This is a genomic window from Akkermansia massiliensis (assembly GCF_018847375.1).
Taxonomy (GTDB): Bacteria; Verrucomicrobiota; Verrucomicrobiia; order Verrucomicrobiales; family Akkermansiaceae; genus Akkermansia; species Akkermansia massiliensis.
Genome location: NZ_CP072036.1, coordinates 630448 through 1091820, shown reverse-complemented (window position 1 = coordinate 1091820; position 461373 = coordinate 630448). Strand labels below are relative to the sequence as shown.

Sequence of the window (461373 nt, the reverse complement as noted above, 5' to 3'; positions counted from 1 at the left end):
TCAGGGCGCGTTCGCGGAAGGAGTCCGCCCATTCCTGCTTGATCATGCCGTTGAGCGTATCGTCCGTGATATCTGCAATCTTGCCGATTTCATGGGACGTGCGGAAGCCGTCAAAGAAGTTCATGAACGGAACGCGGGATTCCAGCGTGGCGGCGTGGGAAATGGCGGCAAAGTCCGCGGCTTCCTGCGTGGAGGAGCCGCACAGCATGGCCCAGCCGCAGGAGCGGGCGCTCATCACGTCGCTGTGGTCGCCGAAAATGGAGAGGCCCTGGTAGGCCAGGGAACGGGCGGCCACATGGAACACGGCCGGAGTCAGTTCCCCTGCGATCTTGAACATGTTCGGGATCATCAGCAGGAGGCCCTGGGATGCGGTGAAGGTAGTTGCCATGGCTCCGGTCTGGAGGGCGCCGTGAACGGTGCCTGCCGCGCCGCCTTCACTCTGCATTTCCACCACGGAGGGAACGGTGCCCCACAGGTTCTTCCGGTTGACAGCGGCCCAGCTTTCGGCTGATTCACCCATCGGAGAGGACGGTGTAATGGGGTAAATGGCAATGACTTCAGAAAAACGATAGGCTACGGAGGCTACGGCTTCGTTAGCGTCAATCGTGCTGTAAGTTACGGTTGTCTGATCACTCATAAGTCTGCACGGATAGTATATAATTGATAAATAAGGTGCGCCTTAACGGAGTTATTTATAACATGTCTGACGCCGAAGGTAAAAGCAATTATGCGTATGTGGGGTTTTGACGGCTATTTTTTAATAATAAGACCAGTTTCTTTTCAATTCCTTTGAATATCGTGCCTTGCGTGGTTCTCCCGCTCCTTTTTACAGAGGCTGCGGACGGGCATCCACCCCCGCGGGTGCGTCCCCCGGCGCTTGGACTCCGGAAAGGAGGGCAAAAAGGTCCCCGGTTCCGGACAGGCCGCCAAAAATGCCCCCTGCCTGACAATGCACTAGCCAAAACGGAGGCAAGCCTTTAAAATCCCCGCACTATGTCCGAACAACAGCAGGCACATCCGAATACGACGGAATCCGAACTTATTGCCGTGCGCCGCGACAAGCTCGCCAAAATCCGCGAGCTGGGGATTGATCCCTACGGCGCAAGATTTGACGTGACCACCACCCCCGCCGGATTGAAAGCCGATTTCCAGGAAGACAAACAGGTAGCCGTGGCCGGCCGCCTGCTGGCTATTCGCGACATGGGCAAATCCCAGTTTTTCGTCATTGGAGATGTACGTGGCAAAATCCAGGGGTTCCTGCACAGGAATGAAGTGGATGAAACCACCTGGAAGCTGTGGAAGCTCCTGGACCGCGGAGACTGGATCGGCATGGAAGGAACCACCTTCCTGACCCGTACCGGAGAACCCACCGTGAAGGTCTCCGGCCTGACCATTCTTTCCAAGAGCCTCCGTCCCCTGCCGGACAAATGGCATGGCCTGGCGGACAAGGAGGTCACCTACCGCAAGCGCCATCTGGACCTCATTTCCAATGAGGAAAGCGCGTCCCTGTTCGTCACGCGCTCCCTCATGATTGCGGAAATCCGCCGCTTTCTCCAGGAACGCGGCTATCTGGAAGTGGAAACCCCCATGCTTCAGGACGTGGCCGGAGGCGCCGCCGCCAAGCCGTTTGAAACGTACCATAACGCGCTGGACATGCCGCTGACGCTGCGCATTGCTCCGGAACTCTTCCTCAAGCGACTGATGGTAGGCGGCTTCACCAAGATTTTTGAACTCAACCGCAGCTTCCGTAATGAAGGCATCGACCGCCGCCACAATCCGGAATTCACGATGCTGGAAGCCTACTGCGCCTGCGGGGATTTTGAAACCATGGCGAACATGGTGGAAGAACTCATCTGCCACCTGGCGGAAAAATTCTGCGGAGGCCTCCAGATAGACCACAAGGATGCAGAAGGCAACGTGCTTTACACGATCGACCTCAGCCGCCCCTGGAAGCGCGCCGACTACCAGGACCTGATCCGCGCCGTGGCCGGGCAGGACTGGTTTGACATTTCTCCCGAGGCGCGCCGCGCCCGCTGTGAGGAGCTGGATGTGGAAATCAGCCCGGACATGAAGGATGTGGACGTTTCCCAGCAGGTTTATGAAAAGCTGGTGGAGGAAAAAACCATGAATCCCTGCTTCGTCACCCATGTGGCCAAGGACCTGGTTCCCCTCGCCAAGCTGAACAAAGAAAACCCGGACGTGGTGGACGTGTATGAACTGGTAATCAACGGGCAGGAAATTTCCCCCGGTTACTCGGAGCTGAACGATCCGGACGTGCAGAAAGAGCGCCTGGAACACCAGGCCGCCGGGGAAACCCAGCGCGTGGACTACGACTTCATTGAAACGCTGGAATACGGCATGCCCTCCGCAGGCGGCATCGGCATCGGCATTGACCGCGTCATCATGATGCTGACGGGCGCCTCTTCCATCCGCGACGTCCTGCTCTTCCCGCAACTGAAACGGAAGGACAGTTAATTCAGCCCCCCAGCCGCATGGCCCCCCCCACCCCGGATACCCTGGACTGCGCTTCCGCCCAATGGATCGGCAAACGCCGTGAGCAGGAAGACGTGGTTAAAAGCCTTCCCGCCGCCGGCGGGATGCTGGGCATCGTGTGCGACGGCATGGGGGGCCATCTCCGCGGAGACTGCGCCTCCTGCGTGGTGGCGCAGGAATTTGCCGCAGTATTTGCGGAAAGCGGCGTGGAGGATATTCCGGAGCGTCTGACGGAAGCGCTGCATGCCGCCAACCGGGCGCTGGCCGCCATCCAGAAGGAGCCGGAGGAATCCGGAACCACGCTGCTGGCCGTCTTCATCCGCGGCCACTCCCTGTGGTGGATCAGCGTGGGGGATTCCCCCCCTGTACTTATGGAGCGGAGCGGACAGCTTCCGCATGGACCGCCTGAATGAAGACCACTCCATGAGGCCCATTGCGGATTGCCTCTACCGGAAGGGGGAAATGTCCCTCCAGGGCGCTCTGCGCCAGCGCTGCGTTCTGCGGTCCGCCGTCATGGGGGGGGCCATGGAACTGGTGGACATCAGCGCCATGCCCCTGCTTCTGCATCCGGGGGATGCGGTGCTGGCCTGCTCGGACGGCTTGCAGGTCTGGAGCGAACTGCTGAGGGAGCCTTCTTTCCTGGCTCTCCAAAAGGCCAGGGACTGTTCCAGCCGGGAGCTGGTGGGAACCATCATGGAGCAGGTGAAGGACATGCTGGAACCGCAGCAGGACAATGCCTCCGTCTGGGCCGCCGTGATGCGGAAACCCTGCACGGACGGTAAATAAACCCGTTCCGGAAAAGGAAAAATAAGACCGGGGGCATCTTCCCCACGAGCGCGGGGCGAGCCTGTGCCGTTTTTACTGCGTCGCTTTTTAAAAGAGGGCCTTTCCTCCGGACGGGGGCGGTGCAGGAAGCCTTCTGGAAATCCGGTGCCGGGGAAGGCCGTTGAACGTTCCGCTGTTCCGCGGGAGCAGGCCGCCGGAAAGAAGCGTCCCGGAGACGATTTCCCCATTGTCATTTGACGGGCGGGGGGGTAGAATACCCTCCGCACGACATGATTGCCTGGATAGTTCTCTATATTGCAGCCTCCTACCTGGTTGGAGCGGTTCCGTTCGGCTACCTTGCCGGCAGGATCAGGGGCCTTGACCTGAGGCGGGAGGGTTCCTGCAACATAGGCGCTACCAATGCATGGCGCGTGCTGGGCTGGAAGTGGGGCCTCTCCGTTTTTGCGCTGGATTTTTTAAAGGGGTTCGTGCCCGTGTTCGGCGCCCTGAACTGGCTGCCGTTCCTGACGGGGGATGCGGGCGGCTGGGACTTCAACGCCGTAGTCGTCCTCGTCTGTTTCGCCGTGGTGCTCGGCCATACCTATACCTGTTTCCTTGGGTTCAGGGGCGGAAAGGGCGTGGCGACGACTGCGGGCGTCTTGTTTGCCCTCAATCCGGTGGTGGCCTGCGTGGCCCTGGGTGCGTGGCTGGTATTCATGGGAATCTCCGGCATCGTGTCGCTGTCCAGCCTGGTGGCTGCCGTGGCGATGATCGCCGCCGGATGGTGGTTCTACCCGCTTTGCCAGGGCGGGGCCGTTTCTCCCCAGATACTTTACATTGCCTTTTTCACGGTGGTGGGGGCTCTGGTCATTCTCAAGCACCGTTCCAACATCGTGAGGCTCCTCAACGGAACGGAACACTCCTTCTATTCCAAAAAGTCCAAGTAAGATGATGAATCGGTTACATAAAATAGCAGTCATCGGCGCCGGTTCCTGGGGTACGGCCCTCTCCATGGTCCTGGCGACCCGGGAATGTGAAGTCGTCCTGTGGACGCCGGAAGAAGCGCAGGCCCGGCAGCTTGCTGAAACCAGGCGCAGCCCGGTCCTGTCGGAAACCGCCGCGCCCCTGGCCCCCAACATCCATCCCACTTGCGACCTGGACCAGGTGAAGGACGCGGAGCTCATCGTGGTGGTGGTGCCTTCCGTAGCCATGCGTTCCGTAGCGCAGCGGCTGCGTGACCTGCCGGTGAGGCCGGACGCCGTCATCGTCTCCTGCACCAAGGGCATTGAACAGGGCTCCCATAAAAGAATGACGGAAATCCTTCAGGAATATCTGCCCTCCAATCCCATAGGCGTGCTCTCCGGCCCCAACCATGCGGAAGACATCTGCCTGGGCCTCCCGTCCGCCTCCCTGATCGGGTTTGAGGATCCGAAATATGCGGACTGGGTGCAGCAGATATTCGCCTCCAAGACCTTCCGCGTTTATTCCGCTACGGACATCATCGGCATGCAGCTGGGGGGAACCATCAAGAACGTCTTTGCCATCGGGGCCGGACTGTGCGAGGGGCTGAACCTGGGAGATAACGCCCAGGCCGCCCTGCTGACCCGCGGCCTGGCGGAAATGACGCGCATCGGCGTAGCCAGCGGAGGCCGCAGGGAAACCTTCATGGGCCTTTCCGGCGTGGGCGATCTCATCGTCACCTGCTATTCCCGCCACTCCCGCAACCAGACGGTGGGGCGGAGGCTGGCGGAAGGAAAAAGCCTCCAGGAAATTCTGGACGTCCTGGGCATGGTGGCGGAAGGGGTGCCCAACACGCTCTCCGTCTATGAAATTGCGCGGAAGCTGGGAGTGAGGACGCCGCTGATTGACGCCGTCTATTCCGTTCTTTATGAATCCAAGCCGCCCATGGAAGCGCTTGTGGAACTCATGACGCGGGACCCCCGTCCGGAATTAGATTGATTTTTTGTTTTTTTGAGTTGCTTTCCCTCGACAAATTATACTATATAAACAATCAGTATGAAACGTGCCATCATCTCAGCTCTTTTTGCCGCCGGCGCCATCGGTGTCGCCAGTGCGGACATTCAGGCTCCACCCGCTTCCGAATACACCCCCACCCGCAAGCTGGGCCGCGCCATCGCCAACATCATTTACTCCGTTGAAGAAATTCCCCTGGGAATCATCAACTGGACGAGCCGCGAAGGTGACTATGCCGGTTTTTCCGTGGGCATTGTTGATGGCACCACCACCATGCTTGAACGCATGGGCTACGGCATCTATGAACTTGTCACGTTCTGGGCTCCCACCTACAAGTGCACGTACAAGCCCCCCTATCAGGGACGTTGCGGCATGAGCGGCCTTAAGGAATACAATCCCAACGGCGGCCTGAGCGAATTCCCTGCGGAACTCAGCTTCCAGAGCTACTACAAGTACTCCCGCCAGCAGCGCGACTAAGTCACTGTTAAAAATTTCAAAAGGGCTGTCTGTAATGAAGCAGACAGCCCTTTTTATTATGGTGCGGTTGAGTGGTCTTGACAATAGCCGCCATTGACGGGAAAAGGGGGAAAACGTATTCTTCCGTACCGGAAAGGCTTTCCCATCATGAATAAAACAGTTGCTTTCATCGGCCTGGGCGCTGCCGTCTGCATGACGGCCCCCGCATTTGCCCAGGACACCCATCTTTCCCTGACCAAGGAGAGCGTTGCCAGCATGCATGAAATCACGGCGGCGCTGGACAAGGTGACGGACGAGCCCGGAGCGGCGGACGCCGTGAAAACGGTCAAAAAGGTGCGTGAAAAGCTGGTGGACCTCGGAAAAAGGCAGCTTGAACTTCCCGGCGCCACGCCGCAGGAGCAGGCGCAGATTTCCGCCCAGATGACGGAAGTGCAGAAAATTTCCGGTGAATTGGTGAAATCCCTTGCGCGCTTGAAAAAGGAAGGTCTGCTCACGCCCGATTTGCAGAAGGCCCTGATGGATTTGCAGTCCGTGCAGACGGAACTGGCGCAGGCTTCCCAGGACAAGGCCGCGCAGGCGGAGCCGTTCCCGAAGGATGCGGAGGGCAACACGCATGAAACCCTGCTGGCAAAAACCGTGGATGAAGTCAAAAACCTGGATGAATCCCTGTCCAGGGTGAAGGATGAGGAAACCAGCAAGGCCGCTGTGGACCAGATAGGGCATTACCGGGCCGCCCTGCTGGACATCGCCAAGAAACAGGCCGCCCTGCCGCCCCTCACCCGCAACCAGCAGGCCAAGCTGACGGGAGTGCAGCAGCAGCTTGTGGAAATGATGCAGCCCATCGTCAAGCATGTGACGGCCATCATGCTCTCTCCGGATGCCTCCAGGAATTTGAAGGAGGCCCTGAATTCCCTTTCCGAACTGCCCAAGGAAGTTCAGAAAATCCGTGAAGAGGCGGCCAAGTGAACTTTTTGGGGGAATGCCCCTCTTTTGGACTGGTCAAAAATTATAATTGTTCTAAAGTGGCTGTCCTGAGGAATGCGACCGATTTTTAGTGAAACAGATCTCAATGAACGCCCCTTCCTGGTTTTCTGGGAAGTGACGCGCGCCTGCGCGCTGGCGTGCAAGCATTGCCGCGCCGTAGCCCAGCCGCGGCCCCATCCTGATGAACTGACCCATGAGGAAGCCCTGCGCCTGATTGACCAGCTGGCGGAGCTGCGGCCCCCCCATGCTGGTGCTGACGGGCGGAGACCCCGTCATGAGGCCGGACATTCTGGAATTGATCCGCGCGGCCGCCGGCAAGGGGCTGCACGTGGCGTTAAGCCCCGCCGCTACAGCCCGGCTGCTGCATGCGGACTTTCATGCCTTGAAGGAGGCCGGAGTTCAAAGCATGTCCCTGAGCCTGGACGGTGCGCATGAGGCCACCCATGACGCCTTCCGCGGCGTTCCCCACACGTATGAGCGGACCCTGCGCGCGGCGGAAATGGCGAAGGAAGCGGGCATGCACCTGCAAATCAACACCACCATCACCAAAAGCACCCTGGGCGAGTTTGACGACTTTGTGGAGCTGATGAAGAAGATGGAGCCGGGCATGTGGAGCGTGTTCCTGCTGGTGCCTACGGGCCGGGCCGCCATGGATGAAATGCCCACGGCGGAAGAAGTGGAGGCCGTCTGGGAAAAACTCAGCAAGGTAAGCCGTGAAGTCCCCTTCGGCGTCAAGACCACGGAAGGGCACCATTACCGCCGCGTGGCGCTTCAGGAAGCCCGCGCGCAGGGGAGCAAGCCCGCGCGCCGCGCCGTTCCCACCCGGGACGGCAAGGGAATCATGTTCATCTCCCATACCGGGGAAATCCAGCCTTCCGGCTTCCTGCCCATTGCGGCGGGAAACGTGCGAACGGATGATCCGGGGGAAATTTACCGCACGCACCCCCTTTTCCTCAAACTCCGGGACGACAATGCTCTGGAAGGCAAATGCGGCCGGTGCGAGTACCGCACCGTATGCGGCGGCTCCCGTTCCCGCGCCTATGCCGTTTACGGAGACATGATGGCGGAAGACAACCTCTGCCCCTACCAGCCCAGGCTTTCACAACACCATGATTAATATTACCAGACTTTGGACAGGGGCGGAACAGCCCGCGGACCATTTAAGATACGGGCAGGGCCACGGGCACGGCCGCTCTGCGGGAGGCGCCGTGGAATCCTGCGCCCCGGCTTCGTCCCGCGTCCGCAAGCCCATTGTGGTCTGGAACATCACGCGCACCTGCAACCTCAAGTGCGTGCACTGCTACGCGGATGCCTCCGCCCGGAAATTTGAAGGGGAGCTGGACTGGGACCAGTGCTGCGCGGTCATTGACGATCTGGCGGACTACAAGGTAAACGCCCTGCTGTTTTCCGGCGGGGAGCCGCTGGTGCATCCGCGCTTCATGGAGCTGCTGGAACGCGCCACCGGGAAGGGGCTGAAGGTGACCATCTCCACGAACGGCACCCGCATTACGCCGGAGGCCGCCGCGCGGTTCAAGGAACTGGGCGTGGCGTACGTGGGCATTTCCCTGGACGGCATCGGCGCCGTGCATGACAAGTTCCGCGGAGTGGAAGGCTCCTTTGAACAGGCGGTGCGCGGTTTCAAGCTCTGCAGTGAAGTGGGGCAGAAGACGGGCCTGCGCCTGACGCTGACTCGTAACAACGTTCAGTGCATGGAAGAGATTCTGGACTTCATTGACGCCAATGACATCCAGCGCGTCTGCTTCTACCATCTGGTCCCCACGGGCCGCGGCGTGGAAGTGCAGACGTTGACGCAGGAGGAAGCGCGGAACGCCATGGATACGCTGATTGCCCGCGTGGAGGAATGGAAGGCGGAAGGCAAAAACCGTGAAGTGCTGACCGTCACCCAGCCAGCGGACGGCATTTACCTGCTGCTGCGCCAGCTCCGGGAAGGCTCCCCGCTGGCGAAGGAAACCCTGAACCTTCTTCAATGGAACGGCGGCGGGGCGAACAGCTCCGGCCGCGGCATCGCCAACATTGACACGCAGGGCGTGGTGCACCCGGACCAATTCTGGCAATCCGTCACGCTGGGCAATGTGAAGAACAACCTGTTTTCCGATCTGTGGGACGCCAAGGCGGGGGCCGCGGCGGAGATGCTGCCTGAGTTGCGCGGGTCCGACAATCCCCTGGAACGGCAGAAAAAAATTGAAGGCCGCTGCGGCCGCTGCGTGCACTTTGCCCTGTGCGGCGGTGGCTTCCGCACGCGCGCCGCGTTTGCCAACGGGCACTGGTACGGGTCCGACCCCGGCTGCTACCTGACGGAAGAGGAAATTTCCACCCCTCTGCCGGAAATCAGGTAAAATCCGCAGGCTGTTCCCTTCTCCGGAAGAAGCTCCAAATACGGTGGCATATTTCTCAGGCCGTCTTTGGGAACAAGAGCCTCCCGGCACTTGAACGCGGCTGATTGTAACCGCGAAGGCGGGGAGGCAGGGAGCGGCTGGAAATGCCTCCTTTCCCTGCTTTACAAGGGAGGCGGCATGGCATAGCATCCCTGCATCATGAGTCAGGAATTGAGACCGGAAACCCTGTGCGTGCAGGCGGGTTGGACCCCCAGAAAGGGTGAACCCCGCGTATTGCCCATTTACCAGAGCACCACGTTCAAGTATGAAACCAGCGAACAAATGGCCAAACTGTTCGATCTGGAGGAAGCCGGATTCTTCTATACGCGCCTCCAGAACCCCACCAATGAGGCGGTTGCCAGAAAAATCGCCGAACTGGAAGGCGGCGTGGCCGCCATTCTGACCTCTTCCGGGCAGGCGGCCTCCTTCTTTGCCGTCTTCAACATCTGCGAGGCGGGGGACCACATCGTCAGCACCGCGTCCATTTACGGAGGCACGTACAACCTTTTTGCCGTCACGTTCCGGAAAATGGGCATTGAGGTCACCTTTGTGGACCAGGACGCCCCGGCGGAGGAAATCGCCAAAGCCTTCCGTCCCAATACGAAGGCCCTCTTTGCGGAAACCATCTCCAACCCCACGCTTTGCGTGCTGGACATCCGCAAAATGGCGGACATCGCCCATGCGCACGGCGTCCCCCTGATCGTGGACAACACCTTCGCCACCCCCATCAACTGCCGCCCCTTTGAATGGGGGGCGGATATCGTCACCCACTCCACCACCAAGTACATGGACGGCCATGCCGCGGCGGTGGGCGGCGTGATCGTGGACAGCGGCAACTTTGACTGGGAAGCCCACAGGGACAAATTCCCGGGCCTGACGGAGCCGGACCCTTCCTATCACGGGCTTTCTTACAGCAAGAGCTTCGGCAAGGGCGCCTACATCACCAAGGCGACCGTCCAGCTCATGCGCGACCTGGGTTCCATTCAATCCCCGCAGAATGCCTTCCTGCTCAACCTGGGCCTGGAAACCCTCCACCTGCGCGTGCCGCGGCACTGTGAAAACGCGCAAAAGGTGGCGGAATTCCTGCAAGGGCAGGAGGATGTGGCCTGGATCAACTATCCGGGCCTGCCGTCCAACAAATACCATGACCTGGCGCAGAAGCAATTCCGCAACGGGCAATCCTGCGGCGTAGTGACCTTCGGCATCAAGGGCGGCCGTGAACGCGCCATCAAGTTCATGGACAGCCTGAAACTGGCCGCCATCGTTACCCATGTGGCGGATTCCCGCACCTGCGTCCTCCATCCCGCCAGCCATACGCACCGCCAGTTGACGGATGAGCAGCTCATGGAGGCGGGCGTCCGGCCGGACCTCATCCGGTTCTCCGTGGGAACGGAAGCCGTGGAAGACATCATTGCGGACCTCAAGCAGGCTCTGGAAGCCATCCGTTAAACCGGTCTTTCCTTTCTCGTGCGAACAGCCGTTCCGCGCATGTCCGCGGAGCGGCTGTTCTGCGTGGGTGACGGGTGAAAAAGCCGGGATGGCCCGGCGTATTGAACGTTTCCGGAAAAGAGCGCCGGCAGACGGGAGGGCGAGGCATATGCTCCCGCTGGGGAAAGACCGTTTCCGGGAGCAGGGGCCTCCCGGCTCCTGTAAAAACCTGCGGAAACTCCGCAGAAAAATAACTTCATTTCATGTTCTCCTTATTCCAAAGTTTAATTCCACGTAAAACAGGTATTTTAATAGGGTTATAAAGAAAAATCCAGCAACGGCGAATTACGGGGAACGGCTCGGCCATTCAACCTCAAGAAGATGCGCCAGATTTCAGAAAAAGCGGAAAATTCAAAGACTTTTCTTCTTAAATGTAAATTGACACACCATAATAAATTTATTATGGTGTGTAACTTATGAAAAATAGATATTGTGCTGTATTAATAAGTTGCGCCAGTGTGCTGGCTGCAAATGCTGCTACCATCATTGCCGAACTGCCCGAATCAGCCAATCTGTCGCAAACCGCGACCATGGCGCCGCAAACGGGAAACCAGCTGCTGGATAAAGTAAAAGGCCGTGAATTTGGCGTCTATGCGGGAGGCAATAACAACAGCCTGGCCAACTGGCCCCAGAATGGGGAGGGAACCTGGGTCAACCATGATGACGTCGGTTCCATCATCCTGTGCGGCAGAAGCGGCGTGGCCGGAGACTCCTTTGCCATGGTGCTGGGCGGCCCCCGGCAGGGAGAGCTTGTTTCCTCCATCATCTTTTCCTGTGACACGCCCACCTCCGTCATCACGAGCTACACCATGGTGCTGGCGATTTACGACTCCGCCGGAACGTTGGTCCGGAACCTTTCCACCGTGGAAAGCTTTACCTTTGATTCCACTTCAAGAACGACGACCGTTTCCCTGGACATGGCGGATTCTCCCCTGGCGTGGGGGGAAGGATACAAGCTGGTTGCCGGAGTGCGCGGCGGCGCGGGCGGCGCCACCTCCCCCTATACGCTTGCCAACATCCAGGTATCCTATGAAACCGTTCCGGAACCGGCTACCGCATCTCTGGGAATGCTTGGCCTGGGAGCCCTCGTCTTCCGGCGTTCCCGGAACCGGTGAGCGGTAAACTTTTCAATCGGGAAGGAGGCGGCCTGAAAAACGCCTCCTTTCCTTTTTCCGGTCGGAAAAGGCACGCTTTGGCATGGCGTAACGCGGCATTCCGGAATGGTTCATTCCCGGAGAGAATGTTCAAAGGCCCGGTACTGCACGGCCTCATACAAATGGGAATCCTGAATATCAGGGCTGCCCTCCAGATCCGCTATGGTGCGGGCCACCTTCAGAATGCGGTCGTAGGCTCTGGCGGAAAGGGCCAGTTCTTCCACGGCGCGGAGCAGGATGGCGCGGCTTTCCGGCAGCAGGCGGCAATGCCTCTGGAGCGCTTTTCCGGAAAGTGCCGCATTGCTGCGGAAGGGAGTGCCCGCATATCTGCTGCACTGGAGCTGCCGGGCGGCCATCACGCGTTCCCTGATGCCGGCGGAACATTCCCCGGCGGGTGCGGAGGCCAGAATAGAGGGGTCCACGGCGGGAACTTCCATCAGCAAGTCGAACCGGTCCAGAAGCGGTCCTGAAATCTTGCGGCGGTAGCGTGCGACCTGCGCCGGGGGACAGGTGCAGGTTCTTCTCCTGTCGCCCAGATAGCCGCAGGGGCACGGATTCATGGCGGCTGCCAGCATGAAGCGGCACGGAAACGTCATGGTGCCGGAAGCGCGGGAAATGACCACCTGGCCGGATTCCAGCGGTTGCCGCAGAGTTTCCAGCGCGGCGCGGCGGAACTCCGGCAATTCGTCCAGAAAGAGCACGCCGTTGTGGGCCAGGGACACTTCCCCCGGCGTGATATTCGCTCCTCCGCCCATCAGCCCGGCATCGGAAATGGTATGGTGCGGAGCCCGGAACGGACGCCGGGCCACCAGGCCGTTCCCCCGTTTCAGCAGTCCGCATACGGAATGGATTTTACTGGTTTCCAGAGCTTCCTCCGGATTCAGCGGAGGGAGAATGGTCGGGAGCCTCTGCGCCAGCATGGACTTGCCCGAACCCGGAGAACCGCAGAGAAGGATGTTATGGCCGCCTGCCGCCGCAATCTCCATGGCGCGGCGCGCATAGGGCTGCCCCTTGATCTCGTCGAAGTCAACGGCAGTCTCCTTGTCTTCGGCCTCCCGGTCCTCTCTTCCGGAAGCCGTGAAGGGAGGGGGCAGAACGGAGGAGGTAAGGAGTGCCCACGCCTCCTTCAAAGAAGCCACGGGGTAAATCTCCACGCCCTGCACGGGCGTTCCTTCGTGTGCGTTAGCACGTGGCAGCATGATGCGCTTCCTGCCCATGCGCCGCGCCTCCATAATCTGCGGCAGGATGCCCTGCACGGGGCGTACGGCGCCATCCAGGGCCAATTCCCCCACGATGCACCAGGAAGAAGCGTCCATGTCCCTTTCCGCCGCTCCGGCGACCATTCCCAGGGCGATGGGGAGGTCAAACCCCGGTCCCTGCTTCCTTAAATCCGCCGGAGCCAGATTGACGACGAAAACGCCCTGCTGGAAGGGCAGCCCGCTGTTCTGGATGGCCGTATCCACGCGCTGCCCGCTCTCCTTCACGGCCGCATCAGGCAGCCCCACGATAAAGGTGCGTTTTTCCGCCATGGGGCGAAAATCCACTTCCACCTCCACTTCTACGCCATCCACGCCCAGAACGGTGGAGGAATACAGCCGCGTCATCATTCCTCCATGCTAGGAGGAAATAATAAAAAAGAAAGAAAAATAACAAAAATACGGGGAATATCTAACAAATAATTCAACGGCGGGAGGCGCGCCGGAGAACTTCCCGTTCCTCTTCCGTCAGGCTGGACAGGCCGGAGCGGGATATTTTTTCCATGATTTCATCCACCTCCTCTTCGGAGGGATGGTTACCGGCGGGGCGGCGTGCGGAGTGCGAGGTGGAATGGTGGGAGGAAGAAACGACCCGCCGCCTGGGAGAGGACAGTTTTTCCTTCCACAGGATCAGCAATGTCAGGATGAACCCGGCGAACATGCCGCCCAGGTGTCCGGCTTCCCCGCCCGCGTTGTTCCACTGGAAAATAATGACGGCGCAGGCGATGCCGAGGACGGCCAGGGCGAACTGGCGCACGCTCAAATTGACCGGAGGGAACAGAAGCTGCACCCGGGCGCGCGGAAAAAGCACCGCGCACGCGGCCATGATGCCGTAAATGGAGCCGGAGGCCCCCACCATGGGAATGAAGCGCCATTCCGGATCAAAGAACCCCATGTACCCCAGCAGGGAGGAAAACAGGGCCGCCGCCACGCCGCAGAAAAGATAATACAGCAGGAAGCGCAGATGGCCGAAGCGTTCCTCCACGACCGGCCCGAAAAACCACAGGGCGATCATGTTGAACATAATGTGCCCCAGATTGGCGTGCAGGAACTGGTAGGTGAACAATCGCCACAATTCCCCTTCATGAAAGCACGTGTATTCACTGTAGGCCCCGTAAAGCTGGATCAGGTCCAGACGGCCCGGCGGGTAAATATCCCGTGGAATATCCACCTGGAAGAAAAACCCGAGGATAAAGACGACCACATTGAGCAGGATCAGCCAGTGCACCATCACGGCGCCGCGCTGGTCAAACAAATGCTCCCGTACCGTATCTCCCCAGTTCTCGTTCTCCGCTCGCATATAAGGCCGCATGTAATCGTGTTCAGGGCGTTTTGACAAGGAAAATAGCTGTCCCGTTCAAGGAAGTACGGGAACCGCGCCGCATTATTTCCATAGCGCGGCGGGCAGCAGGTCCGGCGGCAGTTCCGCCCCGTGCACAAGATGTTCCGCCAGCTGGGCCGCGGCCCACGGGGAAGTGGTCACTCCCTTGCTGCCCAGTCCGGAGAAGACGAACTGGCCGTTCAGGCCGGGAATGGGCCCGGCGACGGGCTGGCTGCGCCGGATGATGGGGCGCACGGCGGCTCGGGCGCGGAGGAAGCCCGTCTCCCCGGAATAGCGTTTGACGAGGTCCAGCATCAATTCCTGGACGGCGGGGGCTTCCGGAATGCCGGGAGCGTCCCACGCCCACGCGTAAGTGGCGCCGAAGCGCCAGAAAGAACCGTTGTGAACCAGCCAGTGGCCGAAATGCAGGATGCCGGCGTGCCAGTCCAGCTCCTTCAGGTCCAGGTCCAGAATAGTGCCCTTGGAAGGGCGTCCCTTCAAGGGAGCCATGTCCGGGTGGCATCCGGCTTCCCAGCCGGTGCACCAGGCTATATGGGAAAACGTCTGGCCGTTCCAATGGAAAAGGCCGTTTTCATCCGGACGGATATCCGCAGGGGACACGTCCGCTTCCACAAAACGGCCCTGTTCCGTGAAAAACCTCCGCATGGCGTTGACCATGTCCTCCACGTGCAGCACGGCGGAGCCGCGCGTATAGGCGGCTTTTCCGCGGCCTTCCCAGTGTTCAGGCCATGGGAAAAGGGGGCCCGCATAGGCGCAGGACTCCGGGGCCGTCTGGCGTTCCTGCCAGACTTCCAGTTGGTCCTCCGTTTCCAGTTCCCGGAAAATAGGGGTCTTCTGCCACCAGGAGCCGCCCAGTTCCCGTTCCGTCTCCGGATAAAAGGCCTCCGCTGCGGACAGGCATTCCTCCTGCCGCCAGCCGGGGCGGAAGGCCCGGCCCGTCAGGGGATTCACCAATCCAGCCGCCACCCGGGAGGCCGTTTCCGCGATGGGGCGGTCCGCAATCGTGAAATCCGCGCCGCGGCGTTTCAACTCCCACGCCAGGCAGCTGCCGGCGATTCCCTGGCCAATGATAAGAACGTTCATGATAGGTGGATGAAGAACCGGAGAAATCCGGAAGTGAGGAAAAAACAGAGGAACAGTCCAGCCTTCCTCCGGAAGGAAAAATGCCCCGCAGGGGATGGAAGCGCCTGCGGAGCTGGAAAAACGGCCCTTTTACAGGGCTGCGATGATGGCATCCCCCATTTCCGCCGTATTCACGCGGATTTCTCCGGGAGCGCCCGTAGCCAGGTCGCCCGTGCGGCAGCCCTGGTCAATCACGCGGCGGACGGCGGCGTCAATGGCGTCTGCCGCGGCTTTTTCTCCCAGGGAGTAGCGCAGCAGCATGGAGAGGGAAAGAATCTGGGCGATCGGGTTCGCAATGCCCTTGCCGGCAATGTCCGGGGCGGAACCGCCGGAGGGCTCGTAAAGGCCGAAGAACAGGCCGTTGTCCTGCGCGCCCTGGCACAGGCTGGCGCTGGGCAGCATGCCCAGGGAGCCGCAAATCATGGCCATTTCATCGGAAAGAATATCTCCGAACAGGTTCTCCGTCACCAGCACGTCAAACTGGCGGGGATTGCGCACCAGCTGCATGGCGGCATTGTCCACGTACATGTGGAGCAGTTCCACGTCCGGATAATCCCTGGAAACCTCAATCATCGTCTCGCGCCACAGCAGGGAATTGGTCAGCACGTTGGCCTTGTCCACGCTGGTGACGCGCTTGCGGCGCCCTCGCGCGGCCTCGAACGCCACTTTGGCGATGCGCACCATCTCGCTCTTGTGGTAGCGCATGGTATCCACGACGACTTCGTCGTCCCCCTCCTGTTCGCGGAAACGGGGCTGGCCGAAGTACAGGCCGCCGGTCAGTTCCCGGACGCATAAAATGTCAAAACCGCCCTCGATCAGTTCATTCTTGATGGGAGAGGCGTGGGTCAGGGCAGGCAGGCATACGCCCGGGCGCAGGTTGGCGTACAGGCCGAAATGCTTTCTCAGCGGCAGCAGGGCGCCGCGCTCCGGCTGTTCATTGGCGGGAAGGTGCTCCCACTTGGGACCGCCTACGGAGCCGAACAGGACGGCGTCCGCCTCTTCACAGGCGCGGATGGTCTCTTCCGGAAGGGCCTTGCCGCAATGGTCGATGCCCGCGCCGCCCACAAAAGCCTCCTTGCGGCTCACGGTAAATCCAAACTTGGCACTTACGGCGTCCAGAACTTTCAGGGCCTCCGCCATGACCTCGGGCCCGATGCCGTCGCCGGCCAGAACAGCAATATGATGGTGATGTTCACTCATGTCGCTGAAAGTCTGGGCATTCTCCCCTCAAAGGTCAAGAAGCACCGTTGGCATGCCCACGCCGCGGAAGCCTTTTTGCGTCAAAAAGCCTACAGAAACAAAAAAGTACTTGCCAAACGCCTGTGCCTCCAGTAAAAATCCCTCCGCGCTCCATGGAACGCAAACTCCCCTGTAGCTCAGCGGTAGAGCGGGTGACTGTTAATCACTAGGTCGTTGGTTCGAGCCCAACCGGGGGAGCCATTAATAAGAGCCTCATTCCGAAAGGATTGAGGCTCTTTTCTTTTATCTGTATCAGCCTTCTTCCATATCTGTTCGCTACCCTGAAAAGCGCCTAAAACGGCACAAAAAGGAATATATTTTTCTGACTATTTTCTGACAATAGATACCATTTCTATTCAGTAGTCTGGTAGCAGATAAAAAACATCACCGTAGAGTTACCCCTGCGATGATGTTGATGTGATTCCCTGAAATCAGTGGTCAGGGAAATATTTCTGACTAAGGGCATAGGTGAGGTCTCCCCAGTAGGAATCATCCCCACGTACACTTCGTGCCGTTAATATGATTTTCTTGTGACTGACTTTCAGCACGGCATGTTCTACTTGCCCAGGAGAGACCAACTTCTTGAGGTCACGTTTTGATAAAGGGCTGTCAAGAAGAAGGCTGCCCTGCTTACGGAGTATCCTACCAGAATTCTTTCCTCTTAAAAGTGGAAGAGAATCAAGAAGGATGACTTTCAATCGGACGGATGAAAGGGAATCCATATGCAGATTCTGCATTTCTACATAAGCGTAAGGGGCATCTCCTATTAGTCCGGAACATTCAATTGAGAGAATGCAGGCAATAACAGGAGGACATTGTTGTGAATGATATAATATACTCATAGCAAGTATATATGGCATTTCTGAGATGTCTTTTTCAGGCTGCGGAAACGATGAAATAACGCTGTTGACAGCGTCATCTATATGTGACGGCTTCATTATCCGCCGTCATGTTCTCATGACTCCATTCTATGCACTCCGCCATCAGGTGAGGCGGCTGGATGAAGAACTCTGCGGCAATGGCGGGAAGTATCCGACCGGAGATGTTCTGTTTTCAGGTGAGGGGAAACGAATCGTTCTGGGAAAACCCATTGCGGAAGGCGGTGAAGGATCGGTCTTTACTGCCCATTCGGCATTAGGATCGCCACTCGTAGCCAAGCTCTATCATCCAACGCAACGGATGCGTTGGCGTGAGCAGAAGCTTCGGCTGATGTGTTCCCGCCCCATTCGTTCCCCGTGCGTGGCGTGGCCGCGCGAGATCCTGTACGACGAACTGCGGCGCTTTGTCGGCGTGCTGATGCCCCGGGCGGACGGTGTTCCGCTCGGGGCATTCGCGTTTCATGCGGAACTGCTGACGAACCAGTTCCCCTCATGGACCCGTTACGATCTGACCAGGCTATGCCTGAACCTGTCGGAATCAGTCCATACGCTGCACCGTTGCGGTGTCGTCCTGGGCGATCTGCATCCCGGCAATGTGCTGGTTTCTCCTGATGGCTCCATCTGCTGGGTGGATGCCGACAGTTTTCAGGTCGAGGACTATCCCTGTTCCGTCGGCACGGAACGGTTCCGGGCACCGGAACTTAGAGGTAACTACGGAGACTTCCTCCGTGCCCGCAGCCACGATGCCTACGCCCTGTCCGTCCTGCTCTTCATGACATTGGCTCTCGGCCTGTCTCCCTTTGCCCGGCAAGGGGGAGAAGGAGACATGCGGGAAGCCGCCGGAAAGGGCATACTGCCGTACCCGTTTGCTTCGTACAAGCCTCCGGCGGGATTCTACCCGCCCGATACCCCCGGACGCTATGTCTGGTCGTATCTCCCCCGCAAGCTCCGCGATGCTCTCGGTCACAATCTTACCTGTGTCCAGCGTCGCGATTTGCGTCCACGCGTCATGCCGGGGTATCTGGCGCGTTGTTTGCAGCAATACCTCAGGGATATGGAACCGGGAGGCGGAAGGGATCATCCCATGTACCGGGATCTTCTGCATGACCGTCCCTGTCCGCCCCACAGTCTGCTGGTGCAGATGACACCCAATGTCTGTACAGACTGCGGGATTCTCTTCCGGGAGGCTCCTGACGATGTCGCACGGCGTTTACGGCAATCTCATGCCAAATCTTTATGCAAGCTCTGCATACGGCGTCGTAGCGCATTGAATCAGGCAACCCGGAATCCAACCACCAACCATTAACTTGAATAAACTATGTCTATATCATCATCGACACAACCAAACAAACAGGAACAGCTCGCCGCCATGCGCGAGTTCGGTAACAACACCAACGCCCGGCTTCCCGTTCTCTTCCTGCTGGATGCCAGCAGCAGTATGAACGGCATCGTCCGGGGCGACAACCAACACATCGTCCGTCAGGAGTATTCTGACGGGATCAACTGGAATATCGTCACGGGAGACAACATTGTCACCCGGATGGACGAACTCAATACTGGCCTTCAGTGGTTCATCAGCGACATTCTTGCCGATCCTCTGGCAAAACTGGCCGCTGACGTAGCGGTGATCACATTCGCTTGGACAACGACGACAGTGAAAGAATTCGGCCCGATCCGTGAATCGGACTCAGATCTTAAAATCACCACATCCCGAGAAAACGAAACACTCCTTGGCGAAGCCGTCGAGCTGGCTCTGACCGAACTTGACAGTCGCAAGAGAACTTACCAGGAACACGGGGTCGAATACTACCAGCCCTGGCTTGTCGTGATGACGGACGGAGTACCAACCAGCGCCCGGCACCGGGAATTGCAGGAACATCTGAAAGAACTGTCGGCCAGCCGCAAGCTCAGCGTGTTCGTCTTCGGTATTGGCCGCGCTGACCTGTCGGAGCTTTCCTTCATCAGCCCGGGACGGCCTCCCATGCAAATCAACGATCAGAAGTTCACGGAACTGTTCGCATGGCTGAGCCGCAGCGTCCGAATGGTCAGTATGTCTATGCCGGGTGACGGGGTATCTCTGACTCCTCCCCCGGAGGATGTGTGGCAGGTGTAGGACAGGTAAAATCAGAAAGTCTCTCTCATGGGGGCTTTCTTTTAGTTACGACAGAATCGCCAGGAAATCAGTTGTCGTAAATTCATAATCTCCCGTATGATTCTTGTTCATACGGTTATGATTAACCTAAAATAGCCGGACCGCTTATTTTAAGTTCATCTGTTTTTCTAAAATAGCGATTCGCTCTCTTTCAGGTTTCCTACAGACTCAATGGGTAGATTCATGGAGCAGTTGAACTGGAAATTTTTCTATAACCCGTCTGAAGCCTCTATTGAATGTAACAGTATCGTTCCCTCTACTGAAAGTTATCCTGATATTGTAACACCTTCATTACATGAAGGGACAACTCAATATCATCGGCGATGCCGTCCGCAAATACCGCAGAGCTAAAAAATGGACTCAGCATGTCCATGCCAGGCGACGGGGTATCGTTGACTCCTCTCCCCCGGATGGCATCTGACAGGTACAGGGTAGAAAATATCAAAAGCCTTTCTCGAAAGATTTGTAAATAAGATATTTATCCTAATTTGGAAGGAGTGTGTTATTCACATCCTCCCCCCAAAGCTTTGTATAGCATCACGAGATTTTGGAGTTGGGCGGAACGAATGGAAATCAGATCCTGTTGGGCGGAAAAAAGATCCTGCTGAGCCGTGAGTACGTCAAGGTATCCAGTGATGCCGTTGTTGTATTTAATCTGGGAGAATTCCAACCTCCTCTGTTGCGTAGCAACAAGCGCCTGTTGCGCTTCAAGCTGCTTCCGGTATTCACGCCGGGCTACCAGAGCATCCGACACTTCCCGGAAGGCGGTCTGAATTGTTTTTTCGTAATTGGCGATTTCAATGCGTTTGCCGATTCTGGAAGCATCCAGCGAGGCCTTGTTTCTGCCTCCTGTGAAAATGGGGAGAGAAACCTGCGGGGAAAAAGACCATGCACGTCCTGGTTTGTCGAAAAGCCTGGAAAGTTCGGAACTTTCCCCACCCATACTGCCGGTGAGCGTAATGCTGGGGAAGAATGCGGCCCGGGACGCCCCGATATTGGCATTGGCCGCCCGCAGCGCATGTTCGGCGGCCAGAATATCGGGTCTGCGCGTGATCAAATTCGAAGGAAGTCCCGCCGGAATATCGGCAACGAGGTAACGTCTTTCCAGGGAACGGCTTGCCATTTTTTCTCCGACAATCGGCTTGCTCGTCAGTTCTTCAAGGGCATGGGCCGCCTGGGTCATGAGACGGCTGTAAGCATGTACGCTGGCGCGGGCCGTTTCAATCTGGACATCCATCATGGCCAAGTTGCTTTCCGGGTCTTTCCCAAACTGGACTTTCCGCTTTGTCATGTCTGCATAATTTTGTACAGTATCAAGCGTTTTGCGGGAAAGATCCAGTTGTTCGGCATACTCCAGATAGGCAAAGTACTGGACGGCAACCTGTGCAATCAACGCAATCTGCGTACTGCGGCGCGTTTCTTCCAGAGCAAAGTAATCTTCCAGGGCGGCTTGTGCACTGCTCCTGATTTTGCCAAACAAATCAACTTCATAGGAAGTCAGGTTCACTGAAGCATTGTACCGGTTTCCGGTGGAATTGTTGGCGCGTTCCCGGGTAAAGGCTCCTGATCCATTAACGGATGGCAGCAAGGCGGACTTTTCAATACGGTATTGAGCGTGTGCCTGTTCTACTTTCAAGGCGGCAATTTGGAGGTCGCGGTTGTTGTCAAGGGAATCAGCTATGTATTGTCTCAAGCGGGAATCCAGGAAAAACTGCCGCCAGCTTACCGGAGACACATGTTCAGACAAAGTTCCGCTTCCCGGATATGTTCCGGGTACGGGAGATTCCGGGCGTTCATACTCCGGGATAAATGAGCAGCCACCCATGAGGGAGACCGCAATCCCGGCCGATAATAGATGTGGCAATTTCTTACACATGGGCAGTCTCCTTTCCGTGGCTGGAGGAAGATTCGGAAACGGATGCAGAATCCGATGCCTCTCCGGGGAGTTGTCTGGGTTTTACGCGGAATAATTGAAGGATGCTGACAAAATAGGCGGGGATGAAAAACAGGCCAAGAATCGTTGTGGCAAGCACTCCTCCGACAACCCCGATGCCGACAGCGTTCTGGGTTTCGGAACCTGGGCCGCTGCTGACGGCCAGGGGGAGAACACCAAGACCGAAGGCGAGCGAAGTCATCAGCACGGGCCGCACACGTTGGCGCAGGGCATGGACGGTTGCGGCAATGAGGTTTTTACCCTGATCGTATTCTTCCTTGGCAAATTCCACGATCAGAATGGCATTTTTGGCCGTAAGGCCGATAATAGTAATAAGAGCCACCTGGAAATAGACGTCGTTGGGCAAATCGAACAAGCCGCATGCCGCCAGTACGCCGAATGCTCCGAAGGGCATGATGAGCAGAACGGAAACGGGGATGGCCCAATTTTCATAAAGAGAAGCGAGGCAGAGGAAGACAAAAAGGAGCGCCAGGCCGTAAAGAGCCATGGTGTTGGAGCCAGCCAGCCGTTCTTCATAGGAACTGTCAATCCAGGAATAACCGATGCCTGCCGGGAGCTGACGGATCAGTTCTTCCATTGCGTCCATGGCCTGCCCCGTGCTGTATCCGGGGGCTGCTTCTCCTGCGACGGACATGGAGGAAACCCCATTGAAACGCGTCAATTTTGGAGACCCCGCCTGCCATTGCGCCGTGATGAAAGAAGAAAAGGACACCATATCACCGTCTTCATTGCGCACATACCAGTTGGTGATGTCTTCAGGCTGCATCCGGAAGGGAGCGTCACCCTGAGCGTAGACCTTTTTCACTCGTCCACGGTCGATGAAATCATCCAGATAGGTGCTTCCAAAGATATGGGACAATTCGTTGTTGATGGTCTCCGCCGATACTCCCAGGACCCCGGCTTTCTCGTAGTCGATATCGAGCCGCAGATCGGTTTTATCATCAAGCGTACCGCTTCGGACAGAACGCAGGGAGGGGTGTTTTGCGGCAAGGGCGATCAGCTGCTGCTGGGCCGCGACAAGACCGTCGTGACCAAGATTGCCGTTATCAATCAGGTAAAGTTCAAATCCGCTGGAGTTGGCCAGCTCTTGAATCGGAGGCGGAACCATGACAAATGTACTTGCTTCACGAATCCTGGAAAAAATGGCCATCGCCCGACCCTGAATGCCGCTCGCGCTTTGCCCCGGATTTTTGCGCTGTTCCCAATCTTTGAGTTTAATGAAACAGGCGAGCTGGTTCTGGCCCGAACCGCCAAAACCGAATCCTACCGTTGCAAACACGTCCTCCACGGAATCGGGCATTTCCGTCAAAAAACCTTCCGTAATCTTGTTTGCAACACGCAGGGACTGTTCGCTGGTCGCTCCCGCGGGCAGCTGAGACATCGCCAGCAGAAACCCTTTGTCTTCCAGAGGCAGGAAGCTGGTCGGCAAATTATTGTACATGTGGGCAATAACCGGAATGACGAACAAACCGCAGATGGCTGTCACTCTTGCTCCCCGGGACAGAACCTTCTGCATCACGCCCGCGTATTTGTCTGCGCCCCGGTTGAACATACGGTTAAACCAGCTGAAGAATCCTCGGCGGGCTTGTAGTCCTCCTTGTTGGGCCGGTTTCAAAAGGCTCGCGCACAATGCGGGTGAGAATGTGAGAGCCACGGCGACGGACAGAGCGACTGAGATGGCAATGGTCATCGCAAATTGACGATAAATGATGCCGCTGGAACCTCCGAAAAACGCCATCGGAATAAAGACAGCACAGATGACGAGACCTATTCCGACGAGCGCTCCCGAAATTTGATTCATGGATTTACGCGTGGCTTCGCGCGGGGAAAGCCCTTCCTCTTCCATGACTCGTTCCACGTTTTCTACAACGACAATGGCATCATCCACGAGAAGACCGATGGCCAGAACCATGCCGAACAGAGTCATCGTATTCAATGTGAAACCCGCCGCCGCCAAAACAGCGAACGTGCCGAGCAGAACAACGGGGATGGCCAAAGTCGGCACAAGAGTGGCCCGGATACTGCCCAAAAACAGGTACATGACGAAAAAGACAAGGATCATGGCTTCAAATAGAGTCTTGATCACTTCCTTGATGGAATGCTGTACGAATGGCGTCGAATCCATCGGGTAAGACACCTTGAGGCTCTTCGGGAAAAACTCGGACAGTTCCGCAACTTTCGCCTTGATGGCCGCGACGGTTTCCAGCGCATTCGCTCCTTCCGCCGGCATGATGGCTAGTCCGGAAGCTGGTTTGCCGTTGAAACGAGCTATCGTGGAATAGCTTTCACTACCCAGTTCAATCCGGGCCACATCGCCAAGCCTTACTTGGGATCCATCGGCATCGGCCCGTACGACGATATCTTTGAACTCGTCTGCTGTATGCAGACGTCCACGGGTAGCCAGTGTAATGTCAAGGGGCTGCCCTTCCATGGCAGGCCGGGCACCGAGCAAACCGACGGATATCTGGGCATTCTGTGATTTGATGGCGTCAATGATCTCTGAAGTAGTAAGATTGTATTGAACCAGTTTGTAGGGATCAAACCAGACGCGGATGGAATACTGGGCGCCGAATGTCGTGATGTTACCTACGCCTTGAATACGGCTAAGCGGATCTTTCAGATGACTCATGACGTAATCGTCAATCTCTTCTGCGGAAAGCGAAGCGTCATCGGAATAAAATCCAATAATGATCAGGAAGTTGCCGGAGGCCTTCTTGACGGTGAGTCCTTGATTTTGTACAGCTTGAGGCAACATGGAAGTAGCGCTCTGAACCTTGTTCTGCACTTGAACCTGGGCAATGTCGGGGTCAGCCTCCGAATTGAAGGTCAGGGTAATGCTCGCATTGCCGGTGGAATCGCTTTCCGATTCAATATAGCGCAGGTAATCGAGTCCGGTGAGCTGTTGTTCGATAACCTGAACAACGCTGTCTTCAACAGTTTGTGCGGAGGCGCCGGGATAGGTTGCTTCAATGGTGACGCTGGGAGGAGCGACGCGAGGGTATTGTTCAATGGGCATTTGCAGCAGTGAGACAAGCCCTATTGTCATGACGGCAATGGCAAGCGCCCACGCAAAGACAGGACGGTCGATGAAAAAACGGGACATCATACAGTCAATGCATCAAGTTAACAGTCCGTGGCATTTGATGAATGTTCCCCGGAGCCTTTTTCCTGGCCGGAAACATCGACAACAACAATTGGCACGCCATCGGCCATTTTTTGCAGATGATCGACAATGATCCTGTCGCCTTTGTTGAGTCCGGAATTGACCAGCCACCGATTTCCCATGGAACGGGATATCTCGATGCTTTTTTGTTCAGCGGTTCCGTTTTTGCCTGCAATATAAACATATGGTTCTCCTTTGGTATCACGCATGACAACCGCCTGCGGAATGAGAATGGCGTTTTCCTTTCTGGCCTCTACAATGAAGGCCTTAACGAACATCCCAGGAAGCAGGTAGTTGTCCGGGTTGGGGAATACCGCCCTGATGGTGACGGAACTTGTATTGGCGTTGGTGACGGTGTCGGTAAATTTCCATATCCCTTCCTGATCGTAGTCGGCGCCGTTTTCCAGGGCCAGAGTGACTCTTGCCGTATCCGACGAATCGGCCCGGTGAAGTTCATTGCTGTGAAGAGCTTGTTTAAGCTGTACCAGATTAGCGCTGGACTGGGTCATGTCCACATAAACCGGATCATTTTGTCGCACAGTAGCCATGAGAGTGGCTTCGTCCTTGCGGACATAAGCTCCTTCCGTGATTTCCGATTTCCCTATTTGGCCACTTACAGGGGCTGTTACGCGGGTATAATTGAGATCGATCAATGCTGATTCCAAATCAGCCTCGGCCGACATGACATCGGCCTGGCAGGCAAGCAGGGAAGCCTTGGCATCTTCATACTCCTGTTGACTGGCGACACGGTTTCCGAGCAAGGCCTTGTAACGTTTTTCTTTCAGTTCGGCGGATTCCAGATTAGATCGGGCTTTGGCTAGCGCCGCTTTGGCCCTGTTGGCTGCCGCTCTATATGAAGCATCGTCGATTTGATACAAAAGTTCTCCTTCTTTTACGAAGGCGCCCTCTTCGAAGCAGCACTTCTGGACGATGCCGTCAACGCGGGAACGGACCTCGGCAACGCGGAGCGAAGAAATGCGGGCAGGAAGTTCTTGCGTGATGACGACTTCCTCTGTGTCCAACGTGAGTGTCCCGACTTCCAGAGGGCTATTCCGCATGGGGTCGCCAGCCCCATCCGCTTTTTCCTCGGATGGAGTACAGCCGGTCAGCAGCATCAAGGCCACGGCCAATACGGTTGCCGGTGCAGACGCGCATGCCTTGGCTTGCCGTTGGAACCGGGACAGAAGTGACGGCAGATTGGGTGGAGAATTTCTCATGGCTGTAAAGTATCGTTTTGTTCGAAAATCGGGAATGACTTTGATATTACCGTGTTGGTAACTGCAACTTACCAGAGAAACGACCATGGAAATCCGCCATTTAAAATACTTCATCACGGTGGCCGAAGAATTGAATTTCCGCAGGGCCGGAGATAAGCTGCATGTCAGCCATCCTGCATTAAGCAAGCAGATCAGGGATCTGGAAGATTCCATAGGAGTGATTCTGCTCAAGCGGAATACGGCGGGCGTTCGGCTGACTCCTGCGGGAGAGGCTTTTTTGGATGATGCAAGGAATCTTCTGCTGAAAGCAGAAGAGATGGTAGCCAGGGCCAGAACTATTTCGGATGAGACCAAGATAATTACTATTGGAACACCGGGACCATTTGGAATAGCTACCCTGATGGAAACAATATCCGCCTTTTGCAAAAAACATCCCGGACTCAAATTTGAGCTTGCTGATATACCGGATATTCAGCAACTGGACGCGCTTCTTCAGGGAAAAATCCAGATTGGTTTTGTCATAGCGCATAACGTTCCTTCCCATCCCAGGTTCAAGACCCGACGGATTTTTTCATCTCCCATGAAACTTTTTTTAGGAAAGGAGCTCCCCTTGGCTCGCAAGAGATCATTAACCAGCAAGGATATATCCGGGGAAACCTTCCTGTATATGGGGAACAGAAAAGGCGGACTGCATTATCAGGAAATACGGAATTTTCTTCCGGAAGACGTTCTGGAAACTTTGAAATTCAGGGGAGTTACAAATATGGCGGAAATGCTGTTGCTGGTAGGTTCCGGTTCCGGCATGACTCTGTTGCCTCGTGAATTTTCGGCACCGGTAAGGAACCAAATTTTATATAAGGAACTGTCTGACCCCCGTGAGCGGTTGAATTTTGAACTCTGGGCGGTTTGGCTCAAGGGAAAACAGAATCCGCGGGTAATGGATTTAGTTTCCATGTTCTCCGGTCAGGTATCAAAGAAAACTTCCGTCCATTTGCCAAATGGAGATGATCCTTCTCTTTAACTGTGGATCCACAGTATCTCCGGGAGAAGGCTGCGCCAATTCTGATTTAACTTCGTGTCTTTACCTGGCTCGTAAATACTGTTCATGCGATCTTCCTACTGGCATCAGCTGACCAAGACAGCTACTACGATTCATGGTTCCGGGTACGACAAGTTCATGTCCACTTTCCCGGGACAACGGGATATGAAGCTCTTTCTCATCTGAAATAACACCTTCCCTCCCGTCATATATACCAGACACAGGGATTTACCTGCCTGTCATCCTTCGAAGAGCCGCCATGGTCCCATCCCGGGGCATGGCGGTTTTTCTGTATCCATCCATCAACAACGAAAGAACCACCATCATGGCTATCAAACTCATCGCCAACTACAGCAAACGACTCGGACTGCCGGGATATTCCTCCCACCAGTTCGAGGTCTCCATCGAAACCGAAATCACCCACACATCCGAACTGGCTGCGGAAACCGAGCGGCTCTACGGCTCCCTTCAGACTGCCGTCGACGCCCGGATCCAACAGGTCGGGTTCGTTCCTGACGAACATTACGGCTCACAGGTCACGCAAAGGCCTGCCCTTGGGGCTTCCTGCTCACAGATGATATCCACATCATCCGTGAAACAAACACCGCCTGCAAGCGCTCCCGAGACCTCTGTTGCAACCGTTCCCACATGGAAGTTCTCGGAGAAGCAACAGTCTCTCATCCTGGAACTGGCCGGGAAGGCCGGGTTGGATGACTCTGCCCTGAACGAACTGGCTTCCCGGAGATTCAACAAGTCCGTTGCCATGCTCAACCGCATGGAAGCCTCCGGGTTAATCGACGAACTGATGAACCGCTCCGGTGCGACATCCAAACGTTCGGCATCAGGCAGGAACAACTACACCCGCCGTCCCGCTACGACCTATGCCGGTAACTCCAACCCGTACTGACCTATGATTGCTCCCGTAACCTGTCCCATACGTTCATCCTCCCTGCACCCGGCTATCGCATTGGTGAACAAATTTCCTTCGGAGGCTTCTTCTCCTTCTGCCATCCGCCCGGACTACCTGTCTCCCTCCTCGGTCAAATCGTATCTGTCGTGTTCTCTGCGCTTCTTCTTCGAGAGGGTAGCACAGATACGGAAGCCGACGACGGTTGCCCCGCATGTCGGCAAGGCCATCCACGCCACACTCCAGTCCTTCAACCTCGCCCGATGGCGGGAAGAGGACAGTAGTGAGACGGCCATGGAAGAAGCCTTCTCCGCCCACTTTCTGGAGTTGGAGAAGACGGAAGGCCCGGTGGACTACGTCGACGAAGAAACGAGACAGAAGATACGTTCCTGTGCCTGGAATACGATCAAAGCCTACATGGCCTCCAACGAGGTTGCTTCACAAATGCCCCTGGGAGTGGAAGTCGGCTTGTCTGCCGCCATCCCCGGCCTGCCGGTTCCCGTGCGAGGCGTCATCGACCTCGTCCAGCGCGACCTGACGGCAGTGGACTACAAATCCGCTGCCGCCAAACCGGACACCGGGCATGCAACCTTCGATCATGAACTCCAGCTGGTCACTTACCAGATGATGATCGAAGAAGCCACGGGAGACACTCCTCCGTCACTGGATCTGATCTACCTGGCCAAGACGAAGACACCGCAAGTGGTCCGAGTCAAAATCCCGCCAGCCAACGAACAGCGAAAGCAACGCGCCGCCGACCTGTACAAGATCGCCTGTGAAGGCATCACCACCAAACGTTTCCATCCCCAGTCCGGGATGCAATGTTCCTGGTGCCAGTACAAGAAGGAATGCTTCGGGTGGTGCAAAGGATGAGGAAAGGCGTTTATTCAGAAACCCGTCATAATGAGGGGTTTCTTTTTAGTCGAGGCTTATTAAACACTTAGAAGTGCTTTATGCTTCACACCTATAAGTTTTCTATTGGTTGAGACATTACAGAGCACGGGTGTACAGAGAAGCGGCTGACAGGTACTGGAGGATTGGGATGGATGAGATGTAAGATCATTTTGTTAGATGTAACAAAATTTTAGGAAAAGGTGGTTTCTTGCAGGAGATGACGTGTTGAATACAAAAATCAGCATGCAATATTTAAATTCATTTTAGTATATTTTTACTTACTATTTCATGGAAGTTTTCGGAAATGTAAACCAACAATGTTAATAAACATTCTGATCTATCCAATGATTTTCTTTTGATTTCATTAAATAATTTGGATATGTTCTTGCATTGTTCTTGAATGCTGTCACTAGTAACAAGTTCGGCTTTTATCTTGTTAATCAAATCGTCAAATATTTTTTTTCTTAGCAGCGTGAGTTTGTTTCTGTTCAACTTGCAGACGTTGATGGTCTCAGTATATCGTTCGTCAGATGATTTAATGGTGCCGTTTTCTTCAAACTGCAATTTACCAATAGGGGATTCTAGTTCGGGATTTATAAGTAATGGTTGTTCCTGGCGGTTTAATTCCTCGGAGAGAAGGTTGATTTTTTTTATATTTTCTTCGGATGTATCAGTTGGATCGATGTCTTGGGGAAGGGTTGTGCAATTGGCATTCTTACAAGGGAATTGATCCAACTTGCTTCTATTGCAAGTTGGACAGGCGAGCAATAGGTTGTCCCAACTGTAGGCGAGCCAATAGTATATTGATTTTGGCCTGAAATGTTCGATATGGTATTCTTCTACCCAAACTTCACAATAAACACATTTGTTATAGTGGATTTTTTCGAGAGTTTCCTTGATATCTTTTTCCTTGTAGGATTCGTTGTATCGCGAGCCTGTGATGTATTTTTTAGCGGCTATATGTTTTTGACGTTTTTGGTGGGTTGGCAGTGAGAGAAGAGAGCTGGGGATGTTATTCAGGTCTTTGTCGATTTTAAACATATTTTTTCAAAATGGTGTCAATAATTTGATCTATGTCGTTATCAGTTAAGAACTTTTTGCCTAGTTTGCGCTGTTGTTTCAGTAGATGTTCCAGCTTGGTATTGAGGCGGTCTAGCGCATATGTATCTGCTGTCGTATAGTCGTCTGTTACGGGGTTTAAGAGAGCGGTATCCAGATCAAACAGGGAAGAGGTGGCAAGTGTATTGATTGTTAAACGATTTAGGTCTTTCCTTTTAAATGATGGGCTTATGGATGTGGTACCTTCTTCTCTGAATATTCGATAAATGATTGCTTCATCTGAAGCAGCTTGAATGATTGTTGGGCTGTGTGTTGTGAAGAAAAATTGAATGTTTGGAAAGTTGTTTCTCAGCTTTTTGACAAGATTCATTTGCCATCTTGGATGGATATGAAGTTCTATTTCATCAACAAGGACTATTGCTTTTTTTTCGAGCACCTTGGTTTCTTCGTCATCATTATCGTCGTGTACGAGTCTGTAGATTAAATCGACAACAAAGATGATGATGCTTTTATAGCCTTCGGAAAGGCAGTCGAATGAGATTGGTGTGTCATGTTCTTTGAATTGTGGTTCGTTCCCGACCCATGTTATTGTGATATTTTTTTCAAGAATGTCAGATAAAACTTCTTCCAATGATGTTGTGGAAATCAAGCTGAGTCTGTCTTTATGGAGAGATATATTTGTGGAAGATGCTTCATCTGATTGACCCCTTTCCATTCCTGATTGTTGATTTGTAAGGGTTTTTGTGCTTTCTTTTCCCTTTAAGTCTTTTAACCAGGCTTCTGGCGAAATGAGCTGGATGTTGTTATCGAAATAGGAGTTGAATAGTGTTCTGAATCCGTGGGGGTCGGCAGTTTCTACGTCTGTTCTGGCTCGTTGGGGGCCATAGGCGTATATTCTCGGAAGGTATGCTTTGTTTTTGGTGGAGTATATTCCTCCCTGTTCATCATTACCTGATATTTCGAAGGATGGGTTTTTCCTGAAGATGTCTAATATTCTAGCAAAGTCACCTATTTCTTCCTGTTGATCCAGGTAGCCTTTACGGAATGCGAGAAATAGTGCCATGAGAAGGAGTGTTTTTCCGTCGCCGTTTTCACCCAGAAAATAAATTTCTTTAGAATTGGAGAAATCCATCACAATATTTTTCATTGCGATGAATTCACTGATATTTAATTTCTGTATGTAGTTTCCGGGCTTTGCGCTAGTGAGCCATATTTGGAAAAAATTCGGTTCTACATTGAAGATTTCAGCTATTTTATTTTCTCTACATATTTGAGGCATATTCTGCTCTATTTCTTCTTCCGTCCATCCGCATCGAATGAACCTGTTGATGATGAGCTCTTTGAATAGAGGGCCTAGTTCCGGATTCTGAAATACTGCAGAAAAGTCATAGGGGACATTCGATGCTCGGCGGTATTCTGATGAAGATGCGCCTGATTCGACTAATGCACTGCGCGCGTTTGTTTGTTCTTTGTACTTGATTATTGTGTTTTTTTCTTCATCGCATATGAAAATTCCTTTCATGTCCATTTCGCCGGAAGAAAATTCTATAAATGCCTCTATGATTTCATGATGGGTAAGGATTAAAGCCATCATACCAAAGAGCATTTTTTCTTGAGGATAGTTATAAAGCTTTTCCCAGAATTTCGGTATTTCGTCATGCGTATTTTTGATGCCCAGGAAGCTTTTCAAGTTGGGTTGGTTGATTTTTATTCCTTCTTGGCCATTGAGATATGCTTCGAGAATATCTTTGCTTTTGAGTACATCAAGGACTTGGACGATGGAGTATTTTGTCCAGGATGTCTTAAGATTGCTGAAGGAGCGAGATTGTGCCATGGCTGTAGGTTATGACTGTGTGAAGGCTAGGATGTATTCTTTGACATAGGAGCCGTATGTGTCGGCACTTCCCATTCTGCTATGCATGTGGTTCATAACGAATACTTTTTGTTTGTACTTGCTGCCGAGGATAGTATTGGCAATTTGTTGCAATTCTTCAATGGAAATCATGCCGCTGTTGCTGTAGCTGAGGAAGAGGTGGGAGTTGCGTTCGTGTGTACAGTGGAATAAATCCCGGAATGCTTGGTGGACTTGAGTTTTTGTGCAGAATGGGGATTGGTGGCGGTCACAGCGGTAACGAGCTTTGTAGCGAATGTCCGGGTAGTCGTATTTGACGAGGGTTTCGATGGCGTGGTAGAATCTGGAATAGTGGACGGCGCTGTAGGGAGGATCTGCGTAAATGATGCTTTTGGGTTCGACTATTTTGAGACAGTCGATGTAGTTGAGGCTGGTGAGGTGGGGGGTATGGAGCGGGTCTGAATCGATGGTGGTGATGAGTTCGTGAAATTTTTTCTCGAAGAGTGGCCATATTTGTTTTGTCCTATAGATGAGGACGTCTTGCATGTTGGCGGCTGTGATGTCTCGGTATTGAGCAAAGTGGCCTGTTCCCTGAGATGTGTAGGACATGGCGTATACGAGGGCTGATAGGATAGCGCCATAGATGAGTGTATTGCGGTAGGTTTCTGCAGCTGCCCGGATGGAATCGATCCAGGCGCATTGTTCGTAGCTCCAATAGGTGCCGGAGTAGTATTTGGTGAATAGGTGGAAGCCTGTGTGGATATCTGAATGGAGTAGTTCACGCTGTTGCTCTTCCAGTCTTTGCAGATTGTCGAGGTGGGTGATTTTTGAATAATCGGCAATTAGTTCAGGGGTGTGTGCTGTGAGGTCGTTTACGTATGAGAGGGCTTTTTCGTGGATGTTTTCGATGACTCCCAGAGGGGCTGATGTTTTTAGGTTGTAGAGGTAGGCTTGAGCGAAGATGGATGAATAGGATTGTATATCGTTGATGTGGACGCGGTATTGATGTTTGAAGGCTGATCCTACGAGTGCTGTTCCTGCAAAAAGGTCGCAGAAGTAGTTGCTTTCTACTCCTGTTTTTTGGATTGTGTCGATGACGAAGGAGAGAATTTCCCGCTTGGAGCCCATGTATTTTAGGATGTGCGGGAGGATGGGGATTTTCATGGCGTGGTGAAGGATTCAGACGTTACTGCAGTCTGTGAGGATTTCGTGGTATTTGGGTGGCGTGTGGGTGTTGCTTGCTTGATTATGCCTTGCGGAAATCGTCGAGTTTGTCAACGTAGATTCCCGTGATTCTTCCTTCTCCGTCGATTGGAGTGATGTCTTTGTAAAGAGGATTGAGGGATGAGAGGACATATTTTCCATCCCGGAGAGCAAGTTGCTTGAGCATTACACCACGCCCATCTGAGTAAACGACAATGTCGCCAACGTCGGGCATATCAGGATCATCCCAGGGACGAATGACGGCGATCTGGTCATTACTGACAAGCGGCTCCATGGAGTTTCCGTAGACACGAAGGCCAAAATAGTCACTTGGGTATTTTTTTCGTGGTTTGACTTTCCACGGGATAGTGTCGCCGGCCATGAATCTGTCAGCAACGATGTTGCCAATGACAGGGAGGGCATAGTCATCATCCTTGTATTTGGCTTCATTCTCAATGTCGTCTGTCAGTTTGAGAATGAATTCCTCTGCGAGTTCGGCGAGGTTTTTACCGGGGTTCATTTTTTGGTAGGCAAGGATGTCTTCCCATTCGGATTTTGAGAATTGGAGAGTGATGGTATCTACTCGCTGAAAATTGCGGCCCTCGTCTTGCGGATCTTGCCCTCTATTCATAAGCCCTTGAATGATTAAGATGGCCTTGGCTGGAACCTCTCTTCCTGTAGAGAGCCAGTCATCAACTGTTCTTTTTGATGCTCCTCCACACTGTTTTCCGAGCCAGACCCTATCTTTTCCAATATCTTTGAGCCATTTTTTTATGTCTTTTTTCGTAGGTTTCATGCGTTAATAATACGGACTTTTCCGGTATTAGCAACGCTTTTTTATATCTTTTTAACGGTTTTTTTCGGTATATTTTTGGACTATACCGAGAAGCTCGGTAATTCTTTCTCATGCACACGAAAGAACGTATCACGATTGACGTGTCCGCCAAATCGGCCAAGTGGCTACGGATGGCTGCCGGAGTGAGTAGAGAGAAGATCGTTAGTTCCCTCTTTGCCCGCATGACTTACGAAATGGCCCATAGCGAACATGAGACCGAAACCCCGAACCCGAAGAAAGCCGTATGAACTACTTTTTCTCCCCAAGCACCATGGCGACGAACTCGTCAATGTCCATCTTGAGCTTTTCCGCGGCGTGCTGGATTTTCTCCGCCGTCTCGACGGGGAGTTTGACGAGGATGTTGCCAAGGTCTTCGTCGGGGTCTTCCTCAATACGCTTCATGGCGGCACGGAGGTTGCGCTCTGCCTTCGGAGAGATGGCGCGAGAGGTAAGCAAGCCGTTGATGTATACGACGTTGTATCCTGATTCATCGGCCAAAGTTTTCCGGCTGATTCCTTTGACTTCAAGCATTTACGTAGCTCTTCACGGAATTGTTCGTTCATGTGCCTGTTATGACAAAGTAATATTTTTTTTTGCAAGAAATAAAAAAAGTAATCTCTTTGTTGATAACGTTGCGAAAAGTAATGAAAATAAATCATAAGTTATGAATTACAACAATGAACACGATCATAGCCCACCCGAAACCGAAGACGCAGGAATGGCTCAAGAAGGCCACCGGCCTGAAAGCGTCCGCCCTCGTAGAAGTACTCCTCGAACAGGAAGAGGAGAAGGTTCTCACCAAATCCGAAAAGGAAGGGAAGCCTATATGATCTACTCTTCTGTCAGCAATCGGGAAACGGCTTTTTTAAGCCCTTCCGGAGTAAGTTTTTGAGGACCAATAACCCAAAAGAATAGGAGAGACGGATAATTTCGGAGCGGCTCATTTCAAATTGGTCGGCGACTTCGCCGATCTCTTCAATTGGTTTTTTGTAAATCGAATCTGGAGCGAGATCGTCGCGGTGTTCTCTTTGTCGCTATGACACGATCATAAATTACTCGAATGCTCCTCTTACTGATAGACGAGCCATGCTGGTCATGCATCGTTGCTTTGACAGGGTTAGTCGATGAAGACGCCACCTCCGAGCGATTCCATCCACAATCCAGAATGCAATGTTTCAGGGATTAGTATAGGAGGGAGTCTTCCGAATGTGTAAAAGGTAAAGGGATACCGTGAGGAGCCTTCTTTTTAATCACCTTGAATGGAGAGACACTCTTTTTATCAAAGATAGAAAAGACCAGTCAAGGCATGAAGAAGATCTTCCGAAGTCAACCCTGTCGTTGCTCCCGATCCTCGTCGCTTACGTAAATGATCAAAGATACCCTGCCAGTCGGGAGAGGTGGCTTGATATTCTCTCAGGAACTCTCGAACATCGTCCTGAATTGCTTCCGGAAGATGCAATGCATCCGTTTCCTGGACGACATCAAAAAGCATGAAGAAGACATCGTTGCGATGCTTTCTGATGTTGTTCCGACTACTGTCGGAACCGTGTGCTTCTCCCTGTTGCCACTGGTGAAACAGGTTCAGACAAGCTTTTATCTTCAGGATCATGAGAACGGGAATGGTCGGACGAGGAATGCCTTTGTCCCGGCTGATGTGCTCTCTGAAGAAATGGTAGTATGTATCATCCAGAACGATGCAGGAGAGCCCCGTATACTGATCCTGTGCTTTTACTGGTACAATCCGTTGCCCGGGAACCAGATGTAGCGCATCTCCCTTGCGGCTGAGAAGCTCCAACTGAGCAGGGGCTCCCGTATCTTCCGGCTCGGAAAAACGATACAGGATTTTACGGGAAACTCCATCTTGTTCGAGGTCAATCCGTTCACGTATTTTGTATCCTGACCGATTGATATAGTCGTGGAACGTTTCCGTAAACTGGATATCCATGTATTCAAGAATCAGGACAATGTCCAAATCCTCCGTCCCTCGAAAGGAAGGAATATGATCGGAGTACCATGCTGTACATGCCGCGCCTCCGATGAGCGCATAGGCATTACTGTACTCGGCGAAGTAGTGGCAGAAATGTTCTATTTTTCGAAGCATGAGAGGGGCAGTTTATTGAGTTCCTGAATGACGCGATCGTCCGATGAATCCCGAAGGGAAAGGTAAAGCGAAAGAGGATCCACCCACTTGCCACCCGGCTGCATGAGTATTTCCGGTGGATACATCCATTGCTGGATGATGGCCTGAGCCTCCTCGTGTTCGGATTCCGGATGATCTCCGGGAAGAAAGAGTTCCCGAATCGACTGTTTGCCCACAGCATATGTAGGGATGTTTCCGTCAACAAGGAGAGTCTGCCTGCTCAACGCCGACTCTCCCGCCAAAGGCAATCGTCTCTGAAATGGAAGCAAACGAACGTGAAGTTGTTTTTGAACAGGGCTTCTCAGCAAGGGAAGCACCTTTTCCCACAAGACATTACCAGGAAGATTCATATTGAAGCGCCCCCTGGTGGTTACCCCGTCGTAATGACACAGACCATGGGTGACGAGTTCATTTTTGGCATTACTGAGCGACATGGCCGAATAAGGTAATCTGGAACCTATTTGTCGCAGATTCTGGTCGTGAATATCATGGAAAAGAATATGACGTAGCACAAGGACTTGAGCCACGGGAGAGAGAAATTCACGAGGTTCCTTTTCAATTTTTTTATGCTGTTCCCATGTCTTCAAGTGAATGTAAAACTGCGGCATATACGCGTACCCGTCCATGGTCATGAACGGGACATTAGCCTTGATCATACGGCTACGCTGGTAAGACGGGGTCCGGGTCAGGAAAAAAACAACAGGAAGCTTGAAAAGAGTTTCCAACTGTTGAAGGTTCTGCCTGTAAAGATTGGGAGTTGCAACATCCATGTCCATAGCGGCCAAAAACCTGTTACCCCGGCAAGAAGCGTAGGCATATTGGAAACGCTTGATGAGGGACAAAGGCAGCTTTGCTCCATCAACAAGTTCTATCTGAAGGGACTCATGGAACAGCCTGATCCAGATTTTTTGCCAAGGTTCCCACATACTCATAACAGTATTATACACACGGATATGCTCTTGTACATATAAAATATGTATCATTGCATTCATATATTTACAAAGAGTTGCTGACATCCTGAAAATCACTCTCTTCTCACGTCATATATCCCTGAGGAAGTAGCTTTCTCTGCTTCCTGCCTGTGCCCGCCTCCCGGCCTTGTTCCGGGAGGCGGCCTTTTTGTTGCAACAAACCAATCATCAATGAATATGAATACTCATACATCCACTCGTGAACTCTATCGCAACCGTGAGCAGCGCATCGAAGTGGTCATGATCAACAGTCACAACGGCAGCTGCTCCTACCAGCTCATGGCCGGTATCTTCCGGCTGGTGTGTACCAACGGTCTGATTGTCGGGGCGCGTATTGCCGCGATCAACATTCGTCACATGGGTCATACCGGAGAAGAGGTGATCGCCGCCAGTCTCCGGCTGGCCTCTGAAACGCCCCGGATCATGGACGACATTCACCGCATGCAGGGAGTCGAACTACCCTACAAGCGTCAGGTGGACTTCGTTCATGAAGCGGCACAGCTGCGAATGGGAGACGACTACGAAGACAAAATACGTCCCGAAGCCCTTCTGTCGCCCCGGCGCTGGAACGACATCGGCTTTACGGCGGGAGGACCAGCTACCGTCTGGCAGTGCTTCAACCGGGTTCAGGAAAACCTGATCCGGGGAGGCGTTCCTTTAAAACCGCAGACGGACGGCGTATATCGTCGCCGCTCCCTGCGTGCGCTCAATGGCATTGACGGAAACACACGCCTGAACCGGGAGCTCTGGGATCTGGCCGACAGCTATACCCTGAACAACTGATCTGAAACGACCATGAGAAGAAAACAACATCTACGGTTGAAACGTCTGGGGCGGGCTCCGTCCCTGACCGGACTGGAGCTGTCCATTCTCCTGTACCTTCACGGCGACTTTGAACGCAGTGACAAGGAGATCATGGCGGAATGCCATGGCATCAAGCAGGAAAGCGTCAGGCATTCCGTCCGAGGTCTGGCCGGGCGGGAGTTCATCATCCGCACAAAGGAAGAGGAATTTCTGCTTCGGTCCGATTGCTGGCTGATTACCTATGCCGGACGGCAGGCGCTCAGGCAATGGGTGTCCGCTGCCGCTCCGGTTCGTCGATCATCCCGGACAAGAATTCCCGCATGAGGCACGTCATGAACATGAAAGGCATCATGATCGCCCTGGTGGCGCTCGTACTGCTGTGTCTGCTGGGACCGATTGTCGTCGGCGTCCTGTCGGCTCTGGTGGCCGTAGCACCGTACCTGCTAGCCGTGCTGTTGCTCATGGGCGTCATCGCCTTCTTCTGCAAGTAACTCCGACAGGAAAGGAAGAGAACGAGACATGAAGACGATGCCCATCATCGCGCAACTGCGTTCCACGAGCGGATCCGATACGGACGTATCTGGAAGTGGATACGGAGCTATTGGCCCGGATCGGGAAGGCAGTGTCGCTTTGCAGCAGTCATCAGAACGATCCATCGCTGGGGCTGAGCACGCTGACGATTCACGGGCCGTCCATGACGGCTCTGGTGAATCTCCCGGAACTGACGGAAGAACAGCAGAAGTCTCTGGACGACGACGAAAGCATCCTGCTGGATTCGCCGATTCCGGAGGCGGAGCTGGCTACCCTTGAAAGCTGCATCCGGCTCTGCGGTGAAGCCATCGACATTCTTGATGTCCGGTATCTGTATGCCGTCGCCTGCAACAAGCACACACGGGACATGTATGAGGCCAATATCGGGGCCGTACTGAGACATCTGCTCAAGTCCCGCCATCATCCCGGAAAGGAGGTGTTGCCTGATGCTGACGATTGAAAAGTACAAGGGCACCCGCTTCTGGGCCGTCTTTCAAGACGGAGAGCTGTTGGCCGTGACCGTGTACAAACGAGGGGCTCAGGCCATTGTCAGGACGCTGGAAGCCAAGGACGGATAAGGCCTCCATTCAGCAGCTCTTCTTCATCATGAAGGAGAGCTGTTTTTTAGCTGTCAGTCATGAAAAATCCTTTGTTTTCAATCTGAATATCAATGTGTTGCTTTTTGCAGGCGCTGAATTTAAAATTCCTTCATGAAACGCGCAATCATCGAAAGAATCGCCCCACTGGTCCCTCATCCCGATACATGGCTTTCCCCGGATCATGACGACTCTGTTCTTCGGGTTATCCCTTTGGCGATGGCGAATAGAATCAGGAGGATTCAGACCTTGCTGGGACGTCCCGATGCCGGGTGGATCATCGCCAAGTCATATGCCCGGGAAGAAATCATGCCGCCAGCCTGGTTCAAGGAACAGACAATACGCAGAACAATCAAACTCCTCATGGGTAAAGAAAACAATGCCGTCCTGATGGAAGCCATCGCTCTTTCAGGCGAGATGGCAGCAGGGGCATGCAATCTTATTCACGCCCTCCTCCTGAATGACGGATGTAATTACGACGAAATCAGTCGGATCAGCGGAATTCCACAGGAGGTTATTCGTGCTCACGAAGAACTCTTCTTCAACGTCAGGGATCGCCGGGATGAACAAACTTACCTCTCCGGCATTGTCTACCCCAATGGAAGAATCGACGAACTGCGTCCAGATTATTTCGACGCAGCGGGCAACAGGGAATTGCTTCTCCGGACTGGATTCAACAGTACCGTCAGGCAGACGGCCTTCCTTGCCGGGCTGCAAATGGCCAGCCCCTATGCCCAGGGAAACAATGCCGAGAAAACAGACCGGATCTGCCGGGACATGCTGGAGCGGGCCGCCATGGCAACCGGAATGGGCATAGCCAACAGCTCCCGGCATCCCCTGGGTCCTGTCATCAGACAGGTCGCCGTCAATGCAGCGCATCAGGTCAAGCCCGATGGATTTGGTCAACTGATCAGCCTCGGGGATACGATGAAGCAGGAGCTGGAACAACTTGCCCGGAACAAAGTGGAATCCCTGAACCGCAACATGAACGACATCCCCCGGGAACCGGTTCCCCTCACCTCCAACCACGAACAATAATGAAGATGACGAAAATGCAGAAAATGAACCAGCTGCCTGTCAATGCCGTGATGACGACGAAGGAACTCAGGCAGCGAGGCTTTACCAACCAGGATCTGACCCGTGCCGGGAAAGAAGGTGTTCTTGTCCATTGCGGGTACGGAGTTTGGGCTCGTCACGTTCCTCTCTGTCTGTATGAAGCGCTGAAAACATTCCAGAAAGAATCGCAGAGCGGCCACATAGGTGGACGGACCATTCTGCACCTTCTGCTCGGAGCTCCCGAACCGGAACGAATACAATTGTTTGATCGCCGGGAAACGGGAAAATATCCAGATGTTTTTAATTTTTCGGGGCGGATTCATACAGTTCCATACAGAATATTCAACGACGAATACTTTTTTGATGAATGCTGCGGTATCATCGAACGTGACGGACTGTACTGGTCTACTCCCGCCCGGGCATTGCTTGAGAGCATTGACATGATCAGGAATCTTGATGATTGCCGTATCATCATCCGGGCCATGGAGCAACTGGAAGAAATGGACATGGATGATCTGGGGCAGGTCCTGGAATGCTGCCAGAGGGAAAAGGTCAAGCGCTGGTTCTTCTACCTTGCCTCCAAGGTGTCGCGGGATTGGGCATGGGCTTGTACCCGGGACTCGGTTGTCCGGAAAGCCCTGTCGAACAGCATATATTCTCTGCACACACCGGGAATGTACGTTCCTGATTTCAGGATCACGGTGCCGGAAGAGCTGGAACGGGAGTTCCCCCGTTATATGCCTTTCGGGCTTTCCTGAATGTAAATGGAAGGTTGGACGGCGTTTTTTAAGAAACACCGTCCAACCTTCAGAAATATTGCTGTCTTTCTTGATTATTGATAATGAATAACTACAGAACTCCCTGAACTACGAAGGGGGAACCTGGATAAATTCATATTTAGTATATGAAATAATATAATAGATGGTATCTCCCTTGTAGTAAACGGAGTATTGTAGTTATTCATTCATAGCTTGTTATGTCATATTTTTCCGTTTCAACAACCCCGGAGTTCCTTCTGGAGGAGGTACACCAGAAAGGAATCGCAACGATCCGTTTCTTCGATGCGCAAGTCACCTGGGAACAAACGGGCCATTTCCTTGATGTCGTCGAGTTTAACCTTGCGTGAGCGTGTAATCTGTCCGCTGCGTATGGGAGCCTTTCCATTCAAAGGCCAGTTTTTCTTCTGAGCCTCCTTGTAAATGTATCCCAGTAATGTACGTAGCCGGTCATGGAAGGAGTCTCCTGTCAAACGGCTACTGCATGAGAGAAAGTGTCTGACAAGTTCACGAACACAACGAGCATGGTCGATTGTTACGACAGGTTGATCCGGGTGATCTGCCACAGCCAACACAAGCAACAAGCGGTAAGCTATTTCCATGATTCGCGCCTCATGTTCTACTTCAGCATGATACGTCACACACAGGGCTTTCAGATTACAAATTGCATTTAGTACCAGTTCTGGGTTATCTACTTTAGCTTCTACAAAAGAAATCGTATCCGATTCATCAATCATTATGGGTCGACGGGCTAAAATATTTTTGATCAGGGCGTTCCATCCGTTAAGGTCGGGGTCCGGATTTTTGTCTGGTTCATAGGTAACGATTTGCCCCCGTTCCAGGTCCCGAAAGCTTGATGAGACCAGGCAACGGGCCATGAAACCGGATTGAAGCATTCCTTTATCCCCCAGGACTTGTTCCCTGGAGTCATATTGGGTTGCCCATACCAGGGCAAGACATGGACTGTTGACCCGGTCTCCAGATCGCCCGATACGGTCTGTTTTGATCGCATCGCCGCTGAAGCCGGCCAGATATGGTTTTTCTCCTGACAGATTGTTACCGCCATACCCCACCATGACTTTCTTGACTTGTTCACGAGCTTCGGATGAAGCTGACAATAAGGATTGGTCTGGTGAATCGGATAATTTTTGGACTAAAGCCTCCGGGGTAATGTCTTCAATGGTAATATCACCATGGCAGGCAAGCCGCCGCTCCAGAGAATGAATTTTGAGTAACAGGTCGGCTCTTTCTTGCATTGCCTCTTCCTGTAAATCCGGAGATGGTCGTGGCATTGAGTCCCCCAGTTTGCGGTATTGTTCATCGAGCCTCTTTTTTTCCCGTTTCCACAGAGATTTTTGTGTCGCCAGGGAATACTCCCTGGCTGTTTCTATTTCTGTGATGACTTTTCTCAGGTAATCCATAGGACGCGATTTCCCTACTCCAGAGCCTTCAACAATCAGTAAAAACAGATTGGATCGGACCCTGTTTCCGTTGAATTGCAGGGAGTAGACTTTCCCGAGACATCCCGAGAGCAGGCCAAGAACCTGAACTCCTACAATGTTTTCCGGTACTCGAAAGGCCTCGACAACATTTTGTACGGTTCTTTTCAGAACTTCCGGCAATAGTTCCGTTGGGAACGAAATATCGGGTCGCTGTGGTTCACAGGGCGGAATGAGCTGTTGCATGATCAGATGACCTCCTTTCCGATAGCCGTGAAAGAAAGAATCTCCCCGATCAAATAGTTCTGGTGGCTTATATTGGCCTCTCGAACATCCTTTTTACCGTTGGGCAATATTAAAGCGTGAACAGAAGCGGCAATACCTGCCAGGAGACTCGTCGCCTTGGCTTTCCCTTCTTCTCCTGCCTCGTCTGCATCAAAGGCCAAAAGGACATGCTTACCTCGAAAATATTCCGCCCGTTCAGGATTAAAACTCTTCACACCGTTAATGGAGACGATAGCAGGGAACTCTTTTTCAGGCATGCCCGAGTGAAGAATGGCATCCATGGCAGCGATGGCATCGGTTTCTCCCTCCGTAATAATGCAGTGGGTAGACCCAGGGATGGCATGAATGCCCCACATGGTTACTGTCCCGCAAACTTTCATGAAAGGGCTGTCAGTAGGACCGGGAATGGTGTAAGGATTCCCATTCATACTGAATCCAAATCGGGTGGCCCAGGGTTCTTTCAAGCGAGCTTTGACCCCGATATACTTTCCATTCTCGTCTGTATAGAGGAAGCAAAGCCCTCCTTCCGGGCTTAAGCCTAACGCATACCATGGCCTGGCGGCCATGTACATCAGGGTTTCTTCAGCAAAACCAAGAATAAGCGCCATTCGCTGGACCTTGAGGTGTTCTAGGAAAATAGCCATACGAAGGCTTTCACATCCCATTTCCTCAATATTGGTTAGAGGCTGTGTTTCCTTGGATATGACAGCCTTAACTGCGGGTTGTAACTCAGGAATTGCGGAGAAATCGTTATCCGACTGCATACTTTCCTTGATGAAATGGATGATGTCGGAATAATTCTCCTGCATCGTCCATTGCTTGTGAGCGCACACCAGGTCGAAAATTGTTCCTGCTGCATCGCAAGCAAAGCAGTTGAACAGAATAGTTCCGTCCTCCGTGACGCTGAAAGAGCAGGATGGATTATGATCGTTATGAATGGGACAACAAACGGTCTGCTGATGCCCTGGGTGATTACTATAGAGTTCGTTGAGGTACAGACTACGCCCTCTTTCTTTATAGATGTGAGCCAAGGTAGCGTTGAATGCTGTCAGGTCTTTCTTGATGTTTTGATAGTCAATAAACATTGTGTTCTTTGTGGTTGCCCGGCAGCTGTGATTTGGTAGGATATTCGAGGATACCCATCCTTGGAACTCCGCCTGATCGCAGCATGCGCGGGCGGGGTTTCTTATTTTGCCAATTCGGTTTGGCGGTCAAGCCATGCGTGGACATCCAAAAGGCGGAACCTTTTGATTCCACCACGGCGGTTGTTCTGGACCAAAAAGTAGGGAAGTCCGCATTTTACGAGTTCGTCTACCTTCTTGGTCGAGATCTTCAAGTGTTGAGCCAGTTCGGCCCTATCCATGATATGGGCAATGCCGCCCAAATCTCGAAGTTGTCTCTGTGGTTTTGTCGGTGACATGTGCGGAGAATTGAATTTTCTCTGCAGAATGTCAACACGTCATATACTGCTAATAATAAGACGTTTGCAATGTTTATATATTGCGTTTAATTAAGAAATAGTAGGGTTTATTAGGCCTTTTACAGCGAGGAATATCCTCGATTTCTGAGCAAAAAGTGAACATAATGGGATGTATTAATAGAATATGCGTTTAATTACGTATAATGAACATTATGAAATACTTGTGATGAATATGCTGATTTTGTCATACTGTAATCTCTCAGGTAGTCACGCGGGAATCGACACCACATTTTCTCGGTGCTTGGATAGGATTCGTCCTACTGGCGGAGGAGATCAGTGAGAAGTGCTCCGAAAACAACCGAACTTGCCTGCTTGGAAAAGTACCAAAAAATCCGATCTGATAAAATGGCACAAGCGTTATAATGGAAGTAAGCAGATCAGGACTATTGTAGATATCCCGAAGCATGCTCTGGAACTAGCATGTTGCGCGCTTACCTCGTCCACACACAAGCCAGCCCATTCCCGCATCCGTCAGGGAACGTGGAGTTCCCCCTATATCTCCTGCACGAGGCCATGGGATTGTGATTTTTTTCTCAGAGGGATTCATTTGAGTGTGATTGTGTAAAAATGTAAGAATCTTTTCCATATTCTCCATTTGTTTCGGACGTAGAGGGTAATCCATATACACTGACATTACTTCCTTAATTCGATCCAGAAGCCACCTCAACCCTGGACGACTTATTTCATGCCATTTTTGAATATAAGTCCAAGGAGCAAACCACGGGATTCTCTTTAAGAACGATTCAGAATCAAATTTATTAAATACAATAAATTCCTTTATGGAATATTCCCATACAGGGGATATAGGTTTTCTTGGACTAAGACCTTTGATCATTTGCCTTATATCTTTTATCTCTTTATCAAGTGGCTCTTTGCAGTACTTTAACATTAGCCAGAAAAGAGTGTCAGACAAAATATCGGAAGCTATCTCGTGTTCATGTTGTAGTTTGATCGTCTGTTGATGTAGATTTTCAAGCTGCAACCAGTTATTAATAGCTAGATCAGCTTCATCTGGCTCATATCCTTCTTGATCATATAGTTGACGTCGATATACCGATTCTGGGCGCATACCGAACAATTCTGCATGGCTCCATACATATTCTAGAAAGGCATTGTTCCAACCATGACGAGGTGACCAAATACCCATTGAATATAAATTGTATGCTTCGCCATACCAAAAATAAATAGGATCTTGCTTGAAAACACTTGCATCTATAAATCGAACTTTAATATCGTATCTGCCATTATCGCTTTTATGGAAAATAAATTCAAGTGTTCCTGGAGGAGATTTTATTTCAGAAGGCAAACGGCTCGGTTTTTTGCTTCTTTGAATACGAGTATAATGACGGCAACAGATGTGTACAACAAGTTGATGTGATGAGATAGAAGGTATTGATACTTTGAGGATACGCTTTCCTTTTTGAGGAGACTGTCGAGTCGAAGAATCTTCGAACTTGGCTTGGATGTTAAGGTTATGATTATAAAGCAATTCAATCCTGCCGGAGCTTTGCCCCATTACCACATCACATTCTCTTAGTCTTAATCTCCCTCCGCCGTTCTGTTCTGGGCAAGGAAATAAGATCGATTCTAGTGATGGCCTTGTATCGTTGTCACTCATGAATAGCTTCTATTGTTGATTTTGGGGCCGAATAGCAAAATAGCCTTCTCCCTCCTTGTCTGTTCTCGCTTGGACATAGTGCTTAAGCAAAATCTCCACGCTGTTGCCCATGGCTTTGGCAACAACTGAAGTATTCGGTTCAATGGCACACATGTAGGTTCCGTAAGAATGCCGTAGCCCATCTTTTTTCCATTCAATGCCTGCTTCTTTTAACGCCATGATATCCCGGCCCTGATTCCATTCCCGTTGCTCTCTCGTATCCCCCGCCAGCAGGTAGCCCGATTGTTTGCCTTTTTTCTGAAGCCACCATGTCATCCAGGCACGGAATGCTTCATTAACGGGGATAAGCCGGTCTTGGCCAGTCTTTGATTTAACATGCTCTATTTTCAGGAAACCGTTTCCAAGGGCTTGCCCTATTTCTCTCCATGTCAAACGAGTCAATTCTCTAGGGCGAACTCCCATAAATGCTGCCGTTATCAACCAGGGAATGGCTTTGGGACATACACCGATGGCTGTGTGAAGCAGGGATGAGAGTTCTTGTGGAGCATAGGATTCCCGGGTAGGTTCTTCTGCCTGAATAGGGGGAAGCAGGACTATCGGGTTCCTCGCGATATAGGCCCGCTTTTCGCACCAATTCAGGAATGTATTCAGGGCTGTTCGGTAATGTTTGATGGTCGTTTGAGACGGAAGGCCTCCATCTCTGCCAACCACAGTATCACGCAGGAGAGATTCGACTTCTTCAAGAGCTTCTACGGAACCAAGTTCATCAATGTAAATAGCGTCAGACAAATCCAACGTCCTTTTCGTATCGGCCAGGTTGCGCCTGCATTGCTTGACGGCGGTATCGGCCTTTCTGGTTTCAGCTTCTTTTTCTTTATAAAGGCTATATTCGTGGAACAGGTCTTCAATCGTTCGCCGGGCTATATCCTGTTTATGTTCCGCATCCATAGCGTACCGAATAGCCTCCTCCAGCGTCTGTGATTTCTTACCTTCCTGCATGCGCTTCTCCCGGTGTCTGCGCCAAAGGCGAATTGCTTGTCTTTCTGTTGGAGTCAGCAAAAATTCTGCTTCTTGCCTGACGACGATATCTGCGAATCGATTGTATGCTTCAATGGCTTCATCCACAGTACGATAAAAATGATTCTTCTTCACCCCGGCAGGAAGATCCCGTTTGATCTGGATATACCATGGGCTCTTCCTTTTGGGTTGGTGGAGGATGTAGATGCCCGGAATCTGGATTTTTACTCGCTCATAGATATTCTGTGCAATGTCACCTGTTTTGTATGACGAGACCTTTCCCATGCTCATTACAGTACCCAAAACGGATCATAAAGGAATCTCTTTTTCTGACTTTTTTCTGACCATTGGCAATAAATTCTTACAGAATAAGCGATTCGGAATGACTGTTAATCACTAGGTCGTTGGTTCGAGCCCAACCGGGGGAGCCATTAATTTTCTAACCCTCACAAGTTCAACTGATTGTGAGGGTTGTTTTTTGCCCGGTTCAGGGTGAAAAAGGCGGAATTCATGCGAAATCGGCCGTGAATCATAGTGAAGCATGATTTTGATTCCGTCTTGGCATGAAATTGGCGTGCCGGAGGGCATCATGAAACGCTGAAGGCGAACTTGGCAACTTGCTCAAAGCGTGACTGGCAGAGCCGTATTCCGCCAGGCTTCCTGGCTTTTGAAAAAGAAAGGCCAGATATCTTTCCTTCAATAGGGAACAGCAGGCTGCCTCGCCAATCTGAAAAATGCGGACGCAGGATGGCGCTTGGGAAAAACGTTCGTGACGAGAGACCGGGCATAACGCCGTCATCGCAGAATTTGTCCATTCAACGTGACGCCCAAGGATGTAATTGCTCCTGCATCCCCAGGCTCAGGGCCGTGATTCCCATAGCGGAACATTGATGCTGAAAATGATGCGGACGCTCCGGAAAAGAGAAGGTGGCCATGCCGTCATGGGCGCGGAACGTCGGGAATGGCGTTACTCGCTAAAAAGCATAGGTATTTTGAGAAGAAGTCGAATGGAAATAAAATTACTGAAATAATTGCAGTAAAAGCATTGACCTGCTATAATAATTGAGTAGGTTGGCGTTGTTGCAGGAAAACAGCGAACAATCACCTACTGCGTATTTTAAAACATGGAAAAACATGATGTTATTTACTTATGCGGGCATAAAGGCGTTGCAGCCCTGTTTGGAAAAGCATGGGATATCCCTATCGACTGCAAGCCACTAAAAGAACTTCATAAAAAGTACATGTCCTCCGTCAATAGTATCCGTGCCGGCGTATTTCCGCCCGGCAGGGAATTGACGATGGGTGACGGAAGAAAGGCTCTGGAAGAATTGTGAAAACCTACCTGGACAAAAACGTCTATGAAGCGGCCCTGGAGCGCATAGCCTATTGCTTCCAGGAGTTTGATAATGTTCTGGTGGCCTTCTCGGGCGGCAAGGACAGCGGCGTCATGCTCAATCTGTGCTACGATTACGCCAACGAACATGGTCTGCTGGACAAGCTGACCATGTACCACCTTGATTATGAGGCCCAGTACCAGATGACGACCGAGTATGTGACCCGGACGTTCCTGGAACAGTTCCCAGGCATTCGTAAAATGTGGTACTGCGTGCCGATCAAGGCCCAGTCGGCATGCGCCCTGGGGGAACCTTACTGGACGCCGTGGGACGCCGCCAAAAAAAAACTGTGGGTGCGGGCCATGCCGGAAAATCCCTATGTGGTTCACGAAGGGAATCTGGACGTTCCGTTCCGGCACGGCATGGTGGACTACGAATTCCAGGACAAACTCTCGCGCCATTTTGCCAAAAAGCGCGGCACCACCGCCGTCATGGTGGGGCTGCGGGCGGATGAAAGCCTCAACAGGTACGCGGCCGTGGCACGCGGCAAAAAAAGGAGATCCTACGAGGGCAGGAAGTGGATTACGCAGACCAGTGCCGTGACGGCCAACGTTTACCCTCTTTACGACTGGCGCGTCAGCGATATTTGGACGGCCACCGCCCGCTTTGGTTTTGACTACAACCGTCTTTATGACCTCTTGTACCAGGCGGGCCTTACTGCCGGGCAGATGCGGGTGGCAAGCCCGTTCAACGACTGTGCCCAGGAAAGCCTGAAGCTCTACAAAGTGATCGATCCCTCCAACTGGGCGCGCATGATCGGCCGGGTCAACGGCGTCAATTTTACGGGCCTGTACGGAGGCACGACGGCCATGGGCTGGAAAACCATCAAGCTGCCGCCCGGCCATACCTGGAAATCGTATTATGAATTCCTGCTTTCCACGATGGATGCGAGGACGGCGGCCCACTACAACAACATCCTGGAAAAATCCAAAAGGTACTGGATGCAGGGGGGAACCGTCGATCCCGGAACCGCCGATGAAGTGCTGGCGGCCTACCCGCTGGCTGCCGTGACGGGAAAATCGGGCCGCTACGATGGACGCGATATCGTTCAATTCATGGGTTATCCCGACGACATGCCCGTCAGCAATTTCCGGCAGGTGCCCTCTTACAAGCGCATGTGCATCTGCATCATGAAAAATGACTATTTCTGCAGATATGCCGGATTCAGTCCAACCAAGGGAGCGATTGCCCGGCGCCGTGCCGCCGTCAACAAATACCGCAACATTTCATGAACCCCCCCCTATCAATCCCCCGTTTATCAAATCCGGCGCGTTCCGCTGGACCAAATCCGCTCCAATGCCTATAACCCGAACAGTGTGGCGCCGCCTGAAATGAAGCTCCTCTACCAGAGCATCAAGGAGGACGGCTACACGATGCCGATTGTCTGCTATCAACTGGAGGACGGCACCTATGAAATCGTTGACGGCTTCCACCGCTGCCAGATCATGAAAACTTACCGCGACATCTACGAACGGGAGGATGGCATGATGCCGGTGGCCGTTATCGACAAGCCTCTTGGAAACCGCATGGCCTCCACTATTAGGCACAACCGTGCCCGTGGGTCTCACAATATCGGACTGATGACCAGCATTATCCAGGAACTGACGGAAGCGGGCATGTCGGATGCGTGGATACTCAAAAACCTCGGCATGGACGCGGAGGAGTTGTTGCGCCTCAAGCAGCTCAGCGGCATTGCGGCCCTGTTCCGGGACGGCGAATTCAGCCGGGCGTGGGAATCGAAATAACGTCAACCCGGGAAACCATGAACAAATATGTCACTCAACTGCTGGAAGTCATCCAGAAGAAAACGGGCTGTGACACGAGCGGCGCCGTGCGCTGGCTGGCGGAACAGGCCGGAGTATCCGAAAGAACAGCCTGGAACTGGAAACAGCAGGAAAAGTTGAGGAAGGCAACGGAAAAGAACCTCGGCAGAATTGCCGAGGAATTGAAGAAGTGAACAGGGTTCCGTGTTTCATCCTGCTGAATGCCGCCGGGCATCCGGTTCCCTGCTGGACGCGCGGTTTTCTCAAGCGGTTTCATGGGTAACTGCATGAAACTTCCTGTTATCCTTAAGCCGGCAGCGGAATGCAGGCTTTTCCGCGCGGAGCAGTGATGCAGTCTGGCCTATCAATGCTCCGGCCAGGTTCGGAATAGGTTCAGGGGTTGCGGTGTGGTGTGCCGGGAAGCGCAATGAACGTTCTGGAACCTCATGTTCCAACGGTGCTGCCATGGATGTTTGTTTTCATTTGCGACCGGACGGACGGTGCGGGAAAGACTTTCTCCAAAGAATGATTGCTTGTTGCAATTTTTTGAATTATATCATTTTTTTATGAGATGGCTGCTGGTTTTCCTGATGAGCTCTTGCATGGCTTTTGGTGAAAGTATCAGGGGAGTTGTGATTAACGTGATTGACGGCGATACCATTACTCTCCTGGAAAAAACGCCCGAACAGAAGCGGACCTGCCGGATACGGCTTGAAGGAATTGATACGCCGGAAAGGGGGCAAAACGGGTATGAAGGAGCCAAGGAGTATCTGGAAAATCTGATTTGGGGAGAGACGGTTACAGTCAAGTACAGCCAGCATGACAGGTACGGCCGTATTTTGGGGGAAGTCTGGTATGGAAAGGTGTTCGTCAATGAGGAGTTGGTGAAGGATGGATGGGCGTGGATCTATAAAAAATTTTCCCCCAGCCGGAAACTCGCTTCCCTTGAAGCGGAGGCCAGGAAGTCCAAAAAAGGCCTTTGGGCGGAGCCGAATCCCATCCCGCCGTGGGAATGGAAAGCCGCGAAGAGAAGGGAAGATGCCGCCGGAAAGTTCCTTACTGAATAGGTTGCCCGGGAAAACGTCTCTTTCCGGGTGCCGTGATGATGCCGAACAAGGGGTTTTCCAATGAATCAAAGGCAATTTTAATAGCTGTCGTTGTTCAAGGGCGGTCCTGTTTTTCCTTATCCGGCCGGGACGGTTCAAAGATGGCGGGAAGCGGGGTTCCTGCCCTGGAGCCTTTCCAGGGCCACGCTTCCGGATGGGTACGGAACGGCAGGAGGTAGTCCGCAGCTTTCTGGATGGAAGCCCCGGCGGCCGTTTTCCGGTAACGGTAGTTATTATCTCCCATGCGTTCCGCAATTTGCACGAGGTAGCCCCAGGCCTGAAGGGTGTAAACACTGTATTGCCATGGTTCCGCCCGCTTGAGTTCTTCCGGCTGGGAACCGTCGGGGGCAATGTGGCGGTCCATGTTGGCGAAGGCTTCCGCCAGCCATTGGCGCGCTTCGTTGTCGCGGCCCAGAAAGTGAGCCAGATGGGCGCATTGCGCCACATAGAACAGGTAATGGTTGTTGCTGCGCGTATGCGCATGCCTGCCCTGCCTGCTGGTGGCCAGCCATGCGTAGTACTGGTTCAGCCACGCGTCCACCCGCTTCCATTCCTCTTTTGTCAAGGCCCCGGAGCGTTTCAACGCCGCCAGGGCATCCAGAAAATCAGGCATGCGGTAAAGGTCTATGATGCCGCCTCCGTCGCCTTCCGTCCGGTGTCCGGGGCGGATCTGGGCGTATTTCAGGTGGGGCTGCATGCGGGTTGCCGGAGCAATGAACCAGGCTCTCAGCCATTCCCCGGCACGGGAAGCGGCTCGCGGGTCCCTGTTGAGTTCGTACTGGCGTCCCAGGCTGCAAACCGTACCGATAAAAGCGGCCATCTTGCCGCTGTCGTCCATGCTGCGGAGCTGTTGGTTCTTTTTGCCGTCAATGGGCTTGTAGGGGCCTTCCGGATTGGCGGGGTCAGGCCAGTAGTAGAGGGCATAGCTGACGTATTCATTAGCCTGCGCCTTTTCTCCGAACAGGCTTTTTTTCTCTCCAAGGGTGATGACGGGAGCATCCAGCGGGCCGCCATGCGCCGTGGGAAGGAGCAGGGCCGTTAAAAGAAGAAAAGACAGAGTAGTGCCGCCGAAGGACATGCCTTATTCAAGCAGGAACTTTCTGCGGGGACAACCGGGAAATGAAGGAATGCGCCTAATTCCTTTTCAAAGCCGTTCCCTGCCGTTTGCGTGATGGAAAAAATGGCTCTGCTGACACGGGAGAGGCTTTTTTGTTTGAGCGAAATATCATTTTGTTAGGTATACCTTATAACGAAGGAGATCATCAGAGCCATGACCAGCAGCCGTGAAGATTATTTGAAAGCGATCGCCGAGCTCCAGCGGAGCAGGGAGAGGGTCGGCAACAGGCATATTGCTGATTATCTGGGCGTTTCTGCCGCTTCCGTCAGCGAGATTATCCGGAAGATGGAGAAGGAAGGCCTGGTGGAGAGCATGGAAAGACGCTCCATCCGCCTGACGCGGAAGGGAGAGGAAGCCGCCATGCAGCTGGTGCGCATTCACCGGCTGTGGGAGGTTTTCCTGGTGGAACATCTCGGGTATTCGTGGGGGGACGTTCATGAAGAGGCGGAGAAGCTGGAACATGCGGCTTCCCCCCGCTTGATGGAAAAACTGGACCGTTTTCTCGGTTATCCGGAAATGTGCCCCCACGGAAGGAGGATTCCGGGGAGGGAGGACGGGCCGCTGCCGGAAGGGCCGCTTTCCCGCCTGTCCGACATCCCGGCAGGGATTCCGGCCGTGATCAGGCGCGTTCCCGAATCGAAAGAGCTGCTGGAGCTTCTCACCTCCCTGGGCATCCATCTTCATGAAACGGTAGCCCTGATGGAGGCGGAAGCGCACAGCGGAGCGTTTCTGGTGAAGGCGGAAGAAGGACAGCGGCTGGAATTGCCTGCCGCCGCCGCTGACGCCATCCTCGTGGAAGTTTCTGCATGAACAATTAACGGAAAGGAGAAAATTAACAATGACATTGAACCAGTTGCCTGAAGGGGAGACCGCCAGGATTGAGTCTCTCGGGATGGAAGGCCGTTTGAGACGGCGGTTGATGGATATAGGCATGATTCCCGGCACCCGGGTGGAATGCCTGGAACGGGGGCCGTTCGGAGACCCCGTCGCTTTTCTTGTGCGCGGAACGGTCATGGCGTTCAGGTCTTCCGATCTGAAAATGATTACCGTTAAGTCCGCGTGAAATCAGCCATGGAAGGAGAACGGGTGAGGCTGGACAGCGGAACGGAGAAGGGCGGATCTTCCGGCGCGGCGGAAGAACGCATGCCCGCCGTGGCCCTGGCGGGCGCTCCCAACGTGGGAAAGAGCACGGTGTTCAATGCGCTGACGGGGCTGAGGCAGCATACCGGGAATTGGCCCGGCAAGACGGTCGTCCGCGCGGAAGGCATTGTGGGGCGTGGTCCCCGGGAGTACCTTTTGGTGGATACGCCGGGCACGTATTCCCTGCTGGCCTGTTCTTCGGATGAAGAGGCGGCACGGGATTTCATTTGTTTCGGTGACGCGGATGCCGTCATTGTCGTCTGTTCCGCCACCAATCTGGAACGGGATTTGAACCTGGCCCTCCAGGTGATGGAAACGACGGGAAATGTAGTGGTCTGCGTCAATTTAATGGATGAGGCCCGGCGGAAGGGCATCCGCATCGACTGCCCGCTTTTGGAAAAACGCCTGGGGGTTCCCGTGGTTCCGGCATCGGCGGCGAAAGGTGAAGGCCTGGACGTTCTGGCTGATACGGTGCAGCGGATGGCGTGGTCTGGAGAGAGGCGGCCCCCCCTCCGGCTGCCCTATGGGGAGCACGTGGAACCGTGGCTGGCGCGTTTGGAAATGTTGGCCGGGCGTCTTCCGTGGCGCGGTTTGTCGCCCCGCTGGGCAGCCGTCAAGCTGCTGGAAGGGGACGAGGGAACGTTGCGGCTTCTGGAGCAGTACGCGGGAACCGGTTTGAGAGAGGAGAAGGAGGTGCAGGAGATTCTCCGTGAGGCCGCCGCCGCGGAGGCCGGTTCTTCAGGCAGTTCTTTTGGCGACCGCGTGGCGGCGGTATTCGTGGAACAGGCGGAACGCCTGTGCAGGGGAGTGGTCGCTTTGCCGGACGGAGGGGGGCTGGGGCGCGACAGGCGCATCGACAAGGTGCTGATGGGGCGGTGGACGGCTTATCCCCTGATGTTCGCCCTGATGGTGCTGATTTTCTGGATCACCATCGTGGGGGCGAATTATCCTTCCCAATGGCTGGCCGACCTGCTTGGAAAAGGCCAGGAGGCGCTGACGGACCTGTTCCGCCTGGCGCATGCTCCGGAATGGCTGCACGGCGTGCTGGTGCTGGGCGTTTACCGCGTGGTGGCGTGGGTCGTGTCCGTCATGCTGCCGCCCATGGCCATCTTTTTCCCCCTCTTCACGCTGCTGGAGGATTCCGGTTATCTGCCCCGCGTGGCGTTCAACATGGACAAGGTGTTCCAGAAGTGCTGCGGCTGCGGCAAGCAGGCGCTGACCATGTGCATGGGGTTCGGCTGCAATGCCGCGGGCATCACCGGATGCCGGATTATCGATTCCCCCCGGGAGCGGCTCGTAGCCATTTTGACGAATAATTTCGTCCCCTGCAACGGCAGGTTCCCGACGCTGATTGCCCTCATGACCATGTTTTTTGCGGGGACGGTGGCGTCCGGGTTGCAGCCGCTGGCTTCCGTGGCGGGCCTGGTGCTGCTGATCGGGCTGGGCGTGGGAATGACGTTTGCGATAACGGCCCTCCTGTCCCATACGATTCTCAAGGGAACTCCGTCTTCCTTTACCCTGGAACTGCCCCCCTACCGCAAGCCCCAGATCGGCCGCGTGATCGTCCGCTCCTTTCTGGACAGAACCCTGGCGGTCCTGTGGCGCGCGGTAATGGTGGCGGCTCCGGCGGGAATCGTCATCTGGCTGATGGCGAATATCCGCGTTGGAGACTCCAGCCTGCTTGTCCACGGCACGCAGTGGCTGGACCCCGCCGGGCGGCTGATGGGTCTGGACGGCGTGATCCTGATGGCGTTCATCCTCGGCATTCCGGCCAATGAAATCGTTTTCCCCCTCATCATCATGGGTTACCTGGCTTCCGACAACATGATGGACATGGACGATATGAACGAGCTGAAGTCCCTCCTGACCAATAACGGTTGGACCTGGGTGACGGCGTTATGCACCATGCTGTTTTCCCTGATGCACTGGCCGTGTTCAACGGCTCTTCTCACCGTCCGCAAGGAGACGGGCAAATGGAAGTGGGCTGTTCTTGCCTTCGCCATTCCGACGGCCTGCGGCGTCGTGATGTGCCTTCTGGTGGCGGGAACGGCGCGCCTGCTGGGGTTTGCCTGACGGATGAATGGAGTTCATGCTTCCGCGGAGGGATGAAGGCGGCAAAAGTTTCCCTTTCCGGGAGTCCGGAAAGGGAACGGGCCATGGTTCCGGGGTTGCCGGGCAGGCAGCATGAAGCCTTTTCCCGGGCCGCGGATTTCCGTATCAGGCCAGATGCATGCCGCCGGTGACGCCGAAGACTTCCGCAGTGATGAAGCTGGATTCCTGGGAGGCGAGGAAGACGTACAGGCCGGAGAGCTCCACGGGCTGTCCGGCCCGCTTGAGGGGCGTTTTCTGCCCGAATTCCGGCAGGTCCTTCTGCAACTGGCCTCCGGTCACTTGCAGAGCCGTCCAGATGGGGCCGGGAGCTACCACGTTCACCCGGATGCCCTTGGAGGCTACCTGCTTGGCCAGGGCGCGGCTGAAGGCGATGATGGCCGCTTTCGTGGAGGCATAGTCCACCAGGTTCTTGCCGGGCTGGTAGGCCTGGATGGAAGAACACGTGATGATGCTCGCTCCCGGCTTGAGGTGCGGAAGGGCTTCCTTGGCAATCCAGAACAGGGAGAAAACATTCACTTCAAATGTCTTGGTCAATTGCTCCGTGGTAATGTCCTGAATGTCCTCCACCGCTACCTGCTTGCCGGCCACCAGGGCCAGAATGTCCAGGCCGCCAAGTTTTTCCAGAGCGTCCCTGACGAGTTTTTGACAGAAGGCTTCATCGCTGAGGTCGCCCGGCAGCAGAACGGCGTTCCGCCCTTCCTTCCTGATGAGCTCCGCCACTTCCTCGGCATCGCTCTGTTCTTCGGGAAGGTAGTTCAGGGCTACGTCGGCTCCTTCGCGTGCATACGCAATGGCGGCCGCACGGCCTATGCCTGAATCTCCCCCCGTGACCAGGGCCTTCCGTCCACGGAGCTTGCCGCAGCCATGATAGCTTTGTTCTCCGGCGTCCGGCACGGGTTCCATTTCGGACTGGAGCCCGGGAGCTTTCTGCTGCTGTTTTTCATACCCTTCCTGGCGGAATTCGTCGCGCGGGTCCTGCATTTCGTGAATGTCTTTAGTGCTCATTTTTTCATCAGTCATGTTTTGGCGTGAAACTGCCGGGAGAAGGAAGGCGCCGCCCGCCATGCGTAAGATAGCTGGCCGCGTCCCTTTCTCCGGTGTTCCGCATTTCCTATCCGTGATGACCGGGATTTGGATGGCCTGTTCAAGGGAAGACATGCTTTTATTTCAGCATGTCATTGATATTCACTTATATAGGATTATTCTGAATGTTATTTCCATTGATCCTGATAGAGCCGTTCATTCACTGGTCTTCCTTGAATCCTGTTGAATTTCTCCAATCCGTTTTCGGGAAAAGCCGCTATATTGTGCTGATTAACCCGCTTGATGATCAAATGATTTGATCCTTTCATCCTATTTGCGCCGAGGGAGGGCGGGAACCTGCCTCCGTTTTTCAGCGCGTCCGCGCCGGATTTCAGGACAGTCCGTAAATGAAGTATCCGACCACTCCCGTCAGGGTCATCAGCAGGATGGGGTTCATTTTCCATTTCCGCAGGACGAACAGGGCCGCGCCGAACAGGAGAATGCTCGGGAAGTCCACTTCCGCGATGGCGTGCCAGTCAAAGGTGCTGCAGAAGGTCAGCAGCAGGATGGTGCCGCCCGCGGACATGATCAGGCCCACGGAAGCCGCTTTCAGCCCTTCCAGCACCCCGGAAACATAAGCGGATTTTTTATGCCTTTGGAAGAAAAGGTGCAGCAGCAGCGCCGCCGCCACGCCGGGAATGATGCAGCCCAGGGTGGCCGCCACGGCGCCGGGAATGCCGGCGATTTGCAGCCCGACGAAGGTAGAGGTGTTGATGGCCAGAGGGCCTGGCGTCATCTGGGAAATCGTGATGATATCGGTAAAAACCTTCTGGGTAATCCAGCCCTGGTGAATGACCACCTGGTCCCGGATCATCGGGATGACGGCGTAGCCGCCTCCGATGCTGAACGCTCCGATCTGGAGAAAGACGCTGAAAAGCTGCCATAATGCCTGAGTCATCCGGCCCTCCTTCCCAGCGTTTTCCGGACGTGCCACAGGCTCAGGAGGCAGCACACGGCCAGAATGGCGGCGATGTTGGCGTGAAAGACGAAGCTGGCGAGGAACGCGCCCGGAACCAGCGCGTTCAGCAGGGCGGATTTTCTGCGCAGGATCATCTGCCACATGTCCACGACTATGTCCACAATGAGGGCCGCCACGCCTGCCTGCATTCCCCGGAGGACCGCTTCCACGGCGGTATTGGAACTGAAGGCGTCATACCAGACGGTGATGATGGACAGAATGACCAGCGGCGGGATGATGGCGCCCAGGCAGCTGCAAATGACTCCGGCCATGCCTGCGGTGCGGTGCCCCGCCAGCGCGGAGAGGTTGACGGCAATGGCTCCGGGCGTGGATTGCGCGATGGCGGCCATGGAGAGAAGCTCCTCTTTGGAAAACAGCCGTTTTTTCCAGACAAAGTATTTATTGATCATCGGCACGACAATGTAGCCGCCCCCGAACGTGAATGCCCCGATAAAGAGGTTGATCCAGAAGAGCCAAAGGCATTTTTTCACTTTTTCTCCGGTCATGGCGTTTAAAGAGGAAGGAATGGCGTTCCGGGTATTCCGCCTTTGCGGGAAATTCGGCAGCCGTTGTCCGGGAAAAGGCGGCTGAACGCCGCGCCGTTCCCGTTTTCCCGGAATAAGGGGTGGAGGGATTCTATCACAGGCGGCGGTGGAAGGCCATGCCATTACATGGATAAAGGGGAGAAAAGAGGTGAAGGTCTGCCGCTTTTATAAGCGGGGGGGAACAATTGCGGAGCCTCCCGCGGCGCGCAGCAGGCGGCGGAACAAAAAAAGTCCGGCAGGTTTTACCCTGCCGGATGGCAAAGAATCAAGGGAGCCGGGGGAGAAAACCATCCTTCCCGGCTTGTTTCCAGGCGGAAGAAAAAAGGAATGCAAGAAGCCGGGGTCAGCTTTCTTCCTGTTCCAGCTCCGCTTTCCGGGCCAGGATTTTTTTCATGACGGCGTGGCGGTCTCCTTCCGGGATTTCCACGGGATTGCCGCGGTAGTCACTGGTCATGGCGGCCAGGGCGCCCCCTACATGATGCATGTTGAAAATCGGCAGTTTCCAGGTGGAGGGCTTTTCCGGGTCGGGAACATAGGCGAAGTCGGAAGCGGGATGTTCCTCCCCGTCCACTTTTTTCATTTTGGGTTCATGGTCGCGGTCCATAAGGAATGGACAACCGTCCTTGCGGGCCATTGTAAAAAAGGCCGGGATAAGACGCACAAATTCAACCGTCCGGTGTAAAAGCGGCTTGTCCCGGCGCATTTTTATTTTTTATGGAGCCTTTTGTTCCAGCGGTTTCAGGGGAGCCAGCTTCAGGTTCACCATCCCTCCCGTAAAATAATAGACGGGAGTTTTTCTTCCCGGCACGTCCAAGGGAGCCCTTGCCATTTTGGATTCTCCAAAAAGGGTGTCGTCCACCTTCAATCCGAAGCGCTTGAAGGTTTCCCTGTAGGGGGCGAGCAGTTTTTCCTCCCGTACCAGCCTCACGCAGACGCTCATGTAATGGCCGTCCTTTTTGGAGACACGGCTTTTCCCCTCCCTCGCCAGCTGCTTGAATTTTTCCTGGACGTCCTTTGCCCGCCCTAGGGAAGGCGTGGAAAAGCAAGTGATTTTTTCCAGCGGCATTCCCCTGGCCTGCTGTTCTTCCAGGAATTGCTCCAGGGCCGCCAGGTAATCCTGCAGCATGTAGTCTTTGGGATAAGGGAAGGAACTGTCCCGTAACACGCAGGTAGCTTCTCCGCCGGGATGGGTATATTCCCTCAGCGTGAATTTGAATTGAGGCGCCTTTTTTTCTTTTCCCTCATTTTGAATGGAAGGGGAGGTTCCGGAGTCTGTTGTATCAGCCATGGAAACCGGCACGGCCAGCAGGGAAAGGGAGACGAGGGCAATGGGCGGGGAAGGAGGAATCCGCATGGTTCCTTTTAAACTGATAACACATCTATCGTCAATACTTTATTGTCCTGCGAAAACGTATTCCCCTTTCTTGGAGGAATCCTCCGGGGCTGTCCGCCTTCCGTTTCCGCGTTTTGCTCTTTACAAGAGGGCCGGGATAGATGAGCATGAGTCCGTTAATTTATAATTGTTCTTATTTATGGAAAATACATACCACCATACCCAGCTTCCGGAGGGACGCATTCCCGCCCTGCGCGTGGAACCGATGCCTGCGGACACCAATCAGAGCGGGGAAGTGTTCGGCGGCTGGGTGATGAGCCAGGTGGACCTGGCGGGAGCCAATACGGCCATGCGTTATGCGTTGAGCCGCTACATCGTGACGCGTGCAGTCAGCAGCCTGACGTTTGAAGCTCCCGTGCTGGTGGGTGATGTGGTTTCCTTTTATACGGAGATTATCAAGGTGGGGCGCACCTCCGTCACCGTAAAGGTGGAGGTGTACGCGGAACGCCTGACGAAGCTCTGCAATAATATTGCCAAGATTACGGAGGCGGAGCTGGTTTACGTGGCCCTGGGGGCGGACAAGAAGCCGATTACCCTGGAAGAGTCCCGCGCCCAGTTCGCGCAGTGCTGCTCCCTTGAAACAGGGGACAGCGTTTCCTGTTCCTGAACAGAGGCGGGAGCCGCGTTCCCGCGCGTCAGGCCGCTTTTTTCCGCCTGCGGGTGATGCCCTTGTTTTTATCCACCAGGGCAAAGATGAAGGAGCTGGCCGCGGCAATGGCGCCGATGGTGACGAAGGTGGCGTGGAAGGCGGCTTCCACAGCCTTTCCGGAGGTGGCTGAATGGCCGCCGAAGCTGTCCAGCAGCAGGGAGGCCGCGGCAATGCTGACGGCGATGGAGAGCTGCATGATGGTGGAGAGCAGGGAGTTGCCGCTGCTGGCGTCCGCGTTGGGGAGGTCAATCAGCGTCAGGGTGTTCATGCAGGTGAATTGAATGGAGTTGGCCGCGCCCAGCAGGGCGAGCATGCCCAGCAGGGTGAGTTCGTGGGTGCCGGGGCTGATGAAGTAGAAGGCGGCCAGCAGTGTCCCGATGGTAAAGGTATTGACGACCATGATGTTCCGGTAGCCGAATTTGCCGAGCAGGCGCGGCGCGACCGTTTTTGCCAGCAGGTTGCTCAGCGCCAGGGGAATCAGGGACATGCCGGACTGGAGGGCGGAGTAACCCAGCACCACCTGGAAGAAGAGCGGAATCAGGTACGGCAGGCAGCTTCCCCCCAGGCGGCAGACGATGTTGCCGGCGATGCCGATGGCGAAGTTCCTGATGCGGAACAGGGAGGGGCTGAAGATGGGCGCCTTTGAACGGAACGCCAGCACCCAGTACAGGAGCTGGAACACGCCTCCGGCGGACAGGAGCAGGGCCATGCGCGTCTTGTCGGCTGCGCCTCCTGCGGTGGAGAGGCCCATGGTGACCAGCACGGCGGAGGAGGAGAAGAGGAAGAAGCCCGCCCAGTCGAATTTCTGTTCCCGGACCGCTTTCAGGTCCGGCATCAGCTTCCAGGTGGCCCACAGGCCTGCGATGCCCACCGGAATGTTGATCAGGAAGATCCAGTGCCAGGAGGCGTACTGGACGATGATGCCGCCCAGCACCGGCCCCAGGAGAGGCCCCAGCAGCGCCGGAATCGTCACGATGTTCAGAACGTTGACGAACATGGAGCGCGGATAGGAGCGCAGGACGACCAGACGCCCTACGGGCATCAGGAAGGCCCCCCCGATTCCCTGGATGACGCGGCACGCCGTCATCATGGCGACGGAGGTGGAGAGGGCGCACAGCAGGGACCCCGCGGAGAAAACGGAGATGGCGAAGAGAAAAGTGCGGCGCGAGCCCAGCTTGTCGGATATCCATCCGGAGGCCGGTATCAGGACGCAGACGGTAAGCATGTAGGCCGTCACCAGGGAGTGAAGCTGCAGCGGGTGGCTGTTGAAGCTGCGGGCGATGGTGGGGATGGCCGTGTTCAGGATGGTGGCATCCAGCATCTGCATGAAGAATGCCGATGCCACAAGAAAGGGCAGGTAGCGCAGCGCTTTGGAGGATGTCGGCAGTTTTTCCATGGAAGACCGCCGCCAGTATCCGGCTGGGCCGCGCCGGGGGCAAGGCAGATGTTTGTCCCGGCGCTCCCGTTGTTTTCCGGGCGCCCCGGAACCGCCGTTATGCCCTGGGCTCCGTTTTACGGCCTGGGCTGTTCCGGTGCGCGCCGCGCCAGCACGCGTTTGGAAAGCCATGCGCGCACAGGTTCGTCATAAAGCTTCAGGCACCCGTAGGCCACGGCAATGCAGATGAACAGGACGCCCACCGCCACCGGGAGAGCGCGGGAAAAGGGCACTTCCGCATCGTGCACCCAGGCCAGGTACAGGTAAACGATGGGGTAGTGGGTGATGTAAAGGGGGTAGGAGATGTTTCCCAGGAACCGGCTGGCCCGGGAGGAGATATCGCCTGGGATGTCGCTGGCTCCCAGAAAGACCACCGCAGGGAAGATGACGATGATGCAGAAGGCGTCATACAGGCCGTTCAGATGGAAGTTTTCCGCCCCGCCCACGTGCGGCATGGCCAGCGCTCCCACCAGAAGCAGGCTGCACCACCAGAAGCCGTGCCTGACCCGGCCGGGCTTGCACAGGCGGAACAGGAGCAGGCCGCCGAAGAAGGGGAACATGAGCCGCGTCAATCCCACGCGGCACTGTTCCACGTCCAGCGTCCAGCCGCCGATGTTGTTGCCCTGCGTGTAGCACTGGTGGATGAGGGCGCAGGCCGCCAGGAAGACCAGGACCGCCAGCCACCGGCTGGTGAATTTCCTGATGAGCACGGCGTAAAGGATGTTGGCGATGTATTCGAAGAAGAGGGACCAGGCCGGACCGTTCAGCGGGTGCATTTCCGTCCATCCGCGAATATCCAGGGAAACGGGGACGGGCAGCAGCGTGAACCCCACGGTCATGACCAGCAGCATTTTCCATACGGGGGTCTGTGCGATGTTCGGGAAGATTTCAGACCCCTGGAAGTAAAAGAGGGCTCCACCCAGCAGCATCCCCATGACCACCATGGGTTGAAGGCGCACCAGCCGCCGCTTGCAGAAATTCCACAGGCTCATCTTTCCCCAGCGGTCGTCATAGGCATACCCGATGACGAAGCCGGACAGCATGAAGAAGAAGTCCACGGACAGATAGCCGTGGTTGATGATCTGGTCCGTGTGGAATTGGAAGTCCCTGGCACTTCCTTCAAACATGTGGAACAGGACCACCATGACGGCGGCTACGCCGCGCAGGCCGTCCAGGGCGGCATAATGAGGTTTGGGAGCCAGAACGGAGGGAGAGAGAGGGGCCGGAGTGCTCATGGTATAAGTACGGCGAAAAGTGATTGTGCTTACAGAAAAAGGGGCGATGCGTATTTTACGTGCGCGGCCGCGGAACCCCGGAACGGGTTTTTCCGCAGGGAAAGTCCCGGTACAGGCTGGTACTGAGACGGCTTGCCCGGCGGACAGGCAAGCCGTTTCCTATCTTCCACAGACGGCGTGAGACGTAAAGAAAAATGATGAAGGCTGTTCCTTCTCCCTTTTTCCTTTAAAGAGCCGGATTCCGGAGGAAAAGAGGCCCGGCGCCTACGGCGCGGGGGCAAGTACAATGGACTTTGTTTCCGCGCCGCTGGTGATTCCCTTGACGGTCAGGGTGCATTTTCCCGGCGGCAGGGTAAGGACGCCGGGGGAGTGCTTTACGAACCGGGACCATCCGCCGGTTCCCGGAAAAGTGAATTCCGTCAGCTTGTCATTGATGGAATAACCCAGCTTGAACAGGGTGGAGGCGGGATCGGCAATGGCATAATCCGTCGTTACCGTATAGGTTCCTCCGTTTTTGGTGAAGATTTCCCAGCTGACGGAGCTGAAGTGGGACAGGATGTTGAATTTTCCCGCATCTTTTGCCAGGGCATGCGTGATGAGGCAGTTTTCAGGCAAGAGCGTGATTTTGCCGCTGGCCGCCGGCTGGACTACCGGGAAGATGGAGACGGGAATGAGCCGGATATAGCGGATGTAAATGCCGTCCCTCCCTTTTTTCTTGAGCGTAAAGGTTTGTTTTCCCTTAACCAGGTTCATGCGGCCCAGATGGTAGATTCCCCCATCGGCCTCACCGCCGCCGGAAGTGGGCACATTCCACAGGAAGGGGGCGCTGTTGCCGCATTTCAGTTCATAGCGGGCGGAAGCGGTAGCCGTCCAGGGGAACGTGTACCAGGCTTCAAGGATGTATTCCCCGTCTTGGGCGACGTTGATTTCCCAGCTTGCGCCGGAGTCTTTTTCCGCCATGCCGGCGATGAATTTGACGGACCGTATTTTTGCCAGCTTGCTTTTGGAAAGTTCCGCATTTTCAGCCTTCATCAGGACGGTCTTCCCCTGAATGGCGCCGGAGGCTGCCGTTTTAATCAGTCCGTCCGCCGGGAATTTGGCCTGGACGGCTGCGCAGAGCAGGAGGGAGGCATTCAGCATTAAGAGCAGTTTCATGTTGGATATGGATGGTTGGAGTTGAAAGACAGATGTTAATCTATTCCATCTTGTCCTTCAAGACGCTGTTGCCGTCAATAAAAAAGTGGGCAGGATTTTTCGTGCCTTCCCTCCGGATATGGTTCCGGAATGGCGAGAGGGCCGGCGATTCTCCGGCCTCCGGAGGGACTTAACAAGGGAGTTTTTACAGCTGGGAAGCTTGACGCTGGGCCGGATAATTTTCCGGAAATTTCCAGTAGTATGTTGAGAAGGAAGAAAGAGGAAAAGCTGCTTGTTCTCCATGCGTCAAGAGCATTTAATCAACGATGGCCGGAATACCCCCTGGCTGCCCTGATGATTGATGATGCAACGTTATTTGCTGATTTTCCTCCTGTCCGGAATGGGCGCGGGAGCGCTGAAAGCTGAAAAGGTCCTGGACGGCTTTGACGAGGAACCTTTTGAACAGCCCGTAATCCTGCCTGAAAAAACGCGCCTGTCGCCTGTGGCGGCCTATATGGAGAGCCTTCCGCCGGCGGAACGGGAAAAGCCGTCCGTGCCGTGCTTGCTGCAAGTGGTGGAGGTGGCCGCAAACAGATGGCCGGGCCTGAATGGAAAGGCGGGAACGGACTGGATTGCCGACGAATTGTTTTTCCAGTTGAACGGCTGTTCCATTACCCTGGGGAGGCAGTTGTTCCAGGATGCCCGGCAACCCGTTCTCCCAGTTGGTTCAAGGCTGTTGTTTTCCGGCTCCCTTCCCGCCGCGCTGCTCCGGGACGCCCTGCTTCCGGGGAATACTTATGAGAATCCGGAAAAGGCGTATGAAATTTGCCGTGCCGCTTTCAAGAACCTGAAGAGAGTGGAAGGCACGCTTCCCGCCGTACCGGATACCGGAGCTTTCCGTGGAATGCGTGTACCGGGTTCCGGCCATTTACAACGTGCGGTGGTCGCTGGAGAGCTGGGATTATGAAGGGAATGTGATGCGCGTGGTCAGGCGGCAGGTAGTGGAGAAACAGGGGGGGTGAAACTGTTTCCTATGACGTGCCTGTCCTTTAGCGCGGAAAAGCGGCGGCGTCTTTTCCGCTCACTCCGCCGGGGCGCATTCCCTGGCGCATGAACTTCATGCGCCGTCCGGCATACGGATGCCGGTGCGGCGGCCCTGCGGGGAAAACACGGATGGGAGGCCGCGCGCATTCCCCTCACGGAAGCAGGTGCCGGGTGCGTTCAGTGTGACTGGAGCGATACGCGGTTGGCCAGCGGCTTGCCTTCCAGGAAGTCCCGGATGTTGTGCAGGGTGACTTCCGCAATGTTGTGCAGGGCTTCCTTCGTGAAAAAGCCCTGGTGGGAGGTCAGGATGACGTTGTTGAAGGAGAGCAGGCGCGCCAGGGTGTCGTCGTCAATGATTCGGTCGGACTTGTCTTCGTAAAAATATTCCCCTTCCTCTTCATACACGTCCAGGCCGGCGGACCCCACTTTTTTTGATTTCAGGCCGTCAATCAGCATTTCCGTGTTAATCAGCTTGCCGCGTCCCGTGTTGATGATCATCACGCCGTCCTTCATTTTGCCGATGGAGTCCGCATTAATCAGGTATTCCGTTTCCGGGGTGAGGGGGCAGTGCAGGGAAATGATGTCGGACCGGGCGTACAGGTCGTCCAGCGTGGTGTACGTAATGCCGGCTTCTTCCGCAAAGCGCTGGTCGGGGTACGGATCGTAGGCCAGGATGTTCATGCCGAACCCCTTGAGGATGCGGATGAGGATTCTGGCGATTTTCCCCGTTCCGATGATGCCGGCCGTTTTCCCGTTCATGTCAAAGCCCATCAGCCCGTGCAGGGAAAAGTTGCCGTCCCTGGTGCGCCAGTACGCGCGGTGTATCTTGCGGTTCAGGGAGAGCATCAGGGCTACGGCGTGTTCCGCCACCGCATAGGGGGAGTATTGGGGGACCCTGACGACGGGCAGGTCCGCTTCTTCCGCCGCTTTCAGGTCCACGTTGTTGAATCCGGCGCAGCGCAGGGCCAGCAGTTTGACGCCGTTTTCCTTCAGGCTCCGGATCACTTCCCGGTTTGCCGTGTCGTTGACGAAGATGCACGCCACGTCCGTGCCGCGGGTCAGCGGCACGCTGTCCGGGGTGAGGTGCCCCTTGAAGTAGCGGATGTCGTAATGGAATTCGCGCTCGTTGATCGGGTTGAAGGAGTCCCGGTCGTAGGGCTTGGCGTCAAAAAACGCAATGCGGCAGGAATGGTCGGTCATGCGGAAGGGAGGGGGGTTAGGCGATCGGCGGTTTTTTTTTCGCGCTTCCCTGGCTGGCGACGGCTTCCATGCGTTTGCGGATTTCTTCCGGATCTCCCAGAAAGTAGTCTTTCTCCAGGTTCAGGGAATCGTCAAATTCAAACACATAGGGAATGGCGGTGGGAAGGTTCAGGGAAAGAAGCTGGTCGTTGGGGATGTTTTTCAGGTACTTGATCATGCCGCGCAGCGTGTTGCCGTGGGCCACGATCAGGATATTGTCCAGCGTCCGGAGGGAGGGGAGGATGGTTCCCTCCCAGTAGGGAATCATGCGGTCAATGGCCTCCTTCAGGGATTCCGTCCGCGGAAGTTCGTTATCCGGCACCCCCTTGTAGCGGGGGTCCCACTTGGGGTTGGCGGGATCGTCCTCCGCCAGGGGAGGGGGCGCCACGTCATAGCTGCGCCGCCAGATCAGCACCTGCTCGTCTCCGTATTTTTGGGCCGTTTCACTTTTGTTCAACCCCTGGAGCATGCCGTAGTGCTTTTCATTCAGCCGCCAGCTTTTGGCGACGGGCAGCCAGTCCTGGTCCAGACGGTCCAGCACGCAGTTAAGCGTCTTCACGGCGCGCTTGAGGTAGGAGGTGTAAGCCTGGTCAAAAGCCATGCCCTTGTCTTTCAGCAGGTCGCCCGCATGATTCGCTTCCTCTATCCCCAGTTCCGTCAGGTCCACATCCGTCCATCCGGTGAACCTGTTTTCACGGTTCCACGTGCTTTCTCCATGGCGCAGAAGAACAATTGTTTTCATATCGCTGAATTTAGACAGGCGCCCTCCGGCTTTCGCGCAAAGGAATGGAGGCGTATGACGTGATAATATTCCCCGCCGCAGGAGAAATTCCTGCCGTCCGGCCCCGGCAGTCCGCCGGAGGAGGGGAAGGACGCCTCACAGGTGCGGCGGCGGCGGGTAAAATTGTGATTGGCAACCGTCTTCAAATGGATTAACAGTTCAGCATGATGAAGCAATATGGTTTCAGTTGGGCTGCCGCCCTGATGGCCGCCGGAGTGGGAGCATTGGCATGGGCCGGTCCCGGGGCTGTCCGGAATGTGCAGAAGCCCGCTCCTTCCGGTGGAGCTCCCGCCGTGTTCAAGTTCGGCGGGGAAGGGAACCAGGAGTTCATGCTGAATGGAAAACCGTTCCAGATACGCGGAGCGGAGATGCATCCCCAGCGCATCCCCAGGGAGTACTGGAGGCACCGCATCAGGACTGCCCGGGCCATGGGCTTGAACACCATTGCGTTTTACGTGTTCTGGAACGACCATGAACAGCCGGACGGCAGCTTTGACTTCAAGACGGGCAACCGCGATCTGGGAGAGTTTCTCAAGATATGCCAGGAGGAAGGCATGTGGGTTCTGTTCCGCCCCGGTCCCTATGTGTGCGGGGAATGGGACCTGGGAGGGTTGCCCCATTATCTGCTGAAGGATCCCAAGGCCAAATTGAGGACTACGGAAGACGCCAAATTCATGAAGGCGCAGACGCGGTATCTGGAAGCCGTGGCCCGTGTGGCGGAGCCCTTTTTGGTCAAAAACGGAGGCCCTATCCTGATGACCCAGCTTGAGAACGAATACGGGAGCTACCAGAGGAAGGACCGCAAGTACATGGAGTGGCTGAAAGCGTTCTGGACCAGGAAGGGCTTCGGCCCCTTTTACACGTCCGACGGCGCGGGGGAACATTTCCTGAAAGGGGTGGTGCTTCCCGGCGTGGCCGTGGGACTGGACCCGGGGCTGAACGACGGCCACTGGGAGGTGGCTAATAAGTGCAATCCGGGCGTTCCCGTTTTTTCCTCGGAAACGTATCCGGGCTGGCTGCGGCACTGGGGGGAGGGGAACTGGGCCCCCACCCCAGGCATTGTCAACCACGTCCGCTGGTTTATGGACAAGGGGCGCTCCTTCAGCCTGTTCGTTTTCCACGGTGGCACCAACTTCGGGTTTACGGCGGGCGCCAACAACGGGGGGCCGGGAAAATACCAGCCGGACCTGACGAGTTACGATTACGGCTCTCCCGTGGACGAACAGGGCCGGATGAATGAATATTACGCCCAGATGAGGGAAATCATCCTGGAAAAACTGCCTCCGGAAGCCGCCGTGCCGGAACCTCCCGCGGACATCCCGGCCATGGAGATTCCGGAGTTCACGCCCGTGGTCCATGCCGGCCTTTGGGAGAACCTGCCCAAGCCCTTCCAGTCCAAGTTCCCGCAGCCGCCCTATTTCGAACAGTGGAACCAGAACCAGGGCATCGCCGTTTACAGCGCCACCGTTCCGGCCGGACCGCCTGAAACGCTGGAATTCACCAACGTCAATGACTATGCCCAGGTGTACCTGAACGGAGAGCCGGTCGGCACGCTGGACCGACGCCTGGGACAGAAGAGCGTGGAGCTGCCGGAGCGCAAGAAGCCGGGAACGCTGGAAATCCTGGTGGAGGCCATGGGACATATCAATTTCCACATCAGCATGGAGAGCGACCGCAAGGGACTGCACGGCCCTGTGAAGCTGGGAACGCGCGAGTTGAAGAACTGGACGGTGAGGGCCCTTCCCCTGAAGGCTGACTCCATTGTCCAGGCACCCAAGGGAAAGGGCCCTTCCCGGAAACGGGAAGGAGCGCATTTCCGGGCCGTCGTGAACATTGAAGAGCCGCAGGACACGTTCCTGGACATGTCCCGCTATGCCAAGGGATACGTGTGGGTGAACGGCGTGAATGTGGGGCGGTATTGGAATGTGGGGCCTCAATTAAGGCTGTACGTTCCGGCCCCCTTCCTGAAAAAAGGGGAGAATGTGATTGATGTCCTGGACCTTCACGAGAAGGAGCCCAAGCCCATCCGCGGCATGAAGGAGCGCAACAAGGAGCCTGGAAAGATAGATACCAAAAACTTGGACAACCAGTGGTAAAACCGCCGGGTCTTCTGCCCGCGTCACTGGAAAAAGCTTTTTTCCATGAACCCGCGCCATGGGGGGAGCCGCAGCCTGGGTGTCAGACGCCCTGAGCCTGTCTTTTTCTCCGGAATTCCTCTTTGAACGCCTTCCAGTCCGTGTCTCTGACCAGTTCCGCGAGGTTGGAGTAGTAGGACCGGTGGTGCCCGAAGCGTTCGTCCATCAGCTCTTCAAGCGCCTTTTCCGGCGTCCAGCCCTGCATGACGATGCGGTAGGCGGCGCAGACAATGCCGGTGCGGTCGGACCCGTGCCAGCAGTGCACCAGAACGGGCTTGGGCGCGCTGCTGATGACCAGCAGGCAGTCCATGAGTTCTTCCCGGGTCACTTTCCCTGCCGCCAGTTTAATGCGGTACAGGCGCAGTCCGGTATGTTCCGCCTCATCGGCGTCGCTGTGGTATTCCCGCAGGTTCAGGACGGATTTGAGCCCCAGCTTTTCCAGGGCCTTGAACCCGTCGCCGCCGGGTTGTCCGGAACGGTACAGCTCCGGGCTGAGGCGGTAGCAGTTTCTGGCGTCTTTTACCTTGATGGGAGCGGGGGTTTCCATCAAGGTTTCTGCGCAGGCAAGGGGAAGAGGCGCCGCCAGAACGGCGAGTATCACAGCGTTCCGGTTCATGGTTTCTTTCAGGAATCGGACGGGTAACCGACGCTCTGGGCGTACAGGACTTTTTTAAAGACGGGGAGTTTCAAGCGCCGCTGGATATAGTCGGCGTCAATCATGGCGCGGAAGACGGTGCCGAGGCCCGCGGAAGTACAGAAAAGATAGACGTTTTCTCCGATGAATCCCACGCCCGTGCAGGCCGTGACCAGTTTTCTTTTGGCGTCAAAGTCTCCGGGCTGTTTGGACTGGTCCACCACATAGACCAGGTTCAGCGGCGCGGTAGCCGCGAATTCCTGCGTTCCCGTGGCGGCACGCATATCGCCCTGAACCACTCGCTCCAACTGGTGGGTTTCCGGCTTGTAAAGATAGGCGCCCTGCGGCAGGACGGCATAGATTTCTATTTCGTTGGAATTCCGGGAGGACGGCGCCGTACGGTAATCAGGATCGTCCCGGTTGACGCCTTGAGCCGCCCAGAGCAGGGAAGACAGGATTTCCATCGGAATGGGCTTGTCTGCGAAGGATCTGGTGGAATGCCGTTCATTCAGGACCTGCATGAGCGGCCTGCCGCCCTTTTTGTCCGGCGGAGGCAGCACGATGTTGTCACTGAGGGCCGTTCCGGAGAGGAGGCTTCCCGAAATGACGGCCAGAAGCGGGCTGAGAGCATGAGAAATATTCATAGGCGGCGAAAGACGGATAAAGATGATGGAATAATTAGCAGGATACTTGTATTTTTCTCATGTTTTTGGGAACACGTGAAAACCTAATCCTATAAAATGGCTATGAAAACACAAGGAAAAATCCCTTGGTTTGATTCTTAACGGGTTCCGGAAGATGGACTCACCGGAAAAGACCGTTGTTTCAAGTTGACCTTGGGAGGGTATTGCGCTTTTATGTCAAACGGAACAGGGATGGAAATCTTTTTTCCTTCCCTGCCCAATTTGCTCCAACCCGTTCAAGCCTTATCCCATGAATCCTGTCAATCCCTTGCGTCCCGGTTCTCCCAAGCGTAAAAAATCCTCCTCCGGGGGAATTGTCATGACCATTATCCTGGTGCTGGCTCTTGCCGGCGGCGGAGTGGTTTACCACCGCATTTCCGTTCAACGGGAGGCGGAGGCCGCAGAGCTGGCGGCCAGAAGGGACGCGGAAGCGAAAGCGGCGCGCGCACGGAAGGCTGCGGAGCTGGAGGCGGCGCGCAAGGCGGCGGAGGAACGGGCGCGTGCGGAGGCGGCGGAAAAAGCACGGCTGGAAGCGGAACGCCTGGCTGCGGAAGAGGCCGCCAGAAAACGGCAGCAGAAGGAACCGGAGGCGGTGGAGCCGGCTCCCGCAGAGCCGAAGGAAGAGCCCGTGGTCCGGGAGGAAGACCCGCGCCTGGAGATTTTCAAAAAGCCCGTTTTGCTGGTCAGCCTGAAGGCCAATAACGCCGCCAATAGAAAGCTGTTTACGGACGCCTTCAATCTGGCCCTGGAGACGGGCCGCTATGACTTGTACGCCGGTTTCCTGCGGTCCAATCTGGAACGTGACGCCGTGAAGGTCATTAAATTCGGCAAATTCGACGTGTCCATGTATGACCAAAGCCCGTATCTCATGCGCGCCAATGAACTGTACCAGCTCATCAGCAAGGTGGGGGCGGAAACCATTCAGGAGCAGCTCAAGGAGAGTTCCCCCAGATATTTTTATCCGTGGCTTTTTTCAGACCCCTCCGACCCTCTGCGGCTCTTCCTGCGCACGATGGCGCGGGAACAGACTCCCAGGGAGGAATGGGGAGGCATCCTGCGGAAGTGGGCGGAGTTCTGGATGAAAACCTCCGCCATGCCCCGGAGCAAGTATTCCTCCCTGGCGCTGGCCTGCGCCATGCTGGACCCCCGCATCGCCTCCAGTCCGTCCAGGCTGCGGGCCTCTTCTTCCACCAACATTTCCACTACTCCCCTGACGCTGGAACAGGTGTTCGAGTACTTCGTGGAGATGGATGAAGCCCATGAACTTCTTACGGATATTACCAAATTAAGCCCTTCCGAGCTGCTGTTCGTGGTGGACGTGCGCCTGCCGAGGTCGGAGATGGACTGGGCGCGCAAGAAGGTGCGCCTTACCCGGAAGGGCTGGGGCGGTGCCTATTCCATGATCCGCTACCGGATGGACCGCGCCGCCCTGGGCAAGGATCCTTACACGAATTACACCTTCCAGGAGATTCTGGATGAAGGCGGCATCTGCATGGACCAGGCCTATTTTGCCGTGAATACCGCCAAATGCAACGGCATTCCCTCCGCCTACGTCACCGGGGACGGCAACCGCGGCCCGCACGCCTGGATCAATCTGCTGACGACGGACGAAACCTGGCAGTCCTATGGCGGGTATGGGTACAATACGGGGCATTTTTCCCATCCGCACAACCGCAAGTCAAAGCATGAATCCACTCTTCTACAGGGCATGGACAAGAAGGTGAACGGCTCCCGGCTGGACACCTCCCTGGATTACCTTTCCCTGGCGGACCTGTTTGAAGAGATGCAGAAGCCGGATTGCGTCCGGGTGATGCTGGAAGCCGCCACGCAGGCCACCCCCGGAAGCCCTCTGGGCTGGGAACGCCTGATCGCGCTGATGAGCCGTCCGGAAAGCGGCACGAAGCTGGAGGAATGGGATGTGCTGGTGACCATGATCAAGCGCAAGTTCCGCTCCCGGCCGGATTACCTGGCCATGGCCGCCCGCGTGGAGGATGAATACATTTTCCCCATGAGGGACGCCTCCACCAACAAGCGCAATGTGGCCCGGGACCTGAAAAAGCTGGAAAAGGAGACGGACGAGGGCCGCAGCGATCTGACTTCCGCCGCCATCAAGCGGCAGGCGGACATCCTGATGGAGAACGGGGACAAGGCCGGCGTGGCTTCCCTGTACCGCAAGTCCATGAAGGATTACGCGCGCCGCGCGGAAGTGTTCGAGGCGCTGATGGGGCAGTATTACCGGTATGTCTCCCAGGAGCCGGAGGCCGTTCTTCAGCTCGCCAAGGAGGCGGAATCCTCCTACAACCGCTATATCCGAACCAAGTCGGACGACTACTTCAAGGTGAAGAAGGAGGTTGCCATCCAGAGGAAGATAGCCGGATATTATGAAAAGGGTGGCAATGAAAAGAAGGCCGCTTCCCTGCGCAAGGACGCGGAGAAGCGGGAGAAGAACAGCAAGAAGGGCATCCGGGAGGAGGGATAGCCCGGCAGGCCGCCTGCGGCCCCACCCATCATTTCCCCAGGCGCGCGGCCCTGGCCGCCTCCGGCTGCGGCATACCCGTGGAATGAACGTTTTTAGGCTGGAATGCTGTCTTATCTTCAACTAATACATGACCTATATGGCAAGAGAACCTTACGCGAACTTCTGGCCCAAAGTGGCGGATACCGCTTTTGTGGCGGAAAGCGCCGACCTGATCGGAGATGTCACCATTGGAGAGCACGCCAGCATCTGGTACCACACCACGCTGCGCGCGGACATCAACAAGATCGTCATTGGAGATTACTCCAATATCCAGGATAATAGCTGCATCCATCTGGCGGACGACTTCGGCTGCTATGTAGGCAAGTACGTGACCGTGGGCCACGGCGTGATTCTGCACGCCTGCACGGTGGAGGACAACTGCCTGATCGGCATGGGGTCCATCATTCTGGACGGCGCGGTCATCGGCCAGGGATCCGTAGTGGGCGCGGGCGCGCTGATCACCAAGGGCACCGTCATTCCGCCCAATTCCCTGGTGCTGGGGTCCCCCGCCAAAGTGGTGAAGGACCTGGGCCCGGAATCCGCGGATAATAACCGCAAGTGGGCGGAGAAATACGTCAAGGTCGCTGCCCGGTATACGGAGCGAGTCATCAATCCCGGTTTTTAACATTTGATTTCCGCACGCCATGCCGGATGAAAAGCTGATCACCCTGGAACCGTACGCCCTGCTCTATACCCGGGCCGGGGCAGGTGTGTGCCTGCGTGATCCGCTGACCGGCAAGGCGGGCGTTATCTTCATGGAGCTGGCGGACGGCATGGCGCTGGAGCGCAGCCTGAACGGGGAACGCCCGGTGCGGCCGGACACGTCCTCCCTGCTGTCCCATTTTTTATCCGCCATGGAGTGCCGGGTGAGGCTGGTGCTCATCAATGGCCGCAAGGATGAAGTTTTTTACGCCCGCGTGGCGGTGGAGGCCGCCAACGAGGTCATGGACAAGCTGGTGGAGCTGGACGCCCGCCCGTCGGACGCCCTGATGATTGCGGCCCAGTTCGGGACCGGAATCAAGATTGTTCCCGCCGTCTGGGAAAGCATGGAGAACATCCTGCCCCAGCTGGAACAGCTGGACGCGGATTCCCCGGACAGCCGCGCGCCGGTGTATGTGGGAGAGCCGTAGGAACGGCGCTTCCGGCTGCCGGACCTTTTCCCGCCTCCCGGGCACGCCATCCGGCGCGGCGGCGGCTTGAGGAACCGTCTTCCGGTTTGCCGCCCGGAGGCATGATTGCGGCATAAGATTTTCCGGTCCTTGGGCATACCTACTTTTTACAAAAAAAACTTGCTAAGGCGCCGGAATCCCTATACATTCGCCGCACATCACTTCAAGTGGGTAGATTCCCGAGCGGTCAAAGGGGGCAGACTGTAAATCTGTTAGCATTCGCTTTCGAAGGTTCGAATCCTTCTCTACCCACCACTTTTACTTTCATAACGCGTTCTCCGGAAGAACGCGTTTTTTATTGTTTCCGCGGTTGCGGGTTCGTGATGTTCAACGGGAAAAGGGAATCGCCGCCCTGTAGGAGAAGCAGGAAACGAGCATGCGCTCGGAGGATGGGGAGGCGGATGACTTGTTCAGCCTATCGACAAGGCGCGCAGGACATGTTAGATATTCTCTCTTGCCGATTTTTCATCTCTGCCGTTTATTGACATGTTGACCACGCTGCTCATTCTGGGAGTATCCGCCGTTTTGTTCGTCCAGGGGAGAATCCGTTCAGATATTGTCGCGCTGTGTTCCCTGCTGTGCCTGATCGTGTTCGGGATTTTAAGCCCGGAGCAGGCGCTTTCCGGCTTTTCCAACTCCATCGTAGTCATGATGGTGGGGCTTTTCGTGGTGGGGGGAGCCATTTTCCGGACGGGACTGGCCAAGATGCTGGGCGGCAGGATCATGAAGCTGGCCGGCAAGAGCGAGCTGCGCCTGCTGGTGCTGACCATGCTTGTCACGGCGGGTATCGGAGCGTTTGTCAGCAATACGGGAACGGTGGCGCTGATGCTGCCCATTCTGGTGAGCCTGGCCGCGGACGGCGGCATCCAGACGAGCCGCCTGCTTATGCCCATGGCGTTTGCCAGCAGCATGGGCGGCATGCTGACGCTGATCGGCACGCCCCCCAACCTGGTCATCAACAACCAGCTTCAGGAGGCGGGAATGGAGGGGCTGGGCTTTTTCTCGTTCACCCCCATCGGCCTCGTCTGCATCGTGACGGGCGTCCTGCTGCTGATTCCCCTGAGCAGGAAGTTCCTGGGCCGTCATGACGACAAGACGGAACACGAGGCCAAGGGCAAGTCCCTCAGCCAGTTGATAGACGAGTACCAGATCATCAGCAATCTTTACCGTCTCCGGGTGCTGGAGGATTCCGCCCTGACGGAGAACCCCCTGCACGACCTCCAGATACCGGACCGCTACCACGTGAACATCGTGGAAGTGCGCCGCAGGCATTCCAGTCGGCATTCCTTCCTGCAAACGGTCAGCCAGACCATGGCGGGCTCGGACACGCGGGTGGCGCGGGGAGACGTCATTTACGTGATGGGGGAGTTTGAGGACGTGGACCGTTTCGCCCGGGAATACGGGGCGGTGATGATTAACCGGAAGACGTCGGAAGATACGGATTCCCTGCTGAAAAGCAAATTGAAGTTTGACGAGATAGGCATTGCGGAGATGCTGCTCATGCGCAACTCGGACCTCATCAACATGCCCGTGAAGTCTTCCGGGCTCCGCGCCAAGTACGGGGTCAACATTCTGGCCATCCAGCGGGACAACCATTACATTTTCCACAATTTGAAGGATGTGAAGCTCCAGTACGGGGATACGCTGCTGATTCAGGGAACCTGGGCGGATATTGCGCGCCTGAGTGAGAAAACCTTTGAATGGGTCGTGGTGGGCCAGCCGCTGGCGGAGGCGTCCAAGGTGACCCTGACGCACAAGGCCCCGCTGGCCGCTGGCATCATGCTGCTGATGATTGCGGCCATGGTGTTCAACTGGGTGCCCGCGGTGGCCGCGGTGCTGATCGCCGCCGTCCTGATGGTGCTGTGCGGATGCCTGCGCAACGTGGAGGAGGCGTACCGGACGATCAACTGGGAGAGCATCGTGCTGATTGCCGCCATGCTGCCGATGTCCGTGGCGCTGGAGAAGACCGGCACCTCGGAGGTCATCTCCCACGGCCTGGTGGCCGGCCTGGGGGGATTCGGGCCGTTCGCCCTGATGGCGGGCGTTTATTTCACGGCCTCCCTGCTGACCATGTTCATCAGCAATACGGCCACGGCGGTGCTGCTGGCTCCCATCGCCCTGCAATCCGCGGTGAGCATGGGCATCAGCCCCTATCCGCTGCTGCTGGCGGTTTCCGTGGGCACCAGCATGTGTTTTGCCTCTCCCTTTTCCACGCCGCCCAATGCCCTGGTCATGCCGGCGGGCAAGTACACGTTCATGGATTACGTGAAGGTAGGGGTTCCCCTCCAGGTGATCATGGGGCTGGTCATGGTGGTGGTGATCCCTCTGTTTTTCCCGTTCGTGAAAGCCTAGGCCGGAGAGCCGTTCACGAGGCGGAAAGGGCGCATGGCAGTGTAATTTACATGCATTACTAAAAAAAGAGAGACAAGGGAAGCGCGTGGGAGTAGAAGAGGATTGTTTAAGAACCCCCATTTAATGATGAAGTACTTGCTTATTATTATGGCCGCTGCGTTCGCCATGCCCTCCATGGCGGAGGAAGACGCTCCCAAGAGAATGACTTCCGCGGAAAAGAAGGCCGCCCTCCTTGAAAAGTATGATACCAATAAGGACGGCAAGCTGGATTCCGAGGAGAAGACCAAGATGAAGGAGGACCTGAAGAAGCAGAAGGAGGAGGAACGGGCCAGGAAGCACGCCTCCCGCAAATCCGATTAAGGTTTTACGGCTTCGTTGACAATCTGTTTTTCAGACGGCTTGAACCGGGTTCAGGCTGGAGGGAGAACGTATGCCTGTTAAAGCGATGAGATACGGAATTTGGACCAGATGGGCCGCTGCGGCCGTGTTTGCCTCCCTGGCTGCATGTACGGCGGAAGAATGGGCCCAGTTTAACAAGGAGATGGAGCAGAATCAGCGGGCCGCCGCCGAACGCCGGGTCAAATACCGCAAGATCAGGGTCCAGTGCTCCGACTGGGAGATGGCGGATACGGCTGCCGCCTCCCTCTCGTCCAAGGGATTCCGGGTCATGTACCCCGGAGAAGACGGCTACGGAGCCGTGGCGACCGTCAGCAAGACGGCGCAGGAGCATGTGCTGATTCGCAACGGGAATTATTTCACCACGCTGCCCGGTCCCAATACGCGGCCCGGCTACAGGACGAAGGTTACCGTGACCGTGCATAATCTGGCGGGCAGGAAGCTGGCTGAATACCAGGGGGAAAGCGTTCCTTCCGAATCCTTCCACCGCATGGAGGCGGCCCGGTCCGCCTGCCGCAAGGCCATCGGCAAAATGCCGTCCAGCACTTCCATTTACTGGTAGGGGGGGAGTTTTGGCCCTTATCCTGGGGACGGCAGCCGGGCTACACTCCGGCTCCGGTCCCGCGCCTGCCGCGTGACCTGATTTTATAGGCCAGCGTATCCGCCAGCTCCCGGAGGGCGTTGAGCGGGTTTTTCCGCAGGACGTGGCGCCCTTTCAGCGTGGCGCCGGGCCGGACGGTTCCCGTTCCCCGGTGGTTGTGGATGACGGCGGCTGTCTGGGCGAACATGTTGTACTTTTCCAGCACCAGGCGTCTAGCCTCGCGAATGGCGGGAAGCCGCTTTTCGTATTCCCCGCCGTCCATGGCCTTGCGGATAATTTCAAAGGCTTTTTGCGGATCGTCCAGGGGGATGGGGATGAAGCTTTCCTGCGGGAAGCATTCCGTCGCCAGCGGGTCCCCGGCGTAAAAGGGAAGGGTCATGGCGACGAAGGCGTCGGACAGTTTTTCCGTCCAGTGATGGGGTTCCAGATGGTTTTCCACGCACAGATGGTACTTGTAGCCGTCCATGGCGACGGTTTTGTTTTCTATTTCCTGAATGCCATGCCCGAACCAGTCCAGCTCCGGCAGGCGGTCCGCCAGGTAGCGCGTGAGGTCATAACGCATTTTATGCATGGTATGCGTGTGCTGCTTGGCGGAACAGATGGTGGAAAGCATCTTGGTTTTCGGAAATTCCGTCTGGTCCAGAATCTCCTGCATGGGCTTGATGTACAGCCATTCCAGGCATCCGCGGCCCAGGGTATGGTTGGGGTGCGGGAGGTCCCGGACGGAGTGGGTAGTCAGCACGGTGCCGAACTGGCCGGTGTATGCCCGGCTGTAGATTTTAATGGAAGGGGGTTCCACCGTGATCAGGATGGTCTGGTCCGGGGGACAGAGCAGGGGTTCCGTTTCATCCTTGATGGTGCCTATGGAGTTCCTGGGGAATTCATCGTATACTAGTACCCAGTCATAGTCCGTCATGGCGGCGTCCGTGCAGAACAGGCAGTCGCCCCACAGCAGGGATTCCGTTTTATCCGGGGAGGCCTTGGTGGATTTTCTGATGACCTTGATGCGTATGGGGCGGGAGGAATCCGTCATGGGAATGGAGGCGTTGAAGCGGCGCGCGGGCTTTCCGCCGTACGTCGGGCAACCCGTCCGGAAGCATCGCGGCGGCGGCGCTGCATGACGTCAGTGTAGGGGGCCTTCCTTCCTTGTCAATGTCAAAGGATTGGGCGTTTTTCCGTGCGGAGCTTCCGTCAGTTGGACACCGTGCTTTCCATCCCCGGAAAAAGCTGGTCGAGGATGCCGGAAACCATTTTCCTGGAACCGTAGGGGGAAAGGTGGTTGTCGTCACAGTACATCAGGTGCCCCTCGTCTTCTTCCAGCCACCGCCCGTTTTTATGGAAGGCGCCGTGCAGCGGGATAAAGCGGCACAGGCCCGTGGATTCCATGTGCTCCAGCAGGGCGAATACGGGGCGCTGCCGCGTGATGAAGTCTCCGCCCAGCAGGCGGTCCGCGCGGTTGGCGTTCAGCAGCGCATTGCGCCGCATGAGTTTGCGCGGGCCGAAGGTCCATTCAGGCACGGGACCCAGCAGCACGATTTGCTTGCCGGCCTTGCGAAGGCGTGCGCAGGTGTGGAGCAGGCCGTCCGCAACCAGTTGTTTCAGGCGCATGTCCCGGTGGCTGTTGACCAGTTCAATCCAGCGGTTGTGGATGAATACGGTGTGTATCTGGGGAGTGTTTTCCAGCCAGTCCAGAATCAGGTCCATGTTGTGCTCCCAGTGCGGGTACATCATGCGCAGCAGCGTGAGGGAATCCGCGTCTCCGGACTCGGAAATGCCGCTCAGGGGGCATAGCCGCGCCCGGTAGAACAGGCCTGACCGGTTGAGGAGCCGGGCGGCGTCGTCAAAGCCCGGAGAGCTGGCCATGGCATGGCTGTCTCCCATAAGCAGGAAGGAAGGGGGCTGCCCGGTTTTACCCAGCAGTACAAAGGGGTAGTCCGTCACGTCTCCCAGCTCCGGATGATGGGGCTGGATGGCGTTTCCCTTTTCCACCACCGCACGGTCAGGGGGCGTGATGCCGAAGGAGGGCGGGAAGGCCGGCCCCTTCCAGTATTCCGGGAATGATATGTTGTTGGCGGCCACGTGCCAGTAGTCCCGTGCGCCGTCCGTCCATTTGAGCCATTCTCCGGCAAAATCCAGCGTGAGGCACCCTGCCGCCGTGAGCAGGAACGCTTTTGCGGGCTTCCGCCATGCGGCGGCTGTCCTGAAGGGGGTTTCCACGAATTTCCAGGAAAGGAAACCGAGAAGAAGGGAGAGAAGGAACATGCCCGCATAGTCCCGCGGACCGCATTCATTGAAGCAGAAGTAGGTCCAGTACACGATGACGGGCCAGTGCCACAGGTACAGGGAGTAGGAGATTTTGCCGATGCCCGTGCTGAGCGGATGCCTGAGGATGCGCCCGGACCAGCCGTGGCTTCCGTAGCGGATCAGAAGGGCCGCCCCCGCGACGGAAGGAATGGCCGTATAACCCGGAAAGGGCGTGGAGGAGGAATAACAGGCAAAGGGGAGCAGAATGCCGGCCCACCCCGCCAGCCGCAGCCAGCGTATTCCCCGGCCCTGTTCCGTAGCGGCGGGAGCCAGGGCCAGGAGACAGCCTGCCAGGAGTTCCCAGGCGCGGCAGTGAAGCAGGTAAAAGGCCTTGTTATGCTCCAGATTCCCCATGTGGTAGACGGCGGCGAACAGGGAGAGCGCCAGGGCTCCGCAGAGAACGGGCTTGACGGCGTTTTTCCTGAATTTCCAGAGCAGCCACAGGGCGAGCGGAATCGTCAGGTAGAATTGCTCCTCCACGCTCAGGGACCACAGGTTCAGCAGCGGGTTTTCTTCTGCGGCCGGGCTGAAATAGTTTCCTGCGGTCCTGCTGAAATAAATGTTGGTGATGAAGAGGGCGCTTGACCTCACGGTGCGCCCCAGGGTCCGCAGGTCGTCGCAGGCCAGCACCACGCACCCGAAGGCCAGCACGACCGCAATCAGGCAGAAATAGGCGGGCATGATGCGCCTGATTCTCCGGTAGTAAAAGGAGGACAGGGAGAAGTTCCCTTCCTTCAGGCTGCGGACAAGGCCGCTGCCGATCAGGTAGCCGGAGATGACGAAGAAGATGTCCACGCCCGTGTACCCTCCCGGGCAGATCCATTCCTGCAAATGGTACAGGACGACGGCCAGCACGGCAAAGGTGCGCAGGCCGTCGATGTGCGGAAAGTAGGTTCCGTGGGCGGCATTTCCGGCCTGATGGAGGGAAGGTGAACAAAAGTTTTCAGAAAGGCATTTGTTCATGAGGCGGAAAGAAGGCAAATACAGGGATGGGGGAGAAAGTGAAGAGGAAGCGAGAGAAGCCGGGATGGAGTTGAACTGTCCGGGAGCCTGGGTCAGTGGCGCAGGCGGTTCTTCAGCCGCCGCCATGCCAGGCGCAGCCTGTGGCCGCGTTTTAAAAAGCGCTGGTAGTAGGCAATCCATGTGCCGTCCCCCTTGCGGCGCGCTTCTTCCGGAGACTGGTCGAATATCCGGTAGAGTTTGGCTGTTTCACGTTCCGTTTCTTCCAGGAAGAGGGCTTCCTGTTCCAGGGTTTTCCAGGGGCGGGACATGATTTCACACCACAGGCCGTCGTCTTTGTCCACTTTCTTCACGTAGGCCGCGGCGTCGTCCAGGGTGGGGAAGTCGTGGCAGTTGATGAACGCGGCGGAGTTGAATTCCCTTCCGATGTCCGGATTGCCCCAGTAAATGGGGATGGTGCCCGCAAGCATGCTGGTGACGATTTTCTCGCTGGTGTAGCCGGGGTACCAAGCGTTTTCAAAGGCAATGGAGAATTTGTACGGCTTTTTCATCCGGATGGAGGAGGCGTACCAGTCTTCCGACCGGTGGCCGTCGCCCGGCGTGTTGTTGAGGTGGGGCCCCAGGGAGTTGACGAACCGGACGGAGGAGAGCTTGTGAAAAATGGCGTCCCGGTTGGGATGGGATTTGCGGTTGGCGTAAATGAAGTTGCAGAAGCCCGTTTTGGAGGCCAGGAGGGCGCGGACGTCCAGGCCTGCCTTGCCGCCGTGCACTTCCTGCAAATGGTGGCGCAGGAAGGGGAGTTTGACGGTGCGGTCGCTTCCGGGCACCGCATCCAGCCCGATGTAGTAGTCAAACAGCATGAAGTCCGGCGCGATGGCTTCATGGCAGCCGTACATGACGGTGATATGGCCGGGGGCCCGTTCCAGAAAATCGTAAAACGCTTCCCGGTTGACGTAAAACCAGGGGGTGGCGATCAGGTAGTCGAAGTCGGAATCGTCTTCCACCACGCGGTAACGGTCTTTCAGGAGCTGGTAAATGCCTTCCCTGCCGAAATCCGGAGTGGACTGTAAAAAGGAGATTTTAAGCGTTTTCATGGGAGAAGGCGGGTCGGAGTGGTTGAGAGTGTATGGGGCGGCTCTTTCTTGTCAATGACAAAGGCAGGGGCCGGCCGGGCGTGTTGGGGGAAGGTTGCCCGGCGGTTAAACATCAGCCTTTTTCACCCTTCGCGACGGTATTCCCGGAGCGTTTCTTCATACAGGGCGGCGTGCCGCGCGGCAATGACGGGGTAGGAAAACGTTTGTTCGGCGTGTTGGCGGCCTTCCTCCGCCAGGGCCAGCAGGAGCTTTCCGTCCCGGATGAGCCGTTCGCAGTGGCCTGCCATTTGATTCAGGTCTCCCTGGGGAGCCACCAGCCCCGTCCTGCCGTCCAGGACCACTTCCGGAACTCCGCCCGTCCGGAAGGTGACGGAGGGGGTCTTGCAGGCCATGGATTCCAGAGCTACGTTGGAAAGGACGTCCTGAAGCGTGGGATTCAGGAAGATGTCCGCCGCGCTGTAAAGCCCGGCCAGCTTGTTCATGTCCGTAATGAAGCCGGCATTTGTGCTGGGGAAGGGGAATTCCACGTTCTTTTCCTGGTTGCCGAAGAGCAGCAGATGAAGGTTCCTGTGCCCGCGCCGGTACAGTTCCTCCAGCACCAGGGGGATGAAATGGCCTCCCTTGACCGGATTGAACAGGCCGGTTGCGCCGCAGGCAATGACAAAGGCTCCGGACGGGATGCCCAGGGCCGCACGGATGGCCTCCCGGTCTTCCGCCGGGCGGAAGAGGTCCGTATCCACGGGGTTGTAAATCTGGACAATCCTTCTTCCGGGGAACATGCAGCCTTTTTCCACTTCCCTTTTCAGCCAGAGGGAGGGCGTCACCAGCGTCAGGGACGGTATGCGGGCGAAGGAGCGGCGCTTGCGGGAGAACAGCCACGCCGGAAGGCCGCGGAAGAGGCGGGGAGTGCCGAGCTGGGGGCAACTGCCGCGGCATTCGTCCCGGAATCGGTCGCAGTCCATGGTGCAGTGGCACCCCGCGGTGCAGGCAAACATGTCGTGCAGCGTATAGACCAGCGGGCGGCGGATGTGGCTCAGCCGCGTGAAATCCACCGTTCGGCCGCCTATCCAGTGCAGGTGCACCAGGTCGGCTTTCTCCATCTGGGCGGTGTCGAACCCCATGCCCAGCACGTTCAGGGAGAAGGGCAGGTCCCTCCTTCTTTCCGGCAGCAGGGCGTCAAATCCATGCGCCAGATGGCGGCGCAGCGCGTCCGTAGCTCTTCTGGCGGCGGATCTGCTGATTTCCAGGCCGTCTATTCCCTTGCGCCTCCTGAGCAGAAGGACGGATTCCATATCGGAAATATTCCGGTTCAGGGCATCATTCAACCGGTAGGGAGCGGAGCTGGCCGATACGCTGTGGGAGACTTGGAATACTGTCCTGCGTTGAGGAGAAGTCACATAGGGGAGTATGAGGATTAGGAATCCGGCGTCAAGCCTGCAAATCTGAAAGAAAAACGTTTTGGGAAGATTTCGCTTGCCGTTATTCCGTGAACCGGCAGACGCTGGCCCTGATGTCAGGGAGGCTTCTTCTTTCAACAAGAAGCAGGGGAAGCTGGCTCACGGAGGGGCCGCGGCTGTGAAAGGATATTTTGATTGACGGTGTTTTGCGGCTTCGGCGCCTGGGAGCGGAAGATTTCTGGCTATAATAGATATAACTCATTGTATATAATAGTATAAATAATATTAAATAGCCGTTGCTGCGTTCCGGAGGCGATAGGTATCAGGGCCGGGAGGCCGTGGCTCCCGGGAGGTACGCGACCATGAAAGGGAGATGGGGAGAATGTTGATGGAGCGGCAATTGGACCATCCCGGAGGGGGGAAAAGGAGAGCTTTTCCGAGCTGTGGCATCCTTACCGGATTCCTAATCCGCCCTTTTTGGCGGGAAGAAGAAGTTGCCTGCATTTTTGCAGCCAGCCTTTTTTTGCGGTCCGCGGGATTCCCATGTCGCGCCTGTCCTGGAATGGAAAGGAGGAAAGCTGTTCCCAGTCCTCCGCATAGGTTTCCGTACCGTCCAGGGCGGTGATGCCCTGCAGCTTGCACAGGATGGAGAAGATGCTCTGGTCATACCGGTTTTCTACAAAGCCCGGCAGGTTGGGAGAGGCGGAGGGAGAATTGTCCGCCAGGTGCAGATGGTCGTAAAAGACATGGAGCCAGTCCCGGATCAGGTTTTCCGTGACCGGGTTCTTTTTCAGAAAGACGTGCCCTCCCGCAATTTGCTGGGTGTGCGTGACATGGACGTCTTCCCCGGAAACGCCGAAGTGGCGCAGGATGTCCCCCTTGGTCCATTTGTATTCCGGCTGCCCGTTGGTGAAAACCAGCATGCCGCGGCTGTCCCGGTCCAGCATGTCCACATATTCCCGGAAACGCTTCGCTCCGTTAATGTTGATATGGCAGCCTGCATCCAGGTACAGGAGGCGGTCGCCTTCCTGCATGTCCTGCAGGACGTGGTGGATGGACCAGGGTTTCCAGGACCAGTACCCGAATCCCCGGCAGGACGGCGTCAGGTATTTGCCCATGCGGCCGGTGAATTCCGCGGAAAGGTCATGTTCCGTGAACAGCGTGATCTCATCGAAAAAATCCAGCGCTTCCGCCTGCCTGCCCAGCCGTTCCAGGGCGGCCGCCATGCGGGAGTCTGCGAATGAGAGAAAGCGGTTCATTGTCCGGAAGGTAGGGATAAGGCAATTTACAGGGAAGGCGGCGATGTGTCAAACGGCTCTTCCGGCGAGGCGTTTTTCCCTTGGGAACCGTTGGAATGCGCTTGGGAAAAATGTTCCGCGAGCATTCTTTTGCAGGAATAATAGCGTCCCTTCTGTCCGGGAAGCAGGGAACAGGCCGCCAGCAGGATGCGGCCCCAGCCGTTGGATGGCGGCTGCGCCGAGTTCAGCAGGTCCACCAGTTGCCTGTCCCGGCCCGGCAGGACGGAGAGGAACCGAGCCCCTTCCGCGTTCCGGTAGAACAGGTGCCACCAGTCCAGCAGGGACTGTTGCTGAACGGCGGTCATCTGGTGGAAAAGAGGATGCTTGGAAACGAAGAAAGGCCTGATTTTCCGCACGCCGTAGGCGAACAGGCCTTCATTCTGCCATCCGTGTTCCTTCCAGTAGTCCACGATGTACAGCAGACGCTGGAATTCCTGCACGCATTTGAAGTAGGTGGGGTCATTGCAGCGGCGGGAAAGGGAACCGCTCCGCATGAGGCGGTAGTAATACAGGCAGTCCGGAATGAACAGGAGGCGGGAGGCGTGGGGGACGGCCATCAGCCGGAAGGTTTCATCCTCCGCGCCGGATTTCAGGTTCACATTGAAGCGGAGGCGGTGGGCGTCCAGCATGCTTTTCCGGAACAGCTTGCTCCATACGCAGATGTCCATTTTCCCCCAGATGGAGTCCCGGAAGAAGCTGGCCGGGGAGGCGTCCTTTTCAAAATGCCAGGAGGGCGACCTCCTTCTGGCCTCAATGAGCCGGTCCGACGAGTCCTCGAAGACATGGTTGCCGCACTCCACGATGTCCGCATCATGTTCCAGGGCCGCGGAAAAAAGGCGGGAGTACATTTCCGGGTCCACGTAGTCGTCCGGGTCCGCAAAGCCGACGTAAAGGCCCCGCGCCGCATCCAGCCCCGCGTTCCTTGCGGCGGAAACGCCCGCGTTCTGCTGGTTCAGAAGGATGATTCTGCCGTCCTTTTCCTTCCAGCGGAGCAGGTGCGCCCAGGTATCGTCCATGGAGCCGTCATTGATGCAGATGATTTCAATGTTCCGGAGGGTCTGCCGAACCAGGCTGTCCAGACAGTCGTCCACATAAGCGGCTACATTGTAGCAGGGAACGATGATGGAAACGTCGGGACGCATAAGCTTATAATGTATGTAACGGATTTACAATCCGTGGTCAATGATAATTTTTGCAAGATAAATATTACCGAAGGTTTTTAACGTTGTCAGCATGAAAAGAGGGGATGAAGGCCGGGGATTCCGCGGGATGCGCGGGGATTGCGTTCCAACGGTTTTCCGCATGGTCCGGCCAGGGGTTGGAGTATCCGGATTGTAAATTCGTTGAGAATTTGGAGTCCGGGAACGCCTCAAATGGCAGTTGCCTAGGGCCGGGTGGATGTGGTACAAAAGGCCGTACAACTTCTTCATTTATTCTTCTCTTATGATTATTGTCACGGGTGGGGCCGGCTTCATCGGCTCAAACATTGTCGCCGCTCTGGAAAAGGCCGGTAAAAAGGATCTTGTGGTGGTGGATGAGCTGGGCTCTTCCGACAAGTGGAAAAACATCGCCAAGAGAGAGCTGTGCGCCGTGATTCCTCCGGAGGACATGCTTGACTACATGGAGGCGCATGCGGAGGAAATTGAGGCCGTCATTCACATGGGGGCCATTTCCGCCACCACGGAGACGGACGCCGATCTGATCATCCGGACGAATTTCACGCTGAGCTGGCGCCTGTGGGAGTTCTGCGCCCTGTACGGCAAGCAGTTTATTTACGCCTCTTCTGCGGCCACGTACGGGGACGGCTCCATGGGGTTTGACGATGACTCCTCCCTGGAGCACGTCAATGCCCTGCGCCCCCTGAACGCGTATGGCTGGAGCAAGGCCCTGTTTGACCGCAAGGTGGCCCGGGAGGTGAAGGAAGGGCGGCCGGTTCCTCCCCAGTACGCCGGGCTCAAGTTTTTCAACGTGTACGGCCCCAATGAATACCACAAGGGGGGGCAGAAGAGCGTGGTGGCCCACATTTTCCCCCAGGTGAAGGTGAATGAAACGGTGAAGCTGTTCAAGTCCTACCATCCCGACTACCGGGACGGCTGGCAGCTCCGGGACTTCGTGTGGGTGGGTGACTGCGTGAACGTGGTGCTCTGGCTGCTGGACCATCCGGAGGTGAGCGGATTGTTCAATGTGGGGTCCGGGGAGGCGCGCTCCTTCTACGATCTGGCGAAGGCGGCGTTCAATGCGCTGGGGCTCCAGGAAAAGATCGCCTACCGGGAGATGCCTGAAGAACTCAAGGGCAAGTACCAGTATTATACGCAGGCGGACCTTTCCAGGCTGCGCGCCGCCGGCTATGCAGCTCCCATGACTTCCCTGGAGGACGGCGTGCGCCAGTACGTGCAGAAGTATCTGGACAGGGAGGACAGCTACGTTTAACCCGCATTCCTTTTTCCGCCCATGCCCGCACAGCGCATTCTGATGATCAAGCACGGCGCCCTTGGCGACGTGGTGCTTGCCATGGGGACGATGAAGCGGCTCCGGGAGCTCCATCCGGAGGCGCATATCACCCTGATGACCATGGGGATGTTTGTTCCCATGGCGGAACAGCTCGGGGTGTTTGACGATTTCATTGTGGACAACCGCCTGCCCTACCGGAAGCTGGGCGCCACGTGGGGGGCCATCCGTTCCATCGTGAAAGGGAATTTTGACGTGGTGTACGACCTCCAGGAATCTTCCCGCACCAGGAAGCGTTATTATCCCGCCGTGCGCTTCCTGCTGGACCATGACATGGACTGGGTGGCCTGCAATTCCGGGGAACGGCGAAGGCTGCTGAAAAAAGGCGGCTTCCGGTTTGGCAGGGTGGTGAAGGAGCCGTTCCACCTGGAACGCGTCCTGACGGACCTCTCCTTCATGCACGGGGAAGGGCTGCATTTTGACGAGCTTCCGGAACGCTACGTGATGATGATTCCGGGCTGTTCCCCCAGCCATCCCTACAAGCGCTGGCCCGTGGAGAATTTTTGCGCCCTGGCTCGGCGCCTGGCGGAAAGGGGCATTTCCTCCGTCGTGATCGGCACCCGGGCGGAGGCCGCGGAGGTGGAGGCCATTGCCGCCAGCTCCCCCCTGGCCGTCAGTTTTCTGGGCAAGTCCACCCTGATGGATATTCCCCAGATGGCGCTCCGTTCCCTGGCCTGTGTGGGCAATGATACGGGGCCTACGCACATGTGCGCCTATGCCGGGGTCCCGGTGACCGCTATTTTCTGCCACCGGACGCGCAAGTCCGCCATTACGGCCCGGTGCATTTCCAACCTGATTTCCCCCGGCTCTATTGAGGAAATTACGGTGGACCAGGCGTGGTCCACGCTGGAGCCCTTCCTGCCCCCGCAGGAAGAGCTTGAACCTGCAAAAATGGCGGCCACTCCGCAGGCGTCATGACGGCTCCCGTGAAAATTTCCGTGCTGGTTCCGGTTTACAATGTGGAACCGTATCTGGCCCAGTGCCTGGAAAGCATCTGCGCACAGACGCTCCGGGAGCTGGAAGTGGTTTGCGTGGACGACGCTTCCACGGACGGGTCCCTGTCCATCCTGCGGGAGTTTGCGGAGCGGGACCAGCGGGTGAAAGTGGTGCAGGCCCCGGAAAACGGCGGCCTTTCCCGCACCCGGAACCTGGCGATGAGCTATGCGCAGGGAGAATACCTGGTGCTGGTGGATTCAGACGACTGGCTGGAAACGGATTTGCTGGAGGAGATGTACAGCCGTGCGAAGGCGCTGGACGCCGACAAGCTGGTGTGCGGGTTCCGGTATTATTATGAGTCCGACCCCGGAAGGGAGGACCGGTTCCTGCCGGAGGACATCGCGCCCCCCGGAAAGGGATGGATTCCCTGTACGCCGGAAACCATCGGTAAAATACACCATGGAGCGGGCGGCATGATGATACGGCGTTCCGTTGTGGAGGAGCATGGCATCCGGTTCCCCGAGGGCGTTGCCTGCGAGGACCTGTATTTCCACTATGTCGCCTTTCCGCGGTGCAGAAGGGTGTGTGTGGTCAGCAGGGCGGCATACGTTTACCGCAAGCGCGCCGGGTCCATCACCAGCGGCTTTGCGTCCGGCAGTTCCCTTCAGTCGCTGGATTACCTGACGGTGGCGCAACTGGTGCTGGAAGAGTGGAAACGAGCCGGAATCCTGGAGGAATACAGGACGCCTTTTCTGAAAATGCTGGTGATGGGCGTGCGGAATATCCGCAAGTACGCCCCCCATGCCGTCCAGAAAGAGGTCACCCGGAAAGTGTCCCGAATGCTCCGTGAAGAAAACCTGTACCGTCCCGGAGAGGAGGATTCCCGCCTGTCCCGCCGGGAAGAAAAACTGCTGAAAACCTGGCTGGCCGGAAAATCCGGCTTGGACTTTTCCTATTACTGGAAGAGAATGCGCAAAGCGGGCGCCCGGCTGCTGCGCCGCTGACACCACCCGAACGATCGACCGATGAAGAAGAATGAATTTGCCGTCGTCCTGGCCAGTGACAACCGGGGCATCCTGCCTTTGAGCGTTACCGTGTTTTCCCTGCTGAGCACCGCTGCTCCGGAAACCTTTTACAAGATTTACATCCTTTCCGACGGCATTGACGGGGAGAACCGGAACAGCATTGAGCGCCTGGCGGCCCCGTTTGAGTGCCGGTTGGAGTTCATAGACGTTTCCGGCATTCTGGAGGAGCACGACTTTCCCCATACGGAACAGTGGCCCGTGCCCGCCTGGGGCCGCGTGTTCATCCCGGAGTTATTGAAGGAGGAGCGGGGCAACATCCTGTATCTGGATATTGACGTTCTGGTTTGCCGGGATTTGACGGAGCTGTTCCGGACGGATATGTCCGGGAAGGCGGTGGGAGTGGTGTTTGAGAATTTTTCCAGGCCCGGTTCCCATTTCAACGAACGCCTGGAGATGCCGCTGACCTGCACGGGGTATTTCAATTCCGGCGTGCTGCTGATGAATGTGGACGTATTCCGGGAAAAGAACCTGGTCAGGGCCGTGCTGGATTATGCCGTCAGCCACCGGGACAGGCTGACCTGCCCGGACCAGGACGCGCTGAACGGCGCCCTGTGCGAGCTGACCGTGCCGCTGCATCCGCGCTGGAACTGGCATGACGGCCTGACGCGCCGCATCCTGAAGAACGACCCCAGGGAACGGTTCTGGCGAGGAGTGACGCCGCGCCAGGCGGTGGAAGCGGCGCTGGAACCGGGCATTCTGCATTACCAGGGGGTGCACAAGCCCTGGCGGTATAATTGGCGCTATGAAGGGGAACGTTACGAACGCGCCATGCGTGAAGCCGGGCTGCTGCATGGCCCGCTGCCCGGAAGAACCCTCCCGGCCATCCTGAAAAAGCACCTTTACAGGCCTGTTTACCGGATGACCAGGAATAAAATTCTCAGGCTTCAAAAGCAGTTTGAGAAGGAGGATGGCACATGCTCCTGAAGCCGGATGCGGGTTAATGTTCCTGTTCTATTCTGGACTGGATATCACGTAAAACCGCCCGGTAATACTTCTCGTAATCCGTACCTTTCGCGTTTTTTCCGGGAGGCGTGGGCGAAGAAGAGCAAACCTCCACATCAAATTCTTCCAGAAGGGCTTTCATGGCTTTGGCGGGCTGGCCGTAGAAAACGATGCGGTTTTGAATGCAGCGCGCCTTTTTTGAATCGCGCAGCCATCGTGACCGGAGGTTCAGGATGTACAGCAGGTCTATTTCTTCCGAAGAAAGATTCAGCCCCATGATGTAAACGTTGGAAAAGAAAAACAGGTCAATCCATGATTCCTCCAGTTGAAGCTGCGGCTTGCGCAGCTTTTCCGGGATGCCCGCTATTTCTTTTTTCTGTTTTTGGACCCAGTAAGTGTAGGTTCCCTTTAAATAGCTGTCAATTTTACCGATGCAGCCGCAATAGTGCTCATACCCGTATTGAATCGTGAAGGAGGAGGGTTTTTCATTATAGGTGCCGTGAATGTTCCAGATGCGGAGGGAGCGGCGTTCCTTCTCCATGCAGACATGGCGGCGGATGCTGTATTTGGTTTCCGAATTCCGGCGCTGGCTTGTCTTGTAATGCTGTGATTCCAGGATCTGCACCAGGAACGTGTCGTAATTGGTGGTCAGATAGTCGTCTATTGGAAGGGCGGCAAGCTGGTGTAAAACGGAGCCGGGATATTTCTGCGGGGTGAACTCTTCCAGTTTCTTCTTGAGCCGGTCACGCACATCGGAGGATACTTTGCCCATGTCGGCTTCCGGATGCCGTTTTTGTTTTTTCAGGATCAAATACTCGTAAATCAGGGGAAAAGGCAGATAATCCCCCTGGTCCCTGAACGGGCAATAGATGTCTTGCTTGCAGCCTTCACCGCCGTTGCAGGGAGGGCAGACGGTTTCCTTGAGCAGGTCAATGCTGCTTGGGCTTCCCAGTGTGCGGATCAAACCGTTGCCAAACAGGACGGCGTTCTTTCTGAGGGTGGATTTGGTATTGGTGGAAGTAGTCATCATGGAAAACAGCAGAACCATTCTCCATGCTGGTCCATGGCCGCGAAAAATCAAGAAACAAAGAAAAATCCTTTTCCCGCCGCCGTCTAGTCCGGCATGAAAAGGGCTGCCGGCGTCAGTGCAGTTCCAGCAGATAGATCTCCGGAGGGCAGTTGAAGCGGAGGGGGAGCGTGCTGGTTCCCACCCCCTTGGTAATCAGATAGGTGTTGCCGCCGGAAATATGCCAGGGGTAGGTGTAGGGCTGGGCGTGTTCCGGGCTGGCTTCAAACCACAGGAGATTGAAGGGAAGGCGTATCTGGCCGCCGTGGGTATGGCCGCTGATGACGATGTCCGCGTCCCCATGGGAAAGCATGTGATCCGCTTCCGGACGGTGGGAAAGCAGGAAATGGGGTATATCCGGGGACTGGCGCTTGGGGAGCCGTTTTTTGGAATTGCGCGAGGTGTCCAGCATTCCGGATAGCTGGAGCTGCCTGCCGTCCTTGAACGTGACAAGCGCGCTTTGGTCTTCCAGCACCGTGATGCCGGCCCGGGTCAGTTCCTTGCGCCAGTTGTCCCAGCCGAAGGTGAAGTCATGGTTCCCCTGGATGGCGAAGACGCCGCAGGGCGCTGCCAGCCCCCGCAGCAGCCGGGCGGCCGCGGCGGGGCTCATGCTGGCGTTTCTGCTGGCGCCGCGGGCATAATCCCCTACCAGCAGGATCAAGTCCGGCTGAAGCTGCATGATTCTCCGGACGTAGCGCAGCGCCCTCACTTCATCAAAGGCCGTGGGCATCAGGTGAAGGTCTCCGGCAATGACGACTTTAACGGGTTTTCCGCGGCCGTTCCACTGGGGGACGCGGTAGTCCACCTTCCGGACGAACAGAAGATTGGGTTCTATCAGGTACGCCCAGGTAATGCCGGCTACGCCGAGCGCGCAGACGCCCAGCAGCAGGGTGCCGAAAAGCCGGAGTATTCTGACGGAGAAGGGCATGGAAGGGAAGCGGCTTGGCAGAGACTATAATTCCTGAGGACCGCAGGCGAGCGATTTATGCGTCTTGCCATTTGAGAAAGGCCCGATTGCGGGGAGAAGCAGGCGGAAAGGCGCCCCCTTGGGAGATTTTAGCAAATTTGATTGACGGGCGCCCGCATGGTATGCTTTTATGCTCCAAGATATTTCCATATCCTTTATCACCCATCATTTAACCACGCATATGAAGAAGATTACCGTTATGGCTCTTGCCGCTTTTGCGGCGAGCATCATGGCTTCCTGCTGCTGTCAGGATCAGGGTGCTCCCCCCCTGACCCCCCTTCCCAAGTTCAATGACCTGAACCAGCCCGCCGTGGATGTGGCTCCGGTGGTCATGAAGTCCAAGAAGTAATCCTCTTCCGGGATTAGGTACGACTTTTCAAGCCGCACTTGGTGATTGTCCAAGTGCGGCTTTTTCTATAAAAATGCGGCAGAACATATGGAAGATTGGAAACATTGTCCCAAATTTGCGCCTTTGGCGGACCTGTTCCGCAGACATGACAGCTTTGCGGTAATTGCGCACGTGCATCCGGACGGTGACGCCATCGGTTCCACGCTGGCGCTGGGGGAAGCCCTGAAGCAGATGGGCAAGAAGGTGGTGATGATGAACGAGGACGGCGTGCCTTCCAATCTGGCCTTTATGCCGGGCGTGGAAAATATCATCCCCACGCCCGATGAGCCGGTGGACGTGGAAGTGGCCGTTTCCGTGGACAACGGCGCGTTCAAGAGGCTGGGCGAACGCAGTCTGAAGGCCCTGGCGGGAGTGAAGGTGTGGGCGAACATCGACCACCACCAGACTAATGAATTGTTCGGGGACGTGCAATGCGTTCTGCCGGACGAGTGCGCCACGGGTGCGGTGCTGTATTATTTTTTCAAGTATCTGGGCGTTCCCGTTACCCCGATAATGCGTGACGCCCTATACGTGGCCGTCAGCACGGATACGGGTTCCTTCCAGTACCAGATGACGACGGCGGCCGTGATGGAGCTGGCCGCGGATTTGATCCGGATGGGCGTTGACGTCCAGGACATCAACCGCCAGCTTTACCAGGAAAAGCCCTGGGTGAAGATGCAGCTGATGCGCGAGGCTCTGAACGGCATGAGGCTGACGCCGGACGGCAGGATTTGCACGTTCTGCCTGACGAATGAGGCGAAGGCACGGATCGGCAGCCGTCCGGAGGACACGGAAGGCCTGATCGACCTTTTGCGTTCCGTGCAGGGAGTCTGGCTGGCCGCTTATCTGGAGGAGGCGGAGGACGATCCCCGTATCCGCATTTCCCTGAGGTCCAAGACCCCTGAAATATCCGTGGCGGAGCTTGCCTCCCGTTTTGGAGGCGGCGGACATGCCATGGCCGCCGGAGTGCGCATCAGGGGACCCATTGAAGAAGTGCGCCTCACCATCCTGAAGGCCATGCAGGAGGAAGTGGAACGCGTGCTCCAACAGCAGATTTCATGAACGCTTCAGATTCCATGCAAGCTCCCTCGGGCGTCCTGTTGATTGACAAGGCGCAGGACATGACCTCCCACGACGTGGTGGCGATTGCGCGCCGCTCCCTGGGGATTAAGAAGATCGGCCACTGCGGCACGCTGGACCCCATGGCTACGGGGCTGCTGATGCTGGTGGTGGGAAAGGCGACCAAGCTTCAGGACAAGCTGATGTGCGAACACAAGGAATACGCCGGAACCCTCACGCTGGGAGTGGAGACCTCTTCCCAGGACGCCATGGGGGAAGTGGTGGCGGAGTATTCCGTGGACGGCGTGACGGAACAGGCCGTGCGCGAGGCGTTTGACCGGTTTGACGGCGCTTTTGAGCAGATTCCCCCGATGGTTTCCGCCATTAAAAAGGACGGCGTCCCGCTGTACAAGCTGGCCCGCAAGGGGCAGGAAGTTGTGAGGGAGCCGCGGCCCGTGGAGGTGTTCGGCCATCAAATTTCCCGCGTGGCCGTTCCGGAAGTGGACTTTACCGTTCAATGCTCCAAGGGTTTTTACGTGCGTTCCTATGCGTATGACATCGGGAAGGCGCTGGGCTGCGGAGCGCATTTGAGCGCCCTCCGGCGCATCAGGTCCGGCTCTTTTACGCTGGAGCGCGCCGTTACGGTGGACACCCTGAAAACCGCCCCCAGGGAGGAGCTGTTCCGGGCCATGCTTTCCCTGGAGGAGCTGGCGGACATTCTGATTGCCAGGTAGCAGCATGGTCATTTACCGGGAGTTCAAGGAACTGAAGGGTGTTTCTTCCCCCGTGCACTGGGCCATGGGGATGTTTGACGGGCTGCACCTGGGGCATGCCGGAGTGATTGCCGCAGCGGTGGAAGGCGCGGCCCGTGACGGAGGCATTGCCGCCGTGCTGACGTTTCGCACTCATCCGCTGGCCCGTGTCCGCCCGGAAAGCGTGCCGCCTGCCATTATGGCGGTGGATGCGGAAAAGTTCGCCCTGATGGAAGAGCTGGGGGTGAAGATGGTGCTGACGCTGGAATTTTCCTCCCGGCTGGCTTCCATGAGCCCGGAGGAATTCATCAGGGAGCTCTGCGCCTCCTGCCGCGTGGCGGAGATTGCCGTGGGGGAAGACTGGCACTTTGGCCGAGGCCGCGCGGGCGATGTGGAAACCCTGCGCCTTTTGTCCGGCCGCTACGGGTTCCGAGTGACGGCCGTTCCGCCCATCCTGCGGGACGGGGAGCGCGTGAGCAGCACCCGGATTCGCGAAGCCGTGCGTGCGGCGGATTTTTTACAGGCGGCCGGCATGCTGGGCCGTCCCTACCGCTGGAGGGGCCCGGTGATTCATGGACGCCAATTGGGACGCCTGCTGGACTACCCCACGGCCAATATGAAGCCCGGCTGCGGGTTGCAGCCTCCTCATGGCGTTTACGCCGTACGCGCCCGGGTGAACGGGGCGGAATATGGGGGCGTCGCCAACCTGGGGGTGCGTCCCACGGTGGAGGGGGATGCGGGGGAACTGTTGCTGGAAACGCATTTATTCGGCCGGCCGGGGGACATTTACGGGCAGGAAATGGAAGTGGAGCCGGTCCGGTTCCTGAGGCCGGAGGCCAAATTCCCCTCTTTGGAAGAACTGAAAAACCAGCTTGCCCGGGACGCCGCCCATGCCGCTGAAGTGTTGAAACGGGGTGAGTAAGACACAGAAAACCGTAAAATGGAGGATGACGGCTTGACCGAAAGAGCGATCGGGGGTTTGTTGTTCGGACGTCATGTTGGTTGAGCAGTTAAAATCAAAAATCCATCGCGCCATGATTACCCGTGGCGATGTTCAATATGAAGGCAGTATTGAAATTCCTGCCGATTTGATGGCCGCTGTGGACCTGTGGCCCGGAGAAAAGGTCCTCGTGGCGTCCGTCACGTCCGGAAACCGTCTGGAAACGTATGCCCTGCAGGGGCCTGCCGGTACGGGGAACATCATCATGAACGGCGGCGCGGCCCATTTGATCAAGACGGGCGAACGGGTGGTTATCATGAGCTTTGCCCTGTCGGACAAGCCCATCGTTCCCAAGAAAATCGTTTGCAACGAGCATAACGAAATCATTTCCTAGACTTTACAAACCATCTGAATTCACACATACTCCCCGCGTTCATGAACCTTTTTTTAGCAAATTCACTTAATATCAGCATTCAGTTACTCTTTGCCGTTCTGGTGATTGTGTCACTTCTCCTCCTGGGCGTGGTGCTTATGCAGAGACCCAAGCAGGAAGGGCTGGGAGCCGCTTTCGGCGCCGCCATCACGGACCAGGCCTTCGGCGCGCGGACTACGGATGTGCTGAAAAAAGCTACGGTGTACTTCGGCTCCGCCTTCATGATTCTTTGCCTGGTGCTGGGCATGCTGATCAACCGCCAGCACGTCAAGAGCTCGGAAAGTCTGCTGAGCCCGGAAATGATGAAGGCCGCCGCCAAGCAGGAAGCCTCCGTTCCCGCCAAGACGCCGGAAGAACTCCAGCAGGAGGAGCTGCGCAGGCGCGCCGCTGAGGCGGAAGCCGCTTCTTCACAGGCTCCGGCTCCCGCTGTGCCGGAAGCTCCCGCTCCTGTCTCTCCGGAAGCTCCCGCTCCCGCTAATTAAAAGAATGTTCTTTTTAAACGCCCCGGCCGTCCTCCGACAGCCGGGGCGTTTGCATGCCGGGGTCATGCGCCGCATGTTTGCCGCTCCGGAAACGCGCTTTGAAATTGGCGGTTCCGGTTGTTTTCCGCTTGCCCTGAACCGTAATTGCGCTACTCTTGGCAAAGTATGAAGGCACCTTTTTTGAACCGTAAATCCAAGGGATTCACGTTGATTGAATTGCTTGTGGTGATCGCCATTATCCTGACGCTGGCCGGCATTGCCATGACGGTGGTGAACGGCGTGATGGAAAAATCACGGGTTACCACGGCGCGGAGCGATTGCAACGGTTTGCAGACAGCCGTTGAGAACTACATGCTGGACAACGGCCGCGTTCCCGTAGCCTGGAGCGGACGGGAAATGGCCAAGCAGGCCCGCAAGGACGGACAGTATTACATGACGACCGCCGTGGATGACGACAGCCGCATCATGAGCATCCTGACCAACTACATGGACCGCGGGGATGAAGATAGGAAGCTGAATCCCAAGAAAACGGCCTATTTCAACACCACGACCACGGATGTGGAAGGTTCTCCCGGCCTGTTCTTTGAAAGCCGCGGCCGCGTGGGCCTGATGGACCCGTGGGAATCCCCCTACCACATCATTTTGAATGCCAATCCCGACGACCGCACCCCCCGCGTCCAGGTCGGTTCCCGCATGGTGACCAAGAACGTGGCCGTTTACAGCGTCGGCAAGGACAAGCAGGGCAGCACGGAGGATGGCCACATCAACAATCCGGAAATGACGGAAGACAACGTGACTTCCTGGTAACGCATTCCGGGACCGCCTGTTGAGAGACGGGACCGATTTATTTTGCGGGGCTTCCGGCTTATGGCCGCGAGGCCCCGCGATATATTCAGGCATATTGCCTCCAAACCGTATTTTTTTCTTTTCAACCACTCTCAAAAACCCCTCAATAAGTCCCAGACATGAACTGGTTCAAAACAGACGACGTACGCATTCAAGACATCGAGCCCCTGATTTCCCCCGCCATCCTGATCAAGGATTATCCGGCGACCACGGAAATCGCCAAAATGGTGGCTACGACCCGCAAGAATGCGGAGAACATCATTTCCGGCCACGACGACCGCCTGCTGGTGGTGGTGGGGCCGTGCTCCATCCATGATCCCCAGGCCGCAGTGGACTATGCCTCCCGCCTGAAGGAGCAGATGGCGCGCTTTGAAAAGGATCTGGTGATCATCATGCGCGTGTATTTTGAAAAACCCCGCACCACGGTGGGCTGGAAGGGCCTCATCAATGACCCGTTCATGAACCATACCTTTGACATTAACCGCGGCCTCCACATGGCCCGCGGGCTGTTGCTGCGCCTGGGTGACATGGGGATTCCCGCCGCCACGGAGTTCCTGGACACCATCACCCCGCAATATATAGCGGACCTGATTACGTGGGGAGCCATTGGCGCGCGCACCACGGAAAGCCAGGTGCACCGTGAACTGGCCTCCGGGCTTTCCATGCCCGTGGGATTCAAGAACGGCACCAGCGGCAGTCTCCAGATTGCCGTGGACGCCATCATTTCCTCCTCCTGCCCGCACTGCTTCCTTTCCGTGACCAAGCAGGGTGTTTCCGCCATCGTTTCCACCACGGGCAACAAGTCCTGCCACCTGATTCTGCGCGGTTCCTCCCTGGGCCCGAATTTCGATGACCAACATGTGAAGGAAGCAGCGGAAGCCTTGCAGAAGGCCGGCATCAACAACCGCATTATGGTGGACTGCTCCCACGGCAACAGCTGCAAGGATTACCGCAAACAGCCGGCGGTGGCCGCCAGCATCGCGGAACAGATTTCCGACGGTTCCGACCAGGTGGTGGCCGTAATGATTGAGAGCAACATCGTGGAAGGGGCCCAGCCGCTGAGCTCCGACCTGGTGTACGGCAAGAGCATCACGGACCAGTGCATCGGCTGGGACACCACGGTGGAAGTGCTGGAAAACCTTGCCGCCGCCGTCCGCAAGCGCCGTGCCAAACGGCAGGAAGCGTAAGTCTTCCGGTGTTGGCGGAAGACATTCCTAGTGATTAAGGACCAGGGGGTACGCCTTGGGTGATTGTACCCGGAAGCCGTAGTTCCAATCCTTTATATCTGGTTACTTTTCATTGGCCCTTCGGCGTTTTTGCCGGAGGGTCAATGGTCGTCTCCCCACAGGTAGGAATGGCGTTCGGAGATTGTTTTGCCGTGGTTGTCCTTCAGGACGAGCTTCCATGCGAGAATCTCCCCTTTTGTTTTGGCTTCATCCCCGATGAATTCAAAAACGGAATTTTGCGTGCCTCCCTTTCTCCCGGCAGGGTAGGAAATGGATTTCGTCAGGACGGCTGAACCTGTTTTTCCCTGGCGGTACATCATGACCAGGGTGGCCGCCTGTTCCGGGTTCGCATCATTCCAGGTGACGAAGTAGTATTGGCCCAGACGCTGGAGGCGCTGTTGCTGGGAGACGGCGCCATGCAGCAGGTAAGTAGCCTGGGAGCGGTGCATGCCTACATCTTCTGCAGGAACCACCGTGGTTTTCAAGGGAACCTCCCGCACATGTTCAATCCGGGAAACCTGCTCCGCACAGGAAAACAGGACCGGCAGTACGGCGGCAGTGCAAAGGGGAGCAGGAAACTTCATGGAGCCCATTCAATACACATCCGCCGGGGGAGTCAACACAAAGGTGGGAAAGCTTCAGCATGGAAATGTGGTGGGGCCCAGAAAGAATAAAGGCGTTCCAGGACTGGAATGGTTCTGCTGATGGAGTATCCAACAAGGGAACCGCATCCATGAACGGGAAAGGTTCCGGAAGCACGGAGCTGGCCCGTTTGACTGCCCCGTGTCCCAGCCGGGCGATGACGCTGCCGCGCCGCCTTTAATACAACGGCACGACCAGTGAGGAACCCAGAGCCAGCCAGCAGGGCAGCGTAAGGAAGGAAGCCACGGTAGTGGTCAGCAGGATTTGGGTGCCCAGGTCGGGATGGCCGCCGAAGCGTTTGGCCAGAATGACCGGGATGACGGCGGAGGGAATCGCCGCCTGGATGATGATGACGCGCTTGATATAGTCGTCCACCGGCAGGAAATAGGCCATCAGGAGCAGCAGCGCCGGAGCCAGTCCCAAGCGCGTCAGCAGCCCGCAGATGATGGGTTTGGGCTCCCACTTCATGTTGTGCCACAGGTCTCTCATGGAACAGCCGAACAGGATCAGGCACAGGGGCGTGGCGCAGTTGCCGATCATTTCAAAGGTTTTCATGAGAGGCGGCTGGGCTACATAGGTTCCCAGGCCAGACCAGGCGAGTGCCAGGCCCACGATGACCGCCAGCAGGGGGCCGCGGAAGAAGACGCCCATGTTCAGGTTGCCCGGACCGCCTGCGATGATGATGACGCCGATGCTCCATACGACCAGTTCACACCCCACGTTGTGGACGAAAAGGACGCCCAGCGTGGGGTCATTGCTGGCCGTGAACAGCATCTGGATAATGGGAATGACGAAAAAGGCGTAGTTCTGCACCCCCGCCGTCAGGGTGAAGGTGCGCAGGCCCGTGCCGATGCGCATGCGCAGCATTTTGGCGACCAGCCATGCGGACGCGATGCCCAGCAGAAGTTCCAGCGCTCCGGCTGCAATAGCCTGGAGGGAAAAGGAAACGCTGCTGAGCGTTTCATTCCCGGAGAGCACCATGTACTTCATGATGCTGTGGAAGACGAGGCAGGGATAGGCCACATCCATCGCGATGCGCATGATGGGCGCGTCATGGTCCGCCTGGATGACCTGCTTGTGGCGCAGATAGAAACCCGTGGCGAAGAAAAGATAAACGGGAATGGTGGAGAGGAAGGAAGTGAGGATGATGGAACCGGTGTCCATGGCGGCAGGATTGCAGGGCGCGATTGATTAAGGCAAATAAAAAAACGGAACAGGTTATGTGTTTTCCCGCGTCCGGAGCAGGAAATGCGACAGGTCCCTGATGCTGAAAAATACTTTTGAAGGGTTGGCTTCTTCCAGGCCGCGGATGTCCGCGGTAGTTCCCCAGGCGGCGGACAGGCAGGTCACGCCCGCTTTCCTGCAGGCGGTTACATCCGATACCGCATCCCCGACGTAATAAAATTCATCCTTTGCCAGGTGGCAGTCATGCAGCAGTTCCCCAATGGCTTCCGCCTTGTTCGGCCTGTCTTCCGCACCGGTCTTGACAGAGCAGAACAGATCCTGCATGCCGAATTGTTCAAGCGTGATGCGGCAGCTCTTTTCTCCTTTTCCGGTAATCAGGGCAACCAATATTCCCTCCTTTTTCAAGGTGTTGATCAATTCGCGAATGCCTTCATACGGTTTCGGGCATTCTTCATGCATCTTTTCATAAACCGGGTAAAAATCATGAAGGGCTTCCTGCCATTTTTCCCCGGCGACCATTTTAATCATTCCTACTTCATTCAGGCCGAAGGTCTGCGTAATTTCCCGTTCGCTCAGCGTACGGCCCGCGTAGGGGGAAACTGCTTTTTCAAACGCCCGGATGCACATGGGGACCGTCTCCCCTATCGTCCCGTCCAGGTCAAAAGCGATCAGTTTAATCATTGTTCGCGATTCCCGTTGATTTTACGGATAACCCTGCAGGGGTTTCCCGCCGCCAGGCTGTCGGGGGGAATGTTTTTGGTGACCACGCTTCCGGCGCCGATGACGCTGCCTTTTCCGATCGTGATTCCCGGCAGGATGATGACGCCGCCGCCAATCCAGCAGCCGTCTTCTATCGTCACCGGAAGGGCGAAGGTATGGCGAATGTATTCCATGCCCTCCGCCGTTTCCACGGGAGTGAGGCGCTCATTCAGCTCAATGGGGTGCGTAGCGGTGTAAATCTGCACATTGGGAGCGATGAGCACATTGCTGCCGATGGTGATCCTGTTGCAGTCCACGAACGTGCAGCCCGTATTGACGGTGACGTTGTTCCCGATGTGGATGTTGCGCCCGTAGTCGCAGGTGAAGGAATGACCGATGGATACTTTGGCGCCGATGCTGCCCAGCATTTCCTTCAACACCTGGCGCTTTTCCTCCTTATGGTCGTAAGGCAGGGAATTGTACTTCATCAGGAGCCGGTGGGTCTTGCTCTTGAATTCCAGAAACACCGGGTCATGGCAGTCATACCATTCGCCCGCCATGCATTTTTCCAGTTCAGTCATTGTCTTTTTCCCTTTGTTGTTGATTATGGACTGTGGCAGCCATTCTGCCGAGCGATCGTGAATGAATGCTCATTTTGCAGGGTATGCAGATGCTTTCAAGCTAAATGACATGGGATACTTGTCCCTGTTGCAGCTATACGCATATAGCCCTTTCTTTGAAGAAGAAGCCTGCATATTTCCAGAATCATAAAAGTTTTCAGCATGTTCATTAAAATATTCAATGTGCAGACCGGCCCTCGTCAATGAATTAATAATATCCGAAACCGTATGCATCCAGAAATAGGATTTTACGCCATCTTTCGGTTCACAGGCGTATCCGCCGATGGAACTATCCACAGAGGGAATTTTACTGAAATAGGGGTATTTAATCTCGAAAACTTCCTTGTCCAGTTTGCTCTCATCAAAGGAAAGAAAAAATGGGTGTGAATCAAATACATACAAATAGCCGTTATCCTTTAAAAGGCTGCGAATGGTATTCGCCCATACATTCAAATCGGGAAGCCATCCCAATACTCCCTCCGAGGTAAAGACAATATCGTATTTTTCACCATGAACTTTTGATAAAGTCATGATGTCGGCTTCAATGAATTTTACGTTTTTAAAATTAAGATCGCCGGCAAGTTTATTTGCAAAAAATATGTTGTCAGGAACTAAATCTACCCCGACCACGCTTTTAGCTGTTTTGGCAAGTATCAATGTATCTGCACCGGTATTACACTGTAAATGGATTATTTCCTTGCCTGATATGTCACCCAGTTCTTCCTGTATATAATAGTTCAAGTGAAGATTATCATCACTTAGTAAAGCTTTAAAGTGATGATAATGCTCTTCTGATATTTTACCCCAAGCCTGCTTGTTAGATTCAATTTCAATCATGCAATATTGCCTTCTTGTTATTATAAATACCTTTTTTACTCCTCCATCGCAGGAAGTGATATACGATGCTATTCTGCAAATTACCAGCAGGGAGCAGCGGTGCACCGCCCCTTGCCATTGGCAAGGAACGGTGCCTGCGCTTTGTGGCAAACAAAAGGTTAAGGATAAACTAAACTTTAACCTCGCTGGGTTTATCCTCTCGCCATGCAATAGAGATCGAAAGACCTGTATTCATGGGACTTTACAGCCTCCCTTTTAGGAGCGGTATAGTATTACTCCCACTCAATGGAGGCCGGGGGCTTGGTGGAAATATCGTAAAGGACGCGGTTGATGCCCTTCACTTCATTGAGGATGCGGTTGCTGGTTTCACGCAGCAGGGCCGGGGGCAGTTCTACCCAGTCCGCCGTCATGGCGTCTTCCGACACGATGGCGCGCAGGTTGGTGGCCCATTCATAGGAACGTTCATCTCCCTTCACGCCCACCGTTTTCACCGGGATGAGGCCAGCGTAGGCCTGCCAGACCTTTTCATACCAGCCGTATTTCTTCAGGTTGCCGATGAAGATGGCGTCACACTCCCGGATGATGTCCAGGCGGTCCCTGGTGACTACGCCGGGGCAGCGCACGGCCAGGCCGGGGCCGGGGAAGGGGTGGCGCCACAGGATGTCGTGCGGGATGCCCATGGAGGCGCCCAGTTCGCGCACCTCGTCCTTGAACAATTCCGCTAGGGGTTCCAGCACCTTCCCCTGCGCCTGGAGTTCCAGCACGCGCTCCACGCGGTTGTGGTGTGTCTTGATGACGGAGGCCTTGGACTTGGCGTTGGAGGCGCTTTCAATCACGTCCGGATAAAGGGTGCCCTGGGCGAGCATTTCCGCGTCTCCCACAGCGTCCCAGAATACGTCGATGAACAGGCCGCCGATGATGCGGCGCTTCTTTTCCGGGTCGCCTTCCCCGGCCAGGGCCGTCAGGAAGCGTTCGGAAGCGTCCACCGTTTCAATTTCCACGTTCATGCGGGCGAAATTGGCGCGTACCTCATCGGCCTCATTCTTGCGAAGCAGACCGTTGTCCACGAAAATGGCGCGCATGTTCACGCCTGCCTCATGCAGCAGGACGGCCAGCACGGTGCTGTCCACGCCGCCGGAGACGCCGCAGACCACCTGCTTGTTGCCCACGCGTTCCCGGATTTCCCGGATGAGCTGCCTTTTGAAGTCGCCGATATCGAATTTCTTGAGGTTGGCGGCGCAGGAGAGGAAGTTGCGCAGGATGGTGCGCCCTTCATGGGAATGGGTCACTTCCGGATGGAACTGGATGCCGAAAGTTGCTTCTCCCCACTGGAGGGAGACGGGGACGCCTTCTGCGTTGCGGGCGATCACCTGGCAGCCTTCCGCCAGGTGGTCCACCGTATCCGAATGGCTCATCCATACCTGGGAGGAGGGGGACATGTCCCGGTACAGGCCCGTGCAGGCTTCCGGAAGCAGGGCGGCGGGGCCGTATTCCCGCTTGTTGCTGGCCTTGACGGAACCGCCGTGCTTGATGTTCAGCAATTGCATGCCGTAGCACACGCCCAGGACGGGGACGTTCAGGCTTTTGAGCCATTCAAAGTCAATATCCGGGGCGTCTGCGTCCGTGGTGCTTTTGGGGCCTCCGGAAAGGATGACGGCGCCGGGTTCGTGAATCTGGTCCAGGTCTTCCAGCGCGTACAGTTTGGCCATGTAGCCCAGTTCGCGCACGCGGCGCACAATGAGCTGGGTGTATTGGGAGCCGAAGTCAATGACGGCTACGAGGTGCTTGTCGTCCATGTGAGAGAGGGTTTAACAGGAATAGTTGATGGGTTCTTCCGTGATGGTGATGTCGTGGGGATGGCTTTCCTTCAGGCCGCCGGAGGTGATTTGGACGAACCGGGCCTTGTCCCGGAGCTCCGTCAGGCTGTGTGCGCCCAGGTAGCCCATGCCGGAACGCAGGCCGCCCATGAGCTGGAAGACCACGTCCGCCAGCATGCCCTTGTACGGAACGCGCGCTTCCACGCCTTCCGCAACGAGCTTGCCGGAGCTGTTCTGCCCGTAGCGGTCGCCGGAGCCGCGGCGCATCGCGCCCAGGGAACCCATGCCGCGGTACTGCTTGAAGTGGCGGCCCTGATAGTGGACCACCTTGCCGGGGCTTTCTTCCGTGCCGGCCAGCAGGCCGCCCAGCATCACCAGGTCAGCGCCGGCGGCCAGGGCTTTCACGATGTCCCCGGAATAGCGGATGCCGCCGTCTGCAATGACGGTGACGCCCGCGGGACGCGCTACGGAGGCTACCTCCTGAATGGCGGTGAACTGGGGCATCCCCACGCCGGAAATGACGCGGGTGGTGCAGATGGAGCCGGGGCCCACGCCCACCTTGATGGCCTGCACGCCCGCCTTGATGAGGTCGGAGGCTCCTTCCGCCGTCACCACGTTGCCGGCCACGATGGGGCGGTCCGTCAGCTTGCGGAGGTTGGAAACCACGTCCATGACGCGGGTGGTGTGGCCGGTGGCAGCGTCAATGAACAGGGCGTCCGCTCCGGCGGAAACCAGCGCCTTGGCGCGGTCCAGGTAATCAGGGCCCACGCCCACGGCGGCGCCGCAGCGCAGGTGGCCGTGCTCGTCTTTGGAAGCGTCTGCAAACATGGCGCGCTTCTGGATGTCCGTTTCCGTGATGAGGCCGGCCAGCACGCCGTTTTCATCCACCAGGGGAAGCTTTTCAATGCGGTGGGTGTAAAGAATGTGGCGCGCTTCCTCAATGGTGGTGGTGGGAGCCGCCGTAACCAGGCGGGAAAGGGGGGTCATTACGTCCTTGACCCGGATGTTCTGGTAATCGTCCACGCCGCGCATGTCGCGTCCGGTGACGATGCCTTCCAGCCTGCGGTTGGCGTCCACCACGGGGAAGCCGGAGTAACCCTGGTCCATCATGATCTGATGGACTTCTTCCAGCGTCATGTCCTTGTTCACCGTGACGGGGTTCGGGATGACCGCGTTTTCAAAACGCTTCACGCGGGAAACCATGGCCGCCTGGATGTCGATGGGATTATTGCGGTGAATGACGGCCAGGCCGCCTTCCCGTGCCAGGGCAATCGCCAGTTCCGATTCGGAAACGGTATCCATGGCTGCGGACAGCACGGGAATTTTCATGTCAAAACCGGGAACAAGCTGGGAACTGATGTCCGCATCACCGGGAAGAATCGCGCTCAGGCGGGGCAGCAGGAGCACGTCATCAAAACTTAATCCAAGAGGGAGATCTGCCATGCGATAATCTACAGCCAGACACCCTCTGACGCAAGCCGAAACACAGGGGAATCTTATTTTGGGGCGGCACGGCGGCGTTCTGCGCTTTGCTCCCTGCGTTGTCCCGGCGTGTGTCTGTTTTCCGTACAGGAAACTCTTCCCTCTTGATCCGGGGAAACGTCTTGCCTATCCTGAAAGAAAAGAAATGCCTTTCATGAATGCTTCCGAACCCTACCGAGTCCTGTTTGTCTGCCTGGGCAACATCTGCCGTTCTCCTGCGGCGGAAATCATTTTTAAGAAGATGGTGAAGGAACAAGGTTTGGAAAGCCTGATTGAAAGCGATTCCGCCGGCATGATCGGCTATCATCGCGGCTGTCCTCCGGATGCCAGGATGGTCCAGGCCCTGGAAAAATACGGTTATCAGAATCCGGGAGTCAAATCACGCCCCGTGCGGAAGGATGATCTGGAGCAGTTCGACCTGGTTGTGGGAATGGACCGGGAGAATCTGCGGGATTTGAAACAGCTGGATAAAAGAGGGCAATGGGAAGGAAAGATTGTTCCCATGTGCTTTTTCACCACCCGTTTTCTGGATGAGGAAGTGCCGGATCCCTACTATGGAGGGCAGGAAGGCTTTGACCATGTGGTGGAATTGCTCCAGGACGGCTGCGCCAACCTTTTAGAGAACTTGAAGGAGCAGCTCTCCTGAATGATAAAAATGTATCGAGGGAAGGTTATTCTTCCCTTTCGTCTCAAGCGATTCCCGTGCTGTGTTCTGCTGGGAAAGGACCGGTTTATGCCCGGAATGAGGATTGGTCATTATTCCGGGCGATGGGAAGTCAGCCGGTATTCAATGAAGCTTCCTCAGTAGTGGGGAAAATCCCCTCTTTCTCATGGGAAAGAAGTAGTTTGGCTGCCAGAGTGAATGAAATGGCAGATATTCTTATGGCCCCTGGATAGCGTCTATTCCGTTTTGGGCGTGTTGAAGAGTAAAAATTAGTTGGCATAGGTAATGAATTGATAAAGTTATTGCTGGCATTCCCGTGTTGGAATCAATCAATGATTGATAATCAATGATTAATCTATTTCAACCATGAAAGAACAATTTAACGACGATATCAATTCCCTACAGGAGCGCGCAGTTCCGACAGCGGAGGAAAACCGACGCCCATCGATGAAAGCGCTCCGGATGCTTTTGACCGGAATTGGAATTGGGAATTTGAGGTGCGCCCGCTGGGGCCTTCTGAAACGGCCAAATGCTTTGTCACCATGGGCGCCGATGATTTGGCGACGCTGACGGTGGATCAAAAGGAGATCATGAACCTCGGTCCGCGCGGGCCGGAAGGAGGCGGTACCTATGATCCGAAGGAAACCTCATTTGACATCGAGGGAGGGAAGCATGAGGCTCATTTGGAATATCAAAACATTACCCTCAAAGACCATAAGAAGAATGTTGCCAAGCTTACCTTTGATATGAACGTGGTCGTCACTGACCATCAGACTGGTTCTTCCTCTTCCTATGTCCCTCCGGATACGCAAACGGAACCGGTGGACAATGACGACGAAGGCGAAGACGATCCATGCGGTTCCAGCAGCGGAGGGAGCAGCAGTTCTCCCAACAGCAGCTCCAGCAATCCATGTCCGGACGGCAACAATGGGGGAGATGAAGACGGTGATGAGCCGGTGGGCAATCCTTCCTCTTCAGACGGATGCATGGATAACACGGGAGGAGCGGAACCCCCTCCCACAGCTCGCAGCAGGTTTTCTTCCGCCTCCCTGTACGGCAGCATTTCTTCCGCCGGTAAGCGCGTAACCACTCAGACCAGGAAAACCAGCATGGTGTGGCGCACCAATTTCGGAGCTTTCCGGGGGATGGAAGGAATGCCTTATGGCATGCTGGAAATTGTAGCTTACAACTTTTCTTCCAAATTATGGACGCCCGCCGCTCTTCAATACCTGCACCCGATGGCAAGCAGTATCCAGCCGCCTCCCGGAGGCAGCTTGAGAGCGGACACGGCTTTTCAGATCAGGAATGGGGGTACCAATGTCAATTATTACTGCTATGCTGGCGCGGCCAGTGCAGGCTCCATAGGCGGGTCCAAGAAACGGGGTGGCTCCGTTTCCATGACTTACGCCCAAGAGAGCAGCCGTACTGCCAATGCAGCTTCTCTTTTTTCTACGGAAATGCGCGTGAGCAATAACAGGGGAAATTCCGTTTTGTACGGAGGGGCTTCACTCTCTTCCCTAAAGAACGCTACCGGGTATGTTTCCAAGCTTGGTTCTTCCTATACGGCGCAGGATTTTTCCCAATATCTGGACATCGTGCGGGGGAGTGACGGAAACATCCGCCAGATATGGAACCTGTGGGATGGCCTTGCCAGCATTGAACATGTGACGGCTGACGGCTATGTGATTGCCTTTTATCTGCCGGAGCAGGTGGGGGAAAAAGCGAATGGCGTTTATCCCGTCACGGGTACTCCGTTTAAGACTTTCTCCATTTCCGGAGATACGGCAACCAGCAAACTCACGGTCACGGAACAGGCTGAAGGCCGTTCCCCATATGTCACCCGTTATTGGCAGGGAACGGGAGGCGCCTGGTGCATGTCCCAGGGTGAAGAAGAAGACGCCATTTACACCCTGCGGGAAAAACAGACTGTCACTTCCACCACATGGAAATTGATCACTACCGTTCAGCGCGGAGAAACAGGAACACCCATTTCTCGCGTGTGTGAAACTTATGAACAGACCTCCAAGGGGAACCTTTGCACCAGCCGAATTGAAGCCTACGGCACTGATTATGCCCGGGAAACCACTTACGATTATAACAGCATAGGAAAACTGTCACGGGAAACTGCTCCCGACGGGAGTGTCAAGACGTGGGCCTACGACGCTTTTGGTCGTGAAACAGTTCGCATGGAACCCTGGTCCGGAGGGGAAAGAAAAGGCACCTACACCTATTACCGGTACTCGGACCGTCCGGATCCGGATATCATCCACCAATATGTCGTTCTTACCATCAAAGCTGTACGGTTAAGGGACACGCACTACACCTATGAGGAAGCCAATGATGTGCGCCGTGTGACCAAGCGGACGGCTGCCCTGGGTGCGGAAGGAGAGCAAGTGGAAATAACGGAAACATGGATGCCCTCAGCTTCCAATGTCCATGCAAGGGGCCGGTTGAAGATGCGGCAGGCCGTCAATGGGGTACAGACCTCTTACGAGTATGAAGCAGACAGTCAATACGGCGCCCTGTACAGGATTACGGCGGAAACCCGGGTTGGGGGAGAAGCTGTGCCGGGGCAGAGCAAGCGCAAATTGACTTACGTGTCCGCACAGGGCACCAACACCCGGATAGAAAAATACGCTTTTCTGATGGATGGAACCTGGGCATTGACAGATACGGCGGACTACGAATATGACAAGGAGAGGCGATGGATCAAGCGCACGCGCGGCAACGGACGCGTGACGGAACGTGAAATGATGTGTTGCGGCCCCTTGTGGGAAAAGGATGAAGACGGAGTGATGACTACGTATGCCTACAACACGGCCCGCCAGCTTGTGGAAACCATTCGTTCGGCTACGGAAACTACTCCGGAGACCATTGTCAGCTACACGCGGGACGCTTTTGGCAGAGCCCTGGCGATACGGCGGGACGTCGGTCCCATGGCAACCAGTGAAGGGCGGGAATACAACCTGCTGGGGCAGCTTGTTCGTGAAACGGACGTGCTTGGGAGAGACCATGCCTATGCCTATAGTGAGAATGGATTGACGAAAACCGCTACCACGCCGGCAGGAGCCACGCTTGTCACCCGCCGCCATGCGGATGGAACCATTTTGGAACAAAGCGGAACGGGACAGAGGCATTTGCTTTATCAAACGGAATGCACGGAAGAAGGGATTCTCCATTCCACCCTTATACCGCAGGAAGCCGGGGAACCGGTCCTTATGGAACAATCTGTAACGGATGGCTGGGGCAACGTAGTCCGTCTTTCCCGGGCCAATGCCAGCGGCGGCCTCATCCATGAACGATACAGTTTTGATACAAAGAACAGGCTGTTGCGGAAAGGGACGGACGGCATGGCTCCGATGCTCTACGACTATGACTCCTTCGGCAACGTGGTGAAAGAGACCTGGAAGTTGGCGGAAGAACCTGCTCCGGCTAACTCCCATATAACAGAATACTCCTATGCCTGTGAACGGAGGGAAGACGGCATATACCGTGTGAAGACTGTGGTGAATTACAATAGTTACGGGCTGCCTTACTCGAAAAGCACGGCGAGACTGGTCTCTTTCCTGTCTCCAGTCGTTGCTGAAAAGATCATCTCTTCGGATACGAGAGGCAATGAAATTCCGGAATGGATGGAATATACGGCTCCCGGCAAACGTACAATCAGGAAACAGGTTCCTGATTCCATAGTCATTGCAGAAGTGCTTGTCATTGATGGGTATGAAGTCTCCAAAAAGGATTTCGCAAACATGACTACGACTGCGGCGCGTTCCTACACGGCCACGGGGAAAAAGGAAATCCTTACGGACACGCGCGGCAATGAAACCACGATCATGTTTGATCTTGCCGGGCGCGAAACCGGGAGAACAGACGCTGCCGGCAATACGGTTACGACTGTCTATGATCCGGTGACGGCATTGCCCTCCTGCATCACGGACGCACTGGGGAAAACGGCTTGCTATGCTTACGATTTGCGCGGACGCAAGACTGCTGAATATGGTACGGCAGCGCAGCCCTCTGTTTTTGCTTACGACGATGCGGACAGGTTGGTAGAACTCAAGACTTTCCGGGCTCCGGAAGAAACCATAGCAGGTGATCCGCGTGAACGGACGGATGGCGATACCACCGTGTGGAGCTATGATGAAGGCTCCGGCCTCATGACGGCAAAAACCTATGCTGACGGGCATGGGGAAACCTATTCCTATGACGGGTGGAACAGGCTGGTGGCCAAATCACAAGCCCGGACGGTTGATGAACAGGGGACTCATCTTATGACGACTTACGGCTATGATGAGTTGACGGGAAATTTGCTCTCTGTCACTCACAATGATGCCACGCCGGCCATAGGCTACACATATAACCATCTCAATCTCCTTACACAGGTAACGGATGATTACGGTACGCGCACGTTTTCCTATAACCAATACAATGAAGCGGTACAGGAAAATACGGCAGGTCTGGTGGCCAGCCGGCTTGACTATCAAAGGGACAGTCTGGGACGATTTCCTGGCTATAGTTTGCAATACAAAGATGATGTTGTTTTTCAAACCATTTGGAATTATGATATGTACAAACGCCTTGGCACTGTTTCCCTCAGGCATGCAGGCGACCGGTTTACCTACGGCTATCATGCAGTTCATGGACTTTTGGAAACGCTCACCTATCCCAACGCCCTCAAGAGATGGTATGCCCGGGAGGAAAAACGTGACTTGCTGACTAAAATAGCCTACCAGCGTCCGGGGAGTACCGACTATTTAGCTAAAGTCGACTATACTTACGATGCACTGGGGCGCCCCCTGGAAAAGAAGGATTACTTTAATACTCCCAATCCCGATCTTACTCATGTTTACACGTATAATGACCGGGACGAACTGGTTGCCGACGTGATGAACCGGGGCGGAACGTACAGCTACTCCTATGACAATATCGGTAACCGGTTGACCTCACAGGAAGGAGCGGAAGCGGCTCCCACCGTTTATTTGTCAAATAATCTCAACCAGTACATTTCCGGTGATCGGGAACCCTCACAGGAAGAAACGGGAGAAGTTACAATCGTCTATGAGACAAATAGTCTCAACCAATACACTTCCATTATCGGCGGAGAAGAAAGTCCTTTGATACGGGAGTACGACGAAGACGGCAACCAGATTAAGGTAAAAACCTCTACAGGCGAGTGGGAGGTAAAGTATAACGCCTTGAATCAGGCGGTCAGATTCACGCAGGATGCCAAGCGGGTGGAATGCCGTTACGACTACCTGAACAGGAGAGTGGAAAAAACAGTCTATGAAGGAGAAATGCTGGTGTCCCGGAAACGGTTTATTTACTGTGGTTTTCTCCAACTTGCGGAACTGGATGCAGCCAATGCAACGGAAACGGTGCAACCCGTTCTTCGGAAAACCTATCTATGGGATCCTATGGAGTCCACGGCAACACGAATCCTGGCAATAACCACATTCGACGAAACGGGTACCTATGTGGAAAACCTTTTTTATACGCATGATCTGTTGAAAAATACTACAGGCCTATTTGATACCCAGGGAGAATGCCGCGCCCTGTATGAATACGGCCCATACGGCAATGTTCTCAGGATGGAAGGCAATATGGCGAAGGATAATCCCTTCCGTTTCTCCAGTGAATATGCGGATGATGAATTAGGTCTGGTATATTATAATTACAGATATTATAATATTTTAAACGGTAGATGGTTGAATAGGGAGCCCATTGGAGAGGATGGTAATTTCAATTTATATAGAATGGTTTATAATAATCTTTTCACGTTTATCGATTATACTGGGAGTATCCCAGTGAAAACACCGGATGCTGCGATGACCAACTCTCCTTCTTATCTCGCGGATATAGCAAGAGCGACTCGAGGCATTACATCATCATCTAATATATCTCGAAGAGCTGCAAGAGTTGCGGCTGCGGCTGTTGTCATCGCTACCCGGAAAGGCTGTAAACCCTGTAAGCCCCCGGCTGGATCGAAACGGCATGACATTGCCAAACCAGGATCCAGAGAAAGAGGAGCTCACAAGTGTGATACTGTAGGTCACGTTAAAGTATGGACGATGAATCAGGCTCCATTTCCATCATGCATATGCAATTGGAATGGTCCTGTTACTTTGGAAAACACACAAACTCCACCAGAAGGAAGTGCCCCGGATGGCCCTCCCCCCTCCTAATCCCGCTGGTGGCGGAGGCCCTTTATAATATAGAACAAAAATAATTCTATGCAAAAAACTATTTATTATCCCGAAGGCTTGCCAGTTAGAACAGGCGATATAGTGTGGAATAATGAGGGTGTGAATGTACGCAAAGTGATAAGTATTGTCACGGAAGAAGAGGCTAAACAGGTGTTTGTTGCAGATGGCGTGACAGATGGGGCCGGATTTTTCTGGTCGCGTTATATCGGTGAATCGGATTTAGGTATCCTTGGATTTGAATCGAAAGAATCTTTTGAAGAAGAAGGCGTAGGAAAACTCTCTCGACCAGAATTATTATGCGTGAAATTTTTATTTCATTTGCTGGGAAAGCAGATCGGTTTGAATATATGGAATAATAAAGATTATCTGTATTATCCTGTTCTGTGGCCAGAGGAAAGGGAAGACGGAAAATATGAATGGATATGGTATTTGTTTTTCCAACCGTATCGCCCACCAGTCACATCGTTTGATGAAGAACAGTGCTTTCGGTTTGATGAATATCGATGGCATTTTGAAAAAGTGGATCGGAAAAAGCAGGATTTGGTTCGAGGTCTGTAACAAGTATTATGTTTTAAGTACTAAACATAAATATAATTTCTATCTTCTATCCTTTAAAGTAGAATGGAAGCAGCCTTTATAGAATACAGTTCATAAGCTTGTTACATGTTTGATTAAAGTTTAATTCAATCAATGCTAGACCTGTTCTTTTATTTTCCCCTAGGCAGAGATATGATGATATTAAGTACATTTGCCTGCAAAATATGGATCCAATAGTTAGGCAGGAAGTCTGCACTGTGGGCAGGAAACTGGCCCTAGCATGAATCGGAGAGTTATTATTGCATGAGAATAAAGAAAAAGCGTAAATTAACATGGCTATGATTTATCCTTCCGAGATTCTCAATAATATGATCCACGAAGTGGAAAAAGCATTTCCGTTGGAAACTCCTGTTTTTCCAACAAGTAGTATTCGCGATCTCATTGAAAACCCCGACCATCCGGATGATGAAGGGCGAGAATGCGGCGAACCGTTTTTGAACCAACGCTGGATTGATGTTCCTGCTATACAATGGTACTATAACGCCGAGTTTGTGAGTTTTGCTGCAAGTAGTGCTCTTGCCTATTTTCTCCCGTCAATCATAAGGCTTTCTTATCTTGAGGAAATAGCAAATGAAAAAAGGTACATGAGTGACACGAGGGAATGGATGATGAATGTACTAACTGGAATTAATTTTTGGGGAGAAGAAGTGCATTGGCGGATAAAAACTACAAATGATATCTATCATTCGTATACAAAAAAACAACTTGACTTAGTCAGAAATTGGATTTTATTCGAAAATAGAAAGCACAACGATGAATCCGGTTGTACTCATGCTCTTGACTTGGTAGATAGGGCAGCAAAAAAATTAATATAAATATGGCTTATTATTCCCATGAGAGTCTGAATAATATGATTCAGGAAGTGGAAAAAGAGTTTCCTCTTGGAAATTCTTTTTTTCCGACAACCAACATTCGGGAGCTCATTGGAAATCCGGATTATCCTGATGATGAAGCAACAGAATGTGTCAAACCATTTTTAAATAAACGTTGGATTGATGTTCCTGCCATTCAATGGTATCACAATGCAGAGTTTATCAATTTTTCATCGACCTGTGCCCTTTCATATTTTTTCCCTTCTATTATCAGGAATTCCTATATGGAGGAAATATCAGGAGCAAATAATTATATGATAGACACTGAGGAATGGATGATGAATAAACTTATTATAATTTGTTTTTCAGAAAGAATACGGGACTACGTACAAAAAGAAGTAGATTATATATATCATTCCTATACAAAAGATCAACTCAGCATCGTTAGGAAATGGATATTATTTCAAAATAAGGATAATTATTTTACTGATGGATGTGATAATGCCTTAAAAATATTAGACATGGCAATAAGGAATAAGTAACAATTCATATGTTAATTCTTAGGGATATGTCCTCTACAATGGAATAACTAACTATGGACTCTCTCTACATCATCGGGTTTCCGTCCCTCTATGGAGGGGCGGGAGCCGAGCTTTACCACCAGATTAAGGTTTGGAGGCACATGTGTGTGGATATTCATCTCATTCCCACCCAAAAAAACGTGCACCGTGCCGAGCTCTATCCGGAAATGGTTGGGCAGGGCGTCACGGTACATGAAGGATACGACTGGTCAGCCATTCCGGAAGGGGCTCCCGTCATCAGTTTTTGCAATGAAGAGTTCCTGACAGCACTGCCGGAAATACGGAAACGGACGAGGAGGACGGTCTTCGTCAATTGCATGACCTGGCTTTTCGGCAGCGAAAAGGAAGCCATGAAGAGGGGAGATATTTCCCTGTTTCTTTACCAGAATGACCGGGTGAGGAAGAACATGATGCCGCGCCTGAGAGCCTTGAATGCCGATCCGTCCATCCGCTTCATGACGTTCAAGCCGTATTTTGACACAACCGATTTTCCTTTTATTGCACAGCGTTCTACGGACTGGTTCGGCGCGGGACACATTTCCAGGCAGGATGAGGATAAATTCAGCAAGGACACGTGGCACATTTACGAGCATTTTGCTTCACCCGTCCGGAAGAGAGGAACTTTTCTTGGCTTTGATCAGCGGAGCGAGGCGAAGACCGGAAGGCCGCCCGACTGGGTGGAGACGTTCCATGACCAGAGGTCTCTATCCCAGCAGGAGTTTTACCAAAGATGCCACATCGTGCTGCAACCCACGGATACGACGGAGAATTGGCCGCGCGTGGGCTTTGAGGCCATGGCGAGCGGAAGCGTGCTTATTGTGGACAAGCGCGGAGGCTGGGAACAGATGGTGGAACACGGGAAGACCGGATGGCTGTGCGAAAGCCCCGGGGATTTCATCACATACGCCACCAAGATGGCGTGGGAACCGCATTACCGGGAGGATATGGCCTCCGCTGCCCGGGAACGCGGCATGGCGCTGGGAGGGCTGGAAGCGTCCAGGGAAAGCTGGCTGGAAGTGTTTGAAGCAATCAGTCGGATACCGGATTAGCAACTTTCTCCCCGCCATGATAGGTGGATGATCTGTTGGCGCACATGGTCAGATAAGCCACGTGCCGTATCGGCAGAGGTTTTTCTGCCTGTTCATGCTGTAGGCGATGATGTATTTGAGGAGGTCCGCCTGGGAGTAGCCGTGTTCTGCGGCCGCCAGGCAGATGGAGCCGCTTTTGCCCAGGTGGCAGCAGATGTTCATTTCCAGGATGCGCCGTTCGCCTTTTTCAAAGTCAATCCGGTAGTCGATGCGGAAATAGTCCATCGGCCCCAGGGCGTCCCAGACTTTCTGCACGTCGTTGGCGATGTCCTGTTCCAGGCCGTGCACGGAGACTGTCTGGTAGCCCAGGTGGTCATGCAGTTTCAGGTCTTCCGTGATGATGCTGCCCGGTTTGTCGGATTTCGGCTGCACGTATCCCAGGATGACGGGTTTTTCACCCCCCAGCACGGGAACCGTGACGTCAATGCCTTCGCAGTATTGTTCCACGAGCACTTCATGCCCTTCCTCCATCAGGCGCCGGGCGCACGCGGCTACCGCCTCCCAGGAGCCGCAGATGCTGTCTTCCCGAATACTGCCGGAAGCGGCTCCAAACCGTTTTTTGACGAAGTAGGGGCCGGGAAAGGGCGCCTTGTCCGGAATGCCTTTTTCCCCGGAAAGCCCGATGCCCTCCGGCATGTTCAGGCCCAGGGAGCGGAATACCAGCTTGGTCAGGAGCTTGTCTTCCGCAATGGCGCGGATGTTGGGCGGGGCGCCCAAATAGGGGACCTGGATGAATTCGCAGTACGAGGAGATGAATATTTCAGGCTTGGACATGCCGAACCTGTTCATCAGGGAGAATACATAGTCCACGTTTCCTTTGGCGAATTGCACGGAATAGGGCTTGGAGGAGGAGACGACGTCATAGCCGATGTCCTGAATGGCCTTGTAAATGTTGTAGTGGTACTGGGGATAGCCTCCGTTGCCCGTGTAGGGTTTTTTGGAGAAATCGGGAGCGTCGGGGGCATACGGGGCCAGATACATGATCCTTGCCGGCTTGCCATATTGATTGAGTTGAATATCCGGTATTTCAAACATGGTCTGTGGCGATTGCGTGGAATGTTTCTTGGATTATGGAAATCGCCGCAGTGTTCAAATAATATAAATAATAAGGGACGGCATAGCCGTCCCGGAGAGAATGGAAAAGAAGGAGAGAGAGCTCCCACTCTATTTTCTGGACATCCCCTTGGCCACGCGCTTGACATATTGCTCCATGGACGGAAGTTCCTGTTCAATGCATTCCACCAGCTTGAGCTGCGTGCGGCAGCGGATGAGGTTGTGGTCCGGGCGGGAAACCTTGAAGTATTGGTCTCCTTCCAGGTAGTCCGTCAGGAACCGGATGCCGATTTCCAGCGTGATGAGTTTTCCGGAAAAAGCAAGCTGGTCTATTTCCGCCTGGGTCAGGAAGCCGTGGGCGGCGGCCAGATACCCTTCCACAATGGATTGGAACATCGGCATGCGCATGCGCACCTTGTCCAGGTCTTCCTCATCTTCTTCCGTAGGCGGGGTAACGGTGCGCACCATGTCGCCGAAGTCGTACAGCACAAGGCCGGGCATGACCGTATCCAGGTCAATGACGCAGACGGCGTGGTCCGTATCCTCGTCCAGCATGACGTTGTTGATTTTGGTGTCGTTATGGGTGATGCGGGTGGGAAGCACGCCGCTGGCCTGGAGGTCCAGCAAACGGTCCACGTCCTGCTCGCGCGCCTTGATGAAGTCCAGTTCCGGAAGGCAGGTGGAAAGGCGTTCCTGCGGATCCTGCGCCGCCACTTCCACCAGGCGGTTGAAGCGGTTCCGGGTGTGGTGGAATCCGGGAATGGTTTCCACGATGTCGTCCGGATTCATGTCGCTGATCAAGTCCTGGAAGGAGCCGAATGCAAATCCGGCCTGGTACGCCTGGCGGGTGTTTTCCACCACGTCGTAGGTATGCGTGCCTGCCAGGTAATTGTAGCAGCGCCAGATGCCGTCGCCGGGAATGTCGATGTAGTTGCGGCCGCCGCGTGCCGGATAGAGGTTGAGGGTCTGCCCGGCGGAGTCCTTCAGGCGGCGCAGGACTTTCCAGTTGATGTGCCGCGTGACTTTCTCCACATTGCGCATGACGGCTCTGGGGTCCTTGAAGACATAGTCGTTGATGCGCTGGAGGATGTAGGAGTCTTCCGTTCCGTCGCTTTTGCGGTAGGTGGCCTTGTAAGTGGTGTTGATGTGGCCGCTGGGGATTTCCTTGCCGGTGACGAATTCCCCTTCAATGGCGAAGAGGTCTCCAATTCCGGCGATACGGCACAAGAGCTGGTCGGGGTCTGTCGTTGCGGCAAGCGGAGCGGTCATGTGGAAGGGAGAGAGGGTTGGACGGATGGTTTTAACGGACGAATTTATAGCCTACAAGTTCGTCAAGCTTGCTCTTGAGCCGGGAAATGCCTTCTCCGTTGAGCGCGGAAAGGGGGATGACGTCCACCTTAGGAAAACGCATGCGGAAGTTGGCCAGGTTTTCTTCCGCCCCTTCCAGGTCCATTTTGTTGGCGACGACGAACCAGGGCTGTTTGGCCAGATCTTCACTGTACAGCTTGATTTCCGTGCGGAGGTTTTGAAGGTCTTCAATGGGGTCGCGGCCTTCGCTGCCGGCCATGTCCAGAACGAAGACGAGCACCTTGCAGCGCGTGATGTGGCGCAGGAATTCATGTCCCAGGCCGCGGTTGTTGTGCGCGCCTTCAATGATGCCGGGAATGTCCGCCACAACGCAGCGGCGGAAGCTGTCGAATTCCACTACGCCGATGATGGGCTGGAGCGTGGTGAAGGGATAGTTGGCGACTTTGGGCTTGGCTTCCGAGATGTCTCCCAGCAAGGTGCTCTTTCCCGCGTTGGGATAGCCCACCAGTCCGGCGTCCGCAATGCGGCGCAGTTCCATGAAGAAGACGCCTTCCTCCCCTTCCGTTCCCATCTCGGCTTCCGTAGGCGCCTGGTTGGTCGCAGAGCGGAAATGCCAGTTGCCCTTTCCGCCGATGCCGCCCTGGCACAGCGTGAACCGGGTGCCGATTTCCGTCAGGTCCGCAATTTTTTCCAGCTCGATGCCTTCGCCTTCCCGTTCCAGCCAGGTCGCCTCCGCCATGGAGGAGGCATTGCTGCGGTAGATGATGGTGCCGGGGGGAACTTTCCCGATGACGGATTTGCCGTTTTTGCCATGCTTTTTGGCGCTTTGTCCGCCTACTCCATCCGTGGCGATCAATTTGGGGTCGTAGAAAAAGGAGCGCAGGTCATTCGTGTGCGGGTCCACTTCCAGAATGACGCTTCCGCCATCGCCGCCGTCTCCTCCGTCCGGACCGCCCTTGGGCACGAATTTGGCCCTGCGGAAGCTGACCAGCCCGTTTCCTCCCTTTCCTGCCCTGGCAAATATGCGGATGTTGTCAACAAACATGTTCTGAATATGAAGCATTTCCCCCCAAAACGCAAGACAAGTGCAGGACTGTACGGCTTTTCCATGGCATGTGCCGCTAACTTTTCCAGTGAACCGGAAAGCTGTTTGGCAAAAGGAAATTCCGGAAAATTACGGCAACCCCGGGTATTTTTCCGACGGTCCGTATTGGTTCGTTCCCCGCTGGCTGTCTTCACAGCAGTAAATGAGAAGAATAATGCTCCCTATCAGCGGAACCAGATAAAGCAGCAGCATAATTCCGCCTTTGTTGGTGTCATGCAGGCGCCTGCATGTGACGGCCAGCGAAGGAATCACGGTAAATAGACTCCATAGCAGAAGGGGAACGGCACCTGCCATGCCATAGGTAAAAGTTTCAGTTGATGACATTTGCTGCGGATGATGGCAGGCAAACAGGATGATCATGAAGATGGTGAAGGCCATGTCCAACAGGAGCAGGACGGCAGTCTGCCCCAATACCCAGTACCAATATTCCGAACGGGTAGCCCTCCCGGAAAATACAGCGTATTTGGAAATTACCGATTTGGCGGCCGTCAGCAGATTGTATCCCTTGAAAGCTGATGCTTGCGTGGCGTTCATGCCTGATGTTAGCCGCCGCGGGTCCGGGATGTCAATTCACTATCCGGAGGAACGTTTTATATAGGAGATTTAAAGTGTGTGAATTATCTATTAAGAATATCTTTTGGGAAACTCCTGCTGGTCAGAAGTCTGGAAAAATGGAGCCGCATGATGGAACTTCATGGAATCCGCCTTCTGAAGGAGAGGCGCATGCAACCGCTTTTTTCCCGGGCATGCCGGGCAAACGGTCTTTTGGATTGAAAATCAGCGTCGGCATGGCATGATGCCCGTGAATCATGCCCCGCCTTTCCATCCAATTGCCCGACGGTTCCGAGAAAACCATCGTTCTTCCGAAGAACGGCGAATATTTCGCCCGCATCGGACGCGACGAACATTGTGAAATAGTGCTGCCTTTTCAGTCCGTGTCCGGAGAACACGCCCTGCTTCAGTTCAAGGAGGGCGCGTATGTTCTGGAAGACCTGGGTTCAACTAACGGAATCAAGATCAACGGGCTCACGCCCATGGGTGCCGCCTCTCTTTACGATGGCGACGAAATTGCCCTGGGAGATGCCAGGCTCCGGTTTGCCGAAGAGCCTTCTCCGGGACTCATTCCCGAGCCGACCGAAGCGGGGGAGGAAGAGGCAGCTCCTTCCGCCGCCATGCGGAATTTGCAGCAATTGGCGGACGAGGCCACCCGTACGGCGCGGAAGAATTATTTGTGGATGGCCCTGTATGCCGTCCTGATGTTTTTTCTGGCCGTTTTTGCCGGGTTGACTTACAAGCATTACAAGGTGACGGGAGAATTGCTGCCCCTTCAGTGGCTCGGCATTGAGTCTCCCAAGGCAGCCTTGAAGTCCATGACGCCTCCGCAGGCGGCGGACGCCGCGCAGCAGTAGGCCAATTCAAGCTTTTCCGCCGTTTTCACGAGCTGGCAGGGGTATTCCATCGGGCGCGTTCCGCATCCGGGAACAGCATGAAGGGAGCCACGGCACCCTGTTCCAGTTCCAGCAGATATTGCTTGATAGTCAGGCCGCCCGCATAACCGGTCAGTTTTCCATTGGCTCCAATGACCCGGTGGCAGGGAATGATGATGCTGATGGGGTTCTGGTTGTTGGCATGCCCCACGGCCCGGCAGGCTGATGGCTGTCCAATTTGCCGGGCGATATCGCCGTAGCTTCTGGTTTCCCCATGGGGGATGGTTTGAAGGGCCTTCCAGACCGTTTGCTCAAATTCCGTTCCCTGCGGAGAAAGGGGCACGTCAAACATGCGGCGGGCACCTTGAAAGTATTCGTCCAGTTGGCTGGCTGTTTGGCGCAGCAGGGGCGTTTCCTCCCATTCCACATGCTCCGGTTGCACCATGCGGCTAAAGAAAACGTGCGTGACGGCCGTTCCGTTTTCCACGATGACGATGGCCCCCACGGGGGTTTGATGAAGAAGGGCCCGGCCACGGGGTGAAGGAGTGGTCTTCATACCGTAATCATAGCATGCGGCGGAAGAGAGTTTCTATCCATTTTACAGGGTATTTCCGCCATCCTGCAAGGGAAGGGAGGGAAAAGGCGCCCGTCCGGACGTATTTTGTTTGAAAGGCTGCGGTTCCAAGTACAGTATTGGTCCGTATGAAGAAGAGCCTGTTTGCCGTGTTGTTGGCCGCATGCCTGTGCATGTCCGTAAAGGGAGAAGACGCCAAGCCTCCGAAGACCCTTCCCGGCGGATGGGTTTATGTTTGGGGTGACGAGTTCAACGGGTCCAAGATAGACGCCAAGAAGTGGAAGCCGGAGCTGGGTGTGATACGCAATCAGGGGTCCCAGCAGACCTATACAGCACGGCCCAAGAACATGAGGCTGGAAGACGGCTGCCTGGTCCTGGAGACCCATTTTGAGAAATTCGCCAATATCAATTACAAGAAGAGTCCGTCGGACTGGATTAAGAATACCAAATTCATGCCCTACACGTCCGGTTCCGTGACGACGATCAAGACGAAGAATTTCATGTTCGGCAGACTGGAAGTTCGGGCCAAGGTTCCCAGAACCAAGGGCATCTGGCCTGCCATCTGGCTGCTTGGCAAGAACAAGTGGGGCTGGCCCGTCAATGGGGAGATTGATATGCTGGAGAATATTTCCCAGCAGCCGGATGTGGTTTATTCCACCTTCCATTTGAGCCCGGACGGCGTGTCCAAGAAGGATGCTTCCCGCGGAGGCACGGTGAAGATTGATAACCTCTCCGATGATTTTCATACGTATGTCATGGAGTGGGACAAGGATTCCATCAAGCTGATGGTGGATGACAAGCTGGTGAAATCCATTGATCTGAATACCACCAATTATGCCAATGAGGCGGGCAATCCGTTCCGTACGCCGTTTTACCTCATTCTCAATTCTGCCGTGGGCGGCAACTGGTGTGAAAAGGCTCCGAAGGATGGCAACGGTTATCCCGTGAAGTTCCTGATTGATTACGTCCGTTTCTACCAGACGAAGGAGCACGCCCAGCAGGCCAAGCAGTTTGATCCGGAAACCGGATTGCCGAAGAAGAAGTAGTCCCGCCTTTTTCCTGGCTGGAACGGTTCCGGTATGGGGGCAGAAGCGGAACGTGTCCGGTTTTGTCCTTGTGCGTAGGAGATAAGGCGGAGACAGCTTTTTAAAGAATCCTTTCGCTTCGCTCTGGAGTGGAGTATGCCCTAAAGGCCTGGAGGCCTTCATTCCCGGGTGAGCGCATTCCGTTTATGCCGGGGTGATGTGTTCTTTTACCGTGTTTCCTGATGGTCCGCACTGTAAAAACAGGCGTTTGATCCGTTCATGTTCCGGCTTCACTCCTCCTGTGGATTTCAAGCTGAACATTTCATGGAATGGCGTTGCGCCGCTTTCGGATTTTGATGCAGTGGCGCAAAAAAAACGGCCCCGCCGGACAGGAGGGGCCGTTTTTGCTGTCAAAAAGGAAATGCCAGGCTTTAGAAGGCTGTTCCCGTGGTCTGGGTCAGTTCCTGGAAGCGGGCCAGGATGCGGGCGGTCACCGGACCGATTTTGCCGGAACCCAGCTGGTAGGCGTCCAGTTTGGTGACGGGGACGCATTCCGCTGCCGTGCCGGTCAGGAAGCATTCATCCGCGCAGGTGATGGTAAAGCGGTTCATGGTTTTTTCCTCCGCCGGGATTTGCAGTTCCCGGCAGATTTCCAGCACCACGCGGCGCGTGATGCCGTCCAGGCAGCCGTCCGTGACGGGCGGCGTGAAGACGGCTCCGTCTTTTACGATGAAGATGTTGTCTCCCGTGCATTCGGCCACGTTGCCCAGGTCGTTCAGCATCAGGGCTTCCGCTACGCCCTGGCGCACAGCTTCCATCTTGGCCAGGATGTTGTTGAGATAGTTGAGGGATTTGACCTGGGGGCAGAGGGCGTCCGGACGGTTGCGGCGCACGGAGCTGGTGATCAGGGCCAGCCCGTTTTCATACACGGCGGGATCGTACAGGGAGATTTTATCCGCAATGATGAAGACGCTGGGGCGTTTGCAGTTGAAGGGGTTGAGCCCCAGGTTGCCAACGCCGCGGGTAACCACCAGGCGGATGTAGCCGTCGCTCAGGCCGGAAGCCGCCGCCGTTTCGCATACCGCGTTGGAGAGTTCCTCCCGGGTATAGGGAATGTCCAGTAGCAGATAATGGGCGCAGTTGTACAGGCGGTCCATGTGGTCTTCCAGGCGGAAGACGCGCTTGTTGTAAAACCGGATACCTTCAAAAATGCCGTCGCCATAGAGCGTACCATGGTCAAAAACGGAGGTCTTGGCCTCCTCCTGTTCCTCCAGCTTTCCATCTAACCAAATCTTCATCGTTGTCTAGAATTTAGAAATTATTTATGCCAGAGCAGGATAGCCCCATTTGAAGAGGGGGGGAAGCTATAAATTCACCGGAGAGAACAAAAGTTCCGTCACCTGCAACGGGAGAGGCACGCGCGCGTTAAAAATATATGGAGGTATTCATGGAGCAGGCTTGACATTTATTTTCCAGTGCTTTTAGCTCTCGCGCGCAATGTCAGACCCTTCCAAGTTCCGCAACCTCGCCATTATCGCTCACGTTGACCATGGGAAAACGACCCTGGTCGACCAACTTTTGCAGGCGGGGGGAGCCTACCGGGCCAACCAGGCCGTGCAGGAACGCGCCATGGATTCCATGGACCTGGAACGTGAAAAGGGAATCACAATCAAGGCCAAGAATACTTCCATCCTCTGGAACGGCTACACGATCAACATTGTGGATACCCCCGGCCACGCGGACTTCGGCGGGGAAGTGGAGCGTGTGATGAAGATGGTGGACGGCGTGCTGCTGGTGGTGGACGCTTTTGAAGGTCCGCAGGCCCAGACGCGTTTCGTGCTTCGCAAGGCCCTTCAGGAAGGGCTGATGCCCATTGTGGTCATTAACAAGATCGACCGCCCCCATGCCGACCCAGCCGCCGTGCATGACCAGGTGCTGGAGCTTTTCCTGGAACTGGGCGCCACGGACGAACAATTTGAAGCTCCCTTTGTGTACGGGTCCGCCCGCGACGGCTATTTCATGAATTCCATGGAGGGGGAACCTCCTGTGGACTGCACGCCTCTTCTGTTCAAGATTGTGGAGCACATCCCCGCTCCTAAGGACGCCGATCCGGAAGGGGAGTTCAAGATGCTCGTTTCCAATATTGACTGGGACGACTACGTGGGCCGCGTGGCCATTGGCCGCATCACCTCCGGCACCGTGAAGAAGGGGGATACCGTATGGCTTCACCAGAGCGACGGCACCTGCATTTCCGGCAAGGTGACCCGCATGTTTGAATATTCCGGCCTGGGCACCACGGATTCGGCCATCGGCGTGGCGGGCAACATCGTAGGCGTGGCGGGGTTTGAAAACGTGAACATCGGTGAGACCCTGGGCGGTTCCGCGGATACGGAGCCCCTCCCGTTTGTGGCGATTGACCCGCCCACCATTTCCATGGAGTTTTCCATCAACAACGGGCCTTTCGGCGGACGCGACGGCAAGAATGTAACTTCCCGCGTGATTCGCGACCGCCTGATGAGAGAGATGCGGACGAATATTTCCATCCAGGTGGAGGATACGGACAAGGCCGGCGTTTTCTCCGTTTCCGCCCGCGGGGCCATGCAGATTGCCGTGCTGGTGGAAACCATGCGCCGCGAGAATTACGAACTGTGCGTTTCCCGTCCCACCGTGATCATGAAGAGGGATGAAGGTGACCGTCTTACGGAGCCGTATGAAACGATTTACGTGGAAGTTCCGGATGAGCACGCCAACGGCGTCATGAAGCTTCTGCACGCCCGCAAGGGACAGATGGAAGACATGATTTCCAAGGAGGGCACGGGCCACACCTTCATCCAGGCCTATATTCCCACCCGTGGCATCATCGGATTTGAGTTTGAGCTGGTCAACCTGACGTCCGGCCACGGCATTTTCTCCCACCTGTTCCGGGATTACGGCCCCTACGCCGGGGACATCACCACGCGTACCACCGGTACCCTGGTTTCCATGGAAACGGGCGTTTCCACGCCGTTCGCGCTGGTGGCGCTGGAAGAACGCGGCCGTCTGTTCGTAGGGCCGCAGGAAGATATTTACGAAGGCCAGATTGTTGGTGAAAACCCGCGCCAGATGGATATGCCGGTCAATCCGTGCAAGGAAAAGCACCTGAACAACATCCGCTCCGCCACGAAGGGGGACGGCATCCAGCTTTCCCCTCCCGTCGCCTTTTCCCTGGAACGCGCCATTGAGTACATTGAGCCTGATGAACTGGTGGAAGCCACCCCCCATTTCATCCGCCTGCGCAAGCGCATCCTGAACGCCAATGACCGCGTGAGGGAGTCCCGCAAAGCTGGCAACTAGAGGTGCCGGAACGCCGGAGAGGCGACCCCGTCCTATGTAGTTGCGTCCTGATGGCCGGTAAGGTAGAATCAGGGCGATGGATTGTAGCCGGATTTCCTGTTCCCCTGTCCCTGTTCACGCGATGATGGAGCTTCTGCGTGAGCTGGGGCCGTTCCATTACATGATGAACCAGGGGAATGTGGGGGATGCCCTGATTGCCGCTTCCACGGTCGCCCTGTTTGAAAGGGAAGAGCTGAATTTCAGTTCATGCGGCCCGGAACTCCCTGCAGGAAAGGAGGAAATAACGCTGGTTTACGGCGGCGGGGGAGGTTTTGTCCCCTATTTTGGCATGCTGCCTCATTATGTACGCCTTTTTTCGGATCCGCGCCTCCGGAAGTGCGTGATCCTGCCCCAGAGCTTCAGGGATTGTGATGAACTGGTGGATGTGCTGGATGAACGTTTTACCGTGTTTTGCCGGGAACGGGCTAGTTATGACTACTGCCTGTCAAGGAATGGGAAGGCGCGATTCCTGCTGGCGGATGACATGGCCGTGGCCGCGGAGCCCGAGATGCTGAAGAAGCGGCCCGTCAGGCTGCCTTTTCTGGAGATGGAGGAACGGGCGTGGGGCAAGCGCATGAAAAGGGATGTCAAGACTTCCTTGGTAGCGTTGCCCGGCGCCGGAAAGCTTGCCGTTTGCCTGCGAGATGATCCGGAAAGTACCGGCCACGCTCAAGCGTTGAAGGAACTCCCTTTGAATACGGACCTTTCCGTGTATTCCGTACGCGTGATTGATGAGGTGGAACACGCTTTTGCCTATACCCGCTGGCTTTTGAAGGCGCTGGACCAGCCTGACGCCATCTTGACGGACAGGCTCCATCTGGGCATTTCCGGAGCTCTTCTGGGCAAGGAGGTTTTTCTGATGGACAATGTTTACGGCAAAATTTCCGGAATTTATGAGTTGTCCCTGCGGGAGCGTTTTCCCCGCGTACATCTGTTGAATGAGTTGAGTGAATTTCCCTGGCTGGAGAAGGTTTTGACTGTACCGGACCTCGACCGCTGCCGGGAAAGGAAGGCGAAGCATGCGCGGCAGATAGGGAAAGCCGCCGCTTTGTCCAAGTACCTTTATTACCGCAAGGAGGAGAACGGAGTGCTCCGTGTCAAGGTCTGCGGCTTGCGGATTTGCAAGAAGCGGGTGGTTTGAGGATATTTATGGCCGCCGCGCGCTTGCATGGCGACAGGCTTTATCATTCGCGGCTTTGATGCAGGGGACCCTCTTTTTTACGTTTATAGATCCGAAGGCCAAGAATCTTGATGCGGACGCTGGCCGCATCTTCTTTTTTATAGTACAGGAAGTGTTTGATTCTCTTTCCCATCCGTTGAGGGAAAGTCAATGGCTTGGGCGCCGGGTACACACCCAGGGACAGCCTTTCCTTTAATGCCTGAGCCCACGGTTCCTGAGAAGTTCCCCATTTTTCGGCATCTTCCAGAATGGTCTGGTATTCGTAAAAGATGTGTTCATTCCATATCTCCTTGTCGCGAATTTCATCCAAAGATATATCGCGTAAATAAAAAGCTCCGGAGGCCTTGAAATTCAGGATGGTCCGGAAGCATTTTTCGCATACTCCGCAATTGTCCTGATCCGGATTGGAGTGCCAGCATACTCTCAGGTTGCGCAGTCCTCTTTCCCATTGGCTGACCAATTTTGCCTTCTGGCTCCGGGTGAATCCCCAGCCTTCTTCATACACACGGAATCGCCGGGAAGAAAGGAGGGGGTCCGTCACAAAGTTGGAGCCAAAATCCACTACGCCGGATGAATAGGGATAGGTGCTCCCCACCAGTACATTGCCATAATCCCTTTGCCAAAAGGATGCCATGCCTGTCAAAGCCGCCAGATGAACCAGTTGCCAGTGAAATCCCCAGTTAAGCTGGTTGTTCCAGAATGTATCCAGAGGGAAAATTTCAGGATAATTGCTTCCGCAGCGCAGAAGGCGCGTGATGCCCAGTTCCTCAATCGTAGAGAGAGCTTTTTCATAACAGCGCAGGAACAGGGGTTCTTCGTAAAGTCCCCGGTCTCCGCCCTGTACCAGCAGGCAGGCTTTCACATCCAGGGAATCATACCGCGGTTTCCGATGTGGGGATGCATGCCTGTACAAGGCGAAGGTCGCATCCAGCCCCTGGGAAAAGAGGGCAACCGCAGAATCGTCCACCGGCGCGTTTCTGTCGTCTATAATCCGGTCCGGCTTGATATCTACCACGTTAAGATACTCAGGATGCATTTGCGACCAGGCTTCCATGAAATGCTCCAAATTCCGAAGCAGAGTAAGACTGACGGCCCCTTTCACTTCAAAACGGCCTCCGACATGCATCATTTCAAAAATGAGCATCCTGATCCATGCGTCTGCAAAATTGTTTTCCACTGTGGGGGCCTGGTCGAAGGGTGCGAGGTCTACCCATACCCGGCAGTTATAACCGGGAGAAATAAAATCGCAATACAGGCGGGAAGTCCCATTGGGTTGAATATCGACCTGTTGTTGTGGAATGAGCTGGGAAGTAGCCATGGGAAACCGGAATCGGAAGGAGGTTGGGTTACTGGGAACTTCGGGACAACAGGGAAGGCTGCTTTCTGATGCAGTGGAACCATACCTGCCGTTTTTCAGATGGGGAAAGGACTGTGGAATGCTTCAAGAGATAAAGCATTTCCTGCTGGAAGTGGCCTGAATGAACAATCGTTTTTGCGAGGAAGCGCAGCGGCTTGTCTTGAAAAGCCCTCAAGTTGAAAACCTTGGAAAATTCCTGCAAATGACCAAGCAGATAAAGCTGGGAAATCGTACGGCGGCATTTCAAGCATGTGCCGCAGTTGAAAGCGCGTTCCAGGCAAACATTGAGGAAGTCGCAGGCAGGAGGATAATTGGCAAGGATGGCTGTTTTTTCATACCTTGCCAAATCCAGGCCATGCAGGTGGAAACGTACCTGTTCCGTTTCCGCCGCGGATAGAATGTGGGATTGAAGATGGAATTCACAGTAATCCCTCCGGTCCCTGGTGGTGAAATCCGGATGATTGATATGATAGGTGGCGGAAGTCCAGTATGAATTCATTAATCCATTCAGGACAAGCACACTGCCGGAATCCAAAAAGGGAAACCAGTTCAAATATCCCTCGTTGCCATAAAAATCGTACAGGGATGAATCCATCCAGACGAATTCCATACCGTTTTTTTCAGCAAAATTCCGGCTGAGCTTTCGTCTGCCTTCAAGCAGTTCCCGGTTTCCCCAATGGGAGCCGCAGTTATTGTGGAACAGGTGGGTGACAGGCGTCCCCGCCTTTTCCAGCTCCGCGATAGTGCACAGGGAATCCACCCCCAGGGACCCGCCCGTACCAATGCGGCAGCCGGGAATGGGGGAAAGAACTTCCGCGTGAACTTCTCCCGCCAGTTCAACGGGTTTCAGGAAAGGCCCTATTCCTGTCAGGATATGGGAGAGGAGCCGTATGCCGAAGTGGTACAGGTGCGCGGAGATGGCGGGAAGAACGCGAACCTGACCGCCCTGCTGGGAAATCCATGGAAGCAGGGCCACAAGGGCTCCATCCGCCCTGCCGGGATTCAAAAAGTCACGGAAACGGGAGTCTACCGTAAACGAAAGCGTGCGCGGCGCGTGGCCGTCCTGAAGAATGGGATAGGAGATGGTAACCGCATTTCCCTCTGTCTGTACGGATGGATGGTTAATCGTGATCATGAGTGTTGGAAGAGTTGGCGGATTTTATGTCTCATGCCGGTTGGCGGAAGATCCCTTTCCGCCAGCCGCCGTTCCAAGGTGACCGCCCAGGGCTCCTGCCCCAGTCCGTTGGCCTTGGCATGCTTGAGTATTTCCTGGGCATAGAGGACGCGGAAAGGGCGGTTAAACTGAATTTGGGAGATATCTTCATTCATGGCGTTGCGCGGCATGCACGTTATTTTGTCCCTGGGCACTCCCATGGCCATGAAGTTCATGATGGTCAGGCGGCATTTGGTGCATACGCCGCAGTTGCCGGACGCGTCTTTACCTTCCCAGCAACATCTCAGCAGGGCCATGGCCTTATCCCACTGCGCGATGAGTCCGGCTTTTTCCGTACGATCATGCCCCATGCCGTCCGTGACGGCTTCCTTGCTGTGGGAGCCTAGATAGTGGTCCGTGATGGGATTGGAGGCCCAGGGGTAGGAGAAGGAGTCATAGGACCCTTCGCTGCCCGCCATGAAGTAACCGAAGCGGGAGGTGAAAACGCGCATTCCTCCCATCAGCATGGTATGGTAGGTCATTTCGTAATCCATCCCCATGTTCCGGAAATTGGTCCGGATGCGGTAGAATTGGCAGATGCCGATGTCTTCCAGCAATTCTCTGGCCTTGGAGAAAGCCTTGTCAAAGTGTTCCTGGTTGTTTTCCGCAATGTCCGCTCCCTGGAACATCACGCAGGCCGTCAGATTAAGGGTCTGGGGGCCTGCCAAGCCTTTCCGGTGGCGGTAGGCGGTGAAGCAGGCGTCCAGACCGCCGGAAAAGCAGGAAATGGCTTCGTCCCGTTGGGGAACAGCGGAGTCGTCTCGCTCGGCGGCATGGATGGTGACGCGGTGAAAGACGTTGGGCATCCAGCGGTTCCAGGCTTCCGCGTAGCGGTCCAGATTGACCAGCAGGGAACGGGACAGGCGCCCCGGCCCTGTAACGGAGAATTCGCCGCCCGTTTCCATCATTTTATGGATGAAGAAGATGCACCAGGCGTCCGCCAAGTCGTCTTTGTCAATGTCCACGTTTCCGGTGGATTCAATATCCATGTATTGATGGAATTCCCGGCCTGCAGCTGTGGAGAGGACCGCTTTCAGCGTTGTTTTGTGTGGAGAGTGGACCTCGGGGGGAAAAATGCGGAGTTCGTTGCTCATGTCGAAAAGGAGTCAGTCTTAAAGTCGAACGAACATTAACGAATAAGAAATCCGCAGACAACATGTTTTTTTGAGGCAGAAAGGGTAGCAGCAGGAGAAAGGAGGATTGCAGAGCGATGGGAAAAGAACGCCCCTGCTTTTTTTTCTTCCAAACCTCCCATTAAATGGATGGTTCAAAGAAAATGTTCCGCTGTCGTCCAGTTGGCGGATTTCTTATCCGCAGTCCGAAGAGCGAAAAAAATGCCCGGTTCCTTTGGGGAAACCGGGCATTGCATCAAAGCCGTTGAAGGGCTGTTTATATCTTGCCGAAGAGGGTCTTGCCGGCGGACATGAGGTTGTCTGCGGCTTCCTGGAGACGGGCGGCGACTCCCTTTTCACCCTTGGCGAGGTAGGAACGGGGATCGTAGTCCTTCTTGTTGCCCACTTCACCGTCAATCTTGAGCACTCCGTTGATGTGTTCGCACATGTGGGAGACGATCGGGCGGGTGAAGGCGTATTGCGTATCGGTGTCGATGTTCATCTTGACTACGCCGTAGGAAACGGCTTCGCGGATGTCGGAGAGTTCGGAACCGGAACCGCCGTGGAAAACGAGGGGCATGCGGGCCGCTTCGCCGTGCTTGGCGACTACGGCTTCCTGGCCGTCGCGCAGGATGCTGGGCTTCAGCTTGACGTGGCCGGGCTTGTACACGCCGTGCACGTTGCCGAAGGTGGCGGCCAGCATGAATTTGCCGAGGGGGGCCAGGGCTTCGTACGTCATCAGCATGTCTTCCGGAGAGGTGTAGAGCTTGTCAGCGGGGTGGCCGGAGTTGTCCACGCCGTCTTCTTCGCCGCCCACGACGCCGATTTCAATTTCAAGGACGATGCCCAGTTCGGCGCATTCCTTCAGCAGTTCACGGGAAAGCTTGAGGTTTTCAGCCATGGGCAGCGTGGAGGCGTCCAGCATGTGGGAGTTGAAGAGGGGGGCTTCACCGCGTTCCACGCGGCGGCGGGATTCGGCGATCAGGGGACGCAGGAAGGTGTCCACGTGTTCGGGCTGGCAGTGGTCCGTGTGCAGGGCTACAAGCACGTTGTGCTTTTCAGCCAGGCGGCGCGTGGCTTCCGCCAGAACAATGGCGCCAAGGGCGGAACTGCCGATGGAGGTGCCGGAGGCGAATTTGCCGCCGCCGATGGAAACCTGGATGATGCCGTCGCTCTTGGCTTCGGAGAAGGCGCGGAGGGCGCCGTTGATCACTTCGATCGTGGTCACGTTGACGGCCGGATAGGCATAGCCTTCCTTCTTGGCCGTTTCAAGCATGGTAATGTATTGTTCTGGTGTGGCTATTGGCATAACGGGGACATGATAGGTGTTTTTTTTCGGGAGAGCAAGGCTGAACTCAGGCGCGCGCAGGGGTTGCAGAGCTCTTGCGGGACATGGTCATTCGCGGATCATTTTCGCCTCCGGCTGCGCCGGTTCTCCGGAGTCCGTCCGGTAGTTGACGCGCTGCGCATCCAGGAAGGGCTTGTGCCTGTCCAGGCGTTCCTTGAAGTCTGTGAAGTCCTTGCGGCCGGGCTGCGTCCAGCCCAGCTCCGCGATGGCGAACATGCGCGGAAACACCATGTACTGCCATTTGGCCAGTGTGGTCATGTATTCGCTCCAGCAGCTTCCCTGCACGCCCAGGATGTTTTTTTCCTGTTCCGGGGTGAGCCCCTTCGGAACGGGATTCATGTTATAGACTTTTTGCAGCGGAATGGTGGAGAAAGTCGCCATTTCATATTCGGGGCCTTCCGGATGCGGACCCTCCTGCCGGATCAGGTACGTGCTTTCAAAGGGAGTCATGATCACCTTGTTTCCGTGCTTGATGGCTTCCCGGGCAATGCCGGGATCATGCCAGACCATCAGGGTGGCCGTCTTGGAAAGGCCGCCTTCCCGGATTTCATCCCAGCCGATGATCTGTTTGCCGCGCGCGTTGACGAGTTTTTCCACGCGGTGGACGAAGTAGCTTTGGAGTTCTTGTTCGTTTTTCAAGCCGTTTTTCTTCATCACCTCCTGGGCCTGGGGGGAGTTTTTCCACTGCTGCTTGGGGGCTTCGTCCCCGCCTATGTGGATGTAGGGGGAATCCGGAAAGAGCTGGCAGACTTCTTCCAGGATGCCGTCAATGAATTTGAAGGTGGGTTCCGTGGGACTGAACGTGAAGGGGAGAATGCCCCAGCGCGTCGCCACCCGGGGCTTGTAGCCGGGAATGTCCTTGTTGCCGAATTCGGGATAGGCCGTGATGGCGGCCGCGGCGTGTCCCGGCGTTTCTATTTCAGGCACGATGGTGATGTGCCTGCGTTTGGCGTAGTCCACCAGCTCCTTTACTTCCTTCTGGGTGTAGAAGAAGGTGAAGGGTTTTCCGTCTCCCTTGTTGCGGTTGCCGGGAATGGGGCTTTCCGGGCGGGTGGCGCCGATGGAGGTGAGCCTGGGATATTTTTTGATTTCCAGCCGCCAGCCTTGGTCTTCCGTCAGGTGCCAGTGGATGGTGTTTACCTTGTAGCAGGCGAGCAGGTCGATGATGGTTTTCAGCTCCGCGATGGAACGGGGATTGCGGCCGCTGTCAATCATGATGCCGCGCCACGTGAAGCGCGGACTGTCCGTGATGGTCATGCAGGGAAGGGCCCAGTGGCCGGCGGCATCCTTTTCCAGAGACTGCTTGAGGGTCTGCGCCGCATAGAAAGCTCCGGCGGGGGACGTGCATGAGACGGCGATGCCCTGCGTAGAGACCTTGATGGAATACCATTCCGGAGACAGGGAGGCGTCTTTTTTCAGGAGGATCTGCACGGCATTGGCCGCGGAGGGAGCCGGGCTTACCTTGATTTGCCGGAGGTTGTTGGAGAATCCCGTCACGAAAGAGGCAATGCAGCTTTTATCTCCCGTTTTGGAAACAGGCAGCGTGTTGCTGACCAGAAATCCCGGCTTGTTTTTTTCCACATCCAGCGCGGATGGAAGGGGGATGATGGCCGGGTCACCCGGTACGGGCCTGGAGGGGAGGGAATAGGCGGCGGACGCGAACAGGAGGCCTGCGGCTAGAAGGAGGCTTTTGGAAAACATGACGGGAAAGGGAGGAAAAAGTTTCACAGTAAATAGTATATTCCAGAAGCGTCCGCAAGGCAACTTTACGGGATTTGCCCTGAAGGGAATAAAGAAGCCCTGCCTCCCGTGCCGGGGGTGGACCGGAAAGCCGCAGGGCTGATGCCGGGGCACGGATTTTTTCGAAAATCCGGGAATGCACATCAGGATGTGTTATTTCAGGATGATGGAAGTGGTGCCGGGTTTGATGGCGTATTTTTTGCCGTTAATCACTAGGGAATAAGGGTTGTTGCTTGTTACGCCAACGGTGTTTTTGCCGTCAAAAACGATGTCAGTCGTAGTCGTCCCGAAATGAAGATTTTTTAATCCGTGCCTGCCTTTCTCCCTTTTCAATCTCCACTGGACTTCATTCCGTAGTGCAGAAATCTTATGGAAGCCCAGAACGTTTTCAATGAAGAGGGAAATGGGGCCCAGCGCCGACCAGCCGCAAAATTCCGGCCGGGCCCTGCGTCCATGTTCGGTAGACGGCTCGTTGGAACTGGGGCTGTAGCATTCCCATATCGTGTGCGGTTTGATGCCATGGTAAGCGGCAAGCTGCTGGCGGATGATTTTTTCAGCGATCGTGTCGGCTTCTTCATGGTAGCCGTATTCTTCAAGCGCCTTGACGGTCATGTACGTGGTGGGCAGCCAGATGCCGCCGCGCCAGTAATCCCCGGTTTGGCCATGGTAGTCCTTATCCCTGCGGGAAAGGGTGGGCGTCGGGTAGTCTCCACCGAATTCCTGCGGGTCCAGAAGGTATTTTACCATCTTTTCCGCCTGGGCCGGCGAAGCGACTCCGGCTAAAAGTGGCCAATAGGAGGCCATTGTCCTGATGCGGCAGGGCTGCCTGTTTTCTATCGCCACATCATAGTAGAACCCGTCCTGCTCATCCCAGTACAGTTCGTTTATTTTGTCTTTCAGCTTGCGGTAGATGGCCTCCCATTTCCCGGCTGCGTCTGCATTGCCCAGTGATTGTTCCAATTGGGCCATGCAGCGTGCGCTCAGGGCTTGCTGGGAAATGGCGTCAATCCATAAAATCTTATTGTAGCCGCCTGCGTCCCGGCCTCTGGGCGTGTTGTCCATTCCGCTGGCGCCCCCCGTCCATGTAAAGCCATCTTCACCGATGGCGTTCAGGTAGATGTTTTGGGGAGAGCATTCGAAACGTTCCCCCGCTTTGGCATTGGCAAACCAGTCAAAATGTTTTTGAAGGTACTGTTTCCGATTCAGGATTTCATGGATGCGGTTTTTGTTTCCGGTAAAGTCGTAATATTCCTTTTCAACCCATGCGAATAACGGAGGGTTGTCCACGAGGTGAATGCGGAGCGGAGTTTTTTCCTTATCCCAAATGGGCTTGTACAGGTTGTCCATGCTTCCCTCTCCGGGGAATGAATGCGGCGCATACTTGGCGAAGAGCACCATGAAACAGGTATCCCAAATCCAGATTTGGTCTTCGTAACAGTTTTCATCCATGTAGGGCGACCCGGGAAGGCCCTCAGGGCCTTTTCTTACCCGTCCGGCCGCGATTTCCCATGTTTTATGGTAAAGGTCCACGAGGTCTTTGTCAGGGTAAACCGGCTGGGGAATTTCCTCTTTCCAGCCTTCCTGGATGCAGCTGTCATGATGGGCCGTAGCTCCAAAGCCTTGCACGCAGGCTATTGCCCCCAGGATGACGCCGCATGCTGTCCGCAGGTAGTATTTCATTTTCAGTATACGGCCAGGGAGGCGGAAAAATATCGTTTTTTCTCGTCTCGCGGCGGGTTGAAGGCTTTTCCGTGCCGTCATGTTCCCCTAGCGGGTCAATGGTGGGCGTGGAACCGAATTAGTATTACTGAAGGCGGCGCTGCCGCCGGAAGGATGAAAGTGAAGCGACAGCGTGGAGGAAAGGGAAAATGATTTTTTCCGTCAACATGGAATAATAGGAAAAGGGACGCCCCCCCCCTTCCGGTTTTTACCTTCGTGAGACGCCCTGTTGAAAGTGGAGAAAGATGAAATGAGGGAGGTTATTCCGGAATGGATTCCCCCCGGATGAGGTCTTCCCAGGTCTGGCGGCTGCGGATGACGTTCCACTGGTTTCCGTCCACCAGCACTTCTTCCGCCATGGGGCGGGAATTGTAGTTGGAGGACATGGAAAAACCGTAGGCGCCGGCGGACAGCACGGCCAGGAGTTCTCCCTGGCGCACGTCCGTCATGTCCCTGTTCTGGGCCAGGAAGTCCCCGGATTCGCAGATGGGGCCCACGACGTCCGTAGTGATGCAGGATTCGGAGAGGTGTTCCCTGACCGGGATGATTTCATGATACCCCTGGTAGAGGGCGGGGCGGATGAGGTCGTTCATGCCCGCATCCACGATTTTAAAGGTTTTGGCCTTTCCAGTCTTTTCATACAGGCAGCGGGTGATGAGCGCGCCCGCATTTCCCACGATGAGGCGTCCCGGTTCCACGATGATATGCAGGCCCAGAGGCTGGAGGGTGGGAACGACGGCCTGGGCGTAAGTGCTCAGCGTGAGCTGGGCGCAGTCTTCATTCCACCATTCCTTGACGCCGGAATCCAGCGTATCCTGGTAAACGATGCCGATGCCGCCGCCGATGGAGAAGAATTCGATGCCGTGCTTTTCTTTCAGCGCGGCGGCCAGCGGAGCCACTTTCCTGACGGCTTCCAGGAAGGGTTTCGCCTGGGTGAGCTGGGAGCCGATGTGCATCTGCAGGCCCTTGAGTTGGAGGTTCGGAAGTTCGCGGGCCGCCATCTCGTAAAGAGGTTCAATGAGTTCAAAGTCCACGCCGAATTTGTTTTCAGCCTTCCCGGTGGTGATGTATTTGTGCGTCCCCGCCTCCACATTGGGATTGACGCGCACGGCTACCGGAGCTTTCACTCCCATGGACGCGGCGATGGCGTCAATGGCGCGCAGTTCCGCCTCCGATTCCACATTGAAGCAGTAAATGCCCTGTTCCAGGGCGTAGCGGATTTCCTCCTCTGTTTTTCCCACGCCGGCATAGGTGCATTTGGAAGGGTCTCCGCCGGCCTTGAGGACGCGAAAGAGTTCTCCGCCGGAAACGATGTCGAACCCCGCGCCATTGCGGGCCATGAGGTTCAGGATGGCGATGTTGGAGCTGGCCTTGACGGCGTAGGCCACTTCCGCGTTAAGGGGCGCCAGGGCTTCCCTGAGGCGGTGGAAATGGTTCAGAATGGTCTGCTTGCTATAGACGTACAGGGGGGTGCCTTCCTTGTCCGCCAGTTCCTGGAGGTTGACATTTTCACAGTAGAGCGTGCCGTTTTTATATGCGAATGAATGCATGGATTATTCCTTGGTTGTGCTTTCGTTGGTTTTCCCGGAATGGAGAGGAGGGAGCGGGAATCTGGGCGTAGGGGGGTTGTCGATGAGCTGGGCGATCCAGGCGAGATCCTTGGAGCTTTCCAGCCCGAGCTTGATCAGCATGGTGATGGGGACGGCCAGCAGCATGCCGATGGGGCCCCATACCCAGCCCCAGAAGATGACGGAGAGCAGGACCATGCTTGTCACGATGCCGAATTGGCGGCCCAGCAGCATGGGTTCCAGGCAGCTCCCCAGGACCGTGTTGATCACCAGGTAGCCGCCGGCTACGATGATGCCCGCGGTGGGGCTGATCAGGAGCATGGCGAGCAAGGTGGGGGGAATGGCCGCGATGATGGAGCCGAAGGTGGGGATGAAGTTGAGCGCGAAGGCCACGATGCCCCACAGCAGCGGGAAGTCCACCTTCATGTAATAGCAGAGCAGGAAGGCCAGTAGTCCGGTGGCTGCGCTAATTAAGGTCTTGATAATCAGGTATTTCTGGACTCCGGCCAGAGCTTTGGAAAATTTGCGGATGCCCGTGTCGCTGTTGTTGCCCAGTTTGTTGATGTTCATCCGGAAGCGGGGGGCTTCTCCCAGGAAGAAGGTCATCAGGATCAGAATCAGGGTGGTGAAGGTCAGCATGGAGGCGAGCTGCCCCATCACCCCCGTGGAGAACGCCACGATGCGCTGCCCGTTGAGCAGGTCCGGGAGTTCCTGAAGCATCTGGTCCGCCAGATTGTTCCAGTCACGTTCAATGAGGAAGGCGCGGAGTTCGTGGATTTTCTCCATCATCAGGGGCTGGTATTTGACCGTGACCGTCCGGGCCAGGTCCTGCCCCAGGTACTGGGCCAGATAGGCCAGGCCCACAAGAATGCCGAAGTCCATGATCACCGTGAAGGTTACCGCCAGCCAGTGCGGAAAACGAAGACGTCCCTTGAAAAAAGTGGTCAGCGGGTAACTGACGATCGCCAGAAAGCCGGACAGGACGATGGGGAGCAGCACCGGCTTCCCCGCCTGCAGCCCGGCCGTGATGACGATGACGCTGGCGAGCATGAGCAGGATTTTCAGGCCCTCTTTTCCGGATTCTTTCTGAGGAGTCATGGAAGGATTGGTGTTAACGGGGTGAGTAATGGTGTCCGATTTCCTGCGGGATTGCAATATTAAAGGCCCTCATTCCCATCATGTTCCCGGAAAAAGCGGTCCAGGTCTTCAAAGCGGGTCAGGAGGTAGTCAGGCTTCCGTTCTTCGAGCCCCTTTACATCCGCCTCCGCGGCCCATCCTGCGGCAAGAATGCGGATGGGAACGGCGCGGCATGCGTCCACGTCCGTGGGGGAATCCCCGATGTAGATGGCTTCCCCGGCGGAAGAGTCCAGGCGGTCCAGCGCCCGCCTGATGCGGTCCGGCTTCACGCCGCCCTCAGGGGAGCCTGTTTCCAGAATGGGGAAGAACTCGGCCAGATGGAAAAATTGAAGGGAAATCTCCGCGCTTTCCAGGCGTTTGCCGGTGACCATGGCCAGACGGATGCCGCGGCTGCGCAGGGCGTGCAGCAGTCCGGCCGCCCCGGGGAAGGGAGTGGGCGCCAGTTCCGGATGCAGCTCACGGTAATAGCGGAGGAACAGTTCCCTGCCTTTTTCGTGCAGTTCCGGCTTTCCGGGAAGCAGTCTTTGGATGACGCCCAGGTCGTCCGGCCCGAACTGGCGTTCGATTTCCTCATCCGTCAACGTTCTGCCGTCCAGTTCCCGGACGGCGCGGCGGAAGGCTTCCCGGCACAGGGGTATGGTATCCGCAAGCGTTCCGTCAAAATCAAAAATGGCGGTTTTGATCATCAGCCGTACCCTACATGCCGCCTGCGGACGGTTCAAGGGGAAAGCCGTGCCTGAATAGTCATGATGACGCTGCGGGGCGTTCCGGACCGGCAGGACGTGTCATCTCGTATGGAAAGGTCAACGTTCCGTCCCTGTAAGCTCTCTAATTCCCTTATGCACGGGAAGGCTCCAAAAGAATATTTATCCCTGTGGAGCGTGATTGCATTGGGAATAGGTTCCATGGTAGGAGCGGGAATTTTCGCCCTCATGGGTCAGGCGACCCTGATGGCGGGCAAAAACGTGTACTGGTCCTTCCTGCTGGGAGGCGTCGCGGCCCTGCTTTCCGGTTATACCTACGCCAAGCTGGGTTCCCGTTATCCCGGTTCCGGAGGAATCATGGATTATTTCAACGAGGCTTTTTCCCATAAGACCCTCTCCGGCGCGCTGACGCTGATTTACCTGGGAACGCTGGTCATTACCGTGGCCCTGGTCGCCAAGTCCTTCGGGGCCTATGCGTCCCGCCTGTTTTTGCCGGACGAATTAACCAACATCTATTCCACCGCCCTTTTCGCCAGCGTGGCCATTCTGCTGCTGGGAGCATTGAACATGGGAGGAGCCAAGGCCGTAGGGAAGTCGGAGGTGGTGATGGTGGCGTTCAAGCTGCTTATTCTGACGGTTCTGATGCTTGCCAGCTTCGGTTCTTCCGTGCCAGTGGGCGCGGACCCCATTCCGGTGAAAGGACTGGACGGGCTGCTGGGGAGCGTGGGACTGACGTTTTTCGCGTTTGCCGGCTACGGCATGATGGCCAATACGGCGGGCAATCTGAAAAATCCTTCCAAAACATTGCCCAAGGCCATTTTCCTGGCTATCGGCATCGTGCTGGTTCTGTACCTGGTGCTTTCCTACGTAGTGCTGACCAACGTTCCCGCCACTTCCCTGGAAAGCCACACGGAAACCGCCGTGGCGCAGGCCGCCTATCCCGTGCTGGGCGTGTGGGGCTTCATGGCCGTATCCGTGGCGGCGCTCATTGCCACGGCGTCAGCCATTAACGCCACCATGTTCAGCATGCTGGACATTTCCCGGGCACTGGCGCGCAACGGCCAGCTGGGAGCCATCTTCAAGCAGCCTTTCTGGGGCAGCGGCACGGAAGGCTTTTTCTATCTTCTGCTGGGCATTCTGGTGATGACGAATGCCTTTAACCTGGTAGCCATCGCCAATCTGGCGGGGGCCTGTTTCCTGATCAGCTACCTGGCGGTGTTCGTTGCCCATTGGCGGCTCCGGAAAGAGACGCAGGGGAACGCGCTGCTGATCATCCTCGGGTTCCTGCTGATGCTGTTTATTCTGGGAGCCTTTTTCTACCAGATGTTCTTCAGCCAGCCTTATCTGATTCCGCTGATCCTCCTGTTTGTGGCCGCCTGTTTCATTCTGGAATTTTTCATTCGCAAAAAGCTGGCGAAGGGGGCTTCCAAGGCTTCCTAGGCTGTGGGGGTTAGGAAAGAAACGCTTTCCCTCCCGTTGCACTTTTAATGCAGGAAGGAAGTGAGGGGGCTGGTGGCGGCAGCCCGGACGGAAACGGCGGGAAGGCCGGCCAGATGGGCCATGCGCCCGGCGCGGCAGGCCAGCGCGAACGCTTCCGCCATGGAGGCGGGGTCTCCGGCGGCGGCGATGGCCGTATTGACGAGCACGGCGTCCGCCCCCATCTCCAGGGCTTCCGCCGCATGGCTGGGGGCTCCCAGCCCGGCGTCCACCACTACGGGCACGACGGCCTGTTCAATGATGATGTTGATCAGCTCCCTGGTCAGCACGCCCTTGTTGGTGCCTATGGGAGCGCCCAGAGGCATGACGGCTGCCGCTCCGGCTTCCTGGAGGCGTTTGGCCAGCACGGGGTCCGCATTGATGTAGGGAAGCACCGTGAAGCCTTCCCTGACCAGGATTTCCGCCGCTTTCAGCGTTTCAATGGGGTCCGGCATCAAATACTGGGCGTCCGGATGGATTTCCAGCTTGATCCAGTTGGGGAGTCCGGCTGCCGCCGCCAGTCGCGCCAGTCGCACGGCTTCTTCCGCCGTTGTCGCTCCGCTGGTGTTCGGGAGAATAAGGTATTTTTCAGGGTCGATGAAATCCAGAATATTGGCGGCGGGGTCATGGGAGCCCGTCAGGTCCGCCCGGCGCAGAGCCACCGTCACAATTTGGGAGCCGGAAGCTTCCAGAGCTTCTTTCATGCTCTCATTGGAAGAAAACTTTCCCGTTCCCACCATCAGGCGGGAGGTGAATTGGCGTCCGGCTATCTGCAAAGGTGAATCTGTCATTGCGGGTGAAGGGTACCTCCCCTTTCCTTTCCAGGCAAGGGGGAATGAAGAAAAAGGCAGGAGTTGCCGCGGCATGGACGAGCGCCTCCGACTGGGAATGAAAGGTTGATTCGTCCATCTTCCAGATTTACCCGCCCTGCGGGCTTCAAGATGAGCTTTCCATCCAGCCGGACTTGTCCGGTTTCCCGGCCTTCATACAACCTTTCCGATAAAAATATTCTGAAAACTTTCCTTCAAATCCAGGAAAAACCGGTTTTTGAATGGACGGAGGGAGAAACCCCCTCCTCCCCTCTATTATTCCCCGCTGAAGGAAATGCCCCGGAGCGCTCTGGGCTTGCCCAGGATTTCCTGATAAAGAATGGCCGTTTTCAAGGATTGGGAACGGCGCAGGGAGTTTTTCAGGGAAAGAGGTTCGGACGCGGCGACCGTGGGAAGCGGTTCAGGCCGGCTTTCCTTCATTTCCCTTTCCTGCAAACGATGCAGGGCGGCCTGTTCCGCGTCAGACAGGGAACGCATGGACTGCCGGGCTTCTTCCGTGGCCTTTACGTAGCGTTCCAGCACGTTCTGGGCGGTTTGCTGGGCGGTTTCCGCCGTCCACTCCGGCTTGGGTTCCGGTTCAGGCCGGCGCTTGCGGGCCACGGCGGGAGTGGGAAGCTCCACGGGTGGGGCGGAGGGGCGCGGAGCGCGCGCCGGAGCCTGTGGCCGTGCCGGCTGTGGCTGCCGCGGCTGCGGATTGGTCCGGCGCATTTCCGCAATGACTTCCTTCACGCGTTTTTCATGATGGTCTTCCGTGTCCAGGACGGGCGTTTCCTCATCTTTTTCTTTTGGTTTTAAAAACTCAATTACTTTCTTGATGAGAAAGATCGCCCCCACGATCAGCCAGAACCAGAGCTTCAGGCTGTCGTCATCGCCGCCGGAGGCGAGCATGTATGCCAGTGAATCCATAAAGGAGGAAGGGCCACCGGAGAGAAAATCCGGTCTCTCCGGTGGCCTGAGAATTTATTTAATGGAAGAGGGGGAAGCATCCGGCTTGGCAATGGAATCCCTCATCTTGGTATCGGCCACTACGTTCTGGTAGCGGGCATAATCCAGCACTCCCAGGTTGCCGTTGCGGAAGGCTTCCGCCATGGCCATGGGAATCTGGGCTTCCGCTTCCACCACCTTGGCGCGCATTTCCTGCGTTTTGGCGGCCATTTCCTGTTCCGTGGCTACGGCTGCGGCGCGGCGGACTTCCGCCTTGGCCTGGGCAATCTGCTTGTCCGCTTCCGCCTGTTCGGCCTGGAGGCGCGCGCCCACGTTGCCGGCCACGTCCACGTCTGCAATGTCAATGGAAAGCACTTCAAACGCCGTGGCGGCGTCTACGCCCTTGTCGCTCACGGTGCGGGAGATTACCTCCGGCTTTTCCAGAACATCCTTGTAGGAGGGCGCGGAGCCTACGGCGGAGACGATGCCTTCCCCGACGCGGGCGACCACCGTTTCTTCCGTGGCGCCGCCTACGAAAAGGTCCAGGTTGGTGCGCACCGTCACGCGGGCACGCACTGCCACGGCAATGCCGTCACGGGCCACCGCCGTCAGGCGCGTCTGGCCGGAGCTGGGGTTCGGGCAGTCGATGACGCGGGGGTTGATGGAGGTTCGCACGGCTTCCAGCACGGTCTTGGACGTGCCTTTCACGGCCAGGTCAATGGCGCAGGCACGGTCATAGCTCAGCGGGATGCCGGCTTTTTCCGCAGCAATCAGGGCGAGGACGCAGTCCACGATGTCGCCGCCGGCCAGGAAGTGGGCTTCCAGTTCATCCGTGCTGATGTCCAGTCCGGCCTTGGCCGCCGTGATGCGGGTGTCCACTACCAGGGGGTAGGGCACTTTGCGGAGCCACATTCCCAGCATGTTGCTCATGGAGACAGGGGCTTTCGCGAGGCGCGCGCGCAGCCATGTCTTGAAGAATTTGGCGATGATGGCGAAGAAGATGACCAGAAAGATGACGAGGACGATCACCAGGATGGTCCCCCAGGCGGTGGCGTTGGAGATGTTTGCTAACAGCAAATTGTTCATGTATCCTTCCATACCATATTAACCGAAGCAGGGTAAAGATATAATTGTGTTACCTATGGTTTAAAGGTATTGACCTTTCGGCGGATTCGTGGCAATGCACTTGGCCGTGCGCACCATTGATTTTGATTATCCGCTGCCGGAAGAGTTGATAGCGGACCGCCCCCTCCCGGACCGCGCCGCCTCCCGGATGATGGTCATCCACCGGGATACCGGCCTGATTGAGCACAGGCATTTTTGCGACCTGCCGGAATATGTGCGGGAAGGGGACCATTTTATCCTGAATGATACCAGGGTGGTTCCCGCAAGGTATTTTTCCAATGACGGCGCCATTGAAGTGGTGCGTGCAGAGGTGCTCAACCCCCTGCTGTGGAAGTGCATGGTGCGCCCCGGGCGCAAGATGAAGCTGGGGCGTACGGTCTCCATCGGTGATGCGGTGGGCACCGTGGAAGGCATTGACGGGGAAGGCTACCGCCTCATCCGGTTTGACCGGGAGGTGGATGAGGAAAAGTACGGCCGCCTGGCGCTTCCCCATTACATGAACCGGGAGAGCGACCCGTCCGACAAGGAGCGCTACCAGACTGTTTACGCCAGGCATGAAGGGGCGATTGCCGCTCCCACGGCCGGGCTGCATTTTACGCCGGAGCTGCTGGCGGCCGTTCCCCATGATTTTCTGACGCTGCACGTGGGCGTGGGAACGTTTCGTCCCGTGAAGGCGGACAGGATTGAAGACCACCAGATGCACACGGAACATTTTTTCCTGCCTGAAGCCACCGCGAGGGCGATTAATGAGGCCGGGAGGGTGATTGCCGTGGGCACCACCAGCGTTCGCGTGCTGGAGCATGTGGCTACCGCGGAAGGACTGCCGTTAAAGGAGTGCTCCGGGTCAACGAACATTTTTATTTATCCACCCTACAAGTACAAGGTGGTGGATGCCCTGATCACGAATTTCCACCTGCCCCAGAGCACGCTGCTCATGCTTGTCAGCGCCTTTGCCGGCAAGGAGCTGGTCATGAAAGCCTACCTGGAAGCCATCCGGGAACGGTACAGGTTTTTTTCCTACGGGGATTGCATGCTGATTCTGTAGGGTTCCGGCGGCCTTTCCTTCCCTCTGGCGGAAGAAGCGCAGGCTGCCTTCAACGCTTGCCGCACGGAAGTTGTTCCGGGCTGCGAGGGGATGAAGACGGAGCGCCGTCCGGGGAAGCGTCCGGGTGCTGCTCTTTTTTAAGCTCCAGCAGGGTTTTTCCGTGGTCCCTGATTTGCTGGAGGGCAGTCAGGAAGTGCAGCGTTTCCCCCAGCAGTATGTTCATGACGTTGGCATAGTGGCAGTCCGTGTTTTTCAGGCACAGCCGGGGAAAATAGGAGGCTTCCAGCTCCGGCGCATTCCATTTGTCCCGGATAACGCGGCTTCTGCGGGATGCCGGAGGCCAGCAGGGATGCTGCCGGTCCCTCAAATAAAGGAGGTAGCAGTCTTTTAACATGTCGAGCTGGGAGGCAACACCGGCACGTGCAGGAGGAGTGATGGACGGCTGGACATCCTTTACTCCTTCAAGCGTCATGTTGATGGTTGTTTCCGCAAGGACGGTCCAGTAAAGAATAGGTTCCGCCACGGAACGGCTCCGCCTGCGGAACCGCAGGTAGAAATGATGGCTGAGTTCCAGGGCCGACAAGGCTTTTACGTAATGCACCAAAACCACCCGGCCATATTGCCGGAAAATAAAGTGTTCCAGCTTTTGCCGGAGGGGAGCGTCTTCCATTCCCGTTTCCTTCCTGAGAAGGGTCCACTGTTCCTCGAATGTTGAATTTTCAGCCATGAATTTGGGAAGAGGTTATTTTTAATAAATATAAATTATGTTACCATGAAATTCAAATAAAATAACAATCATTATCAATGTTTATCAAAATAATCCGAGGAAAAAGAGAGGAATTCCTGCGGATGGGGCGGTAACACGGTAACCGCCTGGCGCAAAGGCGTACGAGAAACACCTGCGTCCGGAAAAACAGCCTGGGAGGTGGTAAGCCCGTGCACGACGGCTTGAGATGTGGATGCCGCGGATAATGAAAACGCCATGCCCGGACATGCAGGCATGGCGCTTGTCAAATCAGGCCTGAGCCGGATCAGAAGTTGTAGCGGTAGCCGAGGGCTCCGCCGATGGAGGTGTCTCCGGAGCGGAGATCCGCATTGCCGTCCACGTAAACGGCGCCGTAGTCGGAGCAGGGAATGCTGAGGCCTGCGCCCAGCTGGACGCCGGTGCGGCCGAGCTTGGCTCCCCTGATGGTCTGGACAAGGCCCGGATTGGCCAGGTAGGCCACGTTGGCCTGTGCCTTGTCCTCCCCGAAGTCCTGAGAAACCAGAACGCGGAATTCTCCCGTGATATCACGCCCGGTCAGGTTGGAACCCAGAACGCCTTTCAGGCGCAGACCGGCGGCCACGCTTCCGGTGGTAATATCCATGTCATCCACGCGGAGTCCCGCTCCGCCTGCTCCGGCTTCATTGAAGCCATCCACGGAGGAGTGCATGACGCTGACATTGGCGACCGGCTGAAGGATGGCCGTCCGGCGTTTGTTGAGAGCCAGGTCATAAGTGAGCTCATACATGGCTCCGAAACTCATGCCGGTGGTGCTGAAGCTGGCCTGGTAGCTTCCCAGCTCATGGCGTACGCTGCGGGTAATGTCCGCATCCGACCAGCCCCCGGAGAGAATGAGGGAGTGGCCCCATTTCCTGTGGCGGTAGTGGCCGAAGAGGCTCACGTAGTAGGTGTCCAGGTCGCCGGAGGCGGAATCAGCCCCGTCGGAGGAGTAATCCCCATAGTTGGCGGAGAAGGCCGCGCCCAAAGTGAAATTCTCCGAGCAGTTGACGTCCAGCCCGGCGGTGCCTCCCCAGGAGTTAAGGGTGAAACCGTTGCCTTCATTGGAACCGTCCAGGGAATCCCTGCCCCCGTTGGCTTCAATCCAGCCGTTCACCTGGGGAAGGTCTCCCTGAATGTAGTCGGGATTGAGGCCCATGGTTTCCGCGCGGTTGCGGATGAAGGTCATTTCCCTCCGCAGGCCGGACCTTTGCGCGGCCAGGATGCCGGGAATGGCCGTTCCGGCGGAGGCGCTCAAAAGGTGGTTGGCCCTCGCGTAATCTCCGTCGTTCCAGGCGTTGGAAACGGCGCGGTTCAGGGAGCTCAGCTCCGTTCCGTCCTTGATCTCCCCGCAGTTCCAGAGCAGGACGGCCCCGGCGGCGGAATTGGAGGTATCAGCCGTGGCGAGCAGGGCGTTGTCCGCCTTGCGGGTTCCTGTCAGCACGATTTGGCCGTCCCGGTTTTCCGCATGCAGCTCGGAATAATAGGTGCCCAGCGCGCCGTAAGCGTTGATATTGAGGTAGCTGCCCACCATGTTCCCTTCAAAGAGAACCAGTTCCAGCATCCTTTCCGGCGCGGCGACGTTGGATTCAATATTGAGGGTGGTCCCGTTGCGGTCTCCCTGAATGGTCAGCGTGGCTCCGTCTTCCGTGGAAATGAAGGGAGTATTGGTCTGTGCCAGCAGGGGATTAATCACGAGCGTGATGGTGGAACCGTTCATGAACTGGCTTGTTCCGTTAAGGAGAAGCGTGGTATTATGGGCGGCTCCGGCGGAGGCCATGGCGAGCGTAAGCGTCCCGGTGGCATCAACCGTCAGGGAATGGAGCAGAATGGGATTGGCTGAATCACGGATCAGGGCCACTTCCCCTTCCGTAATGTTGAGGTTCAGGGTGTCTGACCCCGCGCCGGTGTAGGTCCATGCCGCTTTCCCCGCCTTGTTGATTGTGCCGTTCCCCTGGAAGGAGCCGGAAAAAAACGGAGGATTTTCCCGCATGGAGGGCGAGTTCCCCGTTGTTGAAGATCACGGAGCCTTTCCCCAGCAGGCCGCCCACCATGGAATTGCGTGTGGAGCCCAGGTCCAGCGCGGCGGCAGCGGATTCCGGACCCACGGCGACCGCCGCTCCGTCAAACCTGGCATTTCCGGACAGGGTGAAGGTTCCTTCCTGGACGGCCAGCAGGCCGGAACCGGCAATAGTGATGTCCGTGTCCAGCTTGTTGCCGTTGCGGATGGCCAGCATGGAATCCGCGTTCAGCCGTAGGATGCCGGTGCCGGTGATGGAGGCGTTTTCCGTCAGGACATTGGCCGTTCCGCTCATCTCCAGGGTGGCGTCATTCAGTGTTAGAGCGCCTTCCTGCCCGGAGAAACGGGTGGTGGAGGACGCATGGAAGATGGAAATGCCGCCTCCGTTCAGCATCATGGCTCCGTAGGCGGAGGATTCGGAAGCGAGGATGATGGCTCCGCTGGTGGAATCCAGATGGAACCCCGCGTTTCCGGCGCTTCCCAGCGTCAGGGCGCCGGCGCCTTTCTTGCTGAGCGTGCCCGTGCCTTGGAGAGTTCCGTTCCACGTGAGGGGATTGGCCGTATCCAGGGTGATTTGGCCGCCCTGGGCGGCCAGAACACCGTCTCCCGTAATGGAATGAATGACAATGTTCCGGGTGGCTCCCGCGTTCAGGGTGGAAGCGGCGGAATCCAGGGCCAGCGTAGCTATTTCCATCCGGGCCTGGTTGGTGAAGGCCAGCGTTCCCTGGGTGATGTGCAGGGTACCGTTCCGGGTACCGTCAATGTAGATGGCGTCTCCAATGGTGTTGCTGCCGTCAAAGGCAAGCGACTTTCCTTCCGCCAGGGCGACGGTGCCGGAGCCTACCAGTTTGAGGCCGCTGGAAATGGTATTGTCCGTTCCGGTCAGAGTAAGGGTGGAATGGAGAAGATTGATGGAGCCCCGGGTGCCGGTCAGCTTTCCGACCTCGGCTGTGACTTCCTCCCTGGCAAGCTGGGACACGCCGAAGGTTCCTCCGTTCATCTTCAGCTCCCCGATGGTGTTGGAAGCGCCGGAAAGCACCAGTCCCCCCTGCTGTACGTCCAGAGCTCCGCTGGTGGAAAAGCCGCCGCCCAGCACCAGGTTTTTAGCCCCCGTCTTGATGAAATTGGCGTCATTGCCGATGACCTCTCCGGCGCAGATGGAGTCCATGGCGGTGTTGGAGAGATTGACGGTCAGCGCTTTCCCCGCAGTGATGGTGACGTTGTATTCCGCCTTGTCTCCTCTGAGGGAGGGCAGGACGATAGTAGCGCCTTCACCCGGATCAATGGTCATGTTCCGGTTGACGAGAACGGAAGTGAAGAAATTCAGGTCAATCTGGTCCGTGATGGAAGCGCCGTCCACGGACGCATAATAGGTGGGGTCATCCTTGAGCACCCAGCCCATCTCCGCAAGGAGGGCTTTTTCCTGGTCGCTGGGGTTTCTCCTCTGGATGCCCTCCCCGATGGAATATTGCATCAGGGCGTTCGGGTCGCTTGCAGCGTCCACGTGGGACATGCTGGAACCGGGAGCGAAAACAAAGGGATTGTAAACAGTGAGGCCTCCGGAACCAATCGTGTAGGAAACGCCGGTCTGGTAATTGAAGCCCGCATCTCCCGGATGGTTGCCCTGGGCATCCGTGATCAGGGAATCCCAGATCGTGTAGTATTCTCCGTATGTTCCTGTATCATTCAGCGAGTTGAAGCCGACGTTATGCCCGATTTCATGCAGAAGGACGCTGATGAAGTCTGTGGCGTTCTGGGGCGTGGTATTGCCTGTGCTGAAACCGTAGACGGGATTGAATTGGAGCCTGAAATCCATTTCCCCTTCCTCCAGCACGACGTCTTCCCCTTCTTTCCAGATGACTTCCGTGGAAGTGGCCGCATTGTAGTTTTCCCCGTCGTATTCGACGTAATTGGAGAAAGAACCTGCCAGGACGCCTTCTTCAAGGGCCCCCCAGGAAATGGTCGCTTCAATCTTCCGGGAAGCGGTGTTGCGGAAGGTATCGTCCCAGATATTGAGGGTGGTGGTGACGGCGGCTATCTGGTCGTCACTCCAGTCACGGGTCCCCATCCAGTCCGCCGGACCGTCCCCGTTGCCGAGGAGCGTGATGTGGAAGTTCTTGGTAGTGATTTCATGGGTGGCTGCCCAGCCCATGGGGGCCAGGGTAGAGAGGCCCGTCAGACAGGATAGGATAGATAGGGTGAGTTTCATCAACACGCTTTATAGGAATCCCGTATGCGTAAAGTCAATTAGAAACGATTGAAAATACAATAAAAACGGAGTTTTTAATAAAAATAAAAATATGATAGAATCCTGCCAGGCCCCGTTTTTCCTGCCGCAGATTCCCCCCGGCAAGAAAAATGCGACTGCATTCCAGTGCGGCGCAATGCGTTCTTGTGAGGGGAAATCAAACGCGATAGCGTAGGAACGACCTGGTGGTCAAAGATACCCTCTTAGACTTGTCACGCGCGTATGGATCACGATTTCAGCCTCATCTTCACTTTTGTCGGCGGATTGACCGCCGCTCTCCTTTTCGGCCTTATTGCCAGAAAACTGCATTTGTCTCCGCTGGTCGGGTACCTGCTGGCCGGGGTAGTGGTAGGGCCGTATTCGCCGGGATTTGTGGCGGATTCCCACACGGTGGAGCAGTTCGCGGAGCTGGGCGTTATTCTGCTGATGTTCGGCGTGGGGCTCCATTTTCATTTGAAGGATTTGATTGCCGTGCAGAGGGTCGCGGTGCCGGGAGCCGTGGTGCAGATATCCGTGGCTACGGTGCTGGGGGTACTGGTGGGCTGGATGTTCGGATGGTCCACGATTTCCGGGCTGGTGTTCGGCATGGCGATCTCCGTGGCGAGCACCGTAGTGCTTACACGAGTCCTGGAAGACAACCAGAACCTCCATACGCCGAGCGGCCATGTGGCCCTGGGGTGGCTGGTGGTGGAGGACCTGTTCACCATTCTGCTGCTGGTGCTCATCCCCGCCGTGATGGAGGCGCGCCAGAGCGGTGCCGGGGACTGGAGCGGCATTCTCTACGAACTGGGCTGGATGTTCGTCAAGCTGTCCCTGCTGGTGGCCCTGACGCTGTTTGCCGGAAAAAAAATCATTCCGCTGGTGCTGCGCTACGTGGCGCGGACGGGAGCGCGGGACCTGTTTACGCTGGCGGTGCTGGTCATTGCTCTGGGCGTAGCGGTGTGCTCCGCGAAATTCTTCGGCGCTTCCATGGTGCTGGGAGCGTTCCTGGCGGGGATGGTTGTGGGGCAGTCGGACTTTTGCGCTCGCGCGGCGGCGGAGGCCATGCTGATGCGGGATGCCTTTGCCGTGCTCTTCTTTGTTTCCGTGGGGATGATGTTTGACCCGATGTCCGTGGGGGATTGCTGGCCGCTGGCCCTGGCGACGCTGGGGGTGGTAATGATCGGCAAGCCGCTGGCGGCCTATGCGGTGGTGCGGTGCCTGCGGCGTCCGCTGCCGCTGGCGCTGAGCGTATCCGTAGCCCTGGCGCAGGTGGGTGAATTCTCCTTCATCCTAGCCGGGATGGGGCTCATGTACAACATTCTGCCGCCGGACGCCAACCAGGCCATCATTCTGGCGGCCGTCGTCTCCATTTCCCTGAATCCCATCCTGTACCGCCAGATTGGCCCTGTGGTCAAGTGGCTGCAAAAGCGCGGCATCGGCCTTACGGATCTGGGCGGAGTGAACAGCCTGGCGCTCCCGTCGCCGGACGCGCGGCGCGTGGTGCTGGTGGGGTTCGGCCCTACGGGGCGCATTCTTAAAAGAATATTGAATGACAACGGGGTGGAAGTCATCATCGTGGAGATGAACATAGACACGGTCACCGCCATACGTGAACAGGGCGGAGACATCGTTTACGGGGATGCCAGCCAGCGTGAAATTCTGCGCCATGCGGGCATTGAATATGCGGAAAGCCTGATTCTCTCCGCCTCCATTCCGGATGCCAAGGAAATCGTGGGGGTGGCTCTGGAGCTCAACCCCCACATTGACGTGATGATCCACACCAAGTACATGAGGGACGTGGACGTGCTTAAGGAAGCCGGCGCCTCCCAGGTCTTCTCCTCGGAATCGGAAGTGGCTCTGTCCATGGCGGAATACTTCCTGCGGGAAGGCGGCGCGGACGACGAACAGATCGTTTCCGAACGCCAGCGCATCCGTGCGGAACTGGACAGGGAAGTGCCCGGAGCTTCCGCCGCGGGGCACTGATGACCGGGGGCGCTACTTCTTGCGGGCGGAGATAATCAGCATCATGGGGCGGCGCAGCTCTTCCTGCATGCCGGGGACGGAATCCAGAAGTTCACGGGACGGCTTCGGTTCCTCCATGGCGGTAACCTCAAATCCGCCGGCGGCCAGAGCGCCGAGATAGGAAGTAAGCGTCCTGTGATACTTGGTCACTTCTTCCCCCAGGAAAACGGCCTGCCGCGGTCCTTCCATGAAATAGCCGTCCACGGGCCAGTGCATGATCTGGCCGGATTCATCGTAATGCCAGTCTTGCGTTCCCTGGGCGGTGAAAACGGGATGCTCCACGGAGAAAATAAAGGCGCCTTCCGGCTTGAGCCAGCGGGAGACATTCCGGCAGACTGCCTGGAAATCCGGCGTGTAATGGAAGGCCAGGGAGCTGAGGACAATGTCGAAGGAAGCCTCGGGAAGCAGGATATCCTCCATGGGCATGCAGCGGTACTCGATAATGCCTTCGTTTCCCATGGACCTGGCTTTGGCGATCATCTTTGCGGAAATGTCCACGCCCAGCACGGAGGCCGCCCCGTGCTCCGCCGCATACCGGCAGTGCCAGCCGAATCCGCATCCCAGGTCCAGAACGTGCTTGTCATGGAAATCCGGCAGCAGCCGTTCCAGTGTTTTCCATTCTCCGGCTCCTTCCAGCCCCTTCACGGAACGGTCCATTTGACTGTATTTCTGAAAAAAGACGTTATCGTCGTACTTGTTTTGTTTCATGATGGGGAGGAAATGAACGTTGCGTGGAAATAAAATGCTGTTTTATTTGGCCGGTTTCAGAATGACGGTAACGCGGCCCAGGTGGTGCAGGGCATTTTCTATCTGGTCTTCCAGTTGGGAGGCGATCTGGTGGCATTCCCGGATGGTCAGGGATGCATCCGCGGAGCATACGCAAGTCAGGGTGGGGAAATTGTCCTCCCGTGCCAGGTCCAGCTTGAGAACCTTGCAGATATTCCTGTGCTGCTGGAGGATAAGGTTCACCTTCAGGCGGACTTCCTCCGGCGGAACGTGCTCCGGAATGGCGTTCGCCTTCATATCGCGGCAGTCCGGCTCAATGCGGCAGATCACCTTCTCCGGCTTGAGCGCATGCTGGACGGAATCCCGGAACGCCTTCACCACATGGTAGCCGCGCTCCAGAGGCCAGTCCGCGGGAATCTCCACATCCATGAAATAACAGGGAGCGTGTTTGCCGCTGCCTGCATAGAACCCGTGGATGCGGACATGGTGGCGCAGGGCCAGCCGGTGGACGACCGTGTCCGGCTCCATGTTGGAAAAATTCTCACGGGCCGGTTCGATATGGACGATCACGTCCGCTTCCGGCAGCTCGTACTTGACAATGCCTTCGATGGACTCCGCCACATCATGGGCGTCGTCCACGTGCAACTCCGCGGGCGCTTCCACGTCCAGCTCCACAAAAATGCGGGCGCCGCCGTCACGCAGACGGATGCGCTTGACCGGGTAATCCGGGGCGTTCTTCTTCATGGCGGTTAGAACCTGCTGCGTCAGGGCGGAAGAACCGCCGTCCATCAGGGCGTGAATGGAACGTTTGGCAAGGCCGAAGGCCACGGAACAAACCAGGGCCGCCACAAACAGGGCTGCGATGGCGTCCGCCTTCTCCAGCAAGCCGTGCCAGACGGAATCTGCGGGAACCAGGTGCGCCAGCCATACGCAGAAAAGGCCCAGCAGCACGACGGCGGAAGACCAGATATCCGTGGTAAAATGAAGGGCGTCCGCTTCCAGCGCCTGGCTCTTGTGCTTCTTGGCCACCCGGCGGAGCATGGCGGAGCGGTTCACGTCCACCAGCAGGGAAACGGCCACCACGGCGAAGGCCCACCAGGTGAGGGTGATCTCCGCCTCATTGTAAAACAGCCGGTCCACAGCCTCCCATACAATCCATGCGCAGGTAATCAGGAGCAGGGCAGTTTCCGCAAGCGCGGAAAGATTCTCCACCTTCTCATGCCCGTAGGGGTGGCTCTCGTCGGCAGGACGGGCGGCCACCTTCACGGCGTAAAAAGTCATGGCCGCAGCCATCAGGTCCAGGCCGCTGTGCAGGGCCTCGGAAATGATGCCCAAGCTGCCCGTCACGATACCGGCCCAGAGCTTGATGCCCGTCAAAAAGGCGGACCACAGGACGGAGGAAAAGGCCGCATGTGATTTTTCTTGGTGCGCTGCTTGTTCCATAAGACAGAGAAAAGGAAGAGGAGCATATCTAAGCCCGCCTCCCTTTCTTAGTCAATGATAACACAGACGGCGTTGAACTTCGGTCCCGTTCCATGACGGAATAGAGGTTTTCCCGGGAAAATGCGGGACAGAATATCGCGGATACTTTTAATGTTTATTATTATCTTGAATATTTTTTGAATGGATTTCTAATCAAGCCGGAACATGCCGGGCGTGTGGCGGAAATCCTTTTTTCCCGTGTAAAAATGATTACGGAGGTTCTTTCAACAAGGGGAAATGCCATCCTGTCCTCCCTCTGATGGACTGTGTCAGGAAAAGGCGGAGAAGGGGCCGGCAAAAGTGGTTATGCTCCACGTCCGGATGGTCGTGACATTTTCCGAAAATGGTTCTAAAAGATCAAATAAAGAGGGTTCGGTTTATTGAAATAATTGATATATCCTTCACATCATATTAGGATACATCATTCAGGGTAATGATATGGATCATGTTATGAGGTGTTCTTTATACATTTTTTTAATAGCAGTTTCAGGCGGGATAACTTTTTCGGAAGGGGCGAGGCGAATGATTGACCCGGTTGGGCATCCTGTGATGGATTTATGGGAGCCCCTCAACCCTGGCTATTCCGACCGGAAGTATCCTCCCGTCAATGGAAGATGGATTGAACAAAAGTTGATCGAATTCAATGATCATCAATATCTGCAATGGAAACTGATTCTTAATTGTGAAGAATGGATCGACGCGCGCCGCGGAACAAACCGGAAGCAGGGAGAGGCTTTGAATTTCCTGTCCGGATTCTACCCCAAAAAGGATTATGATGAAACGAACGACCGGGAATGGACGGACATTCAGGAATATGCGTTGTGCATTTACACCTATTTCACCGCGGATGGGAAAATCTGTGACCTTGACGATCAGGGCTATCACATGCGTGTGGTGGAAGAGAATAGGGGACGCAGGTGCGTCACTTTTTATGGTGTACGGGGAGAAGATGCCCTTTGTGCAAATGGTTACCACCGGGGAGAGGTTATTTGCCAGGAAGGGGCAGGGATTCTCAATGGTCCTTTCATTTTCAGGGAATCCTTTTTTGGAAAAGGAGATGATTCAAGAAGTGTCGTAAGCCAGGAGCCTGTGGATGTGGAACGTCCGGCTATTTTTCCGAAAGGACGAATGATCCGTTACCATCAGTACAAGGCAACGCCTGCCGTGGAGGCGGGCGTTGCCTGCCTGGAAGTTCATCAAGGATGGGAAGCGGAATTGACGGCTTCCACAAGAAAAACCTTTTATTTAAAAGAAAGATTTGGTGATTGGAACGATATCGATCAATTGCGGTTACTTCTTCCTGAAGATTTGCTTCAAGCAAAGTATTATCTGGACCCTTATGATGTAGCTGAAGCGGAATATACGGACAAGTTTGGCCGGTTGACTCGTGGCCTTCAGGGGTGGGCCCGGCGTTGTGCAGACCATTATGAACCTGGGAGTGATTTGGGAGGAGGCCGCGCCGTGAAGGAAATCCGCTATTACGACGAAAACGGAGAGTTAAGTTCCGATCATTTAATGAAGTGTGCTATTATCCGTTTTTCCTATCCGGAACATGGATTCCAGCAGATCAGTTATTTTGATGAGCATGGCAGGGAATTGAAGCATTTTCAAAAAGCAAGGGAAGGGCCTTTGGAAAAGGAAGAGCCATATAGTTATTATTCCATGTTAAACGAAGATATTACCTGCTATGAGCCCGACAACCGGGATGAAGGGGAAATAATAGAGCGTGAGGCGGACTAGCGGAGAGAGGATAAAGCGGTCGTCCATCTTTTCCTGGAGATGCTCGCGCTTTCATCAAATTAAATAAGACGGGCAGTCTTTCCGTAGAATGATTACTCCAGATTGTGGGAGGAATTGTTTATCCGGTTCCCTGGGGTTTGCTTCCATGCTTCCGTGACCTAAAAAAGTATTGCCAATGCTGGGGAATACGTTATTTTGCGTGTGTTGAGAGTGACTGCCAAGCGGTAGCCGGAGCCCCTTAAGGGAGTGCGGCGTGTTCCCCGGCAGAGTATCCGGTCCCTGTAACCTATTTACGGATGGCCGCACCCTGATTCCCTTCCTGCGTGGTATTTGCGAAAGACAATGTGTTCGCCCGGGTTGAAGAACAGTTCCACTTGTTAGTTTGTCTCTTTTCACATACACTTACTATTATTCCCAATTCTATGTCAGGACATAATAAATGGTCTAAGATCAAGTACGTTAAGGCTAAGGAAGATGCCAAGAAGGGCAAGGTGTTTGCCCGCTTTGCCCATGAAATCATGCTGGCCGCCAAGAGCGGCGGCGGAGATCCTGATCTGAACCCTCGCCTGAGGGCCGCCATTGACGGGGCCAAGGCCGTGTCCACCCCCAAGGAGAATATTGAACGCGCCATCAAGAAAGGCACCGGGGAACTGGGCGGCGCCACCATCCAGGAGATTACTTATGAAGGCTACGGCCCGGCGGGTACGGCTTTCCTGATTGAAGTGGCGACGGACAACACGAACCGTTCCGCTTCCGAGCTGCGCACTCTGTTTACCAAGAACGGGGGCAGCATCGGCACTCCCGGTTCCGTGGCCTACCAGTTTGAACGCAAGGGAGAAGCCCGCATCATGGCGGAAGGCCTGACGGAGGATTCCGCGATGGACCTGGCGCTGGAATGCGGCGCGGACGATGTGGAGCAGGGTGATTCCGACAATGAATGGGTGTTTGTTACGGACCCGACGGAATTGAACAATGTGTGCGCCGCCCTGCGCGAGGCCGGGCATACGGTGATTTCCATGAAGCTGATTTCCGTGGCGCAGAACGTTTCCGTAATTAACGATCTGGAGACGGCGAAGGCCGCCCTGCGCTTGTATGAAGCGCTGGACGATTACGATGACGCGCTGAACGTCTTCTCCAATTTCGACGTGGCGGAAGAAATCCTCGAACAGCTTGACTAACGCCGTTGTCTTTCAGGAGACGCCTGTTGTTGCAGTCCAATTTTCTTTTCCATGTCTGATACCCCCCCAGATTTGACTCCGGAACAGGTTTCTCCGGAGCCATCGCCCAAAAAACGTATTGTCCGCAGAGCCAAGTCTGCGGCGGAAGCTCCGGCAGAGTCCCACGCCGCTGCGGAAGTTTCCGGGACGGAACAGGGTTCTTCCCCGGCCCCCCGCAAGCGGACGGCAAGGAAGAAGGTTCCGGAATTGGCGGGTGAAGGGATGGAGAGCACGGATGCGCCGCAGAAGAAGAGCGCCCGCAAAAGCAGCGCTGAAATTCCGGCGGCGGAAGGGACGGAGGAAGCTCCTGCCAAGCCCCGGCGCGGACGTCCCCGCAAGAAGCCCGTGGAGGAAGTTCCGGAAACTGCCGGTTCCCCTGATGTTCCCGTAACGGAAGCTCCCGTCAAGCCGGTGCGCAGGCGTTCCGCCAAGACCATTGTGCCTGAAGACGATGCCGCAGAGGGCGCCAAAACGGACGCTGCCGTTTCCATGGCGCCTGCCGAACCGGCCGCCAGTCCTGCGGATTCTGCTCCGGAACAGTCCGAAGGAGGCAGGCCGAAGGTGATCCGCCAGAGGTTTGTGAGAAAACCGCGGGTACAGGAGACAGGGCCGGATGCGGATTCTGCCGCTCCGTCCATCAAGGTGGTACAGGAAGGCGCGACGGATTTCTCCGGAGATGCCGCGCGAGAATCCCATCGGACGAATGAACCGCAAAGGCAGCGTTTTGAGAGACAGAACCGCCGCAATAACAACGACCGTTTCAATAAGAACCGGAATAACCGGCAGGACGGCCGCAATGGCAGGAACGGCAATGACCGGGTTAAAAACCGCTGGAACAATAATCACCAGGAGGGGAATGCTCCCCAGAATAATGCTCCCCGTGAGCTGGCGCCCCCGGAACCGGTGGACGGCCTGCTGGAAATCACGAATAAGGGATTCGGCTTTTTAAGGAAGCCGGATAATGATTTTGACGCTTTTGCGGAAGCCGTGTACGTTCCGCAGGACATGATCCGCAAGTTCGGCCTGCGTCCCGCCGTTTGGGTGCATGGACAAGCCTGCCGCCATGACCGCGGCATTCTTCTGACGGAGATATCCGCCGTCAACGGAGATGCTCCGGAGAAGGCCCGCAAGAGCCCGCATTTTGAAGAGCTCAAGGCGGTCAATCCGAATAAGCGCATTTCCTTTGAAACCCGTCCGGAGCGCTATACCACGCGCACGCTGGACCTGATTGCGCCGATCGGGCGCGGCCAGCGCGGCCTGATCGTTTCTCCGCCCCGCGCGGGGAAGACGACGCTGCTGCAGCACATGGCGGAAGCCATTCTGGAGAATTACAAGGATTCCATCCACCTGATGGTGCTGCTGGTGGACGAACGCCCGGAAGAAGTGACGGAGTTCAAGCGTTCCCTTCCCGGAGCCGAGGTATACGCTTCTTCCAATGACGGCAGGGTGCGTGACCACTGCCGCATGGCGGAGCTTTGCATTGAGCGCGCCAAGCGGCTTGTGGAAGCCGGCCAGCATGTCTTCCTGCTGATGGATTCCATCACGCGCCTTGCCCGTGCCTATAATAACGCGGACAAGGGGAGCGGCCGCACCATGTCCGGCGGCATTGATGCCCGTGCGCTGGAAATGCCCCGCCGTCTTTTTGCCGCCGCCCGCAATACGCGCCAGGCCGGTTCCCTGACCATCATCGCCACTGCACTCGTGGAAACCAACAGCCGTATGGATGACCTGATTTTCCAGGAGTTCAAGGGTACGGGCAACATGGAGCTTGTCCTGAACCGCCGCATTGCGGAGCAGTATATCTTCCCGGCCGTGGATATCCTGAAATCGGGAACGCGCCGGGAAGAACTCATCATGCCGGAAGCGTGGCTGTACAAAATGAACCTGATCCGCCGCGCGCTGGCGGGGCACAAGCCTGTAGAGGCCATGGAACGCTTCCTGTTTTTCCTGAACAAGTACCCAAGCAACGCCCAGATGCTACTGGACCTGAAGCAGAAGGCATAAGCTGCCGGAATGATGGGGCGAAGAGCTCCACGCAGGATGCCTGCCAGGGAATATTTTCCTTTGACTATACAAGGGCGTTTTCAAACGCCCTTTTTGCTGTCCCAAATGGCGATGTGCAGGCGGTCTGAAAAGCGGAGGCCATAACGGAGGCACCATTCCACCGTCTGCGCGCGCATGGCGTCCAGCTCTGCCCGTGTGGAGGCCAGTGGCATGAGCAGGATGCGTTCTGCGGGAATGTCTGCCCCAGAAGCCTGCCGCAGGGCGGTTTTTACATCTTCCTCGCACGCCACTACGAATTTGAACCACGCTTTTTCCGTGGAAGCCAGACGGCGCAGGACGTCCGGTTTCCATGTTCTGGCGGTTTCATTGCCGGAGTGGGGGAGTTTGGGAGACACGTTGAATTGCGTGATGCGTTCCAGCAGTTCCGCATCCGGCATAATGGTGCCGTTGGTTTCCAGCTCCACGGCATGGTCCGGCAGCAGGCGCAGCAGGGCGGGAAGGGCTTTTTGCTGAATGAGCGGTTCTCCCCCGGTCAGTACCAGGCGGCGGCATGGATAACGGAGCGCCAGTTCCGCCGCCTTTTCAGGCGTGAGCCGCACTCCGGGAACTGTCCCGTTCCAGGAGTACGCCGTGTCACACCAGGAACAGGCCAGGTTGCAGCCTGCCAGGCGCAGAAAGACGCAGGGAGTCCCCTGGGAGACGCCTTCCCCCTGGATGGAATGGAAAATTTCCGGTTGTCCGTGAAGCTGGGCCAGTGTGAGCATGATCAGGCAGGCCTGAGACTACCATATCCCTGCCGCCCGTCAACGCCTCCCTGCGGAGGGCTCCGGAAGAGCGGCAAACGGGACGCAGGAGCTTTTCTTCATTCCGTGCCCTCAAGTTTTCAGGAACACGCTCAGCCGTTGCTGCGGCGGAAGGCCCCCACCGTGAACAGGAGGAGGATGAATCCCACAACGGAGGCAGCGCCCGTGAACAGCTTCTGGAAGGAGGCATGGTCCTTTTCCTCCTTCTCCAGCTTTTTTACTTCTTCTCTGGAAGACTTGCGCATTTCAGCTCGGGCCTCGTCATAGGTCCGGGACGCCTGTTCCTCTTCTTTCCGGGCTTGTTCCAGAGCGTTCCGGACGGCTTTGGACTGCTCCCTGTATCCGGCTGTAGCCAGCAAATCGTCATCTCCCGGGTCCGGGGCGGCGGTTTCTTCCCGGTCATCGTCGGTTAAGGCCTTGTTTTTCTGTTCGGTGAGTTTTTCCTCCGCTTTCTGCATCAGTAGCTGCTGCTTGCCGGTTTTTTCTTCCAGGGCTTCCAGGGCGGCGTCCAGAGCCTGCATTTTTTTCTTTGTGGCGGAGGTTTTCAGGCGAATGAAGGCTATTTGCGATTGAAGTTCCGAGATGTTCTCCTTCTGGGGAGCGGCTCCTGAAAATTTCTTTTTGGCTTTGGCATCCTCCCGGTTCTTGGCCAGTTCCCGTTCGGCCTGCCCCAGTTCCGCCTGAATACTTCTCTGCTTGTCGGCCAACTTCGCAAGCAGGGTTTTCATTCCCTCCCTCTTTTGAAGCAGTTCTTCCCTGGCGGACTTGGAGTTTTCCCTCTGCCTGCTCATGCGGCGGCGCAACTGGTCAATCCTCTGGTCGTGTTCCTTCACTTCCTCCTGCTGGTCCGCCATGCTTTTTTGGTAGGCGGCAACCTGGGCTTCCTGCTGCTGCTGTCTTTTCTGCTCAAGATAGGTTTCCCGGAATTTTTCCATGGCCTCTTCCGCCGTCCGGGTGGCGTCCTGGGCTTCATCCAGTTTCTTCCGGGTCTGGCCGACGGTTTTCTCCAATATTACGGCCTCCTGTTCCATGGCTGTTTTCCGGGCGGCCAGTTCCTTTCCTTCCGGGGAGATATGGTGTTGATAGTACCAGACGGAGAATCCGGCGGTTAAAATGGTCAGGAGAAGCAGTACATAGCGCATGAGAGTGTTCCAACGATTCGGGTAAAAGTACAAAAAGGAGTGTGCCTTGTCAACATGGCAGAAATAAAGGCAACCCGCCTCCCTCCGGAAATGGAGGGAAAGCGGGCTGCCTGGAAGGCGGGTTCCGGAAGAGTCCGGAAATGAGTCTAATTCCTGTTAAAGATTCAGGGAGAAGGCGGAGATGGCATCTATCTCTTCCGCAATCTTGTTCAGCAGTTCATCGGAAACGGGTTTGTTGGTCTTGAGGACGGCCAGGGCTTCCCGCGTGGCGTGATCGGCCGGAGCGGCGATGTTGTCAATGTTGATGCCGTTGGAGTACAGGGCGGAACCGATGGTGGCGATGATGCCGGGACGGTCCTTGTAATGCAGGAACAGCGTTGTGCCGCGCAGGTCCGCATACAGCCCGTTGAAGTTGTTCAGGCGGGAGACCATGGGAATGCCTTCCGTCACCACGCCGCGCACGCTGGTGTTGAAATATTCCCCCTCATCTTCCATCACCACGTCCAGCGTGATGGAATCTTCATAGGGCTTGTCGTCCTTGGGCTCCCGCGCCTTGAAGACGATGCCGTGCTCCCGCAGGGATTCTTCCGCGGCGGCGGGCATGAGGCCCTTTTCCGCGTGCGGCAGCAGCCCTTCCAGAATGGGGGCAGTGAACCATTTGCGGAAGACGCGCAAGTTGCCGTAGAAGGTGCATTCCACCCGGCGGATAGGCTTGTTGCCTCCGGCTTTGCGGGCCAGGGCAGCGAGCAGGAAAGCCAGTTGGAGATGGGCCGGATTGAGACCGTTGGGGGATTCCCCGTTCACCACGCAGGAGGTGTCTCCGTCAGAGAAATAGGCCACCATCTGTTCCGCGGCGCGCTTGGCCGCCTTCGTGTTGGCTTCCCGGGTGTTGGCGCCCAGGTGGGGAAGGATGAGGTCCGCCACGGCGGCGGAAGGTTTTTCTCCGGGCGCGTCCTTGGGGTGGACGTCCGTCAGGTAGCCGATGTTTTTGCCCGCGGCCTTGGCGGCGGCCAGCGCTTCTTCATCCACCACGCCGTAGCGGGAGCAATTGATGAGCACCGCGCCGTCCTTCATGCTGTCGATAAGTTCCGCGTTCACCATGTGGTGGGTGGAGGGACCGCCCGGAACGTGCAGGGTGATGATGTCGCACTGGGAGAAGATGTCTTCAATGCTGGTGGGGGTGACGCCGATGTTCAGGGCGCGCTGGCGGGCCAGAAAGTGGTCGTAGCCCAGCAGGGTGGGTTCAAATCCCTGGAGGCGCTTGACGAGGTTGCGGCCGATGTTGCCCAGGCCGATGATGCCCACGGTTTTTTTGGTCAGCTCGCTGCCCATGTATTTTTTCTTTTCCCACAGGCCTTCCCGGGTGGTGGCGTCCGCCTGGACGATGTGGCGGTAATACGCCAGAATCATGGCCATGACTTCCTCCGCCACGGCGTTGGAGTTGGCGCCGGGGGTGTTCATGACGTCCACATTCTTCTTGCGGGCGTACACGATGTCAATGTTGTCGTAGCCGGCTCCGGCGCGGATGACCAGCTTCAGGGAGGGGAGGGCGTCCATGATTGCCGGAGTGACTTTTTCACTGCGGACGATCAGGGCCACGGTGTCCGGATGGGCGGCGGCCTGTTCTTCCAGAGGCGTGTCGGCGTCCTGGACGACTTCATAGCCGGCCGTTTTAAGCGTATTGGCCGCTACGTCGGAGAGTTTGGTGGGAATAAGAACCTTGTTCATGTTGGTATGGTGGAAAATGTCATTGTTCAATGGTATGGACAAAAAGTCCGCTGCGCAGCTTGGGCTCAAACCACGTGGACTTGGGGGGCATGATTTCCCCGGCATCCGCCACGCGGAAGAGGTCGTCCATGGTGACGGGGTACAGGGAGAAGGCCAGCGCCATTTCTCCGGAGCAGCGGCGTTCCAGTTCTCCCAGGCCGCGGATGCCGCCTACGAAGTCGATGCGGTCGCTTGTGCGCGGATCGTCAATGCCCAGGATGGGGGCCAGCACATTCGCCTGGAGAATGGCGCAGTCCAGGCTTTCGATGGGATGGTCCGCCGGGAAGGTTCCCGGTTTGGCGGTGAGGGAATACCACCGGCCGTCCAGATACATGCCGAATTCGTGCTTGGCGCGGGGGGCGTAGCCTTCTCCGGGAACGGCGTCCGCAGGCGCCACGTCAAAGGAGGCGCGGAGCTTTTCCAGGAATTCTTCCCTGGCCAGGCCGTTCAGGTCGCGCACGACGCGATTGTAGTCCATGATGAAGAGGTCTTCATCACAGAAGACGACGGCCATCAGGTAATTGAATTCCTCCTGTCCCGTGTAGTCCGGGTGCTCCTTGCGCCGCCTGGCGGAAACGGCGGCGCTGGACGCCGTACGGTGATGGCCGTCCGCTATGTAAAGAGCATCCACTTCTTCAAAGCCTTTGCGGATGGCTTCCACCGTGCCGGGATCGGAGACGGGCCACAGGATGTGGGTAACGCCGTCGTCCGTGGTGAAATCGTACTCCGGTTTGTGGAATTTGATCCATTCCCGGATGATGCCGGAAAGGCCCTCGTGCTTGCGGTAGGCCAGGAATACCGGTTCCGTCTGGGCGGAACAGGCGTCAAAGTGCTCAATGCGGTCCAGCTCTTTTTCCCTGCGGGTCAGTTCATGCTTTTTGATGACGCCGCTGGCGTATTCATCCACGGAGGCGCAGCCGACGATGCCCGTCTGCACGCGGCCCCACATGATCTGGCGGTAAATGTAGAAGGAAGGTTTTTCATCCCGGACGAGGTAGCCCTTGCGGACGAATGCTTCCAGGTTTTCCCGCGCCTTGGCATAGGTTTCCGGGGCGTGGATGGAGGTTTCGCTCGTGTCGATGTCGGAGCGGCAGATGTGGAGGAAGGAGGCGTCGTTTCCGGCGGCCATTTCCCTGGCCTCCCGGTGGTTCATGACGTCATAGGGGAGGGAGGAAACCCGCGCGGCCAGTTCCCGGGGCGGACGGAGGGCGGGGAAGGGATGGAGTGTGGACATGGAAAAATGAGAGAGTACAGAAGGTTAATGACGGAGGGTGCAATGATATAGCGCACGGATGCCGGAGACAAGCCCCGCCAAAATACATGCCGCAATGAACAGCAGCAGGTACCGCATGGGCGCTCCTGCCGCTTTGAGAAAATCCAGGGGCTTGAACAGGAGAAGCCGGACAAACTCTCCGCCTCCCGGAATGCTGTTCAACAGCAGGAGCATCCCGATGAGCAGCAGGAACAGGCTTGCCGCGGCGGCCATGCTCCATGTGCAGGAGCGTGCCATTTCCCCCGCCTGTTCCCGGTCCAGGCGTTTTTTCACCAGGATCAGGTAGTACGGAACAAGCATTAGAAAGAAGGCTCCGGACCAGGGGCGCATGGCTTCATTCAAGGCTCCGGCGATGATGAGGGCCGTCAGGACGCAGGCGGAGGCGATGATGAACAGAGCCTGGAGCGCCGTGTGAAGAACCTTGTTCATGGCGGCTGTTCCGTTCATTCTCCGGAGGAGGCGTTCTTCCCTCTTTCCCGGGCGGGGCCGGAAAAGAGGGAAGGGAAAACGCTTACTTGAGTTTCAGGATGTCCACGATGTTGGACGTGATGGAGCGCATGTCGTCCATCGTCAGCTCACCCATGTGGGCGATGCGGAAGGTCTTGTTCTTCAAATCCCCGTAACCGTTGCCGAGCTGCATGCCGCGTTCGATCAGCACGTTGTTCAGGGCGGCGATGTCAATGTCCCTCGTGTTGCTGATGACCGTCAGGGTGCGGGAAAGATGGTCCCGGTTGGCGAAGACGCTGAAATATTCATCCGCCCAGGAGCGCACGAATTCCGCCATGGCTTCATGGCGCGCAAAGCGGTTTTCCACGCCTTCCTGCATGATGCGCTGGAGCTGGAGGTCCATGGCGTACATGATGGAGACGCAGGGGGTGTTCGTGTACTGGTAGTCCTTTTTCTGGATAGTGTCGTAAATGGAGCGCAGGTCAAAGTAGCAACCGCGGTTGGGGACGGAGGCGGTGCGTTCATAAGCCTTTTGGGACAGCGTGCAGACAGCCATGCCGGGGGGGAGCGCCAGCGCCTTCTGGGTGGAGGTCACCAGCACGTCCACGCCCAGCCTGTCCGTTTCAATCCGGGAGCCGGCGGCGGAACTTACCGCGTCCATGCACCATACGACGTCCGGGTATTTTTTGAGTACTTCCGCAATTTCCTCCACCGGGTTCTGGACGCCGGTGGACGTTTCATTATGGGTGATGCAGATAGTGTCGTACTTGCCGGTGGAGAGGGCGCCGTCCACCATTTCCGGGGTGGTGGGCTGGCCGAGTTCGCTCTTGAAAATGTCGGAGGGAACGCCGTTGCCCGTGGCAATCTTGTACCATTTGTCGCCGAAGGCGCCCACGGAAAAAATGGCGGCTCGCTTGGCGGTGCAGGAACGCACGGCGCCTTCCATCAAGCCCGTACCGGAGGAAGTGGAGAGCAGGATTTCCTGTTCCGTCAGCAGAATGCGGCGCAGATTGTTGGAAATGCGGCGCTGCAGGGCGGAAGCCGCCTTGGATCGGTGCCCCATCATCGGGCCGCTCATGGCGGCAAGTACTTCAGGTGCTACTTCAGTGGGTCCGGGAATGAATAATTTGGTTGCCATTTGTTTTAAAAACTGGGTACGTGTACTATAGCGTCTCCAAACGGTTTGGCTATGAATTTTTGTTGGGGCAGGCTGGGAAAACCTGCCGCAGCAGCGGGAATAGGAGCGGTTTACTGCCCGGATCCGCCGGGAAACGAATGATAAATCCGGAATCAGGGGCTGCTTTTTATCTCAAGGAACTCATGTTGAGTAGCCGTTTCTCTGTTGGAAACCGTTCCGTTGCGGATGAAACGGCCTTTTTGCTTCCGTACGGGGAGGAAACGCGGATGCATGCTTCCCCCGCAGGCGAAAGGTCTTTAAAGTTTAGAAGCTGATGAGCTTGACCAGCCAGTAGCCGCCGAAGAAGAGCCAGACGTACAGGAGGCCCGCAAGCAGGAAGGGGCGCGCTCCGGCTTTCTTGAACTTCTCAAAGCTGGATTCTGTGCCCAGAGCCGTCATCGCCATGGTCAGCAGGAACGTGTCCAGGGTGTTGATGGCGTCCACCAGTTCGGCAGGCAGCAGGTGCAGGGAATTGAAGCCGATGACGGCGAGGAACAGGAACGCGAACCAGGGGATGGTGATTTTACGTTTTTCGCTGTTTCCTCCGGCGGCGGAGTCCCGCCGCGCCAGGATGATGCTCAGGATGACCAGCACCGGGGCCAGCATCATCACGCGGATCATCTTGACGATGATGGCCGGGTCGGAGATGGCCTGCCCCATGGCGTTGCCGGCGCCCACCACGTGGGCCACTTCATGAAGGGTGGCTCCGGTAAAGAGGCCCATCTGTTCCGTCGTCAGGTTCAGCATTCCGGCCCGGTACAGGGCCGGATACAGGAACATGGATAGCGTGCCGAAGATGACGACGGTGGAAACGGCCACGGCCGCCTTGTAAGGCTTGCTTTTCACGACGGGTTCCGCGCCCAGGACGGCCGCCGCCCCGCAGATGGAACTGCCGATGGAGGTCAGAAGGGCCGTGTCCCGGTCCATTTTCAGCAGCCGCCCCAGTCCCGCGCCCAGCAGAATGGTGAGAGAGACCACAATGAGGTCGATCAGAAGAGCCGCTCCCCCGATGTCGATCACGCTCTGGAAGGTCAGCTTGAACCCGTACAGGACGATGCCTGTTCTCAGCACCTGCTTGGTGCAGAACTGGATGCCGGGCACCCACGCTTCCGGAAGGTGGTTGCGCAGGCTGTTGGCGTAAAGCATCCCCAGCACGATGCCGACGATCAGCGGGCTGAAGGAGAGGTGTTTCACCCATTCAAAGTCCGCAATGTAGAAGGCGGAAAAGGAGAACAGGACGATGAGCAGGATGCCGTGGAGCGGATTGGCGAGATGTTTGGGGGACATGGGCTGTAGAATGATGGCTGCGGCCGCCCGTCTTGTCCGGAGGGGGAACGTGCCGGAACGGCTGCGTGGGAGATATACTCCACAATCATCATAAAATCTAATCAGAAATTGTTATAGGCGATTAGATTTTGTTATAATAATTCCGGCAGAATTTGATGAATAATTCATTGATTCTGCTGTAGTCTCCGTGCCCGTTGGCAAAGTGAAAGGAACGGCGGATTTCCAGATGGCGGAGATGGATTTTTTTCAAATCCCCGCGTTTGAGCTCTTCCCGCACGGCGAGGGAGGAGAGAAAAGAGCATGCCGGGGAATGCGCCAGATACATCTTGATGCTTTCCGTATTGCCCAGCGTCATCAGGACGTGGAGGCCGGAAGCGGCGATTCCGTGTTTCTTCAGGACTTCCTCCACCACCCGGCGCGTGCCGGACCCCGGTTCCCGCATGATCAGGGGAACATGGGAGAGCTGCGGGAGGGAGAGGCCTTCCCGCGGGGCGGCGGCATGAGAACCGCCCGCCAGAATGATTTCATCCTCCATGAAGGGCAGGTAATGCAGGTCCGTGCGCCTTGCGGTGCCTTCCACGATGCCGAGCTGCACGGCTTCATCCTGCACGGCCTGTTCGATTTCCTCCGTATTGCCGCTTTTCAGCCGTATGCGTATTTCCGGATAATGGCGGTTGAACAGGGCCAGCAGCGGAGGCAGGACGTACTGGGACATGGTGGAGCTGGCTCCCAGGCTCAATTCACCGGAAACGGGCGTATTCCGGCCGGAAGACATGTCTTCCGCCAGCGTTTCATATTCCTTGAGGATGCGGCGGGAATGGACCAGCAGGCGCACGCCTTCCGCCGTCAGGGCGATGCCGCGGCCTTCCCTTTTGAACAGGCGGGCGTCCAGCAGGCGTTCCAGCTCCTTGATATGCCGGGTGACGGCCGGCTGCGTGATGAACAGCTCCTCCGCCGCGCGCGTGAAGTTCAGGCGCCGCGCGACGGTCTCAAACACTTTCAGCCGGAAATCCGTAATCATGGAGAAGGCATGCATTCAACCACGCCTCCGCGTTCCCGGCAAGCTCCTTTCCTTCATGCGGTTGCCCGTTGAAAAGAAAAGGCCGTGAAATCCGGATGATGACATGATGGCGGCTCGTGCGGGGAAGCCGGAAGGAAGAGAACAGGAGCAGCATGGGCATGAGATGGCGGATTATGGCCGCGGCGGCATTTTGCGTGGCCGGGTGGGCTTCCGGGGATGTGCCGTCCGATCCTTCCAGGGAGTTTTTACTGCCTTCCGGAACGTTGAAGGCGTTTGCCGAATATATACCAGCCTATGGAAAAGGTGCGGTTCCTGGTCCGGAGGAGACGGAGCCTGTCCGTCTGGAACAAGCGATAGACGCCACCCGGGCGGCAAAGGATGCCCGTGCGCTGAAGGAAGCCGCCGCCGCACTGGACGCCTATTGGCAGTCCCGGCTGGATGCTCTTTATGCTCCCGTAGCCGCCTGGTTGGCTTCACGGTGGTTTGTAAAGTCGGAATTGATTGAACATCAATCAAAGTGGTTTAAGGAAATGCCTCTTCAGGAATTGCAGGATGAAATAGTGATGGAATCCTGGGTGCAGGCGCAGGTGGCTTGGGAGGCATTTTTAAGAGCGGATGAGAGGTTTTACAGGGCGTGGATGCTGGCCGCCCAAAACCGGCGCTCTGCCATGAAGGGGGAGGGCGTACCCGATGCCGGGTCATTGGGAGAGCTGGAGGAGGCGGAAGTCCATGTGCGCCGGGCCTTCAAGAAGATGGAACGGATGATGGCTATTGCGGATACGGCCTGCGCGACGAATGCCTACCCGCTGGTAGACGTTGCGCCCGTGGATCCCGGCTGGCAGGAGAATGACCCCGTGCTGCAAAAGGTGGAACAGGCCGTTTGTTCTTCTGAATATCCCTTCGTCAAGTTCCTGCTGGGCTCCTACCGGAATTACTGGAAGGCCCGGTTGTCCGGTATCCGGACGGCTTTCTTGCCGGAGAATGGCTGCAGTTTCATGCGTACCGGATGGGAGGACAGGCTCCGGGAGGCGGACCGGGCGTGGCGGCGTTATGTGGTTTTTTCCGTGGAGTATGAAATTCAGCCCGGCATTTATTTCTGGAGTTCCGGGATAGGCATTTACATGACGGCGCATGAGTCGTGGCTATACCGCCAGAGGTGCCGGGATTTGCTGGCCGTCGCGGGGCTGGTACCGGAGAGAAGATCAGAGGGCTTCACCAGCCCGGCCCGGAATTTTGCCGGCTTTGGGGAAGCGCGTCTGATCGCGGAGCGCATGGCAGCAGCCGGAGGATCGTCCGCTGCGGCTTACCGAAAATTGTCTGAAAACCTGGAAAGGCTGCGCACGGATTTATTCAGTTCGGTTTCTCCCTGGCCAGCCGTTTTTTTGGCCGTGGAAACGGGGGATGAGAGCATGCTTCGTTTTCTGATGTCCCGGCTTCGCCTGTCCGGGGAGGATATGCTTCCGGGCGGTACGACGACTCCCCTGATGAAGGCCGTTGCCTCCCGATCCGTTCCCCTGGCGGATATTCTGGTTTCGTGCCGGGAGCTGCTCAATGCGGTGGATGCCAGGGGCCGTACGGCGTTGGACATGGCGCTGGAGCGCGGGGATGGGGGAGATGGCCGCGTTGCTGCGGCGTCACGGAGGCATCACCGGAGAAGAACGGAAAAAGGAGAGAGAACATTCCTCCCCTTCCTCTCCGCCTGCGTATGACTGAGCCGGAGCCGGGAACGTTTTTCAGAGCTGGTGCGGGAGGTCATTCCCGGCAGGTTTTTTTGTTGGAAGGGGAATGGTTTTTGTTAATGCCGCCTTACCTGCCCGGAGCATGATTGTCCGGAATATTCCGGAGGGTGCAAGGGCTGGAAGAGGTCCCGATGGTTTCCGGCGTGCAGCAACGCGTTCAAGACGGAGATAAGACAAACGGGCGGAAGTTCTGTCATTCATAAACGTTTCTGTTTGAAAATAAGTGAATTTGGAAAGTTTTCACGGCACAGTGGAAGTTCCCGGAACCGTGCATCGTCTGAACGGAACGAGACGGGAGGGAATCAAATGCCTATATGAAACTGCATTCCATGATCATTGTCGGCGGAGCCGGCCTTTTGCTGTTGGGGGCCTGTTCCCCTTCTTCCTATCAGACCACGTTCCCGGAACCGGCCTATGTGAAGGTTTCCACCAATAACGGAGCCTATGCGCCTTATCCGGACAACCCCATCGGCCAGCAGGAACTGGTGTACTGGTATGATTCCCTTACTACCCCCATGACGGTGGTGGCGGAAGTACCGCCCACTCCCATCGTCACCAAGGGCCCCGGCCCGGTGATCCTTGATTCCAACGATTTCTCCGCGAAGCTGTACCGGGACAGAACGGAAATCAAGAAGAAGGACAAGGATGGCAACTGGGTCACCAGCGTGCGCCCCACCACTCCCGCTGACCAGCGCATGAGGAATTATGTGATGGCTTCCAAGAAAGCCCGTTAATCTTTTCCTCCGTTAAATTCAGGAAAACCTGTCCGGCCTGCTTTCCTCTCCGGAGGAAGCAGGCCCGGCTTGTTTACAGGCAGGTTTTTCTTCCCATTCATCCGCGGAAACGGGACGGCGGCGAACGCTTTTCCCCGGCCATGGGAGGTAGGCGTCCGTATAAAAGGAGGAGCCGCAGCCCCGGCATTCCAGCATGATGCCTGTATCCGGCCTTCCCTGTTCCTCCGGCGTCTGCGAGGCGGGGCGAAGCCCGGCATGCCCGCAGTGTGGGCAGCGGATGGGGAGAGGGGCGGCATATTGAATCATCAGAACTGCCGTGCAGACGAGCGCCCAGGCAATGTAACCGGCCCAGAAAGGCCATTCCGGATTCAGCAGCCAGATTGCCGTGACGACGGGAATGGAGCACATGGCATATAGCAGGGTGCTCTTCTGCCTCGTGGCCAGGAGGTGGAAGCAGTAGATCGTATCCTGCATGAAAGAGGGGGAAGGAAACGGTTACAGATCCTTCAGGGTCCATTCATCCTTCCATTCCAGAATGATCTGGTCGCCGTCCCATTTCATGGGAAGCCACATGTGGCGGCCGTCAATGGCGTTTTTGGGCCGCCAGATGTCCGCCATGAAGATGAATTTGCCGGGCTTGCCCTGTACGGGCAGGATGTAGGTGCTTTGTCCGCCGAAGGTGATATTGGCCTTGGGCCCTACGCAGGGATTTTTGAGCTCCGTCCACGGTCCGGCCATGCGGGGGGCCACGGCGCTGCGGGCCGCGTTGGGCGCCCAGCCGGAGCAGCCGGAGGCGATCATGTAGTATTTCCCGTTGTGCTTGCAGATGGCGGGAGCTTCCATGTAGCGGTTGACGAAGACGCGGACGTATTTTCCGTTATGCCCGGTGTAGTCCGGCGTCAGTTCCGCGATGTGCAGGGTGATGTTCCCTTCGGAGGAGTAAATATGGTAGGCCTTGCCGTTGTCGTCCACAAAGATGGTCATGTCACGGCTCATCTGGCCGCCGGGGAAGTCCCTGCGGATGATGCGGACATAGTCAGGCATCTCCTTGGTGAACTCGGTCGTCTGGTCCTTTTTGTCCAGATTCAGGGGCCATTTGCCCGGATTGACGCGCCCGGCTTTCAGGAACGTGAACGGACCGGTGGGCTTTGTGGCCGTAGCCACGCCCGCGTACGCGGAACCGTAGCCCTTCCCCCTGAGTTCCAGGTGGAACCACATCACGTACTTTTTGGTCTTCTTGTTGTAGACCACCTTGGGGCGTTCCAGGATGCAGCCCTTGGCGATGGGGTGGGAGTTGTCCCCTTCCACCACTTTCAGGGCGATTCCCTCGTCCTTCCAGTTGTAAAGGTCCCTGGAGGAATAGCAGTGCACGCCCACCTGGGCGCGGTTTCCGGCGTCCCCCTCCACCTTGTGTTCCCCGTACCAGTAGTAGGTGCCCTTGTCGTACAGAATGCCGCCGCCGTGGGCATTGATGTGCACGCCGTTGTTGTCCGTCCAGATTTCACCGGGCTTGAAGGACGTGTGCCGGACCGGCGTTTCCGCGGTGGAAACGGCGGCCGCGCCGCAGAACAGGCAGAGCGCCAGAAGGGATTTCATGGTGTTTGTCATGGCCGGAATGGTGTGGAAGTAAGGGATGAAGGCGGTTCCGGCTGTCCGTACAGCTTGTCCCACGCGCGGGAAAGGGCGTAAAGGGCGTAGCCGGTGCCGTAGAATTTGTGATAATTGTACAGGGGGTAATCCCACCAGGAACCGTCTGTTCCCTGACGGGTGAGGATGTCGTCCGCCAATAGAGACGCATGGCGTTTTACCTGATTTGGGGCCAGCATGTCCAGACACATTCCTGAATAATAGTATCCGTAGTAGAAAAAGTAGCCGGAATTCTGGGCGAAACTTTCATGGGGAGTGGGCTTGTGCAGGGCCATCGTCAGCCATCCCCGGCGGCTCCACAGGCGGTCCAGTCCGTCCACGAGCTGGCGCAGGGAGATGTCCTCCGGCTCCCAGAGCCTGATGGCGTAGTCACAGGCGGGGGTGCGTGCCAGGCTGCCGGTGTGGCGGTTGATGGGCCGGCCGGGATAGAAGGCATGCCCCAGGGAATAGACGTAGGTTCCCGCCGGCGTCCTCTGGGATTTGAGGAACTTCAACGCGCGGCTGAATATTTTGTTGTCCAGCGACAGGCCGAATGATTTTCCGGCCATCCAGGCGGAGATAAGGACGGTTCCCGTCAGGAAGGAGGTAGGCTGCGCCGCGGGCCGTTTGCTGAAGCCGGAATAGGTGAGGTAGCCCCAGCCCCCCATGGCGGAAGCCAGCTCATTGAGCTTTTTCACCTGGGAGCCGGCGCAGCTTTTCAGCTCCCGGTAGCGCGGGCTGTTCCGGTCCAGTCTTGCGGCCCGCATGCTCATGGCGTCCAGCACGTAGGTATGCGCCCAGGTGTTGTACACGCAAAGGGAGTCGCCGCGCTTCAAATGGGGCATCGTACGGATCAGGTAGTTTTCCGCGCGGGTCATGGCCTGCTGCACGGCGGGTTCGTTGTGCAGGGGGCTGGCGTTAAGCCCCGCAATGCACAGGGCGGTGCTTGCCGTCTTGAAGGTGAGCGGGCCGTCCGGATAGGGGCAGAGGATGTTCCAGGTGCCGATCACCCGGTGGTCGCCCCAGGAGCCGTCCCTGTTCTGCGTTTTCAGCAGGAAGTCTACGCCGCGGCGGAACGCCTGGTCAAATTGTTCGGATTTCGCGGGCGGGATGTCCGGAATTTTGGCGATCTGGATGGCATCCGCCTTTTCCGCCTGCGCGGGTTTCCCGTGCGCTGCGGGAAGATGCAGGCACAGAATCGCGAGAAGGCTGGTCGTCAGCAGGCGGAACATGGGTCAGGAGGCCGTTGCGGCATTGGAAGGGTACAGGGATTCCCTGACGCGGGAGACGGCGTACAGGGCATAGCCGGTACCGTAGAATTTATGGTAGTTGTACAGGGGATAGTCCCACCAGGAGCCGTCTTTTTCCTGCATGGGCAGGAGGTCGCTTGCCAGATGGGAGGCATGGCGCGCCAGATGTTCCGGGGCCACTTCCTCCAGGCAGCGGGCGGCGTAATAATACCCGTAGTAGAAGAAGTAGCCCGCGTTCTGGGCAAAGCTTTCATGGGGAATGGGCTTTTTCACGGCCAGGGAAAGCCAGCCGCCGCGGCTCCAGATGCGTTCCAGGCCGTCTTCCAACTGCCGCCTGGAGATGAAAGCCGGGTCATACCGCATCAGGGCCAAGTCTCCGGCGGGGGTGCGGGCCAGACTGCCGGTGTGGCGGTTGATGGGCCGGCCGGGATAGAAAGAGTGGGAAAGGGAATAGACGTAGCTGCCGGCAGGGGTCCGCAGTTTTTCCAGGCAGGCGACGGCGCGTTTGACGACTCGGGCATCCGGCTTGAGGCCGAAGGCCTGTTCCGAGTCCTTGTAGGCGAGCAGGACCGTAGCCGTCAGGAAGGAGGTGGGCTCTCCGATGGGACGTTTGGAAAAGGTTTCAAACGTATAATAGCCCCAGCCGCCCTGGACGTCCGCCATCTGGTCCAGCGCCTTGACCTGAAGGCCGGCCACTTTTTTTAGTTCCGCATACAGGGGGGAATCCGCAGGAAGATTGCGGGCCGCCCGGCTCAGGGCGGAGAGGCCGTAGGCATGGCCCCAGACGCCGAGCACGGTGCGCGTGTCTCCCCGTTTCAGGGTGGGCAGCGTGGTTAGCAGGTATTGCACGGCCTTGTCCAGCGCGGCCTTGACGGCGGGGTCCTCCTTCAGGGGGCTGGTGAGCAGGCCGATTACGCACAGGGAGGTGGAGGCCGTTCTGAACGACCTGGGCCCTTCCGGGTAGGGGCAGATGACGTTCAGCCCCTTGGTGCGCGTATGGCTTCCCCAGGAGCCGTCCCTGTTCTGTTCCTTCAGCAGGAAGTCCGCCGCCTTCCGGATGGAGGCGTCCAGGGTTTCCCGGGAGGGCGGTGGAACGTCCGGCACCCTGGCAATGGGAATGGTATCCCTTTTTTCCGCGTTTTCCGCCGGAATGGAGGCGCAGAGCGCCGTGCTGGCCCCCAGGGCGGCGAGAAAAAAGACGGCTTTATTCATGGAGGTCCGTAGGGGGATCAGGCCTGCTGGTCCTTGATGGTGACCTGGACGGGGAGGCCGGGAGCGAAGATCTGGCTGGCGGGAACCTTGGGCGTGATGATGATGCGGCGCTTGCCGTCCGCCCCCGGAATGGGGCTGGCTTCCGTAATGACGCCGGGAATCTGCATGTTCGTTACCTTGATGACGACGGCTTCCCCCACCTTGGGCGTGGCGGTGGAGTCCGGCAGCGTGGCCTGCACGATCAGTTCCGAGTTCGGCGGGACGATGGTGGCGATTTTGTCAAAGGCTTCCAGCTTGCCGCCGGGCTTGAGCTTTTCCGCCACCGGAATGGCTACCCATTTGTCCGCCACATAGCCGCCGTACAGCAGGATGCCGTTTTCAGGGGCCTTGAAGGCGGCCATTTCCCGGTCCGCTTTCAGTTCGTTGTATTTGTCCTGAAGGCGGCGCAGGGACACCTCCGCCTCCGTCAGGGCTATCTTTTTCTGTTCCAGGTCAAAATCAGCCTGCTTCCGGGCCTGTTCCAAATCCATCTGCTTTTCCTTGACCGCCGTGGCGTAGTCTTCCCCCAGGCGGTGGATGTTGCGCAGCTTGGCCAGCTCTGCGACTAGCTTGGCTCCCTGGACGGCAAATTCGCTTTCCCCCAGTTCGTTTTTCAGGCGCTTGAGGATGATTTCTTCCGTTTCCTCCGCCACCTGGTCATCCTTGTACATCTTGGTAAGCTGGTTCAGCTCCTCCTGCTTGTAGGACATGTGGCGCAGGGCCTTGTTGACGCGTTCCTCTTCTTCCGCCAGCATGCGGGCCTTCCGCTTTTCCAGGAAGTCTTTCTGGTCCTCCTCCGTCCGGGTCAGGGCCGTCTGGTATTTTTGCAGAGCCAGCGCGGAGCGTTCCTTCTGCTGGTCCAGGGCGTACCGGAGTTTCAGCACTTCCAGGTTTTTGCTCTTGATGGTGCGTTCGTAGTCTTCAATGCTCTTGTCCAGGATGCGGAAGTCCGCCTGCGCCACGGATTCCCCCTTCTTGACGGAGCTGCCCTGCGGCATGATGCCGAGCAGGAAAATGTCCGAGCTCCCCTTGGGGGAGAAGGAAATGGACTTGGTGTTTTTCTTGGGAAGCAGGATGCCCGGGGCAATGGAATCCGCCAGGGCGGGAATTCCGATGAGCAGGGCGGCCAGAAGTCCGGCCGTTGTAAGAGTTGTGCGGTTCATGGTGGCAGGATGGAATCAGGATTGATGCGCGGAAAAGGGGACGAAGCGCCCCTTCTTTCCAAGAATAACGGTGTGAAAAGTGGTTTTCTTTCCTTTATGTGAGGCAGGCACGGCCTCCGTGCTCAGTTCAAAACCCGCTTTTTGGAGTGTGCGGGCAAGCCGGACGTCCGGCCGGGCCACGGTGATGACCAGCAGGCCGCCCTGCTTGAGCGCGGCAAAATAGTCGGAAGCCTCCGCCACGCTCAGGTTCATGCGTTCATGCGTGGAACGGCACAGGATGGCGTGGAAGCTTTTCGGGTTTTTGCGGGCGATCTGGAGCGCCGGAGTGAATTCCACGCTGACGCGGGGATCGTGCAGGAAGCCGGGGCGTTCCCCGTCCATCAGCTCCTGGTGCCAGTCAACGAGCGGCTTGCAGGGCTCCGCTACGATGAAGCGGGCCTTTTCCCTCTGGACCAGGTCCATCAGGGCAAACAGGGTGAACCCCAGGCTTAAGCCGTCCAGGAGAAAAGCGGGCTGGTTGGCCCTTTTAACCGGGGCTGCCGCCATGGCCGCCGCCGCTTCATTGCTCCCATGGGAAAAACTGGACGCGAGCTGCACGCCGTCACGAAGAAGAAAATGGAAGCCGTCCCGTTCCCAGAGGTCGAGAATGGAACCGTCGGGCAAGGTGGTGGAAGCTAATTTGGTAATGGGTTTCATATGAAATAATGCCGGATACACAGCGTAGGAAAGAACGCTTTTCAGGGCAAGTCCGGACAGCGTGTTTAGGATGGAATACGCTCCAAATTAAAAAAAATTGCATGGAATTTGGGCTTTGCGCATTCTTTTTCTTGATTTACGGTCGGAAATAAGCGAGAGCTATCGTTCAGCACAGCTATTTTTTCCGATATGAGTAATCCACCTCCCCCCTCCATTCCGGGCGGTACTCCGCCTCCGCCCAGCATTCCGACTCCGCCGGCCGCTCCCTCCGTGCCCAAGGCACCGGCGGCTCCCTCTGTCCCTCCCGCCTCCGGCGCTCCTGCGGCTCCCGCCGCACCCGCCGCGCCGCCCGCTGCTGCTGCGCCCACCATTCCCCTTCGTCCCGCCGGGCTCGGCGGAGGCATCAAGCTTGGCGGCGGTTTGAAGACGGTTGCTCTCGGCTCCGCCACGACGCCCGTGGCTCCTCCCGCCGGTGCGGCACCCGCAGCCGCTGCGCCCACTGTTCCCCTGACCCCTCCCGGGGCAGGCATGGCGACCGCCCAGCTTCCGCAGGCCACCATCGGGCTGAATACCGCTCCTGCGGCCGCTCCGGTTTCTTCCGCCTCCTTTACGGCCAAGAAGTTTGAAGAAGATACGGAAGCGGCCCCCAATACGCTGCTCAATATTCTTTCCTTCGTGGCTCTTGCCTTTGCGCTTATTTTCGTTGGTTATCAATACGCCACGGATACCCTGGAAGCCCGCAGCATGACGGGCTGGCTGGGGAGCGACTCCAAGCCCGCTGCCGCGGCTCCCACCTCCGCCGGTGAAGAAGCGACCGATGACGCGGCCGCCGAATCTTCTTCCGATGACGCCTCCTCCGATGCCCCTGCAGAAGAGTCTTCCGATGATGGCGCCGATGCAGAAGAATAAGTGAACATAATGACTGTTGAAATACTCTAAGCGGTACTATGGCAAACGTATTTTCTGAAGCAAATTTTGAGGATGAAGTCCTGAAGTCCGACATTCCTGTGCTTGTCGACTTCTGGGCTACATGGTGCGGCCCCTGCCGCATGATCGCCCCGATCATTGACCAGCTTTCCACGGAACTGGCCGGCAAGATCAAGGTGGGCAAAGTGGATGTGGACGCCAACAACGGCCTTGCCGCTACCTATGGCGTGCGTACCATTCCCACCCTCCTGGTGATCAAGGACGGGGAAATCATGGATACGATGGTGGGAGCCTCTTCCAAGGACGCCATCATGCAGCGTTTGCGTCCGTTCATGTAACCGGACTGGTTTATTCATTCAAGCCGGCCTGCTGCGGAATGTACCGCGGCAGGCCGGTTTTTTGTTCCTGGGGCCTGTCTGAATGAATCCGGTGAAGGGAAGGCTAATAACGGGCCGTCCGCCGGGGTAAGATTCATTTTTTCTTGGCAGGACCGCCATGGAAGAATACATTGTCAGCATGGGCCCCGAGCAGCGGGACCGTTCCTCTACTCCTTTGCCGTTATGCGATTTATCTCTTCATTCCTCTCTGTCTTTTCCGCCTGCTGCCTTCTTCCCGCCGCATGGGGCGCTGGAGACATGGCGCCGGATTTAAAATCCGGCGCGTTCTGGACCCTCCCGCAACCGGATTTGTTTGGGAAATATTTCAACGGGGAATCCGGAGGCTGGGTGGACAGGGACAAGACCCAGCTCCGGATTGCGAAGCCTGCAATCAAAATAGGGGAAATGTCCCTGGGGGAAATGCTGGTGCACTGGAAGGAAGGCGTTCCCCAGTCCATGACCGTCATGATGTACAACAAGGGGGACAACGGGGCCATTGACAAGGATGAGTTTGAAAAACGCCTGGACCGCGTCAGGGAAGGGCTGACCGCTCTCACCGGAGTGCAGCCCAGGGAGTACCGGGCCACCCGGAAGGAGGCGGTGGTCAAGGTCAATGGCTGGTCCTGGATTTGGGACAAGGGGGCGATTACCCTGGAAACCAATACGTCGCGGGAGGGCAGGGAATTTGAAGCGGAATTCATCCGGTTGAAGGCCGGCCCCACGGAGGCTTCCATCGCGAGGGGCGACGCTTCTTCCCGCGCCAGAAAGGCGGACATCAAGCAGCACGTCAGGAAAGAAGGAAAACGGGTGGTCATCCAGGACATTCCCATGGTAGACCAGGGGCAGAAGGGTTATTGCGTGGTGGCGACCGCCGCCCGGATTTTTGCCTATTACGGAATGGATTACGTGGACCAGCACGAACTTGCTTCCCTGGCCAATTCCTCCGCGGAAGGAGGAACCAGCACGGCGGCAATGGCGGAGAACCTGAAAAAGATAGGGGCGCGCTTCCAGATCCGGATCAAGGTGCTGGATTCCCTGACGGACACCCGTGATTTCCGGAATCTGCTGAAAGCCTACAACCGCGCCGCCTCCAAATTAAAAAAGGAGAAGGTGGAGAGTGAATATGACTGGTCCGGCTTCTGGGACAATGCGGACGGGGAGGTGCTGAAGCTGGCGCGCGCCGGGTCTCCGTCCCAGATGGACAAATGGCTCAACGCCATCAGGCCCTACATCACGGCGGGCATTCCCGTGCTGTGGTCCGTTCAACTGGGCATCGTTCCTGAGCCGCTGCGCCTGTCCCAGACGCGCGGTGGCCATTTGAGGCTCATCATCGGCTTTGACGAGGAAAAGAAGACGCTCATCTTCTCGGATTCCTGGGGTGCGGCCCACACGGAAAAGGAAATGCCGCTGGCGGACGCCATCGCCATTACGACGGGGCGGCAGGTTATGCAGCCCTCCAAATAGGGCCGTGCTGCATGCCCTCCTTCCGCTGCCGTAAGCGCCTGAATATTCTCTCCGGAGAAAAGTAATTCTGCTGGCATGGGAAAGGCGCTGTATTATACTTGCGCCATGATCAGCAGAACATTGGTGAAATATGCTTTGAACAGTGAGGCGGAAATGCCGGACGTACTGATTCAGGGCTGGGTGCGTACGCGCCGTGATTCCAAGGCTTTTTCCTTTCTGGAAGTAAATGACGGCTCCTCCGTGGCTTCCCTCCAGGTGGTGGCGGATGCAGGCATTCCCGGTTATGAACGGATTGGGGAAATGGCCACGGGCTCCGCCGTGAGCGTTCGCGGGGCTCTGGTTGCCGGACAGGGCAGGCAGCGATGGGAACTGCGCGCTGCCTCCCTGGAGCTGGTGGGGACCGCTCCGGATTCCTACCCTTTGCAGAAAAAAGGGCATACGCCGGAATTCCTGCGTTCCATCGCCCATCTGCGCCCCCGCACCAACCTGTTCGGCGCCGTGTTCCGCATGCGCAGCAGGCTGGCCTATGCCATCCACCGGTTTTTCCAGGAGAGGGACTTTTCCTGGGTCAGCACGCCCATTATTACCGCCAGCGACTGCGAGGGCGCCGGTGAAATGTTCCGTGTGACGACGCTGGACGTGGGCGACGCCGCCTCCCGTGACGCAGCCCTGGATTTCTTCGGCAAGGCGGCCTACCTCACCGTGAGCGGACAACTTGAAGGGGAGGCGTTCGCATGCGCACTGAGCAATATTTATACCTTCGGCCCCACTTTCCGGGCGGAGAACTCCAATACCACGCGCCATGCGGCGGAATTCTGGATGGTGGAGCCTGAAATGGCCTTCTGCGACCTGTACGGAGACATGGACATGGCGGAAGCGTTCGTCCGCTTCCTGGTCGGCGACGCCCTGGAGAACAGCGCGGAAGAGGTGGAATTCCTGACCCGCTTTGTGGACAAGGGGCTGCGGGAACGCCTGGAGCATGTGAAGGAAACGCCGTTTGTGCGCTGTTCCTATACGGAAGCCGTGGATATTCTGCTCAAGAGCGGGAAAACGTTTGATTACCCCGTTTCCTGGGGCATCAACCTCCAGAGCGAGCACGAACGCTTCCTGACGGAAGAGCATTTCAAATGCCCGGTCATCGTTTACAATTATCCGAAGGAGATCAAGCCTTTCTACATGCGTCTGAACGAAGACGGCAGAACCGTTACCGCCATGGACGTGCTGGTGCCCGGCATCGGGGAAATCGTAGGGGGAAGCCAGCGTGAGGAACGGCTGGACATTCTGGAGGAAAACATGCGCCGCATGGGCATGAATGAGGAAGCCTACCGCTGGTATGCGGATCTGCGCCGCTACGGCACGGTTCCGCACGCCGGATTCGGAGCCGGGTTTGAACGCCTGCTGATGTTCGTGACCGGAGTGACCAACATACGTGACGTACTGCCCTTTGCCCGCACGCCGCGCAACTGCGAGTTCTGACCTGCGCGGGGAAGCTTCCGTTTTTCCGTTCGGGGCGGCGTTGCGCGGCCCCGGAGCGGCCGCGTTGGCGAATGGGGAAATGCTTGTGAAAATTGACCCCGCCGGCAAAAGAAAACCCCGGCTTTCCCTTTGGGGAGCAAGCCGGGGTAAAATCGGTGCTGGGGCAGAGACTACTGTCTCTTTCTTCTTAACAGCAGGGAGCCCAGTCCCAGCAGGCTCAGCGTGGCCGTTGCGGGTTCCGGAACGGTTTCATAGTTGATCAGTACCTTGGTGACGCCGTTTTCTGTGACCTGCGTCACGGTCGCCTGTACCTGGGAGTTGCTGGCGATGTTCAGGCCGCTCAGGTCCAGATTGAGGTTGCCTCCCTGCTGGGCGGATTTGATGGAAGCCAGTTCAATCGTTCCGCTTCCGGAAAGGCTGTTCATATCCAGCGTGCCGGTGAAGGTGACGGTTTTTCCGTTGGTCCAGAAGTTGGTGAGGTCCGTAGCGGTCCAGGAACCGTGTTCCGCCGCCGTAAAGGTGCCGAAATCCAGCGTAAAGTCACGGCCCAGTCCAAAGGCGTTGCTGGATTCAAATACCAGATGGGAATTGCCTTCCAGGGTAAAGGAATTGACGTTGAGATCCCCTATCGTAGTCGTGCAGACCAGGGTGCTTCCGGACCCTACCTGGACCGTATTGGTAGCGCCGAAGAAAGATTGCGCGGTGGACCAGGTAACAGTTCCGGCGTTTTCCCCGATGATGGCGTTGTCATTGGTGCTGTGCTGCGGGAAGTAGCCGTTCGGCGCGCCGTCCACCGTCCAGTTGTTGGAATCTCCATAGATCCCGTTTCCTGCCGCTCCGCTCCAGACATAGGTGGCAGCCTGGGAAATCCCGGCGGATAGGCAGCATAAAATGCAGAATGTAGATAATCTCATGCTCAACAGATACTTTAACAGAGACACGGATAACGGATTTCCAATCCGGCGTCAATGCAAATGTTTGAAGGAGGAACACATCAGGCAAACATATCTTTACTACAACTTAAACGGAAAAGAGGGCACGAGCATTTAATTAATTCATAATTCATTTATTGTAAAATATTTATTTTTTAATAAACCGGGAATCGGATTGGAAATCCGTGCAGACGTCATTCCTTTATTTCGAAATGCCGTTTTTAAAAGAAAAGATTTAATGTGCGGCAGGAGACAGTGGCTGAAACATACGGAAAACCCTTTCCCGCACAGGGCGGGAAAGGGCCTACCATAACCAAGTAAAAGCATGCGCTGAAGCGCCGTCCTACTTAGAACGTATAGCTGATGGCTCCGTTGATTCCATGGGAGGTCAGCTTGTTGCGGGTCTCGAACTGATAGCAGACCCGTGCTCCCCAATTGCTGGAGAAAAGCACGTCAATGCCGGCATTCAGGCGGAATGCGGTGCGACCGACGTTGACGCCGCGCACGTTCCAGGCTCCCAGGGGTCCGCTGACGTTGGACTTGGGATTCATGCGGCTCACATCCTGCGCCGCGGCCACCGTCAAGGCCGGGGTGATGGTGGTGCCGCCGTCCGTCTGGTAGGCGCGGGCAATGGTCACGCCCAACGGAATGGTCCAGTTCTGGGCGCGGGCGTGGTCAAAGGAGCGGCCGTAAGGTCCGCTTTCCGAGAAGCCCTTGAGTTCGGTGGTCATGAATTCGATACCCGTGTAAGGCGTTACGAAGGCCTTGCCGAGTGCGAAGTGTTCCGTCCAGGTGGCGTACAGGCCGCCGCTGAAGGAGTCCGCATTTTCATTGCCGTTGGCGGCGGTTCCCATGATGTAGGAATTGCCCTTGAACTTGGAGCGTCCGTAGGCGCCGTAGCCGTCCAGCGTGAACTTGCTTTCCCTGAAGGGATGCATGCGGCCGTAGATCATGGCCATGAAGGAATCCACGTCGTAGTCGGAGCCGAATCCGCTCTTGTCCTTGATGTCGCCGAAGCTCTGGCCCACTGCAATGCCGATCAGGGAACCCTGGGCAGCCTTGTAGTCAATACCCACGGCATAGCCGCCTGCATTGTACTTGTAGCCGGAGATGCCTCCGCGGGCGTCCTGGTCATCCCAGTTGCCCATGCCGCCTACCCAGATGTTGCCGTTGCCCTTGGCGATCGTCTTGCGGGCGATCGGGGAGCCCTTGGCGTCCACCACTTCAATGGTGTCTTCCGTCTGGCGGGCCATGGAGGCGGCGGACTGGATGCGTCCCAGGTCGGCAAAGCTCCTCAGCGTCCGGCTGGCGGCCCACGCGAAGTTCATCACGTTTTCACCACTGACGGACTGAATCATGTTGGCAGCTTCGTTCGGGTCCGTCACGCGCAGCAGGGTTTCATAGAACTGGGCGGCGGGAGAACCGGCGGCCACGTTCAGGCGGTTGCTTTCCAGAGCGGCCGCTACGGTGTAAACGTTGCCGTTGTAGCCGGACATGGGACCGTCAATGCCCCTCATGTTCTGGGTGATGGTGGTGGTGCCTTCCGTCGTTCCCGGAGCCATGGTGGTGGTCAGGAACAGGTTGTTCAGCAGACGTCCGGAAATGTCCGTGCCGTTCAGCGTGACGTTCACGCTTTCCGTGCCCTTCTTCAGCTGGGCGATCGGGACGGGATTGCCGGTGGCGTCGGATACCTGGATGCCCACGCGGGAATTATCCGTGAAGGTGGCCGGGGTGCCGAAGTCAAGCACGGAGCCGTCGCTCAGGAGCAGGGTGGAATCGCCGCCGAAGGTGGCGGAAGCCCCCTTCATGGTGGAATTCTGCGCCAGGGTCACCTGGCCCGTCCGGATGTCGTAAACCGTATCGTCCGTGCCCATTACGGCGGCGCCGATGGACTGGAGGGGACCGACTTTTCCGGTAGCGGCGTCCACGGTTCCAAAGGTGGCGTGGCCGATGATCAGGTTGCCTTCAAGCTGCCGGTAGGTGCCTCCGAACGTGTCGGTGGCTCCGCCGCCGCCGTAGACGAGGGTGCCCGTGCCGGTCTTCGTCATGACGGTCTGGTCAGCGGCCAGAGGGGCGGCGTCAGCCGTGGGGGCCGCGGGAGCCGCGGTGTCAATGCCGTCATTGATGAAGGTGTAGGCGGTGCCGTCCGTATAAACGTTGATCTGGGTGTTCTGGCCCGCATGCACGGAACCGAGGACGCCGTTGGACGTGTTGTCGGAAAGAACTGCGCCGGAACCGATGTACAGGGTCTGGCCGTCGGCCAGGTTGATGGCGGCCTTGCCGGCGTTGGTGGCGGTGTTGCCCACGACCTGGGTGCCGTCTCCGATGGAGATCTGGCCTCCCGCAGTGATGATGCCGTCAGCGGCGGTATTGCCGGTGATCACGCTGTTGGTGCCGATGGCAATATTGTCATCCGCCGTCAGGGTGGAATTCCCCTTGACGGTGGTGTTGTTGCCCAGGGTGACGCTGCCTTCGATGGTGTCCAGCTTTTCCGTGCCCACAACCGTATTCCAGTTGCCGTCGTCATTGCTGTAAACCGTCTTGTTCAGGTCGACGGATTCCGCGGAAACGGTGGTGCCGTTCAGAACGGTGTTGTCTCCCAGGGAAACATTGCCGCCTACAGTCTTGATGGTGATGGATCCGGCCGTGGTTTCACCAAGGACGATGCCGCCGGAAATGCTGTCATCCATGGAATCGATGACGGTTTTGCTGTTCTGGTTGTTGGCCGCGTCAAACTGTTCCGTGGTCACGGTACCGATCCCGGCCGTGGAGGTCACGTCTCCGTTCAGCGTAACTTTGGCCGCCGGATCACTGACGATCTGGCCGGTAGCCGTCACGGTGTCCTGCATGGTGACGTTGTTGCCCAGGACCACGGCCTGCTCGTTGGAATTGCTGTAGGTGTCGTAGGTCGTCCTGGTATAGGCCTGACCTGCCGGGGGCGTGGAGGGGTCCACCGTGTGGGCCGCCTGGCCGGTAACGGTGACGGCTTTTTCCATGGAAACGTTGTCGCCGATGCCTACCTGTCCGTTCGTGGAAGTGACGGTGGCGCCTACCGTCTTGGGATTGGCGGCGTCATTCGTTCCTTCGATGGCAATGTTCCTGCCGTCAATGGTGGTGGTGTCCGTGGCGTTCGTGACTACGATGTCATTGTCGCTTCCCAGGGGTTCGCTCAGCGTGATGTCGTTGAAGCTGACCTGTCCATTAACCAGATCATAATTGAAATTAACCAGTTTGCCGCTGGGGTCCGCCATTTGGACGGTAACGTTGCCCGTTCCGGAGATGGCGTTCAACTGGGCCCGTTGTTCCTGGGTCAGTGTGATGTTATCGGAGCCTGCCGGCACGGTGATAGTGATGGTTGACGCTTCATTCGAGGCGGCAGCCTGGTTCCAGGCCGTCACGAATGAATCGGCGCTGTTGGCCGCATAGTTAGCTGCCGTAGCAACGGAGAAACTGCCAAGGCAAGCGATAACTGCTGCCAGCAGCATATGTGGGAGTCTTAATTTCATGCTTTTTTATTTGTTTAATGATTAGGTGGTTATGCGTTCGTGACAATCACGGCGCCCGAGGTTTTAGATGATTCTCGTTCCGGGCTGTTCAGTGGGATGACATGGGAAGGTTTGATGGAGATGGGAATGAAAATGATTCAGGATAAGATGGTTGCGGCTATTGTCTGGCGGTCTTTGTCATGACAGGGTTTTTAAACCTGGAGCCGGAAAGGAATTCCAGAAAGCTTCCAGTAAATTCATTTTCCTGAGAAGAAAAAATATCTCATTGATGGTGAGGGATGTATGATGTTTTCTGGGTCCTCTTTTATTTTGCTGTTTCCTTCCCGGAATAATGGCCGTGAAAATGGTTCAAATATAAATAAGAAAATTTGTTTCCGGCTGTGGTGGCAGTTTGGATGCTCCGTTCCGCCTCTGCAAGAATGGAACTTTCCGAACAGGGATGTGTCCAAAGCTGTGCAATCAGGCGAATTTTATTGACTGCCAACGGTCGGCAGCCTATTACCGGGGAATGACTACCCGATTGTTTACGGTCCTCGCGGCCGTGTTGCTGCCGCTTGCCCCGGCGCAGGAGGCCGATGTGCCGCACCAGCCGCGCGTGTGGACCAATACCGCCGGCAAAACCATCACGGCGGCTTTTGTCCGCTTCAACGCCGCCGGCAGGAAAGTTTCCCTTAAATTGGAGAAAGGCCGACAGGTGGAACTGCCTCTGGCAAGCTTGTCCGGGAACGACGTGGACTGGATCAAGGAGCATGTTCCGGAAGCCATGAGCAACCAGGAGCGCATGCAGCGGCATACGGAAGGAAGGCTGGGGAAGATCACTAAAATCCCCGCTACGGATTCCTATCCGGAAGCCTTTGTCTATTATCCATCCACGCTGAAGGCGGAAACTCCGCCTCCCGTCATCATTCTGTTTAATTCCGTAGGCAATGGACAGCACATGGTCCAGAAATTCCGGAAGGCCTGCGAGGCCAACGGATGGGTGGCCCTGGGATTGACGACGTTTAAAAATTCGGAGTCCAAGGAACATGAAGCCGGACTGGGCAAGCTGTGGACTTCCACGAACGGGAGTTTGGAGAGAATGGCCTTTTTTGATGCGGACCGCATGTACATGGGCGGCATTTCAGGCGGAGCGTCCCGTGCCTTTACATATAGTGAGCGCAGGATTCCGCCCGTCCGCCCGTGGAAGGGGATTGTATCCATGGGCGGCTGGCTGGGAGGGAAGGACCGCCTCACGTGCCCCACGCGCATGGCGGTGGCTATTATCAATGGAGACAAGGACGGAGGAGCCAACAGTGCCGTCAGCCATGACGTCAAGGTTCTCAAAAGAAGGCAGTGCGCCATCAAGGAATTTCCCTTTCCAGGAAAGCATGAAATGCCGCCGGACGAGAATTTGGTGGAAGTCCTCAAATGGATGGAGGAGGTGTCACCCCAGACCTCCGCGCAGCGTCTTCCCTCCCCGGCGGAAAAGGATTAAAGACCCGGTGCGCCCCGCATTTACCGCAGGAAGGGGGGACAGGCTTCTTATTCTACCGCCCACTCCTCCACCAGGCTGGCCGGGAATTCATCCAGAAAGCGGGAGGGCATCTGCATGAAGGTTCCTCCCTGCGCGCGGCAGTTCCAGCGGGGGTAGGTCAGGTAAAGCTGGTCTTTGGCGCGGGTGATGCCCACGTAGAAGAGGCGGCGTTCCTCCTCAAGACCCGCCAGGTCTCCGTCGTCAATCACCCGCTGGTGCGGGAACATGCCGTCGCACAGGCCGATCAGGAAGACGACGGACCATTCCAGCCCCTTGGCCTGGTGGATGGTGGACAGGGTGACGGCACCTCCGGAGAGGTCCGCCGCCGCGCTTTCATCATCCGTATTGCCCAGCAGGGAAAGCTGGGAGAGGAAATCCTCCGTGGATTCAAAGCGTTCGGAGAATCCGGCCAGGTGCAGGAGATCCTGCCTGCGCTGGTCGTAATTCTCAAAGGCGGCCTGCATGTACTCGTCATACACGGCTTCATTGATGGAAATGAGCATGGAGGCCGGCCCGGCGATTTTTCCGGCTGGGGCCAGTTCATCCAGCGTGTAGCAGAGCTGCGTCCAGGCCGTTTTGGACTTGGCCGGGACCGGAAAATCCAGCATCAGGGCGGAGAAGGATTCCGGCGGCGTTTCCAGCCGGCTTTCCGGGCAGGCGGCCCAGCGTATCCAGAGCTTCTGGGCCATGCCGGGACCGATGCCGGGCAGCAGCATCACCATGCGGCGGAAGGAGAGTTCATCCCTGGGATTGACCACAAAGCGCATGAACGCCACCACGTCCTTGATATGGGCCTGTTCAAAAAACCTGATGCCGCTGGTGATGCGGAAGGGGATTTCCCCGCGGGTCAGTTCCATCTGCAATTCCATGCTGTGGAAGTGTGCGCGGTAGAGCACGGCTATTTCATTGGGGTCCGTGCCTTCTTCAATGAGGTCCCGGATGCGCTGGGCGACAAATTTGGCCTGCATCCTGTCGTCGTTGAGCGGAACGAGGGCCGGGGGCATTTCCCCGGTAGGCCGCACGGAGCGGAGCCTTTTTTCAATCTGCACCTCGTTGGCGGCGATGGCCGCGTTGGAGAGCTCCAGAATTTCCGGCACGCTGCGGTAGTTGGTCTCTATCTTGAAGGTCTTTGCCGCCGGGTAGCGGGTAGTGAAGCTGAGGATGTTCTCCATGTCCGCCCCCCGCCAGGAATAAATGCTCTGGGCGTCGTCCCCTACTACCATGAGCTGGCCGTGTTCCCGGGACAGCAGGTCGATAAAGCGGCTCTGGAGGTAGTTGGTGTCCTGGTATTCGTCCACCAGGATGTGCTGGAAGCGGGAGCCGTACAGGGCGCGCAGATGCTCCTGTTCCTGGAAAAGCCTCACGACGTTGAGCAGCAGGTCGTCAAAGTCCATGCTATTGGTTTCCTGCTTGCGGGCCACGTACTGTTCATGCACGTCCAGGATGGCGTCCAGGTGGTTGGAGAGGTACGGATAGGCGTTTTCCAGCGTTTCCTGGATATTGGCGCCCTCATTGTCCGCCAGGCTGAACAGGGAGGAAAGGACTTCCGGTTTGGGGAAGCGGGTGGATTTCTCATCCAGTTTGAGGGACTTGACCACGCTTTTAATCATGGATTTGCGGTCGTCGGAATCCATGATCGTGAAAGCCGGAGTATAGCCCAGGTATTCCGCGTGCTGGCGCAGGATGCGGTTGGCAATGGAATGGAACGTGCCGCTCCACAGGCGGGACAGGTCCAGGGGAATCAGAGAGCGAACCCGTTCCGTCATTTCCCGCGCCGCCTTGTTGGTGAAGGTCAGCAGCAGGATGTTCCACGGGTCCGTGCCGTGGTCCAGGAGCCACGCCACGCGGTAGGTCAGCGTGCGCGTTTTTCCCGAACCGGCCCCTGCAATGACGAGCGCCGGCCCCGGTTCCGAAGAAACGGCTGCATACTGTTCTTCATTAAGGGCCGTGCGGTAGTCGATCCCGGAGATGGGAGCGGCTGGTGCGGCATCCTGCTTGATGACGTAGCGGCGGGCCATGCGTTTCAGTTAATAGTTAATAGAGAATAGTTAATGGGATTGGTTGAAAAACTTTTCTCTCCACTCTCCACTCTAATCACTCTTTAAAAGTCCAGGTACATTTCCGCGCGGCGGTTTTCCTTGCGGGCTTCATCCCGCGTTCCTTCGTCCGCCGTGGGGGAGTAGGTGCGGCGCGGTTGTGATTTGCCGAATCCCTTCGTGATGATTCTTTCCGCAGGAACGCCGAACTGGACGAGCTGGGCCTTCACGGCCGCCGCCCGGCGTTCGGAGAGGCCCTGGTTGTAGCGTTCACTCCCCACATCGTCCGTGTGGCCGCTGATTTCCAGCTTCTTGCCGCTATCCGTCTTGATGGCCTCCGCCACAATCTGGAGCTGGCGTTCGGAACGCTTGGACAGAGAATCTTCATTGAAACCGAAGAACAGGGCCAGGGAATCGCCCCCCTGCGGATTCTTCACGATGGGGATGAAAATGTCGTCTCCGGCCCCCTGCCGTTTCGTGTAGGCTTCCAGCATGTTGTCCAGGGAGGCTTCCGCAATCAGCCATTGTTCATCCTTCTTGGCTACGGTCAGGCCCACGTTGCCGGCTTTCCTGCCCTGGGCGTCCTGCAGGTGGACGAAAAAGCCCGCATTGGTGGGCGCTTCATAGGCGGTTTTGATGGGAGCGTCCTCCCGGAGGCGGAAGGCGCCTTCTTCAAACAGGATGCACAGCCCGGCCACGGTGGCGTCCTGCACCTTGGTTCCGTCCACGAATTTCCGTGCCGTGCGGAAGTCCGCCTTGGCAACGGCGTCCATGAAGGAGCTGACGATGCCCATGGGATCGTTCATGGCCATGGGGGCGGCCTTGTCCTTGGCCAGGTCCTGCTTGCTGGGCAGCGTAAGGGTGTCCAGCGTCCACTGCTGCTTGTCATTGCGCTTCATGTCCAGGTAGCCGCGCGCGCCGCTGCTGAAGTTGAGCGTGTATCTGGCCGTGGGGTTGGCCCCCTGGTTATTTGCGCCGATGCTGGTGATGCCGGGGGTGGAAAGGCGCACATGGCGCGCTTCCATGAGTTCCCGGATGATGCGGCCCTGGGCCTCCGTGACGGCCTGCTGGATTTCCAGGGATTTCAGGGTGTCCGCGTCCCGGTCCTGAATAACCTTGGCAATCGCCTGCGCCAGCGTCTGGGGGGAGCTGAGGTTGACCAGGGAGGACGGCGTGGCCGTCTGCCGGCTGATGTCTTCCTTGGTGAGCGGGTCCACGGTGGGCTGGGGCGTCACCGTCTGGCGCGGAGGAACTTCCGTTTGCGCCGCGGGTTCAGCGGGGGCGGGCTCCTCCTCCCGGTTTCCCAGGAACAGGAAGACCAGGGCCAGGCTGCCCACGACCAGGAAGCTGATGATGAAGGCGGTGATGGTGGATGCGTTTTTCATTGGAGGTGAATGTATGAAAAAGGGTCAGGCGTTCAAGGCTTCCAGCAATTTGGCGTGAATGCCGTCAAAACCGCCGTTGCTCATTACCAGAATAACGTCTCCCGGCTGGGCTTTCTTGCAGACGGCGGAGACGATTTCCTGCGCCTGTCCGCCGATCAGGGCGTCCTTGCCCAGCGCGGAGAGGTCATTGGAGAGTTTGGTGAGGTCCAGGCGTTCCTCCAGGGCCACCTTGTCCGGATGGTCCACGGCGGCCACCACGGGGAAATCCGCCGTAGCGAGGGATAACGCCAGTTCATTCTGGAAGATGTTTCTGCGCGTGGTGTTGGAGCGCGGCTCAAAAATGGCCCAGATGCGTGATCCCGGGTAGCGCTGGCGCAGGCCCAGGATGGCCTGCTTGATGGCCGTGGGGTGGTGGGCGAAGTCGTCCACCACGGAAATGCCGTTGACCACGCCCTTGACTTCCTGGCGGCGGGCCACGCCTTCAAAGCGGCCCATGGAGTCCGCCAGCTGCTTGACGTTCAGCCCCGCAAATTGTGCGGCGGCAATCGCCATGGCGGCGTTCCGGATGTTGAATTCCCCGATCATCGGCACGTAGTAGCGGGTTCCTTCCAGCGTGAAATGGCTGCCGTCCGTGGAGGTTTCCACGTCCAGGATGCGAATGTTGGAAGAGTCGGAAAAGCCCAGCGTCTTGACGGGGCAGGGGGCCCCCTTCACCACGTCCAGGCAGTTGGGATCGTCCGCATTGACCAGCGCCAGGCCGTTGCGGGGAATGATCTGGGTCAGGCGGCGGAAGCTCAGCTTGATTTCCTCCAGGGAATTGTAAATGTCCGCGTGGTCGAACTCAATGTTGTTGATGACCACCAGTTCCGGCAGGTAATGCAGAAATTTGGAGCGTTTGTCGAAAAACGCCGTGTCGTATTCGTCCCCCTCCAGCACGGAGAAATCGGAATCCGTAAAACGGCCGCCGCGGCCCAGATTACGGGCGATGCCGCCGATCATGAAGCTGGGGTTCAGCCCGGAGTCCTCCATCAGCCACGCCAGCATGGACGTGGTGGTGGTTTTGCCGTGGGTGCCGGTCACCACGTAGTTGCGCTTGCCGCGCAGGAAGTATTCCTTCATCGTCTCCGGCAGGGAGAGGTAGCGCAGGCGCCGCTGGAGCACGGCTTCCACCTCCTCATTGCCGCGGCTCATGGCGTTGCCGATGACGATGACGTCCGCGTCCGCGGGGATGTTGGAGGCCTTGTAGCCTTCAAACAGGGTGATGCCCTCCTCCTCCAGGAAGGTGGACATGGGGGGGTAAACGTTGGCGTCTGAGCCGGTGACGGTAAAGCCGCGGCGGGCCATGGCGGCGGCTACCGCACCCATGGCGGTTCCGCAGATGCCGAGGAAATGAAAATGGCTGTTCATGACGGGGGGAGAGGAATGGAGCAGGTTTTTATTTGGAAAAGGTGGGGGCCGCAATGCAGGAATCCGCCAGGGCGCGGTCACGGCGGCGCACGATGCCGTTGGCGATGTCCGTCACCATGCCGGACAGCAGGCGGGTAAGGTGGCTGCCGGGCGTGTAATCCGCCGGGGCGATGAAGTTCACGCGGTCGGAATTGGAGGCCAGGTTATAGCACTTGCGGAAGCTGCGGCCCGTTTCGTCCTCCGGATTGTACACGGCCACGGCGTGGCCGCCGTTCCTGCGCATGACGGTGAAGCAGGGCACGTCCGTGGGGCCGTCGCCGATGTAGATCATGTTGGCGAAGGGAATCGGGCGCATGTCCTCCGGCATGTGGTCGTTCACGTCCTGGTCGTAATCCAGCATGCCCTTGTTGATGCGGAAGAGGTACTGGGTCTTCGTGGTGTGGGAAATGACCCTCTTGGGAAAGTTGATGTAGCCGTTCTCCTCGCTGAACTCGCACCCGAACACGGCCTTGAAATAGGGGCGCAGGGCAGAGCCGTCAATCAGGGCTTTCAGGCCGGAGGAAATGATGTAGTATTCAATGTTGATGCCCAGGTCCGTATGAAGGGAGGACAGGGTCATGGACGGGAAGGCGTCAAAGAAATCCGGCAGGCCGGGGTAAAAGGTGAGGCGTTCCCCAAGCTGGGTGAGCCGGGTATTGCTGACGCGGTCCAGGGAGAGGGCGTCCAGCAAGCTTTTCATGTAAATCAGTTCCCCGTCCCAGCCTTCCCGTTCCCCGGTGGCGTTGCACTTGGTCCAGAACTCCTGCGGGGAGATGCCGAATTCCGGAAAAATGGCCTGATCCTGCATGTAGAAGGGGCTCAGGGTCTGGTCATAGTCGAACACCAGGGCGATCGTATTCTGCGGAGAGGACATGGGAGGGGCGGAAAGTGGCGTTACATGCGGAACTGGTCGCCCAGGTACTGCTTGCGGGCGATGGGGTCGTTGGCGATTTCCTCGGAAGTGCCGTGCTTGATGACCTTCCCTTCAAACAGGATGTAGGCGCGGTCCACGATGTGCAGGGTTTCCCGCACGTTGTGGTCCGTAATCAGGATGGAAAGGCCGTCCGTATCGCGCAGCTCCATGACGATCTTCTGGATGTCTGAAACGGCGATGGGGTCCACGCCGCTGAACGGTTCGTCCAGCATCAGCAGTTTGGGGCTGGTGGCGAGGGCGCGGGCGATGGTCAGCCGCCTCTTTTCCCCGCCGGAAAGCTGGATGGCCATGGAGCGGCGCAGCTTGGTGATGCCGAAGCGGTCCATCAGCTCCACGGCGCGGTCCTTCTGCTGGCGGGAGGTCATGTCCTTGCGGGTCTGGAGAATGGCCAGGAGGTTGTCCTCCACGGAAAGCTTGCGGAAGATGGACTCCTCCTGCGGCAGGTAGCCCATGCCGCGCTTGGCGCGCAGGTTCATCGGCAGTTCCGTGATATTCTCGCCCGCAAAAATCACGCGGCCTTCGTCCGGGCGCACGAGCCCCGCCACCATGTAGAAGGAGGTGGTTTTTCCCGCGCCGTTCGGCCCCAGCAGGCCTACGATCTCGCCATGGCCCACCGTCAGGCTGACCTGGTCCACGACGGTCCGCGTTTTATAGGTTTTGCAGATGCCTTCGGCTCTCAGCAGATGGGGGGATAGGGGGGAGCTCACGGCTTGCGGTTGGTTTTCTGTTTGTCCCGGTCGGAAAGCTTCTTGTCTACGTGGCGGAACGTGGTCTTGGTGCCGCGGCTGCTGTACATATTCCCGTTCGAGTACACGCGGATGAAGGCGTCCTTGTTCGGATTCTTGATGATGGCGTCCGGCGTAATAATCACCGGGGAGCCTGTCAGGATGATTTCCCCGGTTTTGGCGTTGTAGGTGATCTTGTCCGCCTGGGCGTTGCTGGTTTCCCCCTCCTTGTTGGTATAGCTGGCTTTCACGTTGCCGGAGGCTGCGACCGTTTTAATGGAGTTATAGTCAAAATTGCCGCCGTTGGGGAGGGCCACCTGGGGCTTCTCCCCTTCTTTTTCCTTTTCCTTCTCTTTTTCCTGCTTGCGTTCGGAGGGCTTCTTGTCGCCCGGCTTCTTCGGCACGAACTCCGCATAAATTTTCAGGTGGTCCGCACAGTCCATGGAAAGATTGGGGTTGCGCACCCGGACGTTTTTCATGAACACCAGCACGCCTTCTTCCATGTCGAAGTACAGGTCCCCGTCACAATCTACGGAGTACAGGTTGTTTGAGGAATTGGCGCGCATGAAGTTCTCTTCCGGATTGGGCGCAGCGGGAGCGGTGTCCGCAGCCGGGGCGGCGGCATTGCCGGTGACCTGGTGCTGCTGGCGGAATTCCTGAATCTGCCCGTCAACGGTCTTTTCCTTCACGTTGTACGCTTCAATCGCCTTCTCTCCATCTTCCTTCAGGCCCGCGGTCGGAACGGGGGCCAGTTCCCGTTCCCTCCGGGCGGTTTCCTCCGCCGTCAGGGGACGCACGATGCCGGAGGGGGGAGCCAGGGGCGGCTCCAGGCGTGGATCCAGTTCCTTGGGCAAAGGCTGTACGATATGGGCGGGAACGCCGTCAGTGGCGCCGCAGGCAAGACCCCCGGTCAGGGCGAGCAGCAGCAGGGAGGAAAGTTTTTTCATAAAAGGAATGGTTACTTGTTGCGTTGATCCATGCGGATGGTGGTTTGAACGGGGCCGAGGATGATGCCCCTCTTGATATTGGTATCCATGTAAAGGCCGGTGCCCCTGGCGGAAAAGTTCTCTTCCTTGAGGGTGGTCTCCGTATGGGAGACGACCAGTTTTTTGTCCAGAAAGTAGGAGGCAGCCTTCGTGAAAAGATGGGAGGTCTGGTTGTTCTTCCCGTACAGGTACACGTTCAGGATGCTGGCGGCAATTTCCTGCGGGGCGGCTACGGTCACGCTTGAAGCGGTCAGCAGCATGGAAAGGCGCGGCCCTTCATACCGTGACAGGCTGACTTTGGGGAGCACCTGGCCTACGGGCAGAAGCTCCAGCATGGGCAATTTCTTGTCTACGCCGGCGAAGGGCGTGGCTGCGGGGAGGGTGGTATCCGCCTGCGCCGCCATGCCATGCATGGCAATTACCAGAAAGCATGTGAACGGTAACTTCATCATGACTGAACCGCCTGATGGATGGACTGAAGGCGTTTCAGCACGCCTTCAAGCAGGTGGAGGGGGATTTGGTTGGGCCCGTCGGAAAGAGCCTTGGACGGATCCTTGTGCACCTCCATGAACACGCCGTCAATGCTGCCGGTCGCCATGGCGGCGGACGCCAGCACGGGAGCCAGTTCGCTGTCTCCGCCCGTGGTTCCGCCCAGGCCTCCGGGCCTCTGGACCGCGTGGGTGGCGTCAAACACGACGGGGAAGCCTTCCTGTTTCATCCAGTACAGGGAGCGCATGTCCACCACCAGGTTATTGTAGCCGAAGGAGGTGCCGCGCTCGCACATCATGAACTCGTCACAGCCGAAGGCGCGCATCTTTTCCCCGATGTTCACAGTATCCCACGGAGCCAGGAACTGGCCCTTCTTGATGTTCACGGGACGGCCGCTCTTGGCGCAGGCTTCCAGAAGATCTGTCTGGCGGCACAGGAAGGCGGGAATCTGGAGCAGGTCCACGTATTCAGCGGCAATCTCCGCTTCCCGGGCCGTATGCACGTCCGTAACGACGGGCAGTTCCAGCTCTTTGCCGATTTCCGATAGGATGCGGCAGCCTTCCCGTACGCCGGGTCCGCGGAAGGACGTGATGGAAGTTCTGTTCGCCTTGTCGTAGGAGGCCTTGAAAATCAGCGGGATGTCCAGGTTTTCCGCAATGGACTTGATGGAGCGGGCCATCTCCCAGACGAAGGATTCGCATTCCAGAGAGCAGGGGCCCAGGAGGTAGAACGGCCGCGGGCCGCCGATTTCAACGGATTGAATGTAAAACGACATAAAACAAAACCTGTATGTCCTTATATCATGACGGTTTCAAGCCCTCCGGTCAAGCCGCTATCCTGCCTCCGCCGGGAGATTCGGCAAGAGGGGGTCATTTTCTCCGGACCCTTTCTTTAGAAGGTTCATAAGAAAATGAAAATCAGCGGAATAAAAGAATTTTTCCTGCCGTATTGCGGAGAATGGGCGGCCATGGAGGGAAAAGGCGGTTATGGTATTGCCGGAATCCGGCGTTTCTGTTACAAACGGCAGGCATGCACCGTCCCTGCGTCTGCAAGTGGGGAAGATGCTGAACGCCGCCTTCCCTCCGGGGTCTCACTTCACATGCCCAAAAAAATTTACAAGCTATGCGTCTCCTATGATGAGGCGGGGGCCGAACTCCGGCAGCATCTGGCGGATCGCATCAAGCTGCTGGGCATGGACGGCGCTCCCGTCTGGCAGGCTTCCTTCCGGGACATGCAGGCGGACGACCTGCCTCCGGGCGACGGGGTGGTTCAGATTTATCCAGTCTTCATGCAGAGCGGCTGGACGGTGACGGAAGCGCTGCCGGAACAATTGAGCGCCATGTATGCGGAACGCGGCGTGTCTCCGGAATTCGAATTCAAGCCGGTGTGGGGAGCCGGGGAAGACGTGATGCCCCTCCTGACCGTTCGCGACGCCCTCGGGAAAGAGCTGGGGCCGGGAACGTCCCTGCTGGTGGTGGCCCATGGAGTGGTGGGAAAGGACCTTCCTCCGGAGCCGTTCGCCTTTTTACAGAAACTGCGGGCCTTTTTATGGCCGCAGGAAACGGATATGGCCCTGGCCTATTTCGGAGCTTCCCCCTCCGTGGAGGAAGTATTTCCACGTTTGAAGGGAAACAGGGTGGTGGTGCTTCCGTTCCTGATCGGGGAGGGAAAGCACATGAGGGAGGACATGCCTTCTCCGGAATTGGCGGAGAAGTGGGGCAAGGAACTGGAAATATTGCCTCCCCTGGGCGCGTTTTATTTGCAGAAGGCGCGGGAATACTGGGGAAGGGAACGCTCCGGGGTTTCCGCGAAGACCTGTGATTGACCCCTGCGGCGTTCCATGACGGTTTCTCTTTCCTCCGGGTGAGATACCGGTTCCGGTGCGGGGCGAATGCCAGCCGCAATCACGCGGCCTGCCGGACGGCTCCCGGCTCTTCCTCACGGCAGGGAGGAAAGCCCTGCTTCATGGACTGCGCCAGCTTTCTGCTGGTGAAGTAATAGGCGATGGCGAGAGGCACGCAGGAGCCGATCCAGGCGGCGGGGCTCGCCATGCTGGCTCCGGTGAAGCCCAGGCAGCGGGCCAGCACGATGGCGGCCAGGGCGCGCATGCACAGCTCCATGACGCCCGCGAAGGTGGGCACGATGCTCTGGCCCAGCCCTTGCAGCGTGTAGCGGAAGACGAAGAGGAGCGCCAGTACCCAGTACATGGAGGCATTGATGTTCAGGTAGGTCTGGGCCAGGCTGACGACTTCCTTCTCCCCGTCTCCCACGAACAGCCGGATCAGTTCCGGCCCCCAGGCAATATTGGCGGCGGCTACGGCGATGCTGAACCCCACGGACATCAGGTTGCACTGGAGAACGCCCCGGCGGATGCGCTCCAGATTCCTGGCTCCGTAATTCTGGGCCACGTACGTAGCCATCGTGATGCCGAAGGACATCATGGGCAGCGTCGCCACCATGTCGATTTTCTGGGCCGCGCTGAAAGCCGCTACTGACTGCGCTCCCAGCCGGTTGAGGGCAAACTGCACCAGAATGGCTCCAATGGCGATGATGGATGCCTGGAACCCCATGGGAAGGGCCACGCGGATATGCGCCCAGAGGTAGCGGCGGCTCATGTTCCAGTCCGCCCTGGTCAGCCGGAGAATGGGAAACCTTTTAAAAACGTAGGCGGTGCAGCAGAGGCCCGCAACCAGTTGGGAGGCTACGGTGGCGACGGCAGCCCCCGCAGGTCCCATGCCGAACCGCAGGATCAGCGCCAGGTCCAGCGCAATGTTCAGTACGCAGGCCAGAACCAGGAAATAGAGGGGCGTCCGGCTGTCCCCGAGGGCGCGGAGAACGTTGGAGAGGAGGTTGAACAGCATGGCTGCGCCGATGCCCCAGGAAATGACGATGATGTAGGCGTGGGCCGCCTCCAGGATTTCCGGAGGAGTTTGCAGCAGTTCCAGAACGGGACGAGCGAAGGCGACGCTGACGGCGGTCAGCAGGACGGTCATGACGGAACTCAGGACGATGCAGACGGCAAAGCTGCGCCGCACCGCCCGCCTGCGGCCCGCTCCAAAGCGCTGGGCCGTGATGATAGCCAGCCCCGCCGTGAATCCGATGACGAAGCCGAGGATGAAAAACATCAGGCCGCCCGTGCAGCCCACGGCGGCCAGGGCTTCCACGCCCAGCGTGCGGCCCACAATCAGGGTGTCCGCCATGTTGTAAAACTGCTGGAACAGGTTGCCGATCAGCAGGGGAATGGTAAACAGGAAAATCAATTTGGCGGGATTGCCGCTTGTCAGGGTCTTGGTCATCCGGAACGCCCGCATGGAACGCCTCTTCCATGTTTTTTCCAAGACTGTTTTGCGGCATGTTCCTGTTTTTTGTACGATAAGTATCAGGCAGGGGGTGAAAGCCGCTGCGGAGGCGTTCCTCCGGCGGGATGCCGCGGATGGCGGAATGGTTGCGTAAATCAATGATTTATGCTTTGACAAGAAGGGCATCGTGAAGTATATTATTTGTCCCTCGCGTGATTCGGCGCAACCTGAACAATGGGGATCGGAGGGGTAGAAAGCGTCGAAGTCCCCAAAAACCGCTTTTCCTGCCGCAAGGAAAGCCACCTACATACATATATGATTAATGATCTGATTAACCAGATGGTTGAAGCCGGTGTTCATTTGGGCCACCAGACCCGCAAATGGCACCCCAGCATGAAGAAATACCTTCTTAAGGACAAGGCCGGTATCCATATCATCAACCTTGAAGAAACGGAAAAATGCCTGGACAAGGCTTGCTCCTTCCTGGCCGATCTGGCACGCCGCAACAAGAAGATCCTCTTCGTCGGCTGCAAGCGCCAGGCCCAGGAAGCCGTCCGCGAAGCCGCGGAAGCCACTGGTCAGTACTACGTCAACCATCGCTGGCTGGGCGGCATGCTCACCAACATGAGCACCATCCGCAAGAGCATCGAACGCCTTTCCTACCTTGAAGGGATTGAAAAGACCCCGGAATTCAAGAGCATGTCCAAGAAGGAACTGGCCGCTCTGGACCGCGAACGCCAGAAGCTGGAACGCAACCTTCAGGGCATCCGCAACATGGGCGGCGCTCCGGACGCCATGGTAGCCATCGGCGCCGATCATGAAGACATCGCCATCCGCGAAGCCCACCGTCTGAACATTCCCGTCTGCGTTCTGGTTGACACCAACGCCGACCCGAAGGAAATCGATTTCCCGATTCCCGGCAACGACGACGCCGTCCGTTCCATCCGTCTGGTCCTTGACTGCATTGTCAAGGCCATCAACGAAGGCAAGGGCGCTCCCGCCGAAGCCTAAACCAACCCATTTAGAAAGAACAGAAACACTATGGCAGAAATTACTGCAGCTCTCGTCAAGGCCCTCCGTGACAAAACGGACGCCGGCATGATGGATTGCAAGAAGGCCCTCAACGAATGCAACGGCGACATGGAAGCCGCTGTGAAGTATCTTCGCGAAAAGGGCATTGCCAAGGCTGCCGCCAAGGCTGACCGTGACGCCAAGGAAGGCGTGATCCGCGCCGCCGTGGCTCCCTGCGGCTGTTCCGGCATCATCCTTGAACTCAACTGTGAAACGGACTTCTGCGCCAAGGGCGACAAGTTCCAGGGCCTGGTGAACGACGTTGCCAAGGCTCTCATGGATTCCAAGGCCGCCACGCTGGAGGAAGCCCTCCAGGTTGCCATGCCCGAAGGCACTACGGAAGAATACATCAAGGCCATGTGCAGCTCCATCGGTGAAAACATGGCTCTGCGCAAGTTCGCCCGCCTCACGGTGGACGGCTCCGGCGCTGTGGTCTCCTACATCCACATGGGCGGCAAGGTTGGCGTTCTGCTGTCTATCAAGGCCGGCAAGGAAGAAACCGTCAAGTCTGACGCGTTCAAGGCTCTTGCCAAGGACCTGACCCTGCACATTGCCGCCGCCGCTCCCAAGAGCGTCAGCTCCGACAGCCTGGACCCCGCCTTCGTGGCTGAGGAACAGGAAATCGCCAAGCAGCAGCTCATCCAGGAAGGCAAGCCCGAACACCTGCTGGAAAAGATTCTTCCCGGCAAGCTGAAGGCCCTGTACGCCCAGTCCTGCCTGCTGAACCAGGGATTTGTTAAGGATTCCAACGTCACGGTGGACGCCCTGCTCAAGCAGGTCGGCAAGGAACTCGGCGATGACGTCTCCGTCGTCTCCTTCGTCCGCTACCAGCTCGGCGCGTAAGCTCCGCGGCAGCATCAATCTCAGGAGCCGTTCCCTTCGCGGGGAACGGCTCTTTTTTGCTTGAGATGGATCCATTAAAGATTTATTCATAAACCATATGCATGGAGAAACCGGGAGTCCGGATATGGGTCATCAAAATGTGCGGGGAAGAAAAGATCCGGTCCTGCTGCTGATTATTGCCTCCACCGTGGTAGCTGGTTTCTGGAGCGCTCTTGTGTTGAGGAATGTCTTTGGCCTTGTGTGGGGGCCTTGGTATTTCCTTGCGGTGTTGTGGTTCTTCAAAAAGACCAATAGACGGTGGAAATGGGAAACAACTTCTTTTGTTGTTATCGGCCTCGTGTGTTACTATGAACTCTTTTGGTCCCGGGTGACTCCGGAAGATATGCGCGATGCCCAGTCGGGGCTGATTATCATTTTTGGTCCGGTTTTTTCCGGAATAGCGGCTTTCCTTGGAGATGCCGGGGCAGCTCTTCTTTCCTTCCTTGTCCGTTCATCCTGCGGCAAAGATGAGAAGGAGAAGTAAAGTTGTTTTCGGTAGAAGGGCATCTATTGGTACAGGACGCGGCGGTAGTAAAAACAGGCTAGATTTTTCCTGCGTATTCTTCATGCCTGCCCCAGTGTTTTTTGGGGCAGGCATGAATGGGAGATGCGCATGGATGTCTTGATATTGGCGGAGCTGGCACGGTTGGGGTCTTGTTTTGCCTCAGGCGGCTTGTTAGAGTGATGGTATGGCTTTTCTGGAACTGGATCATGTGAGCGTTGTCTTTCCTGCGGTGCAGGGACTGCTCTCCTCCCGCAAACCGGCGTCTGTGGTGGCGGTGGACGGGGTGTCCCTGTCCGTGGAGAAAGGAGAAATCCTTGGGTTGGTAGGGGAGTCCGGCTGTGGCAAGTCCACTCTGTCCCGCACGGTGATGCTGCTCCAGAAGCCTACGGAGGGACGCATTTTTCTGGAAGGAGAGGAACTGACGGCTCTTTCCGCCTCCGAGGTCAGGAAGCGCCGTCCGGATTTTCAAATGATTTTCCAGGACCCCTACGCTTCCCTGAATCCCCGTTTCACGGTGTATGCGACGTTGAAGGAGGCGTTGGAATGCCGCAGCCGCAAAAGATCTTTCTCACAGATGAGGGACGAGGTGGCGGAACTGATGGAAAGGGTGGGCCTGAATCCCTCCCTGATGCGCAAGTATCCCCATGAATTTTCCGGAGGCCAGCGCCAGCGCGTAGCCATCGCGCGTGCCTTGGCTCCGGAACCCCGGCTGGTCATTGCGGATGAACCCGTTTCTGCGCTGGACGTCTCCATCCAGTCCCAGATTTTGAACCTTCTCATCGCTCTGGCCCGCGACTTGAACCTGACCATGATCTTCATTTCCCATGATTTGTCCGTGGTTCATTACATTGCGGACCGTATTGCCGTGATGCGCAAGGGCCGCATCGTGGAATACGGGGAGGCGGACGAAGTTTTTTCCTCCCCCTCCCACGAGTACACCCAGGCGTTGCTTGCCGCAGTGCCGCGGCTGTAGGTGAATGGAAGAAAAAAGAAGGGGGGGGGAGGGATTCCTGTCAATGAATATGCTCGTTCCATCTATCTCCTTTCCAACGATCAGCAAAAGGGAAGTGCTCAGACTGTCCTGCATCACCAAATGGCAGATAAAGAAAGTTCGGTGTAGTCATAAAATCCTGGTCAGTAATTTGAGAATTTTACATTACTCTCATTTTTATTCGTCATTAGGTAATAAGGCATATTCTTTTTTAACTAGAATATCATGACAATTAAAGGTTAAAATGGTTAAGTGGGGATTGGGTCATATTTCCACTACTATAATGATATGTCCGGTCCAGCGTTATTGTTTTGAAAAAACGGGAATGTTGCATGGGTTCCAAAGGTATGCTGATGCCAATTATTTTTAGAATGGAATGGAGGATTTTATTGTATTTAGGCCTGTAATAATGGTCGCCGTAAAATTGTTCAGGATAGATGATGCGGTCCGTAAATTCGACATGGAATTCTAAAGTTATTTTAATTTCATATCCGCATATTTGACTCATGTCTGAAAGTCGTTTGTTGATTTCGTTGATATTTTTGTCTGTAACCAGTATGTCTGACCAGTATTCTTTAAATACAAATAATACATGCTGGTTGCTGTTTATATCAAGAGAATCATTTTCCCACCATTCAACGATACTTATCAGCTGATGTAGATCAAGATCTGAAATGCCGTTTCTTTTCATCAGCCTTTTTCCATATTTTCGTGAATACCATTAAATTCTGAAAAATCACGTGATATTTATTGAAAATATTCTGAAAAGAATCAATCTGATTTTCATAAGAAATTTTTCTATTTTAAAATTAATCCCATAATGATTGGAGATCTATAATTCCGAAAAATGATTATTTTTAGTGAAAATATCTAAAGAAACTTCCATGGCGTTTTCAAAATTTAATATTTTCTTTTGTTCAATTATATATTCCGGATCTTCTTCAATTATTATTTTTGCGTACTGTGCTAAGCTATGTAGAAAACAATGTTGAAAATAATAACCTCCGTAAAATACTCTCGTTTTCCCCGAAGGCATTTTAATAAGGATAATACCATTTGGTAATACTTTTTGGGTACTTGGTATACAAATACTCGTATAAGAAGATCCATCTACCGCGAGAGTTTCAACTTGTGTATATTTGCTCTTTATTTTTTCTAAAGAAGAAACATCGAAAAATCTTTTAAGACTCTTTGCACTTTCTCTATTGTTTAAAACATCAATATAATAATATAATAAAATAAAAGAAATTAAAACAAATAGAAGGAATATGATTTTTTTTGCATTCATTTATAAAAGAAAATAATTCTAATTGAATAGTTTTTGATATAGATACTGAAATCCATAAATAGCTCCATATCCAAATACAGGCGTGCCATATAATACAATTTCACAAGGAAACATACTCTGTAATGATGTCCGTAGCGCGTCATTTTGTCCCAAATAACATGAGCGTAACTCTACTTCACATTTTTCACAAAAGGGAATTTTTACATTTTTGAATACATCTGATATTTGCTGCCTCGTTCGAGTTTCCATCAGTCCAGCTTCTCCCCACTCAGCGCGTACATTCTGATTAGTTCCATAGGACATATCTGTCCCGTGCATCACAATAAGCAATTTTTTTACACATTTTCCACAACAACAGTGTTCACTGGGATTAAAATCATCTGGAGAAAATGTCTCATAAACCGGGCCTTTTCTTTCTAATCGCTTTTTGACTTCTTCAAGTCCTTTATCTTTTTCTTTTTGCTTTCCAGGATAAGCAATATAATTTAATGTTATTTCGTTGCTCTCTATTATAGAAGGTTGTGGAATAGGAACTTCAACGATTCCAGAGGCACCTCCATTGTAGGGGGGTATTGTACCTAATAAATCCACTTCTATGTTAATTCTATTCCTAATAAATGCATACAAATTCCACCCTCCCTGTTCCTGGATGGGATCGCGGTTGATCCACCTGCCGTCTGCGGGATTGAGGTGGCGGTAATTGTAGTAGACAAGCCCCAATTCGTCATCTGCATACTCGCAGGAAAACCTGAACTTGTTCTCTTGAGCCATGTCTTCCTTAGCGGTGAGAAGGCTACCAAAAGGAGCATACTCGTAACGAGCTCTTCTCGTCTGTTGTCCGTCAAAAATGGAAGTAACGTTCTTCAAGGCATCGTGCATGAAGTAGAGATGCTCTTCCTGCTGTGAAATGTTGTCTTTCCAGCATGTCATCATCAGGACGCGCGTGGCTGTAGGCTCCGTCGGATCCCACAAATAGCTCTTCACCAGCAAGGGTTCGGGATGCGTCAAATCCAGTTGGGCTACCTGCAGATAATCCCGGTACAGGAACCGGGAGTGGCTGGATACTGCCCCATTGATGACCACTTTCTTCTCAAAGCGCCGTCCCCGGTAGTCGTAGCCGCAGGTGATAGTTGTTCTGCCATCCTGGCTGGCGAAGACGACGGGGCGGTCGTTGGCGTCGTAGGAGACTTCCCAGATGCCCGTTGAGGTCCTGATGCGGGTCTGGTTGCCGTCGGCGTCGTAAACGGGGTTAAAATCTTCTTTCCCCCCGGCAATATCCGTGTACTGGTTGAGCCGGTTGGATTCGTAGGAGAGGGCTTCCTCCAGTTCCCGGGCTATTTTGCGGTTGCCGATGTTGTCATAGCAGTACGCAAAGCTTCCTCCCCGGCTGATGCGGTCTTCCAGCAGTTCACTGCGGCTGTTATAGGTAAAATCTCTTACTACTTCAGCAGTAGTGCTGTCCCAGCAATCCCGCCGCTGGACGGGCCGCATCAGCGCGTCATAGTCGTATTCGTGGCCGGCCGCCAATTCGCCGTCCGCTCCCTTCCTGTAACCGATAGCGGTTACGAGGTTGAGCTTGGGATGGTAAGTATTGCTGCGGACCATGCCGTTGGGATAGGTGAGCTGGTTGAGGAAGCCGCTGGTTGGATCGTACTGCCAGGTAAAGGGAGAAGCGATGCCTTCCAGATTCATCCCAATCATGCCGCCTTTGGAATCGTAGTCAAGATGGGAGTGCTGCACGGTGTGTGTGCCGAGCATCAGGCGGTATCCGTTGGAACGCCCCTGGGCATCGTATTCTTCTTGAAGAGAACTTTCCACCTGTCCAAAGGAAGTGTCCTGAATCATCCTGCCGTAGCTATCATAGGAGAGTTCCCTTAATCCGGAGGCGTCCCGGATGGAGGTCATTTGTCCGAGGTGGTTGTAGGTGAACTTCCATCCGGGAGTAGCGTCATTGTGGGAGGCGGAGACGAGTTCTCCTGTAAAGGGAGCATACTTATACGTTGTGACAAGCCCCCTGGCTTTGACAAGTGTCTCCTGACGGTTGAGCTCGTCATAGGTTTTGGAAACACAGGAACCGTCGGCATAAGTCTTTTTCAATTCCAGCCCCGTGGCCTCGTCATAGAGCCAGATGGTGGTGTCTCCGTCGGTTCGGCCGGAAGGATCGGAAGTGATGTCGCCTTCGTTTGCACGGAAGGTAGTCAGGGCCACCATGCGGTCGGCTTCGTCGTAGGCGAAGCAGGCCGGCTGAATGGCGGTGCCATATTCGGCCGTCTTTCTGCCGCGGATGTCATAGGAATAACAGGTTGTTCCTCCCAAAGCGTCGGTGATGCAGGCAGGATGGTCACAGCAGGACAGGTAACTGGTGATGGTGACGTTGCCGGCTGCATCCGTGGTTTTGACTGGTCGTCCGTCTAAGTCAGTTTCAATCGTCGCGACATTGTCTCTGGCATCGGTTTGTTTTAGAACCATTCCTGTGGAGGTATAAGAACGTTCTTGCGAGGAATGGACCCCGGCATGATTCGTTTGGCTTACCATAAACCCGTCGACGACAAGGATCTCGGCTGTGATATCGGAAGTGGGAATGCGACTGAACCGGGTGCGTTTGGTAGGAGCGGTATACTCCGTCCACTGGATGCTCTGCTGTCCGTAGACGTCCGTGGTGATGGATTTGTTTTCCAGTACAGCGCTGAGTCTGGAAACCATATTCTCCGTGGTTTGAATGAGGGGGAGACCGTCGGCATTATAGGTCGTGGAGGTCTGTACCTGGTAAATGCCGTCTTCCCGGATCCGGTAACAGGATGAGATTTCCGATATCCTGTTTCTGGTAGTATCTTCGGGATAGAGGGTGTCTAAGAGAACAGTTCGTCTGACGGCTTGTCCCAGCTCATTGTAGACTGTGACCATGGGAGCCATATCTTCCTTTTGGGTACTAATAAGTTGTCCCTTGTCATTGTAAACGCTTCTAATGACGATGAACCCTCCCTTCGTATTGGGTTGTTCCTGCCGGACGATTTGACCAAAGCCATTTTTCAGAATCCGCGACAGCACAACTCCCTTGGACAAGGTCGTGGTCAGGATGCCTTCTTCTGTCAGCTCCAGCCGGGTCTCCATCTCTCGCTGGCCGGTTCCTCCCTCCAGAATGACAGTGCCGTCATAATAGGTTTTGGTAACCAGAGTGGCCCCTGCAGGAGTGGTAACCGTGGTGGTAAGGCCGTCTTCGCTGTATTCAGTCCGAGTCACGCGACCAAGAACATCCGTCGTGGCAATCGTTCTTCCCAAATTGTCATACTCCGTGCTTTCCATCGTCGTCATAGCTCCCACATCCCGTCGTGTGGCTATGGTTCTTCCCGCCGCATCATAGCTGTAGGAGGTAATCATTTCAGGGGTGGTTTCTGTCGCCGAGCGGATGGTTTCCACCAGCTGCTTGGCCGAGTTGTAGCCGTAGCCGGTCACAATACCGTCTTCGTCGGTTTCCCTCAACGGCCCACAGCACATCCACTCAGTCGTACTGACTCTGCCGTTGCCCTTCGTCGTCTTGACGAGCCTCTGTTCGTCATCATATTCATAGTCCTCCGAGGCAATCAGCGACCAGCCTTCTCCGGTGTGAACGTATTGTTCTTTCCTGGTAGTGGTGCCGTTTTCAGCGATGTATTGCACGTTTCGTGTACTTTGTCCCGGAACGATGCTTCCGTTGGACTGCACGGTCTCCGTCACCTTGTGGAGGGCTCCGTATTCCGCGGTGGCTTCGTAAGTATAAACGGTTTGCACCCCGTCAATACTCTGGCTCATCTTCCGCCTGCCCCGGGCGTAGGGATACTCCGCTGCCTCCCCATAAGTCTCTTCCACGCGGGTATGAACCTGGTCGCTTCCCAGCGCGGTTTCCGTCACGGTCGTGCGGCTGGCCTGCGGACTGTCTTCATACGTGTAGGTGCGCTTGAGAAGCGCCGTTTCTTCTCCATTCTCGGCAATAATTACTTCGGTTTCCGTAGCGGGCCTGAAGTCGTTAAAGCGCAAGTCGGCGTAAGTCGTGCGTGTCCCCTTTTCACCGCCACCGGCCCAGGGAGCAGCGGAAAGCACGGTTCTGCCCTGGTCATCGTACTCGTAGCGCGTGTACCCTCCATCGGGCTTGATCTCCAGGGACACCCGGAACTGGTCGTTGTAGGTGTAAAGCGTAGTCTGAGCCAAAGGTGTGTTGTAGCCCTGGGTGCTGCTGATGGTCAACCAGCCTCCCTCGGTGTACTTCTTGACTGTACGCGTGCAGGAAGAAGGCGTTTCATCGTCGATGCCGCGCAAGCTCTCAATCATTTCCCATTTGCCTCCGGGCAGCACGTTTTTCTCCACCGTTCGCACGGTGCGCTCATCCCCCTCTCCCTGGATGGTCGTCACCTTGTTGCCCTCCGTCCTTCGCTGCGTTCGGAAGACAGGCATCCCTTCCCTCTGTTCGGCGATATCCATCACCTGCACGCCCTGGTCGGAGCTCAATTCATAGCTGACCGTCTTGTAGGGAGTTCCGGTGCCGGCAAAGCCGCGCGCATTCTTGCTCACCTGGCCGGGATCGTACCATTCCAGGGTGAGCCTGTTGCCTTCCCCAACCGCCTGGAGCAGTCCCTGGGACTTGGACCAGATGCTTTGAATGGCTCCCGTGGAAGGATGGCGGTTCACCTTCATCTGACGGGAATAATCTTCCGCCGTGGTTTCCACGCCGGAGGCGGAGACCATGGAGACGACCTTTCCGGTGGCTGCCGAGAAGCGCAGGGTGCGCCCATTGCTCTGGACCATGTCCAGATAGGCGGGAGAGCCGCTGGTGCAGGGAGACTTGTCGGCATTCAGCTTCTGAACCTTGTAGTTCAACTTGCGCGAACTTCCGGAGACGGAGGCTTCGGCATGGCCGTCAGAACTCTGGAAGGAGATGGAACTGCCCGTGGGTCGTTTGACGGAGATCTGTCCGGTTTCGGGATTGCAGGAGGCGGTCCATTCGAGGGGATGCTTGTAGCGCAGGGTGATGGAAGAGAGGGCGGAAGGTTCGGCAAGGGTGCGGGAAAGCGTGGGATTACCTCCTTCACTTCCGCCTCCGGAATCGCCCTCGCCCACTTCAAGCAGTCCTTCGCAGTCGTCGGCTCCATCCGGGTTGCCGCCGAAGAAATGGGAGGTGTTCTTGCTGCAATCGGACTGTTCGATGTCTTCGTCGCAATCACAGGAACAGGGGCACGGGCAACCGCCTTCCTCCGGCTCGCTGGAGGAAGAAGAGAGGGAACTGGAACTACTGCTGGAAGAGGAACTGGAGCTGGAAGAACTCGATGAACTTGACGAGGACCAGGAAGAACTGCTTGACGAGGAAGAGCTGGAAGACGGAGCGCTGCTGGAGGAATCCGGCTCCTGGGGCACCAAGGAACTGCTGTGGAAACTGGAAGACGACCAGCTGCTTGAGGAACTGGACGAGGAAGAACTCGAACTGCTGGAGGACGACGAACTGGAAGAAGAAGGCGGCGCGCTGCTGGAGGAATCCGGAGGCTCGGGAGCCGAAGAACTCGGCTGGAAACTGGATGAAGACGAAGAGCTGCTGGAAGAAGAACTGCTTGACGAGGAGGAGCTGGAACTGCTGCTGGGCTTGGGATCAAACTCAAACGAATCTCCTCCCCCCGCCGAACTGCTCGACGAGTCCCCTTCTTCCATCTCCTGGTACAGGTTGACCAGAGTCAGGACGGTTTCTCCCTCCTTGTCGGCGGGAGTGTTTTCCGCCAGCAGGTAATAATCCAGGTCGGGTTTTCCTTCCTTGTCGCATATCAGGGCAATGCAGAACTCGGCTTCCGACCCCTGGTCGGGCTGGTGTTGATGGACGATATGGCACCAGTAGTATCCCTGTTCAAACTGGATCTGGCGGCGGAGGGGGGTGGAAGAGCCCGGCTCCGTGGAGAGTTTCAGATCCTTGGCGGGAATGGAAAGGGAAATGGAAGAGTGGGCGTGGAGGTGGAGAAAACAGGTGGCGGGAGCCATGACCTTGAGGTATCCGAACCATTCGTGGCGGGTAGGGGAGGAAGCAATCCGTTTGGGGATAAGGACGGGAGCGGAGAGGCCATTGACCAGGAAGTTGCCCTGAGGCTGGCCGTTGGGGTACATGGGAATGAAGGGGTAGACGGTGTCCATGGCGCCGATGTTGAAAGTGTTGTTCATGATCTTGAAATTGAAGTTGCCAAACAAACACAGCCAGAATGGGGAACATTTCCTACCGGTGAAATACGCCTGTTACGTTATGGAAAAAAGATGAAAAGCTTCATGGAACAGTTGTTTCCTTTGATTTATTTCTATAATTACTGGGTACAGTCATATAAGGGAAATCTTCCAGAGCCGCCGCCCCGAGCTTGATTAATACCAGACCGCTTCTGATTAATTTCCAGAAATCTTGAATAGGGTATAGATGGAATCCGTGTTTAGAGTGAACATGATTTCAACTTCTGAGGTATTGTTAGATTGGACGAAAACGGTGATGGTTTCTTTTGCCGATTTTTTGTTGTTAAAAGTACACTCTAGAATTCGAATAATATGGATTTGTAGTTATTTCTTGTTACTGAGGGCAGGAAGACAAAGTTTTTTATTTTCAACTCTCCTATACTTTTTCTTATCTCTTTTGAAATCATCATATAAATAAATTCAATAATTTATATTTAATTTCATGAAAGCTCAAAGGTGGAGAACCTGCAAGGAGTGATTGGTTCGATTTTACGGAGGTTATTGGCAGGGTTTATGTTTGATCTTTGAAAATTCTGAAATGATGGCACAGTTTTATGGAATGAAAGTCGTTGCGCGTTGTCTGACTAAAAACAGTCCTTCCCGTTTTAAAAACATGCAAATATCATTGTTGACCTTGCTGGTCCTTCTTCTCCAGACTTTTTCGGCCATGGCGCAGCAACCGGAGGTGCAGAGCGCCGCCAGGGACGCCGTGGAGTGGCGGCACCATATCCATGAGAATCCGGAATTGTCTTTTGAAGAATACAAGACGAGCAATTATGTGGCGGACCTGCTTGCCTCGTTCGGCCACATTGAAGTTCTGCGGCCTACGAAGACCTCCGTGGTCGGCATTCTGCGCGGCGGAAAGCCCGGGAAAACCGTCGGCTTCCGGGCGGACATGGACGCTCTTCCCGTGCAGGAGGAGACAGGATTTTCCTTTGCCAGCAAAACACCGGGCGTAAGCCATGCCTGCGGGCATGACATGCACACGGCCATGCTGCTGGGAACGGCCAAGGTTCTTGCCTCCATGCAGAAGGAATTGCCCGGCACGGTGTATTTCATTTTCCAGCCCGGGGAGGAAAAATCGCCCGGGGGCGCCCTTCCGATCATCAAGAGCGGAGTTCTCAAAGGCGTAGACGCCATCTTCGGTGCGCATGTGATGCCCAATGAACCTGCCGGGTCCATCGGCATTCTGCCGGCGGGGGCTGCCTCTTCCTCGTCGGACGGTTTTTTCCTCACCATCCAGGGGAAGGGTTCCCATGGCTCCATGCCGCAGCTGGGCGTGGACCCCATCGTCACGGGCTCTGAAATCGTGATGGCGCTGCAAACGGTCGTCTCCCGCAATGCGACGCCCGGGGACATGGCCGTGATCACCGTGGGAAAATTCCAGTCCGGCAACGCTCCCAACGTCATTCCGGACAAAGCGGTGCTGGGAGCCTCCATCCGTTCCGTAACGCCGGAAACCCGCAAACTGCTGGAAGAACGCACCCGGTCCGTCATCGACCATGTATGCAAGGCCAATGGAGCGCAGTACAAGCTGGATTACGTTCTGGGCTATCCGTCCATCCAGAATAACGCTGCCCTGCGGGAACTGGCGAAGAAGGCGGCTGTTGAAGCCGTGGGTGAGAAGAACGTTTTTGATTCTCCCAGAATACCGGCCAGTGAGGATTTCTCCTATTATGCGCAGGTAGCGCCCACTTATTTCATGACCATCGGTTCCGGGGACGGCCCTGCGAATCACAATCCCGGATTCAAGGCGGACGACGGAGCGATTCTCAACGGAATCAAGGCGGAGGTCCGGATTATCCTGGATTACCTGAACTCCAAATAAAAGGAGGAAGGCAACAAGGAAAGGCCCCTATTCCTGACCGGAGCAGCGGGCGGCCTCCTGCATTTCCCGGATGCATTCCTCCATTAGCGCGGCGTCTATTTCATGGACGTCCTTCCCCCGGCCTATCCCGGTAAGCATCAATACCGTCAAATGGCCGCCAAGGTGCTCACGGAAGGCTTCCAGGCCCTTCAGCACTTCGCATGCGCCATCCTCCGTCCTGCGGGAGAGCAGAGGGTGGAACACGGGCAGTCCCAGGGCTTTCAGTACGGAGACGATTCTTTCCGCCTCCGCAGCAGGCAGCCATCCCTTCCTGACGGAATAAAGGATGTCCAGGCACATGCCCACGGAAACGGCTTCAGCATGGCCCAGCGTGTAGCCGGACATGGTTTCCATGTAATGGGCGGCCCAGTGCCCGAAGTCCAGGGGGCGGCTGGAGCCCAGTTCGAAGGCGTCCCCGCCGCATGCGATGTGTGAGGCGTGCAGCAGCGCGGAACGCTCCACGGCATATTCCAGCGCGTCCCGCTCGCAGGCGGCCAGTGCGGCATCATTCGTTTCCAGCCAGTTAAAGAAGGAGGCGTCTTTTACCACGGCCACCTTCACCACTTCCGCCAGGCCGGCCCTTTTAAGGGAGAGGGGCTGGGAATGAAGGAACAGGAAGTCGTTAAGCGTGGCCCAGGCTACGGCGAAGGTGCCCAGGTAGTTCTTCTGCCCCATGAAGTTGATTCCGTTTTTGACGCCCACGCCGGAATCCGCCTGGGAAAGGGTGGTGGTGGGCACGCGCAGCAGCCGGATGCCGCGGTGGGCAGTGGCGGCGGCAAAGCCCGCTACGTCCAGAAACGCCCCGCCTCCCACGGCAATGATGTAGGAATGGCGGTCGATGCCCGCTTCCACAATGTGGCGGAGGGCCTTTTCCCACGCGGCAAAGCCGGTTTTGGCCACTTCCCCGCCCGGAACGGAACGGCAGCCGGCATAGGCCAGTTCTCCGGCGTTCTTTTCAAAATAACGGTCGATGTCCGCCGGGAGCTGAGGATAAAACCGTTCCAGTCCTTCCTCCATGAGGACGAGGACGCGGCCTCCGGGCCTCTGCTCCATCAGGCTGGCCAGCGCATCGTTTTCCGGACGGAAGGCTCCGTGGGTAAAGCCCGTTCTATAGGGAAAATCCAGCCGGATATTCAGCGTATGAAGGGACATTTCAGAAGGAATGCAATGGAATGGCTCGCGGCTTTCCTAATCCCTGCGGAGCACGGGAACAGCCCTCATCTGGATGAAGCGGTCCGCCTTGGCGGCCTCTTTCTGGGACATGTACATGGTGTACGGCTGCTGGGCCACCTCAATGCGGTGCGTGCCGCCGGGGGCGGGAAGGTCCAGGAGCTGGTTGAGGTGCCTGAAGCTTTTCACCTGCACGCCGTTTACTTTTTCCACAATGGAGGGGCTCATCTGGGCATACCCCAGCGTGGCCTGGGTGGGGAGCGCCATCAGGAAGACTACGATTTCATCCACACCCTTCTTCCGGATATCCTCCTTCTTCTGAATGGCTTCCACCAGGTTGAGGGGGGGGCGGTTCTTGCTGAGTTTGTTGATTTCCCCCACCAGGGCGCCCGTCAGTGGAACGAACACCAGGCCGCCGTAAATGCGGTAGGGGGGATTGGCAATGAAGGGGGAAGGGTTGACCAGATCCCCCTCCAGCGCGCTCCTGTCCAGTTTGACGTCCAGCGTCATGGGTTGGCTGACGCCGTCCTTCCCCTTGCGGCGGATGCCCAGCGTAATGATATCCCCCGGCATGGCGGAGTCACGGAACAGGACGTTGGCGGAAACGGGGCCCAGCGCGGGGTCCCTGATCAGGCCCTTGCTGTCCAGCGGAATGCCGTTGACGCTTTCCACCACGTCTCCGGGACGCACGCCTGCCTTGTAAAAGGAACCGTAGACAGGCAGTTTCACCACGTAAAAGCCGCCGCCGGTTTCCGGAAGGCCCAGGAACTTGCGGAAAACGGGGTCGGTCAGTTCCGTGACCTGGGTGCCGTCCGCCGGGAAGCCGGTGTAATTGCCGGACCGGGCCTGTTGGAGGAACCGGGAAATCATGGTATGGGTCACGGCCAGCGCCTTCTGGGCGGAAGGATCGCAACTGGCGCTGAGGGCCACCAGTTTATTATCCCTCATGATGGGGTTGCCCGCGCCGCCTTTCAGAGGCGTGACGGAGGATTTGACATTGTACAGGACAAAAGGTTCGCTGTTGGTGAAAGGGCTGGAGCTTTCCGTTGCCAGAAGGGTTCCGGACGTAGTGATGGGGAGGCCGTCGTCATTGAACTGCCAGAAGGTCACCTTGTCGCCCAGGCGCGGGGCGTTCCCCAGCGTGACGGGCACCAGCTTGTCCAGGAAGGCGGCGTCTGCCTCGTTTTTCAGGCGCAGCAGGGCAAGATTGGCTTCCGGGTCAAAGGCGGTCACGGTCACGGGAACCGTTTGGGAGCCGTCCGCGGAGGTCACTTCCACGAAGCTGGCGGAATAAACGATGTTGGCCGCCGTCAGAATATTGCCGTCCCCCAGGTAAATGCCGAAGCCCTGGCTGTACGCCGGGTTTTCCTTGCTCCACGGCTGGACCATGGCATAGCCCTGGTTGGTGGCGTTAATGCCTACCATGGAGTTGGTGGGAGAAGGGAGCTGCGCCGGAGCGGCCGTTTCCTCCACCTGTTCAGGCGGTGTTTCCGGCTGCTGCCCGGGCTGGGGTTCGGGAGCGGTTCGTCCGGCTTCGCGCGGCTGGCAGCCGCCGAGCAGAATCAGGGAACCGAGGGCGAAAAGGGAAAGAATTTTCATGGCGGTTAACGGGCGGGGTTGGTGTTCCGGTCAGGCTGGCGGCCGGGAATGGCGCTGTCCAGACGGGCGTTTTTCGGGATGTTGTAGGTTTTGGAGATGCGCTTGTTGGCCGCCTCCATGGCCTTGCCTTCAAAGATCAGGGGGCGTTCCCCGTTTTTCAGTTCAATAATCACGTATTCCGGCATATTCTTCGGATAAAGGAGTTCGTAGGCGTGGGTGAGGCCCTTGACCTTCACGCCGTTGATTTTTTCCACGATGGCGTTGGAGATGGAGCCGGACAGGCGCGCGTTCACTTCATCGTCCAGCACCTTGGTGATGATTACCATGTCTTCATGGTCCACGCAGCCGCCGTCTTCCTGGTAATCCCGGATATCCAGGGCGACGTCCAGCATGGAGATGTCTGCCGCCGCAAGCACATTGCGCTGGATGGGCTGGAACACCAGGCCGCCGAAGACGATATAGCGGGGCATCTTGTCGTATTCCGCCATCAGCAGATCCTTGGAGAGAGAGGGCTTCATCACCATCTCCACCTTCATGGGCTTGCCGTCGCGGATGATATCCAGCGGGAGCCGGTCATCCTTGAAGCAGCGTTCAATGAGCTCTTTCATGCTGATTTTCTGGCCGTCCAGCTCAATCATGGCGGAGCTGTCCACGTCGTAGCCGTCCACCTTCATCAGCAGGTCCCCGTTGCGGAGTACTCCATCGGCGGAGGAGCCCTTGAGCACTTTGCCGATCAGGACGCCCTTCTCGTCGTCCGGCAGGCCGAACGCCTTGCGCATGGCGGGATTCAGGATGGGCGCGGCCTGGATGCCCATGTCCACGTAGCCGTCATAGACGCCGTCCTTGATGTCCTCCAGAAAGTGGCGGATGACGGGCGTGGGAATCACGTAGCCCGTGTTGTTGGCGTTGTTCAGGCCCTGGAAGGCTACGCCGATGACTTTGTCCCCCATCAGGGCGGGGCCCCCGCTGTTGCCCGGATTGATGGCAGCGTCCACCTGGATGGTCAGGTGTTCCGTGTTGCGGGGGTGGGCATATGTGGTGAAGTCAATGCGGGAGACTACGCCGCGCGTGACGGAAAGCCTGTTGCCGCCGATGGGGTAGCCGATCACCCTCACCTCGTCTTCCAGGTGGGGCAGGTTCTTGCTGAATTCAAAAGGCCGGATGCCCTTGAAGGGCTTGGGGTCGTCCGCTTCCAGCAGGGCCAGGTCCGCGTCATGGGCGATGAATTTGACCCTGGCGGGAATTTTGCGGGAATCCCCGTACATGGAGATGTAAATGCGTTCCGCGTTGCTGACCACATGGGCGTTCGTCATGAAGGCGTTTTCCCCGATCAGGAAGCCGGTGCCGATGCCGCCCTGGTAGCGGCCCGTATCCCATGGAGTGGCGTAGTCCGGCGTCAGGGAATCCACTTCGATCTTCACGACTCCCTTGTACTGGTCATTGATGGAAACGACGGGGCCGGACATGACCTTGTCCACCCCGAAGTCTGAAATGGAAACGGCCGGTTCATCCGCGTAGGAAAAAGCGGCGGCGGCCAGGACTGCACACAGTCCTTGGAGGCAGGTATGGAAGTGCATGGTGGTCTGTAGTGAAGAGGTAATGTTGTGAAAGTAAGTTGGTTATAGATTGCTTTTCCGGCTTTGGGTTGCCAGGCTTTCCTGGAAGGAGTTGACTTCCTCCAGCAAGGAGGAAAAACGTTCCGTCACCTCGTCGTCTACCTGGCTGCGGCGGATGTCCAGCGCGGCTACCGTCTGGCGCGTCTGTTCCACGCACAGGGCCATGCGGGCGGCCATGGTGCAGTAGTCCGCATCGTTTTCCTTCTCCTGGAGCAGGCAGGAGAGAATGCGCGGGGTGATGTAGCGGATGCAGTAAAAAATCTGGTTCAGGGGTTCCGGCGGTTCCGTCCGGTTCCTCTGGGATTTGTTGATCTCCCGGCTGAACTGGCGCTGGCACAGGTCCGTCAGCTCCATGACCTGCTGGAAGAGGGGGTGGAACATGCAGGACTGCACTTCCTGGGCCTCCTGTTCGTTGAGGATGTCAAAGAGGCTGAGCATGCCGGTGCTTTTGCAGGAACACGGAGTGCCCGTTTCCTCCGACTGGGCGATGTTGTCAAGCACGTCGTCCCAGCCCATCACAAAGGCCAGGCGGATGTCTCCGGTGGGGTTCAGCCTGTATTTCTGGAACACTTCCTGGTAGGCGATGGCGATGGCTTCCGCCTCCCGCAGGCGCTTGTCCCAGTGGTGGTCGGGCAGGTTGCCGTCTTCCTGGGTATTGGCATAGGTTTTGGACCATTCCTTCACCTGGGTGCGCAGCATCTGCTGGTTCGCCATGATCTGAACCTGTTCCTCGCAGGAATCCATGATCCATTCGGGGAGGGAGACCTTGATGGAAAAGGCCGTGCTTTCCAGCAGCACCATGTCGTGGTGGCTGGTGAACCATTCCAGGTACAGGGAGTTTTCCATGGTTTTCTTCCCCTTGACGGGCATGCGGCGGCTGGCCGTCATGTCCCCCGCCACGCCCCGGATGTTTTCCGGGAGCTGGGTAAGTTCCGCAGGGAGCATCCGGGGGGAGGGGTTCCTGAAATCGACCAGGCATCCGGCCAGGTCCTGGAGGCAGTCCCCCTGCAGGGTGATATTCACCGGATGGGGCATCCCCATAAGCTGCAGCGCAAGCTTGACGGTTCCGCGTTCACGGTTGTCCAGCGTGCCGTAGTGGACGTAGTCTGTAATTCTGAAAATCATATGGGGAGGTGGGGGATAGAGGGGGTAGGGAGAGGTCAATGTTGAATCAGCAGGAGGCTGTTACCTGGGGCAGTTCCGCATTTTTCTTTTCCACGGCATCCATGTTGACAAGCAGTTCCGCAATGGAATCCCAGCGGCCCCGGCTCAGGGCTTCACGGGCTTCCGCCGGCATCCGGATGGGGAAAGAACCTTCCTTCCAGGAGGCTGTCATGTTCAGGAGGTCGATCGTCACTTCCGTTTCCGGATGATCGGAAATGTACCGGGTCAGTGCGGCAATGTCATCCGCGGACGCGCACACGCAAGGGAGGCCGATGCCGGTGCTGTTGCCGAAGAAGATTTCCGCAAAGGATTCCGCGATGACGGCTTTGATGCCGGAGCGTTTGATGGTTTGCGGAGCGTGTTCGCGGGAGGAACCGCAGCCGAAGTTGGAGCCGCCCAGGATGATGGAAGCCCCCTTGAAGCGGGGATCGTCCACCGGATGGGATTTGGACTGTCCGTTTTCGTCAAAGCGTTCGTCCCAGAACATGACTCCCGCCAGCTCGTCAAACGTGATGCACTTGAGGAAGCGGGAGGGGATGATGCGGTCCGTGTCCATGTCCGGTCCGGGAACGGGAACGCAGGTGCCGGTGATGGAGGTGAATTTGGTCAGAGACATAAAGGAAAAAGTTGGAAAGTTAATTCAGGGAAAACACGTCGCGCGCGTCGGAGACCTTCCCGGTCAGGGCGGCGGCGGCCACCATGGCGGGGCTCATCAGCAGGGTGCGCCCGGTGGGGCTTCCCTGGCGGCCCTTGAAGTTCCGGTTGGAGGAACTGGCGCAGAGCTGGTCCCCCTGGAGCTTGTCCGGATTCATGGCCAGGCACATGGAGCAGCCCGCCAGGCGCCATTCAAAGCCGGCTTCACGGAAAATGTCCGCGATGCCTTCCTCTTCACACTGCCTGGCAGTCATCTGGGAGCCGGGAACGGCCAGGGCCCGGATGCCGGGAGCCACATGGCGCCCCTTGATAAGGGCGGCTACTTCCCGGAAATCCGAGATGCGGCCATTGGTGCAGGAGCCTACGAAGCACACCTGCACCGGCAGTCCCTTGAGGGGCATGTCCGCGGGGAATTTCATGTATTCCAGCGCCTCATTGATCATCTTCCGTTCGTCGTCGTTCCTGGCGGAGGAGGGGTTGGGCGTGCTGCCGCTGATGCCCGTGTTCTGGTCCGGGGAAATGCCCCATGTCAGCGTCGGTTCAATGGCGGCTCCGTCAATCTCCACGATCTCGTCGTACTCCGCGTCCGCATCGGAAGCGAAGCTCAACCAGCGTTCCACGGCCTTGTCCCAGTCCGCGCCGGTGGGGGCGAACAGACGGCCCTTAATGTATTCCACCGTGGTCTGGTCGGGGTTCACGTAGCCGCAGCGGGCCGCGCCTTCAATGGACATGTTGCAGAGGGTCATGCGTTCGTCCATGCTCATGGCGTCTATTACGTTGCCGCCGTATTCATAGGCGAAGCCCAGGCCGCCCTTGGCGCCCAGAAGGCCGATGATGTGCAGGGCCACGTCCTTGGCGCGCACGCCGGGGGCCAGTTTCCCGTTCACGTTGATGCGGCGCACCTTGAGCGGGCTGAGGGCCATGGTCTGCGTAGCCAGCACGTCGCGCACCTGCGTGGTGCCGATGCCCATGGCAATGGAGCCGAACGCGCCGTGCGTAGCCGTGTGGGAGTCCCCGCACACGATGGTCATGCCCGGCTGGGTGATGCCGAGTTCCGGGCCTACCATGTGCACGATGCCCTGGAGGCCGGTGGGGAGGTCGAAAAAGCGGATGTCGTTTTCCGCGCAGTTCCGGCGCAGTTCCTTGATCATGGCGTCAGCCGTGGCGTCCGCGAACGGTTCCGCCTGGTTGTCCGTGGGGATGATGTGGTCCACGGTGGCAAAGGTGCGTTCCGGGTGACGCACGGTTAGGCCCAGGTCCCGGACCATTCCGAAGGCCTGCGGAGAGGTGACTTCATGCAGCAGATGTGTAGCGATGAACATTTGCGTTCTTCCGTCCGGCAGGATGCCGACGGAATGAGCGTCCCAGATTTTTTGGAAAAGTGTTTTCCCCATAACTGGTATAAGCATCCGTCCGTTCGGGAACCGCGTCAAGATGCAAGGACGTATTGCTGACACGGTCTGTGTCTTACAGGAAGTGTTTTTTTGAACATTTCCCCTGCATTCATGGTCTGAAATGGCCGCTTCCCAGCCTTTGGCGCATTTCCGTCTTCAAGGGAAGAAGGATTTTTCATGCTCTCCGGCACACTCTGCACCTTCTGAATTCCGGTGGAATTTTTCCTTCCACAGTGTTACAAAAGTGTCTCCGAACCGGTCCAGCAGGTCGTCCTTCTGCCCGGATTCCGGCATTTCCTGTTCCAGGCAGGTCATCTGCACGCCCTGGATGCCGCACGGAGTGATTGCCTGGAAGGGGGGCAGGGATTCGCGGGTCACGTTGAAGGCGAAGCCGTGCATGGCGATCCATTTTTTCACCCCTACGCCGATGGAGGCTATTTTGCGGTCCTCCACCCATACGCCCACCAGCCCTTCCCGGATGCGGGCCTGTACGCCGAATTTGGCGCAAGCTTCAATCAAGGCGTTTTCCAGGGCGGTGACGTAGTTGTGCAGGTCCCTGCCACAGCGGTTCAAATCCGTGATGGGGTACCCTACGAGCTGGCCGGGGCCGTGGTAGGTGGCCTGCCCGCCACGGTTGATTTCATGAACGGGGAAGGGGAGCGCGGAACCGGGGTGCAGGCTGGCGTGGTCGCGCGTGCGCCCGATGGTATAAACCCCGGCATGTTCCAGCAGAAGCAGGTCATCTTCCCGTTCCGGGTCTTCCTGATGGGCCCGGACCAGTTGTTCCTGAAGTTCCAGGGTTTCCTGATAGTCTGCCAGGCCGGGAATGCGGATGATGTTCATGCTGCGGAGGGGCAACCCCCGGTAAGTGCGGGGCTTAACGCGTTCTGCGCACCTGCTGGCCCAGGGCGGTGCGGTACTGGCGCACGGCGGCGGCCAGGGAGGAGGCCATGAAGTTCTGGTAGCGCTCCGTGGAGATGAGCAGGGCTTCCTGCGGGTTGGACATGAATCCGCCTTCCACCAGAATGGCCGGGTGCTTGATGGTGCACAGCACGGAATAGCGGGCGCGCTTGATGCCCCGGTCAACCATGGAGATGCCTTCTTTGATGGCGAGGGGCCCTTTCAGCATGTGCCCCTGCACGGCTGTAGCCAGGGCGATGTTCATGCTGTCTTGGGAGTTGCCCTGGAGGGCGTCCTGGCGGATGTTGCGGGACATGGAGGAGGAAGTGCCCGCAGGGGCCAGCGTGAAGGTTTCCACCCCGCGGGCGGAGGGGCCGCCGTCATTGAAGTGGATGCTGATGAAGATGGCGTTGCTGTGCCTGTTGGCGATGCGGACGCGGTCCTGGAGGGTAATGAAGTTGTCCGTGTCACGGGTCATCACCACCTGGTAGCCCATGCCCTTGAGACGGTCCCGCAGTTTTTTGGCGACGGAGAGGTTGATGTCCGCCTCCCTGCTGATGCGGTTGCGCGTGCCGCTGTCATGGCCGCCGTGGCCGGGGTCAATGACTACCGTATTGAAGCTGCGGCGGTTGGCGATGTAAGTGGGGCGCAGGACCGGGTCAATGATTTTGTGCAGGTCCATGTTGGAGACCATCAGCCCCTTGGACGGATGGTCCGCCACGGGATAGGAAAGCACGAACTTCATGTTGTTCATGAACATGTCCTGGCTGTGCGCCTGCATGCGTATCTGGATCTTTTCCGGCACTTCGTAAACTTTCTGCCGTCCTTCCGTACGTTCCCGTGTCAGTTTATAATGGGTGCGCACCTCGGACATCGGAATGTACTGCACGCCGTTGATGGTTTCCGGGTTCCATCCGAAGGCCGTGGACAGCGTCAGCAGAAACATGCCCAAAACGCCGAGCACGGCTGCAAATGATGTGCGAGAGGTCGGATACATAGGACGATATCGCGTTCAGACTAACGGATTTTTCATGACGCACAAGAGAAAAGTTTCCGTGAAAGATTCTTTTGCGCCCGTCTCCGGAAAGAGAAAAGGCGGCTCCCAAAAGGGGGAGCCGCCTTGAATGAGTGGGAACAGGGAAGGAGCCGGATTATTTGGCCGCCTTCTCGTCCATCTTGGCCTTGACCAGTTCTTCGATTTCCTTGTACAGGTCAGGATTGGACTTGAGGGCTTCCTTCGCGGCGTCCCTGCCCTGGGCGATCTGGCTGCCGTTATAGCTGATCCAGGAGCCGCGCTTCTGGATGATGTCATACTCCATCGCCAGGTCCAGCAGGCTTCCCACGGAGGAGATGCCTTCATTGTACATGATGTCGAACTCGCATTCCGTGAAGGGGGGCGCCACCTTGTTCTTGACCACCTTGATCTTGGTGCGGTTCCCGGCTACGGAGCCGTCGCTGGCCTTGATCTGGCCGATGCGGCGGATGTCCACGCGCACGGAAGCGTAGAATTTCAGGGCGCGTCCTCCGGGAGTGGTTTCCGGGTTGCCGAACATGACGCCGATTTTTTCACGGATCTGGTTGGTGAAGACGCAGACGGTGCGGGCCTTGGAGATGAAGCTGGTGAGCTTGCGGAGGGCGGCGGACATCAGGCGCGCCTGGGCGCCCACCGTGGAGTCTCCTATTTCGCCTTCCAGCTCCTGCTTGGTGACCAGCGCGGCCACGGAGTCCACCACGATGACGTCAATGGAATTGGAACGCACCAGGGCTTCGCAGATTTGCAGGGCTTCTTCCCCGGAGCTCGGCTGGGAGACCAGCAGGTCGTCCAGGTTGACGCCCAGGCGGGCGGCGTACTGCGGGTCCAGGGCGTGTTCCACGTCAATGAACGCGGCTAGGCCGCCGGCTTTCTGGGCCTGGGCGATGGCCGTCAGGGTCAGGGTGGTTTTACCGGAGGATTCCGGCCCGTAGATTTCCACGATGCGGCCGCGTGCGAAGCCGCCCACGCCCAGCGCGCGGTCAATGAGAAGATTGCCGGTGGGGATGACGTCCACTTCCATCTTGACGTTGTCTCCAAGGCGCATGATGGCGTTTTCTCCGAAGTCTTTCTGGATTTGGGAGAGGGCCAGGTCAAGGTTGCGCTTGCGGGCCGCTGCCAGTTTTTCCGCTTCGGGTGATAAAGGTGTTTCGTTGCTCATAATATCGTGGAAAGTATAGCTTGCGCGGCGTTATTGGCAAGTGTTCAATAGGTCTTCGCGGCCTCATTTCCCGTTGAGAAAGAATAGAATTCTGACATGGGGGAAAACCTGTGAAAACCAGGTGTTTCGCTCGGGAGGAATTGAGGAAAATATGGGAGAACGATCCCGGGAGAAGGCCGGGAACGGGGAAAAACCGCTTCCGGCAGGGGACGCCGGCACGGCGTCATTCCTCAATTGGTTCCGCAAGGGGGATGTCCTCGTAGGAATCGTCGAAAATGACGGGGATATTGTGCTCCGGAATCAGGTTGATGGCGCTGATTTTCCGGTGCGTCTGGCGTGCGTGCCGGAGAGCGCGGGACAGTTTTTCCACCTGGTGCTCCAGGCCGTAATGGCTGAAGGTGGCCTGGCAGTCGTTGGAGAAGCGCACGCAGAAGGACCAGTCGTTGGGCGTGGTGATGGAGACGATGCTGGGCAGGTATTCCGTCACCGTGCCGGAGAGCAGCTCAATCAGCTTCATGGGCGCTTCCAGCTCCCGGATGCCGACTCCGTAGCTGAGCTGGCCGGAGCTGGGCGGCCTGAGCGTGACGGAGGGCATGTGCCTGCCCTGGATGTAGGGCAGGTGGACCTGCTCCATACAGGGGAAGATGAAGCCCTCCTTGTCCGCCAGAACGCCGTATTTGGCGTCTCCCGGGTGGACGCCCAGTTCCGGGCAGTCAATCCATGCCACAGGGATGCGCGCGTCAATGTCCACCAGCAGCGTAGGATTGGAGGATATCTGGCGCTTGACGGCCGCCCGGCGGATGGCCGGGCATTTTTCCAGCCGCTGTTCCAGTTCCGCAGCATCCATGGAAAAGATGTTGTCCTTCGGGCCTATCCCCATGACGGCGAAAGCCTGCTCGGAGTTGAAAATGCCGTTGCTTTTCAACGTGACGGTGTCGATGGAGAGCCAGTCGTACTTGAGGATGTAATCCGTCCAGAGGAAGACGATGGCCCCGATAAGGCCGAAGATGAGCGTGTAAACGGTGACGATGTGGTACAGCTTGCGCCGGAAGAGCCAGAAACGGTAGTTCCTGCCCTTGCGCTCAATGGTTTCTTTTCTGGCCTCCCGTTCCAGCAGGAGCATTTCCGGCCTTTTGGCGGAGCGGGGGACTGGCGTTGTGGCTTTGTGCGACATCGGGGGGTGTGGGATGGGCGACTCCCCGCCCTCTGTCAAATATTACGCTATTTCCGGGGGGTGGCTAGCGATAATTCCGCTATTTTTTCGCAAAGGGCCTCGTAGGACCAGCCGGCGGCAGCCGCCGCCTTGGGGAGCAGGCTGGAGGGGGTCATGCCGGGAATGGTGTTAATTTCCAGCACGAAGGGGGAGTCGTCTACCTCGCGCAGCAGCACGTCCACGCGGCCGTACACCTCCACGCCGGCGGCGCGGTAGGCCTTCAGGGCGGCCTCCTGCACCTTGGCGGCGGTTTCTTCCGGAAGGTCCGCCGGGCAGATGTAATCCGTGCCTCCGCCCATGTTCATCCACGGGTACTTGTTGCTCAGGTCATAGAAGCCGGAGCGGGGGCAGATGTGGATGACCGGGAGGGCTTCCCCGTCCAGAACGCCCACCGTAAGTTCACGGCCTTGAATGAATTCCTCCACCAGCACGGTGGTGCCGTGGGTAACGGCTTCCTCCATGGCGGGGAGCACGTCTTCCTGCTTGTGGACGATGTGGACGCCCACGCTGGAGCCCTCGCAGGGAGGCTTGATGACGAAGGGAAGGGGAAGGGACGGCATCACGATGCCGCCGGAGCAGTCCAGGATTTCCGCGCGGGGGGTGGGAACCCCGGCTTCCAGAAATACCTTCTTGGATTCGGACTTGTCAAAGCACAGGGCGCTGGAACGGGAACCGGCTCCCGTATACGGAACGCCGCGTTCCTCCAGAATGGCTTGAAGGGCCCCGTCCTCGCCGAAGGTGCCGTGAATGATGTTGTAGGCCAGTTCCGTGCCTTCCGGCAGCCGGAAGTCCGGACCATGTACGTCCACCTCCGTTACGTCGGTAAACCCGGCCTGGCGCAGGGCGCCGTAAACGGACTTTCCGGAGACGAGGGATACTTCCCGTTCCGCTCCGGGGCCGCCAAGGAGAAGGGCAATCTTGAGGTCGCGCTTGAGAGTGCTCATGTTGAAATAAAATAATGAATGGGTTAAAACTGGGGTTCCCGGTCTCCGATGACCTGAGCTTCCGATTTCAGGTCAATGCCGCGGTTTTCCATGGCTTCCTTCCGGATCATGTCAATCAGGATGGTGATGTCCCGCGCCCTGGCATGGCCGCGGTTGATGATGAAATTGGCGTGCACGTCTGACACGCAGGCATCTCCCACGCAGGCGTTTTTCAGGCCCAGCTCGTCAATGAGCCTGCCCGCCGGGATTTCCTCCGGGTTCTTGAAGATGCAGCCTGCGCTGGCTCCTACGGGCTGGGTAAGCTTGCGCTTGGCGCGGGCTTCTTCCAGGCGCTGCTCCATTTCCTGGGGGGAAGCGGGCTGCGTCTCAAACACGGCCTGAAGAACAAAATTATGGGCCAGGTCCGGAATGGAACGGTACTGGGCGTTCAGTTCCTCCTTTGTGTGACTGCGGATTTCCCCGTCTTCATCCAGGCAGACGACGGAGACGAGGTTTTTAATCATGTCCATGCCCATGGCCCCGGCGTTCATGCGGAGGCTTCCTCCCACATTGCCTGGAATGCCGTCCATCCATTCCAAGCCGCCCAGGCCGTTCTGGACGGCGGTGGAAACCAGCTTTTTCAGCCGCACTCCCGCGCCGGCGGAAAGGCGGTTCCCCTGAATTTCCAGGACGTCGAATTCGCCTCCGGAGGGGTGGATGACGGCGCCGCGCAGGCCGCCGTCCCTGACGATGATGTTGGAGCCGCGGCCAATGACGTGCACGGGAATGTTCCTGTCCCTGCAATAATTGACGGCCGTCTGCATGCCGGAGAAGGTGGAGGGCTCCAGCCAGTACTGGGCGCAGCCTCCCACCCTCATGGTGGTGTGGCGTGACATGGGTTCGTACAGCTTGCCTTCCAGGGATTCGCCCGCGGTGCGTTCCAGATCCTCCAGCAGAGCCAGGTCGCGCGCGATGCGCATGCCGCATTCGTGGACGTTTCCGGCCCCCAGCGTCAGGAACAGGTCTCCGGGTTTCAGCGCGTTGCCGATGGCGTGGTGGGCCGTGCCCAGGTCGGGAAGGTAATGGGTTTCCACCGGGCCGTGCCTGTGCATGGCGTCGATGATGGTCTGGCCGCTCACTCCTTCAATGGGCAGTTCGCTGGCGGGGTAAACGTCCGCCACAAAGACGAGGTCCGCCGCCTGGAGCACCTTGCCGAAGTCGTCCGCCAGCATCTGGGTGCGCGTGTAGCGGTGCGGCTGGAAGTAAACCACCAGGCGGTTCGGCTGGAGGGAGCGGGCGGTCTGGAGCGTGGCGGCTATCTCCGTGGGATGGTGGCCGTAATCGTCCACAATCCGGATGGTGGGGGAAAGGTATTTGGTCTCAAAGCGGCGCTTGGCCCCGGCAAAGGAAGCCAGGCCGCGCGTTATCGCCGGGAAGTCCACGCCCAGTTCCGTTGCCAGCGCAATGGCCGCCAGGGAATTCAGCACGTTGTGGCGTCCGGGAATGCCCAGCTCCACGCGGCCCAGTTCCTCTTCCCCTTTCAGGACGGTGAACAGAGTGCGGCCGCGGCGTTCCAGGATGTCCGTGGCGGTGTAATCCGCACCAGACCAGCCGTAGGAAACGGAATTGGGATAGCCGGCGCATACGTCCGCTGCGCCGGCATGGGCGCGGCAGTAAATGATCATGCCCCGCGTCTGGGAGCAAAGCTGGTCAAACACGGCCTTGATTTCATCCAGGTCCTTGTAATGGTCCAGGTGTTCCGGCTCAATGTTGAGGACGATGCTATGCTCCGGGATGTAGTTCACCAGCGTGCCGTCGCTCTCGTCCCCTTCCGCCACCAGGTATTCGCTGTCCTCGTTCCAGTGGGCGTTGGTGCCCAGCACGGGGATTTCCGCCCCTACATAGTGGCACGGGCGCATGCGGCCTTCCCGCATCAGGTGAGCGCAGAGGGCCGAGGTGGTGGTTTTGCCATGCGTGCCGGAGACCACGACGCCCTTCTTCCCGTTCAGGATGGCCGCCAGGCATTCCGCGCGGCGCATGCAGGGAATGTTCAGTTTGCGCGCGGCGGAAAGGGCCGGATTGTCCTCCCGGATGGCGCTGGAATAAATGACGATTTCCGCGTCGGAGACGGCGTCCGCTGAATGCGGGCAGGAAAAAGAAAGTCCCAGGCTCTGTAGCCGTTCGGTTTCCGTGCTGGTCACCCGGTCGCAGCCGCTCACCCGGTGCCCCATTTCCATCAGCATGAGCGCCAGGCCGGACATGCCGGACCCGGCCACCCCGATGAGGTGGAGACGTGCCGGATGTTCCCTGTCCATCAGGCGTTTGCGTAAAGTCTCAATCATGGATGGCTGCATGGTCCGTGTTTTCAATGACATTGGCGATGCGGGATACTGCATCAGGCGTATCCAGACGTAAAGCACATTCATTCATGGAGGCCAGCAGGGAGGAATCCTTGAAGACTTCATTCAGAAAAGCCGCAATATCGTCCGGCGTAAGGGTGTTTTCACGCATCATGCGCGCCGCGCCATGGGCCGCGAAGACGCGCGCGTTGTGCGCCTGGTGGTCGTCCGCGGCGAAGGGGTAGGGAACCAGCAGGGCGGCCTTCCCCATGTGGGCCAGCTCCGTCAGGCTGGACGCCCCGGAGCGGGAAATGACCACGTCCGCCGCGGCGTACGCAGTCGCCATGGCGGAACAGAATTCAATGACGTGCACATGGGGCATGTCCGCCGTCAGCTGGCTGACGCGCGCGAAGTCAGCAGAGCCCGTGATGATGAGAAAATCGCACAAGTCCGCGCATTGCCGTGCTGCTTCAATGACCAGTGAATTCAGGTTCCTGGCGCCCTGGGAGCCGCCCATCACCAGGGCCACGCGGCGGTCCCGGGGCAGGTGGAGCTCCGCCCTGGATTCATTCCTGTCCTTCCTGGCCACCATTTCCTGGCGCACCGGGGTGCCGGTGACAATGCATTTGGCGGGGTTGAAGTAATGCCTGGCTTCCTCAATGCCCAGCAGCACGTTCGTGCAGCATTTGGCGGTCATGCGGTTGGCCTTTCCGGGCAGGGCGTTGGAATCGTGCACGTAGGTGCGGATGCCCTTGCGGTGGGCGGCGTAAACGGGGGGGAAGGAAGTAAAGCCGCCCATGCCGATGACGACGTCCGCATTCACCTCGTCCAGAAGGCTGCGGCTGAAACGGATGGCTTTGTACAGCCTGAGCCCGAAGCCCAGCAGGGACATGGACGGGATTTTGGGCATCGCGATGGCCTCAATGGTGCGGAAATTGAGATCGCCGTAATTCTTGCTGGCCTGCGCATCCACCTTCTTCTGGGAAATGAGGAGGGTGACGTTGTGGCCGCGCTTTTTAAGTTCCTGGGCTACGGCTATGCCGGGGAAAAGGTGCCCCCCCGTGCCGCCGCAGGCAATCACGATGTTCAGGGTGGGACGCGAGGGAGAGGGTTCAGTCATAATCTTACGTCAATGGAGCGTTCGTCTTTGCGGGTGATTTCACAGTTGGGCTGTGCACCGGTGGAAAATCTCTGAATGCTGGTGAGCATGCCCAGGGCGGCCAGCGTGAAGACCAGGTTGGTGCCCCCGAAGCTGATGAAGGGCAGCGGCAGCCCGGAGTTGGGCACGGCGTTGGTCACCACGGCAATGTTCAGGATGGCGGGGCAGAAGATGATGGCGACGATCCCCACGGCCAGGAACCGGCCGTAGGCGTCCCGGCACTGCATGGCTACGCCGATGCCCGCATAGGTCATCAGGAAATAGCAGAGCAGGACGAACATGGTTCCGTAAAAGCCGAACTCCTCCCCAAGCGGGGCGAAGATGAAGTCCGTATGGGCGAAGGGAAGCGTGCCGTGCTTTTCCGCGCTGTTGCCCAGGCCCACCCCGTCCAGGCCGCCGCGGGACAGGGCGATGGAGGCGCGGTACTGTTGGAGCCCCGCGCCCAGGCGGTGGGCGTCCAGGTCCTTCCAGGCCAGGAAGCGTTCCAGGCGGTTGGCGTTGCTCTGCACCAGAACGTACAGGGCCGCTCCGGCGAGCGCTAGGGCGCCGCCCAGGTAAATCTTGCGCGTGCCGGCCACGAACATCACGCAGAACGCGGCCAGGGCCAGCGCTACGGAGGTGCCCATGTCCTTTTCAAAAAGAATCAGCGCCAGCGGAATGCCGAAGATGACGCCGGGCATCACGAACCCCCACCAGAAGGAGGTAGTGCGGTCCCGGTACAGGGCCAGCCAGTTGGCCAGCGCCATCATCATGCAGAGCTTGGCGCATTCACTGGGCTGGAACTGCATGCCGATGGTGATCCAGCGGCGTTCCCCGTTGATCTCCTTCCCGATGCCCGGCACGTAGCACAGCACCAGCAGGAAGCAGGCGAACCCCAGAATCCACCAGATATACTTCCTCCATATCCGGTAATCTATCCGGGAGAGGATCATGGCCCCCACCAGCCCCGCGCAGGCAAAGGCGGTCTGCTTGAACAGGGGCTCGTACGGGTGCTTGGTTTCTTCCGCCCAGGCCGCCGTGCTGGATACCATCACCAGGCCCACGACCAGAAGGCAGATGACGAAAAACCAGACCAGAATCATGCAGACTTTGGAAGACATGGCGGCAGGGGCGGGAAGAGAAAGAACTTACTTCTTGGGAATCATGATCTTTTGACCGATCTTGAGGCGTGCTACGTCCCGGTCGTTCATCTTGTTGAATTTCTGGAGGGAGCGCCAGTTCATCTTGTACTTGCGGGCGATTACGGAGAGGGTTTCACCCTTCTTCACGATATGCGCCACGCCGTCCGGTTCCGTTTCCGCGGCGGCGGTTTTTTCCGGCGCCATCTTGTCGCCGGGGCGTGCCGGAATGACGAGCGTGCTTCCGCTGACAAGGCGCTGCACCCTGGGATTGACGGCTTTCAGGTCATTGACGGCCACCTGGTTGTCACGGGCGACCCGTTCCCACGTATCCCCCGTGCGCACGATGTGGCGCGCAGGACCTGCCACCGGAGCGGCGTCCGGAATGTGTTCCTGCACGGCGGGAGCCGGCCGCCTGTTCGGGCGCGCGTCCACCACCTGTTCCGGCTGCGTGATGGTGACCGGAGCTGCGGGAGCGGCCTGGGGAGCCTGGGGCAGAACCGCCGGGGGAGCCGCAGGAACGGGCGTCTGGGAAACGGTGGGCGGCGCGGGAAGGGCGGTTGCCATTTCCACGGTCTCCGTCGTATTCCTGAACCAGGTGCTGCGGACATAGACGCCGCCGATAACAAGAAGATGGAGAAGAAGGAGGACGACGAGCCAGCGCACGACGGTGCTGCTGGGAGCGTCATCTTCAAATTCGGAGACGCGTGCGCGGTATCTGCTGAGCTTGGCACGGAGCACGGTGCCCATTTTGCGTTTCGGACGGGTGCGTCCGGTCGGATTGTGATCGGGGGTCTTGGTCGTTTTCATGATGGTGGGTTTCTGGTGGGTTGTCAGGAAAGGGGGGAGAGGGCGTTCACCGCGTCCCGGAAGGCCTGGCCGCGCTGGACGTAGCCGGTGAACATGTCAAAGGAGGAGGTGCCGGGGGAGAACAGGACGGTGTCTCCCGTCCTGGCGCGGGCGCGGGCCTTGGCCACGCAGTCCGCCACGTCCGCTGCTTTTTCCGTGGGAACCACGGGGGAAAAGGCGTCCTGGAGCTGGTCCGCAATCTGGCCGAATACCACGCAGGAGCGCACCTTTTCCTTTAGCATGTGCCGCAGGGGCAGGTAATCCAGTCCCTTGTCCTTGCCTCCGGCAATCAGGATGACCGGGGAATTCTGGGATTTCAGCGCTGCTTCCAGCGCGTGCAGGTTCGTGGCCTTGGAATCGTTCAGCCACAGCACGCCGTCCAGCGTGCGGACGGTCTCGCAGCGGTGGCCGGGGGGAGTGAACTCCTTCAATACTTCCGCAGCCGTTTCCGCGGGAATGCCCAGGTGGCGGCAGGCTAGCACGGCGGCCATGGCGTTTTCCGCGTTGTGGCGCTGGTTTAGGGTGGTATCCGCCAGGTTCAGCAGGGGCTTGTCTCCCTCCATGACCTGCGGTTCCCGGTAATAAAGGTCCGCCGCCGGATCTTCCGAACTGAAGGTGCGGACGGGGGCTTTCAGGTGCGGGAGCCTTTCCCCGGCGCGCACGACGGCCAGGTCTTCTTCCGTCTGGTTGTCGAAAATGTGCAGCTTGGCGTGGTAGTAATCCTCCACGGACTTGTAGCGGTCCATGTGGTCCGGCGCAAAGTTGAGCCATACGGCCACGTCCGGGTGGAAGTCACGGATGGTTTCCAGCTGGAAGGAACTGACCTCCAGCGCCAGCACGTCCGGCACGGAATCCCGGAGCAGGATTTCCGCCATCGGGACGCCGTAATTGCCGCAGGCGACGGCCGCCTTTCCGGCGCGAAGCAGGATTTTTTCCACCAGGGACGTGGTGGTGGTTTTTCCGTTGGTGCCGGTGATGGCGATGATGCGGCCATGGTAGAAGCGGCAGGCCAGCTCCATTTCACCGATGGTTTCCACGCCTTCCCTCCCGAAGGCCCTGACAAAGGGGCTGTCCGTCTCAATGCCGGGGGAGATGACCACCAGGTCCGCACGGAAGGCCCGCCCGTCTTCCTCCGTGGCGGCGGCGTGCAGCGGAATGTCTTCCGGCCAGCCGCCGACGGAGGCGGAGGCGTCAAACACGCGCACCCGGGCGCCATGCTTCATGGCGAGGCGCGCCGCGGCGCGTCCGCTTCTTCCCGCTCCCAGGACGGCGATGTTGAGGTTGTTGAGCTGCATGTTCGTGGTTGTCAGGCGGTGGTGATCAGGAAAAGGCCCAGGAACGCCAGCAGGAGGCTGATCATCCAGAAGCGGGCAATCACCTGGGTTTCCTTCCATCCCTTGAGTTCAAAATGGTGGTGGATGGGAGCCATGGCGAAGATGCGTTTGCCGTGGCGCAGCTTGAAGCTGCCTACCTGGAGAACGACGGATGTGGCCTCCATGACGAAAACGCCCCCGATGACGATGAAAAGAAGCTCCTGCGCCGTGCAGACGGCGGCCATGCCGAATGCTCCGCCCAGGGCCAGGGAGCCGGTATCCCCCATGAAGACCCTGGCCGGGTAGCAGTTGTGCCACAGGAAACCCAGGCAGGCGCCCACCAGGGCCATCATGAAAACGCTGATTTCCCCTGCGCCGGGGTGGAAGGGGATGTCCAGGGAATCCGCCATCAGCCAGTTCCCGCAAATGGCGGCAATGATGGCGTAGGAGATGCCCGTGGTGACGGAGCAGCCGGAGGCGAGGCCGTCCAGTCCGTCCGTCAGGTTCACCGCATTGGAGGCGGACATGACCACCACGACGCCGAAGGGAATGTAAACGTACCACGGCAGGTTCACCTGGCCGTAGAACGGAATGAACAGGGAGGAAACGTAGTCATGCAGTTCCACGCGGGGGCTGCCTTCCGGGTACAGGTACAGGAACGTGACGCCCGCCAGCCCGGCCAGGAACTGGATGAAGAGTTTTTTACGCGCGGAAATGCCGTCCGAGGTTTTCTTGGCCACCTTCAGGTAGTCGTCCCGGAAGCCCAGCAGTCCCAGCGCCAGGGTGACGAACAGGCAGGAGATGATGAAGGGATTGTTCATTCTGGCGCACAGCAGGGTAGCCGCCGTCATGGAGCCTACGATCAGCACGCCGCCCATGGTGGGAGTTCCCGCCTTGGCTCCGTGGAGTTCCGCCAGCTTGTGCACTTCCTCCGCGGTCCTGATGGGCTGGCCGATTTTCAGGGAAATCAGCGCGCGGATTACCCGCGGGGCGAACATCATCGTCAGGACAAAGGAGATGAGGCAGGCCAGCAGGGCTCTCCCTGCCGGTTCTGCAAGCGCCCCCGCGGGGCTGAGCTGTTCAATGAAGGAATGCATAAAATTTACTGGGGCGGAAAGGTGAGGTTCATGACTTGCTCCATCCGGGCAAGGCGGCTGCCCTTGAAAAGGACGATGTCTCCCGGCGCCGTGTGGCTGCGGAGCCATTCGGCGGCTTCCTCTGCGGAGCCGAAGTTCAGTCCTTTGGTGGATGAGTTCGGAGAAATGGCGTCCGTAATCCGGGCGGCGTCCGTTCCCACGCTGACCACGCAGTCAAAGCGGAGCTTTTCCGCCGTGCGTCCCACCAGCGCGTGCCCTTCTTCGGAAAACGTTCCCAGTTCCCCCATTCTGCCCAGCACCGCAAAGCGCCTGCCGGTGCAGGAAAGCTCCGCTGCGGTGTGCAGGGCGGCCTGCATGGAATCCGGATTGGCGTTATACGTATCGTCCACCACCAGAATGCCGTTGGACCGGGTGCAGTGGAGCCTGCCGCCCGTGAGCTGCGCCCGGTTGAGGCCGGAGACGATCTGCTCCTTCGCAAGACCTGCCACCCAGCCGGCGGCGGCGGCCAGAAGCGCATTGGCCACCATGTGGCGGCCGTGGACGGGCAGTTCCACCACCTCCCGGCAGAAATCAGGAATGGAAAGGGTGAAACGCGTCCCATTCTCCGTCGAGACCGGGTTTTCCGCGCGGACGGTTCCGGAGTCAATGCCGCACTCAATGCACGCGGCGCGGGTGGACTGGCGGATCATCTCCGCATAATCGCAGTCCGCCGGGAAAATCATGAAGCCGTCTTCCGGCAGGCAGCGGGCTACCGTGCATTTTTCCCGGGCAATGTTTTCCCGGGAACCCAGGTATTCAATATGGGAGGTGCCGATGCTGGTGATGATGCCGATCTTCGGGCGCGTCATTTCACACAGGGGGGCCAGTTCTCCCGGATGGTTCATGCCCATTTCCCACACGGCGGCCTCGTCCGCCGGGGAAGCCCGGAGGATGCTGAGGGGAACGCCGATGTGGTTGTTCAGGTTTCCCTGCGTGGCGATGGTCCGGAGTCCCTGGGAAAGAACGGAGGCGGTCAGGTCCTTGGTGGAGGTCTTCCCGTTGGAGCCGGTCAGGCCGATGGCGGTGAGGGTCAGCCCGGCACGCCACCAGGAGGCCAGCTGCTGGAGGGCTTTCAGCGTATCCTCCACCAGGATGACGGCGCAGGAGGGGTCCATCCCTTCCTCCACGCGGCTGACGACGACTGCCGCCGCGGTGCGGGAGGCCTCCGGGGCAAACAGGTTGCCGTCAAACTTTTCTCCCCCCAGCGCGAAGAAAACGGCATGGGGCGGCAGGGCGCGGCTGTCTGTGCACACGCCTCCGGAAGCGACCCTGTCAAAGGGGCCGCTGACCAGTTTTCCGCCGATGGCGTTGCAGATGCCGTGTGCCGTGAGGGAGGTCATGAAAGATGAAATGATGTGTTATGCCTGCGGGAACTCTTCCCTCTCCTTGATGAACATGTTGCGCCGCACTTCCTTGGCGTCGCTGAAATCGATGCGTCCGGTGGAAAGCTCCTGGTAATTTTCATGGCCCTTGCCCGCAATCAGGACGACGTCCCCCAGCCGGGCCTGTTCGATGGCCGTGGCGATGGCCCGGGCGCGGTCCGGAATGATGGCGTACCTGCCTTCCGGCATGCCCGCCGTAATCTGGCTGATGATGGAGAGGGGCTCCTCGCTCCTGGGGTTGTCGGAAGTGACGATGCAGGCGTCAGACAGGCGCGCGGCCACGGCGCCCATCAGCGGGCGCTTGCCCTTGTCCCGGTCACCGCCGCAGCCGAACACGGTAATCAGGCGGCGGGAGCAGATTTCCTTGAGCGTCCTGCAGACGTTTTCCAGGGCGTCCGGCGTGTGGGCGTAATCAATGAAGATCTGGGCGCCTCCGGGGTGGGTGAACAATTGCAGTCTGCCGGGAACCTGCGGAATGTTCTGGAGGTTCGCGATGGCGTCCCGTACCGGGATGCCGGCGCAGATGACGGCCGCCAGCGCGGCCAGGCTGTTGTACATATTGAATTTGCCGATCAGGGGCACGCGCACCAGGTAGCTTTTTCCCTTGTATTCCAGTTCGTATTCGCTGCCCTTGGCCGTGGCGTGGTGCACCAGCATGCGGAAATCCGCGCCCAGGGCGGAACCGTAGGTCTTGACGGCCATGCGGCCGGAGAACATTTCCGCCAGGCGGCGGCCGTAGGCGTCGTCAATGTTGATGACGGCCACGGGCTTGCGGCGGGCCCTGGTGTCCTGCGCCATCTGCTCGAACAACTTCGCCTTGGCCTGGAAATAATTCTCCATGGTGTGGTGGTAATCCAGGTGGTCCTGGGTCAGGTTGGTGAAAATGCCCACGTTAAAATTAATGCCGGCCACGCGTTCCTGGTCCAGCGCATGGGAGGATACCTCCATGGAAACGCCGCGGCAGCCGTTTTCAAACATCTCCTTCAGCAGGTGTTCCAGCTCCAGCGGGCCGGGCGTGGTGTGGGTGGAGGGGGTGATTTCCTCCCCGTTGTCATAGGCGATGGTCCCGATCAGCCCGGCGCGCAGCCAGGACTGCTTCAGCAGGGAATGGGCGATGTAGGCCGTCGTAGTTTTTCCGTTCGTCCCCGTCACGCCTATCATGGTCATGTGACGGGAGGGATGGCCGTTCCAGGCCGCGCCCATCAGGCTGACGGCCAGGCGGGAATCGTTCACCTCCACCCAGCTGACTCCGGCGTCCCTGGCTTCCTTCGTGCAGGGCATTTCCGCGACGACGGCGCAGGCTCCGCGGCGGATGGCTTCCGGAATGAACTCGTGGCCGTCCGCCTGGGTTCCCTTCAGGGCAATATAGCAGGAGCCGGGCAGAACACGGCGGCTGTCGCATTCCAGATGGGAGATTTTCACCTGGGGGGAGCCGGTGAGCGTATGGGCGGGAAGGTCTTTGAGCAAGGTAAGTAGCTTCATGATAGGATTATCTGCGCGGCGGTTTGGACGGGGAGGAAGAGGCTTGGGCGCGGGAGGCTTTTTTGTCCGCCTCCGCGGAAGGGGTATTCTTGGGAATGTTCATGGCCGCCGCCAGGCGGGTGGCCAGTTTCTGGAAGACCGGAGCGCATACGGTGCCGCCGCCGGGGTGGCAGTGCTTGGAGGTGGGGTCGTCAATGACGATGAGGCAGACGAAGGCCGGGTCCTCCACCGGGAGCATCCCTACAAAGGAGACGGTATAGCGGTTGTCAAAATAGCCGCCCGTGGGCTTCACCTTGTGGGCGGTGCCGGTCTTGCCCCCCACGTTGTAGCCTTCAATCCGCGCCCTTTTGGCGGTTCCGTCCAGGTCCGTGACGTGGAACAGGGCGTTCCGGAGGTTCCGGGCTGTTTTAACGCTCATGACCCGGCATACTTCCACGGGGGGGGAGGGCTGGAAATTCTTGTCGTCCACGTAAATGCCGTCCACCAGCCGGGGGCGCATGCGCACGCCGTCATTCGCGATGGCGGCGTAGGCCATGGCGACCTGCAAGGGGGAGACCATCAGGGAATAGCCGAAGCTGATGCGGGAGAAGTTGACGAAGTTGCTGCCGTCCTGGCACTGGCTGTTGGTTTCTCCCGGCAGGTCGATGCCCGTCTTGGAGGAAAAGCCGTACAGGTCAAAATACTTTTTATACGTGGGCCAGCCCGATTTCAGCGCAATGCGGAAGGCTCCCGGGTTGCTGGACTTTTTCAGCACGCCCGCCACGGTCAGGCCGCTGTAGAAACGGGGGGCGTCCGTGACGGGGCGGGAGCCGGGCACCATGTAGGGCGTGCAGTTGATCATGGTATCGAATGTGGCCTTTCCGCTGTCCACGGCGGATGTGACGGAAACGATTTTAAAGGTGGAGCCGGGTTCGTACAGGGACTGCACGGCGAAGTGGTAGGCGCCTTCCTGCAGGCCCTCGCGCGTATTTAGATTATAGTGGGGACGGCTGGCCATCGCCAGAATGCTGCCGGTCTTGGGCTCCACGACGATAATGCAGCCGCGGGGCTTGTGGGTCTGGTCCGTGTAAAAGGAAATGGCGGCGTCCAATTCCTCCTCCACGATCGTCTGGTACTCCATGTTCACGGTCAGGCGAACGTTCAGGCCGTCCACGGCGTCCTTGAAACGGGAATCCGCGGAGGGGATGATGCGGCCCCGGCTGTCCTTCCGGTACTCCCTGATGCCGTTGTGGCCCAGAAGCTGGTCGTCCAGCTGTTTTTCAAGGCCGGAAAGGGCCACGGGGCGCGGACCGCTGTCCTTCGTCTGGGCGATGTAGCCCAGAATGTGCACCATGCATTCCGGCACGGAATAAACGCGCTTGGAAGAAGTCTCAAACCGGAACCCCTGCACGCGGGCGTTCTGGATGGCCTGGCGCAGCAGTTCCGCTTTTTCCTCGGACAGGTTCTTGGCGATGACGATGCGCTTCTTGGGAATCTCCCCGTCCTTTTCCACCGTGTTGATGATGTCCTGCACGCTCATGTCCGGCAGGAAGGGGGCGATCACGCTGGCGGCGTATTCCAGATGGGCCTGCACGTATTTTTTCACCATCTCCGGCTCATAAAGCTCTTCCAGCTTCTTCCTGGCCATGTCCACCCCTTCCGGGCCGTCCTCAGGCTCTTCCAGTAGGATTTTCGCCAGATTGTGCTCCTTGCTGCCGTCCTTCTTGCTGGCCGCCTGTCCCAGGATTTTGCTGCGGAAACCGGAAACGAGCTTCTCTTTCTCCTTGTCCGTGGCGGCTTCCCCCCAGAAGGCGGAGTGGACGGCCTTGGAATAGGCAAGCGCCCAGCTGATGGTCTTGGGATCGTTCAGGTGGTAGCCGTCCGCAATCAGCTCGGAACTCTGCATGTTGTTGGTGAGGATCTCCTCATTGGCGTCCATGATGCGGCCGCGCTGGGGCAGGAGAACCTCCCGTTCAATAATGCCGCCGCTGGGGACTCCGCCCGTTTTCCGGGGGGAAACCAGTTGGAGGTTGACCAGCGTCAGCATCAGCCAGATGACCGCAGCGCCCGCCACGCCGCACAGGACGAGGCTTCTTCTGGCAAATCTGGACTTCGTGATCGTGGTCATGAACGGCTCGGCGCATTTAATTGCCTGCCGCGGCAATGCGGGAGGCGTTTTCGGAAGAAATGTATTCTACGGCTGAGGGCTCGATAGGCTGAAGGTTGGACTTGTCCTGGGCCAGCCTGTCGCGGATGGCCCAGCGGCTGGTCAGGGAGGAAGTCTTGGAACGGTAATATTCCTTCGTGAGTTCGCAGGAAGCGATCTCCTCGTTCATTTGCTTGATGTCGCGCGCGACCTGGATCTGGTCGTTTTTCAGCACGGCATAAGTGATGCCCGCCCCGCAGGTGAGGGAGGCGAAGGCAATGAGCCACATGATCATGCTCACGCTGATCTGGTGGCCGGTGAAACGCTGTTTGAATCTTTTCATGGCGGTGGCGAAGGAGAGATGGGTCAGATGATTTTTTCCACGCCGCGCAACTTGGCGCTGCGGGAACGGGGGTTGGTTGAAAGTTCTTCTTCTCCCGCAGTGACGGGCTTGCGGGAAAGCAGGCGGAAGCAGTAATCCGGGTTGGGGCGCGGAGCCGGCCATTCCGGACGGTCGATTTCCGGACGGCTCCGGAGGTCGAAGAACTGCTTGACCCTGCGGTCTTCCAGGCTGTGGAAGGTAATAACGGCCATGCGGCCCCCCTTGCCCAGCAGGCGCACGGAGGAATCCAGCAGCGCGTCCAGCGCGTCCAGCTCCCCGTTGACGGCGATTCTCAAAGCCTGGAACGTACGGGTGCCGGGATGCTGCCGCCCCTTGCGCGGAAGGACGGATTCCACCACGCGGGCGAGCTGGGCGGTGGTGGTGATGGGAGCCAGGGAACGCGCCTTTACGATGGCGCGGGCAATGGCACGGGAAGCCCGTTCCTCTCCGAACTGCCAGAGGATGTCCGCGATCTCTTCTTCCGGGGCCTCGTTCACCAGGTTGCGGGCGGAAAAGGCGGCGCGGGTGTCCATGCGCATGTCCAGCGGGCCGTCTTCCCGGAAGGAAAAGCCGCGGGAGGCGGTATCAAGCTGGTGGGAGGAAACGCCGAGGTCCGCCAGCAGGCCGTCCACCTGGGAAACGCCCTGCTGGGCGAGGATGCTTTCCACATCCTGGAAATTGCCGGCGAGCACCTTGAAACGGGAGCCGAAGCGGGCCAGCTTCAGCGTGGCGGCGCGGCGGGCGTCCGGATCGCGGTCAATGCCCCAGACGGTAGCGCCCTGTTCCAGAAGAAATTCCGTATGGCCGCCGCCGCCGAGCGTACAGTCCACGATCAGTTTGCCGGGGCCTGCCGCCAGCATGTCCACCGTCTCATGCAGCAGAACCGTAACATGGTTGAAACCGTTGCCGGAAACGGCTCCGTCCGTTTCCGCGTCAGCGGAGGCGGAAACGGCGTCATCCCCCAGTTCGGAAACCAGGGCGTCCACTTTGGCTCCGGCTTCCGGAGCTTTCAGGGCTTCCGTGTGGTACACGCCTTCCCAGTTCATGGAGGGGGCAAGCGCCTTCCAGGAACAGACCAGCTCGTCCACCCCCTTCTCCTCCGTCAACTCCGCAATCACGTGCACATGGTTGCGGCAGATGCTCCATGCCAGCACGCGGCAGGACGTTTCCGCCGCAAGGGCATTTGCCAGGGCCTGCGCCTCCTCCGTGCGGACATGCGTACCCGCGCCCGCGCGTAAAGAAAGCTCAACATGGCCGTCAAAAGCCCGGTTCAGGCTGGAGGACAATGCGCCCAATTTGCCATAAGCGCCCTTCTGTCCCGCCAGGGACATTTCCGCGGTGATGCGCGCTTTCTCCTGCTGCCAGGCGATCATGTCCTGCGCCGGAAGGGCGTCGTGCCCCCAGAAAACAATGGAATAAGCCGTAACCTCCGCATTCAGCCCGGTTCTGGCGCCGACGCCCAGGCCGGAAACAAGCCAGCCCGGGCGCAGCGCAAGCGTTGCGTAGGGATGGGCCTGATGCGTGGGCGGAATGGTAGGGTCTGGGGGCATGAAGGGAGATCAGAGAATGCCGTAGGATTGGTTGATATCGGAAATATTGGCGTTTTCACGCCGGGAGACTTCTTCATAGAGAGAAGGTTCCCATAATTCGAAATATCCTCTCCGCGCGGCGAGCCGGACGGAGGAACTGAGCTGTGCGTGTTCGCACATTTGTTTGGGTATCAGTAGTTTGCCCTGGGCGTTGATGATGGCCTCCACGCAGTTGGCATATAATCTGCCGATGAACAGGTCGATCTGCGCTTCCGTGTAGCCGGGCGTGGCTTCTATCTTGTCAATGAGTTGCTGGAATTTTTCCCGCGTATAGGCTTTAACGGTCGGCAATTCAAGGCGGCGGCCGGATAGCAGGAGCAGGGCGCAACCTTCGGTAGGCCTCCATTCAGCCGGAATCGCAATCCGGTTTTTGGGGTCCAGCTTGTGCGTGTATGCACCAAAAAGGTTGTCTGATACACTGCTCATCGCATGCAAGTACACTACGTAGTGACTTCAATACACTTTAATGCACCTGAAATGTCAACCCCGTACTGGAAAAAAGTATTTTTTCTTGTGTTCATGTCGTGAAAAAAAGCATTGATCCGCTCTTGCGCCGCTCCGGGACCGGTATTATATTCCGCGCATGATGCAGTTTTGCGTGTTGGGCAGCGGCAGCGGAGGAAATGCCACCATCGTCAAGGCGGGGGAAACCGTCCTGCTGGTGGATGCCGGGTTCAGCGCCGCCAGGCTGCGGGATAAAATGAAATCCGCCGGCGTGGAACCGGAGGAGCTGGACGCCATTCTGCTCACCCATGAACACACGGACCACATGAAGGGCGTGCATCAGTTCACCAGGAAATACACCGTGCGCGTCTATGCCACCCGCCATACGGCCATGTGCGTTCAGGAAAAGGCGCCGGAAGCCCCCTGGGCCTACTTTGAAAAAGGGCAGTCCTTTAAAATAGGGGATATCGTCATCACCCCCTTTGCCACCTACCATGACGCCGTGGACCCGGTGGGATTCAAGTTTGAAACGGAACGGTCCAGCCTGGGCTTCATTTCCGATACGGGGCAGGCCCCCGGCTGCGTGGCGGAACACCTCTCCATGGTGGACAGCCTGGTGGTGGAATCAAACTATGATCCGGACATGCTGGCGGCCACCCCCAAGCGGCCCTGGCCGTTGAAGCAGCGCATCGCCTCTACGCACGGGCACCTTTCCAATGAACAGGCCTGCGACCTGCTGAGGCGCATCGCCCATGACGCCCTGAAAAACGTAGTGCTGGCCCACCTGAGCGCAGAAAGCAATTCTCCGGAATTGGCAGAAAGCCTGATGCGTGCTACCCTGCATGACATGGGACTGGCTTCCACCTCCCTGTTCTGCGCCAGCCAGGACTCCTGCCTGCCGTGGATACGGGTCTGCTGAATCCGCCTCTTTCCTTCCTCCTGCCGCCATGTTCCTCTCCATCTGTGAAATCATGAGCACGATCATTGGAGCCCTGGCGGGATCCATTGCTTCTTCGCGCGTGAAAATGGACCTGTTCGGCGTGATTGTCTGCGGCACCCTGGCGGCCCTGGGCGGAGGGACCGTGCGCGACCTTCTGCTGGACATTCCGGTGTACTGGACGCTGCCCTCCGGGGAAATCTTTGTCCTGGCCGCCGTCGTCACCAGCCTGGGAACCTTTTACGTGGCCCAGAAATACCCGCCGCCCATGGGCACCATCCGCGTGGCGGACGCCATCGTTCTGGCCCTCTTCGGCATGATCGGTACGGAAAAATCCTACCTCCACGGCTATACGCCCACCGTTTCCGTGATGATGGGCATCTGCACCGGCGTGGCGGGCGGCCTGCTGCGCGACGTGCTCACCGGAAACGTTCCCTACGTGTTTCGTCCCGGGGAACTGTACGCCACCGCGGCCCTCCTGGGAGGCGTGGCGTACGCGGTGCTTTACTACTTCGGGATCGACTCCTCCACCTGCTTCGTGACGGGCTTCGTGGTCACGCTCTCCGTGCGCCTGGCGGCCATCCGCTGGAACTGGAACCTGCCTTCCTACATTCCCCTGTTCTCCCCGGAGGCAGAACCGGAAGCCATGGAGGAAGAGGAAAAGGAGATTCTTTCCGGGAAACCCGGCGGACGGTAATCCGCGCTACTTGTGGAAGCACCCTTCCATGCAATAGACGGAAAGCTTCTCCACCGTCCCGTCCCGCTCGCAGCAGGAGCGCATGTTGCAGTGCGGGCACAATTCCCGTACATTTGCTACGTCCAGGGTTCCCCGTTTTTCGTGAAGGGAATAAAGGTACTTCAGGTATTTCCCCTCCGCGATGCGGTGGTGGCTGTCCTTTTCCTTCAGCCCCTTCCATTCGTACAGGCGTTTCCCGCCCTTGGAGGAATTGCAGGACTTGCATACCCTGACAACGTTATCCATGATATCTTCTCCCCCGCAGTCGCGGGGCAGGATATGCTCCGTGGTCAAATTCTTTTTTTCGCCGCAATAAATGCATTCTCCGGGATGTTCCATTTCCCTGACCCATTCGCGAACGGAGGAAGACCAATGTATGGTCCCTGCGCAAAGCTCCTTCCACTTGCTCATAATCATGCCGTAATTGGCCTTTCCGAAGCCGGAAGAAGAGGCAATGATTTTGGCATATTGGTAATAAATGATCTGGCGGACGGATTTGACGGCGGGAGGAGGCATGATGAGGATATAAAAGCTACTTGTTGAATGATGCTGTCCGGATTTTCCGGAGCTTTACTTGCCCAGGCAGAAGGAGGAAAAAATGGCGCCCAGCACGTCCTCCGTATCCACGGCTCCGGTGATTTCCCCCAGATGCGTCAGGGCTTCCCTCAGTTCCAGAGCCGTGAATTCCGGGCTCTCCTGCCGGGAGATGGATTCAGAAGCCAGCCGGACATGCTCCAGGCACAGGCTCAGTTCATGCTGGTGCCGGGCGTTGATGGCTACCAGGGAGCTGCCCGTTTCACCGGTCAGGGAAGAGGCAAAGGCCTGGATAATGGCTTCTTCCAATTCCTTTCTGCCTTCTCCGGTGGCGCAGGAAAAACGGATGCCGGGAACGGCCTCCCAGTCCGGGTGGATTCCCAGGTCGCACTTGTTCAGAATCAGCAGCCGGGGCGCGGTACGGGCGGCCGTGGGGAAAGCCTCTGTCCAGGGCGCGGAGGCGTCCGCCACTTCCAGAACCAGGTCCGCGGATTCCAGCGCCTTGTTGGTGCGGGTGATGCCGGCCTGTTCAATCACATCGGAAGATTCCCGGACGCCTGCCGTGTCAATCAGCCGCAGGGCCAGCCCGGCAAGCTGGATGGATTCCTCCACCGTGTCCCGCGTGGTTCCGGCGATATTGCTGACAATGGCCCGGTCATACCCCAGCAGGGTATTCAGCAGGCTGGACTTTCCGACGTTGGGCGGTCCGGCAATCGCAGTGCGGATTCCTTCCCGCAGCAGGCGGCCGCCCTCGGCGGTCCGCAGCAGCCCGGAAAGCTTTTCCTCCATGCTCCGGAGCCGCGCCAGCAAACCGGAAGCGGTGTCCGGGGAAATATCTTCATCCGGAAAATCGATATAGGCCTCAATATGGGCCAGGACGTGAACCAGGCTGTCCTTCAGTTCGTCCACCTGGGAGCCGATGCCCCCGTCCAGCTGGCTTTGCGCGGCCTTCAGGGCCAAGTCGCTTCCGGCGGAAATCACGTCCATCACGGCCTCAGCCTGGGTCAGGTCCATGCGTCCGTTCAGGAAGGCCCTCTTCGTGAACTCTCCCGGTTCCGCCGGGGAGGCTCCGCACTGGTAAAGGCGTTTCAGCAGGCGGTCCGTCACCAGCATGCCGCCATGGCAGGAGACTTCCACGGTATCTTCCCCCGTATAACTGGCCGGAGCCGGAAACCAGGTGATGAGCGCCTGGTCAATGGCGGCTCCCTCTGCGTCCAGAATGCGGGCCAGCGTTGCCCGGCGCGGCTGGAGGCGTTTCGTGAAGGCCGCGGGGGTGCATTGTTTCAGGACGGCCATGCAGCCGGGGCCGCTCATGCGGATGACGGCAATGGCTCCCTGTCCTGCGGCGGTGGCCTGCGCGGCGATGGTGCGTTCCGGGTCAATCATGGTTCTATGGATTCAAAAAAACCGCCCCCGAGCAACTTGCCTTCGTCGTAAAAGGCGCAGACCTGTCCCACGGCCAGCGCCCGGAGGGGCGTGTCAAAGCTCAGGCGCACCTTCCCTTCTTCCAGATATTCGCAGGAGGCCCATTCCGCCTTGGCGCGGTAGCGGGGCTGCGCCATCACGCGGGAGGGCAGGGGCGCCAGCATATTGGAAATGCCGCCAACCACCGCATGGGCCGCATACAGTCCCTGCGTGGACGCGTCTTCATACCCCAGGATCAAACGGTTGCGTTTGACGTCCTTTCCCACCACCACGTAGGCGATTCCTTCCCGCGGGGAGGCGACGCCGTGGCCTTTCCTCTGGCCCATGGTGAACAGGTGCAGGCCGTTGTGGGAGCCAAGCGTCTTCCCCTCCGTATCCACGATTTTGCCGGGCTTGTCCGGCAGGTAGTGGCGCAGGAAGTCGCTCATCTTCACCTGGCCGATGAAGCAGATGCCCTGGCTGTCCTTCTTGCGCGCCGTGGGAAGGCCGTATTTGTCCGCCAGCACGCGGACCTCCGGCTTCAGCAGGTCCCCCAGGGGGAACACGGCGCGGGCTGTCTGGTCCGGACGCATCAGGGACAGGAAGTAGGACTGGTCCTTGTTAGGGTCCCGCCCGCGCAAGATGAAGGAGCCCTGCGGCGTATCCAGCCTGCGGGCGTAGTGGCCGGTGGCTACGGAGTCAAACCCCTGCTCCAGGGCGTAATCCAGAAAGACGCCGAACTTCATTTCCCGGTTGCACAGCACGTCCGGATTGGGCGTGTATCCGGCGCGGTAGCCTTCAATCAGGTAATTCACGATGCGGGCGCGGTATTCGTCCACCAGGTCGATGACCCGGAATTCAATGCCGATTTTTTTGGCGACGGCCAGCGCGTCCTGAATATCCTGTTCCCACGGGCATTCGCCGGGAATGCCCTCGTCATTCACCCAGTTTTTCATGTAGGCTCCCACCACGTCATGCCCTTGCTCCACGAGCAGGGCTGCTGCCACGGAGCTGTCCACCCCGCCGGATAAGCCTACAAGAATACGTGCCACGATGTTGAAAAAGATATGGGTGTGATAGGGAACCTGCGTTTGGGAAGTCTTTCCCGCCTGCCCCTGTAAATCAAAGATGCCCCCGCAAGCCAAGACAAAAAGCGGGGAAGACGATTATTCGGACGTAACCTGGGAAAACAAGGGGATGCCTTACAGTCTTTTTATGCAGGAAAGGGTTTGCACTAGTGACGCTTTTGTTGTCCGGATTTGGATGCCGCTTTAATTTTTCTGTTTGGGCAATCCCTTGTAAAGGTAGGCCGCTTTCGGCACCCGGCCGACGGTTCTGTCCAGCAGGGCCGGAATGTCCTTGTCCCTGTATCCGGCCAGCCGCAGGTATTTTTTGACCTCCTGGGCCTTGGTCGGGAAGCAGGTCATCAGTTCCCTGATAAATCCGCGTTCTTTGCTTTTGATGGCGAATTGAGCGTTGTTGCTTCTCGAACTCAGCGCGCTTGTCTTGTTGAACAGCTTGGTATCGTTTCCTTCGGACATTCCGGAGGCATGGTCGATGAGCATGTGGGCAAAGATTTCCGTAGCTTCAAAAGCATAATCTACCTGGCTGTGGAATTGTTTGATGATCAGAGCTTTTGCGGATAAATAAAATCGAAGAGCCTCTTCCCTGCCTGGGAGGCTGCTATTCTTGTTCGTTAGCGCAAGGAAAGGGATACTGTTCGTGAAAAACTCTTTTGCGTGGTGATCTACGCTAGTGTAGGTAGCAAGCCATTCGACATTTTCGTAATCGTTGAGGTCGATGAACGGGGCCTTGGCAATCAGGTAGCACAGGAAAAGCCCCTCCGTCAATTCCTGAGGGGTGACGTCTTTTTTCCGGTAGCGGTTGGCTTCTTTCAATATTTTATCCGCCCCCTGGTAGAACGGAATGATCTGGCCACTGTCCAGCAGTTTCTTGAGCCGCAGGAGTTCCGGGTTTTGCTTGTTCAGATTCCTGATGGCGGAAGGAAGGGGGAGCTGATCCTGCTCCGGAGAGGCTGCACAGGGAAAAGACAGTGAGTAAAGGACGAATAACAGAAGGAGTGGATAAGATTTATTCATGATGCTGCAATCAGGAGGTTATGGATTGGCGGTAGAGTCGGCATGCAGGGCATTGCCTGCTGTGTTGCGCGTGACGGTGCATCCGAATTTGGTGATGCTTACCTTGATATTTTTCAAGCCCCTGGTGGGGGAGTCTTTATTGGTTTCCCTTTCATCTTCGTACTCAAAACTGAAATCCTGGGAATACGTGTCATTGCCAACCTTGCAGCAGTCCTTGCCGTCGGCGTGTACGTACCACCCGCAGGTCCATGAAAAGGAATCGGGAAGTTTCATGTCCTGCAAGTGCTGCAAGCGAATATCCTTCTCCTTGTCCCATCTCCAGCCGATGTTGTCATGATGGTAGGCATTCAGGGCATTGGGCCACATCAACTGTTTTCCCGGGGTATGTACCGGTTTGAATCCTTCCGGGTCTTCTGCCCGTTCCATGATGGGAACATTGCTGAAACTGACCGCCAAGGGAAGAAAAGTCACGACAAGCTTGGAGGAAGCTCCCGGTCTGTCTTTCTCCTTGTCCCGGGGATGTTTTTCCACCCGTTTCCCGGAATGTTCCGCTTTAATGTCAGAGGGAACGAGAATGCTGAAAACGGAGGGTTCTCTTTCCGGCAGTTCTTCATCAAGGCTGGTTTTGACTCGAACCTTCAGGTTAGTATCCTGGGTAAGATTTCTGCTGATGGTCAGCGTAGCTTGATTAATATCGTCATTTGATTTCTCAATGCTGGCCGCATTCTCCGGCTCCAGGGACCATTCAAGGGAATCCGGGTCTACGTCCCTAACTCTCTTGCCGTTCAGGGCCAAGGTGACCACTTCTCCAATACCGACTTTGGTACGTTTCCTGTCCTCGTCCTGGTCTCCCTGGTCGATGAGGCATTGGGGAGAGACGGCTTTCGTTTCCGATTCGATGTACAGGGAGCGGTCATCCGTGGCGGGAATATCTTCCGCATGCGCAAGCGCTGCCAGGGCGTGCAGAAAAATGCCGGTAGAAGAAAGGCGGAAAGAGGGGAAATTCATGCCAGGGTGCGAGCTGAGGAGAGTTATGCTCATGATAGTCTTCCGCCCCTTTTAATGTCAATGCATCCAAAAATATGTTAGATACAGTTTGCCGGGGGAAGAAACGGGCGGTTTTCCGGATGTTTACCGTCCTAGGAGGGGGCTAATGCTCCAGCTCCCGTATGATGCATTTCGCCAGCTCCCGGGGGGAGGCGGAGGGGGCAGCCGGAAGTTCCCGGAGCCATTGCTCCCGTTTCAACCAGGTACGCTGGCGTTTGGCGTATTGCCGGGTGGCGAGCGCCAGTTTCGCCTGGCAGGTTTCACGGGTGATTTCCCCGCGCAGCAGGCTGCGTATCAACGCCAGGCCAAGGGTGCGTTCCGCCGTGGCGGAGCAGGGGCCCAGGGCGGCTGCTTCTTCCACGGCCCCCTCCTGCATCATGCGTGCGGCGCGGAGGGCGATTCTCCCGTCCAGTTCCGGAACTTCCCTGGTGATGACCCAGCCGGGCCCCAGGGGCGGCTTCAGCCAGTTCCGCTTCCAGAAGGAAAGGGGTTTTCCTCCGGCAAGGACGATTTCCAGGTTGCGTTCCACATACCGCCGGTTGGAAGAGTTGGTCAGGGCTGCGCCTTCCGGGTCCAGGGACGCCAGCCTGGCGTACAATTCTTCCGTGGAACAGTCCGCAAAAGTGGCGCGGAGGGCGGCATCCCCCGGCGGCGCTTCCGACATGCCGTGGGAGAGGAATTTGAAGTACAATCCGGAGCCGCCGGTGACGATGGCCGTTTTTCCGCGGGCATGGATATCCTTCACGCACCGCATGGCGCGGTGGTAGTGTTCCGTGGCGTCCCAGGGCATCCGGGCCGGAATGATGGATACCATGTGGTGGGGAACGCGTGCCCGGTCTTCCGGAGAGGGAGCCGCCGTTAGAATGGGAAGCTCACGGTACACCTGGTAGGCGTCCGAACCGACGATTTCCGCACCCAGCATTTCCGCCAGTTCCACGGCCACGGCGGATTTTCCCGACCCGGTGGGTCCGGCAAGGAACAGAGTAGCGGGAAGGCCTGTAGTAGAAATGCCGGGCATGGCGCAGTCAGGATTTTTCCGGATGCCTGAGGCGTTCGGGCAGCGGCTTGTTTTCTGCGGGATTGCCGATGGCGAGACAGCCGGAAGGCACATCCCTGGTGACGACGGCTCCGGCGGCTACCACGGCTCCGGAACCGATGGTGACGCCTTTCAGGATAATGGCCCTGGCTCCGATGAAACAGCCTTCTCCGATGTGAATGGGCTTGCCGTGCCCGGGATTTCCCCACGTGCTGCCCCAGCTGGCGCCGCTCCGGGGATAGTGCATGTCGTTGTCCAGAATCAGCGTGTCTGCGCCTATCAGTGTATGGCGCCCGATGTGGATGCCGTTGACGCAAACCAGGGTGGCTCCGCTGATGCCGCAGCCGTCCTCCACGGTGATACGGGCTTCATTGGAAAGGGCCGCCAGGCAGGCATGGTGGGAAAGGACCGGATTCATCCGCGTCATGGAGTGGATGGTGACGCCGTTGCCGATGGTGATGCAAGCTCCCGGAAATTTTTTAATCCGGGGCAGTCCGGACAGGATGACGCCCGTTCCGGTACGCACTCCCCGGAGCTTGAGCAGCAGGCAGCCTATCTTTGAAAGGAACTGAATAATGAGCTTTTTTATCATGGGAAGAAAGGCGAAAACAGGTTTTCTTTGGAAGCTCCGGAGGTAAAAGAAAAACCTGCCTGTCAGGAAGCCGTGTCTTTTTTCTCTTTCATCTCCAGCAGCGAGCCATAGACGTCCATAAAGTCTTGGGAAGTAGTTTGAATACTGAGCTTCCTTTTTATTTCCTCTATTCCGTATTTTCCCATGGCAATGGATTTATCCAGGGATTCCGTCACGGCAAGGACGGCTTGGCGAATGGCTTCGCTGTCTTTGACTGGGAGGATGTATCCCGATTTGCCGTCTTCGACGTATTGTTTGCTTCCGGCATTGACCGTAGTGATAACCGGTAATTCCATACAGCGGGCTTCCTTGACAATGGTGGGTCCTGTATCGGCCAGAGTTGGAAGTAACAAGCACCAGGCCGTTTCCATCTGCTGCCTGAGTTGCATCCTGGATAGTTCCCCAAGCCAATGGATATTGGGAGGGCATCCGGAATTTAGCTTGGTGCGTAGTTTCCCGTTTCCTGCAATATAAAGGTCTATATGCGCCAGGGAGGGATCTTTAAAGGCTTCAATCAGAAAGGGAAGACCTTTACGTTCGTTCAGTGATCCTGCGAACAGGCAGGATGGCCGTGTACTGGGAGCGCGTTTCTTTTCCTGGAACTCGGACTCAATGCCGTAGTCGATAAGATGGATGGAGGCTGCCGGGTTGAGTTTCCGGACACATTCCGCAGCCCATGGTGATTCACATGTAATATGCTGGTATGCCGGAGTTGTTCGTTTTTCCCAGAATGCTTGAAGGTGCGCCAGAAAGGGCATTTTACTTTCCCGGCAATAGGCATGCAGGGCCCCCTGGTATGATAATAATCGGGAATACGGCTGGTTCATGCATGCCTTGGCATATGGAAATTCAATGCCCCATGCATGGACCAGGGCTGGTTTCAGGGAATGGAGAAGAAGGCGTATTCTTTTAGAGGCAAGAAAATGCCCGCTTAAAAGTCCCAGAGCCAAACTTGGATCAGGCAGAATGTGAATGGTCTGGCCTTTCAGTTGCCGGACGGTATGGGCCTTTACATATTTTTTGAGAGTAATCCAATGAATTTCATAGCGTTTTTGATGAGCCAGATCGCAGAAAAAAGCATAAATCCATGGAATCAAGGTGTGGTCTTGATCTTGAAACTCTTCAGGAAGCAAGCGTCCCAAAGGCATGTTTGCCAAAATGGCGATAACAGGAAGAGATGACCGATTTTCCATATAAAAACAGCAAGGACTATTAATAACGCGGACGAATTGAAAAGTCCAGAAAATGCGCAAGTATGATGATGAGCGCCTTGGCTGCGAGCAAGATGAAAAAAAGATTGTGTCTGTTTTCTATCTGGAATCCCTTTTTTAAACTGATACAATGATGGTCTTTCTTTAAAACGGGAGACTTGGTCTCCGCAATCTCCTATTGAAAAATTTTAACGCGAAAATTCTCATAACTGAGAAACTTGGCTGGTCCGGAAAATGCAATGATGAAAATGGCGAGAAGGCGTTTTACCGTGGGATAACGTTCGTGAGGAAAATAGCCGGGGCCGAATTCATCCCATGGAATCAACTCAGTCCTTCTGCTTTGGGGTACGGGAGGAGGCAATGGAGCTGAGCAGGTCTTCCCATTGTTGATATACGACTGATGGGTCATACTGTTCCTGCCATTGCCGCAGCCCCTCGTGCCCTCGGCGCTCCCGGAATTTTTCGTCCGTCAGAGTCCCCACGGTTTTTTCCAATGTGGCGGAGGATGTTTTTTTCAGGATGATGCCTCCCTTCAGGGTGGAAACGGCTCCCACATCGGGAGCAAACCATGGGGTGCCGCACGACATGGCCTCCAGAATGCAAAGCGGCTGCTGCTCCTGATAGGAGTAAAGGAAAACGGCGGCGCTCTCCATAATGGCGGCTTCCACCTCCGGACGGGGAAGATTGTAAAGAATCCTGAATCTGGGATCGTCCCCAATAGCCTGCTCCATTTGCTCAGCGTAGGAATTGCGTTGCGGAACAAGGAAAAGGAAAACGATGTTGTCCAGCTTGGTTTGCTTTACATGGCGAATAAACAGAAGCTGCCGCTTCGTGTTGCAGGCGCTGGCGGGGCACGTGAAAACGGGAGCGTGGGACAATCCGTATTTTTCCCGGAAGAAAGGAACGGCTTGTTTCAGCGCCGGAAACGTGTTGGGAATGCAGACGTAACGGGAAAGATTCAGTTTGGAGCAGTAGTAATAATCGAACCCTTTGAAGGGCGTTCCATAGGAGTCAAGGAAAACAAGGCGGTTTAACGGGGATTCCCGGTGTACGTTCAGAATGCCCCTGCGTATTTGGAAAAAGGAGGAGAGCCATTTTTTCATGCCGAAAAAAGGAGGGTAGTCCACGCGGAAATAGGAACGGAGGTTGGTGGGCATGCCGTGGGAACGCAGAAAAAAGGGAAGGCGCTTTTCCCGTGCGCATGCCAGCAATTCCTTCCGGCACCAGCCCGACCAGGAATGGTAAACGATAAAATCCGGCTGGATATCTTTTAAAAAAGCGTCCAGGTACTCCTTCAAGCGTTTGGTGTCGTCCGTCAGGGAATCCGGCAGGGCCGTGATGGGGCAGCATCTTGTGCGGGAAGGATCCTCCGGCAAATCCTGCTGGCGGGTGAGGACGTGAATGTCCCAGCCTCTGGAGCCCAGGCTGTGCGCCATTTCATAGGCCGCCATACTCACGCCTCCTTCCCCGGGAGGGAAGGCATAGGCGGCAATCAGAATCCTTCCTTTGCTCACGGGCGGTAATATAGATGGAAGAGGGAAATAAAACAAGAATGCTTTATGGAACAATGTTGGATAACTGGTATGGATCAGGTTGTGGCTTATGGATAAAAAGATGTTGATGCAGTGGAATGTTGTGCTAGATTAATGCCGCTTTTCATGGCCGTATGACTGGCAGAATATCCTGTTTGTATTTTACCAGCCGGATAAATGAAACCGGGTATGAATGATTTCTGTATTTTTTGTTTTCTCGTGAAGAGAGGATAAGTCCATGGAATAAATGGTATGAAGGAGTCTCGCGTAAAAAAAAGCCTGTTGAATGCCCGGGTGAACCTCATTTTTTATGTTCTGATTCTCATCATTTCATTTTTTTCAAGAAAAGTTTTCCTGAATTGCCTGGGCGCTGATTTCGTCGGTTTGACGGGAACTTTAATGAATCTGCTGAATTTTCTTAATTTGGCGGAGCTTGGCATAAGCACGGCTATCGGATATGTGCTTTATAAACCTATTTTTGAACATGATGAGGCCAGAATTAATGAAATTATTTCTGTTCTGGGTTACATGTACCGGTGGATAGGGCGCATCATTATTGCCGCCGGATTGCTGCTTTCCTGTTTTCTGCCGCTGATCTTCCCTTCAACGGGATTTTCCTATGGAATCATCTATTTTGCTTATTATTCTTTTCTCGCCTCTTCCCTGATTGGGTACTTCGCCAACTACAGGCAGACTCTCCTGGGGGCGGACCAGAGGAATTACGTGGTGGCCTTCTATTTCCAGACGGCCTCCATAATCAAAATTTTATGCCAGATATTATCTGCGTGGTATACGGGCAGCTATTATCTATGGATAATGATAGAACTGCTGTTCGGCATTATTTATTCCTTCATCCTTAACTGGAAAATTAATCAGGTATATCCCTGGTTGAAAAGCAATGTGGCTCTGGGAAAGGAACTGTTCAGGAAATACCCTGAGGTTATTAAATATACCAGGCAGCTCTTTGTACATCGGCTGGGTTATTTTTTCCAGTTCCAGGTCACGCCGTTTCTGGTTTATGCATTTGTTTCCCTGCAGATGGTCGCCTACTATGGCAACTATTCCACCATCATGGATAAACTGTTCCTCCTGGTCAACAACCTGCTGGGCAGCACGGAAGCCAGCGTGGGAAATCTGATCGCGGAGGGGAATGCGGAAAAAATCCGCAAGGTATTCAATGAATTATTTTCCCTGCGCATGCTGATAGCCGGGACAATCTGCTTTACCCTTTACCAGCTTCTGGAGCCATTCATCACGCTTTGGCTGGGAGCGGGCTACATCCTCCCCCGGGAAATCATGATCCTGATCATCATCAACCTGTTCATCACTGTCACGCGGGGTGCAGTGGATCAATTTTTATACGGCTACGGCCTGTTCTGGGATGTCTGGGCGCCCATTGTAGAAAGCGTGATCAACATTTCCGTAGCAATTATCGGAGGTTACCTATGGGGATTGCCCGGCATTCTTCTGGGGGGTATTTCCAGCCTGGTGCTTATTGTTGGCATTTGGAAACCCTTCATGCTGTACACTTGGGGATTCAGAAAGAACGTGATGAATTACTGGCTCCAATTCGGTTACCAGCTGGCGCTGATTCTGATACCTATGGTGCTGATGAACTGGATTTGGAAATATTCCCCCTTGCAACCCTCCGGGTCTTTCCTGAACTGGTTTGCCTGCGCCTTCCTGATGGTTGTTTCCTATGGCGTCATAACGATTCTTTTAATGTATTGCTGTACGAAAGGCATGCGTGGCATGGTACATCGTGGACTGGCAATAGCGGGGACGCGGCTGCTCTGGAAGAGGAAAAAGTAAGCGTTCCCTATGGGGCATTATAATGATTTTTTACTTCCTTGGCAGGAAAAATAAGTGCAACTCTTTTTTATTCATATATTCAGGGTAACTGGTTGATTTCCACGACAGCGGTCTGGGCATAGTGGTGGCCGACAAAAACCCACACTTGCCGGGGTTGCCCGGTCGTGTTGGGGGCAAGCGTCAGGGTGATTTGGCCGCCGCTGGCTGGTATCTGCTCCGCGGATTGGCTGCACCATACGGCGGCGGGGTCATGCCCGCACATCGTGTCGTTAATGGCGTACACAGCCTCCGCCAGCGTGGAGGATACCGTCAGCGTTACTTCACCGCCTTCCGCTCCCACCTCCAGCGCGGAAGCCGTCACCTCCGGCACGGGCTTGATCGCCACTCCGTCCATGACCACCTTCCCCAGGATATCCCTGGCCGCCGTGCTGCCGGGCAGGCTGCCCGTGTTCACCCGCATTCCGGCCATTCTCAACCCTGTCTCCTGCGCGCTGGCCACTTCATGGGCTTTGACTGTTGCTGACAATACAGCCGTATGGCCGCCGCCGCAGAACCGCGCTGTCATGGGCATGACGTATTGCCCGTCGACGAACAACTCCCACCTGTTTTCAACGTAGGGATGGTCTGCCGCATGCCGGGGCGCCATTGCTACGGCAAGATAGGTGGCGTTTGGGACCAGCGCCCACACATACCGGGCTTCCCCGTTGCCGCGCCCGTAATCCGTGCCGCGAATCAAGCAGGATGCAGAACTGCCCAGGTAAGACTTGCCGTATAAAGTCGCCTGCCAGGCGGGCGTCATATCATAACCGTTGTAATTATTAACGGAATTGAGCAGAGGAAACCTGTAATCCTGCCCTGTCCCGGCATGGTCATAATTGCACCAGTGAATGGGATGCGCATAGCATGGCGAGGACGGGTTTGTGGTGCATCCATAGCCATGTGTGGTGCTTCCCAGCATGATGGACGCCTTGTCCGCCCCCGTAATGCACCATGCCGCCGCCGCCGCAAAACTGGAATCTTTGTAGGTTCCCAGTGAATGAGCAAATTTCCAGGGCTTGGTGCCCACCCCCAGCAAGGAAATGCCGGAGGCGGGAGTCATTCTAATGACATGGTCATATAGTTCATTTTCAATGATGCCTTCCTTGACGGATGCATTGGCGCTGGAATACTTGTAAATGCTGAGGGATTGCATGCGCGCCAGCAATGCCACCCATGACGGAACGGCGGCATAGGAGGCGCTGCGCACCAGGAGCCATTCCCGTCTGGCCTGCTCTTCGAGCATGGAGTCCCAGGACAGGGCCTCCTGGGCCGTGGCAGGCAGCGGCACGCGAACGCCTCCGTTGGCGTTGACGGTGCCGGCAAAGGTTCCGGACTCCGCCATCATATTTTTTAAAATGGCATCCTCTCCGGGTTGAACGCCGTCCTGGACAAACAATCTCGGGACGGGCGTTTTAAAAATCTGTATGACAAAAGCGTTTTCATCGGATATTTCTACCGCATCCGTCGGAGCCACAAAACCGTATTGGCCCGCTTTTCCTGCTTCCAGAACAAGCATGAGATCCACGCTGGAACTTAAAACGGCATGTACTGTACAAGCTTTTGTACAAGTCATTACATAGGAACTTCCTTTGATAGTGTCAACTTTCATGAATAAACTAATTTTTAAAATACTCCCTACTTGCCGATACGGTCATCAGGTATAAAACGTTGACGCATTCTTGCACACGCTTTGCTGGCCTGCTTTGAATGCGTGTACTGCCAGAACTGGTTGGCGGAAATAGTCACCGTGGAACCCGGTCGTGGAAAACTAATGGAGGCATCCGTAAAATGATCTTTTTGGACAAGCCGGAAAATCACTATACCGGAATCTGGGCGTGAAAAGGGCTTCCATGAAAAACCCTTTGTACGCAAAGCTAAAAATCAAAAGGAAAAAATGGGCTTATTCTGCTTTCGTAATAACGTTTATGTGCGGGAAAGACAGGCAAATTCTGAAGCTGTGGCTTCGGATCATCATCAGCCGCGGAATGAAAAAGACATGAGCTTCGTGCATTTGAAGCATTTGCAGCCATGGAAATCCCGAGTGGACAATTTCCTGACTCGGGGAAATACCAAGGAAAAAAGGAATACGGATGGTATCCCGAAAAAAAATGGCTGATATTGGCGTTCCTTAATAAAAAAGCGCTCTGTAAATCGGTTGCTTCCTGGTCATCGGGAAAGGCAGGAAAAGCTGGCGCAATCCTACTGGTGTTTGCCCTGCAAAAGCCGTTTGCCCTTCCCCAGGAGGCATCTCATTCGGGAAACAAACATTCGGGCAGAATCATTTTGCTTTCGGAAATCCCGGATCTTATCTTTCCACGGAGATTTTTTCCAATACTTGTAGAACAGCCCGTTATCCTGACGCAGGCTATTGGGCTGCCAGGGCTTGGGATGCCCCCAGTAATGAATGATGCCGGGACTGGTGGCGGCTTCCAACAAATCCTTCGGCTCTAGGGGATTATTCTCGAAGCTTTTTATTCCTTCCCAGCGGATCGACCAAATGGCGCCGTCGCAGATGTTCCACATGGGATGGAGCAAGAAAATACGTTCTTGATAACATGCGTTCAAAATATCCTGATCCTGCCAGGAGAGATGATGGATGTTGCTTTTCGCATAAGATAAAACTTGGGCTTCAAACCGTTCTTCACGAATTTTCTTAACATGATAAAGAACAACGCCTGCATTGATGTAAATGGAATCCCTGCCCAGATTCATTTCCCGTTTCCAACGTGAGAAAAACTCCTCAGTCAAATGTTCCGTAGTGAAAACGCCGGCGATGAGGCAATCCCCGAACTCGGTTTCATACATGGAACTGATATCCCGGTTGAAAATGGTATCAATATCTACATACAGGGCGCGTTCCACCGTGGCGGGAAGTTCCCCTGCGAGGCCAAGACGGTAATACGTCGCTGCCGACCACTTGGAACCAACGGGAAAATCCTTGTATTTATCCTTCATGTCAATGAAGTGTAAACTCAGGCGGTAAGACCGTTGCAGAGAATTTAAACGAGCCGTATTATCCTCGTTCAAACCGTCTGTCATGATGTAAATATCGGCATGAACGTCGGCTGGTAAATTCTCCATGAGGGAAACGATGCTTACCCCCGTTCCCAGCGCTCCCTTATCGTCTGTAGCGTATACGATGTTCATGGTAAAGGTCCGGCATGGACTATGGCAGGTGAAGAAATGGAGCTGCGTTTCCCATCCGCGTTACTGGTTTCTATTGAGAAACAACATGGATCTTCCCATTCTTTCCAGGCGGTCCAGCCAGACGCATAAGGAAACGGTTCTATTCATGAGCGCAGTAAATGATTGTTCCATTCCTTCCTTTGCAAAACATGCCTTCGCATAGGCGTCAAAATAGGTCCGGTTCAGGTAGGGATGCGTCACCTTCCTGATTCTGCCCAGCAAGGAGGTCCTTTCCTCTTCGTCAAGAGCCAGCAACCTGTTGGAATGCAATTCCCTGATGATCAGGAAATGAACGGCGAACTGCCATGTGGGTTTTTTCATGGCTTCAAGTTCATTCAGCAAGGGCGCAAGGAGCGTATGAATGGAGACATGCCGGTAATTCACATCATGCATGGCGGATGATGCCCTTTGCCGGTAAATTGAGGTGACGGTTCCTCCCAGCCCGATCAGGGCTGTCTGCCTCATGCACCGCGTCCAGTACAGGCCGTCTTCTCCATAGGACATATTTTCCTCCCAGGACGGAAGTTGAAATGCAAGAGATGAACTCAGGATAACATTGCTTGGGTGCATGAATAGCAATCCCCTTAACCCCAATTTCCGAATGAATACAGGATGGGATGGGGGACGTGGCGCTATGTTGGCCAACTCGTCCAGGATGTGACGGTTGGAATAAACCAATATCTCAGGATGAAGATTGAAAAAATTAGCCGCCAGCGCCAAATGTTCTGGGTACCAGTAATCGTCCCCGTCCAGAAAAGCGATATAAAGGCCTTGGGCTTTCTTCATTCCTGCATTTCGTGCTCGCGAAACGCCGCCGTTGCGCTGGGAAATAAGATGAATTCTTTGGTCGTGAAAAGATTGGATGATAGAAACGGTTCCGTCTGTAGAACCATCGTCAACGATAATAATTTCAAAATCCTGAAATATTTGAGCCAGTACCGACTGAATGGTAGCAGCAATATATTTTTCCAGGTTATAGGCTGGAATAATAACGCTGAAAAATGGCTTCTGCATTTAGGAAGGAGATGGAACGCTTTTGGAGCTGGACGGGAATCCGGATGTGGAGGAAAGACTTCGCGCTGATTCTGGAGTAATAACAATCGGTAAATGGAGGAGGGAAAAAATCCCTCGTGACGCCTTCATTGTTAATCAACGCATTGATGGACCAAATCATAGCGGATTAAGAATCCGTGATTAATCAACGCCGCCATAAAAGATGCGCATGATAGGGAACATCAGGATGATAGGAGAATCTTTTTAATCCCTGTTATCCCCGTCATCCTTATATTCCCCATTACCCCTAACAAACTTTTTCCCAGATTTTTCCGTTGACGCCGGATTCTTAATCCGGTACAAACGTGACGCCTTATCTATAAGTACTGTGGATCATAGTCCATCTCGGGATTCACATTTCCTTTTCCGTGCCGCTTTTCTTCATGAATCCTCCGGAACTCCCCTCCATCAGCATTATTCTGACCGGGCATAATGAGGAATATTGCATTGGAGATGCCATCCGGAGCGTATTCGGGCAGGATTACGAGGGGCCGGTAGAAATCATCCTGTCTGATGACGGTTCATCCGACGGTACCTTTGCAGTCATGCAGGAAATGGCGGCGGAGTACCGGGGACCGCACCGTGTGGTATTGAACCGGAATGAAACCCCTCTGGGGCGCGGGCCGCATATACGGCAGGCCGTGGAGCTGGCCACCCATGAATGGATTCTCCGTCAGGACGGAGATGACTGTTCCTTCCCCTGGAGGTGCAGGATTTTTGCCGGAGTGGTGACGGAGCATCCGGATGCCGTGGCTGTCGTCAGCCAGATGACCCGCGTGTATGAGGAAGCCGGCGTTATGTTCGAATTCCCGGCGTTTCCTGCTGTTCCGGAAGAGGCCCCGGTGATCAGGCTTCAAGAGGGGACTTTCTCCTCCACTGCCCATTACGGAGGCAGTATGATGATCAGGAAAAGCGCCTGCCAATGGGGGCGCTCCCTGCCGATGACGGACAATTTTGAAGATGACCTGATGGGATTTCATGTGTGGCTGCAAGGCAGCATCTATGAATTGCCGGATGTCTCCCTGTACTATTACAGGTTTGCCGTCAAAAATATTTGTGCCGTCAACAGTGCAGCGCGGTTTGCCAGCATGAAAACGGCTGCGGCCTTTGAAAAAAGGGATCGGCTGATGCGGCGCCAGTTGAAGAAAAGCAAGGAAGCCGGCCTGGAACTGTGTAAGGACTTGTTGAAGGGCCGCACTCCGGTTTTCCGTTCGCGGGAAGAATTGCTTGCCGAAATGGAGGAGAGAAGAAAGGCGATACGCTGCATTGATCAACAGCAGAACTGGTGGAACTATTCCTTCCGCCGAAGGTGGGCGCTAAGGAAGCCGGGATGGATGGGCATCGTCCATTGCTTGCCGCAAAAGCTGTATCTGCTCTGCATGGTCTTCTTTTTCAAGCTCAGGAAAGTGAAAAGAGCCGTTTGCGGAGCGCGGTAGGGGGTGCCTGAAGACCCCGGATGGAAAGGGCCCGCCAGGGCAGGGAAAAGCTCTTGGATAAAACCTCCGTGAAGTGTTCATGGAACCATGTTCTGCATGGCTGCTTCCTCTGCTGCATGGGGAATAGCGTGTGCAGGTTTGAGTGCGTGGAATGGGAAAAAGGGAATGAATGCGTATTCATGCGCGAAAAAGAAGAAGGGGAAATCTTGATACCGGTCATTTGGCAGATAGGGACGCAGGGGGATGAACTGCATGCAGGGAAGGGCGATGCATAATCTTTGTCGATAGGTGAAAGCCTCCGGGAAGCGTCTTTTCAAACCGAAGGGATTGATCGGAGGGATGTAGGGAAAAAATGAAGGAAGTGCCGTATTTCATGGAATCATCCTTCTTTGGTTATCCGGAAAAACAGGAATCAGGATAGGAAAGCAAAAAGCATTTTATGTTTTGTTACTAAAAATGAGAACTGATGGCTTAACCGCGAATTTCTAATCCGGATTCAATAAAAAATACTTAATATAAATGGTGACAGTTGAGGGGAGGCAATCCTGGAAAGAAATGTCCTTCCTGTCGTGCAGCAGCATGAAGCCGTATAAAAAACTCATAATGTGCATGTTGGTAAACCTTCATGTATCCGGACAAAGAACCCGGATTAGAAATCCTGTATTTCTCCACCGAGTTTTAAATCTGGAAAATGGAAGAAAAGAACAGGCATATCCGGGATAGCCGCTATGGTTGGATAGAATTCAGCGTGATTTTAATCGTCTATAATCTGGAGCATTATTTGAGAAAAACCGTTCAATCCGTATTGGATCAGGAATTTAAGAATTTTGAATTGATCATCGTTGATGACGGCTCGACGGATGGCACCCTTCAAGTGGTGGAATTTTTTCAGGATTCCAGAATTAACGTCATTTCCCAGGAAAATGGAGGCGCTTCGCATGCCAGAAACACGGGAATGAAAGCGGCCAAAGGAAAATACGTGGCATTCCTTGATGGAGATGGCTACTGGTATCCTGATCATTTGAAGATGGCATATGATTTTTTCCGGAAGCATCCCGGCGTGTACGTTTATGCCGCCAGATATACATGGAACAAGGAGGATTGCATTCCCCGCAGGAAGGGAAAACCGTGCTCCTTCGTAGTCAGGAAACTGGGGTTAAGAGGGCTTTTATCCATCCATACGAGCAGCGTTGTTCTGAATTCCTCCCTGGCATCTTCTCTTCCCTTGTGGGAAGCAGGCATGAAATACGGAGAGGATGTCCTGTACTGGATGCGGTTGATGAGAAGAACGGCGATGATTGGCTTGGGAAAAAAAGTGGGCTCCATCTATGTACAGCGTGCCGGCTCTGCCATGCAGGAGCAGGCTTGCCGTGATATTTCCGTGGAAGACCTGCTGACGCGCCGGCTGGAGGAATGGAAACTGATGCCGCACAGGGAATGGCAGTTTGCCGTGCACTTTTTAATTTTGCGGGAATTACATGTGCCCAGACTGCTGAAGATGGAGAAAGAAGCCCGTATCCGGTTCCTCAAAGAGATTGGTTCCATGCTGCATGGATGGCTGGAGGGACCCTGTTTTAATGCTTATGTGCAGGCCTGCTCGCGGGAGGAGCCGGCTGAGATGGAAAAGGCGTTTGACAAGCTCCAGGCCCGGGTAAACTGCTGGTGCGTCTGGGCGGACAGGGCGGAAAGATGGTGCATGCGCCCCTGGTCCCTCCTGGTAAATGGGTTGTATAAGGGATTTCTATGGGGCAAGTAAATTCCCTTTCCGCAAGGGGCCCGGAAAACCCGGAAAAAGGGATGGAGGAAAAAAGGCAAGCCGCTCTTCCCTGCGTCAACCGGATTTACCGGTAACGGCTTCTCCGTAGTAAAAAGAAAAAGCGCCTTCCCACGGATAGTGGAAAGGCGCGGTAAAAGGAAAGAAAGCGTATACCGGATTAATACACGTCCCGCTGGTAGCGGCGGTGCTGTTTCATGTCCGCTACGTACTCCGCAGCTTCTTCCGGAGTCTTGTGGCCCCAGGTCTGGATAACTTCATGAAGGGCGGCGTCAACGTCCTTGGCCATGCGGGAGGCGTCTCCGCAGACGTAGAAGCATGCGCCGTTTTCCAGCCATTTCCAGAGCTCTTCGCCTTCCTGGACCATGAGATGCTGAACGTATACCTTCTTCTCCTGGTCACGGGACCAGGCTACGGACAATTTCAATCTGCCGTCCGCCGTCAATTTGGCCAGCTCGTCTTCATAGCAGAAATCGGTAGCTTTGTATGGGTTGCCGAAGAACAGCCAATTGCCGCCCTTGTCCCCGGAGGCGATGCGTTCCTCCCAGAATGCCCGGAAGGGGGCGATGCCGGTGCCGGGGCCAACCATGATGATGGGGGTATCCCCGTCTTCCGGCAGGCGGAAATTCTTGTTGGTATGCACGAACACCCTGGCCGTATGTCCCGGCTGGAGGCGGTCCGCCATGTAAGTGGAGCACACGCCGCCGCGCTTGCGGTCCCGGGCCGTGTAGCGCACCGCGCCCACGCACAGATGCACTTCTTCAGGGTGGGCGTTCGGGCTGGAGGCGATGGAATAAAGGCGCGGCATGATCTTTTTCAGGATGCCTGCAAAAGCCTCCGCAGATTCAAAGGAGGCCGGATACTCCGTTGCCAGATCCAGCACGTCGCGTCCCCACAGGAAATCGCTGAGCGCGTCCTTGTCCCCGGCCAGCAGGGTTTCCAGCTCCTGACTGCCGGAAGCGGTTGCCCATTTGGTCAGCAGGGCCTTGTTGACATTGGTGATGTCATAGCAGTTGATCAGGGCGTCCCGCAGGCTGGCGGCTCCCCCCTCCGGCGTGGGAACCTGGGAATCCGGGCTGAGGCCGAGCTTTTCAATCAGGGCGTCCACCAGGGAAGAATCATTGGAGGGAATGACGGCCAGGGCGTCTCCGGCAACGTACACCATTCCGGCGCCGTCCAGGCTGTATTCAATATGGATCGTTTCTTTCGGGCTGCCTTCCCCGGTGAGGTGCTTGACGGAAAGGACGGGTGCGGGGAACGGATTCTTTTTGCCGTACGGTTCGGTTGTCATGTGTAATGTAAGTTTCTGGAATGGAATAACGGAAATTACCAGCGGATGGCTGCAGCGCCCCACGTGAGGCCTGCGCCGAAGGTGACCAGGACGACGTTGTCCCCCTTGCCGAACCTGCCGGTGCGGCGCGCTTCGTCAAAGGCGATGGCCACGGCGGCGGCGGAAGTGTTGCCGTATTTCTCAATATTGATGAACACCTTGTCCTCCGGGATGGAAAGACGCTGGGCCACGGCGTTGATGATGCGGAGGTTGGCCTGGTGGGGAATGATCAGCTTGATGTCGTCCGACGTCAGGCCGGCGCGTTCAATCACGCTGGCGGCGGAATCCTTCATGCGGGGAACTGCCTGGCGGAAGGTCTCCTTGCCGCGCATGGCGAGGGTAGCCAGGCGTTCGTGGGCGTTCTCCACCGTGGTGGGGCAGCGGGAGCCGCCGCCCGGAATCTGGAGCAGGTCATGCAGGGCGCCGTCCGTGCCGATGTCCGTAGCGAGGATGGAGCCTTCCCCTTCCTCTCCCGTGGAAGCCTGGAGCACGGCGGCTCCGGCGCCGTCCCCGAACAGGACGCAGGTGGTGCGGTCCTCCCAGTTGACGACGGTGGAAAGTTTTTCCGCGGCGATGATGAGGGCCGTCTTCATCTGGCCCGTGCCGAGGAACTGGACGGCCGTTTTCATGGCGAACAGGAAGCCGGAGCAGGCGGCGGAAATGTCAAAGGCGGCGGCATTCTTGGCGCCCAGGGCGTCCTGGATATAGCAGGAGGTGGAAGGAGTGAACGTATCCGGCGTAATGGTGGAGACGATGATCAGGTCGATATCCTCCGGCTGCAATCCGCAGGATTCCAGCGCCCGCTGGGCGGCCTTCGTCCCCATGTGGGAGGTGTACTCGTCAGGGGCGGCGATGCGGCGTTCCACGATGCCCGTGCGTTCGATGATCCATTCGTGGGAAGTGTCCACCATCTTCTCCAGGTCCGCATTGGTCAGACGGCGTTCCGGAACATAGGAGCCCGTACCGATGATCTTGACGGGCAGTCTTTTAAAGGCGATATCAGAATTTGCGGCCATAGCTTTGGGCGTATGATGAACAGAAAACGTCCTGACGTTTTATGTGGGGACAGTCTAAAAGAAAGGAGGCCTGATGACCAGCACAAAACACGGGACTCCTGCCATGCCGTAAACGGATGGCTTACAACAGCCATCCCTGTCCCTTGGCGGGCGGCGTGGCCCCCATCTTGAGATAGGCGGAAGGCATCGCCACGCGTCCCCTGGGGGTACGGTTGATGTACCCCTGCATGATCAGGAAAGGCTCGTGCACGTCCTCCAGTGTGGACGCGTCTTCCCCTACGGCCACAGCCAGGGAGGAAAGTCCCACGGGACCGCCGTTAAACTTGTAAATCATGGCTTCCAGCAGGCGCTTGTCCATCTCGTCCAGGCCGTCGTCGTCAATCTCGATCATGGTCAGGGCATCGTGCGCCAGTTGCTCCGTAATCACGCCGTCGCCGCGTACCTGGGCGTAATCCCGCACCCAGCGCAGCAGGGAATTGGCCACGCGGGGAGTGCCGCGGGAGCGCAGGGCGATCTGAAGCGCGCCTGACGGTTCCACGGGAACGTTCAGCAATCCGGCGGATCGCTCGATGATCGCGCACAAATCCTCCTGCGTGTAATAATCCAGCCGGTTCACGAGGCCGAAGCGGGAACGCAACGGGCTGGTCAGCATCCCGGCGCGGGTGGTGGCCCCCACCAGGGTGAACTTGGGAAGATTCAGCTGGATGGAGCGGGCGTTCGGGCCCTGGTCGATAATAATATCCAGCCGGAAATCCTCCATGGCCGGGTACAGGTACTCCTCAATGGCCGGATGCAGGCGGTGGATCTCGTCAATAAACAGGATGTCCCCTTTTTCCAGATTGGTCAGCACGCCTGCCAGGTCCCCCGCCTTCTCGATCTGGGGGCCGGACGTCGTATGGATGCGGCAGCCGACGGCATTCGCGATAATATTGGCAAGCGTCGTCTTCCCCAGGCCAGGGGGGCCGCTCAGCAGAATGTGGTCCAGCACGTCGTCGCGCTGTTTGGCGGCTTCCACCATCAGCATCAGGCGGTCCTTGATCTTCTCCTGCCCGCGGAACTCGCTGAAGGCAGGCGGTCGGAGGGACAAATCAAAGGCGGAGGGGGGTGTCTCCGTAGTGCGTGTGTAAAAGGACTCTCCCATGCGCAGGACTAGCAAACCTGTCTTTGAGGCATCCGTCAAGATGGAAGTGCAGGCGGGAAGCGCCTTTTCCGGGACATGCCGTAAGCCTCTGGTCTTTTTTGATTGCGGATGGAATACGGTTCCGTCAGAATCGTGCGCAATGAAATGGCGTATCCTACCTCTTCTGCTGGTGATGAGCGGCAGCGTTTTTGCCGCTGGCGGCGTGGAATCCCGTCCCTATCACATCATCCCGGAACCCGTCGAAGTCAGTACTTCCTCCGGAGTCTGTAAATCCCCCAAAATCCTCAAGCAGGCCGCCAATAAGGCCCTGGGGCCGGAGGGATACAAGCTCACCATCAAGCCGCAGGGCGTGGAAATCCAGGCTGGCGATCGCGCGGGCCTCTTTTATGCCAAAAACACGCTGGAACAGCTCCAGGCCCAATACAGGGACGGCGGCATACCCTGCGGCGTCATTGAAGACAAGCCCCGGTTTGGATGGCGCAGCATGATGATGGACACCGCACGCCACTTCGTGCCGGTGGAGGACGTCAAAAAATTCATTGATGTGATGTCCTTCTACAAATTCAACAAACTCCATTTCCACCTCACGGATGATCAGGGCTGGCGCCTTCCGGTGCCCGGATACCCCAAGCTGGAAAGCGTGGCCTCCAGGCGTAAGGAAACCTTTGGCAACAAAACCCCCCATGGCGGCATGTACACCAAGGAACAGCTCAAGGACCTGGTGAAATACGCCGCCGCCCGGAACATTGAAATCATCCCGGAAATAGACGTGCCCGGCCACAACCAGGCCCTTTGCACCGCCTATCCGGAATTCCTCTGTTTCCCGAACCCCAAGCTGGAAGTGCGCACGAATGCGGGCATCTCCTACACGCTGGTATGCCCCGGCAACCCGGACGTCTGGAAATTCTACAACGCCGTCTTCAATGAACTCAAGGACATCTTCCCGTCCCAATACGTGCATCTGGGCGGAGACGAAGCGCCGGAAGACAACTGGATGAAATGCCCCAAATGCGCGGACTTCCGTGAGAAAGCCGGTATCCGTGAGGAAAACAAAAAGGCCGCCGCGCAAAAGGAAATGGTGGAATTCTTCACTAGGTGCGCCAAAATGCTGAAAAGTCGCGGGAAAACGGCTGTTTTCTGGTACGAGCCCATGGGCAAATACCCGGATGGCGTGATCGTCACTACGTGGAGAGGCGGCCACACGCCTAAAACGGTAGCCAACACCACGGGCGACAAGGTGGACGTTATCTGCGCCCCCAACGGCAAATGCTACTTTGACTATCCCCAGCTTCCCGGCGACTGGCCCTCCGGCCAGCCGGACACGGGCTGGATGCCCGTCAACACGCTGGAAAACGTGTACTCCCTGGAACCGGGACACGGCCTCTCCGCCAAGGAAATGGAACGTGTGCGCGGCGTAGACTGCTGCCTGTGGGCGGAACGCCTGCCGAACATTGAACGCGTCTTCTACCAGGCTTACCCGCGCGCCCTCGCTCTGGTGGAAACCGCATGGTCCCCCAAGGAGGTGAAAAACCTGAACCGCTTCAAGGACAAACTGGAATTCCACAAAAAATTCATGCAGGAAAAATGGGGCATCAGCCTCGAACGCCCGGAAAAGAAATAAGGACCGGACAGCAAGAGTCCCTTCCTGAAAGACGCAAACGCTGAAAAATAGGAGAACGTCTTTTGCCTTTCTAAAAGAAGAGAGGCATCGGGCACGAAGAACTCAACCTTGTTCAATGACAGGCTTCTGTAGATAACAGAAGCCTGTTTTTTATATGGTATGCATTGGTTCTCTCTTACCATCCCATTTTCAGGCTTCCCTGGATACCTATGCGCCTTCCATCCTTTTCAGGCAATGGACCGAAACGTGAGAAGAGCCTAGAAAAACAGGAAAACGCCTCCCAAGTGAAAAAAAGATTGCCAAGCCTCTCTTCTGCCGTTACATTACCCCCGCTTTCCTATCTAAGACAATCTATCAACGGGCAGGTGTCAGAGTGGTCGAATGAGCACGCCTGGAAAGTGTGTGTACTGGCAACAGTACCGAGGGTTCGAATCCCTCCCTGTCCGCCATCAATTTTTTGCCGCAATATATCATTATGAACATATTGCGGTTTTCTTATGTAGGAGGATGGGGAAGAAATGGGGAAATTGAAACCAGATACTGGACAAGTCATTTACGATTCGCTATGCTATGCAAATCGACCATACTTCAATGATTTCTTCCGCATCGTCTCACAGCAACCAAGAAATTCTACCTTTTTTGAAATGGGCCGGGGGCAAAAGGTGGCTGACACATTCACATAAAAATATTTTTCCTCCATCTGATAGTTATAATAAGTATATTGAACCATTTTTAGGAAGCGGTTCTATTTTTTTTATTTAAAACCTCAAAAATCTATTCTCGCGGATATTAATTCTGATCTCATTGAAACTTTTAATGTAGTAAAAGATAATCCCTTAGAAATTGAAAGTATATTACTTTATCATGATAAACATCATTCAAAAGATTATTACTACCATATTAGAAATAAAAAATTCAGAAATCCAATAAAAAAAGCGGCTAGATTCATTTATTTGAATAGAACTTGCTGGAATGGGCTTTATAGAGTCAATAAGAAAGGTGATTTTAATGTTCCTATAGGGACAAAAACGAGAGTACTGTTAAATACAGATAATTTTGTTTTAGTGTCAAAAATATTAAAAAATGCAGATATTGTAGAACAGGATTATTACGAAACTATTTCAAAGGCGAAAAAAAATGATTTTGTCTTCATTGATCCTCCATATACAGTAAAACATAACTCCAATGCTTTTATAAAATATAATGAAAATTTATTTTCATGGAAGGATCAAAAAAATTAAAATATATTGTTGAAAAATCTCTTAATAAAGGGTGCAAAATACTTATCACAAATGCCCATCATAAGTCGCTTATAGATCTCTATAAAGGATTGGGAGAAATGATTTGTCTTTCAAGATCAAGTGTACTAGCTTCAGATTCTAAAAAAAGAGGCGTATATGAAGAATTAGTTATTAAATGTGGTTATTAAATGTTATGAATCATAATCTTTCAAAATCTTTTTTATTATGTTCTATCACCTGGATATTATGCTCTTTACCTTCATTTATTACTATGTCATTAATTTGGTACAATGACATTTTATTGAAATCTCCAAATATAAGTGGGATAGAAGGAAACGAATTATTGTTATATATAATTTCTTTTTCTTCGTTTATGATTCCTTTGTATTTTTCTTATTTTAATCCAATTATTGAAAAGAGAAGAAAGCTACAAATATGTATTGGAGTACCAGCACTTATTATTTTTATATTTTCGACAGTATTATTTTGCCTATTAAAACTAAAAACATCTGACGCTAGTGTAGAAAAACAATATGTCGTTTTTAATTTAATAATAATTTTATATATACTGGTCATAGTATTGTGGCTATTCCATACTCATGCTTCTTCTCCACCTGATACGGAATCTATAGAAAAAAAGAATAATAAAGACTTACTTAGATTAGATAAGCGTTTAACTTTAAGATTGAATAAACAGAAGTCTCGTTATGAATAATATAACAATAAATGTATTACAAGTAAAACAACCTATAGGTACTTTTTATATTGCATCAATCCCTTGTTATACAGTTGCTCAAATGGCAACAGCGGATGTACGACGTATGGAAGACAGAGATATGGAGAAGTATTTAGGTATTCAACGTCCGTTAAAAGACGAACGCGTTAAACAATTGCAACGATATGTTAAGACTGTAGATGCAACATTTCCTACTGGTGTAATTTTAGCCATTGACGAAAAATGTGCATCTTTAGATGAAGATAGTGGAGAACTGACTATATCCGAATTTATTGATAACGACAATCCTACGAATAATATAACTTTTGATAAAATAGCAAAGGTTATAGATGGTCAACATAGGATAGCTAGCTTTGTTGAGTTTGATGAAAATGGTCAAAAAACATTTACTTTTGATAAATCAGTAGAATTTGATATAAACGTCTGTATTTTTATTGGAGCAGATATATCGCAACAGGCAACTATTTTTTCTACTGTTAATCTAGCCCAAACAAAAGTAAACCGAAGCTTGGCATATGATCTAGCTGATTTTGCTAGTTTTAGAAGTCCACAAAAAACATGCCATATGATAGCAGTAATGCTTGATGCTCGAGAAGACAGTCCATTGTACAAACGTATTAAGAGATTAGGAGTAAAAACAGTTGGTCGTGATACTGTTGAGCCATTGACCCAGGCTGTATTTGTTGAGTCATTAATGAGATTTATATCTTCCGATCCTATGAAAGATAGAGATGATTTACAACGAGGCAAAAAATTATCTATTCCAAACGAAATTGACTCTCGAAAACTACCTTTTAGAAATTTATTTGTAGAAGATAGAGATGAGGATATAGCTTTCATGATTTATGAATATTTTCATGCGATAAAAAATAAATGGCCAAAATCATGGGACGATTTGAATACAAAAGGGAATATTTTGCCTAGAAGTAATGCTTTTAAAGCATTTATGAAATTCCTACACTATATTTTTCAAAATATAACGGGGCAGGTCTTAGATAGAAACGATTTTAAAAGTTATTTTGTAAAGTCATCCTTAGTTGATGGGAATATAACTTCTGAACAATTTCTTCCAGGAAGTGGAGGAGAATCTTTATTTTATAAAAAATTATTGGAAGGAGCTCCAAGTTAAGTAAGCGTTGTTTATGCTGAAACTTTAATAAAACTTTATTAAGGTACTATTATATGAAAACACCAGCAAAAATATTCATATCCTATTGCCATAAAGATAGAGCTTTTTTAGCTGGCCTTTCGAGTCATATGATTGGCTTGATAAGATCTGGATTGATTGCTAAATGGACGGATTATAAGATCAAACCAGGAGACCATTTGGATGGTTCAATTCAAGAGGCACTAAATAATTCTGATATTGTATTATTATTAGTATCAGTAGACTTTTTGAATTCAGAATACTGTATCGCTAAAGAATTTCAAGAAGCTCGAAATAAGCAGTTAAAATGTGATTGTCCGAGGATTATTCCAATAATAGTAAGATCATGTGATTGGTTATCTATTGAAGAGCTGAAAGATCTTAAAGCATTACCGATTGATGGGAAACCTATTAAAAGTTATACAGATCCCGATAAGGCATATCTTGAAATTATTCATGGCATTCGTAATATTATAGATGAGAATGAAAAAAATTCCTGTGGAAATAATGAAATAATGATTCAAATACCGCAGCATTTTGAATCAGCTTTTATTTTATACAATATATTGGACGAGTGCGTAGAGGAATTTAATAGAGGAATATGCTTTCATAAATATAGATATGAAGATATTTTATATTTTTCAGCAGATGGTGTTAAAAATAGATGGGACTATAGAACATATCATCCATATAGAATCCCTAATTTATATCAATTCCTTCGAATCAAAAAAGAGCTCGTTAAATTAAATTGGCTTATTGACGAAAAAATCATTTCAAATGGAGACTCTAAAGAATACCATTATACGCTTAATCCTGATATTGATATGAAAAACGCACTGGATCAAATTAAAAGTATATATAAATTCTGCGAAAGTGATAGACATTACAATTTTAATTAATATGTATGTTTGATTTTATCTACATATTTTTTATATATTTTATTAATAGTCATCCCATATATGCTGGACAATTTTCATAGGAATCATTTTAAAATTAATTGTATCCAGTGATTTTCCCATAGAAATTGTTCTAGGGAATTCTTCATAATTTATTTGTAAATTTTATTCCTTATTTTTACTTTCTTAGAAATTCATATCCAAGGATAGTATAGGACTAGTATTTTTATAAATGTAATGCTTCATAACCAGAATATTTTATTCTGAATATCCAGAATCATTTGTAAAGATTCCAGTGGGAATGGCTAGAATTAACCTACATAAATCTGAAAAGTTACCGGCAAAATGAACTTTTCGCTTTTTCTGTTTCAGTCATTTCCCTATAAGGAAATAATTATCATTTTTTACCAAGACCTATAGTATACCTAGTATTGGTTAAGAATAATCCGAATTTTATCATAGCCTCTCCTACTCGCTTATTCCTGCAATGTCAGTTTTAGGTTTTGGGTAGGCTTTATCGGCAATCCATTTTTTCGTTTCTGCTACCATTTCGGGGGTGACGGTGAAATCGTAATTAGCATAATCGCCGATATGGAATTGTCCGGTTTTGAAGAAGCCCCATTTCTCGAAGAAATCGGTCAGATCGGTTTTCGTGACGTCACAGCATGCCCTGATGAATTCGAACTGGTATTTGATCGTTTTATTTCCGCCGTAGTTTCCCGCGTTGTTACGCAGATATTCCATGACGTCAGGGTAGAAGTCGGGATGTCCGTTTTCGGTAAAGTAGAGATGGAGCTGCCACAGGGGGACCAGCTTGTTGAAAACGTCCTTTGATTGCAGGTAGGCAATTTTCCCATCGATGATTTCCTTGCGCGCCTTGTCGTAGCTGTCCTGGCGTTTCAAGCGGCTTTCATTGCCCGTTTTGGCGGCGGCTTGAAGAGAGAAGATGTTGTTGCTGACTTCCGTCATGCCGCCCCAGGTCATCGGGCGCATTTGCATCACGTGGCCGACTTCGTGGGAGAAGCCCCAACAGGCGTCGCCTTTGAGGACGTTTTCAGGATCGGTCACCATTCGCATCGTACCATTGTCTCCCAGGTAGGCTACTCCATCACCGTCGCGGAACATGTAGTAGTTGAAGTTCACGCGGGCAAAGACGCGGTTTTTCGGGATTTTGCCGTATTTCTCAAGGCCCATCAGCTGGTATTGGATGCCTATCAGCTTGTCGTAGGCGTTGATGAGTTCAGTGCCGCGGTCCCTGGTGAATTTTTTCAGGAATTCGACGGGGTAAGCAACCTGGATGTATTTTCCCCGGGCGTCCATGATCGGGGAGACGGCCTGGTCAAGCAGGCGTACCCAGTCTTCGTTGGTATCGCCCCGGGTGGTGTCGAAATAGCCGTTGACTTTGCCCGTCACGAAATGGACGGGGATTTTCGGCGCCGTGTCGGCATCATTGCTGAAGTAGCTGATGTAAGCGTTGGCGGGCGTTTCTACATCAATGATGTTGATTCCTTCCTTGAGGGGAATTTGCTTTTTGTGCAGTCCCCAGCCGTTGGGGTCTTTCGTCGGCTGCACTCCTTCGGCCGGCTTGCGCATCAGGTTCGGGAGAAGGAGGCTGATTTCACGCCCATCCGTCTTGCCGACCAGCACGACGTGCTGTCCTTTTTCCAGGTAGACGCCCGTCATGTTGTCGTATTTGCTGAATCCCTCTCCGATTCTGAGGTTTTTGCCCGTCTGGCGCGGTGAGGGGATGGCCTGGTATTCGGCATACAGGTAGTCCGGCTTGTAGTTGCCTGCCAGGATTTTGTCCGCGAGTTCCTTCATCGCGTCAGACTGGAAGGCGGAAATGTCTTTAACATCCTGCTTCAAAGCCGTGCAGGAGGCATCCTTGAATAGCTGGAGGTCGTTGCCGATGCTTTCCGGAGTGTTGGCCGCAAATACGGATGCGAGCGACAACAGGGGCAGGGTGAGGAATGAAGTGATTCGGTTCATGATAACGTGGGAGTGGGTGATTCTACGATGTTACAAGTTACATTCTCCGTTTTCCTCTTCTTTCACCATTTCTCTTTTTACCGGCAAACGAAAAAATCAACTCGCTTCAACGGAAGACGGGGCGGTTTGATGAATGGGAACGCTCTCACGTTGTATAGCTGGTTTTCTTTTCGTATGGCGTGTTTTTTAAGGCTTCCATGTTTTACTCAATTGCCTTCCCATACTGCGGTAGTCCTGATGAGGGCGTTTGCGACTGTAACCCTTGAGCCATTTGATTGAGTCCTTCTGAAATTCTTCGACATCGGCATAGAATTCTACCACGCGCCTCCCCGCAATATTCTCTTCCTGTCATCCGTCAGAATGGCTTTTATGTGCCATCTGTGTTGCTGATAGAAGAACAACACGTTGTTGTTCAGGATGAGGGCTGCCTGATCGAGGCGTTTCTCCATGTAGAGAAAGCGGAGGCAACGGATCCATAGGTTTCTATGAGCATTTACAGGTAGATTCTGCCTGTGTTTTTGGGTTTGCCCGTACAGAGAGAGTCCGGCACAGCCGGGAACCTTGCTTTCCACAGCCATTCCTTGAAGCAAAGTCGCTCTTTTCGGAAGGATGGGAGCTGTTTTGAGTTGCTTGACTTGAGTGAACTCCTTTTCCAGTTTCAGAAACCATTTCCTGCGGTTTCCCGGATGCGGGGTTCCACTTCGAGAGACATTAAAGTTATAGAAATGATCGGCTTCTCACCCTCCTTTAAGAGTCTTATTCTTGAACGGAGAGGCTTCGATACTGTTTTAACAGGAGAGTAGCCTCCAACCGTTTTTCCAATTCCAGCTTCTGATGAAAGGGTCCTTCATTTTTCAAATCAGGTTATTGTTTTTGAGGGCTAACAAGCTTCTTTGGGTCAAGGCTACCTATTTTGCGCTGCTGGCTATTGTTACGGCTATTGCCTCCATTTACCTGGGCGAGTTTGTTCCGTTTGATATTTTTCAAAAGATCGGGGCCGATACGGTCGATACGATTTTGAACATCCTGGCTTCAAGCATGCTGGCGGTTACGACTTTTTCCTTAACCACGGTTGTTTCCGCTTATGCGGCGGCGACGTCGAGCGTAACGCCCAGGGCCACGAAACTGCTGATGGAGGATTCCACGGCCCAGAATGCTCTTTCCACGTTCATCGGTTCCTTCATTTTCAGCCTGATTGCGATTATTTTCCTGAATTCCGGCATGTATGACCAGCGGGGAAGGGTGGTGCTATTTGTTGTCACGCTGGGGGTGATTGCCATTATTCTGGTCACGCTTATCCGGTGGATTGAGCATTTGTCCAGGCTTGGCCGGGTGGGAGAGACTTCCGAGCTGGTGGAGGGAGTAACGGAAAGGGCATTGCTGGAACGCGCCCGGGAACCCTATCTGGGCGCCAATCCCCTCGTTGACAGGGAGCTTGATATTCCGGAAAATGCCGTTCCCGTCAGGAGTGATCAGACAGGCAATATTCAATATATTGATATTGAAAAGCTGGACCATCTTTCCAGGGATAGAGATCTTGATCTTTACGTCGTCTCGCTCCCGGGGGATTTCGTGTCCGTTACCTCGGTTCTGGTTTATGCTGACAAGCCTGTGTCAAATGAAACCCGGCGTGATTTGCTTGGAGCGTTTATCATCGGGCATGAGCGCAATTTTGAACAGGACCCCAGGTTTGGATTGTGCGTGCTTGCCGAGATTGCTGCCAGGGCCCTGTCTGCGGCCGTCAATGATTACGGAACGGGTATTGATATTATTAACCGGGGCGTGCGGCTGCTGACGAAGTATGCCCAGGAAGAACGCCGTCCCGGCGTGAAGCACGAGAGGATATGGGTGCCTCCGTTGACCGTCTCCAATTTGTTTTCGGATATTTTCAGCCCTATTCTGCGCGACGAAGGAGGGATTATGGCGATTGACATCAAGTTGTTGAAGGCTTTTGCTGCATTGCATGGCCTGGATAACGGGCAGTTCAAGGAGGAAGCCCGCAAGTATTCCCGCCAATGCTATGAACATGCATCCAGAACGGTAGTGCTGGATGAAGATAAGGAAGTCCTGAAAAAACTGGTCATTGATTAGCTTGCTTGTCTTCACGGTGAAGAAGAGGGGTTTTAGAGGTCCAGGTATGGTTGAATGGGCTGAATCTTATTAACGGTCCACAGTTTCCCGGATGGACCAGGTTGCAAAAAGGCGCTATTTTCCGGGAGAATCCATGGGAGAGAAATCATCATGGTAAAACGGATGGTTGCCTGGAATTTCCATGTTCATCAATGGGGCAGCTACGGACGTCATGTCCGTTGAGTAATATTCAACATTTTCATGTAAAGTGATTTTTGGGCAGGAGGAAGTTTCATTCATTCCCCGGTTATTTTCTTCAGCATGTTGAATTTTCGATAGGTACCGGACCGTACATGACCATGTTTCAGCGTATTGTCATGAAGGTAAGCACATGTTTTCGTACCGGAGTTCTTTTTTGCCTGTTGATGGCTGGCAGTCCTTATGGTTTGGCGGAGAAACCCGTTTTAACGGACTGGAATTACTTGCCGTCCTACGGACAGTCGCTTTCCGTAGGATGGACGGCCAAGCCGGTGGTGACGACGGAGCAGAAGAACGGCAATTTGATGTTCAAGGGCGGCGTCCGCCCTTTTGAGGGCGGCAATGACCGGAGCGCCGTGATTCCCCTGGTAGAAGGCGTTTCACCTGACGGCGCCAGGGGAGAGACGCCCGTTTCCGGCGCTGCCGGGAATTTCATGCGCCTGCTGAAGAAGCGCGCCTCCGGTAAGGCGTCCAACGTCCGGTTCCTGTGCTCTGCCGACGGTGTGGGAGGTGTCAGCATCGGTGTTCTTTCCAAAGGCAACGCCCCCTATCAGCGTATTCTGGATGATTTGACAGCGGGGCGCGAGCTCGCCTCCAAGGCCGGCAAGTCATTTTCCATGCCTTGTTTCCTGTGGACGCAGGGGGAAACCGACCAGCAGGACAGGAAAACCGGGGAATGGTACAAGGAGAAGATGCGCGCGCTGATTCAGGATATTGACGCGGACGCCAAGGCCGTTACCGGACAGAAGAACGATGTGCTCTGCTTTGGATACCAGGTTGCCTCCCATCTCAATTATTTTGCCCAGAATCCCACGGATTATCCCGCGATTGCCGTGGCCCAGCTGGATTTGGTTCTGGAAAAGGACAGCCGGTACATCATGACTACGCCCATGTACCATTTTTCCTATAGCGATGGGGTGCATTTGACCGCTCCCATGTCCCGGCTTTACGGGGAGTATGCCGGATACGTCATGTACAAGGTGCTGGTGGAGGGCGTGCATTGGAAGCCCATCCATCCCGTCGCCCATGCAGTTGGCAGGAAGGGGCAGGATTGGACGGTAGACGTGAAGTTTTTCGTGCCTGTGCCTCCGCTGGCGCTGGATACCAAGACGATCCTTGATCCGGGCAATTACGGCTTTTCCCTGGTGAACGGGCTGGGCGAACCTCTGGAGATCAAGTCCGTCACGCTGAACGGCAGAGACGCCGTCCGCATCATAATGTCGTCCGACCCTTCCGGCTGTCATCTCCGGTACGGAATGACCTTGAAGGAGAAACTTCCTTCCGGCCCGCGCACCGGAGCGCGCGGATGCCTGCGGGATTCCCAGGGGGAGAAGGTGAAGACCCGGATTCAGGACGTCGTTTACCGCATGGACAATTGGTGTCCGTTTTTCGACTATCCCCTGGATTCCCGGAATGGGATGAACAAGACGAAGTCCAGGTAGATTTTCATGTGACTGCCAGATTTTTTTGGTTTCTCACTCCTTCAGCATGGTTTATCCATTCCTTTGGAGAGAGTCAGAGTTTCTGCTCTGGTCTTAGGATGGTACGGCATGGATTGCGGTTGTAGAGCCCTTCGGAACAAGATAAAGTCCAGTAATGATGAATACCATGTTCAAGTTTTTGATGGGTGCGGTGTGCGCCGCAGTTCTGCCTGCCTTCGGACAGGGGGAGAAGACGGATTTTCCCACGGACAAGGCGGTGACCGTATTCAGCGCCGGGGAAGGGAACCCTTATGCGTCCATCCGCATTCCCGCCTTGCTCAATATCGGGAAGGGGCAGCTTCTGGCGTTTGCCGAAGGCCGGTATAAGAATACCGATCAGGGGGAGAACGACATTATCATGAGCGTCAGCAAGAATGGCGGAAAAACCTGGTCACGCCCCCGGGCGATCGCCAAGTCGCATGGGGCCACCTTTAATAATCCGTGCCCGGTTTATGATGCCAAGACCAGGACCGTAACCGTCGTATTCCAGCGTTATCCCGCAGGAGTCAAGGAACGGCAGCCCAATATTCCCCAGGGTTGGGATGACGAGAAGTGCATCCGCAATTTCATGATCCAGAGCAGGAATGGCGGTTCCTCCTGGACGAAGCCGGAGGATATCACGAAGACGACCAAGCGCCCCACCGGCGTGGACATCATGGCTTCCGGCCCGAATGCGGGAACCCAGTTGAAGAGCGGCTCCCACAAGGGGCGCCTGGTGATTCCGATGAATGAAGGGCCGTTCGGCAAATGGGTGATTTCCTGCATTTACAGCGATGACGGCGGCAAGAATTGGAAGCAGGGCCAGCCGACCGCCAATATGAAGGGCCTGGTGAATGAAACGTCCATCGCGGAGACGGATAACGGAGGCGTGGTCATGGTCGCGCGCCACTGGGGCGGAGGCAATTGCCGCCGCATCGTGTGGTCACAGGACGGCGGTGAGACATGGGGTGAAGTGGAAGATGCTCCGGAATTGTTTTGCGACAGCACGCAGAATTCCCTGATGACTTATTCTCTGACGGACCAGCCTGCCTTTGGCGGCAAGAGCCGCCTCCTGTTTTCCGGCCCCAGTGCCGGACGGCGCATCAAGGGGCAGGTGGCGATGAGCTATGACAACGGCAAAACCTGGCCGGTGAAAAAACTGTTGGGAGAAGGAGGTTTTGCCTATTCCAGCCTCGCCATGGTAGAACCCGGTGTCGTGGGTGTGCTTTATGAGGAGAATCAGGCGAACATCAAGAAGTTGAAGTTCGTTCCCGTGACCATTGAGTGGTTGACTGACGGAAAGGATACGGGCCTGCCTTCCGGCAAGAAACCCCCGGTATCCAAGTAGAGTTTTATTGGGAGGGAGGCCATTTCATTCTCCCTTCTGCGCGCTGTTCTGGCTGGTCCAAGCTTCCTTCATAGTAGCTCAAGTTATTGGTTAATGTCCAAAGCCATTCCAGCCAGCAGAAGTTTCTCCTGAAATGGTGCAAGGACACCCGTACGGGGTTGAATCTATGGCATCATTGATATCTGGCCGACAGGGCGGTCAGGCAGCAGAAGAGGGAGAAAAAGTGGCGCAAAACCGGTTACTATTAAAAACCTCTTGCAACAATGAATTGAGGGCATGCAAATTTTCCGGGTCCCGGCAGAGGAACAGGATTTTTTGCTTTGGAATTTCCAGGTATGACAAGGTGCGGATGGTTTGTCTGCTTGATTCCGGGGAGGACGCAGTTACCCTGCAAGGCATCCGTTGCCCTTGGAGCTCTTCCCATTCGGGAGGGCCGGCAAACGGAAGATGATTCCCCGTTTCAATATATGTCCTGGATTTATCTGGTGTTGGCCGGTCTCTGTGAGATCGGATGGCCTCTGGGCTTCAAGCTTTCACAGGCGCCCGGCACGGGTTCCGGCAGGTTTGCCGCCTGCATTGCGTTCTCCGTGTTCAGCATGGCCCTGAGCGGTTTTCTTCTGTGGCTGGCCCAGCGCAGCATTCCCATCGGCACCGCTTATGCGGTGTGGACGGGCATCGGCGCGCTGGGAACGTTTCTGGTGGGCATCCTGTGGTTCGGGGATTCCTCCAATGTCTGGCGCATGCTGGCGGCCACCTTCCTGCTGATAGGCATTATCGGGTTGAAGCTGGCCCCCGGGCATTGAGCTTCCCTGTAGGGCAATTCATGCCGGGGCGCCGGAGAAGGTCAGCGTGCAGCAGCCCTCCGGAAGGGTTCAACGGTGGGAAATATCTTTTTCCCACACTGTTCCGCAGGCGTCGGAAGGCATGCGCCAGTCTCCTCGCGGAGAAAGGGCAATGGTGCCTACCTTGGGGCCGTCCGGCATGCAACTGCGCTTGAATTGCTGCCGAAAGAAGCGGCGGATGAAGATGCCCAGGCAGCGGCGGATGAAGTCCGGCTGGAATTCGCCGCGGAAGGCGTGCTCCGCCAGATACAGGATTTTGTCCGGCTCTGCTCCGTATTTGATGAAATGGAAGAGGAAAAAGTCGTGCAGGTCGTAAGGCCCCAGCACGTCTTCCGTACGCTGTTCAATGGAGCCGTCGCCTGACGGAGGCAGAAGCTCCGGGCTGACGGGGGTATTGTTGATGTCCGCGAGGGTGGAGGCCAGTTCCGGAGACGATTCTCCGGCGATGTGTTCAATGAGGCACCGTATCAGCGTCTTCGGAATGGAGCAGTTGACCGCGTACATGGACATGTGGTCTCCGTTGTAGGTGCTCCATCCCAGGGCGATTTCCGACAGGTCTCCCGTTCCCACGACCAGCCCCCCGGTTTTATTGGCCAGGTCCATCAGGATTTGCGTGCGTTCGCGGGCCTGGACGTTTTCATAGGTAGTGGTGCGTTCGGCGGGGTCGTGCCCGATGTCGCCGAAGTGCCGGAGGCAGCATTCGGAAATGGGGATTTCCCGAAGCTCCGCGCCCAGAAGGCGGCACATGGTTACGGCATTGTCATGGGTTCTGTCCGTGGTGCCGAAGCCCGGCATCGTGACGGCCAGAATGTCGGAGGCGGGGCGCTTCAACGCCCGGCAGGCGCGCTCGCAAATAAGCAGGGCCAGCGTGGAGTCCAGACCGCCGGAGATGCCGATGACAAGCCGCCGTGCATCGGTGTGCTCCATTCTTTTAGCCAGTCCCGCTGTCTGGATGGCGATGATTTCTTCGCACCGTTCCGGGCGGTGTACGGGGGAGGGCAGAAATGGCCGCGCCGGATTAAAGGCGTATTCCAGACCGGGGGGGGCGGGAACTTCCGCCGGCAGCGTCAGATGAAGGGCATTTCCGGCAGGGGAAAGGGATTTGCTGTCATTGAAGGAGCTTTCGGAGAGGCGCGCCGCCGCCAGCCGTTCAAAGTCCACGTCCGCAAGGATGAGGGAGCTTTCCCTGCCGAACCGTTCGCCTTCAGCCGCCAGCCTGCCGTTGTCCGCAATGAGGGAATGCCCGCCGAATACGGTGTCCGTGGTGGATTCATGCACGCCTGCGGAGGAAAGGACATAGGCGCAGAGGCACCTGCCGCTCTGCTGCTTGACCAGTTCCCTCCTGTACGCGGCCTTGCCCGTGAGTTCCGTTCCCGCGGAGGGGTTGAATATGGCCCTGGCTCCCTGAAGGGCCAGTCCGGAGCTGGGGGGAATGACGCTCCACAGGTCTTCGCATATTTCCACGCCGAAGCTGAAGGAGGAGGCTGCATCCTGGAAGATGATTTCCGTTCCGAACGGAATATATGCCCCATTGACTTTAGCCTCCTTCGTCCCTGTTCCCAGCTCCCTGCCGGAGGTAAACTGCCGCTTTTCGTAGAATTCCCGGTAGTTGGGGAGCACGGTTTTGGGGATCAGCGCCAGCACTCTGCCGGACTGGATGACCGCCGCCGTGTTGTACAGGGCATCTTCATGCAGGAAGGGCAGGCCCGCCACGGCAATGGTGCCTGAGCCTTCCGTCGCTTCCGCAAAGCGGCGCAGGCCGTCCAGGGCCGCCTCCCGCAGGCGCGGCTGGAAGAAGAGGTCTCCGCAGGAGTAGCCCGTGATGCTCAGCTCCGGAAAGACGACGGCAGCAGCTTTCTGTTCCGCAGCCTTCCGGAATCCGTCCATGAGCTGGTCGACGTTGTAATCCACATCAGCCACGCGGAGCTGGGGGACGGCGGAGGCAAGTCTGTAATATCCGAACATGGGCGGCGCAGTCTGGAAAATGGAGCCCGCAGATGGTCGTTTTCCCGTAATCAGGACGCAATCCGGGAGAAGCGGGCCTGATCCGGATACTAAAAGCTCGTGAAAGACTTGTAAAGCCATCAGTGGGGACTGCATCCCGCCCGTCTGCCGGGAGGATGAGGAAGCGGCAGGAAAAGGTATTCGCCCGGCTGCCTTCAACGGGCCGGGCGGCGGGAGCGGCCCTTATGCTTTTTTCCTGAAATCCTGCGGTGCGGCGGCTTTTCATGCTCCGGGAACAGCATTGAAGCTGGAAAAACGGGAGAAAAGGAGTAAACCATCTCACAAAGCCCGATGAATAATACTGACCGATTTACCGGAAAAGCCGGGGCCTACGTTCAGGGCAGGCCCGGTTATCCCGCCGCCGTTGTTGAGCTTCTGACGCGGGAAACCCGCCGGGAGAATCCCCGAATGGCGGATATAGGTTCCGGAACAGGCATCCTGTCCCGCGCCATGCTGGAGCATGGCTGGACCGTGTACGGCGTGGAGCCTAACGATGACATGCGGAGGGAGGCGGAGAAGGTGCTGAAGGGTTTCCACCGCTTTCATTCCGTGCTGGGAACGGCGGAGCATACCCTGCTTCCCGGCGCTTCCGTGGACCTGGTAACGGCGGCGCAGGCGTTCCACTGGTTTGACGCCGCCGCGTTCAAGCGGGAATGCCGCCGTATTCTGGCCGCGGAGGGCAGGATAGCCCTGATCTGGAATTCCAGGGTGGAAGACGGCCCCATTGTCCTGGAGGAAGGGAACATCCATCGTCTTTACTGCCCGCGTTTTTATGGATTCAGCGGGGGCCTGGCCGACTTGACGGATAGAATCGGCGAGTTTTTCGACCACCGCTTCCGGGTATTCCGCTTTCCTAATGATCTGTCCTATACGCGGGACCAGTATCTCCGCCGCATGATGTCCGCCTCCTATGCCCTGACGGAAAAGGATGAGGGCCATTCCCCCTGGCTGGACGCCCTTAACGGGCTGTTTGACCGGTTTGAGACGGGAGGCCGTGTTACGGTTCCGAATGAAACCGTGGTGTATTTGGGGGCCTGCTGAGGACGCACCATTCATGCACTGCATCCGGAAAAGGATGTTCACGCGTTCCTTTGTCGGTTGTTTCCTTGGCCTCCATCCAGTGCGATGTTCTTCCGGCAGAAGCCCGGAACCGCAATGGCCCTTCTGCCGGAATATCCCGGAAATGTCCGGCAATGAAAAAAGGAAAGCTTTCTTTCAGTTCATGGATTGAAAGATGATGGCGGCAAGGACGGCGATGATTGCCAGAACAACAATGATGGTGGGAATATAGCGGGTTTTGTTCACGTCAAGAGTCCACTCCCTGTTGAGGCGGGAAAGATCCTCCCCTGCCGCGTAGCGGGAGAAAAGGTCATGGAGCTGGGAGTAATCCAGGGCTTTGGGAGCCATGTAAAGTTCCCTGTTCTTCCCGTTGACGAACGAGATTTCGCAATGGTAGTTTTCCGGACCGTTGCATGTGGCCTGGAGGAACTCGTCTCCGCGGCTGCAGATGATGAAGGCCTCCGTATCGTTTTTGATGCCGGAAAGGGCTTTCTCCTGTGTTTCGCAGGGATCTCCGGAGAGCTCCCAGACGATGGGAGGAAGGGATGAATGAAGGCTCATAATAGAAACGGTAGAGGAAGATTTCTCCTGCCGCCAGTATAAAAGAACTTCCTGCTTCATTCTTGAGAAGAGAACGGACCCTTGCATGATGCTCCGGAGGGTGACGAGCGCCCTGGCGGGGTACGGCATTCAACGATTGTCTTTCCGCGCCAATTCCGGGCCTGAATGTTTCTTCCGGGCACGTGTCGTCCGGATTTCTACGGCCCCGCATTGATATTTGCTTTTCCGACTCCGGAAAAATCATCCCGGGATGCAGACATGGCTTCTTCTCTCACGTTATTCTTGCTTTATCCCGGCGGGCCTGCCGTGCTACGATGGCTCACCGCCATGACGCAGCAGCCTTTTTCCCAAGAACCTTTTATGGTTTCCGGATTGCATGGGGACCAGATTCTGGGCGCCCGCAGCAATCAGCAGGATTCCTTTTCCATCCTGGCCGGGGATGACGCCCTGGTGCTGGTCCTGGCGGACGGCATGGGGGGCTATACCGGAGGGGAGCTGGCCAGCCGCGCGGCTATAGAAGGTTTTTCCCAGGCGTTTGAGCGGGAAAACCGGTCTCCCGGCAAGAGGATGAAAGACGCAGTGACCGCCGCCAATGAACAGGTGCGTACGGTCCGGAAGAAGAGGGGGAAGGATGACGAGATGGGCACGACGCTGGTAGCGGCCTGGATAGGGCCGGAAGGGCTGCGCTGGGTCAGCGTGGGAGATTCCCTTCTGCTGCTCATCCGGGAGGAAAAAATGTTTCTGCTTAATGACCTGCACCAGTATTCCGCGGAGCTGGAACGCATGGCGGATGAAGGTTCCATCAGCCGGGAGGAGGCCTTGAGCCATCCTTCCCGCCATTCCCTGACCTCCGCCCTGATGGGGAGGGAAGTGCCTTTGGTGGATCTGCGGGAAGAGTGCTTCCCTCTGGTTCCCGGGGACCGCCTTCTGGTCGCCAGCGACGGAGTGGGGCCTTATCTGGACTCCCTGGGCCCGGCGGGGATGCGGTACTTGTCCATGCTGTCCGCGGAGGAATTGGTGCGGTCCGTGCTGGAAGGCATCAACCGTGACGGCGCGCCCAACCAGGATAACGCCACGCTGATCTGTGCGGAAATAGCGGAAGCGTGATTCTCCGGAGGCGGTGTGGCTGAAAAGGGGCCGGAAACAGGCGCTGGTTGAATTTCACATCCCTCCTCCGGCCCGGACGGATAATTAAATGCCCCGCATGCAGGAGACGCATGCGGGGCATTCCTTTTAAATGGCTGGAGCCATCCGCGTTCAGGAATGATATTCCTGGAGGGAGCGGGGGGATACCTTCACATGCTGGGCGGAACGGATGCCCTCCACCGTGGCTCTGGCGGCGGCGATGGTGGTCATGTACGGAATCTTCTTCTGGATGGACTGCATGCGGATGAAGGAGTCGTCAATCATGCTGGTGCGGTCCACCGGAGTATTGATGATCAGGTCAATCTGCTTGTTGGTGATCATGTCGCCCAGGTTCGGGCGGCCTTCATGCAGCTTGTTGACCACTTCCGTTTCCACGCCCTGGCCGCGCAGGTATTCCGCGGTGCCTCCGGTGGAGACGATCTTGAAGCCCAGGGAGATGAGGTCCCGGGCGATGGATTCAATGAACTTCTTGTCGCGGTCGGAAACGGTGACGAGCACCTTGCCGGAGGTGGGCAGGATGCAGCCTGCGGCTTCCTGGGCCTTGTAGTAGGCCATGCCGAAGTTGTCCGCAATGCCCATGACTTCACCCGTGGCGCGCATTTCCGGTCCCAGGACGGGGTCCACTTCCGGGAACATGTTGAACGGGAAGACGGCTTCCTTCACGCCGATAAAGCGGCAGGCGCGCGGCTTCAGCCCCAGGTCCTTGAGCTTCTTGCCCAGCATGATTTCCGTGGCGTGGCGCGCCATGGAAATGCCCGTCACCTTGGAGACGATGGGCACCGTACGGGAGGCGCGGGGATTGGCTTCAATGATGTACACCTCGTCATCGCAGATGGCGAACTGCACGTTCAGGATGCCCTTCACCTGGAAATCCTTGGCGATCTTGGCGGCGTGTTCCTCAATGGTACGGACGTGCTTGGGGGCGATCGTCACGGGAGGAATGGCGCAGGCGGAGTCTCCAGAATGGATGCCCGCCAGTTCAATGTGTTCCATGACCGTGGCTACAAAGGTGTCCGTGCCGTCGGCCAGCGCGTCCACTTCCGCTTCAATGGCGTTGTCCAGGAAGCGGTCGATCAGCATGGGGTATTCCGGGCTGACCTGGATGGCCTCCACGCCGTAGCGCTTCAGGTTTTCTTCATCGTAAATGACTTCCATGCCTCGGCCGCCCAGCACGAAGGAGGGTCGCACCATGACCGGGTAGCCGATCCGGCGGCCCAGTTCCACGGCTTCCTCCAGGGAACGGGCGGTGCCGCTTTCCGGCTGGCGGATGTTCAGGGCGATCATGCGTTCGCGGAAATATTCTCGGTCTTCCGCCAGGCGGATGCCTTCCGGCTGGGTGCCCATGATCTTCACGCCGGCATCCTTGAGGGCCTGGGCGATGTTGAGCGGGGTCTGGCCGCCGAACTGGACGATGACGCCTTCCGGCTTTTCCTTCTCGTAAATAGCCAGCACGTCTTCCACGGTCACGGGCTCAAAGTAAAGCTTGTTGGCCGTGTCAAAGTCCGTGGAGACCGTTTCCGGGTTGCAGTTCACCATGATGGATTCATACCCGTTGTCGCGCAGGGTGAAGGCGGCATGCACGCAGGTATAGTCAAACTCGATGCCCTGGCCGATGCGGTTGGGACCGCCGCCCAGGATCATGATCTTCTTCTTGTCGTTCACGGGCACTTCATCCTTCGCGCCGCTGTAGGTGGAATAGTAGTATTCCGCATGTTCCACGCCGCTGACGGGCACGATGCGGTAAGTGGCCGTGATGCCGTTTTCCTGGCGGCGGGTGCGGACGGCCTTTTCAGACACGTCAAAAATCTGGGCCAGATACTTGTCGGAGAAGCCCATCTTCTTGGCCTGGCGCAGGGTTTCCGCGGGAAGGGAATTCCAGGCCTGCCCGTCCAGGGAGAAGTCAAAGTCCGCAAGCTCCTTCATTTGTTCAATGAAGTAGGGAGTGATGCGGGTCAGCTTCACGATTTCCTCCACGGTCACGCCGCGGCGCAGGAGTTCGTAAATCTGGAAGAAGCGTTCGCTGTTGCCGTACGTGATCTTTTCACGCAGTTCCGGCGTAGTGAGGGCTTCCAGCTTCTTCACGCGGCCCAGCCCGGCACGGCCGATTTCCAGGGAGCGCACGGCCTTCTGGAAGGCTTCCTTGAAGTTCTGGCCGATGCTCATCACTTCACCCACGGCCTTCATCTGGGTGCCCAGCTTGTCGGAGGCCTTCGGGAACTTTTCAAAGGCCCAGCGGGCGAATTTGACGACTACGTAGTCGCCGTAAGGCTCGTATTTTTCCAGGGAACCCTTGCGCCAGTAGGGCAGCTCGTCCATCGTGATGCCGGAGGCCAGCTTGGTGGATACGGAGGCGATGGGGAAGCCGGTGGCCTTGGAGGCCAGGGCGGAGGAGCGGGACGTGCGGGGATTGATTTCAATGACGATGATGCGGTTGTCCTCCCGGTTGTGCGCGAACTGCACGTTCGTGCCGCCCGTGACGCCAATGGCGTCTAGAATGCGGTAGGAGTAGTCCTGAAGCCTGTCCTGCACGTCCTGCGGAACGGTCAGCATGGGGGCCACGCAGAAGCTGTCCCCGGTGTGCACGCCCATGGGGTCCACGTTTTCAATGAAGCAGACGGTGATCTTCTGGCCCTTGGCGTCGCGCACGACTTCCAGTTCCAGTTCTTCCCACCCCAGCACGCATTCCTCCACCAGCACCTGGTTGATCAGGGAGGCGGCCAGGCCGCGGGGAACCACCTGGCGCAGCTCCTCCACGTTGTACACGATGCCGCCGCCCGTGCCGCCCATGGTATAGGCGGGGCGCAGCACCACGGGGTAGCCCAGCTCGGCGGCCACCTTTTCCGCTTCCTCCACGGAATAGATGGGTTCGGACTTGGCCACCGGCACGCCGATCTTGTCCATGGTCTCCTTGAAAATGATGCGGTCTTCACCGCGGGCGATGGCTTCCAGGTCCACGCCGATGACTTCCACGTTGTACTGCTTCAGGATGCCTTCCTCATTCAGCTTGGAGGCCAGGTTCAGGGCCGTCTGGCCGCCGAGGTTGGGCAGCAGGGCATCCGGGCGTTCCTTTTCAATCACGGCCGTGATGCGGTCCACGGTCAGGGGCTCAATGTAGGTGTGGTCCGCCATGCCGGGGTCCGTCATGATGGTGGCGGGGTTGGAGTTCACCAGAACGACGTCGTAGCCTTCAGCGCGCAGGGCCTTGCAGGCCTGGGTGCCGGAGTAGTCGAACTCGCAGGCCTGGCCGATGATGATGGGGCCTGAGCCGATGATGAGGATTTTGCGGATGTCTTCGCGTTTTGCCATGGTATGATGCCTCTATGTGGTCCGTGGTGGTTAAAAATAAATACCGGAAACAAGGTCCGCCCAAGGTGCGTTGCCTCTCCGCTCCGCATACCCGGCGCGTGACCTGACGCACAGTAAGGGACGTTCTGCGATAAGTCCAGACAAAACAACAGGAATTCCGGGGAAAAGGCTATGGCCTTTTTCCCTTTCCGTACAGCGTTGCGCGCGCAATCCGCCCTTGATATTTTCCGCCGCCCGTATACCCTGTGGGACAAGGATGAGGAATGCCCTGATATTGATTTGCTGCCTCGGGCTGCTGTGGCCCGCAGCCGTGACGGCGGCGGAACGCGCCCCCGCGGGCCGGGGTGCGGCCATGACTCCGGGTGAGGCCGCATGGTACCAGTCCCTGCGCGCCGGACTTTCCCAATTCCGGAAGGGAGGAGGCTACAAGACCAACAGGCAGGCCATGGAAGCCCTGGCGGAGAAAACCTGCCGCTGGGACCCCCGCACACGCCGCCCCGTCTTCCTTCTCCGGGAGGCCACCCCTTCCTTCTGCTCCTCCGCCTGCTACCTGCTCCTTTTAAAATCCCTGCAATTATGGGACGCCGCCCAGCCGCAGCCCGTTATTTCCGAGCGTGCGTGGCTGGCCCTCATTCCCCGCCTGGGCCAGCATGACGGCGAAGGGCCGTGGGGCTGGGCGAACGCCAACGGTCCCGGTCTGGCCGTGCTGGTGCACAGGCTGGGGGCCGGCATCAACTTTGAAGACTGGCGGAAGGCCCGCCCCGGAGACTTCATGAAGATATTCTGGACGGACCACATCGGCCGCCGGGAATCCGGCCATCTCACTGTTCTGCTGAAGGACGGCGGGGACACGGTCACCTTCTGGTCCTCCAACATGCCGGACGGCTACGGAGCCAAGACGGTGCCCAAATCCCAAATCAGGCGCGTCATCTTCACGCGCATCACCAGGCCGGAGCGGTTCAATCTGGCTCCGGCGGTAGGAAGCCATCCGTGGCTCTCCTCCCTGCTCCGTCAGGAGGTGGGCATCAAGGAGGTGCGCAGATACTCCGGCATGCAGAACCCCTGACCTCCTCCCGCCGTGAAGAAATGCTCCTTCCCTCCCTCCGTCACGCCGGAATGCTCCGTGCTGGTGCTCGGCTCCCTGCCGGGGGATGAATCCCTGCGGCAGGCCCAGTATTACGCCCATCCGCGCAACGCCTTCTGGAAAATCATGGGAACCCTGCTGGATTTTGACCCCTCCTTGCCGTATGGGGAACGCCTGTCCCTGCTCAACCGGGGCGGGGTGGGGCTGTGGGACGTGGTGGCCTCCGGCGTCAGGCCCGGCAGCCTGGACCAGCACATCTCCCAGGAACAGCCCAATGACATTGCCGCCCTGCTGGAATGTTTCCCCGGCATCGGCACCGTCTGCTGCAACGGCACCGCCTCCCATAAATACCTCAAGCGGTATTTTCCGGAACTATTCCTCCGGGAAACCCCTGCCATCATCCAGATGCCCTCCACCAGCCCGGCGGCGGCGCGGCTGACGTATGAGCAGAAATTCCGCGCCTATGAGGAAGTTCTTCTCCCCCGCCTCCGGCAGGGAGGGGAAAAAGGCTGAGCTCCCGCGCCTTACTTGCCGTCTAATTCCCTGGAGGTTTTGGCCCCCGCTTCTTTCAGGATGCGCGCCAGGCTGCTCTTTCCGGTGGCGATGGCGCGGTCCAGGGGGGTGGCCCCGCCCCTGGCGCGGAAATTCACGTCCGCCTTGTGCTCAATCAACAATTTGGCGGTGGCGTTTATGGAATTTTCCTGAAGGCCGGAAACGTCCGCGAGCACCCACAGGGCCGTTTCCGAATTGGCCGGCTTGTAATGGCCTAGCCGCGACTTGCCGTTGGGTTTATTGGGGTCCGCGCCGTTTTCCAGCAGGAACCTGACGCTCTCCTCATTCCCGTACCTGGCGGCGGAAATCAGCAGCGTTTTGCCGTCATTGCACACGTAATCCGGGTCCGCCCCGTGTTCCAGCAGATAGGCTGCCTGCGGAGCCCTGGGATTGAAATAATGCCTGGAAAGAAGGGAGGAAGAAGCGTTTTTATACTCGTCGGACCGGCCAATTTCCAGATTGACGTCCGCCCCGTTGGCAATCAGGAGGTCCGCCAATTCAAAAAACTGCATGTCCATCGCCAGGGCCAGCGCGCAGGAATTATCCCCCCTGATGCCCTCCCCCTGGTAATTCACGTCCGCCCCGGCGCGGATGAAAGCGCTGACTTTGGAAAGCTCCGGCTTCGTTCCCTCTTCCGGCAGCTTGTCATACTTCCTCTTGCCGTTGATGGTGACAGAGGTGGTTGTGCTCTCCCGCGCGGGCCTGTAATCCTTCAGCTTGTACAGGTATTCATACAATTCCAGCCCCTTCTTCTCCCGGGTGGCGCGGTCGGCGGAGGGGTCCACGGGCAGCGGAGCCTTTTTGGGAATCAGGCGCAGGGAGCGTTCCGCCGTGCGGTGCCCCTGCCTGGCCGCCTTGGAAAACCAGAATTTGGCCTGGGAGGGATTGCGCTTGACGCCGTCTCCCTTCAGGAAGCAGAGGCCCAGACGGTACTGGGATTCTGCATTCCCTTCCTTCGCTTCCAGGTAGATGCGCCTCCCTTCTTCCGGGGTGACGGCGCGGACGGCGGGCGAACAGCCGAGGAAGACGGCGGCTGACAACAGCAGACGGGAGTAGTAGGTCATAGTGGGGTAGGGGGGGATGGGGGAGCCTTCATTCAGGAAGACCCGACGGCGGCCAGCAGGTGGACGTCCAGCGCCAGGGCTTCATGAATGTTGAAATTCAAATCGTCGCGGAGCCTGTTGAGGGCTTCCATGCGCTTCAGCAATTCGTTCACGGGCATCTGTGCGGCCAGCGTGCGCACTTCCGGATGAATCGGCGTGACCTCCGGAGCGCCGGAGGCGATCAGGGCCGCCTGGCCGAACCAGCTGATGAGCAATTCCAGGGCCTGGTTGCGCTGTTCCAGGTACTCCGTCTCTATCTGGGCGGTGTTCGCGTCCTTGTTGCGGGACTCCCAGTCGGAGGTATCCGTGCCCTGGGCGGCTTCCTTCGCTTCATCCTTCAGGGCCTGGTTCAGGTTTTTGGTGATGGCGGCCTTGGCCTCCGTCATGACGTCCACGAACTTGCTGCGGAAGGCCAGCGCGGCCAGGTCATTGTCCAGATTGCGGCAGGTCTCCAGCCAGTGGGGCAGCAGGGCCTCCTGGATGGGGGTGAGCCTGAACTCCGCGGATTGCAGCAGGTTGACGCGCACGCATCGGGAAATAATGGTCTGGAGAAGCTGGTCCGGCTGGGAGGTGGACAGAATGAGCAGGCACTGGCTGGGCGGCTCCTCCAGGGTTTTCAGGAAGGCGTTGGCGGCCTCGTCATTCATGCGCTCCGCATCCATGAACACGGCTATCTTCCATTTTCCCTCCGCCGCGCGCTGCTGGAGGAAAGGTTCCACCGCGCGGATGTCATCCCGCAGGATGCGGCGCGACTTGGACTTGGGGCGCACCAGGCGGCAATACTCGTCCCGCACGCCGTCCAGGTGGTCCGCCCGGATGCCGTTCATCAGCTCCAGCAATTGAAGGATCAGGCGGGAGGCTCCCTGGTGCTCGTCTCCCACAATGAGCAGGGCATGGGGAAGCCGGTTGCGGGAGAAGGCGGTGCGGAGCAGGTCGAACGCTTGGGATGCCGTGAATGCCATACGCTCCCTATGAAAACATTTCGTTGCGTCAGGGCAACAGAAAAGATTGGTATATGTCGGATATTTCATGTACTAAGGGGGCCGGTTATGGAACAAAACGACATCTCATCCCGGATTGTCTTTGCCGACCGCGGCAAGGTGAATGTGGAAAAAGGCGTGGAATTCGCCCCCAAATTTGACCAGAACGGCCTGATTCCGGCCCTCGCCATGGACCACGTTACCCATGAACCGCTGATGCTGGCCTACATGAACGCGGAATCCCTGCGCATGACCATGGAGCTGGGGGAAGCCGTTTACTACTCCCGCAGCCGCCAGGAAATCTGGCACAAGGGCGCGACCAGCGGCCACGTGCAGAAGGTGAAGCAAATCCTGATTGACTGTGACCAGGATGCCCTGATCGTGCTGGTGGACCAGTGCGGCGCCGGAGCCTGCCATACCGGGCACCACTCCTGCTTCTACCGTTCCGTGCCCTTCGGCGAGGAACTGAAGGCGCAGCCGCAGGGGCAACCCGTCACGCTGCGCGAAGCCGACGGAGGCGTTGTTTTTGACGCCGAGGCCGTGTACGGCAAGGGCCATTAACTCTTTTTTGCGCGTCAATCTGCGTTCACCGGGTTGACGCGCCCTCTTTTTCTGCTGTAAAGTCATGAATGTGAAAAAGCTGCTTGTCATGATGGCCGCCGTCTCCGGAACGCTGGTGCTGTGCCAGTGCTCTTCGGAAGCGCCTCCGCCCCCCGGAACCGTCCGCATGGTGGACCAGCAGGCCATCGCCCTGATGCAGGAAGCCAGGGCGAAGGAAGCGAAAAACGACCTGTCCGGCGCCATCAAGAAATACAAGCGCGTGGTGGAAAAGCACCCCCTTTCCAAGGAAGCGCCGCAGGCCCGGTTCAGAATGGCGGAACTCTATGAAGCCCGCAAGGAACCTGCGGATGCCTTTGACCAGTACCAGAAGCTCATTGACCGCCACCCGGACAGTCCGCTGTACAAGCAGGCCATGGAACGGCAGAAGGAAATGGCCTTCGGCGCGGCGAGCGGCGCGCTGACCAACCGCGTGCTATGGATGTTTGACGTCAGGATGGACCCCAAGAACGTTACGGAATGGCTGAACCACGTGCGCGACAACGCCCCGTACGCACCCACCGCCCCGCAGGCCATGAACGTGCTGGGCAGCTACCTGGCCGCCCGCGGCCGGATGAAGGAGGCCATTGAAGCATACCAGAACCTGGTGGACAACCACCCGCACTCTCCGCTGGCCCCCACGGCCCAGCTCCAGATAGCCACCCTGTACCGCCAGGCCGCCGCGGACGGCGACCGCAACCACGTCAATGTGGCCCGCGCCCAGGAAGCGTATGAAGACTACCTCCAGCGCTACCCCAACAGCGCCCGCGCCGGAGCCGCCCGCTCCGACCTGGCCGCCATGAAGCGTGAGCTGGTGGCCCAGCAGCTGGAAGTGGCGGAATACTACCTGACCAAGATGAAAGACACCGATGCGGCCATCTTCTGCTACCAGGAAGTGGCCTCCAAGGGCAGCGTCAATCCCGCCGCCGCCGCCAAGGCGAAGGCACGCCTGAAAAAACTGGGCGTCACCAGCAGATAACAGGAACTCTACGTCCGCATGAACCGTATCCGGAACGTCTTCAAACTTCTTCTGCCCGTTCTGTGCCTGCTGGCCGGTTCCTGCGGCTACCAGCTCGGCGGCACCAAGCCGCCCAAGCTGGAATTTGCGCAGACTGTCAAGGTCTGCCTCTTTGCCAACAACTCCCTGGAACCCCGCGCCGCCACGCTGGTGACCGGCGCGCTGGCGGATGAACTGCAGCGGGACGGCACCTACCGGCTCAGCACCGGTGCGGATGCGGATATCCGGGTGGAAGGAGAAGTGTACTCCATCACCTTCGACCAGTTGCGTTCCAGCCGGGAAGACACCTACAAAAGTACGGAGCTGGGCCTGCGCCTGGCCGTCAAGTACCGGGTGGTGGACGCCAGAACGCAGAAAGTCCTGTATGCCAGCTCTGCGGAGGAAGTGGGCCAATTCTTTGACCTGGGCAACATCCAGACGGCCCGGACCAACGCCCTCTCCTATGCGGCGCGGCTGGTAGCCACCTCCATTGCGGAAACCCTCACCAACGGCTAGACCTGTCCGGCTCCGGAAAATTTGTGCTTATGGCGGAAGTGGAATACAGCGTTTACTTCGTTCCGGTGCCGATCGGCAACCGGGCGGACGTCACCCTGCGGGCGCTGGACGTGCTGCGCAAGGTGGACGTCATTGCGTGTGAAGACACCCGCCATTCCGGACTTCTGCTCTCCCACTATGAAATCCGCAAGCCCCTGATGAGCATGCACGACCACAACGAGCAATCCCGCGCCGGGGAAATTGCCGCCCGTGCCGCCGGCGGGGAAAGCTTTGCCGTGATCAGTGATGCGGGCATGCCGGGCGTGAGCGATCCGGGCTACCGCCTCATTCAGACGCTCAAGGAAAAGGAAGTAAGCTTCACCGTGCTTCCCGGACCGTCTGCCGTGGTGACGGCCCTGGTGGGGTCCGGACTGCCTACGGACGCCTTCTTCTTCGGCGGCTTTCTGCCCGTCAAATCCGGCAGGAAGGGCTCCATGCTCCAGGCGGCGGTGGAAGCTTCCCATACCAGTATCTTTTATGAATCACCCCACCGCATCGTCAAAACCGTGCAGGCGCTGGCGGCGCTGGACCCGGACGTTCCCGTCTGCGTAGCCAGGGAACTGACCAAAACCTTTGAAACCTACCACCGCGGCCCGGCTTCCCGGCTGGCGGCGGAATTTGCGGAACGTGCCCCCAAGGGGGAAATCGTGCTGCTGGTGGGCGGCGTAAATGCGCCGCGGGCCGTCAATTAATGAGCCAAAGGCATTAATAACGCACCGTCACCTTGACCGGGCGGTGGTCGGAAGCGGCAGGCTCTTCAATCACCCTGCGTTCCGCCACCTTGAACGCCTCCGCCTTTCTCCCCCTGTACATCCAGATGTAATCAATGCATTCCGCCGGTTGATCGGCAGGGAACGTTTTTTGGGAAAAATCGCTCAGCGGAATGAAATGCTTCTTCATCCGGGCTATCGGTTCCGAGCCTGGCGTCAAATTAAAATCTCCCGCAATGAAAAAGGGCTTCCTGCACTCCGCGGCCAGAGCGGCAATCATGTCGATGGAAGCGTTGCTATCCTCCCGCGTCAGGGACAAATGCGTGACGCAAAAACAGTAATCCTTGAACTCGGCCATCAGCAGCACGCGCGCCTCCTCCCGGCCGGGCAAAGGAATTCGCTTCACGCTCAAAGGCTTCTCCCTGGATAAAAGGCCGACTCCATAGGAACCGCCCGAATAATCAATGGCCTTGGCGTACGTCCCCGTCAACTTTGTCCTTACGGCCAATTCCTGCAAAGTGTCCCTGCCGCCGCTCCTTTTTGTCTTGCTGTCCAGTTCCTGAAGGGCCGCGACATCCGGTTTTGCCTCCGCAATCACCCGCGCCGTACGGTCATAATCCCGCTTGCCGTCCATGCCGGTACCGTTCTTTACGTTGTAACTCATGAACGTGGCTTCCCCGCCCCACAGGGAAAAAGGAGCCAGAAGAACCGCCGCGGCTGCGCATGGACTGAAAATGACCGGATTCATACCTGCAAAAATGGAATTTAGGGCCTGTTGTTCCGAACGGCCCGGATTACAGATAATACGCATGCCTTTCCCCCGTTTCTTGCAGAGCCTCTTTCCTTCCTCCGGGTGAGTAAATCCCGTGGATGGGCGAATCAACAACACATCTCCCGCTCCGGGAAATTTCCTCATCCGGTTTCCGGACACCCGCCTTTTATACCCTTTCCGCCCCATACTGCCGGAAAATGACGCAGGTCTTATCAACTTGACGCCTGGAAGTGTGTCATGATAGTATTCTATCATCATGCTGGAGGATAGGAGATCACGTTCCTCGCGCAAGACACCGGATTTGGTGACTGATGAGCTTATTATCATTCTTCATGAGGCGGGCATGCTGGAATTCAATGACATCTTCCAGCGTACCGTTATCGTGATGAAGCAAAAGCACATGTCCCTGGGCGGTGAGGAAATCCTGCGGCTGCGGATTTATGAAAAGCTCCAGGGCCTCGTGAGCGCCGGCGGCCTGGTGAAAAAAGGCCGCGAATACACGGCGCAGCCCAAGCTGATTACATTGAAATCGGAAACGTTCCCGGACACACGGTTGTGATTTTAAAAGAAATGGGCAGGATGGGCCGGATTTTACTCCATGCCTCCCATCCTGTCCATGAACCCAATGTGTGGTTTAGCGTCTCAACTTCTTAGAAATTGGTGCGGAAGGCAATGTTGTAGCTCCAGCCGGTGAAGCCTTTCTGCTTGCTGGCGTCCGTGCCGTTGGAATGGGCGTATTCAACGCCCGCCATGATCTTGGCCATGTTCGGGTTGCATTCGAAAATGTAGTAGTTGACGCCCAGGTACAGGGCCTGCATGCAGTCGGAAGTGCCGGAATAGGTAGAGTTCTGCGTATAGCGCTTTTCCCATTTCACGGCGTTGCTGCCCGCCGCCATCTGGTAGCGGACCACGCCTTCCCAGTTGGGGGTGAATTTGTAGGACGGCATGATGGTCACGCCGAAGACGTTTTCAGCCCCTGCCTTCATGCCAATGACGTTGAAGCCGGCCATCACTTCCGTCATCAGGGAGAAATCCCCCTGGGAGCCTTCCCAGGTCAGCGCCACCACGTCCTTGGCGCCGGTGCCCTGGTATTTGGATTTGAAGCCGTAGCCGGTGAGCTTTTCATACGCCTTGTTTTGTGCGTCGTCGCCCCAGTTGGTGAAGTTATGGGCGTAATCCAGCCACAGGCGGCTTTTTTTCAGGAAAACGTCGTTGGACGTATCATAGCTGAGCGTGCCGGTGACGAAGCAGTTGTCCCGGGAGTTGAAGGCGGGTTCAATGCGGTTGTTGAACGTGCCGGTTCCGGTTCCTCCGTTGCCGTTCATCCAGATGCCCGCGGCCCAGCCGAGCTTGTCATTCTTGTCGGAATTGTTCACCTGGAACCCGTAGTTGGTTTCCGAGCGGAGTTGGTTGACCAGCATGGAGCGTTCAATGGTCAGGATGGCGGAGGAGGATGTGCGGTATTCCCCGGTGATGCGCGGCTTCATTTTGCCGATGGCGTAGGTGACGGGGCCCCTCTTGTATTCCAGATTCAGTTCATACAGGGAGTAGGTCAGGTCGGAGGTGTCCCAGGTATTGGTTTTCGCGTTGTAGCTTTCCAGACCGTCCATGCCGCCGATGTTCCAGACGTTGTTGAGCTTGAAGTTTTTCAGGAACTTCATGTTGAAGCCGGCGCGGAAGCGGCGCCATTCGTCGTTGAAGCGGCGGCCGTTGCCTTCCTTTTCACCCATCACGCGCCCTTCGCCGTTCGGGTCAATCCAGTCCAGTCCGTACTGCATGCGCAGGGAAACGTTGAATTCCTGGATGTAGGGATTCTTGTGATCCCGTTCCGCATTGAACCACTTGAAACGTTCGCCGAGCCATTTGCAGGTGGAAAAGCTGTCGCGGGCCAGCAGAACGTCTCCGGTGGATGCCGTGGAAGGCGTGGCGGCGGCAAAGGCGGCGGCTCCGAGAGTCATGATGCCGATGACGGGGAGAGTATAGGTTTTCATTTGTTTTCTATGGTTGGTGTGTGTCTGTGAGAAGGTCTTCCGGGGAAGGTTCTTCCTCACGGAGACGGCTTCTGTCTATCAAACCAGCCACAGGGCTGTCCAAGGCTTAAGGGTGACAAAATAGCCACCCGTCTCATTGAAGGTTACACGGTAATGCGGAGCCATGCTTTGGCGGCCAGGGCGTCCGCGGCGGCGGCCACTTCCGCCTTCCGCTTGCTGGCTCCATGGCCGGAACCGATGGCGTGTCCATGCCAGAAAACGCGGGAGTGAAAACGGTTTTCGGCGTCCCTCTGCCCTTTTTCTTCCGTTTCATAGGAAGGAGTTTCGGGCAGGATGTCCTGAAGAATGGCCTGGAGTTCCCCCTTGGGGTTGATTTCCTTGGGGTGGCTGGCCGCGGAGTCCAGCGCTTCATGAAGAACGCGCAGGGCCACGGCCTTGGCCGTTTCATAGTCGGAGTCCAGCGACATGGCCCCGAAGACGGATTCAAACGTGTTGGCGATGATGGAGTTTTTTCCCCGTCCTCCGGCCCGTTCCTCCCCTTTTCCCAGGGCAATGTATTTGTCCAGCCCTAGGATGAAGCCGTATTTGCCCAGATTGGCGCGGCTGACGGTGCGGGCGCGCAGTTGGGTCAGCTCCCCTTCCGGAGACTGGGGCATGTGGCGGTAAAGGTACTGTGTGACGGCAAGCTGTAAAATGGCGTCGCCCAGAAATTCCAGCCGTTCATATGTCCGGCGCGTTTCCGGCTTGCTGTCCGTGCTGGGGTGGGTGAGGGCCTGCACGAGCAGGTCCGGGTTTTTGAAACGGTAACCCAGCTTGTCTTCCAGCGCGGTATAGTTCATCCCGGAAATGCTAGGGCCGCCAATTCGGAAATGCAACTCCAAAGGAAGGGTGTTTCCGGCAGGGCGGGGCACGCCTTTTCCGCGTCATCCCAGCCGCTCCGCGGCTTTGACATATGGCTGGAGAGGTGTAGGATGGTACGCGAACGAACGTTAGAGACCGCGATGAAAAAGATTGATCCAAAGGAGATTCGGGATAACGCCATGCAGTTGATCGGGCACGACTGGATGCTGGTGACGGCTGGAACGCCGGAGCATTTCAATATGATGACGGCCAGCTGGGGCGGCCTGGGCTTCATGTGGAAGAAGCCCGTGGCATTCGTGGTTATCCGTCCCCAGCGCCATACCTTCGGCTTCATTGAGGCCGGGGAGGAGTTCACGCTTTCCTTCTTCAGCCATGAGTACCACAAGGCGCTGACTGTTTGCGGCACCACGAGCGGACGGGATACGGACAAGGTGGCCGCCTCCGGACTGACGCCGTATGCGACGGAGAACGGCAACGTGAGTTTTACGGAAGCGCGCCTGGTGCTGGAATGCCGCAAGCTTTATGCGGAGGCTCTCAATCCGGAAGCCTTTTTGGACAAGACCATTGTACCGGAGTGGTACGCCGCGCGGGATTTCCACAAGATGTACATCGTGGAGATTCTGAACGTTTGGGTGAAGGAATAACGTGCCGGAAATGCCGCCGGGGTGAATTCTTGTTTATCGTGATTCTCCTCAGTTTGTTTAGAGCGGTTTGAGCGTGGAATCCTCCAGCCGGAAGGACGGCAGGGGGCACGGGGTATCGTGCAGCCAGTCCAGATGGGTGGTGGTGATGAGGCTTTGCGCGTCCGCCGGGAGCGATTGCAGAAAGGCCACCCGGCGCGTGGGGTCCAGCTCCCCGAAGACGTCGTCAATCAGGTGGATGGGCGTATGCCCCGTTTCTTCCGTGAGCAGGGAGGATTGGGCCAGCTTCATGGAGATGGCGATGGTGCGCTGCTGCCCTTCAGAGGCGAACTGTGCGGCGCTCCTGCCGTTCAGCGTGATGTCCAGGTCGTCCCGGTGGGGGCCGTTCTGGGTTTGCCCGTACCGGATGTCCCGGTCCACGGCGGCGCACAGCCGTTCATACAGGTCCCCTTCCTCCGAGGCGCGGTAGGCCACGGCCACCTGTTCCTCCCGTCCGCCGATGCTGCGGTAGGCGAGGGTGATGTGGGGGGCCAGCAGCGTCAGCAGGCTGGCGCGCAGGCTTTTCAGTTCCGTGCCGTGCAGGGCCAGCTGGCGCGTGTAGGCGTCCAGCTGCAGCTTGTCCCTGTGCCTGTGCTTGAGCAGGTAGTTGCGCGTTTTCAGCGCCCTCCGGTAGCTGAACAGGGCCAGCCTGTAGCCGGGGTGCCACTGGCTGCCCAGAAAGTCCATGTATTTTCTGCGGGCGTCCGCTCCGGCCTGCACCAGGGAAAGATCGTCATTCCCCATCCATACCACGGGGTAGCTGTCCGCCAGATAGCTGCGCTGGTCCTTGCGCGGCTCTCCGTTGACGCGGAGGTCCGGAGCGTCCGGGGTCCACAAGATGCGCCGGGCCTGCCCCGGCAGCTCTCCGCGGATGCCGAAGGCCTGCTTTCCGTGAGCGGCCAGCGGGCCGGGCCGGGCGGTGCGCGGGGATTGCAGGCGCAGCAGGAAGCAGACGGCTTCCAGCAGGCTGGTTTTTCCCTGCGCGTTGTTTCCCAGGATGATGGCCCCCTGCTGCGGAATCTGCCAGGAGAAGCTTCCGTAGCAGCGGAAGTCCATTAATTTCAGCCTGGAGATCATGGGGCAGGGGAAGGAGGGATTATTCCGCAGGGAGGGCGCGGATGGCGTCCATGATCCTGTCCGTCAAATGCTGGTACGCCTCTTTTCCCCTGGCGTTAAGTTCCGCCGGAGTGAAGGGGATGGGATCCCCCACCGTGACCGTGACGGGGTGGAGTTTGGGGAAGCGGGCGCCGATGGGGAAGGCTTCATACGCTCCGCTGATGCGCAGGGGCTGCACGGGAACCTTCGTCTTGCTCAGAATGAGGCCGATGCCCCCCATGCCGTCGTGGATTTCACCGTCCGGAGTGCGGGAACCTTCCGGGAAGACGAGCACGCGCTTGCCGGATTTCAGCAGGCGGATGACGTGCTTGAGGCTGGCGGCGTCCGGGTTTTCCTGGTCGATCGGGATGGCCAGGCAGAGCGGAAGAGCCCATTTGAAGATGCCCTGGAACAGGGTCTTGCGGGCAAAGAAATAGATGCCGTCCTCATAGGAGATGCCCAGCATGGGCGGGTCCAGAAAGCTCTGGTGGTTGCTGACGATGAGCACGGGGCCGTCTTCAATGAGCTTTTCCCGGTTGACGACTTTCCAGGAAAAGAAGGCTTTGGAAATGCTTTTAAAGAGCGTGTAGAAAACCCAGTAGAAGGAGTTCATCTGGCGGAGAGTTTTTGTTGAATGTTGTCGGTAATGAAACGGACGACCTGGTCGATCGTCATGTCTGACGTATCCACCAGCAGGGCGTCCGGAGCCTGGGCCAGCGGGGCGGTGGCGCGGGAGGAGTCCTTGCGGTCCCGTTCCGCAATGGAGTCCGTCAGGCCTTCCGCGGCGCGGCGGGAGGCCCTCACTTCCTCGGAGGCGGTGACGAAGTACTTGAACGGCGTGTCCGGAAATACCACGGTGCCTATGTCCCTGCCTTCCATCACCACGGGTTCCCGGCGGTTGTATTCCCGCTGCCGTTCCACCAGCAGGGAGCGCACTTCCGGAATGGCCGCGATGGTGGAGACGTGGTCGTTAACCTGCGGGCGCGTGAGTTCTTCACCCAGCACGCGTTCCCCGCACAGGACCACGGAGCGGCTGCCGTCCTTTCCGAAGGAGAGGGGAACGGAGGACAGCGCTTCCAGCACGGCGGCCGTGTCCGCAGGGTCGATGCCCTGTTCCAGCATATACCAGGTGACGGCCCGGTACATGGCCCCGGTGTTGATGAACGTGTAGCCGAGGCGGTCCGCGATGAGCTTGGCGACGGTGGATTTTCCGGATGCGGCGGGACCGTCAATGGCGATGGCTGGATGCATGAGTGTCTTCTATGTTGGAAATGGGGGCTAAAGCCGCTTGGATTGTAGCTTTGCGCCCCGTGGAAATCAAGACTGCGTTCCGGCGGCCCGTGCAAAAAGAGTTTCACTTTTTCCTGTAAATCCGTTATACAGCGGGGCATGGCCCAACTCAAACACCCGAAGATGGTGGACATCAGAGACATTTTGGATGAGAATACGCGCCTTCCCGCCCTGGTGGCCGCGTCCGCCGAAAAGTTGCTGGGCCTGGAACGCTTGAACAAGGCGTACGACAAGATCGTGCGCGACAAGGAATCCGGTTCTCCGGAGAATTTCTTCCAGCTTGCTTCCAGACATTTGAACCTGAAGCTGCAACTGCGCCCGGGGGATCTGGAAAATATCCCCAAGAAAGGGCCGGTGGTCGTGGTCGCCAACCATCCGCACGGCCTGTCGGACGGCATCATGTTCGGAGAGCTGCTCACCCGCGTGAGGGAGGACGTCCGCATTCTGGCGAACGAACAGCTTTCCCTGTGCCAGGAGTTGGAACCCTGGCTGATCAAGGTGGACGTGTACGAGGATGAGAACGCCAAGCGCAAGAATCTCTCCGGCATGCGCAAGATGATCTCCTGGCTGCGGAAGGGCGGCGTCCTGGGCATTTTCCCCGCCGGCACGGCCTCCAGCTTTTCCCTGGCCCACAAGAGGGTGACGGACGATCCCTGGAACGCGAACATCGCCGCCATCATCCGCATGACGAAGGCGACGGTGGTTCCCGTGCATTTTCCGGGGCGCAACAGCCTGCTGTTCCAGGGCGTTTCCCTCATCAACCGCAAGGCGCGAGTGGCTTTCCTTCCCCGTGAAGTGGGGCGTGACGGGCGCCGTACGCACCGCATCGTGGTGGGCAAGCCCATTCCGTTCAGCCAGCTTGGGCAGTATGATTCCGATGAAGCCATGGTTTCCCATCTGCGCCTGCGCACCTACCTGCTGGGCAAGAGTTATGAAAAGAGCCGCCGTCCCCATGTGCACAGGAAGGACCGGAAGGCGAAGATGGCCGCACTGATTCCGCCCGTTTCCGTGCAGGACATGCAGGCGGAGATTGACGCACTGCCCGCGGAATGCCTGCATGCCCGCCAGGAGAACGGAGACTGGGACGTGTACGTGGCGGACGCCCTGCAAATCCCCAATATCCTGATTGAAATAGGGCGCTTGAGGGAATACACCTTCCGCCAGGTGGGGGAGGGCTCCGGCAAGGCGTGCGACCTGGACACGTACGACAACCATTACAAGCACCTGTTCCTGTGGGACAGGACCCACCGGAAGATTGCAGGGGCCTACCGTATGGGGGAGACGGACAAGATCATCGCCCGCTACGGCGTGAAAGGGCTGTATAACGGGGAATATTTCTCCTTTACCCCCGCCGCCCTGAAGGTGCTGGACCGCTCCCTGGAAATGGGACGCGCCTTCATCGTGCCGGAATACCAGAAAAGGCCGCTGGCCCTCGGCTTCATCTGGGAGGGCATCGGCCAGTTCATGGCCCGCAACCACCATTACCGCTACCTGTTCGGCACGGTAAGCATCTCCCGTGATTACACCAACCTTTCCCGTGCCCTCATCGTCTCCTACCTGAAGGCGCATGAAATGGACTCCGTGCTGGTGCATGAGGTGAAAGCCTACAATCCGCCCCGCAAGGCGGACCTGAAAAGGTCGGAATCCTGTATCCTGCCCATTGGCCTGACGGACGCCCAGGGGCTCTCCCAGCTCGTGGCGGACATTGAGGAGGACGGCAAGGGAATTCCCGTGCTGCTGCGCCAGTACCTGAAGCTGAACGGAAAAATCCTGTCCTTCAGCGTGGACAAGCATTTCGGCGATGTGCTGGACTGCCTGATCCTGGTGGACATTTTCAAGTCTCCGGAGCGTTCCATCAAGCGCTACATGGGGAAGGACACGTACGAACAGCTGCTGCCCTACATGCAGCGGGAGAGGGAAGAGGAGAAGGCGGCGGAATAGTTCCGCAGGCGTTTTTTGCCGGTTTCCGGTCCGGTTTTTCCTTATCCGGCTAGTTGAAATGCCTGTAGCCTGACGGAAGGGCGGAGGAGGGTTCCGTCGTCATTTCCCCGATAACGGTGAAGGGCGTTTCCGGGAAATGCTCCGCGGCCAGCCGGGCAACCCGCTCCCGGTCGCCGGGACGGAACGTGACCAGCAGCTCGTAATCCTCCCCGTCTCCTGCGGCCTGCGCCGCGGTGAAGCCCGGGCGCACGGGAAGGAGTTCTGCATGAATGCGGAATCCCAGTCCGGAGGCCGCGGCCAGCCGTGGAAGGTCGGTTCCCAGACCGTCGGAAAGGTCCATCATGGCGGTGGCCAAGCCGGAGGCGGCCAGTACGCCGCCCTCCCTGACCCGTGGAATGAAGGAAAGATGGTGCCCCGTGGGAAAGCTGCCGCCGAGCACGCCCGTGACGGCGAGCAGGTCTCCCGCGCGCGCCGTGCTGCGCAGGACGGCTTTCCCTTCCGCAACCTCTCCGGTGAGGGCCACGCTGATGATGAGGCCGTCTTCCGGCAGGCCGGAGCTTTCCCCTCCGGCAATGCTGATGCCGAATTGCCGTGCCAGCCGTCCCATTCCCCGGTAAATTCCTTCCACCTGGGAGACGGGGCGGTCCGCATGCACGAACAGGGTCACCAGCGCGTGAAGCGGTGTGCCGCCCATGGCCGCTATGTCTGAGACGGCCCTAGCCAGTGCCTTCCTGCCGATCAGTTCGGGATCCGTTCCAGGCAGGAAGTGCATGCCTTCCACCACGCAGTCCGTTTTCAGGAGCAATTGACGGTTTCCGGAGCTCCGGGCCACGGCGCAATCGTCCCCCGGTCCCGTGACCAGGAAGGCGTTGGAGGGCATCAGGGGCAGGAGCCGGGCCACCAGCGCGTCCTCCCCCGTCTGCCGGATGGTGGGATCAGGTTCCATAGGGAAGGAGAACGCCGGGATACAGGATGTTGATGAGGGTGGCGGTGTTAAAAATGCAGTGGGCGATGATGGGCGTCCAGATGGAGCCCGTGTATTCGTACAGCAGCACCAGCATGGCCCCGAAGATTGCCAGCGGAATGAAGGGCACCAGGCTGACGTGGATGATGCCGAAGAGCAGGGACGTGGTGACCAGCGCAAACCAGGCGCCCGTGTACTTTTTCATGATTGGGTACAGGTAGCCGCGGAAGATGAGTTCCTCCACCAGCGGGGCCGCGATGGCGGCGCTGAAGCAGATGACCACAACCAGGGGAATATCGCTGGAATGCCGCAGCACGGAGACGATGGACTGCTCCGCCGGAGCGTGCGTGACCTGTTCAATCCACTGGAACAGGCCCGCCCTGTCCAGCAGGAAGTGGATGACCAGCACCAGCAGGTAGCCCGCCACGGGGGCATAAAGAAGGGCTTTCAGGGAATGTTTTTTCAGCCCCAGCGCCTCCATTCTGCCCGTGTGGAACATGCGCACCAGCAGGACGAAGGCCAGGATGAGGTTCAGGCAGGTGCCGTTGAAAATCTTGTAGCCGTCCAGCTCCATGTTTGTAGTGGTGGGCGGAGCGGAGGCTCCCGGAGGCGTGGCCGCAGCCATCAGGGCGCCCAGGCTGAAGTACAGGACGATGATGCCGCACATGGCGATGTCCAGCATGTCCAGATGGTCCACGGGGATGTGCCATTTCAGGGGGCGCTGGATGTTCGGCGCATGGGCCTGGCGGAAGATGCCCACCGCCACGGCGATGAACATGACGGCAATCAGGGCGGAGGAGAACAGGGTAATAAGCTGGTCCGTTAATTCATTCATGAAACAGGTATGCGTGGAATAGGCCGCCCTTCCGGAGCGCCACGCCGGAATAAGGACACCTGCTTCTTTAGTGAAAACACGGTGATTTTCCAGCAGAAAGTGAGCTATCGCCCCGTACTCCGCAAAAAAAATCATGAAGGAAGGGAATGAATACTTTTCAAAGAAAAGCGGGTATGCTACGTTTCCAACGGATTATTGCCATGAATATTCAACCCAAAATCACGCCTGTGCTGGACCCCGGCTTCGTGCCGGCCGTTCTTTGGAATCAAGCCTTTGAGGCCAAAGCCGCCGCCGATCCCGCTTCTCATCAAGTGGACATCGCTCTGACCCGCAATGACGGGACCTGCTTCCGCTGGTCCGGCAAGCTCCTTCCCCACACCGGAGAAAACGTTGCCCTGAATGAGACCTATGTGGAACGCATCGTGAAATTCCTGCTGTGGCAGAAGGGCGGCAATATCATCCTCGTCGCCGGGGATGACGCTATTGCGGACATGCTGGCCTCCCGCTACTGCAAGGGCGGCGCCCGCGAATTCGACTGGGATTTCATCGGCAAGAAGATTTACGGCTCCCCCATTGAAGTGAAGAAGGTGTCCGTGGAAGAACTGCCTGAGGAATATTCCGGCTCCATGACCCTGGGCCGCAACCTGGACGGCTACCGCATCGGCTTCGACCTGGGCGGTTCCGACCGCAAATGCGCCGCCGTGGTGAACGGAGAAGTGGTGTATTCCGAAGAAGTGGTCTGGGACCCCTATTTCCAGAAGGATCCCCAGTACCACATTGAAGGCATCCAGGACTCCCTGGAACGCGCCGCAGCCCACCTTCCGCGGGTGGACGCCATCGGCGGTTCCTCCGCCGGCGTCATCATCAACAGCGAGGTGCGCACCTCCTCCCTGTTCCGCGGCGTCAGCCAGGAAGACATTGAAAAGACCCTCGGCAAGGTGTTCCGCACCCTCCAGAAGGAAAAGTGGAACAACATCCCCTTTGAAGTGGTGAACGACGGTGAAGTCACCGCCCTCGCCGGAGCCATGGGCATGAACGACAACGCCGTGCTCGGCGTAGCCATGGGCACATCCGAAGCCGCCGGCTACGTGGACCCGGAAGGCCACATCAAGCCCTGGCTGAATGAACTGGCCTTCGCTCCCGTGGATTACTCGGAAGAAGGCGGCGTGGACGAATGGTCCAAGGACATGGGCGTAGGCGCCCTCTACTTCTCCCAGCAGGCCGTAGCCCGTCTGGCTCCCCGCGCCGGCTTCCAGTTTGAAGGCATGCCCTTCCCGGAACAGCTCAAAAAGGTTCAGGCCGCCATGGCGGAAGGCGACGAACGCGCCCGCAAGATTTATGAAACCATCGGCGTGCACTTCGGCTATGCCATTGCCCACTACGCCAGGTTCTATGATATCCGCAACCTGCTCTTCCTGGGCCGTGTGGCTTCCGGAGACGGCGGCCAGATCATCATTGACAAGGCGGAGGAAGTGCTGCGCACCGAATTCCCCGAGCTGAAGATCCAGCTCCGCGTGCCGGATGAAAAGACCAAGCGCCACGGCCAGGCCGTAGCCGCCGCTTCCCTGCCGGCCCTCTCCTGACAGGAGGAATGAAATTTGCGGGAGGGACCCTGTATGGGGTCCCTCCCTGCTCATATCCGGAGGGGGACTTTTGCCGGATGCGCTGAACAGCCTCTGCCGCGCCGGATTCCCGCCCCTCCTTTTTCCGATTCCCGCCCCGACGCCCTGCGTTCATGAATCCCCAGCAAGACAACATTGTTCATTGCCCGGAATGCGGGCAGGCCATGGACGTTTCCCAACTGCCTCCGTATGCCAACGCCATCTGTCCGGGCTGCCAGGCGCTGACGCGCGTGAAAACGCGCATGGGCCCCTACCGGATTACCGGAAAACTGGGAAAAGGCGGCATGAGCGTGGTATACCGGGCGGAAGATTCCGTGCTGGGGCGGGAGGTGGCCCTGAAGGTGCTGAATGACACCTATGCCGGGGATGCCCTGCGCAGTGAACGCTTTGAACGGGAGGCCCAGATCATGGCGCGGGTTTCCCATGAAAACCTAGTGCAGATTTATGCCGTGGGGCGCGACCAGGGCCTTTTTTACATTGCCATGGAACTGGTGGAGGGCAGCGGCCTGGATGCCCTGATTACCGCGGAAGAACGCGTGCCGGAGGACAAGGTGCTACGCCTGACGCTGGATATCGTGCGCGGCCTGGACGCCGCCTGGAACGCGGGCCTCATGCACAGGGACATCAAGCCCGCCAACGTTCTCCAGTCTCCTGACGGAGTCGCCAAGATCGTGGACTTCGGCCTCTCCCTGCTGCACAGTGAATCCGACGTGGAGCGGGAAATATGGGTCACTCCCTATTACGCAGCTCCGGAAACGCTGCTGAGGGGAGAAGAAGACTTCCGGACGGACATGTACGCGCTGGGAGCCACCATGTACCATTTGCTGGTGGGCGCTCCCCCCCCGCGTGGACGCTTCCCAGTCTTCCGATGTCCTTCTGGAGACCAAGAAAAACCTTCCCCGCCTGGAACAGGTGGTCAATGACGTCTCCCCCATGACCTGCTTCATCGTGGACAGGCTGATGGCTTTTGACAGGGAAGACAGGTTCTCCTCCTATCCGGAATTGATGGATGCCGTGGAACAGGCCCTGGAGGAATACACCCTGGCCATGCAGGAATCCGGCCTCACCTGGTCGGAACGGCGCGCGGCGGAGGCGCGGCGCGTCCGCCGCAGGAAATGCCGCATTATCGTCATTTCCTCCGTTGCCTCCGTAGTGGCGCTGGGGTTGGGCATCTGGGGCTGGGCGGCATGGCAGAAGGGGAGGGGCGCTTCCCCGGGAACACCCCCTCCGGCGCTCACTCCTACGGCGGGAACGGGCACTACCCCGGAGGACACGGCTGCGGCGGAATCGCGGCTGGAGCGCAGCATCCGCTTCGGCAAGCTGTTCAATGAAGCCCAGGAATCCCTGAACCGGGGAGACCTGGTGAAAGCCGCCGCCATGTTCGGGGATCTGGCGGACCAGCCGGACTGCCCCCTTTCCACCTCACTCTGGGCCGGTCTGAACCAGGTTCTGTGCATGTGGACGCGCGGCCAGTTCCCGGAAGGGGTGGAGCGCCTGGAAGAGCTGAGCAGGAAGGTGGAGGCCTGCAAGGACCCTGCGGAACTGGAACGCTCCAGGGACGTCGGCAACCTGGTCATGTACTTGAGTTCCGGGGACTGGTCTTCCCGAATGCCGGGTTTGCGTTCCAACTCCGATCTGGCCGTGCATTACTATGTGGGCATGGCGCTGAAATCCTGGTACTTTGCCGGTAAATGGCCGGAATACGGCGTTTTTCTGGACAAGGTGGCGGCCGATGCGGCGGACGACCGAGACAGGAACGTCCGTGAGCTGGCTTCCGCCTGGCTCAACAACCTCAAGAGATATACGGACCAGTACGAACGCCTGAAACGCCTTCAGGACATGCCGGAAAAGACGGTGGCGGAAGTGGAGGCCAAACGGTCCGCCGCAGACTTCCTGCGGGAACAGATGATGATCGGGGAAGTGTCCGCGATGCCTCCAGCCTATGCTGCGCTGGAAGGAATGCTGGACCATTTGAGAATGCAGTACCAGACAGCCCGTGACTGGGAGGCGGCGGAAGCCGTGAAGATGGCTGAGAGGAAAAAGGAGGAGGAAAGACAAAAAGCGCTGGAGGAGGAAAAGAAAAAGGAAACCCTGCTGGCCGCTCAGTCCAGAAGCTATGAAGACGTTTGCCGGGAAGCTGCGGACGTCATGAAAAAAACCGGGGACTTTGAAAAGGCCTCCGCCGTTTACGGCGGGGCGGAAAAGGTTATTTCCTCCCCCGCCGTCAAGGCCAGACTGTCCGTGCGCCGGGAAATGACGGATCAAATGCTGCCCCTGTTCACCCGCATGGAGAAAATTCTGCCCGCTCTCCTGGAAAAGAAACCTGGAAAACCCCTGGTGCTGAAAGACGGCTCCAAGGTGCGCCTGACAGGGATGAAGGGGCATCTGCTGACTGTGGAACCGCAGGACAGCCGGGAAGGCAGTGATGCGTACCAGGTCAGCTGGAACGAGCTTCCGTTCAACTCTCTGTATGCCCTGGCGCGGGAATGCCGCCAGAAGCAGCCTGCGGAATTCTCCCCCCTGGCGGATGCGTATTCCAAGCCGCTGCTTATTTTCGGCAGTCTGACGGAGACCATTTCCCCCGCCCAGCAGGAAAATGCGCTGCTCCAGATGGACCGCGCCTTCATTGAAAAATGGAACCTGTGGATGAGCGGTCTGGACGCGGAGGAGACGCCCCCGGAAGACGGTGAAGAATCGGATTAATTCCGGCAGGCTCTTGGCCGGAGGAGGGCGGGAAGGCCGTGCCGACGGTGGAAAAGTCCCGTCTGGAAAAGGAACCCTGCGCCGGTTTTGCGGAAAAGTAGGCGTGATGAAGTAAAATTTGCTTGCCTAGGATACTCCGTACAGGTCTCATAGCCGCATGAGACTGATCAGCTTTTTGACGCTGGCATGCGTGGCCGGCATCCTCTCTTCATGCGGTTGTGACTGTCACAAACACGCGGACTTCGCGCTGAAGGACTACCAGCCCACCTCCAGCAAGCAATTCCGTTAACTGCTTGAATATGTTTGAAATTCGTGAAAAGCCGGAAATGGTGGAGCGAGCCATGCTCGTTTCCATCTACTTCGACCCTTCCGAGGCCAGGGAAAAACAGGCCATGCTGGACGAGCTGGAAGACCTTGTCACCAACCTCGGCATCAGCATTGCAGGCAAGCACCTCATCAAGTCCCGGGACATGCACGCCAAATTCCTGTGCGGCACCGGAAAAGCCCAGGAAGTAAAGCAATTGGCGCTGGACTGCCGGGCGGACTGCGTGGTGTTTGACAACATGCTTTCCCCCTCCCAGCAGCGCGAATGGGAACGGCTGATTGACGAATGCGTGATTGACCGTGAAGAGGTCATTCTGGATATCTTTGCCCGGCGCGCACGCACGCGGGAGGCCACCCTCCAGGTGGAGCTGGCCCGCATGCAGTATTCCCTGCCGCGCATGGCCCGCATGTGGAACCACCTGGACCGCCAGGGCGGCGGTTCCGGAGGAGGCAAGGGCGGCGGCGGAGCCGCCAGGGGCGAGGGCGAAAAACAGATTGAAGTGGACCGCCGCCTGGCGCGCGCCAGGATTGAAGCCATTCAGAAGGAACTGGCCCTGGTGACCCGGCAGCGCGCCACGCAGCGCAAGGAACGGGAGCGCCAGGCCGTAGCCACGGCCGCCATCGTGGGCTATACCAATGCCGGGAAATCCTCCCTGCTTTCCCTGGTATCCGGTTCCGAAGTCATGGCGAAGGACATGCTTTTTGCCACGCTGGACACCACGACGCGGAAAATAGAACTCCCCCACGGGCAGCCCCTGCTGCTGACGGATACCGTGGGCTTCATCCGCAACCTTCCCCACCGCCTGGTGGAGGCCTTCAAATCCACGCTGGAGGAAGCCGTGCTGGCGGATTTCCTGGTGCAGGTGGTGGACGCCTCCGATCCGGAAGCCGTGCGCCATTATGAAACCACGCTGGAAGTGCTCGGCGAGCTGGGCGCGGGCGACAAGCCCATGATCGTGGTCCTGAACAAGGTGGACCTTGTGCCGGAAGAAGAGCGCCACACGCTGGAAACCCTGTTGAAGCCCCACTTCAACGGCAGGGTGGTGCCCATGTCCGTGCAGGAGGGTCATGGCGCGGAAGACCTGCTGAACGCCTGCGTGGAGATGCTGGAAAGCCGCGTCCGGCGCGCGCGGTTCCTGATTCCCTATACCCGGAGCGACCTGGCGGCCGCCATGCACAGTGAAGGGAAGGTTCTCTCCACGGAATACGTGGAGGAAGGCACCCTGATAGAAGCCGTGCTCCCCGTGGCGTTTTATAACAAATTCAGCCGTTTTCTGGCGGAAAAATGATTTCCTCTTGATTGCGGAGAAACCGCATCCTCGGCAGGGAAATCATTCTTTTTTCTTGAATTTTTGTATGTTGGATATATTATATCCAGCATCTATAATGAATAAGTTGTGCTGTATTATTTTGTGCGGAATAATTTCCTGGGCCACTGTAAGCGCCCAATCCCTGCCTCCGGATGCCCGGAAATTGAAGGAACAATATGAGAACATCCTTTCTTCCATTAATCAGAAATATGAGGCGTCCAAATTGAAAGCCTATCGGGATTCCATGAACAAATATGCCGCGAAGAATGACTTCGCTTCTGCGGCGGAACTGCAGAAAGTCGTGGAATATTTGGAGAACCGCTTGTCAGCCAAAGAACTTGTTGGGAGGGATGAACTGTCCCGGATGGAAAAAGTTTCTCCTAAAGTAGGCGTACAGATGAAGGAAATTCAAGAAGATGTGGCGTCTAAAAGAATGAAGGAAAGGAAAAAGACGGACAAGGCCTACTTGGATGCCCTTCTTAAAATTCAGAAAAAGTACGCCAATCTCGGTAAAATAAATGAAGCGCTGGCCATTCAAAAGGAACTCTCCGCAGTTCGTGTTATTGCCTCTTTTATTGGGCGGTGGAAAACGGTTAAAGGGGATACCGCCGCGAATGAAATTCTTTATTTGAATGATGATTGCTCCGTCTTTTTGGGCAAGGACGGAAAAGAGGTTACTTGGTTGGGCCACAAATCATTCAGGGTATCTCCCCAGGCAGAGAAAACCATTGAGCTGTTGAACGACAAAGGGAACCACAGCGGATCCCTCAAGATGCTTTCCAATTTTGAAATCCAGTCGCCGTCTGGCTGGAAACTGCGCAAAATGAATCCCTGATGAAGAAGGCAGGAGCGTTAAACGTACATTTAATGCTCAGTAACCCAAGCTCCGCAGGCATTCCACCACCTCCCTGACGGGCAGCCCGATTACGTTGTCCGTATCTCCGCGCACGGAGGAAATGATCATCTCCCCGTGTTCCTGGAACGCGTAGGAGCCGGCCTTGTCCATCACATTCACCAGCTCCATGTAGCGGCGGATATCCTCTTCCTTCAGCTCCCGGAACGTCACTTCCGTCAGCACGGCCAAGTCTTTCACTCCCAGGGGGGACCGGATGGAAACCGCCGTGCACACGTGGTGCGTCCGTGCAGAGAGCATCCGGAGCATGGAACGGGCCTCTTCCCCGTCTTCCGGTTTGCCAAGAGGAAGGCCGTCCAGAAAAACGAGCGTATCCGCGCCGATGACGGTGGAATCCGGATGTTCCCGGAATACGGCTTGCGCCTTTGCCCGCGCATTGTGCAGGCAGAGTTCCTGCGGAGGCATGGCGGCGTCCTTCAGCTCCTCCGTATCCCGTACGACGAGGGAGAAAGGCACGCCGGCCTTCGCCAGAAGCTCGCGCCGCCGGGGGGACTGGGAGGCCAGGATGATGGGGGGAAGCATGGAAGGAGAGCCAATAGTTAATATCTATTAACTATTACCTGTTAATTGTTAACTATCTGCTTCCCATAATCCGGTGGAAGGCCTCCGGAGAAATTTCCCGGATGGCCCGGATGATGTTCCTGGAGAATCCGGCCATGCGCTTCCGTACCGTTTCCCGGTCTTCCGCGGATTCAAACTCCATGCCCACCAGGGCGCGGCCCACGCGTTCCCCGGTATAGGTGTAATTGAAGTAGCAGAGGGATGCCAGGTCCGCGATGCGTTCCATGAAGTCAAGAAAGGCTCCGGCGCGTTCCGGAAATTCGATGTGGACGAACAGGGGATGCTGGCACAGCTCCGCCTGGTAGTGAATCATGCGGAAGCGCACGTCGTCGTCCTCGCTGATGTCTTCAAACTCAATGCCCTTCTTCTTCAGCGTCGTGCGGATGGTGTCCAGGTCTTCGTCAGAGGCGGCGATGCCGAACACGGGGTACTGGGTGTTGCCCTCCGTCTTGCCGTACTGCACGTCCACCAGCGTGGTATCCTGCGGGATGTGGCGCAGATACTTGAGCACCTGGCCGCGCTTGGAATCCATGGAGATGCGCAGGTAGCGCGTTTCATGGTTGCCGATGCCCGCCTGGCGGGCGATCTGGGTGAGGTGGGTGAAATCCATGTTGGCTCCCGAAATGACCACGAAGCTCTTTTCCTCCGGCTTCACTTCACCTTCGTTCCATTGTTTCAGGAATCCGGCCAGGCTCATGGCCCCGGAGGGCTCCGGCACTACGCGGGAAGATTCCCACATGGCGCGGATGGCCTGGCAGACTTCGTTATTGGTGACGGTCACGAACTCGTCGATCAGTTCCCGGCAAAGGGGATAGGTCAATTCTCCGGGGATATGGACGGCGGTTCCGTCGCAAAAAACGTCCACGTAATCCAGGTTCACCCGGTGTCCCTGCTCAATGGAGGTTTTCATGGAGGCCTGGTCCACGCCTTCCACGCCGATGACCTTGATGTGGGGCCAGAACTTTTTCAGCCAGCAGGCTACGGAGGCGGCCAGTCCGCCGCCGCCGATGGCGACGTACGCGCGGTCAAAAGGGCCTTCCCCGCTCATCACCACTTCATCCGCCAGCGTTCCCTGTCCGGCCATGGTCACCAGATCGTCATAGGGATGGACAAAAGTGCTTCCGTGGGTTTCCGCGTACTCGTGGGCGGCTGCGGCCGTCTCGTCATAGCAGTCTCCATGAAGCATGATCTTCACATGCCTGCCGCCGTGGCGGCGCACTTCCGTCTGCTTCACTTCCGGCGTGGAGCGGGGCATGAAAATGGTAGCGTGGCAGTTCAGGACGCTGGCCGCCAGGGCCACGCCCTGGGCATGGTTGCCGGCGGAGGCGGCCACAATGCCCTTGTCCCGCGCCTCCTGGCTCAGTGCGGCCATGCAATTGAACGCTCCGCGCCATTTATAGGCCCGGATGGGGCCCAGGTCCTCCCTTTTGGCGTATACCGGGGCCTTGATGCCCGGCAGATTCAATCGTTGAAGAGGAGTCGGTTCGCCAACCGTGTAAACGCGCTGGCGGGCTTGCAGTATTTCCTCGGAAAGACGGTCCGAAAGTATGCTCATGATTGTAATGCTGGCTCCCATTCTACCGGGTTCCGGCCCTCTTTTCCAGTAAAACATTGCCACCGGACTGCCTGTTTCCCAGGTCCTGGACTTTCCGGGCACAAAAAAACCGCCCGGAGGCGGTTGTTTCTTTGAAGCAAGGTGGCGAAGCGGACGGGGCTCGAACCCGCGACCTCCAGCGTGACAGGCTGGCGCTCTAACCGAACTGAGCTACCGCTCCGTGACCTTGGATGCTGTGTTCCTGCCTTGCGGCGGGGACGTGGAGGCTTATACAGGCACTCCCATGGGAATGCAAGACAAGAAATCACTTTTTCCTGCATGCAGGCCGCGCTTGCTGGAATAAGCGGGAGAAATACCCGTGCGGATTTAAAATCCGGAGTCAATGACAATTTTTAATGCCAAGCGCTTTAGGACAATTGAACGGCTTGATGCGTAGGAAGGGAAGAAGAGTGGGAATACCGGCGCCAAGTACGGGCATTATCAATATTTTATTATATATCTGGTCTCATTAAGGAGCATTTCCGGATTTTAAATCCGTTAATTATTACTAACGATATAGTCTGGTATATAATTTATTATTAATTATCAACACGTTACAAAATTATGCGTCCGCATTTGCCCCTCCCTCTCCTGTCCGCTCTTCTGGCCTGTTTCATTTCTCCGTCATGGGCTGCCTATACGTTGACGGGCAACGGAGAAACGACGATATCCTTTGCCGACGACCAGTATACGATTACGCCGCCGGCGGGGGATCCAGTGACTCAGGCGGATTCCCCCGGTGACATCTATTTGACGGATATTACGGAAAGCGGGACCTATGAAGACGGCTATAACCGGGTTCTCAATCTGGAAGGAGGAATTTATACGAAGCTGCAGTTATGGAATGTTGCGGGTACCGCCGGAGGCGTCACCTTGGGAGGGACCAATTCCTTTGTAATCAATATCGGGGCGGGAACGTCCCTGCTGAATACAAATCCTCAATTGATGGGGTGGAGCAATCAGGACCGGATCGTGGCTGCCGACATCACGCTCAATGTGGACCAGAATGCAGGGACGATCAATGGATTCTGCCTGGTGGGGGATGGCAACAAGACGGATGCGTTCCAGACGACAGGGACATACATTGTCAATATCCATGGGGGGGAATGGGCCGGAACTTCGGTTAGCTCGCCTGGCGCCAGGTGGTGCATAGGGCTGGGGCAGGAATCCTTCCGCCATACGGGAGACGTCACATTCACCATTGACGGCGGAACCTTCGCGCAACTGGTAACGGCCGGAACGACACGTGGTGCGGGTCAAAAATCAACCATTCTCGGGAACGTTGCCCTGAATCTGGACGGAGGGACTTTTAACGGCTCCGTGGCCCTTCTGGGAAGAGGCCTCGTCCAGTTGGGAGACGGAACGAATGCGTATACGGCCAAATTGAGAATTGCGGGAGGCCAGTATAATGCGAATGTGTATGGCTTGTCCGATGCGACCGCAGCAGGTTCCGCAGCAAATATTGCAGCCAATTCGTCCGCTTCCATGGAAATCACGGGAGGATCCTTTGCGCAAAGTTTGTTTGCGCAGGGAGTGACGACGACTATCACGGGAGCTACTTTTTCCGGAGACAGAACCAAGAAAATTTTTGCGGGCGCCCGTTTAAGCACGTCAGCCTGGAGCCTTACTGATACCAATATGACGCTGGACCTGGGCAGTGGCACGGTAGCGGCCATGATTGCGGGGGGAAGCTGGGTGGAAACCGGGGAAAGCACGTTCAATATCACAGGTTCCACCAACCTGACCTTCAAGTCCGGGACGTATACAGGCCAGATCTGGGGCGGTTCCTACATTAATGGAACCGCTACGGCTGCCCTTACCGGAAATATTGGTTCCACCAATATCACGATTACAGGGGGTACATTTGACGGAGCGCAAATATCCCTGGGCACGTATGTGGAACGCAACAACACCAGTTCCGCATTGACGATCGGGGAAGCCAACCTTTCCATCAGCGGAGGCACGTTCAACAATGCCGCCATTTATGCGGGCGGCCAGAAGGTCAACGGCACTTCCCTGACCACGGCGCTGGCCAACGTGACCATTACGGGTAATGACGCCGTCTTCACCGGGACGACAACTCTTTCCGGCCAGGGGCGCGGGGATGTGGTCACCAAAAGCGTGCTGAACCTGAACGGCGTGACGAAAGCGGACATGTTCGCCAACGCGACCGTTACCGGGTTTGACGAGATATCCGCCGGAGCGGGCACGGATGCAATCATTGCCAATGCCACGGTTCTGGATGGGCGGAGCGCCTTCACCAAGAGCGGCACGGGCAAGCTTACGCTCAGTTCCTCCGCCGGGTTTGCGAACGCCCTGACGGTTTCCGGGGGAGAACTCAGCTTCGGGCTCGCCGGCGGAGTGGCCTTCGGCAATTCCATCACGATGGGAGCCGGGGCCCGTCTTACCTCTGCGGGTGATATGGCTCTTTCCCCGGCTTCCGGCCTGACGCTGGACCTGACGGGGCTGAATTCCTCCAGCGCTTCCATCATCCAGTCCGGCGGCACGCTTTCCTTCAATTCGGAAGGTACGCTGACCCTGACGATCAGCGGGGTGGACCAGACGATGGAAAACGACTACAAGCTGATTACGGCAGACAGCTTCGGCACGCTGACGGCCAGCAACTTTTCCTTTGATCCCAGCGGTCTTTCCGGCGATTACACTTATGCCCTGGAACTGTCCGGAAACACCCTTTACCTGCGCGTCAAGGCGCTGGGTGAAGCCCTCAACTGGAACGGAGGGGCCGCGGGTACGTGGACGGCAGCGGGAGGCGCAGCCATCTGGCTGGACAAGGATGGGACGGCGGTCGTTTATGATGCCGCCAAATCCGCCAACTTTGAAGACCTGGCAGGCGTGGCCCTCTCCGCCGTCACTATTGACGGGGATGTTTCCTCCGCCCGCCTTACGGTCAACAATGGGGAAACGGCCTATACGTTCACGGGCACGGGAGCCCTTGTAGACGGCGCGAATCCGATGTCCCTCGTTAAACGGGGGGAAGGGGAGATGACCATTGAAAATACCGGGACCAATACGTTCTCCGGCGGCACGACCATCATGGCCGGCACCCTCAACCTGAATGCCGTCCAGGGCCTGGGCACCGGCACGGTGACGCTGAACGGAGGGGAACTGGTGCTGAACACGGCGGGAACGACGGAAGGAACGCTGGGGCTGGTAGCGACCAACAAGCTCATTTTTGCAGGTGGCATTTTCACGTACGGCACGGGGGCCACGCAGGATATTTCCGGCCTCATTGACGCCGCCGCCAGTACCAGGGCCATCCAGGTGAATACGAACGGCAATAATATTGCGTGGGCCACCTATACCCAGGAACTGGGGAACAAGGACATCGTCAAGCTCGGGGATGGCCTGCTGACCGTTAACACGACCCTGGGAGGCACCTTCACCGGTGCCATCACCGTCAGCGGCGGCACGCTTTTCTATGATATCGGGGCCAACAGCGCCACCCGGACCTGGAGCGGAAACATCTCCATCGCGCAGGATGCCACTCTTCAAATCAGGGACAACCGCGCCCATGCCAGCACAATGACGGATACGCTGTCCGGCCGCATTTCCGGGGCCGGTTCCCTGGTGCTGGGGTACAAGGAGGGAGGAGGATTCCCCGGAGGAGGCCGTTATTCCATCAGCGGAGACAACAGCGGTTTTACGGGCACGTTCAAGCTGGTGGGCAACGGCACCAACGCCGCGTGGAATGAAGTGGCCTTTGCGAATGCGGCCGCCTTTGGCAGCGCCAGCCTGGAGCTGGACGGACGCGGCTTTTTTGTCAGTGATTCCACCAATTCCGTCAATGCCGACATTCATGTGAGGGCGGCGGGAAGCTGGCTGAACGGCAATTCCAACCAGACCGTGACGTTCGGGGGCGACTTGACGAGTGACGCCGGGGCCAACCTGGGAACGACGGCTGCAGGCAACCCGACGCTGACCACCATCTTCACCGGAAACCTCACCGGTTTTGTGGGAACCATGCACTCCGGGCAGGGGAATGTGGTTCTTGCCTTTGGCAACGGCGGTGCGGCCGCCACGCTGGGAACGGGCGAATTCATCAAGGCCGTTTCCATGGGAGGGGCCGGAACCTACCGCGTCAACTACACAGGCACGGGCAGTGACCTGCTTTATACCGGCAATGTGATTGATACGGCGGCTCTGGACGTCCAGGGCGGCGACAAACTGGTTCTTACCGGGGCGAACACGTCCACAGGGGAATTGAAGATTGCCCGGAACTCCTCCGTCCAGCTGGGCGACGGGACCGGGGATAACGCCGCCTGGGCCGGAACTGTCACCGGAGCGGGGAGCCTCACCGTCAACACCACGGGTACCTTTGCGGTGGGAGACCGCGCCAATGGCCTGACGGGAACGCTCACGCTGGCCAAGGGTACGCTGGACCTTTCCGACGCGGCGGCCACTACCAACATCCTCATTCAATCCGGTTCGCTGGCGAACGCCGGGAACTATGCGGGAACGGCTGCGAACAAGGTCCATGTCAATGCGGTTGCCGGTTCCGGCAATATCGCCCTGGGCGGCCTGGATGCCGCCGGGCTGGGAACGGTCGTCACCGCCACTGCCGGGACGCAGCTCACCGGGCTCAAGCAGGGTTCCACCTGGACCGTGACCGGCACGGGCAGCAGCCTTGCGGTAGGTGCGGGGAACATTTCCGGAGACCCCTTCACGGGGACGGATTCCCTGATTCAGTTTGAAGGCGCGGGGGACAACCTGGGCAGCATCTCCTTTGGAGACGGCTCCACCCTCACCCTGGACCTCACCAGCGTCATGGATGCCATGAAAACGGCGGGCGGCAATCTGGAAATCCTGCTGACGAACGGCGGCTTTGCGCAGGACCTTGAAACGCTCAAGGGCCACATTGCGGCCAATCCGCTTTTTGCCGCGCTGGGCTTCGGCATTGTAGACGTCAACGGGGGCAGCATCGTCCTCTCCGGTGATACGGACCTGGTTTACGTCTCCTCCGTGGACGGCACGGGCAGTGCGGACAATCCGGTTACGAACCAGTCCCTCAACTTCTACCAGGCCGTGATCGTGGACCAGGACCTTTACGTCCAGTCGGACGGCTCCATGGTGATCAAGAACCTGACCGCGCCGGGAACCAATCCGGGCCAGACGGGAACGGGCAACCTCATTGTCACCAACACGGCGGACAACAAGGGCAGCATCGAATTGCAGAACAACCTTTTCCATGAAGGAACGGGAGTGGACACCGTCTTTGCCGGGAACATCAGCGGCCTGGACGGTGCCGCGGCCAATACGGACCTGGTCAAGACGGGAGCCAACAAGCTCACCCTGTCCGGGAATGTGACGCTGGCCGGAGACATCATTGCGGAACAGGGAACGCTTCAGCTTAACGGCACGGCCAATGTGGAAGCCCTGCGCCTTGATTCCACGGACGCGGGCTCCCTTGCGGTGATCGGCGTGGGAGGCCACACGACGGCCCAGACGCTGGCGTCCGGCGCCAACGGCGGAAAGCTGGATATCGGTTCTTCCGGAACATTGACGCTGACGGGAGCTACCGATGGCCTTTCCCGCACGGAAATCGGCGGAACAGGTACGCTGAACATTGCGGAAGGCGCTTCCCTGGGACTGGCGGCGGACAGCGCGCTTTCCGGCGTGGTGCTGGACCTGGACGGCTCCCTGAGCCTGGCGGCGGACGGCTCTGCCGGTGGCCTGAACGGCGCCGGAGACCTGGAGCTGAACGGGCAGACCCTGCATATTCAGGCGGCTTCCGGCCAAACGCATACGTATGATGGAACGCTGGGGGCCGGAACACTGGATGTTTCCGGCGCAGGCACCCAAGTCCTGCGCAGCTCCGGCGCGGATACCGATCTGACGGTCAGCGGAGGAAACCTGGTTCTCCAGGGCAAGGCGGATGTAGACGGCGCCCATCTCAGCTACGGTAATCTGGTGAACAACGGCAAGCTGGCCATCCAGGCCAGCGACAACGCCCTGACGGCGGTCAACACCACCCTGAGCGTGGAAAACGCCACCTTCGGCAGCGGTTCCACCACCACCTTCACCCTGAATACCGATGCCGACATGACCGCCAGCTTCATCAAGGCTTCCGGAGACATTGTCATTGAAAACGGAGCCGCCTTCCACGTCACGTCAATTCCGGGCGTCAACATCACCTGGAAATCGGGCAATCCGATGGAACTCACGCTGATGGAGCTCACCGGAGCCGGAACGATTGACCTGGGAGAAAATACGCTGACGGTAGGCGGTCTTTTCCTCACCTATTACAAGAATGCCCATCTGGTGCAGGAAGGGGACAAGGTCGTTCTGAAAGCGGAGGAACAAACGGACAATATTTATGCCGGCGTCGCTGACACGGCCAACTCCATGGCGGGCGCCAATCTGATTTGGGAAGCCGCCAGGCACGGTTCCGTGGACCAGGCCGTTACGGACTTCCTGGCCGCCCTCAATGACGACATGGTTAACAATCCCTCCGCCGCCAGGCGTTCCCTGGCCGCCGCCGCGGGCAGCACGGTCACCAGCCTGGGCATCGCCCAGCGGGACGCCCTGCGCGACCAGATGAACTGGATACGCAACCGCACCAACCAGATGGGCGTGAACCCCGCCTACGTCAATGCGGACCTCCCCTACTTCCACATGTGGATGCAGGGCACGGGCTCCTATGCCAAGCTGGACACCAGGGGGGATGAAAGCGGCTACCAGCTCACCACCTGGGGCGGCACCGTGGGCATGGACGTGGACCTCAGCGACCACTTCACCATGGGAGCGGCTTTCACGGCCAACTACGGCGACCTGACGGCCAGCGCGGCGGACTCTGCGGACGGTCATCTGGACAGCTACTACGCCAACCTCTTTGGCCGCTACCAGAACAGGCGCTGGGCGCACACATTGATTCTGACGGGGGGGTGGAACGACGCGAAGCTCAACCGCACGGTCAACTACGGAGCGGGCAGCTACGGCACGCAGGGCAACACCAACGGGTGGGGCTTTGGAGCGATGTATGAACTGACCTACGACGTGTACCTCAATGAAGACAGGAGCAGCATCCTGCAGCCCCTGGTCAACGCCTCGGTAGTAACCACGAGAATGGACGGCTACACGGAAACGGGAGCCGGCAACATGGGCCTGAACGTCGCCAAACAGGAGTTGACGACGGGAACGGTTGCGCTGGGCGGCCGGTGGATGGGCCTTGTAGGCAGCAACATCTTCGGGCGAGAAGCGCTGGCTGAGTTCCGGGTGAACGCGGCCCAGGACATGGGAGACCGCCGCGGAGAAGCCAATGTGGCGCTGCTGGGCAACCCCGGCTTCACGCAGAGAGTCAGAGGAGCGAAGGTGGGAATGACGGCGCTGCAAATCGGAGCAGGGCTGAGCGTGCCGGTAGGAACGCAGGGAACGATCTTCGTGGACGGCAATGCCGACTTCCGGGACGGAGCGAACTCAGTGAACGGAAGTATCGGCTACCGGTATGACTTCTAAGGAGAGTTGAAGTTTGAGAGTGGAGAGTGGAGCGGAGACGCTCTGCTCTCCCGGACCCGCAGGGCCGTTCCGGCATTGTCCGGAACGGCCCTGTTGCGTAAGGAGCGCGGCTTACAGCCGCGTTTTCGTTTAGTTGCCGCATCGGCATGCGGCGTTCCGGCGTCTGTTGGGAAAATACGGGAAGCTCCGTTTTCACTCTTCCAGCAGCCGGCCTCCGTCATGCCATTCTCCAAACATCCTGTTTTCCCGGGTATTCTTCAGGAACTTTTCCAGGCGGCTATGGAACAGCTCCGGCTGGTTTTTCTTAATCTGGATGGTATCCAGGCGCACGTGGCGGTACAGGCGGGGAAAGGCCAGGAAGTTGGAATAAACGCGCGGGTCCTTCTGAAGGGCTTCTAAAATATCCGGATCAATCCGGAACGCCTCCGGGTCCATTTCCGGCAGGCATTTTTCTCCATGGGGGGTCATCAGCCCCAGCCTGGTCAGGCGGCGTACGCGTTCCTTGTTCAGCTCGGACCATTTGCTTTTCCTGGAACGTGGGGTGAGGCGCTGGGCCAGAAAACCGGAGGCTGTCTTCTTGCGGGTGCTGTCAATCCAGCCGAAGCACAGGGCTTCTTCCACGGCGTCCAGGTAAGGAATGGCATGGGGGGAAGGCTTTCTCGTCGTGAGAACCCAGCAGCAGGAGGAGGAACGGTGGTTCTGTTCCAGCCACGTTCTTAATTCCTGCCGTGTGGTGATGGGGAGAAGGTGGTCTATTTCCATGGCGGTTCGGTGAATGCCGCTTCTTTCTGCGGCAGCGCGCAAAAAGAGAAGGTGCGCAGGCCGTTTTTACGAAAGGGCCTTCCGTTGATGCGCCGCGTGTCGGGATGGAGCGGCTTACGGGGTGAGGATACCTTCCCGGAGGCTGCATTTCCAGTACAGGCATGTTTTTCTATTCCATGGCATATTTCCCGGCAGGGGGCCTGCCCTTCCTCCAAGTCCGGGAATCCCTTCACGGCGTCTTTTTTTCTTTCTGCGGACATCCTTTCCCCTCTTTTGCGTAAGGAAGGGCCGGAGACGGTCCTGCGCATGATGGAGTACGGCACCTGTCCATCCTTTCCCCGGAAGAACGGGGAACTGGCCTTCCATGCCGGCGTCTTTTCACCGGAAAGGTTATTGTTCCCGGAGTGGAGGGGCAGGCCGTTCCCGACGTTCTTTTCACTTCCGGCAAAGGGCGGCGGGTTTTGTCCTTGTCAAAACGAATGCCGCCATTATACATGATTTATGAAGAAAAGCGTGTTGCTGGCCGGGCTGGGATTGGTTCTGCTGGCCTCCGTGGTGGTGACTCTTAAAATGGCGTGTGCCGAGGATTCCGTCAACCGTGCCGATACCGCGCGGGAACGGGTAACGCCCGTGCTGAATTCCTTCCTGGGCCTCTGCGGGGCCAAAGTGGGGGATCCTGTATTCCTGCGTGCCGTGAAGGAAGACTCCGTGCTGGAACTGTGGGTGAAGCCGGATAAGGCGGAACGCTACGTGCTTGCCAAGCGTTACCCCATTGCCGCGTGGTCCGGAAAGCTGGGGCCCAAGGAAAAGGAGGGGGACAAGCAGACCCCGGAGGGTTTTTACGAAGTGGAGCCGTCCGGCCTGAATCCCCGCAGCAACTACCATCTGGCTTTCAACATCGGCTATCCGAATGCCTATGACCGCTCCCTGAACCGGACGGGAAGCTTCATCATGGTGCATGGCCGGGACGTTTCCATTGGCTGCCTGGCGATGACCGATCCGGGGATTGAGGAAATTTACACCATGGTGGAACAGGCCCTGATTCATGGGCAGCAGCGCGTTCCCGTGCAGATTTATCCCTTCGTGCCCACTCCGGCGCGTTTATTGAAGGAAAAGAATTCCCCCCACGCCGCTTTTTGGGCGGACATGGCACGCGCGTGGGACTGGACGGAACGGACCCACACCCCGGCCCGGGTGAATGCCGTGGATGGCAGGCTGGTGGTTGTGGAACAATAAAAATCCTCCGGCCGGGGGCCGGAGGATGGGAAAGGTGCGGAAGGAAAGGGGAACGGTTGCCCCTGTTGCCGCGCGTCCGGGAAAGACGTGCCGGAACGCTCTAGACGAGCTGGGCAATCAACTCTTCGCGGTCGCCCGGCAGGAAGTCCATCGGGGCGATTTCCGGCAGCGTGTAGCAGCCGGAGGCCAGTTTCATGCTGGCTCGGGCGCAAGCCACCATGACCTGGGCGGTCAGGGCCGGATTATTGATGCGCATTTCAAACGTGAACATCTGGTTCTGCGTGGAGCCGGAAACGCCCTTGCGTTCCATCAGCACGCCGTGGCCCATGTCCTTCAGCGCGTCGATGTCGGGCACCTGCTGCACGCGGGTGTCGTCATGGCTGAAATAGGAATCGGACTTGATGGCGAACTCCACGTCGGAGAACTTGGCTCCTTCCTTCAGCACCACGTAAACCATGCGGCGGTGCACGCCGGAACCGGTGGGGATGGTGAGGGAAAGGGCGTCCGCCACTCCTTCCTTGGAGCGGGCGACTACGCTGTGGCCCATGCTCATGCCGGGGCCGAAGTTGGTGTACGTAATGCCTTTGGGAGCCATCGCCAGCATCAGGGTGCGGATGACGGAGTCCGTGCCCGGGTCCCAGCCGGCGGAGATGATGGAGACGGCGTCATGCTTGATCGCCTGTGCTCCCAGGGAGCGCCGCAGGTTCACGATGTCCCCGTGGATGTCAAAGCTGTCCACCGTGTTGATGCCGCGGGCGAGCAGGGGCAGAGCCGTTTCTTCCACGCTGCGGGTGGGGGTGCAGAGCAGGGCCGCGTCCACATGGCCCAGGTCCTCCATGCTGCTTGCGGTCTTGATGCCGTGCACGGGTTCGCTGCCGGGGCGGCGGACGATGCCCGCCAGTTCCATATCGGGCGCGGCGCGCAAGGCGTCCACGGCGTATTTCCCGATGTTGCCGTATCCTACAATGGCTACTTTGATCATCTTGGTAGTAAATAGTAATGATTCCGGGAGCGGGGACGGAATGTCCTCCGGATGTTTTCTCCCGTTGACGCATGTTTTTTAAGCGTTGCGGGTGCGCATGGCAAGAACGGAGAATGACAGGAGCGCCTGTGCGGCATCATGAAGGGTTCTTTGAACGGAGTCCGGAGAAATGGAGTCTGACCACTCGGAACTCTTCCAATAAAACGATGAAAAGCAAATTGATTATTCTGAGTATCGCCACCCTTCTTGGGTGTGTTTCCTGCCATACGATCGGCGGAGTAGGCAAGGACGTGGAAGCCGTCGGCAGTGACATTAATTCCGCCGCCCGCTCCACCAGCCGTTCCATGTAAAAAGACTGTGTGTGACCATGGACGAAAACCGCTTCATCCGGATGGATGAAGCGGTTTTCTTTGATGGGCGTGACGCCTTCTTTCCAGCCTCCGGTTTTCCGGCCCCACGGAATGTTCCCGCTCCCTGTAAAAAGGTTTTTTTACGATGTGTGACGGGAGCAATAAAAAGGGCATGCCGTATGCCCGGCATGCCCTTTGAAAAGAAATTAACCTTCCGTTTTTAACGGCGGCGGCGCAGCATCAGGGCCGCCAGGCCCAGAAGGCTCAGGGAGACAGTGGCCGGTTCCGGCACGCCGTTGATGTAGGAGACGTAAATCTTGCCGTTCTCCGTGAACACCTGGTACTTGCCTACGTTTTCAGCGGTCAGTTCCTCGGCGGCGATGTCGTCGCTCTGCGTTCCGCCCGTGATGGTCGTGTTGCTGGTTGCGGCGCTTCCCACTCCGTTGACGAGTTCACGCGTCACGAGCTCAAATGTAGTTCCTTCCGTAATCAGGTCGCCCAGGGAGGCGGAGAAGGCGAAACGGCCCAGATCGGTCTGGTTCGTAAGATTCAGGATGCCGGTCGTGCCCAGGTCCACGAACAAATTGTTGCTGTTGGCGTTCCAGGTAAGCGCGGCAGTGAGGTTCAGCGTGCCGTATACCGTCCAGTTCATGTTCTGGTCGCAGTTGGCTACGATGGAACCGCTCGTTTTGCCGACGGTCAGCGTGGAGCCTTCACCCACGGAGACGGTCGTGCGCTGGAATTTGGTGAAATTCTGAAGGGACACATTGGCTCCGTTGGAAACATTGATGGTGGAGGTCCATCCTTCCACGGTGGTGCCGGGTCCGCATACCACGGTATGGTTGCCGGATACGTTGACCGTGCCCCAGTTGGGATTGACCAGCGGAACATCGGCGCTGGCGCCGCTTTCCGTCTGCCAGTTGGATGCCTGGCTCCAGTCGGTAGAACCGTCAATGGGAGCCCATGTATAAATAGCGGCCTGCGCCGTCATGCAGGAAAAAGCCAGCAGGGAGGAAAGCAGGATCAGAGTTTTCTTCATATGAATGCGATGTGAATTAGAGCTTGAAAGGGAAACTTCCAAGCCCGCGGGAATATGCCGGATTACAAATCCGGGGTCAAGGGCCGATTTTCATATCAAGGAACTTATGCTGCCTGACCGTTGCACTATGGGAGACCGTTTCCGTGTAGGAAGCCTTCCGGAATGAGGAAGCCGGCCCCTGGAACGCCGCAAGCCTTTGCGGCCGTTGAAATATACGTGTCCTGCTAGGACGCACTGATTTTCAGGGAAAAGGATTCGCTGCCGCTCGGGTTGAATACGGATGACCCAAGGACTTGCGGCGCTTCATAAGGCATCGGGACCATTCCATGTTAATCTGTAACGGATTTGTAATCCGCGGGCGGCAGAGCACTCCATGGGGAACCGCCATCCATGAAACGATGGGGGAAACTTTAAATCTTTGCCTCTTTTGAATTAAAAAGAGGCTCCAGGCTGGTGGCCGGATGCTTCTTCCGCTTTACTGCATGGACTCCCTGGTGGCCTGGGAGGCGTTGTCAATTTTGCTGCCCATGGCTTCCACGTCTTTTCCGATTCCGCTGATGGTGTTGCAGGAGGCAAGGCCGAGGGCGGCGGCGAGCGTCAGAAGGGCGAGTTTGGTATTCATCGGTGGAAGAGAGGTTGAAAGCCGCATCCTACCCTGCTTCCGGTTCCTTGTCAATGAGCCGAATGCTTGCCGGAACGCCTCTTTTTCCGGGCATGGGGCTTTCCGGCGGGGAAGAAAGTGGCTGTGCCGAGCCCGGATTCGGAAGTTATGTAAAAAATCTTCGCCGGGGACCTGGCGGCGGGTTATTGATGAAGGCCGCGGGGCCTTCATTCACGGGGGAATCGCTGCGTGGACGGCTGCCGGGAGAAGGGGGTTTTTTCCCCTTGGCTAGATTTCTCCCTCCGGACCGCCTGGAGAACGGCGCAGTTTCCTTTTCAGCGCCAGCCCCGTGCGGACCAGGAAGTAAATGGCCGCGGCGGCCAGCAGAACGGCCGCGACGGGAAGAACGCAGGCCAGCACGGCGACGATAGAGGCGGAAGCCGTTTCCGCCGTGGTGACGACGGAGTTGCCCAGTCCGCCCGTAGCGGCGGAGGCCGCTCCCCGGATGGCGGCCATGCCTCCGTGGATGATGCCTGCCGCTCCGCCTCCGGCAATGGCGGCCAGCCCCCATTTAAGCATGGGGTCCATGCTGCCGATGAAGCCGGCGGCCAGGATGGTTCCCGCAACGATGGCGGCGGGAGCTCCCAGCACGTCCAGCGTGTGGTCGATGACCGGGATGTAGTACGCCGCTATTTCCAGCAGCGTGGCTACGGAGAGGGTGACCAGCGCGGCCGTGCCGCCCAGCCATGCGAATTCCGGCGTCACCGTCAGGAAGCCTCCCCGGATGGCGATGGCGGCTACCAGCAGAGGCACAAAGATGCGGAAGCCGCAGGCCGCTCCCAGCCCGATGCCGAGCAAAACGCCCATGACGGCTTCCATATTCATCTGCGGATCAGTTCAGTTTAACGGTGGTTGCAGTCGTGGCCGCCTGGGTGGCGGCTGCGGGAGCGGCTGCGGCAGGGGCCTTTTTCTCTTCCGTGGATTTTCCCAGGAAGGAGGGCAGTTCCAGCCCCACGCTCTTGCCGAGCTCGTGGAGAGGCAGGGTGTCTTTCACCAGATTCTGCACGAATCCGCCCACGGAGGAATCCCCTCCGTTGCCCATGACGACTACCTTGTCAAATTTCAGGCCCTTGATGGCGCCGGACTGGAGTTCCACGATCTTGGTGAGCTGTTCGGTAATCAGGAGGCTGGAAGCGGCGTCGGACGAGCCTGCCGCCTGTACGATCTGCTGGAAGCCGCGGGCCTTGCCTTCCAGTACGGCTTCAATGGCGGCGGCTTCACCGCGGCCCACCATTTCCATGCCTTCCCCTTCCGCCTTTTTCTTCAGAAGGGTGGCCTGGGCTTCGCCTTCCGCCAGTTGCCGGATGGCTTCCGCTTCCGCCCTGCGCTGGATGAGCAGGGCCTGCGCCTTGCCTTCCTGTTCCAGCTTGAGCACTTCCGCCGTGGCCTGGGCCTGCACTTCGCGCTGGCTCTTTTCAATGCGGGCCGTCACCAGGATGTTGGCCTCCTGCGTGGCGCGTTCGCGTTCGGCGCGCTTTATTTCCGCTTCCTTTTCCGCCTCGTAGGCTTCTTCCAGGGTCTTGGCTTCCTGCACCTTCTGGGCCACTTCCGCCAGCTTCTTGGCTTCCGCCTGCTTCACTTGCAGCTTGGCGGCGGATTCCGCAATCTTGATCTGGGCTTCGTTCTGGCCCTCAATGGCAATGGCGCGGGCGTTCGCCACCTGGACGGTCTGGTCCTTTTCCGCTTCCGCCTTGCCGATTTCCCCGCGGCGCGTTTCTTCCGCCACCTTGATGGTGGCGTCATTGATGGCGCGCGCGGCTGCTTCCTTGCCCAGGGCGCTGATGTAGCCGGAGGCGTCCTGAATGTCCGTGATATTGGCGTTAATGAGGTGGAGGCCCACCTTGTGCAGCTCCACGTCCACGCCTTCCGTAATGCCCTTGATGAGTTTTTCGCGGTCGGAGTTGATTTCCTCAATGGTCATGGAGGCGATCACCACGCGCATCTGGCCCATGATGATTTCCGCAGCCAGGTTGCGGATTTCCTCCCGGGAGCGGCCCAGCAGGCGTGCGGCGGCGTTCTGCATGATTTCCGGCAGGGTGGAGATGCCCACGATGAAGGAGGAGGGGACGTCCACGCGGATGTTCTGGGAGGAGAGGGCGCCCTGGAGGGGCACGTCAATGTTGATGGGGTTCAGGTCCAGGTAGCTGTAGGACTGGAGGACCGGAAGCACGAAGGTGGAACCGCCGTGGTAGCATTTGGCGGGCTGGCCCGTGCCCACCTTGCCGAAGACGATGAGGATTTTGTCCGGCGGGCACATGCGGTAGCGGCTGAACAGCCAGGAGGCCGTCAGGATGATGAAGAGAACCAGAATGGCGATAGGGATGATTTGGTCCATGGTATTGGATGGGGTGTATGGTTGGGTTTATTGGTTAATGAAGAGGTTTGACGGTGACGACGCCTGCCGTGACGGCGACTACTTCCACCGGGGTTCCTGCGGGCAGGGATTCCTCCCCTTCCTGAACGGCGGGGAGGTACAGAAGCTGGCTGGGATGGGCGATCGTCACCTGTCCGCCGCGTTCAAGCCTGCCGGGAATGCTGATGTAAACGGTGCCGTGCATGCCCTTGAGGGTTTCATAGTTCAGGGTGCCGTCTGATTTGAGGCTCATGATGAAGCGCATGGAAAGGCCGATGATCAGGAACATCAGCACGCCGGTGAAGAAGGCCGATGCCAGGGAGGCGGCCATTCCCCAGCCCAGGCCCTGGGCGAGCACGCCGCCCCAGCCGAAGCCCAGGAAGAAGCCGATGCCGGATTTAATGGACAGCAGGCCCACGTCCGCGCCGCCGGCGTCCGCGTCAAAGTCCAGGTCATGTTCCCCCAGCCCGAACAGGGACAGGAGAAACAGAAGCGCTCCCACGCCCGTCGCGGCCACGGCGATGATGAAGAAAATGGAGTAATCAGTCATAGGGTAGATTGATTGCCGGGAGTATCCATGTTTGGAGCCCGCTTGTCTATGGAAAAAGGAACGGCGGCCGGATATTCCGGCCTATTTCATTTCCACCACGGCTTTTTCCCCCTTCTTGAGCTCCAGTTCCCGGAGCAGGAGGAAGTCGTTGGTCAGCAGGCCGGCCTTCTCCACGGGAGTGGCGGTTTCTCCAATGGTGACGGTGGCCTTTTTAGCGGTGATCCTGTTGGGGAACCAGACGCCCAGGCGCGCCTTGGCGTCCTTGTTGGCCGTGACGGTGAAGCCCTTGGCGGCGTCCGCGGGGTCGTTCCACTCAATATGCCACGGGGACGGAGCGCGGGATTCGTCCAGGCGCGCCGTCCAGGCGGGATCCCCGTAAAAAGCCACGGTATCCCGGTCATGGATGAGGCCCATCTGGTCCTTGCCCATGCCGTAGCCGGCGGAGTTCATGCCCTTGGCAAAGTCCGGGTCGTCCTTGATGCCGTTGATGTCCGGCGCGTTAAAGTTGACGTTCATGAGCTTGGGGAAGCGGGTCATGGTTTCGTCCAGAATGAACTGGTTGTTCAGGTACCAGGCTTCCGCCAGGCTGGAGGCGTCATGGTTGCTGAACAGGAGTCCCAGCGTTCCCCAGCCGCCCTTGCCGTACCAGGAGGGGACGGTGTAGCCCACCAGCTGGTTGAAGCCGTAGTGGCTCAGGGCGGTGACGGCCATGGAATTCTTCGTTTTTTTAGTGTCCCCTACCAGGCAGTTCCCCGCGGCTACCCAGACAGCAGGAACCGGCTTGATTTCAATCTCCGGAGCCTTGATTCTCTCAAGGAAGGAGAGCAGGTCGTCCTCCTTCCCGTTGAAGATCGCACCGCGCAGGAAGGTGGTGAATTCCTTGAACTGCTTTTTGTCCAGCACGTGGAACCGGTTGTTGCCGGAGACGATGATCCCCTTGCCGAAAGGCATTTCCAGATTGAACTGGGTGGCGTGGGAGGCCGTCACAAAGAGCTGGGGAGCGTAAAGTTCCCAGTATTCCACGAGCTTGGGCGTCACGCCCAGCGTGGTTTCATCCCCGCGGTCCTGTTCCTTCAGGCCCTTTACGTAAAAAGCGGGCGTTACCTTGCCCTTGGAATTGTGCTGTTCCAGGTACTGGAAGGGCTGCCAGTCCGTGATGCTCATGCTGTCGGTGAAACGGGAGGCGTCCACGTTGGTGGTTCCCATGGAGCGGCTGATCACGAGCGGCTGCGTTTCAGAGGCTATCCTCATGGCGTCCTGCGGGGTGTAGCCCGTGACGATGCCCCAGATGCAGTCCCCGTACGGGTCGTCGTCCAGGCGGCGGGTCAGGCGGTGGAGGTCATTGACCAGCACCCGGTCTATTTCCTCCGGGCGCGCGACCACGGCCATGAAGCGGGGGGCCATTTTCTTGAGCGTGTCCAGCTTGGCGAACATGGAGTCCTTCACGGTGACGATGGAGCCTCCGTGCTTTTCAGCCAGCTTGTCCGCCACGGCCTTCCATTCCGGCATGGCGGCGGTTTCCTCGGAGATGATGATGGCGTAGTCATTCTTGCCGGAGTCTTTTTTTATGGTTTTCACGGCAGTGGCGTGAATGCAAAAAGCCGCCGTGGAGACGGCGGCCTGGGTGGCATCGGGTTTATCCGCCTGCTTTTCAGCAGGCGGAGCTTCCGCGGCCGGATGGTCCGGCAGGATGTTCAGGTTGAGATGTTCTCCCTTGCCGAAGATGTCTTTGGCAAGCTTGTTGACCTCTTCCACGGTGATGGCTTTCACGTCCGGAATGCTTTCCCTCTGCTGGGCCAGCCGTTCCGGTTTGGCCTGGGAATCCCTCAGCACGGAGGTCCAGTAGCCGTTGTCGCGCTGGGCGCGGTCCATGGAGTTGAGAATGGGGTTGCGGGCGCGGTCCAGTTCCTCCTGGGTGACGTTCCCCTTGCCGAGGTCGTCCGCAATCCTGGCAATCGCATTCCGCACGGCATCCTTGTTGCGCATCACGCCGGAGCTGAGGGTGATGATGTAGCCGTCGTCCGGGTAGGTTTCACTGATGTTGAGCCCGGTGGAGGGGGAGTAGGTTTCCCCCATGTCTTCGCGCAGGCCCTTGAACACGCGGTCATAGAAGACGGCCTTGAGCATGTTCAGCCTGCGGGCCAGCTTCTTGTCTTCTCCGCCGGGCGTTTTCCAGAAGAGGCAGACCAGCGTCTTGTCAATGGAGGAATCATAGGTCAGGTCCTTGGAGAAGTTGAAGTCCGCCATGGCAGGGTGGCGCAGTTTTTCATCCAGCTTCGCAGGGGCGTCCGCACGTTTGGGCACCGCGCCTACGGTGCGTTCCAGCAGGGGAATGATGTCTTCCGTCTTGAAGTCCCCCGTGACGGTCACTTCCATGTAATTGTTCTTCAGGGGGGCGTCCACCCAGTCCTGCACGTCCTTGACCTCATAGGAAGCCAGTTGTTCCTGCGCGGGGAAGGTGAAGCGGGGATTGTTCTTGTACAGGATGGCGGGCACCTGCATCTTCATGGCTCCCTGAACCTCATGGTTCAGCTTGTTGTAAAGCATGGGGATGGCGCGGCGGAGCAGGGTGACGCCGTCCTGGCGGTAGCCGGGGTACATCAGGTAGGCCGTCTGGAGCTGGAGCTGCGTTTCCAGGTCTTCCTTGCTGGTATTTCCGGAGAGCAGGAAGGAGCGGTCCGTCATGGAGAAGCCCACGCCGACTTTCTTGCCTGCCATGATGGCGGCCAGTTCGTCGTTGGAGTGGTCCTTCAAGCCGCCGCCGTTCATCACGGCGCCCGCAAAGAGTTCCAGCCCGGAGGCTTTTTCCGGCCTGCTCAGTTCCCCGCCGTCCACGGCAAAGGTGATGTTGATGGAATCCTTGTCGAACTCCGTGGGCTTCAGGTTGACGCGCACGCCGTTGGAAAGGGTGAGCTGGGTGACTCCCAGGTCAGCGGCTTCCGCGCGGGCCGCCACCTTGCCGGGTTCCCCGAATTTGTAGGAGAAGTCCTTCCGGCTGTCCGCCTGGTAGGGCTCCACCTTGGAGGCCCGGGCGTCCTGGTACGTCTTCATGATTTCAGCGCTTCCCTGGGCGTTTTCCTTGTTGGAGGTGACGATCACGCGGGGGAAGGCTCCGGTCCAGGCTTCCTTCAGAGCGGCCTGGCATTGTTCGGGCGTCAGGTTTTCCACGACTTCCCTGGAGATGGCCCAGTCTTCCTGCGGCGTGGTGAAGACCTTGTCCTGCGCGGCGCTCTGGGCGATGGCGGAGGCCACGTCTTCCGACTTGACGGTGGGCCAGGATTTGATGGCGTTTTCCGCGGCGGCAGTGATGTTGCTGCGGGCTTCCGCCAGTTCCTCCTTGTTGAAGCCGAATTCGATGGCCCGGCGCAGCTCCTGTTCAATGGCGGTCAGGGCCGGCTTCCAGTTCTTGTAGTCCGCCTGGGTCTGGATGGCGTCCACTTGCGCCGCTTCCATCACGTCCATGCGTCCGCCTTCCGCGGAAATGAAGGGGCAGTCCGCATTCTTCGCCATCTTTTCCAGACGGCGGTTCAGCATGGCGTAAGCCACGTTGAGGGGAATGTCCTCGTTGCGGTTGGCGACCGTGTCCGGCTTCTTCACGTAGGGACGGGCGATGTTGACACTGACTTCCGTGCTGGTGGCCTCCTTGTTGGTGATCCAGTGGGCGGTGGTTTCCGTGGCCGTCTTGAGCGCGCCCCGGTCCGTCTGGAAGGAGTAATTGTCCTTCTTCATGGAGCCGAAGTATTTTTCCACCCAGGCCTTGCCCTGTTCCGGCGTGATGTCCCCGGCGATGACGAGCTGCATCTGGCTGGGGACGTAATGGGTCTGATAGTAGTTTACAAATTTTTCCCGCGGCGCGGTACGGATTACTTCCAGCGTGCCGATGGGGTAGCGGTCGGGAATCCTGGTGCCGTCAAGCATGATGGAGAAGACCTCCTTCATGACCCGGTAGCCGGCGGAATCCCGCGCCTTGTATTCACTGGTGATGATGCCGCGTTCCGCGTCAATGGCGCTTTCCTCCAGCAGGGCTCCGTCCGCAAAATCCCTCATGATGGTGAAGGCCAGGTTCACGGTGGACTCCTTTATGCTGGGCACGTCCATCATGTACACGGTTTCGTCAAAGGCGGTGTAGGCGTTCGCGTCCCCGCCCAGGCCCAGGCCTTCCTTCTGCATGGCGGGAATCATTTCCCCGCGCTTGAAATGCGTGCTTCCGTTGAAAACCATGTGTTCCAGGAAGTGGGAGATGCCCTGGATGTCGTCCGTTTCATTCAGGGAACCCGTGTTGACGCGCAGGCGGATGCTGAACCGGCCCTTGGGCTCCGCGTTCGGGCGGATGAAGTAGGTCAGCCCGTTGGGGAGCTTTCCCTTGATAAGCCGGGGATCCTGCTTGGGAATGCCTGCCGCCGGTTGGACAGCGGCGGCCTGGGCCTTGTTTTCTGCTGCGGCTTCGGCCAGCGAATGGGCCGGGAGTAGGCACGCGGCAGCCAGAATGGAGGTGATGGTAAATGCCTTCATGGAAAAATACTGCCCTCTTGTTTCACACGATTTTCCGGGCAAGTCAAGCGGCCTTCTCTGCATAAAAGCGGTGAATTTCCGGAGAACCTCCGGAAACGGAAGCCATATCAAAAGGATGAGGAAGGCATCCATTCATCCCGCGGGCGCGGCTCTGAAATTCCGCAGATGCGGTCCACGCAGCGCTCCCACGCCTCCCGGCCCTGGTAGATCTCCACCTCAATGCGCAGGAAGTAAATGGGAACCTCCGGGTCTTCCTCCGGTTTTTCCAGCCGCACGGCGTCCTTCTCCGTGGTCACGATCATGTCCATGGCCCGGTCCGCGCAGCGGTCGTAGAACTCCTGCAATTCCGCTTGTTCAAACCAGTGGTGGTCCGGGAACCTGCGGCAGATTTCCACGTGGGCGCCCAGGGAGCGCAGGGAATCCTCAAAGCTTTCCGGGCGCGCGATGCCGCTGAGGCACGCCACCCATTTCCCCTGGAGGGCCTCCAGGGGAAGCCGTTCCCCCGTGAACACGTTTTCCAGGTACCGGGGGCCGTGGTCGCTCACGATGATGTCCGCCACGGGATTGTACTTCCTGATGGCGGCGATCAGCTCATCCTGGGGCTTGCCGCCGCATTTGGTCAGAACGATGTAGCTGGCGCGCGCCAGGCTGCCCCTGGGCTCACGCAGGGTGCCGCGCGGGAGCATGGCCCCGGTGCCGAAGGGCGCGCCGCAGTCCACCAGCACGATGTCCAGTTCATGAGCCAGTTTCAGGTACTGCATGCCGTCGTCCAGCAGCAGGGTGTCGCACCCCAGGTGTTCAATGGCGAAGATGCCGGACTTGATGCGGTTCTTGTCCACCAGAACCGCCACGCCGTCCAGGTTCTTGGCAAGCATGAAGGGTTCGTCCCCGGAATGCAGGGGGCCCAGGTAGCGCGTTTCCCCGTCGCTGGCGATCTTGGGCAGGTTTTCCGGCTGGCGGCCGTCCTTGTCCTTCCACTCCTGGGGCTTGTCTAGGTCCGCGCTTTTGTAGCCGCGGGTCAGGATGGCTACCTTGCGGCCGCGCTGGGTGAGGGTGCGGGCCAGCAGTTCCACCACCGGAGTCTTTCCGGTGCCCCCCACGGTGATGTTCCCCACGCTGACCACCAGCGTTCCCAGCCTGGCCTGCTTCGCGATGCTGGAGTGGAACAGGTACAGCCGCGCCAGCACCACCAGCCTGAACAGCCAGGAGGCCCCGCGCAGGACCATGCGCATCATGGAGGCGCGGAACCCCTTGGCCCGACCGAAGATGACTTCCGTCCCCCACTCTTCAAACTCTTCCGATCTGGATTTCATGATAAGCCCGGCGGCGCGCCTGGAAACTCCGTCAGTGGAGGATGCGGTGGCAGCTGTCGCAGTAAACGGTTTCGTGGCCGCCCAGCACCTTCATGCGGGCGTTGTCCGTAATGACCATGTGGCAGCCGCCGCAGTGGCCTTTTTCATCCATCGGCACAATGACCGGGACTCCCTTGCTTTTGGTCATCCGTTCGTATTCCCCCAGGGAATCCTCCGGAACGGCGGCGGCCAGGTCCGCGCGTTCCGCATTCAAGTGGTCCAGAAGCTCCTTGTCCGTTTCCGCCGTCCGGTCAAAGCGGGCCAGCGTTTCCTCCATCTCGCGCTGGGCGTCCCGCGCGCGCCGGATTTTCTGCTCCATATCCGTTTTCGCGGTTTCCAGGCGTTCCATCAGCTCCAGCTCGGAGGTTTCCAGGGCGTCAATGGCGGCTTCCGTCTTCTCCACCTCCTGAATGCACATCTGGTATTCCTCGTTTTTCCGGGTGTTGGACTGGAGGGTTTTCATCTTGCCGATGTAGGCGCGCTTGGTTTCAACGGCGGCTTCCACGTCCCGTATGCTCTTCTCAACGCTCGCGACTTCCTGCTTGGCGGCCAGGGCCTTCTGCTTGATGGCCTCCATCTGGCGCAGGAGGCGCGTTCTCTGTTCCGGCAGGGAGGCCAGCTCCTTCCGGAGTTTGGAGATCCGCACATCTTTTTCCTGAAGGATCAGCAACTGGTCTAAATCGGCATGATTCATCGCTTGCTACCTTAGCATGCCCCGGCGGGACGGGAAAGATTTTTTCTCGGCCCCGGGGCGGCGGCCCTTCCGTCTTTTTACGGTACTGGGGAGCGGCCTCCCGTGTTTCGGGGGAAAGGAGGTTTTCCTGAGAAACGGCCTCCCGTTTCCCGCTGAGTATTTCAAGCAGGGCCTTCTGCTGCGCCGGAGTGCCGCCCTGTGCGGGCGGCGGCATGGAAAGTTCCGCATACTGCCGCGCAAGTTTGTCTTTCTTCTGCCGGTTCTGCCAGAAAAGGAAGGCGCACACGGCAAGCACGCAGGCGCAGGCGGCTGCCAGGACCGTGTATGAATGGCGGTTGGAGGGCATGACGGGAGAGACTAGCCGTGCATTGTAGAGAAAGACGCTCCCCTGTTCCAGGTAAATCAACAACGGGCAAAAGAAAGTCTGCCGTGCCGCCATGGGGGCGGAAGCCTTCCGCGGCTGTTCCGGCGGCTCTTAAAACGTCAGGATGGTTTGGAGCCGGAAGACGCTGGCGTTTCCGGTGTCGTCCCGGCCCGCGGGGTTGGAAATCCACAGCAGGGAGGGCTGGATCAGGAACCAGGGAGTCACGGAAATGTTATAGTGGCATTCCATCACCACTTCCTTTTTGCTTCTGGAACGGCCTTCCGCCATGCTCCCGTCGTCCGGGCGGGTCACGGCCAGGGCAATGCCGAACTGGTTGGCTTCCCCTTCCTCGCAGACGCCCAGGTGCTGGAGAGGCTGGCTGCAAACGAAGCCGCCGGACCATTGGACGGCGGCGCCGCAGAAGTTGTCCCGCGTGGAATCGCTCCAGCCCGCGCGGCAGAAGGCCTTCCACGGGCTGCCGCCAAGCTGCTGCTCCACGTTCAGGGCGATGCCGGCCACGGTGTGGAGGTTCTTCCTTTCCTCCCCGTCCGGCAGTTCGTTGATGCGGGCCATGAAGGGGGTGAGCTTGACGGCGCCGGAATCATGCACCCACGCCAGTTCCGCCAGGATGTTGAAATTCTTGCCGTCCGTGTGTTTCAGCGGGGAGGCGTTCTGGGGGCAGCTGGTGAAGTTGCCGCCCAGCATGGCGTACCACTGCTCGTGGAACTGGTGCTGGAAGATGACGCCCAAGTTGGAATCCGCCATGGGAATCACCTGGTTGTTGACGAAGGGGGAGGCGCAGAACTGGCCGAAGGAGGAATTGGCGTAGCTGTTGGTGTCAAAATAATTCGTCTGGTTCACCACGCCCGCGATTATGGCGCTTTTTCCCCGGTTGAAGGTTTGCAGGAGCGCTATTTCCGGCAGGAAGAAGATTCTTTCCCCGAAGATGTCCGTATGCGTGTCTCCCGTCAGGCCGATGGCGTCATTCATGTTGCCGCCCCTCCACGTCTTTCCGGTCAGCGCAGTGGAGCCTGAAAGCTCCAGTTTCAGCCACGTTTCCCGGTTGCTGGGCGCCTGGATGAGGCGGTAATTGGCGTGTGCGTGCAGCAGGTACCAGAGCTGGGTGCCGGGCTTGTCCGGAGCCGGGTGGTGGATGGAGTTGTAGGAAAAGGCGTTTTCCACCAGGAATTCCAGTCCCGCGCGGTGCGCTTTGGAGTGGAGGCCGGTCAGGGCCTGCGTAAGGGAATCGTTGGGGATGGGGGCCGTCTCGTCCCCGTAATCCCCGCCCAGCAAATTGATGTCCGCCAGCAGGTGGGCCGGAGGTTCCGGCTGGTCCGGGCGGAGCATTTCGGTTCCTGCCTGTCTGCCCTGGGCGGCGAAGGCTCCCAGAAGGCCGAGGATGATGAGGGGACGGTACATGTTGTCAGGTGAATAGGTAAGTGGTGCAGGGGGCGGAGGGGCCCTATCCTAAGGGATGGGGCAGGAGGAGGAAAAGCGGCAAATCACCCCCGTTGAGTCATGACGCAGCCGGCGGGGCATTTCTGCCGTGGAAGGTCCGGTTCAGGGGGAAATGCCGGAAGCGCGCCGGAAAGACGGGGCCGGTTAAAAGCCCAGGGCTTCCTTCTGCCAGTTCAGCAGGGTGGAGACGCCTTTTTCCCTGTCTTCCGCAATGGCTTCCAGGGAGGCCCGGGTAATCAGGAAGGAGCCTTCCATGCCCAGTTCTTCAGCCTTTTCATCCCTGAGCTTGGACAGGCGCGCCAGATTGGCCTCAAACTGGTCGGAATGCTGGCGGCGCTGGATGCGCGGGCGGCAGGGATAGTCGTCTTCATCCAGCAGGTAAAATTTCTGGAGGGCGTCCATGAACCGGCTGCGCCTGTGGGAGTGGAAGCGGGGCGGAGGAGTCACGGTGCGCTGTTCCTGAAGGGCGAGGCTCCACTGGATGAGGTCCGCGTTGGAGCAGACCATGAACGCGGGCTTGTCCCACGCTTTAGCCTCCGCATCGCGCCATGTCCACAGTTCCCGGAGGGCGGCCAGCCCTTTCCTGTTCAGCTTGCCGCAGCCCTGGATGCGCCAGGGGTCCTGATGGCCGGCCAGATGGCGTTCCCGGGCTCGGTCCATGGAGTGCCTGCAAATCTCTTCAAACCAGCCCATGCGTCCTTTTTCCCGGAGGGCGGCCGTCAGTTTGTCCGCCATGTCCAGCATGTAATTCACGTCGTTCAGGGCATAGGTGACCATGGTCGGGGAAAGGGGGCGCCGCGCCCAGTCCGCCTTTTGGGAGGACTTGCTCAGGGCTACGCCGTGGAAATGTTCCACCAGGGCGGCCAGCCCGAACTGGCGGAAGCCCAGCAGGCGCGCCGCCGTCTGGGTATCCCAGATCATGGCGGGCAGCGTTTCCCAGGCGTTCTGGAAGAGGCTCATGTCATAATCCGCCCCGTGCATCCAGACTTCCGTTTCCTTCAGCCAGTTGTAAAACGGCCCCATGTCTTCAATGGAGAGAGGGTCGATCAGGCAGGAGCCCGTTTCATCCGCGTACTGGATCAGGCAGATCTTTTCCTGATAGCGGTGCAGGCTGTCTGCCTCCAGGTCCAGGACTACCCGTCCCGTGGGCTGTGCGGTGGCGCGCTTGCGCCATTCCAGTAATTCCTCTTTCTCGCTAATCATCTTATTGCAACAGAGCGGGATTGAACCATGTATCAGCACGCCGGGCAACTGGAAATGCAAAAAAAGTGCTGATGGGGCAATCATGTATTGCCTATTTCCCGGAAATAGGGCACGAAGAAAGGCGCATGGAAGAGGAAGCTACAGAAACCGGACGCAACCACGGAGAACAGCCTTTGGACGAATTGATGAAGCGCTGGCATCTGACCAACCACGACCTGGTGGAGATTTCCCCGGAACAGCTTACCCACAAGCAGGTTCAAAAGGCCCGGCAGGGACGCCAGCTTACCTTGAAAATGATGCAGAAGGTGTGCCGCGCCTTGAACGTGGCCATCTGGGAGCGGCTTACCCCCATGCAGAAGGAGCAGTATTTTGAATACATGCACAAGCATGTGTTCAGCTATGCCAAGGGGTATGACCCGGCCTGGAAGGATCCGAACATGGACATGATGGCCTGATTCCGGACCTCTTTTCCGCCGCGGAGGCACGCGTTCCCTTTTCCGTTTCTTGTTTCGCGCTTCCGGGAGAAACCGGGCTGCGGCAGGGAATTTTTTTACAAGGCTGGCGGTTTTTATGAAGCGTCCTGATGCCCCGTTTTTTCCCGTTTTTACGGGAGATGGGCAGATCGTCCCGGGTATGGTATTGTGTTCCAGCGGGATGGAAAAAAACAGACATTCCATTTGACAGCCAGAAAACCAGGGTGTATACGCCGCGCTCCTTTTTATCCGTCATCATGATGAATATTGCTTTTATTACCTGTTTCGTCGGTGTTCTGGGGATGTGTGCGGGAGCGTCCCTGGCCGAGGGCAAGCCGTGGTCCGGAGAAAAAGTTCCGCTGGCGGAGGACGGCGCGGTGGTTCTGGATGACAATGAATACCTGCTGAACCTGGCGGATTATGAAAAACTGGAGCAGGGAGGCGGTTTGCTGGTGCGGTATGCAGCCGGAAAGAACGGGCTCCGGGAAGACTCCGGCGCGTTCTATTTTGAAAACAGCCATGGAAAAATGGTGAGCGCCGCCATGGAGCCGGTATCCGGAAATGCCGGAAAAACGGAACCGGAGCGTCTGGCCCTGGTCAGTCCCGCTTTCCCGCTGAATCCGGAAGGTAAGTGGAGCCTCAAGCGGAAGAGCAGGCCAGCCGAACTTTACCGGAAGAAGGTGGCCGTCTCCCACATGGACCAGGAATACACGTTCCAGAGCCACGAAGATGCGCAGGTGAAACTGGTGCACGGCGTGCTGGCAAATGCCCTGGTATCGGGAAATAACCGCTCCAAGAGTTATAACTCTTTCAAGGTAAGCCGTCATACCCCTTCTTTCTGACTCGCTGAAGGAAAATTCCGGTTCTTCAGACGGGGAGAAAGAGGCAAGGGAGGAGGACGGACAGGCGGAAAGCCATGGGGACCGGGAGAAGCCGGAATCCGGGCTGCATCTTGCAGAGAACGCCGTTGCGGTTTCCGGCCCCGGCAGCCTTGCCGCGGCTCCGCGTGCGGCGCAGGACATCACCGTGACCGGGGGTGGAAGCGTTGTCCTGGAGGAAGGATTTGACGGAACGGTGCGGATGGAGGGTTCCGGAGATATTTTCCTGGACAGTGTCAATGTCAGCGACGGCGGCAACAAGGAAAAGCATTACGGCCTGAATATCCGGATGGACGGCGGCCCCGGCTCCAAGGTGTATCTGGGCTTCACGAGCTCTACGGCGCGCACGGCTTTTTTAGAGGGTACCGTTTCCGGTACGGGGACGCTGGTGTTTGAGAACACCAGCCGCAGCCGGGTAAGCAATTTTGACCTGACGGGCGCGGACATGGGCGGTTTCAGCGGCGTGGTCCAGGCGGCGGCGCCGCGTTCCAGCCTCTCCTCCGAGGGGTATAATACGCCCGTCCAGCTTCAGGCGGCGGGGAATATGAACGCCACGGTCATGGACCTGTCCGTGATCCGCCAGGGCGGCAAGGACCCCGCCGGGCTGGGAGGCTGGCTGACGGACAGTGCAGGGACCCCCTCCATGGTGATCCTGAAGCTGGAGGGTGATTTGACCGTCTCCGGCCTGGAAGGGGCCACGGCCGGTTCCTCCTCTCGCGTGACGGTGGGCAATGGGACTGCCGCTACCCTGACCATTGACGGTGCGGAGAACCATGAATTCAAGGGAATGATCGGCGCGGCGGGCGCGGACGGCGGCTACTACGTGGGGACGGAGAAGAATGAGAGCTACAAGAATACCCAGCTTGTGGAGGCGGACGGCACCGGAGTCATCAATCTGGTCAAGAAGGGAAGCGGGGAGCAAACCGTTTATTCTGGCCGGCTGGGCAGTCTGGACATTCAGGGCGGCGTTTTCCGCCTGGGGGCGGATGGGGCCCTGACCGTAGGGAATTCCTTTTCCACTTCCTCCGGCGGCTTGCTGGACATTGCGGCAGGGGCCATCCTCGCGCTGGATTACCATGAAGCGGCTTCCCGGCTGGGGGGAATGAACTGGCGGTCCGCCGGAACGCTTGTCTTCAACAAGGGGCTGGTTCTGGATGTGGACGGAACGTTTCAACTGGATTCTTCCGTGCAATTTGCGGAGGGCAGCCTGCTGACGGTAATCATGCCCGCATCCGGCATTCAATCCGGAGAATCCCGCAAGCTGGTTTCCGTGACGGAGGGGAATACCCTCTTCTTTGCGGACGCCGTGCAGCGGGAAAAGGTCAGGTACGCCACGGGCAGGGATGCCGACGGCAGCTGGATTTACCGGGAGCTGGACGTTTACAGCGGACTGACCCTGAATGTGCAGGGGGGAGGCCAATGGCAGATGCTCGTGACCGGGCTGGATTCCACTTCCCTGGAAGGCACCTATTTTGACGCGGACAAGTTCAATTACTACGTCTGGCAGGGGAACGGGTCCAAGGTTCCGGACGGCAGCGTGTGGTCCGACGGGGCGGCGGGCGCCAGCCCGTGGGAAGGCGGCCTGACGTTCCGCAACGGGGAGCGTGAAGTCTTCTTCGGCATGCAGGATTTATCCGGCCACGCCGTGGACGGCTTTGACGTCATCCTTGACGGAACGGTGCGCGTCTCCAGCCTGACGGTCTCCGTGGACAAGGAGGCGAACGGCGGCATGGGCTATGTCTTCCACGCCGCGGACGGCGGCGCAGGCAGCATTGCGGACGCCGGACCGGACCACGCGGGCGAGCTGGTCAAGGAGGGCGCAGGCATGCTTACCCTGGCTACCGGCAATACTTTTTCCGGCGGAACGGAAATCCGTGAGGGCAGTATTCTGGCCGCCCGTGAAGGAGCCCTGGGCGCCGGGGACATCCGCATGGCGGACGGAACGGAACTGTATGTCAACTACCCCTTTGCCACGGAGCTGGATTCCTCTTACCGCAACCCCTCCATTGCCAACAACATCCGGATCGGGACGTCCTCCAAGGACACGGCGAAGGTGGTCATCGGCTACTCCCCCCTTTCCCTGGCGGAGAAGGAAGACCTGCCCGGCGCAGGTTCCTCCGGCTACCAGTGGGATTACCTGACTTCCCGCCACTGGCGCACGCTGTCCCTGACCGGCAGGCTGGACGGCTATGGGGAACTGACGCTGATGGGCTATACCTCCACGACGGCGGGCGGCCAGGACAAGTGGGTAAGCATGTTCCACATCTGCGATGAAAGCCTGGCCCCGGGGGAAAAGTCCAATTTTACCGGCACGGTCAAGCTGGACAACTACATTCTGTATTCCGAGGCGGACTCCCCCGCCAATGCGGATGCCAACAACGACATCCTGGCCATCCGGAAGCCCGGCGCCGTACAGCTCATCGTGGAAGACGATGCGCTGCGGAACGCCAAGGTGGACCTGACGCGCGCCCATACCGTGAACGCGGCGGACAACGGCACCGTTTTTGAAGGAAAGGAACGCATGGACCTTTACCACATCCTGCTGGTGCAGAAGGATGCCGTTCTGGCGGGGCTGCAAGGGGATTTGATCGGGAAAACGCAGGACAGCGAGTATTACGGCAAGACTTACACGGTGGGGAGCGAAGTGGATACGCTGCGCGTGCTGACCAACTCCAACAGTACGCTGACGCTGGATGTGGATGGTACGGAAAAACTGTATTTTGCCGGTGTCTTCGGGACGGCATCCACGTATGGTTCCGCTACCTCCGGCAAGGTGACGGCCGCAAGCAGGGAAACCCTTTCCCTGACCAAGACGGGCACGGGAGCACAGTACATCCATACGGCCGCGGTCAACCGCCTGGTGCTCCAGGAGGGGACGCTGGGCTTCAACAGCCTCAACGTGAAAACGAGCGCCGTCCTGTACGGAGGAACCAACTTGAATCTGGGAGTGACGCGGGGCATCGCCTCCGACGGCACGGCGCAGGAGTGGGGCGCAGCGGGGGGAGGCATGACCATCAATCCCGGTTATGCGCTCCACATCGTGACGGACAGGACCGTAAACGCCGGTACGGGGGCAGGGGTCGTTGCGGTTCCTGAAACGGCGGTGGTGAACGGTTCCGTGACGGTATCTGATTCCTCCTTCCTGTATTTTGACTGCTCCATCCTGCCCTCCGAGCTGCAGGAGCATCCCCTGCTGGCCGTCAAGGGGCTGGAGGACATCGCTGATTCCGGCAGGTTGAACCTGAACGGCGATATTCTGGTGCGTTTCGGGGGATACGATTTTGGAGAAGCGGACACGGTTGACAAAAAATACTACCTGGCGACGACGGAAAGCGGCATTTACGTGGACGGGGCGCTGGGCGGCTTTCAAACCCGCACGATTTCCATCGGGAACGGGTGGTTCGGCATCATCAAGGTTTCCGGGGACAACATGAACCTGGTCATGACGGTGACCAATACGCCCATCCGCACCTGGTACAACGGAGAAAACCGGAGCGAGGGGGAATACGTGGCCGCCACGGACAACGTCTGGTTTGCCAATGAATTGCCCGAAGGGGAGGGGACCGACCGCAACCACTGGCTGGAGGGCCTGGACAAAAATCTGGGCCTTAACGGCTTTTACCGGGATACCTACCATGTGGCCTTCGGCGCGGAAGGAGCCGGGAAAACAGGAATGGTGGAAAGGGAGGAAGGAAAGGATTACAACGTGGTGCTCATCAGGGGGGAAGTGCGCCCCGCCTCCATCCGCGTGAAGGATGACGTCAACTACATCTTCCGCGCCCATGCGGACGGGGGCCTGATTGCGGACGGGGAGCTTCCGGATGACTATGAAACCAGCAACTGGAAAACCATTCTGACCAAGGACGGAGCCGGAACCCTGGTGATGGAGACGGCCAACACGTATTCCGGCGGAACGGAAATCAACGGCGGCAGGGTAGTCATGAGGGATGCCGGAGCCCTGGGGACCGGGGAAATCCGGATGTTTGACGGCACCTCCCTGGCGCTGGACTACCAGAGCGGGGGCTTTATCCAGAAGGTGGCTCTGCTGAATAACCTGCTGACGGTGGCGGAGGATTCCGTGGTGACGGTGTCCCATACGGACAGGGTGATCGGTGGCGTCATTTCCACGGTCCGGGGGGATTCCACCGCCAACCTTGTCCTGCAGCATGCCAACGGCAGCGGCCAGACCGTTTTCCAGCTGGATGACGGCTCCAAATTCCATGGAAAGATCAGCATGAGCGGGACGCAGGACGGCCAGGGAACGGTGCAGGCCTGTCTGGACCGGAACACGTGGGAAGAAGCCGGTTTTGATTTAAGCCTGAATGGTGTACAGAGCACGATACTGCATCTTGATTCCGTGGAGGACGTCCATCACATCACCCTGGCCGGCATCATGGGGCAGGATGAGGCTTCCTTCGTGACCACGGAAGCCAGCGCGGGGCGCGATTCCTCCACCACCCTTTTCCTGGCGGTGGGGACGCAGGACCGGATTTATTGCGGCAATGTGGGCTTTGGGCAGTACATCGACATGTATGATACGGGCCTGCGCCATGATTCCGGCTACATCAGCCTGGTGAAGACGGGCATCTTTTCCCAGACGGTGGGGAATGCGCGCCTGGCTTCCCTGCAAATTGACGCGGGTTCCCTCAAGGTGGTAAACACTCTTCTGCTGGCCGGGGAATTGAGCGTGGCGCAGGATGGCAACCTGGTGGTGGGCCATGACGAATGGCAGGGGCTGTACGATTATGACGTGCAGGTCAACGACGGCGGCGTTCTGCGCCTGGGCTCCGGCTTTGGTTCCCTGACCGGGACTCCCTACACGGAAGACGGAGTTCAGAAAACCGGCAATACGATTCTTCTGAACGGCGGAGGCGTGCTGGGCATGCTGGACGCGGACTGGAGCAATGAGAATGAAATGGTGGTGAACGCCGGAGGGAAGGCCTTTGTGCTGGATACGACGGGTTACGATCCGGACTCCATGACGGCCTCCGGAAACAGCCATGTCATGACGCTCAACGGAACCGTCAAGCCCGGCGGCGCCTCCGGGATCATCATCGTCAAGAACGGCAATGCGGGCAAAAACGGCCGCGTGGTGCTGGGCGCGGCCAACACCTGGGACGGGGTCTACCAGGTAACGGACCATGCCGCGCTGGAGCTGGCGCATGCGGGCGCGCTCAATACGAAAGCCGGAGTCGAACTCCAGGGAGCGGCTTCCCGACTGGACGTGAAGGCCGGAACGGTTTCCTACGCCGCTTCCGTGAAGCTGGCGGGAGCGGGAGCCTCCGTCAATACGCTGAATTCTTCCTCCCTCTCCGATATTTCCGTGGCGGTGACGGCCCGCACCGGGGCCGCCTCCTCCACGGTGGAGCGGGCTTTTCTAGGTTCTTCCGCCGGAGCGGGAATCGTGCAGGGAGCAGGCTCCGCGGCCCGCGCCCTGTTCAACGGCGTCAACGTGAACGTCAGGACGGGAGCGGCGCTGGCCCATACGGAATTCTCCGGCTCCGTGCTGGAGGTGGCCGCAGGGCAGGAGGCCCGCGTGACGGACATGCTCATTCATGCGGCGGATTCCGGCATCAGGCTGGGCGCGTTTTCCTCCCTGGCCGTCACTGGCGTTTCCACAACGGATGCCGTGCCGAACCTGAACGTCAGCTATGCGGACGGCAACTTTTCCATGACAGCTCCCGATGCGTGGACGACCAATGTGCTGATTACCGGGGCCGGGCAGGCTTCCGTGGACTTCTCCGGCGGCGTGAACCTGCTGCTGACGGAGTGCTCCGGCAGCCTGATTGAAAAACTGGTGGAAGCCCGTGTGAGCACCATCAACTTTGTGCTGTATGACGGCTCCCTCACCAATGCCTTCAGCGGGGATTACTCCCTGGCCTCCGTCCTTTATGACGCCGCCCTGAAAAACGCCGGCTTCATCCTGGCAAACGGGGACTCCTGGATGCGCGACGGCGTGGTGACGCTGGTGCGCACGGTTCCCGAACCCGGTACGGCCTCCGTGGCCTTGCTGGGCCTGGGCGCGCTGCTGCTGCGCCGCCGCAGGAGCTGAACTCCTGAAAAACATTCCGGCGCCGCGCGCATGAATCATGCAGACGGCGCCGGGAAAGGCAAAGCGGAGGACCGGAGCAAGGCACGGTCCGAAAATGGAAATACTTTATTGGGCGGACTTCGCCTGCTGCCAGCGTTCCTCCATGGCGTCCAGGGAGGCTTCTTCCAGGGAAAGGCCGTCTTTGGCAAGCAGGCGTTCCATTTCATTGAAACGCCGTTCAAACTTCCTGTTCGCCCCGGCCATGGCCGTTTCCGGGTCTATTCCCTTCTTCCGGCACAGGTTGACTACGGAAAACAGGAGGTCCCCCAGTTCCTCCGTGACGTGCGGATCTTCCTCTGGCACGGGAAGGATCTCCTCACACTCCGCGGTTTCCTCCTTCACCTTGTCCAGGGCGCCCTGGGCGTCCGCCCAGTCAAACCCCGCTTTGGCGGCTTTTTTCTGGAGCTTCCATGCGCGGAGCATGGGCGGCAGCCCCTTGCCCGTTCCGTGCAGGTACGGGGTGGCTTCCGCGCCTTTTTCCTGGCGTTTGATCTTGTCCCACTGGGCCAGCACGGCATCCGTCGTGTCTGCCGTGGACTGGGCAAACACGTGGGGATGGCGGCGGACGAGCTTTTCACTCACTTCCGCGGCCACATCGTTGAAATTGAAACGCCCGGCTTCCCGGGCGATCTCCGCATGAAAAACCACTTGAAGCAGAACGTCGCCCAGCTCCTCCCGCATCTGCTCCCAGTCGTCCCTCTGGATGGTGTCCACCACTTCATAGGCCTCCTCGATCATGTTGGAAATCAGGGAGTGGTGAGTCTGTTCCGCGTCCCAGGGGCAGCCCTGGGGAGCGCGCAGGCGTTTCATGATGGCGATGAGGCGCTGCATTTGAAGGGCAGGCTCGCGGCATTCGATCATTTCAGTGTCGTTCATGACGGAGCCATACTAATCGCGCAAGGGCGGATGACTAGCAAAAATTCCTCTTTACCCGGAACGGTTCTTCCCTACACTCGCCCCCATGGAAGTTCACACGTGGAAAGAACGCACGGAAGAAGGTACCCTGGTATACAGGGCATGCCACCACGCCAGCAAATGGAAGCTGGAATGCGCCCCCAAGGTGGGCCGTGCGGAACGTGACGATGTGGAGTGGGAACACGTGGAATTCACGCGGGCGCACTGGGTGACCCTGCGCGACGTGCTCTGGCGCAAGTACCAGCGCAAACGCTGCCCGTGGCGTTTTATTGAAGCCATAGACAAGCTTCTGGAAGACATGCCGGAAGAGGAGGAAACCGGTTCTCCCCATGGGGAGGACGGGCGGTAGGAACGCCCTTCAACTTCTGCCGTGCCGGGGATGCTGGGAGCGGTTTTCAGGGAATGGCTCTCCTGGGTGTACCCTTTCGTCTGCGAGTTGTGCGGACGGGGCGGACTGGACGGCTGTCATGTTTGTCCGGAATGCCGGGAGCGTTTCGTGCCCATTGAACCACCCTGCTGCGCCGTTTGCGGAGAACCTGCGGAAGGTTCCTTCATCCCGTCCGGGTTATGCGCCCGCTGTGCGGAAACGGCTCCGTCCTTTGAGGAAGCCCGCGCCGCATACGTGAACGAAGGGGCATTGAGGGAGCTTCTGCTGGCCTTCAAATATGCGGGGGCCGTTCATCTGGCCGGAACCTTCGCGCGGATGATGGCGGAGGCCGTGCGCGGAAATCCCCACTGGTTCGGAGGAAAAAAGCGCCTGCTCGTTCCCGTGCCCATGCACCGCCGCAAGCTGGTGCGGAGGGGGTACAACCAGGCGCAGGAACTGGCGGCGCTGCTGGGGAGAGAACTGGGCTGGCCCTGTGCCGGGGTGCTGAAACGCCTGCCTGACCGGCTGCCCCAGGCCAGCCTGGCGCGGAAGCAGCGGCTCAGGCACGCCCGCAGGATTTATGCCGCGGATGAAAAAAGAATCAAACGTCATCCCGTCGCGGGAAGGGACGTGCTGCTGGTGGATGACGTTTTTACGACCGGGGCCACGGCGGACGCCTGCGCGCATCTGCTGCTCCGGGCCGGGGCGGCTTCCGTTTGCGTGCTGACGCTGGCGCGGACGCACCATGCATGGCATGGCTGAACCGGAATTTTCTTTCAGCTTCACCGTTTCCTTCCTACAATGGCAGTCATGAATCCGGAGCTGATGTTTCATACGGAAGACGAAGTCATGTTTTATGATACGGATTGCGGCGGAGTGGTTCATAACCTGGCCTACCTGCGCATGATTGAAGCCTGCCGCACCAAGCTGGGAGCCAAATTGGGCATGGATTACAAAACCATGAGCGATTTGCAGCAGTTCGCCGTGGTGGTCCGCCATGAAATCGACTACGTACGCCCCGCCGTGCTGGGGGACACCATTCTGACGACGGGATGGCTGCAATCCGTGGAACGGGCCCGGTTCTGGTGCGATTTTGAAATGCGCCGCGCCTCCAACAACGATCTTCTGGTGAGGGCCCATCAACAGCTGGCCCTGGTCCGGATGCCCCAGGGGCGCCCCGCGCGCATTCCAGCTGAATGGCGTGCGCGGTGGCAGGAATACATGGAATCCTGATCTTTTTTTGTCCGTCTTCCATTTTGCGCTTGCCATGAAAGGGGGCGTGGTGTTTACTGCCTCCGCCCTTCCAGCAAGGGTAAGTGCTTGGGTAGCTCAGTTGGTAGAGCAGTAGACTTTTAATCTATTGGTCCCGGGTTCGAGTCCCGGTCCAAGTACCATTCCCTTTCATACGTTGAAACTCCGCAGGAAGTATTTCCGGGCGGAGTTTCTTTTTTGAGGTAGCCGGAAAACGGGCGGGAACGTGGTGTTCCACCATCCAATGAGCATGGGAATGGGTATTGCCGTGCTGCCCGGTCCGTGAGGCCGCCGGCGGAACGGAAAGACGGAACCGGGCGGGGATGTCCATCAGGGCAAATCATGCCGGACGGCGCGTTCTATTTCATGGAACAGCAGGAAATGGTCTTTCAAATGGTACAGCCATGATCGGATGTCGGCCAGTTCGTGGGTTTCCAGCATGACCACCGGGAAGATGAACGGATTTTTTTTAACGGAGACTTCAATGAGGCCGATGATTTCATTCCTCCTGCTCAGGACGGGGATGGCGAGGTATTGCATGTATTTTTCCTCCGGGGGCTGGTTGCGCTTCCGGAAGAAGCTGCGCCGCACTTCCGCCGGGCCGGAGAGGACTACGGGGCTGAGATGGCGTTCAGCGAACAATTGTTCATCCAGCATGGAGGGAGTTCCCGTCACGGGCCGCGGAGGTTGGGCCAGCAGAGAGGGGATGTCGTTATTGTGTTCTCCCTGCGCGTAGCCTGTGACGCGCAGGAAGGTCTGGCCCTGCTGCCGCTCCGCCTGGATGTAAAGCACTTCAAAGATGAGGGAGCTTTTATATTCGGCCAGGGCTGCGGCGATGGTGGAACACAGGAACAGGCAGGCGGAGTTGAAGCTTTCCGTCGTTGCGCGGGAGCCGTCCGCTTTTTTCTCCCGGCGGTCTTCTCCATTCAGCTTGTTGGCGAAGTTTTCATATTCCCCGCTGAGGGCGGCGTAGGTTTTTTTGTAAAGAGCCGCACTGCGGTTTTTCAGGGTGCAGGCCTGTTTCTTCATCTCCCGGTTCCTGTTGATCAGCCTCTGGCATTCCACGTGCCACACGATGAAAGCGGCGCCCAGGATAACCAGCAGGACGATTTTTCCCGTGTTGGCGCCTTCCATGGGCGTCCCTCCGATGATGGAGATCACAACGACCAGGATGGGCTGGAACAGGTTTGCTTTTTTGAGGAAGGAGGGCTCTTTGAACATAAGAAAGATGCGGGAGAAAGGTTGGTTGAAAAGAAGGTGATGCTGTACAAGTCTTGTTAAAGGTGTGTTATTTGTTGATTATCAAAAATATTCCATATTGAAGGTTGAAATGGTGCGGAATGAAAGCAGGAAGCGGAGAGGTTTTTTCTTATGCCATCTTAAATTAAGTTTATTTATAATCAATGAGTTTTTTGTTAATTTAGAAGCATTCTAATACGATATTTCTTTGAATGATAAGGCTTCCTTTGTTCCAATAATTGTTAGGAAAAAATAAGAGTTTTCCATTTGGGAAACGATTTGTTAAATCGCAGTGTTTTGATATGTTTTATTTTGATTCATGGAATATCTTTGTTTACAGGGTAAAAGCATGGAGAGCCGGAGCAAGCTCCGTCCGGAGGGCCGGACTCCTTGCGGAATTGTCCGTCAATATCCGGATGGGGAAAAGGAATGGTGAATGGGCCCCCGGATATCAAGGGGGGAACAAATATTCTTCCGGCTTTTTCCCGGAAATGATGCGGGTTACGGCTCCGGTGGCTGCGGTGCCGGAACGTCAGGGCTTGCCCCTGGAAAAACCCTGCCGCGGTAATGTTCCGTGCGCGCCTGCCAGGCTGCCCGCCGTGCCGCATTATTCGGCATGGTTTTCTTCTGCCCACTTCCTGTACTGTGCGGACAGTTGTTCAATAAGCGGCTGGTGCCTGGAAGCGAGGTTTTTTTGTTCCGTCCTGTCCCTGATGTCGTATACCTGCCAGGGGCCGCGGTTGGGAGCCACCAGCTTGAATTGGCTGGTCAGAGCCGCGCGGTTCCTCTGGTGCTCCCAGAAAATGGTGCGGGAAGGGCAGGTGCCGGGAATGTAGTCCCATACCCTGGACGGAGGAAGCTTTCCGGGATTGGCCCAGTAGGCGTTGAGCGGTTTGCCGTCCATGTGGACGGGAACCGGAAGCTGGGCCCACGCCAGGCAGGTGGGGGCGAGATCCTGAAGCAGGAAGGGGGAGTGATAGCGCGCGCCGGGACGGATTCTGGAAGGGTAGCGGATGATGAAAGGCGCGGACAAGCCGCCGTCAAAGGTCTCAATCTTATACTGGCGGTAGGGAGTGTTGGACACGGCCGCCCACATGAGACCGTACCCGTCCCGGCAGCCGGCTTCCCCCAGCGGACCGATGGGAAGAACGGTTTTCTTGTTCCTGTTGTTCTGGGGCATTTCCGCCGTTGCGCCGTTGTCTGACAGGAACATGACGATCGTGTTGCCGCTGAGGCGGTGGCGGTCCAGGGACGCAAGGATGCGGCCTATGCCGCGGTCCATGATGGAGATTTGGGCGGCGTAGGTGGCCATGCACCTGGAAAGGTAGTCCTTGCGCTCTGCTGTGGCCTTTTCATAGCCGGAAGGATTGAATTTTCCTGCCATGCCCAGCTTGGCGGAGGGAGGGACGATTCCGAGCTGTTTTTGTTTTTCCAGCCTCTTGGAGGCGATGGCATGCGGAGATTTTCCGCGGTAGGACGGCAGCATTTTTTCTATTTCCTCCCGGGGGGCCTGAAGGGGTGTGTGCGGGGCCGTGTAAGCCACGTAGAGGAAGAAGGGTTTTTTGCTTTTGGCGGCGTCGTCAATGTAGGCCAGGGCCGTTTGGGTGATGTCTTCCGTCATGTAGAAATTCTCCGGCAGGTCCTCCGGCCGGAGCAATTTTCCGTCTTCTCCGAAGGGGCGGTCCGGCATGGGCTTGTAGTAATCCGCCGCGCCTCCCAGCAGGCCGCGGGAACGGTCGAAGCCGCGGTCCCAGGGGTAGGTTCCCCGGACTTTCCCCAGATGCCATTTTCCGGAAAGGTAGGTACGGTATCCCGCTTTTTTCAGGAGTTCAGGGAGGATGGGGATATCCGGATTCAGCCGCCCGCGGTAGCCAGGGCGTCCGCTGTCGTCGTCCAGCAGCCCTACGTCCACCTTGTGGGGCTCGCAGCCGGTCATGATGGAGGCGCGGGAGGGGGAGCAGCGGGAAGCCGTGTAGCACCGTGTAGCCAGCATGCCCTGTGCGGCGAGGGAGTCCAGATGGGGAGTGGGGATTTCCGAGCCGTAGCAGCCCAGGTCGGACCATCCCATGTCGTCAGCCAGGATGAGGACGATGTTGGGCTTGTCCGCCGGGGAGGGGACAGGGGAGAGCAGCCAGAGGGCCATGCAGGCCAGGAGGGGGAAACTTGGAATGAAACGCATGGGAGGAACGGGGTGTATGATAAAGCAGGCAGGCCCGCGGACGGATCCTGCCCGGAGGCTGGAAAAGGAAAGCTGTCTTCCCTGTTGGCCCGGACAGCTTGCGCGACCGGGAATTCCTCCGGAAAAAGCCGGGTGGGCGGATATGGTGCGCCGGAAAAAATGCGTCTGCTACCACCACAGGACGGCGCAGAGCAGAATGGCGGCTCCGTAGGCCATGCCGCCCAGGCAGAGGGGCGTCCACCAGGCCGGTTTGGAGCATATCTTGTTCACCATGTCACGGTACAGGTAGGGTTTGCCTATCCAGAGGAGGGAAAGGAAAATGACAATGTAGCACCAGATGGGGATGAGCAGCCTGGTGACCGGGTCCTGGAGGAAGGCCGCGCTGAGAAGAGGGGCCGCCACCATCAGGCCGAAGATGCCGAGCGCCCGCGGAAAGAGCAGGTTTTTCACATGGGTGACCATCAGCACCAGGAAAACGGGACACGCAAGCTGGAGCAGCCAGCGGATGCCTTCAAACTCCGCCAGCCCTACCCGGAAATAACTCAGCACGCCCAGCCCTTCCGGAGCCACCAGCAGGAAGAACCAGAACAGGCCGATGGCCAGCAGAACCTGGGCCAGCAGGTGGTTGCGCGGGGAGGCCAGCAGAAAGGCCTGCACCTGCTGCCTTTTTACCAGTGCGTAAAGGTGAACCAGCAGCAGAACGGCGCCCAGGACATATCCCGCCACGGGCAGCGGTATCATTCCATCATACGGATGCAGGAAGGGAGCGTGCTGGTTCATCTGAACGCTAACCTTAATGATTATCCCGGCTTCGTAAAGGCGAATCAGCGGGAGAGAGAAGAAAATTCCATCGGATTCCCGGCGTCAGGCCGCTGGAATTCCCCCGCAGCCGGCGGAGGAACGCAGGCTCAGGAGCCTTGGGTGACTTTTTCAAACGTGGGATCCTCCACAGGGGTGATTTTCCCGTCCGCGTAAAGCACCATGATGCCTCCCTGATGACGTTCCAGGGCCGGGACCACGATTTCCTCAAAGTCCTGCTCCGTGATGACGCTGCGTCCGTCAAGCGGAATGCCGTCGCTGATCCAGGGCTTGCCGCGCAGGGCCTGCCCGCGCGCCACGTTCATGGGGCGTCCCTTCCGGTTGTCCAGCCAGCTGGTGTAGGAAATGGTGTCCGGGCTGGCGGGAAGGATGGAATCTTCCGCCGCGAGGATTTCCGGCCGGTTGTCATTCTTGCAGCGGAAGGTGTCCGGAAGCATGTTCGGCTCCTTGTCGCTCCGGGCGATCAGGTCGGGCTGTTCTGCGTTCACGATGGGGGCCAGGGCGTCCCACCAGTTCCGGCACTCCCTGGCGGTCAGAAGGCTGTCCTTCATGCCGCTGGAGGGCAGTTTCCCGCCGTTCTGGCCTGCGAATTCCTTGCCCCAGTCGCTGATGCGGCGCAGGTTGTCCGTGCAGCGCGTTCTGGCCGCAGTCTCCGTAGCATGGGAATAAATGCTGTAGGATACGCCAGCCAGCAGGGCGATGATGGCGATGACCACGAGAACTTCAATAAGCGTGAAACCTTTGCTGCGTGAGGGGAGTAAGCGGGCTTTCATGATTTCCCGCCATTATGCACGATTGCCGCCGCTTGAAAAGGCAGAAACTGCGCCCTGGGGCGAAAAGCGCCGGACGGAGCTCCGGAAACGAAAAGGGCCGGTCCCGTGAAGGACCGGCCCGCAGGAAAGGAAATGGCTGGATTGCGCTTACTTGGCGGAAGTGACCAGCGCGGCGAAGGATTCCGGCTTCAGGGAAGCGCCGCCCACCAGGGCGCCGTCAATGTCCGGCTGGGCCATGAGCTCCACCACGTTTTCCGGCTTTACGGAACCGCCGTACTGGATGCGCACCCTGGCGGCGGTGTCCGCGCCGAAGACGTCGGAAATGACCTTGCGGATGAAGGCGTGGGCTTCCTGCGCTTCCTTGGAGGTGGCGGTCAGGCCGGTGCCGATGGCCCAGACGGGTTCATAGGCGATGACCAGGTTGGCCACTTCTTCCGGGGTGAGATCCTTGAGACCGCCCTTGAGCTGGATTTCCAGCACGGGTTCCAGAATGCCGCCCAGGCGTTCATCCTTCGTTTCACCGATGCAGAAAATCGGGGTGATGCCGGCGGCGATGGCCTTCTTGATCTTGGCGTTGATGATGGCGTCCGTTTCTCCGAAGTACTGGCGGCGTTCGCTGTGGCCGAGCACGACGTACTTGAGGCCCAGTTCATTCAGCATGCTGGTGGAGATTTCCCCGGTGTAGGCTCCGTTGTCATACTGGGAGACGTTCTGGGCGCCTACGGCAGTGCAGGAGCAGCCGTTCAGGGCGTTCAGCACGGAGGGGATGGTGGTGAAGGGGGGAATGACGACCACGTCGCATGCGACGTCTTTTCCCTTAACGAGGTTTTTGAAGCTTTCGATGAATTGGGCGCCTTCGGCGGGGCCGATGTTCATCTTCCAGTTGGCGGCAATGATGGGTTTGCGGGACATAGTGGAATGAGATTAATCAGGAGCACGCATTGTTGCCAAATTGGGGCCGAGGTCAAGCACAGATCAAAAGGGCCGCATACGCGCCGTCCGATTTTTCCTCATGGGGAAGGATGAGTTTTTCCTCCTTCAGGGTCCATTCCGGGTGGTTTTGCAGAAAATCCCTGACCACCAGGCCGTCTTCCTCCGCGTCAATGGAACAGGTGGAATAAACCAGCCTGCCCCCCGGCTTGACGGCCTGAGAGGCGTTTTCAAGAATGCTCCTCTGGAGGGCGGCCAGGCGGCGGATTTCCTGCGGGGTCAGGCGCCAGCGCACGTCCACGCGGCGCTGGATGACCCCGGTGTTGGAACAGGGCACGTCCAGAAGCACGGCGTCAAAACGGCGTTCCCATTCCGGAGGGCAGGGGAGGGACCAGTCCGCCTGCGCCGTCCGGACGGAGGAGGAACCCTGCCTGTCCAGGTTTTCCTTCAAGGTGGGCAGACGGTGTTCATGGAGGTCCGTGGCGGTCAGGCGCGCCTTGCCTCCGGTAGCGGCGATGATGGCGGCGGATTTGCCGCCGGGGGCGGCGCAGGCGTCCAGGATTTCCTCGCCGGGCCGGGGAGCCAGCAGGTCGATGGCGTAGCGGGTGGAGGGGTCCGCCACGTAAAGGGAGCCCGCTTTGATCTCTTCCAGCGGCAGGGCGCCGTCTACGGAGAACCAGCCGGGAGCGCGGTCCAGCGGAGCCAGGGAGGCTGGCATGCCGTTCACGGGGACCAGCGGATTGGCGCGGACGTACAGGCGCGGCGTGGTGTTGTTCCAGTGGAGCAGGGCGCGGACCGTTTGCGGCTCCATCTGCTGCGTCCACCGCTGCACCAGCCACGCCGGGGTGGAATAAAGAACGGGAAGCGGCAGTTTTTCCCGTTCCTCCAGGATGGCTTTCTCCCGCCGAAGCGCGTTGCGCAGGATGGCGTTGACAAGCCCCCGCAGGCGTGCGGGCGCAAGATTGACGGTTTCATACACGGCGGCGTGGTCTGCCATCCCCAGCAGGAAAAGCTGGCACAGCCCCAGTTGGAGGATAAGGCGCATTTCCAGGTCCAGCCTGCCTTTCCGCAGGGAGTCGATCACATGGTCCAGCCAGGTCTGGTTGCGCAGCACGCCGAAGACGAGGGCCTGCACCAGATGCCTGTCCGCCGTGGAAAGCGCAGCCCGCGAACATTCCCGGTCCACGAGGGTTTCCGCAAAGGAGCGGCCTTCATGCCAGCGCATCAGGCAGGTCAGGGCTGTCTGGCGGGAGGTGGGGGGATTGTTCTTCACCGGGGAACTCTACATGCGGAACGTTCAAGTTTCAACCTGCAAAAGCAAGCGGCGGAAAAAGGGCGGTTTTCCGGGGTTGTTCCGGCTTTTGCCTGTCTTTTCTGGGGCTTCCCGCTTCCTTCCTGTAAATGGCCTGGAGCCTTTCCAACTGGTCTTTCCTTGTTTCCGCCAGATTGTGCCTTTCCTCCGGGTCGCTGCTGATTTGAAAAAGGAGCCACTTGTCCTGCTTGTGCGTGAGCTTCCAGCCGTCCCCCGTGATGACCGTGTGGTCCACCACTACGTAATCGCGCTGGCTGGAAGGTTTGCCGAAGAGCATGTTTTTATAGGAAACGGAATCCTTGCCTTCCGGCATGCCCACTCCCGCCAGCTCGGCAAAGGTGGCCATATGGTCGTAGTTGGCTACCAGGCTGCGGCAAACCTTCCCGTGCGGCACGGTCCCGGGCCAGGAGACGATGAGGGGAATGCGGATGCCCCCTTCATGGTTGGTCCATTTCAACCCGGCCAGGTTGACCATGGCGTTCTTTTGGCCGATGAGCCCGCGGCTGCCGCGGAAAACGTCCAGCAGCTCCCCGGTACCGTCCAGAACGCCGCCGTGGCAGTTGAGGCCGCGGCCCCGCTCCTTGTCCGTGCGGTAGTAAAGTTCATGCCCGTTGTCGGAGCTGAAAACGATGATGGTGCGCTTCTCCAGTCCCAGTTTGTGCACCTGGGCCAGGATGGCGCCCACCTGCCTGTCCAGCTTGTCCACCATGGAGGCGTATTCCTCCGCCGCCCCGGCGCATTCCCTGTTGCCGCCCGCGGCGCCCGCATAGGCCTGGCGGATGGCTGGATGACCGGCATACTTGTTCTCTGCGGGGGGAATATCCACCGGGCCGTGGGGCAGGTTGGTGGAGAAGAGGATGAACATGGGCCTGTTCCGGTTTTCCTCCATGAACTTGAGGGTCTCCGCCAGCATGGCGTCCGGAGCGTACGTCACTTTTCCGTCCCGGTTTCCTCTCCGTTTTTCCGTGGCTCCCGGCCCGTAAATCTCCGGGGTCTTGCCGCCGTCGGCATGCGTGTTGCCCGGAAGGGGAAGGCGTTCGCCGTCTTTCCAGAGGAAGGAGGGATAATAGCCGTGGGCCCGCTGATGGTCCATGTATCCCACGTAACGGTCCCATCCGTGCCTTTTCAACTCTCCGTGCCAGGTGGTGAAGCCCCACTCCAGCTTTCCGAACTGGCCCGTGACGTATCCTGCCTTTTTCAGTAGTTCCGGAAGGAAAACCTCTCCCCCGGAAGGCTTGATGCGGGCCGCCCTGGCCGCTTTCTTTTCCAGTTCCTCGTTGGACCAGCCTTGTTGTTCCGCCGTGATGACCAGGCCGCCGTTTGTCTGGGTGTAGGAGCGGGAGTGGCTGTCATGCACGCCCATGAGCAGGGAGGCGCGCGCCGGGCAGCAGTATTGGCTGCTGTAGCACCGGGTGAACATGATGCCCTGTTTGGCCAAGCGGTCGATGTTGGGCGTTTTCACGATCTCCTGGCCGTAGCAGCCCAGCATGCCCATGCCCAGGTCATCCGCATAAATCAGAATGATGTTGGGCCTGGAAGCGGCAGTGGCCGGGACCGGACAGAACGCCAGCGCTGAAACAACTGCCAGAAATGTGCATGAAATAAATCCCATCACGGGCAGTACGTGGAAAAGGAAAGGATTGTTGCAAAGAAAAAACCGTCCGGAACTGGTATTCCGGACGGTTGATTGAAAACGTTGTGTTGCGGGGGCTTAGTTGCCGTAGGGTTTGTTGACGCGGCTGAACTGCTTCAGGCGCAATCCATTGAGGTGGATGAAGCCTTCCGCGTCGTCCTGGTTGTACAGTTCCTCATGGCCGCCTTCCATCGTGGCGATTTCTTCGGAATACAGGGACTGCGGGGAACGGCGTCCGGCGTACATGACGTTGCCCTTGTAAAGCTTCAGGCGCACTTCCCCGTTGACGGTTTCCTGGGACTTGGTCACCAGAGCCTGGATGGCTTCACGTTCCGGCGCAAACCAGAAGCCGTTGTAAACCAGCGTGGCGTATTCCGGAATGAGGGAATCGCGCACCTTCTGCACTTCACGGTCAATGGTGATGGTTTCAATGTCGCGGTGGGCCGCCAGCAGGATGGTGCCGCCGGGGGTTTCATAAATGCCGCGGCTCTTCATGCCGACGAAGCGGTTTTCCACAATGTCCACACGGCCGATGCCGTGCTTGCCGCCCAGGGCGTTCAGCACGTACATGACGCCCAGCGGGCTGAGCAGGGTATAGCCGTCGCGTTCACCCTTCGGGGTGACGTTCAGTTCTTTCAGCAGCGTGTCAAGGCCGTCGTACTTGATGCCGATGGCATCGCCCTTTTCATACAGGATCTGAATGTATTCGGCCTGGTCCGGAGCGTCTTCCGGGGAAACGGAAAGCTTGTACATCTCACGGTCGGCGGGGGTGGTGCCGTCGTACCAGGTATCTTCCAGCATCCCTGCTTCAAAGGAAATGTGGAGCAGGTTGCGGTCCATGGAATAAGGCTTTTTCAGCGACTGGCGGATCGGGATGCCGTGGGATTCCGCGTAGGCGATCATTTCCGTACGGCCCGGGAACTGCTTGCGGAATTCGGGGTCGCGCCAGGGGGCGATGACCTTGATGTTCGGGGCCAAGGCATTGACGGCCAGTTCAAAGCGCACCTGGTCGTTCCCCTTGCCGGTGGCGCCGTGGGCGATGGCGTCCGCTCCTTCACGGATGGCCAGGTCCACCATGTCCTTGGAAATGCAGGGGCGCGCGATGGAGGTGCCCAGCAGGTAGCGGCCTTCGTAAAGGGCGTTGGCCTGCATCATGGGGAAGATGTAGTTGGCGGCGAAGTCTTCCTTGAGGTCGCCGATGAAGCACTTGGAGGCTCCCGTAGCCAGGGCCTTGGCTTCCAGGCCGTCCAGTTCTTCCGCCTGGCCTACGTCTGCGCAGTAGGCGATGATTTCGGCATTGTATTTTTCCTTGAGCCACTTCAGAAGAACAGAGGTGTCAAGGCCGCCAGAGTATGCAACTACGATTTTCATGTACGTCAATGATTAGTGTGCGGCGGCATGATGCCCCATTCCCCCCCCGGAGGAAAGGACAAAATCATGTTTAACCACGGGCTTTTTCCCGGAACTGTCCGGAGCGGCTTCCCCGGGATGGTTCCTGAACAAAAACGAGAGGAGGTTCGTCAGGATTCGTTCACCGCATAAGCCCGGAAAGCTGCTTTTAATTCTTTTTCTTGCCTCCTCTATACAGAAACTCCGTCTCCTTGGCGCGTCCCAACGTCCGGTCCACCAGTCCGTTGATTTCCCGGTCTTCGTATCCCGCCATCCGGATGTACTGGCGCGCTTCCGCCGCACGGCCGGGAAAGTATCCAACCAGGATGCGAATTAAATCTTCCTCCAGCCATTCTTCTATCTCATATTTCATATCATCATTTCTGCCTTGGGCCACGATGAACTGGTCTTCCCAGCCAAAAACACGTCCCTCCCGGTGCACCTTCCACGTGTTCTTTTCCCCTTCCTTCCATCGCTTCCTCAGCTTTTCTTCGGAAGTCGCCTGGTGCTCCTTCCGGAATCCTTTTAAAATTACCGCTGTATATAACGCGCTGAACTTTCCGATCTCCTTCTGGTTCACGTTCATGCGTCCGGCAGATTCTTTTTTTATAATACGGCTTAGGCATGAAACGGCTACCCTCTTCGTATCCATATCTCCCGTCCTTCTTCCGTATTCCCACGGATGCTCTCCGCTGAAGTCCACCTGGTAGAACGGCGCTGCCGTCACCAGACCGCACAAGTGGTACAGTTCTCGGCATTGTCTTCCCCTCAGGTCATCAATATGGATCACACAATAGATTTGGAACAGACGGGCTGTGCACATGTAGAACAGTTCCAGCTCGTTCTTTTTGAGCATTTCCTGCAGGTGCCAGAGCGGAGGATACGGTTCCTTCACCGGCAGGTACATCCATCCCATCTCCGCCAGCATGCGGTAGCCCGGATACTCGCGGGGCTGGGCCGTTTCCGGATAAGCCAGGGGAAGGCGAGACCCCGGGAGCGTGGCGGCTCCCTGCACCCGGGGCGTGATGCCGGAGCAAAGAAGGATGAGCGGGAGGACGAGGTGGAATGTTTTCATCATTATTGTGGGGATCATTATTTGTTGTCTTGCGGGGAAAACGCATGGGTTCCCTGCTGGGAGTCGCGTTCCACCTGGCATTCAAATTTGGAAATCCATGCATGGACGGCTTTTCTGGTCCTGGGGTCCGTCCACCGGACCTTGAAGCTTTGCGTCACGGTATTGAGCATGTAAACATCCCGGTGCAGAATAGACTGCACGTAACGTTTACATGCCCAATCCCATTTCTGTTCCGGGGCATCCGGACTCAATCCGCCTTTCACCTCATTCATCGTCTTTTTCCATGCTATGGTGTCAATGACCCTGTTGCCGGGATCAATCTGGGACCATGTTTCTCCGGGCCGGTGCCTGCCTCCCAGGGGAGGAAAAGTTTTGTCGCTGGCGTCCGCGTCTTTTTCAATCACATGGATATTCTGGAAATTGACTTTCGTGGGATGGATCGTCAATTCCAGCTGGGCGGAAGCTCCGGGTTTGCCCCGGTCCTGTGCCTCATCCGTAGGAAAACCGGGAAATTTTTCAGCGTCCGCAATCATTCCCCTGCCGCCTCCTTCCTTTTTCCTGTGCTTCCCGGTGATGTGGGTAGGGATGCACACTTCCAGTTTGAGCGGTTTATCGGGCATCTGCTGCGTTTTTGAACCATATGCCCAGACTTTGATCGTATGGTTGTTTCCGACGGTCTTCGGACCCAAATCCTCATTGATGGACAATGTTACTTTACGCTTTCCATCAGTTATTCCCTCAAAGCTGCCCAAATGCGCCCCGTCCGCCAGGCTCCACCTGATGTCCTCATCTTCTCCAATGAGCGCCTTCTTTCCCGTCAACGTCAAGGTAACCTTCTCGCCCATGCCCACGCAGGTCCTTTTTTTATCCTCGTCCTCGTCCGGATTCTGTCCTTCTTCCTTGGCGATGTGGTAATCCGCGGAATACTTATGCGTTTTCGATTCAATCTTCAGACCTTGCATGGGTCCCTCCTCTTCCGCCGTCACACGGCAGGGGCATGCAAGAAGTGCGCCAAAGACGCAGATCTTCATAACAACCTTGTTTTTCAACAACATTCTTGAAAAAGTTTTCCAAAAATACGATTGAAGTCAAGGGAATTCCCATTTTATGCTGATGCCTTGCAGATATGATCCCGTTCCGCCGGGGAAGAAATGATTAGGAAGAGTTAAATAATCGACTGCTTCCGTTCCGCCGGAAACGCCTGTGAGGCTTTTCCTGATGGTGCCGCTTGCGGAAGAAACAGGCGTTCAAGCCGATGTGCGGAAGCTGCCAAAAAGGACGGATGACATTGAAAACGGCTTGAATTTGATGAAATTGAAAAAAAGCGCTTGATTTTTCATCCCCGGCCCTCTACTTATTCCGCCGAACTTATGGCTAAGAAGAGCTGGATCGCAAGAGACAAGAAAAAGGCTGACACCGTCAAGCGCTACGCGGAACTGCGTACGCAATTGAAGGCTGAGAAGGATTATATCGGTTTAACCATGCTGCCCCGCAATGCAAGCCCGACCCGTACGGTCAACCGCTGCCTTGTTTCCGGCCGCCGCCGCGCATTTATCCGCCGTTTCAAGCTTTCCCGTATTTCCTTCCGCGAACTGGCCAACGCCGGCATGATCCCCGGTGTGACCAAATCCAGCTGGTAAGGGCAGGGAAAGGTTGCAGCCTTATAAAGATTTTGACGCTAGGCTGATTTTTATTTAGCCTAGCGTTTTACTATGCCCATATACGAGTATATTTCCGAAAACCCTGACGACCCCGGCCAGTCCTGCCCGGTGTGCCGCCGCGGTTTTGAATTGCGGCGGCCGGTGGACCGTGCGCCGCTTGAAAAGTGCCTGGTGTGCAAGCATCCGGTGCGCAAGGTCATCAGCCGGATCAATGTGCCGGAGGCGACCAAGCCTCTTTCCGTTTCCGACGCCAAGGCAGCCGGGTTCACCGTGCTGGAGCGCCGGGACAAGGGCGTTTATGAAAAACTGTAACACAAAAGCCGGGAAATATTCCGGCCTCCTTTCCCGTATACTACTTGAAACAGAATGAATGATCCGGACCCTCTGAGTATTCTTGCGGCCTTTGGGGCCGCTGAAGCGCCCGACGCTGTTCCGGCGCTGGGTGGGATAACGCTGGCGATTGCCGGCTTTATCCTTTTTTTACTGCTGAACGCGTTTTTTGTGGCGGCCGAGTTCGCCCTGATGAAGGTTCGCGAAAGCCAGCTGCACGCCGGGGATGGCGTTCCGGCGCGTACCCGTAGGAAGCTGGCCCGGGCACGGAAGGCGGTCAAGCACCTTGACCTGTATCTGGCCGCCTGCCAGGCGGGCATTACCCTTTCTTCTCTGGCGCTGGGATTTCTGGGCACGTTTTTCGTGGCGGAGCTGACGGCTCCCTTCCTTGTTTCCCTGGGGCTGGGCGGTAAGGTTCCCGTTTACGGCATTGCTCTGGCCGTTACGTTTATTTTCTTTGCCTGCTGCCAGGTTATTTTTGGGGAGTTTATTCCCAAGGCCATGGCGGTGCGCCATCCGGACAGGGCCGCTCTGGCGACGGTCCCCCTGCTGCATTTCTTTTACACGGTATTCAAATATACGGGCATTCTTGGCCTGACGGACGGAATTGCCCGGTTTGTGCTGAAGTACCTGCTGGGTATCGATCCCCGCTCCACGGCCTGCACGGTTCACAGCACGGATGAACTGATGTACCTGGTGGAGGAAAGCGAACGTTCCCGAGAGCTGACGAAGCAGGAGGCGGAGATATCCAAGAATGCCCTTGAACTGAACGACATGTGCGTCAAGGACGTGATGACGCCGCGTTCCGAAGTGGACGTGATGGATTTGACGGCCCCCTTTGAGGAGAACTGGGAACTTGCCCGGAAGTCCCGCCATACCCGTTTCCCCCTGGTGGAGGGCGACCATCTGGACGAGGTGAAGGGCTGGGTGCACGTCAAGGATCTGCTCAAGCTGGTAGGGCAGGAAAATCCGGACCTTAGAAGCGTGCGGCGTGAGTTGCGCGTGGTGCCGGATACGATGCCTCTGGACAGCCTTCTGACGTTCTTCCTGAAAGAGCATGCCCATTTTGCCCTGGTGGTGGATGAGTTTGGTGATTCCATCGGCCTGGTGTTCCTGGACGATGTGCTGGAACAGATCGTGGGGGACGACATTCAGGATGAGTTTGACCAGGAGGAAATGCGGGAATTCGTCAAGACCGGCAAGGATACGTATGCCGTGAACGGAGCCGTTACCCTGTTTGACCTGGCGGATTACCTGCCTGAAATGGACCTGGATTGCCCGGGCGTCACCACGCTGGGCGGTTACGTGATCAGCCGGCTGGGTTACATTCCGGAAGAAGGGGAGGAATTGAAGATTGGCCGCTACCGGGCCGTAGTGACGGGGTCGGACGGCAGAAGAATCACGCAGATTCTGCTGACCCGCCTTCCGGAAGAACAGGAGGAGGAATAAGGCCATGACGGAAAAGTCACACCCGGATATGAGTTTTGAAAGGGAGGCCCGTTCCTCCGGTTTTCTTTATGTGGCCGGGGTGGATGAAGCCGGCCGCGGCCCTTTGGCCGGCCCTGTGGTGGCCGGGGCCGTCATTCTGCCTGAACTGCCGGAGGAACTGTCCGGGTTGAATGATTCCAAGCAATTGACCGCGGCTAAGAGGGAACGCCTGTTCCTGGCTCTGCTGGATTGCGAACAGGTGGCCTGCTCCGTGGGGGTGGCTTCCGTGGAGGAAATAGACCGTCTCAACATCCTGAAAGCCACTCATCTGGCTATGGCGCGCGCCGTGGAAGGGCTGGCCCCGCATGCGGATTTCTGCCTGGTGGACGGCCTGCCCGTCAAGGGGCTTCCCGTTCTGCACCGCGCTATCGTGAAGGGAGACGGCAGGAGCCTTTCCATTGCCGCCGCCAGCGTGCTGGCCAAGGTGACGAGGGACCGCATGATGACGGAGGCGGATGCCTCCTATCCGCAGTACGGTTTTGCAAAACACAAGGGATATGGCACGAAAGCCCACATGGAAGCCCTGCGGAGGCATGGGCCCTGTCCGCTTCATCGCCGCTCGTTTGCGCCGGTTTCACAAATGGAACTGTCCATTCCTGAATAGGAAGGAGCGGGATACGGCATGGCTGGGAATGTACGGGGAACTGGCAGCGGCCTCTTTCCTACGTGGGGAAGGGTGTTCCGTCTTAAGGAGGAATTGGCGTCCCGTCAGGGGCGGGGAACTGGACCTCGTGTGCCGGGACGGGAACTGCCTGGTTTTTGTGGAAGTGAAGACCCGTACGGGAAACGGTTACGGGGGAGCCCGCCGCGCCGTGGACGCCCGCAAAAGGGCGCTGATACGGCGGGGAGCGGCGGAATGGCTCCGCCAGCTTCCGGAACCGGTTCCCTCCCGTTACGATATTGTGGAAGTCCTGTACCGGGAGGGGAAGCCCCCGGAATTCAGGCGTATACGCGGCGCGTTCGGGGAGAAGGATTTGCCCGCTTCATGAAAAGCGCCGCAGGCGCAGGGCGTTCAGAATGACGGATACGGAGCTCAGGCACATGGCCCCTGCCGCAATGACGGGAGAAAGCAGGATGCCCCAGAAGGGATAGAGGATGCCGGCGGCTATGGGGATGCCCAGAGCGTTGTACACGAAGGCGAAACCCAGGTTGGATTTCATGTTTTTCACGGTGGCGGTGGAAAGGGCGAAAGCCTTGGAAATCACCAGCAGGTTCCCCTTCACCAGCGTGACGCCGCAGCTCTGCATGGCTACGTCCGATCCCGTTCCCATGGCGATGCCCACATCCGCTTCCGCCAGTGCGGGAGCGTCGTTAACGCCGTCCCCCGCCATGGCGACCACGGCGTTCCCGCTTTTCAGGGAGGCGATGAGCGCCTGCTTGTCCGCCGGTGTCATTCCTCCGTGGAATTCGGAAATGCCCAGCTCCCTCGCCACGGCTTCCACCGTCGCGGGCGCGTCCCCGGAGGCAATGATGATGCGGATGCCGCGCGCAGTAAGGTCCGCCAGGGCCTGGCGCGTGTTTTCCCGGATTTTATCCGCCAGGGAGAAGGCTCCCGCCGCCTGGCCGTCCACCGCGGCAAAGACGGTAACGCGGCCCTGCCTCCGCTGTTCTTCCACCCACGGAGCCAGGGAGGAGATGTCTACGCCCCGCTTCTGCATCATGTCTGCGGTGCCTACGCAAACCTTGCTGCCCTGGAAAGTCCCGGCCACGCCGCCGCCCGGGAAGGACTGGAAATCCTCAATGGGCGACAGGGTGAGCTTTTCCTCCGCCGCCTTCTGGAGGAAGGCGCGCGCGATGGGGTGTTCGCTGTTCTGCTCCAGAGAGGCGCACCGGGCGAGCAACGCGTCCATATTCACGTTGTTCCCCGTGGTTACGTTGACCAGGGATGGCCTGCCTTCCGTGAGGGTGCCTGTCTTGTCCATCACCAGGATATTGACCTTGTGCATGGTTTCCAGAGCGGCCGCGTCCCGGAAAAGGATGCCCAGGGAGGCCGCCTTTCCGGAAGCCACCATCATGGACATGGGAGTAGCTAGGCCAAGCGCGCAGGGGCAGGCTACGATCAGGACGGCGACGGCGTTCACCAGCCCGTGCGGCCAGGATGGCTGCGGCCCCCAGAATCCCCAGGCGAAAAACGTGAGAACGGCAATGAGCACCACCGCAAGCACAAAGTAGCGCGCCACCTTGTCCGCCAGCCTCTGCATGGGGGCCTTGGTCCGCTGGGCCTGGGCCACCAGGTTGACGATACGCGCCAGGACGGTGTCATTCCCCACGTTCTGCGCCGTCATGGTGAAGGTGCCTGTGGTGTTCAGCGTGGCGCCGATCAGCTTGTCGCCGGGAACGTGGGAGACGGGAATGGGTTCTCCGGTCAGCATGGACTCGTCTACATCGCTTCCCCCGTCCTTCAGGACGCCGTCTACCGGAATCTTTTCTCCCGGTTTCACTCTCAGCACGTCGCCGGTCTGCACGTCCTTCAGGGGAATGTCGCTTTCCACCCCGTTGGGGAGTACCAGATGGGCGGTGGCGGGGGCCAGATTCATCAGGGCCCTGATGGCTTCCGCCGTACGGGACCTGGCTTTCAGTTCCAGCACCTGGCCCAGAAGGCTGAGGGAGATGATGATGGCCGCCGCCTCATAATAAACGGGAACATGCCCGTCATGGGTAAAAACGGCGGGAAACCAGCCGGGCACGATGGTAGCGGCCAGGCTGTACAGAAAGGCGATGGAGGTTCCGGCTCCGATCAGCGTCCACATGTTGGGATTGCGGGTCTTGATGGAATCCCATCCCCGGACCAGGAGCGGCTCTCCCGCCCACAGGACCACGGGGATGGCCAGGAACAGTTCCACCCAGTTCTGGACTCCGGCGTTCATCCAGCGCGCAAGATGGCCGCCCATGGAAATAATGAAGATCAGGACGACGAAAGGCAGGGAAAAATAAAAACGCCTGCGGAAGTCATTCAGCTCCGTATCGTCCCGGGCGTTTGCGGAAGGGAGCAGTGGTTCAAGCGTCATGCCGCAGATGGGGCATGCTCCGGGATGATCCTGCCGGATTTGAGGGTGCATGGGACAGGTGTACACCGTACCGGGAGCGGCGGCCGCAGACTCCATGGCAGAGGAATGGTCCATGTCTTCATGGTGGTGCATGGGCATGTCCATGCCCTTCATGTCCATGCCGTGTCCGGCGTCCGGAGGGTGGGCAAGAGCTTCTTCCGGCGCTGCCGTGAATTTATCCCGGCAGGAACGGCTGCAGAAAAAATAGGTTTTCCCCTGATAGCCGGCCTTCCAGGGAGTATCTTCCCCGACTTGCGCTCCGCAGACGGGGTCCGTGTGTCCGGAAGCTCCATGCCGGGCATGCGGGCTGTTGGTCATGTCCATACGGAAAGTGAGACAATTCCGGGACCCTTTCCGTTCCGGGACAGCCATGATTGGAAAAACCGCGGAAGCGGCTTCAAGCCCGCATTTCTCCATGCGGGCACAGATTGCTCCTGTCTATTATATATAGTGCAGGAGGAAAAATCATTCCGCCCTGAGCGCCAGAATGGCTTCCATGAAATCCTGGGGAATATCCATGCGGGCCAGTTCGTCCTGAAGAATGACGCCGTTGGCTCCGGCATCCAGCATGCGGCGCGCGTCTTCCACGGTGCGGATGCCTCCTGCGGCCAGGACGGTGACGGAGGCGGGAATTTCTTCAATGAGTTTTTCCGTAACCGCCGGATTGGCCTGGAGGGTATGCGGGTCCGCATTGTTGATGCAGACGAATTCCGCTTCCAGATCCATGGCGGTTTCAAGCTCATTCAGGGTATGGACTTCCATCATCACGTCCAGTCCCAGCCCGGAGGCCATGCGGTACAGGTCTTCCAGGTCCTTTTCCGGCAGGGCGGCCGCCACCAGGTTGACGGCGTCCGCTCCCGAGACGATGGCCTGGCAGATCATGGCGGGATGGATGAAAACGTCGCGCGCCATGACGGGGACAGTGCTGATTCTGGAAATGGTGGAAACCATGTCCCAGGAACCGCCGTATACCTCCGGTTCCACGGCGATGGAAATGCCCTGCGCGCCGCCCTGGATGAACATGCCGTACAGGTGGCGGAGGTCCTGGTTTGACTCCCGGAGGTTGAGGACGGGATGGACCCTGGACATTTCCGGGACGACGGAAAGACGGTTTTCCCCAAGGTCCACCGCGGTGCGGAATCCCGCATAGTCATTCCTCTGGATGGCGGAGGCCCGCAATTTCCCTTCCAGGGGAAGGATTTTTTTCAAGTCGGCGCGTTTGCGCTCCAGAATGCTGTTTAAATAATCCATATGTTACTTTTTGGGCAGGAAATAGGAACGTTGCTTTTCGGAAATGGGAAGGCCGGCCTGTTCCATGACGCACAGCATGTCCTCCCAAACCTTTCGTTTTTCTGAAATATCCTCCGTGCGGAGGAGGTAGCTGGGATTGTAAGTAACGCGCACAGGCGTGTCGAAAGCCGTGTGGAACGTCCCCCTCAGGGCGGAAAGCGGCGTCTCTCCGGATTGGAGGATGCCCCTGGCCGCGATGGCGCCCAGGGCTACCACCACTTTCGGGCGCACCAGCATGATTTCCTCCCGGAGAATGGGGAGGGATACCTCTATCTCCCGGTCCGTGGGAGGCCGGTTGTTGGTAAGCTGGCGGGGGAGGGCGGGGCGGTACTTGACCAGATGGGTCAGGTAAATGTCCGTACGGGAAAGCCCCATGGCTTTCAGCATGGCGTCCAGCTTCTGTCCGGAGGGGCCGGCCAGGGGAACGCCCTGCTTTTCTTCATACAGGCCGGGGGCGTCCGTGACCATCATGATGTCCGCCCTGGGACTGCCGGAGGAAAAGACGGGCGTGTCCCGCAGGGACTCCATATTCCGAAGCGGCGGCCAGTTGACGACCAGTTCCCGGAGGGAGGACAGTTTCTCTTCCTCCGTTTCACCTTCCAGGGCAAAGGAAATATGGCGGGGCAGCGTGGCTTCCTCCTCCGTTCTGCCCGGCTGTACTCCGTTGAGGATGTCCCGGAGTTCGTTGCCGAAGGAAACTTCATCCACGGAGTCCGGCGGCTGGCCTGGAATTTCCGGCGGCGGCTGCGTTTCTCCGGAAACAGAGGGGGCGGAAACGGAAGAGGGGATTTCCCCCCTGGCGATCCGCCGTGCGTCCATGACCCATTTCCTCAAGACCGTTCTGGCCTCCTCCGTGACGGCAGCCTTCTCCACGCCCCGGGATAACAGGGCGCGCAGGTAGTCCAGCGTGAGGTGTTGGGGCAGGCCGGCAGACATGTTCGTTCCGGAGTGTAATCTATTTCCGGAGGGATGCAACAGCCCATTGGGTGTGCGCCCGGCCGCCGGGAGCAGGAGGCTTGGCGTCATCTGAAGAGCGTCGCAGGAAAGAGGGGAAAGAGAAAAAAGGAAGGGCGGCTATGAAATTTCCCCCCTCTTGTCCATGAATGCCGTTCAACGGGGCAACGCCCGCCTGCAAGCAGGCATGCTTGTTCCGGGACCGTTTTACAGGAGGCAGGGAATTGATTCGTTCGCCTTCCGGCTTTCCCTGCTCTTCAGGGTTGAAGCTTCGTTTTCCGTCCAACCGGGCTTTTCCGGTTCCCGCTCCGGAAAAATTACAGGAGAAAACGGAAGGATTCCTTTCCTGCGCAGAGCGGGCTGTTCCCCGCATCTTTCTTTTTCTTGGCATGGAAGTTTCTCCAGAATTTGAAAAACTGCTGCAAGACGGGTTACGGGATGTTTTTTCAATCAGGCCTGCATGCCTTTTTTTCTATAGCTTTCCCATGGCCGGAGCATGCCCCGGTAAAAATCCCGTGTCCCGAATCCTTATTGCCGGGAAATGTTCTTCCCAACCTCTTCCCGAACCCTGCATTGCGGCATATTGGGAAGCAGGAAGGGCGCAGATAAGGAAACGGGAAAGGAAAAATTCACGTGGAAGCCTGAACAGCAAAGGGAAATTCGTTCAAGGGGAGACGCGATTTTTCCATCCATGACGGCCTTCCGGAATTTGGCCCATTGAACTTTTTTAGGGAATCTTTTGAAGGATTGAGGTCGATTTTCTCTTATATCATATTTATAGTAAGCAAGATGTATTAAAAATAAAAAAGTGTGTCGTGATGTGATAGAAAAAGATGTTTCGTGAAGTATATTATTTGTCATGATATGACAAAAATGCGGCATGTTTTATATATTGCTTATTTTTAGCGTTTTATATTAATAGGTTTTCCTTGTTTGGAAGGGGGTCGGTGAAAAAAAAGGATTGCCAAGGCAGAAATTATTTCGTACCCAAGAGCCGCCGTTGCCGATTTTTCGGCTTCCGCACATGGCCTGAAGGTTCTGCCGGAGTGACTGCCATGTGTATGGCGCCTAACCTCATACCGCATGAATTTAAGAATAATTGCCACCCTGTCTTGTGCCGTCGCGGCCATGTTTGTCAGCAGCTGCTCGACAAACGGAGCTGTAACCGGCATGGGGAAATCCAGTAGTGACGCCCTTGTTTTGGCCCGTGTAGGTGAAAATGCCCAGGGATTTGTTCAGCCCCTGGCGCCGAGCCGTTCGGCAGTGCCTTCTTCCAAGCTCCCCAAACTGGGGCGCGACAAACACAAGATGCCGTTTTACCACCCCGCCCAGCGCACTCGTGTAGTACGCACCACGGCTTATACTCATTCCGAACGTGACCATCTGGCCTACGGACCCCGGAATGCCGTTGGCACGACGCTGAAATACACTTCTTCCGTGCGCAGCGCCGCTGCGGACTGGTCCGTTTACCCTCTGGGAACAACCTTCCGCATCAAGGGGCAGCCCTATCTCTACGTCGTTGACGATTACGGGAGCGCCCTGGTCGGGACCGGAACCATTGACATTTACCAGCCTAACAAGAAGCTGATGAAGGAATGGGGCCGCCGCTATGTGGAACTGACCATCGTCCGCTGGGGAGACCCCGCCAACAGTCTGGAAGTGCTCGGCAGCCGCCGCGGCTACAGGCACTGCCGCGCCATGTATGCGGCCCTGCAGCACCGCGTGTCCAAGGGGCTTTACGCCAAGGCTGACTGACCGGATTCCTGAACCCTTTAACCCGGGCGCCGCCATTCATCACATGGCGGCGCTTTTTTATTTTCCGGCGTGCGTGCAGGATGGTAATCTGGCGGCATGGATACGAAAAAACGGGCTTCCATTGTCCGGGAGGAACTCATGTCCCTGTATGGGAACCCTCCCATTCCCCTGGCGCACCGCGACGCCTACACCCTGCTGGTGGCGGTTCTTCTGTCCGCCCAGTGCACGGACAAGCGCGTAAACCTGGTGACCCCGGCCCTGTTCGCCCTGGCTTCCACTCCGGAGGAAATGGCCCGGCAGGATGTGGAAGCGGTCCGGGAAATCGTGCGGCCCTGCGGCCTCTCGGAAAGGAAGGCGTCCGCCATCGTGAACCTCAGCCGCATCCTGGTGGAAAAATACCAGGGGCAGGTTCCCTGCGACTTTGCGGCCCTGGAATCCCTTCCTGGGGTAGGGCATAAAACGGCCTCCGTCGTCATGACTCAGGCCTTCGGCGTTCCTGCCTTTCCGGTGGATACGCACATTTTCCGCCTTTCCCGGTTGTGGGGGCTGAGCAAGGGGAAAACGGTGGAAGCCGTGGAACGTGACTTGAAAAGCCTTTTCCCTGAAAATTCATGGGGGGATCTTCATCTGCGCATCGTCTTGTACGGGCGTGAATACTGCTCTGCGCGGGGTTGCGGAGGGCGCTGTCCGATCTGCAGCCGGCTGGCCCGGGAAGACGGTTCCGCGGGTGTCTGAATTTTTGCCAGGGCCCGAAATGAATGCTTGCAAGTCTGAATTTGCATGCTTTAATACACCAGTATCTTTTCGAACAACCATATAACTTAAATTATGAAGAACCTTTTTAGACTGGGTTTCCGTTTCGCCGCATTTGCTTCCGTCCTGATGGCCGCGTTTTCTACATCCGCCTTTGCTCAGGAAGCTGCCGAAGCCGCTGTTCCGCAGGAACAGACCATGCTTGACAAATGGATCATCGCCGGTGGTTGGACCATGATCCCGATTATGCTGGTGGAAGCCTTCATCGTTTTCCTGGTAATCTACAACATGGTGGCTCTGAAAAAGGAAAAATTCTGTCCGGAAGACCTCAAGGTCACCCTGTTGCAGCTGATGGCCGAATGCCGCATCCGCTCCGCCATTGAAGTGGCAGCCGGCAGCCCTACCTATCTGGGCCGCCTGGTTGCGTATGCCCTGCCGAATGTGGACGCCACCCGTCCGGAAGACCTTGGCAAGGACGCCATTGAAGACGCCGTAGCCGACTTTACGGCCAATGAAAGCCGTTCCGTATTCAAATGGATTAACATGCTGGCCCTTTGCGCGCAGATTTCCCCCATGCTCGGCCTCTTCGGTACGGTGCAGGGGATGGTGGGCGCGTTCGGCACGCTGTCAAGCGCCGGACAGGCAGACCCCACCCAGCTTGCCGGTGACATCTCCGTGGCTCTTCTGACGACCTTCTGGGGCTTGATCAACGCCATTATCGCCACGCCGTTCTTCTTCTTCCAGAAGGGCATCGCCAACGCCCATATTGCCGAATGCGTAGGCACCGTGCAGGAAATGGTGAACACCTCCATCAACGTGGTGAACGCCGAAGCCCAGCTTGCCCGCATTCCCGAAGGCCTGGCCTGATCGCCGGGAAAGACGGTCCGGTCCGGAAGTTTCCGCCCAGGCGGAGCCGGGCCGGAGAATCTCAACCAAATGTAGCTTATGGGTAAGAAAAAAGCCAATGTAGCGGCCGACGAAGAGAGCGGGGAAATGGATATGTCCCCCATGATCGACATGGTTTTCCTCCTGTTGATCTTCTTCGTGGTGAACGCTACGGCCATTACCGTTAAAAAGGATAAGAACATTCAAATGCCCACGGCCAGCAGTTCCGGTGAAGTGAAATCCGCCAACGGCTGCATCGTGGTGAATGTGTACGGTGAAGGGGATGGAAAGCGTCCCGCCGGCATGGATCCCAACGTTCGCTGGGCTTCCGATGTCAGTGCGCCGCTCAACTCTCCGGATGAACTGAAGGAATATATCAAAAACCTTGCGGAACGCTTCAAGGACAAGCAGGACTTTGAAACCCGCCTGTATCTGCGCGGCGACCAGAAGGCCCTGTTCAAGGGCTCGCGGGAAGTGATTCGCGTGGCTGCGGAATGTGGCGTGGTCAAGGTGATCTTTGCCGTATTGCCTGCCAAAAATTCCTCTGCTGCAAACAAGGACGAATAACATTACGCGCTATGGCAAGACATAAAAAATTGGAGATGGTTGAGGATGAAGATCCCAAGCTGGATATTTCCTCCCTTATCGACGTGTGCTTCCTTCTGTTGATTTACTTCCTTGTGGCGACCTCCCTGATTCAGGAACGCAAGCTGGACATGTCCATGCCGGGACAATCCGTGAGCGATACCGCCTCCCAGATTGAACCGGCGCTGATCCGCATCATCAAGGACGGCACCATTTACTGGGGCAAGGACAACAGCCTGATGATTGACAATGACATGAACAACCATAACCTGGCGACCCTCGTGCAGCAGCTGGAAGCCAAGAAACAGGAAGCCAGCGCCGTAGGCACCAAGCCGGTAGTTCAGTTGTGGGTGGAGGGCGATGTTCCCCACCAGCGCGTCATTGACGTCATGAACGCTTTGACGGAAGCAGGAATTACCACGGTGGCCCTGACCGACCTCAAGGACGACTAAGCCATTCACGGATGGACCGTGTTATTGATGTTCGGCTTCCCTGCAAGAGTGTGGAAGTGGCCCGCTGTCTTTTTTTCTTATGGTCCGGTCAAATCATGCAGCCCGGTGGGGGGCAATCCTGATCGTCTTCTCGAACGCCGTTCAGGCATTACCGTTGAAGGCGTCTCAGGAATCGGGCGCCTGCCGCAGCATCCCGGTTTCCGAGACGGCAGGATGTAGTGCGCGGCGGGGAGAGGAAGGCCTTCAGATGCGGGAAGATGAACATTCCGGAGAAATCAGGTCATCCTTCGGCAACATCGTGATCAATGTGTATGGCAAAAAGGAGGACAGGCGTCCGGAAGGTATTGATTCCAGTATCCGCTGGGGATCCGGCTCCCATGAGCCTCTCCATTCCCCGGAAGAACTAAAGAAACATATCAAGAAGCAGGCAGAACAGCTGAGGGCAAAGGGCTGTAAGGAGCCTTTCCTCTATCTGCGCGGTGACCGGAAGGCTCTCTTCACGGATTCCCGCGAAGTTATACAGGTTGCCGCAGAATGCAATGTGAAGAGGGTTCGTTTTTCCGGACCTCCTGTTGCAGCAGTTCCAGGCATTCCTGAAAGGCCGCAGAGCGGGACGGTTTCATCAATGCCGTCCGCTTCCATTTTTCTTCTTCCGCATGCTCTCTTTTACGGTAACGGGAATGGCCTTTTTTATCCTCTGGTGGAGGAGAAAGGGAGCCTGGGGGTTATCGTCGAGTGGCTGAAAAACAAAAAGCGGAGCGCGGGGAGGGAGGCAGGGTAGTGGTTCAGTTAATGGTGGCTGGAGATGTTCCCAATCAGCGCGCCGCAGCTGTCATGGATGTTTTGATGAGAGCCGGGATGGACTCAGTGGTCCTGAAAACTTTCAAGGATAGTTGAGAGAGGGGCGTTCATTTCGTTAATGGCCGGAATTTGCTCCGGCTCGGAATGCCGGATCTTTTTTTGAAAGAGCAGGATTCTCAGAGATAAAAAGGCCTTTTTGGTTCCAAACCCAATCCTCCCTTAAGGGAACGCGAGCAGGAAGAACTTTCTTGCAAGGATGACTAAAAATACAGAACTTTCTGCTTTAGAGTTTGCAGCATCCTGTTAGAATGACGCAATCCATTACAGATAGGTGCATTCCGTGCATTTGCACAGATATTGTACCTATTCTATTATCTCTTCTGTTTCAACGAATTTTAAACACATGATCAAATCAAACTATACTACTGCACTGGCTGCAGGCCTGGTTTCCGTGGTGAGCATTGGGGCGGCGCTCCCGTCCAGTGCCCAGCATGGCCCGCGCGATTACCAGCGCACGGCCCTGACCGCCATGAAGGAAGGCAAGTGGCAGGAAGCCCTGGATGCCGTGGACCGCTGCATCCGCGTTTATGAACCCCGTATCAAGACGCTGGGGCTGGATGACGGCTTCGGCTGGTTCTATTACCAGAAGGGCGTCTGCCTGGCCCAATTGAAGCAATACAAGGAAGCTGTGGAAGCGTTCAAGGCGTGTTACACCAAGTTCCCGAGCGCCAAGAACCAGCTCGTGAAAATGGCCCTGTTCCGCGAGGGGGAAAACTATTGCCGCCTTGGGGATTTTGCCAAGGGCGCGGAGCTGCTGGAGAAATTCCTGAAGGAATACCGCAGCGACCCTGTAGCCCGGAATGTCAATGCCGGTGAAGTGCAGGGACTGCTGGCCCAGTGTTATTTCAAGATGGATCCGCCCGCCTTTGAGAAAGGGCTGGAAAACCTTACCTCCTGCGTCACCTCCCGCTACAAGGGGCGCCGCATTACGGATGCCGTCATCACCAACGGCTTCCTGGCGATGGTGGATGCCGCCATCAAGACCGGCAAATGCCAGGAAACGGTAAAATTTGTGGAAGCCCATCCTTCCGTGATGAACATCAGCCCCACCCGCGTGGCGCTGTACGCTCCCCGGCTGGTGAGCTACATTGCGGAAGTGCTGGAAAAATCCCGCGCCCTTCTCCAGGAAGGAAAGCAGAAGGAGTCTGAAGACTACGCCTCCCTGGCAATGGTGCTGATGGGCCTCCTGCCCGACCAGGCCGGAGTGCTGGCGGACGCCAACCATTCCCTGGACCGCCTGGGACGCGCCAACGGCGCCGTGCCCGGCGTGACGGACCTCTCCCATACGCTGGACAGGACGAAGGTGACCGCCCTGATTGACCAGTTCAACAAGATGAAGGAGGAAGGGAAGGTCATGGACGCCTTCACGTTCAGTTTCATGGGCAACCAGGCCCTGGTGCATGGTTCCCAGCGGGTCGCCCGCGCCGCTTACCAGCTTATCAATGAATCCTATCCGGACGCCCCGGGCAGGGAGGACAACCTCTATTACCTGGCCATGACTACCTGGCAGTTGGGAGAAGCGGACAAGGGCGGCGAGCTTGTGGCGCAGCACCTGAAGGAATTCCCGAATTCCAAGTATGCCCCCATGCTGAACACCCTGTCCCTGGAAGGACTGCTGAAGGACAAGAAATTCGATCTCTGCGTCCAGCAGGCGGACAAGGTCATGGAGCTGCACAAGGACGACCCCACTCACAAGTTCTATGAATTGGCCCTGTACTGCAAAGGCGCCTCCCTGTTCAACCTGGGGGCTGCGGACGCCGCCCGCTACAAGGAAGCGGTGCCGGTGCTGGAACGCTTCGTGAAGGAATACCGTGACAGCACCTACCTGAAAACGGCCATGTACCTGCTGGGTGAAACCTACACGAACCTGGGCAATACGGATGAAGCCATCCAGGCCTTCACCAATTACATTGCCCGTTTCCCGGACAAGAATGACGCCAATATGGCCGCCGTGCTTTATGACCGTGCCTTCAACTACCTGAACCGCAAGAACCCCGGAGACGAGGAGCTTGCCACGAAGGATGCGAAGGAAATCGTGGACAACTTCAAGGAGCACCGCCTGTTCCCGTATGCCAACAACCTGCTGGCGAACCTGTATGCCGGCAGCAAGGAGCATGAACAGGAAGCGGAAGGCTATTTCCTGGCCGCTCTGGAATCCGCCAAAAAGCTGGGCGACAAGCGCCCCGCCGCGGAAGCCGTGTACAACCTGCTCATCAATGCCACCAAGAAACCTCTCCCCGTAGAACCGAAGGAAGCCGTGGAAGCGGCCAGGACGGCGCGACGGGACGAAGTCAAGAAGTGGTATGACGAGTACTGGAAGAACAGCGACCAGCCCGGCAGCCGCTACAGCCTCCAGCTGGCTGCCGCCGCCATGGACTTCTTCAAGGACGACAAGGAGATGTTTGACCCCGCGTCCGTCAAGATGCAGGAAGTCATTGTGAGGGAAGGCAAGAAGGACGATCCCAAGATGACCGTTCTTCTGGAGGAAGCCGTCAACTCCTACACCAAGACGTACATGGCCGGCAATCAGGCGCTGGGCCGCAATCTGGACGCCAACGCCATGCGCAACCACTTCTACCGGTTCCCAGGCGTGGACAATGACAAGGACAAGACGCTGAGCGCCATGCTCCGCATGGCCGTCATTGCCCAGACGCAGGAACGGTATGAAAAGGCTCCCACGGAAACGGACGAACAGCGTGCCGAGAAGGCCGCTCTGGAAGGTCTGGTCAAGCAGCTCTTCGTGGAGCTGAAGCGGGACTTCAAACCTTCCGACCTGCCTCCGTACACGCTCGTGAAGCTGGGTGTCCACCTGGCCAATACGTCCCAGCCGGAAGAAAGCATCGCCTACTTTGATGAAATCCTGGACCCGTCGGAACCTGATCCGGTGCGCAAGAAGGCCCGCATCAACGGCATGTCCAAATACCGCAAGAATGCGGTCTTCGGGAAGGCCGTTGCTCTGGGCCGCAGCAAAGATAACGCCAAGGTGGAAACCGCCATCAAGATGATGAAGGATGAACTCAGCAAGGAGGAATCCAGCGCCAACCCGGACCGCAAGGCCATGGAAGACGCCCAGTACAACCTGGTCAAGTTCACCTCCGCCCGCCAGGACTGGCCGTCCGTCATTGCCGCCGCCGACAAGTACCGCGAGAACAAGTCCTACAAGAAGAATCTGCCGGAAGTCCTCTACCTGCAAGGTGAAGCCTACCTGAAGCAGAACGAGCTGGACAAGGCCCTGATCAACTTCATGAACATCACGGGCACGTACAAGGGCCTCGTGAAGTGGTCCGCTCCCGCCGTGCTTGCACAGATGGATACGCTGTGGAAGAGGAACACGATGTCCCAGGGGGCGGGCAAGCAGCCGTCCGACAGGTATATCGCCTGGAAGGCCGGCAGCCAGTATGTGCAACTGCTGGATACTCCCGCCAACCGCAAGAAGATGACGGCAGAAGACAGTGCCCTGGTCAACGAGGTGAAGGATAAGACGGCCAAGTTCGGCTCCGATCCCGCCGTCAGCCAGGAACGGGCGGACATCGCCGCCTATGAAGCCGCCATACGCGCCGCCAAGGGCCAGAAGTAACAACAAAAGGTTTAGCAATCAACAATATGAAAGCACTTTCAGTAATAATGGTATTGGCCGGCTTGTCCACCCTGGTTCCGGCTATGGCTCAGAATGCCCAGAATCCCCAGCGCCTGCGCGCCAGGGCTGCCGCTCCGGCCATCAAGAATGGCCGCCCGACGGATATTTACATTCTTTCCGCCAACGGCCCCATGGTCCAGTTTGTGGAAAGCAGGGAATCCCAGGAAGTCCTCCAGCAGATGGCCAGCGCCTTCAAAACGCTGTACATCTTTGAAACGGATGATTTCGTGGACGCCAAGGTGGCTATGGAAAACCGGAAATACCAGGACGCCCGCAACAAATTCCACGCCCTGGTGAACAAATATGCCTCCACGCTTTCCATCAAGGACAGCCTGTCCGCCCGGGCGGCCGTCTATGAATTGGAGTGCGCCATGCGCATGATGGACTGGGCCGGGGTCAAAGGCCTGCTGGCCAAGTTCCCCGTAAGGGGTTCCAATCTGTCTCCCTCCGCCCAGGATGATCTGGAGGTTGCCAAAATCATGGCCCTGATTCCGGACAAGGACTGGAACGGCGTGAAAAGCCGTGCCGCCTCTTTCCTGGCCACCAAGAAAAATGCCACTCGCCTTCAGCAGGCGCGGATGAAGTATGCTCTTGGGGCCGCCGCCATGGTAGCCCAGGATTGGAATAAGGCTCTGGATTACTTTGCGGAAGCCCTGGTGCTGCTGCACGGTTCCGATGAAGAACTGGCCTCCGCCTGCGTGGTGCGTTCCCTGGACTCCTACCTGCACATGCCGGATGTGGCCAAGTTCCTGGAGGATTCCGCCGTGACGGCTGCCGTGGAAGCTAGAAAACACAATCCTGAAACCGTGATTCCCGACTTGCAGATGAAAGCCCGTCCCGCGCACGTCAAGGAAGCGGCCGCGCTGTACCGCCTGCATGAACTGATGCTCCCGGACAGGAAGCTGCCGGCCAAGTACGACGGGTTTGCGGTTTCCTACAAGCATCCCGCTGCCGTTGCTCCGGCCCAGACTCCTGCTCAGGCGCCTGCCCAAGCCCCGGCACAGGCTCCCGCTCAGCCGGAGAAAAAGTAGTAACGAACTGACGCGGAGGGTTTTCTGCCAGCCGCCTTCCATTCAACAAGGACTGTCTCCCCTTCACAGGGAGACAGTCCTTTTTTGTACTTCGTTCCCTCATGAGGGTACCGCATCCCTACTGTCCGGAATGGCTGCCGCGCCTTAGGGGACGCTGCACGTTTTCCGGAGACATTTTTTCATTGGGAAAATGCGGAAGAGCCGCTGGCAGGGAGAGAACAAGAGCGGTTAAAAAACGGTGCGTACCGTAGGGAGGGGCTCTCTTGAGCGCAGACTTGCGGAAAAATATGAGGTGGCGGCTGCGGGAGCGTGTTCCACAAGGAAGAAAAGACAGTTTTTTGCAGATGATGCAGTTTCCGGGACTTTGTGCGGAGATGCCTGGAAAGCCATATTCCGTATGTTTTGCCCTGGCGCGGGGAAGGAGAAACGGCGTTGTTGATGATAGGGGGCCGGAACAGGGAAACCGGTGCGGCTGTTGCGGCTTCCATGACTGTTTGGGGTTTGCCTCCCCCTCAAGCTGGAAGCCGGGAATGAAGAATTCCGCATGGACGGCCAGCCGGCCACTCAACGCCGGAGAGGGAACAGGGGGCAGGAAGGCCGTTGCGCGGCGCTGTCCTCCGTTAGAAGGTATCCTTTTGTTGGTTTTCTGCCCCCATGTACGGAACGCCCCTGCGTCCGGGAAAAAAGCTCGTCTTTTCAGAAGCTTTATTTTTCCCGTGCAGGGTCATTTCCTGTTGGAGGATTTGGGAGGTCCGGAAGAATGATGTCAGGCCGCAGTGCGCCGGCGCCGCAGCATGGAGAGGGAAAAGCCGAACAGGCCCAGGGCAGCGGCAGCCGGTTCCGGCGTGTTGAAATTGACGCCTACGTAGCCATCCCGGCTCATATCCAGCTCATACCCTCCTTCCGTCCGTACTTCCAGCCCTTCCAGGCTGATGCCGTTCCCTGCCAGTTTGAAGTAAACCATGCCGGATCCATCCACCGGAAGAGCGGCCGGAGTTCCCATCAATTGAAGGATTACATTGTTGAATAAAAGAGAGCCGGAGGCTGTGGAATTCCCCTCCAGGCTGAACAGGGGCTTGTCCTGGCTCAGGGAGGCCATATCTACGGTAATGGTCAGGTTTTCCAGGGTGACGGAAGCGCCCGGGGAAAGGGATGAGCCCTGGATGCTGATAGAATGGAAGTTTTTCAAATCGCTTGAAAACGTGAGGTCCGTCTCCGCCGGTTGGAAGACCATGATGTTGAAGCCCGCTCCTCCGTCCACGCTGCCGTTCACTGTTCCGCCGGAATAGGAAAATACATCGTCGCCGGAACCCATGACCACCGCCTGGCCGCTGCCTCCTGTAATGGTTCCTCCTTCCATGAAGATGCAGTTCTCCCTGTCGCTGACAATCCTGATGCCCACGCCGTTGGCGCCTGTTCCCTCAATGGTGCCGCTGTTGGTGATCCGGATGGCTTCAAAGGCATTGCCGCCGTCGGAATCATCCACCAGAATGCCGTAGGCCTGGCCGTTCGTGTTGGAATTGGAAGCCGTGATGGTCCCGGTATTGGTTACAACGCCCCCGCCGATGGCAAGGCCGTCCGCACTGCCGAAGGAGTCCTTGGCAATAATCGTGCCGGAATTGGTCAGGTTTACGATGTAATCCACGTCCACGCCGTCGCCGTCCAGGGTGGTTGCGTCTCCGGTGCCGCTGATGACGCCGTCTTTGCCGTTAACCACGGTGACCACGTACTTGTCGTCCTGCTGGAGGGCGGCGTTCCAGTCCCAGTTCAGGCCGGAACCTCCCCTGCCTTCAATCCTGCCGTTATTGCTGATGGCGGCTTTCCCTTCTCCGGTAACTCCGTGTTTCATGCCGGTGATTTTCCCTCCGCTGTTGTTGGCAAGGTCCAGGCCATGGGCAAAGGTGTCAATGCCGTCGTCTTCCAGATCATAATGCTTGGCCGTGATGCCGTTTTCCCCCGCAGCCGTGGTTTCAATCGTGCCGTTGTTGACCACAGTGGCGTTATTGCCCAGTTTGACGGCTCCTTTCTGACCGGCGGAAATGGTACCGTTGTTGGTGATGGTGGCGGACGTGTTGATCATGTAGCGCAGGTCGATGGCCTGTTTTTCCGTTCCGGTCATCGTGCCGGAATTGGTCACGCTGATCAACTGTCCCGTTATTCCGTTTTCCATGTCCTGGTCCAGGATAAGGGCGCTTTTTCCGGAAATCCTGCCTCCTTCCATTACCTCGATCTCAAGGGCGGACTGGATGGGGTCTTTCAGGTTGACGGCATTTTTGGCGACGTTCAGGAATCCGGTTCCCGTGACGGTCAGTTTGCCCTCCGTCATGTTGACGGCCTTGGTCTGGGCGTCGCTGATGGTCTGGTCCGCAAGGGAGGGCGCGGCAAGCAGAACCGCCGCGGCCAGGGTCGTGGCTGTGGAATAAAGATGGTGTGCCTTCATGGTGACAAGCTCCGCAGGTTGTCGGGAGCGTCGCCACCATGCCAGAACGGACGCGTGGAAGGGAAACCCGTTCGTGTAACAAGTTTGCCACGGGGAATGGCGCGAAGCAGGGAGGAAAGGAAGAAGGCCGCCTACCGCAGGACGGGGGCGCTTTTCACTTCCTTCGTCCATTTCCTGTACAGGTCCGGGGAAATTTCGGAGGGCTTGATTTCCGAGCGTTCGCCCCAGAAGACGGCCGTATGCAGGACGGGAATGCCTGAGGCGTCCAGATGGCGGTCAATCGCTGCCTTGTGTTCCAGCACGGCGTTTTTTTCCAGGCCGTGCACCACGCCCATGATCTGCGCCCCGCCGAAGATGTCCCCTCCGGTTCTCCAATAGCAGTGGGTCATGCAGATGTGGCGTCCGCATTCCGCTCCCGCCCGGATTTCCATGCCGGCGGGAACCGTCCAGTGGAACAGTCCGTTGTATTTGGTGACGGGGCCGTCGTTCGTTTTGGTCCGTACATGTTCCAAAAAGGTGGCGAAGCGGCCGATGACCTGCTTCCGGTCCAGCTCTTCCGCCGTGCGGCAGTATTCCTCCGGTTCCAGGCCAGCCTGGGCGGCGCGGAGGGCCCAGGGGTCTTCCACCATTTCCTCCGGCCTGAGCTGTTCCTTGACGGAGAGGAGCACCTTCCATTCCAGCCCGGAGAGGGAGACGGTTTTCGTTTCCTGCATGGGGGCCGGTTCCGGAGTCTTGTCTCCGGGCCGGAGGCCCCTGCGGCGCATGTGCCCCACGCCCAGCGCAAAAACGCCGCGGGCGGGCAGCAGGACATAGTCGTCCGCGCCGATGTGGCGTTTCAGTATCTCGCAGTGTTCCTCCAGCGTGCCGCAGCCCACAGGCACCTTGACCGTGGTCCAGAGCCTGTATTGGGCGCCGGGATTGGCCGCATCCGTGTTGCGGAGCACCACGTGGCCCGTGAAGGGGTCGTGCTCCTTTATCCAGTCAAAGGCCGCATCCAGGTTCTTCTCCGGCAGGGACCATGCCACCAGGGCCCCCTGGGCGAGCTTGGTAGCCAGCAGCGTCTGGCGCACGCGGCGCACCACTCCGGCTTCCATCATGGCTTTCAGGCGCTGGATGACTACCGGGACCGGGTGGCCGCATTGCTCGGAAATGGCATGGAAGGGGAAGCGCCGGAAGCCCTTGACGCGGTCTTCCGCCACCATCAGGATGTCCGTGTTGACGGGATCGTTCGGAGAGGAGGGAATGCTGTTCATGACGGGTCAAAAAAAGGCCGGGCGATGGTGTCGCCCGGCCCGGAAAGCCGGAGTTGGTTTAGCTACTGCCCGGATTGGTACAGCGGCTTGTTGTCGTACCGGGCGTCGTAAATGGCGAAGGATTCGCGGTGCTGGTTGTGGTCGCCGCGGAAGATCAGCCTTCCGCTGTGCTGGCGTTCCAGTTCCATGAGCAGGCTGGCGTCTTCATTCTTGAAGCGGGAGAGCACCTCCGAGTTTACGACGATGACCATGTCCCCGATGGTTTCCCTGTATTTCTGGATGCAGGCGTAGATCTGCCGCTGGATTTCCACGCTCATGGTCATCACGGATTTGACGCGGCCCCGGCCTCCGCAGTACGGGCACGGGTCATGAACGGATTCCCGGAGGCTTTCATTGAGCCGCTGGCGGGTCATTTCCATCAGGCCGATGGGGGTGATCTGCAGTACCTGGGTCTTGGCCTTGTCGCGCTTCAGGCGGTCCTTCATGGCTTTGTACACGGCCTGCTGGTCCTTCCTGTGGCGCATGTCGATGAAGTCCACCACCACCAGGCCGCCGATGTTGCGCAGGCGGAGCTGTCTGGCGATTTCATAGGCGGCTTCCAGGTTGGTGTCCAGAATGGTCTTGTCCAGGTCCTTGGTGCCCTTGTTGCGTCCGGTATTCACGTCAATGGCGATCAGGGCTTCCGTCTCGTCAATCACCAGGTAGCCGCCGCAGGGCAGGAGCACCTGGCGCTGGAAGGCTTCGTTGATTTGTTTTTCAATCCCCAGTTCTTCAAAGATGGGCGTGCGCACGGGGAAGTGCTGGATGTGGCGCTTGGCGCGGCGGGAGATTTTTCCCGCAATGGAGCGCATGTGCTCCGTGGTTTCCGCGTCGTCGCAGATGATGTTGTCCACAGTGTCCGTCAGGAAGTCCCGTGCCGTGCGTTCGATCAGGTCGGGTTCCCGGTACACGCAGACGGGGGCGGGGTTGGCCTCCTTTTTTTCCTCCACGCCGTACCATTGCTCCAGCAGCATGGCGAGGTCGCGGACAAAGTGGCGGTAGCGCTGTCCCTGGGCCACCGTGCGCATGATGATGCCCATGCCGTCCGGCACGTTCAGCTTCTGCATGATCTGGCGCAGGCGCAGGCGTTCCTTGGGGTCTTCAATCTTGCGGGAGATGCCGAACTGGTCCGTGAAGGGCATCAGGACCAGGTAGCGTCCCGCCAGGGAGACGTTTGTGGTGACGCGGGGGCCCTTGGTGCCGATCGGGCCCTTGGTGACCTGCACCATGATTTCGGAGCCGATGGGGTAGATATCCGGAATGTCCTTGGACGTGATTTTGCGCTGCTGCTTCTTTGGCCGTCCTTCGCGTTCGATTTCTTCCAGGCTGGAGTCCAGCGCGGCGGGCAGAGCGTCCCAGAAGTGGAGGAAGGCGTTCTTTTCCTGGCCGATGTCCACGAACATGGCCTTGAGGCCCGGTTCGATGTTTTTGACGCGGCCCTTGAAGATGCCGCCTACGATGTTGTCTTCGCCTTCGCGCTCGATAGTGTATTCTTCCAGTACGCCGTTTTCCAGAAGGGCTACGCGGCGTTCGAGTTTCTCGGCATTGATGATGATGGTGGAGCCTTCCATGGGATCACAGGATCCGAAGCCGAAGGCTCGTTTAATTTTTTTAAGCATTTTTGTAAACACGGGGTGTGAATAAGCTAGGGTGTGCTATTGCCCGCAATGTTCCCGGAGGGCCGCCTCCCGGCAGGAGCGGCTGGATTTCAAGCTGTGGAGATGGCCGGAAAGGAATCATGCAGGCAGATGCGTTGATGTGATGCGGCAGTACGGCAGGCGCAAGGCCGGAGCGCTGGCTCCGGAGGTTCCGTCTTCAGTCTTCCGCGTCAGTAACATTAGTGAAGAAGTCCAGTTCCTGAAGGGCTTTTCCGGTACCTTCCGCAACGGCGCTGAGCGGGTCTTCCGCAATGTGGATGGGCAGGCCGGTCTGCTCATGAAGGAGCTGGTCCAGTCCGCGCAGCAGGGCGCCTCCGCCGGCTAGAACGATCCCCCGGTCCACGAGGTCGGCGGCCAGTTCGGGGGGGCAGCGTTCCAAAGTCGTCCGCACGGCGTCAACAATTGTGTTGAGTTGTTCCGTGAGCGCTTCGCGCACTTCTTCTGATCGGATTGTCACTGTCTTGGGCAGGCCCGCGACCAGGTCGCGGCCCTTGACCTCGATAGAGAGTTCCTGGGGCAGGGGATAGGCGGAGCCGATGCGGATTTTAATGTCCTCGGCGGTGCGTTCCCCGACCATAAGATTGTAGGTTCTCCTCATGTAGGAGATAATGGCGTCATCCAGCTCGTCCCCGGCGCAGCGGACGGAACGGCTGTAAACGATGCCGGAGAGGGAAATAAGTGCCACTTCCGTGGTGCCCCCGCCGATGTCCACGATCATGTTGCCGGCGGCTTCCTGGACTGGAAGGCCCACGCCGATGGCGGCGGCCATCGGCTCCTCAATCAGGTGCACGCGGCGCGCTCCCGCCGCTTCCGCGGATTCCTTGACGGCCCTGCGTTCCACTTCCGTAATGCCGGAGGGAATGGCGATGAGCACGCGCGGCTTGATCAGGTAATACCTGGCCGTGGCTTTTTTAATGAAGTAACGGAGCATTTCCTCCGTGATGTAGAAGTCGGCGATGACGCCGTCCTTCAGCGGCCGGATGGCCGTGACGGAGCCGGGGGTGCGGCCCAGCATTCGCTTGGCTTCGTCCCCCACGGCCAGAACCTTGTCTCCCTTGACGGCGACGACCGAGGGCTCTCGCAGAACGATGCCCTGGTCCTTGACGTTGACCAGCGTGTTGGCGGTGCCCAGGTCAATGCCAATGTCATAGGAGAAAAGTTTGACAATTTTCTGAAAGAAAGATGACATAAAAAACTAGTGGATAAAGGCGTAGCCCTGAAACAGCCGGGGGGAGGAACGCCACACTTTTTCCTTTTCACGGGACTGAAAGCCTGGCACCCGGACCGGGGCTGCGGGATAATCCCGTACAGGACGAATCGACTATGAAAAAACATGCCTTCCAGGTCAAGCGGAAGATGCGGGATGACATATGTATTTGCATTATCAGCAAGGATGTACTATATGAATGAAAGATGGCGGCAGTGTTTCCCCGTATATCCAAATTACATTCACCTATTCCATTTATGAAAGTCACTACTATCCTGACGGCGGCGGCATGCCTGGCTGGTTCTTTCTCTCTTTATGCGGACCCGGCTGCGGACAGGGAAGAAGCTGCGTCATCCACGGGAGCCTATTCCGTAGCAGGAGCCCTCCGCCTGCCTGAAAATACGACCAAGAGGGATGTCTACGGCATGAACGTGGGCTGGAAGCTGTTCAAGGGCAAAAATGCCCCGGAAGGAGTGAACAGTCCGGACTTTAATGATTCTTCCTGGGAATCCGTGAATCTTCCCAACGGCATTGAGCTTCTTCCGGAGGAGGCCAGCGGCTGCTCCAATTACCAGGGGCCGGTGTGGTACCGGAAGACGTTCACGGCCCCGGAGAAGCTGAAAGGCAGGAGGAATACCCTGTATTTTGAAGGCATCATGGGGAAGAGCGAGGTTTGGGTGAACGGGGAGAAGGCCGCGGAGCATTTCGGGGGTTATCTTCCCGTCATCGTGAATCTGGACAAGTGGCTGAAGCCGGGCCAGAAGAACGTGATCGTCGTGAAGGCGGACAATTCCAACGACGGGTCCTATCCTCCTGGCAAGCCCCAGGAAAGCCTGGATTTCGCCTACTTCGGAGGCATTTACCGTGACGTTTACCTGATTTCCACCGGTCCTGTCTATATCACGGACCCGAACGAGGCCGGAACCGTTGCCGGCGGCGGAGTTTTCTTCCGGACGGAATCCCTTGACCCCCGTACCCGCAAAGGCAGGGTGGGAGTGAAGGTGCAGGTGGCCAACGATACGGACAAGGAACAGAAGGTGCGCGTGCAGGCGCTGATGACGGACCCCAAGGGCGTGGACCCCGTCGGAGAGACCGCCCCGCTGGTCATTCCGCCCCATTCCACGGGTGAAGTGGATATTCCCCTGGTGATCTCCAATGTGAAGCCGTGGTCGCCGGACAATCCCAACCTGTACACCCTGAGCGTGGAGGTATGGAACGCCGCCGGAGGGAACAATGCCAAGAATCCGGCCCATCTGCTGGACAACCGCTCCATGAGGGTGGGCGTCCGGACCGTGGAGATTACGGAAAAGGGGCTGGTGCTGAATGGCTCCCTGTTCCCTGAAAAGCTGATTGGCGGCAACAGGCACCAGGATTTCGCCCGGCTGGGGAATGCAGTTCCCAACAACTTGCAATGGCAGGACGCCGTGAAGCTGAGGAAGGCCGGCATGCGTGTAATCCGGAGCGCCCATTATCCGCAGGATCCGGCCTTCATGGACGCCTGCGACCGCCTGGGCCTTTTCGTCATCGTCGCTACGCCGGGCTGGCAGTTCTGGGGCAAGGGGCCTTTTGCGGACCGGGTTTATGACGACATCCGCCAGATGGTGCGCCGGGACAGGAACCATCCCTCCGTGATGATGTGGGAGCCCATTTTGAACGAGACCCATTACCCGGCGGATTTCGCCAAGAAGGCCCGCGACCTGGTGCATGAGGAATACCCGTATAAGGGCTGTTACACCGCTTGCGACGCGGTGGCCCAGGGCAATCAGCATTATGAGGTGCTGTACGCCCACCCGGCCACGGGGGACAAGCACTGGTCCATCAAGGAACGGAAGGACAACAAGCCGTATTTTACCCGTGAATTCGGGGATAACGTGGATACCTGGTCCGCCCATAACTCCACCTCCCGCGCGGCGCGCCACTGGGGTGAAGTCCCCATGATGGTGCAGGCCCTCCATTACCTCAAGACCTCGTTCCCGTACACTACGTATGATACCCTGAACGCCGCTTCGGCCTACCACTTCGGCGGTTGCCTGTGGCACCCCTTCGACCACCAGCGCGGCTATCATCCGGACCCTTTCTACGGCGGCATTCTGGATGCCTTCCGCCAGCCCAAGACCTCCTATTACGCCTTCATGTCCCAGCGGCCCCAGAAGACGCGCAATGAGCTCGGCTCCGGTCCCGTGGTGTACATAGCCAACGAATGCACGCCTTTTTCTCCGGAAGACGTGACGGTGTTTTCCAACTGTGATTCCGTTCGCCTGAGCGTCAACGGAGGCGCGCCGGTGGAAAAGAAGGTGGCTTCCTACCCCAACGGCCTCAAGCGCGTTCCCGTCGTGTTCCCGAAGGCCTGGGATTTCATGGAAAACAAGAAGCTCGCCCGCGCCGGCAAGGAAGGGGCGGTGAAGCTGGTGGCGGAAGGCCTGATTGGCGGCAAGGTGGTGACCAGGCATGAAGTGCGGCCCTCCCGGAGGGCGGAAAAAATCCGCCTGAGCCTGGACCGTGAGGAAGGCGTGGAGCTGTGCGCCAACGGTTCCGACGTGTTTGCGGTGGTGGCGGAAGTCACGGACAGCCGTGGAACGGTGAAGCGCCTGAATGATGAAGAGCTTGTCTTTTCTGTGGAAGGTCCTGCCGAATTGCTGACGGATTCACCGGACGGCACCCTGACCCAGCCCGTCAAGTGGGGCTCCGCTCCGGCGCTGGTGCGCCTGGGCGCCAAGCCCGGAACAGTGACGGTGAGGGCCTCCGTGAAGCATCCCGGCTCTCAGAAACCCGTTTCCGGCGTCTTGAAGTTTGACACGAAGGCTCCCGGGCTGAACATGCTCTTCACGGAAGATGCCGTAGGCAAGGCGAAGAAGGGGGCGGCTGCGCCGTCTTCCGCAGAGGCGCCTGCTTCCGAACGGGAAAAATCCCTCCAGACGGAGCTGGAAAAGGTGCGCCATGAGCTTAACAAGCTGCGCAACGACAAGGTGAGCGCCCAGCAAAGCCACTTTGAATAACCGGACTCCCCGCCATGCTGAGAGAAAAGATCATCCGTTTCTGCCTGCTCCTGCTCCGGCTGGGGATGGGGGGCTTTTTTCTCTTTGTGGCGGGGCGCAAGCTGTTCCACCTGGACCAGCTCCAGGCGACTATTGACCGGTTCGCCATTTTCCCGGAGGCCTGGGGGCATCCCCTGGCCTGCCTGGGCGTGGCGTGCGAGATCGTGGTGGGTCTGGGACTCCTCTTCCGCCGGACCTGCGCCGGCGCCGCGCTGCTGGGCAGTGCGCTGACGTTCACGTTTGTAGCCCTCTTTGTGCAGGGCTGGATCAGGGGGCTTGCCCTTTCCTGCAATTGCATCGGCGTGGAAAGGGAAGTGACCAGCTATCCCTTTGAAGTGGCGTGGAGGCTGGGCCTGTTCCTGCTGATGCTGGTCATCCTGTGGAATTCCTGCCGCAAGGGGAAGACATACTTCAATGTGACCCGGCTGGATTTCAGCGAAATGTGACCGATGGGAAAGGGCGTGCGGCCGTTTTCAGGCCTGGAACGTTTCTCTGGGAATACATTCCGGGGAGAAGGATTTCCAGGGACCGGAAGACCCTTGCTCCCTGAAGGCAGTTTCGCGTGCACGCCGCCGCATTCATATATGCTTGGAGAACAGGCTCCCTTTCCCGGAATGAAGGTTTGATCCGTTCATTCTTCAGATTTACTCACCCTGCGGGCTTCAAGCTGCGCTTTCCGACCTGCCGGTTTGTCCGGTTTCCCGACCTTCATAGCCTCATTTTACCAATGAACGCCGCCTTCCGTCCAATCGGGTTTTCACCGTTTCTTGAGACCGGTGTTCGTCGTGGAAAATTTCCTTGCAGGGGCAGGGAGGCAGGGTATCGTCCGGAGGGATGGAGAAGCCTGAAGCCCGCAGGAAGGAGGAACCCGCAGGCCGGCGCATCACCCTCCGCTTGTTCTCCGGCGCGAACCCTGTGCACATGCCCTGGCTGCCGCCAAAAGAAGGCGCACCTTTCCCGGGCGCCTTTGCCGCCGTACTGTCTTACAGCTTGTGGCCGAAGGTATCTTCCGGCTTCAGGGATTTGATCAGTTCCAGCAGGAGCTTGATCGTGTTTTCCACGTCCGTAAGGGCGGCCGTTTCCACCGGGGAATGCATGTAGCGCAGGGGCAGGGATACCAGAGCGGAGGCCACGCCGTTGCGGGAAACGTAAATGCTGTCCGTGTCCGTTCCGGTGCGGCGTCCGGCGGCTTCGTGCTGGAGCGGGATTTTGTTCTTGTCAGCCACGATTTCCAGGCGCGCCACCAGGTTGGGGTGGTTGGCCGTGCCGTGGATGACCGCGGGACCGCCGCCCAGCTTGATGTCTCCGAATTTGCCCTTGTCCAGTCCGGGGGAGTCCGTGGCATGCGTCACGTCAATGCAGATGGCCGCGTCCGGACGCAGGCGGTGGGTGATCATTCCCGCGCCGATGCAGCCCACTTCCTCCTGGACGGCGTTGACGAGCATCACGTTCCAGGCGAGGGGCTTTTTCAGCTTGCACAGTTTCCTTGCTATTTCCGACAGGACGAAACCGCTCAGGCGGTTGTCCAGGGCGCGGCATACCAGCTTGCTTTCATTCATCAGCATGGGGCCGTCGCAATAGACGCCCACATGGCCCACGCGCAACCCGAGTTCCGCCACCTCCTTGTCGGAGGATGCACCTACGTCAACGTAGATTTCCCAGATTTTAGGTTCCTTTTCCCCGGGTTCCCGCAGGTGGATGGCCGTGTTTCCGGTTACGCCCGTTACTTCCCCCTGGGAGCCCAGGAAGCGCACGCGGCGTCCGCGGGCGATGGCCGTATCCGTGCCGCCCACGCGCTCCACGTAAAGGAAGCCGTCCTTGGTGATATGGCGGATCATGAAGCCGATTTCATCCGCATGGGCTTCAATCATGAGCGTGGGAGCGTTTTCCGCTTCCGCGTGGAAGGTGGCCCAGGTGTTGCCGTAGGTGTCGCACTGGACGTCTTCCGTGTACTTGCGCAGCTCGTCCGCCCAGATTCGCTGGGCGTCTATTTCAAAGCCGGAGGGGCTGGGAGTTTCCAGAAGTTCCGTTAAAAATTCAAGACTGTCGTCGCTGATCTTCATGGCTTTTGTATAGCACCGTTCCCGTATCCGCTCAACAGGAAAGCATGGCTGCCGGCGGGGAGATGTTCCGGGAGGGGGATGAAAAAGCCCCGCCTGCACGGGATGCGGGCGGAGCCGGGAAATGGTTTCAGCCGGGGCTAGGCCTGCTTGACCGGAGAAAGCCCTTCCAGGACGTTCTGCTTGTCCATGATATAGCCGGTGTCCGGATCATGGTACTGCGTGGAGTAAACGGATGTTCTGGCGCTCCCGTACGGGTCCGTTTCCTTCGCGACGGGAAGACGGTTGCTCAGGGAGGGGAAGCACTGCTCCACCAGTTCAAAGGTGGTGACGGGCTCCGGCACCAGGTTGACGGAGAAGATTCCGCATTCCCATGCCTTTTCCACATCCCTGACCAGGCGGTTCATGGGATAGAGCTGGTGGCGTTCCAGCAGGGCCGCTTCCAGTTCTTCCGTTCCTTCCGGGGCGGCGGCCAGCAGATCCGCCACGCTCATGTCCGCTCCCGTTCCGGTGACTTCCGGAAGGTAGACGTTCAGCACGCGTCCGAACCGGAGGTTGATGAAGGCTTTCATTTCCACCAGCGCGGCAAGCCATTCATCTTCCGGTTCGCGGAGCAGGGGGGAATGTTCATTGCCCGTTTCCGGCTGGGTGTCAATGCAGGTAACGTAGGTTACCCGTTCCGCCTTCACCTCATGCAGGAGGTCGATCAGGGTTTTAACCTGCGCCAGAAAAGGGGCCATGTTCTGCCGGATGGCTCTGCGCCCTTCCCGGAGGGAGGGGCAGATGATCACGGCCTGCCCGAATTCCTTGCCGCGCAGCAGGGACAGATTGGTTTCATCAATCAGGTAGTCGAAGTACCGTTTTGAGGACCAGAAGGCGCCGAGGGCGCAGGAGGAACCGATGAGTGCCGTGTCTGTCATGGGGAGGTGCGGAGGTTGGGCGGTTGAGTGGGATGGTGCCGTTATTTCAGGGCGTCAAAGGCGGATTTGAAGAGGAAGTATCCCCAGCCCCAGTCTTCATTGCCGGCCCAGTCCTTGTCATAGTGGTGGCGGGGCAGCAGGAAGCGTTCCGGGTGGGGCATCAGGCCCATGGCGCGGCCGGTGGAATCCTGGAGGCCCGCGATGCTGCATTCACAGCCGTCGCGGTTGTCCACGTACTGGAGAGCCACATTTCCGGCAGCCAGGTATTTTTCCGCATCTCCGGGGCGGGTGACCAGGCGGCCTTCCGCGTGGGCGGAGGGCAGCTCGAATTCATCCGGAAGGCCCTGGAGGAAGGGTGAGTTTTTAGCTACCTTCACCAGCTTGGCCCAGACGCATTCAAAACGTTCCTTCTTGTTGTCAATCAGGCTGGAATCCGGCAGAATCCCCAGCTTGGTGAGTATCTGGAAGCCGTTGCAGATGCCCAGGAGCAGGCCGCCTCCGGCATGGTGCCGGTGCAGGGCGTCTCCCAGGAAGCGTTCCGTTTCCAGCTGGGCCAGGCGGCCGCTGGTGACGTAGTCCCCGTAGCTGAAGCCGCCGCCGAGGACGACGAGCTGGGATTTGGCGACGTGTTCCGGCGTGGCCGTGGCGATGGGCTGGATCTGGGTGGAGAAGCCGGCCGCGCGCAGGGCGCGTTCCGTTTCCGCGTCACAGTTGGTGCCGGGGTATTTCAGTAAAAGTGCGTGAGGCATATTGGTAGAAATGAATCGTTGGTATGGTTAGGTCCCGGTTTTTGGAAATCAATAATAAGGGGTGAGCCCGTCTTTCCAGAGCTTCTTGAGTTTGGCTACGTCGCAGTCCAGCACCTTTTCCCCGCCGCAGCAGGTGGCGGTGAGGCGCTTTTCCTTCGTGACGCTACCGATGCAGGCGCAGGGGAAGCCGGCCATGGCCGCTTCAAAGTCCGCGGCGAATTCCGGGTCCACTTCCACCAGGATGCGGCCCGTGCTTTCACTGAACAGGGGGACTGCCGGGGATTTCCATCCGTTGACGGTCGGCGCCTTCGTGAGGTCCAGCCGTACGCCGCCCTTGCCGGAGAAGGCCATTTCCGCCGCCGTGACGGCCAGGCCGCCTTCGGAGACGTCGTGGGCGGAGAGCACCAGGCCGGAAGTCAGGGCGTTGTAATAGGCCTTGTACAGTTCTATGTTTGCTGCACAGTCCGTTTGGGGGACCTTGCCGTCTTCCACGCCGTGGGTGCGTGCGAAAACGGAGCCGCCCATCTCGTCTTCCGTGTGGCCGATGAGGTACAGCAGGCTGTCGTTCCGCCGCAGGGAGGAGCCGATAACATGGTCCGGACTTTCCACCACGCCGAAGCCGGAGCAGAGGAAGGTGACGGGCACGTTGATGGGGCCGTCTTCCGTTTCAAAGTAGTTGTAGAAGGAGTCCTTGCCGGAGATGAAGGGGGCGTTGTACGCGTCCGCCGCTCTGGCGATGGCCTTCACGCATTCCACCAGGCGGCCGAGTTCCGCCGGGTCTTCCGGGTTGCCCATGCAGAAGTTGTCCAGCAGGCCGATCTTGTCCGGGTTGGAGCCTACCAGGATGAGCTGGCGCACGCATTCGTCCACGGTGCCGGTGCCCATGGCGTAGGGGTCCGTCTTGCCCCATTCCGGAAGAATGGCGCAGGCCATGGCCATGCACTTGTCCGAGCCGTCGATGTCCACCACGGAGCCGTCCTGCGGGGCGTCCGCCTGTGCGCCCGCCAGGGGCTTCAGAATGGTGTTGCCCTGCACTTCATGGTCGTATTCCCGGATGATGGGTTCGCGGGAGACGATGGCGAAGTCTCCCATGACGGTTTCCAGGGATTTGTTCAGGTCCTTGTCCGGGAGGGGCAGGCCCGTGAGGCCCTTGCCGGGGGTGAAGACGGATTCCAGCTTCTTGATGGGGGCGTCATGCAGCTTGGAGTTGTCCAGGCAGCAGACGAGTTCCCCCTTGTGCCAGACTTTCAGGATGCCCGTATCGTCGGAATGGCCCAGGACGGTCAGCTCCGTCTGGAAGGTGTCCGCCAGCTTCTGGAGCTCCGGCAGGTCTTTTTCCTCCACGGCCAGGACCATGCGTTCCTGGGATTCCGACAGGAAGATTTCCCAGGAGATGAGGCCCGGTTCCTTAAGGGGTGCGTTGTCCAGGAAGATTTCCCCGCCCGTGACGGAGAGCATTTCACCGGCGGCGGAAGAGAAGCCGCCCGCGCCGCAGTCCGTGATGAAGACGATGAGGCCGCGTTCGCGCGCTTCCAGAATAAAGTCCAGCGTTTTCTTTTCCTCAATCGGGTTGCCGATCTGCACGGCGGTGAAGTCCTCTTCGTGGGAGGCTTCGTCCAGCGCGGCGGAGGAGAAAGTGGCCCCCTTGAGGCCATCGCGTCCCGTGCGTCCGCCGATGACGATCACCTTGAGGCCGGGGCGCATTTCCTTCAGGATGTCCCCGCGGGGAATCACGCCGGCGGTTCCGCAGAAGACGAGGGGGTTGTAAATGTACGTGGGGTCAAACTGGATGGCGCCGTTCACGGTGGGAATGCCCATGCGGTTGCCGTAGTCGCGCACGCCGCGCACCACGCCGCGCATGATGCCCAGGGGGTGGATGACGTCCGGAGCGGTGATGTCCGCCGGGTCCGTATCCGGAGCGCCGAAGCAGAAGACGTCCAGGGAGGCAATGGGCTTGGCGCCCTTGCCTGCGCCCAGAATGTCGCGGATGACGCCGCCCAGCCCGGTGTTGGCCCCGGCATAGGGTTCAATGGCGGAGGGGTGGTTGTGCGTTTCCGCCTTCAGGCAGACGGCCAGCTTGTCGTCCAGGGCGATGAAGCCGGCGTTGTCGTCAAACGCGCTGAGCACGAAGCCCGGCTTGCGTTCCATGATCTTTTCGGAAGGCTTCTTGATGTAGGTCTTGAAGAGGCTGTCCACGGTTTCCGGCGCGCCTCCGTTGACGCTGTGGCTGATGGAGGCGGAGAAGATGCGGTGCTTGCAGTGTTCCGACCAGGTCTGGGCGATCACTTCCAGCTCCACGTCAGTGGGGTCGCGGTCGATTTCGCGGAAAATCTGCTGGACGACTTCCATGTCCTCGCGGGACAGGGAAAGCTTCTGCTTTTTGCTGAGTTCAAGCAGTTCGTCGCTGCTCAGGTCCCTCACGGGAACGGTGCGGTAGGTTTTGGCGGACATGTGGATGGGGAAGGAGAGGGGTTAGGCGATGGTCCAGTTGTGAATGGCGGGGTTGCAGACGTCCTTGGCAAAGCGCGCCGCCAGGGCTTCCTTGTCCCCCTGGCCGAAGACGTACACGCGCTGGGTGATTTTCAGGCCGTCCAGGGTAAAGCCCATGTTCTGGCGGCCGCGGTAGTTTTGCAGGATGGCTTCCTTTTCCAGGTCCAGGGCGCCGGCCTTCATGCCGTAGTCAATCGTGAACAGGGAGTCTTTCAGGATGGGGGCGGCCTGTTCCGTGCATTCCTGGGAGATGGGGTCCACCAGTACACTCAGGAGATATTCGCGGGCTTTTTGTTCGTCCCCGCTGATTTCTACGGTGTAAACGCGGCTGCGGCGGAAGGTGAGGCCGGCATTCAGGGGAGTGTAGAGCAGTGCGTCCGCGTTGGCGGCGGCCTGGAACCGGCTGATAACTTCAAAGTGGAGGGTCATATCGCTCAAGAATGTTGGTAAAATGAAAAATGGGGGCCGGTCGGACAACCGGCTCCCATGAAAGGGGAAAGGGCTCAGGCCTTGTTCTGGAGCCGGGAGAGGACTTCCTCGTAGGCTTCCATCACGTTGCCCAGGTCCTGGCGGAAGCGGTCCTTGTCCATCTTCTCGCCGGTCTTGATGTCCCACAGGCGGCAGGTGTCCGGGGAAATCTCGTCAGCCAGCACGATCTGGGAGGGATCTTCCGCCAGACGGCCGAATTCAATCTTGAAGTCCACCAGCGTCAGGCCCACCTGCTTGAAGAAATCAATCAGCACGTCGTTCACGATGCGGGCCTGGTCCTTCAGGAAGGCGCATTCCTCTTCCGTGGCGGCATTCAGTTCACGGGCGTAATCATCATTGATGAAGGGATCGCCCAAGTCGTCGTCCTTGTAGGAAAACTCCACGATCGGCTTCTTGAAGGGGGTGCCTTCCTTGACGCCCATGCGGCGGCTGAAGGAGCCGGCGGCGATGTTGCGCACGATCACTTCCAGGGGAAGGATGGAAACCTTTTTCACGTCGATGTTGATGTCGTCCACGTCCGCGACCAGGTGGGTCTTCACACCCTTGCTTTCCAGCATGCGGTAAATGACCAGGGTGATGGCCTTGTTCATCCTGCCCTTGTTTTCAAACTGGGCCTTCTTGGCTCCGTTTCCGGCGGTGGCGTCGTCCTTGTATTCCATGCGGAGGACGTTGGGATTGTCAGTCGTATAAAGGCGTTTGGCCTTCCCTTCGTAAATAGGTTCCATGATACGTGTTGCGCAGGGTTGAATGCGTGCGGGGATGTTACGCCAGACGTTCCGCACGGTCAAGCCGCAACTGGACGAAGGAAGGGGGCGCCTCCGCACGCCCTTGCGGCTATCCCATGGGGAAGGAATTGACAAGGGCCATCCAACCGGGCAAACCCGGTTTTCCGGTCTCTGGACTCGGGTCTTTTCCGGAGAGCCACGGAGGTGAATGTCTGAAATCCGGCACAAACCGGCGGCCATTATTCTTCTGAATGAAAAAAGCATAATCAACTTGCCACCTGTTTCCGCGGATGTTAGGAAGATGATTGATGTTCAAACTGGCTGCATGTTTCTGGACGGCTCTCGCTCTCACACTTCCGTCCCGGGCGGAGGACACCTGCCATTCCGATGTTGAAAGTTGGAGTACTCTAAGATGCCCGGTTCAGTATTTTGCCGTGGAATCCCAGAACAGCCGCTATTGGACGACCCTTTTTCCGGACAATCCGCCCTTTGCCTATGCGTGCCTGTACCTTCCTTCGTTTGACCGTGAATTCGGCTTTTATCTGGACGGGAACGAACTGTGCTGGGCCAGAGCCATCGGGCCATGCAGCATGCAGATGCTATCCCAGTTTCCGGTGGCGGATTTCCGGAGTCCCGGGATGAAACAGGCTGCCGTGCTGCTGACCTGCTTGCACTTTCCCGTTTTAGGGAATCTTTTGGAGGGATGGGACTGTGTTGCCGATACCGTAACGGAAGAAGACCCTTTTGCCGGGCGTAAAAGAAATATGGTTCTGAATTTCCTCCAATTCCGGGAATATCGTGAGCTCTCTGCCGCCTGGGTGGAGGCCGTGGTCAATCCTGTTCTTTACAGTCGCTTATTTGTTAAAAGAGGCCGGACGGCATTAAACCCTGCCGTAGCGGCTGAACTTCGCAAAACGTGGGATGAAGCGGTCACTCGCAGAACTTTCCCCATGGACCTGTACCGCCAGTACGTGACCGGGTGCGACGGGAATTACTGCTACTTCCGCGGGGAGTCCGGCGCTATGGCGGAAGACCTGTGCCGGGGAGAAGGCAGGATGAGGCCGGCCATGAGGTTTCTGGCCTGGGGATTGGCAGACATGGCCATGATGGATGATTTGACCCCGGCAGGGGAGCAATGGGTGATGAAGCAGTGCGCCGCCGTCCGGAAGTATGCCGCAGAAGCGGGTGACGAGCCGCCTCCCATGGTGTCCAGTGAATGGGTGGAGGGATTCAGTAAACGGGTTTGGAAACGAATGGAGCAGGAGGAGGCCGCCCGGGAACGGGAAAAAAGCATGCGCGGGGAGTTTGCAGCTGCGGAAGAGGAGCCGGAAGAAAAAGCGCCCTCCCCGTATTCGGGAGAAAAATATGTCCGTGGGTTCCGGGAGCGTTTTCTGAAGCCTTTGGGAACAAATCCCCTTTGGAAGGATTTGTTCCCGGCGGGGACGGAGGGGAAGCCCGCCGTGTGCTGTTTGCTTCCCGGGCGCGGCATCTGCGGTTTTTATCTGGATGGCCCCCTCATGGGGCGTGCGGAATCCCAGTCACATCATCCCTGGGAGGTTTATGACAGCTGGTTTTTTCACCGGGTACCGGAAAGGGAGTTATTCCCTTATGAGGGCATTCCGGATGCGGAGGGGGATTGTGAAGCCAGGGTGAAGAGGGAGTGGCTCATCGTCGGGAGGGAGATAGGCGGCATGATGGAAGGGTTGCTCACCGGGATTGCCAGGGGAGAGCTGGTGTCCGGAAAAGGGAGAACGGCTCATCACGTGGACGATACCGGCTTTTGCATCGTGCGCGGGGCTGACGGAACGGAGAGGATCATGTCTGCCGCTGATGCTGATTTGGGAACCGTGGTGGAGCTGATGGATTTATTGTATACCATGGACCTGCTGTTCACTTGCGATGAGGATTATTTGAAGGGAATTATTGAGAAGCGTGCCGTGCTGCAGGGAAGAACGCCGGAGGAAGGGGCGCGGGAATATCGCCGTGAAAGCGGCCTGTGGAGCAGCAGGGGTGGCCGGGCCTGGTGGTTTTAATCCGGGGCCGGGGGGATTTTCCCTGTGTCTTTTCCGGAAACGTCCGGGCTAGGGCTCCGCAGCGGAAGGGCCGGAGATGAATTGCCTTTATTAACTTGCCCATGGTATTCTACTGGTTTAAAAAAATACTGATGTTCAAACTGCTGCTCTGCTTCTGGATGACTTTTTCGCTGGTTCCTTTTCCATCGGCGGCAGATGAGGAGGTAGAAGAAGGAATGACTCTCATTTACCCGGCCCAATATTTCGCATGCGCTTGGGAAGAGGCCTATTGGGGTGACGCCGGCGTTTATTGGGAAATGCTTTTCCCGGAAAATCCCCCCTTTACGTATGCCTGCATTTACCTGGGGTCCTTTGACTAGGAGTTCGGTTTTTATCTGGACGGAACGCTGATGGTTCGGGCTTCTTCCCTGAATTTGAATCCTGCCCAGATGTATTGCAATTGGTTTTTTGAAGGAACCCCTGAAAGGCGCCTTATTCCTTATGAAGGCGAACCATTCTGGATGGATGCCGGGGGCGTGGGCCGGGATTATTCACCCAGGGTGAAACGGGAGTGGATGGATATGGGGAAGGGTTTGTCCCGGCTGATCATCCGGGTCCTGGACCATGCCGCTTCCGGGGAGATTGCCGCCGGGAAGGCGGCGGGGGATTCAGACCCGGATTCCCTGGACATGGTGATCATCCGCGGGACGGACGGAAAAAACAGGATACTGACGCCGCAGGACGAGGGGTTTGAAACCGTGGAGAAGCTGCTGGAGTGTGCGTACAGCGCATACCAGGACGAAAGCGTGAAGGACAGTGCGGGGTATATCATGAAGCATTACGATGTGTTGCGGGGGAAGACTCCGCCGGCGGGAGGGTGCCCCCGCAAAGAGTGCTTTGGAATCAATGGGAGCCGTTTTGACTGGTAGGCGGAAGGGGTTCAGGCAGCCCTTGATGCACTGGCCGTGTGCCTCTACGGGAATTTAGTCTTGATACCGGTAGGGGTGCGCGTATCATGCGCTTTAGTATGCACGCCGACTTGGAGAAATTATTGTCTCTGGGGAAAATCACCCCCTCTCTCGCTGAAAAACTTGATCGCATCGCACCTGGCCGTTACTGCTTCCATACTACCTGGGGCGCCGGCAAAGTCATTTCCTGGAACCTGGCCGCCAAAAAGCTGGTTATTGATTTTGAGGAAAATCCGGAACACGAAGTTGCCTTGGAATTTGCTCCAAAAATTTTGGAGTTCCTCCATGATGACCATTTCCTGGCCAGGCGTTATGAAGATACCGAATCCCTGATCAACCTGTCCGTGGACGATCCGGTGGAACTGGTGCGCGTCACCTTGCAGGGCTACGGCAATTCCCTTACCCCGGAAAAGCTGGAAGCCGCGCTGAAAGGCACCGTGATTGCCGCGGACAAATGGAAGAACTGGTGGGACAAGGTGCGCGCCATGCTCCGTTCCAACGTCCAGTTCATGATGCCTACCCGCAAGGGAGAGCGCATCACGCTCCGCACGAATATTCTTTCCCGCGCCCAGGCTGCCCTGGAGGATTACAACAAGGCCGCGGACCTGAAAGCCAAGGTGCGCGTGCTGGACGGCATCAAGATGGAAACGGTCATGACGGAGCCGGACGCCGTCAACGCCCTGGTTCAGGCGGTGGACGCCGACGTGCGCAACGGCGGAAGCCTGGCTCTTCAGCAGGTGCTGGAGCTGGCCGTGCTCCGGGACGACCTGATCGCCGCCGTGAAGAACACGGAAGCGGCCCAGGCCGCCTACCCCCTCCGTTCCATCGTGGAAGCCAATATCGGCGATGTGGAACGCTTCGCGGAAGTGCTCAATTCCATGCCCGCCGTGCGCCAGAAGCGCGTGTACGTTACGCTGCCCGCCGTCTTTGGAGAAGAGTGGACGCAGAAGGCGCTGGAGCTGTTTGACGCGAGCGGCGCCCGCGCCGTGGGAGAGATTGCCAAGTTCCTGATAGAGGAAGGGCATGACAAGGCCCTGGTCAAGCATTTGAAGCATGAACTGCTGCGCCAGACTCTTCCGGCTGAATCCCTCATCTGGATATGCCGCCAGCGGCATGACGCCTCCAAGCCCCTCTTCGGCCTTCCCGTCGGCATTGCGATGCTTTCCCTGATTGAACAGGACCACATGGACGGCGGCCCCAACCGCATGCTGCGCTTGAAAAACCTGTTTATGGAGGACAAGAACATCATCCAGGAAATGATCAAGGGGCAGGACGTGGCGGAAGTGCGCCAGTTCGCCAAGATGCTGTACAATACCTCCGCCTTCTCCGAACAGGACCGCGGTGCGCTGATGGCCCGCGTGATCAGCGTGTTCCCTGACCTGCACGCCATCGTGCTGGACGCCCTGGTGGATACCTCCGACAAGCCGGAACCGATTTTCGTTTCCTGGGACAGCCTGGAAGCCCGCAAGAAGGAGCTGGAAGAGCTGGTGAATGTGAAGATTCCGGAAAACCTGCACAACAAGAAGATTTCCCGTGCGGAGGGAGACCTCCGTGAAAACGGCGGCTACCAGGATGCCAAGGAAGTGGAAAAGGTGCTTAACCGCCGCCGTTCCGAACTGGAGCAGGCGCTGGCGCTGGCCCGCGGCACGGACTTTGCCGTGACGGATACCTCCAAGGCCGCCATGGGGATGAAGGTGACCCTCCAGCCCCTGGCCGGAGGGGATGCCGTGGTGTACACCATTCTGGGCGCGTGGGATACGAATCCGGAAAAGCACATTGTCTCCTATCTTTCCCAGGTTGGCAAGGAGCTGACGGGCAGGAGCGTGGGAGACCAGGTGAAGATCGTGCCGATGGACGGCGACAAGAAGAAAGTGTTCACCATTACGAAGATTGAAGCCGCTTTTTAATTTTTAAGAGAGTTGCTTTCCCTTTTGACTAAGGCCTTTAAAAAGGCTCCCCATCCTGAAAGGAGGGGAGCCTTTTTGTTGTTCATGGAAAAACTTTCCATTGTTTCACGGATTTAGAATCCGTGGTCAACAAAAAAGACCAGAGTTCGGATTATTATTTCATTAGTATGAATGCCTTAATCAAACAGACTATTGTTTGAATGGGCTGGACAATCTCTCCGGCAAAGATTCATTTTTCAAGGCACAAAAAATAAAACGGCTTATTTTCAATGAGATGCGCAGTATATTTTTTCAGATTTTCTTCTAACATTCATAACGGATTCTAAATTCGTTATTTGTCAAGAAATGGAAGCGGTGTTTCATCATTTCCAATCACATATCCCATTGACACCATGAAGAAAACATTATTCATTCTGGCAACTATGGTTGCGGCGGCGGTGGCGGCCGAAGCCTCCACCGTTCTGATCTCGTTCGGGATCAATTCAGGCAATGGCACCGCCGTTGTGGACGGCACGTATCTGGGAGAACCCGGACAGAAAGTGAACAAGATTTCCACGGGACAGAGTAATTCCTATACTTCCGGAACCTTGGTCACTACGGGGGGAGGAAGCACCGGAATCACCCTGACGACGGGAGGACTCTGCTGCGGAGGTCCCGGCGCCATGACCGATGCCGCTGCCAAAGGGTCCGCCCTGGGCCAGGGCAACAAGTTTTACGATGTTTTCGGCCAGGATATGACTACCGGCAATCCGATGGGGGGCGCGATCAATCCGATAGGCTCCGCGAACGGCAATTTCACGATGTCCCTGAACAACCTGTCCGCCGGCACCTACACGCTGACCATGCTGGTGGGACGCGGAAACAATTACGGTGCGGGCAATCCTTCTTCCTTCAGCCTTGACGGCACCGGAATCTCCAACATTTCCGCCAGCCTGGACGACTACTCCACCGGGTCCGGCGCTACGCTGAACGGCGCCACCGTCACGGGCAACACGCATACCGGAGACTGGATGCTGATTACTTACACGTTTGACGTGGCGGCGGATGGCACCCGGCTTGATATCCAGTCCCAGGGAGGTACCGGCAACATCAATGCCCTGGCGCTGACCTCCGTTCCTGAACCGGCCACGGCCAGTCTCGGCCTGCTGGGCCTGGGCGCTCTGCTGATGCGCCGCAGGCGCGCGTAACGTTTGTTTTTCATGCAGGCGCCGGCCGTTCGCGAAAGGAACAGTCGGCGCCTTCCTGTTTACGGAAGAGGAAATCGCCATGAGAAAGCTGAATTGGTGCGGATGGGTTCCGGCTGTGCTGGCCGCCTGCTCCCTGGCGCATGCGGAAGAAATAGGGATAGGAGTGCTGAACGGAACTGCGGCCACGGAGGCGGCGTTCCGGCAGGCGGAGCCCGGAACCCTGGCGGAGGAAGGAAAAACATGGAATTTCATCAAGCCTGCGGCGAATGCCGCTACGACCGTTTCCTCCTTGAAAACTGCGGCGGGAGTGTCCACGGAAGCCTCCTGCGCCATCAATCCGGGTTATTGCGCCAGCAACGGCATTTTTGCGTCGGGCAGGAACCGTGATTATTTGCTCATGGATTCCTGGGCCGGTATCCGGGGAACGGAAAACGTCGTGATTTCCCGGCTTCCCGATTCCATGGCGGAATACTGCCATGTGGAAATTTACGGGGATTGCAATGACTCGGACCGGGACATGCTTTATACGGTTAACGGCCTCACCGGCACCATCCAGGACCGCGGCACGTTTTCCGGCGCGTTTCAGGAAGGAGGCAACAAGCTGACGCTGAAGTATGTGCCGGTCACCGGAGGAACGATTACCATTACGGGCAACGGGGCCTCCCAAACGCGTTCCGCCATCAATGCGGTCCGCCTGACGGCTCCTTCTCCCGGCATCGTGACTTTTACGGCGACTCCTTCAGAGGTCATGGAAGATTCAACCTCCGGAGCCGTCCTGAGCTGGAAAACCTGGAAGTGCGGAGCGGTCACGCTGAGCACCAGGGACGGCCGGGATATTCCGGCCACTACGGAAGACGGCACGGGTTCCGTCACGGTAAAGCCTGACGCCACCACGACCTACATTCTCAGCGCCGCCTGTGAGGACGGAACCGTTTCCAAGGAAGAAGTGACGGTGACCGTCAGGAAGCAGGAACCGGAAATCCTTCTCTTTGAATCCGACAAAAAGAGGGTTGCTCCCGGCAGTGATGAGAAAGCCACTCTGACATGGAGCACGGTGAAAGCGGAAAGCCTCGCCCTGACCGCCAATGGCGCGGAGATTCCCATCACCAGCACGGCGGGAGCCGGCAGTGTTCAGGTGTCTCCCGCGGAGACGACGCAGTACACGCTGACGCTGACCGCGGCGGACGGCACGGAGAAGAGCAAGTCCCTGATTATTTCCGTTCTGGCGGAGAACACGCCCAACGTCCTGGTGTTCCTGGTGGACGACATGGGCTGGCAGGATACGTCCGTGCCATTTTATTACAAGGACGGCCAGCCCGTCGTTACGGAGCTGAACGCCTTTTATAAAACGCCCTCCATGGAAAGGCTGGCGGCGCAGGGGATGAAGTTCACGAATGCCTATTCGTGCCCTTTGTGTTCTCCGGGCCGCACGTCCCTGATGACGGGCAAGACCTCCGCCCGTCACCGGGTCACCAACTGGACGGCCGTGAATGCCCCCACGCTGAATGAATACAGCGGCGGTCTTCCCCACATCCGTGCTCCCCAGTGGAACATGGCAGGGATGAGCCAGCAGGAAATTCCTCTCCCCCGCGTGCTGAAGGATGCCGGCTACCGGACCATCACGGTGGGAAAGGCCCACTTCGCCCCGTCCAACCAGCTTTATTCCAATCCAGCCAACCTGGGATTTGACGTCAACATAGCCGGCTGCTCCGCCGGACAGCCCGCCTCCTACCGGGGAGAGGATCAGTTCGGCTCCGGGAACACCCATGTTCCTGACCTGGAGGAATATTACGGAACCACTGCGGCGGAAGACAGGAAGAGGAATTTCCTGACAAATGCCCTGACGCTGGAGATGAAGAAGCAGATCAAGGCCGCCGTGGATGAGAATGCGCCTTTCTTCGCGTACATGACCCATTACGCCGTCCACCAGCGGCACGACCAGCCGGACCCCAACGGGGACTACGATACTTATCCCTCGGGCACGTCCTTTGAACCGGGAGTTTCCATTGGCGGCAATCTCCGCAATTTCGGCACCCTGATCGGCGGCATGGACAAATCCCTGGGGGATCTGATGGATTACCTCAAGGAACTGGGCGTGGCCAACAGGACGCTGGTCATTTTCATGTCCGACAACGGCGGAGACGCTCCCATCCAGCAGAGCTATAGCGGAGATATTCCATGGCTTGAGAAAATCAGCGCCGTAGCTCCCCTGAGAGGGCGCAAAGGCAGCCGTTACGAAGGGGGAACGCGCATCCCGATGATTGTGGGCTGGGCGGAGGCCGATTCCTCCAGCCCCATCCAGCAGGAATATCCCATTCCGCAGAATTCCGTGAACCATGACATCGTGGCGATTTGGGACATTTATCCCACCATTCTGAGTATGCTGAAGCTGAAGGTTCCGGTGGGCCATCAGGTGGACGGGGAGGACATCAGTCCCTATTTCCGGGGGGATTCTTCCTTCCACCGCACCCAGAAGATATTCCAGCATTTCCCGCACCACCATTCCTACGCCAATTTCTATTCCACCTGCCGGAAAGGAGACTGGAAGGTCATTTACAATTACATGGACCAGTACGCCCATACGGATTTGTATTCCGGCAACGGCTACAGGACCGCGGGCCGCTTCCCGTGGCAGCTTTTCAATCTGAAAGACGACATCGGAGAGAGCAATGACCTGGCTCAGGACCCGGCGCAGCAGGAACGCCTGATGCGCATGGCGCGCTCCCTGATCCGGGAACTCCGTCAGGCGGATGCGCAATATCCCGTCCTCACCAGGAACGGCCAGGCGGTGGGGACGGCCTACATCCGCATGCCTGATTTCCCGGATGTGGATTCCGACGGCGACGGCGTTCCCGACCTTGTGGAGGACGCCAACGGCAACGGCGTCATCGATCCCGGTGAAACGGACCCGGATGATGCTTCCTCCTTCGTTCCCATCCGGCAATAAACTTTTCACCAACTGGACAAGACTCATGAAGAAAACACGTTGTTTTTCCGTTCTTCCCGGTCGTCTGCGTCTTCTCAGGATTGGCCTTGGGTCCGCCGCCTTCCTCTCCGGGGCCCTTCTGCTGGCGGATGTGCTGGTCAATGCCGGCGGCGGCTCCAGCAATGCGGACAAGACGGGCAACGGCGGCGGCATATTGGATTACGGGCAGGTCACTTTTTCCGGCTCCGCCTCCTATGAAAATAACACGGTGCGCGGCTTCTCCCAGGGCGGAGCGGTTTACGCAGGTTCCGTAGTCCAGCAGGCCGCCGTTTCCTTTACCGGCAACAGGGCGGAGGGCGGCAGCGGCGGCGCGCTCTACAGCCGCGGGAACGTGCAGGTAGCGGCGGGTTCCTCCTTTTCCGGCAACGCGGCGGCCCACAACGGGGGCGCCCTGTGCCTGGATGCCAATGACGGGGAGGAGGAGCGCACCGTGAACGTGGAAGGCGGCTGTTCCTTTACCGGAAACAGCGCCGGAAACCTGGGGGGCGCCGTTTACGTTTCCGGCGGCAGCGCGGAGGCTCCCACCGTGCTCAACCTCCGGTCCACGGATTCCTCCCGCCCCGTTTCCTTCAGCGGCAATTTCCGGGGGCGTTCCGCGGGAGCCTCCACGGGCGGCGTGCCCAATTCCATCACGGTCATGGGCCATGTGCGCCTGGTGATGCATGCGGACCCGGATTGCCTGGTCAGCATGGAAGACCCTCTTTATTCCTTCGCCGGGTATTCCTCCACCTCCAGCCTGAGAAAGACGGGGGGAGGAACGCTGGGCTTAGGCGGCATTTCCTTGTGCCATTTTCCGGTGAGCGTGGAAGGCGGAACGGTGCGGCTCGGCACGAACGCCGGCGTGCGCGGAATGACGCGGCTGGACGTGGCCGCAGGGGCATGCCTGTCCTTCTCTCTCCCCCGGAACCCTAGCCAGGAGGCCAAGTGGAGCGCGGAGGGGCCAGTGTCTCTGGATAGCACGGCGGAAATCCGCGTGGCTCTCCCTGTCATGGCCGGGAAGGAACAGGAACAGAGCTGGAAGCTGGTGGAAGGGACCACTCTTTCCATGGCGGCTCTTCCCTCCGTTTCCTATGACGCCGCCAGTGCGGAAGCCTGGAAGAGTGAGGGTTCTTTTTCCCTGAAACAGGAGAATACGGCGGGAAAAAGCGCCCTGGTGCTCGCTTGGACGCGTACGCCTTCCCCGTATGACCAATGGAAGAAGGACCATTTTGCCGACGGAACGCCGGAGGACCAGACTGTCCCGGACGCCTGTCCCGCGGGCGACGGCATCACCAACCTGATGAAGTATGCCGCGGGGCTGGACCCGAACAAGCCCTGCGGAAGCGTCACGAGGCTGGCGGTCAGGGAGGAAAACGGGGAATGCCGCCTGGTGCTGGAATGGTCGGTGAATACGGCGGCCACGGACGTGACGTTCAGCGTGGAAAGCACGGAAGACCTGGTTACCTGGAGGGAGGAAGCGACGGTCGAGCCATCCGGAGACCGTGCCGAATACCTTGATTCCATAGTGATTGACGGCAACGCGCCGACGCGGCGGTTCCTGAGGCTGAAGGTGTCGCGGGAATAAGGTGAAGGCTGTCCATTTTTTATCCTGAACCGCCTGGTGAGTGGATCCAGAGGATGAATGATGCAGGCCTTCCTTTCCGGGATGCCGGAGGCACAATCCCCGCGGCATGTGGAAATAGCCAGGTTTAATGGGTTGGCCAGTTCATATTCATACGGAGAAAGACGGAGCTTGCGGGCAGAGGGGGTGTTGGGTGGGGTTTCATCAACCCTTTTCCGGGGGATGTTCTGGCGGGTCATGAAAAAGGGCTGTTCCGCCGGATGCGGGACAGCCCCTGAAAAGGAATGGCGGTTAAACGCCGCAGATTATTTGGAGAGCACCTTTTGGACGGCGGCAACGACGTTGTCCACGTTCATGCCGAGCTCGTCCAGAACTTGCGCTCCGGGTGCGGAGAAGCCGAAGCGGTTGATGCCCACGGCTTCGCCCTGGCAGCCCAGGTATTTCCACCAGAGGTCCGTGACGCCGGCTTCCACGGAAACCCTCTTCGCGCAGGAGGAGGGAAGCACGCTTTCCCGGTATTCGGCAGACTGCTTGTCAAAGCGGAAGAAGCTGGGCATGGAAACCACGCGGATTCCTTCTCCGGTTTTTTCCGCCGCCTTCAGGGCCAGTTCCAGTTCGGAACCGCTGGCAAGGATAATGGCCTTCAAGGTTCCCTGTTCCTTCCGGGCTACGTAGCCGCCTTTCAGCACGCCTTCCCGGCGCGTTTCCACGGGAATATTGTTCAGGGTCGCTACCTTCTGGCGGGTCAGGATGAGGGCGGTGGGGCCGTCGGCGCGCTGCATGGCGGCCATCCAGGCTCCTGCGGTTTCTTCCGGGTCCGCCGGGCGGATGACGTCTAGGTTCGGGATGACGCGGAGGCCGGAGACGGTTTCCACCGGCTGGTGGGTGGGGCCGTCTTCGCCCACGGCCACGGAATCGTGCGTCAGGATGTAGGTGACGGGCAGGCCGCTGAGGGCGGCCACGCGGATGGCGGCGCGCATGTAGTCCACAAAGACGCAGAACGTGGCGGCGCTCACGCGGAACAGGCCGTCATAGGCGATGCCGTTGCAGATGGCGGCCATGGCATGTTCACGGATGCCGAACCAGAAGTTGCGCCCTTCCGGGGTTTCCGCGGAGAAGTCCCCCGCGCCGGAAAGGTAGTTTTTATTGGAGCTGTACAGGTCCGCGCTGGTGGTCAGGAACCAGGGGTCCGCCTTGGCGATGGCGTTGATGGCGACGGCTCCGGCGGAACGCGTGGCGTCGCTGTAGTCCTGCGGGAAGGCGGGGATGGCCTTGTCAGAGTCCGCGGGATTGACGCCCCTGGCGCAGGCGCAGATGCCGGAGTCCAGTTCCGCGGCCAGTTCCGGATAAGCCCGGCGCCATTGTTCGTAGGTGGCGTTCCAGGCGTTGAAAGCTTCTTCCCGTCTGGCCTTGAGGTCCGTGAAGGCGCTGCGGACGTCTTCGGAGACGTAATAGCGTTCCCCGGCAGGAATGCCCCAGTTGGCGTGGGCTTCTTCCTGGAGCTTGGCTCCGCCTTCCCCGTGGCCCTTCGTGGTGCCTTCAATGCCGGGGATGCCTTTGCCGATTACCGTTTTGGCGATGATGAGCTGGGGCTTGCCGTTCCTGGCGTTTTTGGCGGCTTCCACCGCTTCCGCGATGGCCTTGAGGTCGTGCCCGTCGATCTGGCGCACGTCCCAGCCCAGGGCTTCATACACGGCGCGCGGGTCGGCAAGCTGGGTGCGTTCCGCAGGGGCGTCCAGCGTGATGTCGTTGGAATCGTAAATGAGAATGAGGTTGTCCAGCTTCAGGACGGCGGCCAGGGCGACGGATTCGCGGGCCACACCTTCCTGGAGGCAGCCGTCCCCCGTGAGGCAGAAGATGTGCTGGGTGAAGATGTCCATGCCGGGCTTGTTGAACCGAGCGGCGGCGCGCCTGGCGGAGAGAGCGAAGCCGACGGCGTTCGCAATGCCCTGGCCCAGCGGCCCCGTGGTGCATTCCACGCCTTCCGTATCCCGGAATTCCGGGTGGCCGGGCGTGATGGAGCCCTTGTGGCGGAAGCCCTTGAGGTCTTCAATGCCGATGTTGAATCCCGACAGGTGCAGCCAGCCGTAAAGGAACATGGAGCCGTGGCCGGCGGAGAGAATGAAGCGGTCACGGTTGAGCCAGCGGGGCTGCGCGGGGCAGATGTTGAGCAGATCGCCGAACAGGACGGCCCCGATTTCGGCGCACCCCAGCGGCAGGCCCAAGTGGCCGGATGCGCAGTCGTGAACGGCATCCATGGCAAGTCCCCGCGCCTGGTTGGCGGCTTTTTGGAGAAGGTCAAGATTCATGCCCGGGCAATATGAGCAGATCAGCCCCATATTGGAAGCCTAAAATGCGTCTCCGGCAACAGGGCGGAGCGGGGGAAAAGCATTGAAGATGGAAGCGCCGGGCATCTCCGGTCCGCATGCCGCGGCGCCCCCTGCGGCACATGGCCCGGCATGCGCAGGCGGTTCAGGCCATGAAGCTGCGGAGGAACGTGTTGGGCGTCCTTAGCCCATTTCTCTTTCACGGCTCCATTTGACCCCTTTTTTGATGACCTTGGCCGGGTTTCCCGCCAGAGCGGTGAATTCCTCCCGGAAGGATTTGGTGACGACCGATTGCAGGCCGACAACCGTATTTGCCGGGATGATGGCATTTTTGGTGAAGGTTGCCCCCTGCCCGATCCAGCAGTGGTCGCCGATGAGGACGCCCTGCGGCTGGTCGTTGAGCAGTTCCCCCGTGTCGGCGTCCATCAGGCGATGGGAGTCGTTTGCCCAGATGGTGATTCCGGAAGAAAGCATGCAATCGTTGCCAATGTGGCATTTGCCGCCCACAAGCATGACCGCTAATCCTTCGATGCTTGTCGAATGGCCGATGGACAGGGCGCTTCCGGATGCAGCTGCCAGAATGCTGACATTGTTCCAGTGGCTGTGCCCGGACGACGAGGAGCCGAATTCGATTTTCGCGCCGCGGACATGTTTCCAGATGTGGATGGAGATATTGTTTAAGGAGAGCGGAGCATGGAAGATGAGCGTGTTGTGCTCTCCCTCAATGTTCAGCCGGACGGACCCCGGTATCTGGTACGGCTCGACAAGCTGTTTTTCGCCGGAAGGAAGAATGAGAAAAATGCGGTTTCCCACCGGGTTTACATAACCTTCCCCTCCCGTCTTCAAACCCAGGCGGACGCGGCGCTTCTTTCTCGTTTGCGGAGAAAGAGATAGGTTGCAATAGATTGTTGCAAGAAAACGGTTCATGAGGAAAGCCCCGATTCTTCATCGAGAAAGGCACTCTCCCGGATTCTCCATTCAGGGTCAAGCGGAAAATGGCGCAATGGCCTTGGCCCCGTTGCCTGGAGGCAGCCGCCGGGAGGGCTTGGCTTCATGGGGTACGCCATGCGCCGTTTTCCCGTCCCGCGGAGGAAGGCCGCAAGCAAGTTGTTTGCCTTTCCGGGATTTGAAAGAAACTTTGTTGACACCCTTGAAAAAATTAGTTTATAATAATTCTAACTAAAAGACACCATGAGTGACCAAAAGAATTTAACGACCTCCGTCGGAGCGCCCGTTCCGGATAACGAAAACGTGCTCACGGCCGGCCCCCGCGGCCCCATGCTGCTCCAGGACGTCTGGTTCCTGGAAAAGCTGGCCCATTTCGACCGGGAAGTGATCCCGGAACGGCGCATGCATGCCAAGGGCTCCGGCGCCTTCGGCACGTTTACCGTGACGGGGGACATCACCCGTTACACGAAGGCTGCCATGTTTTCCGGAATTGGCAAGAAGACCGACCTGCTGGTGCGGTTTTCCACCGTGGCCGGGGAACGGGGAGCGGCGGACGCGGAGCGCGACATCCGCGGCTTTGCCATCAAGTTTTACACGGAGGAGGGAAACTGGGACCTGGTGGGCAATAATACCCCGGTTTTCTTCCTGAGGGATCCGCTCAAGTTCCCGGACCTGAACCACGCCATCAAGCGCGACCCGCGCACCAACATGAGAAGCGCGCGGAACAACTGGGATTTCTGGACTTCCCTGCCGGAGGCTTTCCACCAGGTCACCGTCGTGATGAGCGACCGCGGCATTCCTTCCTCCTACCGCCACATGCACGGGTTCGGCAGCCATGCGTTCAGCATGCTGAACGCGGACAATGAGCGGGTATGGGTGAAGTTCCACCTGAAAACCCAGCAGGGCATCAAGAACCTGACGGACGCGGAGGCGGAAGCGATTATCGCGAAGGACCGGGAGAGCCACCAGCGGGATTTGTATGAGAGCATTGAGCGGAAGGATTTCCCGCGCTGGACGATGTACATCCAGGTGATGACCCAGGAGCAGGCCAAGGCATGCCCCTTCAATCCGTTTGACCTGACCAAGGTATGGCCGCACGGGGATTACCCCCTCATGGAGGTGGGCGTGCTGGAACTCAACCGGAACCCGGACAACTATTTCGCCCAGATTGAGCAGGCGGCGTTCAACCCGGCCAACGTCGTTCCCGGCATCGGCTTTTCCCCGGACAAGATGCTCCAGGGGCGCCTGTTCTCCTACGGGGACGCCCAGCGGTACAGGCTGGGGGTGAACCATAACCAGATTCCGGTGAACGCCCCCCGCTGCCCGTTCCACAGTTACCACCGGGACGGCATGATGCGTGTGGACGACAATGCGGGAAGCACGCTGGGCTATGAGCCGAACAGTTACGGGGAGTGGCAGGAACAGCCGGAGTTCCGGGAACCGCCGCTGGAGCTGGACGGCGCGGCCTGGCACTGGGATTTCCGCGAGGATGACGACGATTATTATTCCCAGCCCCGCGCCCTGTTCCGGCTGATGAATCCGGAGCAGAGGGAGGCCCTGTACGGCAATACCGCACGCGCCATGGGCGACGCGCCGGACTTTATCAAGCAGCGCCACATCGACCACTGCATGCAGTGCGACCCCGAATACGGGGAAGGAGTGGCCAAGGCCCTCGGCATGTTCAAGGGATAGTCAAATTTGGGTGTTCCGGGCGGAAGTTTCTCCGGAAGGGGAGGCTTCCGCCCGTTTTTTACCCGTTTGACGCAGCCAGGGGATTGATGGCCGTGAATTCCGGCAGGCAGGACACGGAATCGTGAAATATCAGGTGCGGAGGGAGGACGGATGGAGTAATGTGGCCTGGTGGATGTGAATGTGTTGCTTTTTGATGATTTTGAGACGCTGGATGCATTCGGCCCGGTGGAAGTGCTGGGCAAAGTAGAGGAATACCGGCTGCGTTATTTTTCCGAACATGGCGGAACCGTCGCAAGTGCTCAAAAGACGGTAATTGTCACTGAACCGGCCACGGAGGCGGACGGCGGCGGAATTTTAGTGGTTCCGGGAGGAAGGGGGACCCGCCGCCTGGCGGTTTTTCCGCCTTTCCTGCATTTTCTCCGGGGCATGGCGGACGATGCGGAGTATTGCCTGTCCGTCTGCACAGGGGCCGCGCTGCTGGCCGGCTGCGGCGCGCTGGACGGCAGAAGGGCGACTTCCAACAAGAAGTCTTTTGCATGGGTGAAGTCCGTCCGCGGCGCAGTCGGCTGGGAGGAACGTGCCCGGTGGGTGGCGGACGGGAAGTTTTATACTTCCTCCGGCGTTTCCGCCGGAATGGACATGGCCCTCGGGTTTGTGAGCGACCGGTTTGGCAGGTCACGGGCGGAGGGTATAGCGGAGCAGCTCGAATACGTGTGGAATGATGACTGCACCAGGGACGTGTTCGCGCGGAAATGAGGTTTTTTCATGGCTGGAATCCCTGCGCGGCCAGCGGAACCGCGGCATTGCGGGAAGAACGCGTTTTCTGCTTTCTGTGAGGAAAGAGCCTGTTATATCATGGAGGGCAGAAGTACATGAAAATCGTAGTTAAAGTAGGAACGGGCGTTCTGACCCGTGAGAACGGGACGCTGGATGGTTCTTCCATCGTGCATCTGGTCAGCGCGCTGGCGGACCTGATGCAGCAGGGCCACCAGGTGGTGCTGGTGAGCTCCGGGGCTGTGGGTTCCGGCGTGTCCGTCCTGGGGCTGCCGTCCTATCCGCAGGAGTTGTCCCTGAAGCAGGCATGCGCGGCCGTGGGGCAGACGCGGCTGATGCAGACGTATGAGAATCTTTTCAACCATTTTGACGTGGATGTGGCTCAGCTCCTGCTGACGGCAGAGGATTTGAAGCGCCGCCGCCACAACGTGCAGGCTACGGTGCTGCGCCTGTTTGAGTACGGAGGCATCATCCCGATCGTGAATGAGAACGATACCGTATCCGTGGAAGAGCTGAAGTTCGGGGATAACGACATTCTTTCCGTGCACATGGCGCGCCTGGTGGAGGCTGACGCGCTGTTTATCCTGACGAGCGTGGACGGCCTGTATCCCCCCGGAGGCAGCCGGGAAGCCATCATTCCCCGGGTGGAGGACGTGGATGCCGTGCTGGCGTTCGCAGAGGAGGACCGGGGCCGCTTTTCCATGGGCGGCATGAGCGCCAAGCTCCAGGCCATCCGGGAGGCCGTGAATGCGGGGACGGGCGTTTACATGCTGCACGGCCGCCATCCGGAACGCATCGCGCTGCTGCTGGAGGGGAAGGCGGAAGGAGCCGGAACGTATTTTGTACCGAAGGGATGAAGTTATGAAGATGGAGAATCCTCTTGAACCGGTGGGACGGGCCGCGCTGGCGGCTTCACGGGAGATGCTTGCCTTGGAGCCGCAAGAGAAGGCGCAGGCCCTGCGCCTGATGGCCGCAGGCGTTCGGAGCGCCGCGGAAAAGATTGTCCGGGAGAACGGCCTTGATATGGAAGAGGCCCGGAAGGGCGGCCGCAATGCCGCGTTTCTGGACAGGCTTCTCCTGACGCCGGAGCGCGTGGAGCACATGGCCCGCGGCATGGAGCAGGTGGCGGCCCTCCCTGATCCCGTGGGCGAATGCATCCGGGAGTGGACGCGCCCCAACGGCCTGCATATCCGCCAGGTGCGCGTTCCCCTGGGGGTCATCGGTTTTATTTACGAGAGCCGCGGCACCGTTACCTGCGATGCCGCCGCCCTGTGCCTGAAGTCCGGGAATGCCGTCATTCTGCGCGGCGGGAGCGAGTCCCTGCGAACCAACCGGGTTCTGGCGGAGGTTCTGCGCGCCGCGCTGAAGGAGTCCGCCGTCCCCGCGGACGCCGTGCAGCTTCTTGATTCCGGCAGCCGGGATGAGGTGCGGCAGTTGTGCGAGCTGGATTCTTTCCTGAACGTGGTCATTCCCAGGGGTGGAAAGGGGCTGATCCGCGCCGTGACGGAGTACGCCAGGGTTCCCGTGCTGAAGCATCTGGACGGCGTTTGCCACGTGTATGTGGACGCCGCAGCGGATTTGAAGATGGCCGTGAACGTGCTGGACGACGCCAAGACACAGCGCCCGGGCGTTTGCAATGCGGCGGAAACCCTGCTGGTGGACGCCGCCGCGGCGGAACGGTTCCTGCCGATGGCGGCGGAGCGCATGCGCCGGCGTGCCGTGGAATGCCGCGTGTGTGAGCGGAGCAGGCCGTTTTTCGGTCCGGAGGCCGTTCCTGCGGAGGAAAGGGATTGGTCTACGGAGTATGAAGACCTGATTCTCTCCGTGAAGGTGGTGGACGGCGTCCGGGATGCCGTAGAGCATATCAACCGCTACGGTTCCCATCACAGTGATTCCATCATCACGGAGGATGGAAAGGCCCGCGATTATTTCATGAGCCGGGTGGACAGCGCGTGCGTCTACCATAATTGCTCCACGCGGTTCAGCGACGGGGAGGAATTCGGCTTCGGCGCGGAGATAGGCATCGGGACGGACAAGTTTCATGCCCGCGGGCCAATGGCTCTGCGGGAGCTGACCTCCTACAAGTACGTCATTGAAGGCAGCGGGCAGATGAAGGACCCTTCCCGGATTCCGGGGGAAGACCGCGCCTGAACAGGCACGTCCGCAATCAGAAAGGGAGCACCGCAGCATGGCCGCGATGCTCCCCGCTTGTACACACCCCTGAAGAAGTCCCGTTAGAAAGTCAGCCTGTAGCCGATGCTTCCGTTGAAGCTGGTGGCGCGGCTGCGGAAGTCCGCATTGACATCCGCAAAAATGGAGCTGGTGTAACCCACCGGAATGGTGATGCCCGCGCCTGCCTGCACGCCGGTAGCTCCTTCCCTGGCTCCGTTCACGCGGAATCCTGCGCCGGGCACGCCGGCGGGCGACAGCGCCGCCGTGGTTTTCCGGTCGCCCAGGAGCTGGACAACCTGCACCCGCAGTTCACCCATGGACGCGCGGCCCGTCAGGTTGCTGGAGAGCTCTCCGCGGAGCCTCGCCCCCAGTCCCACGGTGCCGTAGGTGGAATCCATGTCGTCCACGCTCATGCCCAGGCCCCCTGATTCCGTGAAGCCGTCCATTCGGCTCTTGTACACGGAGGCGTTCACCAGGGGCTGGAACGCGGAGGTTTTGTTTTCATCCAGGTACAGGTCATACGTGCCTTCATAAAAGGCGCCGTAGCTGCTGCCGCTGGTGCTGCCGTGCATGGCGTACATGCCGGCTCCGGGGATGCCTGCGGTGCGGTCCAGGGAAGCGTCGTTCCATCCGTAGGTGAGGATGACGTTGTGCGCCCAGCGGCCCGACTGGATGCGGAAGAACAGATTGCCGTAGTAGGAGTCCAGGTCTCCGTTCGCCATGTAGGCGTCCAGGTCGCCATAGCTGGCGGAGAAGGCCGCTCCCCATACGAAGCTGTCGCTGCACGTTACGTCAAATCCGAAGGTGCCGCCCCAGGTGTTGAGCTTGTAGCCTGATTCGTCCATCCGGTCATCCAGTTTGCGGTAGCCGCCTTCCCCTTCAATCCAGGCGTTGAAGCAGGGCAGGTCATCGTTGATGTACTGCGGGGAGGCTCCCATCTGGGAGAGGCGGTTGCGCAGGTGGAGCACCTGGTCCCGGAGGGCTCCCTTCTGGGCGGAGTGCAGGGCGGTGACGCCGCTGCCCGCATAGGAGGAGAGGGCGGATTGAAGGGCGCCCGTGTCCCCCATGGCCTGGGCGGTGCCCACGGCATTGAGGAATTCCATCATGGCCGGGGTGATGCTTCCGGGGGAGGAGGTGACGGCCCACAGGCTGTCCACCGCGGCTCTCTGGTTTTCCGTGGAGGCGAAGTCCTTCAGCGGGCTGTCTCCCAGTTTGGTGAAGTGGACCTGGAACAGCTTGCCGTCGTCGGAGAGTATCTTGCTGATGTCATAGACGAGGTTGGCGAAGCCGGCATAAGTCAGGTTCACCATGTCCGCCGTCCAGGTTTCCCCGTTTGCCGTGGCCAGGCCGTTTTCCGCATAGAAGGCGTTGATGGTGAATTCCGGCAGGATGGCCCAGTCTCCCGCGGTACCCAGGCCGTAAATGTTGACGTTGATGGATGGGTCCGCCCCGTTGATGCGGATGGAGCCGTTTTCCGCCTTCACGGCGGCCCAGGCGTTGTCCGCGCTGCGGGCCAGCGTTTCCGTATTGACGGTGAGGTCCAGGGAAGCGCCGGAGTCCAGATCGGCCGCCACTCCGCCGTTGCTGCCGGTCAGCACGAGCTGGACCGCCCGCTGGTTGGGATTGCCGCCCAGGTACAGTTTGCCGTTGGAGGCGATGGAGAGCGTGTTGGCCGTGGTATTGTTCATCAGGGAGAGGTCCGCCGTGGCGTCCAGGTCGGAGGCGTCCCGGGTGTTGCTGCCGATGGAAATATCCCTGTAGGTCATGGAGCCGTCCGCGGCCAGGTCCTTGTCTCCCAGGACGAGGTGGCCGCCCGCCCGGGTATGGCTGACGTCCACGCCGCCATTCCCGGAGGAAAGGATGATCTGCGTGCCTTCGCCCCGGTGGGTGATGGCTCCCGTGCCGGTGATATCCCCCTTGAAGGAGTAGGTTTTCCCGTCGTTGGAGGCCAGTTCCAGACGTCCGTTTGCCCCCAGGTGGAGCGCGCCGTTTTCCTGCTCCTGGTGGAGCCCTTCCAGCGCGATCGTGGAGCCGTCCTGCAGGCGCAGGCTGCCGCCCCCCAGATGGAGCAGCACGTCTTCGCCCAGATTGCTGTCCGTGCCCAGAATCAGGTTGCAATTGTCCAGTTTCAGGGTGCCGGAGCCGGTGACGCTTGCGTGGAGCGTCAGGTCTGAAAGAGTGTCTCTGGCGATGGTGAGCAGGGCGCCCCCGTTCAGGGTGATGGAGCCGGAGCCCGCCAGATCCCCGGCGGCCAGGGAGGCGGAGTTCAGCGTCAGCGCGGCATCCTGTTCCACGTTCAGGGCGCCGGAGATGATGGAACTTTCCTTCGTGTTCTGGAGCACGAGTTCTCCCTGCTGCACGTCCAGAGCGGAGGCGGTCACCCTGCCGTCAACGGTCAGCCTCTGTTCACCGTCCTTGACGAGCTGCGCCGCTCCTTCAATGGAACCCGCGTAAGCGGTGTTGCCTGGTTTGTCCGGATCTGCGGAGGTTTCATTCAGCAGCGTGATGATCACGTCGCTGTCCGTTCCCGTGTTCACGACGGCATCGGCTTCCGTGCCGGCCAGATAGCGGATGGTGGTTGTTTTGTCTTCCGGCGCAGTGGCCGCGGACAGGTCGATGTTCAGCGTTCCGTTGTTGGTGACGCTGGGGGTTGCCCCCAGGGTGCTGGCGGAGGTGACGTTTTTGGAAGCTCCCTTGTCAATGACCATGGCGTCCAGCTGGCCGAAGGAGATGATTACCTGGCCGCCTTCCGTCCGGGTAATGTCCCACGCCATGCCGTTGTATTCGCTCAGCGTGATGTGGTTGGTATCCGCGTGCAGGGCGGCGTTGGTGACGTGGAAGGCGTAGTCCCCCGGAGCGGCGAGCAGCGCCACGGCATCCGCCGTCAGCGTCAGGGTCAGGTTCCCCAGGGTCAGAGTGGAATTAGCCGCGTCATTGAACTGGATGATTCCCGTGCCGTCCGCGCCCATGTTGGCGGCGGAAAGCCTCAATTGCGTGTCGGAGCCGGACAGGTCCGCATGGCCCGTCAGGCCGGAAATGGTTCCTGTGCCGCTGCCCATGTTGATGGAGTTCAGCTTGCTTCCGTCCAGGCCGCCCAGGTTGACGTTCCCGGTGATGCCGGAGACGGAGACGCTCCCGGCGCCCAGCCCCGCCGTATTGGCGAGCGCCCCCGCGGAGATGGATATTTTCCCGGAGACGGCCTGCCCGGCCAGGTCCAGCGTTCCCCCTTCCACCCAATAGGTTCCGGTTCCGGTGTCTGCGGATTTGAGGGTCAGGTTGTGCGAGGTGCGAATCGTGCCGTTGTTGGTGATGTCCAGCGTGGCTCCCTGGTCCTGGTTGAACCGGAGGGCGGAGCCTGCATCCACGGTCAGGGAGGCAACCGTATTGCCCAGGGCCTTGTCCAGCGCAAGGTCCGAATTTCCGGTGACCTGCACCTTGTCAAAGTTCTGGAGCGTTCCGAGGAAGCCGGTAGTGTAGTGGTCGAAGACGAGCTTCTTCTCCCCGTTCACTGTTCCTCCCCCCTTGCCGTCGATGGTGCCGGCGTATTTGTCAAATTTGTGTTCGGAACCGTCTCCGGTGGTGGCGGCAATGTCCTTCAGGGTGATGGCGGTGCCTCCGTTGATGGTGCCGCTGGCCTTGTTGCCGCCGCACAGGAGCGTCCATGTCCAGTTGTCCCCGTCAGCCTTGCCCAGAATGGCGTCCGTGCCCGTGACGGTCAGGCTGGTTCCCTGGGAGATGGTGCCGTCCGTCTTGTTCCCGGCGTAGATTTCGTTCATGAACGTTCCGCCGTTGATGTAAAGGGAGGTGGAGCCGGAGATGGTTTTGTTTCCCGTGTAAAGGCCGCCGAAAATGCGGTGGGAGAATACGCCGTCATTGAACACTATGGTGATGTCCCCGTCCACGGCGGTGGCGTAGGCTCCCGCCACGGAGGTGCGGTCCGCCTCCCCGTTGGTGAAGGAGGTGTCATAGGTCCCGGTGGAGGAGGAGAATTCCAGGTAAATATCCCCGTGGACGGTGCCCCCGTTAACAGTGCCGAATACCGTGGATTTGCCAATGGCCCCTTCCGCCAGGCGCAGGTGGATGTCCCCGTACAGGTCGCCCGACGTGTGGCCTCCTATCCAGCCGTTATCGCTGCTGACGCCTTCCCCCAGCGTCACCCACAGGTCCTGGCGGCTGTCCGCGCTGCCATAGGCCCCGTTGTTGGCGTAAATGAATTTGGTGCTTCCCGTTCCCGTGATGCTGGCGATGTTGGAGTTGGTGCCGTTGCGGGCATTATACGTGGCATTGGCCCCGGCCGTAGCCACGGCGGTGGCGGCGGCGCCCGTTGTCCATTCGATCATGCCCGGCTTGAGGGCGGAGGAAGCTCCGCCGTTTGCCAGATAAAGGGCTTCCGGTCCGGTGATGCCGCTGGTGGAGGGCGCGTAGGAGAGGGAGCCGTCCAGCGCCAGATTGGACAGGATGGCGTCCAGCGTGCCGGAATAGCTGAAGGTGAGGCCGGAGGAGCTGCCCCCCGCCGCCGTCTGCGCCTCCCCGATGAGGACGTCCCCCAGCCAGATGTAGTAGCCCGCGTTCAGGCCGTGGGCGTTGTCCCCCGCCACGTAGGCCACGCGGATGGAATCCGCATTGGCGGACATGTCTCTGGAGTACAGGATGGTGCTGCCCCACTGGATGTATGCTTCATTGATGTTCAGCGTTCCGTTGCCTAGATTCAGGGAGAAGTTGTTCGTGGTGTCCCAGCCGCCCGTGGCGCCGTTGCCCAGGCGCAGGGTAAAATCCACCGTGTAGCCCTTGTCCTGCCCCTGGGAGGCTCCCCAGTTGTAAGTGAGGGTGCTGCTGCCGGATTTGTTGAAGTTGATCGTGTTGTTGGAGATGGTGACGTTATTGGCGGTAAAGCCCTTGGCCGTCAGCGTCTGCTGGGTGATGGAGGGCGTCTGGCCGAAGTTGACGCCCAGTTCGTGGGCGGCTTTCCTTTCCTGCCCGGCGGACCGCCCCGCGTACCCCATGCCCTTGGCCAGGTTGCCCGCCATCAGCAGGTCCCCCTGGGCGTTCGGGTGCAGCCCGTCCGCCGTGGGATTGTGGAACATGGAGCGCACCCCGTAGAAAGGGGTGGAGGATGCCACGTCAATGATGCCCGCATTGATGTCAATGACTTTGACGCCGTTGGCGGCGTTTTCTGCGCCCCATTCTTTCAGGGATTCGTTGTAGGTGGCTACGGCCTGGTGCGTTTCAGCCAGGTTCCCGTTGGAATGCTGCGTCCAGCAGGGGATGGTCATCACCAGAATGCTTGCGTGGCTGTTGGCGGTGCGGATGGAGGAGACGATGGAATCCATGTCGCTCAGCAGAAGGTAGGTGACCCCGTCCAGCCGCAGGTGCAGCGTACTGTTGTTGTTGTCGGAAAGGAGGTCGTTGGTGCCGGCGAGCAGGAAAAACGTGTCCGGCGTGTCGGCCCCGGTAAAGGTCTGGCCCGTGTAGGTTCCCCCCTGGGTTTTTTCCGTGCTCAGGCCCAGCCAGTTCTTGATGTTGGAGCCGTCAAACCGCCCGTAGCTGCTGCTGTTCGCCCTGCCGGCGATTTCATAGGTCCGCGCGCTGGCCGCAGAGGAATGGAGATTCTGGAAAATCCTGCCGCCGTAGGAGGTTCCCGCGGCCACTCCGCCGCTGTAGTTGCCGGTCATGATACCTTTTTCGGTATAGCTGATGCCGTTGTCTGCAAAAATTTTGTGCATGGCCCAGCGCCAGGAGCCGCTGTTGACGCCATGGGTGATGGAGTCCCCTACGTACATGACGTTGCCAAGGTTTCCGTCTGAAACAGAGGCGGAGGCCACGGTAGAGAACAGGGCGCTGCACGCAAGCAGGACGGACCTTAGAGAGAAGGGTAATCTTAAACGCATATCCTAGCAGTATGCGAATTAGGAATCCGGCCTCAACTCAAAATGTTGAAGTTTAGTGTATTATAAATTTCAATACATTGAGATTGAAATCATTGTGACACGTCTGGTCTTTTTGGAGCTTGCTTTTTCCCCTGATTTTTGCAGGGCTTGGGATTTGCCGTGTTTTTAGCAGTAACTGACGGATTCCTAATCCGTTGCAGGATTAGTCACAAAGGCACTGGTTCATGTCCAGCGCAGGGTTGTCCGGAATGGAGTCATTGACGATGACGGCGGGAACGCCCGCCACCGTGGTATGGGGAGGGACGTTTTCCAGGACGACGGAGCAGGCGGCGATTTTGGCGCAGGCGCCGATGGTGACCCTGCCCAGGATTTTGGCCCCCGCGCCGATCAGGACGCCGGATTCCACAATGGGGTGCCGGTCTCCTTCCTCCTTGCCCGTGCCGCCCAGCGTTACTTCATGCAGGATGGAGACGTTGTCGCGGATGATGGCGGTTTCCCCCACTACAAAGCTGGTGGCGTGGTCCAGCAGGATGCCGCAGCCGATGGTGGCCGCCGGGTGGATGTCCACCGCAAAGACTTCGCTGGCCAGGCTCTGGAACTGAAGGGCCATGATGGTGCGGCCGTGCTGCCACAGCCAGTGGGAGATGCGGTACGTGGTGATGGCGTGGAACCCCTTGTAGAAGAGCAGGGGTTCCAGCGGCGTGCGGCAGGCGGGGTCCCGGTCCACGATGGCGATCAGGTCGTTGGCGATCTGGCTGAGGATGTTCTGGTTTTCCGCCAGCGCCTCCCGGATGAGGGGTTCGATCAGTTCCCGCGGCATGTCCCGGCGGGAGAGCTTGCGCGCCAGCCGGGCAGAGATGGAGGTGGCCAGGGAATTGCGGGACAGGCAGACGTCGTCCAGAATGCCGCGCATGGCGGGTTCTTCCTCAGCCGCCTCGCGGGCGCATTCCACCACCCAGTCCCATACTCCGTTGATGATGCATTCGCAGTTGGTGCACTGCCGGAGTTTTGAGCGTTTCAGGCTGGTCATGGCGGAAGAAGGTGGAAAGGCAAAAGGAGCCGCCTTTCCCGAAGGGGAAGGCTGCACCCCCACAAGTACCAGAGTACGGCGGATTTGAGAACCGGAAAGTACGTCCTATGCCCAGCCGGGCATGACCTGCCTCCGTCAGCCGAAGATGACGTGCACGATGTCCATGCACCAGGCGTCCACGGACCACGGGCCGGGACCGGTCAGCAGCAGCGCCAGGGCGGAGCCGGCATAGAGCAGGTGGAATTCCACGCCTTCCCCGGCTTTTTTCCCGGACCAGTTGGCAAAGTAGCCGTTTTTAACGTGCTTGGTCATGGCGACGGCCATCATGATGATGACCGCGAGCGCAGCTATCCTGGTGAAGACGCCCAGCACCAGGCAGATGGGGGCGAAGAATTCCGTCAGCATGGCCACCTTGGCCAGGAAGGGGGGAATGCCCATTTTTTCCGTGAAGGCCTGGTACGTGCCGTCCCAGCCCGCTCCCCCGAACCAGCCCAGCACTTTCTGGGCTCCGTGCGGCCACAGGATCAGGGCCAGCGTCAGCCGAAGGACCAGCAACCCCCACGCCGCCGCAATAATGGTAATGGAATCAATGGTGTCCATGAATTTGAAATGGTTGAAGAAAAGACCCTTTTATTCCATGGGACGTTCATTTCCGGGCATGGAAAAGGCCGGAAAAGGAGGTCATTTCCTCCCTCTCCGGCCCTTGAAGTCAGGATGGCGCGTCCGTTACCGGGGAATGGAATGGTAAAGCTGTTCCAGCGCCAGCACGCAGTAGGAGGTCACCAGGACGGGGTCCGCCTCCCACCAGCGGTTGTTGGTGTTTACCCAGGAGCCGTCGCTCTTCTGGATGGAGATGAGCTTGTTGGCCAGTTCGTCACGCCAGTCCACCTTGCGGCCGTCTTCCAGCGTCAGGGTGTCTATTCCCATGGCGCTGAGAGCCTTGGACATGGCCTGGTAGTAGTAGTACAGGCCCTGGACGCCCATGCCGGGGTTTTCATCCAGGTTGTAGCTGTTTTCCAGCCATTTGAGGGCCAGCTTGACGCGGGGGTCGTTCTTGTCCACATTGGCGTAAATGAGGGATTGCATGCCCGCGTACGTCATGCTGCCGTAGGCCCTGGGCGGTTCCGCCTTGTCAAACGCGGCGCTTTTGCTGTCCCTGGCGCTGGCGACGCCCGGGCGGTACACGAAGCCGCCGAGCTGGGATTTGTCACTGGAGACCCAGGGTTCCTTGTTGACGGCTGGGTTCTGCTGGCAGCGGTTGATGAATTCCGTGGCGGCGTTCCAGTCCAGGTCCGGCTGTTCCCCGTATTTGCCGTCCTTGGCGAGCTTCTGGGAGTAGTAAATGGCTTCCAGGGCCAGGGAGGTGTTGGAAAGGTCCGCAATGGGAGGGGCCTTTTTGTCCCCGTAGCCGATGCCGCCGTTGTAGGGGTTGTCCGGAGCGAAGTGGTTCTGCTGCTTGATGAGGTAGGCGCGGCCCTTGAGGATGGCGGGGGCGTATTCCTCCTTGTTGGCGGCCAGCAGGGCCATCATGCACACCGCGGTGTTGTAGGAGGACATGCCGCGGTTGAAGATGGAGCCGTCCTCCTTCTGGGATTTCAGGACGAAGTCATACCCCTTCCGGATGTATTCCGGGATGGGCTTGCCCTGGTTGGCGGGGTCGCGCATGTAGGCGGTGACCGCCAGGGCCGTCAGGGCCGGATAGGACGGCTGCGCCCAGTAGCCTTCCGGGTTCTGCTTGCTTTTCAGGTATTCGTTCCCTTTTTCAATGGCGCGCAGGATTTCCTGGCTGATGGAGGCGTATTTGGAGGCGGCCGCTTCTCCGGGAACGGCCGTCACGGTGGTCTGGCCGAAGGCGGCTGTGCCCAGCGCGGCGGCCAGCGTTAATGAAAGTGCGGATTTGAACATAATGTGCTATTGCTTGGGTTGAACCGGTTTCTGGGAGATGGTGACGGTGACGTTCGTGCCGGGGGGCAGGTTTTTCTTCGGGTTGACGATCCAGCCCGTGTCGTTGACGCCGTCATGAAAGTCGCCGATGTAGTTGATGGGGGAGGTGCGGCTCGCGAAGATGGAGATTACTTCTCCGCTCAGGCTGGCCTGGTAGGCCCCTTCGTAAAAGAAGGAGTTGGTGTAAAGCCAGTCATTGGGGTCCAGCCCCTTGCGGGTCTGGGAGTTCACGACCATGTCGGAAAAGTCGCTCTTCTGCTCCTTGCCGTTTTCCGTGTAGGTCATGGCGACCTGCACGTAGGAGTCCGCATAGTCCGCGGGCTTGGGCTCCGTGAAGGGGAGCCATTCAAAGTTTTCATCCCGCACCGGGAAGAATTTTTCAAAGCGGTGGAATTTGAGCAGCGTCATGCCCAGGCTGATGTGCAGGGGGTCCGCCTCCGTCACCAGCAGGGATTCATGCAGCTTGCCGTTGGGCATGCAGCAGATATATTCCAGAATGCCCTCCTGCATGTTGACCTGCGCCTGGAAGCTGACGGTGCGTTCCTTGTGGTTCACGATCACGTTGCCTATCTTGATGCGGTGCTCGTCCAGGGGTTCGAATTTGGGTACCGTCTTGCCGTCCGGCAGGGGGACTTCCCGGGGGGCTTCCTCCGGTGCGGGCGCATCCGGATCTCCCGCCGGGGCGGAAACGTCCTGCGCATGGGCAAAGCCCCAGGAGCAGGCAAGCAGGGTGATCGTAAATTTCAGGAACATGTTTATGGAAATTAGATTGTGAAAATGAAAGCTTCCGTTCAATGAAAAAGGCATCCGTGATTGATTTGTTACTTTTGAATCACGGATGCCTGGAAGGAATGATGGAGGGAGCCTAAACCAGTTTCAGCCTGGCAAGGTCCTGAAGGTCGACGATGCCCACGGGAGTCATTTCCGCGTTGAGCACCACCAGGTCGTCAATGTGGCGGTTGCTGACGGCCTTCACCGCCTCGGCGGCCAGGTCGTCTTCCATCACATAGATGGGGTTGCGGGTCATGAGGCCGCTGACGGGCTGCTCCCCGATGAGGGGATTGGCTCCGTACGCGCGGACGAAGTCTCCGTGGGTGAAGATGCCGGCCAGCTTGTTGTCCGCCGTCAGCAGGATGCAGGCGCCGGTGTGGGCGGTGGTCATCGCCTTCAGGCAGTCGTTCACGGAGGCGGTTTCCGGAAGGATGGCCATTTCCTCCCCCCGGCGCATGATGTCGCTCACCTTGGTGAGCAGCGCGCGGCCCAGGGAGCCACCGGGGTGGCGTTTGGCGAAGTCCCGCGCAGTGAAGTGGCGCGCTTCCACCAGGGCCATGGCGAGGGCGTCCCCCATGACGAGCATGGCCGTGGTGCTGGAGGTGGGGGCCAGGTTCAGCGGACAGGCTTCCCGGGAAACGCCCGTGTCCAGCACGATGTCCGAGTATTTGGCCAGGGAGGAGGCCGTATTGCCCGTCATGGAAATGATGGGCAGTTCAAAGCGTTTGATGAAAGGGAGCAGGGCCAGCAGTTCCGAGGTTTCCCCGGAGAAGGACATCGCGATGCAGACGTCGCCGTCCTGGACGATGCCCAGGTCCCCGTGCAGGGCGTTCAGGGAATCCAGCAGGACGGTGGGCGTTCCGGTGGAGTTCAGGGTGGCGACGATTTTGGCTCCGATGTTGCCGGATTTGCCTACGCCTACGATGACGATCTTGTTGCCGCGGTCCAGGGCCTGGGACATGAGTTCCACAGCCTGGTTGAAATTGTCATCCAGCCGGGACAGGACGCCGCGCAGCTCTTCAATCTCCATTTCAAAAACGGATTTGGCGCGTGTTAAATGATTCATATCTGGCGGGAATGATGCCAGATGCCCCCATGGCCGTCAATTTTTCATTGCGGCTCCGCGGTCCCCGTTTTTCCGGCACCTGCACGCGGGATTGGCTGCCAGCGGAATGGTGGTGAAGCGCATGCGCCGCGTGTCTGCGGAGAGCATGGCCCCCACCAGCGGAGAGGGGATGCCGGCCAGGTATTTCAGGGCTTCCATGGCCTGGATGCAGCCGATGATGCCCGCATGCGCGCCCAGGATGCCGGCGGCGGAGGCGGTGTCTTTCTCCTGCATGGGCGTGTCTGCCGGGAAGAGGCAGCGGTAGCACGCGGTGCCCTGGTGGGGGGCGAAGACGGCCACCTGGCCGATGAAGCCTTTCACGGCTCCGTGCACCAGCGGCAGGCGCAGGGCGCAGGCGGCGTCCGCCATGGCGAAGCGCGCCGCGTAGTTGTCCGAGGCGTCCAGGACCAGGTCGCACCCTTCCAGCAGGGAAACGGCGTTGTCCGGAGTGAGCCGCCTGTGGACCGTGTTGATGTGGACGGAAGGGTTCAGGGCGTACAGGCGCCTGGCGGCGCTGGCGGTCTTGGCCGTTCCCGCCGCATCCGTGGCATGCAGGATCTGCCGCTGGAGGTTGGAAAGGCAGACCTCGTCCGGGTCGATCAGGGTCAGCCGCCCCACGCCCGCGGCGGCAAGATAAAGGGCCGCGGGGGAGCCAAGCCCCCCGAGGCCCGTCAGGGCGACGTGCGCCCGTTTGAGTTTTTGCTGGCCCTGTTCGCCCAGTTCCGGAAGGGAAAGATGCCTTGCGTACCGTTCGGTTTCTTCCTGGGTGAGGGTCATTGCTGTCGTCGGGATTAACGGCGGGCGGAGTTGCCGCTGAAGGCGTACAGGAGCAGCGTCCATCCGGAGAAGATCAGTTCCACTGCGATCAGGGTGCCGATGAACCAGGCCGTGGATTCAGGCCAGCCGAAGATGACCATGAGGCCCAGGATCAGCGTGATGATCACGTTGAAGAGCCGCCAGCCGCTGGCGGGCAGGGAACGGGTCTGGAGCCAGATGGCCCCCTGGAAGACGGCGGCGATGACCAGGCCCCACCCGATGATGAGCGTGGTGATGGCCAGGGAAATATTGGGGTCCCGGAACAGGAACCAGCCGGCGATGCCGTACAGGATGGCCGTCACCAGGTTCCACCAGCGGGAGGACGGGACGGTGAAGACCTGGACCAGCCGGACGACGGCCAGGATCATCAGCATGATGCCGATCACCCAGATGAAGCTGGCCCCGACAATCCAGGGAGAGGCCAGGGCGATGAAGCCAAGAAATAGCTCGATGACGCCAAGGATACCCATCCACCATGAGTTGCCGGATACCGCGGAGCTGCTGACTTGAGGTTGAGTTGTCATATGGCGGTATGACCGGACCCGCGGCGGAAACGTTGAAGAATGACGATTTTATTTGCCGGCGGATGCCTGCGGCGGAGTGTTCTTCGGGTCCATGGTCTTCAGCAGCTCCGGAGTGACGTTGATCAGAACGGGGCCGCTTTTGGGGTGCGCCTGGGGGGGGACGAAGTAGGAAAAGGCCCTGGCGGGCAGTTGTCCCGGGATTTCCGGCATGATGTAAACCTCCACGAGAACGGCGCCCTTTTTGCCGTTAGGGCTGTCGGAAAAGTTCAGCGTGAGGGAGTTGGTTCCGTCCCTCAGCCCGCCGGAAATGATTTCCGCCAGGCGCGTGTTGTCGAATTCATGCGGGGAAATGTTGTTTACGTTCGCCTTGACGGTGCGGCCGGGGCAGTCCACCAGAATTTTTGCGATGTATTTGGGCGGCGGGCAGACAGGCGGCACGGCGGGAATTTTTCCAAGGGGCTGGAAGCCGTCCTGCTCCATCAGGACGGTGGCGTCGCCGCGCTTGAGGCGTTCCTTGACGGCGGGCAGGCGGGTGAGGTTGAAGAAGCGCGCCTGGTCGTATTTCCATTTGCCGTTTTCGTGGGTGAACAGCAGGACCAGGGCGTTGGAGTCCGTCGGTTCCTGGCCCAGCCCCAGGTCCACCTTGCCGTAGTAGGTGGCCGCGGCCGTGGGACCGTCCACCACGGAGCCCACGTACATCAGCGGGGCGAGCGCGGGCGGAGCCATGGGCTGCCGGAACAGGGAGGCGGGAAAGGGGCGTTTTTCAGAGACGGCCAGGTTGCGCACTTTCACCTGGCGGTAGGCGGAGGTGGTGGCTCTCCAGCCGTCATAGTTGCCGCGCAGCAGGTGCAGGCGCCATGTGTTGTAGGCTACGTCCAGATCGTCCCTCAGTTTGGCGTCTCCGGGCCGGGGGGCGGCGGAGGCGGGGGCGAGAAGAGCTGCGGCGCAGCAGGCCATGGTGAGAATGGAGCGGAAAGTCATTACACGATTATTTAGACATCAAACTTGCGCGGAGTGCAACACAATTGCATCATGAAGCCGTTCTTATGGAATTGTTCACGGAAGCCGATCATCTGGCGGAAGCCCGGTACAGGAAACTGTTGCGGGAACAGCCCGGCTTTGTGTGGAGGCGGTTTTCAGACGGTGAGGAGCTGATGGCCTACGTCTTTTTTCCTCCTGGCCATCGAGAGGGCGCTTCCGCGCCCTCCGTGCTGTTTTTTCACGGCGGCATGTGGGTGGGAAAGAGCCTGGGGGATTTTGTGCCATGGGCGCTTCACCTTGCCCAGCAGGGAATTGTGGGGATTATTCCCATGTTCCGTACGCGCGGCGCTTATGAGGTGGAGCCGATGGATATTCTGGAAGAGGGCCGGGAAGCCTGGGCCTGGGTGTATGAAAACGCCGCCCTGCTGGGTCTGGACCCGGCCCGCATTACCGTAGCGGGGAGCGATGCGGGAGGACTGATGGCCCTGCATGTGGCCCTCCCCGACCATCCCGCGCGCTGGTCCCTGTTCCGCAGGAAGGCTCCCCTTCCGCCCGGTCCTGCCGCCGTGGCCCTGTTCCGCGGCGTGTGCGATCTGGCGGCGCAGTCCGCCTTTAAACTGGGAGGCATGATGCCCCCTGACCAGCGGGATGCCGTCAATCCCCTGCGGCGCGTGCAGAAAGGGCTGCCTCCCCTGTTCGCGAGCCATGGCGGAAGAGACAGGCTGCTGCCGTGGCGCAATAGCGAGCGGCTGGCGGAGCTGTGGCGGAAAAAGAAAAACCGCTCCAGATTTGAGCTTCTGGACGTGGCGGACCACACGTTTTACCATTTCAATGTAAATGCCGCCTATTTTGAGCAATTGCTCAACAGTTGGAGTTCCTTCATGGTGGAGCAGGGCATTTGGGAATATAACGAGGGAATGGACGCCGGATTGCTGGGCTGACCGGAGAATACCGCCCGTGAAATACACGGCGGCAAGGGTGGGGCTTTCCTGTCAGCGGCCGCCCAGCATGTTTTCCCGGATTTCCTGCATGTCCCGGCGGAAGGCGGGCTGCGTCTGCGGGGTAGGCGGCTGGATATCCCATTCCTTCATCTTTTTGCGGACCTTGAGGAATGCCTCCTGCTCGCTGGCGCCGTATTTCTTGCAGACGGTGGAGAGGGTCAGTTCCGGTCCCGTGAAGCGGCCCTTGAGGAAGAAAGGCAGGTCGTGCTGCCACGCGCGCCGGAAGTCCTCCGGGCATCCGTCCGTCCTGATGGGGGCGAACAGTTCCCTGACCTGGCTTTCCCGGATGCCCGCGGTGTTCATGCAGATGGCGGTTTCCATGTAGGCCAGCGTGAATTCCAGCATGACCCGTTCAATGGATTGCCTGGCCTGGGCCAGTTGGTCCGGGGTAAGGCCCATGACCTGGGCGCGCAGGGCGGCCAGGGCTTCCAGGATGGCCTTGGGGTCGCCGCAGGTGCGCGGATCCATGCGGGGGATTTGTTCATCCTCGTCGTAAAGGGGAATGGGCGGATGCACCCGGGAATTGATCTTGAACAGTTTGCCCTGGAGCCGTTCCCGGAGGTCCTTCAGGCTGACGCCGTACTTGCGCAGGACGGGTGCCGCGTAATTGCGCCCCGGCTTGTTCGTCTGCCGCAGCCATGCTTCCTGAAAATCAGAGGGGCATTGCTGAAGGCCCGCCGCCAGCATGGCGTTCCGGAAGTCCTCCGCCTTGGGCGTTTTATTGGCATAGGCGTGGGTCCATTCCATTTCCAGCATCCAGATGGCGGTGAGGCCCAGGAATTGTTCAATCGCCTGTTTGGCCTCCGCGGGTTCCGGTGCGGGAAGTCCCGCCGGAGCGGCGGCGGAGGACGGGATGTGCCAGCAGAACGGGAACAGCAGGGCGAAAGCCAGGAACGGGCGCAGCAGATGCATGGGGGGAAGGAAAGAGGGTTGGGAAGGGACGGCAGCGCTCATTCGGCTGTCACGGTAACGTCCAGCGGGCGGTCGGAAACGGGGAATTGCAATTCATAAAAACCGTTGCCCAGGTTCTTGACGGGAACGTTCCCTGCCTTCACGGGGCTTTTCCCGCGCCAGACGACGACCGGGCCGGATTCCTTCACGCGGAAGCGGAGGCTGTCCGCCCCGTATTCCGGAGCGGCGGCCAGGGCGCAGGGAGAGAGGAATTTGTCCCCCCTGCCGATGACGGCCCAGCCCCGGACGATGGGCGCCATGATGAACAGGCGGTCCTTGAAGCCCGTTAACTTCACGTCCAGGTCCGGCTGTGCCGGGGTCAGCGCGCAGCCTCCCTCTGCGGAATAGGCGGCGATTCCCTCCGCCGGAATGGAGGCATAGGCTTCCGCCGCGTTGCCGTTCAGCAGGGCCGCCGCGTTTTTATAATCCCCCAGGGAAATTTTCCCCTGCACCGGTTCCGCCGGGGAGGGGTGTTTGAGGTTGTACAGCACCACGGCGGCGCTTTGGCCGGGCAGCGGGGCGATCACCCGGTACAGGCGGTTCTCGTTCAGCGCATCCAGAAAGACGGAATCCGGCAGGGGGACGGCAGGGGCCAGCGGCCGCAGCAGAAGGCCGTCGGACCAGACCAGGGGCATGATGTTTTCCGGATTGAGCTTGTCAGCCGGGTCTGAAAGGTAGACGGGGCCCCCGGATACGGCCTTGGAAACGGCCATGAGGCGCGCGCTGGTGGGGTCCGTGGAATGGAACATGTCATGGTCCGGCCACGCGGTCTGCCCCAGCCAGAGCGTATTGGCGTAGGACTGGAGGATGTGGGACTTGCCCATGGCTTCATCCCCCAGCTTGTAGTCAATGCTGCACCGGGTGATAGCGCTGTAGCGGGTATTCTGGATGTTGACGGTGCCCTGCGCCATGCAATTCATCAGGCTGAGGCCCGTCTTCCGGCATGCCTGTTCCAAGGCTTCCGAACACTTGGTGTTGTGGTGGACCGGGTTGTCCAGGCCGTCCGCATGCTTCAGGTATTCCGCCTGCACGTCGATCTTCACGAAGTCGAACCCGGCGTCCTTGACGGATTGGAGAAAAGGGTTGTAAAACGCCCCGGCTCCTCCGGGGCCGTCACCGGGGAGGATTTTCCCCTTGGTAGTGCTGACCAGCCCGCGGGCCGTCTGGGCGTCCAGCCGGTGCTTGGGGTGGATGCCGTTCCAGAGGCCGTAATAGCAGTTCCACAGGCCCATCCATTTCAACTTGGAGCTTTTGTGCTTCATCAGGGGCTGCCAGCCCTGCGGGAATTTGTCCTGGCGGGTCTGGAAGCTGATCAACTTAAGCCCTTCCTGGGTCTGGAACCCGTCGTCCACCAGCATCCACCGGACGGGGATGGGGGAGGCCTCCAGTTGGCTGGCCGTTTCTTCAAGCAGCTTGGAGGAGATGTTCTTTTTATACTGCTCCCAACTGCACCATCCGAGGTATTTGAAGGGTTCCGGATAAACCTTCTTTTCCCGGGGAAAGGTTCTGCCCTTGATGAAGGGGAGGGAAAGGGCCTTGTTCCAGGCGGCGGAGCAGGCGCGGTAAATATCCTTGTCCACGGCGGTGACGGCCAGGACGGGCTGCGGTTTGGCGGTGGAAGTTCCCAGCGTGCCGGATTCCACAAGGAATTTGCCGTCTCCGTCAAGCTTCAGCCACGTGAGGGAATCAGGGGTGGCGACGGGCAGCACGGCCATGAAATTGCCGTCCTTGAGGTGGAACAGCGCAAACATGGCGTGGTCCCCCGGTTTGGCGGTGCTGGGGTTCGGCTTGCTGTCCAGCAGGTTGCCGGGAGCCGTCCGGCCGAACCAGGGCAGCACCCGGTTGCCGTCTCCGGGCCAGCGGCCGCGGTCCGCCGCGAACCAGCAGAAGGACTGGTAGGGAGGTACCTGAAGGGAACGCGCGTTTTTTCCCGGCAGCGGGGGAATGGTGGATATCCGGGTTTGGGCGGCGGCAGTCCAGATGCTCAGGGCCGCCAGGACAAGAGCCGGGAACGTGAATGCTTTCATGGGAATCATCATTAGGTTAAGGAAGGTGGCAGATAGACTGGCAGAAGGGCAGGAAGGTGCGCTTCCCTGCTTTTCGGAAAAAAGCCGTTGCGCCATGATGGCAAAGCATTTTCCGGAGACGAGCAAAAAATGATGTTTCCGCCTTATTTTGCTTCTTTTTCCATGTGGAAAACGGATTGCTAATCCGGCGTCAAGCTCTGATTTTAAGGGAAAGGTGCTTATGTTGCCCGGTCGTTTTATAATGGGAGTCTGTTTCTCCGGAGAAAAGGCTTCCTCCGTTGCGTTGCCGGTACGTGGAGAGCCGCGAGCCTTTGCGGGTGTGGAAATACATATATTCCGTCAGAATATGCTGAATTTCAGGAAAGAGAAATCATTGCTGCACAGGTTGGCGTCCGGATGCCGAGGGGCTTGCGGCGCACCATGCGGCATTGGAACTATTCCGTAACGGATTAGCAATCCGATATTAGAAAAAGCAGGGTTCCAAGCCTTGGCTTCTGACCGCAGAACGCTCCCGGGAGCGGATTTGTGCAGCAGTCCGGCGATAGGTGCGGATCCATTCATATCCATATTTAACTTTTGATTTTATGAAGAAAACCTTATTCACTGCTTCCTGCGTCCTGGTTGCCTTGTCCGGCCTAGGCGCAGCGGCCACCTATCAGTGGACGGGAAACGGGGACGGATCCTCCTGGACGGACGCGGACAACTGGACGGAGGCCGGCGTGCCTCCTACTACTCTCGGCGCGGGAAACAGCATCATCATCAACAGTGACGCCTCCATCTCCACCGCCGGCGCGGGGAGCCTGAATTACAGGAATGTCGACCAGTTTGTTCTGAAAGGCACGGGTACTCTCAGCAACAATACGGGAGGGGCCTTGGTTTTAGGGAACGTGGACATGGACAAATCTTTTTCCCTGAACTCAGGCAATACGCAGCTCTGGGGCAACTTGACTATTGATTCCAGCATCAATTCAGGAGCGCTGGGAGGCGGGCTGTCCACGGGGTATGTTTGGGATTTCGGATTAAACGGACGTCTTGCGACGACCAGCCTCTGGATCAATGCGAGCGGGGGAACCATCCAGGCCGCCATTGATCCGTACACGACCACCGGAACCGTCGGGACTGCGGTGCGTGAACTGCTGGGGCAGAACGCTTCCTCCTCCTCGGGCGGCAACGGCTTTGATACGGTTGACTATGTGGTCAGGGACGCTGACGGGAATATCCTGACCCGTGCGGACGGTCCGCTGGAAGCTACGGAAGAAAATGTGGGCAAGTATTGGATCACCACCAATGGGGGAGCCTGGGCCAACGTGAAGATTCATTACATCACCGGAGCGGCTCCAGTTCCGGAACCTGCTGCGGCAGGCCTTTCCGCCGCCGGTCTTCTGCTGGCCCTGCTGCGCCGCCGCCGGATGCGTTGAGTCGGGCGTTGCTGTCCGGACTGGTTTTCGGAAGCGCCTCTCCTGTACGGGAGGGGCGTTTTTGTTTATCCGGTCATGGCCACCGTTTTTAGCGGCTGTCCGGTTCTCCGGATGGGAGTATTCATAACGGGGTGTCTTCCGGAGAGAGCCGGCCTCATAGCCAGGATTTTCATCCACGCCGTCACTTGGCCGGGCTTTTGGCGAAGGATACGCGGCGCCTGTAAAAAAAGAGCAGAACCAGCCATTGCAGCAGGAGAAGGGAAACGGCGAGCAATACGGGCTGGAAAGGCGGGAAGAAGTCCGCCGCGCCGCTGAAGATGCGCTGGTTGAGTTCATGCACGTTGAGCAGGGCGTGGATGAGGTAGGCGGCCAGGGCGTTGACGCCGATGACGCGGAGGGGAAAGGCCCATTTGGCCCATTTTCCGCCGTTCCATGCGTCGACGGCCAGATGGAACAGGGACAGGAGCATCAGGGAGATTCCGGCAGCGGCCAGAACGAAGGTGCCGGTCCACATGCTTTTAATGATGGGATAGGCGCCGTCCAGCATTCGGGCGGCGGAAAAGAGGAGGATTCCCGCTCCCATCATCGCCATGCAGAGGCGGACGGAAGGCAGGCGGCTTTCCTTCAAAAATTTTCCCGCCAGCCATCCGCCCATGCACAGGGCGGAAGCGGAGGCGATGCAGAGGGGGCCTTCCGGATCAAAGACGCCTCCGTGCAGACGGCCGGGAAGCCAGTGCATGTCCACCCAGGAGTTGACGGAGCCGTCCGGCGTGAAGCTGCCGCAGGTGAATTGAAGCAGGGCGATGAGGCCCAGAAGGCCTCCCGCCGCCGCCGCAATCGCTCCCGTGCGGCGGCACAGCAGGATGCACGTGCCTGCGATGGCGCAGGAAAAGCCGATCAGGCCCAGAACGGAGGCGTAACGCATATCCTCCGTCCAGGTAAGCGTTCCGTTGACCAGGAGGCCCAGGAAGGCCAGAACGAAGGCTCGTTTCCAAAGGTGGAGAAGCCCGGGGGCCGCAGAGGCGTTTCCGCCGGTGTATTTCGCCAGGGAGAAGGACATGGAAACGCCAGAGATGAACACGAAGACGGGGAACACCAGGTCATACAGGTGCAATCCTGCCCAATGGGCATGCGACATCTGGCGCGCGGCTTCCCGGAGGAAGGCGTTTTCCGGATTTCTGGCGGCCAGGAGCAGGACCAGAGCGTCCAGCCCCAGGATGATGAGCATGTCCAGCCCGCGCAGGGCATCCAGGGAGTGTAGCCGGGGGGGACGGGCGGGAACGGAAGAGGAGGCGGTCATGGCGGCGGGGAGGAAGAACGGGAACAGGTACGGACGGAAAAGGGCGTCTTTATCAGGATTCCTCCAAACATGCCGGAACAGAGGGGAATCGTGCTTGATTTCCACGGGGGAAGAGGGTAAAGCAGGCCGCATGCCGCGCTCCCCTCTCGCCTTTCTCCTTTTCCTGTGTGTCTCCCTGCTGCTGGCTGCCTGTTCCTCCACGCCCAAGACTCCGCATGGCAAGCCGTTGATGAAGGACGGCAGGTACTCTTCTTCCTATGACGCTTTTGTAGCGGACCCCCAGTACCGCTTCACGCGCGACATCTGGTACCATGACGAGCGCATCCGGCAGGCGCAGACGCGGAACAGCAAAATCGTGATTCATTTGAAGGACCAGCGCGGCGTGCTGTGGGTCAACGGCCAGCCGGCCATGAACTTTCCCGTGTGCACTGGCAGATCCACCCATGAGACGCCCCGCGGCAAATTCTCCATCATTCAGAAGGATGCGGACTACCGCTCCCGGTCCTATGGCAGCGTGTTTGATGCAAGCGGCCTGTGCGTGAATTCGGACGCCACCTCTTCTTCCCGCGTGCCGTCCGGCGGCAAATTCATCGGCGCCAAGATGCCGCTGTGGATGCGCATTCACGGCGGGATAGGGCTGCATGTGGGCACGGTGTTCCGGGACGCCAATTCCCATGGGTGCATCCGGGTGCCTGTGGAGGCATGCCGCATTTTGTTTGACAAATGCGGCATGGGAACAACCGTAGTAGTTCAGGAATAAGCGCGAGCGTGAATAATCGTTGATTCCTTACGGTGCATCTGTCACACTCCTGCAAGCTGATGAAAATGAAGGTTCTGATACGTTCCCTGGTATTGCTGGCCGGGTTGGCCGCCTGGACGGCGGATACGGCCTGGGGCCAGTCCTCCTCACGCCATTCGCCTTCCCGCGGGGGAACGCCCGTGCGCCAGGCTGCGGCGCAGCAGCGCGGAGAGGATGACGCCGTGGAAACGGTTGACCTGGGGGATAAGAAGAGGGAATCCGGCACGGCGTCCGGTGAACGGGAAGGCGTGGCTGACGCCCCGGAAATGCCCAAGGAAACGGAGAAGGAGCAGAACGGCCTGGATTCCCTGTCCCTGATTCCCTCCCTCAAGGGGGGAAGGATGGATGCGGCGCGGGAAGCGCACACCAGCACGCGGCCTTCCGCCAGAACCATGGCCCTGCTGATTCCGGCTCCGCGCGGCCCCATTCTGGACCGCAACGGAGAGCCTCTGGCCGTGACCTCCGTGGCCTACCAACTGGCCCTGCGTTTTGAAATTTTTGAAAATCCCGATCGTTCCCGCGTGGTGGACTTCGGGCGCAACTGCCTGGAACAGGCCAAGAAAATTGCCGGAAAGGCGTGGTCCTTTTCCGATGACCAGCTCTGGAAGCACTATGAGCACCGCCGCTGGCTGCCTCTTCCCCTCACCAACGTCATCCGCGCAGAGGAAGCGGAAAAACTGAAGGACAAGGTGAAGGGGGTGCGCGGCCTCCAGTTGCTGCCCATCTACATCCGTTCCTATCCGGAAAAGGAAATCGCCGGACATATCATCGGCTATGTGGGTTCCAAGGGAAAACTGCCTACCGGCCCCATCAACCATATGGACCCGCTGTGGGAACAGGTGGAAGGCCGCGCGGGACTGGAAAAGGAATTCAACAAGGACCTGACCGGGACGCCCGGCGTATGGCGCCTGATGTTTGACGAGGACGGCAACAAGATTCTGGATGAACTTCAGATACGCCCCAAGCCCGGCGGCGCCATCGTCACCACCCTGAACCTGAAATGGCAGCGGGATGCGGAACGCATCCTTTCCCGCGGCAAGAGGCGCGGCGCCATGGTGGTGCTGGACTGCGTAACGGGTGAAGTGCTGGTAATGGCCTCCACGCCGTCCTATGACCCGAACATGTTCATTCCGAACATATCCCAGAAGGATTACGATGCCCTGCGCAACGACCCCGCCGGACCGCTGGGCGCGCGCGCCTTCCAGGGGCGCTACCCCCCCGCCTCCACCTTCAAGGTGCTGACGGTGGCCAGCGCCCTGAAAAATAACAAGATCACGGAAAATACGCAGATCTACTGCCCGGCATCCATCACGATCGGCAACCACGTTTTCAACAACTGGAGCAAGACGCCCCTGGGGGACATCAACTGCATCCGCGCCCTGGCGATGTCCAACAACCCGTTCATGTACCAGATGGGGCTCAAGCTGGGAGCGGAAGCCCTGATGGATACGGCCCGCGCCTTCGGACTTGGTGAGCGCACCGGGCTGCCCATTCCGGACGATCCCGGCCTGGTGCCCACCAGCGACTACATGATCCGCAACTACAAGCGGGATTTCATGTCCGGAGACGCCGCCAACCTTTCCATCGGCCAGGGAACGCTGCTGGTCACGCCCCTCCAGGTGGCGCACATGATGTCCGGCGTGGCGAACGGCTACCTGCCCAGGCTCCAGCTCATCAAGCAGATTCAGGACGGCAACGCCAATGTCATTTACGCTCCCAAGCCCCAGGAGGTCCAGCGCCCCCTGCCAGCCTATGAACGTGCCCTGGCCAGCGTGCGCAAGGGCATGAGGGAGGTGATTGAAGGCGGCACGGGCGGCCGCGCCCGCCTGTCCTATTCCAGCATCGCCGGCAAATCCGGCACGGCCCAGTGGGGACCGGAACGGGAAGACAAGCGCCTGGCGTGGTTCGCCGGCTTCATGCCCTGTGACAATCCCCGCTTCGCCTATGTGGTGCTGTATGAAGGCCGCGCCCACGAACGGCTGGGCGGGGGCGCCGCTGCCGCCCCCATCGTGAAGGAATTCTTTGAGACGGAGAAGAAGGACATCAAGGCCATCATTGACCCGCCCAAGGACGACATCCCGGTAGCGGAACCGGTGGAGGAAACCCCGGAAACGGCTGCCGCCGCCCTTCGCGAACGCGGGGGATCGCCTGCCGTAGTGCCGGACAATCTGCCGCCCGGCCTGTATGATCCGGAAGGAATGGAGCCCATCAAGGTTCATGAAATCCCTGCCGATCTGGACGACTCTTCCGATGCGGAAATCAAGGCGACCCCGGTGGGCGGTTCCTCCGGGCATGCCAGGCCGTCCGCGCCTTCCTTGTCGGAGGAGCCTTCCGCCGCACCCCTCACGCCCCGACGCGGAGATTCCGACTACATTCCCGGCCTTCCCCATCAGATTCCCCGCCATCTCAACCATTCCTCTCCCGTAAGAGCTCCCGCGCCGCAGGCCCCCCTTCCGGAGGATGACATTCCCATGGCGGAACCTCTTTAGACCGGCTTTTAAGGAAGGCGGAATCGTCCGGCAATGCTTTTCAGGGCGTTCGCCGTAACAGGGTCATGCATGGCCTTTGGCCCGTTAATGCTTTTCATTGTGCTTGCGTCATTGCGGGGAAGCGCCTATATAATGCGGATGGTGCGCGTCGATGAGACTGTTGCCGTAAGGAGCGGCGCTTTTGTTGGATGGCATCATGACCCCCACGTTTAAAGATAATGAAAACGCATTATTTCTACTCCATACCCTGTTTTGCGCTGACCTGCGCTCTTGCCGCCTGCTCTGACGACAATAAATCATCTTCCGCCAAGGCCGGACAGGATGCCGCCGGCTTAACCCCGGCTTCTTCGCTTGATCCCTCCGCTCCCGTTGCCTCCGATCTGGTGGCGAAGCGTGCGGAACGGCTCGGAATCGCCGCCCTCTTTCCCATGGACATGGGTATTGTAGCCGGTGTTTACGACGTCCCCGGCATGATCAGGAGCGTTCAGAATCTGAACATGGTCAAAACCTGGGGTTCCTGCTCCGCTGGGGAAGACGCTGATGAATCCATAGCCATTCCGGGAGAGGATGCACCCAAGCCCGTCCGGAAAAAGTGCTCCGTCAACACCCCCGTCATTGACGCGATGATCGGCTTCGGCCCCGAATGGGCTCCGTGGATGGATAGCGCGCAGCCCGCTTTTACCGGCATGGGGCTGAACCAGATGCAGGGAATTTTGTCCGCTTACAAGCTTTTCCAGGCCTCCGCTGATGGAAGCAAGGGCGCCAGTGACACGGCCCAGGAGGCAATGGTCAACAGGTACGTTGAGATGCTTATCCAGTGGGCTGATTTGGTGGATCTGCGCCCTTCCGAGGCTGCTACGGCGCCCGTGATGGTAGCCGCCAAATTGACTCCGGACGCCCTGGCCCAGGCCAAGGCCACCCTGAAGGACGCCAACCTCCCGGAGGACATGGAACTTCATGGACTGGTTTCCCTGTATGACAAGACCTACAACGGCCTGCCCTGCAAGGTGGCGGAGGTGGACTGCAAGAAAGTGCGCGTGAAGCTGGAAGAAAAGTTGGATGAGGCAAAAGCCAAGATGAACATCTCCCAGGAAAACCTGGACCGTCTCAAGGCGGCTCTCAAGCGTCTGGACGAATCCAAGCTGTATGTGGCCGTCGCTTTCGTGGATGATACCCTGGTGGGCTTTATAACCACCAATCCTGAAAAGCAGGTCCGCCTGGCGGCTTCCCCCCAGGATTCTGTTCTGGCGCGTCCGGATTTCTCCATGGCTGACGCCCAGCTCCAGTATCCCGCCTATGGCCTGATATTTGCGGACAAGGCTTGCGCCAAGGGCCTTATTAACCTGGACATCGCCTACTACAAGGGCATGTTCTCCGGGTTGAAGGACCTGATGCAGACGGTAGGCGCCGACTGGAAGATTGCCGATCTGGCTCCTTCCATGGCCGCGCTTGATTCCATGAAGGGCAGCCTCCTTGGGCTGTATGAAAAGGTGGCGCAGAATGCCACGCCCGTTTCCTACTACGCGTGGCAGGACCAGGGAGTGCATGTGGAAGCCTGCACGTATCCGCTTGAATTCTACCTCCTGGACGCTCCCTCCTCCATGAACTCCGTCCGTCCCGGGGCGGATACGGTGCTGTATTCTTCCTTCCGCATCAATCCGCAGATTGTTGACATGGGCTGCTCCCTGTATGAGAATGTTGCCCAGATCGTATGGGATTACGGCAATGCGTATATTTCCAACCCGAAGCATGACGTAAGCGACCAGATCCGCATGGTTGCTCCCATGCTCCAGATGGCCCGGCCCACCATTGAAGAACTTTGGAAGGCGTATAAGACCGCACTTTCCGGCCTTACGGATTCCGGCGTGTTCATCATGGACATGCAGGGCGCTCCCAGCCCCACGCTCAAGAATGTTCCGGCCCCGCGCTTCTCCGCGGCTTATGAAGTGAAGAACCGTGCCGCCTTGGGCGAAGCGTGGCAGAAAGTGTCTGACGCCGCCAAGACCATCGTTACCCTGGCCAGCCAGGGCAAGATGACGGAATTGCCCTCCCCCAAATCCTCCGTGGAAGGGGATGTCACCACCTACGATTACGAGTGCCCGCTGGGCGCCGACCTGAATCCGGTGGTGAGCGTTTCCGACACCCGCTGGGCCATCAGCATGCCGAAGGCCTTCGGCATGGAAGTCATCAAGGAATCCATGAAGGCCCCGGGGCAGGTGGCTCCGCTGGAATTCCAGCTTAACCTCGTCCCGGTCCGTGACGCCCTGAAGAGCGCGGCGGAAGGCAACAAGGATATCCGGAAGGCCGTGGAAACCCTGGACGTGATCACCTCCGACGTCGCGGGCGTGCATGCTACGGGGCGCAAGGCCGCGGACGGCAGGGACGTGTACCACATCCACGTTATTTCCGCTGCCAAATAACAGGGGTTTCCCATTGGATTTACAGGCTTCCGGGAAGAAATTTCCGGAAGCTTTTTTGTTGATGGCGGAAGCTTCTTGTTCCTGCCGTTCTGGAAGTTATCTCCGGAAAAATTTTTTAATGCCCGGAAGAAAAAACGGAGTTTTGCAACGGCAAGCCTGCCGCCGCCTTAAGATTATATACAAATGTATATAATTTGTGCGCGTGCCAAGTTTTGGGCTTGCCAAGGGGGAGGGGAGAGTACACAATCAAAACCGTCAAATAAAGGGAATGGCTTCCCTTTTCCCGTATTTACAGGAGTTGGCGCGATAATGGTGAAAGATAGACGATGAGCAGATTTTTCCAGTTCCTGTGGTTGGCGGCGTTGGCGGTGCCCGGCATGATGGGCGGCAGCGCGTGTGCGGCGGAGGAAGGAGCGGAGCACGGACTGGAGCAGGCCGCCCCCCACTTGTTCTCCATTCCGCTTCCAGGCGGCATTGAACTGCCGGTGTCCAACTCCATGCTGATGCTCTTTCTGGCGGTTCTGCTGATAGGGGTGGTTGTATGGTTCGCCACCCGCGCCATGCGCATTCTGCCGTCCCGGTTCCAGAATGCGGTGGAATACTTCTTTGAGACTCTGTACAACTTTGTGGAATCCCTGCTGGGGCCGCGACTGACGCGCAAGTACTTCTGGTACTTCGGAACCATCTTCACCATCATCCTGGTCAGCAACTACATGGGGCTTCTCCCCGGGGTAGGGACCATCACCTATAACGGAGTGCCGCTGTTCCGCGGCGCGAATGCGGACATGAACGTGACGATGTTCCTGGGCATCTTTTATGCGCTGATGTGGCTTTACTGGTCCATCCGGGAACAGGGCCTGAAAGGCTTCTTCATCCACTTGTTCGGGCCCAAGGGAAGACTGCCCGGCTTCATGGGATTCGTGCTGGTGCTCATCTTTATCTTCGTGGGTCTGGTGGATGTCCTGAGCATTACGATCCGTCCTATTGCGCTGGCGGCCCGTCTTTACGGCAACATTTACGCCGGGGAAACGATCATTGACACCATGGCCCACATGTTCGGACCCGTCCTCAGCGCCCTGTGCGTACTCCCGTTTCTGGCGATTGAGCTGCTGGTGGGCTTCATCCAGGCTCTGGTCTTCCTCCTCCTGACGGCGATTTTCCTCAAACTGCAAGTGGGGGACGGGGATGCCCACGGCCATGCCGCCAAGGATGAGGGAAAAGAACCATCCGTGCCGGACAGCCTGCCGTCCGGAAAGGCCTCATAAGCCGCACCGCCAACTTTCCGTTCCGGACCATGGGCAACCTGTGGGGGAACGTTCAACAAAAAACATAAACCATACCAATAACATGATTGATCCTACCGCAATGACCTCCCTGGCCGAACTGTCCGGCAACGTGGGCTTCGGCCTCGTCACCATCGGCGCCGGCCTCGGCATCGGCCTCATCGGCGCGAAAGCCGCGGAAGCCACCGGGCGCAACCCGGGAGCCTCCTCCCCCATCATGGTGATTGCCATTACGCTGGCCGCCCTGATTGAAGGCGTGGCCCTCATCTCCATCTTTGTGAAATAACCCGGAGGCCCCGTTCCCGGAGGGAGCTTCTTCCGCTCCGGGGCGGCGCAGCCGTTCCTGCCGGTCCGGAAAACTTCCGGCATGTTTCAACCCGTTCATTTTATGCTGAATCTCATAGCCGACCAGTCCTGGAATCCCTTTGCGCCCTTCGGGGTGACAAGCTGGGAACCCTTTGTTGCCAACCTGATCGCCTTCATCCTGATGGTGGTGATCCTGCGCTACCTGGCGTTCAAGCCCATCCAGAACGTTCTGGAAAAAAGGCGCCAGCGCATTGAGGAGGGAGAGGAAATGCGTGAGGAAAGCGAGCGCCAGCTGGCTTCCGTGAAGGAACAGACGCATGAAATGCTGGTGGAAGCGGGCGAAAAGGGACAGGAAAAGATAGACGCCGCCAAGGCCGCCGCCTCCCGCCTGCTGGAGGAACAGGAAACCGTGGCCTCCCAAAAGGCGGAGGAAATAGTCAGAAAGGCCCGGCAGCTTGCGGAACTGGAACAGCAGAAGGAACGCGAAGCGCTGAAAGAACAATTCGGCCAGCTGGTGGCCCTGGCTGCCGCCCAGGTCACCGGAAAAATGCTGACGGAAGAAGACCAGCGGAGAATCAACCGGGAAGCGATCGACAGCCTGGATTCCTGATACGCTTTATGAAGATCGGAAAGGACACGCTCAATGCCGCCCGCAGGCTGTTCCGGCTCTGCATGGACGGGAATACCGTGGCGGAGGACCGCGTGCGCCTGATCGCCCGGAAAATTGCGGAACGCAAACCCCGTAACTATGTCGCTCTGCTGACGGCCTTTTCCCGCATGGTGGAATACACCGTGAAAAGCCGTACGGCCACCATTCAAAGCGCCGTACCGCTGACAGAGGAGGAACGCTCCCAAATTCAAGCCAAGCTGACGGCCAAATATGGCGACGGCCTCTACTACCACTGGGAGGTGGCGCCGGACCTGCTGGGGGGCATCCGCATCCAGGTGGGGGACGACGTGAAAGACGGTTCCGTACGCTCCAGAATTGACCGTCTGGCCGAGATGGCCCGCAATCTTTCCAATTAACCAACGAAACTTTTTTCCATGAGCAACATACTTCAAGAACTCGAAGCAGAAATTAAAAAAGCCACGGCTTCCGTCAGCCAGGAAAACGTGGGCGTTATTCGTTCCGTGGGGGACGGCGTCGCCAAAATCGAAGGGCTGAGCGGCGTGATGCTCAATGAAATGATTGAGTTCCCCGGGGGCGTGATGGGGCCTGGCGATGAACCTGGAAGAACATGAGGTGGGCGCCGTGATTCTGGGGGATGATTCCAATTTGAAGGAAGGGGACTTGGTCAAATGCTCCGGACGCCTTCTTTCCGTGCCCGTGGGGCGGTCCCTGCTGGGCCGCGTGGTGAACACGCTGGGAGAGCCGATTGACGGCAAGGGGCCGATTGAGGCGGAAGCGTATTATCCTGTGGAAAAAATCGCCTCCGGCATTATCTCCCGCCAGTCCGTCACTGTTCCCGTGCAGACGGGCATTCTGCCCATTGACGCCATGATTCCCATCGGCCGCGGCCAGCGCGAGCTTATCATTGGGGACCGCGCCACCGGGAAAACCGCCATTGCCATGGATACCATGATCGCCCAGGCGGACCAGAACCGCCTGGCGGAGGAAGGCAAGCTGCCGGACCACCAGCCCCTTTACAACATCTACGTGGCTATCGGCCAGAAGCGCGCCAACATCAGCCGCCTCGTGGCAAAGCTGGAAGAAACGGGCGCCATGAAATACTCCATCGTGGTGGCGGCCTCCGCCTCCGACCCTGCCGCCATGCTGTACCTGGCCCCGTATGCCGGCTGCGCGATGGGCGAATACTTCATGGACAAGGGGGAGGACGCCCTCATCGTCTACGACGACCTCTCCAAGCATGCCGTGGCCTACCGCCAGATTTCCCTGATTCTGCGCCGCCCCTCCGGTCGCGAGGCGTATCCGGGGGACGTATTCTACCTGCACAGCCGCCTGCTGGAACGCGCCGCGCGCATCAACAAGGAACACGGCGGCGGTTCCCTGACGGCCCTCCCCATCATTGAAACGCAGGCCGGGGACGTTTCCGCCTACATCCCCACAAACGTCATTTCCATCACGGACGGCCAGATATTCCTGGAAACGGACCTGTTCTACCAGGGGGTGCGCCCCGCCATTAACGTGGGCATTTCCGTCTCCCGCGTGGGTTCCTCCGCCCAGACGAAAATCATCAAAAAGCTGGCCGGCTCCATCAAGCTGGACCTGGCCCAATTCACGGAATTGCAGGCCTTCGCCCAATTCGGGTCCGACCTGGACCCCAGCACGAAGGCCAAGCTGGCCCGCGGCCAGCGCATCGTGGAACTCTTCAAGCAGAACCAGTATGAACCCAAATCCCTGGGGCTAGAGGCCGCGGACCTGTACGCCATGCAGAAGGGGTACTTTGACGATGTTCCGGTGGACAGGATCAAGGAATGCCAGAACGCGTGGGAAGCCACCATGAAGGACCAGCATCCGGACCTGTTGGAAAGCATCCTGAGGGAAAAGGATCTGACGCCGGAAATAGACGCGGGGCTTAAAGCCGCCATTGAATCCTTCAAGCTCAGTTGGAACTAACGATTACGGGAGCACTGAAACATGGGCAACCTGAGAGACATCAGACGCCGGATCAAATCCGTCAAAAACACGTCCCAGATCACCAGGGCGATGCAGATGGTGGCCTCCGCCAAGATGCGCCGCGCCCAGGACCAGGCCGTGAAGGGGCGCCCCTATATCCGCGCCCTGGCGGAAGTGCTCTACCATCTCCAGGATGAAATAGACACCAGCAACAGCCCCCTGATGCAGACCCACGGCGGCGCGGACCTGGTGCTGCTGGTGAACACGGACCGCGGCCTCTGCGGCGGCCTGAATGCCAACCTCATCAAAATGACCCGGGAGCACGCTCCGGAAAACGCCCACTACATCACCATCGGCCGCAAGCTGAACGCCGCGCTGGCCAAATGGAATGAACGGCTGGAAGCCACCTGGAGCCTGACGGACCCGCTCTCCCTGCTGGAACTGAAGCCGGTGTTCGACTTCATTGTGCAGAAATTCAAGGCGGAGGAATACGGGCGCGTCTTCGTAGCCTTCTCCGGCTTTGTGAACACAATGGTCCAGAAGCCTATCTTCCGCCAGCTTCTCCCCATTGAACCGGAACCGTTGATGAAGATGGCGAAGGCCGGGGGCGCAGCCCTGGACGGAGAAGACGCCCATAAGCAATTCCTGCTGGAACCGAGCCCCGCCGCCCTGCTGGATACCATCCTGCCCCTTTACGTCTTCCATGGGCTGGTCCAGATCGTGCTGGAAGCCCGTGCATCCGAGCACTCCGCCCGCATGGTCGCCATGAAGGGGGCCACGGAAAACGCCAAAAACATCATCGACGGCCTTACCCTGGATTACAACAAGGCGCGCCAGACGCAAATCACCAATGAACTGCTGGAAATCACCACGGCCATGCGCGCCATGGAATAACGTGGACTCCGCTTCTTTTACCCCTTTTTCAAACAAAACCCTCATCCCTTCCATTTCAACACCAAGTTTTTCTCATGATGAATAACACAGGCACTCTCGTTCAGATCATCGGCGCCGTGGTCGATGCGGATTTCTCCCAGGCTGAAACGCTTCCCGCCCTGCTCAATGCCCTGGAAGTGGACTATGAAGTCGACGGAAAGCGCAAGACCCTGGTGCTGGAAGTCCAGCAGCACATCGGCGACGGCTGGGTGCGCGCCGTGGCCATGAGTTCCACGGACGGCCTGCGCCGCGGCATGCGCGTGCGCGATACGGGGCACCCCATTGAGGTACCGGTGGGGCAGTGCGTTCTTGGCCGCATCTTCAATGTGCTGGGTGAAGCCGTGGACGAACGCGGCGCGCTCTCCTGCTCCGGCATGAAAAGCATTCACCGCAGCGCTCCGCCGCTGGACGAGCAATCCACCAGCACGGAAGTGCTGGAAACGGGCATCAAAGTAATCGACCTCATCTGCCCTTTCTTGAAAGGCGGCAAAATCGGCGCCTTCGGCGGCGCGGGGGTGGGCAAGACCGTGCTCATCATGGAACTCATCAACAACATTGCCAAGGCGCGCAGCGGCCTCTCCGTCTTTGCGGGGGTGGGGGAACGCACCCGTGAAGGGAACGACTTGTACAATGAAATGATAGAATCCGGCGTGATTAATCTGGAAAAGCCGGAGGAATCCAAGGTGGCCCTGGTATACGGACAGATGAACGAGCCTCCCGGCGCCCGTCTGCGCGTGGCCCTGTCCGCCCTGACGATGGCGGAATACTTCCGCGACGAGGAGCACAAGGACGTACTTCTCTTCATTGACAACATTTTCCGTTTCTCCCAGGCGGGGTCGGAAGTGTCCGCCCTGCTGGGCCGCACGCCGTCCGCCGTGGGCTACCAGCCAAACCTGGCGGAGGAAATGGCGGACCTTCAGGAACGCATCACCTCCACCAAGCACGGTTCCATCACCTCCATGCAGGCCGTGTACGTTCCTGCGGACGACCTGACGGACCCGGCTCCGGCCACCACCTTCGCCCACCTGGATTCCACGGTGGTGCTGGAACGCTCTTTGGCGGCCCAGGGGCTCTTCCCTGCGGTAGAGCCGCTGTCCTCCACCTCCAAGGCCCTGGCTCCGGAAATCGTGGGGAACGAGCATTACGAAGTGGCGCGCGGCGTGCAGATGGTACTGCAGCGCTACAAGGACCTTCAGGACATGATTGCCATTCTGGGCATGGACGAGCTTTCGGAAGAAGACAAGCTCATCGTGAGCCGCGCCCGCAAAATCCAGCGCTTCCTGACCCAGCCGTTCCACGTGGCGGAAGTCTTCTCCAGCATTCCCGGCGCTTACGTGCCCGTCTCGGAAACCGTCCGCGGCTTCAAGGAAATCCTGGAAGGCAAGCTGGACATGGTTCCGGAAGACGCCTTCTTCATGCGCGGCGGCATAGATGATGTCCTCAAGGAAGCCAAATAACCCTTTTCCCGCCGTTCCAAACCATGAGCATGGAGTTCAAAGTCATTACCCCGGATGAAGTGGCGGTTGCCGCCACCGTGGAATACGTTTACCTGCCCGGCAGTCTCGGGGAGATGGGCGTGCTGGAACATCATACGGCCCTGATTACCTCCCTGGAACCGGGGGAACTCCGCTACAAGCCCATGGACGGCCCTGAGGAAAGCATGGTGGTGGGCACCGGCTTTGTGCAGGTTAATGACGACCACGTCCTGATGGTGACCGACCTCGCGCTCAACTCCTCCCAGATTGACGAAGGCAGCGTGGAACGGGCCATTCAGGAAGCGCAGGAAGTGTTGAAGGCCCGCTCGGAAATGTCCCGCGAGGAACAGGCCCGGTTTGAGGCGAACCTGACCAAGCAGATCATGATGCTCAACTTCAAGCGCAAACACAAATCCCCGGGCAGATGATGGCGGAAGACTGGAACGACACGTTTTACGACCTTTTCCGCGAGGCGGTGGGGCGTTACCATGAAGGCCACAGGAATGTGGACGGCTTCTTTACGGACCAGGAAATCATCTTCCTGTCCTCCATCGGCTGCCGCACGCGGGAACTGTTTGACTTTGTGGAACTCTATGCCCGCACGGGAGAACCTTCCCCCACCACGGTACTATTGATGGCCGCGGCGCGCAGGGACTTCTTCCTGACCATCCAGCACGGGCAGTTTTACCAGGGCAAGCCCGTCATCGGGTATGACCTGCCGGGCTTCGGGGATGAACTCAGCGGCCTTCCCTACCTTCCGCGCCTGATTGCCAAGGCGCGGGCCAAGCTGGCCGGCTCCATGGGGGATGACATCATCTACTGCTGTGAGAACGACCGCCGCTTCTTCCGGGAACACGGCAACATCCATCCCGCTGACTTCCTGCGAGTGGTCTGGGCCGCGGGAGACAGTGACCCCAAGGTGTACGACTACGTGCGCCAGTGCACGCTGAGTTCCACGGCCAAACCGGTCGATGGTGAATGATGTTTCTGCATCGTGACGGTGGGAGGAGGCTTGGTGAAGCAGAGCGTCTGTAGAACTGACGTTCGGTTAGACGGTGCTTCCAGGGAAATCTTATAGGAGGAAAGAAAGTTCGCTGACCGGCGGTATCTAGCGTCCTGGATATGGATGATCAGATGTCTTGTGCTTGATTGGGACTTTAAAGCTGGTCGCTGGAAAAATCTGTATTGTCGCCTTGATTAATCAAGAGAATCAGAAGAAGTATTATGTATTTTACGAAATACCTATGTTGATAATATTATCGTGTATTTGAATACCATAACGTTCGCGGCGTGTTTACACTGGTAATTCTTGTTCTCATGGTAGTTGCAACCATTGAACCAACATCATTTCATTGCCATGAACAACACTTTCAACATCGGCGCCATGGACACCGTCTACCCCTTCATTCCCATGTACCCCAACGGGCAGCCCCAGGGCAACTTCCTGGTCAACGGTCTCACCGCTCCCGTCCTTATCCCCAAACGAACTGCTTCCTCCCCCACCCGGCACGAATGGTTCGGATACCTCAAGGTCATGGCTCCCGCCACCTGTTTTCTCCACCTTCACGCCCTCTCCTCCATTTCCCTTTCCATTCCCGCCAAGGATCTGGAACTCTCCACGGAGGCCGGATCTTCCGCTCCTCTCTGTCGCCAGATCCAGTTCGAACAGGGATACTACTGGTGCCATATCGTCCACCAACACCAGCCTGCCGCGGAGGACCAACAGGAGTTCTGCATTGCCTTAATGTGCGACAAGGAAGGAGAGCCCGACCTGGATTATTACCTGCTGGCGGAAAACACTCCCGCCGGCAAGGAGGGAGAAACCGTCCTGACTCTGGTCAACCTGTACCAGGAGATGGAAGAAGGAGATTCGTCGAGCAGTTCGGCAGGGGGAGGAGATTCGTTTGAGTTTGACCCCAAGTCAAGCAGCAGCTCCAGTTCCTCTTCCAGCAGTTCCAGCTCTTCCTCCTCCAACAGCTCGTCTTCCAGCTCCCAGCAGAGTTCTTGGGCACCCGAGCTTCCGGATTCTTCTTCCAGTTCGTCTCTATCCAGCAGCTCCAGTTCTTCCTCATCTTCTTCCAGCAGCTGGTCGTCTTCCAGTTTCCACAGCAGTTCCTTGGTGCCCGAGACTCCAACTTCCTCCAGCAGCGCTCCGTCTTCCAGCTCTTCCTCGAGCAGTTCCAGCAGTTCTTCTTCCAGTTCGTCGTCCTCCAGCAGTTCCAGTTCTTCGTCCTCAAGTTCCTTGAGTAGCTCCAGCTCTTCCTCGTCAAGCAGTTCTTCCTGGTCCTCGTCAAGTTCATCGAGTTCTTCCAGCTCCAGTTCTTCTTCCAGTTCGTCGTCCTCCAGCAGTTCCAGTTCTTCGTCCTCAAGTTCCTTGAGTAGCTCCAGCTCTTCCTCGTCAAGCAGTTCTTCCTGGTCCTCGTCAAGTTCATCGAGTTCTTCCAGCTCCAGTTCTTCTTCCAGCAGCAGTTCCAGTTCACTCTCTTCTTCCTCCAGCGAGCCGGAGGAAGGAGGTTGCCCATGTCCCTGTTCCTGTGATTGCGACGAAGACATCGAACAGTCCGATTGCAGCAAGAACACCTCCCATTTCTTCGGCGGCAACCCGGATGGAGCCGACGACTGCGAAGGACTGCTTGAAGTGGGCGAGGGCGATTCCGGAGGCGGAAGTGAAGGAGGTAATCCCACGCTTTCCCGCACCCTTGCCGAACCTTCCGCCCCCTCTTCCATCACCCTGCGCTACAAGCATCCCCTCGAATGGACCGCCTCCTGCAATCCCGAAACCGGACAGATCTCCGTCAAACGACCCACGGGCAGTTCCATCTCCTTCCAGAGTTCTGACGGCCATGCCGAAGCCTCCGTCTCCGGAAGTTCGCGCAAGTTGAACTACAAGGTTCAGAAGCTGAATGCCGACAAGTCTCCCTGCACCAGCGGCTCTCCCGCCTATCTGGACATGGTCCAGAGCAATGGGCGCACCCTGCGCTTCTCGGCAGCCACCGGAAAGGTCGTCTCCATGGTCTCCGCCTCCGGCGTGGAAACCACGGCGGAAGATTATTCCCGTCAGATGAAGGTGAACCGCCATCCTTCCACGGGAGCCATTCAAAGCATCTGGTCCAAGTCCCAGGGACTGCTCCAGGCGGTTGGGGAAGGCAACAGGCTCACCCTGGAATGGTACGATCCCGGCCAGGTGAGCAAGAATGCGCGCGGCTTTGCCGGCACCGGAACTCCCTACAAGACGGTCAGCTATGAATTGAGCTCCGACCAGGGCGTGCAGGTGATGGATATCGCCGAACAGAGGGAAGGGATGCCTGTCTTCCGAACGCAGCGAAGGACGGAGGGCAACAAGGTGACGACCATCCAGGGAGAGGGGGATGAGCGCACCGTGCGAACGGTGGAGAAAAACGTGCTGCCCGGAGGCAAATGGGAAATGATTGAGAGCTTGCGCGGCATCGACGATGAAACGCCTTCTTCCTGCACGCGTACAGTCAAGAAGTACACCGAGGGAGGCTGGTTGACCATCAGCAGCACCCAGGGCTACAACACACCTTTGGCTCAGACTACGCTTTACACCTACAACGACCAGTTCCGGGTGTCCCTGGAGATCAAGCCCGATGGAGGGTACACGCGCTACGAGTACGACGAGCAGGGACGGGTCATCTTGCAAGCCACTCCCTGGGCCGGTGGCGGTGAAAAGGGGACACGCACGACTTACGCCGACTTGCGCTTTAACGACTTCAGGCCAGCCACGGAAACCGAGGTGGTTATTGCCGAGGATGGAGAAGAAACCCAACTTCTCAAGCGCACCTACACGTATGAAGACAGCCCGCAGGCCACCCGGACCACGGTGACGGAAACCGCCCTGGGTTCCGACCAGGTCCATGCGAGCATTTCGGAAACCTATGGTGAAGGAGCCGAATACCCCTACGCCCGGGGGCGCCAGAAGATGATCCAGGGCATCGACGGTGTCCAGACGGTCTACACCTATGAAGCCGCTACCGAATACGGAGCGCTCCACAAGGTAACGGCAACCGTACAGGCCCATGGAACTATTGTTCCCGCGCAAAGCACCAGGAGTGTACACTACCTTGCTGAAAACGGCACCACCACTAGGAAAGAACAATACGTTCACACCGGGAAAGACTGGTCTTTGGTCTCATCGGAGGACTACGAATACGATGCCGAGCGGAAGTTGATCAAAACGACGAGGGGCAACGGCCGCTTCAGCACGACTGAGTGGATGTGCTGTGGGCCGTTGAGGGAAACCGATGAAGACGGCATCACCACCAGCTATGGGTACAACTCGGCCAAGCAGCTGGTGGAAACTATTCGTGCGGCGACGGAACCCACGCCTGAAATGATTACCTCCTACAGCTATGATGCGGCGGGAAGAACCATAGCCACACGACGGGATGTAGGGCCCATGACCACGGTGGAAAGGACGGAGTATGACAATTTGGGAAGAACGATTGCCACGACGGATGTTCTTGGTCGCGTGACTCGGACTGAATACAGCGAAGACGGACTTACCACCACGGTTACCACTCCGGCAGGGGCCACTCTGGTTACCAAAACCTATTACGACGGCACTGTCATTCTGGAGGGAGGAACCGGCCAGCGAGAGATGGAGACCCGGCTGGAGCTGACAGAAGAAGGCATCCTGACCATGACCTTGTCAAAGGGGGTGGTACTATCCCGGACTTTAGAAAACGGCTTTGGACAGACCATCAGGCAGGAACATCCCAATACTCTAGGAGATTTTATCGTCACTCGAAACTTCTACAATGCCAAGGGGCAACCGGTTCGTTCCCATATGGAAGACATGGCCTCTACAGTCACCGTCTACAATGAACTGGGACACGCCGTGAGGCGGACCGTCCAGCTGGACGACCTCCATCCGGATGATCCCTCTAGAAACAGAGTCTCGGAAAACTCCTCCTGTTACCGGCTCCGGGAAGACGGCGTCTACCAGGTGCAGACTTCTACCACCTATAATGCCGACGGACTTCCCCTCACTCAGATCACGGAAAACATGGTTTCACAGCTCAATCCGCTGTTGGAAAACAAATCCATTACCCAGGATATTTACGGACATCAACATGTACAGTGGAGCGAATACACCGACCCGGTCACGCGTACGCAGTTCAGCCGGATTCCGACTTCGGAGATCACGGCGGAATCCCTGGTCATTGATGGTTTTACAGTGAGCCAGACGAACCATGCGGGCATTCATTCCTCGCAGGAACGCTCCTATACCTCTACAGGCATGATTCTGCATCAGACGGATGCCCGGGGCAACGTCACAACGATTGAAACTGACTTAGACGGACGACCAGTCAAAACCACGGATGCAGCCGGCAACGTAACCACCACCAGCTACCTTCCCTGCTGCGATGCTGTGGCTTCCATCACCGATTCCATGGGAGGTACTACTTGCTATTCCTACGACATCCAGGGAAGAAAGATAGCCGAATACGGCACGTCCATCCAGCCGGCCTGTTTCGCCTACGATGAAGCCGATCGTATGGTCTCACTGACCACTTTCAGGGTGGACGAAGGGGACATCACCACTGATCCTTCCGGCTGCGCCGACGGGGACACTACCACCTGGCTCTACGACGAGGCCACGGGAATGGAACTGAAGAAAACCTATGCCGACGGCTCCTGCGTTCTCAGAACCTACGACCAGTTCAACCGTCCGGAAACCGTCACCAAGGCCAGAGGCATTGTCACGACGTACGCCTATGCTCCATTGACAGGAGAACTTGTCTCCGTCTCCCACAGCGACGATACTCCGGGATGGGAGTTCTCCTGCAACCATCTCGGGCAGATGACTTTTATTCGGGACGCCTCCGGCCTCCGGGAACTTTCCCATGACAGTTACGGCAGAATGGTTCGGGACACTTCCTTTGGAACGGTAGAAAGCAGCCTTCAGGAAGAATTCGACACGTTCGGACGTTCCGCTGGCTACCGCCTCATGACCGGAACCCGCACGGTGCAGCACTCCCATCTTGACTACGATCGGAAAGGTGGCATGATTGGGATGAATCTGGATGGTTTGGCCTCTTCCTTCACTTGGGAATACGATGAAACCAGCGGCTTCCTCAATCGGCTCACCTACCCCAACGGCATGGTTCGCAGAAACATCTACCATCCCAAGCTCAACCTCGTGGCTTCCATTGGCTATGAGAAACAGGGAAATGGAGGCATGGCCGCCGGTCATGAATACCAGTATGATGCCCTGACGCGTCCAGTTCAACGCCGGGACTCCTGGGATGCCGCCCTTCCTGCCACAGTAAGAGATTTTACTTACAACAGCCGCAGTGAATTGACTGGAGATCAACTCAGGGAGAGAGGCAGCTACAGCTACCGGTACGACAACATCGGCAACCGCAAGACTGCACGGGAACTGGAGGAAGAAGTATCCTACAATGCCGACTGTCTTAACCAGTACACGGACATTACCAGAAATACAGAACCATTCATTCCCACTTACGATGCAGACGGCAATCAGACCAGAATCAAGACTTCTACCGGCATTTGGAAAGTGAGCTATGATGCCAATGACCGCCCTGTAATTTTTACCAGCAAAGACGGACGGACTGTCCTTACCTGCGGCTACGACTACCAGGGAAGACGCTTCAGCAAGAAGATCACCGTCAACGGCTTAACAGCCAGCCATTGCTGGTTCCTCTACCGCGGCTATTTGCAGGTGGCCCAACTGGATTTGATGCGCCCTTCTTACAGACTTGTGAAAACCTATCTGTGGGATCCGACGGAACCGATGGCCTCGCGTATCTTGATGATGACCAACTGGAAGGATAATGGTACGGGAATAAAGGAACATTTTTGCTTCATGCACGATGCTCTGAAGAACGTCACTTCCATCTTCGACTGTAAGCAGACGCGAAGGGCGCGCTATGAATATGCCCCCCTTGGAGCCCTAATCACGGCGCAGGGCGACAGGGCTCAGGAAAACAAGTTCAGGTTTTCCTGCGAGTTCATGGACGACGAGCTTGGCCTGATCTACTACAATTACCGCTACCTGAATCCTACAGACGGCAGGTGGATTAACAGGGATCCTATTGATGAACAGGGGGGAGCAAATTTATATGCATTTTCAAGAAATGCTGTGATAAATAAATTAGACTTATTAGGATTAAAGCCTGCTTTGATGGATGATTATGATAATGCAACAAAATTCTTGAAAAAAGAAGTATCTAAGCATATTTTAGCTGCACTAAGTAAAATTATTAAAAAAGCAAATTTTAAGATGTTAAGTGGCAGGCAAACTGTCGAGCATGGAGGAGCTTTATTTAGAAAAAAAACAGCTAATTCCTATTCATATAAAGTAAGTAATCACGAAGCAGAGAGTAAAACATATCACCGCCAACCAGAAGTAGCTCCAAAAAATTATTGTGAAGTAGCAATTTGGCATTCTCACAATATCGTATTCAAACACGATGGTATAAATGAAAAAACAGGATTCGTTCTAGGCGGAAGGTTGGAAGGCGTATTTGGACCTGGTTCCCTTTCTCCAGAAGATGAACGTACTGGATATGGATTTGTATGGGCTAATGGACATAGAGTTCCTAAAATGGACAATCCTGAAAGTGTCCCTGCATATGTTATTCAAAGTACTCCGAAACCAGCTCGCAAAACTCTCAGACTAAAAACGTTGGATCAAGATATAAAAACACAATTCTCAGAAGAAGATTTCACAGCTATCTTGGTAGCGCGACAGATCGATGACCCTCAATCAAATAAAGAAGCAAATATTGTTATTTTAGATGAACACGGAAAACCTTTACTACCGAAGCCACGTCCTCCGAAACCTGGGAAGACTAGGTACTAATATCTTAATAATATATTTATGTTTAGGTTCTTTTTCGTGGGGGGATGATCACCTGCGAGAGTCTTCTGTAAACTTAGATGATATATTTGTATCTTCTACAGATTCCAGCAGCAAGAGACTTAACGATAGTGATATACAGATTTTTTACTTGGTGAGTGATCCATGTTGGGGAAATTTGGAAAAAGATAAGAACAACTTGTTGGAATCAGAATTGCGGAAAATCTATCCTGAATCAGGCTCTCTCTCATGGCTGGAATTTCCCATATCACCGGATTTGCCCAGTAACCCATATGGCATTAAGACATGGAGGATATGTCGCCAGCAACTCCTGTATCGGCATTATTACCCGTTCACGCATTTCTGGTATGAATACCTAAGTTTAATGCCCTGCTGGATGTACAGTTTGACTGATTATATCAATGCTCCTGAACTGCAAGCCATACAACTATTGCCATGTCTTTTGAAACAGCTTTCAGATACCATGAGTCTATTTCAACATTCACCGAGAAGACTTGGAATGGAGTGGGTAGATATAGGTTCCTTGAATATGCAGGAATACGGAGGAACCCTTTCCATGATCCAATACCAAAATATGCCATGGGTTGCCTTATGTTCATATTTCACCGGCAGAACTGATTTGAAAGACAAATCATGGCTTGTGTGGTGCAGCGAGTATATTAGTCGCGTAGTCAGAAAATATCAGTATTTATATAGACTGATTTATAATACGTCTGAGTTTGCTCATCTTGGGGTATATGAGCAATTATGGATTGCCCATCAATTCAAAGCAAATAATGAATTAAAAAATAAAGATAATAATAATTATTTGGCTGATCAGTTTGATTCGAAGCGGTTATGGAATATATTATTCCCGAAAGATTATCCCGACAGCATCCGGATTTTATTTTTGGATTTCCAATATACAGCTGGGTTGTCAATTCGCGGGAAGTATATTTATTACGCCATGATCAAAAATGATAAAATGCACTTGTTCAATGATTTATTTTTTCACAAGACATTGCCGATTCCAGCAGGTTACGAGCAACTGGAACATCAATATGGGTTGCGTAAATTATCTCAACAAGAGTATTGGGAAATGGCTCTTAGTTTGGATGGTGTCACAAGAGGTCTTATCATTTCAAATGATCTGTTTTCAAAAATGAAAACCTTGTTTTCCCAATTACGTTTTCAACGGAAAAAAGAAATATCGGATTCCGAACTATTTTATATCCGAATGCCCAATGATCTGGAATGGAAAAAAAGTTCATCCATTGTGAATGATGAAAATTTAACCAAATTCCAGGATATGATCATGGATATTGCTCTTATTCTGCATTCGGAGTTTTTACATCAATTTGTGTATCCAGTTATATCGGATGAAAAGCCTGAAGTACAATAGATACTTTAAAGTAAAAGTAATGAAGAAATAATGTCTGTGGATAGAGGCGGTAAACCGCATGTGACAAGATCGGCGTTTTCTTTTACCGGCTCTCCTATCCCAACGCCATGCTTCGCAGTAATATCTACCATTCCAACTCAATCTTGTGACCGCCATCGGCAACGGTCAGGATGGAATGGTCAAACAATGGCCACATACGAATGCCGGTACAACTCCCTGATGACCCGCTGGAAGAATGCAGAAGGTGAGCTTTTATGATAATGACGTATTCTGTTTTTCGCTGGGAATCAATTCCAGTTGGCCCAGGGTGTCGGGGCGACCTTTCAAGGCCATGCGCTTGAGGTGCTTGGCGAAGGCGGGGCGGCGGTGGTATTTGCCGACGACTTCGCCCGTTGTTTTCAGGCGCAGGAGGTACTTGTACGTGGTGACGCGGATGGCGTCCGGTTTGGCGGCGGCGCAGGGGACGGCCCCTATTTCCCGGCAGATTTGTTTCCACCGCGCGCCGTGGGTGCGTTCTCCGTGGCGTGTCCAGGCCAGGGCGTGGGCTATCTCATGCAGAATGGTGTCACGGATTTCATGGGGGGCTTCCAGATTGGCGCGGACAAAGTGGACGGAGAGGGAGATGCTTTTTTCCAGCAGGCGGCATACGCCCAGCCTCCTGCGGGCGCGGTCCCAGCCGAATTTCCAGTCCGGGAGGCCCAGTTCATCCATTTTCAGCCGGGCATAAATTTCAATGTCCCGGAAGCTGTCGCGGTTGCCGGATTGGAGGTTCCCGATGGTCATGCTGCGGAGGAAGCATAGCACGGAACGCGGGGAAGGAAATACGGAGAAGGTCATCATGACGGAGTTGCCGCGGAGGGGTTGGCTTTTTTACGGAACGGCCGTTTTTCTTTGCAGGAACGCGGAAAAAGAAAGCATGCGGAAAGGTTGAAGGGAGGGGCTCCGTAATAGGGAATATCACTATGAGTTCAGCTTCCGGTACCAAGCCGCAGAGGATTGCGGCCATTGACGCCTTGCGAGGGTTTGACATGTTTTTTCTGACCGGAGGCTTGGCGCTGGTCGTGGCCGGCATCAATCTTTTTTATGACCAGAGCCCCGCATGGCTGGTGAAGCACAGCGCGCACGTGAACTGGGAGGGGTTTGCGGCCTGGGACCTGGTGATGCCCCTTTTTCTGTTCATTGTGGGGACAGCCATGCCGTTTTCCTTTTCCAGGCGCATCGGCACGGTACCCATGTGGAAGATTTACCTGAAGGTGGCCAAGCGGGTGGTGGTGCTTTTTTTGCTGGGGATGGTGGTGCAGGGGAACCTGCTAAGTTTTGAACCGTCCAAGATGTCCCTGTACTGCAATACGCTCCAGGCCATCGCCTCCGGCTACTTGATTGCGGCTATTTGCCTTCTTCATCTGTCCATCCGGTGGCAGGTAGTGGTAACAGGGTTGTTGCTGGTTGTGTACTGGCTGGTCATGAAGTTCGTTCCTTTTTCCGACCCCGTAGTGGGTTCCTGCACGGCAGGGATGCTGGAACCGGGACGGAACCTGGCACTGCTGCTGGACAAGTACCTGATGGGGGATTGGCAGGATAAGACGAATTACGCGTGGATTCTGGCCCAGTTCGGCTTTGGGGCCATGACCATGCTCGGGCTGCTGGGCGGCCAGATTCTGAAAGGGGTGCAGGGGCACGGGAAGAAGCTGGCGTGGCTGCTTGGCGCAGGTGCGGGCTGCCTGATTCTGGGATATGTCTGGAGCCTGGATTTTCCTATCATCAAGCATTTGTTCACCAGCTCCATGGTATTGTGGGCGGCGGGATGGTGCTATTTCCTGCTGGCCCTGTTCTACCTGCTGACGGATGTGCTGAAACTGAACTGGCTGACGTTCTTTTTTTCCGTGATCGGGAGCAATGCCATTTTCGTGTACATGTGGGCGGAGCTGTGCCCCCCCACGCGCAATTTCTCCCGGGTGCTGTTCACCGGGTTCAGCGAGTGTTTCGGGGATGCGGACCGGTTTGTCTTTTATTTGTGCAATTACGCCCTGATTTGGGGCGTGCTGTATTACATGTACAAAAACCGGACCTTCATCAAGGTCTAGGCTTGTTTTCAGCCCTCCGTTCATAGTAGGGTCTTCCGCGTGCGGGCTGCGCTGCCGCGTGGAGCGTTTTCCGCGGGGACCGGCATGCCTGCGCCGGGCGTTCGTCATGAGCCGGTCCTTTCTGGAGCCATGGAGATTCCTTTCAACCAACCTCACAAACACGGTCCCGAACTGGATTACATCCGGGACGCCATCCAGCGTGCCCATTTATGCGGGGACGGCTATTATACGAAGAAATGCCATGAGCTGCTCATGGAGCGCACCGGGGCCGGGAAGGCCCTGCTGGTTCATTCCGGAACCGCGGCTTTGGAAATGGCGGCCCTGCTGATCGATTGCCGCCCGGGGGACGAGATTATCATGCCTTCCTATACGTTCGTCTCCACGGCGAACGCGTTTGTTCTGCGCGGCGGCGTTCCGGTGTTCGTGGACATCAGGCCGGATACGCAGAATATTGACGAGACGCTGATTGAAGCGGCCATCACGGACCGCACCCGCGCCATCTGCGTAGTTCATTATGCGGGCGTGGCGTGCGAGATGGATGCGATTATGGAGATTGCCCGGCGGCACCATTTGTACGTGATTGAAGACGCCGCCCAGGGCGTAGGTTCCTGTTACAGGGGGCGCAGACTCGGTTCCATCGGCCATTTGGGGTGCTACAGCTTCCATGAGACCAAGAACGTCATTTCCGGAGAGGGCGGCGCCCTGCTGGTGAATGATCCGGAGCTGATGGAGCGCGCGGAGATTATCCGGGAAAAAGGAACCAACCGGGCCAAGTTTTTCCGCGGCCAGGTAGACAAGTATACCTGGGTGGACGTAGGCTCATCCTACCTGCCCGGAGAGATGACAGCCGCCTATTTGTACGCCCAGCTTGAACACGGGCAGGAGATCAACGGGGAAAGACTGAAGTGGTGGAATATGTACCACCGCGCGCTGGAACCCCTGGAAAAACAGGGCGTCTTGCGGCGTCCGTGCGTTCCGGAACACTGCGCGCACAACGCGCACATGTATTACATCCTGCTCAATTCTCTGGAGGTGCGCACCAGCCTGATTGGCAAACTGGCGGAATGCGGAATCAAGGCCGTGTTCCATTACATCCCCCTGCATTCCTCCCCCGCCGGGGTGAGGTTTGGGCGTTGTGCCGGCCCCATGCCGCATACGGACCGCACCAGTGAAACGCTGCTGAGGCTTCCCCTGTATTATGACCTGGGGGAAGAGGGCTGCCGGGAAGTGCTGCGGGCCGGGTTCGGCCTGGAAGAGTTTGAAGAATGATGAAGATTCACCTGGTCAACGTGTCCGATGTGGACGAGTCCATGCGCATGCAGCTCCGCATATGGCGCAATTCCGACGCGGTCAGCCCTTTTTTTCTGCTGGACCAGGTGACGGAGGACCAGCACCGGGCATGGCTGGAAAGGAATATCCGCGGGGAGGACGCTATTGCCTGCGTGATTTACGCGGACCGGATGCCGCTGGGGCTGGTGTACCTGCCCTGGTTTGACCGGAAGACGCGCCGCGGCGAGATAGGCATTTATCTTTACGACAGGGGATTCAGAGAGCTGCGTCCGGCCTCCACCGCGTATGCCGGGATGATGGAACTGGCTGCAACAGAGCTGGAGCTGGAACGGCTGTACGCCCGGATTCTGGAGAATAACGCCGCTTCCATCCGTTTTCATGAACGCATGGGATTTTCCCATGCCCCGGAAGAGGACAGGGAGTGCGAGAAGAACGGGGAAAGAAAGCGCGTTCTGATGTATGTAAAAACGTTATGACTGATCCACAGGTTCAACTGTCCATTGTGGCTACCGTGTACTGCACGGGTGGCTATCTGGCGGAGTTCTGTTCCCGCAGTTTTGCCGCCGCGCTTGAGGCGGGTTATGACCCCTCCCGCACGGAGGTGGTGCTGGTGAATGACGGCTGCCCTAGGGGAGGGCTGGAACAGGCCCTGAAGGAACGGGAAAAGGACAGCCGGGTGCGCGTGGTGGATTTGTCCCGCAATTTCGGCCACCATCTGGCCATGTACGTGGCCTGCGAGGAAGCCCGCGGAGAGCGCGTGTTCCTGATTGACAGTGATCTGGAGGAAGCCCCCGAATGGCTGGCGGATTTTTCCCGGGAGATGGCCTCCACCGGGGCGGACGTGGTGTACGGCGTGCAGGAGAAGAGAAAGGGCGGCCTGTTTGAAGCCGTTTCCGGAGAGTTGTTTTACACGCTGTTCAACCTGCTTTCCGACCAGCAGATTACCAGGAACATGGTCACGGCGCGGCTGATGAGCGCGCGTTTCCTGCGGGAGATGTTGAAATTCCAGGACCGGGAGCCCTTTTTCTTCGGCCTGTGCGTTTCCGCCGGCTTCCGGCAGGTGCCGTGCACGGTGAAGAAGGCGTCCTCTTCCCCCACCACCTACACCTTCCGCAAGAAGATGGCGCTGGCGATGAATTCCGTGGTTTCCTACAGCGCCAGGCCGCTGGTGTACATTTCCTACTTCGGCCTGGGGGTCACCCTGATTGCCATGCTGTACGTCATCTGGGTGGTTGTGCGCCAGCTTTTGTACAATGTGGCGCCTCCCGGCTGGGCCTCCTCCGTGGCCTCCATCTGGCTGGTCGGCGGTCTGATTCTGATGAGCCTGGGGGTCATCGGCATTTACATTTCCAAGATTTACAAGGAGACCAAGCACAGGCCCGCCGTAGTGGTGGCGCGCCGGTATGAGTGAGTTCCTCCGCTCTTTTTTCTCTCATGATCAACTACCTTATTCTGCACCTGCTGTTCATCGTTTACGCCCTGAATACCGTTCTGGGGCGGATGGCGGCTCCCTATAGCTGGACGGACTGGCACCGGTTCGCCCTGCTGGCCGGCGTGCTGTTCCTGCTGGGCATTTATGCGGCAGGGTGGCAGGTGATGCTGAAAAAGTTCAATCTGGGCGTGGCTTATGCCAACCGTTCCGCCGTGGTCATCTGGGGAATCCTGCTGGCGTGGCTCTGCCTGGGGGAGACCCTTTCCTGGACGCTGGCGGCAGGGGCGGTGTTGATTATCAGCGGCATTATTCTTGTTTCCACGGAGGAGGACGCGCATGAATGAGGAATTCTATATCGGCCTGAACCTGTTTTCCGTTTTCCTGGCCTCCTGCACGCAGGTGATTCTGAAAAAGTCCGCCATGAACGAACGGCTGTCCGGCCTTTCCTATTTCGTGAATCCGGCCACCGTGACGGCGTATTCCATTTTCCTGGGCTGCTGCCTGCTGACGTTTTACTGCCTGTCCCATTTGCCGATGATTACAGTGAATGTGCTGGAATGCTCCGCATACGTGTACATTCTTTTCTTCGACCGGATTTTTTTCGGCAAGCCCATTACCATGCGCAAGGTGGGCGGCAACCTGATGATTATTGCGGGCATTATCATCTGCCTGAACCGCTGAGGCGGCGCCCATGGCCTTTTGGTCCTTCCGGGCTTTGCGCCGGTATCGGCTCTTGACTTTCATTTTCTCCGTTTCTAGTATGCGGGCCCGGGCAGGGAGAACAGCCCGCAAAGTCAGGGAATTTGCTTATGTTGAAACAGGTTTGGAGATGGGTATCGCTTTTTCCGCTGCTCCATCCCGTATGGTTCAACCTGCTGTTGCTGGTTTTGGCCTGGAGCATTGTGGGCGTAGCGTACCAATCCAATGACGATCTGGTGATTGCGTCCGTGCTTGACGGCTGGGGCGACCCCTCCTACGCGGACGCTCACGTCATTTTCGTCAATCCCCTGCTGACCGGACTGCTGCTGAAAGCGGCTCCCGTTCTGGGCGGCCTGTCCGTCTGGCCCGTGTTCCTGGCGCTTGCCACGCTGTCCAGCGGAGCGGCCATTTTCACGATGCTGACGGCGCACGCCCGCAAGGCGCGCAGATATGATTTCAATACGCTGGTCCTGCTGCTGGTGTGGCTTTTAATCATGCCGGGCTTTTATGCCGCCCTGCAATTCAGCCATGCCGCCTTCCTGACGGGGTTCACCGGAGTGCTGGTATGCCTGAAGTACGGTTCCTCCTCCTGGAAGGGACTGTGCACGGGGGGATTCCTGTGCGTGCTGGGCAGCATGATCCGGCTGGACGCCGCCCTGGTGTGCGATGCCTTCTGGGGGGCCATCCTGCTGGCGGGCAGTTTGGACGGGTTTAAACCGTCCCGGGAAAAGATGCGTGCCCGCGGCCGTCTCTGGCTGGCCCTGGCCGGCGTACTGGCAGTCTCCTTCGGTCTGAATGAGTATAACAAGCACGCCCACCGGAATGTGCTGGAGGGCTGTGACGTGGCGGCGTGGAACCAGGCCCGCGCCCTCCTTTCGGACACATGCCCCATCAGGCCGGAGGGCGCCTACCAGTGCGAGGAGTACGGCGTGTTCGCCAACGATATCAAGATGGTCCGGGTGTTCACCAATTGCGATATGGACGCTTTCAACACGGATTATCTGGAAAGGCTTCTGCTGGCGCGGGACGGGGGCGAGTTCTGGCCCAGGGCCTGGGTCCGCGGGGAGAAGGCCCTTCATCTGTTTTCCTGGGATTCCGTCATGGACCTTCTGCCGTGCTGGATTTTATTCGGTCTGGCCTGCCGCGTGTCTTTCCGGCGGGGGGATTCCCCGGCTCTGGTGTTCTGCGTGGGCGCCCTGCTGGTGCTGATTCTGCTGTACATGTCCAGCATAGACCGCCTGTATTTCCGCGTGGTGTATCCCACGTTCCTGATTGCCGGGCTGTGTCTGCTGTGGTCGGATAAATACCGCCCCATTCGTTTCAAATGGACCGGAAAGGGCGCCCTGACAGGCGGCGTGCCCATGTTCTGCGCGTTCGCCGTTTCTTTGTCACAGGCGTGCGCCGCCGTGTGGGAGGCCAATCTGGAGTCTTTTTCCCCGGATGCCGGCCGCCTGCTGTGCGAACGGGTGGACCGTGAACCGGATTCCCTGTTCTGCGTCCAGATGTCCGGCGGCACCATTGACGACCTGGCTCCGGGACAGTCCGTTTTCCGCAAGGCATGGAGCTGTTCCCGGAAGAATGTCGTGACGCTGGGCGGCTGGAATTTTCCGTTGAAGCCCGTGCAGCGGAAGCTGAAGGAGATGGGCTGGGAGGGGCAGTCCTCCCTGAACCTGTGCAGGGACAACGTATATATTGTCTGCCTGACTCCGCAGGGGGACGTTTCCGACATGGACAGCAAGTTCATGGGGATGCTCAGCCGCCATATATGGGAGCGGCACGGCGTACGCACGGCCTGGCATCTGGATGAGAATATTGAGGGCGTGCGCATTTACCGCCTGCGCAAGACATGGTTCCAGCCCGGGAAGCAGGAACTGCCTCCGTCCCGGTGATGCGCCGCGCCGGAAAGTAAAATCCCCCGATGCACGCTGCGCACCGGGGGATGAAAGGGAAATTGGAGCTGTCGACGGTTGTTAAAAGCGCGGGCCGCCGCCGGGCATGCGCCTGTTTGTGCGCTCTTCACGGAGTTTTGCCTGTTCCGCCGGGGTAAGAAGCAGGAATTCCAGGTCGCGGATGGCGCGCTGTTTTTCAGCGGGATCCTTGATGCCGGAAATCAGGCTTTTCATTTTTTCAAGGGCGGCCACCTGGTCGCCGAGCTCAAAGCATGCCTTTTCCCGTTCCCACTGCCTTTTGACCAGGAAGCTGGCTTTTTCCACTTCCGCCGTTTTTTTGTCGCTGGCGGAATTATTTTGCAGCAGGGTCGCTTCCAGTCCGATGCGTTTGTTCCAGAGTTTCCGGAAGTTTTCCACATCCTTTTTTTCCTTGTAGGGAGCCAGCAGCACACGGTCGAAGATGGTGTTGAGGTCCATCAGGTTGTCCGGCAGGGTATCCGAACGGTAGTCGCTGATGTTCAGGTAGGAGCGGATTACTTCACTGGCTCCGCCCACCATGGGGAGCTGTTCGCCCACATCCTTGGCGTTGGCGGCCACTTCATCCAGCATGGACAAGACGCTGGAGGAAACGTTGAGTTCGCGCTCGTTCTTCTCGGCATCCGCCTTTCTCAGGCACAGCAACATCCATTTGCACTGGATTTGAAGGGCTTTTTTGAAGCCTGGGGCCACGTTGTTCCCCGTATTCTGCTTGCGCCAGTTGGAAAAGGCGGTGCTGGGGCTGTCCGGCTTGCTGCTGTTGCCGTTGCTGCCTCCTCTTCCTCCGGAGCCCGGCATGCGCATCATCCGGAATCCTCCCCCTCCGCCCCGGTTCAGCATGCGGGACATCATGCTGGTCGGGTTCAGAAAGCGGTCTTTCATGGCGTCTACATAAAGTTTCATGGCGGCGTTTTCCGTGCTGGTGGCCGCGGTGAGGGCGGTCACAGCCTTCTGGATACGGGCGGAGCTGGTGTTCAGGTAGCCGGATTTGACTTCCTTAAGCCACTCGGTGGCTTCCTTCCTTGCGGAATCGGTAAGCATTTCCTGAGCCTGGCAGAAACCGGAGCCCAGGATGAGAAGCATCAGCGCGGAAAGCGCCGGACGTTTGCGGAGCGGGGTGAAGTGTATCATGACGGTATGAGGTTACAGGGTATTTTTACAAACCCCTCCCCTGAAGAAAAGTTGCAGCTTTTCTTCAAAAAAAGAACAGCACATATTGTTACGGAGGAAAAATGTTTACCCCAGCACCTTGCGGACGCAGGCGGAGCAGACGGCTACGGCCTCCTCCATTTCCTCCGGGGAAATGATGAGGGGCGGGTTGAAGTACAGGACGTCTCCCAGCGGCCGAAGCAGCAGACCCTGTTTAAGCGCTTCCTTGTAAATCTGGTATCCCAGCCGCCGTTCGGACGGGAAGCTCTTCTTGGTTTCCCTGTCCTCCACCAGTTCAATGGCGTTCACCAGGCCCAGGCTGCGGATTTCCCCCACGTGCGGATGGTCCCCCAGCGCATCGGCGATCATCTGGTGGAAGAGGGGGGCCTTTTCCTGCGCCCGGGAAATAATTTGTTCCTCGTCCAGAATCTTCAGCACCGCCAGGGCGGCGGAACAGCCCAGGGGGTTGCCGGAATAGGTATGGCTGTGCATGAAAGCCTTTCCTTCCCGGTAGTCCGCATAAAAGGCATCGTAAATTTTCTGCGTGGTGATGGTGATGGACATGGGCATGTAGCCGCCCGTGAGCCCTTTGGAGACGCACATGATATCCGGGGAGATGCCGGCCTGGTCGCAGGCGAACATGCTGCCCGTGCGGCCGAAGCCGGTGGCGATTTCATCCGCAATGAGGTGCACGTTATAGGCGTCGCACAGGGCGCGCAGCTTCGCCAGGTAGGCGGGGGGATACATCCGCATGCCTGCAGAACCCTGGAGCAGGGGTTCCACCAGCAGGGCGGCGCATTCATCCCCATGGCGTTCAAAAGCCTCCTGCGCCGCGTCAATGCATTCCGCCTGGCAGCAACCGCGTTTTTTTCCCCTGGGGCAGCGGTAGCAGTCCGGAGCGGGTATACGCACGATGTCCAGCAGCAGGGGCTTGTAGAGTTCCGAGTAAAGGTCCAGGCCGCCTGCGGAGAGGGCTCCCAGGGTTTCTCCGTGATAGCCGTCACTCAGGGACATGAAGCGCACTTTCTGGCGGTTTCCGGTCTGGTAGTGGTACTGGAAACTCATTTTCATGGCGGATTCGATGGACGCCGAACCGTTGTCGGAAAAATTGAACTTGCAGAGTCCCTGCGGGATTTTTTTCATCAGCTCCTCGCACAGGGTGATGGCCGGCTTGTGCGAGAAGTTGGCGAAGATGACGTGCTCCAGAGAATCAAGCTGGTTCTTGATGGCCTGGTTGATTTTAGGGTGGGAGTGCCCGAGCAGGTTGCACCACCAGGAGCTGACCACGTCCAGATAGCGCTTCCCGTCCACGTCGTACAGATTGATTCCCTGCCCGCGTTCGATCACGATGGGGGGCAGCGTTTCATAGTCTTTCATCTGGGAACAGGGGTGCCAGATGTATTCCAGATCTTTTTTTGACCAGTCGGAGTGATTCATGGGGAAAGGAGCGGGAAAACGGGACAGTCCTTATTTCATGCGGACTTCATAGCCCAGCTCCGCCAGCATGTCCAGGTCTTCCCGGATGGTGACGCCGGAGGTGGTGAGCATGTCCCCGGAGATGGCGGCATTCGCCCCGGACATGAAGATTTTCCTGCCGTGGTCCTTCATGGTGTTCCTTCCGGCGGCGATGCGGACGAAGCCGTCCGGCATGATGAAGCGCACCAGCGCCACGATGCGGAGCTGGTCTTCCTCCCCAAGCGGGGTCATGTTCGCGTACGGCGTA

382 protein-coding genes, 5 tRNA genes and 2 pseudogenes (2 of these 389 cut by a window edge) are annotated in these 461373 nt (G+C 57.4%); 177 read left to right on the top strand and 212 right to left on the bottom strand.

The window, feature by feature from the left end:
- Positions 1-637, bottom strand: the start of a protein-coding gene (gene nifJ / locus J5W70_RS04605; protein WP_022396109.1) for a pyruvate:ferredoxin (flavodoxin) oxidoreductase. The gene continues 2942 nt to the left of window position 1, outside the view; only the first 637 of its 3579 coding nucleotides appear in the window; its start codon is at positions 635-637; the stop codon falls past the left edge of the window.
- A 356-nt stretch (positions 638-993) separates the two neighbouring features.
- Between nifJ and lysS the strand changes: the two genes are divergently transcribed.
- The 11 genes from lysS to J5W70_RS04550 all read left to right on the top strand — a co-directional run bounded on the left by lysS (position 994) and on the right by J5W70_RS04550 (position 11692).
- Positions 994-2475 (top strand): lysine--tRNA ligase, encoded by a 1482-nt coding sequence (lysS, locus tag J5W70_RS04600; protein WP_022396108.1) that lies wholly within the window; start codon positions 994-996, stop codon positions 2473-2475.
- Positions 2476-2492: 17 nt separating this feature from the next.
- Positions 2493-2906: a PP2C family protein-serine/threonine phosphatase gene (locus tag J5W70_RS04595; RefSeq protein WP_215841940.1), complete on the top strand. Its 414-nt coding sequence runs from the start codon at positions 2493-2495 to the stop codon at positions 2904-2906.
- Positions 2890-3279, top strand: a complete 390-nt coding sequence (locus tag J5W70_RS04590) for a hypothetical protein (protein WP_215841939.1) — start codon at positions 2890-2892, stop codon at positions 3277-3279. The genes J5W70_RS04595 and J5W70_RS04590 overlap by 17 nt, the downstream gene beginning before the upstream one ends.
- A 269-nt stretch (positions 3280-3548) precedes the next feature.
- Positions 3549-4205 (top strand): glycerol-3-phosphate 1-O-acyltransferase PlsY, encoded by a 657-nt coding sequence (plsY, locus tag J5W70_RS04585; RefSeq protein ID WP_022396106.1) that lies wholly within the window; start codon positions 3549-3551, stop codon positions 4203-4205.
- Between the two features lies 1 nt (position 4206).
- Positions 4207-5217 (top strand): NAD(P)H-dependent glycerol-3-phosphate dehydrogenase, encoded by a 1011-nt coding sequence (locus J5W70_RS04580; protein ID WP_022396105.1) that lies wholly within the window; start codon positions 4207-4209, stop codon positions 5215-5217.
- Between the two features lie 57 nt (positions 5218-5274).
- Complete coding sequence (locus tag J5W70_RS04575; RefSeq protein WP_022396104.1) at positions 5275-5709, top strand: exosortase system-associated protein, TIGR04073 family; 435 nt, start codon at positions 5275-5277, stop codon at positions 5707-5709.
- 147 nt (positions 5710-5856) lie between these two features.
- Positions 5857-6675, top strand: coding sequence for a hypothetical protein (locus J5W70_RS04570; protein ID WP_022396103.1), 819 nt, complete (start codon positions 5857-5859; stop codon positions 6673-6675).
- 262 nt (positions 6676-6937) lie between these two features.
- A complete protein-coding gene (locus J5W70_RS04565; protein WP_215841938.1) occupies positions 6938-7810 on the top strand; it encodes a radical SAM protein in 873 nt (290 codons plus the stop codon).
- Positions 7803-9050 (top strand): radical SAM protein, encoded by a 1248-nt coding sequence (locus J5W70_RS04560; protein WP_022396101.1) that lies wholly within the window; start codon positions 7803-7805, stop codon positions 9048-9050. The genes J5W70_RS04565 and J5W70_RS04560 overlap by 8 nt, the downstream gene beginning before the upstream one ends.
- 198 nt (positions 9051-9248) lie before the next feature.
- On the top strand, positions 9249-10538 hold the full coding sequence (locus J5W70_RS04555; protein ID WP_022396100.1) for an O-acetylhomoserine aminocarboxypropyltransferase/cysteine synthase family protein: 1290 nt from the start codon (positions 9249-9251) through the stop codon (positions 10536-10538).
- Between the two features lie 497 nt (positions 10539-11035).
- The gene (locus J5W70_RS04550; protein ID WP_180971121.1) at positions 11036-11692 is read left to right on the top strand and encodes a PEP-CTERM sorting domain-containing protein; all 657 of its coding nucleotides are present in this window, start codon (positions 11036-11038) and stop codon (positions 11690-11692) included.
- A 110-nt stretch (positions 11693-11802) separates the two neighbouring features.
- On the opposite strand, the gene J5W70_RS04545 is transcribed toward J5W70_RS04550, so the two are convergent.
- The 4 genes from J5W70_RS04545 to leuB form a co-directional block, all read right to left on the bottom strand.
- Positions 11803-13338 carry a YifB family Mg chelatase-like AAA ATPase gene (locus J5W70_RS04545; RefSeq protein ID WP_022396098.1) on the bottom strand — a complete coding sequence of 512 codons (1536 nt, stop codon included), beginning with the start codon at positions 13336-13338 and terminating at the stop codon, positions 11803-11805.
- A gap of 73 nt (positions 13339-13411) precedes the next feature.
- Positions 13412-14287: a rhomboid family intramembrane serine protease gene (locus J5W70_RS04540; RefSeq protein WP_022396097.1), complete on the bottom strand. Its 876-nt coding sequence runs from the start codon at positions 14285-14287 to the stop codon at positions 13412-13414.
- A gap of 84 nt (positions 14288-14371) precedes the next feature.
- Complete coding sequence (locus J5W70_RS04535; RefSeq protein WP_022396096.1) at positions 14372-15412, bottom strand: NAD(P)/FAD-dependent oxidoreductase; 1041 nt, start codon at positions 15410-15412, stop codon at positions 14372-14374.
- A gap of 129 nt (positions 15413-15541) precedes the next feature.
- Positions 15542-16651 carry a 3-isopropylmalate dehydrogenase gene (gene leuB, locus J5W70_RS04530; protein WP_022396095.1) on the bottom strand — a complete coding sequence of 370 codons (1110 nt, stop codon included), beginning with the start codon at positions 16649-16651 and terminating at the stop codon, positions 15542-15544.
- Between the two features lie 165 nt (positions 16652-16816).
- Here leuB and J5W70_RS04525 point away from each other — a divergent pair.
- Positions 16817-16891 (top strand) — tRNA-Asn (locus J5W70_RS04525).
- A gap of 230 nt (positions 16892-17121) precedes the next feature.
- Here the strand turns inward: J5W70_RS04525 and J5W70_RS04520 are convergent.
- Complete coding sequence (locus J5W70_RS04520) at positions 17122-17628, bottom strand: hypothetical protein (protein ID WP_022397457.1); 507 nt, start codon at positions 17626-17628, stop codon at positions 17122-17124.
- A 241-nt stretch (positions 17629-17869) separates the two neighbouring features.
- Between J5W70_RS04520 and J5W70_RS04515 the strand changes: the two genes are divergently transcribed.
- Both J5W70_RS04515 and J5W70_RS04510 read left to right on the top strand, forming a co-directional pair.
- Positions 17870-18874, top strand: coding sequence for a hypothetical protein (locus J5W70_RS04515; protein ID WP_215832953.1), 1005 nt, complete (start codon positions 17870-17872; stop codon positions 18872-18874).
- 12 nt (positions 18875-18886) lie between these two features.
- Positions 18887-19681, top strand: coding sequence for a vWA domain-containing protein (locus tag J5W70_RS04510; RefSeq protein ID WP_215832952.1), 795 nt, complete (start codon positions 18887-18889; stop codon positions 19679-19681).
- A 541-nt stretch (positions 19682-20222) separates the two neighbouring features.
- On the opposite strand, the gene J5W70_RS04505 is transcribed toward J5W70_RS04510, so the two are convergent.
- Genes J5W70_RS04505 through J5W70_RS04495 form a run of 3 tightly spaced genes read right to left on the bottom strand, consistent with a single transcriptional unit; the run spans position 20223 to position 26168 of the window.
- Complete coding sequence (locus J5W70_RS04505) at positions 20223-21596, bottom strand: efflux transporter outer membrane subunit (protein WP_215832951.1); 1374 nt, start codon at positions 21594-21596, stop codon at positions 20223-20225.
- A complete protein-coding gene (locus J5W70_RS04500) occupies positions 21589-24777 on the bottom strand; it encodes an efflux RND transporter permease subunit (protein WP_102731380.1) in 3189 nt (1062 codons plus the stop codon). The genes J5W70_RS04505 and J5W70_RS04500 overlap by 8 nt, the downstream gene beginning before the upstream one ends.
- Before the next feature lie 20 nt (positions 24778-24797).
- Positions 24798-26168: an efflux RND transporter periplasmic adaptor subunit gene (locus J5W70_RS04495; RefSeq protein WP_257228341.1), complete on the bottom strand. Its 1371-nt coding sequence runs from the start codon at positions 26166-26168 to the stop codon at positions 24798-24800.
- Here J5W70_RS04495 and J5W70_RS04490 point away from each other — a divergent pair.
- From J5W70_RS04490 to J5W70_RS04480, 3 genes are all read left to right on the top strand, one after another.
- Positions 26140-27075: a LysR family transcriptional regulator gene (locus J5W70_RS04490; protein ID WP_022397190.1), complete on the top strand. Its 936-nt coding sequence runs from the start codon at positions 26140-26142 to the stop codon at positions 27073-27075. The genes J5W70_RS04495 and J5W70_RS04490 overlap by 29 nt on opposite strands.
- Positions 27076-27418: 343 nt before the next feature.
- Entirely contained in the window at positions 27419-28000 is a 582-nt protein-coding gene (locus tag J5W70_RS04485; protein WP_215837104.1) for a hypothetical protein, read from the top strand.
- A 3-nt stretch (positions 28001-28003) separates the two neighbouring features.
- Positions 28004-28873, top strand: a complete 870-nt coding sequence (locus tag J5W70_RS04480; protein WP_102742208.1) for a PD-(D/E)XK nuclease family protein — start codon at positions 28004-28006, stop codon at positions 28871-28873.
- Positions 28874-29152: 279 nt separating this feature from the next.
- Here the strand turns inward: J5W70_RS04480 and J5W70_RS04475 are convergent, their stop codons facing one another.
- From J5W70_RS04475 to J5W70_RS04455, 5 genes are all read right to left on the bottom strand, one after another.
- Complete coding sequence (locus J5W70_RS04475; protein WP_102731916.1) at positions 29153-29935, bottom strand: HNH endonuclease; 783 nt, start codon at positions 29933-29935, stop codon at positions 29153-29155.
- Positions 29928-31787, bottom strand: a complete 1860-nt coding sequence (locus J5W70_RS04470) for an AAA family ATPase (RefSeq protein WP_102731915.1) — start codon at positions 31785-31787, stop codon at positions 29928-29930. Before J5W70_RS04470 ends, J5W70_RS04475 begins: the two co-directional genes overlap by 8 nt.
- A gap of 9 nt (positions 31788-31796) precedes the next feature.
- A complete protein-coding gene (locus J5W70_RS04465; protein ID WP_102731914.1) occupies positions 31797-32969 on the bottom strand; it encodes a DNA adenine methylase in 1173 nt (390 codons plus the stop codon).
- An 82-nt stretch (positions 32970-33051) separates the two neighbouring features.
- Positions 33052-33804 carry a S24 family peptidase gene (locus J5W70_RS04460; RefSeq protein WP_102731913.1) on the bottom strand — a complete coding sequence of 251 codons (753 nt, stop codon included), beginning with the start codon at positions 33802-33804 and terminating at the stop codon, positions 33052-33054.
- Positions 33805-34092: 288 nt separating this feature from the next.
- The gene (locus J5W70_RS04455; protein WP_180973735.1) at positions 34093-34245 is read right to left on the bottom strand and encodes a hypothetical protein; all 153 of its coding nucleotides are present in this window, start codon (positions 34243-34245) and stop codon (positions 34093-34095) included.
- A gap of 275 nt (positions 34246-34520) precedes the next feature.
- Here J5W70_RS04455 and J5W70_RS04450 point away from each other — a divergent pair, with 275 nt between their 5' ends.
- Positions 34521-34673: a hypothetical protein gene (locus tag J5W70_RS04450; protein WP_180973734.1), complete on the top strand. Its 153-nt coding sequence runs from the start codon at positions 34521-34523 to the stop codon at positions 34671-34673.
- A gap of 449 nt (positions 34674-35122) precedes the next feature.
- Here the strand turns inward: J5W70_RS04450 and J5W70_RS04445 are convergent, their stop codons facing one another.
- A complete protein-coding gene (locus tag J5W70_RS04445) occupies positions 35123-35944 on the bottom strand; it encodes a hypothetical protein (RefSeq protein ID WP_102731911.1) in 822 nt (273 codons plus the stop codon).
- On the bottom strand, positions 35929-36915 hold the full coding sequence (locus J5W70_RS04440; RefSeq protein WP_146020179.1) for a hypothetical protein: 987 nt from the start codon (positions 36913-36915) through the stop codon (positions 35929-35931). The genes J5W70_RS04445 and J5W70_RS04440 overlap by 16 nt, the downstream gene beginning before the upstream one ends.
- A 216-nt stretch (positions 36916-37131) precedes the next feature.
- On the opposite strand from J5W70_RS04440, the gene J5W70_RS04435 reads away from it, so the two are divergent.
- The 7 genes from J5W70_RS04435 (at position 37132) to J5W70_RS04410 (ending at position 40699) form a co-directional block, all read left to right on the top strand.
- On the top strand, positions 37132-37737 hold the full coding sequence (locus tag J5W70_RS04435; RefSeq protein ID WP_180973733.1) for a DUF932 domain-containing protein: 606 nt from the start codon (positions 37132-37134) through the stop codon (positions 37735-37737).
- Positions 37738-37749: 12 nt separating this feature from the next.
- Complete coding sequence (locus tag J5W70_RS04430; RefSeq protein ID WP_146020047.1) at positions 37750-38082, top strand: hypothetical protein; 333 nt, start codon at positions 37750-37752, stop codon at positions 38080-38082.
- Positions 38079-38249: a hypothetical protein gene (locus tag J5W70_RS04425; protein WP_180973732.1), complete on the top strand. Its 171-nt coding sequence runs from the start codon at positions 38079-38081 to the stop codon at positions 38247-38249. The genes J5W70_RS04430 and J5W70_RS04425 overlap by 4 nt, the downstream gene beginning before the upstream one ends.
- A gap of 131 nt (positions 38250-38380) precedes the next feature.
- Positions 38381-38749, top strand: coding sequence for a hypothetical protein (locus J5W70_RS04420; protein ID WP_146021381.1), 369 nt, complete (start codon positions 38381-38383; stop codon positions 38747-38749).
- Complete coding sequence (locus J5W70_RS12760; RefSeq protein WP_257228270.1) at positions 38736-38867, top strand: hypothetical protein; 132 nt, start codon at positions 38736-38738, stop codon at positions 38865-38867. The genes J5W70_RS04420 and J5W70_RS12760 overlap by 14 nt, the downstream gene beginning before the upstream one ends.
- A gap of 132 nt (positions 38868-38999) precedes the next feature.
- Positions 39000-39923 (top strand): hypothetical protein, encoded by a 924-nt coding sequence (locus J5W70_RS04415; RefSeq protein ID WP_022397196.1) that lies wholly within the window; start codon positions 39000-39002, stop codon positions 39921-39923.
- Positions 39923-40699: a type IV toxin-antitoxin system AbiEi family antitoxin domain-containing protein gene (locus J5W70_RS04410; RefSeq protein WP_022397195.1), complete on the top strand. Its 777-nt coding sequence runs from the start codon at positions 39923-39925 to the stop codon at positions 40697-40699. Before J5W70_RS04415 ends, J5W70_RS04410 begins: the two co-directional genes overlap by 1 nt.
- A 236-nt stretch (positions 40700-40935) precedes the next feature.
- Here the strand turns inward: J5W70_RS04410 and J5W70_RS04405 are convergent, their stop codons facing one another.
- The 4 genes from J5W70_RS04405 to J5W70_RS04390 all read right to left on the bottom strand — a co-directional run bounded on the left by J5W70_RS04405 (position 40936) and on the right by J5W70_RS04390 (position 46841).
- Entirely contained in the window at positions 40936-42402 is a 1467-nt protein-coding gene (locus tag J5W70_RS04405; RefSeq protein ID WP_022397194.1) for a DUF3987 domain-containing protein, read from the bottom strand.
- A 2-nt stretch (positions 42403-42404) separates the two neighbouring features.
- A complete protein-coding gene (locus J5W70_RS04400; RefSeq protein WP_022397193.1) occupies positions 42405-43526 on the bottom strand; it encodes a toprim domain-containing protein in 1122 nt (373 codons plus the stop codon).
- An 810-nt stretch (positions 43527-44336) separates the two neighbouring features.
- Positions 44337-45539: a hypothetical protein gene (locus tag J5W70_RS04395; RefSeq protein WP_022397192.1), complete on the bottom strand. Its 1203-nt coding sequence runs from the start codon at positions 45537-45539 to the stop codon at positions 44337-44339.
- A gap of 9 nt (positions 45540-45548) precedes the next feature.
- On the bottom strand, positions 45549-46841 hold the full coding sequence (locus tag J5W70_RS04390; RefSeq protein ID WP_022397191.1) for a tyrosine-type recombinase/integrase: 1293 nt from the start codon (positions 46839-46841) through the stop codon (positions 45549-45551).
- A gap of 839 nt (positions 46842-47680) precedes the next feature.
- Here J5W70_RS04390 and J5W70_RS04385 point away from each other — a divergent pair.
- The 5 genes from J5W70_RS04385 to J5W70_RS04365 all read left to right on the top strand — a co-directional run bounded on the left by J5W70_RS04385 (position 47681) and on the right by J5W70_RS04365 (position 50780).
- Positions 47681-47890, top strand: a complete 210-nt coding sequence (locus J5W70_RS04385; RefSeq protein WP_022396440.1) for a hypothetical protein — start codon at positions 47681-47683, stop codon at positions 47888-47890.
- Positions 47887-49182, top strand: a complete 1296-nt coding sequence (locus tag J5W70_RS04380) for a phosphoadenosine phosphosulfate reductase (RefSeq protein WP_022396439.1) — start codon at positions 47887-47889, stop codon at positions 49180-49182. Before J5W70_RS04385 ends, J5W70_RS04380 begins: the two co-directional genes overlap by 4 nt.
- 30 nt (positions 49183-49212) lie before the next feature.
- Positions 49213-49695 carry an IbrB-like domain-containing protein gene (locus J5W70_RS04375; protein ID WP_215837124.1) on the top strand — a complete coding sequence of 161 codons (483 nt, stop codon included), beginning with the start codon at positions 49213-49215 and terminating at the stop codon, positions 49693-49695.
- A 17-nt stretch (positions 49696-49712) separates the two neighbouring features.
- Positions 49713-49907: a hypothetical protein gene (locus J5W70_RS04370; protein WP_022396437.1), complete on the top strand. Its 195-nt coding sequence runs from the start codon at positions 49713-49715 to the stop codon at positions 49905-49907.
- A 252-nt stretch (positions 49908-50159) separates the two neighbouring features.
- Complete coding sequence (locus J5W70_RS04365) at positions 50160-50780, top strand: thermonuclease family protein (RefSeq protein ID WP_215832947.1); 621 nt, start codon at positions 50160-50162, stop codon at positions 50778-50780.
- 94 nt (positions 50781-50874) lie between these two features.
- On the opposite strand, the gene J5W70_RS04360 is transcribed toward J5W70_RS04365, so the two are convergent.
- Entirely contained in the window at positions 50875-51897 is a 1023-nt protein-coding gene (locus J5W70_RS04360; protein WP_022396435.1) for an alginate lyase family protein, read from the bottom strand.
- A 192-nt stretch (positions 51898-52089) separates the two neighbouring features.
- Between J5W70_RS04360 and J5W70_RS04355 the strand changes: the two genes are divergently transcribed.
- Genes J5W70_RS04355 through feoB form a run of 3 tightly spaced genes read left to right on the top strand, consistent with a single transcriptional unit; the run spans position 52090 to position 55149 of the window.
- Complete coding sequence (locus J5W70_RS04355) at positions 52090-52746, top strand: metal-dependent transcriptional regulator (protein WP_022396434.1); 657 nt, start codon at positions 52090-52092, stop codon at positions 52744-52746.
- Positions 52747-52774: 28 nt separating this feature from the next.
- On the top strand, positions 52775-52999 hold the full coding sequence (locus J5W70_RS04350) for a FeoA family protein (protein ID WP_102736761.1): 225 nt from the start codon (positions 52775-52777) through the stop codon (positions 52997-52999).
- 8 nt (positions 53000-53007) lie between these two features.
- A complete protein-coding gene (feoB, locus tag J5W70_RS04345) occupies positions 53008-55149 on the top strand; it encodes a ferrous iron transport protein B (protein WP_022396433.1) in 2142 nt (713 codons plus the stop codon).
- 144 nt (positions 55150-55293) lie between these two features.
- Here the strand turns inward: feoB and J5W70_RS04340 are convergent, their stop codons facing one another.
- From J5W70_RS04340 to J5W70_RS04320, 5 genes are all read right to left on the bottom strand, one after another.
- Positions 55294-56208 (bottom strand): SDR family oxidoreductase, encoded by a 915-nt coding sequence (locus J5W70_RS04340; RefSeq protein ID WP_275541405.1) that lies wholly within the window; start codon positions 56206-56208, stop codon positions 55294-55296.
- A 394-nt stretch (positions 56209-56602) separates the two neighbouring features.
- Positions 56603-57169: a chromate transporter gene (locus tag J5W70_RS04335; protein ID WP_022396431.1), complete on the bottom strand. Its 567-nt coding sequence runs from the start codon at positions 57167-57169 to the stop codon at positions 56603-56605.
- Entirely contained in the window at positions 57166-57735 is a 570-nt protein-coding gene (locus J5W70_RS04330; RefSeq protein ID WP_022396430.1) for a chromate transporter, read from the bottom strand. The genes J5W70_RS04335 and J5W70_RS04330 overlap by 4 nt, the downstream gene beginning before the upstream one ends.
- A 382-nt stretch (positions 57736-58117) precedes the next feature.
- Entirely contained in the window at positions 58118-58354 is a 237-nt protein-coding gene (locus tag J5W70_RS04325) for a hypothetical protein (RefSeq protein WP_146017825.1), read from the bottom strand.
- A gap of 132 nt (positions 58355-58486) precedes the next feature.
- Positions 58487-59128 carry a hypothetical protein gene (locus J5W70_RS04320; RefSeq protein WP_022396428.1) on the bottom strand — a complete coding sequence of 214 codons (642 nt, stop codon included), beginning with the start codon at positions 59126-59128 and terminating at the stop codon, positions 58487-58489.
- A gap of 178 nt (positions 59129-59306) precedes the next feature.
- Here J5W70_RS04320 and J5W70_RS04315 point away from each other — a divergent pair, with 178 nt between their 5' ends.
- A complete protein-coding gene (locus J5W70_RS04315) occupies positions 59307-59774 on the top strand; it encodes an acyl-CoA thioesterase (RefSeq protein WP_022396427.1) in 468 nt (155 codons plus the stop codon).
- A gap of 28 nt (positions 59775-59802) precedes the next feature.
- Here J5W70_RS04315 and J5W70_RS04310 read toward each other — a convergent pair whose 3' ends face one another.
- From J5W70_RS04310 to J5W70_RS04300, 3 genes are all read right to left on the bottom strand, one after another.
- A complete protein-coding gene (locus J5W70_RS04310; RefSeq protein ID WP_022396426.1) occupies positions 59803-61212 on the bottom strand; it encodes a DHA2 family efflux MFS transporter permease subunit in 1410 nt (469 codons plus the stop codon).
- Positions 61213-61328: 116 nt separating this feature from the next.
- Positions 61329-62486 (bottom strand): acyltransferase family protein, encoded by a 1158-nt coding sequence (locus J5W70_RS04305; RefSeq protein ID WP_022396425.1) that lies wholly within the window; start codon positions 62484-62486, stop codon positions 61329-61331.
- A 264-nt stretch (positions 62487-62750) separates the two neighbouring features.
- Complete coding sequence (locus J5W70_RS04300; RefSeq protein ID WP_022396424.1) at positions 62751-63641, bottom strand: carbohydrate-binding protein; 891 nt, start codon at positions 63639-63641, stop codon at positions 62751-62753.
- A 340-nt stretch (positions 63642-63981) separates the two neighbouring features.
- On the opposite strand from J5W70_RS04300, the gene J5W70_RS04295 reads away from it, so the two are divergent.
- Positions 63982-64587 carry a hypothetical protein gene (locus J5W70_RS04295; RefSeq protein WP_022396423.1) on the top strand — a complete coding sequence of 202 codons (606 nt, stop codon included), beginning with the start codon at positions 63982-63984 and terminating at the stop codon, positions 64585-64587.
- A gap of 254 nt (positions 64588-64841) precedes the next feature.
- Here J5W70_RS04295 and J5W70_RS04290 read toward each other — a convergent pair whose 3' ends face one another.
- The gene (locus J5W70_RS04290) at positions 64842-65864 is read right to left on the bottom strand and encodes a 2-hydroxyacid dehydrogenase (protein ID WP_022396422.1); all 1023 of its coding nucleotides are present in this window, start codon (positions 65862-65864) and stop codon (positions 64842-64844) included.
- Positions 65865-65880: 16 nt separating this feature from the next.
- Positions 65881-66645 carry a 2,3-diphosphoglycerate-dependent phosphoglycerate mutase gene (gene gpmA, locus J5W70_RS04285; protein WP_022396421.1) on the bottom strand — a complete coding sequence of 255 codons (765 nt, stop codon included), beginning with the start codon at positions 66643-66645 and terminating at the stop codon, positions 65881-65883.
- Between the two features lie 203 nt (positions 66646-66848).
- Between gpmA and J5W70_RS04280 the strand changes: the two genes are divergently transcribed.
- The gene (locus J5W70_RS04280) at positions 66849-68780 is read left to right on the top strand and encodes a beta-galactosidase (RefSeq protein ID WP_022396420.1); all 1932 of its coding nucleotides are present in this window, start codon (positions 66849-66851) and stop codon (positions 68778-68780) included.
- A gap of 82 nt (positions 68781-68862) precedes the next feature.
- Here the strand turns inward: J5W70_RS04280 and J5W70_RS04275 are convergent, their stop codons facing one another.
- Both J5W70_RS04275 and J5W70_RS04270 read right to left on the bottom strand, forming a co-directional pair.
- A complete protein-coding gene (locus J5W70_RS04275) occupies positions 68863-69435 on the bottom strand; it encodes a tyrosine-protein phosphatase (RefSeq protein ID WP_022396419.1) in 573 nt (190 codons plus the stop codon).
- Between the two features lie 8 nt (positions 69436-69443).
- On the bottom strand, positions 69444-70097 hold the full coding sequence (locus J5W70_RS04270; protein ID WP_022396418.1) for a nitroreductase family protein: 654 nt from the start codon (positions 70095-70097) through the stop codon (positions 69444-69446).
- A gap of 289 nt (positions 70098-70386) precedes the next feature.
- On the opposite strand from J5W70_RS04270, the gene J5W70_RS12895 reads away from it, so the two are divergent.
- The 7 genes from J5W70_RS12895 (at position 70387) to J5W70_RS04235 (ending at position 77133) form a co-directional block, all read left to right on the top strand.
- Complete coding sequence (locus J5W70_RS12895) at positions 70387-72615, top strand: transglutaminase-like domain-containing protein (protein ID WP_215832944.1); 2229 nt, start codon at positions 70387-70389, stop codon at positions 72613-72615.
- A 136-nt stretch (positions 72616-72751) separates the two neighbouring features.
- Positions 72752-73279, top strand: a complete 528-nt coding sequence (locus J5W70_RS04260) for a gamma carbonic anhydrase family protein (protein WP_257228329.1) — start codon at positions 72752-72754, stop codon at positions 73277-73279.
- A 19-nt stretch (positions 73280-73298) separates the two neighbouring features.
- Positions 73299-73784: a bifunctional nuclease family protein gene (locus tag J5W70_RS04255; protein WP_022396415.1), complete on the top strand. Its 486-nt coding sequence runs from the start codon at positions 73299-73301 to the stop codon at positions 73782-73784.
- A 208-nt stretch (positions 73785-73992) separates the two neighbouring features.
- A tRNA-Tyr gene (locus J5W70_RS04250) sits at positions 73993-74078 on the top strand.
- A gap of 231 nt (positions 74079-74309) precedes the next feature.
- Positions 74310-76175 carry an SLC13 family permease gene (locus tag J5W70_RS04245; RefSeq protein ID WP_022396414.1) on the top strand — a complete coding sequence of 622 codons (1866 nt, stop codon included), beginning with the start codon at positions 74310-74312 and terminating at the stop codon, positions 76173-76175.
- Between the two features lie 123 nt (positions 76176-76298).
- Positions 76299-76535, top strand: a complete 237-nt coding sequence (locus tag J5W70_RS04240) for a hypothetical protein (RefSeq protein ID WP_022396413.1) — start codon at positions 76299-76301, stop codon at positions 76533-76535.
- An 85-nt stretch (positions 76536-76620) separates the two neighbouring features.
- Positions 76621-77133, top strand: coding sequence for a hypothetical protein (locus J5W70_RS04235; RefSeq protein ID WP_102721605.1), 513 nt, complete (start codon positions 76621-76623; stop codon positions 77131-77133).
- A gap of 40 nt (positions 77134-77173) precedes the next feature.
- Here J5W70_RS04235 and J5W70_RS04230 read toward each other — a convergent pair whose 3' ends face one another.
- The 6 genes from J5W70_RS04230 to J5W70_RS04205 form a co-directional block, all read right to left on the bottom strand.
- Positions 77174-78205: a glycosyltransferase family 10 domain-containing protein gene (locus J5W70_RS04230; protein WP_022396411.1), complete on the bottom strand. Its 1032-nt coding sequence runs from the start codon at positions 78203-78205 to the stop codon at positions 77174-77176.
- Positions 78206-78363: 158 nt separating this feature from the next.
- Entirely contained in the window at positions 78364-80439 is a 2076-nt protein-coding gene (locus tag J5W70_RS04225; RefSeq protein WP_022396410.1) for an acyltransferase family protein, read from the bottom strand.
- 92 nt (positions 80440-80531) lie between these two features.
- Positions 80532-81530, bottom strand: a complete 999-nt coding sequence (locus tag J5W70_RS04220; protein ID WP_022396409.1) for a glycosyltransferase family 10 domain-containing protein — start codon at positions 81528-81530, stop codon at positions 80532-80534.
- A gap of 122 nt (positions 81531-81652) precedes the next feature.
- Complete coding sequence (locus tag J5W70_RS04215; RefSeq protein ID WP_146020052.1) at positions 81653-82927, bottom strand: glycosyltransferase; 1275 nt, start codon at positions 82925-82927, stop codon at positions 81653-81655.
- 452 nt (positions 82928-83379) lie between these two features.
- Positions 83380-84186, bottom strand: coding sequence for a hypothetical protein (locus J5W70_RS04210; protein ID WP_022396407.1), 807 nt, complete (start codon positions 84184-84186; stop codon positions 83380-83382).
- A 26-nt stretch (positions 84187-84212) separates the two neighbouring features.
- Positions 84213-85367 (bottom strand): glycosyltransferase family 2 protein, encoded by a 1155-nt coding sequence (locus J5W70_RS04205; RefSeq protein WP_022396406.1) that lies wholly within the window; start codon positions 85365-85367, stop codon positions 84213-84215.
- A 301-nt stretch (positions 85368-85668) separates the two neighbouring features.
- Here J5W70_RS04205 and rfaD point away from each other — a divergent pair, with 301 nt between their 5' ends.
- The 4 genes from rfaD to J5W70_RS04185 are packed head-to-tail and all read left to right on the top strand — an operon-like array spanning position 85669 to position 89678.
- Positions 85669-86655 carry an ADP-glyceromanno-heptose 6-epimerase gene (rfaD, locus tag J5W70_RS04200; protein ID WP_102721708.1) on the top strand — a complete coding sequence of 329 codons (987 nt, stop codon included), beginning with the start codon at positions 85669-85671 and terminating at the stop codon, positions 86653-86655.
- A 21-nt stretch (positions 86656-86676) separates the two neighbouring features.
- Positions 86677-87651 (top strand): glycosyltransferase family 9 protein, encoded by a 975-nt coding sequence (locus J5W70_RS04195; RefSeq protein ID WP_022396404.1) that lies wholly within the window; start codon positions 86677-86679, stop codon positions 87649-87651.
- Positions 87648-88673: a glycosyltransferase family 2 protein gene (locus J5W70_RS04190; protein ID WP_022396403.1), complete on the top strand. Its 1026-nt coding sequence runs from the start codon at positions 87648-87650 to the stop codon at positions 88671-88673. The genes J5W70_RS04195 and J5W70_RS04190 overlap by 4 nt, the downstream gene beginning before the upstream one ends.
- A 21-nt stretch (positions 88674-88694) precedes the next feature.
- A complete protein-coding gene (locus tag J5W70_RS04185) occupies positions 88695-89678 on the top strand; it encodes a glycosyltransferase family 8 protein (protein WP_022396402.1) in 984 nt (327 codons plus the stop codon).
- A 13-nt stretch (positions 89679-89691) separates the two neighbouring features.
- Here J5W70_RS04185 and J5W70_RS04180 read toward each other — a convergent pair whose 3' ends face one another.
- Positions 89692-90726: an SIR2 family protein gene (locus J5W70_RS04180; RefSeq protein WP_215832942.1), complete on the bottom strand. Its 1035-nt coding sequence runs from the start codon at positions 90724-90726 to the stop codon at positions 89692-89694.
- Positions 90727-90838: 112 nt separating this feature from the next.
- On the bottom strand, positions 90839-91690 hold the full coding sequence (locus J5W70_RS04175; RefSeq protein ID WP_022396400.1) for a metallophosphoesterase: 852 nt from the start codon (positions 91688-91690) through the stop codon (positions 90839-90841).
- 220 nt (positions 91691-91910) lie between these two features.
- Between J5W70_RS04175 and J5W70_RS04170 the strand changes: the two genes are divergently transcribed.
- The 8 genes from J5W70_RS04170 to J5W70_RS04135 all read left to right on the top strand — a co-directional run bounded on the left by J5W70_RS04170 (position 91911) and on the right by J5W70_RS04135 (position 97816).
- Positions 91911-92078 (top strand): hypothetical protein, encoded by a 168-nt coding sequence (locus tag J5W70_RS04170; protein ID WP_022396399.1) that lies wholly within the window; start codon positions 91911-91913, stop codon positions 92076-92078.
- Between the two features lie 87 nt (positions 92079-92165).
- Positions 92166-93179, top strand: coding sequence for a DHH family phosphoesterase (locus J5W70_RS04165; RefSeq protein WP_022396398.1), 1014 nt, complete (start codon positions 92166-92168; stop codon positions 93177-93179).
- Between the two features lie 14 nt (positions 93180-93193).
- Positions 93194-93910, top strand: a complete 717-nt coding sequence (gene truB, locus J5W70_RS04160) for a tRNA pseudouridine(55) synthase TruB (RefSeq protein ID WP_022396397.1) — start codon at positions 93194-93196, stop codon at positions 93908-93910.
- A 4-nt stretch (positions 93911-93914) separates the two neighbouring features.
- Positions 93915-94850, top strand: coding sequence for a riboflavin biosynthesis protein RibF (gene ribF, locus J5W70_RS04155; protein WP_022396396.1), 936 nt, complete (start codon positions 93915-93917; stop codon positions 94848-94850).
- A 73-nt stretch (positions 94851-94923) separates the two neighbouring features.
- Positions 94924-95262 carry an aspartate 1-decarboxylase gene (locus J5W70_RS04150; RefSeq protein ID WP_067569353.1) on the top strand — a complete coding sequence of 113 codons (339 nt, stop codon included), beginning with the start codon at positions 94924-94926 and terminating at the stop codon, positions 95260-95262.
- Positions 95263-95303: 41 nt separating this feature from the next.
- Positions 95304-95783, top strand: a complete 480-nt coding sequence (gene secG / locus J5W70_RS04145; RefSeq protein WP_022396394.1) for a preprotein translocase subunit SecG — start codon at positions 95304-95306, stop codon at positions 95781-95783.
- 165 nt (positions 95784-95948) lie between these two features.
- Positions 95949-96590, top strand: a complete 642-nt coding sequence (locus J5W70_RS04140) for a type II secretion system protein (RefSeq protein WP_022396393.1) — start codon at positions 95949-95951, stop codon at positions 96588-96590.
- 158 nt (positions 96591-96748) lie between these two features.
- Positions 96749-97816, top strand: a complete 1068-nt coding sequence (locus J5W70_RS04135) for a 3-deoxy-7-phosphoheptulonate synthase (protein ID WP_022396392.1) — start codon at positions 96749-96751, stop codon at positions 97814-97816.
- Between the two features lie 140 nt (positions 97817-97956).
- Here the strand turns inward: J5W70_RS04135 and J5W70_RS04130 are convergent, their stop codons facing one another.
- From J5W70_RS04130 to guaB, 7 genes are all read right to left on the bottom strand, one after another.
- Positions 97957-98439 (bottom strand): hypothetical protein, encoded by a 483-nt coding sequence (locus J5W70_RS04130; RefSeq protein WP_102727931.1) that lies wholly within the window; start codon positions 98437-98439, stop codon positions 97957-97959.
- A 235-nt stretch (positions 98440-98674) separates the two neighbouring features.
- The gene (locus tag J5W70_RS04125) at positions 98675-99661 is read right to left on the bottom strand and encodes an AEC family transporter (protein WP_022396390.1); all 987 of its coding nucleotides are present in this window, start codon (positions 99659-99661) and stop codon (positions 98675-98677) included.
- 54 nt (positions 99662-99715) lie between these two features.
- Positions 99716-100363, bottom strand: coding sequence for an HAD family hydrolase (locus tag J5W70_RS04120; RefSeq protein WP_022396389.1), 648 nt, complete (start codon positions 100361-100363; stop codon positions 99716-99718).
- Complete coding sequence (locus tag J5W70_RS04115; RefSeq protein WP_022396388.1) at positions 100360-100962, bottom strand: sugar O-acetyltransferase; 603 nt, start codon at positions 100960-100962, stop codon at positions 100360-100362. The genes J5W70_RS04120 and J5W70_RS04115 overlap by 4 nt, the downstream gene beginning before the upstream one ends.
- Positions 100963-101031: 69 nt before the next feature.
- On the bottom strand, positions 101032-101838 hold the full coding sequence (locus tag J5W70_RS04110) for a class I SAM-dependent methyltransferase (protein ID WP_022396387.1): 807 nt from the start codon (positions 101836-101838) through the stop codon (positions 101032-101034).
- Between the two features lie 272 nt (positions 101839-102110).
- Entirely contained in the window at positions 102111-103634 is a 1524-nt protein-coding gene (gene guaA, locus J5W70_RS04105; RefSeq protein ID WP_022396386.1) for a glutamine-hydrolyzing GMP synthase, read from the bottom strand.
- 12 nt (positions 103635-103646) lie between these two features.
- Positions 103647-105098 (bottom strand): IMP dehydrogenase, encoded by a 1452-nt coding sequence (gene guaB / locus J5W70_RS04100; RefSeq protein WP_022396385.1) that lies wholly within the window; start codon positions 105096-105098, stop codon positions 103647-103649.
- Between the two features lie 193 nt (positions 105099-105291).
- On the opposite strand from guaB, the gene J5W70_RS04095 reads away from it, so the two are divergent.
- From J5W70_RS04095 to J5W70_RS04070, 6 genes are all read left to right on the top strand, one after another.
- Positions 105292-105783 carry a low molecular weight protein-tyrosine-phosphatase gene (locus J5W70_RS04095; RefSeq protein ID WP_022396384.1) on the top strand — a complete coding sequence of 164 codons (492 nt, stop codon included), beginning with the start codon at positions 105292-105294 and terminating at the stop codon, positions 105781-105783.
- A gap of 1127 nt (positions 105784-106910) precedes the next feature.
- Complete coding sequence (locus tag J5W70_RS04090; protein WP_215832941.1) at positions 106911-111983, top strand: RHS repeat domain-containing protein; 5073 nt, start codon at positions 106911-106913, stop codon at positions 111981-111983.
- Between the two features lie 48 nt (positions 111984-112031).
- The gene (locus J5W70_RS04085) at positions 112032-112562 is read left to right on the top strand and encodes a hypothetical protein (protein WP_022396382.1); all 531 of its coding nucleotides are present in this window, start codon (positions 112032-112034) and stop codon (positions 112560-112562) included.
- 311 nt (positions 112563-112873) lie between these two features.
- Entirely contained in the window at positions 112874-113416 is a 543-nt protein-coding gene (locus tag J5W70_RS04080; RefSeq protein WP_022396381.1) for a hypothetical protein, read from the top strand.
- Between the two features lie 2 nt (positions 113417-113418).
- Positions 113419-113955, top strand: a complete 537-nt coding sequence (locus J5W70_RS04075; RefSeq protein ID WP_022396380.1) for a hypothetical protein — start codon at positions 113419-113421, stop codon at positions 113953-113955.
- A 53-nt stretch (positions 113956-114008) separates the two neighbouring features.
- On the top strand, positions 114009-115043 hold the full coding sequence (locus J5W70_RS04070) for a glycosyltransferase (protein ID WP_022396379.1): 1035 nt from the start codon (positions 114009-114011) through the stop codon (positions 115041-115043).
- A 48-nt stretch (positions 115044-115091) separates the two neighbouring features.
- Here J5W70_RS04070 and J5W70_RS04065 read toward each other — a convergent pair whose 3' ends face one another.
- The 5 genes from J5W70_RS04065 to J5W70_RS12750 form a co-directional block, all read right to left on the bottom strand.
- On the bottom strand, positions 115092-116117 hold the full coding sequence (locus J5W70_RS04065) for a D-alanine--D-alanine ligase family protein (RefSeq protein ID WP_022396378.1): 1026 nt from the start codon (positions 116115-116117) through the stop codon (positions 115092-115094).
- Between the two features lie 129 nt (positions 116118-116246).
- A complete protein-coding gene (locus J5W70_RS04060; protein ID WP_022396377.1) occupies positions 116247-117404 on the bottom strand; it encodes a phosphotransferase enzyme family protein in 1158 nt (385 codons plus the stop codon).
- Positions 117405-117435: 31 nt separating this feature from the next.
- The gene (gene obgE, locus J5W70_RS04055; protein WP_102727343.1) at positions 117436-118488 is read right to left on the bottom strand and encodes a GTPase ObgE; all 1053 of its coding nucleotides are present in this window, start codon (positions 118486-118488) and stop codon (positions 117436-117438) included.
- Positions 118489-118617: 129 nt separating this feature from the next.
- The gene (locus tag J5W70_RS04050) at positions 118618-119082 is read right to left on the bottom strand and encodes a DUF805 domain-containing protein (protein WP_022396375.1); all 465 of its coding nucleotides are present in this window, start codon (positions 119080-119082) and stop codon (positions 118618-118620) included.
- A 121-nt stretch (positions 119083-119203) separates the two neighbouring features.
- Entirely contained in the window at positions 119204-119338 is a 135-nt protein-coding gene (locus J5W70_RS12750) for a hypothetical protein (RefSeq protein WP_257228122.1), read from the bottom strand.
- 19 nt (positions 119339-119357) lie between these two features.
- Between J5W70_RS12750 and J5W70_RS04045 the strand changes: the two genes are divergently transcribed.
- A complete protein-coding gene (locus J5W70_RS04045; protein ID WP_022396374.1) occupies positions 119358-119957 on the top strand; it encodes an FHA domain-containing protein in 600 nt (199 codons plus the stop codon).
- Between the two features lie 25 nt (positions 119958-119982).
- Here the strand turns inward: J5W70_RS04045 and J5W70_RS04040 are convergent, their stop codons facing one another.
- A complete protein-coding gene (locus J5W70_RS04040; protein ID WP_022396373.1) occupies positions 119983-120531 on the bottom strand; it encodes a methylated-DNA--[protein]-cysteine S-methyltransferase in 549 nt (182 codons plus the stop codon).
- Between the two features lie 146 nt (positions 120532-120677).
- Between J5W70_RS04040 and J5W70_RS04035 the strand changes: the two genes are divergently transcribed.
- Entirely contained in the window at positions 120678-121595 is a 918-nt protein-coding gene (locus J5W70_RS04035) for a glycoside hydrolase family 16 protein (RefSeq protein WP_022396372.1), read from the top strand.
- Between the two features lie 410 nt (positions 121596-122005).
- Here J5W70_RS04035 and ilvE read toward each other — a convergent pair whose 3' ends face one another.
- Positions 122006-122872 (bottom strand): branched-chain-amino-acid transaminase, encoded by an 867-nt coding sequence (gene ilvE / locus J5W70_RS04030; protein ID WP_022396371.1) that lies wholly within the window; start codon positions 122870-122872, stop codon positions 122006-122008.
- A gap of 199 nt (positions 122873-123071) precedes the next feature.
- Between ilvE and typA the strand changes: the two genes are divergently transcribed.
- Both typA and J5W70_RS04020 read left to right on the top strand, forming a co-directional pair.
- Positions 123072-124907, top strand: a complete 1836-nt coding sequence (gene typA, locus J5W70_RS04025) for a translational GTPase TypA (RefSeq protein WP_022396370.1) — start codon at positions 123072-123074, stop codon at positions 124905-124907.
- A gap of 121 nt (positions 124908-125028) precedes the next feature.
- Positions 125029-126087: a polysaccharide pyruvyl transferase family protein gene (locus J5W70_RS04020; protein WP_180972958.1), complete on the top strand. Its 1059-nt coding sequence runs from the start codon at positions 125029-125031 to the stop codon at positions 126085-126087.
- Between the two features lie 43 nt (positions 126088-126130).
- Here the strand turns inward: J5W70_RS04020 and J5W70_RS04015 are convergent, their stop codons facing one another.
- From J5W70_RS04015 to J5W70_RS03975, 9 genes are all read right to left on the bottom strand, one after another.
- Complete coding sequence (locus J5W70_RS04015; RefSeq protein ID WP_022396368.1) at positions 126131-127444, bottom strand: hypothetical protein; 1314 nt, start codon at positions 127442-127444, stop codon at positions 126131-126133.
- Between the two features lie 28 nt (positions 127445-127472).
- Complete coding sequence (locus tag J5W70_RS04010) at positions 127473-128618, bottom strand: hypothetical protein (RefSeq protein ID WP_022396367.1); 1146 nt, start codon at positions 128616-128618, stop codon at positions 127473-127475.
- Positions 128615-129685: a hypothetical protein gene (locus tag J5W70_RS04005; protein ID WP_102721577.1), complete on the bottom strand. Its 1071-nt coding sequence runs from the start codon at positions 129683-129685 to the stop codon at positions 128615-128617. Before J5W70_RS04005 ends, J5W70_RS04010 begins: the two co-directional genes overlap by 4 nt.
- Before the next feature lie 400 nt (positions 129686-130085).
- Positions 130086-131117: a class II fructose-bisphosphate aldolase gene (gene fbaA, locus J5W70_RS04000; RefSeq protein WP_102721576.1), complete on the bottom strand. Its 1032-nt coding sequence runs from the start codon at positions 131115-131117 to the stop codon at positions 130086-130088.
- 87 nt (positions 131118-131204) lie between these two features.
- Positions 131205-132857, bottom strand: coding sequence for a beta-N-acetylhexosaminidase (locus tag J5W70_RS03995; RefSeq protein WP_022396364.1), 1653 nt, complete (start codon positions 132855-132857; stop codon positions 131205-131207).
- Positions 132858-133049: 192 nt separating this feature from the next.
- Positions 133050-134576, bottom strand: a complete 1527-nt coding sequence (locus J5W70_RS03990; RefSeq protein ID WP_022396363.1) for an amylo-alpha-1,6-glucosidase — start codon at positions 134574-134576, stop codon at positions 133050-133052.
- Positions 134577-134875: 299 nt separating this feature from the next.
- Entirely contained in the window at positions 134876-136165 is a 1290-nt protein-coding gene (lysA, locus tag J5W70_RS03985) for a diaminopimelate decarboxylase (protein WP_022396362.1), read from the bottom strand.
- 3 nt (positions 136166-136168) lie between these two features.
- Positions 136169-137281 (bottom strand): AI-2E family transporter, encoded by a 1113-nt coding sequence (locus J5W70_RS03980; protein ID WP_022396361.1) that lies wholly within the window; start codon positions 137279-137281, stop codon positions 136169-136171.
- A gap of 59 nt (positions 137282-137340) precedes the next feature.
- Positions 137341-138006 (bottom strand): HAD family hydrolase, encoded by a 666-nt coding sequence (locus tag J5W70_RS03975; protein ID WP_022396360.1) that lies wholly within the window; start codon positions 138004-138006, stop codon positions 137341-137343.
- Between the two features lie 153 nt (positions 138007-138159).
- Between J5W70_RS03975 and J5W70_RS03970 the strand changes: the two genes are divergently transcribed.
- Positions 138160-139464, top strand: coding sequence for an APC family permease (locus J5W70_RS03970; RefSeq protein WP_257228327.1), 1305 nt, complete (start codon positions 138160-138162; stop codon positions 139462-139464).
- 44 nt (positions 139465-139508) lie between these two features.
- Here the strand turns inward: J5W70_RS03970 and J5W70_RS03965 are convergent, their stop codons facing one another.
- From J5W70_RS03965 to floA, 3 genes are all read right to left on the bottom strand, one after another.
- Positions 139509-140291 (bottom strand): thiazole synthase, encoded by a 783-nt coding sequence (locus J5W70_RS03965; RefSeq protein WP_022396358.1) that lies wholly within the window; start codon positions 140289-140291, stop codon positions 139509-139511.
- A 294-nt stretch (positions 140292-140585) separates the two neighbouring features.
- The gene (locus tag J5W70_RS03960; protein ID WP_102721570.1) at positions 140586-141236 is read right to left on the bottom strand and encodes a hypothetical protein; all 651 of its coding nucleotides are present in this window, start codon (positions 141234-141236) and stop codon (positions 140586-140588) included.
- A 54-nt stretch (positions 141237-141290) separates the two neighbouring features.
- Positions 141291-142340 (bottom strand): flotillin-like protein FloA, encoded by a 1050-nt coding sequence (floA, locus tag J5W70_RS03955; RefSeq protein ID WP_102721569.1) that lies wholly within the window; start codon positions 142338-142340, stop codon positions 141291-141293.
- A 94-nt stretch (positions 142341-142434) separates the two neighbouring features.
- Here floA and queA point away from each other — a divergent pair, with 94 nt between their 5' ends.
- Positions 142435-143424: a tRNA preQ1(34) S-adenosylmethionine ribosyltransferase-isomerase QueA gene (gene queA, locus J5W70_RS03950; protein WP_022396354.1), complete on the top strand. Its 990-nt coding sequence runs from the start codon at positions 142435-142437 to the stop codon at positions 143422-143424.
- A 49-nt stretch (positions 143425-143473) separates the two neighbouring features.
- On the opposite strand, the gene J5W70_RS03945 is transcribed toward queA, so the two are convergent.
- From J5W70_RS03945 to J5W70_RS12740, 3 genes are all read right to left on the bottom strand, one after another.
- On the bottom strand, positions 143474-144151 hold the full coding sequence (locus tag J5W70_RS03945) for a hypothetical protein (protein ID WP_022396353.1): 678 nt from the start codon (positions 144149-144151) through the stop codon (positions 143474-143476).
- Positions 144152-144455: 304 nt separating this feature from the next.
- Positions 144456-145343: an autotransporter outer membrane beta-barrel domain-containing protein gene (locus J5W70_RS12745; protein ID WP_257228534.1), complete on the bottom strand. Its 888-nt coding sequence runs from the start codon at positions 145341-145343 to the stop codon at positions 144456-144458.
- A 685-nt stretch (positions 145344-146028) separates the two neighbouring features.
- Entirely contained in the window at positions 146029-148413 is a 2385-nt protein-coding gene (locus tag J5W70_RS12740) for a hypothetical protein (protein ID WP_257228529.1), read from the bottom strand.
- A 261-nt stretch (positions 148414-148674) separates the two neighbouring features.
- On the opposite strand from J5W70_RS12740, the gene J5W70_RS03935 reads away from it, so the two are divergent.
- Positions 148675-150417 (top strand): cation:proton antiporter, encoded by a 1743-nt coding sequence (locus tag J5W70_RS03935; RefSeq protein ID WP_022396351.1) that lies wholly within the window; start codon positions 148675-148677, stop codon positions 150415-150417.
- A gap of 12 nt (positions 150418-150429) precedes the next feature.
- Here the strand turns inward: J5W70_RS03935 and J5W70_RS03930 are convergent, their stop codons facing one another.
- Positions 150430-151164, bottom strand: a complete 735-nt coding sequence (locus tag J5W70_RS03930; protein ID WP_022396350.1) for a class I SAM-dependent methyltransferase — start codon at positions 151162-151164, stop codon at positions 150430-150432.
- Between the two features lie 42 nt (positions 151165-151206).
- Complete coding sequence (locus tag J5W70_RS03925; RefSeq protein ID WP_022396349.1) at positions 151207-152625, bottom strand: cation diffusion facilitator family transporter; 1419 nt, start codon at positions 152623-152625, stop codon at positions 151207-151209.
- 561 nt (positions 152626-153186) lie between these two features.
- On the opposite strand from J5W70_RS03925, the gene J5W70_RS03920 reads away from it, so the two are divergent.
- The 3 genes from J5W70_RS03920 (at position 153187) to rho (ending at position 157625) form a co-directional block, all read left to right on the top strand.
- Positions 153187-154404 carry a hypothetical protein gene (locus J5W70_RS03920; RefSeq protein ID WP_022396348.1) on the top strand — a complete coding sequence of 406 codons (1218 nt, stop codon included), beginning with the start codon at positions 153187-153189 and terminating at the stop codon, positions 154402-154404.
- A gap of 422 nt (positions 154405-154826) precedes the next feature.
- Positions 154827-155582 carry a YebC/PmpR family DNA-binding transcriptional regulator gene (locus J5W70_RS03915; protein ID WP_022396347.1) on the top strand — a complete coding sequence of 252 codons (756 nt, stop codon included), beginning with the start codon at positions 154827-154829 and terminating at the stop codon, positions 155580-155582.
- Positions 155583-155633: 51 nt separating this feature from the next.
- Positions 155634-157625, top strand: coding sequence for a transcription termination factor Rho (gene rho, locus J5W70_RS03910; protein ID WP_022396346.1), 1992 nt, complete (start codon positions 155634-155636; stop codon positions 157623-157625).
- An 80-nt stretch (positions 157626-157705) separates the two neighbouring features.
- On the opposite strand, the gene J5W70_RS03905 is transcribed toward rho, so the two are convergent.
- The 8 genes from J5W70_RS03905 to J5W70_RS03870 form a co-directional block, all read right to left on the bottom strand.
- Positions 157706-158389 (bottom strand): 7-carboxy-7-deazaguanine synthase QueE, encoded by a 684-nt coding sequence (locus J5W70_RS03905; protein ID WP_022396345.1) that lies wholly within the window; start codon positions 158387-158389, stop codon positions 157706-157708.
- 131 nt (positions 158390-158520) lie between these two features.
- The gene (locus J5W70_RS03900; RefSeq protein ID WP_022396344.1) at positions 158521-159570 is read right to left on the bottom strand and encodes a coiled-coil domain-containing protein; all 1050 of its coding nucleotides are present in this window, start codon (positions 159568-159570) and stop codon (positions 158521-158523) included.
- Positions 159571-159726: 156 nt separating this feature from the next.
- Positions 159727-161298 (bottom strand): 3-phosphoglycerate dehydrogenase family protein, encoded by a 1572-nt coding sequence (locus J5W70_RS03895; protein ID WP_022396343.1) that lies wholly within the window; start codon positions 161296-161298, stop codon positions 159727-159729.
- A gap of 19 nt (positions 161299-161317) precedes the next feature.
- Positions 161318-162571 carry a DUF1015 domain-containing protein gene (locus J5W70_RS03890; protein ID WP_022396342.1) on the bottom strand — a complete coding sequence of 418 codons (1254 nt, stop codon included), beginning with the start codon at positions 162569-162571 and terminating at the stop codon, positions 161318-161320.
- A 24-nt stretch (positions 162572-162595) separates the two neighbouring features.
- On the bottom strand, positions 162596-163039 hold the full coding sequence (locus J5W70_RS03885; protein ID WP_022396341.1) for a hypothetical protein: 444 nt from the start codon (positions 163037-163039) through the stop codon (positions 162596-162598).
- An 82-nt stretch (positions 163040-163121) separates the two neighbouring features.
- Entirely contained in the window at positions 163122-164195 is a 1074-nt protein-coding gene (locus J5W70_RS03880) for a pyridoxal-phosphate-dependent aminotransferase family protein (RefSeq protein WP_215442798.1), read from the bottom strand.
- A 303-nt stretch (positions 164196-164498) separates the two neighbouring features.
- Positions 164499-165521, bottom strand: coding sequence for a YeiH family protein (locus J5W70_RS03875; RefSeq protein WP_022396339.1), 1023 nt, complete (start codon positions 165519-165521; stop codon positions 164499-164501).
- Positions 165522-165642: 121 nt separating this feature from the next.
- Positions 165643-166542 carry a LysR family transcriptional regulator gene (locus tag J5W70_RS03870; protein WP_102721556.1) on the bottom strand — a complete coding sequence of 300 codons (900 nt, stop codon included), beginning with the start codon at positions 166540-166542 and terminating at the stop codon, positions 165643-165645.
- A gap of 158 nt (positions 166543-166700) precedes the next feature.
- Here J5W70_RS03870 and J5W70_RS03865 point away from each other — a divergent pair, with 158 nt between their 5' ends.
- Positions 166701-168251, top strand: a complete 1551-nt coding sequence (locus J5W70_RS03865; RefSeq protein ID WP_215442795.1) for an ankyrin repeat domain-containing protein — start codon at positions 166701-166703, stop codon at positions 168249-168251.
- 344 nt (positions 168252-168595) lie between these two features.
- Entirely contained in the window at positions 168596-169015 is a 420-nt protein-coding gene (locus J5W70_RS03860; RefSeq protein ID WP_102721552.1) for a hypothetical protein, read from the top strand.
- 18 nt (positions 169016-169033) lie between these two features.
- On the opposite strand, the gene J5W70_RS03855 is transcribed toward J5W70_RS03860, so the two are convergent.
- The 6 genes from J5W70_RS03855 to J5W70_RS03830 are packed head-to-tail and all read right to left on the bottom strand — an operon-like array spanning position 169034 to position 175001.
- Positions 169034-169489, bottom strand: a complete 456-nt coding sequence (locus tag J5W70_RS03855; RefSeq protein WP_022396335.1) for a hypothetical protein — start codon at positions 169487-169489, stop codon at positions 169034-169036.
- A gap of 21 nt (positions 169490-169510) precedes the next feature.
- Complete coding sequence (locus J5W70_RS03850; RefSeq protein WP_022396334.1) at positions 169511-170623, bottom strand: glycoside hydrolase family 43 protein; 1113 nt, start codon at positions 170621-170623, stop codon at positions 169511-169513.
- A complete protein-coding gene (locus tag J5W70_RS03845; RefSeq protein WP_022396333.1) occupies positions 170620-171873 on the bottom strand; it encodes a prenyltransferase/squalene oxidase repeat-containing protein in 1254 nt (417 codons plus the stop codon). Before J5W70_RS03845 ends, J5W70_RS03850 begins: the two co-directional genes overlap by 4 nt.
- A 3-nt stretch (positions 171874-171876) precedes the next feature.
- Positions 171877-173103, bottom strand: coding sequence for a prenyltransferase/squalene oxidase repeat-containing protein (locus J5W70_RS03840; protein ID WP_022396332.1), 1227 nt, complete (start codon positions 173101-173103; stop codon positions 171877-171879).
- Between the two features lie 17 nt (positions 173104-173120).
- A complete protein-coding gene (locus J5W70_RS03835; RefSeq protein WP_022396331.1) occupies positions 173121-174305 on the bottom strand; it encodes an HlyD family secretion protein in 1185 nt (394 codons plus the stop codon).
- Positions 174306-174320: 15 nt separating this feature from the next.
- The gene (locus J5W70_RS03830; RefSeq protein WP_022396330.1) at positions 174321-175001 is read right to left on the bottom strand and encodes a hypothetical protein; all 681 of its coding nucleotides are present in this window, start codon (positions 174999-175001) and stop codon (positions 174321-174323) included.
- Between the two features lie 189 nt (positions 175002-175190).
- Between J5W70_RS03830 and J5W70_RS03825 the strand changes: the two genes are divergently transcribed.
- The 4 genes from J5W70_RS03825 to asnS all read left to right on the top strand — a co-directional run bounded on the left by J5W70_RS03825 (position 175191) and on the right by asnS (position 179245).
- Positions 175191-175910 (top strand): hypothetical protein, encoded by a 720-nt coding sequence (locus tag J5W70_RS03825; RefSeq protein WP_102731256.1) that lies wholly within the window; start codon positions 175191-175193, stop codon positions 175908-175910.
- Between the two features lie 38 nt (positions 175911-175948).
- Positions 175949-176266: a thioredoxin gene (trxA, locus tag J5W70_RS03820; RefSeq protein ID WP_022396328.1), complete on the top strand. Its 318-nt coding sequence runs from the start codon at positions 175949-175951 to the stop codon at positions 176264-176266.
- Between the two features lie 297 nt (positions 176267-176563).
- Positions 176564-177769, top strand: coding sequence for a C39 family peptidase (locus J5W70_RS03815; RefSeq protein WP_022396327.1), 1206 nt, complete (start codon positions 176564-176566; stop codon positions 177767-177769).
- Positions 177770-177877: 108 nt separating this feature from the next.
- Positions 177878-179245, top strand: coding sequence for an asparagine--tRNA ligase (asnS, locus tag J5W70_RS03810; RefSeq protein WP_343123152.1), 1368 nt, complete (start codon positions 177878-177880; stop codon positions 179243-179245).
- Positions 179246-179415: 170 nt separating this feature from the next.
- Here the strand turns inward: asnS and J5W70_RS03805 are convergent, their stop codons facing one another.
- Both J5W70_RS03805 and J5W70_RS03800 read right to left on the bottom strand, forming a co-directional pair.
- Positions 179416-180159: a PEP-CTERM sorting domain-containing protein gene (locus J5W70_RS03805; RefSeq protein WP_022396325.1), complete on the bottom strand. Its 744-nt coding sequence runs from the start codon at positions 180157-180159 to the stop codon at positions 179416-179418.
- A 365-nt stretch (positions 180160-180524) separates the two neighbouring features.
- Positions 180525-183683 (bottom strand): autotransporter family protein, encoded by a 3159-nt coding sequence (locus J5W70_RS03800; protein WP_102727631.1) that lies wholly within the window; start codon positions 183681-183683, stop codon positions 180525-180527.
- A gap of 508 nt (positions 183684-184191) precedes the next feature.
- Between J5W70_RS03800 and J5W70_RS03795 the strand changes: the two genes are divergently transcribed.
- Positions 184192-185157, top strand: a complete 966-nt coding sequence (locus J5W70_RS03795; protein ID WP_022396323.1) for an alpha/beta hydrolase — start codon at positions 184192-184194, stop codon at positions 185155-185157.
- A 47-nt stretch (positions 185158-185204) separates the two neighbouring features.
- Here the strand turns inward: J5W70_RS03795 and J5W70_RS03790 are convergent, their stop codons facing one another.
- From J5W70_RS03790 to kdsA, 8 genes are all read right to left on the bottom strand, one after another.
- Positions 185205-187214 (bottom strand): ATP-dependent helicase, encoded by a 2010-nt coding sequence (locus tag J5W70_RS03790; RefSeq protein ID WP_022396322.1) that lies wholly within the window; start codon positions 187212-187214, stop codon positions 185205-185207.
- A gap of 83 nt (positions 187215-187297) precedes the next feature.
- Positions 187298-188617, bottom strand: a complete 1320-nt coding sequence (locus tag J5W70_RS12890) for an OmpA family protein (protein ID WP_022396321.1) — start codon at positions 188615-188617, stop codon at positions 187298-187300.
- 24 nt (positions 188618-188641) lie between these two features.
- Positions 188642-190024 carry a UDP-N-acetylmuramate:L-alanyl-gamma-D-glutamyl-meso-diaminopimelate ligase gene (mpl, locus tag J5W70_RS03780; RefSeq protein WP_022396320.1) on the bottom strand — a complete coding sequence of 461 codons (1383 nt, stop codon included), beginning with the start codon at positions 190022-190024 and terminating at the stop codon, positions 188642-188644.
- A gap of 28 nt (positions 190025-190052) precedes the next feature.
- Entirely contained in the window at positions 190053-190937 is an 885-nt protein-coding gene (locus J5W70_RS03775) for a haloacid dehalogenase-like hydrolase (protein ID WP_022396319.1), read from the bottom strand.
- Positions 190938-190957: 20 nt separating this feature from the next.
- Positions 190958-191704 carry an LPS export ABC transporter ATP-binding protein gene (gene lptB, locus J5W70_RS03770; protein ID WP_022396318.1) on the bottom strand — a complete coding sequence of 249 codons (747 nt, stop codon included), beginning with the start codon at positions 191702-191704 and terminating at the stop codon, positions 190958-190960.
- A complete protein-coding gene (locus J5W70_RS03765; RefSeq protein ID WP_022396317.1) occupies positions 191701-192669 on the bottom strand; it encodes an LptA/OstA family protein in 969 nt (322 codons plus the stop codon). Before J5W70_RS03765 ends, lptB begins: the two co-directional genes overlap by 4 nt.
- 11 nt (positions 192670-192680) lie before the next feature.
- Positions 192681-193160 (bottom strand): LPS export ABC transporter periplasmic protein LptC, encoded by a 480-nt coding sequence (lptC, locus tag J5W70_RS03760; protein ID WP_022396316.1) that lies wholly within the window; start codon positions 193158-193160, stop codon positions 192681-192683.
- On the bottom strand, positions 193157-193972 hold the full coding sequence (gene kdsA, locus J5W70_RS03755) for a 3-deoxy-8-phosphooctulonate synthase (protein ID WP_022396315.1): 816 nt from the start codon (positions 193970-193972) through the stop codon (positions 193157-193159). The genes lptC and kdsA overlap by 4 nt, the downstream gene beginning before the upstream one ends.
- Positions 193973-194296: 324 nt before the next feature.
- Here kdsA and J5W70_RS03750 point away from each other — a divergent pair, with 324 nt between their 5' ends.
- Positions 194297-195022: a sirohydrochlorin chelatase gene (locus J5W70_RS03750; protein WP_022396314.1), complete on the top strand. Its 726-nt coding sequence runs from the start codon at positions 194297-194299 to the stop codon at positions 195020-195022.
- A 79-nt stretch (positions 195023-195101) separates the two neighbouring features.
- Here the strand turns inward: J5W70_RS03750 and J5W70_RS03745 are convergent, their stop codons facing one another.
- Positions 195102-196535 carry an MATE family efflux transporter gene (locus J5W70_RS03745; protein ID WP_215837102.1) on the bottom strand — a complete coding sequence of 478 codons (1434 nt, stop codon included), beginning with the start codon at positions 196533-196535 and terminating at the stop codon, positions 195102-195104.
- Between the two features lie 276 nt (positions 196536-196811).
- On the opposite strand from J5W70_RS03745, the gene rpsB reads away from it, so the two are divergent.
- From rpsB to J5W70_RS03725, 4 genes are all read left to right on the top strand, one after another.
- Positions 196812-197507 carry a 30S ribosomal protein S2 gene (rpsB, locus tag J5W70_RS03740; protein ID WP_102721700.1) on the top strand — a complete coding sequence of 232 codons (696 nt, stop codon included), beginning with the start codon at positions 196812-196814 and terminating at the stop codon, positions 197505-197507.
- A 30-nt stretch (positions 197508-197537) separates the two neighbouring features.
- Positions 197538-198410: a translation elongation factor Ts gene (tsf, locus tag J5W70_RS03735; RefSeq protein WP_022396311.1), complete on the top strand. Its 873-nt coding sequence runs from the start codon at positions 197538-197540 to the stop codon at positions 198408-198410.
- A 97-nt stretch (positions 198411-198507) separates the two neighbouring features.
- Positions 198508-198933, top strand: a complete 426-nt coding sequence (locus J5W70_RS03730) for a hypothetical protein (protein ID WP_022396310.1) — start codon at positions 198508-198510, stop codon at positions 198931-198933.
- Positions 198934-199138: 205 nt separating this feature from the next.
- Positions 199139-199927, top strand: a complete 789-nt coding sequence (locus tag J5W70_RS03725) for an ATP-binding cassette domain-containing protein (protein WP_022396309.1) — start codon at positions 199139-199141, stop codon at positions 199925-199927.
- A gap of 250 nt (positions 199928-200177) precedes the next feature.
- Here the strand turns inward: J5W70_RS03725 and J5W70_RS03720 are convergent, their stop codons facing one another.
- The 3 genes from J5W70_RS03720 to J5W70_RS03710 all read right to left on the bottom strand — a co-directional run bounded on the left by J5W70_RS03720 (position 200178) and on the right by J5W70_RS03710 (position 206324).
- Complete coding sequence (locus tag J5W70_RS03720) at positions 200178-200636, bottom strand: hypothetical protein (RefSeq protein WP_022396308.1); 459 nt, start codon at positions 200634-200636, stop codon at positions 200178-200180.
- Positions 200637-200777: 141 nt separating this feature from the next.
- Complete coding sequence (locus J5W70_RS03715; protein ID WP_146019474.1) at positions 200778-201233, bottom strand: hypothetical protein; 456 nt, start codon at positions 201231-201233, stop codon at positions 200778-200780.
- 18 nt (positions 201234-201251) lie between these two features.
- Positions 201252-206324, bottom strand: coding sequence for an RHS repeat domain-containing protein (locus J5W70_RS03710; RefSeq protein ID WP_215832939.1), 5073 nt, complete (start codon positions 206322-206324; stop codon positions 201252-201254).
- Between the two features lie 85 nt (positions 206325-206409).
- Here J5W70_RS03710 and J5W70_RS03705 point away from each other — a divergent pair, with 85 nt between their 5' ends.
- From J5W70_RS03705 to J5W70_RS03695, 3 genes are all read left to right on the top strand, one after another.
- Positions 206410-206982, top strand: a complete 573-nt coding sequence (locus J5W70_RS03705; RefSeq protein ID WP_215832938.1) for a hypothetical protein — start codon at positions 206410-206412, stop codon at positions 206980-206982.
- A 92-nt stretch (positions 206983-207074) separates the two neighbouring features.
- Complete coding sequence (locus J5W70_RS03700) at positions 207075-207596, top strand: hypothetical protein (protein ID WP_180973674.1); 522 nt, start codon at positions 207075-207077, stop codon at positions 207594-207596.
- A gap of 478 nt (positions 207597-208074) precedes the next feature.
- Entirely contained in the window at positions 208075-209289 is a 1215-nt protein-coding gene (locus tag J5W70_RS03695) for a M20 metallopeptidase family protein (protein ID WP_215443262.1), read from the top strand.
- A 27-nt stretch (positions 209290-209316) separates the two neighbouring features.
- On the opposite strand, the gene J5W70_RS03690 is transcribed toward J5W70_RS03695, so the two are convergent.
- The 23 genes from J5W70_RS03690 to J5W70_RS03580 all read right to left on the bottom strand — a co-directional run bounded on the left by J5W70_RS03690 (position 209317) and on the right by J5W70_RS03580 (position 237453).
- The gene (locus tag J5W70_RS03690; protein WP_022396591.1) at positions 209317-210480 is read right to left on the bottom strand and encodes a 3-dehydroquinate synthase; all 1164 of its coding nucleotides are present in this window, start codon (positions 210478-210480) and stop codon (positions 209317-209319) included.
- Between the two features lie 36 nt (positions 210481-210516).
- A complete protein-coding gene (locus tag J5W70_RS03685; protein WP_215832937.1) occupies positions 210517-212097 on the bottom strand; it encodes a S1C family serine protease in 1581 nt (526 codons plus the stop codon).
- Positions 212098-212102: 5 nt separating this feature from the next.
- A complete protein-coding gene (locus J5W70_RS03680) occupies positions 212103-213674 on the bottom strand; it encodes a S1C family serine protease (protein ID WP_022397724.1) in 1572 nt (523 codons plus the stop codon).
- Positions 213675-213716: 42 nt separating this feature from the next.
- Complete coding sequence (locus tag J5W70_RS03675; RefSeq protein WP_022397723.1) at positions 213717-214838, bottom strand: hypothetical protein; 1122 nt, start codon at positions 214836-214838, stop codon at positions 213717-213719.
- Between the two features lie 46 nt (positions 214839-214884).
- Complete coding sequence (gene leuD / locus J5W70_RS03670) at positions 214885-215493, bottom strand: 3-isopropylmalate dehydratase small subunit (RefSeq protein ID WP_022397722.1); 609 nt, start codon at positions 215491-215493, stop codon at positions 214885-214887.
- 19 nt (positions 215494-215512) lie between these two features.
- Positions 215513-216925, bottom strand: a complete 1413-nt coding sequence (leuC, locus tag J5W70_RS03665) for a 3-isopropylmalate dehydratase large subunit (RefSeq protein WP_022397721.1) — start codon at positions 216923-216925, stop codon at positions 215513-215515.
- A 156-nt stretch (positions 216926-217081) separates the two neighbouring features.
- Positions 217082-217768 carry a lipoyl(octanoyl) transferase LipB gene (gene lipB, locus J5W70_RS03660; protein WP_022397720.1) on the bottom strand — a complete coding sequence of 229 codons (687 nt, stop codon included), beginning with the start codon at positions 217766-217768 and terminating at the stop codon, positions 217082-217084.
- Positions 217769-217802: 34 nt separating this feature from the next.
- Complete coding sequence (locus tag J5W70_RS03655) at positions 217803-218771, bottom strand: N-acetylmuramoyl-L-alanine amidase family protein (protein WP_180970925.1); 969 nt, start codon at positions 218769-218771, stop codon at positions 217803-217805.
- Positions 218772-218976: 205 nt separating this feature from the next.
- Positions 218977-220017 carry a recombinase RecA gene (recA, locus tag J5W70_RS03650; RefSeq protein ID WP_022397718.1) on the bottom strand — a complete coding sequence of 347 codons (1041 nt, stop codon included), beginning with the start codon at positions 220015-220017 and terminating at the stop codon, positions 218977-218979.
- Positions 220018-220240: 223 nt separating this feature from the next.
- Positions 220241-221191: a cell division protein FtsQ/DivIB gene (locus J5W70_RS03645; protein ID WP_215832936.1), complete on the bottom strand. Its 951-nt coding sequence runs from the start codon at positions 221189-221191 to the stop codon at positions 220241-220243.
- 47 nt (positions 221192-221238) lie between these two features.
- Positions 221239-222174, bottom strand: a complete 936-nt coding sequence (locus J5W70_RS03640) for a D-alanine--D-alanine ligase (RefSeq protein WP_022397716.1) — start codon at positions 222172-222174, stop codon at positions 221239-221241.
- A 23-nt stretch (positions 222175-222197) separates the two neighbouring features.
- Positions 222198-224495, bottom strand: coding sequence for a UDP-N-acetylmuramate--L-alanine ligase (gene murC / locus J5W70_RS03635; RefSeq protein WP_022397715.1), 2298 nt, complete (start codon positions 224493-224495; stop codon positions 222198-222200).
- On the bottom strand, positions 224488-225612 hold the full coding sequence (murG, locus tag J5W70_RS03630; protein ID WP_022397714.1) for an undecaprenyldiphospho-muramoylpentapeptide beta-N-acetylglucosaminyltransferase: 1125 nt from the start codon (positions 225610-225612) through the stop codon (positions 224488-224490). Before murG ends, murC begins: the two co-directional genes overlap by 8 nt.
- The gene (locus tag J5W70_RS03625; protein ID WP_022397713.1) at positions 225609-226751 is read right to left on the bottom strand and encodes an FtsW/RodA/SpoVE family cell cycle protein; all 1143 of its coding nucleotides are present in this window, start codon (positions 226749-226751) and stop codon (positions 225609-225611) included. The genes murG and J5W70_RS03625 overlap by 4 nt, the downstream gene beginning before the upstream one ends.
- A 27-nt stretch (positions 226752-226778) precedes the next feature.
- Positions 226779-227579 (bottom strand): LysM peptidoglycan-binding domain-containing protein, encoded by an 801-nt coding sequence (locus J5W70_RS03620; protein WP_022397712.1) that lies wholly within the window; start codon positions 227577-227579, stop codon positions 226779-226781.
- A gap of 23 nt (positions 227580-227602) precedes the next feature.
- Complete coding sequence (gene murD / locus J5W70_RS03615; protein ID WP_022397711.1) at positions 227603-228913, bottom strand: UDP-N-acetylmuramoyl-L-alanine--D-glutamate ligase; 1311 nt, start codon at positions 228911-228913, stop codon at positions 227603-227605.
- Positions 228914-228924: 11 nt separating this feature from the next.
- A complete protein-coding gene (mraY, locus tag J5W70_RS03610; RefSeq protein ID WP_022397710.1) occupies positions 228925-230028 on the bottom strand; it encodes a phospho-N-acetylmuramoyl-pentapeptide-transferase in 1104 nt (367 codons plus the stop codon).
- Positions 230029-230033: 5 nt separating this feature from the next.
- Positions 230034-231407 carry a UDP-N-acetylmuramoyl-tripeptide--D-alanyl-D-alanine ligase gene (locus J5W70_RS03605; protein WP_022397709.1) on the bottom strand — a complete coding sequence of 458 codons (1374 nt, stop codon included), beginning with the start codon at positions 231405-231407 and terminating at the stop codon, positions 230034-230036.
- 18 nt (positions 231408-231425) lie between these two features.
- A complete protein-coding gene (locus tag J5W70_RS03600; protein ID WP_022397708.1) occupies positions 231426-232931 on the bottom strand; it encodes a UDP-N-acetylmuramoyl-L-alanyl-D-glutamate--2,6-diaminopimelate ligase in 1506 nt (501 codons plus the stop codon).
- A gap of 7 nt (positions 232932-232938) precedes the next feature.
- A complete protein-coding gene (locus J5W70_RS03595) occupies positions 232939-235038 on the bottom strand; it encodes a peptidoglycan D,D-transpeptidase FtsI family protein (protein WP_022397707.1) in 2100 nt (699 codons plus the stop codon).
- 16 nt (positions 235039-235054) lie between these two features.
- Positions 235055-235399, bottom strand: coding sequence for a hypothetical protein (locus tag J5W70_RS03590; RefSeq protein ID WP_022397706.1), 345 nt, complete (start codon positions 235397-235399; stop codon positions 235055-235057).
- A gap of 23 nt (positions 235400-235422) precedes the next feature.
- On the bottom strand, positions 235423-236988 hold the full coding sequence (rsmH, locus tag J5W70_RS03585; protein WP_022397705.1) for a 16S rRNA (cytosine(1402)-N(4))-methyltransferase RsmH: 1566 nt from the start codon (positions 236986-236988) through the stop codon (positions 235423-235425).
- A gap of 9 nt (positions 236989-236997) precedes the next feature.
- Positions 236998-237453 carry a division/cell wall cluster transcriptional repressor MraZ gene (locus J5W70_RS03580; RefSeq protein ID WP_022397704.1) on the bottom strand — a complete coding sequence of 152 codons (456 nt, stop codon included), beginning with the start codon at positions 237451-237453 and terminating at the stop codon, positions 236998-237000.
- A 157-nt stretch (positions 237454-237610) separates the two neighbouring features.
- Here J5W70_RS03580 and J5W70_RS03575 point away from each other — a divergent pair, with 157 nt between their 5' ends.
- Entirely contained in the window at positions 237611-238390 is a 780-nt protein-coding gene (locus J5W70_RS03575; protein WP_022397703.1) for an MBL fold metallo-hydrolase, read from the top strand.
- 52 nt (positions 238391-238442) lie between these two features.
- Positions 238443-239105, top strand: coding sequence for a trimeric intracellular cation channel family protein (locus J5W70_RS03570; protein WP_180971570.1), 663 nt, complete (start codon positions 238443-238445; stop codon positions 239103-239105).
- Positions 239106-239111: 6 nt separating this feature from the next.
- On the opposite strand, the gene J5W70_RS03565 is transcribed toward J5W70_RS03570, so the two are convergent.
- The 9 genes from J5W70_RS03565 to J5W70_RS03525 form a co-directional block, all read right to left on the bottom strand.
- Positions 239112-239660 carry an HNH endonuclease gene (locus tag J5W70_RS03565; RefSeq protein ID WP_022397701.1) on the bottom strand — a complete coding sequence of 183 codons (549 nt, stop codon included), beginning with the start codon at positions 239658-239660 and terminating at the stop codon, positions 239112-239114.
- Between the two features lie 54 nt (positions 239661-239714).
- The gene (gene mnmE, locus J5W70_RS03560; RefSeq protein WP_215832931.1) at positions 239715-241064 is read right to left on the bottom strand and encodes a tRNA uridine-5-carboxymethylaminomethyl(34) synthesis GTPase MnmE; all 1350 of its coding nucleotides are present in this window, start codon (positions 241062-241064) and stop codon (positions 239715-239717) included.
- Positions 241061-242134 (bottom strand): tRNA 2-thiouridine(34) synthase MnmA, encoded by a 1074-nt coding sequence (gene mnmA, locus J5W70_RS03555; protein WP_215832930.1) that lies wholly within the window; start codon positions 242132-242134, stop codon positions 241061-241063. The genes mnmE and mnmA overlap by 4 nt, the downstream gene beginning before the upstream one ends.
- A 219-nt stretch (positions 242135-242353) precedes the next feature.
- Positions 242354-243181, bottom strand: a complete 828-nt coding sequence (locus J5W70_RS03550) for a hypothetical protein (RefSeq protein ID WP_215832929.1) — start codon at positions 243179-243181, stop codon at positions 242354-242356.
- A gap of 18 nt (positions 243182-243199) precedes the next feature.
- Positions 243200-244189 (bottom strand): hypothetical protein, encoded by a 990-nt coding sequence (locus tag J5W70_RS03545; protein WP_022397697.1) that lies wholly within the window; start codon positions 244187-244189, stop codon positions 243200-243202.
- Positions 244190-244331: 142 nt separating this feature from the next.
- Entirely contained in the window at positions 244332-245246 is a 915-nt protein-coding gene (gene miaA / locus J5W70_RS03540; RefSeq protein ID WP_022397696.1) for a tRNA (adenosine(37)-N6)-dimethylallyltransferase MiaA, read from the bottom strand.
- A gap of 7 nt (positions 245247-245253) precedes the next feature.
- Positions 245254-245856: an acyltransferase gene (locus J5W70_RS12885; protein ID WP_022397695.1), complete on the bottom strand. Its 603-nt coding sequence runs from the start codon at positions 245854-245856 to the stop codon at positions 245254-245256.
- Positions 245857-245918: 62 nt separating this feature from the next.
- On the bottom strand, positions 245919-247088 hold the full coding sequence (locus J5W70_RS03530; protein WP_022397694.1) for a glycosyltransferase family 4 protein: 1170 nt from the start codon (positions 247086-247088) through the stop codon (positions 245919-245921).
- A gap of 344 nt (positions 247089-247432) precedes the next feature.
- Positions 247433-248620: a glycosyltransferase family 4 protein gene (locus J5W70_RS03525; protein ID WP_022397693.1), complete on the bottom strand. Its 1188-nt coding sequence runs from the start codon at positions 248618-248620 to the stop codon at positions 247433-247435.
- 270 nt (positions 248621-248890) lie between these two features.
- On the opposite strand from J5W70_RS03525, the gene J5W70_RS03520 reads away from it, so the two are divergent.
- A complete protein-coding gene (locus J5W70_RS03520; protein WP_022397692.1) occupies positions 248891-250450 on the top strand; it encodes a lipopolysaccharide biosynthesis protein in 1560 nt (519 codons plus the stop codon).
- A gap of 79 nt (positions 250451-250529) precedes the next feature.
- Here J5W70_RS03520 and J5W70_RS03515 read toward each other — a convergent pair whose 3' ends face one another.
- The 3 genes from J5W70_RS03515 to J5W70_RS03505 all read right to left on the bottom strand — a co-directional run bounded on the left by J5W70_RS03515 (position 250530) and on the right by J5W70_RS03505 (position 254689).
- Positions 250530-251834 carry a hypothetical protein gene (locus J5W70_RS03515; RefSeq protein ID WP_215832928.1) on the bottom strand — a complete coding sequence of 435 codons (1305 nt, stop codon included), beginning with the start codon at positions 251832-251834 and terminating at the stop codon, positions 250530-250532.
- A gap of 854 nt (positions 251835-252688) precedes the next feature.
- Positions 252689-253636 (bottom strand): glycosyltransferase family 8 protein, encoded by a 948-nt coding sequence (locus J5W70_RS03510; protein WP_022397690.1) that lies wholly within the window; start codon positions 253634-253636, stop codon positions 252689-252691.
- Positions 253637-253696: 60 nt separating this feature from the next.
- On the bottom strand, positions 253697-254689 hold the full coding sequence (locus J5W70_RS03505) for a glycosyltransferase family 2 protein (protein WP_102731604.1): 993 nt from the start codon (positions 254687-254689) through the stop codon (positions 253697-253699).
- Between the two features lie 422 nt (positions 254690-255111).
- On the opposite strand from J5W70_RS03505, the gene J5W70_RS03500 reads away from it, so the two are divergent.
- Complete coding sequence (locus tag J5W70_RS03500; RefSeq protein ID WP_022397687.1) at positions 255112-256164, top strand: glycosyltransferase family 2 protein; 1053 nt, start codon at positions 255112-255114, stop codon at positions 256162-256164.
- Positions 256165-256241: 77 nt separating this feature from the next.
- Here J5W70_RS03500 and J5W70_RS03495 read toward each other — a convergent pair whose 3' ends face one another.
- Positions 256242-256418, bottom strand: a complete 177-nt coding sequence (locus J5W70_RS03495) for a hypothetical protein (protein ID WP_180973000.1) — start codon at positions 256416-256418, stop codon at positions 256242-256244.
- Between the two features lie 494 nt (positions 256419-256912).
- On the opposite strand from J5W70_RS03495, the gene J5W70_RS03490 reads away from it, so the two are divergent.
- Positions 256913-257920 (top strand): glycosyltransferase family 2 protein, encoded by a 1008-nt coding sequence (locus J5W70_RS03490; RefSeq protein WP_180973671.1) that lies wholly within the window; start codon positions 256913-256915, stop codon positions 257918-257920.
- Positions 257921-258098: 178 nt separating this feature from the next.
- Here the strand turns inward: J5W70_RS03490 and J5W70_RS03485 are convergent, their stop codons facing one another.
- The 3 genes from J5W70_RS03485 to ruvB all read right to left on the bottom strand — a co-directional run bounded on the left by J5W70_RS03485 (position 258099) and on the right by ruvB (position 261425).
- Entirely contained in the window at positions 258099-259229 is a 1131-nt protein-coding gene (locus tag J5W70_RS03485; RefSeq protein WP_022397683.1) for a diflavin oxidoreductase, read from the bottom strand.
- A 35-nt stretch (positions 259230-259264) separates the two neighbouring features.
- Complete coding sequence (locus tag J5W70_RS03480; RefSeq protein WP_022397682.1) at positions 259265-260284, bottom strand: beta-ketoacyl-ACP synthase III; 1020 nt, start codon at positions 260282-260284, stop codon at positions 259265-259267.
- A 121-nt stretch (positions 260285-260405) separates the two neighbouring features.
- Positions 260406-261425, bottom strand: coding sequence for a Holliday junction branch migration DNA helicase RuvB (ruvB, locus tag J5W70_RS03475; protein WP_022397681.1), 1020 nt, complete (start codon positions 261423-261425; stop codon positions 260406-260408).
- A 139-nt stretch (positions 261426-261564) separates the two neighbouring features.
- On the opposite strand from ruvB, the gene J5W70_RS03470 reads away from it, so the two are divergent.
- The 6 genes and pseudogenes from J5W70_RS03470 (at position 261565) to J5W70_RS03440 (ending at position 267069) form a co-directional block, all read left to right on the top strand.
- Complete coding sequence (locus J5W70_RS03470; RefSeq protein ID WP_022397680.1) at positions 261565-263046, top strand: beta-N-acetylhexosaminidase; 1482 nt, start codon at positions 261565-261567, stop codon at positions 263044-263046.
- Positions 263047-263405: 359 nt separating this feature from the next.
- Positions 263406-263495, top strand: a tRNA-Ser gene (locus tag J5W70_RS03465).
- Positions 263496-263616: 121 nt separating this feature from the next.
- Positions 263617-264287 (top strand): annotated as a pseudogene (locus J5W70_RS12935) (DNA adenine methylase).
- A gap of 271 nt (positions 264288-264558) precedes the next feature.
- Positions 264559-265002: a hypothetical protein gene (locus J5W70_RS03450; protein ID WP_146021361.1), complete on the top strand. Its 444-nt coding sequence runs from the start codon at positions 264559-264561 to the stop codon at positions 265000-265002.
- Positions 264995-266152: a DGQHR domain-containing protein gene (locus J5W70_RS03445; RefSeq protein ID WP_022397678.1), complete on the top strand. Its 1158-nt coding sequence runs from the start codon at positions 264995-264997 to the stop codon at positions 266150-266152. The genes J5W70_RS03450 and J5W70_RS03445 overlap by 8 nt, the downstream gene beginning before the upstream one ends.
- 53 nt (positions 266153-266205) lie before the next feature.
- Positions 266206-267069 carry a toll/interleukin-1 receptor domain-containing protein gene (locus J5W70_RS03440; protein WP_022397677.1) on the top strand — a complete coding sequence of 288 codons (864 nt, stop codon included), beginning with the start codon at positions 266206-266208 and terminating at the stop codon, positions 267067-267069.
- Positions 267070-267534: 465 nt separating this feature from the next.
- Here J5W70_RS03440 and J5W70_RS03435 read toward each other — a convergent pair whose 3' ends face one another.
- Positions 267535-269055 (bottom strand): M60 family metallopeptidase, encoded by a 1521-nt coding sequence (locus tag J5W70_RS03435; RefSeq protein ID WP_022397676.1) that lies wholly within the window; start codon positions 269053-269055, stop codon positions 267535-267537.
- 873 nt (positions 269056-269928) lie between these two features.
- On the opposite strand from J5W70_RS03435, the gene J5W70_RS03430 reads away from it, so the two are divergent.
- The 4 genes from J5W70_RS03430 to J5W70_RS03415 all read left to right on the top strand — a co-directional run bounded on the left by J5W70_RS03430 (position 269929) and on the right by J5W70_RS03415 (position 274994).
- A complete protein-coding gene (locus J5W70_RS03430; protein WP_180970917.1) occupies positions 269929-271146 on the top strand; it encodes a DUF2254 domain-containing protein in 1218 nt (405 codons plus the stop codon).
- Positions 271147-271571: 425 nt separating this feature from the next.
- Complete coding sequence (locus tag J5W70_RS03425) at positions 271572-272825, top strand: sialate O-acetylesterase (RefSeq protein ID WP_215840616.1); 1254 nt, start codon at positions 271572-271574, stop codon at positions 272823-272825.
- Between the two features lie 166 nt (positions 272826-272991).
- The gene (locus J5W70_RS03420; RefSeq protein WP_215832925.1) at positions 272992-274191 is read left to right on the top strand and encodes a sialidase family protein; all 1200 of its coding nucleotides are present in this window, start codon (positions 272992-272994) and stop codon (positions 274189-274191) included.
- 467 nt (positions 274192-274658) lie between these two features.
- Positions 274659-274994: a DMT family transporter gene (locus J5W70_RS03415; RefSeq protein ID WP_102727590.1), complete on the top strand. Its 336-nt coding sequence runs from the start codon at positions 274659-274661 to the stop codon at positions 274992-274994.
- A 69-nt stretch (positions 274995-275063) separates the two neighbouring features.
- Here the strand turns inward: J5W70_RS03415 and J5W70_RS03410 are convergent, their stop codons facing one another.
- Positions 275064-276998 (bottom strand): NAD(+) synthase, encoded by a 1935-nt coding sequence (locus J5W70_RS03410; RefSeq protein WP_022397670.1) that lies wholly within the window; start codon positions 276996-276998, stop codon positions 275064-275066.
- A 330-nt stretch (positions 276999-277328) separates the two neighbouring features.
- Here J5W70_RS03410 and J5W70_RS03405 point away from each other — a divergent pair, with 330 nt between their 5' ends.
- Positions 277329-278078, top strand: coding sequence for a class I SAM-dependent methyltransferase (locus tag J5W70_RS03405; protein WP_022397669.1), 750 nt, complete (start codon positions 277329-277331; stop codon positions 278076-278078).
- A gap of 174 nt (positions 278079-278252) precedes the next feature.
- On the opposite strand, the gene J5W70_RS03400 is transcribed toward J5W70_RS03405, so the two are convergent.
- Positions 278253-278657, bottom strand: a complete 405-nt coding sequence (locus tag J5W70_RS03400; protein WP_022397668.1) for a hypothetical protein — start codon at positions 278655-278657, stop codon at positions 278253-278255.
- Positions 278658-278984: 327 nt separating this feature from the next.
- On the opposite strand from J5W70_RS03400, the gene J5W70_RS03395 reads away from it, so the two are divergent.
- The gene (locus tag J5W70_RS03395; protein ID WP_102722150.1) at positions 278985-279764 is read left to right on the top strand and encodes a PP2C family protein-serine/threonine phosphatase; all 780 of its coding nucleotides are present in this window, start codon (positions 278985-278987) and stop codon (positions 279762-279764) included.
- 150 nt (positions 279765-279914) lie between these two features.
- On the opposite strand, the gene carB is transcribed toward J5W70_RS03395, so the two are convergent.
- Positions 279915-283109, bottom strand: coding sequence for a carbamoyl-phosphate synthase large subunit (carB, locus tag J5W70_RS03390; protein ID WP_022397666.1), 3195 nt, complete (start codon positions 283107-283109; stop codon positions 279915-279917).
- Between the two features lie 256 nt (positions 283110-283365).
- On the opposite strand from carB, the gene J5W70_RS03385 reads away from it, so the two are divergent.
- Positions 283366-284175, top strand: coding sequence for a hypothetical protein (locus J5W70_RS03385; RefSeq protein ID WP_022397665.1), 810 nt, complete (start codon positions 283366-283368; stop codon positions 284173-284175).
- A gap of 12 nt (positions 284176-284187) precedes the next feature.
- Positions 284188-284706 (top strand): DNA-deoxyinosine glycosylase, encoded by a 519-nt coding sequence (locus tag J5W70_RS03380; protein WP_022397664.1) that lies wholly within the window; start codon positions 284188-284190, stop codon positions 284704-284706.
- A gap of 11 nt (positions 284707-284717) precedes the next feature.
- On the opposite strand, the gene J5W70_RS03375 is transcribed toward J5W70_RS03380, so the two are convergent.
- Entirely contained in the window at positions 284718-285809 is a 1092-nt protein-coding gene (locus J5W70_RS03375; RefSeq protein ID WP_022397663.1) for an ankyrin repeat domain-containing protein, read from the bottom strand.
- A gap of 32 nt (positions 285810-285841) precedes the next feature.
- The gene (locus J5W70_RS03370; RefSeq protein WP_022397662.1) at positions 285842-286810 is read right to left on the bottom strand and encodes a DNA polymerase III, delta' subunit; all 969 of its coding nucleotides are present in this window, start codon (positions 286808-286810) and stop codon (positions 285842-285844) included.
- Between the two features lie 87 nt (positions 286811-286897).
- Between J5W70_RS03370 and hisI the strand changes: the two genes are divergently transcribed.
- From hisI to rsmI, 4 genes are all read left to right on the top strand, one after another.
- Complete coding sequence (gene hisI, locus J5W70_RS03365; protein WP_022397661.1) at positions 286898-287389, top strand: phosphoribosyl-AMP cyclohydrolase; 492 nt, start codon at positions 286898-286900, stop codon at positions 287387-287389.
- Between the two features lie 64 nt (positions 287390-287453).
- On the top strand, positions 287454-288404 hold the full coding sequence (locus J5W70_RS03360; protein WP_022397660.1) for an outer membrane protein assembly factor BamD: 951 nt from the start codon (positions 287454-287456) through the stop codon (positions 288402-288404).
- Positions 288405-288422: 18 nt separating this feature from the next.
- Positions 288423-288938, top strand: coding sequence for an LPS assembly lipoprotein LptE (lptE, locus tag J5W70_RS03355; RefSeq protein WP_022397659.1), 516 nt, complete (start codon positions 288423-288425; stop codon positions 288936-288938).
- Between the two features lie 29 nt (positions 288939-288967).
- Positions 288968-289669 carry a 16S rRNA (cytidine(1402)-2'-O)-methyltransferase gene (rsmI, locus tag J5W70_RS03350; protein ID WP_022397658.1) on the top strand — a complete coding sequence of 234 codons (702 nt, stop codon included), beginning with the start codon at positions 288968-288970 and terminating at the stop codon, positions 289667-289669.
- A gap of 13 nt (positions 289670-289682) precedes the next feature.
- Here the strand turns inward: rsmI and J5W70_RS03345 are convergent, their stop codons facing one another.
- Entirely contained in the window at positions 289683-290435 is a 753-nt protein-coding gene (locus J5W70_RS03345; protein WP_022397657.1) for an endonuclease/exonuclease/phosphatase family protein, read from the bottom strand.
- 328 nt (positions 290436-290763) lie between these two features.
- Between J5W70_RS03345 and J5W70_RS03340 the strand changes: the two genes are divergently transcribed.
- Complete coding sequence (locus J5W70_RS03340; RefSeq protein WP_146018112.1) at positions 290764-291018, top strand: hypothetical protein; 255 nt, start codon at positions 290764-290766, stop codon at positions 291016-291018.
- A gap of 91 nt (positions 291019-291109) precedes the next feature.
- Here the strand turns inward: J5W70_RS03340 and J5W70_RS03335 are convergent, their stop codons facing one another.
- Together J5W70_RS03335 and rnc are read right to left on the bottom strand one after the other, a co-directional pair.
- Positions 291110-292450 carry a porin family protein gene (locus tag J5W70_RS03335; RefSeq protein ID WP_022397655.1) on the bottom strand — a complete coding sequence of 447 codons (1341 nt, stop codon included), beginning with the start codon at positions 292448-292450 and terminating at the stop codon, positions 291110-291112.
- Positions 292451-292593: 143 nt separating this feature from the next.
- Positions 292594-293289 carry a ribonuclease III gene (gene rnc / locus J5W70_RS03330; RefSeq protein WP_022397654.1) on the bottom strand — a complete coding sequence of 232 codons (696 nt, stop codon included), beginning with the start codon at positions 293287-293289 and terminating at the stop codon, positions 292594-292596.
- 162 nt (positions 293290-293451) lie between these two features.
- Between rnc and J5W70_RS03325 the strand changes: the two genes are divergently transcribed.
- Complete coding sequence (locus J5W70_RS03325; protein ID WP_022397653.1) at positions 293452-293955, top strand: flavin reductase family protein; 504 nt, start codon at positions 293452-293454, stop codon at positions 293953-293955.
- A gap of 57 nt (positions 293956-294012) precedes the next feature.
- Here J5W70_RS03325 and recF read toward each other — a convergent pair whose 3' ends face one another.
- From recF to cmk, 3 genes are read right to left on the bottom strand one after another with little or no spacing between them, the layout of a single operon-like run.
- Positions 294013-295068 (bottom strand): DNA replication/repair protein RecF, encoded by a 1056-nt coding sequence (gene recF / locus J5W70_RS03320; protein ID WP_022397652.1) that lies wholly within the window; start codon positions 295066-295068, stop codon positions 294013-294015.
- A 19-nt stretch (positions 295069-295087) separates the two neighbouring features.
- On the bottom strand, positions 295088-295699 hold the full coding sequence (locus J5W70_RS03315) for a lysophospholipid acyltransferase family protein (protein ID WP_022397651.1): 612 nt from the start codon (positions 295697-295699) through the stop codon (positions 295088-295090).
- A complete protein-coding gene (gene cmk, locus J5W70_RS03310; RefSeq protein WP_022397650.1) occupies positions 295696-296337 on the bottom strand; it encodes a (d)CMP kinase in 642 nt (213 codons plus the stop codon). Before cmk ends, J5W70_RS03315 begins: the two co-directional genes overlap by 4 nt.
- 138 nt (positions 296338-296475) lie before the next feature.
- On the opposite strand from cmk, the gene J5W70_RS03305 reads away from it, so the two are divergent.
- Positions 296476-298317: a bifunctional lysophospholipid acyltransferase family protein/GNAT family N-acetyltransferase gene (locus J5W70_RS03305; protein ID WP_022397649.1), complete on the top strand. Its 1842-nt coding sequence runs from the start codon at positions 296476-296478 to the stop codon at positions 298315-298317.
- A gap of 49 nt (positions 298318-298366) precedes the next feature.
- Here J5W70_RS03305 and J5W70_RS03300 read toward each other — a convergent pair whose 3' ends face one another.
- Together J5W70_RS03300 and J5W70_RS03295 are read right to left on the bottom strand one after the other, a co-directional pair.
- Positions 298367-299263, bottom strand: coding sequence for a thiamine-phosphate kinase (locus J5W70_RS03300; RefSeq protein ID WP_022397648.1), 897 nt, complete (start codon positions 299261-299263; stop codon positions 298367-298369).
- Positions 299253-300116: a CPBP family intramembrane glutamic endopeptidase gene (locus tag J5W70_RS03295; RefSeq protein WP_102736976.1), complete on the bottom strand. Its 864-nt coding sequence runs from the start codon at positions 300114-300116 to the stop codon at positions 299253-299255. The genes J5W70_RS03300 and J5W70_RS03295 overlap by 11 nt, the downstream gene beginning before the upstream one ends.
- A 200-nt stretch (positions 300117-300316) precedes the next feature.
- Between J5W70_RS03295 and J5W70_RS03290 the strand changes: the two genes are divergently transcribed.
- From J5W70_RS03290 to J5W70_RS03270, 6 genes are all read left to right on the top strand, one after another.
- A complete protein-coding gene (locus tag J5W70_RS03290; protein WP_022397646.1) occupies positions 300317-301699 on the top strand; it encodes an ROK family protein in 1383 nt (460 codons plus the stop codon).
- Positions 301700-301851: 152 nt separating this feature from the next.
- Positions 301852-302661: a serine/threonine-protein kinase gene (locus J5W70_RS03285; RefSeq protein WP_215833044.1), complete on the top strand. Its 810-nt coding sequence runs from the start codon at positions 301852-301854 to the stop codon at positions 302659-302661.
- A complete protein-coding gene (locus tag J5W70_RS03280) occupies positions 302585-304441 on the top strand; it encodes a serine/threonine-protein kinase (protein ID WP_215833043.1) in 1857 nt (618 codons plus the stop codon). Before J5W70_RS03285 ends, J5W70_RS03280 begins: the two co-directional genes overlap by 77 nt.
- A gap of 157 nt (positions 304442-304598) precedes the next feature.
- A complete protein-coding gene (locus J5W70_RS12725; RefSeq protein ID WP_022397644.1) occupies positions 304599-304730 on the top strand; it encodes a hypothetical protein in 132 nt (43 codons plus the stop codon).
- 10 nt (positions 304731-304740) lie between these two features.
- A complete protein-coding gene (gene hflX, locus J5W70_RS03275) occupies positions 304741-306054 on the top strand; it encodes a GTPase HflX (RefSeq protein WP_022397643.1) in 1314 nt (437 codons plus the stop codon).
- A gap of 265 nt (positions 306055-306319) precedes the next feature.
- Positions 306320-306910 carry a hypothetical protein gene (locus J5W70_RS03270; protein WP_146018111.1) on the top strand — a complete coding sequence of 197 codons (591 nt, stop codon included), beginning with the start codon at positions 306320-306322 and terminating at the stop codon, positions 306908-306910.
- Between the two features lie 36 nt (positions 306911-306946).
- On the opposite strand, the gene J5W70_RS03265 is transcribed toward J5W70_RS03270, so the two are convergent.
- The 3 genes from J5W70_RS03265 to J5W70_RS03255 form a co-directional block, all read right to left on the bottom strand.
- Positions 306947-307510, bottom strand: coding sequence for a Maf family protein (locus tag J5W70_RS03265; protein ID WP_022397641.1), 564 nt, complete (start codon positions 307508-307510; stop codon positions 306947-306949).
- Between the two features lie 52 nt (positions 307511-307562).
- Positions 307563-309104 carry a pyridoxal-phosphate dependent enzyme gene (locus J5W70_RS03260; protein ID WP_180970910.1) on the bottom strand — a complete coding sequence of 514 codons (1542 nt, stop codon included), beginning with the start codon at positions 309102-309104 and terminating at the stop codon, positions 307563-307565.
- A 142-nt stretch (positions 309105-309246) separates the two neighbouring features.
- A tRNA-Asp gene (locus tag J5W70_RS03255) sits at positions 309247-309324 on the bottom strand.
- A 383-nt stretch (positions 309325-309707) separates the two neighbouring features.
- On the opposite strand from J5W70_RS03255, the gene J5W70_RS03250 reads away from it, so the two are divergent.
- Positions 309708-316616 carry an autotransporter-associated beta strand repeat-containing protein gene (locus tag J5W70_RS03250; RefSeq protein ID WP_215841936.1) on the top strand — a complete coding sequence of 2303 codons (6909 nt, stop codon included), beginning with the start codon at positions 309708-309710 and terminating at the stop codon, positions 316614-316616.
- 192 nt (positions 316617-316808) lie between these two features.
- Here J5W70_RS03250 and J5W70_RS03245 read toward each other — a convergent pair whose 3' ends face one another.
- Positions 316809-317378, bottom strand: coding sequence for a YdeI/OmpD-associated family protein (locus J5W70_RS03245; protein WP_022397638.1), 570 nt, complete (start codon positions 317376-317378; stop codon positions 316809-316811).
- Positions 317379-317879: 501 nt separating this feature from the next.
- Here J5W70_RS03245 and J5W70_RS03240 point away from each other — a divergent pair.
- Entirely contained in the window at positions 317880-318614 is a 735-nt protein-coding gene (locus J5W70_RS03240) for a L,D-transpeptidase family protein (protein WP_022397637.1), read from the top strand.
- Between the two features lie 100 nt (positions 318615-318714).
- On the opposite strand, the gene J5W70_RS03235 is transcribed toward J5W70_RS03240, so the two are convergent.
- On the bottom strand, positions 318715-319596 hold the full coding sequence (locus J5W70_RS03235; RefSeq protein WP_022397636.1) for a diaminopimelate dehydrogenase: 882 nt from the start codon (positions 319594-319596) through the stop codon (positions 318715-318717).
- A 206-nt stretch (positions 319597-319802) separates the two neighbouring features.
- Between J5W70_RS03235 and J5W70_RS03230 the strand changes: the two genes are divergently transcribed.
- Entirely contained in the window at positions 319803-319946 is a 144-nt protein-coding gene (locus J5W70_RS03230; protein WP_102722172.1) for an entericidin, read from the top strand.
- Between the two features lie 220 nt (positions 319947-320166).
- On the opposite strand, the gene J5W70_RS03225 is transcribed toward J5W70_RS03230, so the two are convergent.
- The 10 genes from J5W70_RS03225 to J5W70_RS03180 form a co-directional block, all read right to left on the bottom strand.
- On the bottom strand, positions 320167-320985 hold the full coding sequence (locus tag J5W70_RS03225; protein ID WP_022397634.1) for a PEP-CTERM sorting domain-containing protein: 819 nt from the start codon (positions 320983-320985) through the stop codon (positions 320167-320169).
- A 475-nt stretch (positions 320986-321460) separates the two neighbouring features.
- Positions 321461-321607, bottom strand: a complete 147-nt coding sequence (locus tag J5W70_RS03220; protein ID WP_022397633.1) for an entericidin A/B family lipoprotein — start codon at positions 321605-321607, stop codon at positions 321461-321463.
- Between the two features lie 267 nt (positions 321608-321874).
- Positions 321875-322471: a DUF4126 domain-containing protein gene (locus J5W70_RS03215; protein ID WP_102722175.1), complete on the bottom strand. Its 597-nt coding sequence runs from the start codon at positions 322469-322471 to the stop codon at positions 321875-321877.
- Between the two features lie 7 nt (positions 322472-322478).
- Positions 322479-323981, bottom strand: a complete 1503-nt coding sequence (locus tag J5W70_RS03210; protein ID WP_022397631.1) for a flotillin family protein — start codon at positions 323979-323981, stop codon at positions 322479-322481.
- A 34-nt stretch (positions 323982-324015) separates the two neighbouring features.
- Positions 324016-324549, bottom strand: coding sequence for a hypothetical protein (locus J5W70_RS03205; RefSeq protein WP_022397630.1), 534 nt, complete (start codon positions 324547-324549; stop codon positions 324016-324018).
- 81 nt (positions 324550-324630) lie between these two features.
- Positions 324631-329061 (bottom strand): M16 family metallopeptidase, encoded by a 4431-nt coding sequence (locus J5W70_RS03200; RefSeq protein ID WP_022397629.1) that lies wholly within the window; start codon positions 329059-329061, stop codon positions 324631-324633.
- A gap of 107 nt (positions 329062-329168) precedes the next feature.
- Positions 329169-330374, bottom strand: coding sequence for a tetraacyldisaccharide 4'-kinase (lpxK, locus tag J5W70_RS03195; RefSeq protein ID WP_022397628.1), 1206 nt, complete (start codon positions 330372-330374; stop codon positions 329169-329171).
- A 31-nt stretch (positions 330375-330405) separates the two neighbouring features.
- On the bottom strand, positions 330406-331107 hold the full coding sequence (locus tag J5W70_RS03190) for a zinc ribbon domain-containing protein (RefSeq protein ID WP_022397627.1): 702 nt from the start codon (positions 331105-331107) through the stop codon (positions 330406-330408).
- Positions 331108-331582: 475 nt separating this feature from the next.
- Positions 331583-332890, bottom strand: a complete 1308-nt coding sequence (locus J5W70_RS03185) for a carbohydrate porin (protein ID WP_022397626.1) — start codon at positions 332888-332890, stop codon at positions 331583-331585.
- Positions 332891-333073: 183 nt separating this feature from the next.
- Positions 333074-334132: a ribonuclease D gene (locus J5W70_RS03180; protein ID WP_022397625.1), complete on the bottom strand. Its 1059-nt coding sequence runs from the start codon at positions 334130-334132 to the stop codon at positions 333074-333076.
- A 125-nt stretch (positions 334133-334257) separates the two neighbouring features.
- On the opposite strand from J5W70_RS03180, the gene J5W70_RS03175 reads away from it, so the two are divergent.
- The 3 genes from J5W70_RS03175 to J5W70_RS03165 all read left to right on the top strand — a co-directional run bounded on the left by J5W70_RS03175 (position 334258) and on the right by J5W70_RS03165 (position 341535).
- On the top strand, positions 334258-334587 hold the full coding sequence (locus J5W70_RS03175) for a hypothetical protein (protein ID WP_022397624.1): 330 nt from the start codon (positions 334258-334260) through the stop codon (positions 334585-334587).
- Positions 334588-334862: 275 nt separating this feature from the next.
- Positions 334863-335447, top strand: a complete 585-nt coding sequence (locus J5W70_RS03170; RefSeq protein WP_215832923.1) for a hypothetical protein — start codon at positions 334863-334865, stop codon at positions 335445-335447.
- Positions 335448-335631: 184 nt separating this feature from the next.
- Positions 335632-341535 carry an autotransporter-associated beta strand repeat-containing protein gene (locus J5W70_RS03165; protein WP_215832922.1) on the top strand — a complete coding sequence of 1968 codons (5904 nt, stop codon included), beginning with the start codon at positions 335632-335634 and terminating at the stop codon, positions 341533-341535.
- 105 nt (positions 341536-341640) lie between these two features.
- Here J5W70_RS03165 and mazG read toward each other — a convergent pair whose 3' ends face one another.
- Positions 341641-342450 (bottom strand): nucleoside triphosphate pyrophosphohydrolase, encoded by an 810-nt coding sequence (mazG, locus tag J5W70_RS03160; protein ID WP_022397621.1) that lies wholly within the window; start codon positions 342448-342450, stop codon positions 341641-341643.
- Positions 342451-342535: 85 nt separating this feature from the next.
- Between mazG and J5W70_RS03155 the strand changes: the two genes are divergently transcribed.
- From J5W70_RS03155 to J5W70_RS03140, 4 genes are all read left to right on the top strand, one after another.
- Complete coding sequence (locus J5W70_RS03155; protein WP_022397620.1) at positions 342536-342838, top strand: hypothetical protein; 303 nt, start codon at positions 342536-342538, stop codon at positions 342836-342838.
- Positions 342839-342868: 30 nt separating this feature from the next.
- Positions 342869-343618 (top strand): ComFC family protein, encoded by a 750-nt coding sequence (locus tag J5W70_RS03150; RefSeq protein WP_022397619.1) that lies wholly within the window; start codon positions 342869-342871, stop codon positions 343616-343618.
- Between the two features lie 48 nt (positions 343619-343666).
- Positions 343667-344089, top strand: coding sequence for an acyl-CoA thioesterase (locus J5W70_RS03145; RefSeq protein WP_022397618.1), 423 nt, complete (start codon positions 343667-343669; stop codon positions 344087-344089).
- Positions 344090-344174: 85 nt separating this feature from the next.
- Positions 344175-344250 (top strand) — tRNA-Lys (locus J5W70_RS03140).
- Positions 344251-344437: 187 nt separating this feature from the next.
- On the opposite strand, the gene J5W70_RS03135 is transcribed toward J5W70_RS03140, so the two are convergent.
- The 10 genes from J5W70_RS03135 to J5W70_RS03090 form a co-directional block, all read right to left on the bottom strand.
- A complete protein-coding gene (locus tag J5W70_RS03135; RefSeq protein ID WP_022397617.1) occupies positions 344438-345328 on the bottom strand; it encodes a hypothetical protein in 891 nt (296 codons plus the stop codon).
- Positions 345329-345953: 625 nt separating this feature from the next.
- A complete protein-coding gene (locus J5W70_RS03130; RefSeq protein ID WP_215832921.1) occupies positions 345954-347525 on the bottom strand; it encodes an arylsulfatase in 1572 nt (523 codons plus the stop codon).
- 168 nt (positions 347526-347693) lie between these two features.
- On the bottom strand, positions 347694-348305 hold the full coding sequence (locus tag J5W70_RS03125) for a hypothetical protein (protein WP_022397615.1): 612 nt from the start codon (positions 348303-348305) through the stop codon (positions 347694-347696).
- 128 nt (positions 348306-348433) lie between these two features.
- A complete protein-coding gene (locus J5W70_RS03120; RefSeq protein ID WP_022397614.1) occupies positions 348434-349117 on the bottom strand; it encodes a type II secretion system protein in 684 nt (227 codons plus the stop codon).
- Positions 349118-349264: 147 nt separating this feature from the next.
- The gene (gene tpiA / locus J5W70_RS03115; RefSeq protein ID WP_022397613.1) at positions 349265-350029 is read right to left on the bottom strand and encodes a triose-phosphate isomerase; all 765 of its coding nucleotides are present in this window, start codon (positions 350027-350029) and stop codon (positions 349265-349267) included.
- Between the two features lie 52 nt (positions 350030-350081).
- Complete coding sequence (locus J5W70_RS03110) at positions 350082-351320, bottom strand: RsmB/NOP family class I SAM-dependent RNA methyltransferase (RefSeq protein ID WP_022397612.1); 1239 nt, start codon at positions 351318-351320, stop codon at positions 350082-350084.
- A 31-nt stretch (positions 351321-351351) separates the two neighbouring features.
- Positions 351352-352971, bottom strand: a complete 1620-nt coding sequence (locus J5W70_RS03105; protein WP_022397611.1) for a sulfatase-like hydrolase/transferase — start codon at positions 352969-352971, stop codon at positions 351352-351354.
- A 99-nt stretch (positions 352972-353070) separates the two neighbouring features.
- Positions 353071-354363 (bottom strand): argininosuccinate synthase, encoded by a 1293-nt coding sequence (locus tag J5W70_RS03100; protein ID WP_022397610.1) that lies wholly within the window; start codon positions 354361-354363, stop codon positions 353071-353073.
- A gap of 187 nt (positions 354364-354550) precedes the next feature.
- Positions 354551-355459 carry a hypothetical protein gene (locus tag J5W70_RS03095; protein WP_022397609.1) on the bottom strand — a complete coding sequence of 303 codons (909 nt, stop codon included), beginning with the start codon at positions 355457-355459 and terminating at the stop codon, positions 354551-354553.
- 14 nt (positions 355460-355473) lie between these two features.
- Positions 355474-356418 (bottom strand): hypothetical protein, encoded by a 945-nt coding sequence (locus J5W70_RS03090; protein WP_146020129.1) that lies wholly within the window; start codon positions 356416-356418, stop codon positions 355474-355476.
- 408 nt (positions 356419-356826) lie between these two features.
- On the opposite strand from J5W70_RS03090, the gene rpsN reads away from it, so the two are divergent.
- From rpsN to J5W70_RS03065, 5 genes are all read left to right on the top strand, one after another.
- Positions 356827-357096, top strand: a complete 270-nt coding sequence (gene rpsN, locus J5W70_RS03085; RefSeq protein WP_022397607.1) for a 30S ribosomal protein S14 — start codon at positions 356827-356829, stop codon at positions 357094-357096.
- Positions 357097-357168: 72 nt separating this feature from the next.
- On the top strand, positions 357169-357429 hold the full coding sequence (locus J5W70_RS03080; protein WP_022397606.1) for an FmdB family zinc ribbon protein: 261 nt from the start codon (positions 357169-357171) through the stop codon (positions 357427-357429).
- 54 nt (positions 357430-357483) lie between these two features.
- Positions 357484-358896, top strand: a complete 1413-nt coding sequence (locus J5W70_RS03075) for a hemolysin family protein (protein WP_022397605.1) — start codon at positions 357484-357486, stop codon at positions 358894-358896.
- Positions 358897-358900: 4 nt separating this feature from the next.
- Positions 358901-359539: a ribonuclease HII gene (locus J5W70_RS03070; protein ID WP_022397604.1), complete on the top strand. Its 639-nt coding sequence runs from the start codon at positions 358901-358903 to the stop codon at positions 359537-359539.
- 28 nt (positions 359540-359567) lie between these two features.
- Positions 359568-359924 carry a YraN family protein gene (locus tag J5W70_RS03065; RefSeq protein WP_022397603.1) on the top strand — a complete coding sequence of 119 codons (357 nt, stop codon included), beginning with the start codon at positions 359568-359570 and terminating at the stop codon, positions 359922-359924.
- On the opposite strand, the gene J5W70_RS03060 is transcribed toward J5W70_RS03065, so the two are convergent.
- From J5W70_RS03060 to J5W70_RS03050, 3 genes are all read right to left on the bottom strand, one after another.
- Positions 359919-362306, bottom strand: coding sequence for a heavy metal translocating P-type ATPase (locus J5W70_RS03060; protein ID WP_215832920.1), 2388 nt, complete (start codon positions 362304-362306; stop codon positions 359919-359921). The genes J5W70_RS03065 and J5W70_RS03060 overlap by 6 nt on opposite strands.
- 141 nt (positions 362307-362447) lie before the next feature.
- Positions 362448-363233, bottom strand: a complete 786-nt coding sequence (locus J5W70_RS03055; protein WP_022397601.1) for a beta/alpha barrel domain-containing protein — start codon at positions 363231-363233, stop codon at positions 362448-362450.
- A 3-nt stretch (positions 363234-363236) separates the two neighbouring features.
- The gene (locus J5W70_RS03050; protein WP_022397600.1) at positions 363237-364208 is read right to left on the bottom strand and encodes a uracil-DNA glycosylase; all 972 of its coding nucleotides are present in this window, start codon (positions 364206-364208) and stop codon (positions 363237-363239) included.
- Between the two features lie 209 nt (positions 364209-364417).
- Between J5W70_RS03050 and J5W70_RS03045 the strand changes: the two genes are divergently transcribed.
- The 9 genes from J5W70_RS03045 (at position 364418) to mul1B (ending at position 374185) form a co-directional block, all read left to right on the top strand.
- Positions 364418-364921 carry a hypothetical protein gene (locus J5W70_RS03045; RefSeq protein WP_146019332.1) on the top strand — a complete coding sequence of 168 codons (504 nt, stop codon included), beginning with the start codon at positions 364418-364420 and terminating at the stop codon, positions 364919-364921.
- 388 nt (positions 364922-365309) lie between these two features.
- Positions 365310-365981 carry a 3D domain-containing protein gene (locus J5W70_RS03040; RefSeq protein WP_240454353.1) on the top strand — a complete coding sequence of 224 codons (672 nt, stop codon included), beginning with the start codon at positions 365310-365312 and terminating at the stop codon, positions 365979-365981.
- Between the two features lie 96 nt (positions 365982-366077).
- The gene (gene nth / locus J5W70_RS03035; RefSeq protein WP_022397597.1) at positions 366078-366716 is read left to right on the top strand and encodes an endonuclease III; all 639 of its coding nucleotides are present in this window, start codon (positions 366078-366080) and stop codon (positions 366714-366716) included.
- A gap of 93 nt (positions 366717-366809) precedes the next feature.
- Positions 366810-367601, top strand: coding sequence for a MotA/TolQ/ExbB proton channel family protein (locus J5W70_RS03030; RefSeq protein WP_022397596.1), 792 nt, complete (start codon positions 366810-366812; stop codon positions 367599-367601).
- Between the two features lie 78 nt (positions 367602-367679).
- On the top strand, positions 367680-368186 hold the full coding sequence (locus tag J5W70_RS03025) for an ExbD/TolR family protein (protein ID WP_022397595.1): 507 nt from the start codon (positions 367680-367682) through the stop codon (positions 368184-368186).
- A gap of 11 nt (positions 368187-368197) precedes the next feature.
- Entirely contained in the window at positions 368198-368656 is a 459-nt protein-coding gene (locus tag J5W70_RS03020; RefSeq protein WP_022397594.1) for an ExbD/TolR family protein, read from the top strand.
- A 298-nt stretch (positions 368657-368954) separates the two neighbouring features.
- A complete protein-coding gene (locus J5W70_RS03015) occupies positions 368955-369437 on the top strand; it encodes a hypothetical protein (RefSeq protein WP_215832919.1) in 483 nt (160 codons plus the stop codon).
- A 423-nt stretch (positions 369438-369860) separates the two neighbouring features.
- Complete coding sequence (gene mul1A / locus J5W70_RS03010; protein ID WP_022397592.1) at positions 369861-373094, top strand: mucin utilization putative transporter subunit Mul1A; 3234 nt, start codon at positions 369861-369863, stop codon at positions 373092-373094.
- A 26-nt stretch (positions 373095-373120) separates the two neighbouring features.
- On the top strand, positions 373121-374185 hold the full coding sequence (gene mul1B / locus J5W70_RS03005) for a mucin utilization putative transporter subunit Mul1B (RefSeq protein ID WP_146017847.1): 1065 nt from the start codon (positions 373121-373123) through the stop codon (positions 374183-374185).
- A 766-nt stretch (positions 374186-374951) separates the two neighbouring features.
- Here mul1B and J5W70_RS03000 read toward each other — a convergent pair.
- From J5W70_RS03000 to J5W70_RS02985, 4 genes are all read right to left on the bottom strand, one after another.
- Positions 374952-376625 (bottom strand): hypothetical protein, encoded by a 1674-nt coding sequence (locus J5W70_RS03000; protein ID WP_215832918.1) that lies wholly within the window; start codon positions 376623-376625, stop codon positions 374952-374954.
- Positions 376626-376756: 131 nt separating this feature from the next.
- Positions 376757-377878 (bottom strand): hypothetical protein, encoded by a 1122-nt coding sequence (locus J5W70_RS02995; protein WP_022397589.1) that lies wholly within the window; start codon positions 377876-377878, stop codon positions 376757-376759.
- A 62-nt stretch (positions 377879-377940) separates the two neighbouring features.
- Positions 377941-379536, bottom strand: a complete 1596-nt coding sequence (locus J5W70_RS02990) for an Rne/Rng family ribonuclease (protein WP_022397588.1) — start codon at positions 379534-379536, stop codon at positions 377941-377943.
- A 196-nt stretch (positions 379537-379732) separates the two neighbouring features.
- Positions 379733-380764 (bottom strand): rod shape-determining protein, encoded by a 1032-nt coding sequence (locus J5W70_RS02985; protein ID WP_012419593.1) that lies wholly within the window; start codon positions 380762-380764, stop codon positions 379733-379735.
- A 275-nt stretch (positions 380765-381039) separates the two neighbouring features.
- Between J5W70_RS02985 and J5W70_RS02980 the strand changes: the two genes are divergently transcribed.
- Entirely contained in the window at positions 381040-383778 is a 2739-nt protein-coding gene (locus tag J5W70_RS02980; RefSeq protein ID WP_022397586.1) for a glycoside hydrolase family 2, read from the top strand.
- 14 nt (positions 383779-383792) lie between these two features.
- Positions 383793-384263: a MauE/DoxX family redox-associated membrane protein gene (locus tag J5W70_RS02975; RefSeq protein WP_022397585.1), complete on the top strand. Its 471-nt coding sequence runs from the start codon at positions 383793-383795 to the stop codon at positions 384261-384263.
- A gap of 537 nt (positions 384264-384800) precedes the next feature.
- Here J5W70_RS02975 and J5W70_RS02970 read toward each other — a convergent pair.
- The 6 genes from J5W70_RS02970 to purC form a co-directional block, all read right to left on the bottom strand.
- On the bottom strand, positions 384801-385880 hold the full coding sequence (locus J5W70_RS02970; protein ID WP_022397584.1) for a M42 family metallopeptidase: 1080 nt from the start codon (positions 385878-385880) through the stop codon (positions 384801-384803).
- Positions 385881-386017: 137 nt separating this feature from the next.
- The gene (locus tag J5W70_RS02965; protein ID WP_022397583.1) at positions 386018-386797 is read right to left on the bottom strand and encodes a hypothetical protein; all 780 of its coding nucleotides are present in this window, start codon (positions 386795-386797) and stop codon (positions 386018-386020) included.
- A gap of 41 nt (positions 386798-386838) precedes the next feature.
- Complete coding sequence (locus J5W70_RS02960; protein ID WP_022397582.1) at positions 386839-387546, bottom strand: phosphoribosylformylglycinamidine synthase subunit PurQ; 708 nt, start codon at positions 387544-387546, stop codon at positions 386839-386841.
- A 48-nt stretch (positions 387547-387594) separates the two neighbouring features.
- Positions 387595-389997 carry a phosphoribosylformylglycinamidine synthase subunit PurL gene (gene purL, locus J5W70_RS02955; RefSeq protein ID WP_022397581.1) on the bottom strand — a complete coding sequence of 801 codons (2403 nt, stop codon included), beginning with the start codon at positions 389995-389997 and terminating at the stop codon, positions 387595-387597.
- Positions 389998-390018: 21 nt separating this feature from the next.
- Positions 390019-390474, bottom strand: coding sequence for a hypothetical protein (locus tag J5W70_RS02950; RefSeq protein WP_146017848.1), 456 nt, complete (start codon positions 390472-390474; stop codon positions 390019-390021).
- Positions 390475-390539: 65 nt separating this feature from the next.
- The gene (gene purC, locus J5W70_RS02945; RefSeq protein ID WP_022397579.1) at positions 390540-391250 is read right to left on the bottom strand and encodes a phosphoribosylaminoimidazolesuccinocarboxamide synthase; all 711 of its coding nucleotides are present in this window, start codon (positions 391248-391250) and stop codon (positions 390540-390542) included.
- A gap of 434 nt (positions 391251-391684) precedes the next feature.
- On the opposite strand from purC, the gene J5W70_RS02940 reads away from it, so the two are divergent.
- From J5W70_RS02940 to J5W70_RS02915, 6 genes are all read left to right on the top strand, one after another.
- Entirely contained in the window at positions 391685-393283 is a 1599-nt protein-coding gene (locus J5W70_RS02940; RefSeq protein WP_215832917.1) for a hypothetical protein, read from the top strand.
- A 389-nt stretch (positions 393284-393672) separates the two neighbouring features.
- On the top strand, positions 393673-394191 hold the full coding sequence (locus J5W70_RS02935) for a hypothetical protein (protein WP_022397576.1): 519 nt from the start codon (positions 393673-393675) through the stop codon (positions 394189-394191).
- A 98-nt stretch (positions 394192-394289) separates the two neighbouring features.
- The gene (locus J5W70_RS02930) at positions 394290-396137 is read left to right on the top strand and encodes a GreA/GreB family elongation factor (protein WP_215832915.1); all 1848 of its coding nucleotides are present in this window, start codon (positions 394290-394292) and stop codon (positions 396135-396137) included.
- Between the two features lie 392 nt (positions 396138-396529).
- Positions 396530-397324, top strand: a complete 795-nt coding sequence (locus J5W70_RS02925) for a PEP-CTERM sorting domain-containing protein (RefSeq protein WP_022397574.1) — start codon at positions 396530-396532, stop codon at positions 397322-397324.
- Positions 397325-397403: 79 nt separating this feature from the next.
- A complete protein-coding gene (locus tag J5W70_RS02920) occupies positions 397404-400271 on the top strand; it encodes a sulfatase-like hydrolase/transferase (protein WP_022397573.1) in 2868 nt (955 codons plus the stop codon).
- A 25-nt stretch (positions 400272-400296) separates the two neighbouring features.
- Complete coding sequence (locus J5W70_RS02915) at positions 400297-401874, top strand: sulfatase (protein WP_022397572.1); 1578 nt, start codon at positions 400297-400299, stop codon at positions 401872-401874.
- Positions 401875-402176: 302 nt separating this feature from the next.
- On the opposite strand, the gene tkt is transcribed toward J5W70_RS02915, so the two are convergent.
- The gene (gene tkt / locus J5W70_RS02910) at positions 402177-404180 is read right to left on the bottom strand and encodes a transketolase (protein WP_022397571.1); all 2004 of its coding nucleotides are present in this window, start codon (positions 404178-404180) and stop codon (positions 402177-402179) included.
- Between the two features lie 201 nt (positions 404181-404381).
- Entirely contained in the window at positions 404382-405125 is a 744-nt protein-coding gene (locus J5W70_RS02905) for an acyltransferase (RefSeq protein WP_022397570.1), read from the bottom strand.
- A 264-nt stretch (positions 405126-405389) separates the two neighbouring features.
- Between J5W70_RS02905 and J5W70_RS02900 the strand changes: the two genes are divergently transcribed.
- From J5W70_RS02900 to J5W70_RS02885, 4 genes are all read left to right on the top strand, one after another.
- The gene (locus J5W70_RS02900) at positions 405390-406838 is read left to right on the top strand and encodes a catalase (protein ID WP_022397569.1); all 1449 of its coding nucleotides are present in this window, start codon (positions 405390-405392) and stop codon (positions 406836-406838) included.
- Between the two features lie 168 nt (positions 406839-407006).
- On the top strand, positions 407007-407594 hold the full coding sequence (locus J5W70_RS02895) for a DJ-1/PfpI family protein (protein ID WP_022397568.1): 588 nt from the start codon (positions 407007-407009) through the stop codon (positions 407592-407594).
- Between the two features lie 116 nt (positions 407595-407710).
- Positions 407711-408469 (top strand): glutamate 5-kinase, encoded by a 759-nt coding sequence (gene proB / locus J5W70_RS02890; protein ID WP_022397567.1) that lies wholly within the window; start codon positions 407711-407713, stop codon positions 408467-408469.
- 10 nt (positions 408470-408479) lie between these two features.
- A complete protein-coding gene (locus J5W70_RS02885) occupies positions 408480-409763 on the top strand; it encodes a glutamate-5-semialdehyde dehydrogenase (protein WP_257228325.1) in 1284 nt (427 codons plus the stop codon).
- Between the two features lie 83 nt (positions 409764-409846).
- On the opposite strand, the gene J5W70_RS02880 is transcribed toward J5W70_RS02885, so the two are convergent.
- From J5W70_RS02880 to J5W70_RS02840, 9 genes are all read right to left on the bottom strand, one after another.
- Positions 409847-415672, bottom strand: a complete 5826-nt coding sequence (locus tag J5W70_RS02880) for an autotransporter domain-containing protein (protein WP_215832913.1) — start codon at positions 415670-415672, stop codon at positions 409847-409849.
- Between the two features lie 202 nt (positions 415673-415874).
- Positions 415875-416702 carry a serine O-acetyltransferase gene (cysE, locus tag J5W70_RS02875; RefSeq protein WP_022397562.1) on the bottom strand — a complete coding sequence of 276 codons (828 nt, stop codon included), beginning with the start codon at positions 416700-416702 and terminating at the stop codon, positions 415875-415877.
- A 135-nt stretch (positions 416703-416837) separates the two neighbouring features.
- A complete protein-coding gene (locus J5W70_RS02870; protein WP_022397561.1) occupies positions 416838-417302 on the bottom strand; it encodes a DoxX family protein in 465 nt (154 codons plus the stop codon).
- 126 nt (positions 417303-417428) lie between these two features.
- Complete coding sequence (locus J5W70_RS02865) at positions 417429-418607, bottom strand: prenyltransferase/squalene oxidase repeat-containing protein (RefSeq protein WP_022397560.1); 1179 nt, start codon at positions 418605-418607, stop codon at positions 417429-417431.
- A gap of 6 nt (positions 418608-418613) precedes the next feature.
- Complete coding sequence (locus tag J5W70_RS02860; protein WP_022397559.1) at positions 418614-419399, bottom strand: YdjY domain-containing protein; 786 nt, start codon at positions 419397-419399, stop codon at positions 418614-418616.
- Between the two features lie 112 nt (positions 419400-419511).
- Positions 419512-420483, bottom strand: coding sequence for a KpsF/GutQ family sugar-phosphate isomerase (locus J5W70_RS02855; RefSeq protein WP_022397558.1), 972 nt, complete (start codon positions 420481-420483; stop codon positions 419512-419514).
- 36 nt (positions 420484-420519) lie between these two features.
- The gene (locus J5W70_RS02850; protein ID WP_022397557.1) at positions 420520-421299 is read right to left on the bottom strand and encodes a HesA/MoeB/ThiF family protein; all 780 of its coding nucleotides are present in this window, start codon (positions 421297-421299) and stop codon (positions 420520-420522) included.
- 14 nt (positions 421300-421313) lie between these two features.
- Positions 421314-421862, bottom strand: coding sequence for an HdeD family acid-resistance protein (locus J5W70_RS02845; RefSeq protein WP_102722689.1), 549 nt, complete (start codon positions 421860-421862; stop codon positions 421314-421316).
- 48 nt (positions 421863-421910) lie between these two features.
- On the bottom strand, positions 421911-422843 hold the full coding sequence (locus tag J5W70_RS02840) for a hypothetical protein (protein WP_022397555.1): 933 nt from the start codon (positions 422841-422843) through the stop codon (positions 421911-421913).
- 65 nt (positions 422844-422908) lie between these two features.
- On the opposite strand from J5W70_RS02840, the gene J5W70_RS02835 reads away from it, so the two are divergent.
- The gene (locus J5W70_RS02835; RefSeq protein ID WP_022397554.1) at positions 422909-423784 is read left to right on the top strand and encodes an alpha/beta hydrolase; all 876 of its coding nucleotides are present in this window, start codon (positions 422909-422911) and stop codon (positions 423782-423784) included.
- 51 nt (positions 423785-423835) lie between these two features.
- Here the strand turns inward: J5W70_RS02835 and J5W70_RS02830 are convergent, their stop codons facing one another.
- Both J5W70_RS02830 and J5W70_RS02825 read right to left on the bottom strand, forming a co-directional pair.
- Positions 423836-424756: a hypothetical protein gene (locus tag J5W70_RS02830; protein WP_022397553.1), complete on the bottom strand. Its 921-nt coding sequence runs from the start codon at positions 424754-424756 to the stop codon at positions 423836-423838.
- 38 nt (positions 424757-424794) lie between these two features.
- A complete protein-coding gene (locus J5W70_RS02825) occupies positions 424795-426822 on the bottom strand; it encodes a Sip1-related alpha-galactosidase (protein ID WP_215832912.1) in 2028 nt (675 codons plus the stop codon).
- A 584-nt stretch (positions 426823-427406) separates the two neighbouring features.
- Between J5W70_RS02825 and J5W70_RS02820 the strand changes: the two genes are divergently transcribed.
- Positions 427407-428240: a PEP-CTERM sorting domain-containing protein gene (locus tag J5W70_RS02820; protein WP_022397551.1), complete on the top strand. Its 834-nt coding sequence runs from the start codon at positions 427407-427409 to the stop codon at positions 428238-428240.
- 181 nt (positions 428241-428421) lie between these two features.
- On the opposite strand, the gene J5W70_RS02815 is transcribed toward J5W70_RS02820, so the two are convergent.
- Positions 428422-429672, bottom strand: coding sequence for a DUF5009 domain-containing protein (locus J5W70_RS02815; RefSeq protein ID WP_215837093.1), 1251 nt, complete (start codon positions 429670-429672; stop codon positions 428422-428424).
- Between J5W70_RS02815 and J5W70_RS02810 the strand changes: the two genes are divergently transcribed.
- The 12 genes and pseudogenes from J5W70_RS02810 to J5W70_RS02755 all read left to right on the top strand — a co-directional run bounded on the left by J5W70_RS02810 (position 429671) and on the right by J5W70_RS02755 (position 442805).
- The gene (locus J5W70_RS02810) at positions 429671-430300 is read left to right on the top strand and encodes a L,D-transpeptidase (RefSeq protein WP_022397549.1); all 630 of its coding nucleotides are present in this window, start codon (positions 429671-429673) and stop codon (positions 430298-430300) included. The genes J5W70_RS02815 and J5W70_RS02810 overlap by 2 nt on opposite strands.
- 59 nt (positions 430301-430359) lie before the next feature.
- Positions 430360-432828: a peptidoglycan D,D-transpeptidase FtsI family protein gene (locus J5W70_RS02805; protein WP_022397548.1), complete on the top strand. Its 2469-nt coding sequence runs from the start codon at positions 430360-430362 to the stop codon at positions 432826-432828.
- Between the two features lie 218 nt (positions 432829-433046).
- Positions 433047-435248 carry a hypothetical protein gene (locus J5W70_RS02800; protein ID WP_022397547.1) on the top strand — a complete coding sequence of 734 codons (2202 nt, stop codon included), beginning with the start codon at positions 433047-433049 and terminating at the stop codon, positions 435246-435248.
- Positions 435249-435574: 326 nt separating this feature from the next.
- Positions 435575-436513, top strand: coding sequence for a F0F1 ATP synthase subunit A (locus J5W70_RS02795; RefSeq protein WP_022397546.1), 939 nt, complete (start codon positions 435575-435577; stop codon positions 436511-436513).
- An 82-nt stretch (positions 436514-436595) separates the two neighbouring features.
- A complete protein-coding gene (locus tag J5W70_RS02790; RefSeq protein ID WP_022397545.1) occupies positions 436596-436817 on the top strand; it encodes a h+transporting two-sector ATPase C subunit in 222 nt (73 codons plus the stop codon).
- Positions 436818-436919: 102 nt separating this feature from the next.
- A complete protein-coding gene (locus tag J5W70_RS02785) occupies positions 436920-437447 on the top strand; it encodes a F0F1 ATP synthase subunit B (RefSeq protein ID WP_022397544.1) in 528 nt (175 codons plus the stop codon).
- Positions 437448-437455: 8 nt separating this feature from the next.
- Entirely contained in the window at positions 437456-437863 is a 408-nt protein-coding gene (locus J5W70_RS02780; protein WP_022397543.1) for a F0F1 ATP synthase subunit delta, read from the top strand.
- A gap of 18 nt (positions 437864-437881) precedes the next feature.
- A pseudogene (gene atpA, locus J5W70_RS02775) lies at positions 437882-439415 on the top strand (F0F1 ATP synthase subunit alpha).
- A 21-nt stretch (positions 439416-439436) separates the two neighbouring features.
- On the top strand, positions 439437-440309 hold the full coding sequence (gene atpG, locus J5W70_RS02770; protein WP_022397541.1) for an ATP synthase F1 subunit gamma: 873 nt from the start codon (positions 439437-439439) through the stop codon (positions 440307-440309).
- A gap of 77 nt (positions 440310-440386) precedes the next feature.
- Positions 440387-441805: a F0F1 ATP synthase subunit beta gene (atpD, locus tag J5W70_RS02765; protein ID WP_102722715.1), complete on the top strand. Its 1419-nt coding sequence runs from the start codon at positions 440387-440389 to the stop codon at positions 441803-441805.
- Positions 441806-441828: 23 nt separating this feature from the next.
- Complete coding sequence (gene atpC / locus J5W70_RS02760) at positions 441829-442251, top strand: ATP synthase F1 subunit epsilon (protein WP_022397539.1); 423 nt, start codon at positions 441829-441831, stop codon at positions 442249-442251.
- Complete coding sequence (locus J5W70_RS02755; RefSeq protein WP_102722701.1) at positions 442248-442805, top strand: DUF5069 domain-containing protein; 558 nt, start codon at positions 442248-442250, stop codon at positions 442803-442805. Before atpC ends, J5W70_RS02755 begins: the two co-directional genes overlap by 4 nt.
- Positions 442806-443138: 333 nt before the next feature.
- Here J5W70_RS02755 and J5W70_RS02750 read toward each other — a convergent pair whose 3' ends face one another.
- Both J5W70_RS02750 and J5W70_RS02745 read right to left on the bottom strand, forming a co-directional pair.
- Positions 443139-443510: a hypothetical protein gene (locus J5W70_RS02750; protein ID WP_180973666.1), complete on the bottom strand. Its 372-nt coding sequence runs from the start codon at positions 443508-443510 to the stop codon at positions 443139-443141.
- 92 nt (positions 443511-443602) lie between these two features.
- A complete protein-coding gene (locus J5W70_RS02745) occupies positions 443603-444376 on the bottom strand; it encodes a hypothetical protein (RefSeq protein ID WP_215841935.1) in 774 nt (257 codons plus the stop codon).
- An 85-nt stretch (positions 444377-444461) separates the two neighbouring features.
- Between J5W70_RS02745 and J5W70_RS02740 the strand changes: the two genes are divergently transcribed.
- Together J5W70_RS02740 and J5W70_RS02735 are read left to right on the top strand one after the other, a co-directional pair.
- The gene (locus tag J5W70_RS02740; protein ID WP_215832909.1) at positions 444462-449672 is read left to right on the top strand and encodes an RHS repeat domain-containing protein; all 5211 of its coding nucleotides are present in this window, start codon (positions 444462-444464) and stop codon (positions 449670-449672) included.
- Between the two features lie 151 nt (positions 449673-449823).
- Complete coding sequence (locus J5W70_RS02735; protein WP_146020099.1) at positions 449824-451071, top strand: hypothetical protein; 1248 nt, start codon at positions 449824-449826, stop codon at positions 451069-451071.
- A 252-nt stretch (positions 451072-451323) separates the two neighbouring features.
- Here J5W70_RS02735 and J5W70_RS02730 read toward each other — a convergent pair whose 3' ends face one another.
- The gene (locus J5W70_RS02730; RefSeq protein ID WP_022396442.1) at positions 451324-451911 is read right to left on the bottom strand and encodes a SprT-like domain-containing protein; all 588 of its coding nucleotides are present in this window, start codon (positions 451909-451911) and stop codon (positions 451324-451326) included.
- 122 nt (positions 451912-452033) lie between these two features.
- On the opposite strand from J5W70_RS02730, the gene J5W70_RS02725 reads away from it, so the two are divergent.
- From J5W70_RS02725 to J5W70_RS02695, 7 genes are all read left to right on the top strand, one after another.
- Entirely contained in the window at positions 452034-453155 is a 1122-nt protein-coding gene (locus J5W70_RS02725; RefSeq protein WP_022396443.1) for an acyltransferase family protein, read from the top strand.
- Between the two features lie 129 nt (positions 453156-453284).
- Positions 453285-454424, top strand: a complete 1140-nt coding sequence (gene rffA / locus J5W70_RS02720) for a dTDP-4-amino-4,6-dideoxygalactose transaminase (RefSeq protein WP_022396444.1) — start codon at positions 453285-453287, stop codon at positions 454422-454424.
- The gene (locus J5W70_RS02715) at positions 454421-454921 is read left to right on the top strand and encodes a GNAT family N-acetyltransferase (protein ID WP_022396445.1); all 501 of its coding nucleotides are present in this window, start codon (positions 454421-454423) and stop codon (positions 454919-454921) included. Before rffA ends, J5W70_RS02715 begins: the two co-directional genes overlap by 4 nt.
- On the top strand, positions 454918-455856 hold the full coding sequence (locus tag J5W70_RS02710) for a glycosyltransferase family 2 protein (protein WP_022396446.1): 939 nt from the start codon (positions 454918-454920) through the stop codon (positions 455854-455856). The genes J5W70_RS02715 and J5W70_RS02710 overlap by 4 nt, the downstream gene beginning before the upstream one ends.
- A gap of 23 nt (positions 455857-455879) precedes the next feature.
- Positions 455880-456221 carry an EamA family transporter gene (locus J5W70_RS02705; protein ID WP_022396447.1) on the top strand — a complete coding sequence of 114 codons (342 nt, stop codon included), beginning with the start codon at positions 455880-455882 and terminating at the stop codon, positions 456219-456221.
- Positions 456214-456558, top strand: a complete 345-nt coding sequence (locus J5W70_RS02700) for a hypothetical protein (RefSeq protein WP_022396448.1) — start codon at positions 456214-456216, stop codon at positions 456556-456558. The genes J5W70_RS02705 and J5W70_RS02700 overlap by 8 nt, the downstream gene beginning before the upstream one ends.
- 128 nt (positions 456559-456686) lie before the next feature.
- Positions 456687-458465, top strand: coding sequence for a hypothetical protein (locus J5W70_RS02695; RefSeq protein WP_022396449.1), 1779 nt, complete (start codon positions 456687-456689; stop codon positions 458463-458465).
- Between the two features lie 81 nt (positions 458466-458546).
- Here the strand turns inward: J5W70_RS02695 and J5W70_RS02690 are convergent, their stop codons facing one another.
- From J5W70_RS02690 to bioB, 3 genes are all read right to left on the bottom strand, one after another.
- A complete protein-coding gene (locus tag J5W70_RS02690) occupies positions 458547-459632 on the bottom strand; it encodes a hypothetical protein (protein WP_022396450.1) in 1086 nt (361 codons plus the stop codon).
- Positions 459633-459737: 105 nt separating this feature from the next.
- Positions 459738-461087: an adenosylmethionine--8-amino-7-oxononanoate transaminase gene (bioA, locus tag J5W70_RS02685; protein WP_022396451.1), complete on the bottom strand. Its 1350-nt coding sequence runs from the start codon at positions 461085-461087 to the stop codon at positions 459738-459740.
- Between the two features lie 30 nt (positions 461088-461117).
- Positions 461118-461373 carry the end of a biotin synthase BioB gene (gene bioB / locus J5W70_RS02680; protein ID WP_022396452.1) on the bottom strand. It continues 710 nt past the right edge of the window, so the window shows 256 of its 966 coding nt (coding positions 711-966); the start codon falls outside the window, past its right edge — the gene reads right to left on this strand; it ends in the stop codon at positions 461118-461120.

What these genes read in the sequence shown, in the direction of transcription:
- J5W70_RS03570 (WP_180971570.1), top strand. Translation starts at nt 238,443, where the DNA reads ATGAGCACGATCATTGGAGCCCTGGCGGGATCCATTGCTTCTTCGCGC.
- J5W70_RS03215 (WP_102722175.1), bottom strand. Translation starts at nt 322,471, where the DNA reads ATGAATATGGAAGCCGTCATGGGCGTTTTGCTCGGCATCGGGCTGGGA.
- murD (WP_022397711.1), bottom strand. Translation starts at nt 228,913, where the DNA reads ATGCAGCTCAACAACCTCAACATCGCCGTCCTGGGAGCGGGAAGAAGC.
- J5W70_RS12895 (WP_215832944.1), top strand. Translation starts at nt 70,387, where the DNA reads ATGAATCCTGTCAATCCCTTGCGTCCCGGTTCTCCCAAGCGTAAAAAA.
- J5W70_RS02975 (WP_022397585.1), top strand. Translation starts at nt 383,793, where the DNA reads ATGCTGAGAGAAAAGATCATCCGTTTCTGCCTGCTCCTGCTCCGGCTG.
- J5W70_RS03420 (WP_215832925.1), top strand. Translation starts at nt 272,992, where the DNA reads ATGTTCAAGTTTTTGATGGGTGCGGTGTGCGCCGCAGTTCTGCCTGCC.
- J5W70_RS03575 (WP_022397703.1), top strand. Translation starts at nt 237,611, where the DNA reads ATGATGCAGTTTTGCGTGTTGGGCAGCGGCAGCGGAGGAAATGCCACC.
- purC (WP_022397579.1), bottom strand. Translation starts at nt 391,250, where the DNA reads ATGGAACCTATTTACGAAGGGAAGGCCAAACGCCTTTATACGACTGAC.
- J5W70_RS04325 (WP_146017825.1), bottom strand. Translation starts at nt 58,354, where the DNA reads ATGAAAAAAGTGGACGGGGAGGAACATCCCGCTTCCGACTTCGCCTAT.
- guaB (WP_022396385.1), bottom strand. Translation starts at nt 105,098, where the DNA reads ATGGCAGATCTCCCTCTTGGATTAAGTTTTGATGACGTGCTCCTGCTG.
- J5W70_RS04070 (WP_022396379.1), top strand. Translation starts at nt 114,009, where the DNA reads ATGGACTCTCTCTACATCATCGGGTTTCCGTCCCTCTATGGAGGGGCG.
- J5W70_RS12750 (WP_257228122.1), bottom strand. Translation starts at nt 119,338, where the DNA reads ATGCCGACGCTGATTTTCAATCCAAAAGACCGTTTGCCCGGCATGCCC.
- J5W70_RS04320 (WP_022396428.1), bottom strand. Translation starts at nt 59,128, where the DNA reads ATGCGGATTCCTCCTTCCCCGCCCATTGCCCTCGTCTCCCTTTCCCTG.
- J5W70_RS03565 (WP_022397701.1), bottom strand. Translation starts at nt 239,660, where the DNA reads ATGCCTCCTCCCGCCGTCAAATCCGTCCGCCAGATCATTTATTACCAA.
- ilvE (WP_022396371.1), bottom strand. Translation starts at nt 122,872, where the DNA reads ATGAAGATTTGGTTAGATGGAAAGCTGGAGGAACAGGAGGAGGCCAAG.
- J5W70_RS03000 (WP_215832918.1), bottom strand. Translation starts at nt 376,625, where the DNA reads ATGAAGGCACACCATCTTTATTCCACAGCCACGACCCTGGCCGCGGCG.
- recA (WP_022397718.1), bottom strand. Translation starts at nt 220,017, where the DNA reads ATGAGCAACGAAACACCTTTATCACCCGAAGCGGAAAAACTGGCAGCG.
- J5W70_RS04210 (WP_022396407.1), bottom strand. Translation starts at nt 84,186, where the DNA reads ATGAACCGCTTTCTCTCATTCGCAGACTCCCGCATGGCGGCCGCCCTG.
- J5W70_RS02845 (WP_102722689.1), bottom strand. Translation starts at nt 421,862, where the DNA reads ATGACAACTCAACCTCAAGTCAGCAGCTCCGCGGTATCCGGCAACTCA.
- J5W70_RS04005 (WP_102721577.1), bottom strand. Translation starts at nt 129,685, where the DNA reads ATGGATATTGAATCCACCGGAAACGTGGACATTGACAAAGACGACTTG.
- carB (WP_022397666.1), bottom strand. Translation starts at nt 283,109, where the DNA reads ATGGCAAAACGCGAAGACATCCGCAAAATCCTCATCATCGGCTCAGGC.
- J5W70_RS03885 (WP_022396341.1), bottom strand. Translation starts at nt 163,039, where the DNA reads ATGAACAAGGTTCTTCACACGGCGCTCCAGGCTCTGTTCATCATCGCC.
- J5W70_RS03245 (WP_022397638.1), bottom strand. Translation starts at nt 317,378, where the DNA reads ATGGAAATAGACCACCTTCTCCCCATCACCACACGGCAGGAATTAAGA.
- typA (WP_022396370.1), top strand. Translation starts at nt 123,072, where the DNA reads ATGTCAGACCCTTCCAAGTTCCGCAACCTCGCCATTATCGCTCACGTT.
- lipB (WP_022397720.1), bottom strand. Translation starts at nt 217,768, where the DNA reads ATGAACATCATCCGCATTCCCGGCCTGGCAGACTATCAGGAAACCCTG.
- J5W70_RS04590 (WP_215841939.1), top strand. Translation starts at nt 2,890, where the DNA reads ATGGACCGCCTGAATGAAGACCACTCCATGAGGCCCATTGCGGATTGC.
- J5W70_RS04270 (WP_022396418.1), bottom strand. Translation starts at nt 70,097, where the DNA reads ATGAATATTTCTCATGCTCTCAGCCCGCTTCTGGCCGTCATTTCGGGA.
- hflX (WP_022397643.1), top strand. Translation starts at nt 304,741, where the DNA reads ATGTTTGAAATTCGTGAAAAGCCGGAAATGGTGGAGCGAGCCATGCTC.
- J5W70_RS03130 (WP_215832921.1), bottom strand. Translation starts at nt 347,525, where the DNA reads ATGCGTTTCATTCCAAGTTTCCCCCTCCTGGCCTGCATGGCCCTCTGG.
- J5W70_RS02835 (WP_022397554.1), top strand. Translation starts at nt 422,909, where the DNA reads ATGGAATTGTTCACGGAAGCCGATCATCTGGCGGAAGCCCGGTACAGG.
- J5W70_RS03205 (WP_022397630.1), bottom strand. Translation starts at nt 324,549, where the DNA reads ATGACTGATTACTCCATTTTCTTCATCATCGCCGTGGCCGCGACGGGC.
- J5W70_RS04035 (WP_022396372.1), top strand. Translation starts at nt 120,678, where the DNA reads ATGAAGAAGAGCCTGTTTGCCGTGTTGTTGGCCGCATGCCTGTGCATG.
- leuC (WP_022397721.1), bottom strand. Translation starts at nt 216,925, where the DNA reads ATGGGGAAAACACTTTTCCAAAAAATCTGGGACGCTCATTCCGTCGGC.
- J5W70_RS02780 (WP_022397543.1), top strand. Translation starts at nt 437,456, where the DNA reads ATGAAGATCGGAAAGGACACGCTCAATGCCGCCCGCAGGCTGTTCCGG.
- J5W70_RS03360 (WP_022397660.1), top strand. Translation starts at nt 287,454, where the DNA reads ATGAATGTGAAAAAGCTGCTTGTCATGATGGCCGCCGTCTCCGGAACG.
- J5W70_RS03725 (WP_022396309.1), top strand. Translation starts at nt 199,139, where the DNA reads ATGGCTTTTCTGGAACTGGATCATGTGAGCGTTGTCTTTCCTGCGGTG.
- truB (WP_022396397.1), top strand. Translation starts at nt 93,194, where the DNA reads ATGCAAGCTCCCTCGGGCGTCCTGTTGATTGACAAGGCGCAGGACATG.
- J5W70_RS04385 (WP_022396440.1), top strand. Translation starts at nt 47,681, where the DNA reads ATGGAAAAACATGATGTTATTTACTTATGCGGGCATAAAGGCGTTGCA.
- J5W70_RS02855 (WP_022397558.1), bottom strand. Translation starts at nt 420,483, where the DNA reads ATGAATCATTTAACACGCGCCAAATCCGTTTTTGAAATGGAGATTGAA.
- J5W70_RS03440 (WP_022397677.1), top strand. Translation starts at nt 266,206, where the DNA reads ATGAAAACACCAGCAAAAATATTCATATCCTATTGCCATAAAGATAGA.
- J5W70_RS03890 (WP_022396342.1), bottom strand. Translation starts at nt 162,571, where the DNA reads ATGTCCACACTCCATCCCTTCCCCGCCCTCCGTCCGCCCCGGGAACTG.
- queA (WP_022396354.1), top strand. Translation starts at nt 142,435, where the DNA reads ATGCACTTGGCCGTGCGCACCATTGATTTTGATTATCCGCTGCCGGAA.
- J5W70_RS04170 (WP_022396399.1), top strand. Translation starts at nt 91,911, where the DNA reads ATGAAGAAGATTACCGTTATGGCTCTTGCCGCTTTTGCGGCGAGCATC.
- J5W70_RS03505 (WP_102731604.1), bottom strand. Translation starts at nt 254,689, where the DNA reads ATGCAGAAGCCATTTTTCAGCGTTATTATTCCAGCCTATAACCTGGAA.
- J5W70_RS04195 (WP_022396404.1), top strand. Translation starts at nt 86,677, where the DNA reads ATGCCCGCACAGCGCATTCTGATGATCAAGCACGGCGCCCTTGGCGAC.
- J5W70_RS03675 (WP_022397723.1), bottom strand. Translation starts at nt 214,838, where the DNA reads ATGATTTTCAGAATTACAGACTACGTCCACTACGGCACGCTGGACAAC.
- J5W70_RS04515 (WP_215832953.1), top strand. Translation starts at nt 17,870, where the DNA reads ATGCGTTGGCGTGAGCAGAAGCTTCGGCTGATGTGTTCCCGCCCCATT.
- J5W70_RS04315 (WP_022396427.1), top strand. Translation starts at nt 59,307, where the DNA reads ATGGAAAATACATACCACCATACCCAGCTTCCGGAGGGACGCATTCCC.
- J5W70_RS03690 (WP_022396591.1), bottom strand. Translation starts at nt 210,480, where the DNA reads ATGTCCCTTCATACGCTGAATATCCGGCTGGATTTTCCCTATAGAACG.
- J5W70_RS03920 (WP_022396348.1), top strand. Translation starts at nt 153,187, where the DNA reads ATGATTGACCCGGTTGGGCATCCTGTGATGGATTTATGGGAGCCCCTC.
- obgE (WP_102727343.1), bottom strand. Translation starts at nt 118,488, where the DNA reads ATGTTTGTTGACAACATCCGCATATTTGCCAGGGCAGGAAAGGGAGGA.
- J5W70_RS03450 (WP_146021361.1), top strand. Translation starts at nt 264,559, where the DNA reads ATGTCATTAATTTGGTACAATGACATTTTATTGAAATCTCCAAATATA.
- J5W70_RS04080 (WP_022396381.1), top strand. Translation starts at nt 112,874, where the DNA reads ATGGCTATGATTTATCCTTCCGAGATTCTCAATAATATGATCCACGAA.
- J5W70_RS04050 (WP_022396375.1), bottom strand. Translation starts at nt 119,082, where the DNA reads ATGAACGCCACGCAAGCATCAGCTTTCAAGGGATACAATCTGCTGACG.
- J5W70_RS03600 (WP_022397708.1), bottom strand. Translation starts at nt 232,931, where the DNA reads ATGAAGCTACTTACCTTGCTCAAAGACCTTCCCGCCCATACGCTCACC.
- ruvB (WP_022397681.1), bottom strand. Translation starts at nt 261,425, where the DNA reads ATGGGAGAGTCCTTTTACACACGCACTACGGAGACACCCCCCTCCGCC.
- J5W70_RS03645 (WP_215832936.1), bottom strand. Translation starts at nt 221,191, where the DNA reads ATGTCGCACAAAGCCACAACGCCAGTCCCCCGCTCCGCCAAAAGGCCG.
- J5W70_RS04295 (WP_022396423.1), top strand. Translation starts at nt 63,982, where the DNA reads ATGATGCAACGTTATTTGCTGATTTTCCTCCTGTCCGGAATGGGCGCG.
- J5W70_RS02920 (WP_022397573.1), top strand. Translation starts at nt 397,404, where the DNA reads ATGAGAAAGCTGAATTGGTGCGGATGGGTTCCGGCTGTGCTGGCCGCC.
- J5W70_RS04360 (WP_022396435.1), bottom strand. Translation starts at nt 51,897, where the DNA reads ATGTCCTTCGGCGGCACTACTCTGTCTTTTCTTCTTTTAACGGCCCTG.
- J5W70_RS03715 (WP_146019474.1), bottom strand. Translation starts at nt 201,233, where the DNA reads ATGAATGCAAAAAAAATCATATTCCTTCTATTTGTTTTAATTTCTTTT.
- leuB (WP_022396095.1), bottom strand. Translation starts at nt 16,651, where the DNA reads ATGAGTGAACATCACCATCATATTGCTGTTCTGGCCGGCGACGGCATC.
- J5W70_RS03170 (WP_215832923.1), top strand. Translation starts at nt 334,863, where the DNA reads ATGATGAATATTGCTTTTATTACCTGTTTCGTCGGTGTTCTGGGGATG.
- tpiA (WP_022397613.1), bottom strand. Translation starts at nt 350,029, where the DNA reads ATGTCCCGCAAACCCATCATTGCCGCCAACTGGAAGATGAACATCGGC.
- mazG (WP_022397621.1), bottom strand. Translation starts at nt 342,450, where the DNA reads ATGAACGACACTGAAATGATCGAATGCCGCGAGCCTGCCCTTCAAATG.
- J5W70_RS03765 (WP_022396317.1), bottom strand. Translation starts at nt 192,669, where the DNA reads ATGAAAAAACTTTCCTCCCTGCTGCTGCTCGCCCTGACCGGGGGTCTT.
- J5W70_RS04290 (WP_022396422.1), bottom strand. Translation starts at nt 65,864, where the DNA reads ATGACCGACCATTCCTGCCGCATTGCGTTTTTTGACGCCAAGCCCTAC.
- J5W70_RS03800 (WP_102727631.1), bottom strand. Translation starts at nt 183,683, where the DNA reads ATGAAATTAAGACTCCCACATATGCTGCTGGCAGCAGTTATCGCTTGC.
- J5W70_RS03135 (WP_022397617.1), bottom strand. Translation starts at nt 345,328, where the DNA reads ATGTTCAAAGAGCCCTCCTTCCTCAAAAAAGCAAACCTGTTCCAGCCC.
- nth (WP_022397597.1), top strand. Translation starts at nt 366,078, where the DNA reads ATGGATACGAAAAAACGGGCTTCCATTGTCCGGGAGGAACTCATGTCC.
- J5W70_RS02970 (WP_022397584.1), bottom strand. Translation starts at nt 385,880, where the DNA reads ATGAAGATCAGCGACGACAGTCTTGAATTTTTAACGGAACTTCTGGAA.
- J5W70_RS03470 (WP_022397680.1), top strand. Translation starts at nt 261,565, where the DNA reads ATGAAATGGCGTATCCTACCTCTTCTGCTGGTGATGAGCGGCAGCGTT.
- J5W70_RS03930 (WP_022396350.1), bottom strand. Translation starts at nt 151,164, where the DNA reads ATGAAACAAAACAAGTACGACGATAACGTCTTTTTTCAGAAATACAGT.
- J5W70_RS02810 (WP_022397549.1), top strand. Translation starts at nt 429,671, where the DNA reads ATGCCGCGCTCCCCTCTCGCCTTTCTCCTTTTCCTGTGTGTCTCCCTG.
- J5W70_RS03075 (WP_022397605.1), top strand. Translation starts at nt 357,484, where the DNA reads ATGAATGATCCGGACCCTCTGAGTATTCTTGCGGCCTTTGGGGCCGCT.
- J5W70_RS04245 (WP_022396414.1), top strand. Translation starts at nt 74,310, where the DNA reads ATGTTGACCACGCTGCTCATTCTGGGAGTATCCGCCGTTTTGTTCGTC.
- J5W70_RS03805 (WP_022396325.1), bottom strand. Translation starts at nt 180,159, where the DNA reads ATGAGATTATCTACATTCTGCATTTTATGCTGCCTATCCGCCGGGATT.
- J5W70_RS03150 (WP_022397619.1), top strand. Translation starts at nt 342,869, where the DNA reads ATGCTGGGAGCGGTTTTCAGGGAATGGCTCTCCTGGGTGTACCCTTTC.
- rnc (WP_022397654.1), bottom strand. Translation starts at nt 293,289, where the DNA reads ATGAACTATACCGCGCTGGAAGACAAGCTGGGTTACCGTTTCAAAAAC.
- atpG (WP_022397541.1), top strand. Translation starts at nt 439,437, where the DNA reads ATGGGCAACCTGAGAGACATCAGACGCCGGATCAAATCCGTCAAAAAC.
- J5W70_RS04595 (WP_215841940.1), top strand. Translation starts at nt 2,493, where the DNA reads ATGGCCCCCCCCACCCCGGATACCCTGGACTGCGCTTCCGCCCAATGG.
- J5W70_RS04350 (WP_102736761.1), top strand. Translation starts at nt 52,775, where the DNA reads ATGACATTGAACCAGTTGCCTGAAGGGGAGACCGCCAGGATTGAGTCT.
- J5W70_RS04430 (WP_146020047.1), top strand. Translation starts at nt 37,750, where the DNA reads ATGAGAAGAAAACAACATCTACGGTTGAAACGTCTGGGGCGGGCTCCG.
- J5W70_RS04045 (WP_022396374.1), top strand. Translation starts at nt 119,358, where the DNA reads ATGCCCCGCCTTTCCATCCAATTGCCCGACGGTTCCGAGAAAACCATC.
- lysS (WP_022396108.1), top strand. Translation starts at nt 994, where the DNA reads ATGTCCGAACAACAGCAGGCACATCCGAATACGACGGAATCCGAACTT.
- J5W70_RS04310 (WP_022396426.1), bottom strand. Translation starts at nt 61,212, where the DNA reads ATGGAAAAACTGCCGACATCCTCCAAAGCGCTGCGCTACCTGCCCTTT.
- J5W70_RS03270 (WP_146018111.1), top strand. Translation starts at nt 306,320, where the DNA reads ATGAACAAATATGCCGCGAAGAATGACTTCGCTTCTGCGGCGGAACTG.
- J5W70_RS03795 (WP_022396323.1), top strand. Translation starts at nt 184,192, where the DNA reads ATGACTACCCGATTGTTTACGGTCCTCGCGGCCGTGTTGCTGCCGCTT.
- J5W70_RS04410 (WP_022397195.1), top strand. Translation starts at nt 39,923, where the DNA reads ATGAAGATGACGAAAATGCAGAAAATGAACCAGCTGCCTGTCAATGCC.
- J5W70_RS02820 (WP_022397551.1), top strand. Translation starts at nt 427,407, where the DNA reads ATGAAGAAAACCTTATTCACTGCTTCCTGCGTCCTGGTTGCCTTGTCC.
- J5W70_RS04090 (WP_215832941.1), top strand. Translation starts at nt 106,911, where the DNA reads ATGGTGTGGCGCACCAATTTCGGAGCTTTCCGGGGGATGGAAGGAATG.
- J5W70_RS03415 (WP_102727590.1), top strand. Translation starts at nt 274,659, where the DNA reads ATGTCCTGGATTTATCTGGTGTTGGCCGGTCTCTGTGAGATCGGATGG.
- rpsN (WP_022397607.1), top strand. Translation starts at nt 356,827, where the DNA reads ATGGCTAAGAAGAGCTGGATCGCAAGAGACAAGAAAAAGGCTGACACC.
- J5W70_RS02700 (WP_022396448.1), top strand. Translation starts at nt 456,214, where the DNA reads ATGAATGAGGAATTCTATATCGGCCTGAACCTGTTTTCCGTTTTCCTG.
- J5W70_RS03720 (WP_022396308.1), bottom strand. Translation starts at nt 200,636, where the DNA reads ATGAAAAGAAACGGCATTTCAGATCTTGATCTACATCAGCTGATAAGT.
- J5W70_RS04135 (WP_022396392.1), top strand. Translation starts at nt 96,749, where the DNA reads ATGAACTGGTTCAAAACAGACGACGTACGCATTCAAGACATCGAGCCC.
- J5W70_RS02995 (WP_022397589.1), bottom strand. Translation starts at nt 377,878, where the DNA reads ATGAACAGCATTCCCTCCTCTCCGAACGATCCCGTCAACACGGACATC.
- J5W70_RS03865 (WP_215442795.1), top strand. Translation starts at nt 166,701, where the DNA reads ATGAGATGGCGGATTATGGCCGCGGCGGCATTTTGCGTGGCCGGGTGG.
- mul1A (WP_022397592.1), top strand. Translation starts at nt 369,861, where the DNA reads ATGATCAAATCAAACTATACTACTGCACTGGCTGCAGGCCTGGTTTCC.
- J5W70_RS04540 (WP_022396097.1), bottom strand. Translation starts at nt 14,287, where the DNA reads ATGCGAGCGGAGAACGAGAACTGGGGAGATACGGTACGGGAGCATTTG.
- J5W70_RS02825 (WP_215832912.1), bottom strand. Translation starts at nt 426,822, where the DNA reads ATGAAAGCATTCACGTTCCCGGCTCTTGTCCTGGCGGCCCTGAGCATC.
- J5W70_RS04020 (WP_180972958.1), top strand. Translation starts at nt 125,029, where the DNA reads ATGATGGAGCTTCTGCGTGAGCTGGGGCCGTTCCATTACATGATGAAC.
- J5W70_RS12745 (WP_257228534.1), bottom strand. Translation starts at nt 145,343, where the DNA reads ATGGGCCTCAATCCCGACTACATTCAGGGAGACCTTCCCCAGGTGAAC.
- J5W70_RS02695 (WP_022396449.1), top strand. Translation starts at nt 456,687, where the DNA reads ATGTTGAAACAGGTTTGGAGATGGGTATCGCTTTTTCCGCTGCTCCAT.
- J5W70_RS02960 (WP_022397582.1), bottom strand. Translation starts at nt 387,546, where the DNA reads ATGCCTCACGCACTTTTACTGAAATACCCCGGCACCAACTGTGACGCG.
- rho (WP_022396346.1), top strand. Translation starts at nt 155,634, where the DNA reads ATGTCTGATACCCCCCCAGATTTGACTCCGGAACAGGTTTCTCCGGAG.
- J5W70_RS03095 (WP_022397609.1), bottom strand. Translation starts at nt 355,459, where the DNA reads ATGATGAAAACATTCCACCTCGTCCTCCCGCTCATCCTTCTTTGCTCC.
- J5W70_RS04085 (WP_022396382.1), top strand. Translation starts at nt 112,032, where the DNA reads ATGCAAAAAACTATTTATTATCCCGAAGGCTTGCCAGTTAGAACAGGC.
- J5W70_RS03260 (WP_180970910.1), bottom strand. Translation starts at nt 309,104, where the DNA reads ATGAGCATACTTTCGGACCGTCTTTCCGAGGAAATACTGCAAGCCCGC.
- hisI (WP_022397661.1), top strand. Translation starts at nt 286,898, where the DNA reads ATGGAACAAAACGACATCTCATCCCGGATTGTCTTTGCCGACCGCGGC.
- guaA (WP_022396386.1), bottom strand. Translation starts at nt 103,634, where the DNA reads ATGGACGACAAGCACCTCGTAGCCGTCATTGACTTCGGCTCCCAATAC.
- J5W70_RS04275 (WP_022396419.1), bottom strand. Translation starts at nt 69,435, where the DNA reads ATGAACCGGAACGCTGTGATACTCGCCGTTCTGGCGGCGCCTCTTCCC.
- J5W70_RS03250 (WP_215841936.1), top strand. Translation starts at nt 309,708, where the DNA reads ATGCGTCCGCATTTGCCCCTCCCTCTCCTGTCCGCTCTTCTGGCCTGT.
- J5W70_RS04165 (WP_022396398.1), top strand. Translation starts at nt 92,166, where the DNA reads ATGGAAGATTGGAAACATTGTCCCAAATTTGCGCCTTTGGCGGACCTG.
- J5W70_RS03285 (WP_215833044.1), top strand. Translation starts at nt 301,852, where the DNA reads ATGAATCCCCAGCAAGACAACATTGTTCATTGCCCGGAATGCGGGCAG.
- J5W70_RS03175 (WP_022397624.1), top strand. Translation starts at nt 334,258, where the DNA reads ATGGAAGAGGAAGCTACAGAAACCGGACGCAACCACGGAGAACAGCCT.
- J5W70_RS03445 (WP_022397678.1), top strand. Translation starts at nt 264,995, where the DNA reads ATGAATAATATAACAATAAATGTATTACAAGTAAAACAACCTATAGGT.
- J5W70_RS12885 (WP_022397695.1), bottom strand. Translation starts at nt 245,856, where the DNA reads ATGATAAAAAAGCTCATTATTCAGTTCCTTTCAAAGATAGGCTGCCTG.
- J5W70_RS03530 (WP_022397694.1), bottom strand. Translation starts at nt 247,088, where the DNA reads ATGGAAAATCGGTCATCTCTTCCTGTTATCGCCATTTTGGCAAACATG.
- J5W70_RS03705 (WP_215832938.1), top strand. Translation starts at nt 206,410, where the DNA reads ATGTCTTCGTCGCAATCACAGGAACAGGGGCACGGGCAACCGCCTTCC.
- J5W70_RS02865 (WP_022397560.1), bottom strand. Translation starts at nt 418,607, where the DNA reads ATGTTCAAATCCGCACTTTCATTAACGCTGGCCGCCGCGCTGGGCACA.
- J5W70_RS04465 (WP_102731914.1), bottom strand. Translation starts at nt 32,969, where the DNA reads ATGAAAATCCCCATCCTCCCGCACATCCTAAAATACATGGGCTCCAAG.
- J5W70_RS03370 (WP_022397662.1), bottom strand. Translation starts at nt 286,810, where the DNA reads ATGGCATTCACGGCATCCCAAGCGTTCGACCTGCTCCGCACCGCCTTC.
- J5W70_RS02795 (WP_022397546.1), top strand. Translation starts at nt 435,575, where the DNA reads ATGAGCAGATTTTTCCAGTTCCTGTGGTTGGCGGCGTTGGCGGTGCCC.
- J5W70_RS04510 (WP_215832952.1), top strand. Translation starts at nt 18,887, where the DNA reads ATGTCTATATCATCATCGACACAACCAAACAAACAGGAACAGCTCGCC.
- J5W70_RS04015 (WP_022396368.1), bottom strand. Translation starts at nt 127,444, where the DNA reads ATGGCTACTTCCCAGCTCATTCCACAACAACAGGTCGATATTCAACCC.
- J5W70_RS03790 (WP_022396322.1), bottom strand. Translation starts at nt 187,214, where the DNA reads ATGGCCCGCCGCTACGTCATCAAGCAGGATGCCGCACCAGCCGCTCCC.
- J5W70_RS02725 (WP_022396443.1), top strand. Translation starts at nt 452,034, where the DNA reads ATGAGTTCAGCTTCCGGTACCAAGCCGCAGAGGATTGCGGCCATTGAC.
- lptE (WP_022397659.1), top strand. Translation starts at nt 288,423, where the DNA reads ATGAACCGTATCCGGAACGTCTTCAAACTTCTTCTGCCCGTTCTGTGC.
- J5W70_RS03835 (WP_022396331.1), bottom strand. Translation starts at nt 174,305, where the DNA reads ATGAACCGCACAACTCTTACAACGGCCGGACTTCTGGCCGCCCTGCTC.
- J5W70_RS03825 (WP_102731256.1), top strand. Translation starts at nt 175,191, where the DNA reads ATGAGTAATCCACCTCCCCCCTCCATTCCGGGCGGTACTCCGCCTCCG.
- bioA (WP_022396451.1), bottom strand. Translation starts at nt 461,087, where the DNA reads ATGAATCACTCCGACTGGTCAAAAAAAGATCTGGAATACATCTGGCAC.
- J5W70_RS04205 (WP_022396406.1), bottom strand. Translation starts at nt 85,367, where the DNA reads ATGCGTCCCGACGTTTCCATCATCGTTCCCTGCTACAATGTAGCCGCT.
- J5W70_RS04185 (WP_022396402.1), top strand. Translation starts at nt 88,695, where the DNA reads ATGAAGAAGAATGAATTTGCCGTCGTCCTGGCCAGTGACAACCGGGGC.
- J5W70_RS04260 (WP_257228329.1), top strand. Translation starts at nt 72,752, where the DNA reads ATGGCAAGAGAACCTTACGCGAACTTCTGGCCCAAAGTGGCGGATACC.
- J5W70_RS04355 (WP_022396434.1), top strand. Translation starts at nt 52,090, where the DNA reads ATGACCAGCAGCCGTGAAGATTATTTGAAAGCGATCGCCGAGCTCCAG.
- J5W70_RS03990 (WP_022396363.1), bottom strand. Translation starts at nt 134,576, where the DNA reads ATGAAATACTACCTGCGGACAGCATGCGGCGTCATCCTGGGGGCAATA.
- rsmH (WP_022397705.1), bottom strand. Translation starts at nt 236,988, where the DNA reads ATGCCCCCAGACCCTACCATTCCGCCCACGCATCAGGCCCATCCCTAC.
- J5W70_RS03080 (WP_022397606.1), top strand. Translation starts at nt 357,169, where the DNA reads ATGCCCATATACGAGTATATTTCCGAAAACCCTGACGACCCCGGCCAG.
- J5W70_RS03180 (WP_022397625.1), bottom strand. Translation starts at nt 334,132, where the DNA reads ATGATTAGCGAGAAAGAGGAATTACTGGAATGGCGCAAGCGCGCCACC.
- J5W70_RS03290 (WP_022397646.1), top strand. Translation starts at nt 300,317, where the DNA reads ATGAATATTCAACCCAAAATCACGCCTGTGCTGGACCCCGGCTTCGTG.
- J5W70_RS02705 (WP_022396447.1), top strand. Translation starts at nt 455,880, where the DNA reads ATGATCAACTACCTTATTCTGCACCTGCTGTTCATCGTTTACGCCCTG.
- J5W70_RS04180 (WP_215832942.1), bottom strand. Translation starts at nt 90,726, where the DNA reads ATGATGACTACTTCCACCAATACCAAATCCACCCTCAGAAAGAACGCC.
- J5W70_RS03495 (WP_180973000.1), bottom strand. Translation starts at nt 256,418, where the DNA reads ATGCAGTTCATCCCCCTGCGTCCCTATCTGCCAAATGACCGGTATCAA.
- J5W70_RS03395 (WP_102722150.1), top strand. Translation starts at nt 278,985, where the DNA reads ATGACGCAGCAGCCTTTTTCCCAAGAACCTTTTATGGTTTCCGGATTG.
- trxA (WP_022396328.1), top strand. Translation starts at nt 175,949, where the DNA reads ATGGCAAACGTATTTTCTGAAGCAAATTTTGAGGATGAAGTCCTGAAG.
- J5W70_RS04405 (WP_022397194.1), bottom strand. Translation starts at nt 42,402, where the DNA reads ATGCAACAGCTCATTCCGCCCTGTGAACCACAGCGACCCGATATTTCG.
- J5W70_RS04300 (WP_022396424.1), bottom strand. Translation starts at nt 63,641, where the DNA reads ATGAAACTGCTCTTAATGCTGAATGCCTCCCTCCTGCTCTGCGCAGCC.
- J5W70_RS03235 (WP_022397636.1), bottom strand. Translation starts at nt 319,596, where the DNA reads ATGATCAAAGTAGCCATTGTAGGATACGGCAACATCGGGAAATACGCC.
- J5W70_RS02935 (WP_022397576.1), top strand. Translation starts at nt 393,673, where the DNA reads ATGGTTCGGGCTTCTTCCCTGAATTTGAATCCTGCCCAGATGTATTGC.
- J5W70_RS03185 (WP_022397626.1), bottom strand. Translation starts at nt 332,890, where the DNA reads ATGTACCGTCCCCTCATCATCCTCGGCCTTCTGGGAGCCTTCGCCGCC.
- J5W70_RS04255 (WP_022396415.1), top strand. Translation starts at nt 73,299, where the DNA reads ATGCCGGATGAAAAGCTGATCACCCTGGAACCGTACGCCCTGCTCTAT.
- J5W70_RS12725 (WP_022397644.1), top strand. Translation starts at nt 304,599, where the DNA reads ATGAGACTGATCAGCTTTTTGACGCTGGCATGCGTGGCCGGCATCCTC.
- atpD (WP_102722715.1), top strand. Translation starts at nt 440,387, where the DNA reads ATGAATAACACAGGCACTCTCGTTCAGATCATCGGCGCCGTGGTCGAT.
- J5W70_RS03855 (WP_022396335.1), bottom strand. Translation starts at nt 169,489, where the DNA reads ATGCAGGATACGATCTACTGCTTCCACCTCCTGGCCACGAGGCAGAAG.
- J5W70_RS04230 (WP_022396411.1), bottom strand. Translation starts at nt 78,205, where the DNA reads ATGACGGATTCCTCCCGCCCCATACGCATCAAGGTCATCAGAAAATCC.
- J5W70_RS03345 (WP_022397657.1), bottom strand. Translation starts at nt 290,435, where the DNA reads ATGAATCCGGTCATTTTCAGTCCATGCGCAGCCGCGGCGGTTCTTCTG.
- J5W70_RS04220 (WP_022396409.1), bottom strand. Translation starts at nt 81,530, where the DNA reads ATGAAAACGCTTAAAATCTCCTTTTTACAGTCCACTCCGGATTTCGGC.
- J5W70_RS03685 (WP_215832937.1), bottom strand. Translation starts at nt 212,097, where the DNA reads ATGAAAATTCTTTCCCTTTTCGCCCTCGGTTCCCTGATTCTGCTCGGC.
- J5W70_RS04415 (WP_022397196.1), top strand. Translation starts at nt 39,000, where the DNA reads ATGAAACGCGCAATCATCGAAAGAATCGCCCCACTGGTCCCTCATCCC.
- J5W70_RS03020 (WP_022397594.1), top strand. Translation starts at nt 368,198, where the DNA reads ATGGCAAGACATAAAAAATTGGAGATGGTTGAGGATGAAGATCCCAAG.
- J5W70_RS03945 (WP_022396353.1), bottom strand. Translation starts at nt 144,151, where the DNA reads ATGGCTGAAAATTCAACATTCGAGGAACAGTGGACCCTTCTCAGGAAG.
- J5W70_RS04460 (WP_102731913.1), bottom strand. Translation starts at nt 33,804, where the DNA reads ATGAAACCTACGAAAAAAGACATAAAAAAATGGCTCAAAGATATTGGA.
- J5W70_RS03410 (WP_022397670.1), bottom strand. Translation starts at nt 276,998, where the DNA reads ATGTTCGGATATTACAGACTTGCCTCCGCCGTCCCCCAGCTCCGCGTG.
- J5W70_RS04480 (WP_102742208.1), top strand. Translation starts at nt 28,004, where the DNA reads ATGATTGCTCCCGTAACCTGTCCCATACGTTCATCCTCCCTGCACCCG.
- J5W70_RS02715 (WP_022396445.1), top strand. Translation starts at nt 454,421, where the DNA reads ATGATGAAGATTCACCTGGTCAACGTGTCCGATGTGGACGAGTCCATG.
- J5W70_RS03750 (WP_022396314.1), top strand. Translation starts at nt 194,297, where the DNA reads ATGCCCAAAAAAATTTACAAGCTATGCGTCTCCTATGATGAGGCGGGG.
- J5W70_RS04225 (WP_022396410.1), bottom strand. Translation starts at nt 80,439, where the DNA reads ATGAACAAATGCCTTTCTGAAAACTTTTGTTCACCTTCCCTCCATCAG.
- J5W70_RS03695 (WP_215443262.1), top strand. Translation starts at nt 208,075, where the DNA reads ATGCAAATATCATTGTTGACCTTGCTGGTCCTTCTTCTCCAGACTTTT.
- J5W70_RS03090 (WP_146020129.1), bottom strand. Translation starts at nt 356,418, where the DNA reads ATGCAAGGTCTGAAGATTGAATCGAAAACGCATAAGTATTCCGCGGAT.
- J5W70_RS02980 (WP_022397586.1), top strand. Translation starts at nt 381,040, where the DNA reads ATGAAAGTCACTACTATCCTGACGGCGGCGGCATGCCTGGCTGGTTCT.
- J5W70_RS03975 (WP_022396360.1), bottom strand. Translation starts at nt 138,006, where the DNA reads ATGATCAAAACCGCCATTTTTGATTTTGACGGAACGCTTGCGGATACC.
- J5W70_RS02815 (WP_215837093.1), bottom strand. Translation starts at nt 429,672, where the DNA reads ATGCGGCCTGCTTTACCCTCTTCCCCCGTGGAAATCAAGCACGATTCC.
- J5W70_RS03325 (WP_022397653.1), top strand. Translation starts at nt 293,452, where the DNA reads ATGAAAAAGATTGATCCAAAGGAGATTCGGGATAACGCCATGCAGTTG.
- lpxK (WP_022397628.1), bottom strand. Translation starts at nt 330,374, where the DNA reads ATGAAATCCAGATCGGAAGAGTTTGAAGAGTGGGGGACGGAAGTCATC.
- J5W70_RS03680 (WP_022397724.1), bottom strand. Translation starts at nt 213,674, where the DNA reads ATGCACTTCCATACCTGCCTCCAAGGACTGTGTGCAGTCCTGGCCGCC.
- J5W70_RS02690 (WP_022396450.1), bottom strand. Translation starts at nt 459,632, where the DNA reads ATGATACACTTCACCCCGCTCCGCAAACGTCCGGCGCTTTCCGCGCTG.
- J5W70_RS04240 (WP_022396413.1), top strand. Translation starts at nt 76,299, where the DNA reads ATGATGAAGTACTTGCTTATTATTATGGCCGCTGCGTTCGCCATGCCC.
- J5W70_RS02860 (WP_022397559.1), bottom strand. Translation starts at nt 419,399, where the DNA reads ATGTTCCTGAAATTTACGATCACCCTGCTTGCCTGCTCCTGGGGCTTT.
- J5W70_RS03595 (WP_022397707.1), bottom strand. Translation starts at nt 235,038, where the DNA reads ATGACCACGATCACGAAGTCCAGATTTGCCAGAAGAAGCCTCGTCCTG.
- tkt (WP_022397571.1), bottom strand. Translation starts at nt 404,180, where the DNA reads ATGAATCTTGACCTTCTCCAAAAAGCCGCCAACCAGGCGCGGGGACTT.
- J5W70_RS04505 (WP_215832951.1), bottom strand. Translation starts at nt 21,596, where the DNA reads ATGTGTAAGAAATTGCCACATCTATTATCGGCCGGGATTGCGGTCTCC.
- J5W70_RS03880 (WP_215442798.1), bottom strand. Translation starts at nt 164,195, where the DNA reads ATGGCAACCAAATTATTCATTCCCGGACCCACTGAAGTAGCACCTGAA.
- J5W70_RS04470 (WP_102731915.1), bottom strand. Translation starts at nt 31,787, where the DNA reads ATGGCACAATCTCGCTCCTTCAGCAATCTTAAGACATCCTGGACAAAA.
- J5W70_RS04435 (WP_180973733.1), top strand. Translation starts at nt 37,132, where the DNA reads ATGAATACTCATACATCCACTCGTGAACTCTATCGCAACCGTGAGCAG.
- J5W70_RS03830 (WP_022396330.1), bottom strand. Translation starts at nt 175,001, where the DNA reads ATGAAACCCATTACCAAATTAGCTTCCACCACCTTGCCCGACGGTTCC.
- J5W70_RS03405 (WP_022397669.1), top strand. Translation starts at nt 277,329, where the DNA reads ATGAATAATACTGACCGATTTACCGGAAAAGCCGGGGCCTACGTTCAG.
- J5W70_RS03620 (WP_022397712.1), bottom strand. Translation starts at nt 227,579, where the DNA reads ATGAAAACGACCAAGACCCCCGATCACAATCCGACCGGACGCACCCGT.
- J5W70_RS04520 (WP_022397457.1), bottom strand. Translation starts at nt 17,628, where the DNA reads ATGAAGCCGTCACATATAGATGACGCTGTCAACAGCGTTATTTCATCG.
- J5W70_RS04560 (WP_022396101.1), top strand. Translation starts at nt 7,803, where the DNA reads ATGATTAATATTACCAGACTTTGGACAGGGGCGGAACAGCCCGCGGAC.
- J5W70_RS02800 (WP_022397547.1), top strand. Translation starts at nt 433,047, where the DNA reads ATGAAAACGCATTATTTCTACTCCATACCCTGTTTTGCGCTGACCTGC.
- J5W70_RS02900 (WP_022397569.1), top strand. Translation starts at nt 405,390, where the DNA reads ATGAGTGACCAAAAGAATTTAACGACCTCCGTCGGAGCGCCCGTTCCG.
- J5W70_RS04500 (WP_102731380.1), bottom strand. Translation starts at nt 24,777, where the DNA reads ATGTCCCGTTTTTTCATCGACCGTCCTGTCTTTGCGTGGGCGCTTGCC.
- J5W70_RS04115 (WP_022396388.1), bottom strand. Translation starts at nt 100,962, where the DNA reads ATGACTGAACTGGAAAAATGCATGGCGGGCGAATGGTATGACTGCCAT.
- atpC (WP_022397539.1), top strand. Translation starts at nt 441,829, where the DNA reads ATGAGCATGGAGTTCAAAGTCATTACCCCGGATGAAGTGGCGGTTGCC.
- J5W70_RS02840 (WP_022397555.1), bottom strand. Translation starts at nt 422,843, where the DNA reads ATGACTTTCCGCTCCATTCTCACCATGGCCTGCTGCGCCGCAGCTCTT.
- J5W70_RS03335 (WP_022397655.1), bottom strand. Translation starts at nt 292,450, where the DNA reads ATGAAAACCTATACTCTCCCCGTCATCGGCATCATGACTCTCGGAGCC.
- J5W70_RS04190 (WP_022396403.1), top strand. Translation starts at nt 87,648, where the DNA reads ATGACGGCTCCCGTGAAAATTTCCGTGCTGGTTCCGGTTTACAATGTG.
- J5W70_RS03815 (WP_022396327.1), top strand. Translation starts at nt 176,564, where the DNA reads ATGGCGCCGGATTTAAAATCCGGCGCGTTCTGGACCCTCCCGCAACCG.
- rffA (WP_022396444.1), top strand. Translation starts at nt 453,285, where the DNA reads ATGGAGATTCCTTTCAACCAACCTCACAAACACGGTCCCGAACTGGAT.
- J5W70_RS03895 (WP_022396343.1), bottom strand. Translation starts at nt 161,298, where the DNA reads ATGAACAAGGTTCTTATTCCCACCAAACTCTCCGACGTAGCGGCCAAT.
- J5W70_RS03155 (WP_022397620.1), top strand. Translation starts at nt 342,536, where the DNA reads ATGGAAGTTCACACGTGGAAAGAACGCACGGAAGAAGGTACCCTGGTA.
- J5W70_RS03960 (WP_102721570.1), bottom strand. Translation starts at nt 141,236, where the DNA reads ATGGATTCACTGGCATACATGCTCGCCTCCGGCGGCGATGACGACAGC.
- J5W70_RS04535 (WP_022396096.1), bottom strand. Translation starts at nt 15,412, where the DNA reads ATGAACGTTCTTATCATTGGCCAGGGAATCGCCGGCAGCTGCCTGGCG.
- J5W70_RS03850 (WP_022396334.1), bottom strand. Translation starts at nt 170,623, where the DNA reads ATGACAAACACCATGAAATCCCTTCTGGCGCTCTGCCTGTTCTGCGGC.
- J5W70_RS03970 (WP_257228327.1), top strand. Translation starts at nt 138,160, where the DNA reads ATGCACGGGAAGGCTCCAAAAGAATATTTATCCCTGTGGAGCGTGATT.
- J5W70_RS03605 (WP_022397709.1), bottom strand. Translation starts at nt 231,407, where the DNA reads ATGACCTCCCTCACGGCACACGGCATCTGCAACGCCATCGGCGGAAAA.
- J5W70_RS04330 (WP_022396430.1), bottom strand. Translation starts at nt 57,735, where the DNA reads ATGACCGGAGAAAAAGTGAAAAAATGCCTTTGGCTCTTCTGGATCAAC.
- J5W70_RS03305 (WP_022397649.1), top strand. Translation starts at nt 296,476, where the DNA reads ATGGCCCAACTCAAACACCCGAAGATGGTGGACATCAGAGACATTTTG.
- J5W70_RS03965 (WP_022396358.1), bottom strand. Translation starts at nt 140,291, where the DNA reads ATGACAGATTCACCTTTGCAGATAGCCGGACGCCAATTCACCTCCCGC.
- J5W70_RS02830 (WP_022397553.1), bottom strand. Translation starts at nt 424,756, where the DNA reads ATGCATCTGCTGCGCCCGTTCCTGGCTTTCGCCCTGCTGTTCCCGTTC.
- J5W70_RS03590 (WP_022397706.1), bottom strand. Translation starts at nt 235,399, where the DNA reads ATGAAAAGATTCAAACAGCGTTTCACCGGCCACCAGATCAGCGTGAGC.
- J5W70_RS02730 (WP_022396442.1), bottom strand. Translation starts at nt 451,911, where the DNA reads ATGATGACCTTCTCCGTATTTCCTTCCCCGCGTTCCGTGCTATGCTTC.
- J5W70_RS12760 (WP_257228270.1), top strand. Translation starts at nt 38,736, where the DNA reads ATGCTGACGATTGAAAAGTACAAGGGCACCCGCTTCTGGGCCGTCTTT.
- J5W70_RS04455 (WP_180973735.1), bottom strand. Translation starts at nt 34,245, where the DNA reads ATGAAGCGTATTGAGGAAGACCCCGACGAAGACCTTGGCAACATCCTC.
- J5W70_RS04335 (WP_022396431.1), bottom strand. Translation starts at nt 57,169, where the DNA reads ATGACTCAGGCATTATGGCAGCTTTTCAGCGTCTTTCTCCAGATCGGA.
- rsmI (WP_022397658.1), top strand. Translation starts at nt 288,968, where the DNA reads ATGGCGGAAGTGGAATACAGCGTTTACTTCGTTCCGGTGCCGATCGGC.
- J5W70_RS02985 (WP_012419593.1), bottom strand. Translation starts at nt 380,764, where the DNA reads ATGTCATCTTTCTTTCAGAAAATTGTCAAACTTTTCTCCTATGACATT.
- J5W70_RS03375 (WP_022397663.1), bottom strand. Translation starts at nt 285,809, where the DNA reads ATGACCTACTACTCCCGTCTGCTGTTGTCAGCCGCCGTCTTCCTCGGC.
- J5W70_RS02915 (WP_022397572.1), top strand. Translation starts at nt 400,297, where the DNA reads ATGAAGAAAACACGTTGTTTTTCCGTTCTTCCCGGTCGTCTGCGTCTT.
- J5W70_RS04490 (WP_022397190.1), top strand. Translation starts at nt 26,140, where the DNA reads ATGGAAATCCGCCATTTAAAATACTTCATCACGGTGGCCGAAGAATTG.
- J5W70_RS12890 (WP_022396321.1), bottom strand. Translation starts at nt 188,617, where the DNA reads ATGAAAAACGCATCCACCATCACCGCCTTCATCATCAGCTTCCTGGTC.
- J5W70_RS04010 (WP_022396367.1), bottom strand. Translation starts at nt 128,618, where the DNA reads ATGATCACGATTAACCATCCATCCGTACAGACAGAGGGAAATGCGGTT.
- J5W70_RS04545 (WP_022396098.1), bottom strand. Translation starts at nt 13,338, where the DNA reads ATGATGACGCGGCTGTATTCCTCCACCGTTCTGGGCGTGGATGGCGTA.
- J5W70_RS04040 (WP_022396373.1), bottom strand. Translation starts at nt 120,531, where the DNA reads ATGAAGACCACTCCTTCACCCCGTGGCCGGGCCCTTCTTCATCAAACC.
- J5W70_RS03485 (WP_022397683.1), bottom strand. Translation starts at nt 259,229, where the DNA reads ATGACAACCGAACCGTACGGCAAAAAGAATCCGTTCCCCGCACCCGTC.
- J5W70_RS03875 (WP_022396339.1), bottom strand. Translation starts at nt 165,521, where the DNA reads ATGTCCCCCAAACATCTCGCCAATCCGCTCCACGGCATCCTGCTCATC.
- J5W70_RS03845 (WP_022396333.1), bottom strand. Translation starts at nt 171,873, where the DNA reads ATGTTCCGCCTGCTGACGACCAGCCTTCTCGCGATTCTGTGCCTGCAT.
- J5W70_RS04390 (WP_022397191.1), bottom strand. Translation starts at nt 46,841, where the DNA reads ATGGGAAAGGTCTCGTCATACAAAACAGGTGACATTGCACAGAATATC.
- J5W70_RS04280 (WP_022396420.1), top strand. Translation starts at nt 66,849, where the DNA reads ATGATGAAGCAATATGGTTTCAGTTGGGCTGCCGCCCTGATGGCCGCC.
- J5W70_RS04125 (WP_022396390.1), bottom strand. Translation starts at nt 99,661, where the DNA reads ATGGACACCGGTTCCATCATCCTCACTTCCTTCCTCTCCACCATTCCC.
- J5W70_RS04400 (WP_022397193.1), bottom strand. Translation starts at nt 43,526, where the DNA reads ATGTTTATTGACTATCAAAACATCAAGAAAGACCTGACAGCATTCAAC.
- J5W70_RS03100 (WP_022397610.1), bottom strand. Translation starts at nt 354,363, where the DNA reads ATGAAAATCGTAGTTGCATACTCTGGCGGCCTTGACACCTCTGTTCTT.
- J5W70_RS03265 (WP_022397641.1), bottom strand. Translation starts at nt 307,510, where the DNA reads ATGCTTCCCCCCATCATCCTGGCCTCCCAGTCCCCCCGGCGGCGCGAG.
- J5W70_RS03900 (WP_022396344.1), bottom strand. Translation starts at nt 159,570, where the DNA reads ATGCGCTATGTACTGCTTCTCCTGACCATTTTAACCGCCGGATTCTCC.
- murG (WP_022397714.1), bottom strand. Translation starts at nt 225,612, where the DNA reads ATGACTGAACCCTCTCCCTCGCGTCCCACCCTGAACATCGTGATTGCC.
- J5W70_RS04140 (WP_022396393.1), top strand. Translation starts at nt 95,949, where the DNA reads ATGAAGGCACCTTTTTTGAACCGTAAATCCAAGGGATTCACGTTGATT.
- J5W70_RS02750 (WP_180973666.1), bottom strand. Translation starts at nt 443,510, where the DNA reads ATGGCACCAGTAGTATCCCTGTTCGAACTGGATCTGGCGACAGAGAGG.
- miaA (WP_022397696.1), bottom strand. Translation starts at nt 245,246, where the DNA reads ATGCCCGGCATTTCTACTACAGGCCTTCCCGCTACTCTGTTCCTTGCC.
- J5W70_RS04425 (WP_180973732.1), top strand. Translation starts at nt 38,079, where the DNA reads ATGAGGCACGTCATGAACATGAAAGGCATCATGATCGCCCTGGTGGCG.
- J5W70_RS03545 (WP_022397697.1), bottom strand. Translation starts at nt 244,189, where the DNA reads ATGAATTTCCCCTCTTTCCGCCTTTCTTCTACCGGCATTTTTCTGCAC.
- J5W70_RS04495 (WP_257228341.1), bottom strand. Translation starts at nt 26,168, where the DNA reads ATGAAGTATTTTAAATGGCGGATTTCCATGGTCGTTTCTCTGGTAAGT.
- kdsA (WP_022396315.1), bottom strand. Translation starts at nt 193,972, where the DNA reads ATGTCGTTTTACATTCAATCCGTTGAAATCGGCGGCCCGCGGCCGTTC.
- J5W70_RS03050 (WP_022397600.1), bottom strand. Translation starts at nt 364,208, where the DNA reads ATGTCTGCCGGCCTGCCCCAACACCTCACGCTGGACTACCTGCGCGCC.
- J5W70_RS03400 (WP_022397668.1), bottom strand. Translation starts at nt 278,657, where the DNA reads ATGAGCCTTCATTCATCCCTTCCTCCCATCGTCTGGGAGCTCTCCGGA.
- J5W70_RS04485 (WP_215837104.1), top strand. Translation starts at nt 27,419, where the DNA reads ATGGCTATCAAACTCATCGCCAACTACAGCAAACGACTCGGACTGCCG.
- J5W70_RS03315 (WP_022397651.1), bottom strand. Translation starts at nt 295,699, where the DNA reads ATGAACTCCTTCTACTGGGTTTTCTACACGCTCTTTAAAAGCATTTCC.
- rpsB (WP_102721700.1), top strand. Translation starts at nt 196,812, where the DNA reads ATGATTAATGATCTGATTAACCAGATGGTTGAAGCCGGTGTTCATTTG.
- J5W70_RS03625 (WP_022397713.1), bottom strand. Translation starts at nt 226,751, where the DNA reads ATGTCTTCCAAAGTCTGCATGATTCTGGTCTGGTTTTTCGTCATCTGC.
- J5W70_RS02870 (WP_022397561.1), bottom strand. Translation starts at nt 417,302, where the DNA reads ATGGACACCATTGATTCCATTACCATTATTGCGGCGGCGTGGGGGTTG.
- J5W70_RS02930 (WP_215832915.1), top strand. Translation starts at nt 394,290, where the DNA reads ATGCACGCCGACTTGGAGAAATTATTGTCTCTGGGGAAAATCACCCCC.
- J5W70_RS03480 (WP_022397682.1), bottom strand. Translation starts at nt 260,284, where the DNA reads ATGGCCGCAAATTCTGATATCGCCTTTAAAAGACTGCCCGTCAAGATC.
- lysA (WP_022396362.1), bottom strand. Translation starts at nt 136,165, where the DNA reads ATGCATTCATTCGCATATAAAAACGGCACGCTCTACTGTGAAAATGTC.
- murC (WP_022397715.1), bottom strand. Translation starts at nt 224,495, where the DNA reads ATGATTGAGACTTTACGCAAACGCCTGATGGACAGGGAACATCCGGCA.
- J5W70_RS03935 (WP_022396351.1), top strand. Translation starts at nt 148,675, where the DNA reads ATGGATCACGATTTCAGCCTCATCTTCACTTTTGTCGGCGGATTGACC.
- J5W70_RS03640 (WP_022397716.1), bottom strand. Translation starts at nt 222,174, where the DNA reads ATGAGCACTCTCAAGCGCGACCTCAAGATTGCCCTTCTCCTTGGCGGC.
- J5W70_RS02850 (WP_022397557.1), bottom strand. Translation starts at nt 421,299, where the DNA reads ATGACCCTCACCCAGGAAGAAACCGAACGGTACGCAAGGCATCTTTCC.
- mul1B (WP_146017847.1), top strand. Translation starts at nt 373,121, where the DNA reads ATGAAAGCACTTTCAGTAATAATGGTATTGGCCGGCTTGTCCACCCTG.
- J5W70_RS03775 (WP_022396319.1), bottom strand. Translation starts at nt 190,937, where the DNA reads ATGTCCTCTCCGCAGAATACGATCGCCCTGGTGTTCGACTATGACCAG.
- plsY (WP_022396106.1), top strand. Translation starts at nt 3,549, where the DNA reads ATGATTGCCTGGATAGTTCTCTATATTGCAGCCTCCTACCTGGTTGGA.
- J5W70_RS04060 (WP_022396377.1), bottom strand. Translation starts at nt 117,404, where the DNA reads ATGACCGCTCCGCTTGCCGCAACGACAGACCCCGACCAGCTCTTGTGC.
- J5W70_RS03550 (WP_215832929.1), bottom strand. Translation starts at nt 243,181, where the DNA reads ATGAATAAATCTTATCCACTCCTTCTGTTATTCGTCCTTTACTCACTG.
- J5W70_RS02990 (WP_022397588.1), bottom strand. Translation starts at nt 379,536, where the DNA reads ATGCTTAAAAAAATTAAACGAGCCTTCGGCTTCGGATCCTGTGATCCC.
- J5W70_RS04575 (WP_022396104.1), top strand. Translation starts at nt 5,275, where the DNA reads ATGAAACGTGCCATCATCTCAGCTCTTTTTGCCGCCGGCGCCATCGGT.
- J5W70_RS02880 (WP_215832913.1), bottom strand. Translation starts at nt 415,672, where the DNA reads ATGCGTTTAAGATTACCCTTCTCTCTAAGGTCCGTCCTGCTTGCGTGC.
- J5W70_RS03055 (WP_022397601.1), bottom strand. Translation starts at nt 363,233, where the DNA reads ATGGATTATTTAAACAGCATTCTGGAGCGCAAACGCGCCGACTTGAAA.
- J5W70_RS03120 (WP_022397614.1), bottom strand. Translation starts at nt 349,117, where the DNA reads ATGAAAGCCCGCTTACTCCCCTCACGCAGCAAAGGTTTCACGCTTATT.
- J5W70_RS02710 (WP_022396446.1), top strand. Translation starts at nt 454,918, where the DNA reads ATGACTGATCCACAGGTTCAACTGTCCATTGTGGCTACCGTGTACTGC.
- J5W70_RS04150 (WP_067569353.1), top strand. Translation starts at nt 94,924, where the DNA reads ATGTTGGTTGAGCAGTTAAAATCAAAAATCCATCGCGCCATGATTACC.
- J5W70_RS04075 (WP_022396380.1), top strand. Translation starts at nt 113,419, where the DNA reads ATGGCTTATTATTCCCATGAGAGTCTGAATAATATGATTCAGGAAGTG.
- J5W70_RS03030 (WP_022397596.1), top strand. Translation starts at nt 366,810, where the DNA reads ATGAAGAACCTTTTTAGACTGGGTTTCCGTTTCGCCGCATTTGCTTCC.
- J5W70_RS03915 (WP_022396347.1), top strand. Translation starts at nt 154,827, where the DNA reads ATGTCAGGACATAATAAATGGTCTAAGATCAAGTACGTTAAGGCTAAG.
- J5W70_RS03295 (WP_102736976.1), bottom strand. Translation starts at nt 300,116, where the DNA reads ATGAATGAATTAACGGACCAGCTTATTACCCTGTTCTCCTCCGCCCTG.
- J5W70_RS03145 (WP_022397618.1), top strand. Translation starts at nt 343,667, where the DNA reads ATGAATCCGGAGCTGATGTTTCATACGGAAGACGAAGTCATGTTTTAT.
- floA (WP_102721569.1), bottom strand. Translation starts at nt 142,340, where the DNA reads ATGAACAATTTGCTGTTAGCAAACATCTCCAACGCCACCGCCTGGGGG.
- feoB (WP_022396433.1), top strand. Translation starts at nt 53,008, where the DNA reads ATGGAAGGAGAACGGGTGAGGCTGGACAGCGGAACGGAGAAGGGCGGA.
- J5W70_RS03025 (WP_022397595.1), top strand. Translation starts at nt 367,680, where the DNA reads ATGGGTAAGAAAAAAGCCAATGTAGCGGCCGACGAAGAGAGCGGGGAA.
- J5W70_RS02885 (WP_257228325.1), top strand. Translation starts at nt 408,480, where the DNA reads ATGGAGAATCCTCTTGAACCGGTGGGACGGGCCGCGCTGGCGGCTTCA.
- J5W70_RS03220 (WP_022397633.1), bottom strand. Translation starts at nt 321,607, where the DNA reads ATGAATACCAAACTCGCCCTTCTGACGCTCGCCGCCGCCCTCGGCCTT.
- fbaA (WP_102721576.1), bottom strand. Translation starts at nt 131,117, where the DNA reads ATGCCAATAGCCACACCAGAACAATACATTACCATGCTTGAAACGGCC.
- J5W70_RS04370 (WP_022396437.1), top strand. Translation starts at nt 49,713, where the DNA reads ATGAACAAATATGTCACTCAACTGCTGGAAGTCATCCAGAAGAAAACG.
- J5W70_RS03905 (WP_022396345.1), bottom strand. Translation starts at nt 158,389, where the DNA reads ATGCTCACACTGGCCCAGCTTCACGGACAACCGGAAATTTTCCATTCC.
- ribF (WP_022396396.1), top strand. Translation starts at nt 93,915, where the DNA reads ATGGTCATTTACCGGGAGTTCAAGGAACTGAAGGGTGTTTCTTCCCCC.
- J5W70_RS04340 (WP_275541405.1), bottom strand. Translation starts at nt 56,208, where the DNA reads ATGACTGATGAAAAAATGAGCACTAAAGACATTCACGAAATGCAGGAC.
- J5W70_RS03515 (WP_215832928.1), bottom strand. Translation starts at nt 251,834, where the DNA reads ATGATGGCGGAGTCCGGAACCTTTGCCGGCACCGTCAACGCCAACGGA.
- proB (WP_022397567.1), top strand. Translation starts at nt 407,711, where the DNA reads ATGAAAATCGTAGTTAAAGTAGGAACGGGCGTTCTGACCCGTGAGAAC.
- J5W70_RS03070 (WP_022397604.1), top strand. Translation starts at nt 358,901, where the DNA reads ATGACGGAAAAGTCACACCCGGATATGAGTTTTGAAAGGGAGGCCCGT.
- J5W70_RS03510 (WP_022397690.1), bottom strand. Translation starts at nt 253,636, where the DNA reads ATGAACATCGTATACGCTACAGACGATAAGGGAGCGCTGGGAACGGGG.
- J5W70_RS03200 (WP_022397629.1), bottom strand. Translation starts at nt 329,061, where the DNA reads ATGAAGGCATTTACCATCACCTCCATTCTGGCTGCCGCGTGCCTACTC.
- J5W70_RS04445 (WP_102731911.1), bottom strand. Translation starts at nt 35,944, where the DNA reads ATGCTTCGAAAAATAGAACATTTCTGCCACTACTTCGCCGAGTACAGT.
- mnmE (WP_215832931.1), bottom strand. Translation starts at nt 241,064, where the DNA reads ATGATTGACCCGGAACGCACCATCGCCGCGCAGGCCACCGCCGCAGGA.
- J5W70_RS03125 (WP_022397615.1), bottom strand. Translation starts at nt 348,305, where the DNA reads ATGAACCAGCACGCTCCCTTCCTGCATCCGTATGATGGAATGATACCG.
- J5W70_RS04450 (WP_180973734.1), top strand. Translation starts at nt 34,521, where the DNA reads ATGAACACGATCATAGCCCACCCGAAACCGAAGACGCAGGAATGGCTC.
- J5W70_RS03435 (WP_022397676.1), bottom strand. Translation starts at nt 269,055, where the DNA reads ATGAACCGAATCACTTCATTCCTCACCCTGCCCCTGTTGTCGCTCGCA.
- J5W70_RS03520 (WP_022397692.1), top strand. Translation starts at nt 248,891, where the DNA reads ATGAAGGAGTCTCGCGTAAAAAAAAGCCTGTTGAATGCCCGGGTGAAC.
- J5W70_RS03500 (WP_022397687.1), top strand. Translation starts at nt 255,112, where the DNA reads ATGAATCCTCCGGAACTCCCCTCCATCAGCATTATTCTGACCGGGCAT.
- J5W70_RS04065 (WP_022396378.1), bottom strand. Translation starts at nt 116,117, where the DNA reads ATGTTTGAAATACCGGATATTCAACTCAATCAATATGGCAAGCCGGCA.
- J5W70_RS03980 (WP_022396361.1), bottom strand. Translation starts at nt 137,281, where the DNA reads ATGACTCCTCAGAAAGAATCCGGAAAAGAGGGCCTGAAAATCCTGCTC.
- J5W70_RS02785 (WP_022397544.1), top strand. Translation starts at nt 436,920, where the DNA reads ATGCTGAATCTCATAGCCGACCAGTCCTGGAATCCCTTTGCGCCCTTC.
- J5W70_RS04130 (WP_102727931.1), bottom strand. Translation starts at nt 98,439, where the DNA reads ATGAAGTTTCCTGCTCCCCTTTGCACTGCCGCCGTACTGCCGGTCCTG.
- J5W70_RS03860 (WP_102721552.1), top strand. Translation starts at nt 168,596, where the DNA reads ATGAAACTGCATTCCATGATCATTGTCGGCGGAGCCGGCCTTTTGCTG.
- J5W70_RS04555 (WP_022396100.1), top strand. Translation starts at nt 9,249, where the DNA reads ATGAGTCAGGAATTGAGACCGGAAACCCTGTGCGTGCAGGCGGGTTGG.
- J5W70_RS04580 (WP_022396105.1), top strand. Translation starts at nt 4,207, where the DNA reads ATGATGAATCGGTTACATAAAATAGCAGTCATCGGCGCCGGTTCCTGG.
- J5W70_RS04570 (WP_022396103.1), top strand. Translation starts at nt 5,857, where the DNA reads ATGAATAAAACAGTTGCTTTCATCGGCCTGGGCGCTGCCGTCTGCATG.
- J5W70_RS03105 (WP_022397611.1), bottom strand. Translation starts at nt 352,971, where the DNA reads ATGGGATTTATTTCATGCACATTTCTGGCAGTTGTTTCAGCGCTGGCG.
- mraY (WP_022397710.1), bottom strand. Translation starts at nt 230,028, where the DNA reads ATGCATTCCTTCATTGAACAGCTCAGCCCCGCGGGGGCGCTTGCAGAA.
- J5W70_RS04120 (WP_022396389.1), bottom strand. Translation starts at nt 100,363, where the DNA reads ATGATTAAACTGATCGCTTTTGACCTGGACGGGACGATAGGGGAGACG.
- J5W70_RS03840 (WP_022396332.1), bottom strand. Translation starts at nt 173,103, where the DNA reads ATGAATAAAGCCGTCTTTTTTCTCGCCGCCCTGGGGGCCAGCACGGCG.
- J5W70_RS03995 (WP_022396364.1), bottom strand. Translation starts at nt 132,857, where the DNA reads ATGTTTTCCAAAAGCCTCCTTCTAGCCGCAGGCCTCCTGTTCGCGTCC.
- J5W70_RS03385 (WP_022397665.1), top strand. Translation starts at nt 283,366, where the DNA reads ATGAGGAATGCCCTGATATTGATTTGCTGCCTCGGGCTGCTGTGGCCC.
- purL (WP_022397581.1), bottom strand. Translation starts at nt 389,997, where the DNA reads ATGTCCGCCAAAACCTACCGCACCGTTCCCGTGAGGGACCTGAGCAGC.
- J5W70_RS03580 (WP_022397704.1), bottom strand. Translation starts at nt 237,453, where the DNA reads ATGAGCAGTGTATCAGACAACCTTTTTGGTGCATACACGCACAAGCTG.
- secG (WP_022396394.1), top strand. Translation starts at nt 95,304, where the DNA reads ATGAACCTTTTTTTAGCAAATTCACTTAATATCAGCATTCAGTTACTC.
- recF (WP_022397652.1), bottom strand. Translation starts at nt 295,068, where the DNA reads ATGATCTCCAGGCTGAAATTAATGGACTTCCGCTGCTACGGAAGCTTC.
- J5W70_RS03225 (WP_022397634.1), bottom strand. Translation starts at nt 320,985, where the DNA reads ATGAAGAAAACTCTGATCCTGCTTTCCTCCCTGCTGGCTTTTTCCTGC.
- J5W70_RS02965 (WP_022397583.1), bottom strand. Translation starts at nt 386,797, where the DNA reads ATGACAGACACGGCACTCATCGGTTCCTCCTGCGCCCTCGGCGCCTTC.
- leuD (WP_022397722.1), bottom strand. Translation starts at nt 215,493, where the DNA reads ATGTCTCTGACCAAATTCACCTCCATCACCGGCACCTGCGTTCCCGTT.
- tsf (WP_022396311.1), top strand. Translation starts at nt 197,538, where the DNA reads ATGGCAGAAATTACTGCAGCTCTCGTCAAGGCCCTCCGTGACAAAACG.
- cysE (WP_022397562.1), bottom strand. Translation starts at nt 416,702, where the DNA reads ATGACCAGCCTGAAACGCTCAAAACTCCGGCAGTGCACCAACTGCGAA.
- mpl (WP_022396320.1), bottom strand. Translation starts at nt 190,024, where the DNA reads ATGAACAGCCATTTTCATTTCCTCGGCATCTGCGGAACCGCCATGGGT.
- J5W70_RS03240 (WP_022397637.1), top strand. Translation starts at nt 317,880, where the DNA reads ATGAAGAAAAGCGTGTTGCTGGCCGGGCTGGGATTGGTTCTGCTGGCC.
- J5W70_RS02905 (WP_022397570.1), bottom strand. Translation starts at nt 405,125, where the DNA reads ATGAACCGTTTTCTTGCAACAATCTATTGCAACCTATCTCTTTCTCCG.
- rfaD (WP_102721708.1), top strand. Translation starts at nt 85,669, where the DNA reads ATGATTATTGTCACGGGTGGGGCCGGCTTCATCGGCTCAAACATTGTC.
- J5W70_RS02790 (WP_022397545.1), top strand. Translation starts at nt 436,596, where the DNA reads ATGATTGATCCTACCGCAATGACCTCCCTGGCCGAACTGTCCGGCAAC.
- J5W70_RS04110 (WP_022396387.1), bottom strand. Translation starts at nt 101,838, where the DNA reads ATGATTGAAATTGAATCTAACAAGCAGGCTTGGGGTAAAATATCAGAA.
- J5W70_RS04305 (WP_022396425.1), bottom strand. Translation starts at nt 62,486, where the DNA reads ATGAGCACTCCGGCCCCTCTCTCTCCCTCCGTTCTGGCTCCCAAACCT.
- J5W70_RS04175 (WP_022396400.1), bottom strand. Translation starts at nt 91,690, where the DNA reads ATGCCCTTCTCCGTCAGAATACTCCGGCTTTTCGGCACCCTGCTGCTG.
- J5W70_RS03870 (WP_102721556.1), bottom strand. Translation starts at nt 166,542, where the DNA reads ATGATTACGGATTTCCGGCTGAAAGTGTTTGAGACCGTCGCGCGGCGC.
- J5W70_RS03230 (WP_102722172.1), top strand. Translation starts at nt 319,803, where the DNA reads ATGAAAAGCAAATTGATTATTCTGAGTATCGCCACCCTTCTTGGGTGT.
- J5W70_RS04440 (WP_146020179.1), bottom strand. Translation starts at nt 36,915, where the DNA reads ATGAGTATGTGGGAACCTTGGCAAAAAATCTGGATCAGGCTGTTCCAT.
- J5W70_RS03065 (WP_022397603.1), top strand. Translation starts at nt 359,568, where the DNA reads ATGTACGGGGAACTGGCAGCGGCCTCTTTCCTACGTGGGGAAGGGTGT.
- J5W70_RS02755 (WP_102722701.1), top strand. Translation starts at nt 442,248, where the DNA reads ATGATGGCGGAAGACTGGAACGACACGTTTTACGACCTTTTCCGCGAG.
- J5W70_RS04475 (WP_102731916.1), bottom strand. Translation starts at nt 29,935, where the DNA reads ATGTTTAAAATCGACAAAGACCTGAATAACATCCCCAGCTCTCTTCTC.
- J5W70_RS04095 (WP_022396384.1), top strand. Translation starts at nt 105,292, where the DNA reads ATGAATGCTTCCGAACCCTACCGAGTCCTGTTTGTCTGCCTGGGCAAC.
- J5W70_RS04395 (WP_022397192.1), bottom strand. Translation starts at nt 45,539, where the DNA reads ATGAGTGACAACGATACAAGGCCATCACTAGAATCGATCTTATTTCCT.
- J5W70_RS03040 (WP_240454353.1), top strand. Translation starts at nt 365,310, where the DNA reads ATGAATTTAAGAATAATTGCCACCCTGTCTTGTGCCGTCGCGGCCATG.
- J5W70_RS04365 (WP_215832947.1), top strand. Translation starts at nt 50,160, where the DNA reads ATGTTCCAACGGTGCTGCCATGGATGTTTGTTTTCATTTGCGACCGGA.
- J5W70_RS03060 (WP_215832920.1), bottom strand. Translation starts at nt 362,306, where the DNA reads ATGGACATGACCAACAGCCCGCATGCCCGGCATGGAGCTTCCGGACAC.
- J5W70_RS03300 (WP_022397648.1), bottom strand. Translation starts at nt 299,263, where the DNA reads ATGGAACCTGATCCCACCATCCGGCAGACGGGGGAGGACGCGCTGGTG.
- J5W70_RS02805 (WP_022397548.1), top strand. Translation starts at nt 430,360, where the DNA reads ATGAAAATGAAGGTTCTGATACGTTCCCTGGTATTGCTGGCCGGGTTG.
- J5W70_RS02925 (WP_022397574.1), top strand. Translation starts at nt 396,530, where the DNA reads ATGAAGAAAACATTATTCATTCTGGCAACTATGGTTGCGGCGGCGGTG.
- J5W70_RS03655 (WP_180970925.1), bottom strand. Translation starts at nt 218,771, where the DNA reads ATGTTTCTGCTGACGCTGTCCACGGCCTTCGGATGGAACCCGGAAACC.
- J5W70_RS03210 (WP_022397631.1), bottom strand. Translation starts at nt 323,981, where the DNA reads ATGGACCAAATCATCCCTATCGCCATTCTGGTTCTCTTCATCATCCTG.
- J5W70_RS04565 (WP_215841938.1), top strand. Translation starts at nt 6,938, where the DNA reads ATGCTGGTGCTGACGGGCGGAGACCCCGTCATGAGGCCGGACATTCTG.
- J5W70_RS03190 (WP_022397627.1), bottom strand. Translation starts at nt 331,107, where the DNA reads ATGAATCATGCCGATTTAGACCAGTTGCTGATCCTTCAGGAAAAAGAT.
- J5W70_RS03700 (WP_180973674.1), top strand. Translation starts at nt 207,075, where the DNA reads ATGGCACCAGTAGTATCCCTGTTCAAACTGGATCTGGCGGCGGAGGGG.
- lptC (WP_022396316.1), bottom strand. Translation starts at nt 193,160, where the DNA reads ATGATGAAGTTACCGTTCACATGCTTTCTGGTAATTGCCATGCATGGC.
- cmk (WP_022397650.1), bottom strand. Translation starts at nt 296,337, where the DNA reads ATGCATCCAGCCATCGCCATTGACGGTCCCGCCGCATCCGGAAAATCC.
- J5W70_RS02745 (WP_215841935.1), bottom strand. Translation starts at nt 444,376, where the DNA reads ATGTCTTCGTCGCAATCACAGGAACAGGGACATGGGCAACCTCCTTCC.
- J5W70_RS03925 (WP_022396349.1), bottom strand. Translation starts at nt 152,625, where the DNA reads ATGGAACAAGCAGCGCACCAAGAAAAATCACATGCGGCCTTTTCCTCC.
- J5W70_RS04235 (WP_102721605.1), top strand. Translation starts at nt 76,621, where the DNA reads ATGAGATACGGAATTTGGACCAGATGGGCCGCTGCGGCCGTGTTTGCC.
- J5W70_RS12740 (WP_257228529.1), bottom strand. Translation starts at nt 148,413, where the DNA reads ATGAAACTCACCCTATCTATCCTATCCTGTCTGACGGGCCTCTCTACC.
- gpmA (WP_022396421.1), bottom strand. Translation starts at nt 66,645, where the DNA reads ATGAAAACAATTGTTCTTCTGCGCCATGGAGAAAGCACGTGGAACCGT.
- J5W70_RS03730 (WP_022396310.1), top strand. Translation starts at nt 198,508, where the DNA reads ATGCATGGAGAAACCGGGAGTCCGGATATGGGTCATCAAAATGTGCGG.